Origin of the sequence: Curtobacterium sp. DN_7.5 (genome assembly GCF_022655355.1) — a bacterium.
Taxonomy (GTDB): Bacteria; Actinomycetota; Actinomycetes; order Actinomycetales; family Microbacteriaceae; genus Curtobacterium; species Curtobacterium luteum.
The window spans coordinates 3,309,091-3,670,823 of sequence record NZ_CP093378.1; the positions used below are offsets into that span (position 1 = coordinate 3,309,091).

Below are 361,733 nucleotides of genomic sequence, written 5' to 3' on the forward strand. Positions count from 1 at the left end.
GATCCACCACCACCAGAACTCCGCGCGGGAGGCCCGTCCGCCGAAGACCGTGTACTTCCGCCAGAACCGCCGGACGGCCTCGGGGAACGGCGCTCCGTAGAAGGGGTCGCGCAGGGCGACGCCGCCGGGCTGCACGCTGTCGTTGCTCATGGTCCGAGCCTGTCACGTCGAACCACGAATCCGACGTCGAACCAGCGCGGACGCACGGTTCGACGTCGGATTCGTGGTTCGGACGCCCGCCGGGGACTACACGAGCGAGTCCCGCCAGGCCGCGTGCAGCTGGGCGAATCGGCCCGTCCCGGCGATGAGGTCCTCCGGCGTACCGTCCTCGACGATGCGCCCGTGCTCCATGACGAGCACGCGGTGCGCGATCGCGACGGTCGACAGCCGGTGCGCGATGATCACCGCGGTCCGGTCGGCGAGCAGCGTCTCGAGGCCCTCCTGCACGAGTCGCTCTGACGGGATGTCCAGCGACGCCGTGGCCTCGTCGAGGATGAGCACCTTCGGGTCGGCGAGGAACGCCCGCGCGAACGAGAGCAGCTGCCGCTGTCCCGCGCTCACCCGGCCACCGCGCTTGTTCACGTCGGTGTCGTACCCGTCCGGCAGCGCCATGACGAACTCGTGCGCGCCGACCGCCTTGGCCGCCCGCACGATCTCCTCGCGGGACGCCCCCGGCTTGCCGAGCTCGATGTTGTCCGCGACCGAGCCGGAGAACAGGTAGGCCTCCTGCGTCACCATGACGATCGCCCGGCGCATGTCCTTCGTGTCGAGCTCGCGCAGGTCGACCCCGTCGAGCTTGACCGATCCCTGCGAGGGGTCGTAGAAGCGCGCCATGAGCTTCGCGAGTGTCGACTTGCCCGATCCGGTCGAGCCGACGAGGGCGATCGTCTGCCCGGCGGGGATGTGCAGGTCGAACTCCGGCAGCACGACCTTGTCCGCGTTGTACGCGAACACGACGTCGTCGAAGTCCATCCGCCCGGTGGCGTCCGCGAGCCGAGTCGGCTTCACCGGGTCCGGCACGCTCGGCCGTTCCTCGAGCACCCCGGAGATCTTCTCCATCGCGGCCGAGGCCGACTGGTACCCGTTGTAGAACATCGCGAGCTCCTGCGCGGGGTCGAAGAACCGCTTCGCGTACAGGGCGACCGCGAGCAGCGCACCCACCTCCAGCGTCCCGCCGACGATCCGGAAGCCGCCGACGATGACGACCGCCGCGAGGGTGGCGTTGCCGATGAGCACGAGCACCGGGTCGAAGGTCCCGAAGAGGTTGAAGACCTTCGTGTTCGCCAGCCGGTAGTCCTCGACGTAGCGGCCGTACTCGTCACGGTTGCGGGACTCCTTGCGGAAGGCCTGCACCGCCCGGATGCCCGTCATCGTCTCGACGAAGTGCACGATGACACGGGCCGAGGTCACGCGGGTGGCTCGGAACAGCGTCTGCGAGTTCGTCTGGAACCAGCGGATCAGGAACCACAGCGGCACGAGCGACGCGGCGAGCACGAGCCCGGACGTCGGGTCGAGCACGACGAGGGCGATCGCCGTGAACACCATGTAGAGCACGCCCTGGATGAGCTGGTTCAGCCCGGAGTCGAGCAGTTCGCGGATCGAGTCGAGGTCGCTCGTCTGGCGCGAGATGATCCGGCCGGACGTGTACGTCTCGTGGAACTCGAGCGAGAGCCGCTGCGTGTGCAGGAACACCCGCTTCCGGAGGTCGAACAGGATCGCCTGGCTGATCCGGGCCGCCAGCACGGTGTACCAGGCGGTCAGGACGGCCCCGGCGATCGCCACGACGATGTACGTCGCGACGACGCCGAACGCCGGCACCCAGTCGTTCCGGTCGAGCACCGCGGGCAGGGCGTTGTCGATGCCCCACGCGATGAGCGCCGGGCCCGCGACGGTCCCCGCGGTCGACACCACGACGACGACCGCGAGCAGGACGAGCCGGGCCTTGAGCGGCGCGGCGAGCGATCCGAGCAGGGCGAGGGATCGACGCCGGAGGCGCTTGCTCTCCGCCTTGGTGAAGTCGTCGCGCTCCTCGCCGCGGACGCCGAGCGTGGTGATCGACGCGGTGACCGGCTGCTGCGCGTCGTCGACATCCGGTGCGTCGGTCGACTGCGCCGATGTCTGGGCTGGCAGTTGCTGTTCCTGCTGGCTCATGCCATCGCCTCCTCTCGGGCGGGCGCATCGTCCTCGTCGAGCGAGGAGATGACGTAGCGGTAGTGGTCGTTGGTGGCCATCAGCTCCGAGTGGGTGCCGACGGCGGTGACGACGCCGTTCTCCATGAGCGCGACGCGGTCAGCGAGCGTCACGGTCGACGGGCGGTGCGCCACGATGAGCGAGGTGGTCTCGGCGAGGACGCGGCGGAGGCCGGCCTCGACCCGGGCCTCGGTGTCGACGTCGAGCGCGGACAGCGGGTCGTCGAGGACGAGCACCGACGGCCGCGCCGCGATGGCACGGGCGAGCGCCAGGCGCTGCCGCTGCCCGCCGGAGAGGGACAGCCCCTCCTCGCCGACACGGGTGTCGACGCCGTCGGGCAGGTCGTCCACGAAGGACGCCTGCGCGATGTCGAGCGCCTCGCGCATGACGGCCTCGGCCTCGTCGCCGGACAGGTCCGGTCGACCGAGCAGCACGTTGTCGCGGACCGACGTGGAGAACAGCGTGGCGTCCTCGAACGCGACGCCGACGTGGCGACGGAGCTCCTCGCGCGTGAGCGTGCGGATGTCGACGCCGTCGATGGTCACCGAGCCACCGGTGACGTCGTAGAGCCGCGGCACGAGCGACAGCAGCGTGGTCTTCCCGCAGCCGGTCAGCCCGACGAGCGCCATGGTCTCTCCCGGACGGAGCTGCAGCTCGACCCCGTTGATGAGGTCGGGGTACTGCGGCGGGGAGTCCTGGTACCGGAAGTGCACCGCGTTGAAGGACAGCGCACCGTGCGGCTCCGCGATCGTCTGCGGGTGCTCGGGGTCGGTGATCGTGTTCTCGGAGTCCATGACCTCGAAGAAGCGGTCGACCGCCGTGCGGGTGTCGAACGTCATCGACAGGAGGAAGCCGATCGACTCGATCGGGAACCGCAGCACGGTCGCCGTCGCGAAGAACGCGAACAGCTGCCCGACCGTCAGCTGCCCCTGCGATGCGAGGTAGATCCCGGCGAGCAGGCACAGCGCGAACGCGACGTCCGGGACGAGCAGCAGCCACAGCCAGATGCTCGCGACGGCCTTCGCCTTCTCGATCTCGGTGCCGCGCAGCGCCTCGGCCTGCTCGCTGAACTCGTCGAGCTTGGAGCGGCCGCGTCCGAACGCCTTGAGCACGCGGATGCCGTGCACCGACTGCTCGACGCTCGTGGCGAGGTCGCCGACCTGGTCCTGGCTGCGCCGGGCCACCACCGAGTACTTGCGCTCGAACAGCAGGCCGTTGATCCACAGCGGGATCGACGCGACGAGGAACACCAGGCCGAGCAACCACCCGAAGGAGAACAGCACGACGAAGCCGACCACGATCGTCACGATGTTGACGACGAGCAGCACGACGCCGAACGCCAGCCACCGGCGGATGAGCGACAGGTCGGACACCGACCGGGACAGCAGCTGGCCGGACTCCCAACGGTCGTGGAAGGCCACCGGCAGGTCCTGCAGCTTCGCGTAGAGCGCGTTCCGCATGCTCGTCTCGATCCGCGTCGACGGACGCATGACGAGCCGGCGACGCGAGGCGATGAAGAACGCCTCGAGCACACCGAGCGCGAGCACGCCGAGGCCGGCCGGCCAGATCTGCGCGGCGTCCTTCGAGGACAGCGGGCCGTCGACGAGCCACTGCAGGACGTAGGGGATCGCGAGCGCCACCAGCGAGGCGCCCATCGCAGCGGCCATGCCGCCGATGAGCCGACGCTGGTACGGCTTCACGTAGGGGTGGATCCGCGCGATGGCGCGGAAGGTCGAGGGTCGGTCGGTGGACGGGCGCGCCTGGTCTGGCGTCTTGGACATGCGTTGCGTCCTCGTGCGTCGTGCCGCAGCCCCTGGCCGGTCGCTGCTGTCGCAGCCGTCAGCCGGGAGGCTCGGTGTCCGTTGCGTGGTGGTCGTCGGCCGAGCGGGTGGCCGGGTCGTGGGCCGCTCCCGCCCGGTGGGGCGGGTCGGCCTCGCGTCGTGGCCGTTCGCCGCCGCACAGCGCGGCGTCGGGTCGGTCGGAGTGCACCGGGGGCGTGGCCGTCCCCGGGTTCAGGCGTGGGCTCGCGCGGGCCCGTGCTCGTCACCGCCGGTGGTCACCCGGCGGCTCGTCGCGTGCTCGTCGTCGTCGGTCGAGACCGACGGCTCGTCGCTGGCTGTGGGATGCAGCCCTACGCGGACAGCGGTGCCGTGACGGCGGGCGTACCCGGGAACGGGTACGGCGCGACGGCTCCTGGTGCGAACCGGGGCCGTGCGTCGGGAGCGGTCCCCACGAGGCGCACGATGTCCGCACGGGCTGCCATGGCCGTGGTCGGGGTCGTCGTGTGCATCGTCACTCCAGTCGTCGTCGTCGTCACCGTTGTGTCCGCGGTGCCGCCGGCCCGGAGCAGTCTCCTGCTGGGTCGTCGGCTGCCTGTCGCGGAGCCTTACAGAGTATTCACAGTCGAACGGAGCGCGCAAGCGTTTTCCGACGGTTGCGGTTGTTCGACTCAGTGGAAGAAGTGCCGCTCGCCCGTCAGGTACATCGTGACGCCGGCTGCCGTCGCCGCGGCGATGACCTCGTCGTCGCGGACGCTGCCACCCGGCTGCGCGACCGCGCGGACCCCGGCGTCGAGCAGCACCTGCAGGCCGTCGGCGAACGGGAAGAACGCGTCGGAGGCCGCGACCGACCCGGCAGCGCGGTCCCCGGCCCGGTCCACGGCGAGGTGGCACGAGTCGACCCGGTTGACCTGCCCCATGCCGACGCCGACGCTCGCGCCCGCGTTCGCCAGCAGGATCGCGTTCGACTTCACGGCGCGGCAGGCCTTCCAGGCGAACGCGAGGTCCGCCAGGGTCTGCTCGTCCGCGGGCTCGCCCGACACCAGGGTCCACGTCGACTGGTCGAACCCGTCGAAGCGGTCGGCGTCCTGCACGAGGAACCCGCCGGAGACCTGCTTGACCTCCTGCGGCGCCAGCGCGAAGTCCGCGGGCAGCTGCACGAGGCGGATGTTCTTCTTCCGCGAGAGCACCTCGAGCGCCTCGGGGTCGAAGGCCGGGGCCACGACGACCTCGGTGAAGATGTCCGCGACGGTCTCGGCCATCCCGAGCGTCACGGGACGGTTCGCGGCGATGACCCCACCGAACGCCGACAGCGGGTCGCAGGCGTGCGCGGCGGCGTGGGCGGCGGCGATCGGGTCCGCTGCGTCCGCCGGTGCGGTGGCGATGCCGCACGGGTTCGCGTGCTTGATGATCGCGACCGCGGGCTCGGCGAAGTCGTAGGCGGCGCGGACGGCTGCGTCGGCGTCCACGTAGTTGTTGTACGACATCTCCTTGCCGTGCAGCTGCGTCGCCTGGGCGATGCCGGTGCCGTCCTCGACGCGGTAGAGCGCGGCGCGCTGGTGTGCGTTCTCGCCGTAGCGGAGCGTGGTGGCCAGCCCCGCGTCGACCGAGAGGTGCTCCGGGAAGTCCGCACGGGCCTCCTGGCCGGCGCCGTCAGCCGCCGCGACCGTGCCGACCACGTCCGAGGCGAAGTAGGAGGCGACCGCGGTGTCGTACGCGGCGGTGTGGGCGAAGGCCTGCGCCGCCAGACGCTTCCGGAGCTCGAGCGTCGTGCCGCCGGCGCGGACGGCCTCGACGACCTCGGCGTAGGAGGACGGCGAGACGACGATCGCGACGTTCGGGTGGTTCTTCGCCGACGCGCGGACCATCGCCGGGCCGCCGATGTCGACGTTCTCGACCACGGTCGCGGTGTCGGCACCGGACGCCACCGTCTCGACGAACGGGTACAGGTTCACGACGACGAGCTGGAAGGCCTCGATGCCGAGCTCGGCGAGCTGCTGCTCGTGCGACTCCAGGCGCAGGTCGGCGAGGAGCCCGGCGTGCACCGAGGGGTGCAGGGTCTTCACACGACCGTCGAGCGACTCCGGGAAGCCCGTCACGCTCGACACGTCGGTCACCGCGAAGCCCGCGTCACGGATCGTCTGCGCGGTGGACCCCGTCGACACGATCTCGACCCCGGCGTCGGCGAGCGCGCCGGCCAGCTCCAGCAGACCGGACTTGTCGGACACCGAGATCAGTGCGCGGCGCGCGGGCACCACGTCACGGTCGCGGTACAGGCTGGGGTCGGCGGCGTGCACGCTCATGCGTTCGGGGAGCCCTTCAGGTCGGTCTTGCCGTTGGCGATGTCGAGGACGGTCTGGATCAGCAGGCGACGTTCGACCGGCTTGATGCGGTCGTGCAGCGTCGACTCGGAGTCGCCCGGCAGCACCGGGACACGCTCCTGCGCGAGGATCGGACCCGAGTCGACGCCGTCGTCGACCGCGATGACGCTCGCGCCCGTCTCGGTGACGCCGGCGGCGAGGGCGTCGCGGACACCGTGGGCGCCGGGGAACTCGGGCAGGTACGCGGGGTGGGTGTTGATGATCGCCGGGGAGAACTCGGCGACGACGGCCGGCGGCAGCAGGCGCATGAGGCCCGACAGCACCAGGAGGTCCGGCGACCAGGGGCGGATCTGCTCGGCCAGGGCGGCGCCCCATTCGGCGCGGCCGGCGTAGCGGGAGTACGGAACGGTGAAGGTCGGGATCGAGAACTCCTCGCCCAGACCGAGCCCCTCGGCGTCACGGTCGGCCCCGATCGCGACGACGCGGGCGGGGTACTCGGCGTCCGTGGTCGCCTCGAGCAGCGCCCGCAGGTTCGACCCGGTACCGGAGATCAGGACGACCAGTTCGAGCACGGGGTCCAGCCTACCGGGGCGCTCGGGCGTGCTACTCCGCCGACTTGGGCCTGCGCCACCAGGGCAGCTCGTCCTCGGGGATCTGGTCGGTGCGGTCCCAGTTCGGTGCGGCGGCGGCGCGGTCACGCGAGGCGGGTCCGTCGTCCGCGTCGTGCTCGTCGTGGTCGTCAGGCCGGTCGTGGTGGCCCGCGACGAACTCCTCCGTGCTCCAGGGGAACGCCGGCTGCGGTTCCGTCCCCGGCGCGGTGGGCAGCGGCGCCGAGGCCGGTCCCACGTCGTTGCCGGCGACCCGATCGCGCAGGGCTGCCGCACGGTCCCGGACCCCGCCGCGCACACCGTCGGCGGCGCCACGCAGGCGGTCGCGCACCGCGCTGAAGGCGGGGCGGCCGGCGTGCCCCGGGGCCTCGTGGTCGACGCGGTCGGCGGCGACGACGTCCGTCCGGGCCCACGCGGGGAGTTCGACGTCCGCGTCGGCGTCCCGGTGGACGTCCGGCCCGGCGTCAGCGTCCCGCTCCGGCCCCGCGGTGGCAGCGACCGGTCCGTCGTCGACCGAGGCCGTGCTCGACTCGGCGTCGGCGTCGGCGTCGGCCCCGTCGGCGGCTGGCGCGTGGTCGACGGGCTCGTGCACCTCCTCGACCACGAAGCGGTGGACCTCGGTCGTCCGACCCGCCCCGGCTCGGTCGAGCGCGGCGAGCAACGACCCCTCGGCGCCTGCCGCGGTGTCGTCGTCGTCCGTCTCGGTCCAGCGCTCCCGACGTTCCGGCAGCCGCACGAGGTCGCTGCCGACGGCGAGCGCGACGACCGCCGGCACGCCGACCTCGAGCGCGGCGAACGCACCGACGACGAGCGCGTGCGGCCCGACCTCCGCGAGCCGGCCGGGCCCGAACGAGCCGGACGAGATCCAGGCGACGAAGCCGGTGAGGACCCCCGCGACGAGGCCGGCCGCGACGCCGCCGAGTGCCCGGTGCAGCGCGGAGTCGGCGGTGCCGAGCGCCCGGACGAGCCGCGGCCGCAGGAGTCCGGCGACCGCGAACCCCGCGACGACCGGCACGAGGACCCAGACCAGTCCGAAGGTGTGACCGGACGCGGGCAGTGCGCCGAAGACCGGGAGCCCTGGGATCGGGCCGAGCGAGGTGCCGATCGGCGAGACGCTCGAGCCGGTGCCGATGGCGAACCCGGGCCCGACGAGCCACGAGGTCGCCCAGCCGACGAAGTCCGGCAGGAACGCCAGCTGTCCGACCGTCAGCGCGATGCCCCCGACGACACCGGCGTGCGACCGCTCGTACAGCGTGATGACCTCGGCGAACGAGCCGAACAGCAGGAACGCGACCACGACCCCGGCGACCGCGACGACGACGGCGGTCGCGGCCGTGCCGACCCGGAGTCCGAACGCCGCCACGGCACGCCAGACCGCGGGGATCCGCTGCACCAGGTCGATCGCCCGCTGCGAGACCGGGTCGGGCGGGAGCATCCGGCGCGCGCGGCACACCTCGGAGCCGACGAACGCCGGGATCCCGAACCAGAGCGCGGGGAACACGACGGCCTGCCAGACGCTCGGCTCCGTCGCGGTGGAGGTCGACGAGAGCGCCACGGCGAGGCCCAGCACGGCGACCACGGCGGTGCCGACGAGCACCCCGGTCGTCCGGTGCGCCGTCTCCGCGAAGCGCCGACCCGCACGGGCGCCGAGCCATGCCGTGACGAGGGCGAACCCGAGCGCCGCGAGCGTGACGTGGATCGGAGCCGATGCCCCGCTCACCCCGGACGACCGCGCGAGCGCCGAACCGAGCAGGAACGTCACGTCGACCCCGTGTCCGACGAGCCAGACGCTGCCGCTGGCCTTCCAGAACACGTCCCAGTCGACCTGCAGACCGTACTCGAAGCCCCACAACAGGGTCAGCGGCACGAGCGCGATCCCGACGCCCACGCCGACCGTCACGATCCCCTCGATCGCGGCGAGCACGGCGGTTCCCAGGCGGTTCATCCGGGCCAGGCTACGTGCTGCTCGGACGTCCTCGAGTGAGCCGCGCGGGGGCGTCGCCCGACCACACCCTTGCCGTGTTGGTATTTCGTATTCATAATGTTTGTATGCACACGATCTCGCTCGCAGCCGCGAAGGCCGCCCGCATGACCGCCCTCCGACTGCGCAACGCGACCTCGGACGTGCCGGTGTGCGACACCGACGATGGCCCGGTCGTGAGCATGACGAGCTTCGGTGAGCGCATCACCTCCGCACACCTGGCCCTCGAGAGCATCGCGGCGGGCTCGTTCCGACCGAGCCGACTGGTCCTGTGGCTCGACGACCCGCGCGCGGTGCACGCCCTGACGCCGGGACTGCGCCGGCTGGTCCGTCGTGGGCTGGAGGTACGGCTGGCCGAGGACGACGGTCCGCACAAGAAGTACTACCCGTACGTCCAGTCGGAGCGCGTGCACCGGGTGCCACTCGTCACGGCGGACGACGACTGGCTCTTCCCGCGCCGCTGGCTCGAGACCCTCATGCGCGAGCACGCCGCCGACACCTCGACGAACACCTCGCACCGCGCCCGCGACATCGCGGTCGTCGGCGGAGCCGTCGCGCCCTACGCGGAATGGGGGCGGATCGGTGCACGCGGCTCCTCGCCGCGCAACCTGGCGACGGGCGGCTGGGGGCACGTCCTCACGCCGCGCATGCTCGAGGCGCTCCGGGACCGACACGAGGAGTTCCGCGCGGCGGCTCCGCGCGCGGACGACATCTGGCTGCACCGGGTCGCGGTGGAGTCGGGCACCGCGCCGAAGTCGGTCGGCCGCTACGACCACCGGCACATCCTGCACCTGCCGATCGGGTCCGGCCCGACGCTCGCCGAGACGAACGTCGATGCGGGCGGCAACGACCGCCAGGTCTCGGCCGCTTGGACCCCCGAGGTGCTCGCGCGGATCACCGGCGACACGCAGGAACCCGCGACGACCGTGGCGGCGACCGACCCGGCCTGACGGGCACGGGGCTCGGGAACCACCCGGACGACGGGAGGCACGGCGCGAACCTGCACCGTGCCTCCCGGCCGTCTGTCCGGACCCGTGGTCCGGCGGGGTCGCTACGCCGTCGCGGCGGCGACCACCTCGCGCAGCAGCGCCGCCGTCTCGGACGGCGTCTTGCCGACCTTGACGCCGGCGGCCTCGAGCGCCTGCTTCTTCGCCTCGGCCGTCCCCGCGGAGCCGGACACGATCGCGCCCGCGTGCCCCATGGTCTTGCCCTCGGGCGCGGTGAAGCCGGCGACGTAGCCGACGACCGGCTTCGTGACGTGCGCCTTGATGTAGTCGGCGGCACGCTCCTCGGCGTCGCCGCCGATCTCGCCGATCATCACGATCGCCGAGGTCTCGGGGTCGGCCTCGAACGCGGCGAGCGCGTCGATGTGGGTGGTGCCGATGACCGGGTCGCCGCCGATGCCGATGGCGGTCGAGAAGCCGAGGTCGCGGAGCTCGTACATCATCTGGTAGGTCAGGGTGCCGGACTTCGACACGAGTCCGATCGGCCCCTTGCCGGTGATCGTCGCCGGGGTGATCCCGACGAGCGACTCGCCCGGGGTGATGATGCCGGGGCAGTTCGGGCCGATGATCCGGGTCTTCCCGCCGAGCGCCTTGGCGTGCGCCCAGAACTCCGCGGAGTCCTGCACCGGGATGCCCTCGGTGATGACGACGACGAGCGGGACCTCGGCGTCGATGGCCTCCATCACGGCGTCCTTCGCGAACGCCGGCGGTACGAAGACGATCGAGACGTCGGCACCGGTGGTGTCGACGGCCTCGCGCACCGAACCGAAGACGGGGAGCTCGACGTCGCCGTGCGTGACGGTCGTGCCGGCCTTGCGGGCGTTGACCCCGCCGACGACCCGGGTGCCGGCCTTGAGCATGAGGGCGGTGTGCTTCGTGCCCTCACCGCCCGTGATGCCCTGGACGATGACCTTGGAGTCCTTGTTGAGGAAGATCGACATTGTTCTGCAGGCTCCTTACGCCGCGGCCGCGGCGAGCTCGGCGGCCTTCTCGGCCGCATCGTCCATGGTCGCGGCGACGGTGACGAGCGGGTGCGCCGCCTCCGCCAGGATCCGACGACCCTCGTCCACGTTGTTGCCGTCGAGGCGCACGACGAGCGGCTTGGTGGCCGAGTCGCCGAGGATGCCGAGCGCGGCGACGATGCCGTTCGCGACGGCGTCGCACGCGGTGATGCCGCCGAAGACGTTCACGAAGACGCTCTTGACCTGCTCGTCGCCGAGGATGACGTCGAGGCCGTTGGCCATGACCTCGGCCGAGGCGCCACCGCCGATGTCGAGGAAGTTCGCGGGCTTCACGCCGCCGTGGCGCTCACCGGCGTACGCGACGACGTCGAGCGTCGACATGACGAGCCCGGCGCCGTTGCCGATGACGCCGACCTCGCCGTCGAGCTTCACGTAGTTGAGGCCGTGCTGCTTCGCCTTGGCCTCGAGCGGGTCCTCGCTGGCGGTGTCCTCGAGCTCCTTGTGCTGCTCGTGGCGGAAGTCGGCGTTCTCGTCGAGCGAGACCTTGCCGTCGAGCGCGAGGATCTGACCGTCACCGGTGCGGACGAGCGGGTTGACCTCGACCAGGGTGGCGTCCTCGCCGGCGAAGACGTCGTAGAGCTTCACGAAGACGTCCGCGACCTGGTCCTGGAGCTCGGAGGGGAAGTTCGCCTGTCGCGCGATCTCCAGCGCGGCTTCCGTGTTGATGCCGGTCAGCGGGTTCACCTCGACGCGGGCGAGGGCCTCGGGCTTCTCGACGGCGAGCTGCTCGATCTCCATGCCGCCCTCGACGCTGACGAGCGACAGGTAGGAGCGGTTGGCACGGTCGAGCAGGACGGAGAAGTAGAACTCCTCGGCGATGTCCGCACCCTGGGCGATCATCACGCGCTGCACGGTGTGGCCCTTGATGTCGAGGCCGAGGATCGCCTGCGCGTGCTCGTAGGCCTCGTCCGGGGTCTTCGCGACCTTCACGCCGCCGGCCTTGCCGCGACCGCCGACCTTCACCTGCGCCTTGACGACGACCACGCCGCCGATCTTCTCGGCCGCTGCCTTCGCCTCCTCGGGGGTGTCGGCGATGATGCCCTGCAGCACAGGGACGCCGTAGGACTCGAAGAGGTCCCTGGCCTGGTACTCGAAAAGATCCACGCTGTTCTTCTTCCCGCACGTTCCGTGCGATCGGCATCGGTTACCCGGTCGCTACACTCCACATCGAGGGTCGCTCGATGTCGAGACAACGGCCGCGGGTCAGCCTAGCGCCGGCAGGTGGACGCGCGGTGCGCGCGATCGGCCGGGAGGCACGGATCGCCTGCGTCGTTCGACATCCGGAGCGCGCACTGCCCCACGGGCCCCCAGGAAGGGTCCGGCACGGTGGTCGCGATGGACACTGCACTCCGAGACCGCGCCGCCGACGTCTTCGGCTGGGACCTCCGAGACGCCCAGGCGACGGTGATCGACGCCGTGCTGCGCGGCCGCGACGCCCTCGCGCTGATGCCGACCGGCTCGGGCAAGTCCGCGATCTACCAGGTCGCGGGCCTCGCGCTCGACGGACTCGTCGTCGTGGTGTCCCCGCTCGTGTCGCTGCAGGAGGACCAGGTCGTCGGGCTCGAGCGCCACCCGGACGCCCCTCGTGCCGTCGCCGTGAACGCCACGAAGCGGGCCTCGGACGTCGAGGACTCGTGGGACGCGATCGCCGCCGGGGACGTCCGCTACGTGTTCCTCGCGCCCGAGCAGCTCGCGAAGGACGAGGTGGTCGAGCGGCTGTCCGAGGCCGGCGTCTCCCTGGTCACCGTCGACGAAGCGCACTGCGTGTCCTCGTGGGGGCACGACTTCCGACCCGCCTACCTCGCACTCGGCGAGGCCGTGGAGCGCCTCGGACGCCCGCCGGTCCTCGCCCTGACGGCGACCGGATCGGCTCCGGTGCGCGAGGACATCACGGCGCGGCTCGGCATGCGGGACCCGCTCGTGCTCGCCGCGGGCTTCGACCGCCCCGGCATCCGCATCGAGGTCGAGCGGTATGCCGACGCCGCGGAGAAGCGCGACGCCGTGGTCGAGCAGGCCGCGGCCGCGTCGGGCACCGGCATCGTCTACGTCGCCACCCGACGGGAGACCGACGAGTACGCCGACGCCCTCCGTGCCCGCGGCAAGGACGCCCGGCCCTACCACGCGGGGATGCGGGTGCGCGACCGTGACGCCGTCCTGCACGCCTTCCACGACGGCGAGCTCGACGTGGTGGTGGCGACGAGCGCGTTCGGCATGGGGATCGACAAGCCCGACGTCCGGTTCGTCCTGCACGCCGACGTCGCGGAGTCCGTCGATGCCCACTACCAGGAGATCGGCCGTGCCGGGCGCGACGGCCAGCCGGCGACCGCGACCCTGCACTACCGCGCCGAGGACCTCGGGCTCCGGCGCTTCTTCGCGTCCGGGAGCCCGAAGCCGGCGTCCCTCCGGGCACTCTTCGACGCCGTGCCCGCCTCGGGGTCGATCCCGCGCTCGGCCCTCGCGGACGCCTCGGGACTCTCCGCGCGCACGGCCGGCCGCGCCGCGAACGCCCTCGTCGAGGCGGGGGTGCTCGACGACGGGCCGGACGGCCTCGCACGCGCTGGCGGCGGCCCGACCAGCGCGGAGGCAGCGACGAAGGCCGCCTCGGCACGTGCCGACCAGCGCGAGGAGGTCGAGCAGTCGCGCATCGCGATGATGCGCCGGTTCGCGGAGACGCTCGGGTGCCGCCGGCAGTTCCTGCTCGGCTACTTCGGCGACGAGCTGGCGGAGCCCTGCGGCAACTGCGACACCTGCACGTCCGGCTCCGCACACGAGGACGCCACCCACGGCGCAGACGGGGCGCACGACGACGCCTGGCCCCCGGAGTCGATCGTCGAGCACCCGGAGTGGGGCCGCGGCACCGTCATGAGCACCGAGGACGACCGGGTGACGGTCTTCTTCGACTCGGCGGGGTACCGCACGCTCGCGCTCGCCGACGTCGAGGGACGGCACCTGCTCGAACGCGTCTGAGGCCGACGGGGAGGACGGGCACCCGGCGGGGGAAGGCGCGGTCGCTCGACCACCCGTCGGCGACCGCGCTCCACTCCCCCGAGCACCGGTGAGCATGCACGCACGTCGTGTCGCGGAGGTGACCACACGGTGAACGCGACCCGAACCCGGTCCGCTGGGCGCACCTCCCGGCCGACCGGTGCGCGCACCGGACAGCCGTCCCCCGGGCTGTGCGGCTCCTCCGACCGTCCCTCGCGTACGCAGGAGGACCACGACGAGAGGAACACCCACATGAGCAACGACGTCAACCAGGCCGCGCAGGAGCGCCTCGGCGGCATCATCCAGGACCGCGCGTTCGACCGGTTCGGCGAGGTCTGGGCCGAGGACGTGGTCGACCACGACCCGGCCCCCGGCCAGGCGCCCGGCCTCGCCGGCATCGTCGACTTCTGGAAGGACTTCACGTCGGCGTTCCCGGACCTCGAGCTGACCCCGGACCCGCTGGTCGTCACCGACGACTTCGTGACCGCGGTGTTCACGATCCGCGGCACCCACACGGGACCGTTCCAGGGGCACGAGCCGACCGGGAAGTCCTTCGAGGTGCGCGGCATCCAGGTGGCGAAGTTCCGCGACGGCAAGATCGTCGAGCGGTGGGGCGCGACCGACGAGCAGGGCCTCGCGCAGCAGCTCGGCCTCGACGACGCGTCGGACGCGGGCGACGGCCACGGCGACGTCCGTTTCGTGTCCGCGTAGTCGTCCACTTCGTGTGCGCCGAGGCGCGGCGCGTAGACAGGACACCCACGAACGAGAGGAACCCCATGAGCGACCCGGGCACCACCCCGAACGACGGCCCCGACACGGACGGCTTCCGCGACGACGACGTGGACACCGAGCACGCGGGCCCCTACGAGGTCGACGACCGCGAGGAAGCACTCGAGACCGTGACGAACGATGCGGTCGGCGGTGAGACCGTCGAGCCCCAGCCCGGCGACGGCACGGCGTCCGGCCCGACCGGCGGCGCGGAGCGCGAGGAAGCCCCGGACCTCTGGGAGCACGACGGCGACGAGGACCACCCCGACCTCGGGAACGACCTCGGCACCAAGCCGCTCTGAAGTCCGCGCTGGCTACCATCGGAGCGTGATCCACCGACTCCAGCAGCGCCTGCGCCGGCACCCCGGCGCGGCGCGGCTGGTGTCGGTCGCCGGTCTCCTGCTCATCGCCGCAGCCGCGACGACCGGCGTCCGCTCCGGCGTCACGGCGTGCGGACCCCAGACCGCGGGGCCGACCTGCACGGTCGGGAACCTCGGTTGGCTCGCTCTCCTCGTCGTCGGCGTCCTGGCCGCGGTCGTCGCCGGCTCGGGCGTCCTGTGGCCGCTGCCCGCCATCTGGACCGTGGCGGCCCTGCTCTCGGCGGCGCGCGGCGACGTCGGCAGCACGACGTTCGTCGTCGTCGCGGTCGTCCTCGGCGCCGTCGCGCTCGGCACGGCGATCTGGATCGACGTCGCACCACGCGCACGCCGACGCCGGGCCCGACGTGACGAGTGAGGGGTCGATCGGCGCCGACCGGACGGGAGGCGCCGCGCACGACCCGAACCGTGCCTCCCGGTCGTCCCCCGGTCGCGACCGAGCGCTCCGCCGCCTGCTCGCGGACAGCACGCCGGTCGCCGCCGGCGGCCGGGCCATCCTGCTGCAGATCGCGGACCCGGTGGTCGCGGCGGGCGTCCGTCGGCACTCGGACTTCGCCAGCCGACCGCAGCAGCGGCTCGCCCACACCCTGACGTTCGTCTTCGCGGTGATCTCGGGCACGCCGTCGGACGCGGCCACCGCGGCCGCCTTCGTGGACCGCGCGCACGTGCCCGTCGAGGGCGCGGACGACGTCGACCGGCAGCTCTGGGTCGCCGCGACCCTCTTCGACTCGGCACGGCAGGCGCACGCGGCGTTCGGTTCGGCGGTGTTCGCCGCGCGGGACGAGGAGGTCCTGCAGGCCTACGCGCCGATCGGGACCGCGCTCCGGGTGCCGCCGTCGCGCTGGCCGGGGTCGGTGGCCGCGTTCGACCGGTACCGGGACGAGGCGCTCGACCGGCTGACCGTCACCGACGACGCCCGCGGTGTCGTGCGGGACCTGCTGCACCCACGGTTCGCGCCGTGGTGGGTGCGGGCGGCGATGCCGCTCGTGCGGATCGTGACCGTCGGCATGCTGCCGGATCGGCTGCGAGCCGAGTACGGCTTCCCGTGGGGGCCACGGGAGCGTCGGCGGTACGAGCGGACCGTGCGGGTGCTCCGTGTCGTCCGTGGGCTGGTGCCCGGGTGGCTCCTCCGTCTGCCGGGGCCGGTGCTGGTGCGGGCGATGCGGCGGGCGGCGGCGGGACGTCCGGACGGATACTTGTCGGACTGACAATTACCGTGGTACGGTCGGTCCATGGCAGTCGAACTCAGCACCTGGGACGCCCAGGGCACACCGACGACACCGACGTTCTCCACCATGCGGTTCCCCGCGGGTGAAGCCCACGTCAAGGTCGTGGACGACGCCGACGCGGGGGCGACCACCGAGATCGCGACCCTGCGCGGCACCAGCGGCGACGACATCCTCGTGCTCGGCATGTGGGCGGACGCCGTCCGGCAGCGCGGCGCGCGGTCGGTCGCGCTCGTCCCGTACCTCCCCGGCGCGCGGCAGGACCGCGGCCTCCCGTTCGGCGCGAAGGTCTACGCGGACGTCCTCAACGGCTTCCGCATCGACCAGGTGATCGCGTTCGACCCGCACTCGCCGGTCATCGTCGGCCTGGTCGAGCGCCTCACCGTGGTGCCGAGCGAGCAGGTCGTGCACGACGCCGTCCTCGCCGGGTCCGACTACAGCGGCATCATCGCGCCGGACAAGGGCGCCGTCGCCCGGGCATCGCTGGTCGCCGAGACCGCCGGGCTCCCCCTGTTCCGCGCCGAGAAGCACCGCAACCCCGACACCGGGAAGCTCGACGGGTTCTCCTGCGAGCCGCTCCCGGACACTGGCCGCCTGCTCGTCGTCGACGACATCTGCGACGGCGGCGGCACGTTCACGGGTCTGGCCGGATCGACCGGCCTGCCGAAGGAACGGCTCGGCCTCTGGGTCTCGCACGGGGTCTTCTCCGGCCGCGCCCCGCTGCTCGCCGACCACTTCGGCGAGATCGTCACCACCGACTCGTACCCGGCCCAGAACGACGTTCCGGGCCTGCGTACCGTCCCGCTCAGCCCGTACCTCACGAAGGAGATCCGATGACCACCACCACGACGGGCATCGAGCCCCGCATCACCACCGCGAGCCCGATCGCGCCGCTCCTCGCCGTCGACGGCTACAAGCACTCGCACCGGCAGGTCTACCCGGCCGGCACGACCCGGATCCTCATCAACTGGACGAACCGGTCGAACAGCCACATGCCGGAGTCGACGCACGCCGTGGTGTTCGGTCTGCAGGCGTTCATCCAGCGCCACCTCGTCGAGGCCTGGGCACCGTTCTTCGCCGCCGACGAGGACGAGGTCGCCGACCTGTTCGAGCAGGCACTCCAGGGCTACTTCGGCCCGAACCACATCGGGACCGACCACGTCCGAGCGCTGCACCGGCTCGGGTACCTGCCGCTCGACGTCAAGGCCCTGCCCGAGGGCACCCTCGCCCCGATCGGCGTCGCGACCCTGACCATCGAGAACACGATCGACGAGTTCTTCTGGCTGCCGAACTACATCGAGACCGCCCTGTCGGCGTCGATCTGGCACCCGTCGACCGTCGCGACGAAGGCGCTCGAGTACCGCGACCTCATGGAGGACTGGGCCGACCGCACCGGCGCCGACCCCGCGAGCATCGACTTCGCCGCGCACGACTTCTCGTTCCGGGGGCAGTCGAGCATCGAGTCCGCGGCCGCCGCGGGCGCCGGACACCTGCTCTCGTTCCTCGGGACGGACTCGATGCCCTCGCTCGACTTCATCGACCGCTACTACCCCGGCGACAACGGCTGGGTCGGGGCGAGCGTCCCCGCGACCGAGCACAGCGTCATGTGCGTCCGCGGCGCCGACGGCGAGCTCGAGACCTTCGAGCAGATCCTCGACGTCTACCCGACCGGCATCGTCTCGGCGGTCAGCGACGGGTTCGACCTCTTCAAGGTCGTCACGGAGACGCTCCCGCAGCTCAAGGACCGCATCACCGCCCGCGACGGCAAGCTCGTCATCCGTCCCGACTCGGGCGACCCGGTCGACATCGTCACCGGCACCGTGCACGGCGTCCCGGAGGACGAGCTCTTCCGCGACGGTCGGAGCCACGAGGAGAAGGGCGTCGTCGAACTCCTCGACGAGCTGTTCGGCCACACCGTGAACGCGAAGGGCTACAAGGTCCTCGACCAGCACATCGGCGTGATCTACGGCGACAGCATCACGCTCGACCGTGCCCGACGGATCTACGAGCGCCTCGCCGCCAAGGGCTACGCGAGCGACAACATCGTGCTCGGCATCGGCTCCTACACGTACCAGTACATGACCCGCGACAACCTCGGCAGCGCCGTGAAGGCGACCTGGGCCCTCGTCGACGGCGAGCCGGTCGACATCCAGAAGGACCCGAAGACCGGCAGCGGCAAGAAGAGCGCGAAGGGACGGATCGCCCTGCACCGTGACGCGAGCGGCGAGATCCGGCAGACCGACCAGGCGAGCCCGGATGACGAGGCGAGCAGCCTCCTCCAGACCGTGTGGGTCGACGGTCGGTTCACGGTCCTGCAGTCCTTCGCGGACGTCCGGGCCACGCTCCGCGAGGAGCGCGCAGCCCGCGCGGCCCGTCGGGCCTCGGCGTGACCGAGGCCCCCGTGGCGACCCGCGACCAGCCGCTCATCGCGATCGACGTCGTCCCGGTGTCGTTCACGACGGCGAACGGTCTGCGGGTCGCCACCGCGCGGCGGGCGTACGCCCCCTACGCCGGCCGGGAGGCACTGCCCGGCGTGCTCCTGGGCGCTGCGGAACGCCTCGTCGACGGCGCCCGGCGCGCGCTGCGGACCAAGACCGGGATCGAGGCGGCTGCGGTCCGGCACCTCGCGCAGGTCGGCGCGTTCGACGGTCCCTCGCGCGACCCGCGCGACGCGGCCATCAGCATCGCGTTCCTCGCCGTCGTGGCGCCGGGAGTGGACGCTCCGTCTGCGGTGTGGAACCCGGTCGGCGGGGCCGAGCCGGGCCTCCCGTTCGACCACGACACGATCGTCCGGACGGCCGTCGACCAGGTGCGCACCCGGCTGTGGCGCGACGTCGCCCTGACCCGCGCGCTGCTCGGCGAGGTCTTCGCGACCTCCGCCGCAGCGCACCTGCACACGGCTCTGCACGGCACTGCGCCCGACGCCGGGAACCTCAACCGCGCGCTCCGGACGAACCTCGCGCTCGTGCGGACCGACGCCGCTCCGACGTCGACGGGACGGGGCGGGCGTCCCCCGGCGACCTGGACGTGGGTGGACTGAGCGGGGTTGGCTGGACGCATGTCCGCTTCGCTGTCCGGTGACGACTCCCTCGAGCTCCCGGAGTTCGACACGCCACCCGCCTTCCCGCTCGACCTCGCCCGCGCCTGGCTCGCCGACGCCGAGGACCGCGAGGTGTCCGAGCCGCTCTCGATGACCCTCGCCACCGCCGACGCCGAGGGCCGGGTGTCCGCGCGCACCGTCGACGTGAAGCGCATCGAGGACGACGGCCTCGTGTTCGGGTCCTCGACGCTCAGCCCGAAGGGCCGACAGCTGGCCGCGAACCCGCACGCAGCCCTCCAGGTCTACTGGCGCGAGACCATGCAGCAACTCCGGTTCGAAGGGCGTGCCGTGCAGCTGTCCGACGCCGAGTCCGACGCGCTCTTCGCCGACCGGTCGCCGAAGTCACGGGCAGCGACGGCCATCGCGGACCAGTCCGACGTCCTCGAACCCCGGACGCTGCAGGACCTCATCGACGACGCGAACACCCTGCTGGCGGACACGGACGACGACGTGCCCCGGCCCGTCGGGTGGGTGGCGTGGCGGTTGGAGCCGGACGTGGTGGAGTTCTGGCACGGCAGCCGCGACCGGATGCACCGGCGGTTGCAGTACGTGCGGACGCCCGACGGGTGGGACGCGGCGCGGCTGCAGCCGTAGCGGGCGGTGGCGGCGGCGGTGGCGGCCGCCACCGCGGTCGCGGCGGCCGCGGCAGCCGCGGTGCCCGCGGCGCGAGCCATCCCCGTGGGGTCGCACAACCAAAGTCGCGGCGCACCGCGGAATCACGTGGTGCGCTCCGCCTTTGGTTGTGCGCTGACGGCGCGCGCAGGCGCGCCGGGCGCGGCGGCGCGCGGCGCGGCGCGCGCAGGCGCGCGGCGCGCGGCGCGCGGCGCGCGGCGCTAGAGCTTCTCGATCGGGGCGATCTTGATGAGCAGCTTCTTGCGCCCGGCCGAGTCGAACGCGATCTCCGCGATGCGCTTGGCCCCCTGGCCGGTCACCGCGGACACGGTCCCCTCGCCGAAGTCGACGTGCTTGATGCGGTCGCCGGCCACCAGCTCGAGGTCACCGTTGTCGCGGACCTGTCCGGACACCCGGTTCGCCCACTCGGTCTTCGGGCGGGTCTTCGCCGCCGCCGCTGCACGGTCGTACGAGCCCCCGCCCCAGCCTCCGCCGCCGCGGTAGCCACCGCCAGAGCCGCCCGCGCCGCCAGCACCGCCGATGCCACCGCGCCGGGCGTTCAGGGCGCGCGGCTCGGTGCCACCGCGGCTGTTCGCCATGCCCGGCGACTGCTTCCACTCGATGAGGCCCTCGGGGATCTCCTGCAGGAAGCGCGACGGCATCGCCACGTTGACGTCGCCGAACTGCGCCCGGGTCATCGCGAGGGAGAGGAACAGGGACTTCTTCGCACGCGTGATGCCCACGTAGAACAGTCGGCGTTCCTCGGCTGGCCCACCGGGCTCGTTCGCGGACATCCGGTGCGGGAGCAGGTCTTCTTCGACACCGGTCAGGAACACCGCGTCGTACTCGAGGCCCTTCGCGGTGTGCAGCGTCATGAGCGACACCGTGCCCGACGAGTCGTCGAGCTCGTCCGCCGCGGCGACGAGCGAGACCTCGGTGAGGAAGTCGGAGAGGGTGCCGTCCGGGTTGTTCTTCTGGAACTCCCGCGTGACCGCCACGAGCTCGTCGATGTTGTCCGCGCGGGCGGCGTCCTGCGCGTCCGGCGACTTCCGGAGGTTCTCGAGCAAGCCGGAGCCGTCGAGCAACTGCGTCAGCGTGTCCACCACCGGCTGGTCCTGCGCCTTGGCGGAGACCTCGTCGAGGAGCGCCGCGAACGACGTGATCGCCGTGCGGACCTTCGGGCCGAAGCCGAGCTCGTCCGCGTGGCGCAGGGCGTCGCGCATGGTTGTCTCGTGCTCATCCGCGTACCGCTGCAGGGTCGTCTCGGTGACAGCACCGATGCCGCGCTTCGGGACGTTGAGGATGCGGCGGAGGGCCATCGGGTCCGCGGGGTTGGCGATCGTGATCAGGTACGCCATCGCGTCCTTGATCTCGGCACGCTCGTAGAACTTCGTGCCGCCGAGCACCCGGTACGGGATCGCCGCGCGGATGAAGATCTCCTCCAGCGCACGGGTCTGCGAGTTCGTCCGGTAGAACACCGCCATGTCGCGGTAGGCCGTGCCGCCCTCGTGCAGCCGCTGGACCTCGTCCGCGACGAACTGTGCCTCGTCGTGCCCGGTGTACCCGGTGAAGCCGACGATCTTGTCACCGGCGCCGACGTCGGTGAACAGGTTCTTCGCCTGCCGGTCGAAGTTGTTCGCGATCACCGCGTTCGCGGCGTCGAGGATGTTCTGCGTCGAGCGGTAGTTCTGCTCGAGCAGGATGACCTTCGAGTTCGGGAAGTCGCGCTCGAACTCGACGATGTTGCGGATGTCGGCGCCGCGGAAGGCGTAGATCGACTGGTCCGAGTCACCGACGACGGTCAGTGACGCGGGGGCGATCGACCCGTCGCGCTCCCGCATCCGCTCGACGTGCTGACCGGCGTCCTCGAGCGCGTCGACCCGCTCGACCGGCACCGGACGGGTGAGCTCGCGGATCAGGGCGTACTGGGCGTGGTTGGTGTCCTGGTACTCGTCGACGAGGATGAACCGGAAGCGCCGCTGGTACAGCGCCGCGACGTCCGGGAACGCCCGGAACAGGAACACGGTCTGGCCGATGAGGTCGTCGAAGTCGAACGCGTTCGCGCGGCGGAGCTCGTCGGTGTAGCGGCGGAAGACCTGGGCGAACATGACCTCCTGCGGATCGTTCGCGTTGATGTTCCGGACGTAGGTGTCGACGTCCTGCAGCTCGTTCTTGAGCTTCGAGATCTTCGACGCGGCCGCACCGACGGTGAGCCCGAGCTGGTCCGCCTCGTACTCCTTGATGATCCGCTTGAGGAGCGCGCGCGAGTCGGCAGAGTCGTAGATCGTGAACGACTGGGAGAAGCCGAAGCGCTCCGCCTCACGCCGGAGGATCCGTACGCACGCCGAGTGGAACGTCGAGATCCACATGCCCTCGGCCTCGTTCCCGACGAGGGCCCGGACGCGCTCGCGCATCTCGGCGGCGGCCTTGTTCGTGAACGTGATCGCGAGGATCTGCGACGGCCAGGCCTCACGGTTGGCGAGCAGCAGCGCGATCCGGCGGGTGAGCACGCTCGTCTTCCCGGAGCCGGCGCCCGCGACGATCAGCAGGGACTCGCCGCGGTACTCGACGGCTTCCTTCTGCTGGGGGTTCAGACCCGCGGTGAACGGGTCCTCGTGGGCAGCGGCCCCGGCACCCCGCTCGGGCGCCGAGTCGAATGGGTCCAGCACGATCGTCATGTCCGGGACAGTCTAGGCGGAGCCCCCGACAGCCGAACGGGCGCGGACCGCGAGGTCCGTGTGGTCCGCGAACACGCCGTCGACCCCGGTGCGCATGACGGACCTGAACCACCGCTCCCACTCACCGAACCCGGCGACGTCCCCGCCGCGCCGGAGCGGCCCCGGCAGGAAGCGGTTCTCGGGTCGCAGCGTCCACGTGTACACGGCGAGCCCGGCGAGGTGCGCGCGGTCCACGACGGCGCTCCGCACCGGTCCGGGATCGTCCACGGCACGGCTGTCGGTCCCCGCCATCAGGGTCTTCAGGTCGACGCTGATCCCGTCGAACTCGTCGGCCAGGCGTGCGAGCGCTTCGTCCGACCGCTCGGACGCGTACGTGGGAGCCAGCGACCCGTGGGACGCGACCTCGTCGGCGGCGCTGCCCCGGGCCTCCTGGAGGTACACGAGCCGACCGCCCGTCCGACGCGAGCGGAGGTCGCGGAGCACGCCCTTCTCGAAGCTCTCGACCGTGAGCCGCGGGTCGCCGCGCCAGCCGGCCGCGCCGAGCACGTCGTCGAACAGCGCGTCCATCGGGAAGCCCTCCTGACGGAAGGACGTGGCGTGCTTGACCTCGGCGACGAGCCCGACCGGGCGTGGGGCGTCGTCGAGGATCGCGAGGAGGTCCTCCAGCCGGAGGATCGGGTCCTCGCCGTCGTGCGCCGCCGACGCGGGCCGCAGACCGGGGAGGCGCTCGCGGGTCCGCAGCGTCTGCAGCTCGGCCCACGTGAAGTCCTCGGTGAACCAGCCCGTCAGGGTCTGCCCGTCCACGGTCTTCGTGGTCCGACGATCGGCGAACTCCGGGTGGTCGGCGATGTCCGTGGTGCCCGATATCTCGTTCTCGTGCCGGAGCACGAGCACACCGTCGCGCGTCGGCACGAGGTCGGGTTCGATGGCGTCGCAGCCCATCTCGATCGCGAGCTCGTAGGCGCTCCGCGAGTGCTCGGGACGGTGTCCGGACGCGCCACGGTGGGCGATGACGAGGGTCATGCGTGCACGGTACCGGCCTGGAGGCGCGGCTCACCTCCGCCTTCCAGCACAGTTCACACAGGCGCTCAGCCCCGGCACGGCGAACTCCGAGCCGGCGGTGCGACGATCGCCGCAGGCGACCACGGGACAGCCGTTCCGCTCGCCGCGAATCCCCAGCCTTCCGGGCCGCCCGGTCCGTAGGCTGAGAGGACTCGAACATTCAGGAGAGGACACCATGGCCTTCAAGCCCGGTTTCGACCAGTCCCCCGCCTTCAACGACGCGGGCCGGAACGCCTGGGGCGCGGGCGCCGGACAGCAGCAGGCTGGCTGGGGACAGACGCCGCAGCAGGGCATGACGCCCGAACAGCTACAGTACATGTACGACCGTCCGTCGGCCTCCACCGTCGACACCGACCGCATGTCCTACGAGGACACCATCGTCAAGACGCTCCTCGCGTTCGGCGTGCTCGTCGTCGGCGCGGTGGCCGGGTGGAACCTCCCGCCGGTCGTCTGGATCGTCGGCGCGCTGGTCGGGTTCGTCCTCGCCCTGGTGAACACCTTCAAGAAGAAGCCCTCCCCGGCGCTGGTCCTGGCCTACGCGTTCTTCGAAGGGCTCTTCGTCGGCGGGATCTCGGCGTACTACAACAGCGCGTTCGACGGCATCGTGACCCAGGCGGTGTTCGGCACGCTCGGCGTCTTCGCCGTCACGCTCCTGCTCTTCACGTCCGGCAAGGTCCGTGCGACGCCGAAGGCGACCCGGTTCTTCCTGGTGGCGATCGTCGGCTACATGGCGTTCTCCCTCGTGAACCTCGTCCTGATGTGGACCGGCGTCACGAACACCGCGTTCGGACTCCTCGGCGTGACCGTGTTCGGCATCCCGCTCGGCGTCGTGATCGGCATCTTCGTCGTGCTCATGGCGGCGTACTCGCTGATCCTCGACTTCGACCAGATCAAGACCGGCGTCCAGCGCGGCGCTCCCCGCATCTACGCGTGGACGGCGGCGTTCGGCCTCATCGTCACGCTGGTGTGGCTGTACCTCGAGATCCTGCGCATCCTCGCCATCATCGCGAGCAGCTCGCGCAACTAGCGGGCAGCACGACCCGTACGACCAGGAGGGCCCCGGCGAACACGCCGGGGCCCTTCGTCGTGTCCGGCCCGCCGTCGTGTCCAGACCCGCCGTCGTGTCCGGGCCCGCCGCGCCGACCCATCCACTCGCCAGCGGTCGAGACACCCCGCGTACGGACGACCGGCGGTCACGACGTGTCGGTATCGCGGGCGTCGAGCGACCATTCGTGACCGATTGACGGCGAGCAAGCGGGGAGTCGTGACCGCACGAGCCCACTCGAGCCCTCACGCACGAGCGGCCCCGCGCGCACGAGGGCCCGGCACGCAGAACGCGTGCCGGGCCCTCGTGGTCCAGGGAGTGGTCACTCCCACTCGATCGTCCCCGGCGGCTTCGACGTGACGTCGAGCACGACGCGGTTCACGTCCGGGACCTCGTTCGTGATGCGGTTCGAGATCTTCGCGAGGGTGTCGTACGGCAGACGCGTCCAGTCGGCGGTCATGGCGTCCTCGGACGAGACCGGACGGAGCACGATCGGGTGGCCGTAGGTGCGACCGTCACCCTGGACGCCCACGGAGCGGACGTCGGCGAGCAGGACGACCGGGCACTGCCAGATCTCCTCGTCGAGGCCGGCCGCGGTGAGCTCCTCGCGGGCGATCTTGTCCGCCGCGCGCAGCAGCTCGAGGCGGTCCTTCGTGACCTCACCGACGATGCGGATGCCGAGCCCCGGGCCGGGGAACGGCTGGCGACCGACGATGACCTCGGGCAGCCCGAGCTCACGGCCGACCGCACGGACCTCGTCCTTGAACAGGGTGCGCAGCGGCTCGACGAGCTCGAACGTCATGTCCTCGGGCAGGCCGCCGACGTTGTGGTGCGACTTGATGTTCGCGGTGCCGGAACCACCGCCGGACTCGACGACGTCGGGGTAGAGCGTGCCCTGGACGAGGAACTTGACCTGCCCCTCGGAGTCGGAGGCCTGGGCCTCCAGCACCAGGGCCTCGGCCGCGGCCTCGAACGTGCGGATGAACTCGCGGCCGATGATCTTGCGCTTCTGCTCCGGGTCGCTCACGCCGGCGAGGGCGTCGAGGAACTGCTGCTCCGCGTCGACCGTCACGAGCCGGACACCGGTGGAGGCGACGTAGTCCTCCTCCACCTGCTTGCGCTCGTCGGCGCGGAGGAGCCCGTGGTCGACGAAGACGCACGTCAGCTGGTCGCCGACGGCCTCGTGCACGAGGGCAGCGGCCACGGCGGAGTCGACACCACCGGAGAGCCCGGCGATGACGCGCGCCGAACCGACCTGCTCCTTGATCCGCGCGACCTGCTCCTCGATGACGTTCGCGGAGTTCCAGTCGCCCGGGAGCCCCGCGGCACGGTGCAGGAAGTTCTCGAGCACGGCCTGGCCGTGGACCGAGTGCTTGACCTCGGGGTGCCACTGCACGCCGTACAGCTTGCGCTCGTCGGACGCGAACGCGGCGACCGGGGTCGAAGCGCTCGACGCGAGGACCTCGAAGCCCTCGGGCGCCTTCGCCACGGAGTCGCCGTGGGACATCCAGGTCACCTGGGACTCCGGCTGCGCACCGAGCAGGACGCTGTCCGTTCCGGTGACGGTGACGTCGGTCGCGCCGTACTCGCGCTGGCCGGTCTGGGCGACCTCGCCGCCGAGGGCGGTCGCCATGGCCTGGAAGCCGTAGCAGATGCCGAGCACGGGGACGCCGAGCTCGAGGATGCCGCCGTCGAGCGCGGGCGCGCCCTGCTCGTAGACGGACGACGGACCACCGGAGAGCACGATCGCCGCCGGGTCCTTCGCCTTCACCTCGTCCGCGGTGATCGAGTGCGGGACGATCTCGCTGTAGACGTTGGCCTCGCGCACGCGGCGAGCGATGAGCTGCGCGTACTGGGCTCCGAAGTCGACGACGAGGACGGGACGCTGTTCGGTCTCGCTCACCGAGCGGCCTCCTTCTCACGCTGCTGCGCAGCGGTCAGGTCGTGGTAGGTGTCCATCGCGATCTTCTGCATGCGGTGCTCGACCACGAAGGACATGAACGGGATGACGCCACCGAGGGCGATCAGCAGGAAGCGGATGGGCTTCCAGCGCATGATGCTCCACAGACGGAAGTCCGTGAAGAGGTAGAGGACGTACAGCCAGCCGTGGGCGATGAGGATCCCGATGGACAGGTTGAACGTGCCGGGCTCCTTGCCTGCGGTGCCCTCGGGCACGAAGAACTGCCCGCCGCCGAGCTGCATCTCGAGGTGCAGCGGCGTGTACTTGAGGATCATCTCGACCACGAGGGCCAGGAGCAGCACACCGGTGATGTACGCGGAGACGCGGTACCACTTCACCGCACCCGGGATCTTCGGGATGTCGCGGGTTCGGACGGTCAGGGCCATATCCGCCATCCTACCGTCGGTCGACGAGCGCTCCGTCGGCACTGTGGAGGCGTTCACGACGGTCCTCCTCCTCGCGCTCCCAGGCGTCCTTCACGAACCGGTACCAGAGGAACACGGCGAAGCCGGCGAACACGGCCCACTCGATCGCGTAGAAGAGGTTGAGCCAGTCGAACTGGACCTCACGCGTCGGGGCCCGGTCGGCGATGGTGCCGAGGTCGGCTGCCTTCGCGGTGGAGCCGTCGGCGACGACGTACCCGAGGTACATGCGGTCGTCGAACTGCTTCCAGGTGTTGACGAACCGTGCCGGCGCCACGGCCGAGTACTCGCCCTTGTCGTACGTGTCCTGGTCGGGCGACTCCTCCGGGTAGAGCCGGCCCTCGACCGTGACGGTCTCGCCGTCGGCCAGACGGTCGCCACCGGCGACGGCGGCCGAGCGCTGATCGGACCACCCGATGACGACCGGGAGGCTCGCTCCGGTCCCCGAGACGACGAGGTGCCCGACGGTCTGGTACGTCCCGCCCCCGCTCCGCCCGGTCAGGACGGTGGTGTCACCCGCGACGAAGGTGCCGGTGACGGTGACCTTCTGCCCGGCGAGGGACTCGGTGACGGGCCGCATCGGAGTGAGCGCGTCGTCGAGGGTCTCCTGCGTCTCCGTGGTGGCCGGGAGCGGCTTGCCGTTCTGGATGCTCCGCTCGAGCTGCCACTTGCCCAGGAACGCGAACACCGCCGCGAGCACGAGCGCCAGCAGCAGCAGCGCGATCCACCTCGGTCGTCGGGCAACGGCCCACATCTGTATCAGTACTCCGGATCGCGCTGTCGCACCGGGCGTTCGGGACGCTCGGCGGGGATCTCCACCGACGAGGTCACGGGTTCCTCGCGGGGCTCCGGTGCACCATTCTCGCGCTCTTCCCTCCCAGCCGCCTCCACGAGGGCGAACTCCTCCGCGAACTGGCGGTCGCGTTCGGCGCGACGGGCGGCCCTGGAGGCGTCCTCGTCGGCGACGCCGGCGCTCGCGGCGGTGTGGATCGCCTCGTCGAGCGCCGGCCCGGTCGCTCCGGCGGCGACGCCGCGACCACCGCGGCTACCGAGGCGCGCGCGGAGACGCTGGCGCAGCCGCGCAACCCGCGCCGGACGCACCACGAGGCGGCCGATCCGGTCCGAGTTCACCGCGAGCAGCGGCCCGAGGACGGCCATGACGAGGACGTAGAGGCCAGCGAACGCGGTGATCCGCGCCTCCAGGCCGGCGGCAGCCGAGAGCGTGGCGAGGATCAGCGCGAACTCGCCGCGGTTCACCAGGATGACCGCGGTGTTGATCCCCTGCTGGACGCTGAAGCCGTTCATCCGGGCGACGATCTGACCGGCGACGGCGTTCAGGACGACGGTCATGCCGATCGCACCGAGGACCGGCCAGAGCACCTCGCCGAAGGTCGACAGGTCGAGCCCGAGTCCGAAGTTCACGAAGAAGAACGCGGCGAAGACGTCGCGCATCGGCAGCGCGAGCTGCTCGATGCGGTCGCGGTAGCGCGTGGCGCCGCAGAGCAACCCGATCACGAACGCGCCGATGGCGTCGGTGACGCCGAGGATCTCGCCGATGCCGCCGAACATCACCGCGAGGCCGAAGAACAGCACCGTGAAGAGCTCGTCGTCGCGGGTGGCGAAGATCTTCGACACCCACTTCCCGGCGAAGCGGGCGAGGGTGAACATCACGACGAGGAACCCGAACGCGAGCCCGAGCTTGCCGATCACACCCCAGACGTTCGTGTCGCCGGAGAGCACGACGGAGACGATCGCCAGGTAGATCGCGATGAAGACGTCCTCGATCACCGTCACGCCGAGGATCATCGGCGTCTCGTCGTTCGCCAGCCGTCGGAGCTCGATGAGCAGCTTCGTGACGATCGCGCTCGACGAGGTCGCCGTCATGCCCGCGATGATCAGGGCCTCGCGCGTGCCCCAGCCGAGCGAGAACCCGAACGCGAACCCGATCCCCATGTTGATCGCGACGTAGGTGCCGCCGGAGACGAGCAGCTTGCCGGCGTTGCCGTAGAACTCCTCCTGGTCGAACTCGAGCCCGAGGTTGAACAGGAGGAGGACCAGCCCGAACGTCGCGATCAGCTCGATCGTGTCGGACTCGACGTTCAGCCCGATCCACGGGGTGTGCGGGCTCGCGATGAGCCCCACGAGCATGTAGATGGGGATCGCCGGCAGGCCGATGGTCTTGCCCAGGCGTCCGAGGACGTAGGCGATGACGAACAGCACACCGATGGTGAGCAGCTCACCGCCCAGGTGCACGCGCTAGCTCCGGCGCGGGGCCTCGGCCGAGGCGGCCGCAAGCTCTCCGCTGCGGTAGAACGAGAACGCCTTCGCGACCTTCTCGGGCGCTCCCGCCACGACGATGGTGTCGCCGGGGAACACGACGAAGTCCGGGGAGGGAGCCGGGTTGGCGCTGTCGCCACGGACCACCGCGACGACGGTCAGGCCGATGAAGCCCGAGTCGTGGAGGTCGCCGAGGGGCTTGCCGGCGATGGCGTCGTCGTAGTCGACGGAGAACCAGTCGATGCTGAGGCCCGGGATCTCGTCGAGCTTGTCGAGGCCCTCGGTGATCCGGGTGCCGCCGAGGAGCTCCGCGAGGGTGTGCGCTTCGTCCTCGCTGAGGCGCAGCGACACCTTCTCCGACTTGTCCGCGCCGTCGGAGACGTCCGCGAAGGAGATGAGGTCGGAGTGTCCCGACCGGTGCGTGATGACACCGCACTTGCCACCGTCGTCGGTGTAGAAGCTGTGCAGCACGCCGACTCCGGGGAGCTTGACGCGATGGACGTCGACCATGAGATGGCCTCCCTTTCCGAGTACCACGATGATAACCACCGCCGGTCGCCGGGCATTCCGGGTCATCCGGTCGGTGGACGCGTCGGGCTCGGGGCCTGGGCTAGCGTCGGGGGATGCAGCGATCTCGGGGTGTCGTGGCCGTCGTCGGCGTGGCGGTGGTGGCGCTGTACGCCGCGCTGCTCGTCGTCGTCCAGCTGGTGCTCGACCCGCTCGCGGCGGTGCCGGGACGGTCGCTGGGCTCGATCTACGCCGAGCTCGAGCGGCAGGGCTTCCACACCGGTGTCGACGTGGCGGTGGTCGTCGGGGTCGGCGTCGTGGGCGTGCTGCTCGCCGCGGGCCTCCAGTGGGTCCTCTCGGAGCAGCGGGCACCGCTGTTCGCGATGGTCGCGGCGCACCTCGGCGTGCTCGCCGCGGGGATCGCGCCCGCCTGGATGAGCGGGACCGCGCTCGGCATGGACGTCGCCGACGCGTTCATGGTCGACGGCGGGTACCACACCGCCTGGTTCACGGTCCTCGTCGGCGCCAGCGGCGCCGCCCTCGTCGCGATGCCGTTCGTGCTCGTCGTCGGCCAGGCCGTGCACGTCCGACGCACCGCCCACCGGACGTCCGCGGTCTGACGGGCGCGCACCGCGCCTCCAGGCCGGTCTGGAGGCACGGTGCGGGCCGGCGACGTCCGTCGCCTACCGGGGTTCGCTCGTCTTCTCCCCGACCACCTGCTCGTCGGACGCCTTCGCACCGTCCGCGCCGCTCGACCGGCCGCCGCCGACGACCACGTCGTCCTCGTCGAAGCCGAACGCGATGTCCGGCGCCTCGAGGCGGACGCGGTCCGCCGACTCGTCGTCGGGCTGGAGCTGCGACGCGCGCTCGGCCGCGACGCGCGTGAGGTAGTTCGAGACCTCGTTCTCGGTGGTCTCCTGGTCCCACCCGAGGACGTCGGCCATGAGCTTCGCGGCGACCGGCGCCGCGGACTCCCCGCGGTCCCAGGCCTCGATCGAGATGCGGGTGCGCCGGGCGAGGACGTCCTCGAGGTGCAGGGCGCCCTCGTGCGAGGCCGCGTAGACGACCTCGGCACCGATGTAGTCGTCGGCCTGCGGGAGCGGTTCGGCGAGGGACGGGTCCTGCTCGACGAGCTGCAGGACCTCGGTCGCCAACGTGCCGTAGCGGTTGAGCAGGTGCTCGATGCGGACCTTGTGCACCCCGACCGACCGTGCCGTGCGCCCGCGCCGGTTCCACGCGGCCGGGTAACCCTCGGCGCCGAGGAGCGGGATGTCCTCGGTGGTCGACTCCGGGATCTTGCCGTCCATCGCCGCGACGGCCTCGTCGATGGCGTCCTTGCCCATCACGCGGTACGTCGTCCACTTGCCGCCGGCCACGACGACGAGTCCTGGCGCGGTGTGCGCGACGACGTGCTCGCGGCTGAGCTGCGAGGTCTGGTCGGACTCGCCGGCGAGGAGCGGGCGGAGGCCGGCGTAGACGCCCTCGACGTCCTCGCGGGTGAGCGGGACCGCGAGCACCTTGTTGACGTGCTCGAGGATGTAGTCGATGTCCGCCGCGGTCGCCGCGGGGTGCGCCTTGTCGAGGTTCCAGTCGGTGTCGGTGGTGCCGACGAGCCAGTGCCGGCCCCACGGGATGACGAAGAGGACGCTCTTCTCGGTGCGGAGGATCATGCCGGTGTTCGACTGGAAGCGGTCACGCGGGATGACGAGGTGCACGCCCTTCGACGCCCGCACCTTGAACTGCCCGCGGGTGCCGACCATGGCCTGGGTGTCGTCGGTCCACACGCCCGTCGCGTTGACGACCTGCTTGGCCCGGATGTCGAAGCGCTCACCGGTCTGGATGTCGTGCGCGTGGGCGCCGACGACCCGCTCCCCCACCTTGATGAAGCCCTCGATGCGGACCCGGCTCGCGGCGTGTGCGCCGTACGACGCTGCCGTGCGGACGAGGGAGGCGACGTAGCGGGCGTCGTCGACCTGCGCGTCGTAGTAGGTCATGCCGCCGACGAAGGCGTCCTTCTTCAGGCCGGGCATGTTCTTCAGGACCTGCTTGCGGCTGAGGTGCCGGTGGTGCGGAACGCCCGGGGGTCGGCCGCCGGACCAGCTGAACACGTCGTACATCGCCATGCCGATGCCGATGTAGAAGCGCTCCCACACCCGGTGGTTGAGCGGGTAGAGGAAGCGGACGGGCTTCACCAGGTGCGGGGCGATCCGCTGGAGGAGCAGACCGCGCTCGATCAGGGCCTCACGCACGAGCGCGAAGTTGAGCTGCTCGAGGTACCGGATGCCGCCGTGCACGAGCTTCGAGGACCGGCTCGACGTGCCCGAACCCCAGTCGCGGGCCTCGACGATGCCGACGCTCAGGCCACGTGTGGCGGCGTCGAGCGCGCTGCCGGCGCCGACGATGCCGCCGCCGACCACGAGGACGTCCACCTCGTGCTCCTTGAGCGCGGTGATCGCCGCCGCGCGTTCGTCCGGACCGAGCTTCACGGTCGGGTCGAACCCGACCCCACCGGCCGAGCGGGCCGTCGTGCTGCTGGTGGTCGTTGCCTTCGCCATGGTCGCCTCCGGTTCACGGGCGGCGCCGGAGCGTCAGTGCTGGTGGTACGGCGCCACGACCACTTCTACTCGCTGGAACTCCTTGACGTCGGAGTATCCGGTGGTCGCCATCGACCGACGCAGGGCGCCGACGATGTTCGCGCGGCCGTCCCACGTCGGGGTCGGGCCGTGCAGGACGTTCTCGAGCGGGGCGATCGTGCCGACCTCGACCCGGCGGCCGCGGGGCAGCTCCGGGTGGTGGGCCTCGGCACCCCAGTGGAAGCCGCCACCGGGGGCCTCGGTCGCGCGGGCCAGGGCCGTGCCGAGCATGACCGCGTCGGCACCCATCGCGATCGCCTTGACGACGTCGCCCGCGGTGTCGAGCCCGCCGTCGGCGATGACGTGCACGTACCGGCCGCCGGACTCGTCCATGTAGTCACGACGGGCTCCGGCGACGTCCGCCACGGCGGTGGCCATCGGTGCGTGGATCCCGAGCGCGGCGCGGGTGGTCGACGCTGCGCCGCCGCCGAAGCCGACGAGGACCCCCGCGGCACCGGTGCGCATGAGGTGCAGGGCCGCCGTGTAGGTCGAGGCACCGCCGACGATCACGGGGACGTCGAGCTCGTAGATGAACTTCTTGAGGTTCAGCGGCTCTTCGTCCTGCGAGACGTGCTCCGCCGAGACGGTCGTGCCGCGGATGACGAACAGGTCGACGCCGGCGTCGACGACGGTCTGCGAGAACTCCTGCGTGCGCTGCGGGCTGAGCGAGCCGGCGACCGGCACCCCGGCGGCGCGGATCTCGGCGAGGCGCGCGGTGATCAGCTCGGCCTTGATCGGCTCGGAGTAGATCTCCTGCATGCGCTTCGTGACGTTGCCGTCGGTGAGGCTCTTGATCTCCTCGTAGTACGGCGCCGGGTCCTCGTAGCGGGTCCAGAGGCCCTCGAGGTCGAGGACACCGAGGATGCCGAGCTTGCCCATCTGGATGACCGTGGCCGGCGAGGCGACGGAGTCCATCGGCGCGGAGAGGATCGGCGACTCGAACGTGAACGCGTCGATCGTCCACTGGACGGAGACGTCGCGCGGGTCACGCGTGCGTCGCGAGGGGACCACCGCGATGTCGTCGAACGCGTACGCCCGTCGTCCGCGCTTGCCTGCACCGATCTCGACTTCACTCACGGGCACAGCCTAGCGGGCGGCCCCCACACGGGTCCCCGACCGGGTGGACGGTCGCCGGGCGGTCTCGACGAGTCCGGACAGCAGCTCGGGGTAGTCGATGCCGACCGCCGCGAACATCTTCGGGAGCTGCGACCGCGCGGTGAGTCCGGGCATCGTGTTCACCTCGTTGAGGACGACCTCGCCCTCCGGTGTGACGAAGCAGTCGACGCGGGCGAGGCCGGCGCACCCGAGGCGTGCGAACAGGGTGCGGGCCACGGTGTCGATGCGCTCCGCGACCGCGGGCTCGAGCGGGGCCGGCAGCACGAACCGCGCGCTGCCGTCGTACTTCGTGTCGGCGTCGAAGAACCCGGCGGCGTCGTTGAGGACCTCGAGCGGCGGGCCCACGACGAGTTCGCCGGTGACCCGTTCGAGCACGGCGACGTCGACCTCGCGTCCGGTCACGAGACGCTCGACGAGCACGCGGTCGTCGTGCGCGAACGCCTCGGCGAGTGCTGCGTCCAGCTGCCCGGGAGCGTCGACCCGGCTCACCCCGTAGCTCGAACCGCCGGCCACCGGCTTGACGATCCAGGGCATCGGGCCGACGGCGGACCGCAGGACTTCGGCGTCGACGGGGGCCGCGTCGGCGCGGGTGAGCAGGGTGCCCGGGGCGACGGCGACCCCGGACGCCTGGGCGACGAGCTTCGTCGCCCACTTGTCCATGGCGAGCGCCCCGGCACCGACCGGGGAACCGACGACGGGCACCCCGGCGAGCGCGGCGAGTGCGGCGAGCGAGCCGTCCTCACCGCCCGGACCGTGCACCGCGGGGAACACCACGTCGGCGGCGGCGAGCACGGCGGCGGCCTCGGGGAAGGAGCACGGCAGGTCGGCCGATCGCCACCCGCCGTCGCGTTCGATCGTCAGACGCGCGACCTCGTACCGCGTCGGGTCGAGGGCGGCCGCGACCGAGGCGGCGCTCGCGAGGCCGACCTCGTGCTCGCTGTTGGCGCCGCCGCCGATGACGACGACGCGGACGGGTGCGGTGGTGCTCATGCGCTGCTCCTGCTGGTGGTGGTGTCGACGGCTCGCTCGATGCGGCCGCCGAGTCCGGTGATGATCTCGTGGGCGTTCGTGTCGGCCCAGGTCGCCCAGTCGGCGGCGGTCGGGCCGGGTGCCCCGAGGAGCGTCACGACCTCGCCGCGCACGACCTCGGGTCCGGGCACCCCGGTCACGTCGAGCACGACCTGGTCCATGTTGATCCGCCCGACCACCGGCACGAGCTGCCCGCGGAGGCCCACCCGTGCGGACCCGGACGCGGCGCGCGGCACCCCGTCCGCGTAGCCGACCGGCAGCACGGCCAGCACGGCGTCCCGAGGCGCGGTCCACGTGCCGTCGTAGCCGACCGGGGTGCCCGCACGGACGGACCGCACCGCGACGACCGGCGCGGTGACCGTCATCGCGGGCACGAGTCCGGCGTGCCCGGGGCCGATGCCGACGAGGGCGGCGCCGACGCGGACGGCGATGCCGGTGAGGTCGGCCCCGGCGAACGCGGCCGGCGTCCCGCCGAGGTGCAGCTCGACCGGGTGCACGAGGGTCAGGTCGGCCGCGAGCCCGGCGAGCCGCAGCAGGGTGGCGGCGCGCGAGGCCGAGGCGCGGTCGGCGTTCGGCACGTGGCCCATCACCGCGCGGACGACGACGTACCCGGCGCGTTCGGCGGCGACGGCGGCGTCGAGGAGCGCCTGCCAGCGGTGGGGTTCGGCGCCCTCGCGCGCCATGCCGGTGTCGACGTGCAGGTGCACGACCACGGCGGTCCCCGAGCGGCGTCCGGCCTCGGCGACGGCGTCGAGGGTGTCCCGGTCACCGACCGCGACCTCGACCCGCTCGCGGGCGGCGGTCGTGAAGTCGGCGCCGGGGAGGTGCAGCCAGCAGAGCACGCGGGCGTCGATGCCCGCGGCGCGGAGGGCGAGCGCCTCGGGCAGTGTGGCCGTGCCGAGCGCGGTGGCCCCCGCGGCGAGCGCGGTCGTCGCCACCGTGGCCGCGCCGTGCCCGTAGCCGTCCGCCTTCACGACGGCGATCAGGTCGTGTCCTCGGACGGTGACCCGGCGGACGTTCGCGGCGACCGACGCGGGGTGCACGGTGCGGAGCGGCCCGACCGCAGACGTCGGCGGCACGGGCACCGCGCCGACGCGCGGGTCGTTGATGAGCGTGGTCACGCCCTCAGCGTGGCGTCACCGCATCCCGCGCGGATCGGGGCCGAGGCTGAGCACCGTCCCCCTGGAGGATGAAGCACGCTCAGCCTCGAGGACGACGCTTCCTCAGGATCCGCAGCGTGAGGCCGAGGAGCACGACGAGCACGACCAGGACGACGAGCAGCACGGCGGCCGCCTTCACGAACAGCGCGGCCCCCACGAAGAGCACGACGAAGAGCAGCCACACGACGGCGTCGAGCACGAGGGGTCCGGGGGTCCGCACCCCGGCAACGGTAGCCGAACGGCGGGGACGACCCGCGCCTCCAGGCCGAGGAACGGGGCGAGGGAATGGGGCCGTGCGGCGCGGAGCGTCCACGCACGGCCCCACCCGGAGCGGATCCCACCCCCACAGCGGGACCCGCGGTCGACCAACGCTAGCGCGCCGAGTCGACGTCCTTGGCGAGCGTCCCCAGGTACAGCTCGATGACCTTCGGGTCGTCGGCGAGCTCACGCCCGGTGCCCGAGTACGCGTTCCGCCCCTGGTCGAGCACGTACCCACGATCGCAGATCTGCAGACAGCGTCGCGCGTTCTGCTCGACCATGATGATCGACACACCGGCCTTGTTGATCCGGCGCGTCCGGATGAAGGTCTCGTCCTGGCGCACCGGCGACAGCCCCGCGCTCGGCTCGTCGAGCAGCAGCACCTTCGGGTCCATCATCAGCGCACGGGCCATGGCGACCGACTGCCGCTCGCCGCCGGAGAGCGAGCCGGCCCGCTGGTTGCGTCGCTGCGCGAGCACCGGGAAGAGGTCGTAGATGACCTCGAGCCGCTCGGCGAACTTCCGGGGCCGGAGGTACAGCCCCATCTGGAGGTTCTCCTCGATGGACAGGGAGGGGAAGACGTTGTTCGTCTGCGGGACGAACCCCACCCCGGCCTGCACGAGCTTGTTCGCCTTGAGGTTCGTGATGTCCTCGCCCTGCAGGGTCACCGCACCCTCGCGGATGGAGACCAGGCCGAACAGGGCCTTGAGGAGCGTCGACTTCCCCGCGCCGTTCGGGCCGATGATGCCGATGAGCTCGCCCGGGTAGCAGTCGAGGTCACAGCCGTTGAGGATGTTCACCCCGGGCAGGTACCCGGCGACGAGGTTCTTGGCGCTGAGGACCGGCTCGCCGCGGTCGATCGTCGCGGTCGCGGACGTCGCGCCCGTCGTGTCGGTCGCGCCCGTCGCGCCCGTCGCGTCGGTCGCCGGACTGGAGGCGCTGCTCGCGCTCGTGGGCTCGCTTGCGTCGGTCATCGGGTCGCCTCCTGCTCGTCTTCCTCGCGCTGTTCGTCTTCCTGCTCGACCTCTTCGGCGAGCTCCTCGTAGGTCTCCTCGGTCAGGAGCGAGTCGTCACCGAGGTCGGTGTCGTGGTGGGCGCCGAGGTACGCGTCGATGACGGCCTGGTCGTCCATCACGGTGTCCGCCGGGCCCTCGGCCACGACCTTGCCCTCGGCCATCACGACCACCCAGTCCGAGATGTGCCGGACCATGTGCATGTCGTGCTCGACGAAGAGGACCGTCATGCCGTCGTCGCGGAGGGACTGGATGTGCCCGAGCAGCGACTGGGTCAGCGCCGGGTTCACGCCGGCCATCGGCTCGTCGAGCATGATCATCGTCGGGTCGGACATGAGCGCCCGGGCCATCTCGAGGAGCTTGCGCTGCCCGCCCGAGAGCGAGCCGGCGTAGTCGTCCTGCTTCTCGAGGAGCTTGAAGCGGGCGAGCAACTCCTCCGCCTTCGCGGTGATCTCGCGCTCGCGCTTCCGCCAGAGCGCCGGGACCAGACCGACGAAGAAGTTCTCCCCCGGCTGGTCGCGGGCGCCGAGCAGCATGTTCTGCATCACCGTGAGCCGGGACAGCGCCTTCGTGAGCTGGAACGTGCGGACCATGCCCTTGTTCGCGATGTGCGTCGCGCTCGTCTTCTGCAGCGTGTCCCCGTTGAACCGGGTCGTGGCACCGGGGCTCGGCTTGTCGAACCCCGTGAGCAGGTTGAAGAAGGTGGTCTTGCCGGCGCCGTTCGGGCCGATCAGCGCGGTGATCGAGCCGCGCTGGACCTCGAGGTGGTCGACGTCGACCGCGGTCATGCCGCCGAAGCGCCGCGTGACGGTGTCCACCGTGAGGATGGCGTCGTCCTTCGGGTGCGCGTAGGTCTCAGACACTGAACGTCAGCTCCTTCTTGTTGCCGAGGAGTCCCTGTGGGCGGAACACGATGAGGAGCATGAGCGCGACGCCGACGAGCACGTAGGAGAACTGCTCCGCCTGCTGCTGGTTCATGATCGAGTCGGGGATGAAGTCGCCCGCCACCGTGCGGATGAAGAGCCGGACGACGAAGAACAGCACGGCGCCGAGCACCGGGCCGAACACCGTCGCCGCGCCGCCGAGGATGAGTGCCGTCCAGATGAAGAACGTCATCGAGCGGCCCATGGCGTCCGGCTGCACGGAACTCGGCAGGACGTAGACCACGCCGGCCAGGGCACCGAGTGCGCCACCGAAGACGAGCGCCTGCATCTTGTACGAGTAGACGTTCTTGCCGAGGGAACGCACGGCGTCCTCGTCCTCGCGGATCGCCTTGACGACACGGCCCCACGGGCTCCGCATGAGCAGGAAGAGCACGAGCGTGAACAGGGCGACGAGCCCCCACGCCGCGAGCCGGATCCACCAGCCGTTGACGCCGTTGTTCGAGTACGTGAACCACAGGATCGTCGTGGTGCCGTCCGGCAGCGGGCTGATGGCGTTGAACGGGTCACGGTAGGTCGAACCCGCGATTCCGTTCGAGCCGCCGGTCGTGTCGGTGAGCAGGCTCGAACGTCCGACCATGCGGATGATCTCCGCGCCGGAGATCGTGACGATCGCCAGGTAGTCGCCGCGGAGCCGCAGCGTGGGGATGCCGAGGATGATCGCGAACACGATGGCGATGGCGAGGGCGACGAGCACGGCGACCACGAACGGCAGCCCGTTCGTGATCGAGATCGCGAAGCCGTACGCGCCGAGCAGCAGGAACGCCGCCTGGCCCATGTTGACGAGGCCGGTGAGACCGAAGTGCACGTTGAGGCCGATCGCGGCGAGCGCGAACGCTGCCGTGGTCGGGGCGAGTGCCTCCTGCGACAACGCGGAGAGCAGGGAGAGGAAGTAGTCCATGGCGACGCTCCTTAGCCGATCCGCTCGGCGCGACCGAAGATGCCCTGCGGCCGGAACAGCAGGATGAGGATGAGGATCACGAGGGCCGTGGCGTACTTGAAGTCGCCCGGCAGCACGAGGTTCGTGAGCTCCACGACGATGCCGATGATCATCGAGCCCGCGAGTGCCCCGTACGCGGTGCCGAGACCACCGAGGGTCACCGACGCGAACATGAGCAGGAGCAGCTGGAGGCCGGTCTGCCAGTTGACGCCGTTGAGCACGAGGCCGAGCATGACGCCGGACAGGCCGGCGAGGCCGGCGGCGAGCGTCCACACGAACCGGATCACCCGGTCCACGTCGATGCCGGACGCCGCGGCGAGCGCCGGGTTGTCCGAGACCGCGCGGGTGGCCCGGCCGAAGCGGGTCTTCGCGAGGAAGAGCCCCGTGGCGACGAGCACGACGAGGGCGATCGCCATCGCGACGTAGGACTGCACGGTCAGCGTGATGCCCGCGAAGGACAGCGTCTCCGGGTTGCCCTTCTGGATGCGGACCGTGGCGGCGCCGAAGAAGTACTGGAAGGCGTACTGCGCGGCGATCGAGAGGCCGATCGTGACGATCATGAGCTGCGTGAGGCTGATGCGCTTCCGGCGGAGCGGCCGCCAGATCGCCGCGTCCTGCAGGTAGCCCGTGGCGGCGCACAACAGCGTGACGACGATGCCCGTCACCCAGATGTTCCACCCGAGCTGGTTCGCGAAGACGTAGGCGAGGAGACCGCCGAGGGTCACCTGCTCACCGTGCGAGAAGCTCGAGAGCCCCGTGGTGCCGTAGATCAGCGACAGGCCGATCGACGCCAGCGCGATGAGGAGCCCGAGTCGGATCCCCGAGGCGAACTGCTGCCAGGCGCGGGCGAAGCTGAAGCTGCTCGTGTCCGCCTGCGTGGTGGCGCCCTGCTGGTCCGAGAGCTGGAAGATCTGACCGACGTTGGCGTTCAACGTCGCGGAGACCTTCCGGTCGGCGTCGGCCGCGTTCGTCAGGTACTGCCCCTTCGGCAGCGTGTCCTGGTCGACGCTCACGGTGTACTGCCCGGCCGTCGTGACCGAGACCGACCAGCGACCGGAGTCGTCGGTCGTCGCGGTCTGGTCGAAGCCGCCCGCACCCGTGACGTCGACGTCGACCCCGACGGCGGGCTTCCGCTCGGCGTCGAGGATCGTGCCGCGGATGCAGCCGTTCGTGGTGCTGACCGTGCACGGCCCGGTCGGGCTCGACGCACTGGCGGACGGGCTGCTCGTCGCCGCCTGCGCCGCGGGCGACACTGCCCAGTCGATCGCGAAGGTGGCGAGGAAGGCGAGGAAGAGTACTGCGGCGAGGAGCAGGCGGCTGCGGCCTGGTGCCCCTCGGCGGAACCGGCGCAGCAGTGCCGGCCCCGGCGGAGTGATGGAACCCACGGATGAGCCTCTCGTTCGGATGTCGAGGACCCTAGGGAGTTTTTGTGTCCCCCGTGTTTCCACCACGTTCCCTGGAGAAATCGTGCCGTAACCGTGATGCTGCTCAGGAACGGGAGCCACTCCTGGTCCGGAATGCGCGTGCACCCCCGCGCGTTACCATTGCTCATCCGGAACCCGTTGCTGCGTTCCCGGTGTCTCGACCACTTCAGGTGCCGCCCGCACGGCACCCCGCCCACGAAGGGGACTCATGGACCAGCCGGATCCGTTCGGATTCATCGGACTCACGTACGACGACGTCATGCTCCTGCCCGGACACACCGACGTCATCCCGAGCGAGGCGTCCACGACGTCCCGGCTCACCAAGCGCATCCAGGTGCACGTCCCGCTGCTCTCCGCGGCGATGGACACCGTCACCGAGGCCCGCATGGCGATCGCGATGGCGCGCCAGGGCGGCATCGGCATCCTGCACCGCAACATGTCCATCGCCGACCAGGCCGCGGCGGTCGACAAGGTCAAGCGGTCCGAGTCGGGCATGATCACCAACCCGGTGACCACCACCCCGGACGCCACCGTGGCCGAGGTCGACGCGATCTGCGGGCAGTTCCGCGTCTCCGGCCTGCCGGTGGTCGAGGGCGACGGCAAGCTCGTCGGCATCATCACGAACCGCGACATGCGCTTCGTGGCGCCCTTCGAGCACCAGACCACGCTCGTGCGCGACGTCATGACGAAGGCGCCGCTCATCACGGCCCCGGTCGGCATCGACCCCGACGACGCCGTCGCGATCTTCGCCGAGCACAAGATCGAGAAGCTCCCCCTCGTCGACGAGTCCGGTCGGCTCAAGGGCCTCATCACGGTCAAGGACTTCGACAAGAGCGAGAAGTACCCGGACGCCACGAAGGACGACGCGGGACGCCTGCGCGTGGGCGCGGCCATCGGCTTCTTCGGCGACGCCTGGCAGCGCGCGACCGCCCTGCTCGAGGCCGGCGTGGACGTCCTCGTGGTCGACACCGCCAACGGCGAGAGCGAAGGCGTGCTCGACATGGTGCGCCGCATCAAGGCTGACCCGGCGTTCGCCGGTGTGGACGTGATCGGCGGCAACGTGGCGACTCGTTCCGGCGCGCAGGCGCTCATCGACGCGGGTGTCGACGCCGTCAAGGTCGGCGTGGGCCCGGGCTCGATCTGCACCACGCGGGTCGTCGCCGGTGTCGGCGTGCCCCAGGTCACCGCCGTGTACGAGGCTTCTCTCGCCGCCCGCGAAGCCGGTGTCCCGGTCATCGCCGACGGCGGCCTGCAGTACTCGGGCGACATCGCGAAGGCCCTCGTCGCGGGTGCCGACACGGTCATGCTCGGCTCGCTCCTCGCGGGCACCGACGAGTCCCCCGGCGACCTCGTCTTCGTCAACGGCAAGCAGTTCAAGGCGTACCGCGGGATGGGCTCCCTCGGCGCACTGCAGACCCGCGGCAAGAAGACCTCGTACTCGAAGGACCGCTACTTCCAGGCCGACGTCCCCTCGGACGACAAGCTCATCCCCGAGGGCATCGAGGGCCAGGTGCCCTACCGCGGCTCCGTGGCGAACGCCGTCTACCAGCTCGTCGGCGGGCTCCGGCAGTCGATGTTCTACGTCGGCGGCCGGACGATCCCGGAACTCAAGGCCCGCGGCAAGTTCGTCCGGATCACCCCGGCCGGGCTGAAGGAGTCGCACCCGCACGACGTGCAGATGGTCGTCGAGGCGCCGAACTACAGCCGCTGACGCAACCAGCGCCGAACGCCCCGTTCCTCGTCGAGGAGCGGGGCGTTCGCGCGTCCGGAGCCGATCAGTTGTGCACCTGCTCAGATTCATCACGGCTCTGTAACGAAACATCCAGGGGTGGATGATCGTCACACGGGCGAAACGTATCCGCTCTAGCTTTCTCGACATCCCACGCGGAGGACACCGCGCTCGACCCGATGCGGTCCGGCCCCCCGCGCAGAGAAAGGGCTCCACGGATGATCAGAACCACCCGTGCCACCTCGGCACTGGCAGTGGCGGGAGTTGCAGCGCTCCTGCTCGCCGCGTGTTCCACCACCTCGGGCGGCAGCGCCCCTTCGGAGTCCGCCTCTGGCGGCGCGAAGAAGGACCCGGCCGCGAGCTGCAAGGCTCCGGACAACCCCAGCACCGATGCGCTGAAGATCGGCACGATCCTGCCGCTCACCGGCTCGCTGGCGTACCTCAACCCGCCCGCCGAGTCCGGCGTCGGCCTCGCGGTCGAGGACATCAACGCCGCCGGGGGCGTGCTGGGCAAGGACGTCTCGATCAGCCCCGCCACCGACTCGGGTGACAGCAACGACATGACCGTGTCGAGCGCCGCAGCCACGAAGCTCGTGAACGCGAAGGTGCCGGTCGCGATCGGTGCGGAGTCCTCGTCCGTCACCCTCAACGTGATCGACCAGCTCACGAGCAACTGCATCGTGGAGATCTCCCCCGCGAACACCGCGACCGACCTCTCGGGCTACTCGTCGTACTACTTCCGGACCGCTCCGCCGGACTCGGTGCAGGGCTCGGCGCTCGGCCAGCTGGTCACCGGTGACGGCAACGCCAAGGTCGCGTTCCTCGTCTTCAACGACACCTACGGCACGGGCCTGCGCAACTCGGTCCAGGCCGCGGTGGAGGCCTCCGGTGGCCAGGTCGTCTACGGCGGCAAGGGCAAGGGCCAGGAGTTCCCGCCCGGACAGACGACGTTCTCGTCCGAGGTGACGGCCGCGCTCGACTCGAAGCCGGACGCGATCGTCGTGCTCGCCTTCGACGAGACGAAGTCGATCATCCCGGAGCTCAAGGCGCAGAACGCCGACATGTCGAAGATCTACATGTCCGACGGCAACACGGCGGACTACTCGAAGGACTTCGACGCCGGCACCCTCACCGGCGCCCAGGGCACCATCCCCGGCGCCTCGCCGAAGGACGACCTGAAGAAGCGCTTCGCCGAGTTCTACAAGACGTCCTCGGGCAAGACGCTCGCCGACTACTCGTACGCGGCCGAATCCTACGACGCCACCGTGCTCGCGGCCCTCGCTGCCGTGAAGGGCAAGGGCACCGACTCGGGCACCATCCAGGCCAACATGGCCGCGGTGTCCGGCGCCGACGGCGGCACCGAGTGCTCGACCTTCAAGGAGTGCTCGTCGCTCCTCGGTGACGGGAAGGACATCCACTACACGGGTCCGTCCGGCATCGGTCCGTTCGACGACAACAACGATCCGTCGAGCGCCTACATCGGCATCTACAAGTTCGACAAGGACAACAAGCCGGTCTACCAGAGCGCCATCCAGGGCTCGGTGAAGTAGGTCCGACCAGTACGACTGGCCCCGAGTCTCGGCTGTACGCAGCCGAGACTCGGGGCCAGCGTCGTGTCTCGTGGCGGATGGCGCGAGATCTGTCGCCGGGCGCGAGACTCGCCTCCGCGGACACGGCCGGGAGGCACGACCCGCCCCCGTCGGGTCAGGCCGGGTCCGCCAGCGGGGCGGCCTGGGCACGCCGGCGCGAGGACCGTGCGGCGGCGAAGCTGTCCACCGTGAGCACGACGAGCGCCAGCCACACGATCGCGAAGCCCGCCCACCGCTCGGGCGGCATCGGCTCGTGCTGCACGACCACCCCGACGAGGAGCTGCATCACCGGTGCGAGGTACTGCGTCAACCCCAGGGTCGACAGGCTGACCCGCCGGGCCGACGAGGCGAAGAGCAGCAGCGGCACCGCGGTCGCCGGGCCGGTCAGCACCGTCACGACGACGTGCCCCCAGCCCTCGCTCGTGAACGTCACCCCGCCACCGAGGCCCGTCACACCCATCACCAGCAGCGCCGCCACCGCGAGCGGCAGCAGCCACACCGTCTCGATCGTCAGCCCGCTCAGCGCGTCCACCGTGCCCCCGACCCGCTTCTTCACGAGTCCGTAGAGCCCGAACGAGAACGCGAGCGCCAGTGAGATCCACGGCATCTGCCCGTACCCGACCGCGATGACCACGACCGCGACGACGCTGATCCCGACCGCGGCCCACTGCGCCGGACGCAGGCGCTCCCGCAGCACGACGACGCCGAGCGCGATCGTGACGAGCGGGTTGATGAAGTAGCCGAGGGCGGCCTCGACCGTGTGGCCGGTCGTCGTCGCGGCGACGTACACGGTCCAGTTCACGAGGATGAGCACCGCGGCGAGCCCCATCACGAGCATCACACGGCGCTGGGCGACCAGGGAGCGGGTCCGGAGCCACGACCGCGTGACGACGATCGCGACCGCGCAGAACACCAGCCCGAAGACGATCCGCCACGCGACGATCTCGACCGCGCCGGCCGGGGACATCGCTGCGAAGAGCAGCGGCATGAGTCCCCACAGCCCGTACGCGACGATCGCCTGCACGACACCGACGGATGCCTCGCTGCGGGCGGGCTGGGCGGGCGTCGGTTCGGTCACGGAACCATCCTAGGAAGCCGCGCCGACGCTGAGGCCCGGCACCGTGCCTCCACCCATCGGCACGGCCGCCGCGTCGCTGGCGCGTCGCGTCGGAACCGGCGACGTGGGCCCGGGCCGGAAGCGCAGCGGACGCACGAACGCCCCGCCGGCCTGGTGGCCGACGGGGCGTTCGCAGTGTGGCTGGACTCAGCGCACGACGACCGCGAGGACGTCGCGGGCCGAGAGGACCAGCAGGTCCTCGCCCGAGTACTTGACCTCGGTGCCGCCGTACTTGGAGTAGATGACCTTGTCGCCGACGGCGATGTCCAGCGGGATGCGGTTGCCGTTGTCGTCGACGCGGCCCGGGCCCACTGCCACGACCTCGCCCTCCTGGGGCTTCTCCTTGGCGGTGTCCGGGATGACCAGACCGGAAGCGGTGGTCTGCTCCGCCTCGACCTGGCGGATGACGATGCGATCCTCGAGCGGCTTGATGCTGACGGCCACGGTGACCTCTTCTTTCTCGGTACTGACTCGGTACAGATGGGAACCGGGTTGGCACTACGCACAGGAGAGTGCCAACGCCAACTCTAGGGGGTCCGCTGGCACTCGGTCAATCCGAGTGCCAGCGCGGTGGACCCGGTGCTGCACCTGGGAGGATCGGAGGATGGACGCCGCCGAACTCGCCCAGCTGCTCACCCCCGAGGGGATGGCCCTGCTCGACCGTACTCCGAGCGTGTCCGACGGCGGCGAGATCGTCCGGGTCGTCTCGCGGCTGCGCGCCGAGGGGCACGACCCCGGGCTCGTCGCGGCCGTCCTGACCCAGGCGAAGCTCCGGCAGAAGGCCGGCGCGAAGTTCGGACCGTTCGCCTCCCGCATGCTCTTCACCGAGGCCGGGCTCGAACAGGCCACCCGCCTCCAGGTCGCGGCGCAGCACGCCGGCCGGTTCGCCGCGGCCGGACTCACCCGCGTGGCCGACCTCGGCTGCGGGATCGGCGGGGACGCGATGGCGATGGCCGCGCTCGACCTCGACGTCACCGCCGTGGACCGCGACGAGGTCACCGCGGCGGTCGCGACACACAACCTCGCACCGTGGGATGCCGCGCGGGTGGAGCTCGGCGACGCCGCCGACTTCGACCTCACGCGGGTGGACGGTGTCTGGATGGACCCCGCGCGCCGGACCCCCGGCCACGGCGCCACCCGACGGCTCGCCGACCCGGACGACTGGTCGCCGTCGCTCGACACCGTGTTCGCCGCCGCCACCACGACCCCGACGGGCGTCAAGCTCGGGCCCGGCATCGACCGCGACCTCATCCCCGACACCGCCGAGGCGCAGTGGGTGTCCGTCGACCGCGAGGTCGTCGAACTCGCCCTCTGGTTCGGCCCGCTCGCCCGTCCCGGGGTGCGCCGAGCAGCGACGGTCATCGGAGCGCACGGCACGGCGGAGATGACCGGGGAAGCCGATGCGCCCGACGTCGAGGTCGGTGGACTCGGTGCGTACCTCTACGAGCCCGACGGAGCCGTCATCCGCGCCCGGCTGATCGGGGACCTCGCCCGGGCGGTCGACGGCCGCATGCTCTCCGACGGCATCGCGTACGTGACGTCGGACCGCGCGGTGACCACGCCGTTCGCGCAGGGGTTCCGCGTGGTCGACACGATGCCGCTCGACGTGAAGCAGCTCGCCGCCCGGCTGGCCGCGGACGACGTCGGCACGGTGGAGATCAAGAAGCGCGGGGTCGACGTCGACCCGGCGCAGTTCCGGAAGCGGCTGCGGCTGCGGGGACGCCGTTCCGTGACGCTCGTGCTCACCCGCCTGGAGGGACGTCACACCGCGGTCCTCTGCGAGCGGCTGGGTGCGGTGGCCGGTTAGGAACCCGCTGGACGACGACGGCCCCCGCGTGTGCGAGGGCCGTCGTCGTGCTGGTCCGGGAGGGCGGCGGTCAGAGGATGAACGCGCCGGTGCCCGAGGTGTCGTAGGAGTCGTACGAGCTTCGCGTGGCGATGGAGAAGGCGATGAGCGCGCCGACCCCGAGGATCCACAACCCGGTGAGGACCCAGCCTCCGATGATCCCGGCGAGCGCGAGACCTCGGCCGCCCTCGCCGGTCTGCTTGATCTTCCCGAGGGCGATGTGCCCCATGATCGCGCCGGCCGGGCTGGTCAGGATCACGATCGGCCAGATGAGGATGCCGGCGTAGGCGAACACGATCGACAGGATCGCGAGGGTGCTGGTCTTGGGTCGCTGCGCGTAGGGCTGGTACCCCGTGGACGCGTAGGGGCCCGAGTACGGCTGGGCGCCGTACTGCGGCGGGGCGTACTGGCCGTACTGCTGCTGGCCGCCGTACTGCTGGCTGCTGCCCTGCTGGTCGCCGTACGGCGACTGGCTGCCGGACTGCTGCTGGCCCGGTGCGGCGTACGGGTTGCCCGGCGCGGCGTACGGGTTGCCCGGCGCCGCGTACGGGTTGCTCGGCGCCGCGTACGGGTTGCTCGGCGCCGCGTACGGGTCCTGCTGCCCGTCGGTCCCCGAGCGCTGCGCCCACGGGTTCTCGGGCGGCTGCGGCGCACTCGGCGGCTGCGGCGCGCTCGGAGCCGCCCCCGGCGCGGACGTCGGATCGGACGCACGGGCGCCGTCTGGCTGCGACGATCCCGGTCGGCCGTCGTCAGCCTGCCCGTCGGACTGTCCCGGCCGCGGCCACTGGTTCTGATCGGACACCGTGTCCACCCCTCCCGGCGCCGCTCGACCGACGCCGGACCCCATCGTTCCACACGGGAGCAGGGTCCGCCCGGGACCTCAGACCTGGACGGTCGTGACCGGCAGCGTGGAGTCGGCGGCGATCCCGAGGTCGCTCGGCGCGTGCCCCTCGGCGACGAGTCGCGCCCCGACGGCCGCGATCATGGCGCCGTTGTCCGTGCAGAGGTCGAACGGCGGGATCCGCAGCTCGACGCCGGCGGCTGCACACCGCTCCGTCGCCACCGCTCGGAGCCGGGCGTTCGCGACGACGCCCCCGCCGAGCAGGAGCCGGTCGACGCCGGTGTCCCGGCAGGCGTTCAGGGCCTTCGTCACGAGGACGTCGACCACGGCCTCGCGGAAGGACGCCGCGACGTCGGCGACCGGGACCTCCCGGCCCTCGTCGCGGCACCGCTCCACCCAGCGGGCGACGGCGGTCTTCAGCCCGGAGAACGAGAAGTCGTAGCGGTGCGCCGCCATGTCCTTCGGCAGCGTCAGGCCGCGGGGGAACCGGATCGCCGTCGGGTCCCCGTCGGCTGCCGCCTTGTCGATCTGCGGGCCGCCCGGGTACGGCAGGCCGAGCAGCCGTGCGACCTTGTCGAACGCCTCACCCGCGGCGTCGTCGATCGTCTCGCCGAGCAGCTCGACGTCGCCGACGAGGTCGCGCACGAGCAGCAGCGACGTGTGCCCGCCGGACACCAGGAGCGCGACGGTCGGCAGCTCGATCTCGGAGCCGTCCGAGCGGAGGACGTCCGCGCCGACGTGCCCGACGAGGTGGTTGACGCCGTAGAGCGGCTTGCCGGTCGCCACCGCGAGGGCCTTCGCCGCTCCGACGCCGACCATGAGCGCGCCCGCGAGGCCGGGCCCTGCCGTCACCGCCACGGCGTCGAGCTCGTCGAGCGTGACCCCGGCCTGGTCGAGGGCCGCGGTCAGCGTCGGCGTCATCGCCTCGAGGTGCGCGCGCGCCGCGACCTCGGGCACGACGCCGCCGTAGCGCGCGTGCTCCTCCATGCTCGACGCGATGACGTTCGCGAGCAGCGTGGTCCCCCGGACGATGCCGACCCCGGTCTCGTCGCAGCTCGTCTCGATCCCGAGCACGAGTGGTTCAGCCATCGAGGGCCTCCTGTCCGATGGGTCCGACGGACCGGGTTCCGGCGGCCGGGGCGTCACTCGCTGCGGGCAGTTCCGCGCGCATGACCCAGGCGTCCACGCCGTCCGGCTGGTAGTAGCGCGGCCTCGTCGCGATGTGCTCGAAGCCGAAGCCGGTGTACATCGCCTGCGCGACCGGGTTGTCGGCGCGGACCTCGAGGAACACCTCGCGCACGCCGCGGCGACGGGCCTCGTCGAGGAGCTCGGTGAACAGTGCCCGGCCGATGCCCTGCCCGCGGTGCCCCGCGGCGACCGCGATCGTCTGCACGTCCGCGACCGGGTTGCCGGCCAGGGACGAGAGCCCGGCGTAGCCGACGACGGTCGGCGCAGCACCCTCGTCCACGGTCTCCACCACGACGTAGTACCCGTGCGGGGAGTACAGCTCGCCGGACATCTGCGACGCCGACCACGCGTCGGTCGGGAACGACACGTGCTCGAGCCACATGATGTCGTCGAGGTCCTGCGGGTGCGCCGGTCGGAGCCGCAACCCGTCGGGCAGCGCCGTCACCGGACGACCCGCTTCGGGGCTCCCGGCATCGTCACGTCGGGGTCGCGCAGGTAGAGCGCGGTGTCGTCCGCGAAGGGCGCACCGGACGCGAGCCGGTCCGCGGCGACCGCACCGAGCCTCCCGGCCGGGATCGCGACGGCGGTGACGCGCTCCCAGGTGGCCGCCTCCGGACTGGAGGCGCGGATCGCCTCGTCGAGGTCTGCCGGCTTGGCGAGGCCGGGACCAGCCACGCGGACGCCGTCGGCGTCGTACGCCGACCAGTAGACCTCGCGTCGGCGTGCGTCCGTCAGGACGACGACCGGGGTGGAGCCGGCCCGGTCCGCCGCGACCGCGTCGTGACTGACCACGGGCAGGACCGGGACGCCCCGCGCCGCGGCGAACGTGCGGGCCGCTGCGATGCCGACCCGGAGGCCGGTGAAGGGGCCGGGACCCGTCCCGGCGACGACACCGGTGACGTCCGCCGGGGTGACGCCGGCCTCGGCGAGGACCTCGGCGAGGAACGGTCCGATCACCTCGGCGTGCCGGCGGGAGTCATCGGTGCCGCGCTCGGCGAGCAACTGACGGGAGTCGGGGTCGACGACGGCCACGGAGGTCCCGGCGGAGGTGTCGATCGCGAGCAGCACCAGACCATCGTAGGCGCTCATCAGCCCGCCAAACACCGACAGAAAGGAGTCGCGCTTAGTTTTAGGTCTAGATGAATTCCTTCGATTACGACAAGCGCGATGCCACCGCAAGAAAACATGCCCCGAACTCACGGACTTTTGCATCTTGCCGAAGCCGAGACGCCATTGCGGTTTTTTGCTGAGCCGTCAGGCCACGACTGCGCTTCTGACGTTCGGCGATTTCCTTTTTAAGTGCTGAAAGAACTGTTTTACGGGCGCGGACGAGCCCCTCTGCATTGAGATTCATCACGCCATTGAGCACGACTTCAGCCTCAGCCGGAAGTCCCGACAGAGGGACCACACGACCATCACGTTCGACATACACGAGTTGCTCGGTAGGCCAGTCTCGGGGATTCCTGAACCTTTCGCAGATATCAATATCGCTCTTCGACTTGTCGCAAGTGAAATCTTGACCGGCGCGCTCGTTCCCATCACAACAAAGAAGTAGATTCCCCCATGAAACCGCAGCTTTCTCGTGGGAGCCTGAATGGCTGGCTCGCTCGCATTCGGCGCCCCAACAGTCGCTACTCTGTGGGTGAAAATGCTCGATACGAGTATTATGATTTGGCAAATCAGGATCGAGCAGGACTCGCTCACAGTAAGCGCAGCGCCTTCCTTGCTGCTCCCAGAGTGTCCGGCGAATCGAACTGTCCGAACCCAACTCCGGGTACGATGCGCCCTGCCTTCGGAGGGTCACCATGGATTGCGGCTCGGGGCGCGCGTCGATCTTGCGCATCAGACGTCCAGATCATCAAATGCCATGCTGGCATCTGCCTCTGCCAGCTTCGGTACGTTCGCCACGCCACCAAGTTCTTGATCCAATTCCTGGCGAAGTTCGGTCGCCTCACGCGACCGCCCCTGGCCCTGGTCGACCAGTTCGACGTAAGCATCGAGGAGATTATTGATTGGAAGATCGGGTTCGGGATCTGTGCCAAGCACTTTGTGCATCACGACATCGCTGCGCAGCCCAGCGGCGAAATCGACGCCACTAACCGCATTACCGTCGATGACTCTGATTGATTCGGCACGCACGGTCGACAACACCTGGGGACTATGCGTCGTCACAATGAATTGAATATTGGGAAATATCGACCGAAGCTGCGGAAGAATGCGCTGCTGCCAGGTGGGGTGCAAGTGCAAATCAACCTCATCGATGAGAACTATGCCACAAGCGCGGCGCAACAATTCCTCCGCCCCGATCCTCGGATTCGCCCGGGCGATACGACTCACTAGGTCAACAACGAGACCAACCGCGATCTTTATCCCACTTGACAGCGAGGACAACGGAAGCGTTCCGCGGATATCGTGTGTGATCGCTAGTTCCTCTACGATTGGGCTCCACTCAGGGTCTCGCCAGCCCGTATGCCGCAAAAGCTCATTGGCCGCCAAGGAAATAGCACGTAGCTGCTGACTTGCCGCTTCACCGCCAGAACCTCGTTTGTCGGCAGCAAATTCGGCCAGGGTCAAACCCTTGATGTAGGTTGATAGCCTGACCAGATCAGATTTGCCATCGAGAGCAGAGTCGTAGGCGCCGGATCGAGACCTTGAGATTGCTCCGGCGGCTCGCCGAACTCCAAGAAGCCGCTCGACTCCGTAGAGCGCGATGACTGGGAGCATAGGAGCGTTAGCTTCGGGGCTTTCTGAATCGCGCCAGACACGTTCCGCGATTCTACCGACCTCGGTGTACCGGTCCGCCCACGAGGTCCTGCCGCTTGCCGTAAGACGCACACGGCGCCACCAGGCCTCTTCACCGGCAAGAGTGCCCTCAACACGAGCCGACACCGGATATGTCGGCTCCATACGCGCTACGCTCGGCCCAGAATCGAGGTCGTACGGGACTTCCCGAGCATCTGCGCGCTTGAAGCCGAGGGTCGTTCCATCGAACTGCCGGAGCACGGTCGACAACATGACAGCGATTCCATCAAGGACGGCCGTCTTCCCCGTGCCGTTCACACCGACGAGAACTGTCAATGAAGGGTCAAAGTCCATCTCTAGGCGCTCGAAGCACCGGAAGTTCTCGAGGGTTAACTTGTCAAGGTGCCAGTCGCCGCCCGAAGCCATGCGTTTAGACTATGGCACGCGGGATACGGCGAGGGCGAAATCTGCGCCTGACGGGCCTCCTGCTGTGGGTAGCCAGCCTAGCCAGACCTCACAAGGGAGCGTCCGTCCATCGCGACCCGGTGCCCGTGACGATGACGCGCCTTGGCTCGTCGGTCACGTCGTCCGGGTCGAGGTCGTCGTCGGCTGCCGACTCACCTGCGCTTCCGGTCGCCCGGACGATCTCGACGTCGAGCACGTCCTCGGAGATGCCGTCGACGAACCCGCGGCCCCACTCGACCACGACGATCGAGCCGTCCCAGTCGAGGTCGAGGTCGTCGAGCTCCACGGGGTCGCTCAGCCGGTAGGCGTCGACGTGCACCAGGTCCGGGCCACTCGTGGTCGGGTGCGTCCGGGCGAGCACGAACGTCGGGCTCGACACCTGACCGCGTGCGCCGAGCGCCGCCCCGAGGCCCCGCGTCAGCGTGGTCTTGCCGGCACCGAGCGGCCCCGTCAGCACGACGAGGTCCCCCGCGCGCAGGACACCGGCGAGCCGGGCCCCGAGCTCGCCCATGGCGGCGGTCGAGTCGACCTCGATGTCGAGCAGGACGCGCGGCTCGGTCACCGCTCCCCCCGGAGGTACTCGGCGACGTGGCCCTCGGCGTCGTGCCCCTCGTACACGCGGGGCACGCGCGCGCCGATGCGGCAGACGATCTCCTCGCCGATGGTGTCGAGCGCCGCACCCCACTCGAGGACGGTCATCTCGGCGTGCTCGCCCGTACCGAACAGCGTGACGGTGTCACCGACCCGGACGTCGTCGTCGCCGACGTCGACGAGGAACTGGTCCATCGCGACCCGACCGGCGATCGGGTACCGCTTCCCGTTGATCGCGACCTCGAGCCGGCCCTGCGCGAGCCGGGGCACCCCGTCCGCGTAGCCCACGGGGACGAGCACGAGCGTGGTCTCCGTCGCCGTCCGGTACGTGTAGTCGTAGGAGACCCCTGTGCCGACGGGGACGCGCTTCGTCTTCGCGACGGCGGCACGGAGCGTCATCACGGCCTCGAGGCCGAGGTCGGCCGCGGAGACCCCGTCGGCGCCGGGGATGCCGAACAGGTTCGCGCCCATCCGGACCATGTCCTTCCGGAACTCCTTGCGCTCCAGTCCGGCGAGCGAGGCCGCCACGTGCTGCAGCGGGATGTCGAGCCCGGCGTCCTCGGCCTGCTCGACCGCGGCGTCGAAGGCCGCTACGGAGGCGCTGTCCTCGTCGTCGGAGGACTCTGCGAGGTGCGTGTACGCGGCGACGACCTCGATCCGGCCCGCGCGCTGCGCCTCGAGCGCGGCCGCCACGAGGTCCGGCCAGTGCTCCGGCGTCGCGCCGTCGCGGTGGAGTCCGGAGTCGAAGCCGAGGTGCACGCGCGCCGGACGGTGGTCGACGGCGTCGACGACCCGCTGCAGCTCGGGCACGTTCGAGACGCCGAGGTCGACGGCGGAGTCGATCGCGTCACGGAAGTCGAGGTCCGGGGCGTGCTGCCACGTGAACACCCGGACGGCCTCGTCGACCCCGATCGCCCGGAGCCGGAGCGCTGCCGGGACCGTGAGGACGCCGATCCACCGCACCCCGGCGTCGACCGCGGCGAGCGCGATGGGCTCGAGCCCGTGCCCGTAGGCGTCCGCCTTCATGATCGCCATGAGCTCGACGGGGTCCATCCATTCGCGCACGAGGTCGAGGTTCGACCGGTAGGCGTCGAGGTCCACCGCCGCCTGGCGCAGTGACGCGGTCACGTGGTCCTCCGTTCGACGCTGCGGCCGACGCGGGCCACGACCTCGTAGTTGATGGTGCCGATCGCCGCCGCCCACTCCTCGACCGCGGGGTCGCCGTTCGCCGGGTCGCCCCAGAGCACGACCTCGTCGCCGACCTGCACGTCGGCGTCGCCGATGTCGATGTGCATCGCGTTCATCGCGACCCGACCGACCACCGGGAACCGTCGGTCGCCGATGCGCACCGCGACGTGGTTGCCGAGCGCTCGGTCGAAGCCGTCCGCGTAGCCGAGCCCGATGACCGCGAGGCGGGTGTCCTGCTCGGCCCGCCAGGTGAAGCCGTAGCTCGCCCCCTCACCCGCGCGCACCGGGACGGTCCGGAGCACCGCGGCCGTGACGCGCATCGCCGGGCGGAGTCCGAGGTCGGCCGAGGTGCGGTCCGCGAACGGGCTCAATCCGTACAGCGCGACGCCGACCCGGGTGATGTCGCGCCGGGTCTCCGGCACGGCGATGCTCGCCGCACTCGCCGCGAGGTGGACCATGTCGGGCACGATGCCGTTCGCCGCGAGGCCGTCGAGCGCGCGCTGCAGTGCGGCGTCCTGGTCGAGGTCGTCCGCGCGCGAGGCGTTCGACAGGTGGGACATGAGCCCCTCGACACGGGTGCGGGAACCGCTGCGGGCGAGGCGCCCGGCGGTCTCGAAGAGCTCCGGCCACTCGGACTCGACCGCACCGTTGCGGCTCAGCCCGGTGTCGACGCAGACGTGCACGGCCCCCACCTCGGAGTCGGCCGCGGCGGAGAGCTGCGAGACGCTGGAGACCGCGGGCGTGATGTCGTACTGCGCCGCGCGGCGGAAGTCCTCGTCAGGGGCGTGCAGCCACGCGAGGATCCGGGTGCCCTCGTCGATGCCGGACTCGCGCAGGGCGATGCCCTCGTCGATGTCGGCCACCCCGAGCCACTCAGCACCGGCGTCCACGAACGCCCGTGCGGCGTCGGTGGCGCCGTGGCCGTAGGCGTTCGCCTTGACGACCGCGATGACGCCGGACGGGGCCACCTGTTCGGCGACCGTCGCGTAGTTGGCGATCAGGGCCTCCCGGTCGACCGTGATCCCGGTGAACGCGCTCACCGCGCGTCACCCACGACGGCCTGGAGGCACAGGTGCAGCCGCGCCGACCGGCGCGGCTCGAGCAAGTGGCTGGTCAATCCGGCTTCCCTTCGATGATCACGAACGCCGTCGCGATCCCTCCATCGTGCGACAGCGACAGGTGCACGTTCGTCACGCCACGCTGCTCCGCCACCCGCCGTGCGCCCTCGTGGAGGGTCAGGGACGGGTTCCGCTGGTCGTCCGCGACGACCTCGAGCTCCTGCCAGCTCAGTCCGGCGCTCGTGCCGAAGGCCTTGATGAGGGCCTCCTTCGCGGCGAAGCGCGCGGCCAACGAGGCGGGCGGGCGGGGCTCGCCGTCCCGCACGAGCTCCGCCGGGGTGAACAGGCGCGTCCGGAGCGCCGGGGTGCGCTCGAGCACACCCCGGAACCGCTCCAGGTCGACGACGTCCACCCCGATGCCGATGATCACGGTCGACTACTCGACGGTGACCGACTTCGCGAGGTTGCGCGGCTGGTCGACGTCGAGGCCCTTGGCCGCGGCGAGCTCCATGCCGAACATGTGCAACGGCGCGACCGCGAGCAGCGGCTCGAACAGCGGCGTCGCGAGCGGGATGCGCAGGACCTCGTCCGCGAAGGGCAGCACGGCGGCGTCCCCTTCCTCGGCGATGGCGATCACCCGGGCCCCGCGTGCGCGGATCTCCTGGATGTTCGACACGACCTTCGGGTGCAGCGAGCGGCTGTCGCGCGGCGAGGGCACGATCACGAAGACGATCTGGCCCGGCTCGATGAGGGCGATCGGCCCGTGCTTGAGCTCGCCCGCGGCGAAGCCCTCGGCGTGGATGTACGCGAGCTCCTTGAGCTTGAGCGCACCCTCGAGTGCGATCGGGTACCCGACGTGGCGGCCGAGGAAGAGCACGCTGCGGGTGTCCGCCATCCAGCGGGCGAGGTCCTTGATGCCGGACGCGTCGTCGATGGTCTGCTGCAGCTTCGGGGCGAGGCCCTCGAGCTCGGCGACCTGCTCGGCGATCTGTTCGGCCGTCAGGGTCCCGCGGAGGGTCGCGAGGTGGAGCCCGAGCAGGTACAGCGCGACGCCCTGGGCGATGAAGGCCTTCGTCGAGGCCACGGCGACCTCGGGCCCGGCGTGCGTGTAGATCACCGCGTCGGACTCGCGCGGGATCGTCGCACCCTGGGTGTTGCAGATCGAGAGGACCTGCGCACCCTGCTCGCGGGCGTACTTCACGGCCATGAGCGTGTCCATGGTCTCGCCCGACTGGCTGATCGAGACCACGAGCGTGCGGTCGTCGAGCACCGGGTCGCGGTACCGGAACTCGTGGGCGAGCTCGACCTCGACCGGGACGCGCGCCCACTGCTCGATGGCGTACTTGCCGAGGATGCCGGCGTACGCCGCGGTCCCGCAGGCGATGACGATGACGCGGTCGACCCGGGCGAGCCGGTCGGCGATCGGGTCGAGGTCCGTCAGGGTCACCGCGCCGTCGTGCACGCGGCCGAGGATCGTCTTCGCGACGGCCTCGGGCTCCTCGCTGATCTCCTTCGCCATGAACGACGTCCAGCCGCCCTTGTCGGCCGCGGACGCGTCCCAGTTCACCTCGAACTCGCTCGGCGTCGCCGGGGTGCCGTCGAAGTGGATGACGTCGACGCCGTCGGGACGGATCGTGGCGATCTCGTCCTGCCCGATCGCGAGGGCGCGCTGCGTGTGCGCGACGAACGCCGCCACGTCCGAGCCCATGAAGTTCTCGCCGTCGCCGAGCCCCACCACCAGCGGCGAGTTGCGGCGGGCGCCGACGACGACGCCCGGCTGGTCGGCATGCACGACGAGGAGCGTGAACGCGCCCTCGAGCCGCTGGACCGCCTGCTGCATGGCCGCCGTCAGGTCGCCGGTGTCGCGGAAGGACTTCGCGACCAGGTGGGCCGCGACCTCGGAGTCGGTCTCGCTGGTGAACGCGACGCCGTCGGACTCCAGCTCGGCGCGGAGCTCCGCGAAGTTCTCGATGATGCCGTTGTGGATGAGCGCGAGCTTGCCGCCGTCGGCCAGGTGCGGGTGCGCGTTGCCGTCGGTCGGGCCACCGTGCGTCGCCCACCGGGTGTGCCCGATGCCGGTGCCGCCGTCCGCGATCGGGTGCGCCTCGAGCTCGTCGACGAGGGCCTGGAGCTTGCCGGCCTTCTTCGCCGAGGCGAGGTCCGACGCGCCGTCCACGACGGCGATGCCCGCCGAGTCGTAGCCACGGTACTCGAGCCGACGGAGACCACCGAGGAGGACGTCCTGGCTGCTGTTGGTGCCGACGTAGCCCACGATTCCACACATGCGCTCGATCCTACGGTCTGGCTGGATGCCCACCCTGCATGCCCGCCACAAGAGGGATACCGTTTCGGCCATGGGACGCTTCGACGACATCGAGATCACGACGCTGCACGGTGAGCAGACCACGTTCGGGGAGTTCGCGGACAAGGCCGTCCTCGTCGTGAACGTCGCCTCCCGCTGCGGGCTGGCGCCGCAGTACGAGCAGCTCGAGGCGCTCCAGAAGGAGTACGGGCCGCGTGGGTTCACCGTCCTCGGCTTCCCGAGCAACCAGTTCCTGCAGGAGCTCGGCTCGTCCGAGGCCATCGAGGAGTACTGCTCCACAACCTGGGGTGTCACCTTCCCGATGTCCGAGAAGGTCAAGGTCAACGGCAAGGGCGCCCACCCGCTCTACCAGGCCCTCAAGGAGACCCCGGACGCCTCCGGCAAGGCCGGCCGTGTCTCGTGGAACTTCGAGAAGTTCCTCGTCGCGCCCGACGGCACCGTCACGCGCTTCCGTCCGACCACCAAGCCGGACGCCCCCGAGGTCGTCGCCGCCATCGAGGCGGCCCTGCCCGCCTGACGGTGCTGACGGTGCTGACGGTGCTGACGGGAGGCGCGGTGCACGTGAGCCGGTCGGCTCACGTGATCAGGGCCTCCCGTCGGTACGCTCGTCCCCATGCCGATCACGGACACCGCCGTCGCGCACCCGACCCCCTTCGTGGAGATCCCCCGCGACGAGTGGGCGCAGCTCGCCCCGAAGGAGCACCTGTCGCTCACCGAGACCGAGATCGTGCAGCTGCGCGGGCTCGGCGACCGGTTGGACATGCGGGAGGTGCAGGAGGTCTACCTGCCGTTGTCGCGCCTCCTGACGCTGTACGCCGCCGGCGCCCGCAACCTGCACGCGTCGACCTCCGCCTTCCTCGGGGAACGCGCGAGCCGGACGCCGTTCGTCATCGGCGTCGCGGGCTCGGTCGCCGTCGGCAAGTCCACCGTCGCGCGCCTGCTCCGTGAGCTGACCAAGCGCTGGCCGGACACCCCGCGCGTGGAACTCGTCACCACCGACGGGTTCCTCTACCCGAACGCCGAACTCGAACGCCGCGGGATCATGGACCGCAAGGGCTTCCCGGAGTCGTACGACCGCCGATCGCTGCTCCGCTTCGTCAGCCAGGTCAAGAGCGGGGCCGCCGAGGTCCGGGCGCCGTTCTACTCGCACCTCGTGTACGACATCGTGCCCGACGCCGAGGTCGTCGTCCGACAGCCGGACGTCCTCATCGTCGAGGGACTGAACGTGCTCGCGGCGCCGACGAACGGGCGGCTCGCGCTGTCCGACCTGTTCGACTTCACCATCTACGTCGACGCGAAGACCAAGGACATCGAGTCCTGGTACGTCGACCGGTTCCTCGCTCTGCAGGAGGAAGCGTTCTCCAGTCCGGACTCGTTCTTCCACCGCTTCGCCTCGCTCTCCCGCGAGGACGCGGTGCGTACGGCGACCGAGGTGTGGCGGGCGATCAACGAGCCGAACCTCGTCGAGAACGTGCTGCCGACGCGCTCCCGGGCCACGCTCGTGCTCAAGAAGGGCGCGAACCACAAGGTCAACTCGGTGCTGCTCCGGAAGATCTGAGCGAGCGCCGCACACGCGGTGCCGCCGGCCTGCGCACAACCAAAGACCCCCGGAACCACTGCATCGCGCGGTTCCGGGGGTCTTTGGTTGTGCGGCGGAGATTCGCGCCGGGCACCGCTCCAGCAGGGCGGACCCTACGCGGCGTCCTCGATCGCGAGCCGCGCGCGTACGACGTCGGCGAGGTCCTCGGCGATGCGCTCGGCATCGGCCTGGGACGCCGCCTCGACCATGACCCGCACGACGGGCTCGGTGCCGGACGGCCGCAGGAGCACCCGTCCGGAGTCGCCGAGCGCGGCGGTGTGCGCCGCGACCGCGTCCTGCACGCCCTGGTCGTCGAGCCCCGTCCGGTCGACACCGCGCACGCTGAGGAGCACCTGCGGGAACACCGTCATGCACGCGGCGAGCTCGGCCAGCGACTTGCCGGTGCGTGCCATCTCGGCGACGAGGTGCAGTCCGGTGAGGATGCCGTCGCCGGTGGTGGCGAACTCGTTGAGGATGACGTGGCCGGACTGCTCGCCGCCGATCGAGAAGCCGCCCTCGTTCATGCGCTCGAGCACGTACCGGTCACCCACGGCGGTCTGCTCGACCGCGATGCCGTTGTCCGACATGGCCCGGATGAGCCCGAGGTTCGACATGACGGTCGCGACGAGCGTGTCGTCGTGGAGCTGCCCGCGCTCCTTGAGCGACAGCGCGAGGATCGCCATGATCTGGTCGCCGTCGATCTGGTTGCCGGCGGCGTCCACCGCGAGGCAGCGGTCGGCGTCGCCGTCGTGCGCGATGCCGACGTCGGCGCCGGCCTCGAGCACCGCGCGAGCGAGGTTGTCGAGGTGCGTCGAGCCCACACCGTCGTTGATGTTCACGCCGTTCGGGTCGGCACCGATCACGGTGATCTTGGCCCCGGCGTTGTGGAACACCTCGGGCGAGACCGCCGACGCGGCCCCGTTGGCGCAGTCGAGCACGACGTGGATGCCGTCGAGCCGGGCCGGGAGCGTGCCGAGCAGGTGCACGACGTAGCGGTCCTCGGCGTCCGCGAAGCGGGTGATCCGGCCGACGTCGCCGCCGGTCGGGGTCGGCGCCGAGTGGTCGTGCATGGCCGCCTCGATGCGGTCCTCGACCTCGTCGGGCAGCTTGCGGCCACCGGCGGCGAAGAACTTGATCCCGTTGTCGGGCGCCGGGTTGTGCGACGCGGAGATCATCACGCCGAAGTCGGCGTCGATGTCCGCGACGAGGAACGCGGCAGCAGGGGTGGGGATGACCCCGGCGTCGAGCACGTCGACGCCGGCGGAGGCGAGCCCGGCTGCGACGGCAGCACCGAGGAACTCGCCGGAGACGCGCGGGTCGCGCGCCAGGACCGCGCGGGGACGCGGTCGACCGGACGCACGGCGGGCGTCCGCATGGTGTCCGTGTGTGAGCACGGCCGCGCTGGCCTGGGCGAGACCCAGAGCCAGCGCGGCCGTCAGCTCGCCGTTGGCGAGACCACGAACACCGTCGGTACCGAACAGACGCGGCATTGCGATCGGGTTCGGCGAGCGACTAGCGCTTCGAGAACTGCGACGCCTTGCGGGCCTTCTTGAGACCGGCCTTCTTGCGCTCGATGACGCGGGCGTCACGGGTGAGGAAGCCGGCCTTCTTGAGCGCCGGGCGGTTGTTCTCGCGGTCGATCTCGTTCAGCGCACGCGCGATCGCGAGGCGGAGCGCACCGGCCTGACCCGAGGGGCCACCACCGGTGATGCGGGCGGTGACGTCGTAGGCGCCGAGGAGCTCGAGCACCTTGAACGGGTCGTTGATCAGCTGCTGGTGCAGCTTGTTCGGGAAGTAGTCCTCGAGCGTGCGGCCGTTGACCGTGAACGCGCCGCCACCGGGGACGAGGCGCACGCGGGCGATGGCCTCCTTGCGGCGCCCGACGGCACCGCCCGAGACGTTGAGGATCTGGCGGGGAGCGGCCTCGGCAGCGGCGGGTGCGCTCTCCGTGGTGAAGCTCTCCGGGGTCTGGTCGAGGGAGTCAGCGATCTGTGCCATGAGTTGTATCAGTCCTTGAAGTCGTCGTGGCCGTCGTTACTGCGCGACCTGGTCGAAGGTGTACGCCTTGGGCTGCTGCGCGGCGTGCGGGTGCTCCGCGCCGGCGTAGACCTTCAGCTTCTTGAGCTGCTCACGGCCGAGGGTGTTCTTCGGCAGCATGCCGCGGATCGCCTTCTCGACGGCGCGGGTCGGGTGCTTCTCGAGCATCTCCGGGTAGGAGGTCGCCGTGAGGCCGCCCGGGTAGCCCGAGTGACGGTAGTAGACCTTCTTGGCGAGCTTGGAGCCGGTGAGGGCGACCTTGTCCGCGTTGATGATGATGACGTAGTCACCCATGTCCATGTGCTGGGCGAAGGTGGCCTTGTGCTTGCCGCGCAGGAGCGCAGCCGCGTGGGTGGCGAGGCGGCCGAGGACGACGTCGGTCGCGTCGATGACGATCCAGTCGTGCTGGACGTCTGCCGGCTTCGGGGAGAACGTACGAGTCACAGGAGTGCTGCTTTCGTGTCGAGGTGAGGAGTCCGTGAATCCCGCTCCGGTGGGTGTTCCCCGCACGATGCACGTGGAACTGCCCGGTGGAGGGCTCATCTGACTGTCCGGCGCACGGGGCGCGCAGACCAAGGTGAGAGCCTACCCGACGCGGCTCGCGTTGTCGAACGCGCGCCGAGATGGACGGGAGGCACGGTGCCAGCTGGCACCGCGCCTCCAGTCCGTCAGGTGGTTCCGTCCGTCAGGACGGCCGTCAGCCGAAGAGGCCGCGCAACCAGGCGATCAGGGCCGCGATGGCGGCCGCGACCGGTCCGGCGCCGTGGCCGGGCTTCCCGGGTCCGTCACCGGGCTTCCCCGGACCGTCGCCGGGCTTCCCGGGCTGCCCGACGCCCGGCAGGTCGATGCCCACCAGGATCGGGTCGTGGTCGCTCGCGCGGTACACGTCGTCGCGGTACAGGTCCGTGACGTTGTAGTCGTAGCGCGAGTACTCGAGCCCCACCGACTCGACCGAGTTGATGTTCCAGATGTCCACGCCCGTCACGGTCTTCAGGGCCGCCTTCGACGCGAACACGTGGTCGAGCGAACCGCTCAGGCCACCGAACACGTACGACCACTCGGTCGGGTCCTCGGCCGGGCCGAGGTCCGTGTACCCGGCGTCGTCGAGGACCCGCACCGGGTCCTCCTGGCTGTAGGCGTTGAAGTCGCCGAGCATGAACACCTTGTCGGTGCCCGCCGTCTTCTGCATCGCGGTCGAGAACGCCACGAGCGCCTTCGACTGCGCGACGCGCGAGGCGTTCGACGCGCCCTGGCCGTCGCCCTGGTCGGCGTCGGCTCCCGTGCCGGACCCCTTCGACTTGAAGTGGTTCGCGATGACGAGGAACGTGTCCGCCTTCTTCGGCTTCTCGACGCCCTTGCCCTTGCCGGGCTTCGCCACGACGGGGGCGAAGGCCTGGGCGAGCGGCTGACGGGCGTTCGCGAACGCGTCGGAGTCGGTCAGGATCGTCGACCCACCGACCGGCTGCACGCGGTCCTGCTTGTAGATGAGCGCGAGACGGATGACGTCCTCGCTGGCCGGGAGCTTCGCCGGCGACTTCGCGTACGCCCAGGTGTCCTTGCCGGTCGCCGCGTTCAGGGCGGACACGAGGGTCGCCACGGCGGCGTCACGGTCCTGGCCGAAGCGGGCCGAGTTCTCGATCTCCTCGAGCGAGACGACGTCGGCGCCGAGCCCGTTGATCGCCTTGACGATCTTCACCTGCTGGCGGGCGAGGTCGTCGGCGTTCGCGGCACCGCGGGCGTCGCACCCACCGCGCACCGTCACGGGGTCGCCGTCGCGGTCGGTGTAGTACGTGCAGCCGGCGAGCTGGTCGCCGGTGGTCGGGAAGTAGTTCAGGACGTTGAAGCCGGCGAGACGGATGTCGCCGCCGACGTTCTCCGGCGCGCTCGTGCGGACGTTCGAGAACGACGCCGGCAGGTCGGCCGCCGGGGTGGCACCGGTGATCGGCGAGGTCGGCTGGAACTTCCACGCGTCGTTGCGGTAGTCGAGGACGACCGGCTCGCGGAAGGCCGCGGCGGCGCCGACGGTGACCGGGCCCTGGGTCAGCCAGGAGACCGGGACCGACTGGTTCGCGGCGCTGAGGAAGTTCGTGCTGGCACCGTCGTCGAGGACGACCGTGCGCGCCGCGTTGTCCGCGGTCACGGCAGCGGCCTCGGCGCTGCCCGGACGCGCGACCTCGGTCGGCTGGAGCAGGCGCTGCTTCCCGGCCGCCAGGACGATCTCGCCGTACTGGTTGGTCGTGTAGTTGTCCGCGACCGTGTAGTCGCCCTGCGGAGCGATGAGCATGCTCTCGAGCGACTCACGCTGGGCGTCCGTGCGCGGGAAGGTGAGCGTGGCGGGGACGGGCGCCGCGACGCCCGCCTTCGGGAGCTGCTCGAGTCCGGCTGCGGTCGGCACCGTGAGCTCGGTCAGACCGTTGAACTCGGAGACCGTCCCGGTCAGCCGGACCGCGTCGCCGACCGCGACCTTCGCTGCGGTCGCGGCGGAGTACACGAAGACCGCGTCGGACGCGGTGTGCGTCGACAGGTCGAGCGCGCCGCCGGTGCCCGCGGTCTGGATCGTGTAGCCGGCGAACCCACCGGTCGCGTAGACCGCGGTGACGACCCCGTCGGTGCGGACGGTCCCGCCGACGTACGGCGAGGTGTCGCTCGTCCCCTGCAACTGCGCGATGGTGACCTGCTCGGCCGGTGTCGTCGGCGTGCCCGGGTCGGTTGGGTCGGTCGGGTCCGTCGGGTCCGTCGGGTCCGTCGGCTGCGTCGTCTCGCCGGCGGCGTTCTCCGGTGTGATCGTGCCGGTCACCGTGAAGTCGGCCGCGTTCGAGTCGGTGTCGGCCGTGCCCGTGCGGGTCAGGGCGTCGGGGACGGAGTTGGCGGTGCCGGTCGTCCTGACCGCGGTCTCGAAGGTGTTCGACGTCCCGTAGCCGAGCAGGTCGACGACACCGGGCGTGCCGGTGGTCACCGCGCCGGCGGGCAGGGTCAGCGCGGTCGCCTGGTCGGCCAGCAGGAGCGTGCCCGTCGACCCGGACGGGTTGAGCCCGGTGACGGCGTCCGGCTCCGGGAGTGCCTCACCGTTCGTGCCGTTCGAGCCCATCTGCACGAGGTAGGTGCCGTGCGCAGGCACCGACCCGGCGAGCTTGCCGACCGACGGGGCACCCGTGCTCGTCGCGGCACGGTACTGGACCGACCACCCGTCGACGCTGATCGGGGCGTCGGTGGGGTTGCCGAGCTCGACGAACTTGTCGGTGAACGGCTGGTTCGCGCTGCCGCCCTTGAGGTAGGCCTCCTGGATGACGAGGCCGGTGCCGTCGGGGTTCGCGGACGCCGGGGCGGTCGCGACGAGCGGTGCGGCGAGGAGGGCTGCGGCGGTGACGGTGCACACCAGTGTGCGACGCGCCACCCCCGCGGAGCGTTCGGTTCGGAGCATGGTGACCTTCGCGTTCGTGGGTTGGCTCCCCCCGGTCGGGGGGCAACGACCCTCGGAACCTACCTGCCTGACCGGTCCCTCAGGTTGCGGTCAGGTAAATGATTGCGTCCCGGAACGATCTACGCCGCGCTCCGCCCGTGGTCCGCGCGGTCCGCGCGGTCCGGGGTCCGCGCGGCCAGTGGTCTGTGCGGCCCGCGCGGGTGCGGTCAGGACGCGACGGGCACCCACGACCGTCCGACACGGTGCACGGCGGGCCCGTGTCCCGGGAGCAGGATCCCGGGGATCGGCAGCGCCCGCGCCGACTCGAGCGCCCGGTCCTGGTCGGCCGTGAAGAACGGCGTGATCATCCGCGGCCGCGGGACCCAGGACGCTGGCTGCGTGTCGTGCCGCGAGACGACGGCGTCGCCGGTCACGACGGCGTCGGCGGCGGGCAGGAGGTACGCGGTCGACCCGGCCGTGTGGCCGTCCGCGGGCAGCGGGGTGATCGCCCGTCCCGCGAAGTCCGCCGCGGTGAAGGCCCGTACCGTGGGCACCTCGGTCGGACGGAGGGCGTCGGAGCCGAGCGCCCGCACGAGCCACCGCAGCACCCGCGGCGCCGCCAGCCGGCCGCCGATCTCGGCCGGGGTCACCTGCTGCCGGCCGGGTCCGCGGACGTTGTCGACCTCGTCCGCGTGGGCCAGGACCTCGACGTGCGGGAACCGCTCGAGGATCCCGGGGATGCCGCCGACGTGGTCGACGTGCCCGTGCGTGACGTAGACCCGGCGCAGGTCGTCCAGGTCGTGCCCCGCCCACCGCACGGTGTCGAGGACGAGGTCGGTGTCCGCGGGGTAGCCCGCGTCGATCAGGGAGACGCCGTCCTCCTCGGCGAGCACCACCCAGTTCGACACCGGCCCCTCGACGAAGACCACGCCGGGGGCGACGGACACGACGGAGCGGGCGGTGCGGGAGCTCATCCCCCGACCGTACCGGCGTCGGGGGCGTCAGCGGGTCCGTCGTCGGTCCGGCGGGCGCGGGTCTGCTCGGCCCGTGCCGCGAGCTCGTCGTCGGCGGGGTAGCCGACCTCGGTGAGGGTGAGTCCGCGGGCGGGCGCGACCGTGAACTCGCTCGTGCGCTGCTGCGCCGTCCGCAGTTCCTCGAGGCGCTCCGCGCCGAAGCGGCCCTCGCCGACCGCGATGGTCGCCCCGACCATCGCGCGCACCATGGAGTGGCAGAAGGCATCGGCCTGGAGGCTCGCCACCAGTGTGCCGTCCGGCTCGCGGTCCCAGCGGAACTCCTGGAGCGTCCGGATCGTCGTCGCGCCCTCACGCGGCTTGCAGAAGGTCGCGAAGTCGTGCAACCCGAGCAGCGTCAGCGCACCGCGCTCCATCGCCGCGGGGTCGAGACGCGTCGGGTGCCACGTCGTGTGCCCCCGTCGTCGTGGGTCGCGGGGGCTGTCGGCGTCCGCGACCCGGTACTGGTAGCGGCGCCAGAGCGGCGAGAACCGGGCGTCGAACCCCTCGGGCGCGACCGATGCCCGCGTGACCACGACGTCCCCGTCCGGGGCCGCGATGCCGTTGACGCGCTTCACGAGCCCGTCCAGCGGCGAGCGCCCGGTGCTGCCGCGCTTGGCACGGAGGGCATCCCACTGCTCCGGGGCGAGGTCGAGGTGCGCGACCTGGCCGGTGGCGTGGACGCCGGCGTCGGTGCGACCGGCGACGGTGAGGAGCGGCGGTTCGCCCCAGCGGGTGAAGACCGTGGCGAGCGCGGTCTCGAGCGCCCCCTGGACGGTCCGGAGCCCCGGCTGTCGCGCCCACCCCGAGAACGCCGCGCCGTCGTAGGCGATGTCGAGCCGCAGCCGCACGCCGTCGGGGTTCTCGGTGTCGCTCACGCCCCCACGGTAGCGGTGTCAGCGGCGCGTCAGTGGCGTGTGAGCGGTCGGCGGCACGATCGACCCCGACATCGACGAAAGGAACCCCTCGATGACCACGACACCCCTCGCCGTGGAGGCCTCCGGCCTCGTGAAGACCTTCGGGACGAACCGCGCCGTCGACGGTGTCGACCTCCGTGTGGAGGCCGGCACGGTCTACGGCGTGCTCGGGCCGAACGGCGCCGGCAAGACCACCACGATCTCGATGCTGGCGACCCTGCTCACGGCGGACGCCGGCGAGGCCCGCGTGTTCGGACACGACGTCCGGCGCGAGGCCCAGACCGTCCGCTCGCTCATCGGCGTGACCGGCCAGTACGCGAGCGTCGACGAGACGCTCAGCGCGACCGAGAACCTCGTCATCTTCTCGCGGCTGCTCGGGCTCTCCCGGCGCGACGCCCGCGCGAAGGCGTCCGAGCTGCTCGAGCGGTTCGGCCTGACCGAGGCCGCGTCCCGGCCGCTCAGGGCGTTCTCCGGCGGCATGCGACGGCGGCTCGACCTCGCGGCGAGCCTCATCGCGCAGCCGCCGCTCATCTTCCTCGACGAACCGACCACCGGCCTCGACCCCCGGACCCGGGCGCAGATGTGGGACACCATCCGCGAGCTCGTCGCGACGGGGTCGACGGTGCTGCTCACCACGCAGTACCTCGACGAAGCGGACCAGCTCGCGGACCGCATCGCCGTGATCGACCACGGACGGGTCGTGGCCGAGGGCACGGGCGACGAGCTCAAGGCGTCGATCGGCACCTCGTCCCTGCAGCTCCGGCTGACCGACGGGCTCCGGCTCGACGCCGCCAGGGCGATCGTCCGCACGACCCTCGGCGTCGACGCGGTCGCGAGCCCGGAGGGGTCTCGTCTGACCGCCCCGATGACCGACCCCGACCGCGTGACCGACCTGCTCGTGTCCTTCCGCGAGGCCGGCATCTCCCTCGCCGAGATGAGCGTACAGAAGCCGACGCTCGACGAGGTCTTCCTGACCATCACGGGCGCCCCGGCGGAAGCCGAGGACGACGCCCAGCGCGAGCTCGAAGGGAGCATCGCATGACCACCATCGCCCCCACCCCCACCAGCGCCCCGCGGGTGACGCCCCGAGCCGGGGTCGGCTCGTCCGGCCTCGGCGCGACGGTCCGGCAGTCGTTCACGATGGCCTACCGCGGGCTCGTGAAGATACGGCGGACGCCCGAGCAGCTCTTCGACGTCACGCTCATGCCGATCGTCTTCACCGTCATGTTCACGTACATCTTCGGTGGCGCGATCTCGGGCGACATCGGCAGCTACCTGCCCGTGATCATCCCGGGCATCCTCGTGCAGACGAACATCACGTCGTCGATCGTCACCGGTGTCCAGCTCCGCGAGGACATGGACAAGGGCGTGTTCGACCGCTTCAAGTCCCTGCCGATCGCGCGCATCGCCCCGCTCGCCGGCGCCCTGCTCGCCGACACCGTCCGCTACGCCATCGCGACCACCATCACGTTCACGGTGGGGATCATCATGGGACTCCGGCCGGAGGGCGGTGCGGCCGCGGTGGTGCTCGCCGGGCTCCTCGTCATCGTCGTCGCCTGGGCGATCAGTTGGATCTTCGCCTACTTCGGGGTGATCGCCCGGACCGCGTCGAGCGTCTCGGGGATCGCGAACCTCGTGCTCTTCCCGCTGACGTTCCTGTCGAACGCGTTCGTCCCCGTGGACACGCTGCCGAGCTGGCTCCGCTGGTTCACCGAGGTCAACCCGGTGTCGCACCTCATCACCGCGGTCCGCGAGCTCGTCAACCACGGTGCGGTGACCGGCGACCTCTGGATCAGCCTGCTCGGCGCCGCGGTCATCGTGGCCGTGTTCGCCCCGCTGACCGTCCGCTCGTACATGCGCAAGGCCTGACCCCGGTCGTCAGTCCCGGTGTCGCCGTCGGACCGCGTCCCGGAGGTCCTCGAGCAGCACCCGTGTCGCCGCTTCGGCCTCGTCCCGCTCCCAGCGGGCCGAGGCCGTCTCGGCGTCCGCGAGCACGTCGTCCCCGACGGCCGCCGCCAGCAGGGGCCGGAGGCGGGCGTGCGCGAGCACCGCGAAGTCCTGCCGGGTGCCGAACCGCCGCGCGAGCGCCCAGCACCGTGCTGCTTCGCCCGTGAGGCCGTCACGGGCCGCGGCGACCGCGAGTCCGGCGAGCGTCGTCCCGACCACCGGCAGGTCGGTCCACCAGGGCCGGACCCGCAGGAGCGCGAGCGCGGCGTTCCGCATCCGACGGGCGACCTCGCGCTCGGCGTCCGTCAGACCGGCGCCGCCGCCCCGGGTCTCGTCGACGGCGGCGATGCGTGCCGCCCCGGCCATGAGCCGCCAGTTCGGTGCGGGTCCGCGGCGCTCGGCGGCCACCTCCCACGCGGCCGTGTACTGCTCGGCGGCTGCCGCCGGGTCGCCCTCCGCGCGTCGGCACTCGGCTTCGATCGCCAGCACGACGACCGCGACCTGGGACCCGTCCGCCTCGGGCCCGCGACCCCCGGCGGGGCGGTGCTGCAGGTCGCGGGCGACCGACCGTGCCCGGTCGACGTCGCCGATCGCCGCTGCGGCGAGCCCGACGGACCACCCGATCTCCGAGAGGTCGTCGTCGGCGCCGAAGCGCTCCAGGCGGTCCCGAGCCGCCTCGGCGACCGTCAACGCCTCGTCGTAGCGCCCGCTCTGGGCGAGGAGCTGCGTCATCGTGACCGCGGACGTGCCGGTCGTCCACGCGTCGCCGGTCCGCGCCGCGAGGGCCTGTGCGGCAGCGGCGTACCGGAGTGCCGCGGCGGGGTCCCCGTCGTTCTCGGCGAGCGGCGCGCTGAGCACGTTCGCGATGCAGGCGACGCCGTCCTCGGGGTCGTCGCGGAGGCGGGCGAGGAGCGCGGTCGCCTCCGCGGGCCGTCCGACCGTGAGGAACACCGCGACGAGGGCGTCGACGACGGGCTGCCCCGCGGTCGACGTCCGCCGCCACCGTCGGAGCGTCGAGCGTGCCCACGCCGTCGTCCGCCGGTCGTCGAACGCCGCGGCCGCTCCGACGACGACGAGGCAGACGTGCGCCGCGACCCGGTCGTCCGGCGCCGGGGGCTCGCGTCGGAGCAGTCCGACGACGTCCGGGCCGACCGCGGTGATCTCCCCCTGCGTGCCACGGAGCGTCCAGTACGCACCGAGGGCCGCGAAGAGCTGCGCCGCCGCGGGCGCGTCCTCGGCCCGGAGCGCCCAGCGCAGCAGCACGACGAGGTTGTCGGCCTCGCGGCGCACCTCGTGGAACCGTTCGGTCTGCTCCGGACCGGCGATGGCGAGCAGGTTCCGGTCCGCGGCGAACGCGCGAGCCCAGTCGACCATGGCCGAGCGGACGTCCTCGGTGCGCCCGCGTTCGGTCAGTCGCGCGGCCCCGAACTCCCGGACGGTCTCGAGCAGGCGGTACCGGACCGGCTCCCCCTCGCGCTCGACCAGCTGCACGAGCGACTGCTCGACGAGGTCCGCCAGGTCGTCGAGTGCGTCCTCGTGTCCCTCGGACGCGACGGCCTCGACCGCGTCCACCGCGAGGCCGTCGGGGAAGAGCGCGAGTCGGGGCAGGAGGTCCTGGGCGGAGGCGCCGAGCAGTCGCCAGCTCCACTCGATGACGGCGAGCAGCGTGCGGTGCCGTTCGGGGGCGCTCCGGTCCCCGCCGCGGAGCAGTGCGAAGCGGTCGTCGAGCCGGCGCTCGATCTCGTCCGTGCTCATGCCCCGGATCCGTGCCGCGGCCAGTTCGATCGCGAGCGGCGACCCGTCGAGCCGCGCGCAGATGCGGCGCACCGCGTCGACGGGGAGCACCGCGCCGGGACGCGCTGCCCGGGCACGCTCGGTGAAGAGGCGCACGGCGGCCCCGTCGTCCTCGACCGGCAGCGGCGCGAGCGGCGCCACGACCTCGCCGGCGATCGCGAGGGGTGCACGGGAGGTCGTCAGCACCCGCAGCTCCGGGGCGGCGGCGAGCAGTTCGGCGGTGAGCGCGGCGACGGCGTCGAGCAGGTGCTCGCAGTTGTCGAGCACCAGCACCGTCGGCCCGTCGGCGAGGGCGCGGACGACCCGGCCCCACAGATCGGTGACGACCGCGTCGCGGAGGGTGCGGGCGGAGCGGACCTCGGCGATCCCGAGCACGGCACCGAGGGCGGGCACGACGTCCTCGGCGGCCGCGATCGACGCGAGCTCGGCCACCACCACCGCGGTCCCGTCCGGCAGGTCCGCCGCGACCGCCTGCGCGAGCCGCGTCTTGCCGAGGCCGCCCGGGCCGAGGATCGTGACCAGCCGTCCGCGCGACAGGAGGTCCGTGACGGCGGCGAGGTCGGCCTCCCGTCCGACCAGCGCGTTCGGGGCGGCGCGCAGGCCGATGCGACGGGCGCGACCGCTCTCGGCCGCCGACCGGCGGAGCAGGTCCGCGTTGTGCCGGACCAGCTCGGCGGAGGGGTCGGCGCCGAGTTCCTCGACCAGCCGCTCGCGGTGTGCGGCGAAGACCGCGACGGCCACAGCGGGCCGACCGGCGGCGTCGAGCGCCTGCATCGCCCCGGCGACGGCGACCTCGTCGACCGGGTCGGCGGCCACCTCGGCCGACCAGACCTCGGCGGCGTCGTCGGCCCGGCCGAGGTCGAGCAGCGCGGACCCCAGCGCCCGCCGGAGTGCGCGCCGGGCTGCACGGGCCCGGCCGGCGAGCGCGTCGCCGAGGTCGCCCTCGACGTCCTCGCCGGGTGCACCGCGCCAGAGCGCGAGCGCGGACTCGAGCGCGTCGACGTCCGGGGGCGCCGCCGCACGCTCCGCCCGCAGGAGGTCGACGTCGTCCGTGTCGCAGCCGAGCGCGTACCCGGTCGCCGTGGACCGGACGAGTCCCTCGGCGGTCGTCCGGCGGAGGCGGGACACCATCGTCTGCAGGGCCGCCCGCGCTCCTCGCGGCTGGTCGTCCGGCCACAGCTCGTCGATGAGGGAGCCGGTGGACAGCGAGCGCCCCGGCGCGAGGGCGAGCGCGGTGAGGAAGGACCGTGCGAGCGCCCCGGTGACGGTCGTCGGCTCACCCGAGGGCCCCTCGACCAGCACGGGCCCGAGGACGGCGAGTCGGGGGCGCGCGGTCACGTCGTCGAGTCTACGGAGCGCTCGAGCGTCTCAGCCCCTGCGCCGACCGCCGTCGGGCGGACCCGTCTCGGTGTCGACGTCCTCCGTCGCCCGCTTCTCGGACTCGATCACCCCGCGCAGCGCGACGATCGCACTCGCCGTCGCGGTGACCCGGGAGGGGTGCGACCGACTGGCGTCGAGCGCCTGCTCGAGCGTGGCGAGGGCTTCGTCCCCGTCCTGGGCCGGGCAGTCGCCGCGGACGACGCACGCGACCTGCCGCAGCGCCGCCGCGAACGGCTCGGCGAAGGCGGGGTCGGGCCGGCCGATCGCGTCGGCCACCGGACCGCTGCGCGCGACGAGCTCGGTGAGGTCGGTCGTGTACCAGGTGGCCCGCTCCAGGGCCCGGAACCGGGCACCGTCGGACTGCAGGCGCGCCCGGGGCCCGCGGAGCACGCCCCGCGGGTTCATCCGCCGGCTCTCCTGCGCGGTCGCGACCCGGTCCCGTACGTCCGCGATCGCCTTGTCGAGCCGCTCCTGCTGCCGGTCCCACGCTGCGGTGTCGGGTTCGCCCTCGACGAGCACGTCCGCGAGGTCGTCGAGCTGCTCCGCGAGCACCGCGTTCACCTGGTCGATGCGGCGCTCCGCGTCCCAGAAGTGCAGCGGCGGGAACACGGCGAAGTTCACCGCGAGGCCGATCGCGATCCCGATGGCCATCTGCACGATGTAGGCGAACGAGTAGCCCTCGGCGTTCCCCCCGCCGACGAGCAGCACGAAGAGCGCGGCCATCGGCACCCACGAGTACCCCTCGCCGAGGATCCGGAAACCGCTCACGAGGACGCCGATGCCGACGGCGAGGGCCACCGCGATCACCCCGGGGTCCCCGATCAGCATCGTGACCCACGCGATCAGCACGCCGAGCGTGATACCGACGAGCGTCTGCACACCCGACCGGATGCCGGCGAACACGGTCGTCCGCATCGCGACGATCGCACCGAGGGGCGCGTAGTACGGGTACTCGGCGGCGACGCCCGGAGCGTACTTGGCGAGCACCCACGCGATGGTCGCGGCCAGCGCCGCCTTCGCGGCGAGCAGCAGGCGCGGCTGGGTGCCGGAGTCGCGGCTCCACCGCCAGATGCGCCGCCCGGCGCCCGTGATGCGTTCTGCTGGTGCCATACGGCCGGTCAGGTTACGCACGGTGGCCTGTGAGGCGTGCCACCCGCGCGCGCGGCCGACCGCGCACCGCACCAGCACGGGACGGCCTGGAGGCGCGGGGCGGGCCCGCCCCGCGCCTCCAGGCCGCCTGTCGGTCACCCCGCAACGCGAGGAAGCCCCCGCGACGTGCGTCGCGGGGGCTTCCTCGAGGTGGTGCAGGTGACTACTTGGCGTCGTCGGCCTTCGTGTCGTCCGCCTTGGCGGCGGCGTCGTCCTCGACCTCGGCGGCAGCGTCGGTCTCGGCCTCGGCCTCGACCGGCGCGGACTCCTCGGTGGTCTCGGTCTCATCGACCGGGGCCTCCTCGGTGGTCTCCTCGGCGGCCGGCGCCTCGACCGGCGCGGCGGCGGCCGGAGCAGCGTCGCGCTTGACCGGGGCGGGCTTGCCCGACACCGGCTCGAGCACGAGCTCGATCGACGCGAGGGGAGCGTTGTCGCCCTTGCGGAAACCGAGCTTCGTGATGCGGGTGTAGCCGCCCTGGCGGTCCTCGACCTGCGGGGCGATCTCGGTGAACAGCGTGTGCACGACGGACTTGTCGCGCAGGATGCTGATCACGCGACGACGGGCGTGCAGGTCGCCACGCTTCGCGAACGTGATGAGCCGCTCGGCGACCGGACGGAGGCGCTTGGCCTTCGTCTCGGTCGTGGTGATGCGGCCGTGCGTGAAGAGGGCGTTGGCGAGGTTGCTCAGGAGCAGGCGCTCGTGGGCGGGACCGCCACCGAGGCGGGGGCCCTTGGTGGGCTTCGGCATGTCAGTTCTCCAGTGGTGAATGTGGTGCGCGCTGACTCAGCACGCGTGCGCTTACGCGCGAGGTCAGTTGTTGGACTCGTCCTCGTCGTACCCGCTGTAGAAGTGGGCGCCGTCGAATCCGGGGACGGTGTCCTTGAGGGACAGGCCGAGCTCGGTGAGCTTGTCCTTGACCTCGTCCACCGACTTCTGACCGAAGTTGCGGATGTTCATGAGCTGCGTCTCCGAGAGGGCGACGAGCTCGGACACCGTGTTGATGCCCTCCCGCTTGAGGCAGTTGTAGCTGCGGACCGACAGGTCGAGGTCCTCGATCGGGGTCTGCAGCTCGTTCGAGAGCACGGCGTCGACCGGCGCGGGGCCGATCTCGATGCCCTCGGCCGCCGTGTTCAGCTCGCGGGCGAGACCGAACAGCTCGACCAGCGTGCGGCCGGCCGACGCGATGGCGTCGCGCGGCGTGATCGCCGGCTTCGTCTCGACGTCGACGACCAGGCGGTCGAAGTCCGTACGCTCACCGGCACGCGTCGCCTCGACGCGGTAGGTGACCTTGAGGACCGGCGAGTAGATCGAGTCGATCGGGATCTGACCCGCCTCGGAGAACTCCGAGCGGTTCTGCGTCGCCGACACGTAGCCACGGCCACGCTCGATCGTGAGCTCGAGCTCGAAGCGCGCGGTGTCGTTCAGGGTCGCGATGACGAGGTCCGGGTTGTGGATCTCGACGCCGGCCGGGGCGGAGATGTCCGCCGCGGTGACCTGACCGGCACCCTGCTTGCGCAGGTACGCGGTGATCGGCTCGTCGTGCTCGCTGGAGACGACGAGGCTCTTGATGTTGAGGATGATCTCGGTGACGTCTTCCTTGACACCGGGAACGGTGCTGAACTCGTGGAGGACGCCGTCGATGCGGATGCTGGTGACAGCCGCGCCGGGGATCGAGGAGAGGAGCGTGCGGCGCAGCGAGTTGCCGAGGGTGTAACCGAAGCCCGGCTCGAGCGGCTCGATGACGAAGCGCGAGCGGTGCTCGGAGATCGACTCCTCGGTCAGGGTGGGGCGCTGTGCAATGAGCACTGTGGGATTCCTTTCGGCGGAGTGTCCGCTATATGACACTCGGCGGTACGACGGGGCCGACCGGGCCCCGACGGGTCTGTTGAGTTGTGATCACGCGCACGGCCGAGCCGCGAGGGCCCGCCGTGCGCGATCGAACGACCAGGAATGGCCGGCCCCGCTCGACCCCGTCACGGGGACGAGCGGGGAACGGCCGGTTGCTCCTCGCGTCAGACGCGGCGACGCTTCGGCGGGCGGCACCCGTTGTGCGCCTGCGGCGTGACGTCGTTGATCGAACCGACCTCGAGGCCGGCGGCCTGGAGCGAGCGGATCGCGGTCTCGCGGCCGGAGCCCGGACCCTTGACGAAGACGTCGACCTTCTTGACGCCGTGCTCCTGCGCCTGACGCGCAGCGGACTCGGCGGCGAGCTGCGCCGCGAACGGCGTCGACTTGCGCGAGCCCTTGAAGCCGACGGCACCCGAGGACGCCCAGCTGAGGACGGCACCGGACGGGTCGGTGATGCTGACGATCGTGTTGTTGAACGTGCTCTTGATGTGGGCCTGGCCCACGGCGACGTTCTTCTTCTCCTTGCGGCGCGGCTTGCGCGCGGCAGTCTTGGGGGTAGCCATGGGGGTCTCCTATCGAGCCTTCTTCTTGCCTGCCACGGTGCGCTTCGGTCCCTTGCGGGTACGCGCGTTGGTCTTGGTGCGCTGACCGCGCACCGGGAGACCACGACGGTGGCGAAGACCCTCGTAGCTACCGATCTCGACCTTGCGTCGGATGTCCGCGGCGACCTCACGGCGGAGGTCACCTTCCACCTTGAAGTTGCCCTCGATGAAGTCGCGGAGAGCGACGAGCTGGTCGTCGGTCAGGTCCTTGACGCGGATGTCGCCGGAGATGCCGGTCTCGGCGAGTGCCTGGACCGAGCGGGTACGGCCGACGCCGTAGATGTACGTGAGTGCGATCTCCACGCGCTTCTCGCGCGGGATGTCGACGCCTGCTAGACGTGCCATGTGCTGGCTGCTCCTGTGGTTGGTGGAGGTGTGGCGCAGTACCGGTGCCCGGGCCTCCGACCCGAGGTGTCCCCCGCGGCCGGAGCCGCGGGATCTGGTACTGCGTGTTCAGTGTTGAGTTGTGGGTCCTGCTGGGAGCTCAGCCCTGGCGCTGCTTGTGGCGCGGGTTGCTCTTGCAGATCACCATGACGCGGCCCTTCCGGCGGATCACTCGGCAGTGCTCGCAGATGGGCTTGACGCTGGGGTTGACCTTCATGGTTGGTTCCTCGTGCTCGCTGGCTTCGTGCTCGGCGGGTTCGCCGGGCCGTTCCTTTCCAGCTCGCGGATCACTTGTAGCGGTAGACGATCCGGCCGCGGGTCAGGTCGTACGGGCTCAGCTCCACGATCACGCGGTCCTCGGGGAGGATGCGGATGTAGTGCTGGCGCATCTTCCCGGAGATGTGCGCGAGGACCTTGTGTCCGTTGGTCAGCTCAACGCGGAACATCGCGTTGGGCAGAGCTTCGAGCACCGAGCCCTCGATCTCGATGACGCCGTCTTTCTTGGCCATAGCCTCACTGTCGCTTGGTTGGATTACCGGTGTGATCCCCGAGCCGGTCTGCGGGTCGGGCGCCACGCCGAAAGGGCATGACACACCAAAGAGCAAGCCTATGTGATAGCCGCCGGATTGCCAAGTGCGGGCGACCCGGACCCTCGACCTGGGGCTGCCGCGGTCGAGCCTGAACGTTCCACAGTGGTCTCCTGGCCCGTTCTGGGCCGTCTCGAGTGCATCCGCCGTACCGTGTCACGGCAGCCCACCGAACGGAGAGAACCGTGCCGAACGCCCGCGGCCCCCTGGCCCGCCATGGACGACTCCCTCGTCGTCGCGCCTGGACGTCCGCCCTCGGCATCGTCGCGTCCGTCCTCGCCGTCGCGCTGGTCAGCGGGACCAGCGTGGCCGCGATCGCCGGCGGGCAGCTCGCCGCCGCCCCGAAGACGGTCCAGCTCAGCACGGACGACCAGAAGGTCGCCGACACCGCGGACATCACCGCGATGAAGGGCGGCGCGAACATCCTGCTCATCGGCAGCGACACCCGCGTCGGGCAGTTCGACTCCGACGAGGACGTCGCCGGCGCCCGGAACGACGTCACGATCCTCGTGCACATCTCGCAGGACCACCAGCAGCTCACGGCCGTGAGCTTCCCCCGCGACCTCATGGTCCCGATCCCGGCGTGCACCAACCCGGCGACGGGCACCACGTACCCCGCCGCCACCTCGGCACAGTTCAACACGGCGCTCGGCAACGGCGGGGTGTCCTGCGTGGTCGACACCGTCGAGAACCTGACCGGCCTGCGGATCCCCTACGCCGGGCTGATCACCTTCGACGGCGTCATCTCGATGTCGAACGCCCTCGGTGGTGTGGACGTCTGCGTCGCGCAGCCGATCAACGACTCGTACACCGGTCTCCACCTCACCGCCGGGTCGCACACGCTCGAGGGCTCGGACGCGCTCGCGTTCCTCCGGACCCGCCACGGAGTCGGTGACGGCAGCGACCTCGCGCGCATCAGTTCGCAGCAGGTGTTCCTCTCCGCGCTGCTCCGCAAGATCACCTCCGGCAGCACGCTGTCCGACCCGGTGACGCTCTACCGCCTCGCCTCGGCGGCACTGCACAACATGACGCTCTCGGACGGCCTGGCGCAGGCCAGGAGCCTCGTCGGCCTCGCCACGACGCTGCGCGGCATGAGTACGGCGAACATGCTGTTCGTGCAGTACCCGGTCGTGGACGACCCCGCCGACAACGCCCGCGTCATCGTCGCGCAGGACGCGGCGCACACGCTCAACGTCGCCCTGCAGACCGACCAGCGGACGTCGCTCTCGGACTCGAGCACCGGACGGGCGTCAGAGGAGTCGAAGAGCGCGGGGTCGTCGACGGGCTCGTCGTCATCGTCCGGCTCGTCGTCCTCCGGCACGTCGTCCGGGTCGACCGGGTCGAGCTCCTCCGCGACGTCGTCGTCGGGCTCCACGCCCTCGTCGACGCCGACGGCGACCACGACGCCGCTCCCGTCGACCATCACCGGGCAGAGCGCGAACGAACAGACCTGCTCCGTCGGGAACTGACGCCGCGCGGCGGACGCGCCGCGCGGCTCCGAGCCGACCGCACCGTCGACGCCCCAGCGGCGGGGCGGACGCACCACGTGCCTCCCGGCCGGACCCGGTGGACGGCCGACCCGACGGGAGGCCCGTCCTACGGGATCGGGACGGGTGTCACACCCAACGGGGCCAGGCCCGCAGCGCCACCGTCGGCGGCCGTCGTCACCCAGATGCCGTCGGCGTGGACGGCGACGGTGTGCTCCCAGTGCGCGGCGTCCGAGCCGTCGAGCGTCCGGACCGTCCAGTCGTCCGCGTCCGTCGAGCTGTCGATCGTGCCGGCCGTCACCATCGGCTCGATCGCGACGACCAGCCCGGGCTTCACGGCGGGACCGGCGCCCCGCACGCGGTAGTTGAAGACCGGCGGTTCCTCGTGCATCGACCGGCCGATGCCGTGACCGGTGTAGTCCTCGACGATGCCCCAGGCGCCGGTCTCCTCGATGGCGTCCTCGACCGCGGCACCGACGTCGTTCAGGTGCCTGGCCGACGCCAGAGCGGCGATGCCGTGCCACAGCGAGCGCTCGGTCGTGTCGCAGAGCTTCCGCCGGGCCTCGCTCACCGCGGCGTCGCCACCAGGGACCACGACCGTGAAGGCGCTGTCCCCGTTCCAGCCGTCGACCTCGGCGCCGGCGTCGACGGAGACGATGTCGCCCGCCTGGATCACGCGGTCGCCCGGGATCCCGTGCACCACCTCGTCGTTGACCGAGACACAGAGCGTGTGGCGGTACCCCGGGACGAGCTGGAAGTTCGGGACGCCCCCGCCGTCGCGGATGGTCCGCTCGGCGATCGCGTCGAGCTCACCCGTCGTGACGCCGGGTCGGACCGCGGCTCGCACGGCGTCCAACGCCTCGACCGTCAGGAGGCCCGGGCGCACCATGGCGCGGAGCTCCTCGGGCGTCTTGTAGATCGAGGGCTTGCGGAAGCGGACCACGCCGGGTCAGACGCCCGCGGTCAGCCCGCGGGACGCGAGCGCCGACTGGATCCGGTCGCCGACCTCGTCGATGCCGCCGAGCCCGTCGACATCGACCACGAGGCCGCGGTCGGCGTAGGCGCCGACGATCGGGGCCGTCTGGTCCAGGTAGACCTCCTGGCGACGACGGATCGTCTCCTCGTTGTCGTCGCTGCGGCCCTGGTCCTCCGCGCGCTTCAGCAGGCGTTCGACGAGGGCGTCCTGGTCCGCGACGAGCTGCACGACCGCGTCGAGCTGCTCGCCCTGCTCGGTCAGGAGCGCGTCGAGGTACTCGACCTGGTTCAGCGTCCGGGGGTAGCCGTCGAGCAGGAAGCCGTGCTCGGCGTCCGGCTCGGCCAGGCGGGACTTCACGAGCTCGTTCGTCAGCTCGTCCGGCACGTACTCACCGGCGTCCATGAGCTTCTTCGCCTCGACGCCGAGGGGCGTGCCCTCGGTGACGTTCTTGCGGAAGATGTCGCCCGTCGAGATCGCGGGGACACCGAACGCGTCCGCGATGCGGCCGGCCTGGGTGCCCTTGCCGGCGCCGGGGGGTCCGACGATGATGAGGCGTGCGCTCAACGGAGAAGCCCTTCGTAGTGACGTTGCTGGAGCTGGGAGTCGATCTGCTTCACCGTCTCGAGGCCGACACCCACGATGATCAGGATGCTGGCGCCACCGAACGGGAAGTTCTGGTTCGCACCGAAGAACGCGAGTGCGCCCAGGGGGATGAGTGCGATCAGACCGAGGTAGAGCGATCCGGGCAACGTCACCCGGGTCAGGACGTAGTCGAGGTACTCGGCGGTCGGGCGTCCGGCGCGGATGCCCGGGATGAACCCGCCGTACTTCTTCATGTTGTCGGCGACCTCTTCGGGGTTGAAGGTGATCGCGACGTAGAAGTAGGTGAACCCGACGATGAGCAGGAAGTACAGGACCATGTAGAACCAGTTGTCACCCGAGGTCAGGTTGTTCTGGATCCAGGTCACCCACGCGGCCGGCGCGGAGCCGTCCGAGGGCTGGTTGAACTGCGCGACGAGGGCCGGCAGGTACAGCAGCGACGAGGCGAAGATGACGGGCACGACGCCGGCCATGTTCACCTTGATCGGGATGTACGTGTTGTTGCCGCCGAAGGTGCGACGACCGACCATGCGCTTGGCGTACTGGACCGGGATGCGTCGCTGCGACTGCTCGACGAACACGACGGCCATCATGATGACGAGGCCCACGAGGATGACGAACAGGAACAGCTCGAAGCCGTTCGACTGCTCGATCGCCCAGAGCGCCGACGGGAACTGCGCCGCGATCGACGTGAAGATGAGGAGCGACATGCCGTTGCCGATGCCGCGCTCGGTGACGAGCTCGCCCATCCACATGATGAGGCCGGTGCCGGCGGTCAGCGTGACGACCATGAGCATGATCGCGTACCAGCTGTCGTTCGAGATGATCGACGAGCAGGAGGCCGACGCGTTCGTGCCGAAGAGAGCACCGGAGCGCGCGACCGTGATCAGGGTGGTGGACTGCAGGACACCGAGCGCGATCGTGAGGTAGCGCGTGTACTGCGTCAGCTTGGCCTGACCGGACTGACCCTCCTTGTAGAGGGCGTCGAAGTGCGGGATGACCACGCGCAGGAGCTGCACGATGATCGACGACGTGATGTACGGCATGATCCCGAGCGCGAAGACCGAGAGCTTCAGCAGCGCGCCGCCGGAGAACAGGTTGATCAGGTCGTAGAGGCCCTGCTGCGAGGACGCGCTGGCGAGGCAGCTCTGCACGGACGCGTAGTCGACGAACGGTGCGGGGATGTACGACCCCAGGCGGAAGAGCGCGATGATCGCGAGGGTGAAGCCGATCTTCTTGCGAAGGTCTGGGGTGCGCATGATGCGCGCGACCGCTCTGAACACGAGGACTCCGAACTTCTGGGACCGGGGCCGTCGATCGCGGCCGTTCCGGTGTCGATCGGCAGGGCCGACCAGGCCGACGGACGCCGGCCACTGTCAAGGAAACCGTAACGGCGGCCCGTGCGCAAACGCACGGGCCGCCGACGGGGGTTACTGGGAGACGGTGCCGCCAGCAGCCGCGATCTTCTCGGCGGCGGACGCCGAGACCTTGTCGACCGAGACCGTGAGCTTCACGTTGATGTCGCCCTGACCGAGAACCTTGACCTTCTCGTTCTTGCGGACGGCGCCCTTGGCGACCAGGTCCGCCACGGTGACGTCGCCACCGTTCGGGTAGAGCTCCGCGATCTTGTCCAGGTTCACGACCTGGTACTCGACACGGAACGGGTTCTTGAACCCGCGGAGCTTCGGGGTGCGCATGTGCAGCGGCATCTGCCCACCCTCGAAGCCGACCTTGACCTGGTACCGAGCCTTCTGACCCTTGGTACCACGGCCGGCGGTCTTGCCCTTCGAGCCCTCACCGCGACCGACACGGGTGCGGTCCTTCTTCGCACCGGTGGCCGGGCGGAGGTGGTGCAGCTTCAGGACCTGCACGCGCTCGTTCTTCTCGTCGCTCATGCGTCGACCTCCTCGACCTTCACGAGGTGCGCGACCGTCGCGATGTACCCGCGGTTCTGGGCGTTGTCCTCACGCAGGACCGTACGGCCGATGCGCTTGAGGCCCAGGCTGCGCAGGGTGTCGCGCTGGTACTGCTTCTCGCTGATAACGGACTTCGTCTGCGTGATCTTCAGCATCGCCATCACGCACCTGCCTTCTCGGACGCGGCACGCGCGGCGGCGGCCTCCGCACGCAGCAGACGGGCCGGGACGACCGCGTCGACGTCGAGGCCACGGCGGACTGCGACCGCGCGGGGCTCCTCGAGCTGCTGCAGCGCCTCGACGGTCGCGTGCACGATGTTGATGGTGTTCGACGAGCCGAGCGACTTGCTCAGGACGTCGTGGATGCCAGCGCACTCGAGGACGGCGCGGACCGGACCACCGGCGATGACACCGGTACCGGCAGCGGCCGGACGCAGGAGCACGACACCGGCAGCGGCCTCACCCTGCACCGGGTGCGGGATGGTGTTGCCGACGCGCGGGACGCGGAAGAAGTTCTTCTTCGCCTCCTCGACGCCCTTGGAGATCGCCGTGGGGACCTCCTTGGCCTTGCCGTAGCCGACGCCCACGAGGCCGTTGCCGTCACCCACGACGACGAGCGCCGTGAAGCTGAAGCGACGACCACCCTTGACGACCTTCGACACACGGTTGATGGTCACCACGCGCTCGAGGAACTGGCTGTCGCCACCGCGGTTGTTGCGGTCGCGGCCCTGCTGACGGTCACGACCGCCACCACGACGGCCGCGCTGGTCGGCCGAGTCGCGGTTGTTGGACGCGGAACCAGCGGCGGTCTCGACCGGACGCTCGGCCGTGGCCGCTGCCTCCGTGGTCTCCTTGCTGGTGTTGTTCGCGGTGTCGCTCACAGGTTCAGCCCTCCTTCACGGGCGCCATCGGCGATCGCGGCGACGCGACCGGCGTACTTGCTGCCACCACGGTCGAAGACCACGGCCTCGACGCCGGCGGCCTTCGCGCGCTCGGCGAGGATCTCGCCGACGCGACGGGCCTTGGCGGTCTTGTCGCCGTCGAACGAGCGGAGGTCGGCCTCCATCGTCGATGCGCTGGCGAGGGTGTGACCCTTCGCGTCGTCGATGACCTGCACGAACACGTGACGCGACGAACGCGTGACGGCGAGACGCGGACGCGCCTCGGTGCCGGTGATCTTCTTGCGGAGTCGGTTGTGACGGCGCGCCTTGGCGGCCGACTTGCTCTTTCCTCGGATACCGAGAGCCATGATCACTTACCTGACTTTCCGGCCTTGCGGCGCACGATCTCGCCGGCGTAGCGGACACCCTTGCCCTTGTAGGGCTCGGGCTTGCGCAGCTTGCGGATGTTGGCGGCCACCTCGCCGACGGCCTGCTTGTCGATGCCGGTCACGGTGAGCTTGTTGTTGCCCTCGACGGCGAACGAGATGCCCGCGGGCGGCTCGACCGTGATCGGGTGGGAGTAGCCCAGCGCGAACTCGACGCTGGTGCCCTTCGCCTGCACGCGGTAACCGGTACCGACGACCTCGAGGCCCTTGGAGTAGCCCTGGGTGACGCCGACGATGTTGTTCGCGATGAGGGTGCGGGTCAGGCCGTGGAGCGAACGCGAGGAGCGCTCGTCGTCCGGACGGGTGACGAGGACCTGGTTCTCCTCGACCTTGGCCTGGATGGGCTCAGCGACGACGAGCGCGAGCTCGCCCTTCGGGCCCTTGACCGCCACGGTCTGGCCGTCGATGGAGACGGTCACGCCGGCGGGGATGTCGATGGGAAGACGTCCGATTCGAGACATTGTCGATCACCACACGTAGGCGAGGACTTCCCCACCCACGCCCTTCTGCTCGGCTTCGCGGTCGGTCAGGAGGCCGGACGACGTCGAGAGGATCGCCACGCCGAGGCCACCGAGGACCTGGGGGATCTCCGTCGACTTCGCGTAGACCCGGAGGCCCGGCTTCGAGACGCGCTTGATGCCGGCGATCGAGCGCTCGCGCTCGGGGCCGTACTTCAGGTCGATCGTGAGGGTCTGCCCGACGCGGGCGTCCTCGATCTTCCACTCGTTGATGTAACCCTCGCGCTTGAGGATCTCAGCGATGTTCTTCTTCAGCTTGGAGCTGGGAAGCGAGACGGCGTCGTGGTGCGCCGAGTTCGCGTTCCGCAATCTGGTCAGCATGTCTGCGACCGGATCGGTCATCGTCATGATGCGTATCCATTCTCGCCTGGTTTCGACACCCGTTCCACGAATGCCGACCTGAGCGATCGGGGCCCCCAGGCGGTTCCCGGGGACCTGTGTGTTCGTGCGTGCGGGCCGGAGGACGTGAATCCTCCGGCCCGCACCGCCCGAAGTATCTTAGACCGTCTGGTCGGCCGAACGGAACGGGAACCCGAGCTGCTTGAGCAGCGCGCGGCCCTCGTCGTCCGTCTTCGCGGTGGTCACGACGGTGATGTCGAAGCCACGCACGCGGTCGATGCGGTCCTGGTCGATCTCGTGGAACACGGACTGCTCCGTGAGACCGAACGTGTAGTTGCCGTTCCCGTCGAACTGCTTGTCGCTCAGGCCGCGGAAGTCGCGGATGCGGGGCAGGGCGAGGGAGATCAGGCGGTCGAGGAACTCCCAGGCACGGTCACCGCGGAGGGTGACGTGCGCACCGATCGCCTGGCCCTCGCGCAGCTTGAACTGCGCGATGGACTTGCGAGCGATGTTGACCTGGGGCTTCTGACCCGTGATCGCCGTGAGGTCCTTGATGGCCCCCTCGATGATCTTCGAGTCGCGAGCGGCCTCGCCGACGCCGGTGTTCACGACGACCTTGACCAGGCCGGGGACCTGCATGACGTTCGCGTAGCCGAACTGCTCGGTGAGGGCAGCCTTGATCTCGTTCTTGTACTTCTGCTTGAGGCGCGGCTCGACCTTGGTCGCCGGCGCGGCAGTCGTGTCGGTCATCAGAGCTTCTCACCCGACTTCTTGGCGTAGCGGACCCGGACGGTCTTCTTGACGCCGTCCTTCTCCACCTCTTCGGTACGGAAACCGACGCGCGTCGGCTTCTTGGTCTTCGGGTCGACGATCGCGACGTTCGAGACGTGGATCGGAGCCTCGTGCTGCTCGATGCCACCGGTCTTCGAACCACGCTGGGTCTGGCCGACGCGGACGTGCTTCGTGACGAAGTTCACGCCCTCGACGACGACGCGCTCCGAGTCACGGAGCACCTCGATGACCTTGCCCTGCTTGCCGCGGTCGCCGCCACGCTCCTGCGTGGCGCCCGTGATGACCTCGACGAGGTCACCCTTCTTGATGTTCGCCATGGCTTACAGCACCTCCGGCGCGAGCGAGATGATCTTCATGAACTTCTTGTCACGGAGCTCGCGACCGACCGGACCGAAGATGCGCGTGCCGCGCGGGTCGCCGTCAGCCTTGAGGATCACTGCCGCGTTCTCGTCGAACTTGATGTAGGAGCCGTCCTGACGACGGGTCTCCTTCTTGGTGCGAACGATGACGGCCTTGACGACGTCACCCTTCTTCACGTTGCCGCCGGGGATGGCGTCCTTCACCGTGGCGACGATGACGTCACCGAGACCGGCGTAGCGACGACCCGAGCCACCGAGCACGCGGATGGTCAAGATCTCCTTGGCACCCGTGTTGTCGGCGACCTTCAGGCGGGATTCCTGCTGAATCACTGCTGTCTCCTATTCCGAAGCAGGCCGCGGCCTACTTGGCCTTCTCGAGGATCTCGACCAGGCGCCAGCGCTTGGAGGCGCTGAGGGGACGGGTCTCGCTGATCACGACGAGGTCGCCGACACCAGCGGTGCCGAGCTCGTCGTGGGCCTTCACCTTGGACGTGCGGCGGATGATCTTGCCGTAGAGCGCGTGCTTCACGCGGTCCTCGACCTCGACCACGATGGTCTTGTCCATCTTGTCGCTCGTCACGTAGCCACGGCGCGTCTTGCGGTAGCCGCGGGTGGAGGCGGCGGAGGTGTTCTCTTCGTTCGCCATCAGTTCTCCTCGGCGGTCTCGGCCTCGGTCGACTCGGCCGGCTTGTCAGCCTTCTTCGTCGTCTTCTTGGCCTTGGTGGCGGTCTCGACGGGCGCGGGGGTGGCACGGATGCCGAGCTCGCGCTCGCGGAGGACGGTGTAGATACGGGCGATGTCGCGCTTGACGGCACGGAGGCGGCCGTGGCTCTCCAGCTGGCCGGTGGCCGACTGGAAGCGGAGGTTGAACAGCTCCTCCTTGGCCTTCTTCAGCTCGTCAGCAAGACGCTCGTTCTCGAACGTGTCGAGCTCCGTCGGACGGAGCTCCTTGGAACCGATCGCCATTATGCGTCGCCCTCCTCGCGCTTGATGATGCGTGCCTTGAGGGGCAGCTTGTGGATTGCACGGGTCAGCGCCTCACGGGCGATGTCCTCGTTGACGCCGGAGAGCTCGAAGAGCACACGACCCGGCTTGACGTTGGCGACCCACCACTCGGGCGAGCCCTTACCGGAACCCATGCGGGTCTCAGCCGGCTTCTTGGTGAGCGGGCGGTCCGGGTAGATGTTGATCCACACCTTGCCGCCACGCTTGATGTGACGCGTCATGGCGATACGAGCGGACTCGATCTGCCGGTTCGTCACGTAGGCCGGGGTGAGGGCCTGGATACCGAAGTCGCCGAAGCTGACCTTGGTACCACCGGTCGCCTGACCCGAACGCTTCGGGTGGTGCTGCTTGCGGTGCTTGACTCGACGGGGGATAAGCATGGTTACGCCTCAACTCCTGCGCCGGCCGGCGCGTCCTGCGGGGCCTGCTGCTGACGGCCGCCACGGTCGCCGCCACGACGGTCGCCGCGCTCGCCACGGGGGCCGCCACGACGCTCCGGGCGCGACGAACGCTGGTTCGCCTGCTCGCGAGCGAGCTCCTTGTTCGTGATGTCGCCCTTGTAGATCCAGACCTTCACGCCGATGCGGCCGAACGTGGTCCGGGCCTCGTAGAAGCCGTAGTCGATGTTCGCGCGGAGCGTGTGCAGGGGCACGCGGCCCTCGCGGTAGAACTCCGAGCGCGACATCTCGGCGCCACCGAGACGACCCGACACCTGGATGCGGACACCCTTGGCGCCGGCGCGCTGCGCACCCTGCAGGCCCTTGCGCATGGCGCGACGGAACGCGACACGGGCGGAGAGCTGCTCGGCGATGCCCTGCGCGACGAGCTGGGCCTCGGTCTCGGGGTTCTTGACCTCGAGGATGTTGAGCTGGATCTGCTTCTTGGTGAGCTTCTCGAGCTCGCCGCGGACGCGCTCGGCCTCGGCACCGCGACGACCGATGACGATGCCCGGACGCGCCGTGTGGATGTCCACGCGGACACGGTCACGGGTGCGCTCGAGCTCGATGCGGGCGACGCCGGCACGGTCGAGGGTCTTCTTCAGGTACTCGCGCACCTTGATGTCCTCGGCCACGTAGTCGGCGTAGCGCTGACCGGCCTTGGTGCTGTCGGTGAACCAGTGCGAGACGTGGTCCGTCGTGATCCCGAGACGGAAGCCGTACGGGTTGACCTTCTGGCCCATTACTTGCTCGCCTTCTTGCTCGTCGCGGCGGCCTCAGCCTCTTCCGGCGTCGCGAGGACGACCGTGATGTGGCTGGTGCGCTTGTTGATGCGGAAGGCGCGGCCCTGGGCGCGCGGCTGGAACCGCTTCAGGGTCGTGCCCTCGTCGACGAAGACGCGGCTCACGTAGAGGTCGCGCTCGTCGAGGAAGCTGTTCGTCGAGTCCGCCTTCACCCGGGCGTTCGCGATCGCCGAGGCGACCAGCTTGTACACGGGCTCCGAAGCGGCCTGCGGCGCGAACTTCAGGATGGCGAGCGCCTCGTGGGCCTGCTTGCCGCGGATCAGCTCGATGACGCGACGGGCCTTCTGAGGCGTGACGCGGATGTGTCGCACGCGTGCGATCGACTCCACCATTTCGTTCCTCCTCTGCGTCCCCGCGTTAGCGGCGACGGCCCTTCTTGTCGTCCTTCACGTGACCACGGAAGGTGCGGGTCGGCGCGAACTCGCCGAGCTTGTGACCGACCATCGACTCGGTGACGAACACCGGGATGTGCTTGCGGCCGTCGTGCACGGCGATCGTGTGCCCGAGCATGTTCGGGACGATCATCGAGCGACGCGACCAGGTGCGGATCACGTTCTTGGTGTTGGCCTCGTTCTGCGTGACGACCTTGCGGAGCAGGTGCTCGTCGACGAAGGGGCCCTTCTTCAGACTGCGTGGCATCTTCTGAACTCCTACTTGCGCTTCTTGCCGGCGTTACGGCGACGGACGATGAGCTTGTCGCTCGGCTTGTTCGGCTTGCGCGTCCGGCCCTCGGCCTGACCCCACGGGCTGACCGGGTGACGACCACCGGAGGTCTTGCCCTCACCACCACCGTGCGGGTGGTCGACCGGGTTCATGGCGACACCACGCACGGTCGGGCGGACGCCCTTCCAGCGCATGCGGCCGGCCTTGCCCCAGTTGATGTTGGACTGCTCGGCGTTGCCGACCTCGCCGATGGTGGCGCGGCAGCGGGCGTCGACGTTGCGGACCTCGCCCGACGGCAGGCGCAGCTGCGCGTAGGGGCCGTCCTTGGCGACGAGACGCACGGAGGCGCCGGCGGAGCGGGCCATCTTCGCGCCGCCACCGGGCCGGAGCTCGATCGCGTGGATGACGGTACCGACCGGGATGTTGCGCAGCGGCAGGTTGTTGCCGGGCTTGATGTCAGCCCCGGGGCCCTGCTCGACGACGTCGCCCTGCTTGAGCTTGTTCGGCGCGATGATGTAGCGCTTCGTGCCGTCCACGTAGTGCAGGAGCGCGATGCGCGCGGTGCGGTTCGGGTCGTACTCGATGTGCGCGACCTTGGCGTCGACGCCGTCCTTGTCGTGACGACGGAAGTCGATCACGCGGTACTGGCGCTTGTGGCCACCACCGATGTGACGGGTCGTGATGCGGCCGGAGCTGTTGCGCCCACCGGTCTTCGGCAGCGGACGAAGCAGCGACTTCTCCGGCGTCGAACGGGTGATCTCAGCGAAGTCGGCGACCGACGAGCCGCGACGACCGGGGGTCGTCGGCTTGTAGTTACGAATAGCCATGATTAATCCCTAAAGGTCCTCAGCCGACAGCCGTGAAGATGTCGATCGAACCGGACTTGAGCGTCACGATGGCGCGCTTGGTGTCCTTGCGCTTGCCCATGCCGAAACGCGTGCGACGGGTCTTGCCCGGGCGGTTCAGCGTGTTGATGCTCGCGACCTTGACGTCGAAGATCTTCTCGATGGCGAGCTTGATCTCGGTCTTGTTCGAACGGGGGTCCACGATGAACGTGTACTTGCCCTGGTCGATCAGGCCGTAGCTCTTCTCCGAGACGACCGGCGAGATGATGATGTCGCGCGGGTCCTTGTTGAAGCCGCTCATGCGGAGACCTCCTTCGCGGACTTCGACGCGATGAAGGCGTCGAGTGCGCTCTTGCTGAAGACGAGGGCGTCGGACTTGAGCACGTCGTAGGCGTTGAGCTGGCCGTACGAGAGTGCGTGGACACCCGGCAGGTTGCGGATCGACTTGAGCGTGAGCTCGTCGTCCTGCTCGAGCACGACGAGCACGTTCTTGACGGGCGCGACCTTCTCGAGGAGCGTGCGGGCGGTCTTCGTCGACGGCACCTCGGCCGGGACGAAGGACTCCACAGCGGCGATGCGGCCACCGCGGGCGCGGTCCGAGAGCGAGCCGAGCAGTGCCGCGGCGATCATCTTCTTCGGGGTGCGCTGCGAGTAGTCGCGCGGGGTCGGTCCGTGGACGACGCCACCGCCGGTGTGCTCCGGAGCGCGGACCGAACCCTGACGGGAGCGGCCGGTGCCCTTCTGCTTGAACGGCTTGCGACCAGCACCGCGGACCTCGCCGCGGTTCTTGGTCTTGTGGGTGCCCTGACGCGCGGCGGCGAGCTGCGCGGTGACGACCTGGTGGATCAGCGGGACGTTGGTCTCGACGTCGAAGAGCGCAGCGGGCAGCTCGATGCTGCCGGCGACGGCGCCAGTCGCGTCGAGGACGTCGATCGTGGTTGCGGTCTCGGTGGCCATGATCACTTACCCTTCACGGCGGTGCGGACGAAGACGGAGCGGCCACGAGCACCGGGGACGGCGCCCTTGACGAGCAGCAGACCCTTCTCGGCGTCGACGGCGTGCACCGTGAGGTTGAGGACGGTCACGCGCTCGCCGCCCATGCGACCGGCCATGCGCATGCCCTTGAAGACACGCGACGGGGTCGACGAGGCGCCGATCGAACCGGGCTTGCGGTGGTTGCGGTGCGCACCGTGCGATGCCGAGACGCCGGCGAAGCCGTGGCGCTTCATGACACCGGCGAAGCCCTTGCCCTTGGACGTACCGACGACGTCGACCTTCTGGCCCGCCTCGAACGTGTCGACGGTGAGCTCCTGGCCGAGCGTGTACTCAGCGGAGTCGTTGGTACGGATCTCGGTGAGGGTGCGACGCGGGGTCACGCCTGCGGCCTCGAAGTGGCCGGCGGCCGGCTTGTTGACCTTGCGCGGGTCGATGGCACCGGCGGCGATCTGGATCGCCTCGTAGCCGTCGCGCTCGACGTTGCGGATCTGGGTGACCACGTTCGGGCCGACCTCGATCACGGTCACGGGGATGAACTTGTTGTTCTCATCCCACACCTGGGTCATCCCGAGCTTCTTGCCGAGGAGGCCCTTGACGGTCTTGGTGGAGTTCGCCATTGGTCAGCCCCCTTACAGCTTGATCTCGATGTTGACGTCGGCCGGGAGGTCGAGTCGCATGAGCGAGTCGACGGCCTTCGGCGTCGGGTCGACGATGTCGATGACCCGCTTGTGCGTGCGCTTCTCGAAGTGCTCGCGCGAGTCCTTGTACTTGTGGGGAGAACGGATCACGGTGACCACGTTCTTCTCGGTGGGGAGCGGCACCGGGCCGACCACGGTCGCACCGGCACGGGTCACCGTGTCGACGATCTTCCGGGCCGACGTGTCGATGACCTCGTGGTCGTACGACTTGAGCCGGATGCGGATCTTCTGTCCCGCCATGTGTCTCTCTGTCCTCTCTGCGCCGCGCACCCTCGGGCCGCCTGACGCCGCCGTGACCGTGCATTCCTGCACGGCTCGGCTGTTTTCCTGAACCAACCGGCCGCATCCACTGGGGGATGACCGCTGTTCTCCTGTCAACCGCGCGGGGCGACCGGGGCCGTCCAGCGTGGGCATGTCGCTTCCCCCACGCTCCGGGCACAGCAGTGCTCGTGGCGCTTCGCGAGGGATTCGATCGTGTTCTGCTGCCTGCGGCCCAACCCAGCCCTGCTGAACAAGGGGGTTGTGCACTGCCAGAGCAGTGATCCTGCGGGCGCGAGCGCCCTGCGGAATTCGGAACCGGACAAGTCTCGCACAGGCACAGGATCCGTGCAACCCGGGCGTGTCGCGGATCACGGGCGTGTCGGGACCGGTCCAGTCCCCCGGATTCCCGGGGATCGGACGCTCTGGAGGCACGCCCCGCCCCGACACGCGGCGTGCCCTCCCGACGTGGTCGGGAGGGCACGCTGACGACGTCCGCAGGAGGGTGCTACTCGGCGGTCACCGGCGGCACGAACCACGGCGGGAAGACGGCGACGCGGGGCGCGTGGCCGCCGTGCTCGGCGAGGATCGACTTCACCTCCTGGCGGGCGCGGTCGTTCGGCACGCCGATCACGGCGACGGAGGAGAACGGCACGCTCGGCCCGGCGAGCAGCTCGAGGCCGTGCATCTCCGGGTCGGTGAAGTCGGTGCGACGGATGAGGTTCGTCGCGGCGTCCGGGCCGACGGCGAACCGGACGTCCTCGGCCTCGGCGTCCTGGTCGGCGACGATCACCGAGGCGCCGAACGCCGCGACGGGCACGACGAGCACGATGTAGTCGGTCGCTCGCGTCCGGCGGGCCGCGTCGGACCACCGCTCCCCCTCGGCGCCGCGTCGGAGCTCGTCCCAGCGTGTGGCGTCGGGCGACAGGGAGAACGTCACGTGGGCCGCGACCGGCGAGCCGTCGGGGGCGGACGCCTCGGACCGCGCCGCACGGGTGGCCGTCGAGCTGACGTCCACGACCGGCACGGTGTCGACGGCGGCCGTGATCGCGCCCGCCGCGACGATCCCGGGCAGGTTGTCGATGTGGGTGGCGTGGTGCGCCCGCAGGGAGGCGAACACGCGCGGCTCGGGCAGGTCGGGGACGGCCGAGCGGAGCGGGCCGCCGGGGACGCGTGCGGGGGCGGGGGTGGAGCGGAGGTCGGTGGTGATGCGGGTCCGGCGGGGTGCCGGGGCTGCGGGCTCGGCGGGGGTCTCCCGCTGACGGGGCGCGCAGATGTCGCAGAGTTCGGTGGGGAAACCGTGGATGCACTCGTCGGTCACGACTGTCGAGGGTCCTTCCGTGCCGGATGTGGGGTGGGCGGCACGGTGGTCAACGGTACGTCATCCGGCGGACTCCGAGGTCACTGCCGGTAGAGCAGTGCACGCACCTCGGACTCGGCCGCGTGCAACCGCGCCGGGTCGATGGTCTCGCCGTGGTCGTACGCGTCGAGCAGGCGCGGGTCGATGTAGCTCTGCCGGCACACGGTCGGGGTGTTCCCGAGCTCCTCGCTCGCGGCCTTCACCGCGTGCGACACCGCCTTCTTCCGCTTCGCCTGGCTCGACTGCAGCCCGGTCTTCGCGAGGTCCACAGCCGCGGCGACCGTGCCGTGCAGCGTGCGGAAGTCCTTCGCGGTGAACTCGTCGCCGGCCCGCTCCTTGACGTAGGCGTTGATGTCCTCGGCCGACAGCAGCTCCCACTCAGCCCCGCGCCGTTCGCGGAACGAGAGCAGGCGGGCGTTCGGACCGCGGCGCTTCATGCCCGCGATGACGGTCGCGAGGTCGGGGTCGTGGATCGAGGACGACCACTCCTGCCCGCTCTTGCCGGGGAAGTCGAGCTCGATGTCGTCGCCCGAGACGTGGGCGTGTGCGCAGAGCAGGGTCGAGAGGCCGCGGCTGCCGTGCTCCGTGGCGTAGCGCTCGGAGCCGACGCGGAGCGACCCCTGGTCGAGCATCCGGAAGGCCGCGGCGAGCGCCCGCTGCCGGTCCGGTTCCGGACGCCTGAGGTCCTGCGTCACCATCCGTCGGGCCGTCGGCAGGGACTCGGCGAGGGCGAGTGCCCGGTCGTACTTGATCCGGTCCATCCGTTCGCGCCAGCCCGGGTGGTACATGTACTGCCGTCGTCCCGCGCCGTCGATCCCGGTCGCGAGGATGTGGCCGTTGTCGTAGGGGGAGATCCAGACCTCGGTCCACGCCGGCGGGATGACGAGGTCGTCGAAACGCTGGCGCAGCTCCGGGTCCGTCACGGTCGCGCCGTCGGGATCGCGGTACGAGAAGCCGCGGCCGGCGCGGACGCGGTGGTAGCCGCGACCGCCGGTCGCTGAGCGTCGGAGACGGGTCACTCCTCCGAGCATGCCCACCCGACCCTGTGACGGACGGGAGGCACGGATCGCGGTGATCCGTGCCTCCCGTCCGTCCCGGTGCCGGCTACGCGCGTCGGCGACGCCGCAGGACCAGCAGGACTCCGCCCGCTGCCAGCGCGAGCAGCGCGATCAGCGCCCCGAGCCCGAGTCCGGCCGCTCCCGTGAAGGCCAGGTCGCCACGCGGCTGGCCGCTGACGGCCGCCGGGTCGCTCACCCGCGTCGGGTCACCCGGTCGGAGGGTCTGTGCGGAGGACTCGGACTGCAGCGTGGGGGTCGAGACGCTCGCGGTGTTCGTGATCCGGTCCGGTGCGTCGTCCGCGACCCGCACCGTGATCTGGAACGCGACTGCCGAGTCGACCGGCAGCGCCTCGGTCAGCGTGCAGGCGACCGTCCGACCGTCCGTGCACGTCGCCGCACCGCCGTCGTCGACGCTGACCAGGGTGAGTCCCGCCGGCAGGCGGTCCGTCACGACGACGGGGCCCGGGTCCTCGGTGAGGCCGTCGTTGCGGACCGTCACCGTGTAGCCGACCGTCTTCCCGCGGACCACTGCTCCGGTGTGCGTCTTCGTCACCGACAGCGCCGAGGCCGGAGCGACGGCGATCTCGTCCGCGTCGTCGTTGTCCTCGGTCGTCGTCTCGGACGTCGTGGTGGTCACCGTCGCCGTCGGCTCGACGCCGGGGTAGGCGTCGGCCGTCACGGTCTGGTGCACCGTGATCGCAGGAGCGAGCGTTCCGGCGACGAGGGGGCCGTCGAGCGTGAAGGTCACCGTGGTGGTGCCGTCCGCGTGCTCCTCGACCGACGCGACCGCCCAGCGTGGGTCCGCCTCGGTGGAGACGTAGGTGAGTCCCTTCGGCAGTGTGTACGTCACCGTGACCGCGTCGGCGTCCGACGACCCGTCGTTCCGGACCTGGATCGTCTCGGGCAGGTCCTTCCCGATGACGGCCGTCCCGGTGTGACCGATCGTGATCGCGACGTTGGCCGTCCGACCGACCGTGATCGGGCTCTCGGCGCTGCCGTTCGTCCCCGGGGCGGACGGGGTGCCCGACGCCGTGACGCGCGCCGTGTTGACGAGCGCGTCCGACGTGTAGCCGGACGCCACCGCGGTGGTCAGCCAGAGCGCCGGGGCGTCCTGACCGGCGACGACCGTCGACGACAGGTCGCAGACGACCGCTCCCGGTGTCGTCGTCGCGTCGCACGACCACCCCGCGCCGGTCGCACTTCGGAACGTCAGACCGGCCGGCAGGTCGTCGGTGACGACGGTCGTCGGCTGCGCGTCCGATGGACCGGCGTTGTGCACCTGCAGCATCCAGACCTGGTCGGTGCCGGCCGTGACGGTCTTCACGGCCGCGGTCTCCCCGACCGCGGCGACCGGCGTCTTGGTCAGGCCGAGCGACGCGTGCGTCGTGACCTCGACGTCGGCTCCGGAGCGGTCGTCGTCGCTGTTCGGGTCACTCGTGGCGCTCGACACCGCGGCGACGTTGCGGAGCGTGCCCGCCGGGGTACCGGAGGCGATCGCCGCGGTGACGTGGAACACGGCGGTGTCTCCGGCCGCGAAGGTGTCCGTCGACCAGGTCGTGACGTCCGCGCCTCGTTCCCACGAGTCGGCGTCGGTGGTCACCTTCGTCACGGTCATGCCGGTCGGGGCGGTGTCGCTCCAGACGGCGTGCTGGGCGTCCGATGGGCCGTCGTTGTGCACGGTGACGTCGTAGGTGACCTCGGTGCCGGCGTCCGCCGTGGGGGCGCTCGTGCGCTCCTTGACGATGGAGAGGCCGGCGTGGGTGGTCACCGTGACGGTGGCGTCGTCCTGGGCCGTGGCACCCTTCGCGGTGACGGGCGCTGCCGTCACCGTGTTGACGAGGTCGCCGGCGTCAGTGGACGCGGGGACGTGCACGGTCAGCACGATGGCGTCGGGGTCGGTCGCGCCCGCGGCGATCCCGTCCGTGCTGGTGAGCGTGAGCACCCGACCCGTGTTCGACTCGAGCGTCCAGTGCTGGGCCGTCGCAGCGTCGAGCCCGACGAAGTCCACGCCGGCGGGCAGGGTGTCCTGCACGCGGACGCTCGGGGTCGTGGCGTCCCCGGCGGGGAGGTCGCTCGGTCCGTCGGGGTTCGCGACCGTGATCGTGTACGTGACGTCACGACCGGCGTCGACCGTGCGGACGTCGGCCGTCTTCTCCACCGACAGCCCCGCGGTCTGCGTGGCGTCGCTGTTCGCGAGCGCGCTCTGCGTGACGGCGTTGTCGGCCGTCACGACGGCCGTGTTGTCGAGGCGTCCGTCGAGCGACGAGGGCGTGCTGACGGTGAGGGTGAACGTCGTGCTCTTCCCCGCGGCGAGCGTGCCGTCGAGGTCGCACGTGACCCGGTCTCGTGAACCGGTCGGGGCGTCGCAGGTCCACCCACCGTCCGTCTGCGCGCCGCTGCCGGCGAGCTCCGTGCCGGACCCGAGGGCGTCGGTGACCTGCACGTGCCGCGCGTCGGCCGTGCCGGTGTCGGTCACGGTGATCGTCCAGTCCGCGGTGGAGCCGGCGACGAGCGTGCCGTCGGAGGCCTTGGCGATCGTCAGCGTGGTCGAGTCGTCGACGGTGCTCGTGGCGTCGTCGGTGTCGTTCGCCGTGTTCGGATCGGTCGTCCGCTCCGGGTCGACCGCGACCTCCGCGGTGTTGTCCACCGTCTGGTCGCGGGTGACGTCGGCGTGCACGGTGGCGACGACGGTGATGACGGGTGCGCCGGTCCCGCTCGCCAGACCGTCGCGGGTGCAGGTGACGGTGTTGCCCGCCACGGTGCAGTCCCAACCGTCACCGGAGGCGTCGACCGCGGTCACGGTGTCCGGCAGGGTGTCCGACACCGTCACGGTGCCGCGCGCGTCGGACGTGCTCTGCTCGGACGGGTCCCGGAGGTTCCGCACGTCGAGCGTCCAGCTCACCGTGCCGCCCGCACGGACCGAGGCGGGTCCGGTCTTCGTCAGCGCGAGGTCGGCGATCGCGACCGGCGTGACGGTGGCGGAGTCGCGGTCGTTCGTCGCGTCCGGGTCGAATGTCTGGCCGGTGCCCTGGGCGATGGTCGCGGTGTTCGTGATGGGGTCGAGCGCGGCATCGGCGGGCAGCGTCAGGGCGACGTCGAGTTCCGGGAAGGACGAACCCGCGGCGACGGTGGCGCCGTTGACGCACGACCAGCCGCCGTCGACGGGCGTGCAGGTCCAGCCGGAGCCCGAGAAGGCGAGGGCGGCGCCGTCCGGTAGGGCGGGCGTCCGGTCCACGACGGTCGTGCCGTGCGCGGCGTCGTCACCGGTGTTCGCGATCTGGATCGTCCAGGCCTTCGCCGTGGTGGCGCCCGCGACGACCTGCCGCTTCGTCGCGGTCTTCGTCACCGCCAGGTCGGCTGCGGCGATGCGGGCCACGGCGGAAGCGTCGTCGCCACCGCCCGGGTAGGTGACGAACGAGCCCTTCGCGGAGCCCGTGCCGCCCGAGGCGCTCGTGGCGGTCGCGGTGACGTGGTTCGTGTGCGCGACGGAGGTACCCGCTCCCGGGTCCCTGGTGGCGTCCGTACCCGGTACCGCTCGGTAGCGGAGCACGAGCGTGCTGTTCGCGCCCAGCGTCCCGAGGTCCGACCACGTGAGCGTCGACCCGCTCACGCTCGGGTCGGCGACGGCTGCCGCTGCGCCGCCGTCGCGTGCGACGGTGGCGCTGCCGCGCTGGTACCGCCAGTTGTCCGGGAGCACGTCCTTCGCGGACACCGACGCCGCGGCGCTGCCGGTGTTCGTGAACGTCACCGAGAAGTCCGAGGGCACGCCGACGTAGCTCAGCCCGCCGACGGTGTCGTTCGACTTCGTCACGGCGACCGACGGGAACGCCGGGGTCACCTTCGCGGTCGCGCTCGCCTCCTGGTAGCTCGCACCGCCGGACGACAGCGACCGGTAGGTGCCGGTCGAGGCGGTGTTGACGAGAGCAGCACCCGTGAGCGTCACGTCGTCGGCGAGCGTCGCGGTGTACGTGTGCGTCACGGTGGCACCGGCGCCGATGACGGCGGACGGCCAGGTGATGCGGCCGCCCGGGCAGCTGGCATCGGTGTCGCGCTGCGCACGGTCGGCTTCGAGCGACGAGTCGTCCACCACGATGCCGGCCGGGACGCAGTCGGTCACGGCCGTGCCGTACGCCGGTGAACCGGTGTCGGTGGTGGTCACCGTGTAGGTGATCGTCTGGCCGGGCTCGGCCTTGACGTCGGTGCCCGTCTGCGACCCGACCTTCGCGGTCTTGGCGATCGCGAGCGAGGGTGCGACGACCGTCGCGTTCGCGGGGTTCGACGTGGTCGACGCGTCGGTCGGCGCGGCGCCCTTCGACGACCGGTCCCACGCGAACGTCGCCTGGTTGGACGAGGTTGCGCCGGCGCGCTGGTCGGCGCCGACCGTGACCGGGATCTCGGTCGTGACGGTCACGGCGTGGTCGAGGCCGGTGGTGATGTCGGAGACGCTCACGGTCACCGTGTTGCCGGAGACCCGGACCGAGGCGGTGACACCGCTGCCGGAGACCGACACCGACGGCGGCCCGCTGGGGCTCAGGCCGGCGGGGACCACGTCGGTCACCTGCGCGTCGAACAGCGCGACGTTCGCGGGGATCGTCGTCGTCAGGGTGTACGTCGCGGCGTCGCCCGGACGGACGGCTGCGGCGTCGGTGCGCGACGGGTCGGTCGTCGTGGTCCCGGTCGATGCACCCGTCGTGGCGTCCCAGGTCGGCGTGGTGAGCGTCTTGACGATCGACGGGCCGGACACCGTGACGTCGTCCGTGGCCTGGGCGACCTGGACGTAGGAGCGGTTCGCCGTCGCGTAGTCGGTGGTCAACGACGACCCGAGGACGCGCGCGGTGTTGCGGTAGGTCTGCCCGGCGGGGGCGTCCTGCTTGACGGTGGCGACGACGGTGATGGTCTTCGATGCACCCGCCGCGAGGGTGCCGACGTCCCACGCGTGGACCGTGGTACCCGACGGGCAGGAGCCGAACGCCGCCTGCTGCGCGTCCGTCAGCGTGGTCTCGGCGGAGGAACTCGACGTGAGGGTGAGCGCGTCCGGGAAGCAGTCCGCGACGATCGTCGAGCGCGACTCCGCCGAACCGGCGGTGTTCTTCGCGGTGAGCGTCCAGGTCACGGTGTCGCCGCCCGCGACCGTGCGCCCGCCGAGGTCGTCGGTCTTCGTGACCCCGAGCTGCGGCGCCTGCACGGCGATGGTCTTCGTCGCGCTGGCGGAGTACTTCGTGCCGCCGCGGGGCGTCGAGGTGAAGGTCGCGGTGTTGGCGAGCGAGGCCGTGGAGAAGCCGCTACCGGCACCGGTCGGGAAGTTCCCGACACCCGCGCTGGCGCGCAGTCCGGTCACGGTCACCGTGAACGTCGCCGCCGCGCCGGTCGTGTTGTCGAAGGTGCTCGGGAAGACCACGTCACCCGCGCGTGAGCTGGTGCCGGTCAGCGTGTACGTCTGCCCGTTCCACGTCCCCGTGACGTCCGTGCCCTGCGCGGACGCCGGGACGGTGATCGTGGTGGTGCCGTCCGGGAAGGTCAGGGTCCAGCTCGAGTCCGACGTGATCGCCACACCGGACGGCAGCGGGTCGACGAGCGTGGCGCTCGCGACGCTGCTCTTCGACGGCACGGTGGCCGAGTAGGTGTACTGCAGCGCCTGACCCGGGGCCGCGGTGTCGCCGGAGAGGTTGGTCGAGGAGCCGCTCGTCGCCGCGCCGGTCTTCGTGACCGCGACGCCGGGGATGGCGATGCTCCGCTGCTTGTCGGCCTGCGGCGCGGTGCCCTGGCCGGTTCCGGCGGTGGACGAGGAAGTGGAGTTCGCCCCGCGCTTCGGGATCCACGTGGTGCTGGCGCCGGAGTCGGTCGCGGTGGTGAACGACACGACGGAGGCGTTGTTGACGAACGCGGTACCGACGTAGCCGGGCGTCGGCACGGTGAAGTCGTAGGTGAGGGTCTTGGTGGCGCTCGCGGCGATCGAGGGGATCGTCCAGACGAGGTAGGCGTTGTTCGCGTACTTCGTGGCGGCGCCGGTCGGCGCAGCCCCGCAGGACCCCGCGTCCGAGATGGTCGTGATCATGGCGCAGGTCACGTTCGTGGGGAGCGCATCCCACACGACGACGTTCGCGATGTCGTTCGACGTCCCCGACGCCGGGGTGTTGCCCACCGTGAGTCGGTAGCCGAGCTTCTGGCCCTCGACCGTGTTCGCCGGGTTCGAGACCGTGGAGCCGTCGGCGAGGACGATGTCCTTCGCCAGGGTCGCCGTCGGGGTGCCCGCGACCGTGTACCCGACCTGAGAACGGAGGCTCGTGACCGACCCGGCGGTGTTCTGCTGCGCGAACTTCATGAGGTTCGCGACGATGTCCGGCTTCGTGGCCGAAGATCCCTGCGCCCCGATCTTCGCTGCGACGTAGAGGACGAGGCTGACTGCCTGGCCGTCGCCGTCGACGTAGGTGCCGGTCGCGCCGCCGACCTTGTGCCCGACGGCGAAGGAGCCCGTGGTCGACGACGACGACGTCAGCGCCACGTCGGACTGCGGCACGGTGCTCTCGGTGCCGTAGGTCCAGTCGGTGCCCTCGGCCCAGCTCGACCCCGCCGCGGACGTCCCGACGGGGAGCATGTCGGTGACGGTCGCGTTGCGGCTCTGGACGCCCGCCGGGAAGTCCACCCGCAGGCGGAAGCAGACGACGTCACCGAGCTGGAACGCCTCGGACGGGGTCGTCGTGGTGTAGCCGGTCCGGGTCGACGCCGTGCAGTCGGACGCCTTCGTCACGCCGTTGCTCTGGCTGCGGGGCAGGACGGCCTTCGCGATCGCCGGGCTGTTCGACACGATCGACGCCTGGGAGTCGTCAGCCACCGCAGTGGTCCCGGTGTCGCCGTGCACTCCGGTCGAGGTGCCCTGCATCTGCACCGTGTTGGTGAAGCGGTCGCCCGCGGCCGTCGGACCGCCGGACCCGGTGACCGAGTAGGCGGTCCGCATGAGCGCCTTGTAGGACACCGTCAGTGAGCCGTCGGTCTGCTGGTCCGCGATGTGGAACGCCATCGTGAACGTGCCGGCGGACGCGTCGTAGGCGACCGAGTCGACGGTCGCGTTCGTCATCGGCTGGTCCAACGACGAGACCTGGTTCGGGTCGCAGTCGGCGGGGAACGTCCCCGTGGTCTTCGTGCCTGCCGGGAACGCGGGGCAGAGGCCGTCCGGGATCGTGTCGGTGAGGGTGATCCCCTGCGAGGACTCGTACTCGCTCGTGCGGACGAGGAGCGAGTACGTCGCCTGCTTGCCCGCCGCGAAGACGTTGCCGCTGGTGCCGGTGTCGACCGACTTCGCCACCGCGAGGTCCATCGCCTCGACGGTCATCGAGTCCGACGCGCTCTGCGCCGCGGTGGCCGTGCCACCGACCGTGCCCGTGTAGGTGCCGGCCGCGGTGACGAGGTTCTGCTCCGACTGACCGTTCGACGTCGTGCTGGCGCCGTTCTGCCGCGTCGACGCACCCGTGTTGTTGTCGAGGTTCGCGGTGCTCGCCAGCGCGGCCGAGGTCCGCGCGGGCGCGGTCGCGCTGCCGGACCGGAACGTCATCGTGTTCGAGCGCAGCGGCACCGCGGCGAGGTACTGGATCGTGACGGGCGTGTTGGTCAGCTGGGCGATGTTCCAGACGACCTTGGTGAACACGGCGGCCCCCTGGCCGGGGACGTTGTCCACGGTGCTGACGCTGACCGGGGTCGCGCAGTTCGCCGTGGTGAGCGTGCCGGTGGCGTTCGTGGACGTGGCCGCCGTCAGGTCCGGGGCACCCGGGTACTCCGGGCCGGTCGTGGTGTTGTCGACGCCGCCGCACTGCAGGAACTCGAGTCCGGCCGGCAGGTAGTCGGTGACGGTCACGTTGTTGCTCGGTGCCGTCGCGGTGTTCTGCACGGTGAGCGTGTAGACGGTCGGGTGCGCGTGGACACCACGGACCAGCTCGTGCTCGGGGCTCGCCTCGGCCTTCGACACCGTGATCGCGGAGACGGCCGTCGCGTTCGACGTCGCCGTGGCGGAGTTCGTGGTGTTGGTCGCCGGCTTCCCCGTGCCGTCGAACGTCGGGACCATGCGCGCGTCACCGCTCCCGGCCACCTGTGCCGTGCCCGTGAAGGACGTCCCGACCGGGAACGTCGTGGTCGACGGCATGACCCGGAACGCGATCGACTTCTGGTCACCCGCGACCAGGTCCGACACGTTCGAGAACACGAGCAGCGTCCCGGCGTTGTTCGCGAGCGACGACTGCACGGGATCGGGCAACGTCTGGCCGTCCGCGGTCGCGGAGCCGGCGACGTAGGAGACCCCCGGAGGCAGCGTGTACGAGTACCCGAGGTTGTACAGGGCCGTCCCACTCGACGTCGACGTGCTGTTCTTCGCCGTGAGCGTCACGGTCGCGGGAGCGCCGCTGAGGACCGACGTCGGAGCCTTCGCCGACACACTGATCACGGAGTCCGCGGCAGCGGGTTGCGCGATCGCGACGACGGCGAGCAGCCCGGCGAGGAGGGCCGTCACGACGAGCATCGCGAGCGCGCGGGGACGGACGGAGAGCAGGGTGGGGCGCATCGAGGGTGCCTTCGGGTCGGCGTCCAGCAACACGAAAGCAGCGCGCGACGACGACGGGCAGGCAGGGTCCTGCGCCGGAGAAGGCGGGTGTTCGGGTCACCACACGGGGCCGGTTCGGCCTCGCGACTCGACGGTATCGAGTTGCGGCAAACCGCAACAACACCCCGAGTGGGGTACACGTCGTCCCACCTTGTGGGGACACGTTCCGGATCGGCCACACGACGGACGGGAGGCACCGCTCACGTGGTGAGCCGTGCCTCCCGTCCGGTGGGTGGTCGCCCGGGGCACGGCGGCTGCACCGTGGCGGAACGACGACAGCGGGGCCGGACCCGAAGGCCCGACCCCGCTGCAACAGGTGACCGGAGTTACTTGTTGATCTTCTCGACCGTACCGGCGCCGACCGTACGACCACCCTCACGGATGGCGAAGCGGAGGCCCTCCTCCATGGCGATCGGCTGGATCAGCTCGACCGACATGTGCACGGTGTCACCGGGCATGACCATCTCGGTGCCCTCGTCCAGGGTGATGACACCCGTGACGTCGGTGGTGCGGAAGTAGAACTGCGGGCGGTAGTTCGCGTAGAACGGGTTGTGACGCCCACCCTCGTCCTTGGTCAGGATGTACGCGTTCGCCTCGAAGTTCGTGTGCGGCGTGACCGTACCCGGCTTGACGACGACCTGGCCGCGCTCCACGTCCTCACGCTTGAGGCCACGGAGGAGCAGACCCGCGTTGTCGCCGGCCTCAGCCGAGTCGAGCAGCTTGCGGAACATCTCGATGCCGGTGACGGTGGTCTTCTGCGTCGGGCGGATGCCGACGATCTCGACCTCTTCGTTGACGTTCAGCGTGCCACGCTCGACACGGCCGGTGATGACGGTGCCACGACCGGTGATCGTGAAGACGTCCTCGATCGGCATGAGGAACGGCTGGTCGGTGGCGCGCACCGGGTCCGGGACGTTCTCGTCGACGGCGGCCATGAGGTCCTGGACGGACTTGACCCACTTCTCTTCGCCGTTGAGGGCGCCGACAGCGGAGACCTGCACGACGGGGGCGTCCTCGTCGAACTCCTGCGAGCCGAGGAGCTCGCGGACCTCGAGCTCGACGAGCTCCAGGATCTCCTCGTCGTCCACCATGTCGGACTTGTTCAGCGCGACCACGATGTAGGGGACGCCGACCTGGCGGGCGAGCAGGACGTGCTCACGCGTCTGGGGCATCGGGCCGTCGGTGGCGGCGACCACGAGGATCGCGCCGTCCATCTGCGCCGCACCCGTGATCATGTTCTTCACGTAGTCGGCGTGACCCGGGGCGTCGACGTGCGCGTAGTGGCGCTTCTCGGTCTGGTACTCGACGTGCGAGATGTTGATCGTGATGCCGCGCTGGCGCTCCTCGGGAGCGTTGTCGATCTGCGCGAAGTCGCGAGCCTCGTTGAGGTCCGGGTACTGGTCGTGCAGAACCTTGGTGATCGCCGCCGTGAGCGTGGTCTTGCCGTGGTCGACGTGACCGATGGTTCCGATGTTGACGTGCGGCTTGGTGCGCTCGAACTTGGCCTTGGCCACTGTGGGTCCTCCTCAGGACTCGGAAAGCATGCCCCCGGTCGGTCACGACCGTTGGCCTGCAGGGTGTGTGTCTTTACTGTACTTGGTGACGAGGGGCCCGTCGCCGGGCGCCCTCGCCTGTGGAGCAGCGCTGGAGCGCTACTCCCCCTTGCTCTTCGCGACGATCTCCTCGGAGACCTTGGCCGGGACCTGTGCGTAGGTCTCGAAGGTCATCGAGTAGACGGCGCGACCAGAGGTCTTCGACCGGAGGTCGCCGACGTAGCCGAACATCTCGGACAGCGGCACGCTCGCGCGGACCACCTTGACGCCCGAAGCGTCCTCCATCGAGGCGATCTGGCCACGACGGGAGTTGAGGTCACCGATCACGTCGCCCATGTACTCCTCGGGCGTGCGGACCTCGACGGCCATGATCGGCTCGAGGATGACCGGGCCGGCCTTGCGGGCGGCTTCCTTGTAGGCCATCGAACCGGCGATCTTGAACGCCATCTCGGACGAGTCGACGTCGTGCGACTGGCCATCCTTGAGGATGGCCTTCACGCCCACCGTCGGGTAGCCCGCGAGGATGCCGACCTGCATGGCGTCCTGGATACCGGCGTCGACCGACGGGATGTACTCGCGCGGGACGCGGCCACCGGTGACGGCGTTCTCGAACTCGTAGACCTTCTCGGCCGTGACCTCCATGGGCTCGAGCGCGATCTGCACCTTCGCGAACTGACCGGAACCACCGGTCTGCTTCTTGTGGGTGTAGTCGTAGCGCTCGACCGGCTTGGTCAGGGTCTCGCGGTAGGCCACCTGCGGCTTGCCGACCGACGCCTCGACCTTGAACTCACGCTTCATGCGGTCGACCAGGATGTCGAGGTGGAGCTCGCCCATGCCCTTGATCGTGGTCTGACCGGTCTCGGCGTTGAGCTCGACGCGGAACGTCGGGTCCTCTTCCGCGAGCTTCTGGATGGCCGTGGAGAGCTTCTCCTGGTCGGCCTTCGTGTTCGGCTCGATGGCGACCTCGATCACCGGCTCCGGGAACGTCATCGACTCGAGGACGACCTGGTCGTTCGGGTCGCAGAGCGTGTCACCGGTGGTGGTGTCCTTGAGGCCGATCACCGCGTAGATGTGGCCCGCGGTCACGTTGTCGACCGGGTTCTCCTTGTTGGAGTGCATCTGGAAGATCTTCCCGATGCGCTCCTTCTTGCCCTTGGTCGAGTTGATGACCTGGGCACCCGACTCGATCGAGCCCGAGTAGACGCGGACGTAGGTCAGGCGACCGAAGAAGGGGTGCACCGCGACCTTGAACGCCAGGGCCGAGAACGGCTCGGAGGCGTCGGGCTTGCGGATGATCTCCTTCTCCTCGTCCTTGACGTCGTGGCCGATCATCGGCGGGACGTCGAGCGGCGACGGGAGGTACGAGATGACGGCGTCGAGCATCGGCTGGACACCGCGGTTCTTGAACGCCGAGCCGCAGAGGACCGGGTAGACCTCGGAGGCGATCGTCAGCTTGCGGATGCCCGCGCGGATCTCGTCCTTCGTGAGCTCCTGGCCGTCGAAGAACTTCTCGAGGAGGGCGTCGTCGGACTCGGCGACGCGCTCGATGAGCTTGGCGCGGTACTCCTCGGCACGGGCCTGGAGGTCCGCGGGGATCTCCTGGACCTCGTACTGGGCGCCCATGGTGACATCACCCTTGGCGTCGCCCGGCCAGACCTTGGCGTGCATCTCGATGAGGTCGACGACACCGACGAAGTCGTTCTCGGCACCGATCGGGAGCTGGAGCACGAGGGGCTCCGCACCGAGGCGGTTGACGATCGTGTCGACGGTGAAGTAGAAGTCGGCGCCGAGCTTGTCCATCTTGTTGACGAAGCAGATGCGCGGGACGTCGTACTTGTCCGCCTGACGCCACACGGTCTCGGACTGGGGCTCCACGCCCTCCTTGCCGTCGAAGACGGCGACCGCACCGTCGAGGACGCGGAGCGAGCGCTCCACCTCGACCGTGAAGTCCACGTGACCCGGGGTGTCGATGATGTTGATCTGGTTGTTGTCCCAGAAGCAGGTCGTCGCGGCCGACGTGATCGTGATGCCGCGCTCCTGCTCCTGCGCCATCCAGTCCATCGTCGCAGCGCCGTCGTGGACCTCACCGATCTTGTGCGTGATGCCCGTGTAGAACAGGATGCGCTCGGTCGTCGTGGTCTTGCCGGCATCGATGTGCGCCATGATGCCGATGTTGCGGACCTTGTTCAGGTCGGTGAGCACGTCCTGTGCCACAGGGTTCCTCCGGAAGAGTTGTAGGAGAGATGGGCGTCCGTCACGGGGCGCCGGGGTTTGTGGCCGCCGGCGCCCCGGGACGGTGCCGGGACTACCAGCGGTAGTGGGCGAAGGCCTTGTTCGACTCGGCCATCTTGTGCGTGTCCTCACGGCGCTTGACCGCGGCACCGAGACCGTTCGACGCGTCGAGGATCTCGTTCATGAGACGCTCGGTCATCGTCTTCTCGCGGCGGGCCTTGGCGTACGAGGTCAGCCAGCGGAGCGCGAGGGTGTTCGCGCGGTGCGGCTTGACCTCGACCGGGACCTGGTAGGTCGAGCCACCGACGCGGCGGCTACGGACCTCGAGGGTCGGACGGACGTTGTCGAGCGCCTTCTTGAGCGTCGCGACGGCGTCCTGCTGGTTCTTGGCGGAGACGCCCTCGAGTGCACCGTAGACGATGCGCTCGGCGAGGCCCTTCTTGCCGTCCAGCAGGATCTTGTTCACGAGCTGCGAGACGATCGGCGCGCCGTAGACCGGGTCTGCGACGACGGGACGCTTGGGAGCGGGACCCTTACGAGGCATTGACTCAACCCTTCTTCGCGCCGTAGCGGCTACGCGCCTGCTTACGGTTCTTCACGGCCTGCGTGTCGAGCGCACCGCGGATGATCTTGTAGCGGACACCGGGCAGGTCCTTCACACGACCGCCGCGGACGAGCACCATCGAGTGCTCCTGGAGGTTGTGGCCCTCACCGGGGATGTAGGCCGTGACCTCGGTGCCGTTCGAGAGCTTGACACGAGCGACCTTGCGCAGTGCCGAGTTCGGCTTCTTGGGGGTGGTGGTGTAGACGCGGGTGCAGACACCACGCTGCTGGGGGTTCGCCTTCAGGGCGGGCGCCTTGGTCTTGGTGACCTTCGGCGTACGACCCTTGCGAACCAGCTGCTGGATGGTAGGCAACTGTTCTCCTGGTTCTTCGCTCGTGCTCTCCGGCCGGCGCGGACCGCCGGCTTCCTCGTCCCACACCGAGGACCGCCTGTCGGCGGAGGGATCAGTGGGGGACGGATCGGTCCGGTTGCGGCCGTCGGCCGACCGGACTTTTCGGGCGCGCCCGAGGGCGCACACCCGGTAGAGCCTACCCGCGCCACCACGCGAAATCAATCCGGGCGCGTCGCCCTGGAGGCCCGTGGGCACCGCCCACGGCGAACACCCGTCCGGCGCGTGGTCGCGGGGGCGGCGGGGCCGCGGGCGGACCCGCGGGCGGGCCCGCGTCGTGCGAGGCTCCGCGCAGCGTGCGAGGGCATGCGCCTCGCACGCTGCGCGGATCCTCGCACCGCCGGTCGCGTGGCCCACCGTCGGGGTCGCGGGGCGACGTCGGGTCGCGGGGCGGGCCTCCAGGCCGGTGCGCCGCGCCGTCAGGAACCGGACTCGGAGGAGACCGGAGCGACCGCGGAACGGAACGTGGCGCCGTCGGCGCCGATGCCCGTGATGTACCCGCTCGCGTTGACGTTCATCGGCCCGGCCGTGGCGGTGCCCACGCCGCCCGGCCCGGAGATGTCCGCCGAGAACGTCGCCCGGCCGTAGGTGGTGGTGGTGACCAGCCAGCCCTCGGAGGACCACGCACCGACCGACACCACCGGGCGCGTGCCGAGCGTCCAGCGCTCGTTCGTGTACGTGTACGACGGGTCCTCGCCGTAGGCGTAGAAGCTGCAACCCGACGGAGCCGGGTCGTGCGACGCGATGCAGCCGTCGACCCACGCGTCGACCGCCTTCGTCGCGGCGCGCTCGCCCGCCGATGTGAGGGAGGCCGTGAGCGCGACCGGACTCGACGCCGTGCCGCCGAAGCCGCTGACCAAGGCGGACGCCGAGTCGGACCGGACCCATTCCCCGCCGCGGACGGCGACGTCGTAAGTGCCCGGCAGGGCGCTGAGGGACGCCGTGCCGCCCTTCGACGTCGTGACCGACTTCCCCGCGACCCGGAGCGGTGTGCGGGACGGACCGCGGACCGACACGTCGACGGTGCCGAGGCGCGGGGGTTGCAGCTGCCAGACCGGGAACACCCCCCAGTCGGTGCCGGTGCGGGTCAGGTCGAAGACCGCGGAGACGTCCTGGCCGCCCTGTCGCAGGTAGGCGGTGACGGATGCGCTGTCGCCGCTCGTTCGGACCGCTGCGACGCGGTACCCGGTGACCGTGCGCTTCGCCTTCGCGTACGCGGCGTCGGTGAGCAGGACGTCGCTCGCGTCGTGCTCGATGCCGGCCGCGGCGAGGGCGGCCGACGCCCTGCCCGCCGCGAGGTCGTCGAGGAAGGCCCGCACCGGGCGGTCCGCTGCGTGCGTGCTCATCCCGTTCGCGTGGCCGATGCCGCCGCCGACCACGAGCAGCACGAGTGCCGCGACCCCGGCGACGATCGCCACGAGGGGACCGCGGCGCATGCGCTTCCGGGGCGGGCGCGCGGTGGCCGCGGTCGTGCCACGGATAACGTCGACGGGCGGGACGGCTCCCCAGCCGCCGCCGTGGTCCTGGTCGGTCATGGTGCCCCCGGTCGCCGTGCGTCGTACGCGGCGATCCTACCGCCGACCACCGTCGTTCCCGGGGGCGGGCGACCCCGGGCCCGGCCGGTCCGTCGGGTGGCGGTCGTCGATCGTGTGGGCGTGACCCGTCGTGCCGGCGGGCTCGGTCGAGCGGGTTTGAGCCGGCGCGCCCGCTGGGTCGGTCGTGCGTGCCTGGTGGCGGATCATCGCGATCCCGCCGACGACGCAGACCAGCGCCACCACGACCGTGCCCACCACGAAGGGGCCGAGCGCGGAGCCGGCCGGGAACACGAGCAGCTCGGTGACGTCGCCACGGAGGAGGGCGTAGCCGACCGCGCCGACGCCGAGCATCACCAGGTACGAGGTCGCCGCGGCGACGAGGCCGGTGACGCCGGGGTTGCCCTCCCGGGCGCCGGTCGCGGTGGCGAGGAACACCACGATCGCGGCGGAGACGACCATCGCCGGGCCGAGGTACGGGGTGGCGTCCGGTTGGGTGATCGGCTCGACGTCCGCGAGGAGCGCCTCGAAGCCGGACACCGCGATGACGAGCGCGATGAAGAGGACGGACGTCATCGTCGCCACGAGCCATCGGGACATGGGGTGATCGTATCGCCGGGCCGGGGTGCACGGACGGTCGTCGTGGCGTTCGGGCGGCCGGCGGCGCAGTGGTCGGCGTCAGGCGCGCTCGGGTCCGGCGTGCTGTGACGCGTGTTCCGGCCGGGGTGCGCCTGCTACTGCTCCTGCTGGGTGAGGTGCTGCTGCTGTTCCTGCCGGCCGTGCTGCTGCTGTTGTTCTTGCTGGGCGTGCTGCTGCTGTTCCTGCTGGGCGTGCTCCTGCTGCGCCGCCGCCACCAGCGCGAGGGCGATCGTCGCGGTGATCACGGGCACGGTCTCGGTCATGGGAGCCGGCGCGACCGGGATCTGCTCGGCGTCGGCGCTGGTGGCGCTCTCGGGCGCTGCGTCGTGGTCGCGGAGCGCCGGACCGACGACCGGCAGCACCGCCGTCGTGGTCGGAGGTTCGACGAGGACCTGCGGGGCCGTGGCGTCGACCGGCTCGCCACGCTTCGCCGCGCGACGGGCGCACAGCATCTTCGTGAGCACCACGACGGCGACGATCGCCCAGATGCCGTTCACGATGAGCGACGGGATGGCGTGGTGCGCCCCGACGTTGACGGCGATCGCGAGACCGCCGACGAGGTTCAGCAGCTGGTACGTGGGCCCGTTCTGCAGCTTGCCGGTCGAGAACAGGATGTAACCGGCCAAGACGGTTACCGCTCCGAACCAGCCGAGGAACTCCACGATTCCGTACAACACGCGCGACTCCGGGCACGACGAGGAACAGCCCACGAGCGGGGCCGTCCGAGAGGGGGATGAGCGACCGCGAACGCGGCGTCGGGAGCATCGTACGCAGACGAGGACCCCCGGCGGAAGAGGGTGTGGCGTGGCGCGTCACACCCCAGTCCGTGGGGGTCCTCGGGAGGGGCGGGTCAGCCGTTCTTGGCGGCGGTGGCGCCCGCCGTCGCGCCCGAGTCGGCGCTGCGGTCGAGCACGTAGATCGAGCCGCCGAACGTCCAGGTCGCGGTCGTCGCTGCCGATCCGTCGTCGCCCGTCTGTTGCGCCGAGGTGATCGAGGTGATCAGGAACAGGCGCTTGCCGGTCTGGACGCCCTGGACGAACCGCAGGGCCTGGTCGAACGTCCCGTCGACCGCCACCGTGACGGGGATGACGGAGAAGTTCTGACCGGTGATCGCGGCGTTGGTGACGATCGACGGAGCAGTCGGCTCGGCCGGAGTCGCCGACGGTGCCGGGGTGGCGGTCGCTGCCGCACCGGGCGCGGGCGTGGCGGCGGACGACGCGGAACCCGCGGCCGTGGCGGCGGGCTGGTACGCCGTGGCGTCACTCGCCGTGAAGGCGGACACCTGCATCCCAGTGTCCGCGGCGATGCCGTCGAGCTCGTCGATGAACGACGAGACGGACGCCGACTCCGGCACGGAGCGGGTCAGGGAGGACAACTCGTCGCGCATCGCGGGCAGCTTCGCGGCCTGGGCCTTCAGACGGGCGAGCTCCACGCGGCTCGTGGCGTTCGTCTGCTCCACCGTCGCGGTCTGCTCCCGGGCGTTGGCCGCGAGCGCGAGCTGCGGCTGCACCGCGAGGAAGAAGCCCCCGACGGCGACGATCGCCATCGCGGCGAACGCCAGCAACAGGCTGAGCCGGTTCTTCGTCATGGGTCAGCCCTTCTTCGCGGCGTAGCGGTCGTCGAACGCCTTCTCGTCGAGGTGGATCGTCATGTTGACCGAGTAGCCCGAGCCGTCCTCGGCGCGTGCCACCGAATTCGCGTTCGCGTCGACGAAGCCGGTCACCCCGCTCACTCCCGACAGCCACTGCGGAACCGAGGGGAGCGTCGCGCTCTTCGCGTCGAAGGTCAGCGTCGCGATGCGCTGACCCTGCAACGGGTCGTCCGACTGCGCGTACGCCTCGGTCACCGACGCGGAGTCGATCGTCACGCCGGTGATGCTCACGCCCTGTGGCAGTTTCGACTGCACGGAACGCAACGTGCTCGCCCAGTCCACCTCGGTCGACCCACCGACCTGCTGCGCCGCCTCGAGGAGGGTCGTCGCGGACTCCGTCGACCGGACGTCCCGGTACTGCCCCTGCTGCTGGGCGAGGCTCGTCGTCTCGTCCTGCGCCGAGCGGAGGTCCTGCTCAGCGGCGCTGCGGTCCATCACCGCCCAGCCGGCGACGATGCCGACGCCGCACGCGACGACGACGACACCGGCCCACACGCGGCGGACGACGGCGCGCTGGCGACGGGCGACGTGCACCTCGGACGGGAGCAGGTCGACGCGCGGCACGCCCCCGATGGCGAGTGCAGCGCGCGCGTTCCCGGAGGGTCGCGGTGCGCTCGGGGTCTTCCCGGGGGCGGGGGAACGTCGCCCCTGGGACGGCTTCCGGCCGCGGGCGGCCGTCGGCTCGAGTGTCTCGGTCATGCTGCTCGACCTCCGACGGCGAGGCTCCAGGCGACCGCGATGGACGCGGACCGCTCCCTGAGGACGTCCCGCGAGACCCCGCGGGCTGAGCGCGCGGAGACGAACGGGTCACCGATCGCGACGGGGAGTCCCGCGACGTCGCCGAGGCCCTCCCGGAACCCGGGCAGGGCTGCTCCCCCGCCGACCAGGACGATGCCCCGCACGGCGTCGTCCGGTCGGGTGTTCGCGTAGTAGTTGACGGTGTTCCGGATGCTCGTCATCAGCTCACCGACGGTCGCGCGCGTCACCGCGACCGCGCGGACGTCGTCCGGCGTCTGCGTGCGACCGACGAGACCGAAGTGCCGCTTGACGGCCTCGGCCTCCGGGAGCGGCACCTCGAGACGCGCGGCGATCTGCTTGGTCACGTCGTCGCCGCCGGTCGGGATGATGCGCACGAACCGCGGGACACCGTCGTGGGCGATCACGACCGAGGTCGTGTTGCCGCCGCAGTCGACGATCGCCACGGTCCCCGCTCCGGGCACGCGCGGGGCGAGCACACGGGTGAGCGCGAAGGGGATGAGGTCGACGCCGACCGGGTTGAGGCCGGCGAGCTCCGCGGCGCGCACGTTGGCGAGGACCGCGTCCTTGATCGCTGCGACGAGCAGGCCGTGCACCACCGGCCCACCCTCGCCGATGCCCTCCGAGGTCGGGTAGAAGTCGAGGATGGCGTCACCGACCGGCACGGGCAGCATGTCCTGCACCTGGAACGGCAGGGACTCCCGGATCTGCGCGAGCGGCGCACGGGGCACGGTCAGGTCTCGGGACAGGACCCGCTGGTTTCCCATGCCCAGGACCACGTCCTTGCTGCGGAACCGCCCGAGCGACCACAGACTGCGGAGTGCTCCTGCGACAGTGTTGGCCTCGAGCACCTCACCGTGCTTGGTGGCGTCCAGGGGCACGGGGACCTCGGCGACGCGCACGATGACCGGCTGCGGCTTGTCCGCGTCGGCGACCTCGACCGCCCGGATGGCGTCCGAGCCGATGTCGATGCCGACGATGTTCTTCGCCATGTCGTGTTCCTTCGGGTGGCTTCGGGGTGGAGCTGCTCAGAGGCCGAGCAGCCGGAGGTAGGCGTCCCAGAGTGGAGCGCCGAAGAACGCGCCCACCCACGCGCCGAGGAGCATCCAGGGCCCGAATGGGATGCCGGTCGATCGACCGGCCCGCCGGACCAACAGGAGGGCGATGCCGAAGGTACCTCCGAGCACGAAGGCACCGAAAGCACCCACAGCGAGGGGTCCCCATCCGAGGTACGCGAGCAGGAGTCCGAGCACACCCGCGAGCTTGACGTCGCCGAGGCCCATCCCCCGGGGCACCGCGATCGCCAGCGCGAGGTACGCACCACCGAGGACGGCCATGCCGAGAGCGCCCCGGCCGAGCGCCGTCCAGTCGCCGGAACACGCGCTGGCGGCCGTGAGCGCGACGGCCACCACCGGGTACATCGGGAGCACGATCCGGTTCGGGAGGGTGTGCGTGTCGAGGTCGATGAGTGCGAGGGCGACGCTGCAGGCCATCACGAACAGCAGCGCGACGAGGAGCAGGACCGCACCCGCCGTCTCCCGCCCCGTCGAACCCGCTGCAGGGAGGAACCGGACGGTGACGAGCACGAACAGGACGGCGGTCACCGCTTCCACGAGCGGGTACCGCGCCGAGATGGGCATCGCACAGTCGCGGCACCGCCCGCGCAGTGCGAGCCACGAGAACACGGGGACGTTGTCCCGGCCGCGGATCGGACGCTCGCAGCCCGGGCACGCGGACGCAGGTGCGATCACCGAACGCCCGGCCGGGACCCGGTAGACGACGACGTTGAGGAAGGAACCGATCGCGAGCCCGACGGCGGCGCCGAACGCGGCGACCAGCGCCGCGAGCGACGGGAGGACACCGGTCACGGGAGGGGCGCCCCGTTCGCGTCGTACGCCGTCTTGGACTCGACCTGCGTCGCGACGCGGTACGTGGTGACGGTCGGCTGGGGGAACTTCGGCGGGGTGTAGGTCGCCAGACTCGAGTCGAACCGGTACGACTTCTTGTAGCCCTGACCGGAGGACAGCCCGACGGCGCCGCGGAAGTTCTGGGCGATGGAGCCGCTGACGGTCAGCACACCGCGTCCGGCGGTCGACCCCTTCGTCCAGTTCTGCACCACGAAGGTGCCCGTGTTCGAGAGGATCGCGGCATCGATCTCACGGTCCGAGGGGAGGATCGTGCTGCCGGTGGACGTGATGGGGTTCCAGACCCAGACCGCTCGCTGGCCGATGAGCCCGAGGACGGTCGAGGGCGATCGCGTCGCCGGGTAGGTGACGTCGCCGGTGACGTAGAGGTAGTTCTCCGCCGCGACGGTGACGGCCTTGTCGACGACGCCCTCGACGAAGACGTCGCCCCGGTCACAGCCGTACGGAGCCGAGACCGTCACGCCGCTCCCGGCGGTCGGGTCCGCTTCCGAGGTGCTCTTGGACGACCCGATGAACGGGTACCCCACGCCGTTCTGCTTGAGGGTCGAGGCGCTGCCGGACGGCGGGCCGACCGCGGTGCACGCCGTCGCGGTGTTCTTGAGCGCAGCGTTCCCGTTCCAGTAGTTCGGGTCCTGCACGTTCCCGGCGCGGGCGGCGGGTTCGTTCTGCACGTAGACGATGTTGTTCTTCGGGACGGGCACGACGGCTCCGGTGGCGCTCCGGAGCTTCGTCGGGTCACCGCACTTGTTCGTCGCATCAGAGGTCTGGGACCCCTGCGGCCCCGTGATCTGGGCACCCGCGGTCGCCGTCGCTCCGGTGACCTGGGTGACGATCGTCATCGGCGATCGGACGGTCATGGTGCCGTCCCCGTTGAAGACGATCTTCGTCGGGCCGGTGTAGAGGCAGCCCGGACCCTCCACCGTGTTCGTCGTCGACGCGAGGTCCGTGCGGGTGAAGTCCCGCAGGTCACCGATCGTCGCCGGCGGCGTCAGGGTTGACGAGGTCGTCGGGTTCGAGGCGTACCGCCCGACCGTGCACCCGCTGCTCGTGATGCCGTAGACGCTCTGCACCGTGCCGAGGAACTGCGCGCCGCAGACCTTGATCTGGTCGTTCGACCGGACCGGGCCGGCGAGGACGTCACCGGAACCGAACTGGATCTGGTCGCAGGTCCCGCTCGTCGCGACCGGTCGGTAGTCGCTCGTGCACGGCGCCGTCCCGCCCGAGACGGCCTTCTCGTTCGTCACGGTCGGGTCGCCGGACTCGTAGTTGGTGAAGTAGAGGTAGTTGGAGAACCCGTCGGGCCGGACGTTCGCGACCACGGTCCGGGTCGTGTTCCCGGAACGGCCCGTCGACTGGAGACGGATCACGCCCTGCGAGGAGAGCTTGCTGTTGTCCACGGCGTAGCGGAACGAGGCACCACTCGCCGACCCGTCCCCGGTCGGGACCGATACCCATGGCTGACCAGTCTGGTAGTCGAAGGCCGGGTTGTTGCCGGTGCCCTTCGTGAACGTGCTGGTCGATGCGGCACTGAACGGTGCGTCCTTCTGCCCGTAGTTCCCGTACGTGTTGTCCGCATTGAGCCGGGACTGGTAGTCGGCGACTCCCGCGTAGGCCGCGGCGATCGCACGGTTCCAGTCGCGGTCGGTCGAGGTGACGCGGCTGCCGGACGTCGCGACCGCGACCATCGTCGCCACGAGCAGCATCACGACGGTGCCGATCCCGATGACCGCAACGAGGGCGATGCCGCGCTCGTCGTCGTGTGCACGGATCGCGAGCAGGCGGGTACGGAGCAGACGGATCACGATGACGCTCCCATCACGATGTTCGGCAGGCTCGCGGTGTTCGCGAGCGTGACGGCGTTCTTGTCGGTCGCGCTCGACCCGACGGTGACCGAGACCCCGACCGACCGGATGTTCGGGATGTCGACCGCGCCGACCGTCGCCGGGAGCGCAGCACCCGACGCGTCCGCGAACGTGAAGAGGGACGTGCTCACCACCGACGTCGCGAGCACGCGCGTCGAGGTCGGTGTGTTCGAGAGCGTCGCCGCGTTCGAGAGGGGGAAGGCGTAGTAGGAGGAGTTGCCCGCGACGGCCGTCCCGGACCACTTCGTCTCGGTGATGCGCTTCGTCGTCGGATCGAGGGTGAGCTGCACCTCGACGGGCTGCGACAGCGTCGAGTCGAGGTTGACGTAGGCGAAGAAGCGGATCGATGTCGGGCTCGCGTACTGGAACGCGTACTGCGGGTCGTCGCCGGTGGGCACCGGGTTGTCCGTCGCGGCCCGGAGCACGCGACCGATCTCGTTCATCGCGACCGACGCTGACCGGGTGTTCTGGCTGACCGAGCGCGCGGTCACGGACGCCTTCTGCGAGGAGATGAGGAACGAGCCCGCGATCGTGAGCACGAGCAACGACAGGCTCATCGCCACGAGGATCTCGACGAGTGTCAGGCCGTCCTCGCCGGCGCGGAACCGTGCGAGCGATCGCTGAGTACGGACGATCACGAGGTCGGCACCGATCGGGGGTCGAGCGTCACCGTGTTGCCGCTCGTCGAGACGACCTGGTTGGACGCGTCGGGGTTCGCCTTGACGTTCTGCGAGTCACTGCTCAGCAGGCCGCCGATCGCGGTGGTCCCGCGGAGGGTCCACGTGCCGAACGGCAGCGCGATGGTCGTCGCCTTCGACGGCGTCATGCCGGTGAAGTAGTAGGTCGTGGACGGGGAGCAGCCGGGGTCACCGCCGGCCACTGCGCTGGTGTTCTTCACGGTCGCGGCCAGGACGGTGTCGATGCCGCCCATCTTGACGTCGATGATCCCCATCGGGGCCCGCGCCGTCGCCGTCAGCGTCGTCGTCGGGAGGAAGCCCGGGGTCGTGCCGTCCGACGCGTTGAAGATGTTCGGGGACGTCGCGAGCTTGTTCGACGTCGGCCAGTTGGTCGGGTCGACATCCGTGCAGGTCGACGTGAGACCGCCGGCGATCACGTTCCACTGGTACGGGAAGACCGTCGCCGTGGTCGTCTGGAAGGTGTTGACGATGCCGTTGTACTCGTACGAGACCGGCAGGCTCGCCGGGAGCTTCGCCGTGACGCCGTCCTTGAGGTTGAGCGGGGAGCCGAAGGTCGCCGTGATCGCCTGGTCGTAGAGGAACGTCCTGTTGCCCACACCGCCGGCGACGGTGGCCACCGAGTAGTACGGGGCTGTGGCGCCGAGGGGGTCGACGTTCCCGGCCTTCGAGATGGTGACCCGGTAGGTGCCGGGCGTGACGCCGACCGCGTAGCTGCAGCCGTTCGAGTCGGTCGCCGCAGGGGGGTTCGCGAGGCTGCTCGCGCCGCCCGACACCGGTGTGATGGTCACGGCGACGCCGGAGTTCGGGCCGCCGTTCGCGGTGCGGACCCCGATCACGATCGTCGAGGCGTTGGCGCTCGAGACCGCCGAGGACGGGGAGATCAGCGTGTCCAGGACGACGCTCTTCTGCCGTGGCGACGTCCCACTGGTCCACGACACGGTGACGGAGACACGCTTGTAGGCGAGGACACCGGACCCGGCGCCGCAGGAGTTCGGCGTGTCCGTGCCGTCGGAGTTGATCCAGTTCGTCGTCTGCTTGATCGTGAACGACTGGTTCCCGACGTTCTGGCTCGACGTGTCGTCGTCGAGGGTGAAGACGTCCTTGGTGCTGCGGGCGAGGTCGATCGCCTGGTTCGCGAGGTTCAGAGCGGCCTCGCGCGATCGGTTGTCCTGCGTGAGGTACAGCGTCGACACGATGCCCGCGGCGACGCCTGCGGCGATCATCGCGAAGATCGTCATCGCGACCATCACCTCGATGATCGTGAAGCCCTCCTCGGACTCCCGCGCCGCGCGGAGGCGGTCGACGATGCGCAGCAGCATGCTCGGTCCTTCTCGTTCGCAGCGGACGGGGGTTGTTGCGCCAACGGGCCGCGACGTGGGTCGCGGCCCGTTGGTCGGGATCAGGTCAGCAGCTGGCGCCGTCGACCACACCGGACGTGTCGGACGTGCAGAAGTCCTTGCCGGTCGAGCTGCGGCCGACCACCTTGAACGTCGGAGCCGTCGCGGTACCGCCCGTCGTGTAGGTGATGGTGGTGGTGTCCGCGCCCTGGCTCGCGCCGGCGCTCTTCAGCGCCGCCGTCAGCGGCGTCCCACCGGTCCCGTTCGAGTAGGTTCCAGCGGTCGGGAAGGACCCGTTGGTCGACTGGATGCTGATGACGGCGGTCTTGAAGTTCGTGATGTCCGACTTCGCGGAACTGTCCTTCGCGCTGTTCGTGATGCCCAGGTACACCGGGATGGCGATCGCAGCGAGGATACCGATGATGATCACGACGACCAGGAGCTCGATGAGCGTGAAGCCCTTCTCGTTCTCCTCGAGGAGACCCTTGCGGCGAGCGTTCAGCTTGCCCATGAGAGCGAAGTACATGGTGATTCCGTTCGTTGGGAATGTGAATGGGAATGTGGTTCGGGGCTTGCTCTGCCGCCGCTGACGAGCGTATTCACCGCTGTTTCTGCGCATAATCCCGAGAACGGGGGTGATCCGCGTACCGAAATGCCCCCAGTACCGGGGGTGGCGACGGCGATGCCCACCCCCCGAGCGAGGGTGGGCATCGTCGGGCGCTACTTGACGAGCGACGAGATCTGGAAGATCGGCATGTAGAGCGCGATGATCATGCCGCCGACCACGACACCGAGGAAACCGATCAGCAGTGGCTCGATGAGCGAGGTCAATGCTTCCGTGGATGCCTGGACCTCATTGTCGTAGAACACGGCGATGCGTTCGAGCATCACTTCCATGGAACCCGCGTCCTCACCCACTGCGATCATTTGCGCGACCATTGCCGGGAACACCGTTTCCCGTTCGAGCCCGGAAGCGATCGATTCACCTTTCCGGACCCCCTCGGAAATGCGCTGCAATGACCGTTGCACAACAAAGTTGTTCGACACCTGCCCGGCGATCTGCAATGCCTCGAGGATCGGGACGCCGGCGCCGATCATGTTCGACAGGTTCCGGGCGAACCGAGCCATCACGATCTTGCGGTTGAGCTGCCCGAACACCGGGAGTCGCAGCTTCAACGGATCGACAGCGGCGCGGACCCGGTCGGTGTTCTTGTTCGCGCGCCACCAGACCCACCCCACGATGACGGCGACCGCGAGTGCCGGACCGACGTAGACCATCGCGTGCGAGAGCCCCACCAGGATCTGCGTCGGCAACGGCAGCTGCCCCCCGAGCGACGCGAACATGTCCTGGAAGATCGGCACGATGAACACGAGCATGATCACGACGGCGGCCAGCGACATGACGAGCACCACCACCGGGTACGTCATCGCCGACTTGATCGTCGACCGGAGCTTGTGCTCCTTCTCGAAGTTCGTCGCCACCGAGTCCATCGCCTGGTCGAGGAACCCGCCCGTCTCCCCCGCCCGGATCATGTTGATCATGATCGGCGGGAAGTCCACCGGGTACTTCGCGACCGCGTCGGAGAAGGAGACACCGCGTTCGACGTCGTCCCGGACCTTGCCGAGGATGTCCTTGAGCTTCTTGTTCTCGGTCTGGTCGGCGAGGATCGTCAGCGCCCGGAGCAGGGAGAGCCCGGAGGTCAGCATGGTCGAGGCCTGACGGGACATGATCGCGAGGTCCTTGAGCCCGACGCCCTTCTCGAACCCGGGGATCTTGATCTCGGTCTGCAGGCCGGTCCCGGGCTTGGCCTCGGTGATGGCGATCGGCGAGACGCCCATGCCGCGCAGGCGCTGGACGACGGCGCCCTCGGATGCGGCGTCGAGCCGTCCCTTGACGAGCTTGCCGCTGCCGTCGCGGCCCCGGTAGTCGAAGGCGAGCGACATCAGTGGCCTCCCGAGTACTTGTCGCCGAAGTCGATCTCCGACGCGGCGATCGCGGCGGCGGAGGAGTCGGACGGGGACTCGACGCGCTGGACGAGCCGGTCGAAGCCGTCGTGGTCGTGGACCTTCTCCATCGCCGCACGGCGGGTGATCGTGCCGACGTTGACGAGTTCGGCGAGGTCCTGGTCCATGGTGTGCATGCCGGCGTCACGGCCGGCCTGCATGGCGGAGGTGATCTGGTAGGTCTTGCCCTCGCGGATGAGGTTCCCGATCGCCGGCGTGGTCTTCATGATCTCGGTCGCGACGACACGACCGGCGCCGTTCGCCTTCGGCACGAGGGTCTGGCAGACGACGCCCTCGAGGGTGGAGGCGAGCTGCGTCCGGATCTGCCCCTGCTGGTGCGGCGGGAAGACGTCGATGACGCGGTCGATGGTGCCCGGTGCGCTCTGCGTGTGCAGGGTGGCGAAGACGAGGTGTCCGGTCTCGGCGGCGGTGAGGGCGACGGAGATCGTCTCGAGGTCGCGGAGCTCGCCGATGAGGATGACGTCGGGGTCCTGCCGGAGCACGTGCTTCAGCGCGGCGGCGAAGGAGTGCGTGTCGGCGCCGACCTCGCGCTGGTTGATGATCGCCTTCTTGTGGTCGTGCATGAACTCGATCGGGTCCTCGACCGTCACGATGTGGTCGGCCCGGGTCTCGTTGACGAGGTCGATGAGGGCGGCGAGGGTGGTCGACTTGCCGGAGCCGGTGGGGCCGGTCACGAGGACGAGTCCGCGCGGCAGTGCCGCGAACTCGCCGACGTACTCGGGGATGCCGAGCTGCTTGAGGGTCTTGATCTTGGTCGGGATGATGCGGAACGCGGCGCCCCAGTTGCCGCGCTGCTGGTAGAAGTTCACGCGGAAGCGGAACTCGGGCGAGAGCGAGTACGCGAAGTCGAGTTCCTGCTCGTGGTCGAACTGGCCGGCCTGTTCGGGCGAGAGCATGGTCTTGAGTGCTGCGATGACCTTGGCACGCGACCACGGGCCTCCCGGCACGGCGGGTCGGAGCGACCCGTCGACGCGCACCGTGGGCGGTGCATCGGCGGTGACGTGCAGGTCGGACGCGCCCTGGTAGACGACCTGCGCGAGCGCGGTGACGAGGTCGGGGTCGGCGACCTCGCGCGCGTGTCGGGTGAAGTTGATCTCCTCGCGACCGCCGACGGCGGCGCCGGCCGGGAGGCCCGTGGGGACCCCGCCTGACACGACCGGCAGCTGCTGGGTCGGCTGCTCTGCGTACCCGTAGGACGCGGTCGACGGCGGGACGGCTGCGGGCGGCGTCGCGGGCGCGGCGTGCGGCTGCGCCACCGGGACGGCGACGGGGTCACCGGTCGGCGCGGGCCAGGTCGGTGCCGCTGCGGGCGCGGGCGCGACCGAGGTGGGCGCTGCCCAAGCGGCTTCGTCGGACAGGTCGTAGACCGGCGACGCTGCTGGCGGCTGCGTGACCGGACCACCGACGACCGGTGACGTCGGCTGGGACGCAGCGGCGGCGGCCGCGGCGAGGCGGGCGGCGCGACGGCCTCCCCCGACCTCGTTGCCGGGGTCGCCGGGGTGCCAGCCGTCCACCGCGTCGTCGGCGGGGGTGATGTCGTACACGGAATCGGTCATCGGTGTGCTCCCGGGACTACGCGACCACGCGCAGGATCTCGTCGACGCTCGTCAGGCCGAGCTTGACCTTCTCCCACCCGTCCTGGCGGAGGGTGAGCATGCCCTGCTCCTGCGCGACCCGGCTGATCTCGGCGCTCGAGGCCCGGGCGACGGCGAGGCGTTCGATGTCCTCGGTCACGGTCATGACCTCGTGCAGGGCGATGCGGCCGCGGTAGCCGGTGTTCGAGCAGACGGCGCACCCGATCGGCGCGGAGAACTCCGGGACCGGAGCGTCCGCCGAGGGCAGGAACCCGAGGGCGTGCAACTGCTCGGCCTCGTAGAACGCGGGTGCCTTGCAGCGGTCGCAGAGTCGGCGGGCGAGTCGCTGGGCGACCACGGAGTCGAGCGCGGACCCGACGAGGAACGGCTCGATGTCCATCTCGGTGAGGCGGGTCACGGCCGACGGCGCGTCGTTGGTGTGCAGCGTCGAGAGCACGAGGTGACCGGTCAGCGAGGCCTCGATCGCGATCTGCGCCGTCTCGTGGTCGCGGATCTCGCCGAGCAGCACCACGTCGGGGTCGGAACGGAGGATCGAGCGGAGCGCCGAGGCGAACGTCAGGCCCGCCTTGGGGTTGACCTGCACCTGGTTGATCCCGGCCATCCGGTACTCGACCGGGTCCTCGACGGTGATGACGTTGATCTCGGGGCGCGCCACGGCGTTGAGGGTCGTGTAGAGGGTCGTCGACTTGCCCGAACCGGTCGGCCCCGTGACGAGGATCATGCCGTACGGCTTCGAGTAGGACCGCTGGTACGCCTGGAAGTTCCGCTCGAGGAGGTTGAGGTCCTTCAGGGACATCGACGTGTTCGTGTTGTCGAGGATCCGCATGACGACCTTCTCGCCCCACACGGTCGGCAGCGTGGCGACGCGGAGGTCGATCTGCCGACCGCCGTGCCGCACCGACATCCGGCCGTCCTGCGGCTTGCGTCGCTCGGCGATGTCGATGTCGCTCATGATCTTCAGGCGGCTGATGACGCCGTTCTGGATGTTCTTCGGCGCCGGGGCCATCTCGTGCAGCACGCCGTCGATGCGGTACCGGACCCGGACCTCGTGCTCGCCGGGCTCGATGTGGATGTCGGAGGCGTGGTCCTGGATCGCCTGGGAGACCAGGAGGTTGACGAAGCGCACGATCGGGACGTCGTCGAGCGACCCGTCGGTCAGGTCGGCCTGCTGCTGCGCCTGGGCGGAGGCTTCCTCCTCGAGGGAGGAGGTCAGGTCGTTCAGCTCGTCGTCGGCGCGCAGGTAGCGGTCGAGCGCGGCTGCGAGGTCGCGCTCCTCGACCTGCAGGGGCTTGACGCTCCGTCCGGAGGCGGTGCGTGCGTCGTCGATCGCGAGGACGTTCGTCGGGTTGACCATCGCCAGCACGAGGATCTCCCCTTCGAAGCCGACGCCGAGCACCCCGTGGCGCCGGCACAGAGCGGCGGGGAGCATGGACACCGCGGTGCCGTCGACCGGGTAGTCGGTCAGCGGCACGGTGCGGGAGTTGTTCGAGGCGGCCCGGGCGGTGATGTACTGCGCCTCGCTCACGATGCCCTGGTCGACGAGCGCCCGGATGGACCGGTCGTCGACGACTTCGTCGCCCGTCATCGAGTCGAGGTGCTCGATCGGGAGGGCACCGTTGAGGATGAGGATCTCGGACAGGGTCGCCATCGGCTCCGAGCCTCCTTCTGGTCGCGCGCGGGTCAGGGTCGGCGCCGTGCGGGGAACGACGCTCGACCACGCTACGGTCGGCCGGATCGGAGGCCGAAGTCCCAGAAGGAGGGGGCGGAGGGGGGTCGGGTGCCCCCAGTGTGAGGGTGTCGGCCGGGCACGCGCCCCGTGCTGTCCCGCGTCAGAGGGACGCCGCGACGGTGACGTGCACCTCGCCGGGGACGAAGCCGAGCCGCTCGTAGATCCGCCCCGCCCCGCTCGGGTTCTCCGCGTCCACGTGGAGCACCGCGGCGGACAGCCCTTCGGCGCGGACGGCGTCGCAGGCGGCGTCCAGCACGATCGGCGCCAGACCCTTCCCGCGGACAGCGCGCACGACGCCGACCCAGTGCACGTACCCGTACGAGCGGCCGCGGGCGTCGAAGGTCGCCGGGTCGACCTCGACGATCGCGAAGGCGACCACGACCCCGGCGGCGTCGACGACGATCCGTGACAGGTCGAGCCGGCTCTTGGACGACGTGAGGAAGCCACGCCAGTCGGACGCGACCATCGGCTGGGAACCCCAGTGGTCGCGGAACGCGTCGTTCTTGGCAGTTCGCAACGGCTCGATGTCGGCGTCGGTGGCCGGCCGGAGGTGCAGGCCCACGGGGAGTTCCGGCACGTCCGTGCCGCTCCGCCCGTCGAACACGCGCTCCATGTCGACCCAGGTGCGCACCGGCTCGAAGCCGAAGCGTGCGGCGAGCCGGAGGACCGCCGCACCCTCGGGTCCGCCGGCGTCGATGCTCGCGGGCAGGTCGACGTCGAGCCCCGCAAGACGCTGACGCGCGCGGCCGACCTGCCATGCGAACAACCGCCGGCCGATCCCCTGCCCGCGGAGATCCGGGTGGACCGCGCCCTCGAGCACCGCCCTGGCCGCGGTGACCCGGGACGGGACGTCGACGACGATCGCGTACGCCTGCACATGCCCGTCAGCATCGACGCCGACGAGGGTGTCGCGGGCGACGTCGAGCCCGTCCGTGGACAACGTGCGCTCGACGTCGGCTGTGGAGGGACGGCTGCGTGGGTCGTCGACCGCGGCCGCTGCGACCGCCACCGCGTGCACGCCGTCGACGTCGTCAGGGGTCGCCGCCCGGAAGGTCAGACCGCCGGTCGGCACCGGGGACTCGAGGTGGGCCGGGGCCGTGATCCGTTCGCGCAGTGTCGCCATGTCCCCAGCCTGCCAGCACGCCAGGAAACCCTCGACGCGGCCACCCCCGTCGGGACATGATGAGTCATGGACATCACGAGCGTGACCGTGGGGCTGCCCGTCACCGACATCGAGGCGTCCTGCCTCTGGTACGGCGCGGTCTTCGAGCGCACCGAGCCGGACCTCGAACCCGAGGACGGCGTCGCCGAGTACGAGGTCGGCGGCATCTGGATCCAGCTCTACGAGGACGAGCACGCCGAGGAGAACCCGGTCACGGTCCGCTTCGGCGTCGACGACGTGACCGCCCAGCACAGCCGCATCGGGGCCCTCGGCATCGACATCGGGCCGGTGGAGTGCATCGACGGCGCCACGAACTGGTTCGACGTGCGCGACCCCGACGGCAACGTCCTCAGCCTGTACTCGCTCGTCGACGAGAAGGGCCGCACCGCCTGACGCGGTGGCACCGCACCGCCTGCCGGCCTGGAGGCCCGTGGCGGGCCCGCACCGCGCCTCCAGGCCGACGCGTGGTCGCGGACGCGACCCGCAACGGCGAAGGGCCCCGCATCCTGACGGATGCGGGGCCCTTCGTGGGTCACTTCAGACTCAGTTGTACGTCCCGGGCGTGAAGTCGTCCGACGAGAAGCTGTCGAAGTCGACGAAGCTCAGGTCGGCGTCCGAGAACGACGAGTCGTCCGCGAAGATGCGGTTGGGGTACCGCTCGGCCTTCGCTTCCTCGGTCGCGTTCACGTCCACGTCGCGGTACCGGCTGAGGCCCGTCCCGGCGGGGATGAGCTTACCGATGATGACGTTCTCCTTGAGGCCGACGAGGTGGTCCTGCTTGCCCTCCATGGCGGCCTGCGTGAGCACGCGGGTCGTCTCCTGGAAGGACGCGGCGGACAGCCACGACTCGGTCGCGAGGGACGCCTTGGTGATGCCCATGACCTCCTGGCGAGCGGAAGCGGTCTTGCGACCCTCCTGCAGCGCCGCACGGTTGAGCTCGTTGTACCGCGAACGGTCGACGAGCTCGCCCGGGAGCAGGTCGGTGTCACCGTGGTCGACGACGGTGACCTTGCGGAGCATCTGGCGCACGATGACCTCGATGTGCTTGTCGTGGATCGGCACGCCCTGCGAGCCGTACACGTCCTGCACACCGTTGACGAGGTGCTTCTGGACCTCGCGCACACCCTTGACCCGGAGGACCTCCTTCGGGTCGACCGTGCCGGCGATGAACTGCTCGCCGAGCTCGACGTGCTGGCCGTCCTCGATGAGGAGCGTCGCACGCTTGAGCACCGGGTAGATGAACGGCTCGTCGCCGTTGTCCGGCGTGAGGATGATGCGACGACCCTTGTCGGTGTCCTCGATCGTGACGCGGCCGGGGGCCTCGGCGATCGGGGACGCACCCTTGGGGGTCCGCGCCTCGAAGAGCTCCGTGACACGCGGCAGACCCTGGGTGATGTCGTCGGCCGAGGCCGAACCACCCGTGTGGAAGGTACGCATCGTCAGCTGGGTACCGGGCTCACCGATGGACTGGGCGGCGATGATGCCGACCGCCTCGCCGATGTCGACGAGGTTGCCCGTGGCGAGCGAACGGCCGTAGCACTTCGCGCAGACACCGATGGCCGACTCGCAGGTCAGCACCGAGCGCACCTTGATGCTCTCGACACCGGCCGCGAGCAGCTTCTCGAGGAGCACGTCACCGACGTCCTCGCCGGCCTCGGCGACGACCGTGCCCTGCGCGTCCACGGCCGGGGTGGCCAGGGTGCGCGAGTACACGGTGTTCTCGACGCGCGGGTCGCGGACGAGGGAGCCGTCGGCAGCCTTCGTCGCGATCGGCAGCTCGAGGCCGCGGGTCGTGCCGCAGTCGTCCTCGCGGATGATGACGTCCTGCGAGACGTCGACGAGACGACGGGTCAGGTAGCCCGAGTCGGCGGTACGGAGAGCCGTGTCCGCCAGACCCTTGCGGGCACCGTGCGTGGCGATGAAGTACTCCGCCACGGTCAGGCCCTCGCGGTACGAGTTGATGATCGGGCGGGCGATGATCTCACCCTTCGGGTTGTTCACCAGACCACGCATACCGGCGATGTTGCGCACCTGCAGCCAGTTACCACGAGCACCCGACGAGACCATGCGGTTGATGGTGTTGTCGACCGGGAAGTTGTCGCGCATCTCCTGCGCGATCTCGTTCGTGGCCTCGGTCCAGATCTTGATCAGGTCGGCGCGGCGCTCCGCGTCGGTGATCAGACCCTTGTCGAACTCGCCCTGGACCTTGGCGGCCTGGACCTCGTAGCCCGCGATGATCTCCTTCTTGCGAGGAGGCGTCACGACGTCGGAGAGCGCGACGGTCACACCGGAGCGGGTGCCCCAGTAGAAGCCGGCGTCCTTGATCCGGTCGAGCGCGGCGGCCGTCTCGGTCTTGGAGTAGCGCTCCGCGAGGTCGTTGACGATCGCGGACAGCACGCCCTTGTCGGTGACCTTCTGGACGAACGGGTAGTTCGCCGGGAGGGTCTCGTTGAAGAGCGCACGGCCCAGGGTCGTCTCGAGCAGCACCGGCTCGCCCTGCACGTAGCCCTCCGGCGCCTCGCCCTCGGCGAAGTACACGTCGGACATGCGGATCTTGACGAGCGCGTTGAGGTGCAGCGTGCCCTGGTCCTTCGCGAGGATCGCCTCGGCGACCGAGGAGAACGCGCGGCCCTCGCCCACGGCGCCCTCGCGGACGGTCGTGAGGTGGTGCAGACCGATGATCATGTCCTGCGCGGGCAGGGTCACCGGACGGCCGTCGGACGGCTTCAGGATGTTGTTCGAGGCGAGCATGAGGATGCGGGCCTCGGCCTGCGCCTCCACCGACAGCGGCAGGTGCACGGCCATCTGGTCACCGTCGAAGTCCGCGTTGAACGCAGCACACACGAGCGGGTGGAGCTGGATGGCCTTGCCCTCGACGAGCTGCGGCTCGAACGCCTGGATGCCCAGACGGTGCAGCGTCGGCGCACGGTTCAGCAGCACGGGGCGCTCGCGGATGATCTCCTCGAGCACGTCCCACACCTGCGGACGCGAACGCTCGACCATGCGCTTGGCCGACTTGATGTTCTGCGCGTGCGACAGGTCGATGAGGCGCTTGATGACGAACGGCTTGAACAGCTCGAGCGCCATCTGCTTCGGCAGACCGCACTGGTGGAGCTTGAGCTGCGGGCCGACGATGATGACCGAACGGCCCGAGTAGTCGACGCGCTTGCCGAGCAGGTTCTGGCGGAAACGACCCTGCTTTCCCTTGAGCATGTCGCTCAGGGACTTCAGGGCGCGGTTGCCGGTACCCGTGACCGGACGACCACGACGACCGTTGTCGAACAGCGCGTCGACGGCCTCCTGCAGCATGCGCTTCTCGTTGTTCACGATGATCTCGGGAGCCCCGAGGTCGAGCAGGCGGCGGAGACGGTTGTTGCGGTTGATCACACGACGGTAGAGGTCGTTGAGGTCACTCGTGGCGAAGCGGCCACCGTCGAGCTGCACCATCGGGCGGAGCTCCGGCGGGATGACCGGCACGACGCCGAGCACCATCGCGGCCGGCGAGTTGCCGGTGGCGAGGAAGGAGGAGACCACGCGCAGACGCTTGATCGCGCGGATCTTCTTCTGGCCCTTGCCCTCGGCGATCTGCAGGCGCAGCGACTCGGCCTCGGCGGCCAGGTCGAAGGCCTCGAGACGGAGCTTGATCGCCTCGGCGCCCATGTAGGCGTCGAAGTAGATGCCGAAGCGGTCCTGCAGCTCGTGGAAGACGGCGTCCTCGGGCTTGAGGTCGCCCACCTTGAGGTTGCGGAAGTCCTCCCACACGCGCTCGAGGCGGGTGATGTCCTCGTCGAACGACTTGCGGACCTGGGACATCTCCTTCTCGGCGGTGTCCTTGGTGCGGCGCTTGACGTCGGCCTTGGCGCCCTCCTCCTCGAGCGCTGCGAGGTCGTCCTCGAGCTTCTTGAGGCGGTCGGCGATGATCGAGTCGCGCTGGCCCTCGAGGGTCTTGATCTCGAGACGCATCTCGTTCTCGAGACCCGGGAGGTCGGCGTGACGGCCCTCTTCATCGATGTCGATGATCATGTACGCCGCGAAGTAGATGACCTTCTCGAGGTCCTTCGGTGCCATGTCGAGGAGGTACCCGAGGCGCGACGGGACGCCCTTGAAGTACCAGATGTGCGTGACGGGCGCGGCGAGCTCGATGTGGCCCATGCGCTCACGGCGGACCGAGGACTTGGTGACCTCGACGCCGCAGCGCTCGCAGACGATGCCCTTGAACCGGACGCGCTTGTACTTGCCGCAGGCGCACTCCCAGTCGCGGGACGGACCGAAGATCTGCTCGCCGAACAGACCGTCCTTCTCGGGCTTGAGGGTGCGGTAGTTGATGGTCTCCGGCTTCTTGACCTCGCCGTACGACCACTGGCGGATGTCCTCGGCCGTGGCGAGACCGATCCGCAGTGCGTCAAATGAAGTTGCTTCGAGCAATGTTCTTCTCTCTAGCTGGATTCGTTACGAGTACGGGCGGGATCAGATGTCGTCGACGGACGACGACTCGAACCGCGAGGAGATGTTGATGCCGAGCTCTTCGGCGGCACGGAAGACCTCGTCGTCCGTGTCGCGGAGGCTGACCGCCTGGCCGTCGGCCGAGAGGACCTCGACGTTCAGGCAGAGCGACTGCATCTCCTTCATGAGGACCTTGAACGACTCCGGGATGCCGGGCTCCTGGATGTTCTCGCCCTTGACGATCGCCTCGTAGACCTTCACGCGGCCGAGGATGTCGTCGGACTTGATCGTCAGGAGCTCCTGGAGCGCGTAGGCGGCGCCGTACGCCTCGAGCGCCCACACCTCCATCTCACCGAAGCGCTGTCCACCGAACTGCGCCTTCCCACCCAGCGGCTGCTGCGTGATCATCGAGTACGGACCCGTCGAGCGCGCGTGGATCTTGTCGTCGACCAGGTGGTGCAGCTTGAGGATGTACATGTAGCCGACCGACACGGGCTCCGGGAACGGCTCGCCGGAGCGGCCGTCGAAGAGCTGCGCCTTGCCGGAGGAGCCGATCAGACGCTCGCCGTCGCGGTTCGGGAGGGTGTTGTCGAGGAGGCCCTCGATCTCACGCTCGTACGCGCCGTCGAACACCGGGGTGGCGACCTTCGTGCCGGGCTCCGCGTGGCGGGCGGCCTCGGGGAGGGCCTCGGCCCACTCCTGGATGCCCTCGACGTTCCAGCCCTGCTTCGCGAGCCACCCGAGGTGGATCTCGAGGACCTGGCCGAAGTTCATGCGGCCGGGGACGCCGAGCGGGTTGAGCACGATGTCGACCGGGGTGCCGTCCGCGAGGAACGGCATGTCCTCGACCGGCAGGATCGTCGAGATGACGCCCTTGTTGCCGTGACGACCGGCGAGCTTGTCGCCCGCGGTGATCTTGCGCTTCTGGGCGATGTAGACGACCACGCGCTGGTTGACGCCCGAGCCGAGCTCGTCGTCGCCGTCCTGCGCGTCGAACACCTTGACGCCGATGATCGTGCCCTCTTCACCGTGGGGCACCTTCAGCGAGGTGTCGCGCACCTCGCGCGACTTCTCGTTGAAGATCGCGCGGAGCAGGCGCTCCTCGGCGGAGAGCTCGGTCTCGCCCTTCGGGGTGACCTTGCCGACCAGGATGTCGCCGGGGCGGACCTCGGCACCGATGCGGATGATGCCGCGCTCGTCGAGGTCGGCCAGGAGGTCCGGGCTGACGTTCGGGAGGTCGCGGGTGATCTCCTCCTTGCCGAGCTTGGTGTCGCGGGCGTCGACCTCGTACTCCTCGATGTGGATCGAGGAGAGCGTGTCGTCCTTCACGAGGTTCTGCGACAGGATCATCGCGTCCTCGTAGTTGTAGCCCTCCCACGGCATGAACGCGACGAGGAGGTTCTTGCCGAGCGCGAGCTCGCCGTTCTCCGTCGCGGGACCGTCGGCGATGACCTCGCCCTGCTCCACGCGCTCGCCGGCGGAGACGATGACGCGGTGGTTGTAGCTCGTGCCCTGGTTCGAGCGGTCGAACTTGCGCAGGTAGTAGGTCTGCGTGCCGCCCTCGTCGAGCTGCAGGGTCACGGCGTCGGCCGAGACCTCGGAGACCACACCGGCCTTGTCGGCGGTGACGACGTCACCGGCGTCGATGGCGGTGTAGCCCTCCATGCCGGTGCCGACGAGCGGCGACTCGGAACGGAGGAGCGGCACGGCCTGGCGCTGCATGTTCGCACCCATGAGGGCGCGGTTCGCGTCGTCGTGCTCGAGGAACGGGATGAGCGACGTGGCGACCGACACCATCTGGCGCGGGGAGACGTCCATGTAGTCGACCTCGTCCTTGCCGACGAGCTCGACCTCTCCGCCCTTCTTCCGGACGAGCACCTTGTCGTCCTGGAAGTGGAAGGAGTCGGTCAGCGGCGCGTTGGCCTGGGCGACGACGAAGTCGTCCTCTTCCGAGGCGGTCAGGTAGTCGATCTGCGTCGTGACCTGGCCGTCGACGACGCGACGGTACGGGGTCTCGATGAAGCCGAAGGAGTTGATCCGACCGAACGACGCGAGCGAACCGATCAGGCCGATGTTCGGGCCTTCCGGGGTCTCGATCGGGCACATGCGGCCGTAGTGCGACGGGTGGACGTCACGGACCTCGACGCCGGCACGCTCACGGGACAGACCGCCCGGGCCGAGGGCCGAGAGACGACGCTTGTGCGTCAGGCCCGCGAGCGGGTTGTTCTGGTCCATGAACTGCGACAGCTGCGACGTCCCGAAGAACTCCTTGATCGCGGCGACGACGGGGCGCACGTTGATCAGGGTCTGCGGGGTGATCGCCTCGATGTCCTGCGTGGTCATGCGCTCGCGGACGACGCGCTCCATGCGGGACAGGCCGGTGCGGACCTGGTTCTGGATGAGCTCGCCGACGGCGCGGATGCGACGGTTCCCGAAGTGGTCGATGTCGTCCACGTCGAGGCGGAGCTGGACGGGCTCGCCGTCGCGGACGCCGTCGATGGTGGTGCGCTCGGCGTGCAGCGACACGAGGTACTTGATCGTCGCGACGATGTCCTGGACGGTCAGCACCGAGTCGCTCAGCGGCGCGTCCATGCCGAGCTTGCGGTTGAGCTTGTAGCGGCCCACCTTCGCCAGGTCGTAGCGCTTCGGGTTGAAGTAGAAGTTGTCGAGGAGCGCACGCGCCGCCTCGGCCGCCACCTGCTCGCCCGGACGGAGCTTGCGGTAGATGTCCTTGAGCGCCTCTTCCTTGGTGAGGATGGCGTCCTTCTCGAGGGTCGACTCGATCGAGGCGAAGCCCTTGAACTCGTCGAGGATCTCCTCGCTCGTCAGACCGAGGGCCTTGAGGAAGACCGTGACGGACTGCTTGCGCTTGCGGTCGATGCGCACGCCCACCTGGTCGCGCTTGTCGATCTCGAACTCGAGCCAGGCACCGCGCGACGGGATGACGCGGGCGGAGTAGATGTCCTTGTCGGAGGTCTTCTCCTGCGCGCGCTCGAAGTACACGCCCGGCGAGCGGACGAGCTGCGAGACGACGACGCGCTCGGTGCCGTTGATGATGAACGTGCCGCGTTCGGTCATGAGCGGGAAGTCGCCCATGAACACGGTCTGCGTCTTGATCTCACCGGTCATGTGGTTCATGAACTCGGCGTTGACGTAGAGCGGCGCGGCGTAGGTCTTGCCACGCTCCTTGCACTCGTCGATCGAGTACTTCGGGTCCTCGAGCTCGGGCGACGTGAAGCCGAGCTGCATGGTCTCGCCGAGGTCCTCGATCGGGGAGATCTCCTCGAAGATCTCCTCGAGCCCGGAGTGCAGCGCGAGGTCGGTGCGACCCTGCTCCTGCCCCTCCGCGAGGCGGGCCTTCCACACGTCGTTGCCGACGAGCCAGTCGAAGCTCTCCGTCTGGAGGGCGAGCAGATCCGGAACCGTGAGGGTGTCCGTGATCTTGGCGAACGAGAGTCGCGAGTGGTTGCGACCGTTCTTGGGGTTGGTGGATGCGTTGGGCGCAGCAGCCAAGGGTGTGACCTCCGGTAGGCCCCGTCGGGCCGGTACTGACGAGCAGCACGTAGGTGGGTGGATTGACGCTTCAGCGCGACCTGGTGACCAACACACGGAGAACGGTGCGCATCCGACGGATGCGACCTGTGCGATGATCGGAGTGAGCGGGGCCCGCCGCCATATACGGACCCGGCGTCACCAGGCGGGTTCGGTGTGAACCAACGGTCGACCGCAATATGACGACACGACGAGCCAGGGAGCGCGAACTGTCATCATAGGTCGGCTTGTCCCCCGGTGTCCAGTCCTGGCTTGACCTTCTTTGACACTGGCGTGTATAAGGTGCCGGACCAGCCCGGCATTCCCGCTCCGCTCGGTGCGGTTCAGGCGGCCAGCGCGCGGTACGCCGCTTCAGGACGGGCCGTCCGGACGAACGTGACACGGCCGCGGTCGTCGGTGATCTCGACGCCGGTGCCCGGGGTGAGGAGCAGGGCGCGGACACCCCGCGCACGCCGCAGTCCGATCCCGCCGTACGTCGACGCGTCCGCCTCGACCAGGCGCACGTCCGCGATCCGCCGGCGGGCGATCCGGCGGGGCGGGAGCGGTCGGAAGCGCACCGTCACGTGCTCGTCGGTCACCGTGAGGCCCGTGCGCGCGACGAGGAGCAGGAACCCGGCGACCACGCCGACCAGCCCGGGGACGAGCAGCGAAGCCTCCGGTGCGTCGCCGGGCCAGCCGAGGACGGCGGCGGAGAGCGCGAGCCCGCCGAGCAGCAGGACCGCGCCGACCGCGCGCATCCACGCGGGTGCGAGCCCGTGGTCGTCGAGACCCCGCCGGGAGGCCCGGTGCGGCACCGCGGGACGGGTCGCGGTGGCGAGTCGGAACGTCGGGACGCTCAGGGTGTCGGTCATGTCGGTCTCCTGCTGGCACGTGGGCGCGCGCTGCGCATGCGGTCGGGTGGCCCGGGCGAGCGGGGCACGCCGGACGGCGGCGCATCGGTGCACCGGCGACGGCGGGCGCAGCACCGGGGGCGCGGGCGGGCGCGTCGCGGTCACGGCGGAGGGTGGACGCGGGCGGTGTGGGGTCGCCTGCATCGACACGGTCCGGGTGACGACTGCGTGAACGGTACGTGACGTCCCTTGGCGCCGCCTGGGCGGTCCACGAGCGCGCGGTCAACGTCGCTGACGCGGGAGCCGCGTGCGGGCGGGGCGGCGCGGGTCAGCGGAGGACGAGCGCCACTGCCTCCGCACGGCTGCGGACCCCGAGCTTCGCGAACACCTGGTTCACGTAGGACTTCACGGTCGGCACGGTCAGGAAGAGCTCCGCCGCGATCTCCGGGTTCGTGCGTCCCGCGGCGATCCGCTCGAGGACGTCCGCTTCGCGCGGGGTGAGCTGCGGGAACCGGGCCCGCACGTCCGCGGCCGTTGCCGGCGCGGGATCGGCGGCGGGTGCCCCGGCGAGCCGGGCGACGAGCCGCGCCCCGACCGAGGCGTCGAAGGTCGCCTGGCCGGACGCGACCGCCCGGATCGCCGTCGCGATCTCCGTCCGCCCCGCGTCCTTCGTGAGGTACCCGCGCGCACCGGCCCGCAGCGCCGTCACGATCGAGTCGTCGTCCGCGAAGGTGGTCAGCACGAGGACGCCGACCTCCGGGTGGCCGGCGACGATCCTGGCGGTCGCGGTGGGCCCGTCGACGCCCGGCATCCGCAGGTCCATCAGGACGACGTCCGGCCGCTCACGCTCCACCGCCGCCACGGCTTCGGCCCCGTCGGCGGCCTCTCCGACGACCTCGAGGTCCGGCACCAGCGACAGCACCGTCACCAGGCCGTCGCGGACGATCGCCTGGTCGTCGACGACGAGGACGCGGATCGTCACGGCCGTCCCTCCGGCGGGACCGCTGCCGGGAGGTGCACCACCACGACGAACGCGCCGTCGCGGACCCCGGCCTCCACGGTCGAGCCGTCGCCGAGCTCGGCGGCGCGCTCGCGCATCCCGGTGATGCCGTGGCCGTCCGAGCCGAGCGGGTTCGCGATCGTGACGGACACGGCGGAGCCGTCCCGGACGACCTCGAGGGCCACGGGGCGGCCGGGGGCGTGCCTGCGTGCGTTGCTGAGTGCCTCCCGGGCGATCTGGACCACCGCGGCGCGGTGCGCCGCGTCGAGCTCGTCGAGCACCTCGGTGCCGTGCGCCGTGACGGAGCCGCCGAAGGACCGGTGGTCGTCGAGCAGGGCCGACAGCCGGGAGGCGCGGGTCGTGTCCGTCGCGTCGGCGTCGGTCGTCGGGACCGTGTCGTCGCGCAGCGCGCGGACGGCTCGGCGGGCCTCGGCCAGGCCGTCGGCGGCGAGGGTCCGGGCCTCCCCCGCGCGGCGTGCGGCCTCGTCGACGCGCCCTGCCTCGAGGAGGGCCTCGACCGCGTCGAGCTGGAGCACGAGCCCACCGAGCGAGTGCGCGAGGACGTCGTGGACGTCCCGTGCCGCGCGCGACCGGTCCGCCAGGAGCGCCGCACGCTGCTGCTCCTGCAGCACCTCGCGCGACCGCAGCTCGGTGACCCGGAGCTGCCGCCGACCGAAGCCGACGAGGACACCGAGGAGGAGACCGGCGCTCGCACCGAGGACGAACTGCACGGAGGCACCGAGGACCGCCGCGGACCCGGCGACGATCGCCATGCCCACGAGTGCCGCGACCCCACCGACCCAGACCGGCAGCGCCGTGCTGGCCCCGAGGAGCACCACGCCGACGACGACCGGGACGACCATGAGCGCGTCGGTGGGCACGACCACGAGCGACCCGGCGACGATCATCACGCCGGCGGCGGCGCGGACCACGACCACGGACCGGGTGACCTCGCGGACGACCCAGGCGGCGAGCGCGACGCCGCCGACGGCCCAGACCCACGCCGGGTGGTGCAGGCCGAGGCCGTTCCGGACGAACCAGAAGCCGACCACGACGACCCCGAGGGCGTTCAGCGCCCAGGCCACGCCCGAACGGGACCGTCCGCCCTCGTCACCGCGGGGGAGGTCGGTCCGCTCGGGGTCGGCGGTCGTGGTCACCGGACCATCATGCTGGCTCGGCCCGCGCCGCGGGGGATGCGCTGGTCGACGACGACGGCGCGGGCCGCCCGGTTCAGCGCGAGGACGAGCAGGATCGTCCCGGTGGCGGTGAGCAGGTGGGCGCCGAGGTGCCCGCCGACGACGTCGAGCCCGATCCGCACCACGATGAGGACGATCCAGAGCGCAGCCCCGGCCCATCCGGTCCGGGACTGGAGCGTGCGGCCCTTGCTGTCCGGCGTCGACACGGTCCGGAAGCGTGTGATGCTGCCCGTGGTCAGACCGACCGCGATCGTGACGAGGGCCTCGATCGCGAGGAACACCACGTCGGTCGTGGTGACCGTGACGCCGCTGTTCGCGAGCACGACGACCCCGACCACACCCATGACGAGCGGCGTCCGCCAGATGCGGGCCGGATCGAGGTACTGCCAGGTGGCCTGCCGGTACGCCAGGAAGACGACCAGCGCGAGGCCGAGGAGGACGTTGACGACGAGGTGGGCGGACATGGTGCGGGCCTTCCGGTCGAGGTGCCGACGGGGGTGCCGCCGGGGCCGGCGGGGGTTCCCGTCGGGGTGCTCCCAGCCTCGTTCGCGGGGGTCGGCGGGCACACCGACCAGGGGTGGGGGTGCGGGTGGTGATCCCGGGTGGTGTTCGATTGGGGCATGGCTGATGCGTTCGACGGGTTCCGGATCGGTGCGGGCTACGCGGTCGTGGAGCCGGACCGGCACCGGCCGGGGTCGTACACGCTGGTGGTCGACGGGACCCCGCAGTCGCACGTCGACCTCGAGGACCCGACGCACCTCGCGTTCGAGTACATCCGGCGGATCGGGCACGCGATCGACCTGCTGCCGCCGGGGCCGATCACGGCGCTGCACCTCGGGGCGGGGGCACTCACGCTGCCGCGGTACGTCGCGGTGACCCGGCCGGGGTCGCGCCAGCAGGTGGTCGAACTCGAACGGGACCTCGTCGACCAGGTGCGGGCCGTCCTGCCGTTCCCCCGCGGCGCGTCGATCCGGGTGCGGTACGGCGACGCCCGCGAGGTCCTCGGCAAGCTGCCGAACGGTCTGCGCGGCACGGTCGACCTCGTGGTGGTCGACGTGTTCGGCGGCTCGCAGATCCCGGCGCACGTGACGAGCGTCGAGTTCTACCGGTCGGTGGCCGAGTTCCTCTCCCCGACCGGGATCGTCGCGGTGAACGTGGCTGACGGCGCAGGGCTCGCGTTCGCTCGGGGTCAGGCGGCGACGCTGCAGTCGGTGCTGCCCTCGGTGGCGGCGGTCGCGGACACCGGGATGCTCAAGGGCCGGCGGTTCGGGAACATCGTGCTGCTCGGCTCGCCCACCGACCTGCCCGTGGCGGACATGCCGCGGCGGTACTCCTCCGACCCGATGCCGGCGAAGGTCGTGCACGGGGCCGAGCTGCGGGCGTTCGTCGCCGGTGCGCCGATCGTCACCGACCAGACGGCGGTGGCGTCGCCGGAGCCGAACCGGAGCGTGTTCGGCGGGTGACGGCGGGGGGGGCGGCGTCCGCGCGCGCCGGGTCCGGGGGGCAGCGTCGCTGCCGAACGACCACGCCGTCGTCGTGCGACAGCGGCGGGGTCGTTGCTTGCACGTGCAAGGAACGACCCCGCTGGAGAACGACGCCGTCGTCGTCGTGCGACTTGCATCTGCAACGAGCCGCCGGACGCCGGCCCCGGTGGCGTCGTCGCGCGCTCGGAGGGCCGGGCGGGCAGGATGGGCTGAACGACCGTGCAGGGCACGACCGAGCGAAGGGACCGCACGCCATGACGAACGACGACCGGAGCAACGAGGACCGGCCGACCGACGGCCAGCCGCGCTACGGCGAGCGCGCCGAGCCGGCGTCCACCCCGCAGTACGGCGAGCAGTACGGCGACCGCGACGGCGCGCCCCGGTACGGCGAGCAGACCCCGCAGGACGGCGACTCGGCCCCGCAGTACGGGCAGCAGCAGTACGGCCAGCAGCAATACGGGCAGGGTGAGCACGACCGTCGTGACGACCGTGCCGGAGCGCCGGTGTGGAACGACGGCCGGCACCAGCAGCAGTACGGCGCCGGCCCGGACCACGGCGCCCCGGCTTGGCAGTCGCCGGAGCCGGCGCGGAAGAAGAAGACCGTCGGTGTCGTGGCGTTCATCGTCGCGCTCCTCGCCCTGGCGCTCGCCGTGATCGCCGGAGCCGTGCTGGGCAACGCGTTCGGCAGCGACTCCGGTCTCCGCGACACGCTGCTCAACGGCTCCGGCGCGACGCAGTCCGGGCAGCAGGAGCTCGAGCGGCAGATGATGGACAACCCCGCGTTGCTGGCGAGCGGTGGCGGTGCGGGCGTCGCCGCCCTCATCGGAACGCTCCTCGGGATCTGGGCGATCATCCAGGGCATCATCGCGATCGTCACGAAGCGTGGCCGCGCGTTCGGCGTCGTCGCGCTGATCATCGCCGTGGTGTCGCCGATCGTGCTCTACATCGTGCTGGGCGTGGCGTTCTCGACGCAGCTCTGACATCGAGGCGCCTCCTTTCGACGGCCCGTCGTGCTCCGGCACGGCGGGCCGTCCTGCGGGTACGTGCCCCCCGTGCGCGTGGCACCGCCCGCTCTCGGCAGGGCGCGGTTACCCTCGAACCGATGTCCCTCCCGCCCGAAGACCGCCAGCCGCACGACCGGACCGACCGCGCCCGTGACGGCCGTCACGTCGCGCCCGTGACCGCCGGCGTCAGCCCGGGCTCGACGTTCGCGCCGATCAGCCTCCGACCCGCCGTCGACGCCGAGGCCGTGCAGCAGCGCCTCCGTGACCTCGGGCAGAGCCGGAGCACCGAGGCCCTCGCCGAGCGTGCCGAGCTCCTCCGCCTGCTCGGTCGGCTCGACGAGTCCCTCGTGGTCGCGGAGGAGGTGTTCCGCCTGACGATGTTCACCGGCGAGCGCCAGGACAAGGTCGCCGCACGCATCCGTCGCGCCCACGTGCTGCACGACCTCGGACGGCACGAGCGCGCCGCCACCGAGGCCGCGCTCGCCCGCGACACCGCCCGCACCGAGGAGTGGCCGGAGCTCGAGGGCGCCGCCGCCGAGCTCGAGGGCTGGTCGCTGTTCGAGAGCGGTCGCTACGAGGAGGCCCGTTCGGCACTGTCCCGGGCGTACCAGGCCTTCCGCCAGGCCGGCGCCCCCTCGGAGCGCACCGACGCGCTCCGCACCGCGGTCGAGGCCGCGATGCGCGCGTCCATCTCGACGGCCGACGCGCAGCCCGAGAAGCCGCGGACGGCCCGTGACGTCGCCGCCCGCCGGGCGGAGGACGACGTCGAGGCGGCACCACGGGCCTCCCGGCCGGAACCGTCGGTGGCGGACACCGAGCCGCCGGTCCGACGCCGCGTGCTCGGCGCCCCGGACGCGGCCCGCACCGAGGCCGACGACATCTGGGGCCGGATCGCGGCCCGCGCCGCGCGGAAGGGCCAGGCAGACCCGCGTCCCGAGCGATGACGGGGCGGCTCGACGAGGTCCGCGACCGTGCCGCCGTCCTGATGGCGCAGCACCTCGATGCCTCGTGGTCGTTCGCCTTCGACCACGCCAAGACCCGCGCGGGGCAGTGCGACTTCACGAAGCGGCGCATCACGGTGAGCCGCCACCTCGCCGCACGGTTCTCGGACGACGACGCGGACCAGGTGCTGCTCCACGAGATCGCGCACGCGTTGGCGGGTGCCCGCGCGGCGCACGGTCCTGCCTGGCGACGGACCGCGGCCGCGATCGGCTACACGGGCTCGCGGCTGTACGACGGCCCGGTCGCCGCCGAACTCGCGCCCTGGGTAGGTGCGTGCCCCGCCGGGCACGAGCACGTGCGCTACCGCACGCCGACCCGACCACTGGCCTGCGCGAGGTGCTCCCGGCGCTTCGACGCCCGCAACGTGATCACCTGGCAGCGGCGGACGGCGACGCCCGCGGGCCGCTGAACCGTCCTCCGACGACCGGAGCACCCGCTGGTGCCGCGGTCGTAACCCGTTAGCCTGGGCGGATGCACACGGGGCAGCACATCCGCACGGACGCCGGATCCTCCTGGTTCTTCGACGCCGGCCGGATCGCCCTCGACTTCGCGCACACCGGCGGGTTCGCCGACGACCCCGACGGCCACCGATCCCGGGCCCAGCTCGGTGAGCTCCTCGCGACGCCGGCCGACCTCGACGAGTGGCTGAGCGACCACACCGAGCCGATCGACGTCGGCGCGACGTCGAGGGAGCTGCAGGACGCCCGGGCGCTCCGGGCGGCCATCGCCCGGCTCGCCGTCGCCGCCGCCCCGGCCCCCGCGACGACGCCAGCCGAACGGACCGCGGTCGCCGCGGGCCTCCGCGCCGGGACCGGTCGGACCCGTCCGGCGCCGGACGACATCGACACCGTCAACCTCTTCGCCGCGCTGCCGGACGTGCCGCCGAGCCTGCCCGGCGGTCGTCGTCGGGCCGGGGCGAACCGCGTGCGGCTGGCGCAGGCGCTGTCCAGCGTGGCGCGGGACGCCGTGGCCCTGTTCACCGAGGTCGGGTTCGACGACGCCGAGGCCGACGGACGGCCGACGCGCCTGAGCCGCTGCTCGGCCGCCGACTGCGGGCTCGTGTTCTACGACTCGTCGCGTGGCGGCACCCGCCGGTGGTGCTCGATGCAGCGCTGCGGGAACCGGGCGAAGGTGCGGGCGCACCGGGCACGGCGCGCCGGGGCCTGAGCACGTGCAGGGCGTTCTGCGCACCCGCACGACGGGTGGGCAGCACGACGGAGCCGACGCCGTCGGCCGCGCCGCCCGGCCGCCGGTCTCAGCAGTCGTCGACGACGTCGTCCGGGTCCGCGAGCCCGAGGTCCGCACCCCACGACGAGAAGGACAGTGACACCGTCCCCGTGCCGTCGGCAGCCCGGAGCGAGTACGGCAGCGGCTGCCCCACCGCCGACACCTCGAGCGACCCGACCGGGGACGACCCGCTCGCGACGACGACCTGCGCCCGCGCGGCCTTCCCCGATCCGGTCACGGCCCCGGGGTGGAGCGTGACGTCCGCGTCGGCGCCGAGCAGTGCCTGGAGCAGGTCCTCCGGGGTGGTGAACGGCGCGAAGGTCCGGAGCGCGGACGAGCCCGCGGCGACGCACACCCGGCCGGTCGTGGCGTCGTCGAGGCCGGTCCGCTCGGCGAAGGCCCGGTTGCCGCGGACCCAGACCTCGTCGCCCCGTCGGCGGGCATCGAGCGTGACGTCGCCGACGGTGAGCCGGAGCGAGGAGTCGTCCGGCACGCCGCGGTAGGCGAACCGGATCGTCCGACCGGGCACGGTGTCGCCGCTGCCCTCCCGGGCCGCCGTACCGTTGCCTGCTGCAGGATCCGGGACGAGCTCGGTGACGGTCCCGGTCGCGACGACGGACCGGGACCGCACGGCGCGGAGGACGTCCCGCAGGGCGGTGGGCCCGTCGACCGTCTCGATGCCGTTGCGGCTGCCGTCGACGGGTGCCTGCCCGCCGAACCCGGTGGCGGTCGGGGTGACCGCGACGTCCGCGGGGTCGGCGCCGGAGCAGCCGGTCAGGGCGAGGGCCGCGGCGAGCGCGGTGGCCGCGACGGACCCGGCCCGGACGCGCGGGCGCCCCGGCTCAGCCCGCATCGCCGAGGCAGACCTGGTCCGCGCCCTGGGCCGACCGGGTGCCGGCGTCGGTGGGGACGGCCTTGCCCTGGTTCGCCGCGGTGGCCCGCACGACGAAGCAGGAGTCGGCGTCGTACAGGCCGCCCGACGTCGGCAGCCAGACCTCGGTGCCGCGGGCCTGCCCGGTGACGTCGACGGGCTTCGTGCCGGGTTCGACGACGTACACCGACCAGGCGACGTCCGGCCCGCTCCAGGACACGTGGACGTTGCCGGACCCCTGCTCCACGGCGAGGTCCCGCACCGCCGGCGGTCCCTCCGCGGTGACGGCGTGCACGATCATCACGACGGCCACCACCACGGCGACGAACGCCAGGGCCGCGGAGACGATGAACGCCGGGTGCTTCCAGAGCGGCCGGCGGGTGGTCTCGGTGCGCTCGAGCTCGGGCAGGACCCCGATGTCGGACCCCATCGCGCGCTTCGGCGCCGTCGCGGGGACGCCCCACTGCTCGTAGAGGGCGGGCTGCCCGGGGTCCCAGCCGAGTCGGGCTCCGGAGCCGCGGTCGCCGTGGTGTTCCGGCGCGGGCGCCGACGGCACGGCGGGGACGGACGGGACGTCGGGGACCCGCGGGGCGCCGGGGCCGTCCGACACGGCGGGACGCGACGACGTCGTGCTCATGCGGCGATCCTCCCCGTGGACGGTGCGCCGTCTATCATAAGGGCGTGTTCCGGGGGCAGCAGGAAGCAGGCGGTCGGGGGCGGCTCCGCGTCGTGGCCGGCTCGGCGCTGCTGCTCGCCCTGGCGCTGGTGGTCCCGCAGGCACTGCCGGGAGGCACGGCCGCCCCCGCCGTCGCGGCCTCCGTCCGGCAGGCGGGCGGGTCCGGCACGGCAGGCGGGCAGGCCGCTTCCGGCGCGGCAGGCGGCCAGGCGCAGGCCGGGTCCGACCCCGTCCGCATCGCGGTCCCGTACGTCGGGAAGGCCGAGGTCTCGCTCGGGGACGGCTGGGCGATCGTCGACTGCGGGCGTGTGAACGTCCCGACGGGCGTCGGCGCCGCGTGCACGAGCGACTCGCTGAGCCTGACGTCGAAGGGCTACCGGCCCGACTTCGGGACGGTGACGATGACGGTCCCCGAGCGGAACGGGTCGCTCGACCTCGACGTCACGTACCTCGTCTCACTCGCACCCCCGACGCCGCCCACGGTGGCCGAGCAGACGTACGACTACCCCTTCGAGGAGGGCACGACCGCCTCGGTCCCGTACAGCGACCTCGGCGTCCGGTGCGACGGGTGCGCCGCCGGACCGCGGACGCGGGTCGTGTCCGCGGAACCCGCCGGGGTCGTCGCCACCGTGACGAGCACGGGACTGGTCGTCCGGCCGCCGGCGTCGTGGACCGGGACCGCGTCGGTCCGGCTCCGGGTCACCGACGACCAGGGGCAGCGCAGCTCGGCGACCGTCCGGGTCGTGTTCGTCGCGGCGGGCACGAGCGACCTCCTCGCCCAGGACACCGTGCGACGGCTCGGCCGGGACGGCGTGCTCCGCATCGACCTGGCTGACCTGGCCACCGCCCGGGAGGGCCGCGTCCGGTTCTCCGACTGCGGGTCCGCGGTCGCCGGCACCGTCGTGTGCACGGATGCGGGCGTCGCGACCTACCGTCCCTCGGGTTCGATGACCCGTGCGGACCAGTTCTCGTTCCACGTCCGCACCGACTCGGGCGACCAGGCCACCGGCACCGTGACCGTGCTGCCCCGCTCGGGGAGCCGCACGGCGGCGACCGCGACCGGGACCCTCGCACCCGAGGAGGGCGAGGCGACCGAGACCGGCGTCCGCTACCCGGCCACGGGCCTCCAGACCGCGCTCGGCACCCCCAGCGCGCACAGCGTCGTCGCGACGCTGCCGTCCGAGGACGACGCCGCGGCCACCGACCGCGCCGGTCTCCTCACATCCCTTCTCCCCGCACTCGACCGCATCACGGAAGGCAGCCGATGACGCTCCGCCTGAGCCTGCAGGACCCGAGCCGACGAGCTCCCCACGCGACCTTCGTCGTCGACGCGACCGACGTGACGAGCGTCGCCGAGGTCGCCGCCGGGCTCGGGGTGGACGCCGCCGCGATCGCCCCCGGCGCCGACCCGGGCGCGGCGCTCGCCGAGGTCGGCATCCTCAACGGCTCGACGCTGCCGGTGCGGGCGCCGAGCGACCTCCCGCCCGGGAGGCCACGCCTCGAGGTCGTCGGCGGGCCGTTCTCCGGGGAGACCGTGCCGCTGCCCCTGGACGGTCCGCTGCGGATCGGGAGCTCGGGCGCGATGGAACTCTGCGTGGCCGACCCCTGGCTCCGTCCGCACCACGCGACGATCTCGCTCGACCACGGCGACCCGGCCGCCACACCGTCCGGAGCGATCCCCGTCGGCGCGGGCCCCCTGCGCGCCGTGCTCACCGTCATCGACGACGCCACCGGGGTCGCCGTCAACGGTCGTGACGTCACCGGCAGCACGGACATCGTCCCCGCGGACGTCGTGCAGATCGGCAGCTCGGTGTTCCGGATCGGCATCGAGCCGTACCCGGACGCGGACCTGGCGCAGGACGAGGTCGGCATGCGGGGGTTCAACCGGACCTCGCGGATCATGCCCCCGGCGACGCCGCCGACCGTGGTGCTCCCCGGCGACCAGCCCGACGACGTCGACAAGACCCCCATGCCGTGGCTGTCCGCCGTGATCCCGGTGGTGCTCGGCGTCACGATGGCGATCGTCTTCGCCCGCCCGATCATGCTCATGATGGCCGCCGCCTCGCCGGTGATGGTCGTCGGGACCTTCCTCACGCAGCGGTCCCGCGCGAAGAAGAAGGGCGTCAAGACCTTCGAGGAGTGGCGGCAGGACATCGCGGACACCCGCGTCCGGATCGCCGGGCTCGTCAAGGAGCAGCGGCTCGACTCCTGGTACCGCAGCGTCGACCCCGTGGTGGTGCGCGACATCGCCACGCGGCCGCTCGCCCGGCTGTGGGAGCGACGGAAGCGGGACGCCGACGCGCTGCACGTCCGGGTCGGGGTGGCCGAGGTGCCGCTCGCCGCGAACTTCCAGGGCGGCTCGTCCCGCCACACCGGCGCCCACCACGTCGGGGTCGCGCCGGCCCCCGTCTCGGTCGACCTCGGTGCCGGTGTGGTCGGGGTCGCCGGTCCCGCCGACGTGACCCGCGCGCTCGTCCGCTCGATGCTCGCGGCGGTCGCGGCGCTGCGCTCCCCGCGCGACACCCGGATCGTCGTGGTGTGCGGCGACGACGCGGCGCCGGAGTGGGCGTGGACGCAGTGGCTGCCCCAGACGCAGCAGGCCGAGGACGGCGCGCTCGCGCTGATCGGCAACACCGATGACTCCCGGCGTGAGCGCCTCCGCGACCTCGCCGCACTCGTGCAGGTGCGCAGCCGCGCTGGTTCCGCGGTGAGCGCCGGCGACTTCGACACCGACGTCGTGGTGGTCGTCGACGGCGCCCGCGACTACCGCACGCTCCCCGGGATGGTCCAGGTGCTCGAGCAGGGCGCGCGGGTCGGCGTCCACGTCGTCGCCCTCGACACGGACCGGGCACGGTTGCCCGAGGAGTCGCGCACCGTGATCGCCGTCGACCCCGACGACCGCTCGCTCGCACGGCTCGAGTCGGACGCCGCGTACCACGCGTCCGTGCTGCTCGACGGGCTCTCGGTGCCGACCGCCGAGCGCATCGCCCGCAGCCTCTGCTCCATCCGCCACGTCTCGGGCGTCGGCGACGAGGGCATGCTGCCGACGAGCGTCCGGTACGTCGACCTCCTCGGCGTCGACCTCGACGACGCCGCGCCGATCGTCGCCCGCTGGCAGCGCGCACCGCGTCGGACGCACGTCGTGGTCGGCGCGAGCGCGGACGGGGAGTTCGCGATCGACATCGCCGCGGACGGCCCACACGCCCTCGTCGCCGGCACCACGGGTTCCGGCAAGTCCGAGTTCCTGCAGGCGCTCGTGGTGTCGCTCGCCATGGCCAACCGGCCGGACGCGCTCAACTTCGTCCTCGTCGACTACAAGGGCGCGTCGGCGTTCGCGGACTGCTCGCGCCTGCCGCACACGGTCGGCATGGTGACGAACCTCGACGCCCGCGAGACCGAGCGCGCCCTCACCTCGCTCGACGCCGAGCTGAAGCGCCGGGAGACCGCACTCCGCGTCCCGGAGCTGAACGTGAAGGACGTCGACGCGGCCTGGGCGAAGGACCCCGACGCCGCCGCACGGAACGGGCTCGCGCGACTGATGATCGTGATCGACGAGTTCGCCGAGCTGAAGACCGAGCACCCGGACTTCATCGACGGCCTCGTCCGCATCGCCCGCGTCGGCCGGTCCCTCGGCGTGCACCTCGTGCTCGCGACGCAGCGACCGAGCGGCGTCATCACGCCCGAGATGCAGTCGAACATCAACCTCCGCGTCGCGCTCCGCGTCACCGACCGCGCCGACTCCACGGACGTGCTCGGCTCCCCCGAAGCCGCGCTCATCAGCCAGTCGACGCCCGGTCGCGGGTTCGTCCGGGCCGGGCTCGGTGCGCTGCCGAGCGGGTTCCAGACCGCGCGCGTCGCCGGCATCCGACAGGGCGTGCAGCGGGTCCAGCGGCAGCTGCCGAAGGTCGCCGCGGTCGACTGGGAGGGCCTGGCCTACCCGCCGCGGTTCCCGGTGAAGCGGCACGCGGCGGCTCCGGTCGACCACGACGACACCGACCTCCGGGCACTCGTCGACGTCGTCACCCGCGCCACCGAGGCGATGGGCATCCCGAAGAACGCCTCACCGTGGCTGATGCCGCTCCCCGCGCTGCTCCCGCTGACCCAGGTGGCCGGCGGCACCGGGGCGCCGACGACGATCACGCTCGGCATCGAGGACGTGCCGGGGCAGCAGACCCAGCGGCCGCTCGTGTGGGACCTCGAGGCCGGCACGCACCTGCTGTTCCTCGGCGCGGCCCTCTCCGGTCGCACCACCGCGCTCCGCACCGTGCTCGCGCAGACCGTGGAGCGCATGAGCCCCGCCGACCTGCACCTCTACGTCATCGACCACGGCAACGGCGGGCTCCTGCCGCTCGCGCAGGCACCGCACACCGGCGCGGTCGTCACGCCGCTCGAGCCCTCCCGGCTGCCGCGGCTCATGGACCGCCTCGTCGCCGAGCTCGCACGCCGCCAGGCCGTGCTGTCCCAGGCCGCCGTCGGCACCATCGTCGAGCAGCGTCGTACGGCAGCGTCCGACGCCGACCGGTTGCCGTACATCGTCGTCGGGGTCGACGGCTGGGACCGTGCCACGAGCTCGATGCAGCCCGAGGACCTCCTGCCGATCCGCGACCAGATGACCCGGGTCCTCCGCGAGGGCCCCGCGGCCGGCATCCGCGTCGCCGTCACCGGCGACCGGACCGTCTCGTCCGACAAGATCGCCGGGTTCATCAGCGAGCAGTACGTGCTGCCGATGCGCGACACGAACGACTACCGGAGCGCCGGGGTCATGGTCCGCGAGCTCCCCGAGAGCGTCCCCGCCGGCCGGGTGTTCTTCGGGCCGACCGTCCGCGAGGCCCAGCTCGCCGTCCTCGGGCAGGACGCCTCCGCCGAGGCGCAGACCGCCGCCCTCCGCGGCACGGTCGAGACCGCGCGGGTCCGCTGGACGGAGCAGACCGACAGCACGGACGCCACGGACGCCGCGGACACCACCGACGCCCGAGGCACCGCCGGTCCCCGCCCGTTCCGCGTCGACGCGCTCCCACCCCGCATCTCCCTCGCCGACTCGCAGGACCTCCCGGTCGCGGCCCGCTCGAACCCGACCGGGCCGACGATCGGCGTCGGCGGCGACGAACTCGCCCGGATCACCCTCGACTGGCCGGCGGCCGGCGGGTTCCAGGTCGTCGGCGAGCGCGGCACCGGGCGCTCCACCGTGCTCACCGCGATCGCGCACCAGCTCGTCTGGACCGGCGAACCCGTCATCGCCGTCGCCACGAAGGACTCGGTGTTCACGGCCTGGGCACGCGAGGTCGGCGTGCCGCTCCTCGCCGACCCGATGGGCTTCATGGACCTCGCCCCGGCGCTCGGCCGGTACGACGACCCCTCCGGACCCGTCACCGTGCTCGTCGACGACGCGGAGCTCGTGGCGAACACCCCGCTCGAGAACTCCCTCATGGGCGAGAAGGCGCGGTTCGTGTTCGTCGTCGCGACCAACCCGGACGCCGCCGCGAAGACCTTCTCCGGGCCGTACGGCGAGGTCCGGCGCACCCAGGAGGGCCTGCTGCTCTCCCCGACGAGCGCCCTGATGGGCACGCAGCTCTTCGGCCAGAAGGTGCCGAAGTGGATGGTCGGCCGCCAGCCCGCCGGCGGCGGCGCGCTGCACCGTCGCGGCGAGTGGACGCAGGTGCAGGTGCCCGACCCGGCCGCCTGACGGACGGCGGTCGGGAGCACGCGGTGATCCGGGCCTCCCGGGCCACGTAGGGTGGTCCGCATGGCTGCACGCTGCTCGTACTGCGGGGCCGAGCTGCGCCCGAACAGCATGTTTTGCCTGGCCTGCGGCCAGCTCGCCACGGGTGGTCGGCGCTCGACGCCGGTCGCCGTCGGCGACACGGCGGACGTCCCACCGCAGCCCTCCGCGTCGGTCCCGCCACCGCCCGCCCGTCCCGGCCCCGCTCCCGCGACCGGCCTGGAGGCACGGCGCGCGCCCGTCACGCCGGCCCCGTCCGGCGCCCTCCCGCAGCTGGTCTTCACCACCGGGCAGACGCTCCTCGTCGAGGAGGGCACGGTCCTGGTCGGCCGTCGTCCCGACGAGATCGCGGCCCGCGAGGGTGCCCGTGCCTTCGCGGTCGACGACCCGGACCGGTCGATGTCGCGCGTGCACGCGGCGCTGCAGTTCGGGCCCGACGGGCTGCGCGTCGTGGACCGGGGGTCCGGGAACGGCACCGTGCTCCGCCGTGGTGACCGGGAGGACCGGTGCCCGGAGGGGCTCGCCGTCGAGCTCGTGCCGGGGGACGAGCTGTGGTTCGGGTCGGTGGGGGCGCGGGTGCGGTGACGGGGTCGGTGGGATCGTGATTCTGGACGACGCGACGCGGGACAGCTGGCGGGCCTTCTTCGCGCAGGACGGACGCTTCGAGGTCCGGTACGACGCCGAGCGCTTCCGTCGCATCGCGGCGGGGAACCTCCGCGACGGTGTGCTGCTGCTGGTCGTCGTCACGGCTGTCCTCGTCGCCGCCGTCGCCTGGGGCCGCACCGGACCGATCGTCCTCGCTGCGCTGCTCTTCGTCGTCGGTGCGATCCTCGGCGTCGTGCTCCTCCGGCGTCGCCTCGCCCTGCTCCGTCCCGCGGGGGGCCAGCCGGGGCTGCTGCTCGGCGTGTCCAACATCGGGCTCCACACCCCGCTCGTGCCGCTCGTCGACTGGTCGGAGGTCCGTGCGGTGTTCGCGGTGGACGAGTCGGCGCGGACTGCTCGGCGTCTGGCACGGCCGGGTCTGGCGGGGACGGCTGCGCGGTGGGCTGCCGGGAACGGCGGGGCCACGCGCCACCTGTGGTTCCTGCTCGAGGACGCTCCCGCGCTGCGCTCGCGTGTCGTCGACCAGCGCTGGGTGCGGGGCTTCGAGACCTTCCCGAACGTGAACGGTCCCGCGTTCGCGCAGTACGTCCTCGACCTCGACACGGTCCTCTCGCCGCGCGACACGGACCGGATCACGGCAGCGGTCCTGGTCCAGGCACAGGCTCGCGGCATCCACGCGGTCGAGTCGTCCGGCGCTGCCGACTTCGCGGAGTACGCGAGCCTGCTCAGCGGCGTGGCCGTCGACGGGGTCGTGCCGGACCGGCCGACGAGCACCACCGGCAACCCGTTCAGGTCCTGACCAGCTCTGCCTCGCGCTCGTCCCCCGCATGTAGGCTGCTGCGCGGATTCCGACGACGAGGGGCTGCGATCCGATGAACGCGAACGAGCCGATGGACCCGGGCGTGCCGGACGGCGGGGCGCCGACCGGGCTCGACCCGGTGACCGTGAAGCCCGATCCGGCGCGCTGGGCGTCCGTGGTCCGGCGTGAGCGACTCACCCTGATCGGCACCGTGGTCGTCGTCGTCGCGCTCGAGGTCGTCACGAGCCTGCTCGGTCGGCTCGGGCCGATCATCATCGCGCACGGCGTCACGATCGTCGCAGCCTTCTACTTCTTCGCCGTCCTGCGGTTCCGGCGCAACCGCCTGGCGCAGACGCTGGGCGACCCGGACCGCGGCATCACCGTCTCCGACGCCGGGGTCGACGTCCCGCTGCTCGGGCTCGTGCGCTGGGACGAGATCCCCGCCGTGTACACCGTCTACGACCAGGCACGCGCCGACCGGTACGCGCAGTCCGGTGGGATCAAGGGCTTCGCCGAGCGGTGGACCCAGGCGGTCGGGTCGGCGAACCACTACCTCACGGTCGCGCTCCAGGACGGACCGGCGATGCGGCAGCGGGCACGGCCACGGCAGTTCCGTCGCTGGGTGAAGCTCTGGGCACGGAGCGGTGCGCCGGACTTCGGAGCGATCCAGATCATCGGGGACGTCTACTACTCGGACGCCGACGCGGATCGGCTGGACCGGGCGCTGCGGGCGCAGGCCACGCGGCGCGGGCTGCCGAACTCGCGATCGGCGACCATGCTCGACCAGGGGGAGTTCTTCCGGACCAACTCGGGGATCGCGGTCTTCGACGGCAAGACGGGGGTGTGAGGTGACCGACGTTGCCGCCGTCGAGTTCTGCAGCCGCTACCGCGGCCCCGTGATGGAGGTCCTCACCGGCGCCGTCGGTGCCCAGGGTGCGGACGGGTTCCGGCCGGTCAGCGCGGCAGTCGAGCGGCTCCGGGCGATCACCGAGGACGCGCGGGCGCTCGCGCTCGACGAGGGCCTCGCACGCTGGGTGGCGGCGGCACCGGTGTTCTTCGCCGAGGTCGACCGGGCGCTCGACGCCCAGGACGCCCGAGCGCTCTGGGCCGCGGTCACGCACCCCGAGCACGGCGTCGACCTCCTCGGTCGGGCATGCGCCGGACAACCGGGTTGGTGACGAATACTTTCGTTGCAGGGTGCAGCATCGGTTATGCTGCTCCGGTCGACCCCCGGACGGGGGTGGGCACTCATCGGGGGGTAGGTCGATGATCGACCCCAGGGACACGTGTGTTTCTTGGAGGGAACCATGGCGGACATCCGCGTCACTTCGGAGTCGCTCTCGGGCGTCTCGAACCAGCTGCAGTCCGGCTCGCAGTCCATCGAGTCGCAGCTGCAGAACCTCAAGTCGCTCGTCGACGGCCTCGTCGGGGGCGACTGGTCGGGCGCCGCGTCGTCGTCCTTCCAGGACCTCTACCAGCAGTGGGACCAGTCGGCCGTGCAGCTGAAGGAGTCGCTCGCCGGCATCAGCCAGCTGCTCTCGCGCGCGGCCCTCTCGTACGAGGAGTCGGAGAACTCGATCTCGGGCACGTTCCGCTGATCCGGACCGGGCAGCCCCGCCGAGGGCTGCCCAGACCAGTCCGCTCCAGCCGCTGACCGGCTCACCACCGGTCGCACGACGGCCGATCCACGGGGGAGACCATGGCGCAGTACCGAGTCCGCACCGAGACGCTCGGGCAAGTGGCACAGACGTTGCAGTCCGTCGTCACCACGTTCGAGTCACAGGTGGGGTCGACGAACTCGCACGTGCAGAGCGTCGTCGACGTGCTCTGGAAGGGCGAGGACGCTGCGACGTTCCAGAAGTCGTGGACCGACTTCCAGGCCGGCTCCGCGGCGCTCGCAGCGACGCTCCGCGACCTCGCCGAGCGGCTCCGGCAGGCCGGTGTCTCCTACGAGCTCAACGAGACCGGCCTCTCCGGCAACTTCCTCGAGAACGAGCAGGTCGTCCCGGTCCGCCGCATCGAGGGGACCGAGGGCGCCGCGAGCACGCCGGACGCGCAGGATGGCGGCAACATCGTCGTCACGAGCGGGGTGACGGCGGGCAACGGCAACGCCGACGAATCCGGACGGACCCGCCGCATCGCCACGATGGACGCCACCGCGACGCTGCAGGAAGGGACGGCCGATGAGTGAGCAGCAGGCCGACATCGCCACCCTCACCCAGCTGGTGCAGTCCATGACCCAGCTGCACGAGTACTGCCTCCTGCTCCAGCAGGGTGCGCAGTCCTTCGCGGCCGTGCTCCCGGCCGAGTGGCAGGGCGCGGCGATGGCGTCGTTCCAGGCCACGTTCCAGCAGTGGTCGGCCCAGGCGACGACGCTCGCGGAGGCAGCCGACGGCCTGACGAAGCACTCGCAGCTCGTGCTCCAGGCGTACCAGCAGACCATCGACGCGCTCAACACGGCCTGGACCGACTTCAGCGCGCAGCTCGCATGACCCGCGGCGACGGACGAGGGGACCCCACCGCATGACCGACGTACGGCTCGACGCCTTCGGCATCGCCCGCGACGGCAACGACATGGCGACCGCCTCGCACGACCTCGCGACGGCGTGGACATCACTCCAGAGCGTGCTCTCCGGGTCCGGCGGGATGGCCGGTCCGGATGAGGCGTCGAAGGAGTGGATCGACTCCTACGACAGCATCGCGAAGCAGGCCGGCGAGGCGAGCGAGGGCGTCGCCACGGCACTCGCAGCGTTCGACTCGATCATGGGCGCGACCGGCCAGGCCTACAAGCGTGCCGAGCTCGCCGGTGCCCTGCAGGACAGCGACGGTGGCATCTCGGTCCCGACGCACGAGGTCAGCCTCGACACCTCCGTCCCGACCGCGATGGGCGAGGGGTGGCCCGGCGCGCTCGGCGAGTTCCAGGGCTGGGTCGAGGAGGCCCTCGCCTCGATGGGTCTCCACCTCCCGCTCGCCGACACCGACAAGATGGGCACGGCCGTCAGCGCCTGGCGGGCCTACGACGACCAGCTCCAGTCGATCACGAGCAGCGTCGCCGCATCGCTCGCCGTCGCGAGTTCGTCGGACATCCCGCAGTGGGCGTCGATGTCCTCCGCACGCTCGTCCGTCGTGACGACGCTCGGCCAGATGTCCACCGCGGCCGGTGCCGCCGTGGAGGCGCTCGACGCGCTCATCGACCAGACCGTGACCGCGCGCAACGAGATCATGGACATCGTCAAGGAGCTCGCCATCGCGGTGGGCGTCGAGGTCGGTGTGAGCGTCGCGCTGAGCTTCTTCACCTTCGGCGCGTCCGCGGTGGTCGGAGCGGCGGCGACGTCGGCGACCGTGATGCGGTTCGTCGTCCGGATCGCCGAGGTCATCCAGCGACTCATCACCCTGTCGCGGATCCCGCGCGAGGCCATCGAGAACGGCGTCCGCCTGTTCCAGGCCGTCGGACGCGGGTCGAAGTTCGCACGCATCGCCGGCGAGACCTTCAAGGGCATGGCGACCGGTGTGGTGTCGCAGGGCTTCAGCAACATCCTCGTCGAGGGCAAGTCGTTCTCCGAGGGCTGGCAGGGCGCGCTGCTCGGCGGTGCCGTCGGTGGCACCATCGGTGGCGGTCTCGGACTGGTCGGGCGCACCGGCCGCGAGGCGGCTGCGACCAGGTCGACCGTCACCCACGTCGCGGTCTCGACGGGGCGCGGAGCCGTCACGGGAGCGGCCGGCGGTGTCGGTGGCGACTACGTGACCGCGAAGGTCAACGGTCAGGACTTCAACGTCATCCAGTCCCTCGTGTTCGGGACCGTGGGCGGTGCCGTGTTCGACGGAGGCCACGGTGCCGTCGAGGCGCACCACGCCCACGCCGGCGGTGGGTCGACCGGGACCGACCTGGACCTCGCGAGCGGTGCTGCTTCCGAGCACGGCCCGGCGGATCTCGGTGTCGACACGGACACTCACGCCGGTGACGCGGGGGCGAGTGCAGCGGGCACCGCGTCCGCCACCCAGGTCGACGTCGTCACCCGACCGAGCACGCACGCAGCCGCTGCCGGTGACACCGCTCCGACGTCGCACAGCGGTGCGGCCGGGGGCGCGGCTCCGACGGAACACGCCGACGCGCCCGTGGTCAGCGGGGCCGGGACGCACAGCTCGACGACGACACACGCCGGAGAGCGGCCGAGTGTCGACGGGTCGCAGACGCCCGTCGTGACGGACACCGCTCACACAGGGGGCACGACGACGCACGCGGGCGGCGAGGACGTCGTGACGCACGTCGAGCACGTGGAGGCGGGGGCGAACGACGGCGGCGGCGACGGTTCTCACAGCGATGCTCCGGCGCACGGCGAGGGTGCGACGCACGCCGGTGCTCCGGCGACGCACGCGGACGGCAGGGTCCACGCCGACGCCCCGGCGGCGGACGCTCCTGCGACCCAGCCCGGAACCTCTGCTCCGCACGGAGCGGCACCGACCGGAGGTCCCGCACACTCCGATGCCGTGGACACGCGAACGGACGCACCGGCGACCCACGTCGACGCTTCTCCGCACGGCGACGCCATCCCCTCGGCCGGCACCTCCGACCACGCCGGCCCCCGCGGGGTGCAAGGCAACGCGGGTGTGCCGCAGGACGGGGGCGCTGCCACGTCGCCGCACCAGACCGGGACGACGCCCGACGCGACGACCGTCCGCTCCGACGTGGGCCACGTCCAGAGCCCGACCTCGGCGGACGTCCACGCTGCAGAGACGCACGTCGTCGGTTCGTCGCCAGGAGCCGACCAGGTTCGCGCTCCGGGACCGGATGGGCCCCTCCCATCGCACGACGCAGCAGCGCCCGCCGCCCTGTCGTCGGAAGCGGAGCGCACCGCTCCTGCAGACCGCGATGCGTCAGCGCCCGTAGAGCACGTGACGCATGAGCACGCGGCTGCAGCCGGAACGGCCGTGGCTGGGACTGCCCTGTCGTCACACCCCGGCATCCTCCGCACGGACTCGAGTGCCGTACGTTTCGAAAACCCGTCTGCGTCAGCGGGGACACTCGGACACCACGGCGGGACCGGGAACGGCAGCGCTACAGGGGGCAGCGGACGACGCCCCCTCCAGGTCGAGTTCTCGGAGGAAGCGGTTGCCCACGACGCTGCTGCCTACCGATCGGAGCTGGACGCCCGGCTGCACGACCACGGCTTGTCACGACGCGAGTTCCGACGTCTGGTGAGCAAGCCGATACACCGACTGAGCGCGGACGAGATGGACACGCTCATCGACATCCGAGACGGGCTCGACCCGATCCGATCCGGCGACGTCATCCAGAAGGTGATGCCCCTCAAGCAGGCGATCGACATGGTGTCGGACATCACGAACGGTGACGTCGGGTACTACGCGCAGAAGGGCGTCCCCGGCTTCATCGCGAAGTTCGCGCATCTCACCGCGATCTCGAACCACGGCTCCATCACGCCCCTGCGGGTGTTCCAGAAGCTCGGACTCGGGTACAACACGACCGCGTTCCCGTCGCCCAGCACCAACCCGATCCATGGTGTCCGGATGCGAACGGAACCCGGCTTCGACGGTAGCGGCACGCCCACTTCGGACGTGTACGACCGGATGCTCCCGCTGCGCACGATCCGCGGCTGGATGCAGGACGGGACCATCGACGAGCACCAGTGGAACGCGATGTCGATCCCCGAGCGCCGCGATCGACTCCAGCACCTCGTCGACCGTGTCGCCGACACCGACCTCCGGATCAAGCTCGGCGCCGCGCTCGAGAGGAACTCGTCGCGAACGTTCACCTCGTTCGACCCGTTCCGCGGCAACGGGTGGGCGGGCCACTACGAGCACTACACGCCCGAGGTCGAACTCCGTCAGAACACCCCGTTGACGCCCGGCGCGGAGCTGTGGCGGTACAACGTCGACGGAACGCAGGAGATCCTGGCGAAGTGGGACGGCGTCCGATGGCACATGATCTGAGCCCTGTCCTCGGCTCTGTCACATCGGCGTGGATCGGGACCGAGCTGGTCGCGACCGGCCGCCTCGGACCACTCACCCCGGCGGACGAGGACGTGATCATCCGAGACGAGGTGCCCGTGCGTGTTCCCCGCGCCGATCTGACGCTCGTCAGTCGCCGCACGATCGGGTGGTGGAAGGGCCTCCTGGTCGACGTTCAGGCTGCGCACGACGGAACGCTGACCGTGTGGGGGTCGATCGCGAAGGGCGACCCTCCTCTCCCCGCTGAAGCCGACGAGGAACGCGGCAGGTTCAGTGCTCACCTCGTCGACGGCAGCGAGTTGTTCGCCGTCCGTTCATTCACCGATCAGCTCCGATTCGACGAGTCGCCGGAGTCGGAGTCCCTCGGACCGTTCGCAGGCGACGTCGCGCTCCGCGGGTTCGATGTCGTCCCGGCCTCCGCGGACGCACCGTGCGACGGTGTACTCGTCGGACTCGACGGGTCAACGGTGTCCTCGGACCGGGCGCTGACCTGGCGTCGGCAGCTCGGGGAGCGCCATGAGAGCGACGCCGAGCGACTCCGGCTTGACGGCTCCGCGGTCCTCACGGCTCTTTCCCCGCACTCCAGGCCGGACGGGACGGTGCCTTCCAGCGGCGAGTTCTGGATCGGAAATCAGGTCCGGGTCGGCTGGCTCGATCGATCCGGATTCAGTCGGACCGCCGACGTCACGCGCAGCTGGGACCGACCAAGTGGGTCGGCTGCCATCATGGCGGGCACGTACGTGCAGACCGAGCGCGGGTGGTTTCCCGGCGCGATCCGGGACGAGGGCGCCCTGCTGCACTCCTGGGCTCCGACGTCCCCTGGCCGTGCCTGGGAGCCCCGGCCGTCGAGCCTCATGACGAACCAGTCGCGTTCCGAGGCGCGGATCACGAGGGACGCCGTCGTCGGCCATGCCACCGTCCGCACCACCGCGACGGTGAGCGGCGTGTCGGTCCAGGTCGAACATCATTGGAATGCTGCCGCTTGGGCGACCGTCGAGGTCCGAGCTCTCGACGGTCGTCGACGAACGATCCACGCCGCTGACGGCGCCGCGATCCGTTTCGTCGAGCGAGAAGGCAGCGTCACGGCGTTCGTCCGGCCAGAGGACCTCGACGACCTCGAGTCCGAGCAGGTCGCGTGACGGTGCTCCTCAGCTTCGAGGTCGGAGCGATCCGGACCCTCTCCGGTCACTAGCACCTAGCCTAGGAGCGGTACGACACGACGACGAGGGGACCCCACCGTGACTGGCACGATCATGCAGAAGGCGATCACGCCGCAGGTGAGCGACGCGTTCTTCAACGGGCAGCTCGAGCGCTTCGGCGGGTACGTCATCCCGATGGCCGCCACGAGTGGACTCGAGCGGATCGAGGACCTGATCGCGGTGCACGGGCTCGGGTTCCCCGGCAGTCCCTTCGCGCCCGACATGCCGCACCTCGACGTCGTCCGGTTCGAGGCGACGCCGGAACTCTTCGTCCGCCCAGCCATCGGTGGCTCGGACGCACGCACCGCCGAAGCGCTCGGGGCCCTGTGGGTCGACCGCGAGCCGTTCACAGGCACCGGCTTCGTCCCCAACGACCTGGACCGCATCGTCGACCTCAACTGGATGCCGTCGCACCGCGTCCCGTTCGGTGCTGAGATCTGGCGCTACACCGGGGACGGACAGGAGACGTGGGTCGCCCGGTACGCCGGCGTGCACATCGGCTGGGTGTACCGCGACGACCTGCAGGCGGGTCGGCCAGCGCCCCAGCGACCGATCTCGATGTTCGGGGGCGGGATCGCATCCGTGGGCGGGACGAAGTACGTCGCCGACCTGATGGACGGAACGCACGTCGCGATCGTTCGACTGGACCCGTCAGCCGAGCAGGCTGGGTTCGTCCAGACCGGTTCCGGCGTGTGGGCCACGGTGGTCCCGGTGGAGGACGTGCAGGAGTACTACGAGCTGGACGTCAGGCTGCGCTGGGCGGGCCTCGACCTCCGCGTCGTGGACGAGACGGTCGCCGAGTCCGGCGAAGCAGCAGTCATGGCGATGTCCCTGCAGCACGACTACCGCTTGAACGAGGGACTGCAGCTGGTCAAGCTCGACGCCGACTGGTACGAGGCCATGCTCCCGAAGAGCGCGCTCGCATCCGCCGAGTTCCGCCAGACGATGCTCCCGAGCTGGCCCGGCGCAGACACGACGGTCGCGTGAGCCGGAGCGACTCGCAGGACCGCCGAACGGCCGCCGCACCAATCGCGGGCGACGTACCGGACCCGACCCGCGCCTCCAGGCCGACAGCAGCACCCCGCTGACGCCGGTCACCACGCGATCTGCACAATTGACGAAAACAAGGATTCGGCGTGCCGAATCCTCTGGCACACTGGTCCCCATGACCGACACCGCGACCCGCCCCGCCGTGGCGACCACCCCGCGGAAGCGCGCCGCCGGTCTCACGCTCCTCGGCCCGGCGTTCGTCGCGGCCATCGCCTACGTCGACCCCGGCAACGTCGCCGCGAACCTCACGGCGGGGGCGAAGTACGGCTACCTGCTGCTCTGGGTCCTCGTGGCCGCGAACGCGAGTGCCGTCGTGGTGCAGTACCTCTCGGCGAAGCTCGGGGTCGTCACGGGCAAGTCGCTGCCGGAGCACCTGGGCCTGCGGATGCGGCGCACACCCCGGCTGCTGTTCTGGGCGCAGGCGGAGGTCGTCGCGGCCGCCACGGACATCGCCGAGGTCATCGGCGGCGCACTCGCGCTGCACCTGCTCTTCGGGCTGCCACTGGTCGCCGGCGGGGTGATCACGGGGGTGGTGTCGATGGCGATCCTGCTGCTGCAGAACCGGCGGGGCACCCGGGCGTTCGAGGCGGTCGTGACGGCGATGCTCGCGATCCTGACGGTGGGCTTCTGCGCCGGACTGCTCTTCGCGCAGGTGTCCCCGACCGAGCTCGTCGCCGGACTGGTCCCGCGCTTCGAGGGGTCCGGCTCGGTGCTGCTGGCGGCGTCGATGCTCGGTGCGACGGTGATGCCGCACGCGGTGTACCTGCACTCCGCCCTCGCGCGGGACCGCCACGGGGACGTCCCGGCCGGGCCCGAACGGCGCCGGGTGCTCGTCGCGACGCGGTGGGACGTGGGACTCGCACTGGTCGTGGCGGGCGGCGTGAACATCTGCATGCTCGTGCTCGCCGCGGCGACGCTGCCGGGGGTCGAGGGGACGGACAGCATCCCGGGGGCGCAGGCGGCGATCGCGGCGAACGTCGGCCCGGTGGTGGGCGTGCTGTTCGCGGTGGGGCTGCTGGCGTCCGGGCTGGCCTCGACGTCGGTGGGCTGCATGGCGGGCGCCGAGATCATGAAGGGGCTGCTGCACGTGCAGATCCCGGTGGTGGTGCGGCGGCTCGTCACCCTCGTCCCGGCGATCGTGCTGCTCGCGGTGAACGCGGACGCCACGATGCTGCTCGTGGTGAGCCAGGTGGTGCTGAGCTTCGGGATCGCGTTCGCGATCGTGCCGCTGGTGGTCTACACCTCGCGTCGGAGCGTGATGGGCGACGACGTGAACGCGGTACCCACCCGCGTGGTCGCGGGGGGCATCGCGCTGGTGATCGTGGCGCTCAACGTCGCACTGGTCTGGCTGACGCTGGCGGGCTGACAAGCCCCCTTGCCCCCTCGCACCGTGCGAGGGGGGGCGAAGTCCGGGAGGCACCGCGCGCGCCTCGCACGGTGCGAGGGCGGCACAGCACGGTGCGAGGTTTCGCGCACGGTGCGGGGCGCTGGCCCTCGCACCGTGCGCGATTCCTCGCACCGAGCGACAGCGCGCTCGCACCGAGCGACAGCGCGCCTGCGCCGCGTGCGCCAAGCGCGCCCGCGGCGCGCGCGCCGCGCCGCGCCCGCACCCGCCTACTCGACGACCTTGACGTCCTTCCAGAACGCGACGTAGCCCGAGTAGTCCTTGCCCACCCGGTCGAACGACGACGGGATCGGCGTCGGGTACGACCACGCCCGGTCCTGCAGCTGCTGCCCGTCGACGTTCACGGTGTAGTACTGCGTGTCGCCCTTCCACGGGCAGTGGTACTGCGTCGGGCTCTCGGTGAGGAGCTCGGTCTTCACGCTCGACGGCGGGAAGTACCAGTTGCCCTCGATCTGGATGAGGTCGTCCTTGTCGCTCTCCGCGATCACGGTGTCGCCGACGACTGCCTTCATGACGTGCTCCTTGCTCGGTCCGTTGACACCCCGGACGCTACGCCCGCAGGGTGACGAGTTCCCCACCGCGCGTCACGGCGGCGTGGACGACGGTCGGCTCGAGTGCCCGCGCCGCCTCCGAGGCCGACACGAGGTGCTTGACCGCACGCCGGAGCCCCGTGTACGCCGCACAGGCGGCAGCGGTCTCCGGCGAGGTGTGGTCGATCCCCTCCGCGGCGAGCGCGTCGGCGACGGCACCGGCCGCGAGGAGGTCCTCGACCGCGAAGTCCGGCGACTCGGGAGCGTCCCACGGCTCCCCCGCGGCGTCCGCCGCGTCCGAGTGGGCAGCGTGGTCGGTCCCGGCGGCGACGATCGCGACGACGCAGCGGTCACCGCGGTCGGCCTGGAGGCGCGTCACACGTCCGGCGATCGCGGTCGCGTTGCCGAGGTGGCCGAGCACCACCTCCGGGCCGTCGGGCAAGGCGGCGACGACCTGACGGAGCGCCTGGTCGTGGTGCTCGGACGTCGGGAGGACGTCGACCCACACGAGCAGGTGGGCGTCCTGCGCGATGCGCGCGGCGCCGGCGACGCCCCACGCGAACCGGACCTGGTACTGCTGCTGCGTGCGTGCTGCCACGCGCACCAGGGTAGCCGTCCACCAGCCCCTGTCCGTCTCCACAGGTCGTCGCCGGGGACGGCTCGGTGACGGGTGGTGACCGTAGGATTCCGTCTCATGGAGATCGCCCCCGTACCCACCCTGACCGGCGACCGCGTGACGCTCGAACCCCTCGGGTCGGAGCACGCGGACGACCTGCGGGCGGCGGTCACCGACGGCGACCTGTGGCGTACCTGGTACACCTCGATCCCGGCCCCTGCGCAGGTCGAGGCGGAGATCGAGCGCCGTCTCGCCGAGCACGAGGCGGGCCGGATGGTGCCGTTCGCCGTCCGTGACCGCCCGACCGGTCGCGTGGTCGGGTCGACGACGTTCATGAACGTCGACCGGGCGAACCGTCGCGTCGAGATCGGATCGACGTTCCTCGCCCGGTCGGCGCAGCGCACGGGCATCAACACCGAGGCGAAGCTGCTGCAGCTCTCGCACGCGTTCGAGTCGTGGCAGTGCATCGCCGTCGAGTTCCGGACGCACTTCCACAACCGGCAGTCACGGGCGGCGATCGAGGGCCTCGGCGCGAAGCAGGACGGCGTGCTCCGGAGCCACCAGATCGGCCGTGACGGCACCCTGCGCGACACGGTCGTGTTCTCGATCACGGCGGCCGAGTGGCCGACGGTCCGGATGTCGCTGGCCGAGCGGCTGCGGCGGCACGACCGGGCCGAGGGCTCGCGCCGGCGCACTGCACGCCACGCCTGAGCCGGCGTCCGGCGTCAGCAGGGCTGCGCGCCGGTGAAAGCGCGCGTCACAGCACGCCGATGACAGCGTGCCCGTCACAACACGCCCGTCACAGTCTGCCCGCGTAGCGTCGGTCGTATGCACGTGGGTCTCCGCACCGTCCTCGACGCACCGGTCGACGCCGTCCGTGACGCGCTCCTCTCGCCGTCCGTGATGGTCGCGGTCACGAAGCCGTTCCTCCGCTACCGGTCACGGGCGCCCCAGGGCTTCCCGGAGCGCTGGACGCCCGGCACACCGCACCCGATCGCCGCGGACGCCTTCGGCCTGTTCCCGAGCGGCGACACCCACGTGGACATCGACCTGTACGAGGTGCAGGGCGTCCCGGTGCAGCGCGACAACGGCGGCGGGGTGTCGGGGCTGTTCGGACGGATGACGATGGCGCACCGGATGGCGACCGTCGACCTCGGCGACGGCACGACCCTGCTGCTCGACCGGCTGACCTACCGGATGCGGCCCGCGTTCCTCGGTGTCCTGCTCTGGCCGGGCATGTGGGTCATCTGGCAGTGGCGCGCCCTGCGGATGCGACAGCTCGCCCCGACGTGGCGCCGCCCGGCGTGACCGCGTGTCCCGGCTCCGACCCGCCCGACCCGCGGGGTCGTGCTGGCACCGGCGAGCGCGCCGGGCGTAGCCTGAACGGGTGAGCGACCTGCGAGCAGGACACGAGCCCCGGACCGTCGACGCGTCCGTCGACCCGACGGTCGCGACCACCCTCGCGACGATCGACTGGCGCCGGATGACGTTCGATCTCTACCGGCGGGTCCGCGCGACACCGGACCCGGAGACCGCGCACGCGATGTGGCGCGAGACGCGGGATGCGATGTACGCCGACCACCCGGCCTCACCGCTGCTGCCCGAGGACGCGGCCGACTTCGAGTCGCTGCCGGTCCCCACCTACGACCCGGACTGGCGCTTCCGTGCGCGCATCGAACCGACGGAGCCGCAGGCGATGGACGTCGAGACGGGCACGGACGGCATCGTGCACTTCGACCGGCTCGGCGTGGTGCGGATCCCGGGTGTCGGCTCGCTCGACGTGTGGTCGCACGGCGGCTACGCCGGCGGCATCTTCGTCCCGGTGAAGGACGCCAGCGCGGGGAAGGCCCGCGGCACCTACGGCGGTGGCCGCTACCTGCTCGACACGATCAAGGGCGCGGACCTCGGCGGCGACGACGACGAACTCGTGCTCGACTTCAACTTCGCGTACAACCCGTCCTGCGCGTACGACCCGGCGTGGGCGTGCCCGCTCGCGCCCCCGGGCAACACCGTGTCCGTCCCCATCCCCGTCGGCGAGCAGTACGACTTCTAGCGAGGTGCAGATGAACGGTCTGGTGGCACTCGACCGCGGCGGCAGCGTCCCGCCGTTCGAGCAGGTCCGCGCGCAGATCGCGGCGCAGATCCAGGCGGGCTACCTCGTCGACGGCGAGCGGCTCCCGAGCGTTCGTGGGCTCGCGGACGAGCTGGGACTCGCGGCGGGCACGGTCGCGCGGGCGTACCAGCTGTTGGAGGAGTCCGGGCTGGTGCACACCGCACGGGGCGCCGGAACGCGGGTGGTCCGGCCGGCGGCGGTCCCGCCCGAGGTCGCTGAGGCGGCACAGGCGCTCGCGGTGGCCGCGCGGGGTGCCGGGCTGTCGGCGGACCAGGCAGCCGCCGCCGTGCACGAGGCCTGGCCCGCCTGACGCGACCGTCGAGGCGGGGGCGTCCGCACCTCCCGGCCGACCAGGCGCCCCGACCACGCGACCGTCGAGGCGGGGCCGTCCGCGCCTCCCGGCCGACCAGGCGCCCGATCACGTGACCGGCGGGGCGGGAGCGACCCGAGCCTCCCGGCCGACCGTGCCGCGGCACGGCGTCAGCAATGCTCGAACACGTACGCGTCGTCGCGCGGCGTCACGAGGTCGCGGTCCCGGAGGATCGTCATCGCCGGCCGCTTCGTCGACGCGCACACCCTGGACCACGGCCGACTGCTGTTGTCGGTGTACTCGACGTCGATGACGCGCTTCCCGTACGCCTTCGTGTAGGCGCCGCACTCCTGGTAGACGAAGCACTCCTCGGCGACGACGAAGTCGAAGCCGGTCTGCTTCCGTCCCGACGCCCCGAGCTGCGGGGTGTTCTTCTGCCCGACCGCGAGCTGCTTGGCGTGCCCGACCCGCACGAGCGCGGCGGCGAGCGCGAGGTTCCCGGAGCGGGTGAGCTTGCCCTTCGACCGTGTCCACGAGTCGAGGTTGTCGAACTCGACGGCGTCGAAGCCCCGGTCGGCGCACCGGGCGACCGTCTTCGTCAGCACCCGCACGATCGTCGCCCGCTTGGCCGCGGTCGTGGTGTCGAGGAGCATCTCGTCCGGCCAGTCCGGGTCGGACACCGGCGTGCCCTTCCGGTCACGGAGGATCGCCGTGGGGTGGTCCCGCTTCCACATCGCCGCGTCCTCCGGCTGGGTCTGGAACCCGTTGACGTAGCAGATCGAGTACGTCCCCGTCGCCGGGCGTGCGGTGCTGTCGCGCTCGACGATGGTGACGCCCTGCGGAGGGGTGTACGAGCCACCGAGCTGGTAGTCGGGGATGCCCGAGGTCGGCAGGTTCCGGTACGAGGACGCGGGTGCCGCGGTGGCGCAGGACGCCGTGCCGAGGACCGCGACGAGCGCGGTGGCGACGGTCAGGAGGACGGTTCCGGAGCGCACCCCCGAATCCTCCCACGCGGTCGGCGAACGCGCAGGACCCCCGGTCCGAGGGGGTCGTCCGCTATGCTTGCGGTACTCGAGGCGCCGATCGCCTCGTGCGTCGTACGGACGCCCCGACTCCCGACCACCTGCGTGGTCGATGATCGAGCACCTCACGGAGGTGCCCAGGCTTCTCTGCTGCGGCGACTGCGCCAGCCACCACCGGCGGCGCGCATCCCGCCCGCGCACTGCATCGCACGTGCGCCCACAGCCGGCCCGACCGGCTGGGAAGGTCACGATGACCGACACCATGCAAGACACCCGTTTCTCCGACCTCGGCGTCCCCGCGCCGATGGTCGACGTCCTCGCCCAGCAGGGCAAGGAGACCGCGTTCCCGATCCAGGCCGACACCCTCCCGGACTCGCTCCGTGGCAAGGACGTGCTCGGCCGCGGTCGCACCGGCTCCGGCAAGACCATCGCGTTCGCGATCCCGCTCGCCGCGCGCCTCGCCGCCAGCGGACGCAAGCGTCGCGCCGGACGCCCGCGCGCCCTCGTGCTCGCCCCGACCCGTGAGCTCGCGACGCAGATCGACGCGACCCTCGCGCCGCTCGCCAAGGCCATGGGCCTGAACACGACCACCATCTTCGGCGGCGTCGGTCAGGGCCGTCAGGTCGACGCCCTGCGCGGCGGCGTGGACATCGTCGTCGCGTGCCCGGGCCGGCTCGCCGACCTCATGCAGCAGGGCCACGTGAACCTCGGCGACATCGAGGTCACCGTCCTCGACGAGGCGGACCACATGGCCGACATGGGCTTCCTGCCGGGCGTGACGAAGATCATGCAGGCGACACCCGAGCAGGGGCAGCGACTCCTGTTCTCCGCCACGCTCGACAACGGCGTGGACAAGCTCGTCAAGAAGTTCCTGCACGACCCGGTGATGCACTCCGTCGACGAGGCGAACAGCCCCGTCGAGGCGATGACCCACCACCTGTTCGAGGTCCCGGACGCCGACGCGAAGAAGGACCTCGTCCGGACGCTCGCCTCGGGCTCCGGTCGTCGCATCATGTTCATGCGCACGAAGCACCACGCGAAGCGCCTGGCGAAGCAGCTCACCAGCTCGGGCATTCCGGCGGTCGACCTGCAGGGCAACCTGTCGCAGGGCGCCCGGGAGCGCAACCTCGCCAAGTTCTCCTCCGGTGAGGCGCTCGTCCTCGTCGCCACCGACGTCGCCGCCCGCGGTGTGCACGTCGACAACGTCGAGCTCGTCGTCCACGTGGACCCGCCGACCGAGCACAAGGCGTACCTGCACCGTTCGGGCCGCACCGCGCGCGCGGGGTCCTCGGGCGACGTGGTGACGATCTCGCTGCCGGCCGAGCGCCGCGACGTCGCACAGATGATGCGCGCCGCGGCGATCAAGGTCGCGCCGCAGCAGGTCACGTCTGCCTCGCCGGCCGTCACCGAGCTCGTCGGCGAGGTCGCTCCGATCCGCCACGTGGCCCCGGAGCAGCCGGCCCAGCAGCAGCGCGCGCCGAAGCAGCGCTCGGTCGAGTCCGAGGGCACGGGCGGCGGTCGTCGCCGTGGCCGCGGCGGTCGGTCGGGAGGCACGGCCCAGGCCGCGCAGTCCGCATCCGCCACCGGGGCGGCCGGCTCCGGCACCCGCCGTGGTGGTCGCCCGGCGGAGGCTGAGGGCGGTCGCGGCGGGCAGCGCACCGAAGGTGGCCGTGGCGCGCAGCGCTCCGACGCCTCGGGCGGGCGTCGCGGGGGCCGCGGGTCCGAAGCCGCCGCGTCCGGCGGTCAGCGCCGCGGCGGCAGCCGCCGAGCCTCGAGCGACGTCGTCCGGGGCGGTTCCGCGCCGGTGTGGTCGTCCGAGGGTGGCTACGCCGCGGGTCGCGGGGCCGGCTCCGAGTCGGGCGCGGGCCGTCGTCGTGGGTCGCGTCGCGCCTCCCGTCCGGCCGGCGCTGCCGACCGTCACTGAGGCTCGTCGTCCCCCGAACCTCGACGTCCCCTCCGAACGTGCTCGGGCGTCGGGCGTAGGTTCGCCTGCACCGGACGCCGCGCGAGCGGCCGACGGGGAAACGTCCGTCGTTGGAAGGAGACCGTATGGCTGGCAGCGAAGAGAACCACACCGGCGAGAAGCTCGTCGGCAAGGTCAAGGAAGGCGTCGGCAACCTCACCGGCAACGACAAGCTGAAGGCCGAGGGTCAGACCGACCAGGCCAAGGCGTCGGCCAAGCAGGGCGTCGACGACGTGAAGGACGCGGCGCACGGCGTCGCTGACTCCCTCCGCGACGAGAAGCACTGAAGCCGGTCACACCGACCGAGCTGCGGAGCCCCCGGGACCATGTGGTCCCGGGGGCTCCGTCGTGTGTGGGCCGGGCGTGTGCGTCGCGCGGACGTGCGCGTCGCAGCCGCGGTCTGAGGTCCGCACAGCCGGAGTCGACTCGCACCACGGTTTCGCGCAGTGCGAAGCGACTCCGGTTGTGCGGTGCCACGCGGCACCGCCGTGATCGTGCGTCGGCGGGCGCGCCGAGCGTGTCCGCTAGTGCAGCGCGCCGACCGAGGCGAGTCCCGCACGGAGCAGCGCCCCGCGGCCGCCCTCCATCTCGTCGGCCACGGCGTCGGACGCGGCCTCCATCGGGCTCATCCACGTGAGCTCGAGGGCGTCCTGCCGCGGCTCGCACGTCCCCGTCACCGGGACGACGTACGCGAGGGAGATCGCGTGCTGCCGCTCGTCGGTGTACACGGACGCGCCGGGCAGCGGGAAGTACTCGGCGACCGTGAAGGGCGTCGGGCTCGAGGGCAGCTGCGGGAACGCCATCGGCCCGAGGTCCTTCTCGAGGTGCCGGAACAGCGCCGTGCGGATCGACTCGCCGTACATCACCCGCCCGGAGACGAGCGTGCGCGCGATCGACCCGCTGGGAGCGACGCGGAGCAGCACCCCGACCTCCGTGACGACGCCGAGGCCGTCCGTGCGGACCGGGATCGCCTCGACGTAGCAGATCGGCAGGCGGCGGCGGATGTTCGCGAGTTCCTCGTCGGACAGCCAGCCGGAGTCGGGGTCGGGGGTGCGCAGCGAGGCCATGCACCGTGTCTACCAGGCACGGCAGCGAGTTCGACGGACGCCACGGCTAGCGTTGGCCGCATGATCGACAGCGAGCTCGTGCAGTGGACCCGTGGCCCGTCCGAGCGTGCGGGCACCCCGCTGCTCGTCGCGATGCACGGGGTGGGGTCGAACGAGCGCGACCTGCTCGGACTCGCACCCGCGCTGCCGCCCGCGTGGACCGTCGCCTCGTTGCGGGCGCCGCTCGAGTGGGGCCCGGGGTACGCGTGGTACCCGCTCGGCACACCGGGGTCGCCCGCGCTCGGCCCCGTGGACGAGGCGGTGGCCGCGGTGCTCGACTGGATCGACGCCGTCGCCGCCGATCACCCGCGCATCGGGTTGCTCGGGTTCTCGCAGGGCGGGTCGATGGCGTTGCAGGCGCTGCGAGCGCGGCCGGCGGGCTTCGCGTTCGCGGTGTCGTTGTCGGGGTTCGTGGTGCCGGGCGTCACGGACTCCCGGGACGAGGCCGTGGCAGCCGTCCGTCCGCGCGTGTTCCTCGGCCACGGCGACCTCGACCCGGTGATCCCGGCGGAGGCGACTGCTCGGACGCAGGTGTGGGCCGCGGCGCACACCGAGGTGACCGATCGGGAGTACGCGGGACTGCCGCACGCGGTGTCGGCCGCGGAGCTGGCCGACGTCGCCGCGTTCGTGGGCGACGGCGCGTAGCGCCGCGCGGACGCCGCGCAGGGCGAGACTCGCGGCACCGGAGGCGAGACTCGTGGAGGGCGACCGATCTCGCGCCGTGGAGCGCGAGATCGGTCGCTCAGCCCGAGTCTCGGGGGTGGTGGCGACCGACAGACGGACGGGAGGCGCGGTGCCAGCTGGCACCGTGCCTCCCGTCCGTCACCGGGTCACGCGGTCAGTCCGCGAGGATCTGCAGGAGGTCCTTGCGGAGCTGGTCGACCCTGTCGGTCGCCGCGGCGATCTGCTCGTCCGTCGCGGTCGTCCGGTACATGTGCAGGACGCCCATGGTCTTCCGGAGCGACTCGACGAACGCGCGCTGCGCGTCCGGCATGCCGGGCGCCTCGAACGCGGCCGCGATCTCGTCCGCCTTCGCCTCGGCCTCCGCCCGGCCGGTGTCGGTGAGCTCGAAGAGCGTCTTCCGGCCGTCACCCGTCGAGACGACGAGGTCCTCGTCGACGAGCTGCTGGAGCGTCGGGTACACCGAGCCGGGGCTCGGCTTCCACGCGCCGCCGGTGCGCTCGGCGATCGTCTTGATCACGGCGTAGCCGTTCTGCGGCCCCTCGGCGAGGAGGCCGAGGATCGCGAGGCGGACGTCGCCGCGACGGCGACGCTCCCGCCCGCCGAAGCCCGGGCCGCCGCCGAAGCCGGGACCGAAGCCCGGGCCGAACCCGGGTCCGAAGCCGCGGCCGGGACCGAAGCCGCCGCGCTGGTGGTCGCCACGGTCGCGGCCGGGGAAGCCGGCGCCGTGGTGGTGGTGCCGCGGGCCGCCGAACCGGGGGCCGCGCGGGTGCTGGTGCTGCTGGGGGTTCATGTCGTCGAAGCGCATGATGTGTCCTTCCGTCGTGCTGAGTCGGCTCGCGATGCGGTCTGACCGATCACCTTCGTCGTATCGCGATGTAGTAACGATACATCGCTGACGCATCGCGCGCATCAAGTCCGCCTGGGAATGACCTGGATTGCGAAGCGGTCCGACCGCGGTGCACGAACGGCTCTCTGCGTCACATGGCGCTTGAAGGAAGGCAAGAAACATGCAGAAGCAGATCCTCGGCGGCGTGGTCACCGCCGTTCTCCTCACGGGAGGAGTGCTGGCCGCTCCGGCTGTCGCGTCCGCCGCTCCGGCCGCGCACCCGGTCAGCGCGACCGCGACCACGGCGGCCGCTCCGGTCATCACGGTGACGACGCCCGAAGCGTTCCTCCCCGAGACCCGCGTCACGATCCGCGGGACGGCGACGCCGAACAGCGACGTGTACCTCTCGATCGTCGGCGCGAACGTCCTCAACGAGCAGGTCCGGTCCGACGGTCGGGGCAACTGGTCCTACACCACGAGGAGCGTGCTGAGCGGCAACCTCGCTGGCAACTCGGCCTTCGTCGTGGCGCCCGACGGACGCTGGGCGCAGACGACGTTCGACCTGACCGGCGTCTACCCGCAGCCGACGCACGCCGAGGCAGCGCTCCGCGCCCTCGTCGTCTCGGGCGTCGAGCGGACCGGAGCTTCCTCTGCCCGGCTCTCCGGGACGGCGACCCCGGGCGCCGTGGTCTACGTCCGCTCGGCCGGCTGGTCGCAGGGCGTGGCGGTCGTGGGCGACGACGGCCGCTGGAGCACCACCATCACGATCGCGACCGCACCGGGTGAGGGCAGCTGGCCCGCGGGCAACGTCGTGTACCAGGACCACGCCTCGGGTTCGTCGCGGACGACCTTCGCGATCCCCTCCTGACGGCCGCCGGACGAAGAAAGAGACGAACGAACCATGACCATCACCACGACCATCGCCTCGACCGCCCTCGCCATCGGTGTCGCGGTCACGGGCATCGGGGCCGCCGCTCCTGCGACCGCCGCTCCCGCGATCGCGGCTCCCGCGACGGTGCACGCCGCACCGACCACTGCCGTGCCTCACGGCACGGCACCGTCGATCGACCACGTCCTCGTCTCCGACAGCGCGAGCGCGCCCGCGCTGGTCGTCGGGACGGCCCAGCCGGGTGCGATCATCGAGGTCTCGTACCGCGGGCAGACCGTCACCGTGCACGCAGGCGGAACGGGCACGCCGACGGCAGGGTACTGGGGCAGTGACCTCCCCGGCCGTCAGTTCGGTGGCGGTGACCGGACCATCACGGCCGTACAGATCGTCGACGGCGAGCGTTCGGCAGTCGCCTCGTACGAGTACCACGGGTTCGTCCTCCCGTTCTGATCGGTCCCGAGCGGGGCGTCGCGCCACCGGTGCGGCGCCCCGCTCGTCCCTCGGCCCGTTGTCGGTGGCCGCGGGCAGGATGGGACGGACCATGACGGACGTCTTCGAGCGCTTCTCCCCCGCGACCGCGGAGTGGTTCCGTGGCGCGTTCCCCGCCCCGACCGCCGCGCAGGCCGGAGCGTGGGACGCCGTCTCGACGGGACAGCACGCGCTCGTGATCGCCCCGACCGGGTCCGGCAAGACCCTGGCGTCCTTCCTCTGGTCGATCGACCGGCTCATCAGCGCGACCGACCGTCCCCCGGCCAAGCAACGGACCCGGGTCCTCTACGTGTCGCCGCTCAAGGCCCTCGGCGTCGACGTGGAGCGCAACCTCCGGAGCCCGCTCGTGGGCATCACCCAGACCGCCCGTCGTCTCGGACTCGAACCGCCGGACGTCACCGTGGGGGTCCGGAGCGGCGACACCCCGTCGTCGGACCGGCAACGACTCCTGCGGCAGCCGCCGGACATCCTCATCACCACGCCCGAGTCGCTCTACCTGATGCTGACCTCGAGCGCGCGCGAGACCCTGGTCAACGTCGACACGGTCATCGTGGACGAGGTCCACGCGGTCGCCTCGACGAAGCGCGGCGCGCACCTCGCGGTGTCCCTCGAGCGACTGGACGACCTGCTCGAGAAGCCCGTCCAGCGCATCGGCCTGTCCGCGACCGTCCGGCCCCCGGAAGAGGTCGCACGGTTCCTCGGCGGCCGTGCTCCGGTGACGATCATCGCGCCGCCCGCGCAGAAGACCTTCGACCTGCGGGTCGTGGTTCCCGTGGACGACATGACCGAGCTCGGTGCCCCGCCGGTCGGTGCGGACGCCACCGAGTCCCCGACGAACGGGTCGATCTGGCCGCACGTCGAGGAGCGCGTCGTCGACCTGATCGAGGAGCACCGCTCGACCATCGTGTTCGCGAACTCGCGGCGGCTGGCCGAACGGCTGACCGCGCGGTTGAACGAGATCCACGAGGAGCGGGTGCTCGCCGCGTCGGGTGCGGGTGAGCCGGTGGCCGCCGGCGTCGGCGCAGCCACCGGTCCGGTGCCGGTCACGCAGTCACCGGGCCGTGCGTCCGCCCACGCCCCCGTCGCCCAGCCGAAGCGACCGCCGGCCGACGTCATCGGCGCGTCCGGGCAGACCGGCGGGGGCGGTTCCGACGCCAGCGTCCCGGTGCTCGCGCGGGCCCACCACGGCTCGGTGTCGAAGGACCAGCGCGCCATCATCGAGGACGACCTGAAGTCCGGACGACTCCGCTGCGTGGTCGCGACGAGTTCCCTCGAGCTCGGCATCGACATGGGCGAGGTCGACCTCGTCGTGCAGGTCGAGGCCCCGCCCTCGGTGGCCAGCGGCCTGCAGCGGGTCGGGCGCGCCGGGCACCAGGTCGGGGAGATCTCGCGGGGCGTGCTGTTCCCGAAGCACCGCGCGGACCTCGTCAACAGCGCCGTCACGGTCGAGCGCATGGTCGCCGGCGAGATCGAGTCGATCAGCGTGCCGGCGAACCCGCTCGACGTCCTGGCGCAGCACACCGTCGCGGCCGGTGCCGTGGACACCGTCGACGTCGAGCACTGGTTCGAGCTCGTCCGCCGCAGCGCGCCGTTCAGCGGCCTGCCGCGCTCCGCGTTCGAGGCCACGCTCGACCTCGTGACGGGTCGCTACCCCAGCGACGAGTTCGCCGAGCTCCGGCCCCGGCTGGTGTGGGACCGCGTGCACGGCACCCTCACCGGACGTCCGGGGGCGCAGCGCCTCGCGGTGACGAGCGGTGGCACCATCCCCGACCGCGGCATGTTCGGCGTGTTCATGGTCGGAGAACGGGCCTCGCGTGTCGGCGAGCTCGACGAGGAGATGGTCTACGAGTCCCGCGTCGGCGACGTCTTCGCGCTCGGGGCGACGAGCTGGCGGATCGAGGAGATCACGCACGACCGCGTCCTCGTGAGCCCGGCGTTCGGGCAGCCCGGACGGGTGCCGTTCTGGAAGGGCGACGGACTCGGCCGACCCGCGGAGCTCGGTGCCGCGACCGGCGCGTTCGTCCGCGAGGTCGAGGGCGCCTCCGACGACGCCGCGCGGGCCCGGGTGTCCGCCGGAGGCCTCGACGAGCGGGCCGTGACGAACCTGCTCACCTTCCTCCGCGACCAGCGCGCGGCGACCGGGTACGTGCCGAACGACACGACCCTCGTGGTCGAACGGTTCCGCGACGAGCTCGGCGACTGGCGGATGATCATGCACTCGCCGTACGGCATGCAGGTGCACGCGCCGTGGGCCCTCGCGGTCGGAGCCCGGCTGCGGGAGCGGCACGGCATCGACGGCGACGCCATGGCGGCCGACGACGGCATCGTGGTGCGCATCCCGGAGACCGACGCGGAGCCCCCCGGAGCCGACCTGTTCGTCTTCGACCGCGACGAGCTCGAGGTCCTCGTGACCGACGAGGTCGGCGGCTCCGCGCTCTTCGCCGCCCGGTTCCGGGAGTGTGCGGCGCGGGCGCTGCTCCTGCCCCGGCGGAACCCCGGGCAGCGGTCGCCGCTCTGGCAGCAGCGTCAGCGGGCGTCCCAGCTGCTCGAGGTCGCGCAGAAGTACCCGACGTTCCCGATCGTGCTCGAGACCGTGCGCGAGGTGCTGCAGGACGTCTACGACGTGCCGGCGCTGCTCGGGATCGCGGACGACATCGCCGGGCGACGGATCAAGCTCGTCGAGACGGAGACCGAGCAGCCGTCGCCGTTCGCCCGGACGCTGCTGTTCGGCTACGTCGCCGCGTTCATGTACGAGGGCGACTCCCCGCTGGCCGAGCGGCGAGCGGCGGCGCTCTCACTCGACTCGACGCTCCTCGGCGAGCTGCTCGGACGCGCCGAGCTCCGTGAACTGCTCGATCCGGCCGTCATCGCGTCCGTCGAGCAGGACCTCCAGCGGCTCTCCCCCGACCGCCGGGCCCGTGACGCCGAGGGGCTCGTGGACGTCCTGCGGCTCGTCGGCGCGCTCGACCTCGACGAGCTCACGGCCCGCAGCTGGGTCGCCGCCGACGACGACACCGCACAGGTCGCCGCTGCCCTGCAGACGCTGGAACGCGATCGTCGGGTGCTGTCGTTCTCCCAGGCCGGCCAGACGCGGTGGGCCGTCATCGAGGACGCCTCGCGGTTGCGCGACGCCCTCGGGGTCCCCCTGCCCATCGGTGTGCCGACCGCGTTCGTCGAGCCCGTCGCCGACCCCCTCGGCGACCTCGTCGGCCGGTACGCACGGTCACACGGGCCGTTCTCCGCGCACGAGGCCGCAGCACGCCTGGGCCTCGGGGTCGCCGTCGTCCAGGACACCCTCCGCCGACTCGCCGCCGACCGCCGCGTGGTCGAGGGCGAGTTCCGCCCGGACCGACAGGGCGCGGAGTGGTGCGATGCCGAGGTGCTCCGCCGCATCCGCACGAAGTCGCTCGCCGCGCTCCGGCACGAGGTCGAGCCGGTGTCGCCCGACACCCTCGCCCGCTTCCTGCCCGCGTGGCAGCACGTCCACACTCCCGGCGCCCGCGGCGGTCTGCGTGGCATCGACGGCGTGCTGCAGGTCCTCGACCAGCTCGCCGGGGTCGCACTGCCCGCCAGTGCGTGGGAGTCGCTCGTCCTGCCCTCGCGCGTGACCGACTACACCCCGTCGATGCTGGACGAACTGACGGCGACCGGCGAGGTCCTGTGGTCCGGCGGGGGGACCCTGGCGGGGAACGACGGCTGGGTGCGGTTCCACCTCGCCGAGACGGCGGACACCACGCTGGCGGAGCCGGACGGTGGCGAGACGACCGAGCTGCAGCGCGACGTGCTCGGAGCCCTCGCCGGCGGCGGCGCGTACTTCTTCCGGCAGCTCGCACAGGCCGTCGGCAGCACCGACGACAAGGCCCTCGGCACCGCGCTCTGGGACCTCGTGTGGGCGGGGCAGATCACGAACGACACCCTCGCGCCGCTCCGGTCCGTGCTCGCCGGCAAGGCGAAGAGCACGAGCACGCCGCGGACCCGCGCCTACCGCGGGCGTCGCCGGCCCACCCTGCCGAGCCAGTCCGGACCACCGACGGTCGGCGGTCGCTGGTCGATCCTGCCCCTCGCACAGTCCGACGCCACCGTCCGCGCCGCCGCGACCGCCGAGCAACTGCTCGAACGCTACGGGGTCGTGACCCGCGGTGCCGTGCAGGTCGAGGGCGTCCGGGGCGGGTTCGCCGGGGTCTACCGCGTGCTCGCCCGCTTCGAGGAGTCCGGCCGAGCACGTCGCGGCTACTTCGTCGAGGGCCTCGGCGCCGCACAGTTCGCGACGGGCCCGACGGTGGACCGGCTCCGGACGTTCGCGCGCGACCTCGACGACGACGAGCGTGCCGACCCGGAGCGTGACCGGCAGGCGATCACCCTCGCCGCCACCGACCCCGCGAACCCGTACGGGGCGGCGTTGCCGTGGCCGACCGACGCGTCGGGCGCCGGCACGGACAGCGCCGCGGTGACGAGTGCCGGGGTCGGCACCGATCCCGCGTCCGGGGCCGGCACCGTTCCCGCGTCCGGGGCCGGGGTGCCGGACAAGCAGTCGGGGCGCGGACACCGTCCAGGGCGCAAGGCGGGTGCGCTCGTGGTCCTCGTCGACGGCGCGCTCACCGTGTACGTCGAACGCGGCGGGAAGTCGGTCCTGACCTTCAGCGACGACCCGGGTGACCTCGCCGCCGCTGCCGTGTCGATCGCGTCGACGGTGCGCCGGGGCCTCGGCAAGCTGTCGGTCGAACGGGTCGACGGCGCCTTCGTGCTGGAGGCCCCGCTCGGCCAGGCGCTCCGTGACGCCGGGTTCACCGCCACACCGCAGGGGGTGCGACTCCGTGCCTGAGGGCGACACCGTCTACCGGGCCGCCCACCGGCTGCACGCCGCACTCGCCGGCAAGGAGCTCACCCGCAGCGACTTCCGCGTACCGGCGTTCGCGACGCTCGACCTCGTGGGCCGCACGGTCGACGAGGTCGTCCCCCGCGGCAAGCACCTGCTGCACCGGATCGGCGACCTGACCGTGCACTCGCACCTGAAGATGGAGGGCCGTTGGGACGTCTACGCCCCCGGGGAGCGGTGGCGGCGGCCCGCGCACCAGGCCCGTGTCGTGCTCGACGCCGCCGACGTCTCGACGGTGGGCTTCACGCTCGGCATCCTCGAGGTGGTCCCCCGGGAGCAGGAGCCGGAGATCGTCGGGTACCTCGGCCCCGACCTCCTCGGGTCCGACTGGGACGCGGACCTCGCGCTCGCGAACCTCACGCGGGACCCGGAGCGGCCGATCGGGCTCGCCCTGCTCGACCAACGTGTGCTCGCGGGGCTCGGCAACGTCTACCGCGCCGAACTCTGCTTCCTCCGAGGCGTGCTGCCGACCCGTCCGGTCGGGCAGGTCGCCGACCCGGCACGGGTGATCGCCTTCGCGAGCCGACTCATCGCGGCGAACCGTGACCGCAACGCGCGGGTGACGACCGGTGTGGACCGCCCGGGTCGCCGACTGTGGGTCTACGGACGCGCCGGCAAGCCCTGTCTGCGCTGCGGGACGCCGATCCGCCGGGGCGAGCTCGGCGAGTCCGAGCTCACGCTCCGAGACACCTACTGGTGCCCCCGCTGCCAGAGCTGACGACCGATCCGGTCAGCGGTCCGCCGCGATCACAACACACTGCTCGACCGAGCGCGCCGCGCCGGGGTCGTGCGCGAACGCGGTCGGCATCGGCGACGCTCCTCGTCCGAGCCCGCGTCCCGCGTCCCGCGTCCCGCGTCCCGCGCTGCACGGTTGACGGGCCAGAGCGGACCGTCGAAGCACGCGGAGGTTGGGTCGGACGTCGGCGTCGGCGCACCCGACCAGGAGGACGGCGATGACGGCTGCCCCCGGGGACGTAGCCACGGTCGTGGTTCGGTTCAGCATGACCTCGCCGCTGCGTCGGGTCCGGTCGCAGGTCCCTCAGGTCGGTCCGTCTTGCGCGGTCCGGGTCACCGTGGCGGGTGCAGGTGCTCCGCGGCCGTCGCCCGGACGGCTTCGGTGACGCGCTCGAGCATCGGCGACGCCAGGTTCCACCGCTGCCACCACAGCGCGACGTCCGCCCTCCGTCCGGGCACGAGTTCGACGAGCTCGCCGCGGTCGAGCGGGTCGGTGCACTGCGCCTCGGGGAGGAGGCCCCACCCGAACCCGAGCCCCACGGCCCGGGCGAAGTCCGCCGAGGTCGGGACGAAGTGCCGTGGCCCGCGGGGGGCGTGCCCGAGGACCCGTCGGAGGTACCCCTGCTGCAGGTCGTCGGCACGGTCGTAGTCGACGAGGGGCACGCGGTCCAACCGGTCGAGCACGCGTCGCTCGCTCGCCGTCGTCGGGTCGACGTCCGCGAGGTACCGGTCGACGAACGACGGGGCCGCGACCGCCCGGTAGCGGTCGACGCCGAGGGCGACGGACGAGCAGCCCTGGACGGGGTCGGCCTCGGCCGTCACGGCGGCCATCACGGTGCCGGCGCGGAGCAGCTCCGCAGTGCGGTCCTGGTCTTCGCGGTGCAGGTCGAAGACGACCTCGGTCTCGGCGCGCACGAGGGCGAGCGCGTCGAGGAACCAGGTGCCGAGGGAGTCCGCGTTCACCGCGAGGGGGATCGACGGGACGGTCCCGGTCTCGCCGTCGAGCGCCCGGGCCGTCTCGTCGTCGAGCAGTCGCGCCTGCCGTGCGTGCCGGAGGACGATCTCCCCCGCGGCGGTCGGCGTGACCGGGGACGTCCGCCGGAGGAGCACCCGGCCCACCTGCTGCTCCATCGCCTTGATCCGCTGGGACACCGCGGAGGGCGTGACGGCGAGCGCCCGGGCCGCAGCGTCGAGCGTGCCGTGGTCGACCGCGGCGAGGAGGGTCTCGAGGTGCTCGCGCTGGAGCCGGATCATCAGCACAGCTTACGGTGGTGCAGGAACGTGAACTGGGCTTCAGGCAGTTCGACGCCTAGCGTCGGAGGGTGATCGTCCCGCTCCTCTCCGGCCTCGGCACCGGCCTCGCCCTCATCGTCGCCATCGGTGTGCAGAACACCTACCTGCTGCGACTCGCGGTGTCCGCCGGCCTCCGCGTGGTCGCTGCTGCGGTCGTGGTCTGTGCCGCATCCGACGCCGTCCTCATCGTCGCGGGCGTCCTCGGGGTGGGTGCTGTCGTGGAGCGGTTCCCGGTGGCGCTCGTGGTGGTGCGCTTCGTCGGCGCGGCGTTCCTCGTGGCGTACGGTGTGCTCGCGGCGCGACGGGCACTCCGTCCCGTGGGGCAGGCGCTCCGGCTCGAGGACGCGGCGGACCCGGCCGAGGCAACCGCGCCCCTCGTCGGACATCGCGCCCTGCCGGACCGGGGCGCGGTGTCCGCCGCGGGGCGCGAAGCACAGCCCGCCACGCCCGCCGCCACCGCCGCACCCGTCGCCGCGCCCACCGCGACCGGGACCGGGACCGGCCGCGCGACGGCAGCACCCGACCCGACCACGTCGACGACGGGGGCAGCGCGGACGGGGCGTGCCGCGCCTCCAGGCCGGGCGGTGACCGCGCGCGCCGCGGTGGCCACCATGCTCGTCTTCACGTGGGCGAACCCGCACGTGTACCTCGACACGCTGGTCTTCCTCGGCTCCGTGGCGAACCAGCAGGGACCGGTCGAACGGTGGCCGTGGACGGTCGGAGCGGTCCTCGCGAGCTGCGTGTGGTTCGCCGCGGTCGGCTTCGGCGGACGGCTGCTCCGACCGCTCTTCGCGAAGCCGCTCACCTGGCGGGTGTTCGACGGCCTCGTGGCGGTCGTGATGCTCGGCTTCGGGATCGCGCTCGTCGTCGGCGCGTGACGCGGTGCGGCCTGCGGCTGCACGACCGAAGTCGGCTCGAACCACGGGTTCCGCTGGTTCGAGCCGACTTTCGTTCTGCGGACGCGTCCCGCAGGACGCGCCGAGCGCGCTACCGCAGCGCCTGACCCACCCGGCTGTGCCGACGGCTGTAGCCGAAGTAGACGGCGAAGCCGATCGCGAGCCAGATCACGAAGCGGATCCAGGTCTCGACCTCGAGGTTGAGCATCAGCCAGAAGCACAACGCCGCGGAGAGGATCGGCAGCACCGGCGACCACGGCACCCGGAAGGCCCGCGGAGCATCCGGCCGCGACCGGCGCAGCACGACGATGCCGATCGACACGAGCACGAACGCGGACAGCGTGCCGATGTTGATCATGCCCTCGAGCTTGTCGACCGCGGTGAACCCGGCGATGAAGGCCACGACGATCCCCGCCACGACCTGTACCCGCACCGGGGTCTGCGTCTTCGGGTTCGTCTGCGAGAACCAGCGCGGCAGCAGACCGTCACGGCTCATCGAGAACACGATGCGCGACAGGCCGAGCAGCAGGACCATGACGACGGTGGTCAGCCCGATGAGCGACCCGATGGCGATGATGCCGGCCGCCCAGGGCAGCCCGACGATGTCGAACGCGGACGCCAGGGAGGGCGCGTCCTCCTGCGCGAGCCGCTGGTAGGACACCATGCCGGTGATGACGATGCTGACGCCGACGTAGAGCAGCGTCACGATGCCGAGACCGATGAAGATGCCGCGGGGCAGGGTCTTCTGCGGGTTCTCGGTCTCCTCGGCGCTCGTCGCGACGACGTCGAAGCCGATGAAGGCGAAGAACACCAGCGACGCGGCCGCGAGCAGCCCGAAGACGCCGTACTGGGCCGGGGCCTGCCCGGTGACGAAGGACACGAGCGACTGCGTCAGCACGCCGCCCTCGGCACCCTTGGACGGCTCGGCCGGCGGCACGAAGGGCGTGAAGTTGGCGGCCTTGACGAAGAACGCGCCGGCGACGATCACGAAGACGACGATCGCGACCTTGATGACGGTGATCACCGCGGACACCCGGGACGACAGCCGCGTCCCGAACGCGAGCAGCACCGTGAAGACGCCGACGATGAGGACCGGGCCCCACGTGAAGCCGATCGGGCCGAGCTGGATCGTGGAGGGCAGGTCCACGCCGAAGACCCCGAACGCGGTGCTGAGGTAGATGCCCCAGTACTTCGCGATCACGGCGCTGGCCGTCAGGGTCTCGAGGATCAGGTCCCAGCCGACGATCCAGGCGAGCAGCTCGCCCATGGTCGCGTAGGTGAACGTGTACGCGGAGCCGGCGACGGGGATCGTGGACGCGAACTCGGCGTAGCACATGATCGCGAGGCCGCAGGTGACGGCCGCGAGGACGAACGACACGATGACGCTCGGCCCGGCGAAGTTCGCGGCGGCGTTCGCGCCGACGGAGAAGATGCCGGCGCCGACCGCGACCGCGATCCCCATCGCGGCGATGTCGAACGTCTTGAGGGACCGCTTGAGCGAGCGGCCCTGCTCTTCGGAGTCGGCGAGGGAGGCCTCGATCGACTTGACACGGAGCGGTGTTGCCATGGGGTGGTTCCCGTCATCGGCTGGCGGCGGACCCCGTGAGGGTACTGGTGTACCACCCCGACACGCAAAGCGTCCGCGTGGACGGTCCTCCCACCACGGAACGGCCGGGAGGCTCGGCTTGCCTCCGTGCGGCAGGTGCCGCCCGGCGGTGGCTCGCGTCAGGCCGCGCGGGTCCAGTCCCGCAGGAAGCGTGCGCCCGCCTCGTCGTGGATGACGCCCTCAGGAGCGGTGAGCACCGGGTAGGACGTCGCCGGGACCCCGTCGGCCGGCCGGACGTCGACGTGGGCGACGTCGTGGCCGTTCGCGTGCAGCCAGTCCGCCATCGCGTAGTCGCTGCGGGAATCGCCCATCGTCCGCCACGCGACCGGCAGTTCCCCGTCGGCCGCGAGGAGCTCGAGCGACCGCTCGGCCCCGAGGTCCTTGCCGCTCCGGTCCGACTCGACGTCGGTGGAGATGATCGTCGGGTCGATGCGCCACGCGACGCTGCCGTCCGCTGCCGGTCGGACGTCGTCGAGCCGGCGGACCCCGAGTCCCCGGCGCACGAGCGCTCCCATGGCCTTCGCGTCGAACTCCGGCTGCCGCTCGAGGTACGTGGCGTTCGGCACCTCCACCCGCTGCTCGATCGAGACCATCGCGCGCTTCGTCTCGTCGAAGAACACCAGGTCCGCGTACTCGGCGCGCACCAGCTCCCGCATCTCGTCGGCGTAGTCGCGAGGCAGTGCGAGGTCCTCGGCGACGGTGAGCTCGCCCATGCCGCCCTCGTACTGCGGTCCGATCGAGCACCAGACCGCGCCCTTCTCGCACACGGCGTGCACGCGGCCACCCTCGGCCAGCCCACCGGCGAGGAGCGGCGCCACGACCTCGGAGCGGATGAACGCGTCGCTGCGGCCGGTGTTGAAGACGATCGGGATGCCCTCCGCCGCGAGGGCGACGAGGTCGTGGACGATGCTCGGGATCGCGATCGTCCGGGTCACCGGACTGGCGATCGGGCCGTCGACGTCGAGCAGGAGTCCGAGACGGGGTGCGGTCACGGGACCATCTTCGCAGGAGTGCAGCGCCCCCGGAGGACGGGGCGCGGTCACCGCCCGGGCGCCCGGCGCGGTCACCGCCCGGGAGCCCCCGGCCGTGCGGCGCCCACGAACCGGTCGATCGTCCGCCGCACCATGGTGGGCTCCGGACGGTGCCACTGCCCCGGCAGCTCGAGGTGCGCGGCCCCCGGGACGGCCTCCGCCAGCGCGCGCGCGGCCTCACGCATGAAGTCCGGACCGCGATCGCCGGACGCGACGAGCACCGGGACGCCCACCGAGGCGGCGATGCGCTCCGGGATGGCGAGCCCGTTCAGGACGCGGACGTCGCGGGGCAGCACGTGGGCGTCACCGAGCAGGGCCGACCACACCCCCGGTCGGAGCCGGAGCAGGGCGACCTGACCCATCGGCACGCCGAGGACGTGCGCGAGGAACGCCCGCACCGTCTGGGACCGACGCCCCGCCGCGACGTGCTCGTCCAGCAGGTCCGCGAACACGACGTCGTCGACGTGGTGTTCGACGCTCGCCCGGAACGGCGGCTCGAAGAGCACCGCCCGGCTGATCGGCACCCCCGCGGCCAGGCCGTGGATGACCACCCCGGCGCCGACGCAGTTGCCGTACGCCGTCACCGGACCGGGCACCGACCCGACGACCGCGCGGAGGTCGTCGACCTCGCGCTCGATCGCCCACGGCGCCGTGTCGCCCGACGCACCGCGCCCCCGCCGGTCGTAGGTGACCACCCGGTAGGAGTCGGCGAGCGCTGCGACGAGCCGCTCGAGGTACGGGGTCCCGCGGTGGTCGAACGCGCCGCCCACGACGACGAGCGCCGGCCCGCTGCCGGTCTCCGTCACCGCGAGCGCGGTGCCGTCCGCGGACACGACGGTCCGGTCGACGGTCCGGGGCGGGACGGGAGGGTGCATGTGGTCCTCGAGAGGTCGTGCGACGGCGGTTCGCCGGGTCCTCGGGACGGACCGTGCGGGAGGTGTCCTGCGAGCATGGCAGGCCGGGCGAGGCTCGCCAACACCCGCAATGAGGGGAGGACGGCGCGGTGCAGCCCTCAGACGAGCGCCGTCGTCCCGACCGACTCCCGCTCGAGCAGCGACCGCTTGACGTCGAGGCCCCACGCGAAGCCGCCGAGCGTGCCGTCGCTGCGGAGGACCCGGTGGCAGGGCACGAAGAGCGCGGGAGCGTTCCGCGCGCAGACGCTGGCGGCGGCCCGCACGGCATCGGGTCGTCCCATGGCGGCCGCGAACTCGCGGTAGGTCAGGACGGAGCCTGCGGGGATGTTCCGCAGCTGCCGCCAGCCCTCGGCGAAGAGCTCGGTGCCGGCCTGCCGGACCGGGACCTGCATCGCGTGCTCGAGCTCCCCCGCGTAGAACGCGTCGACGGCGTCGGCCGAGGCCACACGGCCGTCGAGCACCCGGCCCGGCCGGTACCGTTCGGCGATCCGGGCGAGGACCCGGTCGGCCTGGTCGGTCCAGCCCGAGGCGAGCACCCGCCCCTCGGCGTCCTCGAGCACGGTGAAGGGGCCGTCGGGGGTGTCCAGCGTCTGGATCGTCGCGTCGGTCATCGTTCGTCCTTCCGGGCGGCCGCAGCCGCAGTCGTCATGTGGCCGACGCCGGCCGTCGCCATCGCGCGGTCGACGATCGGTCGCCAGCAGTGCATCGTCAGGTAGCTCCGCCACGGGGCCACCTGCTCCGACCGTAGGGAGAGCTCGCGGACCGCACCGGGCAACCCGAGTTCCTGTGCACCGTTGCGCACCGCGAGGTCGCTGTGCAGGAACAGGTCGGGGTGGTGCCGGACACGGAGCGCTACGTAGTCGGCGGTCCACGGGCCGATCCCCTTCACCGCGAGCAGGCCCTCGCGGAGCTCCTGCAGGGACTGCCCCGCATCCACCACGAGCGATCCGTCGGCGAGCGCCGCGGCGACCCGGAGGATCGTCTGCACCCGGGCCGCAGGACCGCGGAGGACGGACCCGCCGCGCTCGGCGATCGCGTCCACCGTGGGGAAGAGCCGGCCGCCGGGCAGCACCGACTCCGGCGCGGTGGCGCCGAGTGCGGCGACGAGCCGGGTCTGGGCGGTGCGGGCCGCGGCGACCGAGACCTGCTGCCCGATGAGGGTGCGGATGACGACCTCGTGCGGGTCGACCGCCCCGGGCAGCCTGATGCCCGGGACGCGCGCGACCGCGGGTTCGAGCTCGGGCAGGGTCGTCAGCACGGCGTCGACCGCGACGGGGTCGGCGTCGAGGTCGAAGAGTGCGCGGACCCTGGCGACCAGCGTGGGGAGGTCGGACAGGTCCTCGACCCGCACCTGCAGGTCGATCCCGACCGCCCGCCCGGCGGCGGCCGTCGCGCGGAACCAGCCCGCGCCTCCCGGCAGGGAGACCAGCCGTCCGTACGAGGTGACCCGGCCGTCGGCGTCCACGTCCACCTGCTCGGTGCCGGGCAGCGCGTGCAGCGCGTGCCACTCGAGCAGCCCCTGGGCGTCGAAGGGCGCGCGTGCCGGGAGGTGCACGTGCAGGGCGCCGTCGCCGACGGGCCGCAGCGTCCGTCGTGCGCGGAGCTCGGTCGGCGTGACCGCGAAGACCTCGCGCACGGTGTCGTTGAACTGGCGGACGCTCGCGAACCCGGCGGCGAAGGCGACGTCGGCGATGGGCAGGTCCGACGAGGTCAGCAGCGTCCGCGCGGTCTGTGCCCGGTGTGCCCGGCTGAGCGCCTTCGGTCCGGCACCGAGCTCGGTCGTCATGATGCGGTTCAGCTGCCGCTCGGAGTAGCCGACACGGGCGGCGAGACCGGGCACGCCGTCGCGTTCGACGACGCCGTCGAGGACGAGCCGCATCGCGCGGCCGGCGACGTCCTCGCGGAGGTCCCACTCCGGGCTGCCCGGCGTGGCCTCGGGCAGGCAGCGCTTGCAGGCACGGAACCCGGCGAGGTGGGCGGCGGCGCTCGTCCGGTAGAAGGTGATGCCGGACGCACGTGGCGTCCGTGCTGGGCAGGACGGCCGGCAGTAGATGCCGGTGGAGTGCACCGCGGTGACGAACTGACCGTCGAACCGCGCGTCGCGCGAGGCGACGACACGGTACCGCTCGGCGTGCAGGTGGTCGGTCCCGGTGCTGGTCACGGGTCCAGCGTCGCACGGCTCACCGACATCGACTGGCGGGAATCGGACACGGCAGCGCCGGACGGGAGGCACGGCTAGCGTTGGTCCCGTGACCACCGACGAGCCCGTGGCAGCGCCGGACGGCCTGCCCTGCCGGACCGACGTCGAGATCGTGCTGCTCCTCGCGTCGCCCCGGCACCGCTACGAGGGGCGCCCGGCGGACGGCGCGCTGCCCGCGGACCCGTCCGGGCCCGAGCTGCGGGACCGCGTCGAGGTGCGTGCCGGTCTCGGGATCGTCGGCGACCGCTACTTCGCCGCGCGGGCACACGTCCACGCGACCGTCACCGTCGTGGGGATCGAGGGGCTCGAGGACGTGGCCCGCTCGGTCGGCGCCCCCGTCGACCCGGCGGCGACCCGACGCAACGTGGTCCTCCGCGGCGCCGACGTCGAGGCACTCCGGGGTGCGCCCTTCGCCCTCGACTGCGGGGACGGGGTCGTGCGCTTCCGCGGGTACCGGCCCGCGAACCCGTGCGCGTGGATGGACCACGAGGTCGCTCCGGGGGCGTTCCGGGCGATGCGGGGACGGGCGGGGGTCCGGTGCGATCCCGAGTCCGACGGCGTGCTCGTCGTCGGGCCCGCGAGGCTGTGGACCGCCCACCCCGTCCCGCTGGGGGCTACGCCGACGCCGTGAGGGCGTGCTCGATCGCGTCGACGAACGCGGGCAGGTCGTCCGGGTTCCGGGAGGTGATCAGGCCGCCGTCGACCTGCACCTCCTGGTCGACCCACTCGCCACCGGCGTTCCGGACGTCGGTCTGCAGCGACGGGAACGACGTGAGGGTCTTGCCGGACACGACACCGGCCTCGATGAGGGTCCACGGGCCGTGGCAGATCGCCGCGACGGGCTTGCCGGCGTCCGCGAAGGCCTGCACGAGCGCGACCGCGTCCGAGTCCTGCCGGATGGTGTCGGCGTTGATCGTGCCACCGGGGACGACGAGCGCATCGTAGTCACCAGCGCCGCTGACACTGCCGATGGTGGTGTTGGACGGCACCGACTTGCCCGGGTCCTTGTCCCCGACCAGCGTCTGGATCGAGCCGGACTCCTGCGCCGCCACGGTGACGTCGGCGCCGCGCTCGCGGAGCTGGTCCGTGGGGACGACGATCTCGTCCTGCTCCACGCCGTAGTTCGTCGCGATGACGAGGATCTTCTTGCCGTCGAGGGCTGCCATGGTCGTTCCTTCCACGGCCCGGTACTTCCGGCCGCGGACCCCACGGTCGTCGTCCGCCGCTGGACGGGCTCGCAGTCGGCAGGCGTTGCTCAGCCCCGCACGCGGAAAGCGGACCCTTCACGCTCGACGGTCAGCCCGTCGTACCCCGCGATCCGTGGCAGCCCCTCCGTGACCGGGCTCGAGAGCTCCCCCACGACGACCGTGGTCGCACCGGAGGCGACGGCCGCCTCGACCCCGGCGGGAGCGTCCTCGAACGCCAGGCAGCGCTCCGCCGGGACCCCGAGGAGTGCGGCGCCGCGGAGGTAGCCCTCCGGGTGCGGCTTGCTGCGCTCGGCGTCCTCGGACGGCACGAGGGCGTCCGGGACGGGCACACCCGCGGCGATCATGCGCTTCACGGCGAGCTCCCGCGGGGCACTCGTCACGAGGGCGATCGGCACACCGAGGTCCTGCAGCCGCCGGACGAACGTGGCTGCGCCGGGGACCTCGACGATGCCCTCGACGTAATCGATCTCGGCGGCGATCATCGTGTCGACGATCACCTGCTGCTCGGCGCGCGGCAGGTCCGGCAGGAAGCGCTGGATCGTGTCGATGGTCTGACGGCCGTGGGAGAACCCGAGGATCTCGGCCGGGTCGAGGCCGTGCTCGTCGCCGAACCGGGTCCACGCGGCCTCGACGACCGCGGTGGAGTCGACGAGCGTCCCGTCCATGTCGAACAGGACCCCGGACACCACGACGTCGATCACACGTCCGACCCTAGCGGGCGCGCCGAGACTCGGGCCCGGCGCCCCGAGACTCGGGCCCGGCGCTCCGAGACTCGGGGTGGGCGACGGTTCTCGCGGCCGCGACCACGAGAACCGTCGCGCAGGACGAGACTCGGCAACGCGCCCGCCCCCGCCGGCGCCGGCGGCGCCGCGGGCGGCGCCGGCGCCGCGGGCGGCGCCGGCGCCGCGGGCGCCGCCGGCGCGTCAGGCGCGCACGTACCGCGTCAGCAGGACGCCACCGTCGCCGAGCAGCACGTGGGCCGGCCGCATCCGACGGAGCTCCGGCGAGGAGGCCGTCGCGATCCGGGGTCCCTCGCCGCCCTCGAGCGTCGGGTCCACCGTCAGGGTCAGCTCGTCGACGAGGTCCGCCCCGATGAGCGCCCCGAAGAACGACGGGCCGCCCTCACAGTGGATGCGCTCGAGCCCCCGGTCGACCAGTGCCCGCACCGCTGCGGTCACGTCGAGGGAGTCGTCCCCGCACGCCACCACGTCCGCCACCTCGGCGAGCGCCCGCCCCCGCTCGGAGGAGGCGCCGGACCCCGAGGTCAGCACCACCGGCCGCACCGGCGCCTCGGTGAACACCCGGGAGGTCGCCTCGAGCGACGCCGAACCGCTCACGATCGCGAAGACCGGGTGGTCGGGCATGCCGTGCGCCCGCCGCCACGCCACGTCGGCGTCGTGCAGCACCATCGGCCCGTACTCCTCGTCCCGGACGGTCCCGGCGGCCACGAGGACCACGTCGGCCGTCCGGCGGAGCAGGTCGAACACCCGCAGGTCGTCGTCGCCGCCGAGGTCGGCCGTGCGACCGGACGCCGAGGCGGACCCGTCGAGCGTGGTCACGAAGTTCACCCGGAGCCAGGGCCCGTCCGGCACGCCGGCCCGGTACAGCTCGAGGAGGTCGTCGTCGGCCAGGTCGGCGATCGATGTCGGCAGTGCGTTCACGTGTTGTGCCTCGCCTCCACGGGTTCGCGCCAGCCGAGGACCGCCTCGACCATGCGCATGGCGTCGACGCTCTCGACGACGTCGTGCATCCGGACGATCCGCGCCCCGAGCATCGCGCTGACGGTCGCCGCAGCCAGCGATCCGGACAGACGCGCGCCGCGGGGACGCCCGAGGGACTCCCCCACGAAGTCCTTGTTGGACACCGCGGCGAGCACCGGGTAGCCGAGTGCGACGACCTCGGGCAGCCGGCGCGTCAGCTCGAGGGTGTGCACGGTGTTCTTGTTGAGGTCGTGTCCGGGGTCGACGATGATCCGCGACTCCGGGATGCCCGCCGCGAGCGCCCGGTCGACGCGCTCCCGGAGGAAGTCGACGACCTCGCGGCCGATGTCGTCGTAGTGCGGCGGGACGGGGAGGTGCTGCCGGGGCGGTGCGGTCGAGTGGGTGATGACGATCGTCGCGTCGGAGTCCGCGACGACGGCGGCCATCCGCGGGTCGGACAGGCCGGTGGTGTCGTTGACGACGCTGGCACCGGCAGCGATCGTCGCCTCCGCGACCTCCGGCCGGAAGGTGTCGACCGAGATCACCACGTCGGACTCCTGCGCCAGCTGGGACACGACCGGCAGGACGCGGTCGAGTTCGTCGGCGGCGGAGAGCTCCGGGCCCGGAGCGAACTTGACCCCGCCGATGTCCACCCAGTCGGCGCCCTGCTCGGCCGCACGGACTGCGGCGGCCACGGCCTGGTCGAGGGCGAACGTCGCGCCCTGGTCGTGGAAGGAGTCGGGCGTGCGGTTGACGATCGCCATCACGGCGACGCGGTGGTCGAAGTCGAACGTGCGGCGACCGATGGTCCGGACCGGGTCGCGCAGGTCGGGCACCACCCAGCCGGGTGCTGCACCGGCCTGGAGGCTCGGCTCGCGCTGCTCGGTCGTCATGCGTCCGCCCCGCGGTCGGCCCCGGCAGCGGGTCCTCCGGCCGTTCCGACGCCAGCGCCGATCAGCGCGATCGCCTCGGCACGCCCGGCCTGGTCGGCGAGGGTCCCGGTGGCGGCGACGGTCACGGTGGACGAGCCCGTCTGGCGCTCGCCCCGGGTCGTCACGCACTGGTGCTGCGCGTCGAGGACGACCAGGACCCCCGTGGCGTCGAGTCCCTCGGCGATCGTCGCCGCGACCTGCTCGCCGAGCCGCTCCTGCAGCTGTGGACGTGAGGCGACGGCGTCGAGCACCCGGGAGAGGGTGCCGAGGCCGATGAGCTGGTCGCCCGGCGCGTAGGCGAGGTGCGCGACCCCGATGAAGGGCAGGAGGTGGTGCTCGCAGACCGAGCGGAACTTCACGTCGCGGACGATGACGAGCCGGCCCCGGTCGCCGTCCTCGGCGTGCACGACACCGTCCCTGGCGATCGCGACGGCGTCCGTCCCGATGCCCGAGAAGAACTCCGCGTAGGAGTCGGCGACGCGGCCGGGCGTGCGGGCGAGTTCGGGGCGGCCGGGGTCGTCTCCGATCGCGAGGAGGAGCTCGCGCACCGCGGCCTCGATGCGTGCGCGGTCCAGTCGTTCGTTCACGTGCTCATCCAACACCGTGCCTGGCCGCAGAACGCGAGCGGTCACCCAACGCGACGTACCCCGGGGTGCCGGACCGGGCCTCCCGTCCGGTGGCGCGCCAGCGCGGCGCGCCGCGCTCCCAGGGTTCTGTAAACTCCTCCGGTGAGCGCCCAGCAGACCGAAACGCCGCCCCGGAACCGCGTCGCATCCGGACTCGACCGCTTCTTCTCGATCACGAGCCGCGGTTCGACCATCCCCCGAGAGATCCGTGGTGGTCTCGTCTCCTTCGTCACGATGGCCTACATCGTGATCCTCAACCCGCTGATCCTCGGCGGGTTCAGCGCCGACCAAGCGGCGAAGGACGTCACCGGCGGCTGGCTCGAGAACGCGCAGGTCGCCGCGGCGACCGGGCTCGTCGCCGGCCTGATGACCATCGCGATGGGCGTCGTCGCGAACCTGCCCTTCGGCATCGCGGCCGGGCTCGGCATCAACTCGTTCCTCGCCGTGAGCGTCGTCAAGCAGGTCACCTGGCCGGAGGCGATGGGGCTCGTCGTCATCAACGGCGTGATCATCGTGATCCTGGCGCTGACCGGCATCCGGACGATGATCTTCACGGCCGTGCCCGCACAGCTCAAGGCCGCGATCACCGTCGGCATCGGCCTCTTCATCGCGTTCATCGGCCTCGTCGACTCCGGGTTCGTCCGGTCGTCCGGTCTCGCGTCCCCGCCGCTGCAGCTCGGCGAGGACGGCTCGGTCGGGGCCTTGCCGACGATCGTGTTCCTGATCGGGCTCGTCATCATCGGCACGCTCATGGCCCGACGGGTCAAGGGCGCCCTGCTCATCGGCATCGTCGCGACGACGATCATCGCGATCATCCTGCAGGCGATCTTCCACGTGCCGACGTCGGTCGACTCGAAGACCGGCTGGAACCTCAACGCCCCGGGTCTCCCGTCGGCGCTGTTCGCCGTGCCGGACCTGTCGCTCGTCGGCCACTTCGACCTCGGTGCGTTCAGCCGCATCGGCCCGCTCGCCGCGTCGATGCTCGTCTTCACCCTCGTCTTCACGAACTTCTTCGACGCGATGGGCACGATGACCGGCCTGGCGAAGGCCGCCGGCGTCGCGAAGCCCGACGGCACCTTCCCTCGACTCAAGTCGGCGCTCGTCGTCGAGGGCGTCGGGGCGATCGCCGGCGGCGGCGCGTCGGTGTCGTCGAACACGGTGTTCATCGACTCGGCGTCCGGCATCGGCGAAGGCGCCCGCACCGGGATGGCGTCCGTCGTCACGGGTGTGCTGTTCCTGGCGTCGATGTTCCTCACGCCGCTGACCCAGGTCGTGCCGCTCGAGGTCGCCGCCGCGGGCCTGGTCGTCGTCGGTGCGCTCATGGTCGCGCAGGTCGCGGACATCTCGTGGACGGACTTCGGGTCGGCGCTGCCGGCGTTCCTCACGATCGTCGTGATGCCGCTGACGTACTCGATCGCGAACGGCATCGGCGCGGGCTTCATCAGCTGGGTGCTCATCAAGCTGCTGTCCGGCCGCGGTCGCGAGGTCTCGTGGCTGCTGTACGTCGTCGCGTTCGGCTTCCTGCTCTACTTCGCCCGCGGGCCGCTGGAGGCGCTGCTCGGCGTCGGGTGACGCGGTGCGCTGTGCGCTGTGCGACGCGGGTTCGCACAACCGAAGTCACCCCGAACCACGGATCGCCGTGGTTCGGGGTGACTTCGGTTGTGCGGGGCGCAGGTCGCGTCAGCTCGGCAGGTCCGCCGGCAGCGCCTCGTGGTGGCGTCGACCCTGCGTGCGCCGGTCCTCCTTCATGCCCGCCTCGAACAGGTGCCGCCTGCCGTCGACCAGCTGGTCACGCGCGGCCTTCTCGAGCTCCTTGGCGAGCGCGTAGTAGCCGTCGTCGTAGTCCTCCATGACCTGGAACGTCCACCGCCCCGCGATCACGTTCCGCCCGACCAGCTCGGTGTCGATGCGGTCGGCGAGGTCGGTGTGCCCGGCCTTCCGGAGCTGCTCGACGGCCTCGCCGAGGTTGAGGTCCGCCATCCCGGTGAGCCGGTGGAACCCGTAGAGGAGGCCGCGTGCGTGTTCGATGACCTCGACCGCCGCGGACAGCGTGCCGAGGGCCTCGACGGTCGCCTCGGACACCCCCTCGGGCACCTGGTGGGCGGCGTCGGGTCCCTGGTCGTCGTGCTGCTGATCCGTCATGGCTCTCGTCTACCGGAGCGGTGCTCGTGACGTTCCGAGGTCGGCGTCCCCCGGGTGTTCCCCGGGCTCCGGGCCGCCCACCGCATCCTCGTTGCCCGTCGCCGGATCGTGGCCTACCATTCGAACACACGTTCGAACGAGGAGGACATCGTGGTGATCATCGACACGGCCGCGACCGTCTGGTGGACCGCCGGCGTGCCCGTCCGGCTGGTGTGGTCCGGGCGTCGCTGGCGGGTCACGGACACACCCACACGGCTCACCGTGACCCGGGCGGAACTGCCCACCGCCATCACCCACGCACCCGAGCGGACGGTCGGATGGCGCTTCCAGGCGACGGCCGAGGACGGCGAGACGCTCGTCGTCGACATCGTCCCCGAGGGTGACGGCTGGGGCGTCGCCCGCACGTGGACGTGACCGGCCCGGCGCGCTACGGTCCCGACATGACCAGGTGGATCGCCCTGCTCCGCGGGGTGAACGTGAACGGGATCACGATCCGGAGCGCCGACCTCGCCGCGACCTTCCGCACGCTCGGGTACGCGGACGTCCGGACCGTGCTCGCCTCGGGGAACGTCGTGTTCACAGCCCCGGGCGAGGCGTCGGTCGTCAAGGGGCATGTCGAGCAGGCGCTTCGCGATCGGTTCGGCTACGACGCCTGGGTCGTGCTGCTCCGTCACGACGACCTCGCCGGCATCGTCGAGGGCTTCCCGTTCCCGTCCGGGCCGGACCGGCACGACTACGTCCTCTTCGCTTCGGAGGACGCCGCACTCGACGACCTGCTCGCGGACCTCGCCCTCGACGACACGGTCGAACGGGTCGCGCGCGGGGCCGGTGTCGTCTACTGGTCGTGTCCGAAGGGGTCCAGCACGGACACGACGTTCGCCAAGCGGGCGGGCGCGGTCCGGTTCAAGCGGACCACGACCACCCGCAACACGAACACGCTCCGGAAGCTCCTGTGAGCGTCGCGGCGCGCGGTGCCCTGCACCACGTCGAGCTCCGGGTGGCCGACCTCGACCGGGCCGTCGCAGCGTGGGGCTGGTTGCTCGGCGAACTCGGCTACGAGCCGTACCAACGGTGGGACGACGGGCAGAGCTGGATCGCGGGCGGGACGTACGTCGTCATCGAGGCCGCACCCCTCGACGGGGTGCACGACCGGCGCCGTCCGGGGCTGAGCCACCTGGCGTTCCACGCCGGGACGACCGCTGACGTCGAGCGCCTGTGGCGTGCCGCGCCGGCCCACGGGTGGGCGCAGCTGTACGCCGACCGGCACCCGTACGCCGGGGGCCCGGACCACCACGCCGCGTTCCTCGAGGACGGCGAGCGCTGCAAGGTCGAACTGGTGGCGACCACGCGCTGACGACCGCCGACGCGGTACCGCGCGCAGCGCCTCCAGGCCACCGCGCGCAGCCCGGCCGGCGTCCGAGCGGGCCCTACGCGGTCGTCTCGTCCGCCTCGAACTGCCGCTCGAGCGAGATCGTCGGGATCGATGCCGTGATGACCGACCCGTCCGCCCGGAGCGTGCCCTGGATGTCGCTCGTGGTCGGCGCGCGACCGGTCATCCGCGGCCCCTGGTGCGGCAGCGGCACCACCGTCGGCTGGTCGGCGGAGAGGTCCCACTGCTGGTTGTGGACCCAGACCGTGAAGCCCTCGCCGTGCTCGATCGTGAACGTCAGGGTGTCCTGCTCGAGGTCGACCTTCACGCGCGAGCCCCGCACCGTCAACCGGTAGGTGATCCGCTCCCACGACTGCGGCAGCCGCGGGTTGAAGGTCATCCGTCCGCCGTGGTCGCGCATCCCGCCGAACCCGTTGACGAGCGCGCCCCAGATGCCGCCCGTCGAGGCGATGTGCACCCCGTCGGTGGTGTTGCCGTGCAGGTCGGCGAGGTCGACGTAGAGCGCGGTCTGGAAGTACTGCTCCGCGAGCTCGCAGTACCCGACCTCGGCGGCCATGATCGACTGCACGACGGCGGACAGCGTCGAGTCGCCCGTCGTCAGCGCGTCGTAGTAGTCGAAGTCGCGACGCTTCTCGGCCGCGGTGAACTCGTGCCCCTGCAAGAACAGGGCCAGGACGACGTCCGCCTGCTTGAGCACCTGGAACCGGTAGATCACCAGCGGGTGGTAGTGCAGCAGCAGCGGCCGCTTCGACTCCGGCGTGTTCTCGAGGTCCCAGAGCTCCTTGTCGAGGAACTGGGCGTCCTGCGGGTGGATGCCACGGTGCGGGTCGAAGGGGATCTCCATCGACTCGGCCGCGTGCTCCCAGCCGGTGACCTCCTCCGGCCGCAGCCCGGTCCGGCGCACCATCCGGCCGTACTCCTCCGGGTCGTCGGCGGCGAGCTCTCGCGTGGCCTGCACGGCGTACCAGAGGTTCGCCCGCGCCATGACGTTCGTGTAGAGGTTGTCGTCGACGACGGTCGTGTACTCGTCCGGGCCGGTGACGCCGTCGATGTGGAACTTCTTGTCGCCGTTCGACCGCCAGAACCCGAGGTCCTCCCACAGCCGGGCGGTCTCGACCAGGATGTCGATCGCGCCGCGCTTGAGGAACTCGGTGTCGCCCGAGGCCCGCACGTACTGCATGAGCGCATGGGTGATGTCGGCATCGATGTGGTACTGCGCGGTGCCGGCGGCGTAGTAGGCGCTCGACTCCTCGCCGTTGATCGTCCGCCACGGGAAGAGCGCCCCGCGCTGGTTCAGCTCACGAGCACGGGACCGGGCCGCGTCGAGCATGTTGTAGCGGAACCGGAGCGCGTTCCGGGCCACGATCGGTGCCGTGTAGGACAGGAACGGCAGGACGTAGATCTCCATGTCCCAGAAGTAGTGCCCACCGTACCCGGAGCCGGTGACGCCCTTCGCGGCGATGCCGTGCCCGTCGGTGCGGGCCGTGGCCTGCGCGAGCATGAACAGGTTCCAGCGGACCGCCTGCTGCACGTCCGGCTTGCCGGCCACCTCGACGTCGCTGCGCGCCCAGTAGTCGTCCATCCACGCGCGCTGGGCGGCGAAGACCTCGTCGACGGACTCGGCATGGGCGCGGTCCAGCGTGCGGTCGCAGCGGTCCGCGAGCTCACGCGCGGGGACGCCGCGCGAGGTGTGGTAGACGATGCTCTTCACGAGCCGGATGGGGACACCGGCCTTCGCCTGCACGCGGTAGACGTGCTTGGCGAGGTCGTCCTCGATCGAGGACGACTCGTCCCACGAGTTCTCGGTCTCCAGGTGGTGCTCGACGCCGACGCAGACGGTCATCCCCGAGCTCGCTGCCTGGTAGCCGAGCAACGACCGTCCGCCGGTGCTCCGCTTGAGCTTCGGCTCGAGCACCCGCTCGGTGAACGCCTCGGCCTTGCGCGGGTCGAAGGCGTTCGCCGCGGCACGCATGCCCGCGTGGTACTCGTCTTGGACGTCCTGCCGGTTCAGGACCTGGCTCGAGAGCAGGATCGAGGCGTCCGCGTCGAGCACGGTCACCTCGTAGTCGATGACCGCCAGGTGCCGGTCGGTGAACGACACCAGGCGCCGCGACCGGATGAGGACGCGCTTGCCGGACGGCGTCGACCACTCGGTCTCCCGGAAGAGGTAGCCGCCGCGGAACTCGAGCCGTCGGGTGTGGCGCAGGATGTCGGCCTCGGCGAGCACGAGCGGCTCGTCGTCGACGTAGAGCCGGATCACCTTCGCGTCGGGCGCGTTGATGATCGTCTGCCCGGTCTTCGCGAACCCGAAGGCGTCCTCGGCGTGGCGGATAGGCCAGGTCTCGTGGAAGCCGTTGACGTACGTGCCGTACTGCACGCCGCCGCGGCCTTCGTCGAGGTTGCCGCGCAGGCCCAGGTAGCCGTTGCCGACGGCGAAGTTCGTCTCAGCGACGCCCTGCTCGTCGGGCGCGTACTCGGTCTCGACGAGCGCCCACTCGTCGATCGGGTAGCGGACGCGGTCGAGCGGGTCCGAGGTGATGGGGTTCATGCTGCTCCGTGGGAGGGAGGTGTCGGGATCGGTCGTGGGGCGGACGGGTCGGTCGCCCGACCGCTCAGGTCGTCGGTGCCGGGGTGGAGCGGAGGTCGTCGATCAGGTCGGCGAGGTCGGTCACGACGAGGTCGGCACCGTGCGCTCGGAGCTGTTCGGAGCCGGCGCCGCGATCGACGCCGACGACGAGCCCGAAGCCGCCGTTGCGTCCGGCCTCGACCCCGCTGGTGGCGTCCTCGACGACCACGCACTCGGCGGCCGTGAGACCGAAGCGGCTGGCGGCGTCCAGGTAGGTGTCCGGGGCGGGCTTGCCCTCGAGCGCGTCCTGCCGGGCGACGAGGCCGTCGACGATCACGGGGAAGCGTTCGAGGATGCCCGCGGTCCGGAGCACCGACACGGCGTTCGCGGAGCTCGACACCACGGCGACCGAGTACCCGGCGTCGATCGCGGCGACGAGGAACCGGCGGGAGCCGGGGTACGGCTCCACGCCGTGCTCGTCGAGCTCGGCCGTGAACTCGGCGTTCTTCTGGTTGCCGAGCCCGCACACCGTGTCCAGCGCGGGGTCGTCGTCGGGGGTGCCCTCCGGCAGCTCGATGCCGCGCGACCGCAGCAGCGAGCGCACGCCGTCGTAGCGGGGCTTGCCGTCGATGTACGTGAAGTAGTCCTGCTCGGTGTACGGGTCGACCCCGCGAGCGGCGAGGTACGGCGTGAACAAGCGGCTCCACGCGCGCATGTGCACGTCGGCGGTCGGGGTGAGGACGCCGTCGAGGTCGAACAGCAGCGCGCGCTGATCCGCGAGGCGGGCTGGGGTGGGCCGGTCCGGTGCGGTCATGCGCCCACTCTAGGACCGCCCCGCTCCACGACTCAGGCACGCGGCCGATGTGTGGAGAGAGTTCACCCACAGCGCACGTGTGCAGGACCCGCGTGACGCGGACCGTCTTGGTACGACCGGAGGGCGTCGCCCGCCTCACAGGGGGCCGCTCGTCGCGCGGCCGTGGACGCGATCGGCAGGACACGCGGGCCGGGTGACGGGCGCGCGCCGCGCCTCCAGACCGACCGCCGGGAGGCACGGATCACCGCGACCGGACCGCGTACGGTGACCACGTGACCGGTTCCAACCCCCTCCGTCTCCGAGCGGCCGCCGTGGCGGTCCGCGGCGACCAGGTGCTGCTCGTTCTCCGTGAACGGGACGGACGGCGCTACGCCGTCCTCCCCGGCGGAGGCGTCGAGCCGGGCGAGACCCCGCAGCAGGCCTGCCTGCGTGAACTGCGCGAGGAGACCGGGCTCGGCGGCGAGCTGGTCGCGCTGCTGCCCGTCGGGCTCGACCGAGCCGCGCCGGCCGTGTACCTGCACGTCGAAGCGGGTCCGGGCGCACCGGAGGTCCGGTCGGATGCGCCCGAAGCAGCGCTGTCCAGCCCGTCGAACCACTACCAGCCGGCCTGGGTGCCGGTCTCGGATGTCGAGGAGGTCGGGCTCGTGCCGTCACTCGCCGTCGACGCGGTGCGGATGGCGGTCAGCGCAGGTCGGTCCCCGGCGGCAGCGCCGCCACCCAGCGCTCGACCGCCGCGCTGATCTCGGCGCGGGCTTCGGCCGGGGAGATGGTCGCGGTCCGGTCACCGGGCTGGTCGCCGTACGCCCCGAACTCGGCGTGGTTCGATCCCTCGACCTCGACCATCGTCGCGGTCGACGGCAGGAGGTGCCGGGCCGCCGCGACCTTCGCCGGGGTGCTGAGGCCGTCCCGCGAGCCGGCGACGCTGAGCACCTGGATGTACGAGCGACTGATGTCGTTCGCGCAGTAGCTGCCGAGGAGCAGGAGCCCGTCGGCGTCCTTCGCGAGTTGGCACGCACGCACCCCGCCGAGGGAGTGCCCGCCGACCGCCCACGTGGTGACCTCGGGGGCGTACGCCTCGAAGGTCGTGAGGGGCCGGGTGTCGAAGAAGGCGAGGTTGAGCGTCGGCTTCGTGATGACGACCGTCGTGCCCGAGGCCACGACCTGCCGGAACGTGGCCATGTACGCGTACGGGTCGACCTTCGCACCGGGGATGAACACGATGCCCTTGCCGTCCGCCTGGCCGGTCGGGGACATGAGGACGGCGTCGCCGACGTCGCGGACCGCCACCCGGTCGTCCCGCCAGACCTGGAGCGCCGCGCTGCGGGTGCCCTGCATGACGGTGTTCGCGTACACGAGGAACACCACGGCGAGCAGCACGACGGCTGCGACGATCCACGCGGTGACGCGGAGTGCTCGGGTCACGGTCGTCCTTCCAGGTCGCGGCGCATCACGATCTCGTGGCGCCCGTCCGGCAGCGCCTCGCCCACGTCATCGGTCACGGAGAACCCCGTTCGTGCGTAGGTCTCCCGGGCGCCGGCGTTGTCCGGCACCACCGCGAGGACGAGCTCGCGGGCGCCCTGCTCCGCCGCCCAGGTCGCGACCGCGCCGATGAGCGCTCGGGCGACCCCGCGTCGGCGCTCGTCGGGTGCGACCCACATCGAGATGAGCTCGACGCGGCGCGGGTCGTCCGCGTCCGGGACGCCGCTGGCCATGCCGACGGCACGGACGGGCCCGGCGTCGGGGTCGGCGTGGCGGCCCGGGACCGACGTCGTGCCGTTCGCCGGGTGCCCGTCGGTGTCGACCGCGAGCAGGTCGAGCGCGCCCGGCAACGACAGGCGGGTGCGCCACCGGTGCTCGGAGGCGTGCTCCCAGTCGACCAGCCGGGACCCGAAGGCACCGGGGGCGTCGGCGAGCGCCGCGAGCCGGACCGGCCGCCACAGGGCCCAGTCGTCGGCGGTCACCGGGCGCAGCGCGATCGTCACGAGGCGACGCTACAGCGGCCGGCTCCACGCGACCTCCCGGGCGAGCTGCCCGGTCCGTCGGAACAGGTCGACCTGGGTGGTGCCGGCGAGGACGGTCGCGAGGTCGTCCCGGTCGGCCGGGTCGAACCCGAGACCCTGCCAGAACGGGCCGGACCTCCGGCTGAACAGCCACGCGCGAGCTGCGCCCGCGGACGCGGCCTGCCCCATCGCGACGGCGGCGAGCCGGGAGCCTGTGCCGGAGCCGCGCAGCGCCGGGCTGACGGCGACGCTGCGGAGGAGGGCGTGCCTCCCGTCCGCCGAGGTCTCGAAACCGGTCGTGCCGACGACCGAGCCGGACGCGTCACGGATGGCTCAGAGACGCACGTCGGGTGTTCCCAGGCCCGCGACGGTGAGGTCGTTCGTGCTCGTGCTCGTGCTCGCCGGGGGGCTCACGCGTGCCCGGGGCTGAAGCGGTACCCCATCCCCGACTCGGTGACGAGGAACCGCGGGTTCGCGGGGTCGGGCTCGAGCTTCCGTCGGAGCTGCGCCATGTAGAGCCGGAGGTACCCCGAGTCGTTGCCGTGGGACGGCCCCCAGACCTCGGTCAGGAGCATCTCGCGGGTCATCAGCCGGTCGGGGTTCGTCACGAGGACCTCGAGCAACCGCCACTCGGTGGGCGTCAGGCGGATCGCGGGACCGGTCGGCGGCGTGACCTGCTTCGCGACCAGGTCGACCACGAGCTCGCCGATCGCGACGGTCGGCGCACCCCCGGCAGAAGCGGCCACCGCGGCCTGACGACGCCCGAGCGCCCGCAGCCGGGCGAGGAGCTCGTCCATCTGGAACGGCTTCGTGACGTAGTCGTCCGCCCCGGCGTCGAGGGCGTCGACCTTGTCGGAGGAGTCGGTGCGCCCGGAGAGCACGAGGACGGGCACCTGCGTCCAGGCGCGGAGCCCCTCGAGGACGCCGATGCCGTCGAGCCGGGGCATGCCGAGGTCGAGCAGGACGAGGTCCGGCCGTTCGGTGATGACGGCGTCGAGTGCGGCGCGGCCGTCCCGTGCGGTGACGACGTCGTAGCCGCGGGCGGCGAGGGTGACGGCGAGCGCCCGGACGAGCTGGGCGTCGTCGTCGGCGATGAGGACCTTGGTGCTCACAGGACCGACACCCCCACGTGGCCGGCGATCGGCAGCCGCACGACGACGGTGAGACCACCGCCGGGGGTGTCGTCGACCTCGATCGTGCCGCCCATGCCCTCCGTGAAGCCGCGGGCGAGCGCCAGGCCGAGGCCGAGCCCGGTGTCGTTGTCGGTGTCGCCGAGGCGCTGGAAGGGCTGGAACACCTCGCCGCGGCGGTCCTCCGGGATGCCGGGGCCGTGGTCGGCGACGCGCAGTTCGACACCGCCGCCGAAGGCGCTCGCGGCGACGCGCACCCGGGTCCCCTCGGGGGCGTAGCGGCTGGCGTTCGCGAGCAGGTTCACGACGACGCGCTGGAGCAGCACGGGGTCGGCGAGGACCGGCGGCAGGTCGGCGGGCAGGTCGAGGTCGACGTCCTCGGGGCCGAGTTCGAGCTCGTCGAGTGCCGGTGCGACGACCGTCTCCAGCGCGGTCGGGACCGGGCGCGCGGCGAGCACCCCCGCCTGCACGCGACTGACGTCGAGCAGATCGGCCAACAGCACCGCCAGGTGGCCGAGGCTCTCGTCGGCGGTGGCGAGCAGTGCCTCCCGGTCGGGCTCGGAGAGCGTGATGTCGCCGGCGCGGAGGGTCTGCACGGCCGCGGAGGCGGCCGCGATCGGCCGCCGCACGTCGTGGCCGACGGCCGCGAGGATCGCGCTGCGGACGCGGTCCGCCGCGGCGATCCGCTCCGCGTCGACGGCGGTGCGGGTGAGTTCGCGGTGCTCCACGGCGGCGTCGAGCTGCTGCTCGACGACGCGCAGCAGGCGGCGCTGGGTCGGGTCGTCGGGTGCACCGGCGAACTCGAGCACGGCACCGGACGGGAGGGTCGTGGCCGCGTCCGGCGCGTCGCCGAACGTCCCCGACGTGGCCGGGACGTCGTCGCCCTGCCGGATCCGCACGCCCGCGAAGCCGAACGCCTCGCGCGTCCGGTCGAGCAGCGCCTGGAGCGCGTCGTCGCCGCGGAGGACACTCCCGGCGATGCCGACGAGCAGGCCCGACTCGGCGGCGGCACGGCGTGCCGCACGGGAGCGCCGCGCCGACCGGTCCACCACGAAGCTGACGAGCACGGCGCTCACGACGTACATGACGAGCGCCACGAGGTGCCACGGCTGCTGGACGGTGACCATGTAGAGGGGTTGCACGAAGAAGAAGTCGAGGCTCAGACCGGAGAGGACGGCGGCGAACACTGCGGGCCACATGCCGCCGACGAGTGCCACGACGAGCACGAGCAGCTGGTACGCGAGCACGTCGACCGTGATGGCGTCCGGGTCCTTGCCGAGCGACAGCAGCCAGGTGAGCAGCGGGCCGGCCACGAGCGACAGTACGAACGCGGCGACGATGCGGCCGCGGGACAGGCTGCCCCCGAGCCGCGGCAGGGCGAACCCGCCGCCGGCCCGCTCGTGCGTGACGACGTGCACGTCGATGTCGCCCGACTCGCGGATCACCGTGTTGCCGATGCCCGGACCCGTGATCGCCGCGGCCACACGGCTGCGACGGCTGACGCCGATGACGATCTGGGTGGCGTCGATCGACTTCGCGAAGCGCACGAGGGTCGTCGGCACGTCGTCGCCCACGACCTGGTGGTACGTCCCGCCGAGCTGTTCGAGCAGGGTCCGCTGCTTGCCGAGTGCACCCGGGTGCCGCTCGCGGAGGCCGTCGTTCGTCGTCACGTGGACGGCCGCCAGCTCGCCGCCGGCGCTGCGGGCGGCGATGCGTGCGCCGCGACGGAGCAGCGTCTCGCCCTCGGGGCCGCCGGTGAGGGCGACGAGGACCCGTTCCCGTGCCTCCCAACGGTGGTCGATGCCGTGCTCGGCGCGGTAGGCGCGGAGCGCGTCGTCGACCTCGTCCGCGAGCCACAGCAGCGCGATCTCCCGGAGGGCGGTCAGGTTGCCGAGGCGGAAGTAGTTCGAGAGTGCCGCGTCGATCCGCGCCGCCGGGTACACGAGGCCGTCGGAGAGCCGGTCGCGGAGGGCCGCCGGGGACAGGTCGACGACCTCGATCTGGTCGGCGGCGCGCACGACGGCGTCCGGGACGGTCTCCCGCTGCACGGTGCCGGTGATCTCGCGGACGACGTCGCCGAGGGACTGCATGTGCTGGACGTTCACGGTGCTGACGACGGAGATCCCGGCGGCGAGCAGTTCCTCGACGTCCTGCCACCGCTTCTCGTGGCGCCCGTCGGGAGCGTTCGTGTGGGCGAGCTCGTCGACGAGGGCGACGTCGGGCCGGCGGGCGAGGACGGCGTCGAGGTCCATGTCGTCGAGCTGCACCCCGCGGTGCTCGACGACGCGGCGGGGCACGACCTCGAGACCGTCGACGAGGGCGGCGGTGGCGGCGCGCTCGTGGGTCTCGACGACTGCGACCACGACGTCCCGGCCCTCGGCGGCCATCCGGTGCCCCTCTTCGAGCATCGTGTAGGTCTTGCCCACGCCGGGTGCCGCGCCGAGCAGGACCCGCAGCTTGCCTCGCTTCACGTGCTCATCCTCTCGCGTCGGTCGTCGCGGTGGTGGTGGACGGGGCGGTGCCGATGCTCCTCGCACCACCGAAGTCGGTTCGCGCCACGGTTCGGCGCGGTGCGAGGTGACTTCGGTTGTGCGGAAGCGATCGGCACCACCGTCAGGAGGCCTTCGCCAGCGCGAGGTTCAGCTCGAGGACGTTCACCACGGGCTCGCCGAGGAACCCGAGCTGGCGGGCCTCGGTGTGCTCGTCGACGAGCGTCCGGACGGCCGACTCGGACATGCCTCGAGCCGACGCGACGCGGGACACCTGCTGGAGCGCGTACTCCGGGCTGATGTCCGGGTCGAGGCCGGAGCCCGAGGCGGTGACGGCGTCGGCCGGGACCTGGCTGGCGGGCACCCCGTCGGCCTTCGCGATCGCCTGTTGGCGCTCCCGGATGGCCTTCACCAGGTCGGGGTTGTTCGGGCCGAGGTTCGAGCCACTGGACGCGTTCGCGTCGTAGCCCTTCTCCCCCGCGGCGCTCGGTCGGGACTGGAACCAGCGGGCAGCGGACGACCCGTCGAAGGACTGCCCGATCAGGGACGACCCGACGACCTTCCCCGACGAGTCGGTGACCATCGAGCCGTTGGCCTGATCGTGGAAGGCGGCTTGCCCGACGCCCCAGACGGCGAGGGGGTAGGCGATGCCGAGCACCACGGTGCTGAGGAGGGTGAGGCGGATGGCCACACCCGTCGAACGGAAGGTGGAACGTGCTGATGCCATGACTAGAACCCCGGGATGAGACCGACCACGAGGTCGATCAGCTTGATGCCGATGAAGGGGACGACCACGCCGCCGACGCCGTAGAGGAGCAGGTTGCGGCCGAGGATCGACGATGCCGACGCTGCGCGGTACTTGACGCCGCGCAGCGACAGCGGGATGAGCGCCACGATGACGAGCGCGTTGAAGACGACGGCGGACAGGATCGCGGACGACGGGCTGTGCAGCCCCATCACGTTGAGCGCCGCGAGCCCCGGGAACGCCAGCTGGAACATGGCCGGGATGATCGCGAAGTACTTCGCGACGTCGTTGGCGATCGAGAACGTGGTGAGCGCGCCGCGGGTGATGAGCAGCTGCTTGCCGATCCGGACGACGTCGATGAGCTTGGTCGGGTCGGAGTCGAGGTCGACCATGTTGCCCGCCTCCTTCGCCGCAGTGGTGCCGGTGTTCATCGCGACGCCGACGTCCGCCTGGGCCAGGGCCGGGGCGTCGTTCGTGCCGTCACCGGTCATCGCGACGAGGTTGCCGCCCTCCTGCTCCTTGCGGATGAGGGCGAGCTTGTCCTCCGGGGTGGCCTCGGCGAGGAAGTCGTCGACGCCGGCCTCGGCCGCGATGGCCTTCGCGGTGCGCGGGTTGTCGCCCGTGATCATCACCGTCCGGATGCCCATCTCCCGCAGCTGCGCGAAGCGTGCGGACATCCCGTCCTTCACGACGTCCTTGAGGTGCACGACACCCAGCAGGTCGACGGCACCGCCGGGCGCGCGACGGGCGACGACGAGCGGGGTGCCGCCCTGGTCGGAGACCTCGGCCACGGTGGCGTCGATCGCGGCGGTGACGGCCGGGTCGGCTGCCCCGGCCCACGCGAGCACCGCGGCCGCGGCACCCTTCCGGACCTCGGTCCCGTCGGTGAGGTCGAGCCCGGACATGCGGGTCTGTGCGGTGAACGGCACCTCGACCGCTCCGACGGGCAGCCCGGCGCCGATCCCGGCCTCGGCGGCCAGGTCGACGATGGAGCGGCCCTCGGGGGTGCTGTCGGCGGCGCTCGACAGCGCGGCGGCCTCCATCAGCTCGGCTTCGGTCACGCCCGGCACCGGCACGACACGGGACGCCCGACGGTTGCCGTACGTGATCGTGCCGGTCTTGTCGAGCAGCAGGGTGGTGATGTCGCCCGCCGCCTCGACCGCTCGACCGGACATCGCGAGGACGTTGTGCTGCACGAGGCGGTCCATGCCGGCGATGCCGATCGCGGAGAGGAGCGCACCGATCGTGGTCGGGATGAGGCAGACGAGCAGGGCGATGAGCACCGGGATGCTCACGGTCGCACCGACGAGGCCCGCGATGGGCTGCATGGTGAGGCAGACGATCACGAACACGATCGACAGCGAGGCGAGCAGGATGTTCAGCGCGATCTCGTTCGGCGTCTTCTGGCGGGCGGCGCCCTCGACGAGCCGGATCATCCGGTCGATGAAGGTCTCGCCCGGGGTCGACGTGATGCGCACGACGATCCGGTCGGACAGCACCCGCGTGCCGCCCGTGACGGCGCTGCGGTCGCCGCCGGACTCCCGGATGACCGGCGCGGACTCGCCGGTCACCGCGGACTCGTCGACGGACGCGATGCCGTCCACGACGTCGCCGTCGCCGGGGATCACCTCACCGGCCACGACCACGACGACGTCGCCCTTGGCGAGGTCCACCGACGCGACCTCCTCGGTCTCGTTGCCGGTGGCCGCCGGGTCGGACTGGTCGTAGCGGAGCACCCGGCGGGCGCTCGTGGTCGACCGCGTCTTGCGCAGGGTGTCGGCCTGCGCCTTGCCGCGGCCTTCGGCCACGGACTCGGCGAGGTTCGCGAAGACGACGGTCAGCCACAGCCAGACGGCGATCGCGATGGTGAAGGCGGACGGCTCGACGAACAGCGAGACGGTGGTCAGGGCGGCGCCGACCTCCACGATGAACATGACGGGGTTGCGCCACATGAGGCGCGGATCGAGCTTGCGGAGGGCGCCCGGGAGGCCCGCCGCCAGTTGGCGGGGTCCGAAGGCGGACGAGGTGGCCGGCCTGGAGGCGGTGGTCGCCTCCGGAGCGGAGGTCGCGGTGGTCATGGTGGTGTCCTTGGACGTCGACGGCGCGTTCATCGTGCGAGCGCTTCTGCGAGGGGTCCCAGTGCGAGCACCGGGAAGTAGGTGAGGGCGGTGACGATCACCGCGACGCCACCGAGGAGGCCGATGAAGAGCGGCCGGTGGGTCGGGAGCGTGCCCGAGGTCGCGGGCACCTTGTCCTGCTGGGCGAGCGACCCGGCGAGCGCCAGGACGAGGACCATCGGGACGAAGCGTCCGAGGAGCATCACGACGCCGAGCGAGGAGTTCATCCAGGTGGTGTTCGCGGTGAGGCCGCCGAACGCCGAGCCGTTGTTGTTCGCGCCCGAGGTGAAGGCGTAGAGGAGCTCCGACAGGCCGTGGTTGCCCGGGTTGAAGATCGACGTCCCGACGACCTGCTCGCGGACGCCCGGGATCACCAGGGACAGCCCGGTGGCGAGCAGCACGAGCGTGGGCGTGACGAGGATGTACAGCGCCGCGAAGGTCATCTCACGGGCGCGGATCTTCTTGCCGAGGTACTCCGGCGTGCGACCGACGAGGAGTCCGCCGATGAACACCGTGATCACGGCGAGGACGAGCATGCCGTACAGGCCGGATCCCGTCCCACCGGGGCTGATCTCGCCGAGCATCATGTTGAGCAGCGCCATCATGCCGCCGATCGGCGTGTAGCTGTCGTGCATCGCGTTCACCGCGCCGGTCGACGTGGAGGTCGTCGCCGTCGAGAAGAGGGTCGAGCCGAGGATGCCGAAGCGCGCCTCCTTGCCCTCCATCGCGGAACCGGCGAGGTGCGTGGCCGCGCCGCCCCCGCCGAGCTCGGCGATCGACATGACCGAGAGCGACACCAGGAAGATGGCGCCCATCACGGTGAGGATCGCGTACCCCTGGCGGTCGTCGCCGACCAGGCGGCCGAAGGTGCGCGGGAGGGAGAACGGGATGACGAGCATGAGGAAGATCTCGACGAGGTTCGTCCACGCCTGCGGGTTCTCGAACGGGTGCGCCGAGTTGGCGTTGAAGTAGCCGCCACCGTTCGTGCCGAGTTCCTTGATGGCCTCCTGTGACGCGACGAAGCCGTCCGGGATGTGCTGCGTCCCGCCGATCAGGGTGGTCACGTCCGTGCCGGCCCCCCACGACTGGATGACACCGCCTGCGACCAGGACGATCGCGAAGACGAAGGCTCCGGGGAGCAGCAGGCGTCCGGTGCCGCGGACGACGTCCACCCAGACGTTGCCGAGCGTGCCGGACTTCCGACGGGCGAACCCGCGGACGAGTGCCACGGCGACCGCGAGGCCGACGGCTGCGGAGAGGAAGTTCTGCACCGCGAGACCCGCCATCTGGACGGTGTAGCCGACCGTCGCCTCAGGCGAGTAGGACTGCCAGTTCGTGTTGGCGACGAAGGACGCGGCCGTGTTGAACGCGAGCGACGGCCCGACGTTCGGCAGCCCGAGGTCCCCCGGCAGCACGACCTGGATGCGCTGGAGCAGGTAGACGACGAGGAGCCCGACGACGCTGAAGAGCAGCACACCGCGCAGGTATGCGGCCCAGGACTGCTCGGCGTCGGGGTCGACACCGATGACCCGGTAGACGCCGCGCTCGACGCGGTTGTGCCGGACGGGCGTGTAGACGCTCGCCATCCAGTCACCGACCGGGCGGTAGCAGACGACGAGGAGCAGGACGAGGAGCGCGACCTGGGCGATGCCGGCCCACGTGTCCCCGCTCATCAGAACTTCTCCGGCCGGACGAGCGCCCAGACCAGGTAGACGACAGCGGCGACGCCGAGGACGGCCGCGGCGATGGTGATGCCGATCACAGCCGCTCCAACCCCTTGGCGATGAGGGCGACCACGCCGAACACGGCGAGGACACCGGCGACGACGAACACGTCGAACACGAGGACTCCGTAGGTTGCACGGGCCCGCCACCGGGCGGTGCGGGCCGCACCATTGCTGGTGCGTCACCGATGGTGCGACCGGTGGCGCGCCTCCAGGCCGGTCCTAACGGAATCCTGACGCCGTCCTGACGGACGCGTGCGCGGTCCTAACGGGACGCTGCGTGGAGACGGGCCCCGAGCGCCGCCGTGGCCGCGCGCAAGGCCGGCGGACCCAGCACGGTGAAGTCGACGGCGAACCCGCCGACCCGTGCTGCCAGCGCCTCCCACGACCACGAACCGATGGTCAGGCGGCACCGCTCCGGACCCGTCGCTTCGAGGACGTCGGCGGGGTCCAGGTAGGGCGCGACCGCGCTCGCCGGGCACTGGAGCTCGACCGTACCGGTGCACGGCCAGGCGTCCTCGACCGCGGACCCCTTGAAGCGCGCCGCCACGAAGGACGCCGGGTCGCCGCCGGGGACCGCTCGTGGCGTGAACCGGAGCCGCGTCGGCGCCCGAGGCGTGATCCGATCGACCCGGAACGTCCGCCAGTCCGTCCGTTCGAGGTCCCACGCCAGGAGGTACCAGCGGCCGGACCGGGCGACCACGGCGTGCGGCTCCACCCGGCGGGGGTGCTCGTCCGGTCCGTAGCCGAAGCGGAGGACCTCCTGGGCGGACACTGCTCGGCTGACCTGCACGAGCACGTCCGGGTCGACCGTCGTCCTCGCGGCAGTCGTCACGACGTCGACCGTGCCGACACGGTTCCGGAGCCGCTCGGGCAGCACCTGCCGGATCGTCGCGAGCGCACGGACGGCGCCCTCCGCGATGTCGGCGCCCGACGCCGGCGCGACCGCGAGGGCGAGGGCGATCGCCACGGCCTGGTCGTCGTCGAAGAGCAACGGCGGGAGGTCCGCCCCCGCGGCGAGCCGGTACCCGCCGGCCGGACCCCGGAGCGCCTCGATGCGGTAGCCGAGCTCGCGGAGCCGGTCGACGTCGCGACGGAGCGTGCGCGGGCTGACCTCGAGACGCCCGGCGAGTTCGTCGCCCGGCCAGTCCCGGTGCACCTGCAGCAGGGACAGCAGCGTCAGCATGCGCGAGGACGGTCCGGACATGCGTCCAGTATCGAGGAAGAAGCGGTCACGATCTGACCGCATTGCGCGACAAGCTCGTCCCATGAGCATCGAGACCACGACCCACCTCAACTTCGACGGACAGGCCCGCGAGGCCCTCGACCACTACGCCCGTGTCTTCGGCGGCGAGGTCGCGTCCATGACCTACGGCGCGATGGGCGCCTCCGACGAGCCCGCCTGGGCCGACCGCATCGTCTTCGGGCAGGTGGCGACTGACGCCGGCTTCCGGATCATGGCGTTCGACGTGTGGCCTGGCCAGCAGTACGACCAGGGCAGCAACGCCTTCTACGTGTACGTCCACGGGGACGATGCGTCCGAGATCGAGCGGTACTGGACCGGGCTGCTCGACGGCGCCGAGGTCCGGCAGCCGCTCGCGCCGTCGGCCTGGGCGCCGCTGGCCGGGCAGCTCCGGGACCGCTTCGGCGTCATCTGGGCGCTCGACGTGGCCGCACCGCAGGCCTGACGGCTTTCCGGAGCACTTCTGCACGGAATCCGTCAGCCGGTACGGTGCCGGCATGCCCGAGTACCGACCGATGCCCGGCTACGAGCTCGGCCAGGGATGGACCGGGACGCGACGCCGTCGCTCCCGGTCCGCCCGGGTCCGACGCTGGGCCGGGCCCCCGATCGGGCTGTTCGCCCTCGTGGCCGCATGCCTGCTCGTGCGCTGGTACGCGGGCGTCGCGCACACCGTGGTGTGGGAGTGCGCCGTGTCGTCGTGCGGGACGAACGACCCCCGCTCCTTCGCGCCGATCGGCTCGTGGGTGCTCGTCGTCCTCGCGGCGTTCGGCGTCCGGACCCTGCCCGGCCGCGGCTGGTGGACCGGAGTGGCCGTGCTGCTGTTCGGGGCCGTCGCCGGCTGGTCGATCGACTGGTGGCGAACGCCGGGCATCGACCTCGAACTGTTCGTCACCCCGATCGCCGCCGGGGTCGTCGGCCTGGGGTTCCTGCTCGTGCAGGTCGGCCTGGCGGTGGACCGCGCCCGTGGTCGGGCGCACGTCGCTCGTCGGCGGGCGGCCAGGGGCGAGTGAGGGTCAGCGCGCGACCGTGAAGCTCTGCGACGGCCCCGCGCAGCTCGCGTCGTCCGGGCACGGCGCGTAGTCCCAGTTCGCGATGGAGACCGAGGCGTCCCCGGGCTCGATGTCGGACGGTACCGGGACGGACACCGACCACGATCCGTCGAACGCGTCGTCCGAACGCGCGGCATCGGCGAACGCGGTGTCCTCCGGCACGTTCTCGCCCCCGTGCTGCACCTCGATGCGCCACCCGCCGTCCGGCACGTGCACGTCGCACTCGTCGTCGGTGGCGAACATCACCGTGTCACCCGCGCGGACGGTGCCCGGTGTGACCGTGAACCGGGGGAGGCAGCCCGCCGTCGGGCCGTACACCGGCGACGCGGAACACCCCACCAGGACGCCGCTCACGGCGAGGGTCAGCACGAGGGCGGCGACGAAGCGCGAGTGGATGCGTGTCACTGGCTCATCATGCCCTGAGGACGATTCAGGCGGGAGTCCACGTGCTGACCGTCACCGCAGCGGTCACCTCGGCCGCGTCGAACTCGGTGCCCTCGGGGACGTGGTGGTGGCTGGGACCCATGTGCACGACGTCGTGGACGTCCTCGGCGCTGAGGTCCATCGTCCACGTCAGGTCCTCGCTGGACCGGCGGGCGAACGCCGGCGTCAGGGAGTCGTGCAGGCGCCGGTCCTTCTCCGGGTCGACGGCGATGGTCGCCGCCGCCAGCTCCGCCAGGTGGCCGGTCCGTGGCGTCACCACCACGAGCACGCCGTCGGGGTGCAGGACCCGCGCGTACTCGCGCTGGTTGCGGGGCGCGAAGACGTCCAGCAGGACCGCGGCCGCTCCGTCGACGACCGGGAGGCGCTCGGTCACGTCCCCGACGACGGCCCCGGCCCGCTCGTGGGCGCGTGCGGCGCGCCGGATCGCGATCGGCGAGAGGTCCAGCGCCACCCCGAGCCGGGCAGCACCCGCGTCGGACGTGCGGGGTGCGTCGGACCCGGCCCCGGGCCTCCCGTCCGCCGCGCGCAGCGCATGCGCGAGGTAGGTCCCCGGACCGGAACCGACGTCGAGGACGATGCCCGGGGCGGGCGCCGCGGCGACGATCGCGGCGATCGCCCGCTCGACGGGCGCGTAGTGGCCGCGGCCGAGGAACCGGAGCCGCGCGTCGACCATCTCCGGAGTGTCCGCCGTGAGTGCGCGTCGCTTGGCTGGCAGCAGCGTGAGGTGTCCCTGCTTCGCCTCGTCGAAGCGGTGCCCGTTCGCGCAGCCGATCTGCTCGTCGACGCGGGCGAGCGACTCGGCGCACACCGGGCACGCGAGCACGGGGAGCAGGTCGTCGCGCACCCGTCCAGCGTAGGGCCGCCGACCGCACCGGTAGGTTCTGGTCATGGCGATCATCCACGAGGCGGTCCTCCGCCCCTCCAAGGCCGAGGCGCTCGCCGTCTGGTTGCCGTTGCAGCCCTGGAGCGGCGTCACGCCCGGCGAGGCGGTCGAGGTCGTCGGCCGCTTCCGCTTCGACGACCCGGCAGGCGAGGTCGGGGTCGAGACGATCGTCGTCCGCACCGGGTCCGGTCGGCTGCTGCACGCACCGCTCACCTACCGGGCTGCGCCGCTCCGCGGTGCCGACGCGTTCCTGGTGACCGAGATGGACCACTCCGTGCTCGGTCGGCGCTGGGTGTACGACGCGACCGGGGACCCCGTCTACGCCGACGTGGTCCGCCGCGCGATCGCGACCGGTGGGCACGAGGCCGAACTCGAACGCGCGGACGGCGCCGGGTCCTTCGACAAGGAGGCCACGGCGGTGGGCAGCGGATCGGCACCGTCGTCGCCGACGGTCACGGCGGTCGACACCAGGACCGAGGAGGGCGAGACGACGATCGCCACGGGGCACGGGGAGCTCGTGGTCCTCCGGGTCGTCGGCTCGCCGGTGCCGTCGGGCGAGACCCTGCGGGCGACGTGGGCGACGGGGTCCGGCGTGCTCGTCGTCCTCGTGTAGCGCGCCGACCGGGCCCCGCGCGCCGGTCGAGCCGCGCGCGCCGGTCGGCCTCGCGGGCCGACCTCGTCGGCTGCCGGCGCCGCGCGGTCCGGGGGTACCGGCAGGGCCTGCCGCCGGCGCGGTCCGGCTGGCAGGATCGTCGGCGTGAAGACACTGGAGTTGCCACAGACCGACCTCACCGCGTCCGACGTCGTCGTCGGTCTCATGCGGATCAACGACATGAGCGACGAGGACGTCCGCGCGCTCTACTCGGCGTCGCGCGACGCGGGCGTGACCATGTTCGACCACGCCGCGATCTACGGCGGCTGGCACGGCTGCGAGGCGCGCTTCGCCGAGGCCGTGACCCTGTCGTCGTCCGAGCGTGCGGCGATCCAGCTGCAGACGAAGGTCGGCATCCGGCAGGGGTACTTCGACTTCTCGTACGAGCACATCCTGTCGTCGGTCGAGGAGTCCCTCGCGGCCCTCCGCACTGACTACATCGACGTCCTGCTGCTGCACCGCCCGGACGCGCTGGTCGAGCCGGAGGAGGTCGCGAAGGCGTTCGACGAGCTGCACGCGGCGGGCAAGGTCCACCACTTCGGCGTCTCGAACCACACACCCGGTCAGGTCGAGCTGCTGCGTCGTTCGGTGAACCAGCCGCTCGCGTTCAACCAGGTGCAGCTGAGCATCACGCACGCGAACGTCATCGCGCAGGGCGTCGCGGCGAACATGGGCGGGCTCGACCAGTCCGTGGACCGGGACAACGACATCCTCAACCACGCGCGGCTCAACGACATCACGCTGCAGGCATGGTCGCCGTTCCAGAAGGGGTTCTTCGACGGCGTGTTCCTCGGCGATCGCGAGCACTACGCCGAGCTGAACGACGTGCTCGACGAGGTCGCGGCGGCGCACGGCGTCACGCCGACCGGCATCGCGGTGGCGTGGATCACCCGGCACCCGGCGCACTTCCAGGTCGTCCTCGGCACGACGAACCCGCAGCGGGTGCGGGAATCGGCGGCGGGCTCGGACGTGGAGCTCTCGCGCGAGGAGTGGTACCGGATCTTCACGGCGGCGGGACACACCGTCCCCTGAGCGCGTTCGCGCCGCGCAGCGCAGCGCCACGCCGCGCAGCGCACAACCAAAGTCACCTCGAACCAGGGTTCCACGCGGTTCGAGGTGACTTTGGTTGTGCAGACATCGTGCGCCACGGACGGCAGGGTGGTCGCCACGTTCCAACTCACCCGGATCCCCGGGATGGCGCGTCGGGGATCCACGAGGCTCCTCGTCGAGGCCGTACGGGTCAGCAGCACGCAGCGCTCCGGCGGGGTCGGGACCGCACTGATGCGGTGGGTCACCGACGAAGCGGCGCCGGCGCTCGGGGCGTCGCTCGTGCAGCTCACCTCCGACGCAGCCCGGACGGACGCACACCGCTTCTCCGAGCGGCTCGGCTTCGTCGGGTCACACGTCGGGTTCAAGTTCACGCGCTGACGCGCGTCAGTCCTCAGACGGCGGTGACGGCACGGCGACGTCCACCGGCGACACCCGCGTCGGGTCCGCCGACGCACCCCCGACCACGTCGAACGAGATGCCAAGCTCGGCAGCCGTTTCTTCGTCGAGTTCGAGTCCGTCTTCCTTCACCTGGTCCTCGGGGATGGCCCGGCCACCGGAGGGGTCCCAGGAGTTCGCGATCGACATGCGGCCGAGCATGCCCGACCCGCATGGCAATCCGCCAAGAAGCGCGTCAGAGGTCGTCCGTGTGGAGCCGGTCGCCCGCCTGCGGACGTCGGAAGACGGGACCACCGCCGGCTTCGTCCTCGTCGTGGTGGTCGACCGGCGAGACGCTCGGGTCGGGCGAGTCCGGGCCCACGTCGGCGCCGCGGTCCTCCTCCACCTCGAGTTCGGTGGCGTCGGAGCCGTCCACGGGGACGGACGCGCCGGGCTGCTCCGGATCGAACGGTGTGCTCATCGACATGGGCCGAGCATGCTCCGGGACGGTGAACGGCGGGTCAACGCTGTCCGTCCGCCGCGATCAGCTCGAGCTGCGTGACGGCGACGTCCGTGACGGCGGAGAACGTGAACGCCGACCCGGCGCCCTCCAGGCGGAAGACCCGGGTCTGGCCGGCCCGGTCGAACTCCGCCTCGCGGACCGCTGACGACCCTGACCCGAGCGCCACGTCCCACGAGTAGCTCCCGGGCGTCTCGACCGTGACCGTGTAGAGCGACACCGGCACCGACGGCACCGCGAACGTGACGGACGCCCCCGCGGCGAGCGCCGTCGCGGTCCGCCCGGTGTCGTCGCTCAGCGGTGAGGACCCGACGGGCAGCAGGTCGACCGGGACGTCCCGGTACCCGTGCACCTCGGACGCGGAGACCGGCCGCGTGGCCGACGCCCAGCCGGCGGGCTCCGCGGACAGCGTGAACTCGATGGTCGACGCTGCGGCCACGACCTCGTGCGGGATGCTGACGGACTCCCAGGGCGCCCCGTCCACGGTGACCGACGCGACGTACCCGCCCACCGGCCCGGACACGACCTCGATCACGGTCGGCGTCGCACTGCCGTCCGAGGAGCCCGGACGGAGGACGGTCCGACGCACCGACGGCGGCACGAGCACGTAGGTGCCCGTCGACGGCGCCAGGGGGTAGAGGCCGATCGTGGCGAAGACGTACCAGGCGCTCATCTCGCCGTTGTCCTCGTCGCCGGGGTACCCCTGCCCGAGGTCGGAGCCGACGAACAGCCGCTCGAGCGCCGTCCGCACGACCCGGTGTGCGTCGTCGTGCCGGCCCGTGAACATCGGGAAGTACGGGATGTGGTGCGCCGGCTGGTTCGACATCCCGAGCATGCCCATCCGCACGTCGCGGGCCTCGGTCATCTCGTGGATGGGGAAGCCGTAGGAGCCGGACCGCTCGGTGGCGCCGGTCTCCGCGGTGGCGAAGAACGTGTCGAGCGCGGCGTCGAACCGGTCCGGACCGCCGTGCAGGTCGACGATCCCGGCGCCGTCGTGCGGCGCGGTGAAGGCGGTCCCCCACGCGTTCGTCTCGGTGTAGTCGTCGCCCCAGTCGCGCGGGTCGAACTCGGAGCCGATCCGCCACGAGCCGTCCGGGTCTCGTCCGATGAAGAAGCCGCGTTCGGCGTCGAAGACGTTCCGGTACTGCAGGGAGCGCCGGGCGAACCACTCGTGCTCGGCCCGGAGCCGGTCGCGGTCCGCGTCGGTGGTCGCGCGGTCGGCGAGCAGGTCCGCCATGACCGCGAGCCCCCAGTCGTTGATCGCGGCGTCGAGGGTCCAGCTCATCCCCTCGTGGGTCGCGGTGTCGACGTGGCCGCGGAAGGCGCCCGGGAGGCTCCCCTTGCGACCGACACGCTCGTCGCGCGGCGGGACGGTCGCGTTGCGCACCGCGCTCCGGTACGCCGCCGGCAGGTCGAACCCGTCGACGCCCTTCGCGGCGAGGTCCGCGAAGACCGTGTCGCTCGTGGTGCCGGTCATGCAGTCCTCGGCGCCGGGTGCGCTCCACCGGGGCGTCCAGCCGCCGTCGTGGTGGTGCTCGACGAAGCCCTGCGCGAGCTCGCCCGCCGTCTCCGGGGTGAGGAGCCCGAGCAGCGGCCACGCGGTGCGGTACGTGTCCCAGAACCCGTTCGTCGTTGTGAACGGCCCCTCGACGACCTCGGGTCCGGGCTCGTCGCGGATCGGGGACGCCTGCACCGAGCCGTACGGGGACCGGTGACGCGGGGTGCCGTCCAGCGCGGTCTCGCCGGCACGGTTCGGGTAGAGGAACAGCCGGTACAGGCCCGAGTACAGCGAGGTCAACTGGTCCGGCGTCGCCCCCTCCACGGCGAGCGTCGCGAGCTCGGCGGTCCACCGGTCCTCGGCGTGGGTGCGCATCGCGTCGACGTCCCCGGCGGCGTCGAGGTTCGCGCGGGCGTCCTCCATCGACACCGTGGAGATGCCGAGGAGCACGTCGACGTCCCCGTCGACCGCGAGCCACCCGCGCAGTCCGTCCTGGGCGACGACGGTGTGGTCCGCCGTGACCCGGGGCACCCGGACGTGGACGTGGTGCGGTGGGGTGCCCGGGCGGTCGTCGAGGAGGCACTCGACGACGGCCGTCCCGTCGGCGATCGTCACCGAGACGTCGGACACGCGGCCGTGGTGGTCGAGCACGACGCTGCGCGTGCCCGTGAAGCGGAAGCCGAGGGCGAACTCCCCCGCCGTCACCTCGGCCGTGACACCGTGGTCGAGGGCGACCCGGTAGCGGTGCGGGCCGTCCTGCTCGTCGTCGTGGTCGAACCCGAGCGCGCGGGCGGTCCGGTCGGGGTCCGGGGTGTCGAGCGGCGAGGGCATGACCTGGAACACCCCGCGGTCGCCCATCCACGGCGACGGGATGTGACTCGTGGCGAAGGCCTGGATCGCCGGACGCACCCGGTCCCCCTCGACCCGGGAGTGCTCGTGGAACGCGTACGGCCACCGGTTGCTCGACGCGTCGGTCATCGGCAGGCCGAACACCCCGCCGTGCGGCAGCCCGACGAGCGGTGCGGTGTTCCCGCGCGAGAACCGGGACGACGCCTGCGTGCCCCGGGTCGTGCGGACGTGGTCGAGCGGCGTCGTCGGGGCCGGCCGTGCCGGACCCAGCCGGACGTCGTCGAGCCAGCCGCGGAGCGCCGGGCGCTCCCCGTCGCCGGACGGGTGCTGCGCGTCGGAGCCGAGCCGGGCCTCCAGGCGGTCGACGACCCGACCCGCGAGCGGGGTGAGGTCGACCGCCCGACGGTTCCACTGGTCGACCCACTGCTTGCGGGCGGCGTCCTGCGCCTCGGGCGTCGGCGCGTCGCCGTACTGGTCGTGCGCGACGCTGCTCAGCCGCGTGCCGTCGGTGCAGACGAGGTCGAGCGCGAAGGCCGTGGCGTCCCAGAAGTGCGGGAGGTCGGCCTCGGTCGGCTCGGAGCGGCCGTCGGGCAGGGTCCGCTCCGGGAACCACACCCACGACAGTTCGTCGCCCGGCGCGATCGTGCGACCGGACCACCCGGGGACCACGCCCTCGGCGACACCGCCGCCGGACGGTCGTTCGACGGCCCAGGCCTCCGCCGACGAGTACCCGACACCGTTCCGCGCTGCGACGGCCGTCGTCGGCCCGCCGCTCCGTTGCAGCTCTTCCACCCGGCCAGCCTATTGGTCCACCGAGTGGACGAAACCTACTTGTCGTGCCCGGGGGCCTTGCCGGACTTGCCCGGGCCGCCGTCCGACGCCGGCCCGGCGTCGGACGCGGGGCCGCCGCCGGTCTGCGGGCTCTCGACCGGGTTCGAGGCCGGACTCGACGGCTCCGGCAGCGTGGTCGGCACGGGGGCCTGCGAGGGCTGCTGCTCCTCGGTCGGTTGCTGCTCCGGTTCGCTGGGCTGCTGCTCGGGTTCGCTCGGTTGCTGCTCCGGTTCGCTGGGCTCCTGCGCGGGCTCGCTCGGCTGGTCGTCGCTCGGCGCACTCGTGCTGCTGTCGGTCGGCGCCGGCGTCGGGCTGCCGCCCCCGAGGGCGACCACCGCGGTGACGATGCCGGCGAGGACGAGCAGTGCGACGACGACCGCGAGGACGATCGGGCCGCGCCGGCGCCGCCGCGGCTCGTCGTCACCTGGTCGGGCAGCCGGCGGAACCGGGGCACGCGGCGGGGTCGCGGCGGACCCACCCCGGCCGGCGGCGGCCACCCCGGCTCCGGCACCGCCAGCAGCGCCGGCAGCGCCCGCGGCGCCGAGGACCGTCGTCGCGACGTCGTCCGCACTGGAGGCACGGCTCACCGGCATCACCCGGGTCGCGTCCTCGGGACGGTCCGCCGCGCCCATCGGCTCGGTCGCCCCCATCGCGGCGGTCGCGGCACCGGCGGAGTCGGGATCCGCGGCGTCCGCAGCGGCAGCGGCAGCGGCGCCCACCCCGGCCGCTCCGGCCGCTCCGGCTGCTCCCGCCGCTCCGGCTGCTCCGGCGCGGGTCATCGCGCCCGGGGCGCCGGGCAGGAGCTGCGTCGCCGGGGCGACGTCGTCGCGGCCGAGGGCACGGAGGCGGTCGGCGGCCTCGGCCGCGGTCGGTCGGTCGTCCGGGTCGGTCGCCGTGAGCACGTGCAGGAGTGTGCGCCACGCCGTCGGCAGGTGCGGGTCGATCTCCGGGCTGCGGGCCAGCCGCGCGGTCGCGGACTCGACGGCGCTCCCGGGGAAGGGTCGCTTCCCGCTCAGCGTCTCGAGGAGCACCAGGCCGAGGGCGTAGACGTCGGCCTTGCCCGTGATCGGCTGGCCCATCACCTGCTCCGGCGCGATGTACGCGGCGGTGCCCATCACCGTGCCCGTCCCGGTCACCCGGGCGGAGTCCCGCAGGAGCGCGATGCCGAAGTCGGCGAGTTTGACGTGCTGACCGTCGGACTCGAGCAGGACGTTCGCGGGCTTGACGTCGCGGTGCACGACCCCCTGCGCGTGCGCCGCCGCGAGCCCGTCGGCGATCTGCGCGCCCACGCGGGCGGCCGTCACCGTGTCGAGCGGCCCCTCGCGGAGTCTCGTCGCCAGGTCGCTGCCCGGCACGAGCTCCATGATCAGGTACGAGTCGCCGTCGGCGTCGTCGAGTGCGGCGTCGTACAGGGTGACGAGCGCCGGGCTGCGGAGGGACGCCAGCACCTGGATCTCCGCTTCGGCCCGTGCCCGCTCACCGTGGTCGACCGGCCCGATGCGGAAGACCTTGACGGCCACCTCGCGCCCGAGCATCTCGTCGACCGCGCGGTACACGGACGCCATGCCACCGTGCCCGAGCGTGCCGGTGACGCGGTACCTGCCGCCGAAGACCCGTTCCTCCATGTCCGGCAACCTACCGGGGCGACCTGACGGGCCGCGCACCCCGGCGCAGCGCCGTCAGGTACAGCCGGTGCGCCGTGACGACGAGCGCGAGCCAGGCCAGCCCGAGCGCCCACGCCGCCAGGACGTCGGTGAGCCAGTGGTGCCCGAGGAACACCCGGGACGCTCCGATCGACACGACGAACGCCGTCCCGACGGCGATCGTCCACACCCGCACGACCAGCCGGGACTGCCGGAGGACGAGCAGGTAGACGATCGTCCCGACCACCACGGTCGCGTTGAGGGTGTGGCCGGACGGGAACGACGCCGAGTGCTCGTACGGGGGCACCGCGTCGGACAGCGGCGGTCGGGCCCGCCCGATCAGGTCCTTGCCCGCGATCGTCATGAGGAGCGAGCCACCGCTCGCCGCGACGAGCAGCACGAGCGGCGTCCAGGCCCGGCGTTGGATCGTGAAGCCGACCAGGAAGCCCACGGCGACGATGGGCATGCCGATGGTCCCGGCGACGTCCGTCCACCACGTGACGAGGGTGTCCGCCGTCGGTGACCGGAGGGTGAGCACCCAGTCGAGCACCGGGCGGTCGAGCACGGCGACGTCGTCTCCGGCCCGGACGGCGTCGTAGACCTCGGACGCGCCCCAGGTCGCCGTGACGGCCACGCCGATCCCGATCGCCAGCGTGAGCACGAGCACGGGCAGTGCGCCGTAACGGTGCCCGAGCGATGCCCACGCGTCCGCGACGGTCGCACCGGCTCGAGTGCGCCACCGGGTCAGGTCGACGTCACCGACCCGCTGGTCGGGGGTCTCCGCGTGCGTCTGGTCCATCGACCCACCCTGCCCGAGGGTCGGTGTGAGCGGTCAGTCCTTCGCGTCGGCGTAGCTGTCGACGACCGCGACGCTGAGCGGGAACGTGACCGGGAAGTCGCGGAAGAGCAGCCGTCCGGCGTCGACCGCTGCCGACCGGACCTGCCCGGCGACCCACTCGGCGTGCTGCTCGGGCGCGTGCACCACGAGCTCGTCGTGCACGAAGAACACCAGGTGCGGCCCGGCGGTGACCGGCCCCGGGAACCGCGCGGCGATGCGGGTCCGCAGTGCCCCCATCCACGCGAGCGCCCACTCGGCGGCCGTGCCCTGCACCACGAAGTTCCGGGTGAAGCGCCCCCAGCTGCGGGCCCGCGACTCCACCGCCCGCTGCATCGCGGGGGTGCCCTCGACCGAGTACGCGTGGTTGCGCGCCTCGAACCAGGAAGCATCAGGGACGGGTGACGTCCGCCCGAGGAGCGTCGTCACGGGCTCGCCGCGCTCCCCCGCGCGGGCGGCACGCTCGACGAGGGCCAGGGCCTGCGGGAACGCCCGGGCGAGCCGGGGCACGAGCCGACCGCCCTCGCCCTGGGTCGCGCCGTACATCGCGCCGAGCATCGCCCCCTTCGCCTGCTGCCGGGTCTCGACCGCGCCCGATGCCACCACGCCGTCGTAGAGGTCACGCCCGTCCCCCGCCGCGGCCATCGCGCGGTCCCCCGCCATCGCGGCGAGCACGCGCGGTTCGAGCTGCGCCGCGTCGGCGACGACGAGCTTCCAGCCCGGGTCGGCCACCACGGCGCTCCGGATGCCCTTCGGGAGCTGCATCGCTCCCCCGCCGTCCGCGGCCCAGCGACCGGTCACGACCCCGCCGACGACGTACTTCGGGTGGAACCGCCCGTCGCGCACCCAGTCGTCGAGCCAGGTCCACCCGTTCGCGGTGAGGAGGCGGGCGAGCCGCTTGTACTCCAGGAGCGGCTCGATGACGGGGTGGTCGAGTTCGCGGAGCTCCCACTTCCGGGTGCTCGTCACGGTCAGCCCCGCCCGGCGCAGTGCCCGCAGGACGTCGGCCGGCGAGTCCGGGTTGAGCGCGGGGTCGTCGAGGCGCTCGCGGATGACCGCGGCGATCTCCTCGAGCCGACGCGGACGGACGCCGTACGGCACCCGCGGCCCGAGCTCCTGTTCGAGGAGCCGCTCGTGCACGTCCACCCGCCACGGCAGGCCGGCGTGCAGCATCTCCGCCGCGACGAGCGCGCCGGCCGACTCCGCGGTCAGGAGCAGCCGCAGGGCACCGGGCGCCGAGGATGCGGCGACCGCGGCCGTCTGCGCCCGGAACTCGGCGACCGGGTCCAGCGGGTCGTCCGGCACCGGCGCGGCGAACAGCGCGTCGTCGAAGAGCGGGGCGTGCGTCGGCTGGGCGGCGCGCGCCTCCAGGACGGGTGGCGCGTCGAGCGCGTCGAGGGGTGCCGCCTGCAGCGCGGTCCCGCGGGCCGCGAGCGCTCCCCGCAGGACGCGGCGCCCGAGCCGCAGGTCGACGCACCGTGCGACGCGGCCGCCGGCCGCCAGGACGGCCGGGTACCAGCGCGCCGTGTCGTCCCACACCCAGCGCACGCCCGGTCCGTCGTGTGCTGCGACGAAGGCCGGGAGGCTCGACTCGGCGAAGCGCTCCGGCGCGCCGTCGGCGGTCCCCGCGTCCGTCAGCGGCGTCGCGGAGACGCTGCCGTCGACGCGGCTGAGGACGTGGTGCACGGGACGATCATGCCGTGCACCGCCGTCCGTCGGTCGCGGTCACTCCCCCGGGCGGACCGCAGCGGTGTCCGCGACGTCGATGCGGACGTCACCGTCGGGTGCCTCGGAGACCTCGACGCGGGGGTCCGCGTCGTGTGCGTCGGACCCGGACATGCGGCGGAGGGTGTCCTGTCGGCGCTCCTCGAACGTCATGTCGACGCCGTCGTCGAGGTGGTCGCGGTCGGGGTGCCGGTGGTCGTCGTGCTCGGTCATGGACCCGACCGTACGCGCGGCCCATGAACCTGACGAAGCTTCGACGATTCTGCGCTATCCGGACAACCCGCGATGATGGAGCGGTGCACCAGACGATCGACGACCACGAGGCGTGGCTGGAGGTCCCCGCTGACGCGGTCCCCGTGAACGCCACCGTCCGCTACGAGGACCGCGGCGAGCGCCACGTCGGCACCGTGGTCGACGAGCTCACGACCCCGGGAGCGACCGCGCTCGTGGTGCTCGACGAGGACGGCGCGCCGCGGGTCGTCCCGACCGAGGCCCGACTCGAGGTCCGCGTCGACGAGGTCCGCGTCGACGAGGTCCGGGTCAACACAGGGGGACGTTGACCGCCAGGCCGCCCATCGCGGTCTCCTTGTACTTCGTCGACATGTCGGCACCCGTCTGCCGCATGGTCTCGACGACCTGGTCGAGCGACACGTGGTGGACGCCGTCGCCACGGAGGGCCATCCGTGCCGCGTTGATCGCCTTGTTCGCCGCGATCGCGTTCCGCTCGATGCACGGGATCTGCACGAGGCCGCCGATCGGGTCGCAGGTGAGACCGAGGTTGTGCTCCATGGCGATCTCGGCCGCGTTCTCGACCTGCTCCGGGGTGCCGCCGAGGACCTCCGCGAGCCCGGCCGCGGCCATCGAGGCCGCCGACCCGACCTCGCCCTGGCAGCCGACCTCGGCCCCGGAGATCGACGCCCGCTCCTTGTAGATCGAGCCGACCGCGCCGGCGGTCAGCAGGAACCGCACCACGGCGTCGTCCCGACGGTCCGCCGTGACCTCGGGGACGTAGGTGAGCGCGTAGGACAGGACGGCCGGGATGATCCCCGCGGCGCCGTTCGTCGGGGCGGTGACGACCCGGCCCCCGGTCGCGTTCTCCTCGTTCACCGCCATCGCGACGAGGTTGACCCACTCCATCGCGAACAGCGGGTCGTGGTCGGGGTCGTCCCGGACGAGCTGCTCGTACCAGGTCGCCGCGCGGCGCCGGACGTCGAGACCACCGGGGAGCGTGCCGGTCCGCCGGACGGACCGCTCGACGCACTGCTCCATCACGGCGTGGATACCGAGGAGCCGCTCGCGGACGGCTGCCTCCGAGGTGTCGAGGGCGACTTCGTTCGCGAGCGCGATCCCGCTCACCGGCAGCCCGGAGCGTGCGCACTCGGCGAGCAGCTCGGCGCCGCTGGAGAACGGGTGCGGCACGTGGTCGTCGACGGGGATCGCGGCGCCGGCCACCTCGGCGCCGCCGACCTCGCCGCTCGCGGTCTCGGGGACTCGGTCGGTGTCGCCGTCGCCGTCGCGCGTGATGAACCCGCCACCGATCGAGTAGTACGTCTCGTCGGCGAGCACGACCCCGTCGGCGTCGGTCGCCCGCAGCCGCATGCCGTTCGGGTGCCGCGGGAGCATCGTCAACGGGTGGAGCACGATGTCCGCGAGCCGGAACGGCACGCTCGTGCCGTTCGCGAGGCGGAGTGTACCCGTTCGTTCGAGCTCCGCAAGGTCGAGCGCCATCCGGTCCGGGTCGACCGTCTCCGGGTCGGCCCCGGCCAGCCCGGCCGCGACCGCACCGAGCGTCCCGTGCCCGTGCCCGGTCGAGGCGAGGGAGCCGTAGAGGTCCACACGGACCGCGGCGGCGCCGGCGTCGGGCAGCCCGGCGGCGAAGGCGGCCCCGGCGCGCATCGGCCCCACGGTGTGGGAGCTCGACGGGCCGACACCGATGCTGAACAGATCGAAGACGGAGACCGGCACGCCGCCACACTAGCCCGTCCGGACGGACGGACGACCGGTCCCGTGCGGCCGCGGGGGTCGGAGCCGGCCCGGACGGCTACGGGACGAGGACGATCTTGCCGCGGGTGTGCCGCTGCTCGAGCTCGGCGTAGGCGTCCTGCACCCGGTCGAGCGGGTACGTCCCGGCGATCGGGACCTCGATCGCCCCGTCGGCGACCTGCATCGCGAGTGCGCCGAGGATCTCCGGGTCCGCGGTGTCCGCACTGCCCGAAGCCTTCGCCCCGAGCTCCGCCGCGACCTCGGACGCGATGATCGTCTCGATGCGGTCCACCGGGACGCCGAGCGCGACACCGAGGTGCACGTACTCGGGGCCGTACGTGTCGATGAGCGCGTCGACACCGTTCGTCGCCAGCTCCCTGATCCGCTCCTGCAGGCCGTCGCCGTACGACACGGGCCGGGCGCCCTTCGACCGGAGCCAGTCGTGGTTCGCCTCGGAGGCGATCGCGATGACGTCGATCCCCTCGTTCGTGAGCAGCTGCGTCACGAAGCCGCCGACGCCGCCGGCGGCCCCGGACACGACGACCGTCTCCCCCGGCCGCGGGTCCACGGCACGCACGGCCGCTGCCGCGGTCGTCGCGATGACGTCGAGCCCGCCGGCGACCTCCCACGAGAGCAGGTGCGGCTTCTGCACGACCTGGCCCGCCGGCACCGACACGTACTCGGCCTGGCTCGACCGCTCCCACGACCAGCCGAGGACCTCCTCGCCCTCGTCGACGCCGTCCACGCCCGCACCGACCGCCACGACGATGCCCGCGAAGTCGGTGCCCTGCCCCGAGGGCAGCTTCGACGGGTCCTCGCCGTCGAAGAGTCCCTGGCGGATCGCCGCCTCCCCCGGGTTGATGCCGGCGGCGCGCACCCGGACGAGCACCCTGCCCGCCTCGACCGGAGGGACCGGGACCTGCTCGACGTGCAGCACGGAGCGGTCACCCCACTCGGAGAACCGGACGGCGCGCATGGTGTCGGGGATCTCTGCCATGCCGACGACGTTACGCCCCGCCCGTCGACACCGGCCATGGACCGCTCCATCGGCACCGGCGTGCGAGACTGGCGCCATGCCCATCCTCAACAAGGACATGCAGGTCTGCATGTCGCTGGCGGCCCGACCGAGCAACATCGGCACCCGGTTCCACAACTTCCTGTACGACGAACTCGGGCTGAACTTCCTCTACAAGGCGTTCACGACGACCGACCTGCCCGGCGCCGTCGCGGGGATCCGGGCGCTCGGCATCCGCGGCTGCTCGGTGTCGATGCCCTTCAAGGAGGCGATCATCCCGCTCGTCGACGTCATCGAGGAGTCGGCGGAGGCGATCCAGTCCGTGAACACGGTCGTGAACGACGACGGGGTCCTCACCGCGTCGAACACCGACTACGAGGCCGTGGCGTCCCTGCTCGCGAGCCACGACGTGGACCGTGCCTCCCGGGTGCTGCTGCGCGGGTCCGGCGGCATGGCCAAGGCCGTGACGGCGGCGTTCCGCGGCGCCGGGTTCGAGCACCTGACCGTCGTCGCACGGAACGACGACACCGGCCCGGCCCTCGCTGCGCAGTACGGCTACGAGCGGGTCGCCGACGAGCGCGATGCCGGTGCGGCCGACGTCCTCGTGAACGTCACCCCGCTCGGGATGCGGGGCGACGACGAGGACACGCTCGCGTTCGTGGACGAGCGCGTCGCGGCCGCGCACACCGTCTTCGACGTGGTCGCGTTCCCGTCGGAGACGCCGCTGGTGCGCGCCGGCCGAGCTGCTGACAAGCACGTCATCACGGGCGCTGAGGTCATCGCCCTCCAGGCGGCCCGCCAGTTCGAGCGGTACACGGGCGTCGCACTGACGGACGACCAGGTGCGTCGCGCGAGCGAGTTCAGCCGCGCCGAGTAGCGGCGGTCCAGCGCGTCGGCCTGGAGGCCCGTGGCGGCGCCGCCACGGGCCTCCAGGCCGTCCTTCAGTCGCGCCCGGCGCGACCCGCTGCGACCCAGCCGAGCCGCCGCAGCGTCTCGCGGTTCCGCACCCAGATCGCCGGCTGCATCAGGACGTCGGGGACGTGCGATCCGGGCCCCGCGATCGCGTTCTCGACGATCGTGACCTTGCAGCCCCGCCGGTGCTCCTCGACCGTCAACTCGACGCGGGCCTCGCCCATCGGCCAGCCTTCCGGCCGGATCGTCATCGCGCGGGGCGGGTCCCAGACCTCCACGGTCGTCGTGTCGTCGATCACGATCGGCCAGACGCCGAAGGAGTGGTGGATCCGGCTGCCGACCGCCGGCCATCCCGGGTCCTCGCCGCGCATCCGTGATGCGCCGACCACCCAGGTCGTGTAGAGCCAGCCGTCGCGGAACACGTCGAAGACGTCCTCCGGGCGGCAGTGCAGGATGCGGACGTTCTTCGCCATGGATCAGTCCTCCGGTGCGAGATCGACGTCGGCGGGCAGGCCGAACGTGTGGCGCAGGGCGCTCTTGGCCGCGTGCCAGCCGGCCATGCCGTGCACTCCGGGGCCGGGCGCCGCGCTCTGCGACGCCAGGTACATGCCGCCGCCCATCCGCCACGGGTCCGACGACAGGACCGGGCGCTTGACGAGCTGCCAGAAGCTCGCGGCCCCCGCGGCGATGTCGCCGCGCTCGTAGTTCGGGTTGTACTCGGCCATCTGGACCGCGGTGCGGCTGGACGCCTGCAGGACGACGTCGCGGAACCCCGGAGCGAACCGTTCGATCTGCCGGGTGACCGCCTCGGTCTGGTCGACGTCGGACCCGGCGGGGACGTGCGCGTACGCCCAGAAGACGTGCTTCCCGGCCGGTGCCCGGCTCGGGTCCACCACCGTGGGCTCGGAACCGAGGACGTACGGCCGCTCGGCGTGCTGCCCGCGAGCCACCGCTCCCTCGGCCTCGGCGATCTCGGCGCGCGTCCCGCCGATGTGCACCGTCCCGGCCTTCCGGAGCTGCTCGTTCTCCCACGGGACCGGCCCGGACAGCGCGAAGTCGACCTTCGCGGCCGCGTTGCCGAAGCGGAAGCGGCGGAGCACCCCGCGCCGCGGTGTCGGGATCTGCGTGCCGGCGATCCGGAGCATCCCGGGCACGCTCGTGTCGAACAGCACCGCCTTCGCCGGCGTCAGGTCGCCGAGGCTCGTGACGTCGCGCCCGGTCTCGATCGTGCCCCCGTGCGCGAGGAGGTCCGCGGCGAGCGCGTCGACGATCGCCTGGCTGCCGCCGATCGGCACCGGCCACCCGCGGGCGTGGGCGTACGACCCGAGCGACAGCGCCGCCGCGGCGGTCGACAACGACGGCACGTGCTGGATGGAGTGCGCCGCGACGCCGGTCACCATGGCCGGCGCCACGTCCTCCCGGAAGCGGGCGTTCCACGCGCGGGTGCCCTGCTCGAGCGCACGGAGACCGAAGCGGGCGACCGTCAGCGGGTGCCGCGGCACGTGCAGGAGCGCGTCGGTCGCGAAGTCGGCCACCTGGTCGGCGTTCCGCGAGAGCGGCGCCATGAGGTGGTGGAACGCCGGGCCGTCGGCTCCGAGCGAGGCAGCCGTCTCCGCGAGGTCGCGGTGGGCGATGCCCGCGCGGCCGCCGTCGAGCGGGTGCCCGTACTGCACCTCCGGGAGGCGCAGCTCGATGCGGTCCTCGAGCCGGAACGCCCGGAAGAACTCCGACTGCAGCGCCATCGGGTGCACGGCGGAGCAGACGTCGTGCCGGAAGCCGGGCAGGGTGAGCTCGGCGGTGCGGGCTCCCCCGCCGATCGTGTCGTTCCGCTCGACGACCTCGACGCGGAGCCCGGCGCGTGCCAGGGTCACCGCTGCCGCGAGTCCGTTCGGTCCGGCTCCGACCACCACCGCATCCACCATGGGTCCGAGCCTAGGGACCGCGAGGTGCGGAGGGGTTCAGGGCTGGTCGTCAGGCGCGGATGCCGGGCGGGCCGTGGTGTCGCGCCCCGCTCAGGTGCGCGCGGTGTCAGCGTCCGCCGGGTCGGATCCGTCCTCGTCGCCGTCGGCGTCGTCGGGCTCGTCGGCGTCCGGGGCGGTCGAACCCACGGGGTGCTCGGCGAGCAGGGTGGCGAAGTCCTCGTCGAGCAGCTGCTGCAGGCGCTCGTCACGGCCGACCTCGTAGTCGTCCGCCGGGCGCTGCGCCCACCCGAGCCGCCCGACGACGGTGGTGCCGATGTCGTCCCAGGCGCGGGCGCGGGCCTGCAGCACGATGCCGTCGACGAACTTCTGGTCGTCCCGGCGCCGGTCGAGCAGGTCCGCGAGCTGCTCGTACGTGGCCTCGCGCGTGCGGAGCTTCAGGTCGTCGCCGCGCCGGTAGTCGTGCTGGTGCCGCGAACGGCCCTTCTGCTTGCTCGACGTGGCGCGGATCTCCCGCATCCGGGCGGCGTCGCCGCGCTGCTCCTCGGCCATCCGGTGGAGTTCCTGCCGGGCGGCGTCGGCGATGAGCGCGTGGTCGAAGTACCCCTGGTCGCGCAGGGCGTTCGTGATGATGCGGTTCGCCACCGCCACGACGATCGCGGCCTTCGCGATGAGGAAGCCCTCGTCGACGGCACGCTTCAGCTCGACCTGGCTGACGGGTCGGTCGCGCACGTCGTTCTTGCTGCGTCGTCCGAACAGGGCCATGCCCACGACGATACCGGCGTCCGGTGACCGTCAACCGCCGGGCGGACCCGGGATCAGCACCCGGACGGACGACGCGCCACCACGGCGTCCGTAGTGTCGGAGCCATGACCACGTACCCGACTGCTCCCCGTACCGGCCTCGGGACGGCCAGCCTCGTCCTCGGCATCTGCTCGCTCCTCGCGGGCTGGACGTTCTTCGCGCCCGTCGTCGGGCTGTGCCTCGGCATCGCCTCACGGTCGCGCGAACCGATGGCGCGGGGACGGGCGGGTTGGGGCATCCTGCTCAACCTCGTCGCGCTCGCGGTGTGGATCTTCGTCGGCGCGCTGCTCGTCATCGGTGGGTCGTTCGCCGTGTGGCACGGGGCGACCACCGGCCGCTGACACCGCGCTCGGCGCTCGGCGGGCGACGCTCGGCGCTCGGCGCTGCACGCCGCACAACCAAAAGCACTCGGAACCGCGGAGAACCGCGGTTCGCTGTGACTTCGGTTGTGCGGACGCGAAGCGCACCACGGCACTGCGGCACCGCGGCACCGCACCGCGCCCGCGCGCGTCAGAGCACGAGCCCGTACACCGCCACGTCGACCCGCCGCGGCCCGAGGGGCATCGCGCTCCGCAGGGTCCCCTCGTGCACGAAGCCGAGCCGCTCGGCGAGGCCGCGGCTCCGCGCGTTGTCGACCGCCGTCCGGATCTCGACCCGCGCACACCCGCGCGCCCGGGCGACCCCGATGAGCACGGTGGCCGCCCGTCGGACGATCCCCCGTCCCTCCAGGCCGGCGTCGATCCACCAGCCGAGCGACGCCTGCCCGAGGTACGGGTCGAAGGCGAGCGACGCGGCCCCCACGACACGGTCGTCCGACCGGATGACGCACGGCAGCGAGCGGTCCATCGCGTACTGCCCGAGCAGGTGCTCGGTGTGCATGGCGATCGTCTCGACGCTCTGGTCCTGCCACGCCCACGGCTCCGCGGCCCGGAGCCGGTCGAGGTTGGCGACGACGAGGCCGTGCAGCGGCTCGACCGTGGTCAGGTCGCGCAGCGTCAGCGTGCACCCGTCCCCGAGGTCCCGTCCGAACGCCGCCACGGACCCGACGATATGCACGTCACCGCCGCGGCGTCCACGGGCGGTTACAGTCGAGGCATGCCCGAGACCATGGGTCTGCGCGACCGGAAGCGCATCGAGACGCGACGACGCATCGCCGAGTCGGCCCGGTCGTTGGCGCTCGAGCACGAGATCGACCACACCACGATCGAGCAGATCGCCGCGCGGGCGGACGTCTCGCCCCGCACGTTCTTCAACTACTTCGACTCGAAGGAGGACGCCGTCCTCGGGCACACCGAGCTCGACCTCTCCCCGGAGGCACTGGCCGCGCACCTCGAGACGGTCGACGGCGAACCGGCGGCGCAGGCGGTCGTCGACCTCGCGTTCCTGGTGTTCGGGGAGACCTTCGCGGACGAGGCCGAGCGGACGGCCCGCAAGGAGCTCGTCGTGCGGTTCCCGCAGCTGATCCGTCGGCAGGTCAATCGGATGACCTCGGTGTCCGAGGCCATGGTCGGTGCGGTCCGCACCGTGCTGGAACGCGATCCGGCGTGGGGTCCGGAGGCCGCGACCCCGCAGGCTGCGGAGATGCTGCTCGGCATGTGCATGACGGCACTCCGCACCGCCGCACGCGACGCGGACACCGCCCCGGACGAGGTGCGGGGACGGATGGTCGCCCTGATCCGCGACACGGCGTCGCGGATCGCGACCGACTGACGGACTGGAGGCACGGTGCCAGCTGACACCGTGCCTCCAGTCCGTCTCCTGGTCGCGTCAGCCCTTGCTGATGAACCCTTCCTTCGTCATCCAGTCGAAGGCGACGTCCGCGGGCTCGCGGCCCTCGACGTCCACCTGACGATTGAGCTCCTGCAGGACCGCGTCGGTGAGCTTCGGGGAGATCTGGTCGTAGACGTCCGCGAGCTGCGGGTACTCCTCGAGCGTCTCCGTGGAGAGCACGGGCGCGACGTTGTACGCCGGGAAGAACCCGCGGTCGTCCTCGAGCACCTGCAGGCCGAGCGACTTGATGCGGCCGTCGGTCGTGAAGACCTCGCCGAAGTTGCACTTGCCGCGGTCGGTGGCGGTGTAGACCGTGCCGGTGTCGAGGATGTCGACGTTCCCGGCCGGGATCGCGGACTCCCCGGAGCCGCCGACCTGCAGGTCGTACTTCTTGAGCATGGGCTTGAAGCCGTCGGCACGCGAGTTGAACTCGGACTCGACGCAGAACGTCCGCTGGTCGGCCGGCAGGTCGGCGATCTGCGAGAGCTTCGTGATCCCGCCGAGCTCCTCCACGGCCTCCTCGCGCACCGCGAACGCGTACGTGTTGTTCATCGGCGCGGGCGGCAGCCAGGTCAGTCCGTTGCCCGCGTCCTCCTTCCGGACGGCCTCGTACTGCTCCTGCTTGTCCGGGATCCCGGCCTCGTGTCCCATGTACGTCAGCCACGCGGTGCCGGTGTACTCGTAGGTCATGTCGGCCTGGTGCCCGGTCATGAGCTGGCGGACGGCGACACTGCCCGGCACGTTCGTCTCGTCGGTGACGTCGAACCCGGCGGCCTTCGCGGCGAGCACCGCGATCTTCCCGAGCACGAGCTGCTCGGTGAAGTTCTTCGACGTCACCGTGATGTGGGCGCCCTCGGGCAGGTCGTCGATGCGCTCGATCGTGCCGGGCCCGGCGGCGGGCACGAACGACGCGGCGGGTTGGAGACCGCAGCCGGTGAGGGCGAGGGCGGATGCCCCCGCGAGGACGGCGGCGGCGACGGAGCGGCGCTTCATCGGAGTCCCTTCGGTCGTGCGACGGTCTCGACGATCCGGCCCACCCAGTCGATGGACAGCGCGAGGAGGGCGATGAGGAGCGCCCCGGACACGAGCACCTTCGGCAGGAAGAGGTTCACGCCGGTCGTGATGAGCAGTCCGAGGCCGCCGGCGCCGATGAAGGTGGCGAGGGCCGCGGAGCCGACGAGCAGCACGAGGGCGGTGCGGATGCCGGCGAGCATCACCGGGACCGCGAGCGGCAGTTCGACCTTGAACAGGACGGACGCGGCGCTCATGCCCATGCCCCGTCCTGCCTCGACGAGCCGCTGGTCGACGCTCTCGATGCCGATGATCGTGTTCCGGAGCACGGGCAGGATCGCGTAGAGGACGAGGGCGACGATCGCCGCCCAGGAGTTGAAGCCGAGCCACGCCGCGAGCAGCACCACGAGGCCGACGGCCGGCGCTGCCTGCCCCACGTTCGCGACGGCGAGGATCGCACCGCTCGCCCGACGGAACGGCCCGCGGGTCAGGAGCACGCCGAGGGGGATCCCGATGACGAGCACGATGACCGTCGACGCGAGCGTCAGGTACAGGTGCTGCCCGGTCAGGGCGAGGATGTCCGCCGGGTTGAGCGTGGTCCGCTCGGTCGGCGTGAGGTCCGCGGTGTTCAGCCAGACGACGAACGCCACGAGGACCAGGAGGATGACGACCGGCTGCACGACGAGCCCGCGCCACGAGACGCGCGTGGGGCGGTCGGTGCCGGCTGCGACGACGTCAGTCATCGGTACGCTCCGTGTCGGCGGCCGGTGCCGGTGCGGACGGCATCGTCTCGATCGGGTTCGTGTTCGTGCCGACCGGCGTGTACGCCTGCTCCTCGGCCGCGGCGGCGCGCGACTTCGTGATGGCGTCCATCACGGTCTCGACGGTGATGACCCCGCGGAACGCATCCCGGCGGCCGGTGACGATGGCGGCACCGGCGCTCGACACGAGCATGGTGTCGAGCGCGTCGTTCAGGGTCGCGGCCTCGCCCACCACGGGCAGGTCGGGGTCGATGCCCTCGGGAATCCGCTCGAGCCGCTCGAGCTGGCGTCGGGTCGGCCAGCCGATCGGCCGCTGGCGACGGTCCACGACCACCGCGTGCCCGTGACCGCCGGCTTCGCGCATCCGTTGCAGGACGGCCTTCGCCTCTTCTCCGGGCGAGCAGGTCACGGCCGACTCGACCTCGACGTCGCGCACCCGGTTCAGCGTGAGCTGCTTGAGGCCGGCGCCCGAGCCGATGAAGTTCTCCACGAACTCGTTCGCGGGCTCGGCGAGGATGCGCTCCGGGGTGTCGTACTGCACGATGTGGGCGCCCTCGGAGAACACGACGATCCAGTCGCCGAGCTTCACGGCCTCGTCGAAGTCGTGCGTGACGATGACGATCGTCTTGTGCAGCTCCTCCTGGATGCGCAGGAGCTCGTCCTGCAGCCGCTGCCGGGTGATCGGGTCGACCGCGCCGAACGGCTCGTCCATCAGCAGGACGGGCGGGTCGGCGGCGAGCGCCCGGGCCACGCCGACGCGCTGCTGCTGGCCGCCCGACAGCTCACGCGGGTAGCGGTCGCGGTAGGTGTCGGGGTCGAGCGAGACGAGGTCGAGCAGCTCGTCGACGCGCGCGGCGATCTTCTCCTTGGACCAGCCGAGCATCTTCGGCACGATCGCGATGTTCGCCGCGACCGTCATGTGTGGGAAGAGTCCTCCGGCCTGGATCACGTAGCCCATGCGGCGGCGCAGTTCGTCGCCGTCGATGTTCGTGACGTCGTCCTCACCGACGACGATGCGTCCCTCGGTGGGCTCGATCAGGCGGTTGATCATCTTGAGCGTGGTGGTCTTGCCGCAGCCCGACGGGCCGACGAGCATGACGACCTTGCCTGCCGGGATCTCGAGCGTGATGCCGTCGACCGCGGGCTTCGCCTGGCCCGGGTAGCGCTTCGTGACCTCGTCGAGCAGGATGCCGCGGCCGGTGACGGCCGGGTCGACGGTGGCGCCGTGCTGGCCGGTGCCGGTGCCGGTGCCGTGCTGGGCGGTGCCGGCCTTGTCGGTGCTGGTGCGTTCAGTGCTGGACACGGATTCCTCGCGAGATGGTCAGGCGGCCGAGGCCGAGGAGCAGGAGGTCGAGGACCAGGGCGAGCAGGACCACGCCCACGGTGCCCACGACCACGGAGTTCAGGGCGTTCGCGCCGCCGAGACGGGAGAGCCCGGAGAAGATGAAGCCGCCGAGGCCGGGGCCGAGCGCGTACGCGGCCACCGCGGCGACGCCCATCACCATCTGCGCCGACACCCGCACGCCGGTGAGGATGATCGGCCACGCCATCGGCAGCTCGACCTGCACGAGTGTCCGGAACCGGCCCATGCCGATGCCCCGGGCGGACTCGACGACGGTGTCGGGGATCTCCCCCAGCCCGACGACCGCGTTGCGCAGGATCGGCAGTGCCGCGAAGAACGTGACCGTGACGACGGACGGCACGACGCCGAAGCCGAGCGGCACGAGCAGCAGGCCGATGACGGCGAACGAGGGCAGCGTCAACCCGACGGTCGACACCTCGTTCGCGGCGGCACGGAGGCCGGGGATGCGGTAGACGAGTGCGGCGAGCACCACGGCGATGACGGTGGCGAGGACGACGCACTGGACCACCAGCGAGAAGTGCTGCCACGAGGAGAACCAGATCTGGTCCCATCGCTCCACGACGTACTGGAACACGGGTGGGCGCTCCTCCCTGGTCGGCCGAAGTACCCACCGGATGGGGCACGAACGCCGACCAAGCTACGCAGCACATCGCTTCTTGTACATCTGCAAATGTTCGGTACGGGCGTATCCAGCGCCCGACGCGTAACGAAAACCCCAGGTCAGGCCGTGTGATCCCGACCGACCCTGGGAGATCGGTAACGATACCGAGCAGTGGTCGGCTATGCGCTCAGGTCGCGCAGTCCTGCCCGTTCGGCGACCTCGACCAGGTGTTCGCGCCACGCGACCCACTCAGCCGGGGTCTTCTCGGCGAGGTTGCCGTCGCCGTCACCCGCGGTGCCGTCGAGCATCTCGCGGACGATGTCGGCGTGCCCCGCGTGCCGCGCGACCTCGTACCCCATGTGCACGAGCACCTGGTGGAGCGATACCGACCGGCGGTCCTCGGGCCACCACGGCACGGTGCCGCGGGCGTCGATGTCGAGTGCCTCGATCGTCGCGTCCGCGTGGGCAGCGCTCCGGTGGTGGAACGCGATGACGTCGGCCATGGTCTCGTCCGGACCGGCGAACATGTCGTCGCCCTCCCACGATTCCAGCCAGGCCGGCGCGTCCGGCAGCGGACGGCCGAACACCTCGCCGAAGTAGCCGGCCTGGACCCCGGCGACGTGCTTCACCAGCCCGAGGAGGTTCGTGCCCGTCGGGGTGAGCGGCCACCGTGCCTGGCGCTCGGCGAGTCCCTCCACCTTGGCGAGCAGGGCGGCCCGGTGCTTGCGGAGGTACCGGTGCAGGGTCTCCTTCTCGGAACCGGTCACCGCGCGGTCGGCGACGGCCGTCCCCGGGGCCGCGGGGCGGACCTCGGGGACGGTGTCGGGGACGTCGTCGTTCATGCCCTCGATCGTGCCGTGCTGTGCTCCTGCACGCGCGCCGACTCCTGGACGGCCACGCGCTCGGCGGTGAGGAGCAGGCCCGAGACGTCCGCGGCGGTGCGGGCGGCCTGGTCGTTCCAGCTCGTCAGGTCGCGGACCCGCGCCATCCGGACGTCCGGGGCCGGGCACCACAGGACCGGGGAGCCCTCCTCGACGGCGAGCGCGTTCCAGACGAGGTCGAGGGCGCGCTGGACCCGCTGCGAGTGCACCGCGGCGGGACCACCGGCGGCGTAGACGACCGAGCCGACGAGGCAGGCGCCCACGAGCGGGCGACCCTGCACGCCGACGGCGGACGCACTCGAGGCCTTGCGCATGCGCCCGTGGTCGTCGAGGTAGGCGAACCAGGCGTGCTGGATCCAGCCCCGTTCGATGACGTCCCGGGCACCGGAGAGGAGCTGTTCGAGGTCGCGCAGTTCCTCGATGCGGGCCTCGGCCCGGCGGGTCCGGACGACTGCGCGGTGTTCGGCGTAGCGGTCGAGCAGGCCGCGGAGTCCTCGGCGTGCGGGTGGGCTGGGGACGGGGGAGGCGTCGGTGGCGACGTCGTGCTGGACGCGGAACTCGAGGGTCATCAGGCCCCTCCGATCTTCACGTGCACGGATGTGTGGGGGTCAGGGTAACTCCGGGTGCGGGCAGCGCAACAGCCCTCAGTCGTCGAGCAACGCGTCGATCGCACGACGGCCGACCGCGCGGAACGCCGGGTCGGAGGACTGGTGCAGGGCGGACGCGATCGCGACGGCCCAGCCGCGGGCGCGTCCCCAGGTCACGTCGTCGACGGCCAGGGCTGTCCGGAAGCCGCAGCGGACCTCCCGGTCGAGCGTCAACCAGGCGGTCGCGAGGTCCACGGCCCGGTCGCCGGCGGTCACGTCGCCGAAGTCGACGACCGCCGACAGGCGGTCACCGTCGGGGCCGGGCTCGACGAGCAGGTTGAAGGGGTGCAGGTCGCCGTGCACCCAGACGGGAGGCTCGGTGGACGTCGGCAGGTCGGCGGCCGTCCGCCAGGCAGCAGCGAGTTCGCGGGCCCGCGGCACGTCCGAGGTCGCGAGCCGGTGGAGCACCGCCTTCGACCGGTCCGCGAGCGGGACGGCCCGGACCGGGTTCACGGGCGCGTCCGCGGGGGCGGGCGCGTGCAGGAGTCCGAGGAAGGCGGCGAGCGCCTCGCCGACCCGGGGTCCACCTGGCCGGGTGCCCGCTGCCGTGCCGGGGAGCCAGGGGACGATGCTCCAGGACCACGGGTAGCCCGGCCCCGGCTCGCCCGTGCGGACCGGGGCGGGGACGGGGACCACCGGCGCGACGCGACGTGCGATCTCCGGCAGCCATCGTTGCTCGTGCTCGATGAGCCGGGCTGCCGCGGCCCGTCGGGGGAGTCGGACGGCGAGGTCGTCCCCGAGCCGCACGAGCACGTTGTCCCAGCCGTTCGCGGCGACCTCGAGCGGCAGCGCGGCGAGGTCGGGGTGCTGGGCGCGGAGCAGCGTCCGGACGAGCGGGACGTCGACGTGCACCTCGGCGGCGGGGGTCGGCACCGGACGAGGCTACCCCCGCCGATCCCCGGTGCCACGCCGTTCGGTCCCCGTGAACGGGGGCCTGAGCGAGAACGTACCGGTTGGTATCCTCATCCCGAGGTGACGTGGGTGGCCCTGGGGGGACCCGCGTCACCGTCGGGTTCGTCGGGGTCCGCGACGACCGCTGCGTCCGGGGTGATCGCTGCGTCCGGAGCGATGATCGCGACCAGGCGGGGGATCTCGGGCCGCGTGCACTCGGTCACGAAGGCGGCGAGGAGCACCGTCCAGAGCTCGCGGAGTCGCTCGAACAGGTCGCTCCGACCGGCGAGGACGTCCGAGACCGTCTGCACACCGGTGTACGCCGGGCTCACCACGCGCCCGATGAGCGCCGGGTCCCAGCGGGCGTCGACCTCGCCCACCGCGATGGCCTCGCGGAAGAGGTCTGCCGTGATCCGCATCCAGTCGGTGTACGGGTCCTGCCGGTCGATGCCGTTGCCCGCGGGTTCGGTGGAGAGCCGGATGCCCGCGCTGACGACCGTCTCCGTGGTCATCTGGACCGCGAGGCCCTGCGACATCCACATCATCGACTCGAGCGGGGTGCGGCCGCGGGCGTGCGCGACCTCGGCGTAGGCACGGGACACCTCGTGCTGCCGGGCGACCACCGCGGCGGCGAGGTCGGCCTTCGACGTGAAGTGGAAGTAGAGCGCCCCCTTGGTCACGCCGGCTCGCTCGGCGACCCCGTCCATCGAGGCGCCGACGTAGCCGCGCTCGTCGAACTCCTTCGCGGCGCCCTCGATGATGGCCGCCCGGGTCGCGACGGCGCGCCGCTGCCGGGAGCGTCCGTCCTCTGCCATGCACGACCTCCGAGGCGATGCTACCGATCCGGGGCTGTCCGGCCGGGTCACAGCGGACCTCCGGGCGCCGTCCAGCGCGGGTGCCCTAGCGTCGTCGGCATGCAGGCGTGGACGAACCCGGCGCTCCTGGCCCGGACGGGCTCGTGGCTGCTGCTGCCCGTGGCCGTCCTCGACTGGTTCGCGCTGGCGCCGCAGGCCGTCGTCGTGACGGCGTTCCTCGTCGCCGTCCTTGGACTCGCCGCGGTCGCCGCCGCCCTGGTCGCCCGGATGCTCCGGCGTTCGCGGGCCGCGATGGCGGGAGTCGGGATCGCCCTGCTGCTCGGGGGCCTCGTGGTGTTCGGACTCGACCCGTTCCCGAGCACCTTCCCCCTCATCGACTCCTGGTGGCCGGACGCCGTCACGCAGCCCCAGGTCGTCGGCAGCGCCTACTGGATGCTGCTGGGGCTCGGCATCGAGCTCGCGGGTGTCGGCATGCTCGCCACGCTCCTCGTCGTGTCGCTCACCGGACCGGCCGGCGCGACCGACCGCCGCGGCGGGCGCTGACCCGTGCGACGCTGACCCGTGCGGCCCTGACCCGTGCGGACCTGACCCGCGCCGACTCGGCCGGCGCCTTCCCGGGGCGGCGGGATGCGGCCGGTGCGCGGCGGCTCAGGTCCGTCGTGCCGTGGTGACGGCGACCGCGGCCGTGGGGTCGTCGTCGGGCAGCAGGTCGCGCACGGCTCCGACGCCCTCGGCCGCGACGATCCGGGCGAGGTGTGCCAGGTCCTCGACTCCCGCGAGCGCGACGGCCCCGTCCGAGCACAGCACGAGGACGTCCCCGGCCGCGAGCTCCGCGGTCACCGGACGGCGGGAGGAGCCGGAGGGCTGCAGCGCGACCGGGAGGCCGGGGGACCGGAGCTCCTCGACCCGGCCGTCGTCCCGCACCACGGCCGCCAGACCGTGCCCGAGGTCGACGAGGTCGACGCGACCCGACCCGGGGTCGAGCCGCGCGTGTGCGAGCGTGGCGACCGCGCCGGCGACCGACAGATCGGGGGCGAGTTGCGCCTCCAGGCCGGCGACCGCCGCGTCGAGCGGCTGGTCCGTCCGTGCCGCCACGGCGCCGCGGACGGTGGAGGCGAGCAGCGCCGAGGCGCGGCCGGCGGACACGGTGCCGACCGTCAGGTGCACCGCGCCGTCAGCGGCCGTCCGGTGGTCGACCACGTCGCCACCCCCGGTGTCCGGCTGCACGACGACCGACTCGACGACGACGCCGGGCGCGACGGGGGGCTCGGGAGCCAGGCCGTCCAGGACCCGACGGACACGACGTCGGTCGACGGCCTGGCCGAGCTCGCGCTCCGCCCAGTGCGCGAGGTCCTGCAGCAGGGCGACGTCCTCGGGGCTGAACGTGCGCGGCTGGGCGTCCATGATGCAGAGCGTGCCGACCCGGGTGCCGTCGAGCATCGTGAGCGGGGCGCCCGCGTAGAAGCGGACCCCGTGCTCGGCGACCGCGGCCGTCGTGGCGAAGCGCGGGTCGAGCGTCGTGTCCGCGATGACCATCGGCTCCGGCGTCAGGACCGTCGTCGCGCAGAACTGCTCCTCGGCCGGGACGCTCGTGCCCTGCTGCCAGCCGAAGGTCGACTGCGTGGTCACGACGTCCTGGTGCACGAGGTTGAGGAAGGTCAGCGGGACCCCGAAGGCCTCCTGCGCCATCCGGGTGATCCGGTCGAACCGCTCCTCGGGGCCGCTGCCGAGCACCCCGAGCGCCTCGACGACGGCGGAGCGCCGGGCTGCGGGGTCGAGGTGCGCGGGGTCGAGGTGCGCGGGGTCAAGGTGCGCGGGGTCGTGCTGGGTCACACCCCCTGTGTACCCGCACCGTCCGTGGTGAACCATCCCCGAGGGTGGGGGTCAGCGGTCAGCTCACGGCGTTCGGACACCGGCGCCGCCCATTGCGCGGCGTTCGCGAGGACCCGTTGCACGTCCGGGTGGTGGTACACCGGGTACTCCTGGTCGCCGGGCGAGAAGTAGAACACCCGCCCGAGGCCCCGGCGGTACGCGACACCGGAACGGAAGACCTCGCCGCCCGTGAAGGTCGAGAGGAAGACCTCCTCGTCGGGGCGCGGGATGTCGAAGAACTCGCCGTACATCTCCTGCTGGTCGATGACGATCGGGTGCGGGACGCCCTGCGCGATCGGGTGGTTCGGGGCGATCGTCCAGACGAGTTCACGGTCCTGCCCGTCGTTGCGCCACTTGAGCGAGCACGTCGTACCCATCAGGCGCTTGAACGGCTTCGAGTAGTGACCGGAGTGCAGCACCACGAGGCCCATGCCCGCGTGCACGGCGTCGACCACGCGCTCCACGACCTCGTCGGCGACCTCGTCGTGGGCGGCGTGCCCCCACCAGAACAGCACGTCCGTCTGCGCCAGGCGTTCCGCGGTCAGGCCGTGCTCGGGCTCCTGCAGGGTCGCGGTGCCGACCTCGGCGCCGGGCAGGAGTTCGCGGAGCGCCGCCGCGATCACGGCGTGCATGCCGTCCGGGTAGTGCCCGATGACCGTCGCGTCGCCGCGGCTCTCGTGCACGTTCTCGTTCCAGACGACGATCCTGGGTGCGACCTCGCTCATGCGACGACCTCCATCTCTCGACCCGCAGCAGCGGACGCGTAGATCGCGTCGACGACACGGCTGCGGTGCAGTGCGAACTCTCCGTGGTGCCCCGCGTGGTCACCGGAGCGGACCGCGGTGAGGAACTCCTCGATGACGCGCTGGTGGTGTCCGGCGGGGACGCGCACACCCGGCCGGGTGACCGTCGGCACGCCCTGCTCGTCGGAGTACAGCGTCACGGTGCCCTCGGTGGCGTAGTCACGGACGAACAGGCGGGCACCACCGGTCGAACCGAGCAGCTCGACCTCGATGTCCTCGACGTCCTTCGAGTAGCTGGCCCAGCTCGCCTGGAGCTGCAGGCTCGACCCGTCCTCGAACCGGAGCAGTGCGTTCGCGAAGTCCTCGACGTCGAACGGGCGCCCGGTGGCGGCGGACACCGGGTCGCGGTCGCTCCCGCCCCGACCGGCGCTGCCGAGCTCGTCGTAGGCCACGGCGCTCGCGGTCACGACGCGCGGTTCCCCGAGCAGGTGCAGGGCGATGTCGAGCACGTGCGAGCCGAGGTCGATGAGCGGACCGCCACCCGCGGTCTCCTTGTTCGCGAACCAGCTCCGGATGCCGGGGATCCCGGCTCGTCGCAGCCAGCTCGCACGTGCGTGGTAGACGTGCCCGAGCGGGCCGTTGCCGTCGGCGTCGCGCTGCGCGAGGTGGTCGCTGAGGAACTGCACGTCCGCGCGTCGGCGGTGGTTGTACGCGACCTCGAGCACGCGGTCGTTCCGCACGGCGGCGTCGACCATCTCCTGCGCCTGGTCGCCCGTCGTGGCGAGCGGCTTCTCGCAGAAGACGTGCTTGCCGGACTCGAGCGCCGCCACCGCGATCGGGTGGTGCAGGGCGTTCGGGACGCCGATCGACACGATGTCGAGGTCGTCGCGGGCGACGAGGTCCTGCCAGTCCGCGTACCGGTTCGGTACGCCTCGGGAGTCGGCGAGCTCGTGCAGCCGGTCGGTCTCCTGGCCGGCGAGCGCGATGACCTCGACCCCGGGCAGCGCGGTGTAGGCGTCGAGGTGCGTGGTGCCGGCGAAGCCGAGGCCGATCACCCCGACGCGCAGGGGTGGTGTGGTGTCCGTTGGTGTCGTCGTCGACATGCTGTCAACGCTAGTCGGAGCGCGGGTCGAATCGATACGACCGGCGGCGTGTCGGGGTTCTGTCGGGAACGGTGCGTCACCATGTCGGCATGACGCCCCGATCCCTGTTCCGCGCCGCCGCGGTCGCCGAGCTCGTGACCTGGACCCTCCTCATCGCCGGGATGGTGCTGAAGTACGGCCTCGACGCCGGCGACTGGGGCGTCCGGATCGGCGGCGGCGTGCACGGCTTCGTGTTCCTGGCGTACCTCGTCGTGACCACGGTGGTCGCGGTGAACCAGCGGTGGTCGGTCGGCGCGCTCGTGCTCGGGTGGGCGAGTGCCGTCGTGCCCTACGCCACGGTGCCGTTCGAGGTCGCGGTCGCACGGCGCGGGATGCTCGACGGCGGATGGCGCCGTTCGGCCGAGGGCCGCGCGGGCTTCTGGGACCGCCTGCTGTTCTTCGTGGTGCGGCGGCCGGTGCTCTCGATCGCGATCGGCGTCGTAGCGGTCGCGCTCGTGTTCTCCGGGCTGCTCGTGGTCGGGCCGCCCGTGCCGACGCGGAGCTGACGCGGAGCAGCCTCGGTCCCTCCCCGTCCGGTCGGAGGGGTCGGTTGCACGGGTCGGGCGGGTCGGGCAGGTCGGGCGGGTCGGTCACGACACCCCGCTCACCACCCGCAAGTGGTCACGAGATGTCGGATCCCGGCGTGCATTGCGACAGCACACGACCTACCGCCGCACATCGCCTCGCGTGTCGCCGACGCGCGCGCCCGTGCCAGCGCGCCCACGGGACGGACGGGAGGCCCGGTGCCAGCTGGCACCGGGCCTCCCGTCCGTCAGGGGGTCGCGCCTACAGCGCGGCCAGGATCCCGTTCAGCGTGCCGGACGGGCGCATCACCGCGCCGGTCTTGGCGTCGTCCGGACGGTAGTACCCGCCGATGTCCGCCGGGTGCCCCTGCACACCGTTCAGCTCCTCGACGATGACCTGCTCGTGCGATCCGAGCGACGCGGCGACGTCCGCGAACGCCGCCGCGAGCTCCGCGTCCTCGGTCTGCGACGCGAGCTCCTCGGCCCAGTACTTCGCGAGGTAGTAGTGACTGCCGCGGTTGTCGATCGAGCCGAGCTTGCGGCCCGGGGACTTGTTCTCGTCGAGGAAGGTCCCGGTGGCGCGGTCGAGCGTCTCGCCGAGGATCTTCGCGCGCTGGTTGCCCGTCACGCCCCCGAGGTGCTCGAACGACACCGCCAGGGCGAGGAACTCGCCGAGGGAGTCCCACCGCAGGTAGTTCTCCGCGACGAGCTGCTGCACGTGCTTCGGGGCCGAGCCGCCCGCACCGGTCTCGAACAGGCCGCCGCCGCCGAGGAGCGGGACCACGGAGAGCATCTTCGCCGAGGTGCCGAGCTCCATGATGGGGAACAGGTCCGTGAGGTAGTCGCGGAGCACGTTGCCGGTGACCGAGATGGTGTCCTCGCCACGGCGGATGCGCTCGAGCGAGAAGGCCATGGCGTCCTCGGGCGACTCGATCTCGATCTGCAGCCCGTCGGTGTCGTGCTCGGCGAGGTACGTGCGGACCAGGCCGATCAGGTTGGCGTCGTGCGCACGGGTCTCGTCGAGCCAGAACACCGCCGGCGTCGCCGAGGCGCGGGCGCGGGTCACGGCGAGCTTCACCCAGTCGCGGATCGCCACGTCCTTGGTCTGGCAGGCACGCCAGATGTCGCCGGCCTCGACCTCGTGCTCGATGACGGTCTCGCCGCCGCTCGTCACGACGCGGACACGGCCGGCCCCGGGCACCTCGAAGGTCTTGTCGTGCGAGCCGTACTCCTCGGCCTTCTGCGCCATGAGGCCGACGTTCGGCACGGAGCCCATCGTGGCCGGGTCGAAGGCGCCGTTCGCGCGGCAGTCCTCGATCACGGTCTGGTAGATGCCGGCGTAGCTCGAGTCCGGGATCACCGCGAGGGTGTCGTGCTCCTCGCCGTCCGGGCCCCACATGTGGCCGGAGGTGCGGATCATCGCCGGCATCGACGCGTCGACGATGACGTCGCTCGGGACGTGCAGGTTCGTGATGCCCTTGTCGGAGTCGACCATCGCGAGCTCGGGGCCCGCGTCGAGTCCCTCGTCGAAGGCCCGCTTGATCTCCGCACCGTTCGGCACGGCGTCGAGTCCGGCGAGGACCGAGCCGAGACCGTCGTTCGGGTTGAGCCCGGCGGCGGCGAGGTCGGCGCCGAACCGCTCGAACACGGTCGGGAAGAACGCGCGGATGACGTGGCCGAAGATGATCGGGTCGGAGACCTTCATCATCGTGGCCTTGAGGTGCACGGAGAACAGGACGCCCTGCTCCTGCGCGGCGGCGATCTGGTCCTTCAGGAAGGCCTCGAGCGCGCGGACGTGCAGGACGGTGCCGTCGACGACTTCGCCCTGCAGGACGGGGATCGACTGCTTGAGCACCGTGGTGTCGCCGTCGGCCGCCACGAACTCGATGGTCAGGGTGTCGTCCGCGGGGGCGATCCAGGACTGCTCGTTCGACCGGAAGTCGTCCTTGCCCATCGTCACGACGTTCGTCTTCGAGTCGTGGCTCCAGGCACCCATGCGGTGCGGGTGCTTCTTGGCGTAGTTCTTCACCGAGAGCGGCGCGCGGCGGTCCGAGTTGCCCTCGCGGAGCACGGGGTTCACCGCACTGCCCTTGACGCGGTCGTAGCGTGCGCGGACGTCGCGCTCCTCGTCGGTCGTGGGCTCGTCCGGGTAGGCGGGCAGGTCGTAGCCCTGCGACCGCAGTTCCGCGATCGCCGCCTTGAGCTGCGGGATCGATGCCGAGATGTTCGGCAGCTTGATGATGTTCGCCTCGGGGGTCTTCGCGAGCTCGCCGAGTTCGGTGAGCGCGTCGTCCAGGCGCTGCTCGTCGGTGAGCCGCTCCGGGAACTGCGCGATGATCCGGCCGGAGAGCGAGATGTCGCGGGTCTCCACGTCGACACCGGCGGTGCCGGCGAAGGCCTGGATGATCGGGAGGAAGGAGTGGGTCGCCAGGAACGGCGCCTCGTCCGTGAGCGTGTAGATGATCTTGGCCATGCTGGCGGGTGCTCCCTTGTTCATGCCGTCGGTAGGCCCCACGCTACTCGCTGGCGCGAGATGTCTCGACGTCAAGACACCTTGTCGGGTCACCTCCCAGCGAACGCACCTGGGACGCTCTGGAGGCACACCGCCGTCTCATGGACGGCACGCGTGGACTGGTCTCCCGCGGCTCCCCAGGCCGCGGTGGGAGGAGCAGGCCATGACGACACGACGACAGACCCCCGAGGACTTCGGGTGGACCGCCGAGGACCTCCGCTCCGCCTACGCGGTGGACGGCAGCGGGCCGTACCGCTACGCCCCCGACGGCTCCGGGCCCTTCTCGTACGACGTCGACGGATCGGGTCCGTGGCTCGTCGGCCCGGAGCCGGCGCGGGGGCTCGCCCGGTTCGCACCCCGCCAGCGCGGGGCCCGGTCGCGCCTGCGTCGGATGGGGACCGCCTGCGCCGCGGGTGCCCTCGCCCTCGTGCTCGCGGTCGGGAGCGTCGCGGCCGTCGCGCACGCCGCACCGGCACAGCACCGGGTGGACGCGTCCGCCGTCCACAGCCCGCCGTCCGACCGGGAGTGACGCACGGGCGGCCGGAGCGCCCTCAGTGCCCGATCGTGATGCGGAAGACGCGGACGCCCGCGGTCTTCAGCGCTGCGAGCCCGAGCCGCATGCGCAGGTTGCGGAAGGGTCGGTTCCGCCCGGTCGGGGCCGCCGCGGCGCCGATCTGGTGCAGCACCTCGGAGGTCAGCGTCCGCTCGATCTTCGGTGCGAGTCGGGTCACACCCGACACCGTGACGACGATCCGGACCGCGTGCGGCGCCATGAGGGGGTCGATCAGCTCGGCCGCTTCGTGCGCCCGGTGGAACGCGGGGTCGTCACCGGGGCGGCGGATCGCGATGACGGCCAGTTCGGCGTCGCCGGTCTCGGTCGGGTCCGGGAGGTCGTCGACCCCGACCACGCGCATCCGCATGGCGTCCACACCGGCACGGACCGCCGCGGCGCGCAGCACGGGCAGCAGTTCCTGCGTGCCGGCGAGCACGACCTCGGCGGAGCGCAGGTCGATCGGCTCGTGGCGTTCGCGCGGCGTTCGGGCCATGGGTCGGGTCCTTCCGGTCGCTCTCCTCGGACAGTACCGACCAAGACGGGAGCCCGTGCCGTCGCGGTGCATCCGGTAACGAAATGATCACACTGGGGTCTGTACAAACGAACAGAGTCGTGCAGAATGGTGGGCGGCCATGACGACTGCACCGCACCCAGACCAGCACCCGGAGACCCCGGTCGTGCACCTGTCGCGCCGCGCAGCCCTCGAGGCCGAGCGCGCTGCGGCCCGCAAGCAACCCCGCCGGACCGACCGTGACACTGCACGCATCGCGGCCTCGGCGACGACGATCGCGGCGCGCGCTCCTCGTCCGGTCCGCGCAGCCCGCCCGGTCCGTGCCGCCCGCCCGGTCCGTGCCGCCCGCACCCCGCTCCGCGAGCGCGTGAACCCCCTCCGGGCCGCCAACCGCGCCAGCCGCGTCACGATGACCAGCGCCCTCGCGGCCTTCGTCCTCTTCGCGGCCTCCGCGACGCCCGCCCACGCGACGTCCGGCGGGACCGGCCCCGTCACGACGCTGGCCCCGGACGTGAGCGGGCAGGACTACTCCGTCACCCAGGTCGCCGCCCTCGCCGACCCCGCGCGCGACGGCTTCACGATCGGTGGCGGATCGACGACGAAGGAGCAGGCCACCGCGAGCGGCTCGGTCTCGTTCGGGGGCGCGATCCGTTCGCCCTTCCCGGGTCCGGTGCAGATGAGCTCCGGCTTCGGGTACCGGGCGGCTCCGTGCGGCGCCTGCTCGTCCCTGCACGAGGGCCTCGACTTCACGCCCGGGCTCGGCACCCCCATCGGCGCCATCGCCGCGGGCACGGTCCGCGTCGCCGGCCCGTACTTCAGCTACGGCACCGCGGTGGTGATCGACCACGTGATCGACGGTCGCAAGGTCGCCACGCTGTACGGCCACATGATCCCGGGATCGACACCGCTGCAGGTCGGCGACACCGTCGAGGCGGGCGAGTTCATCGGTCAGGTCGGCAACTCGGGCGTCTCCACGGGCGCACACCTGCACCTCGAGGTACTGCTCGACGGCGTGACGCCGATCGACCCCGAGGCCTGGCTCGAAGCCCGGCTCGGTCGCCCGATCACCGCCTAGGCAGCCGATCCACAGCGCCCCCGCAGACACCACGGGGTGGCCTCCCAGAACACCTGTGCAGGCTCACAGCCATGGACGACTGTCACAGGCCCAGCGCCCGAACGCGACCGGTTCCGCCCCGACCTGAGCGGACCACCCGCTGATGGGCGCCGACACCTGGATCGCCTTCGGGCTCGTCATCCTCTTCGTGCTCGTCGGCGGTGTGTTCGCCGCCGCCGAGATCGCCCTCGTCTCGCTCCGCGAGTCCCAGCTGCAGCAACTCGAGCGGCGCGGACCCCGCGGTGAGCGGGTCGCCCGGCTGAGCCGCGACCCGAACCGCTTCCTCTCCGCCGTCCAGATCGGCGTGACCGTCGCCGGGTTCTTCTCGGCCGCCTACGGTGCGTCGTCGATCGCCCCGGACATCGCCCCGCTCCTGCAAGGGCTCGGACTCGACCGCGGTGCCGCCGAGGCGATCGCGCTCGTGCTGCTCACCCTCGTGATCGCGTACCTGTCCCTCGTGTTCGGCGAACTCGTGCCGAAGCGACTCGCGCTGCAGCGCGCCGAGGGCTTCGCGATGCTGGTCGCCCCGCCGCTCGACCGGTTCGCGACGCTGATGCGACCGGTCATCTGGGTCCTCTCGAGCACCACGAACGCGATCGTCCGGCTGCTCGGCGGCGATCCGGACGCCCGCAGCGAGTCGATGAGCACCGAGGAGCTCCGTGACCTCGTCGCCGAGCACGACGCCATCGACGCGCAGGGGCGGCAGATCGCCAGGAGCGCGCTCGACGCCGGCGACCGCACCCTCCGCGAGTCGATGCGGCCCTGGTACGACGTGTCGACGATGGACGCCGGGCTGACGGTCGAGCGGGCGACGGCGCACGCGATCGACGCCGGACACACCCGGTACCTCGTGACCTCGGGCTCGCGCGACGACGTGACGGGCTTCGTCCACCTCCGCGACCTGCTCCGTCCATCGGCCTCCGACGCCCCGGTGTCGAGCCTGGTCCGTCCGGTCCTCGCGATGCCCGAGACGAAGTCGCTGTCCGCGGCGATCGCCCAGATGCGCACCGAGGGCCACCAGATCGCCCTCGTCGTGGACGAGTACGGCGGCAGCGCGGGGATGGTGACGCTCGAGGCGCTGCTCGAGGACCTCGTCGGGCGCATCCGCGACGAGTACGACGCGCCCAGCACCGCCGGCACGGACGGGGTCGACGGGTCGCTCGTGCTCGAGGACCTCGCGGCCGACGGCGGCCCGGTACTGCCGGACGGCGACTTCGAGACCGTCGGCGGGCTCGTGCAGGTGCACCTCGACCGTGTCCCGGAGGTCGGTGACGTCGTCGAACTCGACGACTGGGCGATCGAGGTCACCGAGATGGACGGGCACCGTGTGGCGCGGGTGCGCATCGCCGCGCGGGAGCGCGCGCACTAGGCGCGACCGGCAGCGGCCTGGAGGCCCGTGGCGGCGCCGCCACGGGCCTCCCGTCCGTCCGAGCCCGCCCGGCACCCGAGCAGGCACTGCCGGTACCTGTCCCGGTACCGGCATCGCCACGTAGCCTGGCCCCATGGGTATCGACGTGCGCAAGGAGATCCAGGACTTCCTGTCCTCACGACGGGCCCGGCTGACCCCGGACCAGGTCGGCATGCCCTCGTTCGGCGGGGGCGTGCGTCGGGTCCCCGGGCTTCGTCGGCACGAGGTCGCGATGCTCGCCGGCGTGAGCGTCGACTACTACACGCGGCTCGAGCGGGGCACCCTCAAGGGGGTCTCCGACAGCGTGCTCGACGGCCTCGCCGCGGCACTCCGGCTCGACGACGACGAGCGCACGCACCTGTGGGACCTCGCCCGGCTGGCGAACGCCGGCGTCAAGACGATGCACCGGAACGTCCCGACGCGTGTCCGACCCGGCGTCCAGCAGCTCCTCGACGCGATCACCGGCGCGCCGGCCTGGGTGCGGAACGAACGCGGCGACGTCGTCGCGACGAACGAGCTCGGGCGGGCGCTCTACTCGCCGATGTTCGCCGGGCCCGGACGTCCGGTGAACACCGCGCGGTTCACGTTCCTCGACCCCGCGGCGCGGGATTTCTACCCGGACTGGGCCCAGACCGCCCGCGAGGCCGTCGCGGTCCTGCGCGCCGCCGCCGTGGCGAACCCGTGCGAGCCGGGACTCGTGACGCTCGTGGGGGAGCTCTCGACGCGGAGCGAGGAGTTCCGCACGTGGTGGGCGGCGCACGACGTCCGGTCGCACCGCACCGGTCGGAAGCGCATCCACCACCCCGTCGTCGGCACGCTCGACCTGACGTACGAGGCGCTCGACCTCGTGGCCGACCCGGGGCTGACGATGTTCAGCTACGGCACCGAGCCCGCGAGCGAGTCGGAGCGGAACCTGGCGCTGCTGGGCACCTGGGCGGCGACCGAGCGCTCGGAGCGGTCCGCCGCGGTGTAGCCGGCGGGGTGGTGGGCGCGCCGCTGCCGTTCCCGGACGACGCCGCCGCTGTCGCACGACGACGGACACGTCGCCCGACATCGACGTCCGCGCCGAGGCCGCCACGGAGCCGGCCGTCCGTAGGCTGGGACCGTGTCGTACCGCCGAGTCGAGCCCTCCTTCGCCCGCGCCGTGGCGACGGCCCTCGGGGACGCCCGCACCGTGCTCGACCTCGGCGCCGGGCCGCTGTCCTACGCCCCCACCGACCGCGAGGTGACGACGGCCGACCCGACCGCCGGACACCTGCCGTTCCCCGACGTGTCCTTCGACGCCGCACTGACGACCTTCACGCTGCCAGACCTCCCCGACTTCGACCGCGGGCTGGCCGAGCTGCGGCGGGTCGCCCGGGGACCGGTGGTCGTCCTCACCCGCGACCCCGGACGCCTGCAGGACTCCTGGCTCGCCGAGTACGCACCCGAGGTCGTCGCCGCCGAGGCCCGGCGCCACCCCTCGGTCGACCGCGTCGCCGAGGCCCTCGGCGGAGCTGCCCTCGGCGGAGCGGCCGTCGGCAGAGCGCCCATCGGCGGAGCGCCCATCGGCGGAGCGGTCGAGACGATCCGCGTGCCGATCCCGTTCACGTGCGTCGACGGCTTCTCCGAGGCGTACTACGCCCGACCGGAACGCCTCCTCGACCCCGCCGTCCGGCAGGCCGACCCGGCTTGGGGCCTGGTCGACGAGATGACCGCGCGGCGATCGGTCTCGGCGCTGCGCGAGGCGCTCGAGTCGGGGGAGTGGGACCGGCGCCACGGATCGCTCCGGGTGCGACCGTCGTACGACGGCTCGCTCGTGCTGCTCCGCGCGACACGCCCGGCTTGACACGTCGTCGTAGGCTGGGACGGTGAGCTTCCAGGAGGTGGTCGGCGCGCAGAGCGCCGGCATCAGGGCGTGACGCCCCCGGTCGCACCGTGCAGTGCGGCCGCCGTCACCGACCCCTGACCACCTCCGCCCGGTGCGGCGCGCGTCCGCGTGCCCTTGCCCCTGTCGAGAGCGACACACCATGCTGCCCATCAGCGAGAAGACCCTCCGCACGTCCTTCGTCAACGCCTCCCGCAAGGAGACCAGCGACATCACCCTGCCCGACGGCTTCGAGACCCTCGAGTGGGACGCACTCGACTACCTCGGCTGGCGCGACCCGAAGATCGGGCGCCGCGCCTACGCCGTCGTGCCCACCCTCGACGGCGAGTTCGTCGGGATCCTGTTCCGGCAGGCCGAGGCGTCGCCCCGGAACCGCGCGCAGTGCTCGTGGTGCCAGGACGTCAAGCTGCCGAACGACGTCGTGTTCTACAGCGCCAAGCGGTCCGGGAAGGCGGGCCGGAACGGGAACACCGTCGGCACGCTCGTCTGCCAGGACTTCCAGTGCTCGCGGAACGTCCGGAAGCTGCCACCGCCCGCCTACGAGGGGTACGACGTCGAGGCCGCACGACTCCAGCGGATCGAGGACCTGCAGCTCCGCGCCGCGTCGTTCGCCGCGGAGGTCTAGGCCCAGCGCTCCCACCGGACGGACGGGAGGCACGGTGCGGGCCCGCACCGTGCCTCCAGTCCGATGACGGTCGCGTCGGCGACCCGCGGTCGGCGACGCGCGTCAGCGACCGATCGAGGACATGTCCGGGTACCGGTCGCCGGTCGGGACGGGGAGCGACGAGAGGCGGTCGAGCTGGTCGGCCGACAGCGTCAGCGAGGTCGCACCGACGTTCTCCTCGAGGCGCGAGACGCGCTTCGTGCCCGGGATCGGGACGATGTCGTCGCCCTGCGCGAGGAGCCACGCGAGCGCGACCTGCGCCGGGGTGCCGCCGACCTCGTCCGCGATCTCCTTGACGGAGTCGACGATCCGCATGTTCTGCGCGAAGGCCTCCTCGGCGAACCGCGGGTTGGCGCGGCGGAAGTCGTCGTCGTCCAGGTCGGAGGGCTTCGTGATCGCACCGGTCAGGAAGCCGCGGCCGAGCGGCGAGTACGGCACGAGGCCGATGCCGAGCTCGCGGAGGGTGTCGAGGACCTCGCCTTCGGGGTCGCGGGTCCACAGCGAGTACTCGCTCTGGAGCGCGGTGATCGGGTGCACGGCGTGGGCCTTGCGGATCGTCGCCGCGGACGCCTCGGACAGCCCGATGTGGCGGATCTTGCCCTCCTCGACGAACCCGGCGAGCTGCCCGACGACGTCCTCGATCGGGACGGCCGGGTCGACGCGGTGCTGGTAGTAGAGGTCGATGTGGTCGGTGCCGAGCCGGCGGAGCGAGCCCTCGAGTGCCTCGCGGACGGACTCCGGCGCCGAGCTGATGCCGCGCTCCTGGGTCGGCGTCGCCTCGCCGGCCTCGTGGCGGTACAGGCCGAACTTCGTCGCGATGACGACGTCGTCCCGGCGGTCGGCGAGGGCGCGGCGGAGGAGTTCCTCGTTCGTGTACGGGCCGTACGCCTCGGCGGTGTCGAACAGGGTGACGCCGAGGTCGATCGCCCGGTGGATCGTGCGGATCGACTCGTCGTCGTCCGAGCCGGCGCCCGAGTAGAAGGCGCTCATGCCCATGGTGCCGAGGCCGAGCGATCCGACCTCGAGGTCTGCGAGCTTGCGTGTCTGCATGCTCCCGGTCTACTCGCCCGTGGTCGTTTGGAGGGAGGCACTGTCGGGACCCGCCCAGGTGGGAATGCCGTGGTGCGGTTCCTCCAACGCGGTCGCACCGTTCGACCCGCAGCTGGTGGGATCGGTCCGTGAACCTGTACTTCCGGCTGCTCCTGCTCACCCTGCGCACCCGGACGGCCCGGCGACGCACCGGGCGCGGGACGTCGCTCTGGGACGAGGCACGGACACCGTTCCGGGTCGCGCTCACCGACCTCGACCCGCTGCGGCACGTGAACAACGGCAAGTACCTGTCGCTGCTCGACCTCGGTCGGTACGACCTCCTGACGCGCTCCGGGTTCTGGCAGGCGGCGACCGACCGCGGCTGGTACGCCGTCGTGGCGGCGCAGACGATCACCTACAAGCGGTCGTTGACGCTCGGGCAGCGGTTCGTCCTGCGCACCCGGGTCCTCGCGATGGACGAGCGGTCGGTCTACATGGAGCAGACGTTCGTCCGGCGCGACGGGGTGATCGCCCGCGCGGTCGTCCAGGCGCGGTTCCTGCACCGGGACGGCGGGCACGTGACCCCGGCCGAGCTCCTCGCGCTGACCGGTGCGCCGCCGCGGGACCTCACCGTGCCGGACTGGGTACGCGTGTGGGCGGACGCTGTGCGGATCAGCAGCACCGCACGATGACGACGGGTCCGACACGGCACCGGGACGGCGTAGACAGGACCGATGACGACTGACGGGGGAGCGGAGCGTCCGGAACTCCGGTCCGGACGGGTGCCCGCGCGGACGAGTCGGCGCGCGCTGCTCGGGGGTGGTGTCGGCCTCGGGCTCGCGGGCCTCCTGGCGGCCTGCACGGGCGGGACGCCGAAGCCGAGCGGGAGCCCGACCGGCAGTCCGACCGGGAACGGCGCGACCGCGAGCGCGGGGCCGACCGCGAGTCCGACGCCCGGCGGCCCGGCGTCGTGGCAGGCCCTCGCCGCGGCGGTGTCGGGACGGCTCCTGCGTCCGGGGTCCCAGGGGTGGGACAGCGCCCGGGTGCTCGAGAACCCCCGGTGGGACGATGCCGACCCCCGCGGCATCCTGCGCGCCACGAGCGACGCCGACGTGCAGGCCGGACTCGCCTTCGCCCGGAACACCCGCACCCCCGTCGCCCTCCGCGCGGGCGGGCACTCCTACACGGGTTGGTCCGCCGGCGGCGCCCCGGGGACCGACGTGCCGCGGTCCCTCGTGATCAGCACGCAGGACCTCGACGGCATCGAGGTGCACGCCGACGGCACGGCGACGATCGGGCCCGGTGCCCGTCTGGCGAACGTCTACGCGACCCTCGCCGCGCAGGGGCGGGCGATCGGAGCGGGCTCCTGCCCGACGGTCGGGGTCGGCGGCCTGACGCTCGGCGGCGGTGTCGGGGTGCTCGCGCGGTCGTTCGGCCTGAGCTGCGACCAGCTGAGCGGCGTGCGGGTCATCACCCCGGACGGCACGGTGCACGACGTCTCCGCGACCGCCGAACCCGACCTGTTCTGGGCCTGCCGCGGCGGTGGCGGCGGCACGGTCGGCGTCGTGACCTCGATGACCTTCCGCACCCGGGCGGCTCCCGGCGTCCTGCTCTTCGAACTCGCGTTCCCGTGGTCGGCTGCCGCTGCCGTCGTCCGGGCGTGGCAGGACTGGGCGCCGACGGCCGACGACGAGCTCTGGTCGACGCTCAAGCTCCTGAACGGATCGCGGCACACCGCGCCGTCGATCACCGTGACGGGGGTGTGGACCGGCTCGAAGACCGGCGCCGACGCCTCGGTCGACGGGTTCGTCGCGGCGACCGGTGCACGGCCGACCCGCCACACCGCCGAGCAGATGTCGTACGGCACCGCCATGTCGACACTGGCCGGGAAGCCCCAGCGGGTGTCGGAGGCGGCGACGTCGTCGATCGGGACGACGAAGCTCACGGATGCGCAGATCGACGTCCTCGTGCAGCACGCCGGGGCAGCGGGGGACGTGTCCGGCAACCTCGAGGGCGGCGTCTCGCTCGACGCCCTCGGCGGTGCGGTCGCCCGGGTCGGTCGTACGGACTCCGCGTTCCCGTGGCGCTCGGCGCTCATGACGGTGCAGTACACGGCGGTGTTCGCGGACGGTTCCGACCCGGCGCCCTTCGACGCCTACGTCCGGGCCTTCCGGGAGGCGATGACGCCGGCGTGGGGGAGCGCCGCGTACGCGAACTACTGCGACGCGGCGATCACCGACCCGTCCGACTACTTCGGCGTGAACACGTCCCGCCTGCACCGGATCGCCGAACAGGCCGACCCGGACGGACTCCTGTCGCAGCCGCACTGGGTCTGAGGCCACCCCGACCCGGGTCCGTCGACACCACCGCCGGTCGGTGCCCGGGCCTACGATCGCCGTATGGACACCGAGGACCTCGTCCTGCCCGACGCCGCAGCGTGGCGGACCTGGCTCGACGCGCACGAGGGCGACCCCGACGGCGTGTGGCTGGTCCTCGCGAAGAAGGGCACCACCGAGCCGACGTCCCTGACCTACGACCAGGCACTCGACGAAGCGCTCTGCTCCGGCTGGATCGACGGGCAGAAGCGGGGGCGCGACGCGACGACGTTCCGACAGCGGTTCACGCCCCGACGCCGTGCCTCGCTGTGGTCCCAGCGGAACATCGGCCTCGTCGCGGGCCTCGTCGCCGCGGGCCGGATGCGGGCACGGGGACAGGCGGAGATCGACCGGGCGAAGGGCGACGGCCGGTGGGACCGCGCCTACGCCGGTGCCGCGACCGCGACGGTGCCGGACGACCTCCGGGCAGCGCTCGACGCCGCACCGGCCGCCGCCGCGCTGTTCGCCGACCTCGACGCGACGAACCGCTACGCCGTGCTGCACGGGGTGACCACCGCACCGAGTCCGACCGCCCGGGCGAACCGCATCGCGAAGCTCGTCGGCGGACTCGAACGCGGCGAGACGCCGTACCCGCGGAAGCCGAGGTCCGACTGACACCGCGGGCGGGGGACACCCGCTCAGCGACGCGTCACGTCCACGGCGTAGAACGGCGGCCATGACCACTGGTACCGACACCACCCGTCCCGCCGCGTCCTCCGGCACCTTCCGCATCGGTGGCGACCTCGAGGTCCACCGCCTCGGTTACGGCACGATGCAGCTCACCGGTCCCGGCGTCTGGGGACCGCCGAAGGACCACGACGAGGCGATCCGCGTCCTCAAGCGCGCGGTCGACCTCGGCGTCGACTTCTTCGACACCGCGGACTCCTACGGCCCCTACGTCGCCGAGGAACTGCTCCGCGAGGCCCTGCACCCGTACGGCGACGACATCGTCATCGCCACGAAGGCCGGCCTGACCCGCACGGGTCCGAACGAGTGGCCGCCGGTCGGCCGCCCGGAGTACCTCCGCCAGGAGGCCGAGATGAGCCTCCGCCGCCTCGGTCTCGAGCGCATCGACCTGTTCCAGCTGCACCGCATCGACCCGAAGGTCCCGCTCGAGGACCAGGTCGGCGAGCTGAAGAAGCTCCAGGACGAGGGCAAGATCCGCCACATCGGCCTGTCCGAGGTGTCCGTCGACGACGTGAAGGCCGCGCAGGAGCACGCCACGATCGTCACGGTCCAGAACCTCTACAACCTGCAGAAGCGCGACGCCGAGGAACTCCTCGACTGGTCCGAGGAGCAGGGCATCGGCTTCATCCCGTGGTTCCCGCTCGCGACCGGTGGCCTGACCGGCGACGACTCGCCGCTGACCGAGATCGCCGAGCGCAAGGGTGCGACGCCGGCACAGCTCGCACTCGCCTGGCTGCTGAAGCGCTCCCCCGTCATGCTCCCGATCCCGGGCACGTCGAGCGTCGACCACCTCGAGGACAACCTGCAGGGCGCGACGATCGAGCTGACCGACGAGGAGTTCGAGGAGCTCTCCGGCCTCGGCAGCTGAGGCCGCCGGGCACGGGTCGCTGACGCGACCAGGACCGGACGGGAGGCGCGGTGCCGGCTGGCACCGCGCCTCCCGTCCGTCGCGACGTCAGCCGGCGCGCAGCTGCGCGAGCACCGCGCGGTGGTCGCTGCCGTTCGCGGGCAGCACCTCGGTCGAGACGGTGGCGAGACCGCGGACGAACACGTGGTCGATCCGCGCGACGGGCATCTGTGCCGGCCAGGTGAAGCCGAGCCCGCCGCCCTCCGACAGCTCCGCGCGGATCGGTGCCATGAGCGGGTCGGCGGCGCCGCCGTTGAAGTCGCCGGCGACGACGAGCCGTTCGGCGTCGTCGTCCCGGACCTCGCCCGCCAGGGCACGGAGCATCGTCGGGCGGGCGTCCTCGGTGCGCAGCCGCAGTGAGTCGACGTGCACGACGTACAGCCGCACGTCCCCGACGTCGGTGGCGACGGTCACGCGCAGCGACCGCGCCCACCCGAGGCCGAGCGTGAGCGGCTCCCCGTCGCTCAGCGTCGACCGGCTCCACACGCCGACCGACCCGACCCGGTAGTGGTGCGGGTACGCCGCGGCGAGCGCCGTCTGCACCTCGGCACCGGAGTCGGCGGTGAGCTCCTCGAGCGCGATGACGTCCGGGTGCCGGTCGGCGATCGCCCGGGCCGTCGCCGTCGGGTCCTCGTTGGTGGCCTCGACGTTCTGCGTGACGACCGAGAGCTGCGGTGTGCCGGTGGCGGCGGGCGCGAGGACCCCCGGCAGCACGGCGACCGCCCAGGCCGCGGCGTACGCGACCGAGAGCGCGGCGAGTCGCCACGAGCGGGTGCCGATGGCCAGCCCGGCCACCGGGACGAGCAGCACGCCCATCCACGGCAGCAGCGAGCCGATCGCCGAGCCCGGGCTGCCGAGCACGTCGAGCACGCTCGGGGCGAGGAGGACGACGACCCCGGCGACGAGCGCGGCCCCGACGACGGCGATGACGAGGGAGCGGCCGGGGTTCCGTCGGCTGGAGCGGAGGGGCACGGCTCGAGGGTAGGCAGCCCTTCTGACAGCCACCGGGGTGCCCCGTGGGCGTCGGCTCAGCGCCGGGACGGCACTTGCGGATGCATACCGGGTATGGGCATACTCGGTATGCCCGGGTGTCGGGCCGGGACGAGGGGGATGTCATGAGCGTTCGGATGGGCGTGCTCGCGCTGCTGGTGGGAGGCCCCGGGTACGGGTACCAGCTCCGGGGGGAGTTCGAGCACCGTACGGGTGGGAGCTGGCCGCTCAACATCGGCCAGGTGTACACGACGCTCGACCGGCTCGAGCGCGACGGGCTCGTGGCCCGCGGCGACGCCGACGACGACGGGCACGTCGTCTACACGGCGACGGACGCGGGCCGCGAGGAGGTCGCCCGGTGGTTCAGCGAGCCGGTACCCGCGAAGCGCGGCCGCGACGAGCTCGCGATCAAGTTCGCGCTCGCCGTGACGGTGCCCGGTGTGGACGTCCAGCGGCTCGTGCAGGTGCAGCGCGGCGCGGCCGTCCGGAACCTCCAGGACCTCACACGACTGAAGCGGACCGCGGACCCGGCCGAGGACCTCGCGTGGTCGCTCGTGCTCGAGTCGATGGTGTTCCAGGCCGAGGCCGAGGTGCGGTGGTTGGACCACGTGGAGTCGAGCGTCACCCGGTACCGACCGGACGAGCACCGCACGGCCGCGGCCACGTCCGCCGACGAGATCGTCCGGAGCGCCCGGTGACCGCCGCTGCTCCGCTGCTGGAGCTCGACGCCGTCAGCGTCCAGTACGGCAGCGGTTCGCGGGCCGTGACCGCCCTGGCCGGTGTCGACCTGACGATCCGCCGCGGCGAGATGGTGGCCGTCATGGGCACCTCCGGCTCGGGCAAGTCGACGCTGCTCGCTTGCGCGGGGACCCTGCTCCCGCCGACGAGCGGCGAGGTCCGCATCGACGGCGAGTGGGTCGCGGACCGCCCGGCGAAGGACCTCGCGGCGCTCCGACGGCGGCTGGTCGGCTTCGTGTTCCAGGACTTCAACCTGATCCCGTCCCTCACGGCGATCGAGAACGTGGCGCTGCCGCTCGAGCTCGACGGGTGGAAGTCGAGCCGGGCCCGCCGGGCGGCGCAGCTCGCCCTCGACAACGTCGAGCTCGGGCACCGTGCCGACGCGTTCCCCGACGACCTCTCCGGAGGCCAGCAGCAGCGGGTCGCGATCGCGCGCGGTGTGGTCGGGGAGCGCCGGCTCGTGCTCGCGGACGAACCGACCGGTGCGCTCGACTCCCAGACCGGCGAGGTGGTGCTCCGCATGCTCCGTCGGCACGTCGACTCAGGAGCCGGTGCGCTGCTCGTCACCCACGACGCCCGGCACGCGGCCTGGGCGGACCGCATCGTGTTCCTGCGTGACGGCCGGGTCGTCGACGAGACGGTGTACTCCGGCGTCGAGATGGCCCTCGCGGACCGGACCCGGTCGTGATCCGGCTCCGGTCGGCACTCCGGCTGGGCCGACGGATGGCGTTCGCGAAGACCGGACGCGCGGCGCTCGTCGTCGCGTTGATCGGTCTTCCGACCATGGGCTTCGCCGGGGTCTCGGTGCTGTTCGCCTCGACGCAGGCGACGACGGCCGAGCAGCTCCGGTACGACCTCGGGCACGCCCAGGCGCAGATGACGACACAGCAGCCGGATGCCCGCGGTATGCGGCAGGACCCCGTGCACTGGACGAACATCCAGACCGAGGAGGACAGCCCTGCGGCGAACGCCGACGACGACACCCCCTACGCCGACGTCACGGAGTACGTGCCGAAGGGTGCGATCTCGATCCCGGTGACGACCACCGACGTCGTGCTGCGCGGAGCGCACGGCCCGATCGGCACCACCGCGACCCTCGGCGAAACCTGGGACCCGGTGCTCGACGGACGCTGGCACGTCCTCGACGGCACGGCTCCGACGGCACGCGACCAGGCGATGATGACGCCGGCGATGCTCGCGAAGACCGGGCTCCACATCGGTGACACGCTCGACGTGACCGACCCGGTGACGAAGCGGTTCACGATCACCGGGACGATGCGGGACCTCGGCCAGGACCCAGACGAGTCGGCGGTCTACCTGCCGTGGAGGAGCATCGCCGCGGACGCCGCTCCGATCTCGACCGGCCGATCCGACGCGGGCGCGGTCACGGTGTACCTGCCGACGGTCGCCCCGACCTGGTCGGAGATTAAGCGGCTGAACGACCACGGCATCGTCGTGCAGTCGCGTCCGGTGGTGCTCGATCCGCCGGACGAGCGGGTCGACGGCTTCTCGGGTCCGCAGAGCCTCGGGTGGTACGTCGCCGGACTCGGACTCGTCGGGGTGTTCGCCCTGTTCGAGGTCGGCCTGCTCGCCGGTGCGGCGTTCCTCGTCGGCACCCGCGCCGATGCCCGCTCGTACGCGATCTTGACGAGCGTCGGCGCGGAGCGCGGGGTCGTGCGGTCGGTCGTCGCCGGATCCGGACTCGTGCTCGGGACGGCCGGGGCGGTCCTCGGGACGGGGCTCGGCATCGGGATCGGCGCGCTCGCGTTCCACCTGCTCGACGACGGGAACGTGAACGCCTTCCCCGGGCTGCACGTCCCCGGGGTGATGCTCCTCTGCATCGCGGTCGCCGGTGTCCTCGCCGGAGTCCTGTCCTCCCTCACCGCGGCCCGCGCCGCCACCCGGGTGAACGTGCTGGCCGGTCTCCGCGGGTCGCTCCGCCCGGAGACGCCGAGCCGGGCGGCGACCCGCCGTCGTCGTGCGTGGGGACCACTCCTCATCGTCGTCGGGGCCGTCATGACCCTCGCGTGCGGCATCGGTGTCCTGGTCCTGAACGACCGACCGGAGCAGAGCGGGCAGCGGGACCACTGGGCGTGGGTCGTCGGCGCCGGCGTCGCGATCGGGCCGTGCCTCGTCCAACTCGGCGTCGCGATCTGCTCGCCGTGGGTGCTCGCCCTCGTCGCCCGCGTGTCGAGCCGGTTCGGGCTCGCGGCGCGGATGGCTGGCCGTGACGCCCGCCGTAACCCGGTCCGCACGGTGCCGGTGCTCGCGAGCGTGATGAGCGTCGTGTTCGTCGCCTCCGTGGTGATCACGTGGAACGCGTCGCAGCACGCTCAGTACGTCCGCGACTACGAATACAAGTCCGCCGTCGGGGTGGCCACCGCGGACATCCAGCGGCTCGACAGCCGGTCGTTCCCGCAGGGCTACGACGCGGCGGTGACGGCGCGGGCGGCCGAGGTCAGCGCGCGAGTGTTCGACCACGACCGCATCCGCGTGCTCGGCACCGTCGACGAGCAGCCGACCGAGGAACCGAGCACCCTGACCCAGTTGCACCTCTGGGAGCGCCCGACCGGCTGCGGAGACGAGTTCTGCGGGTCGTGGCTCGAGCCCGGCGGCAGCCAACACGTCCTCACGGGCACGGTCGACGACTACGCCGTGCTCAGCGGACACCGGCCGTCCGCCGAGGTCCGCGACGCACTCGCCGACGGCAGGGCCGTGTCACTCTGGCCCGAGTACGTCCACGACGGCGCGGTCCGGCTCGACACGTTCCACCACCGCAGCTGGGAGGACGCGACCTCGCCCGACCCGGAGCACCCGGACGCGACGACCACGATCCCGGCGGTCCTCGACGAGCAGGACCCGCCGATCCAGATCGGGGTCTTCATGACGAAGGCGACCGCCGAGCGCTACCGGGTACCCGCCGTGGACGGCATCCTCGTGACCCGGCTCGACGGCGAGGTCTCACCCGAGCAGTTCGGCGAGCTCGCGTCGGCGTGGCAGAGCTACGGCGGCTCGGCGCGCGCGCAGGCCTCGGCGCCGACCTTCTTCTACGAGTCCGGCCCAGTCGATGCGAGTGCCCCGGTCCGGGCACTGGCGCTCGCACTCGCGGCGGCCGTGACGATCGGCGCGACCGCGGTGGCGATCGGCCTGGCCCGGGCCGACGGGCGACGGGACGACGAGGTGCTCGACGCGATCGGTGCCGCCCCACGGCTGCGGCGGCGGACCACGGCGTGGCAGGCTGCGATCCTGACCACCGTCGGGGCGGTCGTCGGCACCGTGCTCGGGCTCCTGCCGATCCGGGCGCTCACCCTGCGCTTCGACGCGGGTCCGGCCGGCACGAGCCACATGCCGTTCGTCGCCGACTGGCCCGTCTTGGCGCTCCTCGCGATCGGGCTGCCCGTCGTCGTGACGTTCGGGACGTGGCTGACCGCGGGCCGCAGCCGACGCCTCGCCCTGCGCCGTGCGCACTGACGGGGGCCGGACTCCGCAGACCGGAAGGCCCACCCCACGCTGGGGCGCGCCCGGGAACGGGTGGGAGAAGCCACAGCAGCGACGACGGTTCCCCAGGTCTGGGGTCTGGTTCCGAAGAGCCATCCGCGGGATACCTGGAGTCGTGTCCCGCACCAGCCACCTCGTGGTCCTCATGAGCATCATCGCCTCCGCCGCCCTCGTCGGCACCGGAGCCGTCGTCGTCGCGACGGCGCACACCGCGTCGGCCGACGAGTCCGTCACCCTCCGGCAGGAGGCGGCGCTGCGTCGGACACCCGACCAGTTCGTGCGCGGGGCCCTCGACACCACCGACGACGCGGACGCCGTGACGTTCGCGTACGCCGGTGACTCGATCACGGCGCGGCCGGACTCGTGGCTGCACGTCCTCGAGGGCGACCCGGAGCTGCGGGCGGTCGGCGGGTACGCCCACAGCGGCTACCGCTCGGACCAGGTCCTGCACGAGATCGGCCCGGTACCGGACGCGGACGTGCTCGTCGTCGAACTCGGGACGAACGACGTCAACCAGGCCGTGCCCACCCGCCGGACCATCGCGAACGTGGACGCACTCGTGACCAAGGTCGACGCCCACCACGTGCTCGTCGTCGCCGGTCCGCCGTCCGACCACACCACCAGCCTGTGGGGCGCCGACCGTCGCACGGGGCAGCGCGTCCTCAGTCGAGCCCTCCGCGCGGACGCCCAGCAGCACGGATGGTCCTACGTCGATCCGTTCACGGCGATCCGGCTGCCCGACGGCGCGTACGAGCGGGGCACCACCCCGGACGGCATCCACCCGTCGGCAGAGGCCAACCTGACCGTGGCGAAGGCCATGGCGAACGCGATCGAGGCCGCCGCCCGCTGAGCCGCGGAAACCGCAGACGAAATTCTGCAAAGAACATGTTGCAAAGCTTTGTTTGCGGTCGTACGATCAGGGCATGGCATCCGACTCCCGCGTCCTCGACCTCCCGGAGATGAAGGCGCTGTCCCACCCGCTCCGGGCGCAGCTCCTCAACGAGCTCGCGACGCACGGCCCCGCCACGGCCACGACCCTGGCGGACCGCGTCGGCGAATCGTCCGGCTCGACGAGCTACCACCTCCGGCAGCTCGAGAAGCACGGCTTCATCGAGGAGGTCGAGGGCCGCGGCAACGGTCGCGAGCGCTGGTGGCGTCGCACCCCCGCGACCCTGTACAGCGGTGGTTCGGACGGTCCGCAGTCGCCGGCCGCCCTGGCCGCCGCACGTCTCGTGGCCTCGGGCTCGAACGACCACGCCGAGCAGATGATCCGCGAGTTCATCGCACGTGACGAACGGTCCCTCGGACCCTGGCGGGACGCCGCGACCCTGTCCACCATCGTCATGCGCCTGACCCCGGCCGAGCTGCAGGAGCTCACCGAGGCGACGCTCGAGCTCATGACGGCCTTCCGACGGCGACGCGACCCCGACGCCGACGCCGACGAAGCCGACACCGGTCGTGTGTTCGTCCGCTTCGCCGCCGTCCCCGTCCTCGACGACGACACCGAGGGATCACGATGAACGCCGCACTCCACCCGACCCAGGCCGGCCCGCTCGAGCGCGCCGCCCACGCCACCGGCGTCGCGCTGCTCCGCTGGAGCGAACGACGAGCGGCCCGCGTGCTCCCGACCACCATCGCCGAGGGCACCGACGAGCGGACCGTCGCGCGGCTCGCGCACGAGGCCCGGACGGCGCTGGCGGCACGCGAACGGCACGCCGAGACGCTGTCCGCCGACTTCCCCCGCGTCCGCTGACCGATCGAGGCCGAGACCGTCGGACCGGACGGTCGGCCCAGACCTACTCGGGCAGCGCCTCCGCGTACGTCCGGAACTCCCCGCGCTCGTTGTGCAGGCTCCAGAGACGCTCGGCGATCGCGGCGCCCGAGTGGTCCTCCTGGCCGTCGTCGATCCCGAACGGGATGATGAGCTGCGCGACGTGCACGTTCTCCTCCTTGACGGCGTCGTGCAGGAGCTGCGCGTAGGCGCTCTCCCCGGCGAACGCGACCGACGTGCCGGTCACCCGGGCGCCTGGTCGGACCGCGCTGGCACCGTTGACGAAGAGGATCGTGCCGCGTCCCAGCGCCCGCATGCCCGGGAGGACCTGCCGGACGGCGTTGACCGAGCCGTACACCGAGAACTCGATCGGGCCGACGAGGTCCTCGGCGGTCGTCTCGAGCACCGGGCGCATGTACTCCTTCGCGGGCAGCGGGCTGTACTGCAGGACCTCGATCGGACCGAGCTGTTCGGTGGCACGCTCGAGCGCGGCACGGAGCGAGTCGCCGTCGCGGACGTTCGCCGCGAAGCCGGCTGCGGTGTGGCCCTGCTCGCGGAGCTCGGCGGCGAGGGAGTCGAGCCGGTCCTGGTTGCGCGAGACGAGCGCGACGGAGAACCCCTCGCGGGCGAAGCGGGCGGCGGTCTCGACGCCGAGGCCCTTGCCGGCGCCGACGATGGCGATGGTGGTCATGGTGTGGTCCTTCCAGGACGACGGTGTCCGGGCACGGGGCCCGACCGCGGGACCGTCCGGTCCCGCCGACGTCCACTGAACCAGCGGGAGTGGGCCCGTGGCGGGCACTGTCGTACCCCCTCTCGGACGGGAGGCGCGTGGCGGCGCCGCCCCGTGCCTCCCGTCGGTCCGGTGGTCGCGCTGAGCGCCCGTACAGGCTCCTCCCGACCGGAGCGTGTGCAATCAGGGCACGAACCCCGGGGAGGCACGCCGTGCACACGACCACCCGCCGCATCTCGTCCGCACTCGGCGCAGCCGCGGTCACCGCCCTCGTCCTCGCGGCGTGCACCGACGGAGGAGTCCGGACCCTGCCGCGGACGGAGACAGCGGGACCGGCGCCCTCCGCCACAGCGGAGGTCGAGTCGCTGGCACCCGACGGCGAGCCCTCCGACGTCGTCACCGGCCTGGACGCGCCGTGGTCGGTGGTCCGGACGGGTGACGGCGCCGCCGCCCTCGTGAGCGAGCGCGACTCGGCACGGGTGATCGAGCTGGCCGCGGACGGCACGACCCGCACGGTGGGGACCATCCCGGGAGTCACCCCGGGCGGCGAGGGTGGCCTGCTCGGCCTCGCACTCCACGACGGCGGTCTCTACGTGTACTCGACCGCCGCGGACGGCAACCGCATCCAGCGCTTCGAGCTCACCGGCAGCGTCGGGTCGTACGGCCTGGGCGAGGCGACGACGATCCTCGACGGACTGCCGTCGAGCGGCATCCACAACGGCGGGCGCATCGCGTTCGGACCGGACGGCATGCTCTACGCGAGCGTCGGCGACGCCGGCGACGGACCCGACGCGCAGGACCGGGACTCGCTCGCGGGCAAGATCCTCCGGATGACCGCGGACGGGAGCGTCCCGGCCGGCAACCCGTTCCCCGACTCGCTCGTGTGGAGCCTCGGGCACCGGAACGTGCAGGGCATGGGCTGGGCGAAGGACGGCACGATGTTCGCCGCGGAGTTCGGGCAGAACACGTGGGACGAACTCAACGTCGTCGAGGAGGGCGCGAACTACGGCTGGCCGGAGGTCGAGGGCACCGGCGGGACGGCCGCCGGCTTCGTGGACCCGGTGCAGCAGTGGGCGACGAGCGATGCCTCCCCGAGCGGCCTGACCGTCATCGGGGACACCGTGTTCGTCGCGAACCTCCGGGGGGCCTCGGTCCGGGCGGTCCCGGCCGCCGACCCGTCGCGGTCGACGACGTGGTTCGCCGGTGACTTCGGTCGGATCCGGACGGTCCTCGCCGGGCCCGACGGCGCGCTCTGGTTCGTCACGAACAACACGGACGGCCGGGGGACCCCGCAGGCGGACGACGACCGCATCGTGTCCGTCCCGCTCGCGAGCCGCTGAGCACGTCCGATCGCCCCGCGGCGCCGGGTCTCGCAGGGCGACGGTCGCGAGCCGTCAGCCAGCGAGCGGCCGCGCCACCTCGACCTCGCCGTTGTCCACGAGCCACCGCACGGCGTCGAGCACCGTCTCGGACGCCGTGTACGCCGGCGCGTACCCGAGCAGCCGCCGCGGCTTGTCGGTGCTGAACACCTGCGATCGCGACAGGTGCTCCCAGCTCGCGTCCGCGTCCTCGCCAGCCGTGGTCTCGCGGAACCGGTCCCACGTGACGGACTCGAGCCGGGCCTCCTGGCCGAACCACGAGGCGACCAGGTGCGCGTACCCGCGCACGGTGAGGGCCGTGTCGGCCGTGACGAAGAAGTCCTCGCCCACGGCCTCTGCGCGGTGCTCGACCGCGAGCTGGAACGCCTGCGCGACGTCGTCGGCGTGCACGTGGGCCATCGACTCGGCGCCGAGACCCGGCACCTCGATCGCCGCGCCCGCGGAGAGCTTCGTGATGACCGTGGTGTCCAGGTTGCCGAGCGGACCGATGGGCACCCAACCGGGACCGCTGATGTGGCCGGGGTGGAGGGAGGTCGTTGCGACACCGCCCGAGGCGGTTTCCTCCTTGTACAGCCGCGCGATGGCGTCCTTCTGCGTGCCGTACTCACCGAACGGCGGGGTCGCGACCTCCTCGGTGATCGGGAGGACGTGGGACACCCCGGCCCGCCAGATCGACCCGCAGTGCACGAGGTGCGTGTCCGACCCGCGGAGTGCGTCGAGCAGCGCGCGAGCGGAGTCGACCGTGAAGCAGACGAGGTCGATGACGGTGTCCGCCCGCAGCCCGGCGATGCGCGCGCCGAACGTGCCGTCACGGTCCTCCTGCTCGCGGTCGGCCGTGATCCGCTCCACCCGGGCCCATTCCGGAGCGTCGGCGTAGGCGGAGCGGGTGCCCCGGCTGATGACCACGACGTCGTGGCCGGCCCGGACGAGGCGGGGGACGAGGAACGTGCCGATGTGGCCGGTGGCCCCGATGACGACGATGCGCATGCCGGCCAGGCTAGGCCGACGGCGGCGGCCGTGGAATGTTCCGTCGCGGAACGGACTTGCCGCCCGCATGGCTGCACGATCCGGTGGTGTGGGCCTGCGCTCCGAGCGCGGGCCGATCCTGCTCTCGCTCACGCTCGCGACCGCGCTGGTCGCCCTCGACTCGACGATCATCGCCACGGCGTCGACGTCCATCGCTCGTGACCTCGGCCACTTCCAGCAGCTGCCCTGGCTGTTCTCGGTGTACCTCCTCGCGCAGGCGGTCTCCGTGCCGATCTACGGACGGCTCGCGGACGTGCTCGGCCGGAAGCGCCTGCTCCTCGTCGGGATCGGGCTGTTCCTGCTCGGGTCGGTGCTCTGCGGTGCGGCGTGGTCGATGCCCGTGCTCATCGCCGGCCGGGTCGTGCAGGGGCTCGGTGCCGGGGCGGTGCTGCCGATCTCGATGACGATCACGAGCGACATCTACACACTCGAGGAGCGGGCGAAGACGCAGGGGTACCTCGCGTCGGTGTGGGGCGTCGCCTCGGTGGTCGGGCCGACGCTCGGTGGGGTGTTCAGCGAGCTCGGCGCGTGGCGCTGGATCTTCTGGATCAACATCCCGTTGGCGCTGGTCGCGGGGTTCATGCTCGTCCGGGCATACACCGAGCAGCGGTCTGCTGACGGGCCGCGTCAACGCATCGACCTCCCGGGCGCGGTGCTGCTGACGCTCGGCACGACCGCGCTGCTGCTTGGTCTCCTCGAGGGCGGGACGACGTGGGCCTGGGGCTCGGGTGCCTCGATCGGCGTCTTCGTCGCGGCGGCCCTCTTCCTCGCGGCCTTCCTCGCCGTCGAGCTGCGGACAGCGCACCCGATCTTCTCGCTGGCCCTCCTCCGGCGCCGGGTCGTGGCTGCCTCGACGGTCGCGTCGCTCGTCATCGGCGTGATCGTCATGGGGCTGTCGACGTACGTCCCGATCTACGCGCAGGACGTCCTCGGCACCTCCGCGCTGGTCGCCGGCTTCGCGCTGGCGGCGCTCACGCTCGGCTGGCCGATCTCCGCCTCGCAGGCCGGCCGGTTCTACCTGCGGTGGGGCTTCCGGGTGACGGCGCTCATCGGCTCCACGCTGGTGCTGCTCGGTGCTGCGCTCACGATCACCCTCGGGTCCACGTCGTCCGTGTGGTTGGTCGCGGTGTTCTGCTTCGTGGTCGGTGCGGGCATGGGACTCACGGCCGTCCCGACCCTCATCGCGGCACAGTCCTCGGCAGCGCACGACGAGCGTGGCGCGGTGACGGGCACGAACATGTTCGCCCGGTCCATGGGTTCGGCGATCGGGGTGGCGGTGTTCGGCGCCGTCGTCAACGCGCACGTGCGACTCGGCGCCGCGGGCTCGCCGGAGGGTCCCGGGCTGATGACCGCGATGCACCTCGTGTTCGTGTCGATCGCGGTCATCGCGCTGGTGCTGCTCGTCGCGGTGTCGTTCATGCCCGCACACCGGCGCCGCGCGGAAGCGCCCGCTGCTGCGGAGGCGGCAACCGCCTGAGACGGTTTCACTGCCGGGCGATCACGAGACTCGCGCACAGCGACACCTCTCGTGGGCCTGGGCACGAGAGGTGTCGCTCACCCCGAGACTCGGGTCGTCGGCCCGGCGCGCGTCGGCGCGGCGCCGCCGCGAGCGGCGCGCGTCAGTCGGCGGTGACGGCCTTCACGGAGCCGGCGATCACCGCGGCGTCCTCGGCGAGCGCCACCACCGGGTCGGGCAGGTGCGTGACACCGCCGACGGCCTTGCGGGCGGCCCAGCCGACGACGCTGCCGACCACGGCGCCGACCGCTCCGAGGATCGCGCCCTCGACCACGAGGTTCCGACGCCCGGTCGTACCGAGCGCGGCCCCCGCGAGCGCGCCCGAGGCGACGCGGCCGAGGATCGCCGGGAACGCGATGCGGCTCGGCGTCGACGGGAGCTTGTCGCCGATGAGCTCGCCGACCGCACCGGCGACGAGCAGTCCGCGGCCGAGCGGCGTCGCGAAGACCTTCCAGTCCTGCCACGCGCCGGAGAGCTCCTTGTTGTCGTGGTTCAGCGCGAGCACCGCGAGGGGGGTGGCGCTGCGGCCGCCGCTCAGGACGCCGAGGGCGAGCGTGCGGACGAGGGTGTTCTGTTCGTGGTCGGTGCTCATCGGTGTCTCCTCACCTGGCTGACGCGTCACCTGGCTGACCGCGCCGTGGTCCGTCGGAGACGCTACGCACCCTGTGCTGGGAGCCGTTCTGGTCCTACCATCGGCGCATGAGCACGATCACCGTGGAACGTCGTGTGCACGTCGAGGCACCGCCGGCCGTCGTCCTGCCGCACCTCGCGGACCTCACGCGCTGGCGGTCGTGGTCGCCGTGGGAGGGCGCGGATCCCGACCTCCACCGGGAGTACACGGGCGACCCGGGCTCGGTCGGCGCGACGTACGCCTGGTCGGGGAACCGGAAGGCCGGTGCCGGGACCATGCGGGTCACCGAGGTCGAGCCCTCCGGCGTGGGCGTCGCGCTCGACTTCACGAAGCCGTTCCGGTCGAGCAACGTGATCCGGTTCGACCTCACGCCGAGCGGCACCGGCACCGGCACCGGCACCGGCACCGACGTCGTCTGGCGGATGGAGAGCCCGCGGACCTTCATGACCCGGATCTTCCCGCTCGAGAAGCTCGTCGGGCCGGACTTCGAGAAGGGCCTCCGGCAGCTCAAGGCCACCGTGGAGCGCGGCTGAGTCGCTCGGATCGGCTCCGGGTACCGTGCGACCGATGAGCAACGTCATCCTCTTCGGCGGTCACGGGAAGGTCGCGCTCCTCGCGACGAAGATCCTCAGCGACCGCGGCCACACCGTCACGTCCGTCATCCGGGACCCCGACCAGTCGGACGACGTCCGGGCACACGGGGGCGAGCCCCGCGTCGCGGACATCCAGGAGCAGACCCTCGAGTCCTTCACCGACGTCGTCCGCGGGCACGACGTCGTGGTGTGGTCGGCAGGCGCCGGTGGCGGGTCCGTGGACCGGACGTGGGCCATCGACCGGGACGCCGCGGTGCTGACCGTGCAGGCAGCGGCTCGTGCCGGCGTCGACCGCTACGTCATGGTGTCGTGGTCCGGCTCGGTCCTCGACCACGGCGTGCCGCAGGACGACGACTTCTTCGCGTACGCGCAGTCGAAGTACGTCGCGGACGCCGTGCTCCGCGACTCCGGGCTCGCCTGGACCGTGGTCGCGCCGAGCACCCTCACCGACGGCGAGCCGACCGGTCGCGTCGACTGGGACGGCTCGTCGTCCGAGGTGCCGCGCGGCGACGTCGCGCACGTGGTCGCGGACGTCGTCGAGGACCCCGGGACCGCTGGTCACACGGTGCGGTTCAACGGCGGCTCCACGGAGATCGCCGCGTTCCTCCGGGCCGCGGCGGAGTGAGCCACAGCCGGCCGGACCGCGTCCGGCCGGCCCCCACCAGTCGGTCGCGGTCTGCCGGTCAGCCGCCCGCTGTCCAGCCGCCCGTCGGTCGGCTGAACAGGTTGACGACGGTGCCGTCGGGGTCGCGGAACAGCGTCGAGCGGTTCCCCCACGGCATCGTCGTCGGCTCGAGGACGACGTCGTGGAGCACGTCACGCAGTCGCGCGAACTCGGCGTCCACGTCGGCCACCTCGAACTCGACGAGCACCGAGTCGTTGCTGCCCGGGCGCGGAGCCCGGTCGCCGAGCACCGCCACGGTGGCGGTGGAGCCGATCGCGAGCGTGGGGCCGTGCTCCCCGCCGCGGAACTCGGCGAACACCGGCGCCGGACGGTGTGCCGAGGTGCCGGTCACGTGCTCGTAGAAGGTGACGAGCCGGTCGAGGTCGTCGGTGATGATGCGGATCGAAGCGAATGCCATGCGGGCAGTGTGCAGCGCGTCCGCGACACCGTCCTGTCGGTGATCCCGCCGAGGTGACGGAGGCGGTCAGTCCTCGACCACGTGCCGCGTGGTGCCGTGCGGGATGTCGAGGTCCGCGGCGCGGAACGGCCGGAGCGGTGCGTGCTCGCCGGTCGGTTCGAGCGTCACGATCCGTCCCGTGCGGAACGCCCGGACCGCTCGGCGGAGACGACACCAGGCGACGAGGTACCAGACGCCGTCGCGGACGACGTACCCGAGGGGCTCGACCTCGCGGTCACTCGGCTCGCCGTCGCGGTCGCGGTAGCGGAGTCGGAGGACCTGCCCGTCGCGCAGCGCAGCGGCCACGACGTCTGCGGGAGCATCCTCGTCGTCGGGTTCGAGGAACGCGATCCGACGAGCGACGGCGAGCGACTCCGCCAGCCGCTCGTCCCGGGTCGCCGCGTGCACCTTGCCGAGGGCACGCGCAGCGGCGTCGCGGAAGGGTCCGTTCGCGAGCGCGCCGAGTCCGACCGTGACCGCGAGCGCCTCGTCCGCGGTCAGACCGAGCGGCGCCAGGGTGTGCTCCCGGTCCAGGCAGTACCCGCCCGTCCGCCCCGGCTCGGCCCAGATCGGCGCCCCGGCCTGCTGCAACGCCGAGAGGTCGCGTTCGATCGTGCGCACGCTCACCTCGAACCGCTCGGCGAGGCGTCGGGCGCTGAGCGGTCGCGGCGCGACCGCTCGGAGCGCTTCGACCAGTGCGTAGAGCCGGTCGGTGCGGTTCACGGGGTGACCAGGCGCCGGACGGGAGGCACGGTGCGGCCCCTCCACGGGCCTCCCGGTCGAAACGCGGTGGCCACGGTCGCGACCGTGCGGCGAGGGGTCATCCCACGATCGTAGGTCCGGCCACGGACGCCTCTGCCGGGGCGGGACCGTCAGCGCGGACCGGAGCGGTCACCGCCGCCCCGGTGGGCGTCCCACCCGTCGGCACCGGGCGGGTCTCGTGCCGGAACCGCCGCAGCAGCCGGGCGGGCGGCACGGCACGGCGCCACGACACCGCGAAGGTGTGCACAGCCCTCTGGACCCGCCGGAGCATCCCGCTCCGGTCCCGGACCGGGTCGCCCGACACCGAGACGACGAGCGCCCGGTCGAGCACGGTCCGCCAGCGCGGGTCGAACTGCAGCGAGAGGTCGACGTCGTCGTGGACCATCGGGTCGTGGCGGTGCACGCGGTGCCGGACGGCGAGCCAGGCGGTCCGTCGGAACAGCGCGTTCGAGCCGAACAGCGGCGGACGTCCGAGCGCTCCGGTCATGAGCACGAAGTACGCCCGCATGTAGGCGGTCCGCCAGAACGCCGAGGCGACGGGACCGAGCCCCCGGAACGCCCCGGGGCCGGTCACGGCCGTCACGAGCGGGTCGGCGAACCAGGGGAGTGCGCGTCCGAGCCAGTCCTCGGGCACGACCGTGTCCGAGTCGATCCGGGCGATCACGTCCCCGAACGCCGCGTCGTAGCCCGTGCTCGCGGCGGCCGCGATGCCCGGGAACGCCTCGCGCACGACCCGGGCTCCGGCGTCGAGCGCGACGCGGACACTGTCGTCGGAGCTCCCGTTGTCGACCACGACCACCTCCTCCGCCGACCGGGTCTGCCGCGCGATCGCGGCGAGGCACGTGCGCAGCTGCTCGGCGTCGTCGAGCACGGGGACGACGACCATGACGGTCGGGAGCGCTGCCATGCGTCCAGCGAACCAGGGCGGGTCTGGGCGGCCGAGCCGGAGGGCCGGGGAGCGCGGCCGCGCCCGACCGCTCAGTACTTCGCCGCGATGCCCGTCATGTCGCCGAGCCCGAGCGTCCGCGATCCGGTCGCGCAGGTGCCGCCGGACGGCTCCATCACCTGGCCGGTGCCGCTCTTCACGTGGCCGAGGCCGTACAGGTGGCCCCACTCGTGCGTCGCGACGGCCTGCATGTCGTACCGGCTGCCCGAGCACGTGGCGGTGGAGGACCACGAGTACCGCGTCGCGTACCGCTGGTCGGCCTCGCGTGCGACACCGTTCTGGTCGTACCAGACGCACGTCACGCCGAGCGTGCCGGCCGGGAGCGCACCCCAGCCCATGACGCTGTACCCGTTGTTCGTCGCGCACCCGCCGTCCTTCGTCAAGTCGGGCGCCTGCGTGGCCTCGCGGACGAAGCTCTCCCGCGCCGAGGACGTCACGGTGGTGCCGCACGACGTGATGGTCCCGGTCCAGGCGTCCGCGGCGGACCGGAGTGCGTCGTCGCCGTAGGTCGTGCGCGCCCCGCTCGGGTTGTAGTACCACTGCACGGTGCTCGACCACCGGTAGTCGTTCTGCGTGTTGGCCTTGCTCGTGCACTTCGTCGAGGCCGCGCTCGGACGCACAGTCGCCGCGCCGGTGTCCGCGGTCCCGAGGGTCGAGCGTTCCGCCTGCCGGACGGCCGACGGCGAGCCCTGCCACGCCTCGCCGACCCGGACCGCGACGCCGGAGTTCCCGGTGTTCGTCACGACGACCTCGGGCAGCTCCTCGGCACCCGCGGCCGCGACGCTCAGTGCTGCGACCGACTCACCGGGTGCGGGGACGGCGAACGTGCGGCCGTCGGCGAGCCGGACGGTGCCGGTCGACGTGGTGCACCCGGACTCGAGCGTGCGGAGGCTGAGCGTGCCCGACGGACACGACGCGCCTGCCGTCGGCGACGTGGCTGCGACGGCCGGCGACGCGGACACCACCCCGGCCCCGACGAGCGCGGCGGCGAGTGCGGCGGCCGCGGTGGCCGCGGACGTCCACGGCATGGTTCGAACGGGCATGGTCGTGCCTCCCCCGGCCGAGGCCCTGTCCTCCGCCGTCCTGGTCGCGCCAATGCTAGGCGGGACGGCCGTCCTCCGCACCCGGCACCGCGACCACGCGGTTCTGGTACGCCCAGACCACCGCCTGCAGCCGCGACCGCACCCCGAGCTTCGGCAGCATCCGTGCGAGGTGCGACTTCACCGTCGACACCTCCACGACGAGCGCGGCAGCGATGTCCTCGTTCGACATCCCCTGGGCGAGGAGCAGCAGCACGTCACGCTCGCGGGCGGTGAGCAGCCCGTCGGCGCGGGCGCCCGTCACGGGCTGGAGGCTCCGGCGGGACACGAACTCCCGCAGTACCCGACGGGTGAGGGCCTGGTCGAGGGTGCCGTTCCCCGCCGCCACCTGCCGGACCGCCCCGGTGATGGTGTCGGGGTCAGCGTCCTTGAGGAGGAACCCGGACGCACCCGCCTCGAGGGCGCCGAACACGTAGTCGTCGAGGTCGAACGTCGTCAGCATGAGCACCGGCACCTCCGGATCGGCCCCCGGTGCGCAGAGCTCGCGGGCGACCTCGATGCCGTTCCGGACCGGCATCCGGACGTCGAGGCACGCGACGTCCGGACGGGTCCGTCGGGCGGCCTCGAGTGCTTCGCCGCCGTCAGCGGCGACCGCGACCACCTCGAGGTCGGGCTCCGCGTCGAGCAGGGCCGTCACGCCGGCACGGACGAGCGGCTGGTCGTCCGCCACCAGGACCCGGATCACGGCCGCACCTCCGTGGCGGGCGTGAGCGGTGCCTCCCGGCCGAGCGTCAGCTCCACGAGCCAACCGCCTCCGTCCTGCGGACCGGCCTGGAGGCGCGCCCCGACCAGGTCTGCCCGCTCACGCATCCCACGCAGTCCGTTGCCGCCGGCGGCGGCCCCGCCGCTGCCGGGCAGCGTCGGCGCGCCGTTCGCGACACGCACCACGAGCTGCTCCGCAGCGCGGTCGTCGACGGTGACGGTGCACGGGGCGCCCGGGGCGTGGAGCACCGCGTTCGCCAGCGATTCCTGCACCGCACGGTAGGCGGCGAGCTGCGCGAGTGGTCCGACGCCGTCCGCGAGGGGGCGATCGCCGGACGCGAGGACCTCGAGCTCGACCGGCATCCGCACACGCGACCGCTCGACCAGGTCGACGATGCCCGCGATCGTCTCGACCGCGCGCTCCGCCGGTCCGTCCTCGCGGAGGAGTCCCACCAGGCGGCGGAGGTCCTCCAGCACCGCGGTGCTCTGCTCCCGGACCTGCCGGACGCCCTCGTGGGCCCTGCTCGGATCCGTGTCGATCTGCCGGTCGATGGCCGCCGACATCAGGGCGATCCCGGAGAGGTGGTGCGCGGCGATGTCGTGCAGCTCCCGGGCCATCGCGGCACGTTCCCGGCCGATCGCCGCCTCGACGCGGGCGTCCTGCTCCCGGTCCACCGCGGACGCCTCGGCCGTGCGGGCCGCGCGGACGTCGCGCCGAGAGCGGATGAGCAGCGCGACGAGCAGTGGGAGACCGACCGCGCCGACCGCCTGCAGGACGCCAGCGCCGACGGCGGCGGCGAGGAGCTCGGTCGGCTGCGAGCGCATGCCACCGGACAGGACGGCGTCGTTGACCGCGGTCCCGGCCACGACCAGCACCGCAGTGCCGACGATGGCCGGCCAACTCCGGGTGAGCGGCTCGCGGGACCCGACCAGGACGACCGCCACCGCGACGGGCAGCAGCACGAGGCTGTAGGCACCGCTCGGCGTGGAGGCCGCCGCGGCCGCGATGATCCCGGCGCCGAGCGCGGTCGTCCGCGGGGCGCGGTGGGCGAGCAGCAGCAGTGCGGACGCGACGAGCAGGGAGATCAGCAGGTCCACCCAGGCGGCGCTGCCGACCGGCGGGGTCCCGGCGGCGACCGCCACGGACGAGCCGGACCCGTCGAGCCGGTCGAGGGCGTCGAGGCTCGGCAGGCCGCTGAGGAGCCCGACGGAAACGATCGCCGTCCCCGTGGCGACGACGAGGTCGGTGCGGGCGTCAGCGCGTGCCATCGTTCGATCCTACGAGGGCGGGTGCGGTGGGCACCGGCAGCGTCGGCGCACCCGTGCGGGCGTACCCGAGTCGGCCCCGGGTGGCGACGAGCAGCACGGCAGCGGCCACGGTCGAGATCGCGGTGAGCCCGAGCATCATCGTGCCCGCCGTCATGCCCGGGTACATGTCGGCCCAGAGCGTCGAGATCGTGTTGTTCACGCCGACGTGCAGGAGCAGGACCAGCGGGAGGCTCTCGCCGGTGCGGTTGAACGCCCAGATCATCACCACGTTGAACGTGATCGTGAAGGCGGCGAAGACGAGCGGCTCGGTCCAGTGGGCGTCCGGCCAACCACCCCAGTCGCTGAGGTAGAGCGGCACGTGCCACAGCGCCCACAGCGGGCCGAGGATCCCGGCGGCACCGAGCGGGCCGAAGCGGTCCTGGAGTCGGGGGAGCGCGAAGTCCCGCCAGCCGGGCTCCTCGGACAGCCCCGTGGTGAACACCTGCACGACCAGCCCCGGGACGAGCATGAGCAGCGCTGCGGCGCTCGGTGCCTGGACCTGCCCGCCGGACAGCGGCAGGCCGGAGACCACGATGACCGCCGGCACCCCGACGAGCGCCAGGGCGTACCAGCGCCACGAGACCCGCCACTGCCACAGTCGGCCGACCCAGCGCCGGAGACCCGGGCGGCCGTCGGTGACCGCGGTGACGAGGAAGGCGCTGCCGAGCGGTCCGAGCAGCGCCCCGGGCAGCACGCCCGTGAACTGCGCGGTGCCGAGGAGCTCGGGGAAGTGCAGGTCCCAGAGGCCGAGGCCGTGCGGCGACAGGATGTACGGCACCCACGCGGCCCAGCTGAGGCCGAGGGCGAGCACGAAGAACGCGCGGAGGGGGTTGCGGGCGATCATGCCCCGGATGCCCGGCTGGTCCGCGCCGGTGTGGAGGTGGTTCGTCATGTCCTCGACGCTAGGAACGCGGCGAGCGCGGGACGACCGGCGGAAGGACGCTCCTCCGGGACGTGCATCCTTCGGAGGAGGCGGACCGTATGCTCGTGGACGACCCGCCCGAGCGAGGGGCGCACGGCGGGGACCAGGGGGAACACACCATGACCATGTCCAGGACGACCACCATCGGCGCCGTGCTCGTCGTCGGCGCACTCGCGCTGACCGGGTGCAGCACCGCACACACCGGCCCGCGTGACGCGACGGCTGCGTCGCGCACGGCTGCACCGGAGCCGACGCCGACGCCGACGCCCACTCCGACGGCGGAGGCGGACGCGTCCGACGGAGTGGGCGGCACCGCGGCCGGAGCGCAGCCCGAGGACCTGACGTTCGAGGACGGCGCGCAGCTCTCGCCCACCCGCCTGCCCGCGTTCGGCGTCTCGGTGTCCTCTCTGCAGAACTGGGAGCTGACCCGCTCCGACCCGAGCGCCGGCTCGACCGAGTACACCCGCTCGGACGGCGCCGTGGCGACGGTCACGCAGCAGCGGGTCACCGGCCTCGACCCGACGATGGACGACCGCGCCGCGACCGAGCAGCTGTTCCGTGCGGCCGGCGCTCCGGTCGAGGGCATCGAGGAACAGCTCCTGCCCACCGCCGGTGGGGGTACCGCGCAGTTCCTGTCGATCGCCGGGCAGGCCGACGGGGAGTGGACCGCGACCGTGGCCCGTGCCTTCTCCCGCCCGGGTGTGGCGCTGACGGTGGAGATCGTCGTGCCGTCCCGCGACGTGCTGCGCGACGATCTGCACGAGATCCTGGTCAACGCGCAGGTCGTCATCACCTGATCGGGCGGTGGCCGCAGACTGTGTGCGCTGCGACGAACGCTCAGACGGGCAGCGGTGCGACGCCCCACCAGCCGATGCCGGCATCGTCGTGGACGAGCCGGGCGGCCCTCGTGCCGAGCGGTTCTGCCACGCCGAAGTCGGCGATCTCCCACCCGAACTGTTCCGGCGTGGGCTCGTCGCCGGCGAAGGGCTCCGAGTACACGCCGTCCGCCCAGAGCGGGGCGTCGCGGCTCCCCTCGAGGGCAGCCCGGAGTCCGACGGGGCCGAGTCCGGGCCAGGAGTAGACGATGCAGAAGCCGTCGGTGTCCCGCAGCGGCCACCCGTCGTGGACCGTGATCGACCGCCACTCGGTGGGACCGCCGTCGCGCAGCTTCCGGAGGCAAGCGAGCAGGGCCCGGTCGCTCCACGTCGGGGTCGGTACCGACTCAGCGGCGGCGATCAGCGCATCGTGTTCAGCTCCGGGCACCTCGTCATCGTGGCACGGGGAGCGGCGGCTCCCCTACGTGCGGCATCCGCAGTCGTCCGCCGACAGGCGACCCCGGCGCGGCGCGGGCTGGAGCTCGGCGGGTGCCGGGCAGTGGCGCGGTCGCACGGCCCGCCCGGCCTATCCTGGACCGATGCTCTCCCGACGTGAGGCCGCCGTCCGGCTCGACATCCCGCTCGAGATGGCGACTCGTCACGGGCTGCCGGCGCGGCTCAGCGAGGCCGAGCTCGACGCGATCGAGCAGGACCCGCCGGCCTGGCTCGTGCAGTCGCGCGCGAACCGCACGGGCACGAAGAAGGTCTGGCAGCGGCTCGAGTGCGTCGTCTGCGGGTACTCGGAGGAGGCCCGACCGAAGAAGTGGTGGCCCGACTGGGACCACCTGATGTGCGACTACCACGCGACCTACCAGGCACCCGAGCCGCCCGCGGGGTTCACCCGGCACGAGGTCGAGGGGATCGGGAGCCGGTTCGTCGCCCTCGTCGACGAGCGCCCCTGAGCGACACGCGCCCCTAGCCCGTGGGAGGACCTGTGGGCTCGACCGTCTTCACGACGACCCACCGGTGCTTGCCGATCGGTCGGTCGCGGACGAAGCCGGCACGCTCGAACGTCGAGAGCACGCCGTGGAAGAGGAAACCTGCGGGCACGGCGCCGGCCGGCTCGGGGTACCCCTCGACCCGTCCACCCCCTGCCTCGGCGATCATCCGCAGGGCTCCGTGGAGTGCGGCCGTCGCGACGCCCTGACGACGGTGTCCGGCGCGGACGTAGTTGCAGCCGATGCGCCAGTCCGGCAGCGGTCCGTCCTGGGATGACTCGTACTGGCGGCGGTTCTTGATCCGGACGACCTCGGACACGGGGCCGAACTGGCACCAGCCCACGCACCGGTCGCCCACGAGGACGAGCGCTGCGTGGGTCGTGCCGGCGAGCACCCGGTCCCGCTTCCGGTCCCGGTTGCAGGCAGCGTCCCGCGTGGTGCCCTCCTCGTGGAAGCCGATGCACCAGCAGCCGCTCGGGTAGCCGTCGCTCGACGCACACAGCTCCGCGAAGGCGTCCCACGTGGCGGCGTCGAGGGGCCGGACCACGAGGGCGGCGGTGGTCGTCGCGAGGTCATCGGTCATGGACGTCCCGATCCTCCGCGGGCGATGCGCCCCGCACCCGACCGGACGTCCGGTCGAGCCGGTCCCGGACGACCCGTCGATCGCGGTCGGCTGCGTCGGCGACGACCGAGAGCGTGATCCCGAGCGGCGCCGTGCTGCGATGCCTTCGACAGTCCATCCCCCGATGATGACCCCGACCGACGGCGCCCGTCCGGAACCGGGACATCGCGAGCGCGGCGCGGCCGCGACCGAGCACCGGCCTGGAGGCGCGTTGCGGCGCCGCCCCGCGCCTCCCGGCCGCCGCCGGTCACCGCGACACCCGTCAGCGCGTCCGACCTGCGCCGCACATCACCGCCGGCGCGCTCCGCGCGCCGGCCACCGGGACGTCCGGATCGCGATGTCGCGGCGTCCGGTTCACGCGGGCGGCGTGAGCCGGTAGACGAGCCCCGCCGTGTCGTCCGTCACGTACAGCGAGCCGTCCGGGCCGGGGACCGCGTCCACCGAACGCCCCCAGCGCGAGCCGTCCGCGTCCTGGAACCCCTCGACGATCGTCCGCGGCTGCCCGAGCGTCCGGGCGTCGACGTCCCACGCGCTGTACGACACCGACGGCGGACGCGGCGGCTCGCGGTTCCACGAGCCGTGCGTCGTGATGAGGGCGCCCTCGTCGAACGCGGCGGGCAGCGCGCTCCCGTGCGTGAACACGAAACCGATCGGGGCACTGTGCGCCGGCAGGCCGACCATCGTGCGGGACACCGTCGAGCAGTCGAGGGCCGTCCCGTCCGGGTTGTTCGTCGGATCGTCGACGTACCCGAGGTCGAGCAGGTCCGGCTTCCCTCGCGAGTCCGGCTGACAGGACGGCCACCCGAGCTCGGTGCCGCGCGTGATCCGGGTGACCTGGTCGTTCGGGTGCTCGTCCACGTAGGACTGCACGCGCTTCCCGTACTGCCCGGTGTCGTCCCGGAACGGGTACGGCTGGTTGTCCGCCTGGTTCACCGCCGCGAACAGGGTCCCGTCCGGGGCGTAGCCGAGTCCCTCGCCGTTGCGGACGCCCGTCGCGAGCAGGGTGTCGTCGCTGCCGTCGAGCCGAACCTGCCGGATGACCGCGCGGTCCGGGTGGTCGCGTCGGTCCGAGCCGTCGCTGTTCGACGCGGAGCCGATGTCGTACGCGACCAAGCCGTCGTGCACGGCGACGAACTTCCCGCCGTGCCCACCCGTCGGCAGGTCGTCCACGAGCACCGAACGGTCGGAGAGCCTGCCGTCCCGGTAGTGCCAGGTGTCGATGCGGGGGCCCTCGCCGAGGACGACGACGGTCGCACCGTCCTGCTCGGTCACGGCGATGCCCTGGGGGTCGTCGAGCCCGGTCGCGAGCTCCTCGACCGCCGGGGCACGGCCGTCCGCCCGGGGTTCCAGGCGGAGGAGCGTCCCCCGGTCACCCGTCGTCAGGAGCATGCTGCCGTCGGGCAACCAGGCCGCCATGCGTGCGCCGGGAGCATCGGCCCAGAGCTCCGCACGCCAGCCCGTCGGCACACGGAGGGACCGTCCGGCGGCCTTGCCCGCGTCAGCGCCTTCCGCGACCGACAGGCGCGCCGTGTGCAACCCGGCCGACGGGTTCCCCGTGGTCGGGTCGCCCTGGACCGTCCCGCCGCCGGTGCACGCGGCGATCCCGCAGACGAGGAGCACCGATGCAGCAGCACCGACGAGGCGCTTCGTCACGGTCGACACAGGGTGAGGCTAGGCCTCGCTCCCGGGGTCCGTCACGACGATCCGGCAGGGTGCGCAGTCCGGATGGCGTCGACAGCCGTCGGGTCAGTCGTGCTCCGGGTCCTCTTCGTGGTTGAAGTGCGAGTCGGTCTCCGAGAAGCCGGCGGCGACGCCCTCCGGGTGGTTCGGGATGGTCGAGTCGTCGCCGAGGCCGCCGGGCTTGGGCGTGCCGTCCTCGTCGTTCGTGGGGACGTCGAGGGAGCTGTCGTCCTGCGCGTTGCTGGTGTCCGACATGGGTCCTCCTTGTGCTTCGGCGGCCGGTGCTCCGGTGCACCACCGCTGGTCGTGGAAGTTCATCGTGCCTGCGGCTCCTGGACGGCACTCAGGCTCGTCGGCTGGTGCGTGTGTCCCGTCGCGCTGGTCGGGTGCCCGGCCGGGCACGGGTCAGACTGGAGGCACGGGGCGGGCTGGTGCCGTGCCTCCCGTCCGGTGGTGGGTCGCGAGGGACGCTCGCCGCTGCCCGACGACCTACGTCCCGGTCAGGGCCTTGAGGAGCACGACGGCGACAGCCGTCGAGAGCAGGACCACACCCAGTCCTGCGAGCGGCCACCAGACGCCGCTGGAGCGGTGGTGGACGCGCACGCCGGCCGCACCCCCGGTGAGGACCGCTCCGAAACCCCCGACGAGCGCGACGCCCATGCTGGTGAACCAGCCGGCATCACTGCAGCTCGCCGAGCGGGCAGCACACGTGTTGTACGCGACGAGGTTCTCGTTGAAGACGTAGCCGGCGCACCCGATCGCCGCGAGCAGTCCGACGACGGTGAGGACCCAGATCAGGGTGAGGTTCCACAGGGCAGCGCGCTCGCTCAGCGGTGCGCGTCGGGTGGGGGACGCCATCGGGGCTCCTCGCTTGGTTCGTCCAGCAGGGGGTACCAGGGTCCCACGCGGCGGGCCGGACCGGGTGGCGTCACAGCGCTGACGTGCGCTGCCGGACCGCCGCGTCCCGGAGGTGCGAACCGGGCCGCAGCGTCAGGACCGTCCCGACGACCGCGAGGACGGCGGTGAACGCGACGATCACGACGGACGGCTGCACGACACCGAGCAGCGTCCCGAGGGCGACGACCGGCACCGCCAGGCCGACGTACGCGGAGGTGAAGGTGTCGGACGCGGCGACAGCCCGGTGCTCCGGTGGCGCGTTCCGCAGTGCGGAGCCGAGCGAGCGGCTGAACAGGATGCCGGCACCCGCACCGGCGATCGCGGCTCCGACCGCGAACCCGACCGTGCCGAGGACGGTCCCGGGGAACGCCCGGGTGGCCACCGCCACCAGGACGAGTCCGGTCACCACGAGCGGGAACGCCCACCGGCCTCGCCCGGCCAGCACGGTGGCGCCGATCGCTCCGGCGAGGAACGGCAGTGCTGCGACGACCCCGACCGCGGTGGCGCTCGGCTGGTGGTGACCTCCCGAGAGCAGGTGCGGTGTCAGTGCGCCGAAACAGCCGGTGACGGCGAACGCGGTGCACGCGCCGAGGCGGTCGGGCCACCGTGCGGTGCGTGGGCGGACGTCCGGTCCGGCCGCTGGCTGTTGCTCGATGTTGGTCGCTTGTGGCCCGTCGTTGGTCGCTTGTGGCCCGTCGTTGGTCGCTTGCGGCGCGACCGGACGGGAGGCGCGGTGTGCGAGCAGGGCAGCGCTCGTCATCAGGACGGTTGCGATCGCGACGTACAGTCCCCACCGCGGGAGCGCACCGGTCCCGACCACCAGGCCCGCGGCGGCGGGCCCGAGCGACAAGCCGGTCATCGCGAGCCCCGGCGTCACGGCGTCCCAGAACCGGACGTTCCGTCCACCGGCGCGGGCGCGGTCGGTGACGAAGGTCACCGCGCTCGCGGCGGCGATCCCCACACCGAGGCCGCTCAGCAGACGACCCAGGGCGAAGGCGACCAGCCCGGGGACGACGGCGAGCACCACCGCCGCCGCGGCACCGAGCAGTGCTGCGGTGACGATGCGGTCCCGGACCGCCCAGTGCGCGCAGCGCCGCGTCCGCACGATCGACAGCCCGGCGACGGCCCCGAGCGCGAAGACCGCGAACAGCACGGTGGTGCCGGTCTCGTCGATGCCGAAGGTCCGTGCGTAGACCGGGTACAGCGGTGTGGGCACGGTCGCCAGCGCCATGGTGCCGACCGTGACGACCGCGGCGGGGACGGGCGACGACCCGCGGACGGGACGCCCCGTGGCCGGTCGGACCCCCCGTTCCTCGATCGCCGTCACGCGGTCAGGTGCCCCGGGCTGCGCACCGCGGCGGACGCCCACGCGGCGAGCAGCTCGGCCGATGCGGTCACCACGCCGAGGTGCAGCGACACCATCGACAGCGCAGCACGCTCGAGGCCCTCGTCGGTGCCGCGCACCAGGTCGGACGGCACGGACACCCGGTACCCCAGGTTGGAGGCGTCGAAGGCGCTGTTGAGCACGCAGCAGTCGGCCATGATGCCGTCGAGCACCACCGCACGGACGCCCATCTGCCGGAGCAGGAAGTCGAGGTCGGTCGGGTAGAACGCGGAGAGCCGCTTCTTCCCGGTGACGATCTCGTCCTGCGGTTCGACCTCGGTCACGAAGCGTGTCCACCGGCTGCCGGCGAGCGCGTGCTCCGCGGCGCCCGGGATGGGTCCGACGTGCTGCGGGAACGTCGTCCGCCACGCGCTGTCGGACGTGCCCCGGACGTCGTCGATGCCGGAGGCGCGGAGCTCGGACCGGACGTGCACGACCGGGATCCCCAGCGCGCGGGCCGCACGGTGGAAGTCGTCGATCGGACCGACGATCTCGCGCCCGCGCGGAGCCGGGCACGGGCAGGCCGGGTCCTCGGACAGGTGTCCCTCGTGCATGTCGATCGACACGATCGCGGTGTGGGTCGGGTCGAACCAGTCGCGGAGCGACCCCTGCGGGTCGGCCGTGCGCTCGGTGCCGTGGACGGTGATCGTGGTCATGCGGAGGGGTTCCCTTCGGTGTGGGGGACGAGCGGGGCGACGACGCGGCGCGGCTGGCCCCGACGGGCGAGGAGTGGTCGGAGGCCGTGGTTGACCGCCCCGTGCAGGCCGAGCAGCAGGAACATGCCCATCATCATCGGGCTCGTCACGACGGTCGCGACCGACGACGGGAGCGCCGATGAGATCGCGGTCGGGATGAACTGCGCGCCGAGGGCGACGATGAACGCGGTGGCGCCGACGGCGAGGTTCAGGTCGTCCCAGCGCACCGCGGCGAGCATCTGGATCCCGCTCACCGCGATGATCCCGAACAGGATCGTCGTGGCGGCGGACAGGACCGGTCCGGAGATCCCCGCGAGGAACAGGCTCACCGGGGGGAAGAAGGCCAGGGCGACGGCGATCCCGCCGGCGGTCATCGTGACGAAGCGGCTGCCGATGCCGGAGACCCGGACGATGCCCGCGTTCTCCGGGTAGGACGTCGTGCCGATGCCGCCGAAGAGCGCTCCGAGCACTGTGCCGGCGAACTCGGCGAACAGGCCGCGGTTCACCCGGGCGGTGTCGACGGTCTCGCCGCCCCAGCTGGCGATCATCGTGTACATGCCCATGGACTCCGTGCCGGCCTGGAGGAACGCGACGAGCATGAGGACCACGACCGGCAGCGAGACGCCGAAGCCGTACGGCAGCAGGTGGGGCGCGCCGACCAGGGGAGCCGCGGAGAGGTCGGGGAACGACCACTGGCCGACCAGGAGTGCCACCACGCTGCCGCCGACGATCCCCCAGAAGACCGCCCCACGCTTGAGGATCCCGGTGCCGAGGACCAGGCAGAGCAGGACGATGAGCCCGGTGGCGATGGTCACGACGAGCGCGAGCAGGCCGTAGGACGGCGACCCGGCCGTGCCGAACCATCCGCCGGCCCCGATGGACGCGAGCTGTGCTCCGATGATGACGAAGAGCGTGCCGAGGACGATCGGCGAGGACACGAACGCACTGACGCGTCCGAAGAGCCCGAAGCGCTTGAGCGGGATCGTCAGGAGCATGAAGACCAGACCGGCGACCGCCATCGAACCGAAGGCCGTCCCGAGGCCGTAGGTGGCGCCCGACGAGATGATCGCGACCATGAAGGCGGCGGTCGGGCCCTGCACGATCGGGAGCTTCAACACGCGGCTCGACTGGAGGATCGTCACGACGCCCGTGAGCAGGAAGCACGCCTGGATCATGAGCGCGACCTCGTCGGAGGACAGCTTCAGTGCGCTGCCGATGACGTTCGGGAAGACCCAGATGCCGGTGAGCGCCAACAGGTGCTGGACCGCGAAGAGGGCCGTGCGGCCGGCTGGGAGACGCTCGCCGAACCCCACCGAGAGGACGGAGGGCGCGGGTGCGTCGGCGGGCGGAGCAGGCGGGGCGGCGTGCGTGGTCATCAGGAGTCCTCTGCGTGTCGGGGTCGAGCAGGACGTTTCACTCTGATGCGAAAAGTTACATTCGCATTGTTGCAGCCGTGTTTCCTTGTGTGAACACTGGCGCACCGGTTCCCGCGGGCGTGGAACGCCGACGAAGATGGACGCATGCAGGCATCGACACCGACGAGTCCGGACGCGTCCGCGAGCAGTGACGATGCTGTCGCTCCGGCATCGACGTCGTGGACGCCGTCGACTCCGACCGGGGAGGACCTCGACGCCGTCGTCGCCGGCATCGGGGAGCGGATCCGGGCCCTGCGCCTGAAGAACGAGCTCACCCTGCAGGACCTCGCCGAGCGCACGTCGCTGAGCCTGTCGATGCTGAGCACCGTCGAGCGTGGTCGGACCACCGCGTCACTCGGGACCCTGCACGCCATCGCGCGGGCCCTCGGGGTGCAGATCACGACGCTCTTCGCGCAGAGCGGGGCGGATGACTCGCCGATCGTCGAGTTCCGCGACCAGATCCGCGATGTCACAGACGGTGGCCTGAACCGACGGACCGCCGCCTACCGTGCAGACCTGGGGATCGAGGTCTACGTCGACGACTTCGATCCGCACACCTCCCACGCCCGGACGCCGTCCCAGCACCCGGGTGACGAGATCGGGGTCGTGCTCGAGGGTGAGCTCGAACTGCAGCTCGGGGGCGAGATCTTCTCCGCCGCAGCGGGCGACGTGGCGCAGTTCAGTGCTCGGCGTGCGCACCTCGTGAGCAACGTGTCCGACCGGCCGGCGCGGGCGGTGTGGATCAACCTGCGCCGGCTCTGACGCGCCGCGGGCCGCCTGTCGATCACTGTCGGGTGACGCGCTGCCCTGAGGGGCGGATGGTCGACGTCCGCAACGCGATCGTGCACTGGCTCGAGGGCACCGACCGCCGCAGCCGTCGACGACGCGGCCTCGGGAAGCCGACGCCCGTCGAGTACGAACCGACCAGCAACCCACAGGTCGCACTCACGGCCGGGACGAACGAATCAACCGAACCGACGGCGGTCCCCAACGCCTGCATCTCGATGGTGCCTGTTCATGCGTCTCGATGGTGCCTGTTCATGCGTCGATGACCCCTTTGCGGAGGAGGAAACAGCCGTAGGGGCCGGGGTCGGATGTCCGGATGACGGCGTACGCTCCGCGCGCGGCTTCGTAGAAGTCGAACCGTGCGAGCGCTTCCATGGTCACCGACCCGCCGGCAGCCTCGTCAGCGACCCCTTGCATCACGTGGTGCGCGTCGACGAGCCGATCCGGTGCCCCGACGACCTGCATACGCCGGATCGGCGCATCGACGAACGTGTCCAGTGGGAGCAGGGAGAGGATGGCGGTCGTCGCACGCTCGATACCGCATCCCGCGATGTGGACGACGCTGCCGTGGACGGTGTGTGCGGCGATGGACGCTGCTGGGTGGTTGACGTCGCAGACCAGCACCTCGTCGCCGTGGCCCATCGCCATCAGGACGCTCAGCACCTCGGCGTTCAGGACCGGGTCGATGCCCTTCAGCATCGGTCACTCCTTCGCAGCGGCACGGTTGTTGAGCTGGTCGAAGGCCACCGCGACGAGGATGAGCGCGCCGATCGCGATCTGCAGGGAGAACGCGTTCACGGCGAGGAGGTTGCCGCCGTTGTTGAGCACGCCGATGAGCAGCGCCCCGCAGGCAGCACCGATCGCGCTCCCGCGAGCCCCGGACAAGCTGGCACCGCCGATGACGCACGCAGCGATCGCCTGCAGCTCGAAACCCGTGCCAGCCGTCGGCACACCGGCACCGAGACGTGAGGTGAGCAGGATGCCACCGACGGCGGACAGCAGGCCGGCGATGACGTAGACGGAGACCGTCACGAGTTTGACGGGAACGCCGGCGAGACGTGCAGCTTCCGCGTTCGACCCGACGGCGTAGACGTAGCGCCCGAACACCGTCCGCCTGAGCACGAACGCGGCGGCCGCGGCGACCAGGGCGAAGAGGATGAGCAGGTTGGGGACGCCGAACACCGTGCCGTTGGCGAGCTGTTGGAACCCGTCGGGCAGCCCCTGGACGGTGTTGGCGTTGGTGATGACGAGGACGATGCCGCGGGCGATGCCGAGCATGCCGAGGGTCGCGATGAACGGTGGCAGCTTGAAGCGCGTGACGACGAACCCGGTGAAGAGGCCGAGGGCGGCGCCGATGAGGAGTCCGAGCGCGATCGCGGGGACGACCGGGACGCCGTCGACGATCAGCTGTGCGGTGACCGCGCCGGACAGGCCGAGGATCGATCCCGTCGACAGGTCGATCCCGCCGGTGAGGATCACGAGGAGCTGCCCGATCGCGATGATGCCGTAGATCGAAACCTGTCGCGCGAGGTTCGCCAGGTTGTTCGCGGTGAGGAAGTCGTTGCTGAGCAGGGTCAGCGCGCCGAAGACGACGAGCAGGACGACGAGGACGCCGCTCTCGCGGCCGGCGATGCTCCCGAGCGTGGCGACCCTCGGCTTCGGGCTGATCCTCGCGGTGAAGGGGGTGCCACTGTCCCGGACCGTGCGGATGGTGGTCGTCTCGATGGCTTCGCGCCAGAGGAGTTTCGGCATGGGCTTCTCCCTAGGTGTTCTGTCCGACGGCGTTGTCGGATCGGTCGTTGCGGGGGGACGGCGTGACACCGCTGGCGAGCTGGAGGACGTCTTCCTCGGATGCCCCGCGGGGCAGTTCACCGGCGATGGCGTCCTCGCGGAGCACGACGACGCGGTCGGCGAGACCGAGGAGCTCGGGGAGGTAGGAGGAGACGACCACGACTGCGAGACCCTGCCGGGCGAGGCCGTTGATGACGTCGTACAGCTCACCCTTCGCGCCGATGTCGATGCCCTTCGTGGGTTCGTCGAACATGATCACCTTGGGTTTGGTGAGCAACCACCGGGCGAGGAGGACTTTCTGCTGGTTACCGCCGGAGAGGGAGGACACGGGCTGGTCGTACGAGCCGGCTCGGATCCGGAGGCTGTCGAGGAGTGCATCAGCCTCGCTGATCTGTGACCTCCGGGGCAGGAGCCCCTTCCGCGAACCGGTCCGGAGGCTCGCGATCGTCACGTTCTCCCTGATCGAGAGTTCGGGGAGGAGTCCGAGGACCTTCCGGTCCTCGGTGAGGAGCGCAACACCGGCGTCCATCATGGTCCGGGGGCCGTCCGGCCGGACGACCCGCCCGTCGACCCGGATCTCGCCCGCCGTGATCGGGTCCGACCCGAAGATGTTCAGGAGCAGCTCGCTGCGCCCCGAGCCGAGGAGGCCGCCGATGCCGAGGATCTCGCCACCCCGGGCGACGAGATCGATCGGTGGGCTGTCCGGCGTTCGCCGGAGACCGGTGACGGTGAGGCGCTCGGAGCGTTCCTCGCGCTCCTCGTCCGGGTAGAGCGCAGTCACGTCCCTGCCGACCATCGCGGTGATGAGGGTGTCCTCGGTGTAGTCGGAGAGGGGCCCACTCTGCGAGAGTTCCCCGTCACGGAGCACGGTGACCCAGTCTCCGATGGCGAACATCTCCTCGAGTCGGTGCGTGATGTAGAGGATCGCGACGCCTGCTGCTCTGAACCGTCGGATCTGCTCGAGGAGCCGATCCGATTCCGCTTCGGTCAACGCTGTCGTGGGCTCGTCGAAGACGATGACCTTGACTCGATCGGCGGTCGCGACCTTGGCGACCTCGACCAGCTGTTTCGTCGCCGCGGGCAGGTGCTCCACCGTCGCCGAAGGATCGACTTCGACGAGGCCGAGGTCGTCGAGCGCGACTCGGCACCGGTCGCGGAGCTCGCCGGCACGGACGAGTCCTGACCTGGAGGGGAGTCTGCCCATGAACACGTTCTCGGCGACCGAGAGGTGCGGCAACAGACTGAGCTCCTGGTACACGGCCTGCACCCCCGCGGCCCGCAGCACCGACGGTGTCGCGGTGGTCACGGGTTCGGAGTCGATCTCGAATCGTCCCGAGTCACGGTGCAGCGCGCCCGTGAGGATCTTGATCAAGGTGGACTTCCCGGCGCCGTTCTCACCTGCCAGGCAGTGCACCTGGCCGGCGACGAGCTTCAGGGACACCCCGCTGAGGGCCTGGACCGTGCCGAACGCCTTGGAGACGTCGATGAGTTCCAGGACTGCGGCCCCGTCGGGCTCGACGATCGTCACTTGTCGACCTCGGCGGTCTGCGGCTTGAGCAGGGTCTTGATCGCGGCGTCGTTCATGTTGTCGCGGTCGACCACGGCGACTCCGGGATCGAGGACTGCCGGCGGGATGCGTCCCTGGGAGGCCATGGCCGCTTCGACGACGCCCTGGTACCCGAGGAACCAGGGGTTCTGGACCACGAGGGCGTCGATCGTGCCGGCCTCGAGCGCGGCGTTCTCGGCCGGGTCGGAGTCGAAGGCGACCACCGGGATGGTGTCCGCTGCCTTGTTGTCCTTGATCGCCGTTGCCGCTCCGACGCCGGAGCTGTTGTTGTCCGCGAAGACACCCACCAGGTCCGAGTGGGCAGAGATGGCGTCGTTCACCTGCGACGCGGCCGTGCTGATGTCGTTGTTGTTGTAGTTCTGCAGGCTCGCGTCGATCTTCGGGCAGTCCTCGGCGAGACCGGACCGGAATCCTGCGTCGCGCTGCTGGTTCGCCTCGATGCCGGCGATCGGCGCTTCGACGAGGACCTTGCCGGTGGTCGTCCCCTGGGCGGTCAGGAGCTTGCACATCTTCTCGCCAGCGGAGGTTCCGGCGAGTTCGTTGTTGGTTCCGATGTGGCCGTCGACGTCGGCGGTGACGCGGGTGTCGGCGGTGATCACCTTGATGCCGGCTTTCCGGGCTGCGTTGACGGACGCGTTCAGGGCCTCGCCCGAGCTGGGTGCGACGACGATCGCATCCGCTCCGCGCGCCACGGAGTTCTCGACGAGCTGCACCTGGCCGGCGATGTCGGTCTCCGATGTCGGACCGAAGGTGTTGACGTCGACTCCGTAGTCCTTGGCTGCTGCTTCCGCACCGGCGAGGAGGGTCTGCCAGTACTCGGAGTCGGTTGCCCGGATGATCACGTCGACCTTCACTCCGGCGGCCGCACCTGCGGATCCGGAGCTACGCGCGTCGGCGTTCGAGACGGTGGCTCGTCCGCCGACGACGCCGCCGACCACTGAGACGAGTGCGATCGCCACGACGAGGGAGAGGGAGAACACGGTTCTGGTTCGCGCCATTGCGTTGACCTTCTGGGAGGCGCCGCACACGCTGGTGCCGCGGGGTGGGTGTGGGAGGGAGTTCAGTTGTTGACGGGGACGGGTTCGTCACGGATCGCGGGAGCAGCGTCGGGTGACGCCTTCTCGCCGGGGGTCTTGAGGAAGGGGGTGAGGATCGCGCTGAGGAGGTAGAACCCGGCGTAGATGCCGAGGACGCCGCCTGCGCCCAACCATCCGAAGAAGAGACCGGCGAGGGCTGGTGCGACGAACGCGGAGAGTCCGGCTCCGAGGTTGAGGACGGACATGGCTGCGCCCTTGTTGTCCGGCGCGAGCAGCGGGAAGAGTGCGGACAGCGGCACGAAGCCGGCCATCGTCACGCCGCACAGGCAGAGCACGATCGTCATCAGGGCCACGTTGTGGCCGATGAGGTGCGGCGCGAGGAACACCGCGACGAGCACGACGGAGTAGGCCACTCCGCCGACCCAGCCGATCGTGCGTCGCCAACCGATCTTGTCGCCGACGTAGCCGAAGAACAGGTTGGCGAAGATCGCGACGGTGAACACGAGCGACCACATCTGCAGCCACTGTGTGGTCGTGTAGCCGAAGGACGCGAGGTAGATCGGCATGAAGACCGGCAGGCCGTACTGCGCCAACCCGTTGATCGTCTTCACGAGGAGACCGATCGAGATCGTCGGTCGTCCGATCAGGGTGACCGCCTTCGACAGCTCGCGCGCGCTGAACGGATGGATCTCCTCTGACGGGACGGTTGCCCGGTTGGCGATCGTCGCGACGAGTGCTCCGACGATGACGAAGGCCAGGCCGGTCCAGAGCACCGCGATGTGCCCGAGTGCGGGCAAGGCGAGTGACGAGTAGAACGGCCCGATGACGCTGAGGCCGAGCGAGAACATGAACCAGAACCAGCCGGCAGCGAGGCCACGGCGTTCCAGCGGGGCGCTGTAGTTGATCCAGGTCAGGAACGAGTACGCGAACAGTGGGTAGCCCAGCCCGCGGATCGCGTAGAAGACGAGCATCACCGGCCAGTTGAGCGTGGTGACGCCGAACCCGATGAACCCGACGCTGCCGATCAAGAACGCGGCGAGGGCGAGGAGCATGACCTTGCGCGGCCCCATGGTCTGCACGAGGACGCCCGAGAACCAAGCCGCGATCGCGACGGTCACTCCGTAGACCGTGATCAGGGCGGCGGTGTCGGGGACGGTGACGCCGCGTGAGACGAGCCACGGCGAGATCCATCCTTGCTCGACGCCGTCACCCACCATGAAGAGGACGAGTCCGATGTAGCCCCAGACGAGGTTTCGGGGCAGTCCTATGCGGTCGAGGACGCGGTTCACGAGGGAGCCTTTCTGTTCACACCATCGGGAGGAGAGGCGAGGCCGACCGGCGCGGGAGTGCGCGCCGGCCGGGATCATGGTCAGACGGCGAGTTCGCCCTGGTACTTCGACGAGCCGATGCCGAGGAGTTCGTTGCGCAGTCGCTGCGCTGCGATGCCGTCCTGCGAGCGGATGACCTCGGTGATGCGGTCGACACCGACGGCCTTGACCTTCTCGAAGAAGAGCTCGACGGTGGCGCGGTTGGTCTCCGCCTCGTCCTGCGCGTCCTCGCGGATCGGGAAGGTGTCGAAGTAGATGACCCCGTCCCACTCGTGGCGGAGGAGGAAGTAGATCATCTCCATGGTCTCGAACGGGTGGATGGACCCGATCATGAGACCGTCGTCGTGCGCGTTGTTGCCGTCGTTGAGGTGGATCCCGAAGAGCTTGCCCTGCTCGAGGAGCAGCGACGCCCCGAACGCAGGCTGGTCGCCAGCCATCAGCATGTGCGCGAAGTCGAGGGTCGCCCCAAGGTTCGGGCGGTCGATGCGGGTGATGACGTCCAGCGTCTGGCCGAAGCTGTTGATCATCGAGTGCACACGCTCCTCGTACGGCTTGTACTCGATGCTGATCCGGAAGTCCGGGCGGTGGTCGGCCAGTTCCTGGAAAGCGGACACGATGCGCTGCAGGTCAGCCGCGTAGTCCTTCTGGAACGTGAAGTCGTAGCCGTCGAATCCGAGCCAGACGGTGAGCAGGTCGCTGCCGCAGGTCGCGGCGGCGTCGATCGCGTCCTTCGCCAGGTCGATCGCCGCTCGACGGACCGTTTCGTCCGGGTTGCTGAACTCACCGGCGACGAACTGCTTGCGGAAGCGCGTGGCGTTGCCGTTCAGCGTCAAGCCGAGTTCGTCCAGGAGCGCCTTCATGGCCGCAGGCTCGACGCTCTCGAAGTGCTCGGGGTAGTTGAGGTCGACGTAGTCGACGCCCTCGGTCGCGGCGATGCGGCGGAGAGCAGCGGGGACATCGCCGCCGCTGACGAAGGAGTTGAGGCGCGTTGCGAACTTCATGACGGCGAAGCTAGCTCGGTCTGACAACTTTGGTCAAGTTTTTTCTTTTTGCGTCTTCAACTTTGACAACGAACGTCAGATCTTCGTAGGCTCACTCCCTGTCGGGCAACGCGGTCAGGGATCCGCTTGCCGCACGACCGCTCCGCGCTGGAGCATGAGCGAGCACAACGAGGTGGAGGTCCCCATGGCAGGCACGGATGTCTTGGTCGTCGGGAGCGTCAATTACGACTACATCGTCACCCAGGACCGACTCCCCCGCCGCGGCGAGACCTTCGCTGCGGCCGGGGCGAAGGGGGCGTTCGGAGGGAAGGGTGCGAATCAGGCTGTCCAGGCTGCGCGACTCGGGGCGACGGTCCGGTTCATCGGCGCCTGCGGTGCTGATGGTCTGGGCCGACAGTGTCTCGACAACCTGCGGAGCCAGGGCGTGGACTGTCACATGCGGCCGACCGAAGAGTCCAGCGGGTTGGGCATCGTCCACGTGGTGGGCGAGGGCGACGTGTACGCCACCATCGTCGAGGGTGCGAACGGGGCAGTCGACCGAGGCTGGATCGATGAGAACGCGCAGCTGTTCCAGGACGCCGGCGTGGTCGTGATCCAGAACGAGATCCCTGCCGAGGCGAACGAACGGACCGTCGAGCTGGCGGCAGCCGCTGCCGTACCGGTCGTGTTCAACGCCGCTCCCGCTCGGCCTGTCGCCGAGCGTGTGACGCGCCGGTGCACGTGGTTCGTGGTGAACGAGGACGAGGCAAGTGCTTACCTCGGTCGTGACCTCGGCGACGTTCGCGACGACACGGCCATGCGGCGTGCGGTGGTCGACCTGCAGCGCTTCTGCCGGGGTGTGGTCCTCACACTCGGGAGCCGTGGGTGCTACGTCGCCGACGGCACCAGTGTCCAGTTCATCGAGGCCGTCCCCACGCACGCCGTAGACTCGACCGGCGCCGGTGACTCGTTCATCGGTGCGTTCGCCGATGCGCTCGTCAACGGGTCCGACCCCGTAGCTGCCGCGGTCGATGCGACCCGTGTGGCGTCGATCACGGTCGAGGGTGTCGGTGCGCAGTCCAGCATGCCAACTCGCGAGGTGCTCACCAGTGAAGTCCTTTGAGCGACACCAGCTGATCCTCGAACAGGCCGCCGCCGGTGATCCGGTGACGATCGAGGCGTTGATCGACGTCACGGGCGCGTCGCCGTCGACGGTACGCCGGGACATCAAGGCCCTCGAGGACACGGGCAGGATCGTGAGCTTGCGCGGGGGCGCGATCCGGCTGGAGGACGCTGCGAGCGAGGTGCCGGTCGCGACGAAGTCCTTGATCAACCGCGCACAGAAGACCGCGATCGCCGAAGCCGCCGCCGCGCTCGTCTCCGACGGTGACACCGTCTACGTGGACTCGGGCACGACCGCGACCGAGCTCATGCGGGCGCTCCGTGGTTCGCGAGTGCACGTGATCACGTCGAACACGCATGCGCTGAACCTGCCGCTGTCGCCGGGTGTCACCGTCACGGCTCTCGGTGGGGACGTGTTGCCCGTGATCGGCTCCGTGGCCGGTCCGATCACCGATCGGGAACTCGCTGACCTGTACTTCGACAAGGCGTTCATCGGCGTGACCGGTATCGACGCGGCCGCCGGGGTGACGACGTTCGACATACGCGAGGCGAACAAGAAGCGCATCGTGCAGGCGCACAGCAAGCACACCTACGTGCTTGCGGACAGCAGCAAGTTCAACCAGGTGTCTCTCTGTCACGCGTTCACGCTTGCCGATTGCACCGTGATCACGGACGCGGATGACGATGTCCTGCAGCACGCCGGTGCGGCCGTGATCGCACTGACGAGCAGCACGTCTTCCTGACCTCACCGACGCGGCGGCACACCGACCGAGGACCTGCCGCCGCCCGAAGCGGAGCTGCTGCGCCCGGTCTTCCCCCTCGCCCAGACGGAGGACGTCACCGCGGCGCCTGGCACCCTCGGCAGCAGCAACGTCGCACGAGTGGACCGCGACGCCCGGCGCGCTCGAGAGCGAGCGGGCGGCACCGGAGGCGAGGACGACGACGTCCCCAGTCGTCAGGAGCCGAGGCGCATCACCTCGACCACGAGCACCAGAACCGAACGGCGGATGGTTCTTTCGGACGTGCATCGGGGCATTCCGAACATCCAGAGGAGCGTTCGGCGTTCCTCGCGTTGTCAGTGGTCCGGAGCACACGTACCGAGTCACTTCGACACGAAGGAGGCAGTCGCCGGGAGCACCACCGAAGACACCGTCTCCGACGGCCAGCGCCCCGCCGACGTCCTGGCCTCGACCACCCCGGTGGCCGTGTACGGCTTCGCCCGAGGTCGGGCCGGACAACGCGCGCCACGTGCAGCAGCCGCACATGCAGGACGACTTCGGCAAGCCGGCGGGCCTCGTCGGGGGCGACCTCGTAGCCGACTGGCTACGTCACCGCAGCGATCGACGGTGCGGGGGCGCGCCGCGCGCCGGACCCGCCCGCGGCGCAGACCCTCCCGTGTCCACCCGAAGACGAACGAGGGCGTCAGACCCACCGCACCCGCGACGTGACCGAAGGTCCCGGTGGCCGACCGGCTTCCGTTCACGACACATGTCGGCCGCCGGCCAGCCTGTCCGGGGCTGGCGCGGCGACGCTCCCGCCACGGGGTCGGTGTCCGGTGCTACTGCCAGATTGCTTGTCCTGATGTAAGCCGAGTCTCGATGGACGATCGGCCAGCGGTCACTTCCGCCGGTTGCGGCGATCCCGGTAGAAGCCGATTGCTACGACGACCGGCAGGATGAGCAGGCCCCACCACCAACCCTCTGCTCCTGCTGCGAACATGAGCCGAAGCTACGCTGCCTTGGCACGACTAGGTGTCCGATAACCGATGGCTGGCCGGACATCACTGGGGCCAGGTGCTATAGCGTTCGTCCGGCGTTGGCGGTGAGCCACGGGATCGGGTCGATGGGTGTGGTGCCGCCGGGCATGACCTGCAGGTGCAGGTGCGCGCCGGTGCTCGCTCCGGTGTTGCCGACGAGGCCGACGAGCTGCCCGACGGCGACGGTGTCGCCTGGTCGGAGCGGCGAGGAGCCGAAGATCATGTGCGCGTACAGGGTGGACACGAGGCGACCGTCGATCTGGTGGTCGATGATGACGTACTGCCCGTACTCGGGGTGCGTTGTCGACACTCGGACAGTGCCGGCAGCGACAGCTCCGATGGGGGTGCCGGCGCCGGGGGTGAGGTCCGCGCCCTGGTGGATGGACGAGCAGGTCGCGCACGGGGCGCTTCGCGGACCGAACGGTGAGCTGACGGTGATGGTTCCGGCGATGGGCCAGCGAATGTCGCCGGTTCCGGTGTTCACGATCGTGCCGCCCGTGGTCGTGGGAACGCTCTGTTTCGTCGAGGCCGGTGCGCCCCCGGTTGACGCGGCCCGTGAGGCGGGTGCTGTCTTGGTGATGACGGGCTTCGGGGTCGGCTTGGTGATCGTGTACCCGTCGCGGTCGACCGCGAGAGCCAGCCCGGACGCGGTGAAGCTCTGCCCGGTGGTGGCAGGAGCGACGCCGGGCACGACTGCTGCGGGGCCGGTCGTGGCCTGCGCGGGCAGCGCTGCGGCAGCGGTGAACAGCGCCATCGCGGCCGCGGCACCAGTGATTGGGACCGCGGCGAGAACGCGCGACCGCAGTGAGCGGGCCGGTGTTAGGGGTACAGCCGCGACGGTCGGCAGTGGCCGCAGCGCCAGCCGGGCAGCGGCAGTGGTCGTCGTGGTTCGGGTGCGGCTGGCGGTCGGGACTGCGGCGGCGCGTTCGGCAGCGAGGGCTTCGCGGCGCGTCCGAGGTGCGGGAATCGTGGGGGTCTGGGGGTGCTGCTGAGGCACGGGCAGGCTCCAGGAGGGGTGGGCCGTCGGGCCGAAACGTGGGGTGCCCGAACGCGAGTCGAGCAGGGGGAGAAGGTGTGGCCGGTCGTGGGCCGCGGCAGGAAGGGGGGAGCCTGCCGCGACCCACGCCGGGGTTTAGAGGGACGCGAGCATGTCCTGCATCTGGGTGATCTGCTCGGTCTGGCTCGACACGATCGACTTCGCCATCGCGACGGCGTCGGTGTTCTTGCCCTTGTCGACTTCGGTCTTGGCCATGTCGACGGCGCCCTTGTGGTGCTGGACCATCTGCTCGAGGTAGAGCTTCCCGGCGTCCTTCGCGGACGCCTGGTCGAGGTCGCTCATGTCGGAGTCGGACATCATCCCGGACATGGAGTGCCCCATCCCGGAGTGCTCCGACTCGACCGGCTCGCCCCAACCCTTGAGCCAGCTGGTGAGCTGCTTAATCTCCGGGGACTGCGCGGCCTTGATCTGCTTCGCGAGGCTGGCGACGTCGATGTCGACGCCGGAGCCCTTGGCCAGGAGCATGTCGCTCATCTCGACCGCTTGCTTGTGGTGCGGCAGCATCATCTGCGCGAACATCACGTCCTGGTCGTTGTGCGCCGATGCAGCCGCCGTCGACGAGGACGAGGAGCCCGTGTCGGAGCCGCTATTGCTGGTGGAGCAGCCGGCGAGGGTGAGGCCGAGGGTCAGTGCGGCAGCGATCGCGAGCGTACGCGTGGTGGTGGTGTGCATGATCTTTCCGTTCCCGTGAATGCGTCAGGTGTTCCGGCCAGGCGGACGCCTCCCGGATCTGGGCATGCGGAGGCCACCCATCGGGGGTGGGATCCCGCTTGGGGGCGGATCAGATGCGGATGATCTGCAACGCCGTCAGTGACGGCGGTCTCGGTGCCGCGATGCGGCGCGGCAGCCGGTCAGCCAGCGCGAGCAGCCGCGCGAGCAGGGCGAGGATGCCGCCGGTCCGTGCACGCAGCAGCGCCCACGTGAACAGCACGATCGTCAGCGCGCACGCCATCCCCATCAACGAGCACATCAGCGCACACAGGCCACTGTCGCAGCCCGCGTCGGTGAGGACCGTCAGCACCGCAGTCGCAGGAGCTACGTGCTCGCCGTGACCGGCGGCCGCGCCGTGGCCGTGCTCGGCGGTGATCGCGGGAGTCGCCATCGAGTGCTCGTGGCCGGCGGTGTGCCCGGCCATCGTGTGCATCAGGACCGTGAACCCGACCAGCAGCAGCAACGCCAGCGTCGCCGTTGCCTGCAACAGCAGCCGGCGACGCGGTGAGGTGGTGGTGGTGAGCATCAGTCTTTCGAGCAAACGGGTGGAGTGAGCGCTTCTATGGTGCGGTACCCGCGCGGGCGGCGGCAACCTGGTGTCCGGATTCACACCGAACCCGCCGCGACCGGCCGAACCGGGAACATCGCGCGGAGTTTCGCGTTACAACGCATGGTACCCCCTAGGGGTATATGTGAACTGTTGGCGTCGACCGCGCCAGATCGGAGCAGCATGGACACGCACGACCACCACCAGATGAGCGGACACGAGCACGCCGGCCACAGCGGCGGGCACGGGACGACGACGTGGTCGATGGCTGCGCAAGCGACGCTGCACTGCCTCACCGGCTGCGCAATCGGTGAAGTCCTCGGCATGGTCATCGGCACCGCCGCCGGCTTCCACAACGCCGGCACGATCGTCCTGTCAATCGTCCTCGCGTTCATCTTCGGCTACGCCCTCACCATGCGCGGCGTCATCAAGTCGGGTCTGAGCCTCGGCGCTGCGTTCAAGGTCGCTCTCGCCGCGGACACCGTGTCGATCGCGGTCATGGAGCTGATCGACAACACCGTCATCGTTGCGATCCCCGGCGCGATGGACGCGCAGCTCAGCGACTGGCTGTTCTGGACGGCGCTGCTGTTCTCCCTCGCGATCGCATTCGTGATCACCACGCCCGTGAACCGGTGGATGATCAGCCGCGGCCTCGGGCACGCCGTCGTCCACGGCCACCACTGACTGGTCCGCTAGTCAACTCGATCGCGGCGCGCGGTCAGGCGTGGGAGTGTTCGTGTGCGGGGTGGTCGTGGCCGCCGTCGTAGGGTGCGCCCTTCATCATCCGCAGCATCGACCAGGAGCCGCTGCGGATGAACACGGCCAGCAGGAACGCCGCGATCAGCAGGAACACGATGTTGAGCCAGGTGGTGTAGTTCCAGCTGATCGAGGTCGCCACGATGCTCAGATGCCGATTCGTAGGGACGAGGCCCAGCGGGGTGAACAGCAGTTCGACGGCATAGCCGGCGAGGACCATCACTAGTCGACGTGGCTGTCCGCGCTGCCAAACACCCTGTCCAACTCCGTATTTCAGGACACGCTACGTGGCAGTAGGACAAGTTAGCTGGCGGACGACAACACAGTGTCGACGACACCAGCAGATGGTCCGGAATCGGGCGCGCAATCGGGTCTCCGCCACATCTTGTCTGCGATTTCCGCCAACTAGATCGTCCGACTTCGTAGGCCCGACGGCGAGTTGGGCGTCCGGTGCAACGAAGCCAATTCCGTCAGAATGGGGGCGCAAACGAGAGGCCACTACCTCCTGGCTCAGTGATCGGTCGATCGCGTCGGGGCCAAACCGGATTATGCCGCCGCCACCCTTCGGTCTTGGGCGGGGCGCCCTCCGCAGCGAGACCCGAGAAAACCCACCCGTATGGACCACGTCCGGTGTCCTCAGGAAGAGCCACCTGCGCCGCGATTCGGGTGCTTGATCATCCAACGCATCCTGCGTCGAACGCGTCGAACGCGTCGAACGAGCGTGCGGTAGCCCGATCGGAACGGACCGAAAGAGATGACCACCAGCGCGGCCTACTCAATGAGCACGGCCCACAGCGGGAGCGATGTGCCTGCCAGGTACCCAGCAGCCGTCACGAAGACGCCCACAAGGGCGGTCAGCACGGATCCGGACACGTTTCTTCCGTTCGATCCGCTCCTGGCAGGGAAGCGTGGATCTCAAGCATCGGACGATCCGCCCTCGGCGCGGTCGGATCTCACGTCGGCGAGGAGATCGTCGAGAGTGAGGACCGGGAAGCGGGCCGGTATGAATCCGGCTGCGGTGATCCCGCGCGTGACGAACACGGTCTTCAGGTCGAGGGCTGCTTGTTCAGGCGCCGCTGCGCCGAGCTTCCGCGCGACCTCCCGCACGTACGGGCGGACTTCGTCGTCTTTCCGCGCGAGCTGGGTGGCGTACGACGGTGAGGTTCGTCCGTTGGAGCGTGGCCGATCACGGTAGAACGTCTGCAATTGTCGAGCCGTTTCCATAATGCCGAACACGGCTGCGGGATCCTTCGCTTCGATGAGCCAGACTGTGTTGTCTCCAGGCCGCGCGGCGACGATGTCGATCTCGGTTGTCAGTTCCGGGACGCCGATACGTGTTCCGTCGCCGGGTTTGATGCGGCTGACGGTGGTGAACCCCTCATCGTTCAACGCTTCCGCGACAGCAGTTTCGAAGTGGTTGTTCCGTTCCGCACGTAGCGCCGCGAGTGCTTGGCCGAGTTGAGCTGTCGGCGGTGCCGACCACGGGAGGATCCCTTGTGTGAGGTAGTTGTTGTAGACGCCGAGGGCAACTGTCATGAACTGGGGCGCTATGAGAAGGTCAGCGTCGACCTGGACAATCGGTTGCACGAGCAAGCGGTGTCGCCGTGTGCGCGTGAGCCACGGTTCCCACTCTCCTGCCAGAGTCTGGCTGCTGCTGGTGAGCAGTCGAGTCGCTGCGCGCAACCGTGCGCGACGTGCTTCGTCGGTCGTGTCCACCGCTTCGAACACCCACTGTTCGACCTCGTCCGGACTGGCGCGGGCGATGTTGGCCGCGTCCTCGAATCGATCCCAATGCGTCAGGGCGATGAGGACGAAGTAGATGTCTTCGCGCGACGCGCCGAATTCATGCAGCATCGCCGCGTCGAGGTTGTTGATGACGCGTGTCGATGCGACTGACTCGATCGGGTCGACGTCGTCCAGGTTGGATGCGGCGGTTGCCATGTTGAGGCTCGCGGAGTCGAGTGGCCACTCGGCGGCCTGGTCCGTGAGATCCGGCCTGACTCGCAGCTCGAAAAGGTCCGTCAGCTCGATTTCAACGGGCGTGATCCCGTGGTGAAGTCGTTCGCTGTGCTGCGTGATTGCTAGGTACGCATCGGCGGCGGCGAGAAGTGCTCTCCACGCGTGTCCGTCGATTGGAGCTACTGCCGGTGCACTGGGAATGTCGGGAGCGCCCGTGAGGTCCTGGACGGCTGCTTCGATGAGTATCTCGTTCGCTTGACGGAGGCGGACGAATTCGGCAGAGGCGAGGGCCATCCGTTCGGTGGGGTCCCACGCGGTTGTTAGGTGACGGGCAACGCGCTGCAGGTTGCCGACTGATCGCTCTCGGGCATCGGCAACGCGAACGAGCTGTTCGAGGCCGTAGCTGATGACCTCCCGGGGGGCGTGCACGCGAATTCGTCGGCGGAGTTCCTGGCGGGCGGTCGGGGCGATCAGGTCCCGCACGAGCGCGTTCGCTGCAGTGCCCCGGTAGGTTGCCGGTCGTGTCGCCGATCCGGCGATCCGCTCGGCCAGGATGCGCGTCATTCGGGACTCTTCCGCATCGTCGAAGCGCACTGGGGATGGCAAGTTGAACCGAGCCGTGCGAGATTCCTTGCGCTCCATAATCAGGAAGGGCGGTGCCGCGATGAGCGCCGCGCGGATGTGCTCCGCGTCCGCGTCGCTCGTGCCGGTGCCCCGGACCATGTCGGCGAGCGGGGCTGCGCACATCTCGTTCGTCGCTGTCGGGTTCCCGTCCGCACGGTCGGCGAATGATTCGATGCCAACTCTCCAGGCCGTGTGCCCGATTAGTCCGATTGGGGAGATGTCGGTGGTGCTGCCGGCGATCGGGCTGCTGTCGTCGCTTGACTCGAATCGGACGCGGTAGCCGCGCGCCGCCGAGGTGTGATGCGCCTGCGCCCATTGGTCACCGATGGAGTCCACGGCGAACGCAAGCCCGCCTCCAAGGTCGCTGAGCAGCGTGAAGGGGTTCCCGCGATCCCAATCGTCGCTCGCGACCGGGAAGGCCACGGGAGGTGAGGTTGTAGTGACCGCCCACGCGTCAGGAATGGGCGCCTCGTACGTTCCGCGGCGTTCGTTGTAAAAGGGATTGCCCGCGAAGACGGCCTTCGGCCGCCCGCTCGTGATGTCGGCGAGCTGTGCATCTCGAAGTGGCGGAAGTCCGACATTCAGAAGTGCGGCTTCGAGGGTGTTGAGTTCGGCCGCCCTCTCCCACTCAGCTTCACCGGCGTGCGCTTCGAACATAGCTGCTGAAGGCATGACGCCGCCCGGGAAGAGCTGCTTGCCGTTTGCCCGCCATGGCTCCCAGAGGTTGATCGTCTCCCAGCCGAATAGCGGTGGCAGGTTCGGATCGGCCAGCTCTCGCGCGAACGCGAGCAGATCGCCGTTGTCGTCGGCGGTTTCTGCGATCCAAGTGAGATCTTCGAGAGCGGCCGTAGCACAGCCATTCCGTTGCGGGGCCACGAGATGTGTCGCGCCTGCAAACACGAGCAAGGGAACGATCTCCGTACCCGCGGGAAGTGTAAGCAGGCCACCGTGAGCGAACGGCACCTCGACTGGTTCGGATGCGTCGCGCGCCGCGGAGGCGACCAACTCGACGGCGAACTCGTGCGCGGTGTCCGGGTCGCGCATCACCGGCACCACTTGGACGGCAAGCACACTTGTGGGGCTGAAGGGCACGACCCAGTCGACAGCGTGGGAGTTAGCCCCCAAGAAGTGGTCTGGCGCACCGATGACGGTGCTGTCGAAGCGGAGCAGGGCATCTCGGGTCTGGATGCGGACGCTGCGGCGCACCCGGGCCGCCATTTTGTTGTCCGCCTTGATGCTGAGGACGAGTTCTGCGGTCGCAGCTTGGAGGATTTCGGGGATGAACGCGATTGGGACCCATCGTTCGCGAACGGGGTTGCTGCCGACGCGGAACCGGAGAAATCTGCCGAAGCCGCTGACCCCGTCTGGTGTGTAGTGCGCGTGTGCTCCGGCGGTCGTCATCCATTCGAGGGCACGCGAGTCAGCGTCGGTAAGCGCGAGATCCGGCTGATCGGCGACGAAACGTTGAACTGCGTCAAGTTCCGCGGCCGCGACGTCTATCGGATCGCCGAGGGCCAGATCGGGTTTCGGCCGCCAGCTGTCCGCAACTGCAGCGATTGTTCGGTCTGCGTAGCGGAGGGCAACTCGCAGAACGTTGCCGATCCCAAAGCCGTGTCGTTCTATGAGGGTGTCGTCCAGGACATCGGCGAAGCGGAGTGCGCGCGTGATGTCTGCGATCGGGCGTTCGACTGTGCCGGGAAACAGGTTGAGGAGTTCGTCATCGAGCCTGGTTCGGACGCGGAGAGTCGGGTCGGTTGCGATGAAGTCTTCGTAGCGAATGTCGATGCCGGCAGCCTGGGCAACGCTGTCGACAGCGTGCTGCAGGCTGGGCTGTCGCTCACCGCGCGTCAGGGCCGCGTCTTCCGCTCGAAGGGCCGCGGCAACTGTCGCCCCAACGGCCGTCCAGCGGTGCCGGCCTCCCGGGGAAGCTCCAGCGGCGGTCAGCTTGACCCAGAGATCGTCAGGGTCGGTCCCGACCAGGACCGCGGCGACTTCGTCGACGCGTCTGCCACTGGTGCGTTGCTTCTTCGGCTTCTTTTGTTTGGTTCGCCCCATACGTTGATTCTCATACATACAGCCGACATCCGTGACGATGCCTCAGTGCGAGTTACTGATCGCACTATGGCTCGTCGAGGAGTTTGATGGCCCGCCCGCAGGAGATGATCACCAGTTCGAGGCTGCGGCAGTAGAGCGATACATCGCGTCTGGTGCCGTTCAGGGGGACCGACTCCCGTGGTCAGAGTCGCTTGCGATCATGCACACACTCGACGAGATCTGTCGGCGAAACATGTGCGTCGTCCGAACCGGTGCCTTCGCTAGCAGGCCCGCCCGCAGGCGGTCTGCACACCCCGCCGCTCGCAGGTCCGGCCGCCTACGCGGCATCTCCCGGTGCGAAGCGGTCATCAGTTGCTCGGAATAGAAGTCAGGGCAAGCCGAAGGGGGCGCACCCTTGCCCGGGTTGCAGCACTCGCTGCCTTCGCCCCACCGGCCGCTGATGCAACGCTCCAACGGTCGCACTTCCTACATCGGAGCACCTGCGCTATTCTTCTGTCAGGTGTATGGCCCTGGGGCCCACTGGCTCGTGACCAGATATGCCACAGAACAGGTTTGACCCGGGTTCGAGTCCCGGCCCGCTTTAGCGCGGTGTAGCTCAACAGGACAGAGCCACCTCGTTCATCCTTTCACGACCAAGTCGCCTTGGTCCAGAAATTTCCCGAGCGAGCAGCGGTTTCAAGATCGATTTCTTGAAGGTCTACCGGGCTATAGTTGTGACGGGCGTATCCAACCAGGGAGCGGCGCCAGGAACTCGAGTTCCTTGCCTTCGCTGTATGCTCAGAGAAATCCGCAGTCGCGATCGACGCCCACCGACTCTTCGGTAGAGTAGCCGAAAGTAATTCGTTGATCTCACGGCCGAGTGACTTGGTGATCGCAAACGCAGTGAACATCGTCTCCGCCGTAACAGCGACCCGGCCATCGCGCAGCAGATCCTCAGGAGAGCTCCCGCCGTTTATTTGGCGCCAGACGGACAATGCTGGTTCCTCTACTTCAGCAATCTTTACCTCTAGATTATCGCTTACTTCTCCACCTGCGTGCGTGATCGAATTGCGAACCTCTCGGAGCACATGAAAGAGCTGAATGAGCTGAAGCGGCTCCGTCGCTCCACAAGTTTCGAAAAGCACGGTATGCATGTTCCAGGCTTTCACCGGCTTCCCATGTGTGATAAGCGTGAAGCCCGAACTCCTGAGTTCGCCTAGGGTATCCATGACGAAGTCCTCGTGCGTCGCTAAAGCGTACGGCACCGCAACAGAGGCTATGTGAAAGTCCGCGTCGTCAAGATAGCGACGGGCATCATCGCTCCGCAGATTGAAGCGCTTGATGTGGGGAACAGAAGGAAACAGCTCGGCGAGCGGCTGACTCTGATTGTCACTCGACGATAAAGCGTGGGCGGCAAGACGGGACCCTGCGAGCATGGCGGTCATGGCGTCATTCACCTCAATGCGGCTCTGAACATACTTCCGATACCCGGGGTACTGAACTTCGGTCATTCGGACGCTCCTCTCCAGTGAACTAACTACTGATGGGTTCCGGCCCTCGGAAACTGGTGACGCGAGCCGGTCGCTGGCAATCGACCATATGTGGAAACTTGATGCAGTAATTCAGCCTAACTCAATTCGACAGACGGGTGAACGACGACGTGGTGATTGTGCTCGCGGGCGAGGCGGAGCAGGTCCGCCAGGGCGGGACTCTGCTCGTCGTGGGAGCCTGCGTACGGTTTCAGCGCAATCACCGCGTTGGTGTCGAGGAGGAAAGTGAGGAGCGGCGGCGCAGCCATGATCTGAAGCTAGTCGAACGCGAGCGTTCTTTGCGAAGACTGCGCGAGTGTCGGGATTGCTCGTTCTCCGCGTCGTCGGTCCGTTGTTACGGCAAGCGGACCCAGGGTGGCTTCGATGGAAGGTGTGCGAGCCAGTCGATTGGCTCGCAATGGTGCTCTGTCACTGGAGGGAAAGTAGTGATGGCCCAGCGCACGTGTCGCACGGGCCGGCCGAGCTCGACAGCGAGAGCTTTCAGCGTTGGCGCCTTCACCCTGAGGCGATCGTGAAGTAGATCGAGGTCGATGTCATGCAGTTCGTGGCCGAGGCTGGCTCCAGGGTGCGCGAAGCGACGAGGACTCCAAGTGACGACTGGAGAGCTGGAAGGGATCGATGGGTTCGGGGGTGGAGTCAGGGTGAGCCAGGCGCTGAGGTAGGTATCGATGGCCTCCTTGAGCTCGGCAGTCATCTGCATGAGGAACTCGGTGTAGCTCGCTGCGTCGGATACATGTTCTCGGAAGCGCAGGCGGTCGGGCAGCGCTGAGGGAGGCGTGGCGGTGATGCGCATGTAGGCGTAACGCTGGGCGTTGAGATGGCGTCGCGCTCGGCCCGTGTCGTGGCCGATAGATTGGCAGATGAGGCGCCAGTGGTGTTCATCGAGGAGCCGTGACGTGTCGAGCTGTTGCCGCTGTCGGTAGTTGATGGGGCCGGGAGCGGCCCTGAGTGAGAGTGCGAGTTCGGTGAGTTGGCGCAGTATCGAGGTGGTCTGCTGGGGTGTACCGAACATCGTCGGCCGCAGCTTCCGCCCGATGCCGGCGATCGCCTCGTAGTCCGGTAGAGCGCCGGTCCCGGCGATGCGAAGCGCGTCAGCGAGTGCGTGTTGCAGCGTGATGCCGTCTGTTCTGGGGTTGGTGCCGAGGGGTGCCGCCCATGATGGCCAGAGCAGCGGGGGTATGGCGCCCTCGGCCCAGGTGACGCTGGTGGGGGAGTCGGCGGCGTTCATCAGGGCGCTGAACGATTCGGGGTGCGCATCGGGCGCGTCCCATCCCGCTCGGCGGATGAGTTCGAAGCCTTCCCATGCGGCTGCTGAGGCTGCGGATCCGTGTACAAGGCGCTGTATTGGGCTGAGGTCGTGGTCGAGACTGCGGATCACTCGTCCGCGCATGAGTGCGTCGATGCCTGGCCAGGCGTCGAGGAAGTTGCGGGCGCTCCAGGGTGCGGGCGCTTCTTTGTCGGTGCGAGCCGATCGGTCGTAGGTGAGCTGCCGGATGGTGGGTGCCACCATTGGCTCGTCGTCCATGATGAGTCGGTAGGCGGCTCCGAGGAGCGCTGCCATGGCGAGGGGTTCCTTGGGCGGGGAGGTGCCGATTCGGACGCTGTGATCGAACAGTCCTCGGAGTTCCAATTCGTCGACGCCGGAGAGTTCGGAGATGGTGTCGTGGTGGCCCGCCGAGAGCAGCGCGATCGCGACGCCGCGGAGCGTTGCGGCAGGGATGTCGGGGCTGTCGTAGGTCCCGGGACGCCAGTGGCGTGAGATGGCTCGTTGCGCGAGAAGCATGGGGGAGTCTGCCGTCAGTGGCTCTTCGCTCCACGTTTGCGCGAGCGGGTGGCGGCAGTAATCGCTCTCACCCACGGATGCCCAGCACAGCGCTGGGTCACGGCACTCGACTTCGCGAAGGGACGCCTCGACGATCGGCTGGTGGCAGGCGGGGCAGGATTCGTGGAGGACGGTGTTGTGTCGTTCGCAGATGAAGCACCACCAGAGACGCCACTCGATGTAGAAAACGCCGGGCCGTTCGAGCAGGCATGTTGGGCAGTAGCGCGTGCCGCCGCCACGCGTCCAGTTCTTTGATTGCGCGAAGGTGCCGTTGACGCGGAATGCTTCGAGCTCTTCGGGGAGGTGGCTCATCACCATCGTCGACAGCGTGTCTGCGTCGACGCCGAGACCAAGATGGATCGCGCGGGCAACCTCTTCTGTGAGCAGGTTGCCGATCTTCTGCCGGCCAGCGCTCGGGATAGCATCCAGTCCGCACCAAGCGAAGATGTCGGCGGCGGACGAGTCCATGGCGTGCCCGACGCGCCGGAACATGGACGGTAGCCACTCTCGGGGCGCGAACTCGATGCTCGCGCCGATCCGACGGACGGCAGTGAGGTCGATGTAGGTGAGGGGTTTGTTCATGGTGCCGGTGCGGCATCGGTAGCCCAGCGGAACCGTTGAGCTCGCCATCCCTCCAGCCGGCGGTGCCGGCCGCGAGCCACGCGCTCGTTGAGCCGTACGGCGTCAATGATCTCCGCAGTGATGCGCTGACCGGGCGTTCGGATAGCCGCGAGGCAGGCCCCGGTGACGAGCGCAGCGAGAGCATTGACGTAGCCCAGCGTCGAGACCCAAAGGTGCTCCTCGAACTGCTCGCTGAACACCGTCTCGCCACGCTCGTGTCCTGCGAGTCGGACGTGCGCCTCGAGTCCCCGGAGGAGCGCGCGCCACTCGCTGATCTCTGCCTTCGTGTCATGGCCGTACCGCTCGAGATCCTGGAAGGCCCAGCGGGCGATGGATTGTGTCTGCGTGGCGTTCTGCGCGACCGTCTTCCGGTCTACGAGCAGGTGGCGCACGTTGTGCCCGGCGAGCACGACTCGGAGATTCATGTTCTGCAGCGCCTTGAGTGCGTTGTGCAGGTACATGCCGTACTGACCGTCGAAGTTGATCATCTGGACCTCGTCGATGAACACGTACTGCACGCCATGCCGGAGCGCTGCCTTCTGGAACGCCACCTGCGGGTCCTTCGTCGCCGGGACGGAGAGCTCGTCGCAAAGATGGGCGAAGAACGTCTTTACGTGAGGGTTGCCGTCAGCAGAGTGGAAGATCACTGGACGCCAGTCCGGACGCACCAGCTCGTCGCTTTGTCTTCTCGCGCTGCCGTCCAAGCGTCGATCCCACGCGGCCGTGCAGAGCGCGCGCACTGCGGCGCGTTTCAGAAGCGTGGTCTTCCCGGTGCCGGGTGGTCCGGTGATGACGGGAACGTCCAGGAGGTCGTCGTCCTCCTCAGGCTGCGGCTCTGGCAGGTGCGCAAGGTGGTCCTCCACTGCCCGCACCTGGGCGGTTCGAACGTACGGCCATGCTTTGTACCAGTCTTCGTAGGCCCGGAGGCGGCGGCGCCGGGCGTCGCCGCCGAGCTCCCGGAGATCGTCGTATGAGAGCACTCCGGGATCATCGCTGCCAGCCATCGCTATGCGGCTCACCCATGCTTGATCGACCGCGTGGAGGAGCCGCCAACTTGCGAGCGGGTGTTCGTCGGCGCCGAAGTACGCGCGGATCCGAGGATCAAGTTCACTCATCAGCCGAACCGGTCAAACAGGTCAACGTCAACCGCGTCGACGTTGGGCAAGAGATCAAGGCCAGCATCGTCAAGAACAAGCTCGTCTCCGGCAGCGAGTACGTCGTCGACGAACTCCGCGCCGAGGAACTGCTCCGCGCCGACGATCGTCCCGAGGTCGCCCCGCTGGATAGCAGTCAGCTGAGAGACGAGAATCTCTTCCGCGTTCCTCTTGCCGTGCAGGTTTGCCAGCAGGATCTTGTCCTCTGCCTGCCATTGCGTGATCATGTCAATTCGCAGCGCCTGCGCCTGCTTCTTGGAGTACGTGCCCCCTTCAAGCCGTGCGTTCGCCCAATCAAGATCAAAATCTCCGAAAGCGACCGTGTCCTCAGTGCGGTGCACCCACGGGACCACGTAGGCATTGCCCTCCGGGTCAAAGCAGTACACCTGTCGCAGGTCCGCCGGGTTCCAAAAGATGCGGACCTTGCCGCTCGGAGCCGCCCCGTCGACCTCGATGAGGAACCGGATGATGGGTGCGTTGTACACGAGTTTGCGGCGGGTAACGCCGTGCCGGGTGAGGCGAAGGACCATGTTCGGCAGGAACCGAATCCACTCGTTGCGCCAGGCCGGCATCTCGGTGATGCCGTGCTCCTCAGCAAGTTCGATCCATCGCTCCGTTGGGCTGAGCTGGCGGTGCGTGTCGGCGTACAGACCCTCGTGCTCCTCCACGTTGTGCAGGTCGGTCCACTGCTGGTCGCGGTCAACGAGTTCACGCCAAGTGAGGACCAGTTCCTTCGTCGAGTCGCGGCCGCGCTCGCTGACTGCCGAGCCGATGTAGTTGCGCTGCTGCTGCTCGTAACCGGTCTTTTGGGAGCCGAAGTGGCGTTCCAAGCGCCCCTTCCCGCGTCCGTCCTTCACGCGTGCTGGTTCAACGTCGATGCCGAGCCGGTGCAAAGTGAACATGCCGTACTTGTTGAGGAATTCACGGCCGTTGTCCATGAGGAGACGACGCGGCGGGATCGGCCACCGCGAGATCACACGGGGCAAGCCGACGAACGGGCGCGGGAAGGTCCGGCCTTCAAACACGACAGCGTCGTGTTCGTCAGTCATCCGGTGGAACGCGTCAGCGATCGCGAGGCCGGCGGCGTATCCGTTGACCTCCTCGGCGATAGACCTACCGACGATGTACCGTGAGCAGGCCTCCATTATCTTCGTGTGATCCACGCGGACTTCTCGTCGCTTACTGACGTCGGCGTAGGGGTCACGAATCATGACGTTCGCGGGCGTCGCGTCAATAAGCCACAACTCGCCGATCCGCTCTGGTTGACGACGCTGCAGGGACACCTTCGGCCCCTCGGCCGCCGACGCTCTACTCTTCGCGTTCCGACGCAGGTGAGGGTAGCGGGCGTAGACCATCGCGAGGGCTCGCTCGAAGGTCCGTTGCGTCGGAACGATCTCGTCGATCTCACGTCGGGCCCATCCACAGTAGGCCTCGAACATTGCCTGATCGGTGACGGTGGACTGAAAGGCCGCATCCGTCAGAAACCGCCGGACTGACGGTTCGATGCGTTGCGGCAGCGTGCCGAGGTCATCGGTGAGCATTCGCGGGTCGTAGAGACCTGCGTCCCCGTTCGTGGCCTTCTCGAGGATCGTGCGGACAAGTTTCTTCGTGCTCTCAACATGCGTTCCACGCCGCTTGGCGAGCACCGCCGCGATTGCGTTGATGCGCGCGACGCGGCCCGTGACACGGGTGGGATCATGCCACGGGTCTGGTCGGTCGCCATCGGCCTGCTCGGGCCGGAGGCCGGTTTCGAACCAACGGACGATTGCTTTCCGTTCTGCCACCTTCGCCGCCTGCTTAGGCGATGCTCGCTGTTCGAGGGATTCGAGCTTGTCGCTCAGTGGCGGTGGTGCATCGTCCCGAGCGATCAGACGCGCCAGGCGACGGATCGGCATCGAGGTCACGCATCCGACCGTGTCGCGCAGAGTGACCCATGCCTCGCTCACGGTGTCAATGACGTACGACACTCCATCGAGGATGACGGGTACGTTCGGCGCGATCTCCTGGCGCCACGCGTTCTTAGGCATCGTTCCGCCAGACGGTCGAGCTCCGGCTGTACGGCGAGAACATGTCTGTGAGGAGAACCCGCCGCCAGAGCATTCTCCGAATGAGCGTCAGCGACCAGAGCCGCTGGTAACCACTGGCGTCGAGGCGTTCTGCGAGCTCCGTCGCAGGCATGGGTTCGTCGCAGAGATCGAGCGCCACCCGTGACCAGCGGTCGTAGCTGATGGCGGGTACGGACGCCTCGGTTAGGTTCTCAAGGTTCCGCCGGAATGGGCGAGACATGCCGGTCCAGATGGCGTACCCCAGCCCGAGCAGGCGCAGGGCGTCGGTGATGGCGGGGACCTTCCGCACCCACGTCTGGTCCGCCGCCTCCTCAGGCGTGCGAACGTCGACGATCATCGGCGCGTTCGACGGCCCCATCACCATGACGTCGGGAGTGTGCGTCGTCAACGGTGCGCCGACCGGCCAGAGCATCGTGAACGGCTGGCCCGCGATGAAATGCACCGCTGGATGGAAGTCCGCGATCATCATGAGCGACCGCTCGTGATGCGACTCAGCGCCAACATGGTGACCGATCGTATGCAGCCAGGTCGCAACAGGCTTGTTGTCTTGCTTAAGGCGCCGGGCGAACTCCCGCATCGAGAGCAGCTGAGGCAGGAGTGCAAGGTCGAAGTGCTCAAGCTTGCTCAACGACGTCGTCTCGCCGTCAACGGTGTAGGCGATTCGGATGTGATCGGCGAATCTGCGCCTGTCGATCGCTAATCGCCGCGGACCCGACAAGGGTCGGAAAACTCGCACGCGTCTCGGATGAAAGCCTGCGGAGGACGGCACATGGACGGGCTTCGCGCGTCGGTCGCCAGGTCCGAACCAGTCGGTGAAGAGACCGAGCGGGTCCACGTTGCGCGTGGCGGGGTCGTCGATCCCCACGCGATCCTGCTGCGCGGTCAACTCGACCAACTCCGAGCCGCGGTCGCCGGCCCAAAAGGGTGGTGACAGGATCGGGAGGACAGGGGGAGGCGCGGACGCCTCGACGGCATCGAATGAAGTAGTAGAACCGTGCACAGCGGCACGGTACTCTTAACTCCTGGTTATATACAATGGTTTCATCGATCGGAGGTCTCGTGGTCCCTTGCAGCGCGCACCCATCGCGAGACCGCCATGGCGCTCGCACCGACGGCATCACCGATCTTGGTTGTGGTGAGTCCGATGTCCGAGGCCTCGACCATGAGCTGCAGCCGCCGCTCGGTGGTCTCACGGATCACCAGTTCCGCATCGCGCAGCTCCTGCAGCAGCTCCGCGGCTCGGGCTTCGTCCGACACGACCTTTCGCGGCGAAGTCTTGCGACGGGAGGAGAGGGGCTTGGTCATCGTGCAGTTCCGGTTCTCTCGGCGAGCATCGGACCGGCGCTTGCGCGCCTCGCGGGCACGTGGAATGATCCGACGCGAATCTCGCTCGGATCAGACGTAGCACTCTGGGTTCCTGTGGGCACTACACGCGACTTCCCGGTCGCGTGCCGAGGGGTCGAAGACGACCCCTGCGAGTCGTGCCTGCAGGCCATTGTAACTCCCGGTCTCTCCACCATCTCCCCGGCTCAGAGCCGGTCCAACTTCGCCATTCTGCCTCGTTTACGAGGGAAAACACCGAACCGAAGACTCAGACTGAGGGCAAGCAGCTCCATCCGTCCTTCACCGCACCCGCGTCCCGCCGGGACGTCTACGAGCCCGTCAAAGCTCATCGATCGGAGACATCGTGGCCCGCTCGGAACCGGACTCCGGTGAGTTTGCTGCAGCCGCGCGGGTACGGACGACTCGCCCGGCTGCCCTGCGGTTGACGGACCCGGTTCTACGTCGGTTGCTCGAGCAGGTTGCGGACGGCGCGGGGTCTGCGGCCGACGCCGTCGAGAGCGCCTTGAACCATGTTGATCACAATCGTCAGAGTGCCACTCTTGGTGGTGACGCCGACCGGGCGTTGTCACTTGCTGATGCGGCGCTTGGTGCGGAGGGCTTGCAGGTCACCGACACTGCCGTAAGAGAGCTGGGCCGCCGAGTTGCCGAGGGGCGGATGACCGGCGACGAAGCAGTCGCCTTCATCGACGCGCTCCTCCCGTCCGGCGTTGAGGGGACACAAGCTGAGTCTCTGGTCGCCACCCTCGACGAACGAATTGGTCCCTTCTTCGATGCAGCCTCACTGCTCGGCCTACTTCAAGTGAGTGCCGCCGCCCTGACTGCATTGGTCCAGGACGGCGATGTGTTAGCTGTCGTGTCGGCCGAGGGTCTCTCTCTCTATCCGGCATTCCAGTTCGACGAGACCGGGCAGCTCCTGCCCCGACTACGGGAGGTGCTCGCTCAACTCGACCCCTCACGAACTGATCCTTGGGGAGACGCCGTCTGGTTGAACGCCCCGGGCGATGAGCTTGACGGGATGAGCCCAGCCGCCGCCCTCAGGGACGGGCGAGCGGACGACGTTATTCGTCTCGCAGGTCAAGCGGGATCCTTCCACTTCGGATGAAGGCCGACCAGCAAGTCTCCACACGTGCCCGACCGTCTCGCTTAGGGGACCTTCTCCGGAAACCATTACGGACTACCCATCCGGACGGGTTGCCAGCGTGGCCGTTCGCGTGTGGAGTTGATCGGTTGGTGGCGGTGTTTTGTGATTGTTTCGTGTCGCTAGGTGCCGATGACGAGGATGCTGGCGGCGGCTTCGATGACGTCGTCCGTGATGGTGTCGAGTTGGTTGATTTTGAGTACGCGGCTGATCTGGGGGAAGAGCCGTTCGAGGAGTCGGAAGTTGCCGCGGGTGATGCGTTCGATGGCGGCGATGGCTTGGGCGTCGGTGAAGTCGTCGGGGTCGAGTGTTTTGCCGAGTCGTTTCCAGTGGCGGTCGAGGACGAACAGGAGCTCGTCGCGGCCGAGGGTGCGGTAGTGGTGGGAGAAACCGAGGCGGCTGTAGAGCTGGGGGTAGTGGCGGAAGCGTTGGTCGATGCCGGGCATGCCGATCAGGATCATCGCGAGGTGGGTGCGGTCGTGGTGGTCGCGGAGGAGTTCGAGGGCGGTCGCGGTGAGGCGTTCCGCTTCGTCGACGATGAGCAGTTCGACGAGGTGGGTGACGTCGTTCCGTCGAGTCACGTCGGTGGTCGCGTCTGGGGTGAGGGAGCGGAGGTGTTCGTCGGCGCAGATGCCGACCTTGGCCTGCCAGTGCCGGATGTCGTGCATGAGGTCTTTGGGGCGGCAGAGTACTTCGGGTGTGTAGAAGACAGTGCGGGATCGGTTGGCGAGGGCGTAGTGCTTCGCGTCGTGGTCGCCTCTGGGCCCCCACTCGTTGATGTAGGGCTCGAGGGTGTCCCAGTTGGCGTAGCGGCGGGCGGAGTTCGTCTTCCCGACGCCTGCGTCGCCGTGGCAGATGCCGATGGTCTGTTCTTTCCGGACGGCGTTGGCGAATTCGGTGAAGCGTCGGTGTTCCTTTGTGACGATGAAGGCTTGGTTCATCAGTCGTCCTCTTCATAGGTGCGCAGCCGCGGCCGCCGGTTGGATGGTTCGGGGGCGCGGGGTTCTTCGCGGGCGGCGACGGTCGGGATGCGGTCGTTGATCGCCCGGCGGAGCTCCTTGCGGCGGGTGCGGCGGGCGGTTTCGATGTCGCGGAGGCTCAGGCGAAGGTTCGGGTGGGCTTCGTCGACCGCGGTGCAGATGAACGCGTCGCGGTCGTAGACGCGGACCTCGGAGACGTCGCGGGGGTCGTATCGGATCGTGACGGTGTGTCCGACGAACGAGGCGAGCGTTGGGGAGAGGTAACGCTGGCCCTGGAAGTGGATGCCGTCGCGTTGCACGACCCGGTTCTTCGGAACGGTCAGGAGCAGCCCGTCGAGTTCTTCGAGACTTTCCGGCATGCGAGGCAGCCAACCGTCGGCGACCCACGCGTTGCGCGGCGACATCCCCAACTCGCTGTGAAGCCGGGTGTTGTAGCCGCCGATGAAGTCGCGGACCGCGTGGTCAAGGCCGGGCAGATCCAGCACGGGCTCGGGTGAGCGGGCGCCGGGTCCGAGGTGTCCGGGGAGCGTGCTGAGGAGTTCGGTGTTGATGGTGCCGAAGAACCGTTCGATCTTTCCCCGTCCTTGGGGTCGGCCGACGGTCGAGTGAATGATCCGGATGTGCAGGGCGAGTGCTGTCCGTTCCAGGTGTTGGCTGGTGAAGTCGGAGCCGTGGTCGACGTGCAGGATGTCGGGGATCCCGCACATCGCCCACTCGGGGTCAGTCTTACGCCAGATGGCTTGTCGAAGGGCGAGTGCTGTGTTCATGGCGGACGGGGCGCCGGTGAAGACCATGTACCCGCAGATTGCACGGGAGCTGTCGTCCATCACGGTGGTCAGCCAGGGACGGTCGGGCTTTCCGCTGGCACCGACGATCAGGATGTCGAGTTCGGTGTGGTCCGACTGCCAGATCTGGTTGGGGCGTTCCGCCCGCCGGCGGAGGACCAGTTCGTGCTTGTCCCGGTACGACGCCGGCCCCTCCAGCGCCAACGTGACCAGGGCTGGGTCGAGGGCGTGGACGATCTGCCGCACGGTCGCGTAGCTCGGTACCGGGACGGCGCGGTGCTGCGCGTCGGCGGCCGCGTGGCGGTGCAGTGTTGCAACGCTCGGTCGCGGGCGGGTCAGCGCCAACCGCTCGATGAACGCCACCGTCTCGGCGTTTGTCCGGCGGACACCCTTGTCGGCGCGGGGACGAGGGTCAAGGGCTGCGCTGCCTCCGCTCCGGTACAGCTGGTTCCAGCGCTGCAGCGTCCGGATGGAGAGCCCAGTTTCCCGGGCGAGGACCGCGATCGGGATCTGGTCTTCGACATGCAGCCGAAGAACACGCCACCGGTCCGCCGCGTCCACACGTCACCTACACGCTGGTGCTCTGCCGGGCCGCGGCGGCCTGTTGATGCCGGTAAAAAGTGGCGCGGCTCCACCCGACAAGTTTCGCCGCGTCCTGCGCGGTGCGCCCCTTCGCCCTGGCCTCGGCGACGAGCTTGAGCTTGTCGGCAACGACGACTGGGTCCGATAGCGGTCGACCGAACCGGGTGCCGGTGTTCCGGGCGGCCGTGATCCCGGCGTTGACACGTTCGGTGATCAGCTCGCGTTCGTACTCGGCCAACGTGGCGAGCATGTTCAGCATCAGCCGCCCCGACGTAGTCGACGGGTCGATGCCGTCCGAGATGCTCTTGACCTGCACGTCCCGTTCCCGGAGCAGCTTCACCGTGTTGAGCACATCGATCAGGGAGCGCCCGAGCCGGTCGACTCGCCACACCACGACCGTGTCGCCGGGTTCTGCGTACTCGAGGAGCTTCTGCATCCCGGGACGCGAGATCGCGGTGCGACTGCCGGAGGTCACGTCGGCGAAAATGTCCCGCTTCTGCACGCCGGACTTCATCAACGCGTCGACTTGCAGCTTCGCGTCTTGCGTCCTGGTGCTGACCCGCGTGTACCCGAGATGCCTCACCACCCTATTCTGCCTCGGAAACCCCTCAACGCCGTGGAGCAGAGGCACATCATGGTGAGACATGTTTGCAAGACACGGAGCGCCGCAGAAGTACGCCACGAGGACACGCCGGTCCCGGGTGGCAGTAGGTGTCTCGAAAAGCTTTAGGTTTTCAAGGCACGCATTCGGGCGCTAGTTCCGAGGGGAACTGACCGCAAGGTACCCGTGAATTGCGTCCCGATCGTTGACATTGCCCTGTAGTGGAAGGTCGAGACTTCCCTTGCTGCTCGCCCCTTGTCGTTGCCAAGGAACCAGGCGTGCATCTCGACGGAAGGACGACCATGTCTCACGATCAAAAGCCCCCGAGCAACAAGACCGTGTGGGCGGCATTAGGGCTGCTCCTCATCCCGGTTCTGTGCTGTACGGCACCGGTGCTGGTGGGTGTGGGCGCGGTGGGGGTGCTGGGATTGGTCGGTGCGGCAGCGAATAACGTGTGGGTCAGCGTAGTCGCGGCCCTCATCGCCATCAGCGTGGTGGGGTGGTTGCTTCACCGTTGGTGGGTCCGGAAGGGCCTGTCCTCCGGGGTGGACGATTGCTGCGAACCGGGCGGGCCCGTGGTGCATGAAAAGCAGCTGGCCGAGGATCTCTCCCTCGAGGCTCACCGGGTCAATGACGGTGAGGGCCGACGATGATCCGGAGAGGACACGGCTCGGGTACTGGGAGGAAATCGCGTCGCTTCCGGGCTTTCACCGGAGTGGTGGCGGCGGTCGCGGTCAGTGTGGGGGTGGCTGGCTGTGCCGGTTCGGCCCTCGGGAGCGCGTCTGCCCAGGGATCACCCTCGGGGATCGCTACCCACAGCGACCCCACGGGAACGACCCGGTTCACGGCGACGACCGTGCAAGGTGGCACCGTTCGGATTCCGAGCGCCAAGCCGACAGTGCTTTTCTTCTTCTCGGTCGAATGCGGTTCCTGCGGTCCAGAGAGCGGTGTCCTCGCCCAGGCGCAGAAGGCGAACCCGAACGCCGCCAACTTCGTCGTCGTTGATGTCGCCCCCACCGAGAGCGCTGCCACGATCACGTCGTTCCTGACCCAGAATCACGCGGCCACGATGGCGTATGCCATCGACACGAACGCGCACCTAATCGCGGCATACCAGATTCAGGCTCTCAGCACGGCCGTGGTCCTGAACCCGGCGGGGAAGGTTGTCTACACCGGGGTCGACCCCAGTGCCGCCGTGATCCGGGCGGTCCTGAAAAAGGCGGGCGCTGCGTGAACGGGCTGTTTGTGCTGGCGTTCGGGGCGGGTCTTCTCGCTCCGGTGAACCCGTGCGGTTTCGCCGTCCTGCCCGCCGTCCTGGCTTACGGCAGTGGCGCCGGTTCGGGAGGGCGGGAAGGAACATGGGCGCGGCTAGTGGGCGGCGTCCGATCCGGGGTGGCACTCTCGGTGGGGTTCACCGGCACGTTCACCGTGGTCGGGTTACTCATCGCGGCCGGTTTGCGTCCCCTGATCGGCGCGATTCCGTGGTTGGCCGCCGTTCTCGGCGCGGTTTTGGTGCTGTTGGGTCTCGTGTTGGTTGCCGGGGTAAGGGTCCCGCTTGGGGTGTCCCGTTTGGCTGCGGTCGGCAAGGACCGCAAACGGGGAGGGATGATCGCGTTCGGTGCCGGGTATGCGTTGGCGTCTGCCTCGTGCAGTCTCGCTCTGCTGCTCGCCGTCATCACGCAGGCCCTGTCCGGATCGGGGTGGGCAAGCGTACTGCTGGTCTTCGCCGGGTACGCCGCCGGGTCAAGTGTTCTGCTGGTTGCGGTAGCGGTGACGGGCGCGTTCGCCGGCACGATCATCACCGGACGCATCCGCCGGCTACTGCCCCACATGTCCCGGATCACCGGGATGGTCCTCGCCCTCTCGGGCGGGTACCTCCTGCTCTACTGGCTCCCCCAACTGGCCGGCGGCGCCCCTGGCACGACCGCCCTCTCCGCCGTGGCAGGCCCTCTCTCGGGATGGATCAGCAGCCACGAACTGATCGTGGTCGCCGCCGTGGCCCTCATCGTCGTCAGTGTCCTCGTCGGAGGTGCCCTCAGACGAACGGCCGTCCACCGGCGGAACGCGAAAGACTGCTGCGACACAGAGACCACCGACCCGTCGACGTCCCAAACACCGCTGTCCGACACACTGCGGTCGGGGGTGGCCGGGACGCGCCCTGGCCGGGGATCGGATGCGGGTCAGAGGTAGCTGCAGATCTGGTCCGGATCGCACCCTGCCGGGTCCGCTGACGCAACCGCGTCCCGATATCCGGCGACGGTTGCCCGCAACGCTTGAAGCTCCAGGATTTTCTGGTCGAGGTCGTGGAGCTGTTTCTGCAACGCGTCGTTGACGTGCGCGCACGGCGCCGAGCCGGCATCCCGGACCCGAAGAATGTCCCCGATCTGGGCCAGCGTCAAACCCGACAGCCGGCTGCGGCGGATGAAGTTGAGTCGGATGAGGGTGTTCTTCCCGTATTCGCGGTAGCCGTTCGACGCCCGCCCAGCTGTGGGCAGAAGGCCCCGCTCTTCGTAAAACCGCACCGTCTTCGTCGTGGTCCCCGTCGCCGCCGCCACTTCACCGATCCGCATCGCCAGCACCTTCTCCGCTCGGAACCCGTGCACCCCTTGACCTTCCCCCACAGGGGAAGGTGCAGAGTGGGTGCCACGCTACACACCCCGGAGGAACCATGCCTGAGTTGCCCATTTTTGACTACGACCTCGCCATCATCGGCTCCGGTGGGGGCGCCTTCTCCGCGGCGATCAAAGCAACCACGGCCGGCAAACGGGTGGTCATGATCGAGCGCGGGACCGTCGGTGGGACCTGCGTGAACACAGGTTGCGTTCCCTCCAAAGCATTGCTGGCCGCCGCCGAAGCACGCCATGTGGCCCTCGATTCCGGACGGTTCCCCGGCATCACCGCTCACGCCGACCCCGTGGATATGACCGCGCTGATCGGCGGGAAGAGGGCACTCGTTGAGACGATGCGGGCCGAGAAATACGTCGACCTGATCGGTGAATACGGGTGGGAGCTGCGCCAAGGAACCGCGTCGTTTAACGGCACCGCCGACGCGCCCGTTCTTGAGGTCACCGGGTTCGATGGCACGAGCAGTGCCGTCACTGCCGCCCACTACCTGATCGCGACCGGTTCCGCCCCGGTGGTGCCCGCGATCGACGGATTGGACGAGGTGGGTTATTTGACGTCGACGACGGCAATGGAGCTGGACGAGGTGCCCGAGTCTTTGCTGATCGTCGGTGGCGGTTACGTGGCCGTGGAGCAGGCGCAACTGTTCGCCCGACTCGGCTCGAACGTGACGATGATGGTCCGGTCCCGGTTGCTGTCCTCCGAAGAACCGGAAGCTGCCCGCACCCTGATGAGCGTGTTCGCTGACGAAGGCATCCGTGTCCTCCGCCACGCCAACATCGCCTCCGTCCGCACCGACCCCGCCACAGGGGAGATCATCGCCATCGCCACGACCTCGGGCGGCCGGGACGAATTCCGGGCCAGCAAAATCCTTCTCGCCACCGGCCGCCGCCCGGTCACCGACGGGTTGAACCTGGCCGCGGTCGGCGTGAACACCGGCAGCAACGGGGCTGTGGCCGTCGACAACGAGCTCGCGACCGCGAATCCGCGGATTTGGGCCGCCGGGGACGTCACCGGGCACCCGCAATTCGTGTACGTCGCCGCGGCCCACGGGTCATTGGTTGTGGACAACGCTTTCAACGGCGCCCACAGGGAGGTCGATTACCGGAGCCTCCCCCGCGTCGTGTTCACCAGCCCCGCTGTGGCCGCCGTGGGAATGACCGACAAAGAAGCGAACCAGGCGGGAATCCGGTGCGAATGCCGGGTGCTGCCCTTGGACTACGTGCCCCGAGCGTTGGTGAACCGGGACACCCGCGGGTTCATCAAAATCGTCGCCGATGCGAGCACCGGAAAAATTGTGGGCATCACCGCCGTCGCCAAAGAAGCCGGTGACCTCGCCGCCGCGGGCGTCTACATCCTCGAAGCCGGCATGACAGTCGCCCAGGTCGCCTCCATGTGGTCCCCCTACTTGACGATGGCCGAAGGGCTCAAAATCGCCGCCCAGTCCTACACCACGGACATTTCCAAACTCTCCTGCTGCGCCGCCTAACACCACCCAAGCCGCCCCCGACCTACACGAAAGGAATCCCATGACCACCCCAACCACCACCGAAGTGACGGAACGGCTCACCTCCGGTGACACCGGCCTCGCCGGCTGGCTGTGGCTGCCGCTGATCCGACGCCTGGCAGACGGTGACCCCGTCGACATCAGCGACCTCACCACCGATACCGGCCGAAGCGCCGACGACATCCGCGCCGCTCTGGCAGCAGTCCCCGACACCGAATACGACGGCTCCGGCCGGATCATCGGGCAAGGCCTGACCCTGCGAGCCACCCCACACCGCTTCGAGGTCGACGGGGAACAGCTCTACACCTGGTGTGCACTGGACACCCTCATTTTCCCAAGCCTGTTAGGACGTGCCGCGCGGATTCAGTCTGCCTACCAGACGATCGGCACACCGGTGAAAATCAGTGTCAACCCGACCGGTGTCACCAGCGTGGAACCTTCCACCGCCGTGGTGTCCCTGGTGAACCCCGAGGACATGAGCGCTGTGCGGTCCTCTTTCTGCAACCAGGTGCACTTCTTCGCCTCCCCGGAAGAAGCAACACCGTGGCTGGAAGCCCACCCCGGGGGAAGTGTCATCCCTGTGGACGAGGCCTACCGCCTCGGCACCCAGATCGCACAGAACATGCTCACCGAAGCCGCTACAGGTGGCACTCCCTCGGCAGCGGGACCCTCCTGCTGCTGACATTGCTCCACAAGGATTGAGGAGAAGTTCATGACCGAACATGTTGACGTCGCGGTCATCGGGATGGGTCCTGGCGGCGAAGTCGCTGCCAGCCGGCTGATCAAAGCTGGCAAGAAGGTCGCCACCATCGAACAGGAACTTATCGGAGGAGAATGCGCCTACTGGGCATGCATCCCCTCAAAGACGCTCCTGCGACCCCCGGAAGCCCAGACGGAAACCGACCGCGCCGCCGGGATCTCCGGAGCCACCCTCAACTGGGCTGAAACCAGCGATTACCGGGACTACATGATCCGGAACCTCAACGACGAAGGCCAGGTCGACGGCTATACCAAACAGGGCGCCCTAGTCCTGAAAGCCCCCGCCCGCATCACCGGGCCCGGGCGCCTCCAGGTCGGAACCCGCGAGGTGACGGCGGAGCACATCATCATCGCCACAGGCACCGACCCCTCCCTCCCCAAGCTCGACGGGATCGAGAACATCACCGCGTGGACGAACCGGGACACCTACACCGCGACCACCCTCCCCACCAGTGCCGCGATCATCGGCGGGAGCGCCGTGGGGGTGGAAACGGCCACCTTCTTGACCCGCTTCGGCGTCCACGTCACCCTTCTGCACCGAGGAAGCCGGCTGCTTGAACGGGAAGAACCCCGCGCCAGCGCCCTCGCTGCGACCGCCCTGGAAGAAGCCGGCGTCAAGATCCGACTGAACGTCACGGCACAACACGGCCACCGCAACGGCGACCAAAGCGTCCTGACCCTGAACGACGGCACCGAGATCAGTGCCGACGTCATCATTTTCGCGACCGGCCGCACCCCCCGCACAGCCAACCTCGGGACAGAAACAGTCGGAGTGACCCTGGACAACCGCGGACATGTTCACGTCGACGAACACTGCCGGGCCGCAGAAAACGTATGGGCCATCGGCGACGTCACCGGCATCATGCCCTTCACCCACGTCGCGAAATACCAAGGACGCATCGCCGCAGACAGCATCCTCGGAAACCCCCGCCCCGCCACCTACGACGGGATCCCTCGCGTGGTGTTCGGCGACCCCGAAATTGCCGCTGCCGGCCTGACACAAGCCCAAGCCGACAAACAAGGGATCCCCACCACCAGCACGGAACTAAACCTCGCAAACGCGATCGCCCGGCCTTGGACCTACGAAAGAGACCCCCGCGGACACCTCGGGCTCCTTGCCGACACCGACAAGAAGACCCTCATCGGCGCCTGGGCAGTAGGCCCCCTCGCCGCCGAGTGGATCCACCACGCCGCCCTCGCGATCCGAACCGAACTCTCCCTCGATGTCCTCCGCGATCAGGTTGCTCAATTCCCTACCTACACCGAGGCCTACCAAGCAGCCCTCGAGCACCTCGCCGTGTAAGCCCCTGCGACATTTAACGCTGCAAAAACCCCGCCACGAAGCGATCAACTTCACACCGTTCGCGCGCGAGGTTGGGAACGCCGAGCGTCCGGTTGACGACCGGCTACCGGTTCACTCGTGCCTTGCCGGTGAAGGCAGCTGAAGCCTCGCTACATCCGACGCTTCCGTGCGGCGAGTCGGAGTGCCTGGACGGAACGTCGGTGCTGTTCCGCGCGATGGCGGCCGTTGGCGGGAGAGGGGTGTGGTGCCGCGATGACGGGGACGAGTCGGGCGTGCTCGTCCAGGGTGAGGTGTCGCATGACTCCCTCGAGAGCGATACTCCCGTACGTGACGATCGCCTCGACGGAGGGAAGCGCCCTGAGGAGAACGCCGAGGGCATGTCGTCCCTCGTCGATGTCTGCAGGTCGTCCACGGCCGGGGAGTTCCCACGGGATGAGGTTCCAGCGGAGGTACTCATTGCGTGCAAGTCCGGACTCGATGCGGGCTGCGCGGAACGCGGCCGCGGTCGGCCCCGGGTTGTCCTCGCTGCAAATCGCCGAGTGCGCTGCGGCGATGGTCTGCGGGCCGGGCGACTGCATGAGGACCAGCACGCGGCTGGTTGTGCCGCCGGATCGTGGGTCGAAGTTCGGGACGAACCGCCGTGAACCGTCGGGCGCGGTGCGCCACGTCTCCGCGAGAGCGTTCAGCGATCGAACGTCCGCGAGCTCGTCGGCGAGTTCGTCGGGGGTGCTCATGCCGGCTGTGGTGGTGCGAGGAGGGTGCCGCGGATGACTGAGCCGTGGAAGGTGCGGACGGCGACGGTGATCCACGCGGCGACGAGTCCGACGTAGTAGACGGCTGCGAGGACGGCGACGACGGTGAGGCCGGAGTGCAGGGCCAGGCCGTTGAGGCCGGTGACGCAGGTGCCGACGGGGAACGTGAAGGACCACCAGGTCAGGCTGAACGGCAGGTGTTCGCGGGCGGTGCGGATGGTGATGGCGAGGGCGATGGCGGTCCACAGCAGCGCGAAGCCGAGCATCGCGAACCCGTACACCAACGCGACAACCAGGAGCGCGTGGGTGGTCGACGCATCGACCACGGTGGGGGCGTTCGAGGCGAGGAGGTTCACCGCGGTGATCGACTGCCCGACGGGCCCGAGGACGATCCACAGCGTCGGCACCATGCCCGCGGCACCGACCTTGTGCCGCGCGAGTCGGTTCCAGATCAACGTGATCACGACCAGCGACGTGATGAGGCTGAGGCCGAAGAAGCCGTAGCAGGACCACAGCAGTGTCTCCCGCGCCTGCCCCGCGGGGGCATATGGCAGGAGGAGTGCGCCGGTGGAGGCGGACACCATCGGCGGGACGATCGGCATGAGCCAACCCCCGAACGCGGAGTCGGGCTTGTTCTCGTGGCGGGTGAACGCCAGGTACGGCACCAGGACCGCGGTGAGCAGGCCGCCGATGGTGCCGATGCTCCAGAGGACCCAGTCGATGGTGACGGCGGCGGGGAGGCCGATCCAGTCCTTGCCGAGGAGGATGGTGCCGGCGCCGACGGTGAGGAACGCCATCGGCGGTGCGCCGTAGAAGTGCGAGATCACCGGGTGGAGGTGGTGCTTCGCTGCGGTACTCCGGTACCGGACCCAGTGAAGGACCGTCGCGACCGTGAGGGCGACGAGCAGCACCGCTGCGATCGCCCACACGATCGTCGCCGCCGTGCGGAGGCCCGGGAACTGCAGCGGCAGTGATGCAGCGGCGACGGCGACGATCCCGGTGCCCATGATCGACGCGAACCAGTTCGGGGTCAGGTTCGACACGATAAGGCCCGGCCGCTCCAGCTCCCGGAACAGCCGCCGGTCTCGCGCACCGTGCTCGGAAGCTGCGGGTGCGTGGGCGAAGTGAGCGGACATGTACTAAGCGTGCGCGTGTGCCCCGTGGTTCGGGAACGGCGAACTCGTTGGCAGGGCACAATGGTCGTTTGTGGCACTGCGGCGGTTGACGGACCGGACTCTGGACCTCGACACTCTCGAGCTCCTCGTCCGCGTCGCGGATACCGGTTCGTTGACCCGCGCGGCGGACGTGTTGGGGGTGACGCAGCAGGCGGTGTCGGCGCGCCTGCGTGCCGCGGAGCAGGCGATCGGTCAGCCGCTGGCGCGCCGGACGGCATCAGGGACCGCGATGACCGACGCAGGCCGAGTGGTGCTCGGTCTGGCTGTTCCGGTGTTGGAAGCCTCCCGTCGGCTCGAAGCAGGAGTCGCCGCGCTTCGAGAACCCGCGGGGTCCCTCGCCGTTGCAGCGTCGCAGACGATCGCCGAACTCCTGCTGCCCGCATGGTTGCTCGCCCACCGGGCTGCTGCGCCGGATGCGTCGGTGCGCTTGATCGCGGGGAACTCTGCTGCTGTGATGGACCTCGTCCGTTCCGGCGCTGCCGACGTCGGGTTCACGGAGACTCCTGCTGCGCCGGCTGATCTGTCATCGCTGGTGGTCGATGAGGACGAACTCGTGGTCGTCGTCGCTCCGCACCATCCGTGGGCAAGCGCTTCTGGCATTACCGCGGATGACCTCGCGGAGACGCCGCTGCTGCTGCGCGAGGAAGGGTCCGGAACCCGCGCCACGGTCGAGACGTGGCTCAACGATGCTGGGCTCCGCCCGGTCGCGCCAGCGGCGGTGCTCGAGACGACGGGCATCATCCGCGCCAACGCTCGAGCGGGCATTGCGCCCGCGGTGATGAGCCTCCGCACCGTCAGCAATGACCTCGAAGACGGTGCCCTCGTCCGGGTGCCGCTGCTCGGCCCGCCACTGATCCGGCCGCTGCGTGCGATCTGGTCGGGCCACCCGGGGCCCGCTGTGACGGCGTTCCTGGACACCGTCCGCAGCTCGAGTACCGGTGGTCAGATCAGTCCGTAGGGCAGCTCCGGGTGCTGCTCGGCGATCTCGGTGAGCCGGTTGTACTTCGCGACGCGTTCCCCGCGGGCGGGTGCGCCGGACTTGATCTGCCCGGTACCCGTCCCGACGACGAGGTCCGCGATGAACGTGTCCGTGGTCTCGCCGGAACGGTAGGAGACCATGCTGGCCATCCCGATGCTGCTGGCGGTGGCGATCGCGCCGAGGGTCTGGGAGACGGTGCCGATCTGGTTCGGCTTGATCAGTGCCGCGTTCGTCAGCTGCTGCTCGCCGCCCTCCCGAATGCGCTGTGGGTCGGTGACGTAGAGGTCGTCGCCGACGATCTGGATCCGGTCGCCGAGTGCCGCTTGCATGCGGCGGAACCCGTCATGGTCGTTTTCCGCGAACCCGTCTTCGATGCTCCGGATCGGATACGTGTCGACCAGGTGCCGGTAGTAGTCGACCAGACCGTCCCGGTCGAGGGTGTGGTCGAGCACCCGGTAGGAGCCGTCGCCCTGGGAGAACTCGTTCGCAGCCGGATCGAGGGCGGTCGCCACCTGATCGACGCCCGGCTCGTAGCCGGCGGCGCGGATCGCAGCGACCAGCAGGTCGAGCGCTTCCTCGGGGGCGGCAATCGAAGGGGCGAAGCCGCCCTCGTCGCCGAGGCCTAGGCTGCCGAACCGGTCCCGCACTAGGCCCGCGAGGGCGTGGTAGACGTCTGCACCGATTCGGACAGCGTCGGCCATCGACGTCGCCGCGACGGGGGCGATCATGAACTCCTGGAAGTCCAGCTTGTTCGCTGCGTGCGCGCCGCCGTTGAGGACGTTGAAGTGCGGGACCGGCATCCGCGGCGTCGAGCCGGTGATCTCGGCGATCCACTGCCACAGCGGGAGGTCCGCGGCGTAGGCGAGAGCCCGGGACGCGGCGATCGAGGTGGCGACGACGCTGTTCGCGCCGAGCCGGCGGTACCCGTTGGTGCCGTCGAGTTCGGCGAGGGCGGCGTCGATCTGCCCGATCGCCGACCACGACCGGCCGGTGAGGAGCCCTGAGATGTCGGTGTTGATCAGGTGGAGCGCCTGGGTGACGTCGCGGCCGCCGAACGCGGAACCGCCGTCACGGAGCTCGACGGCTTCGTGAGCGCCGGTGGATGCGCCCGCGGGGGCGTCGCCGGTGACGGTGCGGCCGTCGTCGAGCTCGAGGGACACGCGGACGGTCGGGTAGCCGCGGGAGTCGAGAATGCGAGCACCGTGGACTGCGTCGATGGTGACCGGGTGGTCGTGGTGGGTGACGTACTCACCCTGATGGGTTCCGTGGTGGTGGATGCCGCTGATGTAGTCGTTCACGGTGACGCTCCTTCTGGTCGGGTCATGCGTCGAGCTGATCTGTGATTGAGGGGAAGCCGCGGGGAGGCGGAGGGGACGTCCTGCTGGCGATCACTCAGCGCCAGTGCCTCCCCGCGGCAGTCTGTAGACCCGTGGGTCACGGGTGTCGGGTGTAGGCGTTCTGCGCGGTGCGAATGGCTGCTTCGGCAGCGGCCCGGTCGGCCCACCCGTTGGTGGTGACGTGCTTGCCGTGCTCAATCTCCTTGTAGTGGGCGAAGAAGTGCTCGATCTCCGCCAGCGTGTGCTCCGGCACATCGCCGATGTCCTGCACGTGGTTGAACCGGTCGTCGTTGGCGGGGACGGTGAGGATCTTGTCGTCGCCGCCGTTCTCGTCGACCATGCGCAGCATCCCGACCGGCCGGACCGTGATGACGACGCCGGGGAACGTGGGACGGGGCAGGAGCACGAGGGCATCGAGGGGGTCACCGTCATCGCCGAGGGTGTCATCGATGGAGCCGTAGTCCTGGGGGAACACCATGCTGGTGAACACGGCCCGGTCGAGCCGGATCCGGCCGGTGGTGTGGTCCACTTCGTACTTGTTGCCGCTGCCGCGGGGAATCTCGATCGTGACGTCGAACAGCATCAGCGCCTCCGGTTCTGGAGCGGGTGTGTGGTCCGTGGGCGGGGTGGTCACAGGGTGCCGCCGAGGAGGACGCCGGCAGTCGCGGCGACGACGGAGACGACGAGCATCCCGAGACCGTTGATCGCGGCGGCGGTGATCCGTCCGCTGCGGGCGAGACGGACAGTCTCGAAGCTGGCGGTGCTGAACGTGGTGTAGCCGCCCATCACCCCGGTGCCGAGGACCGCGACCGGCACCGCGCCGAGGTGGGTGGCGGCGCCGACGATGATCCCGAGCAGCAGCGACCCGGTTACGTTGATCGTCAACGTGCCGACGGGGAGCCGGAACTCCCGGCCGGTGTTGATCACCCCGTCGAGGAGGAACCGGCCGGCAGCGCCGACCCCGCCGCCGAGGGCGACGGCGAGGATGAGGGCGGCGTTCATGCTTCCTCCGTTCGGGGGCGGAACCAGCCGGCGACGACGAGACCGCACGCGGTCGCGATCGCGCCGGACAGGACGGTGAGGAGCGCGTAGCCGGTGCCGGCGAGGCCGTGGCCGTCGAGGAACAGGGCGGCGGTGGACTCGGCGAGGGTGCTGTAGGTGGTGAACCCGCCGAGGACCCCGGTGCCGAGGAGCAGCCGCAGCACCCTCCGGCGGCCGGCATCGGGCCCACGATGCGCGAGCGCTTCCAACAGCACACCGAGGGCCAGCGCTCCGGTGATGTTGATCCAGAAGATCGACCAACTCACCCCGCCATCGGCAGGAAGCACGATGCTGATGACGTCACGGAGGGCAGTACCAGCGGCCCCGCCGACGGCGACGAGGCCGACGTACCGCCACCGCAGATGCACCGGCCGCATGGTCGTTGCTGGGTCGGAGACGTCGACGTCCGGGTCGGAAGGGAGCTGGTCGTCGGGCATCGGGGTGTCCGTTCGGGTGGTCATGTTCCGCCTTCTGCCGCGACCAGCGCCGCGGCGTGCTGTGCTGCTACCGGATCCAGGAACGCCCCACCCCGAGGGACGAGAGCACCCGTCGGGGCGAGGTGGTACTGCACGGGTTGCCCGGTCGGCAGGTTCAGCCGCTCGAGCTCCGGGTCGGTGAGGTCGTCGATGCATGCGCACAACGCACGGAGCGAGTTCCCGTGCGCGACGACGAGGACGGTCCGCCCTACCCGCAGCATCGGCAGGAGCTGGTCCTGCAGCACGGGGCGGACCCGCTGGATGACGTCCGAGAGGGCCTCGGTGCGTCGGAGGGCACCGTCGGGCAGGCCGCGAGGCGCGGAGCTCGACCGCAGTTCCTCCCACAGGTGCAGCGACATCGGTGGCGGTGTGCCGGTACGGGACCTGCGGAGCCGCATGTACTCCTCATCACCGAGCGTGTGGCGGGCGTCGGTCTTCGTCATCCCGGTCAGGGCGCCGTAGTTGCGTTCGTTGAGCTGCCACATCGCTTCCGTCGGCAGCTGTGTCCCGAGGGCGTCGCAGACCAGTTCGGCGGTGCGGACGGCGCGGCGCAGCGTGGAGGTGACCACGACGTCCGGCGTGATGCGGTTCGACCGCAGGAGCCGTCCGGCTGCAGATGCTTGCCGTTCCCCGCGGGGCGTGAGCGGGACGTCGAGGAGCCCGGTGAAGATGCCCGCCTCGTTCGCGGTGCTCTCCCCGTGCCGCACAAGCGTCAGCACGCCGGTCACTGGGCATCCGACGGCTGGAGCACGGTGGCACCGACCGGGTCATGCGGGACGACCAGCACCGGCCGGTGCTGCTGATGGGTCAGGTGCGCGGCGACGGACCCGGTGAGCAGTTCCGCCATCCGGCGTCGGCCGGTCTGCGATCCGACGACGATCATCACCGCGTCACGTTCCTCAGCCACCGCAGCGAGTGCGTGACTCGGGTCCCCGACGCGGGAGACGATCTCCACGTCGACCGATCGCGCCGCAGCAAGATCCCTGATGACCCGCATGTCTTCGTCGGGGAGCTGCTGCGGGTCGCTGTCCGCCGTGTCCGGATCGATCGGTTCGATGATCTCCGACCCGTCCGCACGCACCCCCGCTGACAGCAGCGCCGGATCGACGACCACACACACCAGGCGGGTGCTGAAGCGTTCAGCGACGACAGCCGCGACGCCGGCGACGTCGTGCGCCTGCCCTGGCTGCACACCGACGACGACAACACCGGCAGTGTTCGATTCGACCATGGCATCTCCCTACCTCAGGCGCGCAGAAGCGCGACCAGCTGAGATAGGGACTGTTGTCGACGAGTGTCGAGGTTGGGTCCGGCAAGCCCCACTGCCGAGTCCGAAGACTTCACCATTATGCACCTACCACCCGGTGCCCGCACCGACAATCTTCCGCACCTCGATACCTGTGCCGGCGCTGCCCTCCGCGATCCTCGGAGGGCGGGTACCCCTTGGGGGTATCATCGCGGTCACCTGTCGCCTCGCGCGGCTGACGTTCTCCGCTCCATGACCTACTGAAACCAGATGATCATCATCACGTCTTCGCGTCGCCGGCTGCTGTTGCAGGTCACGGCGACGGTGGTGTTGCTGCTACTGGTTGGGTTCACGGTCCTGATGCACACGATGGCCGGGCACACGGCCGACCACGAGCATCCGATGACCGCTCCCACCGCCGCGATGGAGCACCACCCGGCCGCTGCCACCGGTCACACCGCGGCCACCGGTCATGCTCAAGACATGGTTCCCGCTGTTGCGGTGATGAACGTCCTCAGCGATGCCGGTTGCGATGGTGGCTTGTGTGCGCTGATGTGCTCCCTGATGGGGATGGCGTGCGCGCTGACGATCGTCCTGTTCGGGTGGGTGCTGCTGCGCGTCCGCAGCGGCGGAGTGCTGCACCTCCTCGCGCGGCTACTCGCTCTCGCAGCCCACGTGGCTCGCCGTATTCCGGTGCCGCGGCCGCCGTCACGTTCGGCGTTGCAGATCATTCGAGTCTGATTCCACCCCGGCGGGTCCTCCCACCCTCCGGGAGTACCCGCATGCCCAGAACCCGGGCAGGCATCCGCCAGCCCGCACCGATCTGACGCATCCACGGAAACGGAATCCACCATGCAGACCACCACTACCCGCGCTCTCGCGGCCGCAGCCGCCCTCACCATCGGCCTTACCATCGGCGGCTGCTCCACCAGCAACACCAGCAGCTCCGACGGGTCGTCGTCGCAGTCCTCGTCGTCATCGGCATCGCACAACGATCAGGACGTCATGTTCACGCAGCAGATGCTGCCGCACCACCAGCAGGCCATCGCGATGAGCGACATGCTCATCGCGAAGGGATCCGGCGTGCAGGCCGACGTCGTGACGCTGGCGAAGCAGATCAAGGCCGAGCAGGACCCGGAGAACACGAGGATGACCGGTTGGCTGACGGCGTGGAACGAGCCGACCGAAATGCCGAGCATGTCCGGGATGGATCGATCCTCGATGTCGGGGATGATGTCCGACTCCGCCATACAGGACCTCCAGAAGGCATCCCCACAGGACGCTGGGAAGCTCTACCTCGAGCAAATGATCGAGCACCACACCAGCGCCGTTGACATGGCGAAGACCGAGGTTGACAAGGGCAAGAACGCTGACGCGGTCGGCCTGGCGAAGTCGATCGTGAAGAGCCAGACCGAGCAGATCGCTCAGATGAAGGACATGCTCGCGTCGATGTGACCCCGGCGCGCAACCGGTCCGGTCCGACCCGGTCCGGTCTCCCTCATCCGCAAGACCCCTCGGGACACTCTGCCCGCACCGCAACGAAGTAGGGACACATGTTCGTCATCAACGCGCTCGGCGACGCCCTCGCAGCCGCCGGCTCCATGGGGTGGGAGATCCTCTGGCCCCTCATCCTCGGCTTCACCCTGTCCGGCATCATCCAAGCCGTCGTCCGCACGGACCGGATCACGCAGCTCATGCACGACGACTCGCCTCGCGCGATCAGCGTCGCGACCGGACTTGGTGCCCTGTCATCGTCCTGCTCCTACGCGGCCGTCGCACTCGCACGGGCCCTGTTCCGGAAGGGCGCCAGCCTGTCGTCCGCGATGGCGTTCGAGGTCGCGTCAACGAACCTCGTCGTCGAGCTCGGCCTGATCCTGGCGTTCGTGATGGGCTGGCAGTTCACCCTCGCAGAGTTCATCGGCGGCCCGATCATGATCATCCTCATCGCCCTCGGCTTCCGGCTCTGGATGCGCGGCAAGATCCTCGACGCCGCCCGCGAGCAAGCCGAGAAGGGCCTCTCCGGGTCGATGGAAGGGCACGCGGCGATGGACATGTCCGTGCAGGGGGATCATGGGTTCTGGCGCCGTCTGTTGTCCAAGCCCGGCCTGACGAGCGTGTCCCAGTACTTCGTCATGGACTGGGCATCCGTCATCCGCGACATCATCATCGGCTTGCTCATCGCCGGCGCGTTCGACGCCTGGGTGCCGAAAGCGTGGCTGCAAGCGGTGTTCCTCGAGGGACACCCGACGCTGGCGTTCATCATCGACCCGCTCATCGGACCGATCCTGGCAATGGTGAGCTTCGTCTGCTCCGTCGGCAACGTCCCCCTCGCCGCAGTGCTGTGGAACGGTGGGATCAGCTTCGGCGGCGTGATCAGTTTCATCTTCGCGGACCTGATCATCATCCCGATCATCGTCATCTACCGGAAGTACTACGGCTGGAAAGCAGCGCTCCGGACTACCGGGATCTTCTACGGTGCGATGGTCCTCGCCGGCTACGCCGTTGAACTGCTGTTCACCCCAGTGGGCCTGGTGCCGACGAACCGGCACCTGAGCATCGTGGCGACCTCGATCGGCTGGAACTACACCACCTGGCTCAACATCGTGTTCCTTCTGATCGCCGCGTTCCTGCTGATTGTGTTCATCCGCAGCGGCTCCGGGTCGATGCTCCGCATGATGAGCGACGCACCCAAGGAGAACAGCCACGGCCATTCGCACAACTGACCGCTCCATACGACCGAGCCGCCCAACTTCTGCCGTCCGGTAACCGATCGGCGGTTTCAAGGGGTCGTCGCAACGGGTGGTTGTTTCGGGTCCGAGAGTAGCTGCTCGAACGCTTCTGCCGGGGTGCGATAGCCGAGGGTCTTGCGGGGTCGTCCGTTGAGTTCGGCAGCGACTTCGCGGAGCCGTTCCGGGCTGTGAATGGCGAGGTCGGTGGACTTGGGGAAGTACTGCCGGAGCAGGCCGTTGGTGTTCTCGTTCGAGCCGCGCTGCCAGGGCTTGTGCGGGTCGCAGAAGTAGATCGCGAGGTCCGTGGCGAGGGTGATGTCTTTGTGCCGGGCAAGCTCGGTGCCCTGATCCCACGTCAACGACCGACGCAGATGCCCAGGCAGCGTCTGGATCGTGGGGATCATCGCGTCGCGGACCGCATCGGCGCTGTGTCCGTTGGGGAGGTGCAGCAGCATCACGTATCGGGTGGTGCGTTCGACCAAGGTGCCGATCGCGCTCCTGGCGTTGATCCCGACGATCAGGTCCCCTTCCCAGTGGCCGGGGACGGCCCGGTCGTCGGCCTCGGCGGGGCGTTCGCTGATCAGGATCATGTCGCGGATCTTCGACCACGACGCCCGCCGCGGCTCGCCCCGGTGCCGACGGATCGCGCGGCCGGTGCGGAGGTGTTTGTGCAGGTCAGCGCGCAGGTGCCCGCGGCCCTGGACGAACAGGGACTGGTAGATCGTCTCGTGCGACACGTGCATCTCCGACCGGTTCGGGAACGTCCTGGCCAGGTCATCACGGATCTGCTCCGGGGACCAGTTCCGCACCAACCGCAACTCGACCTGCAGCGCAAGCTCGACCCGGTCAAGCTTCCGGGGCTTCGGGCGCCGCGCTCGAACACGGCACTGCTTCTCCGCCGAGTACGGCCTGTAGTACCCGCCAGCTGCAGCGTTCCTGCTGAGCTCGCGACTGATCGTCGATGGTGCCCGGCCGAGGGCTTTCGCGATCGCGCGCACGCCGGCGCCGCTGAGGCGCAGGTCCGCGATCTGCAGCCGCTCTTCCTGACTCAGGTACCTGTCGGAGCGGGGCTTGTGGGCGAACGGATTCCGTCCGCCGGCTGCTTTGACCCAGCGGTATCCCTGACGTCGGTCCACGCCGACAGCATCACAGGCCGCCGTCCGCCCGAGACCTTGTCTCAATAGCTCCCAGAACCGCGCTTCCCGCGCACGGTGTTCCAGCCTCGATCCCATCCGCAACGCTCCGATTCACGGTGGTGTTGCAACGACCGGCTGAACCCAAGATCGGCTATCGGGACGGCCCTTAGCCGCGGGGTGTCGGCGCGCTGGCCGCCCGACAAGGACGGGAACGAAGTTCCCGATCATCGCGACACTGAGCTCTGGCGCACCCCGATCGACGGCTGCGTTGACGTCGCTGGCTGATCGGTTCGGGTAGTCGCGGCGCATCCGTGCTCACAGGTCGTCGAGCTGACGCGACTCGTCGGAGGATGGATCAACCACGCCGACAAGCGTACGCAGGCCCGGTCGTCGCACCGTCAAGGCGTGGCGTAGCTGAGGGTTGTCAGCTCCGATGACGACGATCGGGCTCCTCCCTATCTAGGACCGCATGCTGCTCGCCCGTCACGACCGAAGCTATGACACAGGAGTCCGCCGAAGTCCGGGCGAAGTCGTTGAAGGCGATCGCGGACCCCGCGCGTTTGCGCCTGATCTCCATGGTCGCCGCGTACGAGGACGCGGAAGCGTGCGTCTGCGACTTGCAGGAACCGTTCGGGCTGTCCCAAACGACCGTTTCGCACCACTTCAAGGTGCTCGTCGAAGCCGGCATTTTGCACCGCGAAAAGCGCGGCACCTGGGCTTACTTCTCCCTCGTTCCTGGCGCCCTCGCATCGGTAGCACCACTCCTCTCTTCGCCTACACGCTGAGGAAAAAGCACGTAAGCGATGGCATTCGTCGAGCGGCTGCGCTACGACGGTCGCGGCTCGGTGAGATCTGCGCGGCTCGTCGAGCCGAAGGGGCCCTACGGAACGTCTAAACTGTTGAGGTCGCGTCACTAGCGGCGTGGGGAGAGCAGCCGAGTGCAGGACTTCCGAGTCGTCGCGGGCGCGCTCGACAGTAGCTCCTTGCATCGTGCGCTTCAGCCCGCGGTACGCGACGAGGTCGCGACGATCGACCTTGGCCATGCTTCCTTTGTGACGCCGGCCGGGCTCGTAGCGGTTGCGAGCTTCGCTCAGCGAGCTGCTCGAAAGGGTCGTCAGGTGGAGGTGCTCCGCCCTACGAACTTGGATGTCGCAAACTACGTATCTCGCGCCAGGCTCGGCACGGTGTTGAACGAAGTCGGCGCGAACCACGACCTCCCCTCGGTCCGCGAGCACGACGTCGGGGACAACCTGATCCCTGTGGAGTCCTTCGACACCGCGGACGGCGTGGAGACCCTCGCTCGTCACGTGTGGACCCAGGTCGACCCGATCGACCCCGATGCCGCCGCCGTCATCTACACGGCGCTTGCGGCGATGGGCGAAAACGTGGGGTACCACTCGGGTCAGAGCCGCGGATACATGGCCGCCCAGAAGACGCACCGGGGTCGGGTACTTCGGTTCGCCGTCGCTGACGCCGGCCGAGGTTTCCGCAAGTCGCTGTCTCACCGGTCCCCCAAGTCCGATGCAGCCGCCCTTGCTATGGCCTTGCAAGCCGGGGTCAGCGGAACGGGTGACGCGGCACGGGGCTACGGACTGCACGAGATGGTCCAACGGTTCCGAGGAATCAACGCGACGCTTCACCTACGGTCTGGCTCCGGCAGCCACACCGTCTTCGCGAGCGGACGCACCAGAAGCGACACGTACTCGATCAAACTGCGCGGCTCAGTACTCGAAGGCGCGATCCCGCTCACACGCAAGAAATGATCACTACGCAGGGAAGTTGGTGTGGTTCACTGTGGTTACAGATGTCTGCGGGATCGACAAGGGAGGTAGGAGCATGACTCAAAAACTCGCTCTTCCTCGGCTCGTTGGCACACGGGAGGCAGCAGACAAGCTGGTCGAGCAGCTCCCAACGGACCTGCGAGACGACTCGGTCGTCCTTCTAGGTCGGGCACTGTCTACATCGACTGTGTCGTTCGCTGACGAGCTGGTTCGCGTACTGAAGGAACGCGGTACCGCTGAGATAGTCCTCCTTGCCGCGCCCGAAGAATTTCAGCGGCAAGTGCGCGACTCCGCATCCCGACGTGGCAGCATCCGTGTCCGCGTAGGCGACCGAAACGACCTCGCTGCCGTCTAGGCGCTCCTCCGGTATCTCCACCGCACCCAAAAGGCACGGTAGCCCTCAAGCAAGCGGAGCAGCCGCCCGGGAAGCTAGGCCTTCTTGCGCTCCGTGGCTACATCGGTCAGCAACGTCCGGAACGCTGAAAGCTCTTCCTCGGTTCCCGTCAGGGGGTCCTGCGCGGCGACCAACTCAGCCGTCTGGAGATACAGCTCTGTGTCGTCCAGCAGTGCGCCCGCCTTCACCATGGTGCACTGAACGAGGACGTCACTACCAAGGACAGCGAGCCTTTCGTCGCGGTCGTGGTCTGGAGTGGTCCCCGGAACTTCATTCGCGTATGTGAGAACAGCGGCCCGGTACTTCCGAAGCGCTTTCGCGGCAGCGGAAGTGTCTGCAAACTTTCGCTCGCTCAGACGGGCACGCTGTTCATGACTGCCCACAACGAGTTGCGTGATCCAAGAGGATCCGATCACGCCCACAACCAACGGCGTACCTACGATGATCGCGAGCTGCCCCCATGCGGGAACGCCGGCTTCGGTCAGCGCAGTGATCAGCTCGCTCATCTCAGTCCCGCCCTCTTCCCATAGCGAGCGTAGTGGGGATGACGGCTCCTCGTCAGATGGTGCTTACGATCAAATTAATGCGCCCACTCCGCTGCGAGCCAGGGTTACCTGCTCAGGTCGGCCGATTGAAGCGCGTGTCAGTCGGGTCACACCGGTATCCAGCCTGTCGGATCCTGGTGAGCACCGAGGCTGGGGTCAGCGACCCCAGTCTGGGTGACCTCGCCAGCGGGTCTGACCCGGTCGGAAGCGGATCTGCACGCCGTCGCGGATGGCCTCCGCGTACTTGGTCAGTTCCGGCTCGGTGAGCGAGCCACCGTCCCGTTGAAACGCACGACGAAGCTCCGGCTTGATGACCTCGACCGGCTTCCCGCCGAACTCGGCCTCGAGCCACTTCATGTCAGCATTACGCTCCGCCGAGATGTCCTTCACCGCGGCGTCGATCTCCTTACCAACGGCACGGCGAATCGCCTTCTCGTCGAACCTGAACTTCATACTGCTCATCACAGCTCCTCTCCTCACGCTACCGCGGGACAAGCACGGGAAGCGGAACGGTGGCGTGCGTAGATGCACGCCACCCCGGAAGGATCAGCCCTTCCCGAGCGTCGAGCCCGCGTTCGACTTCGCCGTCTTCGACGACCCGTCGGATGCAAGCGTCCGGCCTGCCTTCGACAGGGCCTGCTTCGACGGCTTCGCCGTCCTGCTGGTCTTCCCGGTCTTGCTCATCTCCCTACCTCCTACTTGGGGATGCGCAGAAGCACGCCGTCCGTCGAATAGCGGACTGGCGTAGAGGTCATCGAACCTCTAAGCTCGAGGAGTCTTCCCGGACACCTCAGCCCCGATCTGCGATTTGAGAGCCATTCTCGAACTAGTCGATCGGGGCTCTATTTGTACTCAGGAATCTACCGATGACGGTCGACATCCCGAGGGTCGCTGGCCGTCATCAGTCGCGCTGTAGCGCCGGCGCCGTCCTAACCACGCCGGCGCCACTGGCTTCGCACGGCCCGTTTCGAACCTCGTGCCTCAACTCGAAACGGTACGAGAAGGACCGTTGAACCGCTGACCGCCAGGTTTGCGACTGTCGGGCCAAAGATCGTTCAATCGGCAGAGTAGATGCATAAAGTCGCGCCCCTGTGTCACAGAGGTAGACCGACGGACTGCCAAATAACGTGTCCACATCCGTATTTCAGGACACGTTGCGTGGCAGTTGGACAAGTTAGCTGACGGACGACAGCTCGCGGCTCGCGGCTCGCGGCTCGCGAGAAGATCCCACAAATGGTCACCGTGATGGTGCTGCGGGTTCGTGCGACGACGGACTGGTCGCGGTTCGTCACAAAGAATAGACGAGGTCAGCCATCAGTAGCTCATCACGAAGACCGTCTAACTCGCCCCGGCTCTGACCGGCACGTTGCAGCACTTCGTCGAGGATCGACGCAACATGCCGAACCGTGAGAGCCTCTACGTGTCTCGTCCCCAACCGACGGAACAAGGGGGACTGTTTTAACCCGGCCAGCGACGAGATGGCGGCAACTGAGCAGACATGACCGAACTGCCCTGCATTCGCCGCCGGCTCTTTCTGGGGCGCGATGTGGGCGCACCACCTGACGAAAGCACATGCGGGGCACAATTCGGCCTGCCGGATGACCGGTATCCAGATAGTGTCAGCGGAGGAAGTCGAAACTCGAAGGCCGTCCCCGGGGTCTGACAACACATCGCCGACATGCAAAGCCCCTAGGCGCGCGTATGTCAATCCTCCGACTGCTCCGATAAGAAGCAACGCTCGGGCGCGGTCCCTATCCGCTCCATTGAGAGACACCTCGATGCCCTCCAGCACAACTTCGAGCGCGCGCACTGCCGGGAAGGACTGACCCTTCGCCTTGCGATCTCGGTAACGGATGAGGCTGGAGAGAACGGCGGGAACCGGCGGAGCGGACCTGACCCGCGGAAGGTCTGCTTCCACGTGGATTGCATCGATGACATCGATCCAACTCTTGATCCGGCCAGCCGAATGAGCGAGTGCGCCTGAGTCATCGATTTCTCGGGACCGATCGAGTAGATAACTCGCAACAACCGGGCCCGAAGCAGGCAACGAGCTGATCCCGCGCCGTGCACACCACGCTTCGAAATCCGCCCAGGGGTCCGGGGTACGTCGACGTCGAGGCTCGGGGTCGAGAGCGAAGCTCCTGGGTGCTCCAGTAAACGGCACAGACGCCGGCGCGGGTAGGTAGGGCGGGAACCTCATGACGTCGCTCCGATCGTCGGGTCATCGTCCGCCTCACAGATGGTCCGTCTCATTGGAAGGGACCATCTCCTAGGCGGAGAGACCATCTAGTTGGGACACCGACACACAGACAGCCCTACTGCGGCATGTCGACGAACCGCGAGAACATCCCGTGGAACGCCACCGTGATCGTGTCCGTCGGCCCGTTGCGGTGCTTCGCCACGATGAGGTCGGCCTCACCCTGCCGCGGGTTGTCCTTCTCGTACGCGGACTCACGGTGCAGCAGGATGACCATGTCGGCGTCCTGCTCGATCGACCCGGACTCACGCAGGTCGGAGATCATCGGCTTCTTGTCCGCACGCTGCTCGGGACCACGGTTCAGCTGCGACAGCGCGATAACCGGCACCCCGAGTTCCTTCGCCATGAGCTTGAGGGCACGCGAGAACTCCGACACCTCCTGCTGACGGGACTCGACGCGCTTGCCCGAGGTCATCAGCTGCAGGTAGTCGATGACGACGAGCTTGAGGTTGTGCTGCTGCTTGAGGCGTCGGCACTTCGCCCGGATCTCGACGAGCGTCATGTTGGGGGAGTCGTCGATGAAGAACGGGGCGTCGTTGATCCGGCCGCGGGTCTGGGCGATGGTCGTCCAGTCCCGGGAGTCGACGGTGCCCTTGCGCATGTTCTGCAGCGGGACGCTCGACTCGGCGGAGAGCAGGCGCATGGCGATCTCGGCGCGCCCCATCTCGAGCGAGAAGAACGCGGCGGTCTGGTTGTGCTTGAGCGCGGCCGCACGGCACAGGTCGAGCGCGAGCGTCGACTTGCCGAGTGCGGGTCGTGCGGCGACGATGATGAGCTGCCCGGGGTGGAAGCCGTTGGTCAGGCCGTCGAGGCCACTGAACCCCGTCGGCACGCCGGTCATCTGCCCGTCGCGGCCCTTGGCGGCCTCGATCTCGTCGATGGCGGCACCGATGGCGTCGGTGAGCGGGACGTAGTCCTCGGTCTGGACGCCGCCGGCGACGTTGTAGACCTCGGCCTGCGCACTGTTGACGAGGTCGGTGACCTCACCCTCGGAGGCGTAGCCCATCTGGACGATGCGGGTGCCGGCGTCGACGAGGCGGCGCAGCACGGCCTTCTCGGCGACGATCGCGGCGTAGTAGCCCGCGTTCGCCGCGGTCGGCACCATGCTCGTCACGCTGTGCAGGTACTCGGCACCGCCGGCGCGGGAGAGCAGGCCGGTCTTGGTGAGCTCGTCGGTGACGGCGATGACGTCGGTCGGCTCGCCGTGGGAGTACAGCGAGAGGATCGCGTCGAAGATGACCTCGTGCTTGGGGATGTAGAAGTCGACCCCGCGCGCGGTCTCGATGACGTCGGCCACGGCGTCCTTCGACAGCAGCATGCCGCCGATCGTCGACTGTTCGGCGAGGAGGTCGTGCGGCGGCGTCCGTTCCATGCCTCCGCGGTCGGCGACGTCGCGGGGGGACGGATCGAGATGCGCGATCGACACACGGACTCCTGTCGTTTGAATCGGCGCGAGCCCCTGCCCGCACCGAAGTTCTACCCCGGGCGACCGACATCGCCAGGTCGCGGGGCAACGGTATGGGGTGCAAGTTATCCCCACAAATGGCACCTGTGGATAACTCTGTGGAGAGCCTGCGGAACACGCCGGGGTGCCGTGTGGACAACTGTGGACAGGGGTGTGGACAACACGCCCCTAGAACACATGTTCGACGGTTTGACCTGGGCTTTTCTGTTTCACACCATGTGTGGAAAAGTGGGATTCAAGTTCCCATTGAAGGTTCCCGAAGTGGTCGTTTCGGGTGTGTAAAACCAGTTGACAAACCGAAACCTGAGGGAAACTTTCCCAAGTTGCTTCCAGGTTGCGCGGACCGGGCCGGACCGTAACCGTCCAGGAGAGCGCACCCCGGACGCCACCGAGCGGTAGCACCACCGTCGAGGTCGCAGTGGCGCGTCACACCACCGACGTGGCCGCACTCGTCCCCGTGCGCGTCGTCGCTGTCACGGTCGGTACCTGCAGCGTCACCGCGAGCCCCGTCCCGAGGTGCACGAGCGCCGTACCGGGCTCGATCCGCGACGAGATCGACGACCGCGAGACCCGCACGCCCACCAGGTCCCCGGCCAGGGTGTCCTGCGGCGACAGGAGCGCACCCCGCCGGTTCTTCTTGGCCTCGACCTGCCACCCGCCGAAGCCGGCCGCGAGACCGGTGGTGTTCCCGCCGAGCAGCATCCCCTGCCGGTTCGACACCGCACCCCGCACCCAGTCGCGCAACCACTTCGCGGCGCTGCAGTCGATGAGCAGCTCGCCGTCGTCGACCACGAGCACCGTCTCGGGCTCGTCCAGCACCGGCGCGAGGACCTCCGCGGTCACGTCGTCGCCCGTGTGCACCAACCGCACTCCGGGCAGTCCCGCGAGGTCGCGGACGGGACTCGGCCGCGGTGCGACCACGACGATCCTCGTGCCGCCGGCGAGCAGCGAACGCGCCATGGCTGCGAGCATCGTGGACCGTCCGGAGCGCGACGGTCCGGCGACCACGAACGTCCCACCGCCGGAGCCGAGATCGACCGTCTGGGGCAGGACATCGTCACCGCCGATGCCGGTCAACGCGACCAGCGGAGCGAGCAGTGGCTCCTCGGCGAGGGCGAGGGCGGCGTCGAGGTCGAGGTCCTTCGGCAGCACGTCGACCCGGAACGGTCGGGGCAGGGGTGCGACGCCGCTCGCCGGACGGAGTGAGCGCGCGAGCGCCTGCACGGCGGCCGTCTGCCCCTGACCGCTGACGTCCGTCCCGAGCACCGCGATCTGCACCTCGGTGCCGCTGTCCGCCCGGAACCCGCGTCCGGGCGGGATCGAGGCCGGGAGCTTCCGGTGGTTGATGCCGCCGAGCGAGTAGTCGAGGCGGTCGGTGAGGCGCAGGACGACCTTGTCGTCGGTCAGGGTCGACATGCGCGAGGACAACAGCGAGCGGTCACCGGCGATCACCAGGTGCACGCCGGCGGCCGCCCCGTCGCGCAGGAGCGATTGCACGGCGTCCGTCAGCGCCCCGCCGTCGACCTCCCCGAGGGAGGAGGTGAAGTTCTCCCACCGGTCGATGAGGACGAGCACGTGCGGGAGCGCCTCGCCCGGCTCGGCGAGCAGACGCTGCTCCGTGATGTTCGCGACCCCGGCCGCGGCGATGACGTCGTGCCGGCGAGCGGTCTCGCGGGTCAGCCGCTCGACGAGCCGGGTCGCCCGCTCGACCTGGGTGCGCTGCACGACCCCGCCACAGTGGGGGAGCGCTTGCAGCGACGCGAGCGCACCGTTGCCGCAGTCGATCGCGTAGAGGTGCAGATCGGTCGACGGGATCGCGGCTGCGGCGGACGCGGCGAGGGTGCGGAGTGCCTGCGACCGCCCGGAGCCGGGCGCCCCGACGTAGTACTGGTGTCCGAACCGGTCGAGGTCGATGACCGCCGCGCGCTGCTCCTGCTGGTCGGGCAGGTCCTCGGTGCCGTGCGCGAAGACGAGGGTGCCCGGCTCGCGGGTCTGCTCGGCGCGGCTGCCGACCACGCTCGACGCGACCTCGGCGAGCGGGAGGAGTTCCGGCAGCGGTGGCAGCCAGGGGCTGTGCACCGGGCCGATCCCGAGGCGGTCGCGCGCGGCGACCATCGCGTCGACGAGGACGGAGAGGTCGGTGGCGGCTCCGCCCTGGCGGGCGGCGGGTCGTGCTGGCGGCGCGGTCGCGAAGTCGCGCCAGTCCAGGGCACGGACGAACGGGAGGCCCGTGGTCGGGTCCGCCTCGGACACCCACCGCCCGCCGACGCGCGCCGCCTGGAAGGGGACGACCGACGCGTGTCCGAGACGCGCGTACGCGCGACCCGGTGTGCTCTTCGGGATCCTCGCCGCGTCGGCCACGTCGATGACGTCGCTGCTCTCCCCGGGGTCGGTCATCCGCAGCGCGACCCGGAGGTTGGTGTTCGCCCGGATGTCCGGCCCGACGACACCACCAGGACGCTGGGTCGCCAGGATCAGGTGCACGCCGAGCGAGCGTCCGCGCTGCGCGATCCCGATCAGCCCGGAGACGAAGTCGGGCAGCTCGGTCACCATGGCGGCGAACTCGTCGATGACGAGCACGAGTCGCGGCATCGCCTCGCCCTGACCGCCGCGTGCGAGGTGTGCCTCGTGGTCCTCGATGTCCTTCGCCCCGGAATCGGCGAGCACGTGCTCACGCCGGGTCAGCTCCGCACGGAGCGACCGTAGCGCGCGCTCGACGAGGTGCTGGTCGAGATCGGTGACGAGCCCGACCGTGTGCGGGAGGTCGGAGGCGACGCTGAACGCCGCGCCACCCTTGTAGTCAACCAGCACGAAGGTCATCCGGTCTGGCCGGTTGCGGAGCGCGAGGGAGGCCACGAGGGTCTGCAGGAACTCGGACTTGCCGGATCCCGTCGTGCCGGCCACGAGACCGTGCGGGCCGTCGTGCACGAGGTCAAGCTCGAACGCACCGTCGATCCCGACCCCGACGACCGCCGAGGTCGTCGCCCCGGGCCCGGCGTCGGACCACCGCTCGGCGACGAGTCGACCGTCCGGTCGCGGCAGGCCGACCACGTCGAGCAACCGCGCAGCGTCCGGCAGCAGCCCGTCGTCATCGAACCCGGACATGTCCCGGAGCGGAGCGAGCGCACGGGCGACGTCCTCGAACCAGTCGTCGTCGAGCCGGTCGGCGAGGACGTCCACCACGGGCTCGGCGAGCTGTCGCCGGAGCACCAGCTCGGTCGGCGTCCGGTGGGAGACCGTGGCGACGCACTCCTCGGGCAGCTGCCACTCCTCCTCGTCCAGGCAGACGAGCCGGATGCCGCACGCCGGGCCGTCCCGCAGCAGGCCGACCACGCCAGGCATGGCGCGGAGACGCCGCGCGCCGTCGAGCACGACCACGATCTCGGGCGAGAAGCGGCCGCGGTGCGCGCCGTTCTTGGACCGCTCGGCACGACGCTCGGCGAGCACCTGCGTGAGCTCCGCCAGCCGTCGGCCGATGGTGTCCCCGTCCGCGCCGATCAGGGCGAGCGCCTCCTGTCCCCCGGTGGGGCGCAGGTGCGGCAGCCACAGGGCCCACGCCCATGCGGAGACGTGCTGCTGCGCCGTGAGCAGGACGAACTGCACCTCGCGGGGGCTCTGCGTCACGGCGAGCTGGCCGAGCACCCACCGGCCGAGGTCGCGGGGGAACTCGCCGGCACCGGCGATCCCGAGCACGCCGACCTCGGCGAGCGGCACCGTGACCGGGACCCCTCTGGTCGTCCGCGGTACGTCCGCGAGTCCGTCCAGGTCGCGGTCGTCGACGACCGTGACCGACGAGGGCAGGTCGCCCATGCCGATCCGGACGTGCAGGTGGTCGGCGTCCGACGGTCGGCGCTCCCAGAGGCGACGACCGGGCGTGGTCGCGATCGTCCGGAGGGAGGCTGCGTCCAGGGACGATGAGCGTCGCTGGTCGCGCTCGGCGAGCACCGCCCGGTCGATGGCCGCCTCCAGAGCCGCCACCCGTCGCCGGTGCTCCGCGGTCTGCCTGCGGTGGCTCTGCTTCCCGGTGCGCCGGGCCGAGACGGTCTGGCCGACCACCATGATCGGCGTCATCGCGGCGAAGAGCAGGTAGAAGGGCGAGCGGAACACGGTCGCCATGACGATGCCGAACATCGCCGGCACGAAGACCATGATCCACGGGATCGCGGACCGCTGCGGCGCGACCGGCGGCTTGGGGATCCGGAACGACGTCGTGAGGAAGGGTGGCAGGAGGCGGGGCGGGCGGTTGAAGTCGAGCTGCCCGGACTCCGGCGGCCGCACGAGCATCTGGTCCACGGTCTCGACGGGCCGCACCGACAGCGCCGTCCTGCCGCTGAGGAGCACCGCGCCGGGCGGCCAGTCCGTCCACTCCTCGCCGAGGGGTTCACCCTCGAGGACCGGCCTCGCCGCTCCGTCCTGCGGAGCGGCTTCGTCGTCACCGACCACGTGGCGGACGGTCACCGTCCCGTCGAAGGAGACCCGCGCCTCCAGGCCGACCCGTCCGTCCGTCGCTGCTCCCACGGCGGCACGACCGTCTTCCACCAACGCGATGCGGTACGTGCCGGGCGTCAGCCCGTCTGCGCGGCCGGACCCGATGCCGCCGACGCCGAGCAGGTGCACCGTCCCCCGTCGGGTGCCGTCGGGCGCGGTGCCGCCGATGTGCAGGACGACCCCGTCGACCAGGCCGCTCCTCGCGAACGGCACATCGCCGTCCGGCGCTCCGGCCGGGAGCGCCGCGCCCCCCGTGCGTCGCGCGAGCGCGTCGACGACGCTGCGCATCGGCGTCGACCCGGCCGCGTCCACGAGGACGTCGGACCGCGCACCGGAGGTGTGGTCGAGTGCCGTGACGATGACGCGCATCAGGCCCGTTCCCTCGCGTCGGCCTCGACGGTCGCCGTGTCGGCGTCGGTCGACGGCACCGGGGACACGCCGAGCGACGACCACTGCACCGTGCCGAGGGCGTCCGACACGTGCCGTCCGTCGCGTCGGACGTCGAGCGTCCACCGCGCGAGCGCGTGCGGTGCGGCCGCGACGCAGGCCCAGCGGCCGCCGCGCCGCTCGAGCAGGCGGGCGAGTTCGCGCCCGTCCTCGCCGGCCGGCATGCGGGAGACGACCAGGAGGCCCGAGGGCACGTCCGTCGCGACGGCCGCGATCGCGTCGCGCACCGTCACCGGCGTCCCGAGGCCGGGGCCGGTCCCCACGCTCAGGAGCGTGGTCCCGACCGTCCACGGCGCGGTGCGGACCTGGTCCACGATCCGGCGCAGGAACGCCTCGCGGGCCGCTCGGTCCCCGTCGAGCGCGACGACTCCGCGGACCTGCCGCAGGTCGACCAACACGGTCTCGCCGGCGTCGGACCCCACCGCCACGACGGCACCGGAGGCCGTCGGCGCCGCAGCCGTCAGCGGGACCGCCTGCAGCGCCGCCATCGGTGCCCACCACGACCGCCCGTCCGGCGTCGCGGTCCACGGCGCGGGAGGGGCTGTCGTCGGCGACGCGAGGTCGAGCCGCACGACGGAACCGATGACGATCCGGAGCGCTCCCGGGAACACGACGCCTTCTGCGACGCACGATGCGTCCACTGCCCGCAGCACCCGGTCCGTCGTCCAGGTCGCGCCGACGTCCCGCGGGAGCTGATCGGCCCAGGCGATCGCGTCGGTCGCGGTCCCGCGACGGACGGCGACGATGGTCGGGATGACGAACGCGAGCGTGGCGAGGAAGACCACCACGGACATCGTGAGGAGCAGGTGCGACTCCGGCTCGACGAACGACCAGCTCACGCGGCGCCCCCGAGCTCGGCCAGGCGGCGCTCGAGGGTGGTCGGCTCGGCGCCGGGGACGTCGGTCCAGCGGAAGGTCGTGAGCATCGCGTCGAACAGGCCGACCAGGGCGTCAGTCAACCGCTCGTCGGCGTCCGGCAGGCTGATGGCCGAGAACGAGAGCACGACCCACCGTCCCGGGCGGTGCGGCACCGGGATCGTCCAGACCACTCGACGGTCGTCGACGACCGGGAGTCCGTCGGCGGGGCCGGGCAGCGCCGCCGCGGGGTCCGCGCCACGGACCACGGTCTCGGTCCGGGCGGCGATCCCGCCGTCGACCTCCCGGATCCCCGGGTCCTCATCGTCGTGCCGGTCGGGGAGTGCGTCCGCCAGCACCTGCGCGATGACCTGCTCGGGGGCTTCCTCGGACTCGTCGTCCACCTCGGCCTCGATGATCGACACGGGTGGGGTGAAGCCGTCGACGGGCTGCACGGGCATCCAGACCGCGGTGGCTCCGGAGTCACCGGCCTCGACCACCGTGGCCAGGAGGCGCTTGCGCATCTCCTGCCGCAGCGGTTCCGCGCGGTCCCGCGGCAGGTGGTCCGGGAGTGCCCGAGCGACGATCTCCCGGACGGTGTCGGCGAGTTCGCTGCGGTCGTCCTCCCGCGCCGGCAGGCGCGCCCAACCGGGCGGGAGGACCATGAAGAAGGAGGCGGTGGGATCGGTCATGCGTGCACCTCGTTGTCGATCGCGGCGATGAGTCCGACGAGCTCCTCGCCGAAGACGGGGACGACGTCGAGGTCGCTCGTGCGCCAGAGGACCCGCGTGTCCACCGTCGTGGTCGGGCCGACGTCGTCGGTCCGCAGTGCCTCGCGACGGACCGCGCACACCGTTGCCCAGAGCACACCTTCGTCGTCGAGGTCGTACCGGGTGACGACGGGTCCCTCACCACCGACGTGCTCGGGCAGCTCCTCGACCGCCGGACGGTCGACCGGCAGCCCTCCGAGCGCGCCGGCGAGTTCGAGCAGGTCGGCACCGTCCGGCGCGGCGACCCCGACCGAGACGACGACCGGCAGCGGCCACCGGTTCGGCACGGCGAGGCTCGCGACGAGCCGCTCGCCGTCGTCGAGGGCGGCACGGAACGCCAGGAGGGAGTCCAGCGCGGCGACCGGGTCGACCTCCGGACCGCCGGCGAACAGGCGCGCCTCGCCCTCGGCGTCCCGGTCGACCTGGGCGACCGCCGCGAACAACTCGAGGACCTCGGCGCGCCACCGGGACGTCGCCTCGTCGGCGGTCGGGACCACGATCCACTGCGGAGCCTCCACGTCGATGCGCGAGGTCACTAACGGTGTGGTCGTCATCTGCTCCAGTTCCGTCCGTTCGGGCCGTCGTTTCCGGGTCGTGCTGCGGTGCGGTCGTGCTCAGGACACGATCGGGTGCTTCGCCGCGTTCCAGTCGTCCGTCCAGGGGCGCTTCTTGTCGGCTCCGTCACCGACCGGGTTGATCACCAGCCCGGCGATCGAGTAGTCCTTCCCGAAGACGCTGAGACCGCCCATGGTGAAGGTGTGTAATCGCGGGGCGGACGTGACGAGGGTGCCGAGGCCGTTCGCACCGCCCCAGCGGCTGAGCTCGTTCCGCAGCAGCTGGAAGTCGACACCGCCGAGACGTTCCGCCCATGAGGTGTACCCGGCCTTGGTGAACAGGTCGGAACCGAACTGTTTCGAGACGGTGGCCCAGTCGTTCCGCAGGGTCGTGCCGATCTTCGGGATGTTCCACCAGTTGGGGTTGTCGGAGAACTTCGCGAGCAGGTCGTCCATGCGCTTGATCGCGATCTGCGTCACGTCTCCGTCGAGCCTGTCCGCCACCTGGAGTGCGTCGTTCGCCTCGTCGAGGCTCTTCGTCTTCGAGAACCATCCGCCGATCGCGTCGTTGCGCGACTTGCTGATCGTGCCGAGGTCGGCACGGAGTCCGTTCTGCACCGCGCCCTTGCTCGCGGCGATCCCCTTGCTGACCGCGATCGACGTCGCCTTCGTGACGCCCATCCCGACACCGAGCGTCATGACGCCGACCACCGCCATGACGAGATCGAAGACGTTGCCTTCGCCGAGCGCCGTCAACCCGATCTGTGCGACCAAGCCGACACCCGCGGCGACGGCGCCCATGATGGCGAGGACGCCGACTCCGGGGATCAGGATCGCGAGCGCGGCCAGGGCAATGCCGATGTACGTGAAGATCTTGACGATCATCTTCAACAACTTCGAGAAGAACGCCTTGATCTTGTCACCGAGCGTGTCGTGCAACCCGTCGTGCCACGCCGCCCGGATCGCCGAGGACGCAGCCCTCCCCGCGACGTCCAACGCATCCACCGCACGTCGCAACCGCGCACGAGCCGCATCAGCATCGTCGCTGGCCGCCGTCACCGCACGGTGCTTGGCATCGACCGCGCCCTGCTCGTCACCCGTCATCGGCGGAGCATCACCGGCACGACCCTGCGACGGATCCGCCATCCCCTGAGCCCGGACACCAGCAGCAGCCGCACCCTCAGCATCACGCAACGCCGCAGCCGACTCGTTCAGCGCAGACTGCAACGCGGGCACGTACCCGACCAGTGCGTCCCGGACAGCGACGTACCGACCCGACAGCTTCCGCAACGACGCCGCGACCTCCGCGCTCTTCGTCCGGACCGCATCAGCCGACGCACCCTTGAACTGGCTCTGGTCGCCCCCACCGATCGACTCCAGCAGGACCGACTCGCTCCGGATCTCCTCCGCGATGTCGCGGTAGTACGTCACCAACTGCTCCAGCACCGGCACGTCCGCAACGATCGGGTCACCGGACTCACCGAGCAGACCCCAGTCACCACCACGGGCCGGCATCAGGCATCCCCGTGCTCAGTGCTGAGCTTGTCAGCAAGATCCTGCTCCAGCGCCCGCCAGCGCTCCAACGACTTCTGCATCTTCCCCTGCAGGTCCTTCACCGCGCCCGTCATCTTCTCCCGGTGGATCTTCCAGTCACCGGAGAAGTCGTGCATCGCCTTCTGCACGTCCCGCTGCCCGTACACCTCACTGAGTGCCCGGTCGTCGGACTTCTGGTGCTCCAGCTCTGCGGAGATGTGCTGCAACTTCGTGGCCGAGTCCTCGAGGACGGCCTTCGTGATGATGAGGTCTGCCATGGGTGCTCCTGGTCGGCGAACGGGATCGGAACCGTCCCGGCCCCGGGCCCGTCGACCACGACGAGACCCGGGACCGGTCTGACGAGACCTACTTGATCGCGTTCGCGAGCTCCTGGTCCGTCTGCTGCAGCGCCTCGGCCGCCTTGTTCAGGTACATCGACATGCCCTCGAGCCCCTCGATGGTCTTCGTCGCACCGTCGTTGAACTCCTGGTACGAACTCCCGAACGCGACCGAGGACTGATCCGTGACGTACCCACCCGTGATCAACGAGTCCACCAACGACTTCAACTCACGCAACTTCGACGTGATGTCCTGCTCCCCGTTCACGAGACGGGTCGCAGCGTCCTGCATCTCGCCGTAGGTGACGTTCAAGTTGGGCATGACCAGCTCCTGTCTATCGTCCATCCCCCGAATCGAGGGCCAACGAGAGGTTATTCCGGAGCGGAACGACTTCGCGGGGTACGTTTCCGCACCGACCGGAGCCGGGCGCTGCACAGCGATGTGCACATTCCAGAACACTGCTCACCTTGCGCGGCCGATCCGGGCCGGTACTCACATGTCACCCCGGTGAAGAATCCGGGGCTGTCGGCGTGTCGCCCGCGCCGGCCCGTCAGCCGTGTCCCCCGATCGGGGGACCGACTGCACCGCCGGCGATCAGAAGCCGTGCGTCAGGGCCGCGGAGGCGTCCTTGTAGCCGGGGAGCCGTTCCTGGTCGGATCCCCACCCGGTCGGCTTCAATCCCTGCCCGTACACGATGCTGTTCAGCCAGCTCGCGATCACCCGCCCCCCGGCGGCGTACTTGTGCGACCGGGGGAGGGCCGCGACGTCCACGCCGAAGTCACGCCGCATGGCGACCTTCATGGCGTCCATCTCGAACTGTCGGTCGACACTGAACAGTCGCTGCCACTGCCAGCCCTTGCCACCCTTGCCGAAGACGTCGTTGATCTTCGCCTTGTCCTCGTTCCAGAGCGCACGGTTGGGGCGCCACCAGTTCGGCTTCTCCTTGAAGCCGCCGATGGTGTTCTTGCCGACTGCCGCGACACGTGCGTCCGTCAGCCGGTTGATCGCCGCGTTGATGCGACCGACCTCCGACACCGCGTGCGGATCGCGCAGCGCGTTCTGCACGTGGATCTCGCGGATCTTCTGCAGCCGCCCGATCTTCGCGAGGTTGGCGGCCTTGAACGCGGGCATGCTCTTCGCGAGCGCAGCCGTCTTCGCCGTGGACGCGAACTTGGTCAGCGCGCCACCGAACCCGACGAGCACCAGGCCCACCGCGGAGGTGATGACGTCCAACCACGAGCCCTCGCCCATGCCGGCCAGGGCGATGTTCGCCACGAGGGTGACCCCCGCTGCGACCGCCGCCATGAACGTGAGGACGCCGACTCCGGGGATCAGGATCGCGAGCGCGGCCAGGGCGACGCCAATGTAGGTGAAGATCTTGACGAGGATCTTGAGCAGCTTCGAGAAGAACGCCTTGATCTTGTCACCGAGCGTGTCGTGCAACCCGTCGTGCCAGGCGGCGCGGATGGTCGAGGCTGCGGCCTTCCCCGCGGCGTCGATCCCGTCGACGGCCCGTCGCAGTCGCGCCACGGCGGCGTCGGCGTCGGCGCTCGCCGCGGCGGTCGCGCGGTGCTTGGCATCGACCGCGCCCTGCTCGTCGTCGGTCATCGGCGGGGCGTCGCTCGCACGGCCCTGCGACGGGTCCGCCATCGCCGCCGCCCGTCCGGTCGCCGCCGACGCCGCCTCGGCGTCGCGGAGTGCCGCTGCGGACTCATCCAGGGCACCCTCGAGCGCGGGGAGGTACCCCGTCAGGGCATCGCGGATCGCGTCGTACCGGCCGGACATCTTCTGCAGGGACTCGGCGACCTCCTTGCTCTTCTTCCGCACGGCGTCGGCGGACTCACCCTTGAACTGGCTCTGGTCGCCGTCGCCGATGCGTCGGAGGACGTCGGCCTCGGCCGAGATCTCCTGGGCGATCGACGTGTAGTAGCGGACGAGATCCTGCACGGTGGGGACGTCCGCCACGATGGGGTCGGACGCCTCCCTCAGGAGTCCCCAGTCGCCGCCGCGGGCCGGCATCAGGCATCCCCGTGCTCAGTGCTGAGCTTGTCAGCAAGATCCTGCTCCAGCGCCCGCCAGCGCTCCAACGACTTCTGCATCTTCCCCTGCAGGTCCTTCACCGCGCCCGTCATCTTCTCCCGGTGGATCTTCCAGTCACCGGAGAAGTCGTGCATCGCCTTCTGCACGTCCCGCTGCCCGTACACCTCACTGAGTGCCCGGTCGTCGGACTTCTGGTGCTCCAGCTCTGCGGAGATGTGCTGCAACTTCGTGGCCGAGTCCTCGAGGACGGCCTTCGTGATGATGAGGTCTGCCATGGGTGCTCCTGGTCGGCGAACGGGATCGGAACCGTCCCGGCCCCGGGCCCGTCGACCACGACGAGACCCGGGACCGGTCTGACGAGACCTACTTGATCGCGTTCGCGAGCTCCTGGTCCGTCTGCTGCAGCGCCTCGGCCGCCTTGTTCAGGTACATCGACATGCCCTCGAGCCCCTCGATGGTCTTCGTCGCACCGTCGTTGAACTCCTGGTACGAACTCCCGAACGCGACCGAGGACTGATCCGTGACGTACCCACCCGTGATCAACGAGTCCACCAACGACTTCAACTCACGCAACTTCGACGTGATGTCCTGCTCCCCGTTCACGAGACGGGTCGCAGCGTCCTGCATCTCGCCGTAGGTGACGTTCAAGTTGGGCATGACCAGCTCCTTGCTCGGTGACCTGCCCCCGATCGGAGGCCTCGACGACCGTAACGGGACACCCACCCCCGAAGGGGGGGTGTTCGAGCGTTGTTCACCACGAGTTCGCCACCGGACGGCGGACGTGAACATCCGTCGCACAAGCGCCCCGGCGTGTCCCGCGCGCGACGTGCGGGCACGACGACGGGCGGGCCTCCCGGAGGAGACCCGCCCGTCGTGAGCGGAAGACGCAGCCTTACTTGGCGGCGACGACCTTGAGGGAGATCACCGCGGTGATGTCCTCGCGCAGACGCACGGTGGCCTCGTGGTCACCGACGGTCTTGATGGTCGCGGGGACCTCGACCTTGCGCTTGTCGAGCGAGCCGACGCCCTGCGCCTCGACCGCTGCGGCGACGTCCGCCGGGCGGACCGAGCCGAAGAGACGGCCGTCCTTGCCGGCCTTGACGGCCAGCTGGATGGTGGCGTTCTCGAGCTTCATCTTGAGGTCCTGGGCCTCTTCGATGGTGGCGAGCTCGCGAGCGGTGCGCGCGGCGCGGATCGACTCGACCTGCTTCTCGCCGCCCTTGGACCACGCGACAGCGAAGCCCTGGGGGATGAGGTAGTTGCGGGCGTAGCCGTTCTTGACGTCGACGACGTCACCGGCGGAACCGAGGCCGGAGACCTCGTGGGTGAGGATGAGCTTCGACATGGGAGATCCTCCGATCAGCGGCCGGAGCCGGCGTAGGGGAGGAGCGCCATCTCACGGGCGTTCTTCACGGCACGGGCGATGAGGCGCTGCTCCTGGACGGAGACGCCGGTGATGCGACGGGCGCGGATCTTGCCACGCTCGGAGATGAACTTGCGAAGGGTCGCGACGTCCTTGTAGTCGATGACGCCGACCTTGATCGACTTCGCGGGAGCGGCGTTCTTGCCGCCCTTGCCGCGAGGCTTCCGGCGGTCGCCGGTGCTCTTTCCAGCCATTGTTTTTCCTTAGAGGTGAAGAAGTTGTGTGTCCGTCAGACCGCTGGGGATCAGAACGGGGTCTCGTCGTCGTACGAGCCGCCGGGGGTGCTCCACACGTCGTTCGACTGTGCGTTGCCGCCACCCTGCTGGCCACCCTGGGGGGACCAGGGCGCGTCCGACTGACCGCCGCCGTTGTTGTTCCAGCTGCCGCCGCCGTTGCCGCCGGACGCGTTGCCGCCGCCGACCTGGCCACGACCGCCGCCCGAGCCACCCGCTGCACGGGTGACCTGCGCGGTCGCGTAGCGGAGCGAGGGGCCGATCTCGTCGACCTCGAGCTCGATGCTCGTGCGCTGCTGGCCCTCACGGTCCTGGTAGGAGCGCTGACGCAGACGGCCCTGCGCGATGACGCGCGAGCCCTTCGTCAGCGAGCCCGCCACGTGCTCGGCGAACTCGCGCCACACGCTCGCACGGAGGAACAGCGCGTCGCCGTCCTTCCACTCGTTCGCCTGACGGTCGAACGTGCGAGGGGTGGAGGCGATGGTGAAGTTCGCCACCGCGAGACCGTTCTGCGTGTAGCGCAGCTCCGGGTCCGCGGTGAGGTTGCCCACCACCGTGATGACGGTTTCGCCGGCCATGACTTACTCGGCGCTCGCGGTCGCGTTCGCGGCCTTGCGGGCCGCGCGGGCCTCGTCGCGCTGCTTCTGGGCGGCGACCTGGGCGATCGCCTCCTCGGCGCGGAGGACCTTGGTGCGGAGGACGGCCTCGGAGAGACCGAGCTGGCGGTCGAGCTCCTTGGCGGCTTCGGGGGAGGACGTGAAGTCCACGACGGCGTAGATGCCCTCGGACTTCTTCGCGATCTCGTAGGCGAGACGACGACGGCCCCAGACGTCCACGTTGTCGACGGTCCCACCGTCGTTGCGGATCACGGCCAGGAACTTGTCCAGGCTGGGAGCGACGGTGCGCTCGTCGATCTCGGGGTCGAGGATCGCCATCAGTTCGTACTGGTGCATGCGGAACCCACCTCCTTTGGTCTCGGCGGCTCCGGGCGGTTCCCGGAGCAGGAGGGTTGATGCATGTGTCAGCGCGCAGACGCGCGGAGACAACCTGGGTAGCCTACCGGACCGCCTGGAGGCGCGCCACCACCTGAGGAAGCCGCCCCGGGCCTCTCCCCACCGGCTCGGCCGGCCCGCCGCTGGCGCGTCGGTCCGGAACCGGCTGCGTGGGCCCGGACGGTCGCCCTGGGCGCGGGGCGCTCCGCGTGGTGCGGACGCTCAGTCGCCGTCGCGCGCCGCCCACCATGCGCGCAGGCGCACCTCGGCCTCGTCCGCGCCGAGGGGCCCCTCGTCCATCCGGGTCTCGAGGAGGAACCGGTAGGCCTCGCCCACGGCTCGACCGGGCGAGATGCCGAGGATCCGCATGATGTCGTCGCCGGTGAGGTCCGGCCGGATCGAGTCGAGCTCCTCTTGTTCCGCGAGCGTCGCGATCCGGGCCTCGAGGTCGTCGTACGCGAACCCGAGCCGGTCGGCCTTGCGCCGGTTCCGTGTCGTGACGTCGGAGCGGGTGAGCTCGTGCAGCCGTTCGAGCTGGGGTCCGGCGTCGCGGACGTACCGGCGCACGGCCGAGTCGGTCCAGGCGCCGTCGGTGTAGCCGAAGAAACGGAGGTGCAGCTCGATGAGCCGGGCGACCGCGGCGATCGAGTCGTTGTCGAACCGGAGCGCACGGAGTCGCTTCTTCGCGAGCTTCGACCCGACGAGGTCGTGGTGGTGGAAGCTCACGGCACCGCCCGGCTCGAGCTTCCGCGTCGCGGGCTTGCCGATGTCGTGCAGGAGCGCGGCGAGCCGGAGCACGGTGTCGGGGGCGGCACCGGGGTGACGCTCGGCCTCGTACCCGATCGCCTGGGTGAGCACCGTCAGCGAGTGCTCGTAGACGTCCTTGTGGTGGTGGTGCTCGTCGATCTCGAGCCGCATGGCCGGGAGCTCGGGCAGGAAGCGGTCGGCGAGCCCGGTGTCGACGAGCAGGCGGAGTCCGGGCACCGGATCGGCGGTGTTCAGCAGCTTCACGAACTCGTCGCGCACCCGCTCGGCCGAGACGATGTCGATCGAGTCGACGAGGGTCGTCATGGCCTCGCGGACGTCGTCGGCGACGGTGAAACCGAGCTGCGACGTGAACCGGGCCGCACGCATCATCCGCAGCGGGTCGTCCCGGAACGAGACGGTCGCCTCCTGCGGGGTGCGGAGCCGTCCGGCGAGGAGGTCCTCGACGCCGCCGTGCACGTCGACCAGCTCGCGCTGGGGGAGTCGGAGCGCCATGGCGTTGACCGTGAAGTCGCGGCGGAGGAGGTCGTCCTCGATGGTGTCGCCGAACGCGACCTCGGGCTTGCGGGTCTCACCGTCGTAGACGTCGCTCCGGTAGGTCGTGATCTCGACCTGCTCGTCGCGCACCCGTGCGGCGATCGTGCCGAACTGCCGCCCGACGTCCCAGGTCGCGCTCGCGATCGGCTCGACGATCCGGAGGACCTCGTCCGGGGTGGCGTCGGTCGTGAAGTCGAGGTCGGTCACCGGGCGCCCGAGGAAGGCGTCACGGACCGGGCCGCCGACGAGGGCCAGCTCGTGTCCGGCGTCGGCGAACGCCCGTGCGAGGGTGGCCACGGGGAGGGTTTCGGCGAGTGCGTCGAGTCGCTCGACGGCCTGGGCAACGGACTGCATGACGGACCAATCCTCCCAGATCGTGCTCGCGAGTTCTCCACACCCTGCGCGCGCACGGGCGGTGTTCATGGTGGGGCCTCATACACTCGTGCTCGGTCCGGGTCGATCCGCCGGGCACCCCTGTATGCAGCTCTTCCGCACCATGTTCGCCGCAGCCGCGTCGTCCCTCGTCGCGCTCGGTCTCGTCGTCGCGCCCGTGACAGCCCCGGCCGCGAGCGCCCTGACGACCCCGTCGGCGGTGTCGACCTCGGCAGCCGACCCCGCCTCCGGCGCGGAGGGCAAGACGACCGTCACGGTGTCGCCCGCGAGCCGTGGGATCGTGCACCGCGACGAGGACCTCACCCTCTCCGTCACGGTGACGAACGACACCGACCAGGCGCTCCCCGCCGGCTCGGCGGAGCTCGACATCTCCCGCGTCGTGAGCTCGCGCGACCAGCTCTCGGACTGGCTCGCCGACACCAGCACGACCGGTTACCCCGGCGCCCCGATGGACACGGTGGACGTCCCGGCCGTCCCGGCCCACCGATCGGTGACGCTCCGGAACGTGCAGATCGTCCCGGGCAACGTCGGCCTCGGCGGGTACGGGTCCTTCGGTCCCCGCCGCATCGCCGCCGTCTACACCGCGGGTGGCACGACCGCGATCGCACGCTCCGCGATCACCTGGTACCCCGACTTCGAGCAGACCCCCGTCGGCGTCTCGGTCGCGATGCCGATCACCCTGCCGGCGTCGTCCACGATGTTCGTCACGCCGGACGAGCTCGCAGCGGCCACCGCCGTCGACGGCACGCTCACCCAGCAGCTCCGGGCGGTCGAGGGACACAACGTCGCGGTCGGCATCGACCCCCGCATCATCGCGTCGATCCGGATCCTCGGACAGAACGCCCCGTCGAGCGCCATCGCCTGGCTGCAGGAACTCGAGGGGCTCCGCAACGAGACCTTCGCCCTGCCCTGGGCCGACGCGGACGTCACGGGGCTCCGGCAAGCGGGAGCGGACGGCGTCCTCGCCCCGATCTCGCTCGACCCCGGGATCGACGCGGAGAACTTCCCCGGCGCCTCGACCCCGAGCCCCACCCCGTCCGGCGAGACGCCCACGGACGGTCCGACCGCTGGCGCCGGCGCAACGGCGGGCGACACCGCCACGACCGCGCCGACCGACGGCCCGACGACCCCGACCAGCACGACCGACGGCACCGACCCGGACAGCACCGCCGTCCTGCCGACGACCGCGTCGCTCCTCGACTTCGACTACTCGATCGACTCGCTGGCCTGGCCGGTCGAGGGCACGGTGTCGAAGAACGACCTCCCCGCCCTCCGCGCCGCGGGCACGAAGACCACGATCGTCTCGAGCGGGAACACCTCCGCCGGCGCGGACACCACGATCCCGGCCTCCGAACGCATCGGCTCCGACCACGTGCTCGTGGCCGACCAGGCGATGTCCTCGCTGCTCCGCGAGGCCGTGACCGCGACGGACGACCGCACCTGGGACGCGGCGGTGTCCGAGCTCACCGCGACCCTGGCGAGCGCCGCACGCGACGGTGCCGCGACGGCCCCGGTCCTGCTCACCCTGGGCCGCGACTGGCCGTCCGACACGACACGGCTGACAGAGACCCTCAGCGCCCTCGAGCGCACGCCCTGGGCAGCCCCGACCGACCTCACGACGACCGCAGCAGCCACCCCCGGCTCGCTGACGCTGGACAGCTCGTCCGACGGCGACGCCCGGATCGACAAGCTCGAACGACTCGTCCGCGGCGAGGACGCCGTGACCGCGTTCTCCACGGCGCTCGACACCCCGGAAGCGGTCACCGCCCCCGCACGGCTGCAGCTGCTCGCGCTCGCCTCGAACGCGTGGCGGGTCGACGGCACCGGTCTCGACGCCGCGATCACGAACCGGGTGGCGAAGTGGGCCGTCACCACCGGCTCCGTCACGATCGCGGACTCGAGCAGCCTCACCCTCCTCGGGGACCGGTCCTCCCTGCCCATCTCGATCCGCAACGAGTCCGACTTCCCCGTGACGGTCCGGCTGTCGGTGCAGCCGTCGAACTCGGCGCTGCGCGTGGTCCGCAACGACATCGAGGTGAAGGTCCAGAAGGACTCCTCGACCCGCACCACCGTGCCCGTGCAGTCCGTCGCGAACGGCAAGGTGTCGCTCACCATGTCGCTCACCACGCCGACCGGGCAGTCCATCTCCGACCCCGCCGTCGTCGACCTGAACGTGCAGGCGCAGTGGGAGACCGTGATCACGGCCGTGGCGGGCATCGCTCTCGTCGCGATCTTCGGCTTCGGCATCTTCCGCAGCATCCGCAAGCGCGCGCGGCGCCGCCGCGGCGAGCTCGACGACGACGATGACGACGACCCGAACCGGCCGCTGGCCGACCAGCCCGACCTGCCTGGAGGCACGGCACCGGTCCGCCACGCCGCCGCCGTCCGGCAGGCGGCCGGCCCGGCCCCCGCCCGGTCCGCGGCCGCGCCAGCGTCCGCCGGTGCCGCGCCCGCGTCCGCCGACGCCGCCGGGGCTGCATCCGTCTGGGCTGCATCCGTCGGTTCCGCGACCGGGTCCGCCGGGGCCGCCCCGCGCCTCCAGGCCGCTGCCCGGGGACGCGAGGAGCACGCCGAGCCGACCGCCGACCAGCCCGTCCCCGAGGAGTCCGCCATCAGCGCCACCCAGCCCCCGCCCGCCGTCGACGCCGAACCCGTCGCCGAGCGCAGCCTCGGTCGGGCGAGCGCGATGCTCGCGGCGGGCACGATGGTCTCCCGCGTGCTCGGGTTCGCGAAGACGATCATCCTGGCCTACGCGATCGGCCAGCAGGGCTCGGTGTCCGCCGACGCGTTCGCGGTGTCGAACCAGCTGCCGAACAACATCTACGCGCTCATCGCGGGCGGCCTGCTCTCCGCGGTCCTCATCCCGCAGATCGTCCGGTCCATGCAGCAGCACGCGGACGGCGGGACGGCGTACGTCAACAAGATCGTCACCCTGGGCGGCTCGGTCTTCCTCGTCATCACGGTGATCGCGACCGCGCTGGCTCCGGTCCTCGTGGGGCTGTACAGCATCCAGGGCGGTGACGGCTCGAAGGGCTTCACCCCCGCCCAGACCGACCTCGCCGTCGCGTTCGCCTTCTGGTGCCTCCCGCAGATCCTCTTCTACGCGATGTACTCGCTGCTCGGTGAGGTCCTCAACGCGAAGCAGGTCTTCGGTCCGTTCACCTGGGCTCCGCTCATCAACAACGTCATCGCGGTCAGCGGCCTCATCGTCTTCATGGCCCTGTTCGGCGACCGCTCCGCGAACGCCGGACTCGACGACTGGACCCCGGCGAAGATCGCGGTCCTCGCCGGCAGCGCGACCCTCGGCGTCGTCGCCCAGGCCGCGTTCCTGCCGTTCTTCTGGCGTCGCGCAGGGCTGACGTTCCGACCGGACTTCCGGTGGCGGGGCGTCGGTCTCAAGGCGACCGGGACGGCGGCGGGCTGGTTGTTCGCGATGATCCTGGTCACACAGCTCGCCGGCCTCGTGCAGTCGCGCGTCTCGTCACTCGGCACGGGCGAAGCGGGCAACGCCGTGCTGCAGAACGCCTGGCTGCTGTTCATGCTGCCGCACTCGATCATCACCGTGTCGATCGCGACGGCGTACTTCACGCGGATGAGCCACGACGCCGAGCGGGGCGACATCGCCGCCGTCCGACGGAACCTCTCGCTGAGCCTGCGGATCGTCGGGCTGTTCACGGTGTTCGCGTCCGTCGCGCTCATGGTCGTCTCCGTCCCGTTCGGCCGCATCTTCGCGAGCACGTTCGGTGGTGCGCTGTCGATCGGGGCGGTGCTCCTCGCCTACATGCCCGGGCTCGTCCTGTTCAGCATGCTGTTCGTGATCCAGCGGGTCTTCTGGGCGATGCACGACCACCGCACACCGTTCCTGATGCAGTGCGTGCAGTCGGTCCTGTTCGTCATCGGCGCCCTCGCCGTGTCGACGCTCCCCGACCAGGCGATCGGGTTCTCGATCGCGGCCTGCACGACCCTCGCGGGATCGGCACAGACGGTCCTCGCGCTCGTCCTCGTGTCCCGCCGACTCAAGGGCATGGAGGGGCCGAACGTCGTCCGGTCCCACCTGCAGTTCATCGTCGCGGCACTCATCGCCGGCGTCGTCGGGCTGGCCGTCGTGTGGTTCTTCGGCGCCTTCACGCCGAGCGGCTTCGCGATGGCGGACGCCACCGGTGCGGTCGTCACGATCCTGCTCACCGGGGTCGTCATGGCGGCGGTCTACTTCGGCGTGCTCGCCGTCGCCCGCAACCAGGAGATCCGCGGCGCCGTCGACATCGTGCGAGCGCGCCTCGGCCGGTGACCGCGCTGCACGGTGCCGTGGAATGCCGCGCCGGTAGCATGTGTTGACCCGGTCAGCACTCAACGGAAGGGCAGCGAGGCATGCGCCAGCTCATCATCATCGGTTCCGGTCCGGCCGGGTTCACCGCCGGCATCTACGCCGCGCGCGCGGAGCTCAAGCCCCTGATCGTCGCGTCCAGCGTCGAGACGGGCGGCGAGCTCACCAAGACGACGGAGGTCGAGAACTTCCCCGGCTTCCCCGAGGGCATCCAGGGCCCCGACCTGATGATCAAGATGCAGGAGCAGGCCGAGAAGTTCGGAGCCGAGGTCCTGTACGACGACGCCGTGTCGGTCGACCTGACCGGTGAGGTCAAGAAGGTCACCGTCGGCTCCGGCGAGACGTTCGAGGCCCTCGCGGTCATCTACGCCACCGGCTCGGCGTACCGGCACCTCGGCCTCCCCGACGAGGAGCGCCTGTCCGGCCACGGTGTCTCGTGGTGCGCGACCTGCGACGGGTTCTTCTTCCGGCAGAAGAACATCGCCGTCGTCGGTGGTGGCGACTCCGCGATGGAGGAGGCCACGTTCCTCACGCGCTTCGCCGACAAGGTGACGGTGATCCACCGCAAGGACACCCTGCGCGCCTCCAAGATCATGCAGGACCGCGCCCACAACGACCCGAAGATCGAGTTCGCGTGGAACAAGGAGGTCATCGGCATCGACGGTGAGTCCTCCGTGACGGGCGTGCAGCTGCGCGACACCGTCACCGGTGAGACCTCGTCGCTCGAGCTCGACGGTCTCTTCATCGCGATCGGCAACGACCCGCGGACGCACCTCATCCACGGGCAGATCGACATCGCACCGGAAGGCACGATCGCCGTCCAGGGCCGCTCGTCGAAGACCAACCTCCCGGGTGTCTTCGCCGCGGGCGACGTCATCGACCCGACCTACCGGCAGGCGATCACGGCTGCGGGCTCCGGCACGGTCGCGGCGCTCGACGCCGAGAAGTACCTCGCCGAGCTCGACGACGCACTCACCGGACCGGCAGAGGGCGCGACCCTCGAGTCCCCGGTGACGATCGACGTCGAAGCCGCTCGGGCCTGACCCCGGGGAATACGACGACGGCTCGGCCGTTGTACCCACCGAACGACTTCTCGGCTGCGACCGGGATCCACGAAGGAGCACACATGTCCAACGCCAAGGCAGTCACCGACGCCACCTTCTCGGACGAGGTCCTGAAGTCCGACAAGACCATCCTCGTCGACTTCTGGGCCGAGTGGTGCGGCCCGTGTCGCGCGGTCTCGCCGATCCTCGACCAGATCGCCGCCGAGCACGCCGACAAGATCGAGATCGTGAAGCTGAACGTCGACGACAACCCGCAGTCGGCGATGAACTACCAGATCACGTCGATCCCGGCGATGAAGGTCTTCAAGGGCGGCGAGGTCGTCAAGACCGTCATCGGCGCCAAGCCGAAGCCCGCGCTCGAGGCCGACCTCGCCGAGTTCCTCGCGTAGTCGCCTGCGACCACCAGAACGCCCCGTCCCCTCCGGGAGGCGGGGCGTTCTCTCGTCCCGGGGCACCTGGGGACCCGGTGGTGCGTTCTCTCACGCCAGAGGCCACCAGCACCGGATCGGACCCCGGGTTTCTCCAGCACATGTCGTAGTGTGGCGGGAATGCCTCAGTGAACGGAGCACACGATGACGAACGGCACCAGCCTCGACCCTTGGTACGACTCCTACGCCCAGCGCACCGCCGGGCTGAGCGCCTCCGAGGTCCGAGCCCTGTTCGCCGTCGCGTCCCGACCCGAGGTCGTCTCGCTCGCCGGCGGCATGCCGTACGTCTCCGCGTTGCCCCGTGAGCTCGTCACCGGCTCGCTCGACCGCGTGATGGCCGAGGACGCGGCCATGGCGCTCCAGTACGGCGGCGGACAGGGCCTCCGGTCCCTCCGCGAGCACATCGTCGACGTGATGAGCCTCGAGGGCATCCGTGCCTCCGCGGACGACGTCGTGGTCACCACCGGCTCGCAGCACGCGCTCGACCTCGTCACGCGGCTGTTCATCGATCCGGGCGACGTCGTCCTCGCCGAGTCCCCGTCCTACGTCGGCGCGATCGGGGTCTTCCGCTCGTACCAGGCCGAGACGGTCCACGTGGCGACCGACGAGCACGGGCTCGTCCCGGAGGCGCTCCGTGAGACCATCGCCAACCTGCGCGCGCAGGGGAAGCGGATGAAGTTCCTCTACACGATCCCGAACTTCCACAACCCGGCCGGCGTCACGATGAGCCGCGAACGCCGTATCGAGGTCCTCGACATCTGCCGCTCGAACGGGATCCTCGTCCTCGAGGACAACCCGTACGGCCTGCTCTGGTTCGACGAGGCGGCGCCGCAGGCGATCCGTTCGATCGACGACGAGGGCGTGGTCTACCTCGGATCCTTCTCGAAGACCCTCGCCCCCGGCTTCCGCGTCGGCTGGGCGCTCGCTCCGCACGCGATCCGCGAGAAGCTCGTCCTCGCGAACGAGTCCGCCGTCCTCGCCCCGAACTCGTTCGGACAGTACGTCGTGAACGCCTACCTCGACGCCGCCGATTGGAAGGGGCAGGTGGACACGTTCCGCGGCCTCTACGCCGAACGTCGCGACGCCATGCTGTCCGCGCTGGGGGAGTTCCTCCCGGACCTCTCGTGGACGAAGCCGAACGGCGGGTTCTTCGTCTGGCTGACCCTCCCGGAGTCGCTCGACTCCAAGGGCATGCTCCCACGCGCGGTGAAGGAGCTCGTCGCGTACACCCCCGGCACCGCCTTCTACGCGGACGGTCGAGGGGGCGGCAACATCCGCCTCTCGTTCTGCTACCCCACGCCCGAGCAGATCCGACTGGGCGTGAAGCGGCTCGCGACCGTCGTGAACGACGAGCTCGAACTCCTCGAGACGTTCGGCCCGGCCACGCGCCCGAACTCAGTCGTCCGCATGTCGTCGTCGGTGTCCGCGCCGCCGCCGAACATCTCCTGATCAGCACTTTCCGTCGTTCCACCCCGGAGGACCACCCGCATGGCCGCGCCTGCCAACCGCCACGTCGTCGTCGTCGCCGGAGGGATCTCGCACGAACGCGACGTCTCGCTCCGCTCGGGCAGGCGGGTCGCTGACTCCCTGACCGGCTACGGTTGGCGCGTCGATCTCCGGGATGCTGACGCGTCGCTCCTGCCTGCGCTCGCGGAGTCCCGCCCGGACGTCGTCTGGCCCGCGTTGCACGGCGCCTCCGGGGAGGACGGCGCGCTGCGGGGGATCCTCGAAGCACTCGACGTCCCGTTCGTCGGTTCACGCTCCACGTCGGCGCGCCTGGCGTGGGACAAGCCCACGGCATCGGCACTCGTCGCACGCGCAGGCGTCCGGACGCCGCGCTCCATCACGCTGTCCCACGACGTGTTCCGCGAACTCGGCGCCGTCGGTGTCCTCGACGCGATCGCCGGGGAGCACCCCGTGCCGCTGGCCGTGAAGCCCGCACGTGGTGGCAGCGCCCAGGGCGTGACACTGGTCGATGACGTCAACGACCTGCCGCGGGCCATGGTGACGGCGTACACGTACTGCGACGACGTCGTGGTCGAGCAGCTGATCCGCGGTGTCGAAGTCGCCGTGGGCATCATCGACACCGGCGACGGACCGGTGGCGTTGTCCGCCGTTGAGATCGTCCCACGCAGCGGCACCTACGGGTTCGAGGCCCGCTACAACGCCGGGGAGACCACGTTCTACACGCCCGCGCGCATCTCGGAGGACCGGGCCGCAGCCGCCTCCGCTGCGGCGGTCGCAGCGCACCGGGCGCTCGGTCTGCGACACCTCTCCCGGGTCGACCTCATCATCGACGGTGCCGGTACGCCGTGGTTCCTCGAAGCCAACGTCTTGCCCGGCCTCACCGAGACGTCGCTGGTTCCGCAAGCGCTCTCAGCATCCGGTTTCGACCTTGGATGGACGTACGCCGAACTGGCCGAGCAGGCGATCCGCGACGAACGCCACTGACCCGCGGCCTCGGATGCGCAGGCTCGGCGCCGTCCGTGTTCCACGTGGAACGCTCGAGACGATCGGTGTCGCCTCCGCGGTCGTCGCCGCTATCCTCGGGGCGTCAGAGCTGATCCACGCCCGTGCAGCGCGACGAGGGATCACGAACCGGGCGGGCGTACCAGCCGACCGCCCCGGCGTTGTCGTCGTACTCGGGTTTGCGAACCGCGGCACGAGGATCAACATGGTGAACCGATGGCGAGCTCGCGTGGCGGTCCGGAGTGTTCGGAGACGCCCAGCCGCACGGACCATCTGCAGCGGGGGAGCGGTGTGGGGTACCACTGCAGAAGGCGACCTCCTCGCGCGCTATCTCCGGGAGGGGTTGAGGTGGTCCGGCCCGATCGGCGTGGAACGGGAAAGCCGAAGCACCTGGGAGAACGTCGCCAACGTCGTACCGTTGCTCGGCGATGCCGAGTGGCTCGTCTTCGCCTCGGGCAGCCTGCACGCGGAGAAGGCTCGAACGTACCTTCGTCGTCAGCGACCGGACCTCGTACGGCTGATGGTTCCCGGCTCGGACCATCGATGGGGTGAGATGACGGTGGTGAAGCCCTTGTTCGCAGCGGTCGGGCTGTGGAAGCTCGCGCGGCTTCGACGTTCCACGTGAAACGGTGAGCCGGCTGGCTGGCGCATCCTGACTTGATTCGCGTTGAGCGTTCCACGTGGAACACCCAACGCGCCGGGCGCCCTGGGCGCCGTTGTGCGCGCGAATCAGGGGAGGACGGACCCCGGCGCTGCTTCCGGGGTTGTTCCTGCCGGTAGCGGGCCGCATAGGGCACGACACGACAGCCCCAGGGGTCGTCGGTGCGCGCGGAAACCGCTCCAACCCGGACGCGATCGTCCCCGTGACCGACCACGACGATACCCGGATCGAGGCCGCTGCTTCACGCCGCGAGGGCGGTGCGCTGCGGAGGGACGAGGGGCTCACCCCTCCCCGGAACCCTCTTGGGCTGAATAGCGGCTCTTGATGAGTCGATCGCGCCGACGCCGAGCGATATCGGCAACGACGGACTCGACCTGACGGCGCCGAGGCGACCACAGCGCGACCAGGCCGAGGACACTGATACCGGCCTCACCCCGATGCGCGTCCAGCCACCCCACCACGCGCCGACCGGTGAATCAGTTCGCGATGTCGTTGATGCCGAGTTCTCCGAGGATGCGGGTGAGGTCGTCGCCGTTCGCGAAGTCGATCGTCACCGAGCTCTTCCGCGCGCCCACAGCGATCTTGACCCGCGTGTTCAGGCGGTCCCCGAGTCGCTCCGCCAGATCGTCGAAGTGTGCCTGGCGCTTGGATGGCTGGGGCGTCGACTTCGGCGGCGTCTTGGACGAGAGCTGCTGCGCAAGCGCCTCCGCAGTCCGCACGGACAGATCCTCATTGACGATCTTCTCCGCCAGGTACTCCATGGACTCGGCGTCGGGAGCTGCCAGGATCGCGCGCGCGTGACCGGCAGACAGGACGCCCGCGGCTACCCGGCGCTGCACGGGGGAGGGGAGTCGGAGCAGGCGGATCGTGTTCGTGATCTGCGGGCGCGATCGACCGATACGCTGCGCGAGCTGTTCCTGCGTGATCCCGAAGTCGGCGAGCAGCTGCTGGTACGCCGACGCCTCCTCCAGCGGGTTCAACTGGGCCCGGTGGAGGTTCTCGAGCAGTGCGTCCCGCAACATGGCGTCGTCCGGGGTGTCCTTGACGATCGCCGGGATCGTGCTGAGACCCAACTCTTTCGTCGCACGCAGACGCCGCTCGCCCATGATGAGCTCGTACTGCGGCGCGTTGCCCTCTGCGCCGGCGATCGGCCGGACCACGATGGGCTGCAGGACACCGATCTCGCGGATCGAGTGCACGAGCTCCTGGAGCTCCTCTTCGCGGAACTCCTTTCGCGGCTGCTGCGCGTTCGGAACGACATCGAGCGGGTTCAGGTTCGCCAGACGAGCGCCCGGGACGGCCACGAGGTCGTCTGCCGTCGGCGCGGAGGCCGGTGAACCGCCCGTCGGGAAGAAGACGTCGACCGGTCGATCCTGCTGCTCGGAGACCGTGGGGATGAGTGCGCCGATGCCTCGGCCGAGTCCGGTTCGCTTCGGTGCCATCAGTCCTGCGCTCCTCGTGCTGCGATCTCGGATGCCGCCTCCAAGTAGGAGAGCGATCCGGTGGAGTTCACGTCGTACGCGACGACGCTCTGGCCGTAACTCGGTGCCTCACTGACGCGCACCGAGCGGGGGATCATCGACGTCAGGACCTGATCCCCGAAGTGCTGGCGGACGTCGTTGGCGACCTGGTTCGAGAGGTTCGTGCGCCCGTCGTACATCGTCAGCAGGATCGTCGACACCCGGAGCTTGGGGTTGAGGTGCCGCTCGATCAGCTCGATGTTGCGGAGCAGCTGGCTCAGGCCCTCCAGTGCGTAGTACTCGCACTGGATCGGGATGAGCACCTCTTCGGCCGCGACGAAGGCGTTGATCGTCAGGAGACCGAGCGAGGGCGGGCAGTCGATGAACACGTAGTGGTACGGCTCGTCGAGCGAACCGAGGTACTGGTCCAGGGCCGTCCGGAGCCGCTGTTCCCGCGCCACGAGCGAGACGAGCTCGATCTCCGCCCCGGCAAGGTGGATCGTCGCCGGCACACACCACAGCGTCTCGGACTCGGGGGAGCGTTGAACGGTGTCAGCGATGGGCGCTTCGTCCACGATGACGTCGTAGATACTCGCAACTTCGGCCTGGTGGTCAACGCCGAGCGCCGTCGACGCGTTGCCCTGCGGGTCCAGGTCGATCACCAGGACTCGGGCGCCGCCGTGCGCCAGCGCGGCCGCGAGGTTGACCGTGGTGGTGGTCTTGCCGACCCCGCCCTTCTGGTTCGACACCGTGATGATGCGCGTCTCCGCTGGCAGTGGGAACTGCTGCGTCGCGATCGCCCGACGGCGACGGTTCAGGTTCGCGATCTCACGGGCTAGCGGCGTCGACGCGTCGTAGTCGGTGGATGAACTCAACGAGTGCCCTCTTCCCCGGTTCATGTTTCACGTGGAACGCGGAGCCCTGCTGCCGGCGTCAGTCAACTGTAGCCCGGAAGACGCGTGTGGTCTCCTCGACCACACCGTCCCCGAGCTCGAGGACCTCGACGTCACTCAGACGCTTCCGCAGGATGACCTTGCGAGCCTTCTCGACCTCGTCCTCGACCCGCGCCCCCTTCATGAGCACCAGCTGCCCGCCGGAGCGGACCAGGGGCACGGTGAGCGGGATGAGCTTCGACAGCGCGCTGACTGCTCGCGCGGTCACTTGGTCGACGGTGATCTCGTCAGCGACGTCCTCGGCGCGGGCGCGAACCACGGCGACGTTGTCCAGACCGAGTCGCTCGACCTCCGAGGTCAGCCAGTCGACCCGTCGCTCCATGGGCTCGATCAACGTGAAGTGCACGTCGGGCCGCCCGATGGCGAGGACCAAGCCGGGCAGCCCGGCACCGGAACCGACGTCCGCGACGCGACCGTCAGCCTCCAGGAGGGGTGCGAGCAGCACAGAGTTGAGGATGTGTCGCGTCCAGAGCCGCGGGAGTTCGAGCGGCCCGATGAGCCCGAGCTCCTCACCGCGCCGCGCGAGCTCGTTCGTGAACGACCGCGCGAGTTCCGCGCGGTCACCGAACAGCGTCGCCGCAACGGCTGGCTCGGCCTCGAGCTCCGGGGTGACGGCCTCCGTCATCGGGTGACGACGGTGTGCCGGTCCCGACCCTCGCCCTCGGACTCCGAGTGGAATCCCTTCTCGGCGACGAGGTCGTGCACGAGCTTGCGCTCGTAGGAGGACATCGGGGGGAGTGCGGCCGACGACGAGCCACCCTCGACACGCTCGATCGCGGTGTCCACGAGTCGCTGCAGCTCGGACGCACGAGCGTCACGGGAGCCACCGACGTCGAGGATCAGCCGGCTGAACTCGCCCGTCTCGGCCTGCACCGCGATGCGCGTGAGCTCCTGCAGCGCTGTGACCGTCTCCGGCTTCGAGAGCACCCGCAGGCCTTCGCCGTCGTCCGTGACGGACAGGTAGACCCGACCGCCGCGCTCCTCGATCTCGATGTCGCCGTCGAGGTCGCAGATGTCGAGCAGACCCTCGATGTAGTCGCCGGCGATGTCCGCCTCGTCGCGCTCGACCTCGTCCTGGTCGACCTCGGGTGCCTCGGCGGTGGTGGTGTCGTCCGTCACTTACTTCTTCCCGTTCTTCTTCGCCCGGTTCTTGCCGACCGGCTGCTGACGCTGCGTCGTGACCCGCACGGGCTCGACCTCCACGGCCGTCGCACCGGCACCCGCCTCGGCGAGAACAGGGGTACCCCGGCGCTGGGCCTTCTTCGCGAGTCGGGCCTCACGCGCGAGCGCGGCCTCGGAGCCCGGCGTGGGCATGCTGCGGATGACGAAGTACTGCTGCGCCATGGTCCAGATGTTCGAGGCGAGCCAGTAGAACATGACGCCGAGGGGGAACGAGAGACCCGAGATGACGAAGACCAGCGGGAGGATGTACAGCATCATCTTCTGCTGGCGGTACATCGGAGACTCCTTGGTCTCCGGCGACATGTTCTTCGCGACGAGCTGCAGCTGCGTGATGAACTGCGACGCGGTCATCACGACGATCATGAAGCCAGCGATGACCCGGACTTCCCAGCCCGAGGCGTTCGTGAAGGTCTCGTGCAGCGGAGCACCGAACAGGGACGCGTTGCCGAAGGAGGCCGCGAGGTCGTTGGTCAGCAGGCCGATGCCCGCCTTGTTGATCTGCGCCTCGTGCAGCACCGAGTACAGCGAGAAGAAGATCGGCATCTGGATCAGCAGCGGCAGGCAGGAGCTCAACGGGTTCGTCCCGGTCTCCTTGTAGAGCGCCATGGTCTCGCGGCTCATGGCCTCACGCGAGAACTGGTCCTTCTTGCCCTTGTACTTGTCCTGGATCTTCTTGAGCTGCGGCGCGACCTCGAGCATGCGGCGCTGCGACTTGATCTGCCGAACGAAGATCGGGATGAGCGCAGCGCGGACCACGAAGGTCAGGAAGATGATCGACAGCACCCAGGTGATGCCCGCGCCGGGGTCCATCCCGAGGTTCTCGAAGACCCAGTGGAAGCCGACGAGGATGGCCGACACCACCCACTTGAGCGGCCAGAGGATGGTTCCGATGATGTCCATGGGGGCGGTCACGCCTTTCGCGTTCGCTGGGAGAGCAGCAGCGGGGCGATCGCAGGCTGCTGGGTCTGCGGGGTCGAGGTCGGGTCGTCGGCCGGGCCGGTGACGAACCCGAAGCGGTTCACGGTGTAGGAACGACGTCGTTCCGGCACGTCGTCGATGCCGCCGGCGGCCCAGGGGTTGCACCGGGCGATGCGCCAGGCGCCCATCGCCGAGCCTCGGACGACCCCGTACTGCTGGATCGCCTCGAGTGCGTACCGGGAGCACGAGGGGTGGTAGCGGCAGACGTTGCCGTAGAGCGGCGAGATCACGGCCCGGTAGGCCCGGAGCACGACGACGCACGCGTTGCGCGGGAGCAACGCGAGGACCCAGGCCACCCGGGCCAGCGGACTTCGGTTCATGCTGCCTTCTCCACTCCGCGCGCGAACGAGCGCGAAACGTCTCCGAGCAGGGTAGGCCATCCGGCCTGCGCAGCGGCTGGCAGTGCGCGGATCACCACGTCGTACCCGGTCGGGGTCTGCGCGAGCAGCTCGTGCGCGATCGCCTTGAGCCGCCGTCGGACGAGGTTCCTCGTCACCGCGTTGCCCACCGTCTTCGCGACGATGAAGCCGAACCGGGTCGGGCCGGCACCGGGAGCACCGTCGGTCACCGCTCGTCGGACCACGGATACGACGACGTGCGCCGTGGCGCTCTTGCGTCCACGGCGCACGACGGACCGGTAGTCGTCCCCTCGGACGATCCGGTTTGCTCGGGCCAGCATGCTCGCTACCGGTGGCCGATCCGCGTACGGACCGATCGCCGGCCGATCAGGCGGATCCGGCTCAGGCGCTGAGCTCGGTGCGGCCCTTGGAGCGGCGCGCGGCGAGGATGGCGCGGCCGGCACGGGTGCGCATGCGGGCGCGGAAGCCGTGCTTCTTGGCGCGGCGGCGGTTGTTCGGCTGGAAGGTGCGCTTGCTCATGATGATCTCCACGCGGCTGCACCGCGGACTCCGCGCCAGCGTGCACTGTGCGGGTGTCCGTGTGAGCCGTCACGTATGTATGTGTGGTGCCGCTCGGAGCACCGAACGACGCGTAACGGGCGCGACCTGACGGCCGCAGTCAACTGGTTAACGGTACGTGACAGCGGCGGGCAGGTCAAACGACGGCCGGGAACCGAGCGCGCGGCACCATTGTGCACACTGGGGAAAACTTCGGTTCGGTGCGACGCGCTGTGGTCCCGTACAGTGGTGTGATCGAACCGCCCGCGGCCCGGTACGACAGGGGAGTCCCCCCTCGAGACGCGGTCGGGTGGTCGTGGACAAGGCTGTGGACAACCCTGTGGACCAGATGGTCGCACACGGTGCCCTCCACCGGTGCCGACGGAGCCGCCGACGCCGTCCGCGACCGAGGGCACCGGGGGTACTCCGGCATGCTGCCGCCCGACTCCCGTGGCGACACGACGAGCACACGAGCACGAACGAACCTGGAGACGAGCGCGAC

Annotated in this window: 354 protein-coding genes (1 of these 354 running past the window's edge); 113 read left to right on the forward strand and 241 right to left on the reverse strand. The window is 70.8% G+C overall.

Going from position 1 to position 361,733, the window contains the following annotated elements:
• The 7 genes from MON03_RS15570 to MON03_RS15600 all read right to left on the reverse strand — a co-directional run.
• Window positions 1–150, reverse strand: partial view of a DUF805 domain-containing protein gene (locus MON03_RS15570; RefSeq protein ID WP_242089357.1) — the 5' end (the start) only. The gene continues 276 nt to the left of window position 1, outside the view; the window shows 150 of its 426 coding nt (coding positions 1–150); the start codon lies at window positions 148–150; the stop codon falls past the left edge of the window.
• Window positions 151–246: 96 nt separating this feature from the next.
• A complete protein-coding gene (locus MON03_RS15575) occupies window positions 247–2,055 on the reverse strand; it encodes an ABC transporter ATP-binding protein (RefSeq protein ID WP_502798703.1) in 1,809 nt (602 codons plus the stop codon).
• A gap of 92 nt (window positions 2,056–2,147) precedes the next feature.
• Window positions 2,148–3,971, reverse strand: coding sequence for an ABC transporter ATP-binding protein (locus tag MON03_RS15580; protein ID WP_242089360.1), 1,824 nt, complete (start codon window positions 3,969–3,971; stop codon window positions 2,148–2,150).
• 350 nt (window positions 3,972–4,321) lie between these two features.
• Window positions 4,322–4,480, reverse strand: coding sequence for a hypothetical protein (locus MON03_RS15585; RefSeq protein WP_175327605.1), 159 nt, complete (start codon window positions 4,478–4,480; stop codon window positions 4,322–4,324).
• Window positions 4,481–4,639: 159 nt separating this feature from the next.
• Window positions 4,640–6,271: a bifunctional phosphoribosylaminoimidazolecarboxamide formyltransferase/IMP cyclohydrolase gene (gene purH, locus MON03_RS15590; RefSeq protein ID WP_242089362.1), complete on the reverse strand. Its 1,632-nt coding sequence runs from the start codon at window positions 6,269–6,271 to the stop codon at window positions 4,640–4,642.
• The gene (gene purN / locus MON03_RS15595; RefSeq protein WP_242089364.1) at window positions 6,268–6,861 is read right to left on the reverse strand and encodes a phosphoribosylglycinamide formyltransferase; all 594 of its coding nucleotides are present in this window, start codon (window positions 6,859–6,861) and stop codon (window positions 6,268–6,270) included. Before purN ends, purH begins: the two co-directional genes overlap by 4 nt.
• A 31-nt stretch (window positions 6,862–6,892) precedes the next feature.
• Window positions 6,893–8,842, reverse strand: coding sequence for a cell division protein PerM (locus tag MON03_RS15600; RefSeq protein ID WP_242089366.1), 1,950 nt, complete (start codon window positions 8,840–8,842; stop codon window positions 6,893–6,895).
• A gap of 104 nt (window positions 8,843–8,946) precedes the next feature.
• Between MON03_RS15600 and MON03_RS15605 the strand changes: the two genes are divergently transcribed.
• Window positions 8,947–9,828, forward strand: coding sequence for a hypothetical protein (locus tag MON03_RS15605; protein WP_242089368.1), 882 nt, complete (start codon window positions 8,947–8,949; stop codon window positions 9,826–9,828).
• Window positions 9,829–9,929: 101 nt separating this feature from the next.
• Here the strand turns inward: MON03_RS15605 and sucD are convergent, their stop codons facing one another.
• On the reverse strand, window positions 9,930–10,823 hold the full coding sequence (gene sucD, locus MON03_RS15610) for a succinate--CoA ligase subunit alpha (RefSeq protein WP_242089371.1): 894 nt from the start codon (window positions 10,821–10,823) through the stop codon (window positions 9,930–9,932).
• Between the two features lie 15 nt (window positions 10,824–10,838).
• Complete coding sequence (sucC, locus tag MON03_RS15615; RefSeq protein ID WP_242089373.1) at window positions 10,839–12,008, reverse strand: ADP-forming succinate--CoA ligase subunit beta; 1,170 nt, start codon at window positions 12,006–12,008, stop codon at window positions 10,839–10,841.
• 231 nt (window positions 12,009–12,239) lie between these two features.
• Between sucC and MON03_RS15620 the strand changes: the two genes are divergently transcribed.
• From MON03_RS15620 to MON03_RS15660, 9 genes are all read left to right on the forward strand, one after another.
• A complete protein-coding gene (locus MON03_RS15620) occupies window positions 12,240–13,871 on the forward strand; it encodes a RecQ family ATP-dependent DNA helicase (protein WP_242089375.1) in 1,632 nt (543 codons plus the stop codon).
• 270 nt (window positions 13,872–14,141) lie between these two features.
• Window positions 14,142–14,600: an ester cyclase gene (locus tag MON03_RS15625; protein WP_242089377.1), complete on the forward strand. Its 459-nt coding sequence runs from the start codon at window positions 14,142–14,144 to the stop codon at window positions 14,598–14,600.
• A 65-nt stretch (window positions 14,601–14,665) separates the two neighbouring features.
• Window positions 14,666–14,959 carry a hypothetical protein gene (locus tag MON03_RS15630; protein ID WP_242089379.1) on the forward strand — a complete coding sequence of 98 codons (294 nt, stop codon included), beginning with the start codon at window positions 14,666–14,668 and terminating at the stop codon, window positions 14,957–14,959.
• A 25-nt stretch (window positions 14,960–14,984) separates the two neighbouring features.
• Window positions 14,985–15,392, forward strand: a complete 408-nt coding sequence (locus tag MON03_RS15635; protein ID WP_022904870.1) for a hypothetical protein — start codon at window positions 14,985–14,987, stop codon at window positions 15,390–15,392.
• A complete protein-coding gene (locus MON03_RS15640) occupies window positions 15,382–16,242 on the forward strand; it encodes an oxygenase MpaB family protein (protein ID WP_242089382.1) in 861 nt (286 codons plus the stop codon). The genes MON03_RS15635 and MON03_RS15640 overlap by 11 nt, the downstream gene beginning before the upstream one ends.
• A gap of 24 nt (window positions 16,243–16,266) precedes the next feature.
• Complete coding sequence (locus MON03_RS15645; protein WP_242089384.1) at window positions 16,267–17,097, forward strand: phosphoribosyltransferase family protein; 831 nt, start codon at window positions 16,267–16,269, stop codon at window positions 17,095–17,097.
• Window positions 17,094–18,650 carry a nicotinate phosphoribosyltransferase gene (locus MON03_RS15650; protein WP_242089386.1) on the forward strand — a complete coding sequence of 519 codons (1,557 nt, stop codon included), beginning with the start codon at window positions 17,094–17,096 and terminating at the stop codon, window positions 18,648–18,650. The genes MON03_RS15645 and MON03_RS15650 overlap by 4 nt, the downstream gene beginning before the upstream one ends.
• Window positions 18,647–19,300: an NUDIX hydrolase gene (locus MON03_RS15655; protein ID WP_242089389.1), complete on the forward strand. Its 654-nt coding sequence runs from the start codon at window positions 18,647–18,649 to the stop codon at window positions 19,298–19,300. The genes MON03_RS15650 and MON03_RS15655 overlap by 4 nt, the downstream gene beginning before the upstream one ends.
• A gap of 18 nt (window positions 19,301–19,318) precedes the next feature.
• Window positions 19,319–19,954: a pyridoxal 5'-phosphate synthase gene (locus MON03_RS15660; protein ID WP_242089391.1), complete on the forward strand. Its 636-nt coding sequence runs from the start codon at window positions 19,319–19,321 to the stop codon at window positions 19,952–19,954.
• Window positions 19,955–20,193: 239 nt separating this feature from the next.
• Here MON03_RS15660 and MON03_RS15665 read toward each other — a convergent pair whose 3' ends face one another.
• Together MON03_RS15665 and MON03_RS15670 are read right to left on the reverse strand one after the other, a co-directional pair.
• The gene (locus MON03_RS15665) at window positions 20,194–22,650 is read right to left on the reverse strand and encodes an ATP-dependent helicase (RefSeq protein WP_242089393.1); all 2,457 of its coding nucleotides are present in this window, start codon (window positions 22,648–22,650) and stop codon (window positions 20,194–20,196) included.
• Window positions 22,651–22,662: 12 nt separating this feature from the next.
• Complete coding sequence (locus MON03_RS15670; RefSeq protein ID WP_242089395.1) at window positions 22,663–23,673, reverse strand: glycerophosphodiester phosphodiesterase family protein; 1,011 nt, start codon at window positions 23,671–23,673, stop codon at window positions 22,663–22,665.
• A 214-nt stretch (window positions 23,674–23,887) separates the two neighbouring features.
• On the opposite strand from MON03_RS15670, the gene MON03_RS15675 reads away from it, so the two are divergent.
• On the forward strand, window positions 23,888–24,739 hold the full coding sequence (locus tag MON03_RS15675; RefSeq protein WP_242089397.1) for a Bax inhibitor-1/YccA family protein: 852 nt from the start codon (window positions 23,888–23,890) through the stop codon (window positions 24,737–24,739).
• A gap of 340 nt (window positions 24,740–25,079) precedes the next feature.
• On the opposite strand, the gene guaA is transcribed toward MON03_RS15675, so the two are convergent.
• From guaA to MON03_RS15700, 5 genes are read right to left on the reverse strand one after another with little or no spacing between them, the layout of a single operon-like run.
• Window positions 25,080–26,660: a glutamine-hydrolyzing GMP synthase gene (gene guaA, locus MON03_RS15680; protein ID WP_022904862.1), complete on the reverse strand. Its 1,581-nt coding sequence runs from the start codon at window positions 26,658–26,660 to the stop codon at window positions 25,080–25,082.
• Window positions 26,657–27,103 (reverse strand): DUF3817 domain-containing protein, encoded by a 447-nt coding sequence (locus MON03_RS15685; protein ID WP_022904861.1) that lies wholly within the window; start codon window positions 27,101–27,103, stop codon window positions 26,657–26,659. The genes guaA and MON03_RS15685 overlap by 4 nt, the downstream gene beginning before the upstream one ends.
• Before the next feature lie 10 nt (window positions 27,104–27,113).
• A complete protein-coding gene (locus MON03_RS15690) occupies window positions 27,114–27,893 on the reverse strand; it encodes an SURF1 family cytochrome oxidase biogenesis protein (RefSeq protein WP_242089399.1) in 780 nt (259 codons plus the stop codon).
• 5 nt (window positions 27,894–27,898) lie between these two features.
• Window positions 27,899–29,392 (reverse strand): cation:proton antiporter, encoded by a 1,494-nt coding sequence (locus tag MON03_RS15695; protein WP_242089400.1) that lies wholly within the window; start codon window positions 29,390–29,392, stop codon window positions 27,899–27,901.
• Between the two features lie 3 nt (window positions 29,393–29,395).
• Window positions 29,396–29,926, reverse strand: coding sequence for a cation:proton antiporter regulatory subunit (locus MON03_RS15700; protein ID WP_022904611.1), 531 nt, complete (start codon window positions 29,924–29,926; stop codon window positions 29,396–29,398).
• Between the two features lie 113 nt (window positions 29,927–30,039).
• On the opposite strand from MON03_RS15700, the gene MON03_RS15705 reads away from it, so the two are divergent.
• Window positions 30,040–30,543, forward strand: coding sequence for a hypothetical protein (locus tag MON03_RS15705; protein ID WP_148286265.1), 504 nt, complete (start codon window positions 30,040–30,042; stop codon window positions 30,541–30,543).
• Window positions 30,544–30,606: 63 nt separating this feature from the next.
• Here the strand turns inward: MON03_RS15705 and MON03_RS15710 are convergent, their stop codons facing one another.
• The 9 genes from MON03_RS15710 to MON03_RS15750 form a co-directional block, all read right to left on the reverse strand.
• Entirely contained in the window at window positions 30,607–32,478 is a 1,872-nt protein-coding gene (locus MON03_RS15710) for a glycerol-3-phosphate dehydrogenase/oxidase (RefSeq protein WP_242089401.1), read from the reverse strand.
• A gap of 33 nt (window positions 32,479–32,511) precedes the next feature.
• Window positions 32,512–33,633 carry a GuaB3 family IMP dehydrogenase-related protein gene (locus MON03_RS15715; RefSeq protein WP_175328256.1) on the reverse strand — a complete coding sequence of 374 codons (1,122 nt, stop codon included), beginning with the start codon at window positions 33,631–33,633 and terminating at the stop codon, window positions 32,512–32,514.
• A 9-nt stretch (window positions 33,634–33,642) separates the two neighbouring features.
• Window positions 33,643–34,662, reverse strand: a complete 1,020-nt coding sequence (locus MON03_RS15720; RefSeq protein WP_242089402.1) for a D-alanine--D-alanine ligase — start codon at window positions 34,660–34,662, stop codon at window positions 33,643–33,645.
• Window positions 34,659–35,822, reverse strand: a complete 1,164-nt coding sequence (alr, locus tag MON03_RS15725) for an alanine racemase (RefSeq protein ID WP_242089403.1) — start codon at window positions 35,820–35,822, stop codon at window positions 34,659–34,661. The genes MON03_RS15720 and alr (MON03_RS15725) overlap by 4 nt, the downstream gene beginning before the upstream one ends.
• A 79-nt stretch (window positions 35,823–35,901) precedes the next feature.
• Complete coding sequence (locus tag MON03_RS15730) at window positions 35,902–36,081, reverse strand: hypothetical protein (protein ID WP_242089404.1); 180 nt, start codon at window positions 36,079–36,081, stop codon at window positions 35,902–35,904.
• 151 nt (window positions 36,082–36,232) lie between these two features.
• Entirely contained in the window at window positions 36,233–37,093 is an 861-nt protein-coding gene (locus MON03_RS15735) for an ABC transporter ATP-binding protein (protein WP_022904618.1), read from the reverse strand.
• Entirely contained in the window at window positions 37,090–37,995 is a 906-nt protein-coding gene (locus MON03_RS15740; protein WP_022904619.1) for an ABC transporter ATP-binding protein, read from the reverse strand. Before MON03_RS15740 ends, MON03_RS15735 begins: the two co-directional genes overlap by 4 nt.
• Window positions 37,988–38,974 carry a branched-chain amino acid ABC transporter permease gene (locus tag MON03_RS15745; protein ID WP_175328259.1) on the reverse strand — a complete coding sequence of 329 codons (987 nt, stop codon included), beginning with the start codon at window positions 38,972–38,974 and terminating at the stop codon, window positions 37,988–37,990. Before MON03_RS15745 ends, MON03_RS15740 begins: the two co-directional genes overlap by 8 nt.
• Before the next feature lie 11 nt (window positions 38,975–38,985).
• The gene (locus MON03_RS15750; RefSeq protein WP_444542370.1) at window positions 38,986–40,389 is read right to left on the reverse strand and encodes a branched-chain amino acid ABC transporter permease; all 1,404 of its coding nucleotides are present in this window, start codon (window positions 40,387–40,389) and stop codon (window positions 38,986–38,988) included.
• Between the two features lie 256 nt (window positions 40,390–40,645).
• On the opposite strand from MON03_RS15750, the gene guaB reads away from it, so the two are divergent.
• Window positions 40,646–42,148 (forward strand): IMP dehydrogenase, encoded by a 1,503-nt coding sequence (gene guaB, locus MON03_RS15755; protein WP_022904622.1) that lies wholly within the window; start codon window positions 40,646–40,648, stop codon window positions 42,146–42,148.
• A 236-nt stretch (window positions 42,149–42,384) separates the two neighbouring features.
• Window positions 42,385–43,716 (forward strand): ABC transporter substrate-binding protein, encoded by a 1,332-nt coding sequence (locus MON03_RS15760; RefSeq protein ID WP_242089405.1) that lies wholly within the window; start codon window positions 42,385–42,387, stop codon window positions 43,714–43,716.
• A gap of 154 nt (window positions 43,717–43,870) precedes the next feature.
• Here the strand turns inward: MON03_RS15760 and rarD are convergent, their stop codons facing one another.
• Window positions 43,871–44,833, reverse strand: coding sequence for an EamA family transporter RarD (gene rarD / locus MON03_RS15765; RefSeq protein ID WP_242089406.1), 963 nt, complete (start codon window positions 44,831–44,833; stop codon window positions 43,871–43,873).
• A gap of 186 nt (window positions 44,834–45,019) precedes the next feature.
• Window positions 45,020–45,316: a co-chaperone GroES gene (gene groES, locus MON03_RS15770; RefSeq protein WP_022904625.1), complete on the reverse strand. Its 297-nt coding sequence runs from the start codon at window positions 45,314–45,316 to the stop codon at window positions 45,020–45,022.
• Between the two features lie 160 nt (window positions 45,317–45,476).
• Here groES and MON03_RS15775 point away from each other — a divergent pair, with 160 nt between their 5' ends.
• Window positions 45,477–46,679, forward strand: coding sequence for a class I SAM-dependent methyltransferase (locus tag MON03_RS15775; protein WP_022904626.1), 1,203 nt, complete (start codon window positions 45,477–45,479; stop codon window positions 46,677–46,679).
• A gap of 70 nt (window positions 46,680–46,749) precedes the next feature.
• On the opposite strand, the gene MON03_RS15780 is transcribed toward MON03_RS15775, so the two are convergent.
• From MON03_RS15780 to glmS, 11 genes are all read right to left on the reverse strand, one after another.
• A complete protein-coding gene (locus tag MON03_RS15780; protein WP_242089408.1) occupies window positions 46,750–47,520 on the reverse strand; it encodes a DUF4190 domain-containing protein in 771 nt (256 codons plus the stop codon).
• Window positions 47,521–47,598: 78 nt separating this feature from the next.
• Window positions 47,599–48,648, reverse strand: a complete 1,050-nt coding sequence (gene tsaD, locus MON03_RS15785) for a tRNA (adenosine(37)-N6)-threonylcarbamoyltransferase complex transferase subunit TsaD (protein WP_242089410.1) — start codon at window positions 48,646–48,648, stop codon at window positions 47,599–47,601.
• Window positions 48,641–49,192, reverse strand: coding sequence for a ribosomal protein S18-alanine N-acetyltransferase (gene rimI, locus MON03_RS15790; RefSeq protein WP_229727876.1), 552 nt, complete (start codon window positions 49,190–49,192; stop codon window positions 48,641–48,643). Before rimI ends, tsaD begins: the two co-directional genes overlap by 8 nt.
• Entirely contained in the window at window positions 49,189–49,815 is a 627-nt protein-coding gene (gene tsaB, locus MON03_RS15795; RefSeq protein WP_242091479.1) for a tRNA (adenosine(37)-N6)-threonylcarbamoyltransferase complex dimerization subunit type 1 TsaB, read from the reverse strand. Before tsaB ends, rimI begins: the two co-directional genes overlap by 4 nt.
• A gap of 85 nt (window positions 49,816–49,900) precedes the next feature.
• Window positions 49,901–50,590: an HNH endonuclease family protein gene (locus tag MON03_RS15800; RefSeq protein ID WP_242089413.1), complete on the reverse strand. Its 690-nt coding sequence runs from the start codon at window positions 50,588–50,590 to the stop codon at window positions 49,901–49,903.
• Window positions 50,590–51,915 (reverse strand): AAA family ATPase, encoded by a 1,326-nt coding sequence (locus tag MON03_RS15805; protein WP_242089414.1) that lies wholly within the window; start codon window positions 51,913–51,915, stop codon window positions 50,590–50,592. The genes MON03_RS15800 and MON03_RS15805 overlap by 1 nt, the downstream gene beginning before the upstream one ends.
• A gap of 88 nt (window positions 51,916–52,003) precedes the next feature.
• Window positions 52,004–52,516, reverse strand: a complete 513-nt coding sequence (gene tsaE, locus MON03_RS15810) for a tRNA (adenosine(37)-N6)-threonylcarbamoyltransferase complex ATPase subunit type 1 TsaE (RefSeq protein WP_502798677.1) — start codon at window positions 52,514–52,516, stop codon at window positions 52,004–52,006.
• Complete coding sequence (gene alr / locus MON03_RS15815; protein WP_242089416.1) at window positions 52,513–53,673, reverse strand: alanine racemase; 1,161 nt, start codon at window positions 53,671–53,673, stop codon at window positions 52,513–52,515. The genes tsaE and alr (MON03_RS15815) overlap by 4 nt, the downstream gene beginning before the upstream one ends.
• On the reverse strand, window positions 53,670–54,773 hold the full coding sequence (gene alr, locus MON03_RS15820) for an alanine racemase (protein ID WP_242089418.1): 1,104 nt from the start codon (window positions 54,771–54,773) through the stop codon (window positions 53,670–53,672). Before alr (MON03_RS15820) ends, alr (MON03_RS15815) begins: the two co-directional genes overlap by 4 nt.
• 73 nt (window positions 54,774–54,846) lie before the next feature.
• Complete coding sequence (locus MON03_RS15825; RefSeq protein WP_022904631.1) at window positions 54,847–55,221, reverse strand: holo-ACP synthase; 375 nt, start codon at window positions 55,219–55,221, stop codon at window positions 54,847–54,849.
• Window positions 55,222–55,227: 6 nt separating this feature from the next.
• Window positions 55,228–57,075, reverse strand: a complete 1,848-nt coding sequence (glmS, locus tag MON03_RS15830; protein WP_242089420.1) for a glutamine--fructose-6-phosphate transaminase (isomerizing) — start codon at window positions 57,073–57,075, stop codon at window positions 55,228–55,230.
• 70 nt (window positions 57,076–57,145) lie between these two features.
• Here glmS and MON03_RS15835 point away from each other — a divergent pair, with 70 nt between their 5' ends.
• Together MON03_RS15835 and coaA are read left to right on the forward strand one after the other, a co-directional pair.
• Window positions 57,146–57,631 carry a glutathione peroxidase gene (locus tag MON03_RS15835; RefSeq protein WP_022904633.1) on the forward strand — a complete coding sequence of 162 codons (486 nt, stop codon included), beginning with the start codon at window positions 57,146–57,148 and terminating at the stop codon, window positions 57,629–57,631.
• 96 nt (window positions 57,632–57,727) lie between these two features.
• Window positions 57,728–58,672, forward strand: coding sequence for a type I pantothenate kinase (gene coaA, locus MON03_RS15840; RefSeq protein WP_242089422.1), 945 nt, complete (start codon window positions 57,728–57,730; stop codon window positions 58,670–58,672).
• 134 nt (window positions 58,673–58,806) lie between these two features.
• Here coaA and glmM read toward each other — a convergent pair whose 3' ends face one another.
• The 6 genes from glmM to truA form a co-directional block, all read right to left on the reverse strand.
• Complete coding sequence (gene glmM / locus MON03_RS15845) at window positions 58,807–60,183, reverse strand: phosphoglucosamine mutase (protein WP_242089424.1); 1,377 nt, start codon at window positions 60,181–60,183, stop codon at window positions 58,807–58,809.
• Between the two features lie 22 nt (window positions 60,184–60,205).
• Window positions 60,206–60,691: a 30S ribosomal protein S9 gene (gene rpsI / locus MON03_RS15850; RefSeq protein ID WP_175328271.1), complete on the reverse strand. Its 486-nt coding sequence runs from the start codon at window positions 60,689–60,691 to the stop codon at window positions 60,206–60,208.
• Between the two features lie 36 nt (window positions 60,692–60,727).
• Window positions 60,728–61,174: a 50S ribosomal protein L13 gene (gene rplM / locus MON03_RS15855; RefSeq protein ID WP_022904636.1), complete on the reverse strand. Its 447-nt coding sequence runs from the start codon at window positions 61,172–61,174 to the stop codon at window positions 60,728–60,730.
• Window positions 61,175–61,427: 253 nt separating this feature from the next.
• On the reverse strand, window positions 61,428–64,151 hold the full coding sequence (locus tag MON03_RS15860) for an ExeM/NucH family extracellular endonuclease (RefSeq protein ID WP_242089426.1): 2,724 nt from the start codon (window positions 64,149–64,151) through the stop codon (window positions 61,428–61,430).
• Window positions 64,152–64,357: 206 nt separating this feature from the next.
• On the reverse strand, window positions 64,358–65,104 hold the full coding sequence (locus MON03_RS15865; protein WP_175328273.1) for an MBL fold metallo-hydrolase: 747 nt from the start codon (window positions 65,102–65,104) through the stop codon (window positions 64,358–64,360).
• The gene (truA, locus tag MON03_RS15870; RefSeq protein ID WP_242089428.1) at window positions 65,101–66,018 is read right to left on the reverse strand and encodes a tRNA pseudouridine(38-40) synthase TruA; all 918 of its coding nucleotides are present in this window, start codon (window positions 66,016–66,018) and stop codon (window positions 65,101–65,103) included. The genes MON03_RS15865 and truA overlap by 4 nt, the downstream gene beginning before the upstream one ends.
• Window positions 66,019–66,109: 91 nt before the next feature.
• Between truA and MON03_RS15875 the strand changes: the two genes are divergently transcribed.
• Window positions 66,110–67,099, forward strand: a complete 990-nt coding sequence (locus tag MON03_RS15875; protein WP_242089430.1) for an ATP-binding cassette domain-containing protein — start codon at window positions 66,110–66,112, stop codon at window positions 67,097–67,099.
• Window positions 67,096–67,926 carry an ABC transporter permease gene (locus MON03_RS15880; RefSeq protein ID WP_175328275.1) on the forward strand — a complete coding sequence of 277 codons (831 nt, stop codon included), beginning with the start codon at window positions 67,096–67,098 and terminating at the stop codon, window positions 67,924–67,926. Before MON03_RS15875 ends, MON03_RS15880 begins: the two co-directional genes overlap by 4 nt.
• A gap of 9 nt (window positions 67,927–67,935) precedes the next feature.
• On the opposite strand, the gene MON03_RS15885 is transcribed toward MON03_RS15880, so the two are convergent.
• The 8 genes from MON03_RS15885 to infA form a co-directional block, all read right to left on the reverse strand.
• Window positions 67,936–71,136, reverse strand: coding sequence for an ATP-binding protein (locus MON03_RS15885; protein ID WP_242089432.1), 3,201 nt, complete (start codon window positions 71,134–71,136; stop codon window positions 67,936–67,938).
• 30 nt (window positions 71,137–71,166) lie between these two features.
• Window positions 71,167–72,288, reverse strand: coding sequence for an FUSC family protein (locus tag MON03_RS15890; protein ID WP_242089434.1), 1,122 nt, complete (start codon window positions 72,286–72,288; stop codon window positions 71,167–71,169).
• Window positions 72,289–72,490: 202 nt separating this feature from the next.
• On the reverse strand, window positions 72,491–73,075 hold the full coding sequence (gene rplQ, locus MON03_RS15895; RefSeq protein ID WP_022903263.1) for a 50S ribosomal protein L17: 585 nt from the start codon (window positions 73,073–73,075) through the stop codon (window positions 72,491–72,493).
• A 63-nt stretch (window positions 73,076–73,138) separates the two neighbouring features.
• The gene (locus MON03_RS15900; RefSeq protein WP_022903264.1) at window positions 73,139–74,134 is read right to left on the reverse strand and encodes a DNA-directed RNA polymerase subunit alpha; all 996 of its coding nucleotides are present in this window, start codon (window positions 74,132–74,134) and stop codon (window positions 73,139–73,141) included.
• 206 nt (window positions 74,135–74,340) lie between these two features.
• A complete protein-coding gene (gene rpsK / locus MON03_RS15905; RefSeq protein WP_017885507.1) occupies window positions 74,341–74,739 on the reverse strand; it encodes a 30S ribosomal protein S11 in 399 nt (132 codons plus the stop codon).
• 9 nt (window positions 74,740–74,748) lie between these two features.
• The gene (gene rpsM, locus MON03_RS15910; protein ID WP_022903265.1) at window positions 74,749–75,123 is read right to left on the reverse strand and encodes a 30S ribosomal protein S13; all 375 of its coding nucleotides are present in this window, start codon (window positions 75,121–75,123) and stop codon (window positions 74,749–74,751) included.
• 139 nt (window positions 75,124–75,262) lie between these two features.
• Window positions 75,263–75,379, reverse strand: coding sequence for a 50S ribosomal protein L36 (gene rpmJ, locus MON03_RS15915; RefSeq protein ID WP_022903266.1), 117 nt, complete (start codon window positions 75,377–75,379; stop codon window positions 75,263–75,265).
• 70 nt (window positions 75,380–75,449) lie between these two features.
• Window positions 75,450–75,671 (reverse strand): translation initiation factor IF-1, encoded by a 222-nt coding sequence (gene infA, locus MON03_RS15920; protein ID WP_017885509.1) that lies wholly within the window; start codon window positions 75,669–75,671, stop codon window positions 75,450–75,452.
• Between the two features lie 263 nt (window positions 75,672–75,934).
• On the opposite strand from infA, the gene MON03_RS15925 reads away from it, so the two are divergent.
• Window positions 75,935–77,218, forward strand: a complete 1,284-nt coding sequence (locus MON03_RS15925) for an LCP family protein (protein ID WP_242089436.1) — start codon at window positions 75,935–75,937, stop codon at window positions 77,216–77,218.
• 127 nt (window positions 77,219–77,345) lie between these two features.
• Here MON03_RS15925 and map read toward each other — a convergent pair whose 3' ends face one another.
• The 45 genes from map to MON03_RS16150 form a co-directional block, all read right to left on the reverse strand.
• Window positions 77,346–78,125 (reverse strand): type I methionyl aminopeptidase, encoded by a 780-nt coding sequence (gene map, locus MON03_RS15930; RefSeq protein ID WP_242091481.1) that lies wholly within the window; start codon window positions 78,123–78,125, stop codon window positions 77,346–77,348.
• Between the two features lie 60 nt (window positions 78,126–78,185).
• Entirely contained in the window at window positions 78,186–78,776 is a 591-nt protein-coding gene (locus MON03_RS15935; protein ID WP_242089438.1) for an adenylate kinase, read from the reverse strand.
• A complete protein-coding gene (gene secY / locus MON03_RS15940) occupies window positions 78,773–80,095 on the reverse strand; it encodes a preprotein translocase subunit SecY (RefSeq protein ID WP_031273237.1) in 1,323 nt (440 codons plus the stop codon). The genes MON03_RS15935 and secY overlap by 4 nt, the downstream gene beginning before the upstream one ends.
• Window positions 80,096–80,242: 147 nt before the next feature.
• Window positions 80,243–80,707 carry a 50S ribosomal protein L15 gene (gene rplO / locus MON03_RS15945; protein WP_031273239.1) on the reverse strand — a complete coding sequence of 155 codons (465 nt, stop codon included), beginning with the start codon at window positions 80,705–80,707 and terminating at the stop codon, window positions 80,243–80,245.
• Complete coding sequence (gene rpmD / locus MON03_RS15950) at window positions 80,704–80,889, reverse strand: 50S ribosomal protein L30 (RefSeq protein ID WP_031273241.1); 186 nt, start codon at window positions 80,887–80,889, stop codon at window positions 80,704–80,706. Before rpmD ends, rplO begins: the two co-directional genes overlap by 4 nt.
• Window positions 80,889–81,608, reverse strand: coding sequence for a 30S ribosomal protein S5 (gene rpsE, locus MON03_RS15955; protein WP_022903271.1), 720 nt, complete (start codon window positions 81,606–81,608; stop codon window positions 80,889–80,891). Before rpsE ends, rpmD begins: the two co-directional genes overlap by 1 nt.
• A complete protein-coding gene (rplR, locus tag MON03_RS15960) occupies window positions 81,605–81,976 on the reverse strand; it encodes a 50S ribosomal protein L18 (protein ID WP_031273242.1) in 372 nt (123 codons plus the stop codon). The genes rpsE and rplR overlap by 4 nt, the downstream gene beginning before the upstream one ends.
• 2 nt (window positions 81,977–81,978) lie before the next feature.
• On the reverse strand, window positions 81,979–82,515 hold the full coding sequence (rplF, locus tag MON03_RS15965; protein WP_242089440.1) for a 50S ribosomal protein L6: 537 nt from the start codon (window positions 82,513–82,515) through the stop codon (window positions 81,979–81,981).
• A gap of 6 nt (window positions 82,516–82,521) precedes the next feature.
• Window positions 82,522–82,920: a 30S ribosomal protein S8 gene (gene rpsH / locus MON03_RS15970; protein WP_022903274.1), complete on the reverse strand. Its 399-nt coding sequence runs from the start codon at window positions 82,918–82,920 to the stop codon at window positions 82,522–82,524.
• Window positions 82,921–83,070: 150 nt separating this feature from the next.
• Entirely contained in the window at window positions 83,071–83,661 is a 591-nt protein-coding gene (gene rplE, locus MON03_RS15975; RefSeq protein ID WP_022903275.1) for a 50S ribosomal protein L5, read from the reverse strand.
• On the reverse strand, window positions 83,661–84,020 hold the full coding sequence (rplX, locus tag MON03_RS15980) for a 50S ribosomal protein L24 (protein WP_022903276.1): 360 nt from the start codon (window positions 84,018–84,020) through the stop codon (window positions 83,661–83,663). The genes rplE and rplX overlap by 1 nt, the downstream gene beginning before the upstream one ends.
• 3 nt (window positions 84,021–84,023) lie before the next feature.
• Window positions 84,024–84,392 (reverse strand): 50S ribosomal protein L14, encoded by a 369-nt coding sequence (gene rplN, locus MON03_RS15985; protein WP_017885523.1) that lies wholly within the window; start codon window positions 84,390–84,392, stop codon window positions 84,024–84,026.
• Window positions 84,393–84,423: 31 nt separating this feature from the next.
• Window positions 84,424–84,708 (reverse strand): 30S ribosomal protein S17, encoded by a 285-nt coding sequence (rpsQ, locus tag MON03_RS15990; RefSeq protein ID WP_022903277.1) that lies wholly within the window; start codon window positions 84,706–84,708, stop codon window positions 84,424–84,426.
• The gene (gene rpmC / locus MON03_RS17400) at window positions 84,708–85,028 is read right to left on the reverse strand and encodes a 50S ribosomal protein L29 (RefSeq protein ID WP_022903278.1); all 321 of its coding nucleotides are present in this window, start codon (window positions 85,026–85,028) and stop codon (window positions 84,708–84,710) included. The genes rpsQ and rpmC overlap by 1 nt, the downstream gene beginning before the upstream one ends.
• Window positions 85,028–85,447: a 50S ribosomal protein L16 gene (rplP, locus tag MON03_RS16000; RefSeq protein WP_022903279.1), complete on the reverse strand. Its 420-nt coding sequence runs from the start codon at window positions 85,445–85,447 to the stop codon at window positions 85,028–85,030. The genes rpmC and rplP overlap by 1 nt, the downstream gene beginning before the upstream one ends.
• A gap of 2 nt (window positions 85,448–85,449) precedes the next feature.
• Window positions 85,450–86,247 carry a 30S ribosomal protein S3 gene (gene rpsC, locus MON03_RS16005; protein ID WP_022903280.1) on the reverse strand — a complete coding sequence of 266 codons (798 nt, stop codon included), beginning with the start codon at window positions 86,245–86,247 and terminating at the stop codon, window positions 85,450–85,452.
• Window positions 86,247–86,639 (reverse strand): 50S ribosomal protein L22, encoded by a 393-nt coding sequence (gene rplV, locus MON03_RS16010; RefSeq protein WP_058725380.1) that lies wholly within the window; start codon window positions 86,637–86,639, stop codon window positions 86,247–86,249. The genes rpsC and rplV overlap by 1 nt, the downstream gene beginning before the upstream one ends.
• 25 nt (window positions 86,640–86,664) lie before the next feature.
• The gene (rpsS, locus tag MON03_RS16015; RefSeq protein ID WP_017885529.1) at window positions 86,665–86,946 is read right to left on the reverse strand and encodes a 30S ribosomal protein S19; all 282 of its coding nucleotides are present in this window, start codon (window positions 86,944–86,946) and stop codon (window positions 86,665–86,667) included.
• An 11-nt stretch (window positions 86,947–86,957) separates the two neighbouring features.
• Window positions 86,958–87,797 (reverse strand): 50S ribosomal protein L2, encoded by an 840-nt coding sequence (rplB, locus tag MON03_RS16020; RefSeq protein WP_022903282.1) that lies wholly within the window; start codon window positions 87,795–87,797, stop codon window positions 86,958–86,960.
• Window positions 87,798–87,816: 19 nt separating this feature from the next.
• Window positions 87,817–88,116 (reverse strand): 50S ribosomal protein L23, encoded by a 300-nt coding sequence (gene rplW / locus MON03_RS16025; protein ID WP_022903283.1) that lies wholly within the window; start codon window positions 88,114–88,116, stop codon window positions 87,817–87,819.
• Entirely contained in the window at window positions 88,113–88,772 is a 660-nt protein-coding gene (gene rplD / locus MON03_RS16030) for a 50S ribosomal protein L4 (protein WP_031273244.1), read from the reverse strand. The genes rplW and rplD overlap by 4 nt, the downstream gene beginning before the upstream one ends.
• Before the next feature lie 2 nt (window positions 88,773–88,774).
• Complete coding sequence (rplC, locus tag MON03_RS16035) at window positions 88,775–89,428, reverse strand: 50S ribosomal protein L3 (protein ID WP_022903285.1); 654 nt, start codon at window positions 89,426–89,428, stop codon at window positions 88,775–88,777.
• A 12-nt stretch (window positions 89,429–89,440) separates the two neighbouring features.
• Window positions 89,441–89,749 (reverse strand): 30S ribosomal protein S10, encoded by a 309-nt coding sequence (rpsJ, locus tag MON03_RS16040; RefSeq protein WP_022903286.1) that lies wholly within the window; start codon window positions 89,747–89,749, stop codon window positions 89,441–89,443.
• Between the two features lie 526 nt (window positions 89,750–90,275).
• Window positions 90,276–91,088, reverse strand: coding sequence for a DarT ssDNA thymidine ADP-ribosyltransferase family protein (locus MON03_RS16045; protein WP_022903287.1), 813 nt, complete (start codon window positions 91,086–91,088; stop codon window positions 90,276–90,278).
• A gap of 80 nt (window positions 91,089–91,168) precedes the next feature.
• Window positions 91,169–92,146 (reverse strand): DNA topoisomerase IB, encoded by a 978-nt coding sequence (locus MON03_RS16050; RefSeq protein ID WP_242089442.1) that lies wholly within the window; start codon window positions 92,144–92,146, stop codon window positions 91,169–91,171.
• A gap of 85 nt (window positions 92,147–92,231) precedes the next feature.
• Complete coding sequence (locus MON03_RS16055) at window positions 92,232–100,733, reverse strand: isopeptide-forming domain-containing fimbrial protein (protein ID WP_242089443.1); 8,502 nt, start codon at window positions 100,731–100,733, stop codon at window positions 92,232–92,234.
• 365 nt (window positions 100,734–101,098) lie between these two features.
• Window positions 101,099–102,286 (reverse strand): elongation factor Tu, encoded by a 1,188-nt coding sequence (gene tuf / locus MON03_RS16060; protein WP_022903292.1) that lies wholly within the window; start codon window positions 102,284–102,286, stop codon window positions 101,099–101,101.
• 138 nt (window positions 102,287–102,424) lie between these two features.
• Window positions 102,425–104,539, reverse strand: coding sequence for an elongation factor G (gene fusA, locus MON03_RS16065; RefSeq protein ID WP_022903293.1), 2,115 nt, complete (start codon window positions 104,537–104,539; stop codon window positions 102,425–102,427).
• A gap of 91 nt (window positions 104,540–104,630) precedes the next feature.
• On the reverse strand, window positions 104,631–105,101 hold the full coding sequence (rpsG, locus tag MON03_RS16070) for a 30S ribosomal protein S7 (RefSeq protein WP_022903294.1): 471 nt from the start codon (window positions 105,099–105,101) through the stop codon (window positions 104,631–104,633).
• A gap of 4 nt (window positions 105,102–105,105) precedes the next feature.
• Window positions 105,106–105,474, reverse strand: a complete 369-nt coding sequence (gene rpsL / locus MON03_RS16075; protein WP_017885540.1) for a 30S ribosomal protein S12 — start codon at window positions 105,472–105,474, stop codon at window positions 105,106–105,108.
• 455 nt (window positions 105,475–105,929) lie between these two features.
• A complete protein-coding gene (locus tag MON03_RS16080) occupies window positions 105,930–107,045 on the reverse strand; it encodes a hypothetical protein (protein WP_242089445.1) in 1,116 nt (371 codons plus the stop codon).
• A gap of 36 nt (window positions 107,046–107,081) precedes the next feature.
• Window positions 107,082–107,642, reverse strand: coding sequence for a DUF6121 family protein (locus tag MON03_RS16085; protein WP_242089448.1), 561 nt, complete (start codon window positions 107,640–107,642; stop codon window positions 107,082–107,084).
• Window positions 107,643–107,776: 134 nt separating this feature from the next.
• Window positions 107,777–108,391: a CBU_0592 family membrane protein gene (locus MON03_RS16090; RefSeq protein ID WP_502798678.1), complete on the reverse strand. Its 615-nt coding sequence runs from the start codon at window positions 108,389–108,391 to the stop codon at window positions 107,777–107,779.
• A 140-nt stretch (window positions 108,392–108,531) separates the two neighbouring features.
• Window positions 108,532–109,269: a hypothetical protein gene (locus MON03_RS16095; RefSeq protein WP_242089451.1), complete on the reverse strand. Its 738-nt coding sequence runs from the start codon at window positions 109,267–109,269 to the stop codon at window positions 108,532–108,534.
• A 3-nt stretch (window positions 109,270–109,272) separates the two neighbouring features.
• Entirely contained in the window at window positions 109,273–110,031 is a 759-nt protein-coding gene (locus MON03_RS16100) for a hypothetical protein (RefSeq protein ID WP_242089453.1), read from the reverse strand.
• A complete protein-coding gene (gene pilM / locus MON03_RS16105; RefSeq protein WP_242089455.1) occupies window positions 110,028–111,080 on the reverse strand; it encodes a type IV pilus assembly protein PilM in 1,053 nt (350 codons plus the stop codon). The genes MON03_RS16100 and pilM overlap by 4 nt, the downstream gene beginning before the upstream one ends.
• A gap of 36 nt (window positions 111,081–111,116) precedes the next feature.
• Window positions 111,117–111,956, reverse strand: coding sequence for a prepilin peptidase (locus MON03_RS16110; RefSeq protein WP_022902678.1), 840 nt, complete (start codon window positions 111,954–111,956; stop codon window positions 111,117–111,119).
• The gene (locus MON03_RS16115; RefSeq protein ID WP_242089457.1) at window positions 111,953–113,815 is read right to left on the reverse strand and encodes a hypothetical protein; all 1,863 of its coding nucleotides are present in this window, start codon (window positions 113,813–113,815) and stop codon (window positions 111,953–111,955) included. The genes MON03_RS16110 and MON03_RS16115 overlap by 4 nt, the downstream gene beginning before the upstream one ends.
• Complete coding sequence (locus MON03_RS16120) at window positions 113,812–114,513, reverse strand: hypothetical protein (RefSeq protein ID WP_242089459.1); 702 nt, start codon at window positions 114,511–114,513, stop codon at window positions 113,812–113,814. Before MON03_RS16120 ends, MON03_RS16115 begins: the two co-directional genes overlap by 4 nt.
• The gene (locus MON03_RS16125) at window positions 114,510–115,892 is read right to left on the reverse strand and encodes a prepilin-type N-terminal cleavage/methylation domain-containing protein (protein WP_242089461.1); all 1,383 of its coding nucleotides are present in this window, start codon (window positions 115,890–115,892) and stop codon (window positions 114,510–114,512) included. The genes MON03_RS16120 and MON03_RS16125 overlap by 4 nt, the downstream gene beginning before the upstream one ends.
• 85 nt (window positions 115,893–115,977) lie before the next feature.
• A complete protein-coding gene (locus tag MON03_RS17405; protein ID WP_022902673.1) occupies window positions 115,978–116,436 on the reverse strand; it encodes a type II secretion system protein in 459 nt (152 codons plus the stop codon).
• 194 nt (window positions 116,437–116,630) lie between these two features.
• The gene (locus MON03_RS16135; RefSeq protein ID WP_175328292.1) at window positions 116,631–117,854 is read right to left on the reverse strand and encodes a type II secretion system F family protein; all 1,224 of its coding nucleotides are present in this window, start codon (window positions 117,852–117,854) and stop codon (window positions 116,631–116,633) included.
• Entirely contained in the window at window positions 117,854–119,491 is a 1,638-nt protein-coding gene (locus MON03_RS16140) for a type IV pilus twitching motility protein PilT (protein ID WP_277927261.1), read from the reverse strand. Before MON03_RS16140 ends, MON03_RS16135 begins: the two co-directional genes overlap by 1 nt.
• A gap of 16 nt (window positions 119,492–119,507) precedes the next feature.
• The gene (locus tag MON03_RS16145; protein WP_175328294.1) at window positions 119,508–121,178 is read right to left on the reverse strand and encodes a GspE/PulE family protein; all 1,671 of its coding nucleotides are present in this window, start codon (window positions 121,176–121,178) and stop codon (window positions 119,508–119,510) included.
• A gap of 181 nt (window positions 121,179–121,359) precedes the next feature.
• The gene (locus MON03_RS16150; RefSeq protein WP_242089463.1) at window positions 121,360–122,382 is read right to left on the reverse strand and encodes a GNAT family N-acetyltransferase; all 1,023 of its coding nucleotides are present in this window, start codon (window positions 122,380–122,382) and stop codon (window positions 121,360–121,362) included.
• Window positions 122,383–122,448: 66 nt separating this feature from the next.
• Between MON03_RS16150 and MON03_RS16155 the strand changes: the two genes are divergently transcribed.
• Window positions 122,449–122,814 (forward strand): VOC family protein, encoded by a 366-nt coding sequence (locus MON03_RS16155; RefSeq protein WP_022904460.1) that lies wholly within the window; start codon window positions 122,449–122,451, stop codon window positions 122,812–122,814.
• 150 nt (window positions 122,815–122,964) lie between these two features.
• Here MON03_RS16155 and rpoC read toward each other — a convergent pair whose 3' ends face one another.
• The 6 genes from rpoC to MON03_RS16185 all read right to left on the reverse strand — a co-directional run bounded on the left by rpoC (window position 122,965) and on the right by MON03_RS16185 (window position 133,906).
• On the reverse strand, window positions 122,965–126,846 hold the full coding sequence (rpoC, locus tag MON03_RS16160; RefSeq protein WP_022904461.1) for a DNA-directed RNA polymerase subunit beta': 3,882 nt from the start codon (window positions 126,844–126,846) through the stop codon (window positions 122,965–122,967).
• Window positions 126,847–126,888: 42 nt separating this feature from the next.
• Window positions 126,889–130,377, reverse strand: coding sequence for a DNA-directed RNA polymerase subunit beta (rpoB, locus tag MON03_RS16165; protein ID WP_022904462.1), 3,489 nt, complete (start codon window positions 130,375–130,377; stop codon window positions 126,889–126,891).
• 362 nt (window positions 130,378–130,739) lie between these two features.
• Window positions 130,740–131,267 (reverse strand): hypothetical protein, encoded by a 528-nt coding sequence (locus tag MON03_RS16170; RefSeq protein ID WP_022904463.1) that lies wholly within the window; start codon window positions 131,265–131,267, stop codon window positions 130,740–130,742.
• A 307-nt stretch (window positions 131,268–131,574) separates the two neighbouring features.
• Window positions 131,575–132,228, reverse strand: coding sequence for a response regulator transcription factor (locus tag MON03_RS16175; RefSeq protein ID WP_242089466.1), 654 nt, complete (start codon window positions 132,226–132,228; stop codon window positions 131,575–131,577).
• Window positions 132,225–133,403 carry a sensor histidine kinase gene (locus MON03_RS16180; RefSeq protein WP_242089467.1) on the reverse strand — a complete coding sequence of 393 codons (1,179 nt, stop codon included), beginning with the start codon at window positions 133,401–133,403 and terminating at the stop codon, window positions 132,225–132,227. The genes MON03_RS16175 and MON03_RS16180 overlap by 4 nt, the downstream gene beginning before the upstream one ends.
• Window positions 133,400–133,906 (reverse strand): hypothetical protein, encoded by a 507-nt coding sequence (locus MON03_RS16185; protein WP_242089469.1) that lies wholly within the window; start codon window positions 133,904–133,906, stop codon window positions 133,400–133,402. Before MON03_RS16185 ends, MON03_RS16180 begins: the two co-directional genes overlap by 4 nt.
• Before the next feature lie 156 nt (window positions 133,907–134,062).
• On the opposite strand from MON03_RS16185, the gene MON03_RS16190 reads away from it, so the two are divergent.
• The 5 genes from MON03_RS16190 (at window position 134,063) to MON03_RS16210 (ending at window position 138,099) form a co-directional block, all read left to right on the forward strand.
• Window positions 134,063–134,905 carry a spermidine synthase gene (locus MON03_RS16190; RefSeq protein WP_242089471.1) on the forward strand — a complete coding sequence of 281 codons (843 nt, stop codon included), beginning with the start codon at window positions 134,063–134,065 and terminating at the stop codon, window positions 134,903–134,905.
• A 275-nt stretch (window positions 134,906–135,180) separates the two neighbouring features.
• Complete coding sequence (locus tag MON03_RS16195; RefSeq protein WP_242089473.1) at window positions 135,181–135,906, forward strand: DUF308 domain-containing protein; 726 nt, start codon at window positions 135,181–135,183, stop codon at window positions 135,904–135,906.
• Between the two features lie 122 nt (window positions 135,907–136,028).
• Entirely contained in the window at window positions 136,029–136,874 is an 846-nt protein-coding gene (locus tag MON03_RS16200; protein WP_242089475.1) for a hypothetical protein, read from the forward strand.
• Window positions 136,871–137,341 (forward strand): SprT-like domain-containing protein, encoded by a 471-nt coding sequence (locus tag MON03_RS16205; RefSeq protein ID WP_242089476.1) that lies wholly within the window; start codon window positions 136,871–136,873, stop codon window positions 137,339–137,341. Before MON03_RS16200 ends, MON03_RS16205 begins: the two co-directional genes overlap by 4 nt.
• Window positions 137,342–137,403: 62 nt before the next feature.
• On the forward strand, window positions 137,404–138,099 hold the full coding sequence (locus MON03_RS16210; RefSeq protein ID WP_022904471.1) for a CGNR zinc finger domain-containing protein: 696 nt from the start codon (window positions 137,404–137,406) through the stop codon (window positions 138,097–138,099).
• 88 nt (window positions 138,100–138,187) lie between these two features.
• Here MON03_RS16210 and MON03_RS16215 read toward each other — a convergent pair whose 3' ends face one another.
• Window positions 138,188–139,012: a hypothetical protein gene (locus tag MON03_RS16215; RefSeq protein ID WP_175328305.1), complete on the reverse strand. Its 825-nt coding sequence runs from the start codon at window positions 139,010–139,012 to the stop codon at window positions 138,188–138,190.
• A complete protein-coding gene (locus tag MON03_RS16220; protein WP_242089478.1) occupies window positions 139,002–139,667 on the reverse strand; it encodes a hypothetical protein in 666 nt (221 codons plus the stop codon). The genes MON03_RS16215 and MON03_RS16220 overlap by 11 nt, the downstream gene beginning before the upstream one ends.
• A gap of 44 nt (window positions 139,668–139,711) precedes the next feature.
• On the opposite strand from MON03_RS16220, the gene MON03_RS16225 reads away from it, so the two are divergent.
• The 13 genes from MON03_RS16225 (at window position 139,712) to MON03_RS16285 (ending at window position 156,409) form a co-directional block, all read left to right on the forward strand.
• On the forward strand, window positions 139,712–140,974 hold the full coding sequence (locus MON03_RS16225; RefSeq protein ID WP_242089480.1) for an Ig-like domain-containing protein: 1,263 nt from the start codon (window positions 139,712–139,714) through the stop codon (window positions 140,972–140,974).
• Entirely contained in the window at window positions 140,971–145,389 is a 4,419-nt protein-coding gene (locus MON03_RS16230; protein WP_242089482.1) for a type VII secretion EssC family protein, read from the forward strand. Before MON03_RS16225 ends, MON03_RS16230 begins: the two co-directional genes overlap by 4 nt.
• A 60-nt stretch (window positions 145,390–145,449) precedes the next feature.
• On the forward strand, window positions 145,450–146,010 hold the full coding sequence (locus MON03_RS16235; RefSeq protein WP_277927263.1) for an FHA domain-containing protein: 561 nt from the start codon (window positions 145,450–145,452) through the stop codon (window positions 146,008–146,010).
• A gap of 16 nt (window positions 146,011–146,026) precedes the next feature.
• Window positions 146,027–146,827: a hypothetical protein gene (locus MON03_RS16240; RefSeq protein ID WP_242089487.1), complete on the forward strand. Its 801-nt coding sequence runs from the start codon at window positions 146,027–146,029 to the stop codon at window positions 146,825–146,827.
• Between the two features lie 73 nt (window positions 146,828–146,900).
• Window positions 146,901–147,674, forward strand: coding sequence for a hypothetical protein (locus MON03_RS16245; RefSeq protein ID WP_242089489.1), 774 nt, complete (start codon window positions 146,901–146,903; stop codon window positions 147,672–147,674).
• Window position 147,675: 1 nt separating this feature from the next.
• A complete protein-coding gene (locus MON03_RS16250; RefSeq protein WP_242089491.1) occupies window positions 147,676–148,005 on the forward strand; it encodes a hypothetical protein in 330 nt (109 codons plus the stop codon).
• Window positions 148,006–148,134: 129 nt separating this feature from the next.
• Window positions 148,135–148,425: a WXG100 family type VII secretion target gene (locus MON03_RS16255; RefSeq protein ID WP_022903345.1), complete on the forward strand. Its 291-nt coding sequence runs from the start codon at window positions 148,135–148,137 to the stop codon at window positions 148,423–148,425.
• A 101-nt stretch (window positions 148,426–148,526) separates the two neighbouring features.
• Window positions 148,527–149,018 carry a WXG100 family type VII secretion target gene (locus tag MON03_RS16260; protein ID WP_242089493.1) on the forward strand — a complete coding sequence of 164 codons (492 nt, stop codon included), beginning with the start codon at window positions 148,527–148,529 and terminating at the stop codon, window positions 149,016–149,018.
• Complete coding sequence (locus MON03_RS16265; RefSeq protein ID WP_022903343.1) at window positions 149,011–149,319, forward strand: hypothetical protein; 309 nt, start codon at window positions 149,011–149,013, stop codon at window positions 149,317–149,319. The genes MON03_RS16260 and MON03_RS16265 overlap by 8 nt, the downstream gene beginning before the upstream one ends.
• A gap of 31 nt (window positions 149,320–149,350) precedes the next feature.
• Window positions 149,351–152,776: a hypothetical protein gene (locus tag MON03_RS16270; protein ID WP_242089495.1), complete on the forward strand. Its 3,426-nt coding sequence runs from the start codon at window positions 149,351–149,353 to the stop codon at window positions 152,774–152,776.
• Window positions 152,761–153,933, forward strand: a complete 1,173-nt coding sequence (locus MON03_RS16275; RefSeq protein WP_242089497.1) for a hypothetical protein — start codon at window positions 152,761–152,763, stop codon at window positions 153,931–153,933. Before MON03_RS16270 ends, MON03_RS16275 begins: the two co-directional genes overlap by 16 nt.
• Window positions 153,934–154,032: 99 nt before the next feature.
• A complete protein-coding gene (locus MON03_RS16280) occupies window positions 154,033–154,980 on the forward strand; it encodes a hypothetical protein (RefSeq protein ID WP_242089499.1) in 948 nt (315 codons plus the stop codon).
• A 178-nt stretch (window positions 154,981–155,158) separates the two neighbouring features.
• Window positions 155,159–156,409: an Nramp family divalent metal transporter gene (locus MON03_RS16285; RefSeq protein WP_242089501.1), complete on the forward strand. Its 1,251-nt coding sequence runs from the start codon at window positions 155,159–155,161 to the stop codon at window positions 156,407–156,409.
• A 248-nt stretch (window positions 156,410–156,657) separates the two neighbouring features.
• On the opposite strand, the gene MON03_RS16290 is transcribed toward MON03_RS16285, so the two are convergent.
• Window positions 156,658–156,960: a DUF427 domain-containing protein gene (locus tag MON03_RS16290; protein ID WP_022903205.1), complete on the reverse strand. Its 303-nt coding sequence runs from the start codon at window positions 156,958–156,960 to the stop codon at window positions 156,658–156,660.
• A 37-nt stretch (window positions 156,961–156,997) separates the two neighbouring features.
• On the reverse strand, window positions 156,998–157,576 hold the full coding sequence (locus MON03_RS16295; protein ID WP_022903204.1) for a 2-phosphosulfolactate phosphatase: 579 nt from the start codon (window positions 157,574–157,576) through the stop codon (window positions 156,998–157,000).
• 96 nt (window positions 157,577–157,672) lie between these two features.
• Between MON03_RS16295 and MON03_RS16300 the strand changes: the two genes are divergently transcribed.
• The 4 genes from MON03_RS16300 to MON03_RS16315 all read left to right on the forward strand — a co-directional run bounded on the left by MON03_RS16300 (window position 157,673) and on the right by MON03_RS16315 (window position 160,017).
• The gene (locus tag MON03_RS16300; RefSeq protein WP_242089503.1) at window positions 157,673–158,305 is read left to right on the forward strand and encodes a GNAT family N-acetyltransferase; all 633 of its coding nucleotides are present in this window, start codon (window positions 157,673–157,675) and stop codon (window positions 158,303–158,305) included.
• A gap of 117 nt (window positions 158,306–158,422) precedes the next feature.
• Complete coding sequence (locus MON03_RS16305) at window positions 158,423–158,902, forward strand: hypothetical protein (RefSeq protein ID WP_242089505.1); 480 nt, start codon at window positions 158,423–158,425, stop codon at window positions 158,900–158,902.
• 175 nt (window positions 158,903–159,077) lie between these two features.
• Window positions 159,078–159,647: a DUF1684 domain-containing protein gene (locus tag MON03_RS16310; protein ID WP_175328417.1), complete on the forward strand. Its 570-nt coding sequence runs from the start codon at window positions 159,078–159,080 to the stop codon at window positions 159,645–159,647.
• Between the two features lie 10 nt (window positions 159,648–159,657).
• Window positions 159,658–160,017, forward strand: a complete 360-nt coding sequence (locus MON03_RS16315; RefSeq protein WP_242089507.1) for a GntR family transcriptional regulator — start codon at window positions 159,658–159,660, stop codon at window positions 160,015–160,017.
• Between the two features lie 170 nt (window positions 160,018–160,187).
• Here MON03_RS16315 and MON03_RS16320 read toward each other — a convergent pair whose 3' ends face one another.
• Window positions 160,188–161,012 (reverse strand): endo alpha-1,4 polygalactosaminidase, encoded by an 825-nt coding sequence (locus MON03_RS16320; protein ID WP_242089509.1) that lies wholly within the window; start codon window positions 161,010–161,012, stop codon window positions 160,188–160,190.
• Window positions 161,013–161,301: 289 nt separating this feature from the next.
• Here MON03_RS16320 and MON03_RS16325 point away from each other — a divergent pair, with 289 nt between their 5' ends.
• Both MON03_RS16325 and MON03_RS16330 read left to right on the forward strand, forming a co-directional pair.
• Window positions 161,302–162,963 carry a DEAD/DEAH box helicase gene (locus tag MON03_RS16325; protein ID WP_242089511.1) on the forward strand — a complete coding sequence of 554 codons (1,662 nt, stop codon included), beginning with the start codon at window positions 161,302–161,304 and terminating at the stop codon, window positions 162,961–162,963.
• A gap of 125 nt (window positions 162,964–163,088) precedes the next feature.
• Complete coding sequence (locus tag MON03_RS16330; RefSeq protein ID WP_022903197.1) at window positions 163,089–163,289, forward strand: CsbD family protein; 201 nt, start codon at window positions 163,089–163,091, stop codon at window positions 163,287–163,289.
• 237 nt (window positions 163,290–163,526) lie between these two features.
• Here the strand turns inward: MON03_RS16330 and MON03_RS16335 are convergent, their stop codons facing one another.
• Window positions 163,527–164,069, reverse strand: a complete 543-nt coding sequence (locus MON03_RS16335; protein WP_022903196.1) for an NUDIX hydrolase family protein — start codon at window positions 164,067–164,069, stop codon at window positions 163,527–163,529.
• A 60-nt stretch (window positions 164,070–164,129) separates the two neighbouring features.
• Between MON03_RS16335 and MON03_RS16340 the strand changes: the two genes are divergently transcribed.
• Complete coding sequence (locus MON03_RS16340) at window positions 164,130–164,753, forward strand: alpha/beta hydrolase (RefSeq protein WP_242089513.1); 624 nt, start codon at window positions 164,130–164,132, stop codon at window positions 164,751–164,753.
• 193 nt (window positions 164,754–164,946) lie between these two features.
• Here the strand turns inward: MON03_RS16340 and MON03_RS16345 are convergent, their stop codons facing one another.
• Complete coding sequence (locus MON03_RS16345) at window positions 164,947–165,597, reverse strand: PadR family transcriptional regulator (RefSeq protein WP_031273171.1); 651 nt, start codon at window positions 165,595–165,597, stop codon at window positions 164,947–164,949.
• 202 nt (window positions 165,598–165,799) lie between these two features.
• Between MON03_RS16345 and MON03_RS16350 the strand changes: the two genes are divergently transcribed.
• The 4 genes from MON03_RS16350 (at window position 165,800) to MON03_RS16365 (ending at window position 172,590) form a co-directional block, all read left to right on the forward strand.
• Window positions 165,800–166,486: a hypothetical protein gene (locus MON03_RS16350; protein ID WP_242089515.1), complete on the forward strand. Its 687-nt coding sequence runs from the start codon at window positions 165,800–165,802 to the stop codon at window positions 166,484–166,486.
• A 33-nt stretch (window positions 166,487–166,519) separates the two neighbouring features.
• Complete coding sequence (locus tag MON03_RS16355) at window positions 166,520–166,957, forward strand: hypothetical protein (RefSeq protein WP_022903192.1); 438 nt, start codon at window positions 166,520–166,522, stop codon at window positions 166,955–166,957.
• A 91-nt stretch (window positions 166,958–167,048) separates the two neighbouring features.
• Window positions 167,049–171,818, forward strand: a complete 4,770-nt coding sequence (locus MON03_RS16360; RefSeq protein WP_242089517.1) for an ATP-dependent helicase — start codon at window positions 167,049–167,051, stop codon at window positions 171,816–171,818.
• A complete protein-coding gene (locus MON03_RS16365) occupies window positions 171,811–172,590 on the forward strand; it encodes a DNA-formamidopyrimidine glycosylase family protein (protein ID WP_242089519.1) in 780 nt (259 codons plus the stop codon). Before MON03_RS16360 ends, MON03_RS16365 begins: the two co-directional genes overlap by 8 nt.
• Before the next feature lie 350 nt (window positions 172,591–172,940).
• Here the strand turns inward: MON03_RS16365 and MON03_RS16370 are convergent, their stop codons facing one another.
• On the reverse strand, window positions 172,941–173,861 hold the full coding sequence (locus MON03_RS16370) for a LysR family transcriptional regulator ArgP (RefSeq protein WP_204620589.1): 921 nt from the start codon (window positions 173,859–173,861) through the stop codon (window positions 172,941–172,943).
• Window positions 173,862–173,929: 68 nt separating this feature from the next.
• On the opposite strand from MON03_RS16370, the gene MON03_RS16375 reads away from it, so the two are divergent.
• The gene (locus MON03_RS16375; protein WP_204620590.1) at window positions 173,930–174,778 is read left to right on the forward strand and encodes a LysE/ArgO family amino acid transporter; all 849 of its coding nucleotides are present in this window, start codon (window positions 173,930–173,932) and stop codon (window positions 174,776–174,778) included.
• A gap of 109 nt (window positions 174,779–174,887) precedes the next feature.
• On the opposite strand, the gene MON03_RS16380 is transcribed toward MON03_RS16375, so the two are convergent.
• From MON03_RS16380 to MON03_RS16400, 5 genes are all read right to left on the reverse strand, one after another.
• On the reverse strand, window positions 174,888–176,363 hold the full coding sequence (locus tag MON03_RS16380; protein WP_175328322.1) for an APC family permease: 1,476 nt from the start codon (window positions 176,361–176,363) through the stop codon (window positions 174,888–174,890).
• 158 nt (window positions 176,364–176,521) lie between these two features.
• Window positions 176,522–177,394, reverse strand: a complete 873-nt coding sequence (locus MON03_RS16385) for a hypothetical protein (RefSeq protein ID WP_022903188.1) — start codon at window positions 177,392–177,394, stop codon at window positions 176,522–176,524.
• 71 nt (window positions 177,395–177,465) lie between these two features.
• A complete protein-coding gene (locus MON03_RS16390; protein WP_175328323.1) occupies window positions 177,466–178,308 on the reverse strand; it encodes an alpha/beta fold hydrolase in 843 nt (280 codons plus the stop codon).
• 137 nt (window positions 178,309–178,445) lie between these two features.
• A complete protein-coding gene (locus tag MON03_RS16395) occupies window positions 178,446–178,958 on the reverse strand; it encodes a methylated-DNA--[protein]-cysteine S-methyltransferase (RefSeq protein WP_022903226.1) in 513 nt (170 codons plus the stop codon).
• Window positions 178,955–180,508 (reverse strand): DNA-3-methyladenine glycosylase 2 family protein, encoded by a 1,554-nt coding sequence (locus tag MON03_RS16400; RefSeq protein WP_242089521.1) that lies wholly within the window; start codon window positions 180,506–180,508, stop codon window positions 178,955–178,957. Before MON03_RS16400 ends, MON03_RS16395 begins: the two co-directional genes overlap by 4 nt.
• An 88-nt stretch (window positions 180,509–180,596) precedes the next feature.
• Here MON03_RS16400 and MON03_RS16405 point away from each other — a divergent pair, with 88 nt between their 5' ends.
• Complete coding sequence (locus MON03_RS16405; protein WP_242089525.1) at window positions 180,597–181,178, forward strand: MOSC domain-containing protein; 582 nt, start codon at window positions 180,597–180,599, stop codon at window positions 181,176–181,178.
• On the opposite strand, the gene MON03_RS16410 is transcribed toward MON03_RS16405, so the two are convergent.
• From MON03_RS16410 to folE, 5 genes are all read right to left on the reverse strand, one after another.
• Complete coding sequence (locus tag MON03_RS16410) at window positions 181,162–181,713, reverse strand: type 1 glutamine amidotransferase domain-containing protein (RefSeq protein ID WP_022902358.1); 552 nt, start codon at window positions 181,711–181,713, stop codon at window positions 181,162–181,164. The genes MON03_RS16405 and MON03_RS16410 overlap by 17 nt on opposite strands.
• 89 nt (window positions 181,714–181,802) lie before the next feature.
• Window positions 181,803–182,456 carry an HAD-IA family hydrolase gene (locus tag MON03_RS16415; protein ID WP_242089527.1) on the reverse strand — a complete coding sequence of 218 codons (654 nt, stop codon included), beginning with the start codon at window positions 182,454–182,456 and terminating at the stop codon, window positions 181,803–181,805.
• Between the two features lie 222 nt (window positions 182,457–182,678).
• Window positions 182,679–183,416 (reverse strand): pyrimidine reductase family protein, encoded by a 738-nt coding sequence (locus MON03_RS16420; RefSeq protein WP_242089529.1) that lies wholly within the window; start codon window positions 183,414–183,416, stop codon window positions 182,679–182,681.
• Window positions 183,413–184,348, reverse strand: coding sequence for a dihydropteroate synthase (gene folP / locus MON03_RS16425; RefSeq protein WP_242089531.1), 936 nt, complete (start codon window positions 184,346–184,348; stop codon window positions 183,413–183,415). Before folP ends, MON03_RS16420 begins: the two co-directional genes overlap by 4 nt.
• On the reverse strand, window positions 184,345–184,974 hold the full coding sequence (gene folE, locus MON03_RS16430; protein ID WP_022902354.1) for a GTP cyclohydrolase I: 630 nt from the start codon (window positions 184,972–184,974) through the stop codon (window positions 184,345–184,347). Before folE ends, folP begins: the two co-directional genes overlap by 4 nt.
• Before the next feature lie 141 nt (window positions 184,975–185,115).
• Between folE and MON03_RS16435 the strand changes: the two genes are divergently transcribed.
• Window positions 185,116–186,585 carry an NCS2 family permease gene (locus MON03_RS16435; protein ID WP_022902353.1) on the forward strand — a complete coding sequence of 490 codons (1,470 nt, stop codon included), beginning with the start codon at window positions 185,116–185,118 and terminating at the stop codon, window positions 186,583–186,585.
• A gap of 108 nt (window positions 186,586–186,693) precedes the next feature.
• Here the strand turns inward: MON03_RS16435 and MON03_RS16440 are convergent, their stop codons facing one another.
• Window positions 186,694–187,155, reverse strand: a complete 462-nt coding sequence (locus MON03_RS16440; RefSeq protein WP_022902352.1) for a hypothetical protein — start codon at window positions 187,153–187,155, stop codon at window positions 186,694–186,696.
• Window positions 187,156–187,305: 150 nt separating this feature from the next.
• On the opposite strand from MON03_RS16440, the gene MON03_RS16445 reads away from it, so the two are divergent.
• The 3 genes from MON03_RS16445 to MON03_RS16455 are packed head-to-tail and all read left to right on the forward strand — an operon-like array spanning window position 187,306 to window position 188,509.
• Complete coding sequence (locus tag MON03_RS16445; protein ID WP_083881907.1) at window positions 187,306–187,569, forward strand: hypothetical protein; 264 nt, start codon at window positions 187,306–187,308, stop codon at window positions 187,567–187,569.
• Between the two features lie 26 nt (window positions 187,570–187,595).
• Window positions 187,596–188,111, forward strand: a complete 516-nt coding sequence (locus tag MON03_RS16450) for a DUF1697 domain-containing protein (RefSeq protein WP_031272359.1) — start codon at window positions 187,596–187,598, stop codon at window positions 188,109–188,111.
• Entirely contained in the window at window positions 188,108–188,509 is a 402-nt protein-coding gene (locus MON03_RS16455) for a VOC family protein (protein WP_242089533.1), read from the forward strand. The genes MON03_RS16450 and MON03_RS16455 overlap by 4 nt, the downstream gene beginning before the upstream one ends.
• 73 nt (window positions 188,510–188,582) lie before the next feature.
• Here the strand turns inward: MON03_RS16455 and MON03_RS16460 are convergent, their stop codons facing one another.
• Both MON03_RS16460 and MON03_RS16465 read right to left on the reverse strand, forming a co-directional pair.
• Window positions 188,583–191,093: a glycoside hydrolase family 65 protein gene (locus MON03_RS16460; protein ID WP_242089535.1), complete on the reverse strand. Its 2,511-nt coding sequence runs from the start codon at window positions 191,091–191,093 to the stop codon at window positions 188,583–188,585.
• Window positions 191,094–191,157: 64 nt separating this feature from the next.
• Window positions 191,158–191,925 (reverse strand): HAD family hydrolase, encoded by a 768-nt coding sequence (locus tag MON03_RS16465; RefSeq protein ID WP_242089537.1) that lies wholly within the window; start codon window positions 191,923–191,925, stop codon window positions 191,158–191,160.
• A 272-nt stretch (window positions 191,926–192,197) separates the two neighbouring features.
• On the opposite strand from MON03_RS16465, the gene MON03_RS16470 reads away from it, so the two are divergent.
• Window positions 192,198–192,665: an NUDIX domain-containing protein gene (locus MON03_RS16470; RefSeq protein WP_242089539.1), complete on the forward strand. Its 468-nt coding sequence runs from the start codon at window positions 192,198–192,200 to the stop codon at window positions 192,663–192,665.
• Here MON03_RS16470 and MON03_RS16475 read toward each other — a convergent pair.
• From MON03_RS16475 to MON03_RS16520, 10 genes are all read right to left on the reverse strand, one after another.
• Window positions 192,607–193,347, reverse strand: a complete 741-nt coding sequence (locus MON03_RS16475; RefSeq protein WP_242089541.1) for an alpha/beta hydrolase — start codon at window positions 193,345–193,347, stop codon at window positions 192,607–192,609. The genes MON03_RS16470 and MON03_RS16475 overlap by 59 nt on opposite strands.
• Window positions 193,344–193,907 (reverse strand): GNAT family N-acetyltransferase, encoded by a 564-nt coding sequence (locus MON03_RS16480; RefSeq protein WP_242089543.1) that lies wholly within the window; start codon window positions 193,905–193,907, stop codon window positions 193,344–193,346. The genes MON03_RS16475 and MON03_RS16480 overlap by 4 nt, the downstream gene beginning before the upstream one ends.
• A gap of 9 nt (window positions 193,908–193,916) precedes the next feature.
• Window positions 193,917–194,255, reverse strand: a complete 339-nt coding sequence (locus tag MON03_RS16485) for a GNAT family N-acetyltransferase (RefSeq protein ID WP_242091482.1) — start codon at window positions 194,253–194,255, stop codon at window positions 193,917–193,919.
• Between the two features lie 80 nt (window positions 194,256–194,335).
• Window positions 194,336–195,037 (reverse strand): response regulator, encoded by a 702-nt coding sequence (locus MON03_RS16490; protein ID WP_242089545.1) that lies wholly within the window; start codon window positions 195,035–195,037, stop codon window positions 194,336–194,338.
• Window positions 195,034–197,526 carry an ATP-binding protein gene (locus MON03_RS16495; protein WP_175328334.1) on the reverse strand — a complete coding sequence of 831 codons (2,493 nt, stop codon included), beginning with the start codon at window positions 197,524–197,526 and terminating at the stop codon, window positions 195,034–195,036. The genes MON03_RS16490 and MON03_RS16495 overlap by 4 nt, the downstream gene beginning before the upstream one ends.
• A gap of 142 nt (window positions 197,527–197,668) precedes the next feature.
• Complete coding sequence (kdpC, locus tag MON03_RS16500; RefSeq protein WP_031272388.1) at window positions 197,669–198,271, reverse strand: potassium-transporting ATPase subunit KdpC; 603 nt, start codon at window positions 198,269–198,271, stop codon at window positions 197,669–197,671.
• A 2-nt stretch (window positions 198,272–198,273) separates the two neighbouring features.
• On the reverse strand, window positions 198,274–200,367 hold the full coding sequence (kdpB, locus tag MON03_RS16505) for a potassium-transporting ATPase subunit KdpB (RefSeq protein ID WP_242089547.1): 2,094 nt from the start codon (window positions 200,365–200,367) through the stop codon (window positions 198,274–198,276).
• Between the two features lie 29 nt (window positions 200,368–200,396).
• On the reverse strand, window positions 200,397–202,079 hold the full coding sequence (gene kdpA, locus MON03_RS16510; RefSeq protein ID WP_242089550.1) for a potassium-transporting ATPase subunit KdpA: 1,683 nt from the start codon (window positions 202,077–202,079) through the stop codon (window positions 200,397–200,399).
• Window positions 202,079–202,168, reverse strand: coding sequence for a K(+)-transporting ATPase subunit F (gene kdpF, locus MON03_RS16515; RefSeq protein ID WP_042724093.1), 90 nt, complete (start codon window positions 202,166–202,168; stop codon window positions 202,079–202,081). Before kdpF ends, kdpA begins: the two co-directional genes overlap by 1 nt.
• Window positions 202,169–202,394: 226 nt before the next feature.
• Entirely contained in the window at window positions 202,395–203,336 is a 942-nt protein-coding gene (locus MON03_RS16520; RefSeq protein ID WP_242089552.1) for a helix-turn-helix transcriptional regulator, read from the reverse strand.
• Window positions 203,337–203,397: 61 nt separating this feature from the next.
• Between MON03_RS16520 and MON03_RS16525 the strand changes: the two genes are divergently transcribed.
• Window positions 203,398–203,817: a VOC family protein gene (locus tag MON03_RS16525; RefSeq protein WP_242089553.1), complete on the forward strand. Its 420-nt coding sequence runs from the start codon at window positions 203,398–203,400 to the stop codon at window positions 203,815–203,817.
• A 52-nt stretch (window positions 203,818–203,869) separates the two neighbouring features.
• The gene (locus tag MON03_RS16530; RefSeq protein WP_242089555.1) at window positions 203,870–204,382 is read left to right on the forward strand and encodes a hypothetical protein; all 513 of its coding nucleotides are present in this window, start codon (window positions 203,870–203,872) and stop codon (window positions 204,380–204,382) included.
• 3 nt (window positions 204,383–204,385) lie between these two features.
• On the opposite strand, the gene MON03_RS16535 is transcribed toward MON03_RS16530, so the two are convergent.
• Window positions 204,386–204,826, reverse strand: a complete 441-nt coding sequence (locus MON03_RS16535; RefSeq protein WP_175328339.1) for a polysaccharide lyase family protein — start codon at window positions 204,824–204,826, stop codon at window positions 204,386–204,388.
• Between the two features lie 25 nt (window positions 204,827–204,851).
• The gene (locus MON03_RS16540; protein WP_242089557.1) at window positions 204,852–205,709 is read right to left on the reverse strand and encodes a putative RNA methyltransferase; all 858 of its coding nucleotides are present in this window, start codon (window positions 205,707–205,709) and stop codon (window positions 204,852–204,854) included.
• A gap of 43 nt (window positions 205,710–205,752) precedes the next feature.
• Here MON03_RS16540 and MON03_RS16545 point away from each other — a divergent pair, with 43 nt between their 5' ends.
• The 3 genes from MON03_RS16545 (at window position 205,753) to MON03_RS16555 (ending at window position 207,828) form a co-directional block, all read left to right on the forward strand.
• Window positions 205,753–206,361, forward strand: a complete 609-nt coding sequence (locus MON03_RS16545; protein ID WP_022903915.1) for a CG0192-related protein — start codon at window positions 205,753–205,755, stop codon at window positions 206,359–206,361.
• A gap of 144 nt (window positions 206,362–206,505) precedes the next feature.
• Complete coding sequence (locus MON03_RS16550) at window positions 206,506–207,432, forward strand: aldo/keto reductase (RefSeq protein WP_242089559.1); 927 nt, start codon at window positions 206,506–206,508, stop codon at window positions 207,430–207,432.
• An 84-nt stretch (window positions 207,433–207,516) separates the two neighbouring features.
• Window positions 207,517–207,828, forward strand: coding sequence for a GNAT family N-acetyltransferase (locus MON03_RS16555; protein WP_502798679.1), 312 nt, complete (start codon window positions 207,517–207,519; stop codon window positions 207,826–207,828).
• Between the two features lie 6 nt (window positions 207,829–207,834).
• On the opposite strand, the gene MON03_RS16560 is transcribed toward MON03_RS16555, so the two are convergent.
• Genes MON03_RS16560 through MON03_RS16590 form a run of 7 tightly spaced genes read right to left on the reverse strand, consistent with a single transcriptional unit; the run spans window position 207,835 to window position 215,939 of the window.
• Window positions 207,835–208,035: a hypothetical protein gene (locus MON03_RS16560; RefSeq protein WP_175328343.1), complete on the reverse strand. Its 201-nt coding sequence runs from the start codon at window positions 208,033–208,035 to the stop codon at window positions 207,835–207,837.
• A 46-nt stretch (window positions 208,036–208,081) separates the two neighbouring features.
• On the reverse strand, window positions 208,082–208,312 hold the full coding sequence (locus MON03_RS16565; protein WP_022902570.1) for a hypothetical protein: 231 nt from the start codon (window positions 208,310–208,312) through the stop codon (window positions 208,082–208,084).
• Window positions 208,313–208,346: 34 nt separating this feature from the next.
• Complete coding sequence (locus MON03_RS16570) at window positions 208,347–211,484, reverse strand: GH92 family glycosyl hydrolase (RefSeq protein WP_242089561.1); 3,138 nt, start codon at window positions 211,482–211,484, stop codon at window positions 208,347–208,349.
• A 35-nt stretch (window positions 211,485–211,519) separates the two neighbouring features.
• Window positions 211,520–213,148 carry a serine/threonine-protein kinase gene (locus MON03_RS16575; protein WP_242089563.1) on the reverse strand — a complete coding sequence of 543 codons (1,629 nt, stop codon included), beginning with the start codon at window positions 213,146–213,148 and terminating at the stop codon, window positions 211,520–211,522.
• Window positions 213,149–213,158: 10 nt separating this feature from the next.
• Window positions 213,159–213,965 carry a phosphatase PAP2 family protein gene (locus MON03_RS16580; RefSeq protein ID WP_242089565.1) on the reverse strand — a complete coding sequence of 269 codons (807 nt, stop codon included), beginning with the start codon at window positions 213,963–213,965 and terminating at the stop codon, window positions 213,159–213,161.
• 33 nt (window positions 213,966–213,998) lie between these two features.
• Window positions 213,999–215,687 (reverse strand): bifunctional 3'-5' exonuclease/DNA polymerase, encoded by a 1,689-nt coding sequence (locus tag MON03_RS16585; protein ID WP_175328346.1) that lies wholly within the window; start codon window positions 215,685–215,687, stop codon window positions 213,999–214,001.
• Window positions 215,688–215,726: 39 nt separating this feature from the next.
• Window positions 215,727–215,939, reverse strand: a complete 213-nt coding sequence (locus MON03_RS16590) for a hypothetical protein (RefSeq protein WP_022902565.1) — start codon at window positions 215,937–215,939, stop codon at window positions 215,727–215,729.
• Between the two features lie 83 nt (window positions 215,940–216,022).
• Here MON03_RS16590 and MON03_RS16595 point away from each other — a divergent pair, with 83 nt between their 5' ends.
• Window positions 216,023–216,286, forward strand: coding sequence for a hypothetical protein (locus MON03_RS16595; RefSeq protein WP_242089567.1), 264 nt, complete (start codon window positions 216,023–216,025; stop codon window positions 216,284–216,286).
• Here MON03_RS16595 and MON03_RS16600 read toward each other — a convergent pair.
• Together MON03_RS16600 and MON03_RS16605 are read right to left on the reverse strand one after the other, a co-directional pair.
• Window positions 216,267–217,691: an L-serine ammonia-lyase gene (locus MON03_RS16600; RefSeq protein WP_242089569.1), complete on the reverse strand. Its 1,425-nt coding sequence runs from the start codon at window positions 217,689–217,691 to the stop codon at window positions 216,267–216,269. The two genes, MON03_RS16595 and MON03_RS16600, sit on opposite strands and share 20 nt — an antisense overlap.
• 76 nt (window positions 217,692–217,767) lie before the next feature.
• The gene (locus tag MON03_RS16605) at window positions 217,768–218,706 is read right to left on the reverse strand and encodes an NADP-dependent oxidoreductase (protein ID WP_242089571.1); all 939 of its coding nucleotides are present in this window, start codon (window positions 218,704–218,706) and stop codon (window positions 217,768–217,770) included.
• A gap of 76 nt (window positions 218,707–218,782) precedes the next feature.
• Between MON03_RS16605 and MON03_RS16610 the strand changes: the two genes are divergently transcribed.
• Window positions 218,783–219,601, forward strand: a complete 819-nt coding sequence (locus tag MON03_RS16610; RefSeq protein ID WP_242089573.1) for a shikimate 5-dehydrogenase — start codon at window positions 218,783–218,785, stop codon at window positions 219,599–219,601.
• A 64-nt stretch (window positions 219,602–219,665) separates the two neighbouring features.
• On the opposite strand, the gene MON03_RS16615 is transcribed toward MON03_RS16610, so the two are convergent.
• The 3 genes from MON03_RS16615 to MON03_RS16625 all read right to left on the reverse strand — a co-directional run bounded on the left by MON03_RS16615 (window position 219,666) and on the right by MON03_RS16625 (window position 222,320).
• Complete coding sequence (locus tag MON03_RS16615) at window positions 219,666–220,109, reverse strand: SRPBCC family protein (protein ID WP_242089575.1); 444 nt, start codon at window positions 220,107–220,109, stop codon at window positions 219,666–219,668.
• A gap of 3 nt (window positions 220,110–220,112) precedes the next feature.
• The gene (locus MON03_RS16620; RefSeq protein ID WP_242089577.1) at window positions 220,113–221,558 is read right to left on the reverse strand and encodes a phytoene desaturase family protein; all 1,446 of its coding nucleotides are present in this window, start codon (window positions 221,556–221,558) and stop codon (window positions 220,113–220,115) included.
• Window positions 221,559–221,648: 90 nt separating this feature from the next.
• Window positions 221,649–222,320, reverse strand: coding sequence for a hypothetical protein (locus tag MON03_RS16625; RefSeq protein ID WP_022904690.1), 672 nt, complete (start codon window positions 222,318–222,320; stop codon window positions 221,649–221,651).
• Window positions 222,321–222,424: 104 nt separating this feature from the next.
• Here MON03_RS16625 and MON03_RS16630 point away from each other — a divergent pair, with 104 nt between their 5' ends.
• A complete protein-coding gene (locus tag MON03_RS16630) occupies window positions 222,425–222,700 on the forward strand; it encodes a hypothetical protein (protein ID WP_022904691.1) in 276 nt (91 codons plus the stop codon).
• Window positions 222,701–222,869: 169 nt separating this feature from the next.
• Here the strand turns inward: MON03_RS16630 and MON03_RS16635 are convergent, their stop codons facing one another.
• Entirely contained in the window at window positions 222,870–223,397 is a 528-nt protein-coding gene (locus MON03_RS16635; protein WP_022904692.1) for a GNAT family N-acetyltransferase, read from the reverse strand.
• 57 nt (window positions 223,398–223,454) lie between these two features.
• Here MON03_RS16635 and MON03_RS16640 point away from each other — a divergent pair, with 57 nt between their 5' ends.
• Window positions 223,455–224,069 carry a TetR/AcrR family transcriptional regulator gene (locus MON03_RS16640; RefSeq protein ID WP_204620593.1) on the forward strand — a complete coding sequence of 205 codons (615 nt, stop codon included), beginning with the start codon at window positions 223,455–223,457 and terminating at the stop codon, window positions 224,067–224,069.
• A gap of 57 nt (window positions 224,070–224,126) precedes the next feature.
• Here the strand turns inward: MON03_RS16640 and MON03_RS16645 are convergent, their stop codons facing one another.
• The 8 genes from MON03_RS16645 to MON03_RS16680 form a co-directional block, all read right to left on the reverse strand.
• Window positions 224,127–225,122, reverse strand: a complete 996-nt coding sequence (locus tag MON03_RS16645; protein WP_242089580.1) for a glycine betaine ABC transporter substrate-binding protein — start codon at window positions 225,120–225,122, stop codon at window positions 224,127–224,129.
• Window positions 225,119–225,883 (reverse strand): ABC transporter permease, encoded by a 765-nt coding sequence (locus tag MON03_RS16650; RefSeq protein ID WP_175328354.1) that lies wholly within the window; start codon window positions 225,881–225,883, stop codon window positions 225,119–225,121. The genes MON03_RS16645 and MON03_RS16650 overlap by 4 nt, the downstream gene beginning before the upstream one ends.
• Window positions 225,876–227,090, reverse strand: a complete 1,215-nt coding sequence (locus MON03_RS16655) for an ABC transporter ATP-binding protein (protein WP_242091483.1) — start codon at window positions 227,088–227,090, stop codon at window positions 225,876–225,878. Before MON03_RS16655 ends, MON03_RS16650 begins: the two co-directional genes overlap by 8 nt.
• A 100-nt stretch (window positions 227,091–227,190) precedes the next feature.
• Complete coding sequence (locus MON03_RS16660) at window positions 227,191–227,838, reverse strand: ABC transporter permease (RefSeq protein ID WP_175328355.1); 648 nt, start codon at window positions 227,836–227,838, stop codon at window positions 227,191–227,193.
• A gap of 206 nt (window positions 227,839–228,044) precedes the next feature.
• Complete coding sequence (locus tag MON03_RS16665) at window positions 228,045–228,707, reverse strand: DinB family protein (protein ID WP_022904698.1); 663 nt, start codon at window positions 228,705–228,707, stop codon at window positions 228,045–228,047.
• Complete coding sequence (locus tag MON03_RS16670; RefSeq protein WP_242089582.1) at window positions 228,704–229,315, reverse strand: DUF6197 family protein; 612 nt, start codon at window positions 229,313–229,315, stop codon at window positions 228,704–228,706. The genes MON03_RS16665 and MON03_RS16670 overlap by 4 nt, the downstream gene beginning before the upstream one ends.
• Window positions 229,316–229,390: 75 nt before the next feature.
• Entirely contained in the window at window positions 229,391–230,266 is an 876-nt protein-coding gene (locus MON03_RS16675; RefSeq protein ID WP_242089584.1) for a phosphotransferase, read from the reverse strand.
• A gap of 89 nt (window positions 230,267–230,355) precedes the next feature.
• Entirely contained in the window at window positions 230,356–231,099 is a 744-nt protein-coding gene (locus tag MON03_RS16680) for a ScbR family autoregulator-binding transcription factor (RefSeq protein WP_242089585.1), read from the reverse strand.
• A 99-nt stretch (window positions 231,100–231,198) separates the two neighbouring features.
• On the opposite strand from MON03_RS16680, the gene MON03_RS16685 reads away from it, so the two are divergent.
• A complete protein-coding gene (locus MON03_RS16685) occupies window positions 231,199–231,642 on the forward strand; it encodes a hypothetical protein (RefSeq protein ID WP_242089587.1) in 444 nt (147 codons plus the stop codon).
• Window positions 231,643–231,747: 105 nt separating this feature from the next.
• Here the strand turns inward: MON03_RS16685 and MON03_RS16690 are convergent, their stop codons facing one another.
• From MON03_RS16690 to MON03_RS16700, 3 genes are read right to left on the reverse strand one after another with little or no spacing between them, the layout of a single operon-like run.
• Window positions 231,748–232,932 carry a GAF domain-containing protein gene (locus tag MON03_RS16690; RefSeq protein ID WP_242089589.1) on the reverse strand — a complete coding sequence of 395 codons (1,185 nt, stop codon included), beginning with the start codon at window positions 232,930–232,932 and terminating at the stop codon, window positions 231,748–231,750.
• Window positions 232,929–233,696, reverse strand: coding sequence for a ThuA domain-containing protein (locus MON03_RS16695; protein WP_242089591.1), 768 nt, complete (start codon window positions 233,694–233,696; stop codon window positions 232,929–232,931). Before MON03_RS16695 ends, MON03_RS16690 begins: the two co-directional genes overlap by 4 nt.
• Window positions 233,693–234,817: a Gfo/Idh/MocA family protein gene (locus MON03_RS16700; protein ID WP_242089593.1), complete on the reverse strand. Its 1,125-nt coding sequence runs from the start codon at window positions 234,815–234,817 to the stop codon at window positions 233,693–233,695. The genes MON03_RS16695 and MON03_RS16700 overlap by 4 nt, the downstream gene beginning before the upstream one ends.
• Before the next feature lie 89 nt (window positions 234,818–234,906).
• On the opposite strand from MON03_RS16700, the gene MON03_RS16705 reads away from it, so the two are divergent.
• The gene (locus MON03_RS16705; protein WP_242089595.1) at window positions 234,907–235,362 is read left to right on the forward strand and encodes a DUF3817 domain-containing protein; all 456 of its coding nucleotides are present in this window, start codon (window positions 234,907–234,909) and stop codon (window positions 235,360–235,362) included.
• Between the two features lie 280 nt (window positions 235,363–235,642).
• Here MON03_RS16705 and MON03_RS16710 read toward each other — a convergent pair whose 3' ends face one another.
• Window positions 235,643–237,853, reverse strand: a complete 2,211-nt coding sequence (locus tag MON03_RS16710; protein WP_242091484.1) for an NADP-dependent isocitrate dehydrogenase — start codon at window positions 237,851–237,853, stop codon at window positions 235,643–235,645.
• Window positions 237,854–238,055: 202 nt separating this feature from the next.
• Between MON03_RS16710 and MON03_RS16715 the strand changes: the two genes are divergently transcribed.
• Complete coding sequence (locus MON03_RS16715) at window positions 238,056–238,421, forward strand: hypothetical protein (protein ID WP_242089596.1); 366 nt, start codon at window positions 238,056–238,058, stop codon at window positions 238,419–238,421.
• Window positions 238,422–238,443: 22 nt separating this feature from the next.
• On the opposite strand, the gene MON03_RS16720 is transcribed toward MON03_RS16715, so the two are convergent.
• Window positions 238,444–238,938 carry a hypothetical protein gene (locus tag MON03_RS16720; protein WP_022903801.1) on the reverse strand — a complete coding sequence of 165 codons (495 nt, stop codon included), beginning with the start codon at window positions 238,936–238,938 and terminating at the stop codon, window positions 238,444–238,446.
• A gap of 139 nt (window positions 238,939–239,077) precedes the next feature.
• Here MON03_RS16720 and MON03_RS17410 point away from each other — a divergent pair, with 139 nt between their 5' ends.
• From MON03_RS17410 to MON03_RS16745, 5 genes are all read left to right on the forward strand, one after another.
• Window positions 239,078–240,031, forward strand: a complete 954-nt coding sequence (locus tag MON03_RS17410; RefSeq protein WP_277927264.1) for a M23 family metallopeptidase — start codon at window positions 239,078–239,080, stop codon at window positions 240,029–240,031.
• A 142-nt stretch (window positions 240,032–240,173) separates the two neighbouring features.
• A complete protein-coding gene (locus MON03_RS16730) occupies window positions 240,174–241,439 on the forward strand; it encodes a hemolysin family protein (RefSeq protein ID WP_242089599.1) in 1,266 nt (421 codons plus the stop codon).
• Window positions 241,440–241,572: 133 nt separating this feature from the next.
• The gene (locus tag MON03_RS16735) at window positions 241,573–242,451 is read left to right on the forward strand and encodes a helix-turn-helix transcriptional regulator (RefSeq protein WP_242089601.1); all 879 of its coding nucleotides are present in this window, start codon (window positions 241,573–241,575) and stop codon (window positions 242,449–242,451) included.
• A 132-nt stretch (window positions 242,452–242,583) separates the two neighbouring features.
• Window positions 242,584–243,306: a class I SAM-dependent methyltransferase gene (locus MON03_RS16740; protein WP_242089603.1), complete on the forward strand. Its 723-nt coding sequence runs from the start codon at window positions 242,584–242,586 to the stop codon at window positions 243,304–243,306.
• Between the two features lie 181 nt (window positions 243,307–243,487).
• Window positions 243,488–243,970 carry an FBP domain-containing protein gene (locus tag MON03_RS16745; protein ID WP_242089605.1) on the forward strand — a complete coding sequence of 161 codons (483 nt, stop codon included), beginning with the start codon at window positions 243,488–243,490 and terminating at the stop codon, window positions 243,968–243,970.
• A 102-nt stretch (window positions 243,971–244,072) separates the two neighbouring features.
• Here the strand turns inward: MON03_RS16745 and MON03_RS16750 are convergent, their stop codons facing one another.
• Window positions 244,073–245,059 carry an aldo/keto reductase gene (locus tag MON03_RS16750; RefSeq protein WP_022903807.1) on the reverse strand — a complete coding sequence of 329 codons (987 nt, stop codon included), beginning with the start codon at window positions 245,057–245,059 and terminating at the stop codon, window positions 244,073–244,075.
• Window positions 245,060–245,187: 128 nt separating this feature from the next.
• Between MON03_RS16750 and MON03_RS16755 the strand changes: the two genes are divergently transcribed.
• From MON03_RS16755 to MON03_RS16770, 4 genes are all read left to right on the forward strand, one after another.
• Window positions 245,188–245,730 (forward strand): acyl-CoA thioesterase, encoded by a 543-nt coding sequence (locus MON03_RS16755; protein ID WP_242089608.1) that lies wholly within the window; start codon window positions 245,188–245,190, stop codon window positions 245,728–245,730.
• A gap of 42 nt (window positions 245,731–245,772) precedes the next feature.
• The gene (locus MON03_RS16760) at window positions 245,773–247,374 is read left to right on the forward strand and encodes an FAD-binding oxidoreductase (RefSeq protein WP_242089610.1); all 1,602 of its coding nucleotides are present in this window, start codon (window positions 245,773–245,775) and stop codon (window positions 247,372–247,374) included.
• A 63-nt stretch (window positions 247,375–247,437) separates the two neighbouring features.
• Window positions 247,438–248,028, forward strand: a complete 591-nt coding sequence (locus tag MON03_RS16765) for a YdeI/OmpD-associated family protein (RefSeq protein WP_242089611.1) — start codon at window positions 247,438–247,440, stop codon at window positions 248,026–248,028.
• A 61-nt stretch (window positions 248,029–248,089) separates the two neighbouring features.
• Window positions 248,090–248,968 (forward strand): aldo/keto reductase, encoded by an 879-nt coding sequence (locus MON03_RS16770; RefSeq protein WP_242089613.1) that lies wholly within the window; start codon window positions 248,090–248,092, stop codon window positions 248,966–248,968.
• Between the two features lie 87 nt (window positions 248,969–249,055).
• On the opposite strand, the gene MON03_RS16775 is transcribed toward MON03_RS16770, so the two are convergent.
• Entirely contained in the window at window positions 249,056–249,979 is a 924-nt protein-coding gene (locus tag MON03_RS16775; RefSeq protein ID WP_175328371.1) for an endonuclease/exonuclease/phosphatase family protein, read from the reverse strand.
• A gap of 143 nt (window positions 249,980–250,122) precedes the next feature.
• On the opposite strand from MON03_RS16775, the gene MON03_RS16780 reads away from it, so the two are divergent.
• From MON03_RS16780 to MON03_RS16805, 6 genes are all read left to right on the forward strand, one after another.
• Window positions 250,123–250,695 carry a PadR family transcriptional regulator gene (locus tag MON03_RS16780; protein WP_022903812.1) on the forward strand — a complete coding sequence of 191 codons (573 nt, stop codon included), beginning with the start codon at window positions 250,123–250,125 and terminating at the stop codon, window positions 250,693–250,695.
• Window positions 250,692–251,423 carry an ABC transporter ATP-binding protein gene (locus MON03_RS16785; RefSeq protein WP_242089615.1) on the forward strand — a complete coding sequence of 244 codons (732 nt, stop codon included), beginning with the start codon at window positions 250,692–250,694 and terminating at the stop codon, window positions 251,421–251,423. Before MON03_RS16780 ends, MON03_RS16785 begins: the two co-directional genes overlap by 4 nt.
• Window positions 251,420–254,206 carry an ABC transporter permease gene (locus MON03_RS16790; protein WP_242089617.1) on the forward strand — a complete coding sequence of 929 codons (2,787 nt, stop codon included), beginning with the start codon at window positions 251,420–251,422 and terminating at the stop codon, window positions 254,204–254,206. Before MON03_RS16785 ends, MON03_RS16790 begins: the two co-directional genes overlap by 4 nt.
• 142 nt (window positions 254,207–254,348) lie before the next feature.
• Window positions 254,349–255,083 carry an SGNH/GDSL hydrolase family protein gene (locus MON03_RS16795; RefSeq protein ID WP_022903814.1) on the forward strand — a complete coding sequence of 245 codons (735 nt, stop codon included), beginning with the start codon at window positions 254,349–254,351 and terminating at the stop codon, window positions 255,081–255,083.
• 73 nt (window positions 255,084–255,156) lie between these two features.
• Window positions 255,157–255,753 carry an ArsR/SmtB family transcription factor gene (locus tag MON03_RS16800; RefSeq protein ID WP_242089620.1) on the forward strand — a complete coding sequence of 199 codons (597 nt, stop codon included), beginning with the start codon at window positions 255,157–255,159 and terminating at the stop codon, window positions 255,751–255,753.
• A complete protein-coding gene (locus MON03_RS16805) occupies window positions 255,750–255,986 on the forward strand; it encodes a hypothetical protein (RefSeq protein ID WP_022903816.1) in 237 nt (78 codons plus the stop codon). The genes MON03_RS16800 and MON03_RS16805 overlap by 4 nt, the downstream gene beginning before the upstream one ends.
• A 43-nt stretch (window positions 255,987–256,029) precedes the next feature.
• Here MON03_RS16805 and MON03_RS16810 read toward each other — a convergent pair whose 3' ends face one another.
• Window positions 256,030–256,695 (reverse strand): SDR family NAD(P)-dependent oxidoreductase, encoded by a 666-nt coding sequence (locus MON03_RS16810; protein WP_022903817.1) that lies wholly within the window; start codon window positions 256,693–256,695, stop codon window positions 256,030–256,032.
• Between the two features lie 251 nt (window positions 256,696–256,946).
• Here MON03_RS16810 and MON03_RS16815 point away from each other — a divergent pair, with 251 nt between their 5' ends.
• Complete coding sequence (locus MON03_RS16815) at window positions 256,947–258,074, forward strand: PQQ-dependent sugar dehydrogenase (RefSeq protein WP_242089623.1); 1,128 nt, start codon at window positions 256,947–256,949, stop codon at window positions 258,072–258,074.
• Window positions 258,075–258,128: 54 nt separating this feature from the next.
• On the opposite strand, the gene MON03_RS16820 is transcribed toward MON03_RS16815, so the two are convergent.
• Window positions 258,129–259,100 carry an NAD-dependent epimerase/dehydratase family protein gene (locus MON03_RS16820; protein ID WP_242089624.1) on the reverse strand — a complete coding sequence of 324 codons (972 nt, stop codon included), beginning with the start codon at window positions 259,098–259,100 and terminating at the stop codon, window positions 258,129–258,131.
• A 67-nt stretch (window positions 259,101–259,167) separates the two neighbouring features.
• On the opposite strand from MON03_RS16820, the gene MON03_RS16825 reads away from it, so the two are divergent.
• Window positions 259,168–260,616: an MDR family MFS transporter gene (locus tag MON03_RS16825; protein ID WP_242089626.1), complete on the forward strand. Its 1,449-nt coding sequence runs from the start codon at window positions 259,168–259,170 to the stop codon at window positions 260,614–260,616.
• A gap of 142 nt (window positions 260,617–260,758) precedes the next feature.
• On the opposite strand, the gene MON03_RS16830 is transcribed toward MON03_RS16825, so the two are convergent.
• The gene (locus tag MON03_RS16830) at window positions 260,759–261,247 is read right to left on the reverse strand and encodes a DUF4126 family protein (RefSeq protein WP_022903820.1); all 489 of its coding nucleotides are present in this window, start codon (window positions 261,245–261,247) and stop codon (window positions 260,759–260,761) included.
• A 107-nt stretch (window positions 261,248–261,354) separates the two neighbouring features.
• On the opposite strand from MON03_RS16830, the gene MON03_RS16835 reads away from it, so the two are divergent.
• Entirely contained in the window at window positions 261,355–261,819 is a 465-nt protein-coding gene (locus tag MON03_RS16835) for an SRPBCC family protein (protein WP_242089628.1), read from the forward strand.
• 34 nt (window positions 261,820–261,853) lie between these two features.
• Complete coding sequence (locus MON03_RS16840) at window positions 261,854–262,504, forward strand: NAD(P)H-binding protein (RefSeq protein ID WP_242089629.1); 651 nt, start codon at window positions 261,854–261,856, stop codon at window positions 262,502–262,504.
• Window positions 262,505–262,562: 58 nt separating this feature from the next.
• Here the strand turns inward: MON03_RS16840 and MON03_RS16845 are convergent, their stop codons facing one another.
• The 7 genes from MON03_RS16845 to MON03_RS16875 all read right to left on the reverse strand — a co-directional run bounded on the left by MON03_RS16845 (window position 262,563) and on the right by MON03_RS16875 (window position 268,710).
• Window positions 262,563–262,961 (reverse strand): VOC family protein, encoded by a 399-nt coding sequence (locus MON03_RS16845; protein WP_242089631.1) that lies wholly within the window; start codon window positions 262,959–262,961, stop codon window positions 262,563–262,565.
• Window positions 262,962–263,027: 66 nt separating this feature from the next.
• Window positions 263,028–263,723 (reverse strand): helix-turn-helix transcriptional regulator, encoded by a 696-nt coding sequence (locus tag MON03_RS16850; RefSeq protein ID WP_242089633.1) that lies wholly within the window; start codon window positions 263,721–263,723, stop codon window positions 263,028–263,030.
• A gap of 97 nt (window positions 263,724–263,820) precedes the next feature.
• On the reverse strand, window positions 263,821–264,669 hold the full coding sequence (locus MON03_RS16855; protein ID WP_242089635.1) for a glycosyltransferase family 2 protein: 849 nt from the start codon (window positions 264,667–264,669) through the stop codon (window positions 263,821–263,823).
• Window positions 264,670–264,740: 71 nt separating this feature from the next.
• Window positions 264,741–265,751: a matrixin family metalloprotease gene (locus MON03_RS16860; protein WP_242089637.1), complete on the reverse strand. Its 1,011-nt coding sequence runs from the start codon at window positions 265,749–265,751 to the stop codon at window positions 264,741–264,743.
• A gap of 55 nt (window positions 265,752–265,806) precedes the next feature.
• On the reverse strand, window positions 265,807–266,493 hold the full coding sequence (locus MON03_RS16865) for a response regulator (protein ID WP_022903827.1): 687 nt from the start codon (window positions 266,491–266,493) through the stop codon (window positions 265,807–265,809).
• The gene (locus MON03_RS16870) at window positions 266,490–267,779 is read right to left on the reverse strand and encodes a sensor histidine kinase (protein ID WP_242089638.1); all 1,290 of its coding nucleotides are present in this window, start codon (window positions 267,777–267,779) and stop codon (window positions 266,490–266,492) included. The genes MON03_RS16865 and MON03_RS16870 overlap by 4 nt, the downstream gene beginning before the upstream one ends.
• Window positions 267,766–268,710 carry a type II CAAX endopeptidase family protein gene (locus MON03_RS16875; protein WP_242089639.1) on the reverse strand — a complete coding sequence of 315 codons (945 nt, stop codon included), beginning with the start codon at window positions 268,708–268,710 and terminating at the stop codon, window positions 267,766–267,768. The genes MON03_RS16870 and MON03_RS16875 overlap by 14 nt, the downstream gene beginning before the upstream one ends.
• 149 nt (window positions 268,711–268,859) lie before the next feature.
• On the opposite strand from MON03_RS16875, the gene MON03_RS16880 reads away from it, so the two are divergent.
• A complete protein-coding gene (locus MON03_RS16880) occupies window positions 268,860–269,537 on the forward strand; it encodes a hypothetical protein (RefSeq protein WP_242089640.1) in 678 nt (225 codons plus the stop codon).
• A gap of 40 nt (window positions 269,538–269,577) precedes the next feature.
• On the opposite strand, the gene MON03_RS16885 is transcribed toward MON03_RS16880, so the two are convergent.
• Window positions 269,578–270,003: a hypothetical protein gene (locus MON03_RS16885; RefSeq protein ID WP_242089641.1), complete on the reverse strand. Its 426-nt coding sequence runs from the start codon at window positions 270,001–270,003 to the stop codon at window positions 269,578–269,580.
• A 151-nt stretch (window positions 270,004–270,154) separates the two neighbouring features.
• Between MON03_RS16885 and MON03_RS16890 the strand changes: the two genes are divergently transcribed.
• Window positions 270,155–270,517, forward strand: coding sequence for a hypothetical protein (locus tag MON03_RS16890; protein ID WP_175328389.1), 363 nt, complete (start codon window positions 270,155–270,157; stop codon window positions 270,515–270,517).
• A 13-nt stretch (window positions 270,518–270,530) separates the two neighbouring features.
• On the opposite strand, the gene MON03_RS16895 is transcribed toward MON03_RS16890, so the two are convergent.
• From MON03_RS16895 to MON03_RS16925, 7 genes are all read right to left on the reverse strand, one after another.
• Window positions 270,531–271,136 carry a GNAT family N-acetyltransferase gene (locus MON03_RS16895; protein ID WP_242089642.1) on the reverse strand — a complete coding sequence of 202 codons (606 nt, stop codon included), beginning with the start codon at window positions 271,134–271,136 and terminating at the stop codon, window positions 270,531–270,533.
• A 393-nt stretch (window positions 271,137–271,529) separates the two neighbouring features.
• Window positions 271,530–272,837, reverse strand: coding sequence for a PQQ-dependent sugar dehydrogenase (locus MON03_RS16900; protein ID WP_242089643.1), 1,308 nt, complete (start codon window positions 272,835–272,837; stop codon window positions 271,530–271,532).
• Window positions 272,838–272,921: 84 nt separating this feature from the next.
• Entirely contained in the window at window positions 272,922–273,110 is a 189-nt protein-coding gene (locus MON03_RS16905; protein WP_242089644.1) for a hypothetical protein, read from the reverse strand.
• A gap of 234 nt (window positions 273,111–273,344) precedes the next feature.
• Window positions 273,345–273,713 (reverse strand): hypothetical protein, encoded by a 369-nt coding sequence (locus MON03_RS16910; RefSeq protein WP_022903838.1) that lies wholly within the window; start codon window positions 273,711–273,713, stop codon window positions 273,345–273,347.
• A 70-nt stretch (window positions 273,714–273,783) separates the two neighbouring features.
• A complete protein-coding gene (locus MON03_RS16915) occupies window positions 273,784–275,121 on the reverse strand; it encodes an MFS transporter (protein ID WP_350355059.1) in 1,338 nt (445 codons plus the stop codon).
• Window positions 275,076–275,792 (reverse strand): cysteine hydrolase family protein, encoded by a 717-nt coding sequence (locus MON03_RS16920; protein WP_022903840.1) that lies wholly within the window; start codon window positions 275,790–275,792, stop codon window positions 275,076–275,078. The genes MON03_RS16915 and MON03_RS16920 overlap by 46 nt, the downstream gene beginning before the upstream one ends.
• Window positions 275,789–277,207 carry a uracil-xanthine permease family protein gene (locus MON03_RS16925; RefSeq protein WP_242089647.1) on the reverse strand — a complete coding sequence of 473 codons (1,419 nt, stop codon included), beginning with the start codon at window positions 277,205–277,207 and terminating at the stop codon, window positions 275,789–275,791. The genes MON03_RS16920 and MON03_RS16925 overlap by 4 nt, the downstream gene beginning before the upstream one ends.
• 144 nt (window positions 277,208–277,351) lie before the next feature.
• Between MON03_RS16925 and MON03_RS16930 the strand changes: the two genes are divergently transcribed.
• Window positions 277,352–278,008, forward strand: a complete 657-nt coding sequence (locus tag MON03_RS16930) for a helix-turn-helix domain-containing protein (protein ID WP_175328396.1) — start codon at window positions 277,352–277,354, stop codon at window positions 278,006–278,008.
• Window positions 278,009–278,284: 276 nt separating this feature from the next.
• Here MON03_RS16930 and MON03_RS16935 read toward each other — a convergent pair whose 3' ends face one another.
• The 6 genes from MON03_RS16935 to MON03_RS16960 all read right to left on the reverse strand — a co-directional run bounded on the left by MON03_RS16935 (window position 278,285) and on the right by MON03_RS16960 (window position 284,756).
• Window positions 278,285–278,731, reverse strand: a complete 447-nt coding sequence (locus MON03_RS16935; protein ID WP_242089649.1) for an RbsD/FucU family protein — start codon at window positions 278,729–278,731, stop codon at window positions 278,285–278,287.
• Window positions 278,732–278,734: 3 nt separating this feature from the next.
• Window positions 278,735–279,784, reverse strand: a complete 1,050-nt coding sequence (locus tag MON03_RS16940; RefSeq protein ID WP_242089651.1) for an ABC transporter permease — start codon at window positions 279,782–279,784, stop codon at window positions 278,735–278,737.
• 10 nt (window positions 279,785–279,794) lie between these two features.
• Entirely contained in the window at window positions 279,795–281,351 is a 1,557-nt protein-coding gene (locus MON03_RS16945) for a sugar ABC transporter ATP-binding protein (protein WP_242089653.1), read from the reverse strand.
• Entirely contained in the window at window positions 281,348–282,388 is a 1,041-nt protein-coding gene (locus MON03_RS16950) for an ABC transporter substrate-binding protein (protein ID WP_175328399.1), read from the reverse strand. The genes MON03_RS16945 and MON03_RS16950 overlap by 4 nt, the downstream gene beginning before the upstream one ends.
• A 62-nt stretch (window positions 282,389–282,450) precedes the next feature.
• A complete protein-coding gene (locus MON03_RS16955; RefSeq protein ID WP_204620595.1) occupies window positions 282,451–283,716 on the reverse strand; it encodes an MFS transporter in 1,266 nt (421 codons plus the stop codon).
• Between the two features lie 80 nt (window positions 283,717–283,796).
• The gene (locus MON03_RS16960) at window positions 283,797–284,756 is read right to left on the reverse strand and encodes a sugar phosphate isomerase/epimerase family protein (RefSeq protein ID WP_022903851.1); all 960 of its coding nucleotides are present in this window, start codon (window positions 284,754–284,756) and stop codon (window positions 283,797–283,799) included.
• 154 nt (window positions 284,757–284,910) lie between these two features.
• Here MON03_RS16960 and MON03_RS16965 point away from each other — a divergent pair, with 154 nt between their 5' ends.
• Both MON03_RS16965 and MON03_RS16970 read left to right on the forward strand, forming a co-directional pair.
• On the forward strand, window positions 284,911–285,858 hold the full coding sequence (locus MON03_RS16965) for a ribokinase (protein ID WP_022903852.1): 948 nt from the start codon (window positions 284,911–284,913) through the stop codon (window positions 285,856–285,858).
• Entirely contained in the window at window positions 285,845–286,600 is a 756-nt protein-coding gene (locus MON03_RS16970; protein WP_022903853.1) for a DeoR/GlpR family DNA-binding transcription regulator, read from the forward strand. Before MON03_RS16965 ends, MON03_RS16970 begins: the two co-directional genes overlap by 14 nt.
• A 1,053-nt stretch (window positions 286,601–287,653) precedes the next feature.
• On the opposite strand, the gene MON03_RS16975 is transcribed toward MON03_RS16970, so the two are convergent.
• The 3 genes from MON03_RS16975 to MON03_RS16985 all read right to left on the reverse strand — a co-directional run bounded on the left by MON03_RS16975 (window position 287,654) and on the right by MON03_RS16985 (window position 289,907).
• Window positions 287,654–288,367 carry a M23 family metallopeptidase gene (locus tag MON03_RS16975; protein ID WP_031273604.1) on the reverse strand — a complete coding sequence of 238 codons (714 nt, stop codon included), beginning with the start codon at window positions 288,365–288,367 and terminating at the stop codon, window positions 287,654–287,656.
• A 378-nt stretch (window positions 288,368–288,745) separates the two neighbouring features.
• Window positions 288,746–289,342 (reverse strand): DUF305 domain-containing protein, encoded by a 597-nt coding sequence (locus MON03_RS16980; RefSeq protein WP_175328403.1) that lies wholly within the window; start codon window positions 289,340–289,342, stop codon window positions 288,746–288,748.
• A gap of 109 nt (window positions 289,343–289,451) precedes the next feature.
• Complete coding sequence (locus tag MON03_RS16985) at window positions 289,452–289,907, reverse strand: hypothetical protein (protein ID WP_242089654.1); 456 nt, start codon at window positions 289,905–289,907, stop codon at window positions 289,452–289,454.
• A 204-nt stretch (window positions 289,908–290,111) separates the two neighbouring features.
• On the opposite strand from MON03_RS16985, the gene MON03_RS16990 reads away from it, so the two are divergent.
• The gene (locus MON03_RS16990) at window positions 290,112–290,612 is read left to right on the forward strand and encodes a DUF4396 domain-containing protein (protein ID WP_242089656.1); all 501 of its coding nucleotides are present in this window, start codon (window positions 290,112–290,114) and stop codon (window positions 290,610–290,612) included.
• 34 nt (window positions 290,613–290,646) lie between these two features.
• Here MON03_RS16990 and MON03_RS16995 read toward each other — a convergent pair whose 3' ends face one another.
• The 9 genes from MON03_RS16995 to MON03_RS17035 all read right to left on the reverse strand — a co-directional run bounded on the left by MON03_RS16995 (window position 290,647) and on the right by MON03_RS17035 (window position 303,819).
• Window positions 290,647–290,907: a hypothetical protein gene (locus MON03_RS16995; RefSeq protein WP_175328405.1), complete on the reverse strand. Its 261-nt coding sequence runs from the start codon at window positions 290,905–290,907 to the stop codon at window positions 290,647–290,649.
• Window positions 290,908–291,599: 692 nt separating this feature from the next.
• Window positions 291,600–295,322 carry a hypothetical protein gene (locus tag MON03_RS17000; RefSeq protein ID WP_242089658.1) on the reverse strand — a complete coding sequence of 1,241 codons (3,723 nt, stop codon included), beginning with the start codon at window positions 295,320–295,322 and terminating at the stop codon, window positions 291,600–291,602.
• 626 nt (window positions 295,323–295,948) lie between these two features.
• Window positions 295,949–296,812: a hypothetical protein gene (locus tag MON03_RS17005; protein WP_242089659.1), complete on the reverse strand. Its 864-nt coding sequence runs from the start codon at window positions 296,810–296,812 to the stop codon at window positions 295,949–295,951.
• Window positions 296,813–296,928: 116 nt separating this feature from the next.
• Window positions 296,929–297,099, reverse strand: coding sequence for a hypothetical protein (locus tag MON03_RS17010; RefSeq protein WP_161968397.1), 171 nt, complete (start codon window positions 297,097–297,099; stop codon window positions 296,929–296,931).
• A gap of 86 nt (window positions 297,100–297,185) precedes the next feature.
• Window positions 297,186–299,303, reverse strand: a complete 2,118-nt coding sequence (locus MON03_RS17015) for a TniQ family protein (protein WP_242089661.1) — start codon at window positions 299,301–299,303, stop codon at window positions 297,186–297,188.
• Window positions 299,252–300,409 carry an ATP-binding protein gene (locus MON03_RS17020; protein ID WP_242089662.1) on the reverse strand — a complete coding sequence of 386 codons (1,158 nt, stop codon included), beginning with the start codon at window positions 300,407–300,409 and terminating at the stop codon, window positions 299,252–299,254. The genes MON03_RS17015 and MON03_RS17020 overlap by 52 nt, the downstream gene beginning before the upstream one ends.
• Entirely contained in the window at window positions 300,409–302,475 is a 2,067-nt protein-coding gene (locus MON03_RS17025; RefSeq protein WP_242089663.1) for a Mu transposase C-terminal domain-containing protein, read from the reverse strand. Before MON03_RS17025 ends, MON03_RS17020 begins: the two co-directional genes overlap by 1 nt.
• A complete protein-coding gene (locus MON03_RS17030; protein WP_242089664.1) occupies window positions 302,468–303,379 on the reverse strand; it encodes a hypothetical protein in 912 nt (303 codons plus the stop codon). The genes MON03_RS17025 and MON03_RS17030 overlap by 8 nt, the downstream gene beginning before the upstream one ends.
• A 176-nt stretch (window positions 303,380–303,555) precedes the next feature.
• The gene (locus MON03_RS17035; protein WP_242089665.1) at window positions 303,556–303,819 is read right to left on the reverse strand and encodes a helix-turn-helix domain-containing protein; all 264 of its coding nucleotides are present in this window, start codon (window positions 303,817–303,819) and stop codon (window positions 303,556–303,558) included.
• A 382-nt stretch (window positions 303,820–304,201) separates the two neighbouring features.
• Here MON03_RS17035 and MON03_RS17040 point away from each other — a divergent pair, with 382 nt between their 5' ends.
• On the forward strand, window positions 304,202–304,960 hold the full coding sequence (locus tag MON03_RS17040) for an antitoxin VbhA family protein (RefSeq protein WP_242089666.1): 759 nt from the start codon (window positions 304,202–304,204) through the stop codon (window positions 304,958–304,960).
• Window positions 304,961–305,118: 158 nt separating this feature from the next.
• On the opposite strand, the gene MON03_RS17045 is transcribed toward MON03_RS17040, so the two are convergent.
• The 3 genes from MON03_RS17045 to MON03_RS17055 are packed head-to-tail and all read right to left on the reverse strand — an operon-like array spanning window position 305,119 to window position 307,926.
• On the reverse strand, window positions 305,119–305,937 hold the full coding sequence (locus MON03_RS17045) for an AAA family ATPase (RefSeq protein ID WP_058624134.1): 819 nt from the start codon (window positions 305,935–305,937) through the stop codon (window positions 305,119–305,121).
• Window positions 305,937–307,322, reverse strand: coding sequence for a TnsB C-terminal domain-containing protein (locus MON03_RS17050; RefSeq protein WP_058624135.1), 1,386 nt, complete (start codon window positions 307,320–307,322; stop codon window positions 305,937–305,939). Before MON03_RS17050 ends, MON03_RS17045 begins: the two co-directional genes overlap by 1 nt.
• A gap of 7 nt (window positions 307,323–307,329) precedes the next feature.
• Window positions 307,330–307,926: a recombinase family protein gene (locus MON03_RS17055; RefSeq protein WP_058624142.1), complete on the reverse strand. Its 597-nt coding sequence runs from the start codon at window positions 307,924–307,926 to the stop codon at window positions 307,330–307,332.
• A gap of 296 nt (window positions 307,927–308,222) precedes the next feature.
• Between MON03_RS17055 and merT the strand changes: the two genes are divergently transcribed.
• From merT to MON03_RS17070, 3 genes are read left to right on the forward strand one after another with little or no spacing between them, the layout of a single operon-like run.
• On the forward strand, window positions 308,223–308,597 hold the full coding sequence (gene merT / locus MON03_RS17060) for a mercuric ion transporter MerT (protein ID WP_153004260.1): 375 nt from the start codon (window positions 308,223–308,225) through the stop codon (window positions 308,595–308,597).
• Complete coding sequence (locus MON03_RS17415) at window positions 308,594–309,178, forward strand: TlpA family protein disulfide reductase (protein ID WP_081323130.1); 585 nt, start codon at window positions 308,594–308,596, stop codon at window positions 309,176–309,178. The genes merT and MON03_RS17415 overlap by 4 nt, the downstream gene beginning before the upstream one ends.
• Window positions 309,175–310,134 carry a cytochrome c biogenesis CcdA family protein gene (locus MON03_RS17070; RefSeq protein WP_242089667.1) on the forward strand — a complete coding sequence of 320 codons (960 nt, stop codon included), beginning with the start codon at window positions 309,175–309,177 and terminating at the stop codon, window positions 310,132–310,134. Before MON03_RS17415 ends, MON03_RS17070 begins: the two co-directional genes overlap by 4 nt.
• On the opposite strand, the gene MON03_RS17075 is transcribed toward MON03_RS17070, so the two are convergent.
• Complete coding sequence (locus MON03_RS17075) at window positions 310,125–310,514, reverse strand: MerR family transcriptional regulator (RefSeq protein WP_242091486.1); 390 nt, start codon at window positions 310,512–310,514, stop codon at window positions 310,125–310,127. The two genes, MON03_RS17070 and MON03_RS17075, sit on opposite strands and share 10 nt — an antisense overlap.
• A 98-nt stretch (window positions 310,515–310,612) precedes the next feature.
• Here MON03_RS17075 and merA point away from each other — a divergent pair, with 98 nt between their 5' ends.
• The 3 genes from merA to MON03_RS17090 are packed head-to-tail and all read left to right on the forward strand — an operon-like array spanning window position 310,613 to window position 314,135.
• Window positions 310,613–312,055 (forward strand): mercury(II) reductase, encoded by a 1,443-nt coding sequence (gene merA / locus MON03_RS17080; RefSeq protein WP_242089668.1) that lies wholly within the window; start codon window positions 310,613–310,615, stop codon window positions 312,053–312,055.
• A gap of 40 nt (window positions 312,056–312,095) precedes the next feature.
• Window positions 312,096–312,755 carry an organomercurial lyase MerB gene (gene merB / locus MON03_RS17085; RefSeq protein ID WP_058624139.1) on the forward strand — a complete coding sequence of 220 codons (660 nt, stop codon included), beginning with the start codon at window positions 312,096–312,098 and terminating at the stop codon, window positions 312,753–312,755.
• A gap of 30 nt (window positions 312,756–312,785) precedes the next feature.
• Window positions 312,786–314,135 (forward strand): dihydrolipoyl dehydrogenase family protein, encoded by a 1,350-nt coding sequence (locus tag MON03_RS17090; RefSeq protein WP_058624140.1) that lies wholly within the window; start codon window positions 312,786–312,788, stop codon window positions 314,133–314,135.
• Between the two features lie 149 nt (window positions 314,136–314,284).
• On the opposite strand, the gene MON03_RS17095 is transcribed toward MON03_RS17090, so the two are convergent.
• On the reverse strand, window positions 314,285–314,869 hold the full coding sequence (locus MON03_RS17095; protein ID WP_242089670.1) for a uracil-DNA glycosylase family protein: 585 nt from the start codon (window positions 314,867–314,869) through the stop codon (window positions 314,285–314,287).
• Window positions 314,866–315,930 (reverse strand): TDT family transporter, encoded by a 1,065-nt coding sequence (locus MON03_RS17100; protein WP_242089672.1) that lies wholly within the window; start codon window positions 315,928–315,930, stop codon window positions 314,866–314,868. The genes MON03_RS17095 and MON03_RS17100 overlap by 4 nt, the downstream gene beginning before the upstream one ends.
• 163 nt (window positions 315,931–316,093) lie before the next feature.
• On the opposite strand from MON03_RS17100, the gene MON03_RS17105 reads away from it, so the two are divergent.
• Window positions 316,094–317,020: a LysR family transcriptional regulator gene (locus MON03_RS17105; protein ID WP_242089674.1), complete on the forward strand. Its 927-nt coding sequence runs from the start codon at window positions 316,094–316,096 to the stop codon at window positions 317,018–317,020.
• Here the strand turns inward: MON03_RS17105 and eno are convergent.
• The 6 genes from eno to MON03_RS17135 all read right to left on the reverse strand — a co-directional run bounded on the left by eno (window position 317,005) and on the right by MON03_RS17135 (window position 321,126).
• Window positions 317,005–318,339: a phosphopyruvate hydratase gene (eno, locus tag MON03_RS17110; protein ID WP_242089676.1), complete on the reverse strand. Its 1,335-nt coding sequence runs from the start codon at window positions 318,337–318,339 to the stop codon at window positions 317,005–317,007. The genes MON03_RS17105 and eno overlap by 16 nt on opposite strands.
• A 136-nt stretch (window positions 318,340–318,475) precedes the next feature.
• The gene (locus tag MON03_RS17115) at window positions 318,476–318,961 is read right to left on the reverse strand and encodes an inorganic diphosphatase (RefSeq protein ID WP_242089678.1); all 486 of its coding nucleotides are present in this window, start codon (window positions 318,959–318,961) and stop codon (window positions 318,476–318,478) included.
• Window positions 318,962–319,008: 47 nt separating this feature from the next.
• Window positions 319,009–319,380 carry a fluoride efflux transporter FluC gene (locus MON03_RS17120; protein WP_242089679.1) on the reverse strand — a complete coding sequence of 124 codons (372 nt, stop codon included), beginning with the start codon at window positions 319,378–319,380 and terminating at the stop codon, window positions 319,009–319,011.
• Window positions 319,377–319,787: a fluoride efflux transporter FluC gene (locus tag MON03_RS17125; RefSeq protein WP_439694344.1), complete on the reverse strand. Its 411-nt coding sequence runs from the start codon at window positions 319,785–319,787 to the stop codon at window positions 319,377–319,379. Before MON03_RS17125 ends, MON03_RS17120 begins: the two co-directional genes overlap by 4 nt.
• 89 nt (window positions 319,788–319,876) lie before the next feature.
• On the reverse strand, window positions 319,877–320,614 hold the full coding sequence (locus tag MON03_RS17130) for a 2,3-bisphosphoglycerate-dependent phosphoglycerate mutase (protein ID WP_242089683.1): 738 nt from the start codon (window positions 320,612–320,614) through the stop codon (window positions 319,877–319,879).
• 5 nt (window positions 320,615–320,619) lie between these two features.
• The gene (locus tag MON03_RS17135) at window positions 320,620–321,126 is read right to left on the reverse strand and encodes a universal stress protein (protein WP_242089684.1); all 507 of its coding nucleotides are present in this window, start codon (window positions 321,124–321,126) and stop codon (window positions 320,620–320,622) included.
• A 285-nt stretch (window positions 321,127–321,411) separates the two neighbouring features.
• Here MON03_RS17135 and MON03_RS17140 point away from each other — a divergent pair, with 285 nt between their 5' ends.
• The 3 genes from MON03_RS17140 (at window position 321,412) to MON03_RS17150 (ending at window position 323,864) form a co-directional block, all read left to right on the forward strand.
• On the forward strand, window positions 321,412–321,882 hold the full coding sequence (locus MON03_RS17140) for a hypothetical protein (protein ID WP_242089686.1): 471 nt from the start codon (window positions 321,412–321,414) through the stop codon (window positions 321,880–321,882).
• 111 nt (window positions 321,883–321,993) lie between these two features.
• Window positions 321,994–322,596 (forward strand): DUF305 domain-containing protein, encoded by a 603-nt coding sequence (locus tag MON03_RS17145; RefSeq protein ID WP_242089688.1) that lies wholly within the window; start codon window positions 321,994–321,996, stop codon window positions 322,594–322,596.
• Between the two features lie 98 nt (window positions 322,597–322,694).
• The gene (locus MON03_RS17150; protein ID WP_242089691.1) at window positions 322,695–323,864 is read left to right on the forward strand and encodes a permease; all 1,170 of its coding nucleotides are present in this window, start codon (window positions 322,695–322,697) and stop codon (window positions 323,862–323,864) included.
• A gap of 56 nt (window positions 323,865–323,920) precedes the next feature.
• Here the strand turns inward: MON03_RS17150 and MON03_RS17155 are convergent, their stop codons facing one another.
• Both MON03_RS17155 and MON03_RS17490 read right to left on the reverse strand, forming a co-directional pair.
• The gene (locus MON03_RS17155) at window positions 323,921–325,102 is read right to left on the reverse strand and encodes an IS30 family transposase (RefSeq protein WP_350355052.1); all 1,182 of its coding nucleotides are present in this window, start codon (window positions 325,100–325,102) and stop codon (window positions 323,921–323,923) included.
• Between the two features lie 15 nt (window positions 325,103–325,117).
• The gene (locus MON03_RS17490; protein ID WP_502798680.1) at window positions 325,118–325,315 is read right to left on the reverse strand and encodes a three-helix bundle dimerization domain-containing protein; all 198 of its coding nucleotides are present in this window, start codon (window positions 325,313–325,315) and stop codon (window positions 325,118–325,120) included.
• Between the two features lie 188 nt (window positions 325,316–325,503).
• On the opposite strand from MON03_RS17490, the gene MON03_RS17160 reads away from it, so the two are divergent.
• On the forward strand, window positions 325,504–325,791 hold the full coding sequence (locus tag MON03_RS17160) for an ArsR/SmtB family transcription factor (protein WP_242089693.1): 288 nt from the start codon (window positions 325,504–325,506) through the stop codon (window positions 325,789–325,791).
• Between the two features lie 333 nt (window positions 325,792–326,124).
• Window positions 326,125–326,769, forward strand: a complete 645-nt coding sequence (locus MON03_RS17165) for a hypothetical protein (RefSeq protein WP_242089695.1) — start codon at window positions 326,125–326,127, stop codon at window positions 326,767–326,769.
• 447 nt (window positions 326,770–327,216) lie between these two features.
• On the opposite strand, the gene MON03_RS17170 is transcribed toward MON03_RS17165, so the two are convergent.
• The 19 genes from MON03_RS17170 to MON03_RS17260 form a co-directional block, all read right to left on the reverse strand.
• Window positions 327,217–327,687: a hypothetical protein gene (locus tag MON03_RS17170; RefSeq protein ID WP_242089698.1), complete on the reverse strand. Its 471-nt coding sequence runs from the start codon at window positions 327,685–327,687 to the stop codon at window positions 327,217–327,219.
• Between the two features lie 195 nt (window positions 327,688–327,882).
• Window positions 327,883–328,188 carry a hypothetical protein gene (locus MON03_RS17175; protein WP_242089700.1) on the reverse strand — a complete coding sequence of 102 codons (306 nt, stop codon included), beginning with the start codon at window positions 328,186–328,188 and terminating at the stop codon, window positions 327,883–327,885.
• Between the two features lie 84 nt (window positions 328,189–328,272).
• Window positions 328,273–328,410: a hypothetical protein gene (locus MON03_RS17180; RefSeq protein WP_242089702.1), complete on the reverse strand. Its 138-nt coding sequence runs from the start codon at window positions 328,408–328,410 to the stop codon at window positions 328,273–328,275.
• Between the two features lie 1,631 nt (window positions 328,411–330,041).
• A complete protein-coding gene (dnaB, locus tag MON03_RS17185) occupies window positions 330,042–331,355 on the reverse strand; it encodes a replicative DNA helicase (RefSeq protein WP_152998015.1) in 1,314 nt (437 codons plus the stop codon).
• A 519-nt stretch (window positions 331,356–331,874) separates the two neighbouring features.
• Window positions 331,875–336,305 (reverse strand): FtsK/SpoIIIE domain-containing protein, encoded by a 4,431-nt coding sequence (locus MON03_RS17190; protein WP_242089704.1) that lies wholly within the window; start codon window positions 336,303–336,305, stop codon window positions 331,875–331,877.
• Window positions 336,305–337,222, reverse strand: a complete 918-nt coding sequence (locus MON03_RS17195; protein WP_242089706.1) for a hypothetical protein — start codon at window positions 337,220–337,222, stop codon at window positions 336,305–336,307. The genes MON03_RS17190 and MON03_RS17195 overlap by 1 nt, the downstream gene beginning before the upstream one ends.
• A complete protein-coding gene (locus MON03_RS17200; protein WP_242089708.1) occupies window positions 337,219–337,929 on the reverse strand; it encodes a hypothetical protein in 711 nt (236 codons plus the stop codon). The genes MON03_RS17195 and MON03_RS17200 overlap by 4 nt, the downstream gene beginning before the upstream one ends.
• Window positions 337,926–338,561, reverse strand: coding sequence for a hypothetical protein (locus MON03_RS17205; protein WP_242089710.1), 636 nt, complete (start codon window positions 338,559–338,561; stop codon window positions 337,926–337,928). The genes MON03_RS17200 and MON03_RS17205 overlap by 4 nt, the downstream gene beginning before the upstream one ends.
• 60 nt (window positions 338,562–338,621) lie before the next feature.
• Window positions 338,622–340,076, reverse strand: coding sequence for a WXG100 family type VII secretion target (locus MON03_RS17210; RefSeq protein ID WP_242089712.1), 1,455 nt, complete (start codon window positions 340,074–340,076; stop codon window positions 338,622–338,624).
• Complete coding sequence (locus tag MON03_RS17215) at window positions 340,076–340,372, reverse strand: hypothetical protein (RefSeq protein WP_242089714.1); 297 nt, start codon at window positions 340,370–340,372, stop codon at window positions 340,076–340,078. Before MON03_RS17215 ends, MON03_RS17210 begins: the two co-directional genes overlap by 1 nt.
• 88 nt (window positions 340,373–340,460) lie before the next feature.
• On the reverse strand, window positions 340,461–340,754 hold the full coding sequence (locus MON03_RS17220; protein WP_242089716.1) for a WXG100 family type VII secretion target: 294 nt from the start codon (window positions 340,752–340,754) through the stop codon (window positions 340,461–340,463).
• Window positions 340,755–341,027: 273 nt separating this feature from the next.
• A complete protein-coding gene (locus tag MON03_RS17225; RefSeq protein WP_242089719.1) occupies window positions 341,028–342,452 on the reverse strand; it encodes a hypothetical protein in 1,425 nt (474 codons plus the stop codon).
• Window positions 342,452–342,748, reverse strand: a complete 297-nt coding sequence (locus MON03_RS17230; RefSeq protein WP_242089714.1) for a hypothetical protein — start codon at window positions 342,746–342,748, stop codon at window positions 342,452–342,454. The genes MON03_RS17225 and MON03_RS17230 overlap by 1 nt, the downstream gene beginning before the upstream one ends.
• An 88-nt stretch (window positions 342,749–342,836) precedes the next feature.
• Complete coding sequence (locus tag MON03_RS17235; RefSeq protein WP_242089716.1) at window positions 342,837–343,130, reverse strand: WXG100 family type VII secretion target; 294 nt, start codon at window positions 343,128–343,130, stop codon at window positions 342,837–342,839.
• A 235-nt stretch (window positions 343,131–343,365) separates the two neighbouring features.
• A complete protein-coding gene (gene rplI / locus MON03_RS17240; protein WP_022903726.1) occupies window positions 343,366–343,818 on the reverse strand; it encodes a 50S ribosomal protein L9 in 453 nt (150 codons plus the stop codon).
• Between the two features lie 14 nt (window positions 343,819–343,832).
• Window positions 343,833–344,090, reverse strand: a complete 258-nt coding sequence (gene rpsR / locus MON03_RS17245) for a 30S ribosomal protein S18 (protein WP_017887834.1) — start codon at window positions 344,088–344,090, stop codon at window positions 343,833–343,835.
• Window positions 344,091–344,140: 50 nt separating this feature from the next.
• Entirely contained in the window at window positions 344,141–344,707 is a 567-nt protein-coding gene (locus tag MON03_RS17250; RefSeq protein WP_022903873.1) for a single-stranded DNA-binding protein, read from the reverse strand.
• A gap of 3 nt (window positions 344,708–344,710) precedes the next feature.
• Entirely contained in the window at window positions 344,711–345,082 is a 372-nt protein-coding gene (gene rpsF / locus MON03_RS17255; protein WP_058724526.1) for a 30S ribosomal protein S6, read from the reverse strand.
• 261 nt (window positions 345,083–345,343) lie between these two features.
• A complete protein-coding gene (locus MON03_RS17260; RefSeq protein WP_242089722.1) occupies window positions 345,344–346,777 on the reverse strand; it encodes a CCA tRNA nucleotidyltransferase in 1,434 nt (477 codons plus the stop codon).
• Window positions 346,778–346,901: 124 nt separating this feature from the next.
• On the opposite strand from MON03_RS17260, the gene MON03_RS17265 reads away from it, so the two are divergent.
• The 6 genes from MON03_RS17265 (at window position 346,902) to MON03_RS17290 (ending at window position 355,726) form a co-directional block, all read left to right on the forward strand.
• Window positions 346,902–351,104: a DUF6049 family protein gene (locus tag MON03_RS17265; protein ID WP_242089724.1), complete on the forward strand. Its 4,203-nt coding sequence runs from the start codon at window positions 346,902–346,904 to the stop codon at window positions 351,102–351,104.
• Window positions 351,105–351,184: 80 nt separating this feature from the next.
• Window positions 351,185–352,183: a thioredoxin-disulfide reductase gene (trxB, locus tag MON03_RS17270; protein WP_022902707.1), complete on the forward strand. Its 999-nt coding sequence runs from the start codon at window positions 351,185–351,187 to the stop codon at window positions 352,181–352,183.
• Between the two features lie 83 nt (window positions 352,184–352,266).
• On the forward strand, window positions 352,267–352,593 hold the full coding sequence (gene trxA, locus MON03_RS17275) for a thioredoxin (protein WP_022832611.1): 327 nt from the start codon (window positions 352,267–352,269) through the stop codon (window positions 352,591–352,593).
• Window positions 352,594–352,776: 183 nt separating this feature from the next.
• Window positions 352,777–354,081 (forward strand): aminotransferase-like domain-containing protein, encoded by a 1,305-nt coding sequence (locus MON03_RS17280; protein ID WP_022902706.1) that lies wholly within the window; start codon window positions 352,777–352,779, stop codon window positions 354,079–354,081.
• A gap of 39 nt (window positions 354,082–354,120) precedes the next feature.
• Window positions 354,121–355,083 carry a D-alanine--D-alanine ligase family protein gene (locus MON03_RS17285; RefSeq protein ID WP_242089727.1) on the forward strand — a complete coding sequence of 321 codons (963 nt, stop codon included), beginning with the start codon at window positions 354,121–354,123 and terminating at the stop codon, window positions 355,081–355,083.
• A gap of 13 nt (window positions 355,084–355,096) precedes the next feature.
• The gene (locus tag MON03_RS17290) at window positions 355,097–355,726 is read left to right on the forward strand and encodes an ElyC/SanA/YdcF family protein (protein WP_277927266.1); all 630 of its coding nucleotides are present in this window, start codon (window positions 355,097–355,099) and stop codon (window positions 355,724–355,726) included.
• Window positions 355,727–356,238: 512 nt separating this feature from the next.
• Here the strand turns inward: MON03_RS17290 and MON03_RS17295 are convergent.
• The 8 genes from MON03_RS17295 to rpmH all read right to left on the reverse strand — a co-directional run bounded on the left by MON03_RS17295 (window position 356,239) and on the right by rpmH (window position 361,213).
• Window positions 356,239–357,204, reverse strand: a complete 966-nt coding sequence (locus MON03_RS17295; protein ID WP_242089729.1) for a ParB/RepB/Spo0J family partition protein — start codon at window positions 357,202–357,204, stop codon at window positions 356,239–356,241.
• A complete protein-coding gene (locus tag MON03_RS17300) occupies window positions 357,204–358,097 on the reverse strand; it encodes a ParA family protein (protein WP_502798681.1) in 894 nt (297 codons plus the stop codon). The genes MON03_RS17295 and MON03_RS17300 overlap by 1 nt, the downstream gene beginning before the upstream one ends.
• A gap of 58 nt (window positions 358,098–358,155) precedes the next feature.
• The gene (gene rsmG, locus MON03_RS17305) at window positions 358,156–358,800 is read right to left on the reverse strand and encodes a 16S rRNA (guanine(527)-N(7))-methyltransferase RsmG (protein WP_242089733.1); all 645 of its coding nucleotides are present in this window, start codon (window positions 358,798–358,800) and stop codon (window positions 358,156–358,158) included.
• Window positions 358,797–359,294 carry a Jag family protein gene (locus tag MON03_RS17310; RefSeq protein ID WP_022902700.1) on the reverse strand — a complete coding sequence of 166 codons (498 nt, stop codon included), beginning with the start codon at window positions 359,292–359,294 and terminating at the stop codon, window positions 358,797–358,799. Before MON03_RS17310 ends, rsmG begins: the two co-directional genes overlap by 4 nt.
• On the reverse strand, window positions 359,295–360,257 hold the full coding sequence (gene yidC, locus MON03_RS17315; protein ID WP_022902699.1) for a membrane protein insertase YidC: 963 nt from the start codon (window positions 360,255–360,257) through the stop codon (window positions 359,295–359,297). It lies immediately after the preceding gene.
• Window positions 360,258–360,265: 8 nt separating this feature from the next.
• Window positions 360,266–360,655, reverse strand: coding sequence for a membrane protein insertion efficiency factor YidD (yidD, locus tag MON03_RS17320; protein ID WP_175328982.1), 390 nt, complete (start codon window positions 360,653–360,655; stop codon window positions 360,266–360,268).
• Window positions 360,652–361,014 carry a ribonuclease P protein component gene (rnpA, locus tag MON03_RS17325; RefSeq protein WP_175328981.1) on the reverse strand — a complete coding sequence of 121 codons (363 nt, stop codon included), beginning with the start codon at window positions 361,012–361,014 and terminating at the stop codon, window positions 360,652–360,654. Before rnpA ends, yidD begins: the two co-directional genes overlap by 4 nt.
• A 61-nt stretch (window positions 361,015–361,075) precedes the next feature.
• Window positions 361,076–361,213 (reverse strand): 50S ribosomal protein L34, encoded by a 138-nt coding sequence (rpmH, locus tag MON03_RS17330; protein ID WP_019181680.1) that lies wholly within the window; start codon window positions 361,211–361,213, stop codon window positions 361,076–361,078.
• Between the last annotated feature and the right edge of the window lie 520 nt (window positions 361,214–361,733).

Coding starts and splice junctions, on each gene's coding strand:
- MON03_RS15580 (WP_242089360.1), bottom strand. CDS start 3,971: ATGTCCAAGACGCCAGACCAGGCGCGCCCGTCCACCGACCGACCCTCG.
- MON03_RS15585 (WP_175327605.1), bottom strand. CDS start 4,480: ATGCACACGACGACCCCGACCACGGCCATGGCAGCCCGTGCGGACATC.
- purH (WP_242089362.1), bottom strand. CDS start 6,271: ATGAGCGTGCACGCCGCCGACCCCAGCCTGTACCGCGACCGTGACGTG.
- MON03_RS15600 (WP_242089366.1), bottom strand. CDS start 8,842: ATGAACCGCCTGGGAACCGCCGTGCTCGCCGCGATCGAGGGGATCGTG.
- MON03_RS15605 (WP_242089368.1), top strand. CDS start 8,947: ATGCACACGATCTCGCTCGCAGCCGCGAAGGCCGCCCGCATGACCGCC.
- sucD (WP_242089371.1), bottom strand. CDS start 10,823: ATGTCGATCTTCCTCAACAAGGACTCCAAGGTCATCGTCCAGGGCATC.
- MON03_RS15620 (WP_242089375.1), top strand. CDS start 12,240: ATGGACACTGCACTCCGAGACCGCGCCGCCGACGTCTTCGGCTGGGAC.
- MON03_RS15625 (WP_242089377.1), top strand. CDS start 14,142: ATGAGCAACGACGTCAACCAGGCCGCGCAGGAGCGCCTCGGCGGCATC.
- MON03_RS15630 (WP_242089379.1), top strand. CDS start 14,666: ATGAGCGACCCGGGCACCACCCCGAACGACGGCCCCGACACGGACGGC.
- MON03_RS15645 (WP_242089384.1), top strand. CDS start 16,267: ATGGCAGTCGAACTCAGCACCTGGGACGCCCAGGGCACACCGACGACA.
- MON03_RS15650 (WP_242089386.1), top strand. CDS start 17,094: ATGACCACCACCACGACGGGCATCGAGCCCCGCATCACCACCGCGAGC.
- MON03_RS15660 (WP_242089391.1), top strand. CDS start 19,319: ATGTCCGCTTCGCTGTCCGGTGACGACTCCCTCGAGCTCCCGGAGTTC.
- MON03_RS15665 (WP_242089393.1), bottom strand. CDS start 22,650: ATGACGATCGTGCTGGACCCATTCGACTCGGCGCCCGAGCGGGGTGCC.
- MON03_RS15670 (WP_242089395.1), bottom strand. CDS start 23,673: ATGACCCTCGTCATCGCCCACCGTGGCGCGTCCGGACACCGTCCCGAG.
- MON03_RS15675 (WP_242089397.1), top strand. CDS start 23,888: ATGGCCTTCAAGCCCGGTTTCGACCAGTCCCCCGCCTTCAACGACGCG.
- MON03_RS15685 (WP_022904861.1), bottom strand. CDS start 27,103: ATGGCCCTGACCGTCCGAACCCGCGACATCCCGAAGATCCCGGGTGCG.
- MON03_RS15690 (WP_242089399.1), bottom strand. CDS start 27,893: ATGTGGGCCGTTGCCCGACGACCGAGGTGGATCGCGCTGCTGCTGCTG.
- MON03_RS15700 (WP_022904611.1), bottom strand. CDS start 29,926: ATGGTCGACGTCCATCGCGTCAAGCTCCCCGGAGTCGGCGTGCTGCAC.
- MON03_RS15705 (WP_148286265.1), top strand. CDS start 30,040: ATGCAGCGATCTCGGGGTGTCGTGGCCGTCGTCGGCGTGGCGGTGGTG.
- MON03_RS15710 (WP_242089401.1), bottom strand. CDS start 32,478: ATGGCGAAGGCAACGACCACCAGCAGCACGACGGCCCGCTCGGCCGGT.
- MON03_RS15720 (WP_242089402.1), bottom strand. CDS start 34,662: ATGAGCACCACCGCACCCGTCCGCGTCGTCGTCATCGGCGGCGGCGCC.
- MON03_RS15735 (WP_022904618.1), bottom strand. CDS start 37,093: ATGACCGACGCAAGCGAGCCCACGAGCGCGAGCAGCGCCTCCAGTCCG.
- MON03_RS15745 (WP_175328259.1), bottom strand. CDS start 38,974: ATGGACTACTTCCTCTCCCTGCTCTCCGCGTTGTCGCAGGAGGCACTC.
- guaB (WP_022904622.1), top strand. CDS start 40,646: ATGGACCAGCCGGATCCGTTCGGATTCATCGGACTCACGTACGACGAC.
- MON03_RS15760 (WP_242089405.1), top strand. CDS start 42,385: ATGATCAGAACCACCCGTGCCACCTCGGCACTGGCAGTGGCGGGAGTT.
- MON03_RS15775 (WP_022904626.1), top strand. CDS start 45,477: ATGGACGCCGCCGAACTCGCCCAGCTGCTCACCCCCGAGGGGATGGCC.
- tsaD (WP_242089410.1), bottom strand. CDS start 48,648: ATGGCTGAACCACTCGTGCTCGGGATCGAGACGAGCTGCGACGAGACC.
- MON03_RS15800 (WP_242089413.1), bottom strand. CDS start 50,590: ATGCGCAAGATCGACGCGCGCCCCGAGCCGCAATCCATGGTGACCCTC.
- MON03_RS15805 (WP_242089414.1), bottom strand. CDS start 51,915: ATGGCTTCGGGCGGCGACTGGCACCTTGACAAGTTAACCCTCGAGAAC.
- glmS (WP_242089420.1), bottom strand. CDS start 57,075: ATGTGTGGAATCGTGGGCTACGTCGGCACCAACAGCAGCCAGGACGTC.
- MON03_RS15835 (WP_022904633.1), top strand. CDS start 57,146: ATGGGACGCTTCGACGACATCGAGATCACGACGCTGCACGGTGAGCAG.
- coaA (WP_242089422.1), top strand. CDS start 57,728: ATGCCGATCACGGACACCGCCGTCGCGCACCCGACCCCCTTCGTGGAG.
- glmM (WP_242089424.1), bottom strand. CDS start 60,183: ATGCCGCGTCTGTTCGGTACCGACGGTGTTCGTGGTCTCGCCAACGGC.
- rpsI (WP_175328271.1), bottom strand. CDS start 60,691: ATGGCACAGATCGCTGACTCCCTCGACCAGACCCCGGAGAGCTTCACC.
- MON03_RS15860 (WP_242089426.1), bottom strand. CDS start 64,151: ATGCTCCGAACCGAACGCTCCGCGGGGGTGGCGCGTCGCACACTGGTG.
- MON03_RS15865 (WP_175328273.1), bottom strand. CDS start 65,104: ATGAGCTCCCGCACCGCCCGCTCCGTCGTGTCCGTCGCCCCCGGCGTG.
- MON03_RS15875 (WP_242089430.1), top strand. CDS start 66,110: ATGACCACGACACCCCTCGCCGTGGAGGCCTCCGGCCTCGTGAAGACC.
- MON03_RS15880 (WP_175328275.1), top strand. CDS start 67,096: ATGACCACCATCGCCCCCACCCCCACCAGCGCCCCGCGGGTGACGCCC.
- MON03_RS15890 (WP_242089434.1), bottom strand. CDS start 72,288: ATGGCACCAGCAGAACGCATCACGGGCGCCGGGCGGCGCATCTGGCGG.
- rplQ (WP_022903263.1), bottom strand. CDS start 73,075: ATGCCGAAGCCCACCAAGGGCCCCCGCCTCGGTGGCGGTCCCGCCCAC.
- rpsK (WP_017885507.1), bottom strand. CDS start 74,739: ATGGCTACCCCCAAGACTGCCGCGCGCAAGCCGCGCCGCAAGGAGAAG.
- rpsM (WP_022903265.1), bottom strand. CDS start 75,123: ATGGCACGTCTAGCAGGCGTCGACATCCCGCGCGAGAAGCGCGTGGAG.
- rpmJ (WP_022903266.1), bottom strand. CDS start 75,379: ATGAAGGTCAACCCCAGCGTCAAGCCCATCTGCGAGCACTGCCGAGTG.
- infA (WP_017885509.1), bottom strand. CDS start 75,671: ATGGCCAAGAAAGACGGCGTCATCGAGATCGAGGGCTCGGTGCTCGAA.
- map (WP_242091481.1), bottom strand. CDS start 78,125: ATGGTGCGCCCGGGCCTCCTGACGGTCGAGGCGTTGGACGCCGTGCGA.
- rplO (WP_031273239.1), bottom strand. CDS start 80,707: ATGAGCGACGAGAAGAACGAGCGCGTGCAGGTCCTGAAGCTGCACCAC.
- rpmD (WP_031273241.1), bottom strand. CDS start 80,889: ATGGCGATGCTGAAGATCACGCAGACGAAGTCCGTTATCAGCGAGAAG.
- rplR (WP_031273242.1), bottom strand. CDS start 81,976: ATGGCTCTCGGTATCCGAGGAAAGAGCAAGTCGGCCGCCAAGGCGCGC.
- rplF (WP_242089440.1), bottom strand. CDS start 82,515: ATGTCTCGAATCGGACGTCTTCCCATCGACATCCCCGCCGGCGTGACC.
- rpsH (WP_022903274.1), bottom strand. CDS start 82,920: ATGACGATGACCGATCCGGTCGCAGACATGCTGACCAGATTGCGGAAC.
- rplE (WP_022903275.1), bottom strand. CDS start 83,661: ATGACCGACACGACTGCCGCGCCGGCGACCAAGGTCGAGCCGCGCCTC.
- rplX (WP_022903276.1), bottom strand. CDS start 84,020: ATGGCGAACATCAAGAAGGGTGACCTCGTCGAGGTCATCACGGGCGCC.
- rpsQ (WP_022903277.1), bottom strand. CDS start 84,708: ATGGCGAACGAAGAGAACACCTCCGCCGCCTCCACCCGCGGCTACCGC.
- rpmC (WP_022903278.1), bottom strand. CDS start 85,028: ATGGCGATCGGTTCCAAGGAGCTCCGTCCGACGGAGCTCGACACGTTC.
- rplP (WP_022903279.1), bottom strand. CDS start 85,447: ATGCTTATCCCCCGTCGAGTCAAGCACCGCAAGCAGCACCACCCGAAG.
- rpsC (WP_022903280.1), bottom strand. CDS start 86,247: ATGGGCCAGAAGGTCAACCCGTACGGCTTCCGTCTCGGGATCACGACG.
- rplV (WP_058725380.1), bottom strand. CDS start 86,639: ATGGTGGAGTCGATCGCACGCGTGCGACACATCCGCGTCACGCCTCAG.
- rpsS (WP_017885529.1), bottom strand. CDS start 86,946: ATGCCACGCAGTCTGAAGAAGGGCCCCTTCGTCGACGAGCACCTGCTC.
- rplB (WP_022903282.1), bottom strand. CDS start 87,797: ATGGCTATTCGTAACTACAAGCCGACGACCCCCGGTCGTCGCGGCTCG.
- rplW (WP_022903283.1), bottom strand. CDS start 88,116: ATGAGCGGCTTCAACAAGGACCCGCGCGACATCATCATCTCGCCGGTC.
- rplD (WP_031273244.1), bottom strand. CDS start 88,772: ATGGCCACCGAGACCGCAACCACGATCGACGTCCTCGACGCGACTGGC.
- rplC (WP_022903285.1), bottom strand. CDS start 89,428: ATGGCGAACTCCACCAAGACCGTCAAGGGCCTCCTCGGCAAGAAGCTC.
- rpsJ (WP_022903286.1), bottom strand. CDS start 89,749: ATGGCGGGACAGAAGATCCGCATCCGGCTCAAGTCGTACGACCACGAG.
- MON03_RS16055 (WP_242089443.1), bottom strand. CDS start 100,733: ATGCGCCCCACCCTGCTCTCCGTCCGTCCCCGCGCGCTCGCGATGCTC.
- rpsG (WP_022903294.1), bottom strand. CDS start 105,101: ATGCCTCGTAAGGGTCCCGCTCCCAAGCGTCCCGTCGTCGCAGACCCG.
- MON03_RS16080 (WP_242089445.1), bottom strand. CDS start 107,045: ATGACCGACCAGGACCACGGCGGCGGCTGGGGAGCCGTCCCGCCCGTC.
- MON03_RS16085 (WP_242089448.1), bottom strand. CDS start 107,642: ATGTCCCGATGGCTCGTGGCGACGATGACGTCCGTCCTCTTCATCGCG.
- MON03_RS16095 (WP_242089451.1), bottom strand. CDS start 109,269: ATGACGAAGAACCGGCTCAGCCTGTTGCTGGCGTTCGCCGCGATGGCG.
- MON03_RS16100 (WP_242089453.1), bottom strand. CDS start 110,031: ATGACCGAGACACTCGAGCCGACGGCCGCCCGCGGCCGGAAGCCGTCC.
- pilM (WP_242089455.1), bottom strand. CDS start 111,080: ATGGCGAAGAACATCGTCGGCATCGACATCGGCTCGGACGCCATCCGG.
- MON03_RS16125 (WP_242089461.1), bottom strand. CDS start 115,892: ATGCTGCTGCGCATCGTCGACCGCCTCCGCGCGGCGCGGGAGTCCGAG.
- MON03_RS17405 (WP_022902673.1), bottom strand. CDS start 116,436: ATGTACTTCGCTCTCATGGGCAAGCTGAACGCTCGCCGCAAGGGTCTC.
- MON03_RS16135 (WP_175328292.1), bottom strand. CDS start 117,854: ATGTCGCTCGCCTTCGACTACCGGGGCCGCGACGGCAGCGGCAAGCTC.
- MON03_RS16140 (WP_277927261.1), bottom strand. CDS start 119,491: ATGACCGATTCCGTGTACGACATCACCCCCGCCGACGACGCGGTGGAC.
- MON03_RS16145 (WP_175328294.1), bottom strand. CDS start 121,178: ATGGCGACCCTGTCCGAGATCCTCATCCTCAACGGTGCCCTCCCGATC.
- MON03_RS16150 (WP_242089463.1), bottom strand. CDS start 122,382: ATGGCGACACTGCGCGAACGGATCACGGCCCCGGCCCACCTCGAGTCC.
- MON03_RS16155 (WP_022904460.1), top strand. CDS start 122,449: ATGGACATCACGAGCGTGACCGTGGGGCTGCCCGTCACCGACATCGAG.
- MON03_RS16170 (WP_022904463.1), bottom strand. CDS start 131,267: ATGACCGACACCCTGAGCGTCCCGACGTTCCGACTCGCCACCGCGACC.
- MON03_RS16185 (WP_242089469.1), bottom strand. CDS start 133,906: ATGTCCGCCCACCTCGTCGTCAACGTCCTCCTCGGCCTCGCGCTGGTC.
- MON03_RS16190 (WP_242089471.1), top strand. CDS start 134,063: ATGGCTGATGCGTTCGACGGGTTCCGGATCGGTGCGGGCTACGCGGTC.
- MON03_RS16195 (WP_242089473.1), top strand. CDS start 135,181: ATGACGAACGACGACCGGAGCAACGAGGACCGGCCGACCGACGGCCAG.
- MON03_RS16200 (WP_242089475.1), top strand. CDS start 136,029: ATGTCCCTCCCGCCCGAAGACCGCCAGCCGCACGACCGGACCGACCGC.
- MON03_RS16205 (WP_242089476.1), top strand. CDS start 136,871: ATGACGGGGCGGCTCGACGAGGTCCGCGACCGTGCCGCCGTCCTGATG.
- MON03_RS16210 (WP_022904471.1), top strand. CDS start 137,404: ATGCACACGGGGCAGCACATCCGCACGGACGCCGGATCCTCCTGGTTC.
- MON03_RS16215 (WP_175328305.1), bottom strand. CDS start 139,012: ATGCGGGCTGAGCCGGGGCGCCCGCGCGTCCGGGCCGGGTCCGTCGCG.
- MON03_RS16220 (WP_242089478.1), bottom strand. CDS start 139,667: ATGAGCACGACGTCGTCGCGTCCCGCCGTGTCGGACGGCCCCGGCGCC.
- MON03_RS16230 (WP_242089482.1), top strand. CDS start 140,971: ATGACGCTCCGCCTGAGCCTGCAGGACCCGAGCCGACGAGCTCCCCAC.
- MON03_RS16235 (WP_277927263.1), top strand. CDS start 145,450: ATGGCTGCACGCTGCTCGTACTGCGGGGCCGAGCTGCGCCCGAACAGC.
- MON03_RS16245 (WP_242089489.1), top strand. CDS start 146,901: ATGAACGCGAACGAGCCGATGGACCCGGGCGTGCCGGACGGCGGGGCG.
- MON03_RS16255 (WP_022903345.1), top strand. CDS start 148,135: ATGGCGGACATCCGCGTCACTTCGGAGTCGCTCTCGGGCGTCTCGAAC.
- MON03_RS16260 (WP_242089493.1), top strand. CDS start 148,527: ATGGCGCAGTACCGAGTCCGCACCGAGACGCTCGGGCAAGTGGCACAG.
- MON03_RS16265 (WP_022903343.1), top strand. CDS start 149,011: ATGAGTGAGCAGCAGGCCGACATCGCCACCCTCACCCAGCTGGTGCAG.
- MON03_RS16270 (WP_242089495.1), top strand. CDS start 149,351: ATGACCGACGTACGGCTCGACGCCTTCGGCATCGCCCGCGACGGCAAC.
- MON03_RS16275 (WP_242089497.1), top strand. CDS start 152,761: ATGGCACATGATCTGAGCCCTGTCCTCGGCTCTGTCACATCGGCGTGG.
- MON03_RS16285 (WP_242089501.1), top strand. CDS start 155,159: ATGACCGACACCGCGACCCGCCCCGCCGTGGCGACCACCCCGCGGAAG.
- MON03_RS16290 (WP_022903205.1), bottom strand. CDS start 156,960: ATGAAGGCAGTCGTCGGCGACACCGTGATCGCGGAGAGCGACAAGGAC.
- MON03_RS16300 (WP_242089503.1), top strand. CDS start 157,673: ATGGAGATCGCCCCCGTACCCACCCTGACCGGCGACCGCGTGACGCTC.
- MON03_RS16305 (WP_242089505.1), top strand. CDS start 158,423: ATGCACGTGGGTCTCCGCACCGTCCTCGACGCACCGGTCGACGCCGTC.
- MON03_RS16310 (WP_175328417.1), top strand. CDS start 159,078: ATGACGTTCGATCTCTACCGGCGGGTCCGCGCGACACCGGACCCGGAG.
- MON03_RS16315 (WP_242089507.1), top strand. CDS start 159,658: ATGAACGGTCTGGTGGCACTCGACCGCGGCGGCAGCGTCCCGCCGTTC.
- MON03_RS16325 (WP_242089511.1), top strand. CDS start 161,302: ATGCAAGACACCCGTTTCTCCGACCTCGGCGTCCCCGCGCCGATGGTC.
- MON03_RS16330 (WP_022903197.1), top strand. CDS start 163,089: ATGGCTGGCAGCGAAGAGAACCACACCGGCGAGAAGCTCGTCGGCAAG.
- MON03_RS16335 (WP_022903196.1), bottom strand. CDS start 164,069: ATGGCCTCGCTGCGCACCCCCGACCCCGACTCCGGCTGGCTGTCCGAC.
- MON03_RS16340 (WP_242089513.1), top strand. CDS start 164,130: ATGATCGACAGCGAGCTCGTGCAGTGGACCCGTGGCCCGTCCGAGCGT.
- MON03_RS16345 (WP_031273171.1), bottom strand. CDS start 165,597: ATGCGCTTCGACGACATGAACCCCCAGCAGCACCAGCACCCGCGCGGC.
- MON03_RS16350 (WP_242089515.1), top strand. CDS start 165,800: ATGCAGAAGCAGATCCTCGGCGGCGTGGTCACCGCCGTTCTCCTCACG.
- MON03_RS16355 (WP_022903192.1), top strand. CDS start 166,520: ATGACCATCACCACGACCATCGCCTCGACCGCCCTCGCCATCGGTGTC.
- MON03_RS16360 (WP_242089517.1), top strand. CDS start 167,049: ATGACGGACGTCTTCGAGCGCTTCTCCCCCGCGACCGCGGAGTGGTTC.
- MON03_RS16370 (WP_204620589.1), bottom strand. CDS start 173,861: ATGATCCGGCTCCAGCGCGAGCACCTCGAGACCCTCCTCGCCGCGGTC.
- MON03_RS16380 (WP_175328322.1), bottom strand. CDS start 176,363: ATGGCAACACCGCTCCGTGTCAAGTCGATCGAGGCCTCCCTCGCCGAC.
- MON03_RS16390 (WP_175328323.1), bottom strand. CDS start 178,308: ATGCACCCTCCCGTCCCGCCCCGGACCGTCGACCGGACCGTCGTGTCC.
- MON03_RS16395 (WP_022903226.1), bottom strand. CDS start 178,958: ATGACCGACGCGACGATCCAGACGCTGGACACCCCCGACGGCCCCTTC.
- MON03_RS16410 (WP_022902358.1), bottom strand. CDS start 181,713: ATGGCAGCCCTCGACGGCAAGAAGATCCTCGTCATCGCGACGAACTAC.
- folP (WP_242089531.1), bottom strand. CDS start 184,348: ATGACGACCGAGCAGCGCGAGCCGAGCCTCCAGGCCGGTGCAGCACCC.
- MON03_RS16440 (WP_022902352.1), bottom strand. CDS start 187,155: ATGACGGATCAGCAGCACGACGACCAGGGACCCGACGCCGCCCACCAG.
- MON03_RS16450 (WP_031272359.1), top strand. CDS start 187,596: ATGACCAGGTGGATCGCCCTGCTCCGCGGGGTGAACGTGAACGGGATC.
- MON03_RS16460 (WP_242089535.1), bottom strand. CDS start 191,093: ATGAACCCCATCACCTCGGACCCGCTCGACCGCGTCCGCTACCCGATC.
- MON03_RS16465 (WP_242089537.1), bottom strand. CDS start 191,925: ATGACCGCACCGGACCGGCCCACCCCAGCCCGCCTCGCGGATCAGCGC.
- kdpC (WP_031272388.1), bottom strand. CDS start 198,271: ATGGCATCAGCACGTTCCACCTTCCGTTCGACGGGTGTGGCCATCCGC.
- kdpB (WP_242089547.1), bottom strand. CDS start 200,367: ATGACCACCGCGACCTCCGCTCCGGAGGCGACCACCGCCTCCAGGCCG.
- kdpA (WP_242089550.1), bottom strand. CDS start 202,079: ATGAGCGGGGACACGTGGGCCGGCATCGCCCAGGTCGCGCTCCTCGTC.
- MON03_RS16520 (WP_242089552.1), bottom strand. CDS start 203,336: ATGTCCGGACCGTCCTCGCGCATGCTGACGCTGCTGTCCCTGCTGCAG.
- MON03_RS16525 (WP_242089553.1), top strand. CDS start 203,398: ATGAGCATCGAGACCACGACCCACCTCAACTTCGACGGACAGGCCCGC.
- MON03_RS16530 (WP_242089555.1), top strand. CDS start 203,870: ATGCCCGAGTACCGACCGATGCCCGGCTACGAGCTCGGCCAGGGATGG.
- MON03_RS16545 (WP_022903915.1), top strand. CDS start 205,753: ATGGCGATCATCCACGAGGCGGTCCTCCGCCCCTCCAAGGCCGAGGCG.
- MON03_RS16560 (WP_175328343.1), bottom strand. CDS start 208,035: ATGTCGATCGCGAACTCCTGGGACCCCTCCGGTGGCCGGGCCATCCCC.
- MON03_RS16565 (WP_022902570.1), bottom strand. CDS start 208,312: ATGTCGATGAGCACACCGTTCGATCCGGAGCAGCCCGGCGCGTCCGTC.
- MON03_RS16575 (WP_242089563.1), bottom strand. CDS start 213,148: ATGGAGGAACGGGTCTTCGGCGGCAGGTACCGCGTCACCGGCACGCTC.
- MON03_RS16580 (WP_242089565.1), bottom strand. CDS start 213,965: ATGGACCAGACGCACGCGGAGACCCCCGACCAGCGGGTCGGTGACGTC.
- MON03_RS16590 (WP_022902565.1), bottom strand. CDS start 215,939: ATGACCGAGCACGACGACCACCGGCACCCCGACCGCGACCACCTCGAC.
- MON03_RS16605 (WP_242089571.1), bottom strand. CDS start 218,706: ATGGCAGAGATCCCCGACACCATGCGCGCCGTCCGGTTCTCCGAGTGG.
- MON03_RS16610 (WP_242089573.1), top strand. CDS start 218,783: ATGCCCATCCTCAACAAGGACATGCAGGTCTGCATGTCGCTGGCGGCC.
- MON03_RS16615 (WP_242089575.1), bottom strand. CDS start 220,109: ATGGCGAAGAACGTCCGCATCCTGCACTGCCGCCCGGAGGACGTCTTC.
- MON03_RS16620 (WP_242089577.1), bottom strand. CDS start 221,558: ATGGTGGATGCGGTGGTGGTCGGAGCCGGACCGAACGGACTCGCGGCA.
- MON03_RS16625 (WP_022904690.1), bottom strand. CDS start 222,320: ATGGCCCTGTTCGGACGACGCAGCAAGAACGACGTGCGCGACCGACCC.
- MON03_RS16630 (WP_022904691.1), top strand. CDS start 222,425: ATGACCACGTACCCGACTGCTCCCCGTACCGGCCTCGGGACGGCCAGC.
- MON03_RS16640 (WP_204620593.1), top strand. CDS start 223,455: ATGCCCGAGACCATGGGTCTGCGCGACCGGAAGCGCATCGAGACGCGA.
- MON03_RS16645 (WP_242089580.1), bottom strand. CDS start 225,122: ATGAAGCGCCGCTCCGTCGCCGCCGCCGTCCTCGCGGGGGCATCCGCC.
- MON03_RS16650 (WP_175328354.1), bottom strand. CDS start 225,883: ATGACTGACGTCGTCGCAGCCGGCACCGACCGCCCCACGCGCGTCTCG.
- MON03_RS16665 (WP_022904698.1), bottom strand. CDS start 228,707: ATGAACGACGACGTCCCCGACACCGTCCCCGAGGTCCGCCCCGCGGCC.
- MON03_RS16670 (WP_242089582.1), bottom strand. CDS start 229,315: ATGACCCTCGAGTTCCGCGTCCAGCACGACGTCGCCACCGACGCCTCC.
- MON03_RS16680 (WP_242089585.1), bottom strand. CDS start 231,099: ATGGCAGAGGACGGACGCTCCCGGCAGCGGCGCGCCGTCGCGACCCGG.
- MON03_RS16685 (WP_242089587.1), top strand. CDS start 231,199: ATGCAGGCGTGGACGAACCCGGCGCTCCTGGCCCGGACGGGCTCGTGG.
- MON03_RS16695 (WP_242089591.1), bottom strand. CDS start 233,696: ATGAGCGAGGTCGCACCCAGGATCGTCGTCTGGAACGAGAACGTGCAC.
- MON03_RS16700 (WP_242089593.1), bottom strand. CDS start 234,817: ATGTCGACGACGACACCAACGGACACCACACCACCCCTGCGCGTCGGG.
- MON03_RS16705 (WP_242089595.1), top strand. CDS start 234,907: ATGACGCCCCGATCCCTGTTCCGCGCCGCCGCGGTCGCCGAGCTCGTG.
- MON03_RS16710 (WP_242091484.1), bottom strand. CDS start 237,853: ATGGCCAAGATCATCTACACGCTCACGGACGAGGCGCCGTTCCTGGCG.
- MON03_RS16715 (WP_242089596.1), top strand. CDS start 238,056: ATGACGACACGACGACAGACCCCCGAGGACTTCGGGTGGACCGCCGAG.
- MON03_RS16720 (WP_022903801.1), bottom strand. CDS start 238,938: ATGGCCCGAACGCCGCGCGAACGCCACGAGCCGATCGACCTGCGCTCC.
- MON03_RS17410 (WP_277927264.1), top strand. CDS start 239,078: ATGACGACTGCACCGCACCCAGACCAGCACCCGGAGACCCCGGTCGTG.
- MON03_RS16730 (WP_242089599.1), top strand. CDS start 240,174: ATGGGCGCCGACACCTGGATCGCCTTCGGGCTCGTCATCCTCTTCGTG.
- MON03_RS16735 (WP_242089601.1), top strand. CDS start 241,573: ATGGGTATCGACGTGCGCAAGGAGATCCAGGACTTCCTGTCCTCACGA.
- MON03_RS16745 (WP_242089605.1), top strand. CDS start 243,488: ATGCTGCCCATCAGCGAGAAGACCCTCCGCACGTCCTTCGTCAACGCC.
- MON03_RS16750 (WP_022903807.1), bottom strand. CDS start 245,059: ATGCAGACACGCAAGCTCGCAGACCTCGAGGTCGGATCGCTCGGCCTC.
- MON03_RS16760 (WP_242089610.1), top strand. CDS start 245,773: ATGACGACTGACGGGGGAGCGGAGCGTCCGGAACTCCGGTCCGGACGG.
- MON03_RS16765 (WP_242089611.1), top strand. CDS start 247,438: ATGGACACCGAGGACCTCGTCCTGCCCGACGCCGCAGCGTGGCGGACC.
- MON03_RS16770 (WP_242089613.1), top strand. CDS start 248,090: ATGACCACTGGTACCGACACCACCCGTCCCGCCGCGTCCTCCGGCACC.
- MON03_RS16780 (WP_022903812.1), top strand. CDS start 250,123: ATGAGCGTTCGGATGGGCGTGCTCGCGCTGCTGGTGGGAGGCCCCGGG.
- MON03_RS16800 (WP_242089620.1), top strand. CDS start 255,157: ATGGCATCCGACTCCCGCGTCCTCGACCTCCCGGAGATGAAGGCGCTG.
- MON03_RS16805 (WP_022903816.1), top strand. CDS start 255,750: ATGAACGCCGCACTCCACCCGACCCAGGCCGGCCCGCTCGAGCGCGCC.
- MON03_RS16810 (WP_022903817.1), bottom strand. CDS start 256,695: ATGACCACCATCGCCATCGTCGGCGCCGGCAAGGGCCTCGGCGTCGAG.
- MON03_RS16820 (WP_242089624.1), bottom strand. CDS start 259,100: ATGCGCATCGTCGTCATCGGGGCCACCGGCCACATCGGCACGTTCCTC.
- MON03_RS16825 (WP_242089626.1), top strand. CDS start 259,168: ATGGCTGCACGATCCGGTGGTGTGGGCCTGCGCTCCGAGCGCGGGCCG.
- MON03_RS16830 (WP_022903820.1), bottom strand. CDS start 261,247: ATGAGCACCGACCACGAACAGAACACCCTCGTCCGCACGCTCGCCCTC.
- MON03_RS16835 (WP_242089628.1), top strand. CDS start 261,355: ATGAGCACGATCACCGTGGAACGTCGTGTGCACGTCGAGGCACCGCCG.
- MON03_RS16840 (WP_242089629.1), top strand. CDS start 261,854: ATGAGCAACGTCATCCTCTTCGGCGGTCACGGGAAGGTCGCGCTCCTC.
- MON03_RS16845 (WP_242089631.1), bottom strand. CDS start 262,961: ATGGCATTCGCTTCGATCCGCATCATCACCGACGACCTCGACCGGCTC.
- MON03_RS16855 (WP_242089635.1), bottom strand. CDS start 264,669: ATGGCAGCGCTCCCGACCGTCATGGTCGTCGTCCCCGTGCTCGACGAC.
- MON03_RS16860 (WP_242089637.1), bottom strand. CDS start 265,751: ATGCCCGTTCGAACCATGCCGTGGACGTCCGCGGCCACCGCGGCCGCC.
- MON03_RS16870 (WP_242089638.1), bottom strand. CDS start 267,779: ATGGCACGCGCTGACGCCCGCACCGACCTCGTCGTCGCCACGGGGACG.
- MON03_RS16875 (WP_242089639.1), bottom strand. CDS start 268,710: ATGACGAACCACCTCCACACCGGCGCGGACCAGCCGGGCATCCGGGGC.
- MON03_RS16880 (WP_242089640.1), top strand. CDS start 268,860: ATGACCATGTCCAGGACGACCACCATCGGCGCCGTGCTCGTCGTCGGC.
- MON03_RS16890 (WP_175328389.1), top strand. CDS start 270,155: ATGCTCTCCCGACGTGAGGCCGCCGTCCGGCTCGACATCCCGCTCGAG.
- MON03_RS16895 (WP_242089642.1), bottom strand. CDS start 271,136: ATGACCGATGACCTCGCGACGACCACCGCCGCCCTCGTGGTCCGGCCC.
- MON03_RS16905 (WP_242089644.1), bottom strand. CDS start 273,110: ATGTCGGACACCAGCAACGCGCAGGACGACAGCTCCCTCGACGTCCCC.
- MON03_RS16910 (WP_022903838.1), bottom strand. CDS start 273,713: ATGGCGTCCCCCACCCGACGCGCACCGCTGAGCGAGCGCGCTGCCCTG.
- MON03_RS16920 (WP_022903840.1), bottom strand. CDS start 275,792: ATGACCACGATCACCGTCCACGGCACCGAGCGCACGGCCGACCCGCAG.
- MON03_RS16925 (WP_242089647.1), bottom strand. CDS start 277,207: ATGACCACGCACGCCGCCCCGCCTGCTCCGCCCGCCGACGCACCCGCG.
- MON03_RS16930 (WP_175328396.1), top strand. CDS start 277,352: ATGCAGGCATCGACACCGACGAGTCCGGACGCGTCCGCGAGCAGTGAC.
- MON03_RS16935 (WP_242089649.1), bottom strand. CDS start 278,731: ATGCTGAAGGGCATCGACCCGGTCCTGAACGCCGAGGTGCTGAGCGTC.
- MON03_RS16940 (WP_242089651.1), bottom strand. CDS start 279,784: ATGCCGAAACTCCTCTGGCGCGAAGCCATCGAGACGACCACCATCCGC.
- MON03_RS16950 (WP_175328399.1), bottom strand. CDS start 282,388: ATGGCGCGAACCAGAACCGTGTTCTCCCTCTCCCTCGTCGTGGCGATC.
- MON03_RS16960 (WP_022903851.1), bottom strand. CDS start 284,756: ATGAAGTTCGCAACGCGCCTCAACTCCTTCGTCAGCGGCGGCGATGTC.
- MON03_RS16965 (WP_022903852.1), top strand. CDS start 284,911: ATGAGCGAGCACAACGAGGTGGAGGTCCCCATGGCAGGCACGGATGTC.
- MON03_RS16975 (WP_031273604.1), bottom strand. CDS start 288,367: ATGGCGCTGTTCACCGCTGCCGCAGCGCTGCCCGCGCAGGCCACGACC.
- MON03_RS16980 (WP_175328403.1), bottom strand. CDS start 289,342: ATGCACACCACCACCACGCGTACGCTCGCGATCGCTGCCGCACTGACC.
- MON03_RS16985 (WP_242089654.1), bottom strand. CDS start 289,907: ATGCTCACCACCACCACCTCACCGCGTCGCCGGCTGCTGTTGCAGGCA.
- MON03_RS16990 (WP_242089656.1), top strand. CDS start 290,112: ATGGACACGCACGACCACCACCAGATGAGCGGACACGAGCACGCCGGC.
- MON03_RS17000 (WP_242089658.1), bottom strand. CDS start 295,322: ATGGGGCGAACCAAACAAAAGAAGCCGAAGAAGCAACGCACCAGTGGC.
- MON03_RS17005 (WP_242089659.1), bottom strand. CDS start 296,812: ATGACCGAAGTTCAGTACCCCGGGTATCGGAAGTATGTTCAGAGCCGC.
- MON03_RS17010 (WP_161968397.1), bottom strand. CDS start 297,099: ATGGCTGCGCCGCCGCTCCTCACTTTCCTCCTCGACACCAACGCGGTG.
- MON03_RS17015 (WP_242089661.1), bottom strand. CDS start 299,303: ATGGCGAGCTCAACGGTTCCGCTGGGCTACCGATGCCGCACCGGCACC.
- MON03_RS17020 (WP_242089662.1), bottom strand. CDS start 300,409: ATGAGTGAACTTGATCCTCGGATCCGCGCGTACTTCGGCGCCGACGAA.
- MON03_RS17025 (WP_242089663.1), bottom strand. CDS start 302,475: ATGCCTAAGAACGCGTGGCGCCAGGAGATCGCGCCGAACGTACCCGTC.
- MON03_RS17035 (WP_242089665.1), bottom strand. CDS start 303,819: ATGACCAAGCCCCTCTCCTCCCGTCGCAAGACTTCGCCGCGAAAGGTC.
- MON03_RS17045 (WP_058624134.1), bottom strand. CDS start 305,937: ATGAACCAAGCCTTCATCGTCACAAAGGAACACCGACGCTTCACCGAA.
- MON03_RS17415 (WP_081323130.1), top strand. CDS start 308,594: ATGATCCGGAGAGGACACGGCTCGGGTACTGGGAGGAAATCGCGTCGC.
- MON03_RS17075 (WP_242091486.1), bottom strand. CDS start 310,514: ATGCGGATCGGTGAAGTGGCGGCGGCGACGGGGACCACGACGAAGACG.
- merA (WP_242089668.1), top strand. CDS start 310,613: ATGCCTGAGTTGCCCATTTTTGACTACGACCTCGCCATCATCGGCTCC.
- merB (WP_058624139.1), top strand. CDS start 312,096: ATGACCACCCCAACCACCACCGAAGTGACGGAACGGCTCACCTCCGGT.
- MON03_RS17090 (WP_058624140.1), top strand. CDS start 312,786: ATGACCGAACATGTTGACGTCGCGGTCATCGGGATGGGTCCTGGCGGC.
- MON03_RS17095 (WP_242089670.1), bottom strand. CDS start 314,869: ATGAGCACCCCCGACGAACTCGCCGACGAGCTCGCGGACGTTCGATCG.
- MON03_RS17115 (WP_242089678.1), bottom strand. CDS start 318,961: ATGCTGTTCGACGTCACGATCGAGATTCCCCGCGGCAGCGGCAACAAG.
- MON03_RS17120 (WP_242089679.1), bottom strand. CDS start 319,380: ATGAACGCCGCCCTCATCCTCGCCGTCGCCCTCGGCGGCGGGGTCGGC.
- MON03_RS17135 (WP_242089684.1), bottom strand. CDS start 321,126: ATGGTCGAATCGAACACTGCCGGTGTTGTCGTCGTCGGTGTGCAGCCA.
- MON03_RS17140 (WP_242089686.1), top strand. CDS start 321,412: ATGATCATCATCACGTCTTCGCGTCGCCGGCTGCTGTTGCAGGTCACG.
- MON03_RS17145 (WP_242089688.1), top strand. CDS start 321,994: ATGCAGACCACCACTACCCGCGCTCTCGCGGCCGCAGCCGCCCTCACC.
- MON03_RS17150 (WP_242089691.1), top strand. CDS start 322,695: ATGTTCGTCATCAACGCGCTCGGCGACGCCCTCGCAGCCGCCGGCTCC.
- MON03_RS17155 (WP_350355052.1), bottom strand. CDS start 325,102: ATGGGATCGAGGCTGGAACACCGTGCGCGGGAAGCGCGGTTCTGGGAG.
- MON03_RS17490 (WP_502798680.1), bottom strand. CDS start 325,315: ATGCGCCGCGACTACCCGAACCGATCAGCCAGCGACGTCAACGCAGCC.
- MON03_RS17160 (WP_242089693.1), top strand. CDS start 325,504: ATGACACAGGAGTCCGCCGAAGTCCGGGCGAAGTCGTTGAAGGCGATC.
- MON03_RS17170 (WP_242089698.1), bottom strand. CDS start 327,687: ATGAGCGAGCTGATCACTGCGCTGACCGAAGCCGGCGTTCCCGCATGG.
- MON03_RS17175 (WP_242089700.1), bottom strand. CDS start 328,188: ATGAGCAGTATGAAGTTCAGGTTCGACGAGAAGGCGATTCGCCGTGCC.
- MON03_RS17180 (WP_242089702.1), bottom strand. CDS start 328,410: ATGAGCAAGACCGGGAAGACCAGCAGGACGGCGAAGCCGTCGAAGCAG.
- dnaB (WP_152998015.1), bottom strand. CDS start 331,355: ATGGAACGGACGCCGCCGCACGACCTCCTCGCCGAACAGTCGACGATC.
- MON03_RS17190 (WP_242089704.1), bottom strand. CDS start 336,305: ATGCGCGTCATCGTCACGGCACTCGACCACACCTCCGGTGCGCGGTCC.
- MON03_RS17200 (WP_242089708.1), bottom strand. CDS start 337,929: ATGACCGATCCCACCGCCTCCTTCTTCATGGTCCTCCCGCCCGGTTGG.
- MON03_RS17205 (WP_242089710.1), bottom strand. CDS start 338,561: ATGACGACCACACCGTTAGTGACCTCGCGCATCGACGTGGAGGCTCCG.
- MON03_RS17210 (WP_242089712.1), bottom strand. CDS start 340,076: ATGCCGGCCCGTGGTGGTGACTGGGGTCTGCTCGGTGAGTCCGGTGAC.
- MON03_RS17215 (WP_242089714.1), bottom strand. CDS start 340,372: ATGGCAGACCTCATCATCACGAAGGCCGTCCTCGAGGACTCGGCCACG.
- MON03_RS17220 (WP_242089716.1), bottom strand. CDS start 340,754: ATGCCCAACTTGAACGTCACCTACGGCGAGATGCAGGACGCTGCGACC.
- MON03_RS17225 (WP_242089719.1), bottom strand. CDS start 342,452: ATGCCGGCCCGCGGCGGCGACTGGGGACTCCTGAGGGAGGCGTCCGAC.
- MON03_RS17230 (WP_242089714.1), bottom strand. CDS start 342,748: ATGGCAGACCTCATCATCACGAAGGCCGTCCTCGAGGACTCGGCCACG.
- MON03_RS17235 (WP_242089716.1), bottom strand. CDS start 343,130: ATGCCCAACTTGAACGTCACCTACGGCGAGATGCAGGACGCTGCGACC.
- rplI (WP_022903726.1), bottom strand. CDS start 343,818: ATGTCGAAGCTCATCCTCACCCACGAGGTCTCCGGCCTCGGTTCCGCC.
- rpsR (WP_017887834.1), bottom strand. CDS start 344,090: ATGGCTGGAAAGAGCACCGGCGACCGCCGGAAGCCTCGCGGCAAGGGC.
- MON03_RS17250 (WP_022903873.1), bottom strand. CDS start 344,707: ATGGCCGGCGAAACCGTCATCACGGTGGTGGGCAACCTCACCGCGGAC.
- rpsF (WP_058724526.1), bottom strand. CDS start 345,082: ATGCACCAGTACGAACTGATGGCGATCCTCGACCCCGAGATCGACGAG.
- MON03_RS17260 (WP_242089722.1), bottom strand. CDS start 346,777: ATGCAGTCCGTTGCCCAGGCCGTCGAGCGACTCGACGCACTCGCCGAA.
- MON03_RS17265 (WP_242089724.1), top strand. CDS start 346,902: ATGCAGCTCTTCCGCACCATGTTCGCCGCAGCCGCGTCGTCCCTCGTC.
- trxB (WP_022902707.1), top strand. CDS start 351,185: ATGCGCCAGCTCATCATCATCGGTTCCGGTCCGGCCGGGTTCACCGCC.
- trxA (WP_022832611.1), top strand. CDS start 352,267: ATGTCCAACGCCAAGGCAGTCACCGACGCCACCTTCTCGGACGAGGTC.
- MON03_RS17280 (WP_022902706.1), top strand. CDS start 352,777: ATGACGAACGGCACCAGCCTCGACCCTTGGTACGACTCCTACGCCCAG.
- MON03_RS17285 (WP_242089727.1), top strand. CDS start 354,121: ATGGCCGCGCCTGCCAACCGCCACGTCGTCGTCGTCGCCGGAGGGATC.
- MON03_RS17290 (WP_277927266.1), top strand. CDS start 355,097: ATGCGCAGGCTCGGCGCCGTCCGTGTTCCACGTGGAACGCTCGAGACG.
- MON03_RS17295 (WP_242089729.1), bottom strand. CDS start 357,204: ATGGCACCGAAGCGAACCGGACTCGGCCGAGGCATCGGCGCACTCATC.
- rsmG (WP_242089733.1), bottom strand. CDS start 358,800: ATGACGGAGGCCGTCACCCCGGAGCTCGAGGCCGAGCCAGCCGTTGCG.
- yidC (WP_022902699.1), bottom strand. CDS start 360,257: ATGGACATCATCGGAACCATCCTCTGGCCGCTCAAGTGGGTGGTGTCG.
- yidD (WP_175328982.1), bottom strand. CDS start 360,655: ATGAACCGAAGTCCGCTGGCCCGGGTGGCCTGGGTCCTCGCGTTGCTC.
- rnpA (WP_175328981.1), bottom strand. CDS start 361,014: ATGCTGGCCCGAGCAAACCGGATCGTCCGAGGGGACGACTACCGGTCC.
- rpmH (WP_019181680.1), bottom strand. CDS start 361,213: ATGAGCAAGCGCACCTTCCAGCCGAACAACCGCCGCCGCGCCAAGAAG.